Genomic DNA, 461,373 nt, shown 5'->3' with positions numbered 1-461,373 from the left:
CGGGGCTGGCAGGGCAGGGCGCTCACCGATCCGCTGACCGGATTGCCCAATATTCGTGCGCTGGAGGATTATCTTGAGATTCATCCGGATGCAAAAGTGAGCATTCTGCGTATGGATAACCTGGAATTTTTGAGCCGCCATTATGGGATCCTGATGCGGGTCCATTGCAAACGCACGATCGCCACCTCGCTGCAGCCTCTCCTGCAAAAAGATGAGACGCTCTTCCAGCTCCCCGGAAGCGAGCTTGTGCTGGTATTGCTGGGCCCGGGAACCGCGGAGCGCCTCCAGCATATGGTTGATCGACTGAACAGCCGTAAGATTTTCTGGAACAACACCGGGCTGGATATTGAATTTGGCGCGTCCTGGGGAATGGTGGAAAACGGCGAAAAGTTGCACCACACGCTGGGGCAACTGAGCTGGCTGGCCGAGCAGTCCTGCGGAACAACAAACAACGTGCTTGCGCTCACGAATAGCCTCGAGGCGGCATCAGGGCAAACGACAGAGCGAGTCCTGATGCTGGCGCGGATTAAGCATGCCCTTGAGGCGGGGCAGTTCCATTTATACGCGCAACCGATCCAGAAGGCGGACGGGAGCGGGTATTACGAAATCCTGGCGCGTATGGAGAGCGAGGGCGAGATCTTCACTCCTGACCGCTTTATTCCGTTGATTGCCCAGTTCAACCTCAGCCACCGGTTTGATATGTGCGTCATGGAGAAATTACTGATGTGGCTGCGCGATCACCCTTCAACGCAGGCTGGCGCCCGTTTCTCCGTTAATCTGATGCCGCTCACGCTGATGCAAAAAGAGGTGGCGTCCGAGATTTGTGCGCTCTTTGAACGTTATGGCGTTGCGCCTCAGTCCGTCGTGATTGAGATTACCGAAGAGCAGGCCTTCTCAAATTCAGGCTGCAGCATCCACAATATTCAGCAGCTGCGGGATTACGGTTTCCGGATTGCCATAGACGATTTTGGTACCGGCTACGCCAACTACGAGCGTCTGAGACGCCTGCAGGCGGACATCATTAAGATTGACGGCTGCTTCATTAAAGACATTTGTACCGACGATATGGATGCGATGATCGTGCAGTCGATGTGTAATCTGGCGAAGACGAAATCGCTGTGCGTCGTAGCGGAATACGTCGAAACACCGGCGCAGCGGGAGATGCTGCTTCGCTTCGGCGTGGATTATCTGCAGGGCTACCTGATAGGCAAACCCAAGCCGCTGGACGAGTTGCGGGCATAAAAAAACCGGGAGCCAGGCTCCCGGTTTTTTGTTTAACGCTAAACGTTAGAGTACCAGTGCCGCGATAGAAGCAGACAGGACGCTCACCAGCGTAGAGCCGTAAACCAGCTTCAGGCCAAAGCGAGAAACCACGTTGCCCTGTTCTTCGTTCAGTCCTTTAATCGCGCCTGCGATAATGCCGATGGACGAGAAGTTCGCGAAGGAGACCAGGAACACGGACAGAATGCCTTCCGCGCGCGGAGAAAGCGTGCTGGCAATTTTCTGCAGATCCATCATTGCAACGAATTCGTTAGAAACCAGTTTGGTTGCCATGATACTGCCCACCTGCAGCGCTTCGTGAGCAGGAACACCCATAACCCATGCAACCGGATAGAAGATGTAGCCCAGAATACCCTGGAAGGAGATACCCAGCACCGCGGCGAACAGGGCGTTCAGCGCAGAAATCAGCGCAATGAAGCCGATCAGCATGGCGGCAACGATAATCGCCACTTTGAAGCCAGCCAGAATGTACTCACCCAGCATTTCGAAGAAGCTCTGGCCTTCGTGCAGGTTTGACATCTGGATGTTCTCTTCGCTTGCGTCAACGCGGTACGGGTTGATCAGCGACAGAACGATAAAGGTGCTGAACATGTTCAGAACCAGCGCCGCAACAACATACTTTGGCTCCAGCATGGTCATATACGCGCCCACGATAGACATGGAAACGGTAGACATTGCGGTTGCCGCCATGGTGTACATGCGGTTGCGGGACATTTTGCCGAGAATATCTTTATACGCGATGAAGTTCTCAGACTGACCGAGGATCAGGGAACTGACGGCGTTGAAGGATTCCAGCTTGCCCATGCCGTTCACTTTGGATAACAGGAAACCAATTCCACGAATAACGAACGGCAGAACGCGGATGTGCTGCAGAATACCGATAAGCGCGGAGATGAAGACGATAGGGCAGAGAACCTTCAGGAAGAAGAACGCCAGACCTTCGTCGTTCATTTTACCGAAGACAAAGTTGGTCCCTTCATTGGCGAATCCGAGCAGTTTTTCGAACATTTCGGAGAAGCCTTTCACGAAGCCGAGGCCTACGTTGGAGTTCAGGAAGAACCACGCAAGTAAAACTTCAATGACCAGCAGCTGGACAACATAACGGATACGAATTTTTTTGCGGTCTGTGCTGACCAGCAATGCAAGTGCAGTAACGACAACAAGTGCCAGGACAAAATGAAGGACGCGGTCCATATTTGCTCCAAATATGAGGCAGGTTTAATTTTCGTGCACATTCTATGTAACAAGCGAAAAGAAAACGAGATCGAGGACACACTATAGTTACATCCTGTGACGAGTCTCAAAAATAGTGATCCACAATACATTTTTGTTATGTTAGGTAAATGAGTGAAAAGTTAAGTTTGTGTGCTAGTCTTCACAAAAGCGCGCGCGATTTCAGTTTCTGTTAGATCGCCCCACTTACCCGCCCGTCTATCGTTCAAAGCTATCAGAGAAATCACTGTAAACTTCATAAATGATCTTGATAATCATTCTCATTTTGATAGCATTAAACATAGCAAAGGCTATATTTCAGAGGCAGAAATGACAAACAGTCGCGTAGAGGGTAGCAGTGGCAGAGCCGCGCGCAAGTTGCGGTTCGCATTAATGGGACCTGCGTTCATCGCTGCCATTGGCTATATCGATCCAGGTAACTTTGCGACCAATATTCAGGCCGGGGCCAGCTTCGGCTATAAGCTGCTGTGGGTGGTCGTCTGGGCTAACCTGATGGCGATGCTGATTCAGATGCTCTCCGCAAAGCTGGGGATTGCCACGGGTAAAAACCTGGCGGAGCAAATTCGCGACCATTATCCGCGTCCGGCCGTCTGGCTCTACTGGGTTCAGGCGGAAATCATCGCCATGGCCACTGACCTCGCTGAATTTATCGGCGCAGCGATCGGCTTTAAGCTGATTCTGGGCGTATCGCTGTTGCAGGGGGCAGTGCTGACCGGGATTGCCACTTTCCTGATCCTGATGCTGCAGCGTCGGGGCCAAAAGCCGCTGGAGAAGGTTATCGGCGGTCTGCTGCTGTTTGTCGCGGCGGCCTATATCGTCGAGCTGATTTTCTCACAGCCGAATCTGGTGCAGCTCGGGAAAGGTATGGCAATCCCAAGCCTGCCAACCTCGGAAGCGGTTTTCCTGGCCGCCGGTGTGTTGGGGGCGACCATCATGCCGCATGTGATTTACCTGCACTCCTCGCTGACTCAGCATCTCCACGGTGGGACGCGCAAAGAGCGTTACTCCGCCACCAAATGGGATGTGGCGATTGCCATGACCATCGCGGGGTTTGTCAATCTGGCGATGATGGCTACCGCTGCCGCCGCTTTCCACTTTAACGGCCACACCGGTATTGCCGATCTCGACCAGGCTTATCTCACGCTGGAGCCCTTACTGAGCCATGCTGCCGCCACGATATTTGGTCTCAGTCTGGTGGCTGCCGGTCTCTCTTCTACTGTGGTGGGCACGCTGGCAGGCCAGGTGGTGATGCAGGGGTTTGTTCGGTTCCATATTCCGCTGTGGGTTCGTCGCTCCGTCACCATGCTCCCGTCATTTATCGTGATCCTGATGGGGCTCGATCCTACGCGAATTCTGGTCATGAGCCAGGTGCTGCTGAGCTTTGGTATCGCGCTGGCGCTGGTGCCGCTGCTGATCTTTACCAGCAACAAAACCCTGATGGGCGAACTGGTCAACTCAAGGCTGGTGAAACGGACCGGGTGGGCCATCGTAGTGGTGGTGGTGGCGCTGAACCTGTGGCTGCTGATTGGCACCGCGTTGGGACTCTAAAAGAAAAAGGAGCCGGGAGGCTCCTTTTTGCTGTTAGTCGTCATGACCGTGATGGCCATGTCCGTGACCTTTGCCGCGACCCCAGCCGCCGCGACGGTCGTCACGATCGTTCCAGCCTTCACGGTAGCCGCGCTCATACGCGTTGTCTTTATACCAGCCGCGGTGTCTACCGTTATCGTGTTTCCACCAGCGGTCTCCGCGCCACTCATAGTGACGGTTCCAGTAGTCACGGTCGCGCCAGTAGCCACCGTCCCAGTATCTGCCGTAGTCGTCACGATCGCCAATTTGTAATTTTACTGATGGCAACAGGGTGATTTCGCCCGCATTGGCGATCAGCGGGGCTGAAGCCAGTAATACCGCTGCAAGAATCAGTGACCTGAACATACTCTTTCTCCTTCACGATCGGGGCCCTTGTGGGGCCTGTTAACGCAATATTACGAGTTGGTAAAGCCTCGTTTCATCGCCTCAACTCCGAATTCCTGGATGAGAGCACTTTTTGCTAAAAGTGGTTTTATTTTGAGCTGCCCAGAATCCCTTCTATACGGACCAGTTCTTCCGCAGAGAAATAGCGGTTTTCCAGCATCCCCACGGCGTCATCAATCTGCGCCGTTTTACTTGCCCCAATCAGCACTGACGTCACGTTCTCATGGCGTAATACCCATGCCAGCGCCATCTGGGACAGCTTCTGGCCGCGCTCTTCCGCCATGGCGTTCAGCTTTCTTACCTTCTCCAGCTTCTCTTCGGTGATCTGGTCAGGGTTCAGAAACTGACTTCCGCTTGCCGCGCGTGAGTCTGCCGGAATGCCGTTCAGATAGCGGTTGGTCAGCTGCCCGCCGGCCAGCGGCGAGAAGGGAATACAGCCGACCCCTTTTTCCTGCAGCACGTTCAGCAGCCCCTCTTCCGGCGCACGTTCAAAAAGAGAGTATTTCGGCTGGTGGATCAGGCAGGGCGTGCCGAGATCGTCAAGGATATCAATGGCCTTGCGGGCCAGTTCTGCAGGATAGTTGGATAACCCGACATAGAGGGCTTTTCCCTGGCGCACCGCATGGTCAAGCGCTTTCATGGTTTCCAGCAGCGGCGTTTGCGGGTCAGGACGGTGATGATAGAAGATATCCACATACTCCAGCCCCATGCGCTTCAGGCTTTGATCGAGGCTTGCCAGCAGATATTTGCGTGACCCCCAGTCGCCGTAAGGGCCTTCCCACATGGTATAACCCGCTTTGGTGGAGACGATCAGTTCGTCGCGCCAGGGCAGGAAATCCTCCTGCAAAATACGGCCGAAATTACGTTCGGCCGATCCCGGCGGCGGGCCATAGTTGTTGGCAAGGTCGAAATGCGTAATGCCCAGATCGAACGCGCGCTGTAAAAGTTGACGGCTGTTTTCGATAAGCGTGGTGTCGCCAAAGTTATGCCACAGCCCAAGCGAGATGGCGGGCAACCTGAGTCCGCTTCGCCCGCAGCGACGATACTCCATTGTCCGATAACGATTTTTGTCCGGCTGATAACCCATTCTCATGACCTCTGGCGCTGAAGAAAAAATCAGTGTATGCGTTTACATTAACGCGAAAAAAAGCAGAATAGCGCAGCCTTTTTTGTAAAGCATTCTTTCCATACTATTCTTATCGCCAATTCTGGACAGTCATCACGCTTATTTAATACTCAAGGTGAGGTCAACATTAGAAGGATACCTGTTCATGCGTACCCCATACTGCGTCGCCGATTACCTGCTGGACCGTCTTACAGATTGTGGAGCCGATCATCTGTTTGGCGTGCCGGGCGACTATAACCTGCAGTTTCTCGACCATGTGATAGACAGCCCGGATATCTGCTGGGTGGGCTGTGCCAACGAGTTAAACGCCTCTTATGCCGCGGACGGATACGCCCGATGTAAGGGCTTTGCCGCGCTGCTGACGACATTTGGTGTAGGAGAGCTAAGTGCGATGAACGGCATTGCGGGCAGCTACGCCGAGCACGTTCCGGTACTGCATATTGTAGGCGCGCCGGGTACGGCGTCACAGCAAAGAGGAGAGTTGCTGCACCATACGCTTGGCGACGGTGAGTTTCGTCATTTTTACCATATGAGCGAACCGATCACCGTTGCACAGGCGATCCTGACCGAACAAAACGCCTGTTACGAGATTGACCGGGTATTAACTACCATGATCCGGGAGCGTCGCCCCGGCTATCTGATGTTGCCTGCGGATGTGGCAAAAAAAGCCGCCACGCCTCCTGTAAACGCTCTCACTTTCAGGCACACGCATGCCGATAGCGCCTGCCTGAAAGCGTTCCGGGATGCCGCTGAGAACAGGCTGGCCATGAGCAAGCGTACGGCGCTGCTGGCCGATTTCCTTGTCCTGCGCCACGGCCTGAAGCATGCCCTACAGAAATGGGTTAAGGACGTGCCGATGGCACACGCCACTATGCTGATGGGTAAAGGGATATTTGACGAGCGTCATGCCGGGTTTTACGGCACCTACAGCGGTTCGGCAAGCGCCCGTGCGGTAAAAGAGGCGATTGAAGGAGCAGACACGGTGCTGTGCATCGGGACACGATTTACCGATACCCTGACCGCTGGCTTCACGCATCAGCTAACCCCGTCACAAACAATTGAAGTTCAGCCTCATGCCTCACGCGTTGGTGACATCTGGTTTACCGGCATTCCCATGCTTCAGGCGATCGAAACGCTGGTGGAGCTGTGTAAACAGCACGTGCACGATACGCCGGTACCGTCGTCTCAAAGCGCGATGGCCTATCCGCAGCCGGATGGCTCGCTGACGCAGGACAATTTCTGGAAAACGTTGCAGACGTTTATCCGCCCGGGAGACATCATCCTTGCGGATCAGGGCACCTCGGCCTTCGGCGCGATCGACCTTCGTCTGCCGGCTGATGTGAATTTTATCGTCCAGCCGCTGTGGGGATCGATCGGCTACACCCTGGCCGCAGCGTTTGGCGCGCAAACCGCCTGCCCGAACCGGCGCGTGATTGTGCTGACGGGGGATGGCGCGGCGCAGCTCACCATACAGGAGCTTGGCTCGATGCTGCGGGATAAACAACACCCGATCATTCTGGTCCTTAACAACGAAGGGTACACGGTGGAAAGAGCGATCCACGGGCCTGAACAGAGATATAACGACATTGCGCTATGGAACTGGACGCAAATCCCGCAGGCCCTGAGCCTTGATCCTCAGGCCCAGTGCTGGCGGGTCAGTGAAGCGGAGCAGCTGGCGGATGTCCTTGAGAAAGTGGCGCACCACGAGCGGCTCTCGCTAATTGAGGTGATGCTGCCGAAAGCCGATATCCCGCCGCTGCTGGGGGCGATTACTAAAGCGCTGGAAGCGCGCAATAGCGCCTGATTACTTGTCGTTTCGCCAGGCCATCATCATCGGTTTGCCCGCCAGCAGGAGCCAGGCGGGCAACATCACGATACAGAGCAGGGGGAAAAGCGTCGAATCGGGTACCACTACCGCCGCCATAAACAGGCTGAGCCAGGCGTCACGCGTGACCACCAGAACCAGCCCCAGAATAGAGCAGGAGACGGTAATGGCCGCAGGCACCGCATCGACGTGTTCGTGCAACATCAGCCCCAGCGCTACACCGACAAAGACCACCGGGAAGATGCGTCCACCGCGAAAACCGCAGGCTGCAGCCACCACCAGCGCGGCCAGCTTAATCACGGCAAACAGCAGATAGTCGGAGACGCTAAACACCTGGCTGAAGGCCAGCTGCTGCATCTCATCCAGACCTTTGAACAACGTCACCATCCCGCCGATTGCCCCTAAAATACCGAGGATCAAACCACCAGCCCCCAGAACTAACACCGGGTGTTTGAGTTTATGCATCAGCCGGTGCAGGCGAGGAAGACACCATACCGCCACCATTCCCAGCGCGATGGCGAACGCGACGACGATGGCGCCGCTGAAAATATCGGCTATCTGCATTTGTCCATAGTGGGGGAGGGTGAGTGAGAAGTGGGGATGGAAAAACAGGCTGGTCGTCAGCGCGCCGGCGGCTGCTGCCATCAGCGGAGCAAAGAGTTTATCCCAGAGCGGGACGTCGTTATTGCTGCTGAGCGTCTGAGAAAAGATCAGTGCGGCAGCGACGGGCGTGCCGAAAAGTGCCCCGATGGTGCCTGCGGAGGCGAGGATGGTCCAGTCCAGCGCGCCGACGCGGGGCAAAATGCGCGAACCGAGGAAAACCGCCAGGCCAATATTCACCGCCATAATTGGATGCTCCGGCCCCAGGCTGACGCCGCCGGCCAGACCGATAATCAACGCAATGAGCAGCCCGGGCAGTGCCGAAGGGGAAACCGGGGCGCCAATCAGCGGTTCCTGCGCCGGGTCGGGGCCGGCATGGCCAGGACTGAAACGGATCACCAGGCCTACCGCAATACCGGTCAACGTCAGCATCACAACGATCCAGGCAGGAGAATCAGCGCTGACCCCCAGTTTTGTCGGAAGCGCCGTCCATAACATGGCTTGCAGCACCGACGCGACTTTCATCACGACAATGAGCACCAGGCTTGAGGCTACGCCAATGATTAACGCCGGAATGGCCAGCAACAGCATGGTTCTGGCTCGCGGGTGGAGCATGATGATTTCCTTGTACAAAACGGTATTACGTTACTTTGCACATTAAGCTTTATGGCAATAGTGCAAAAGGTGCTGAAACGGTAAAGTTATTCTGTGACGAAGATCGATAATCCATGGGCATTCACCTTATGGCCGTTGTTGTTATCACGCCTTGAATTTACAGTGTCCCAAAGATTTATTCTGACTTTAGCGGAGCAGTAGAAGAATGACAAAGTATGCTTTGGTAGGTGATGTGGGCGGCACGAACGCGCGCCTCGCATTGTGCGATGTTAGTAGCGGTGAGATTTCCCGGGCGAAAACCTATTCCGGGCTGGATTATCCAAGCCTTGAAGCCGTTGTCCGCGTCTATCTGGAAGAGCATCAGGTGAGCGTTGAAGACGGCTGCATCGCGATAGCCTGCCCGATAACCGGCGACTGGGTCGCAATGACCAACCATACCTGGGCATTCTCCATCGCCGAGATGAAAAAAAACCTCGGTTTTTCACATCTTGAAATCATCAATGACTTCACTGCGGTGTCCATGGCGATCCCGATGCTGAAGCCAGAGCATCTGATCCAGTTTGGCGGCGCTGAACCGGTCGAAGGCAAGCCGATTGCGGTTTACGGGGCCGGTACCGGCCTCGGCGTGTCGCATCTTGTGCATGTTGCTCAGCGCTGGGTGAGCCTGCCGGGTGAAGGCGGCCACGTAGACTTTGCGCCAAACAGCGAAGAAGAGGGCATTATCCTCGAAGAGTTACGCGCTGAGATCGGCCACGTGTCCGCCGAGCGCGTTCTTTCAGGTCCGGGACTGGTAAATCTGTACCGCGCGATTGTGAAATCAGACGGTCGTCTGCCGGAAAACCTGCAGCCGAAAGACGTCACCGAACGCGCGCTGGCGGACAGCTGCATTGACTGTCGTCGTGCCCTGTCGCTGTTCTGCGTGATCATGGGACGTTTCGGCGGCAACCTGGCGCTGACGCTGGGCACCTTCGGTGGGGTCTATATCGCGGGCGGGATCGTACCGCGCTTCCTCGACTTCTTTAAAGCCTCGGGCTTCCGCGGGGGGTTTGAAGATAAAGGGCGTTTCAGAAGCTACGTGCAGGATATTCCGGTTTATCTGATCGTGCATGACAATCCAGGACTGCTGGGTTCCGGGGCCCATCTACGTCAGGTTCTCGGTCAAATCCTCTGATGCAGAGCCCTCTCCAGCAGGAGAGGGCCTTTTCTTTACAGGTGCATCAGCTGACGAAACTCTTTCACCTTGCTGCGGCTTACCGGCACCTGAAAATCCAGATCCTTCAAACGCAAAATGTAGGTGTTGTTAAACCAGGGTTCGATCTCGCGGATCTTATTTAAATTCACGCAAAATGACCGGTGGCAGCGGAAAAAGTGGGCAGCCGGGAGCTTGCTGCAGAATTCGGTAATGTTCATCGCCATCACGTACGATTCCCGCCGGGTATAGACAAACGTCATCTTTTCGTGCGCTTCGGCGTAGTAGATATCGTTGACCGGGGTCACGATGATGCGCTCGTCTTTGACCAGATTTATAGTGTCGTTTTCGCGTACCGTCGGGCTGGCGGGGGCGGTTTGCTGCTGCCAGGCGGCCTCCAGCTTTTGCAGCATGCTGACAATCCGCGATTCCTGATAAGGCTTAAGAATATAGTCAAACGCCTCCAGCTCGAAGGCCTCTACGGCGTGCTCTTTCCAGGCGGTAACGAAAACGATAAACGGCTTATGGGCAAACTGATTGATGTTTTGCGCCAGCAATACGCCATCCAGCGACGGGATATTGATATCCAGGAAAATCGCATCGACCCGGTTATGCTGCAAAAATTTCAGCACGTCCAGACCATCATCAAACGTACCCACAATCTCCATCTGGCTGTGGGTTTTGATAAGCCAGGTGAGCTCCTGCTGAGCCAGGAATTCATCTTCTACGATGATAACTTTCATGGGTTACTCCACCTGGGGCAACAGTGATGTCGTCGTATGCGCGCGAGAGCGCTCATTCGGGACGTAAAAAGCAATTTCGGTGCCCGGCTCAAGACGTTGAATATGCAGCCCGTCGCCGTAAAGCAGCTTGACCCGGTGGTGCACGTTCAGCAGACCGATTTTATTCCCCGGCATCTCGTTAGACTCCACGCGCTCAATGACTTTTGGATCAATCCCGTGGCCGGTATCGCGCACGGCAATCCGCACCCGGTTGCCGCTTTCGGTGACGCTGATGGTGACAACGCCTTTGCCTTTACAGGGCTGAATACCGTGAACAATCGCGTTTTCGACCAGCGGCTGGATAAGCAGGCTTGGGATCACGCAGTTGACCTCTTCATCAATATCGTAAATGACAGTGAGCTTGTCGCCAAAGCGGGCCTGCTCAATCGCGATGTAGTCCTTGATCTGATAAAGCTCTTTTTTGATGTCGATCTGCTCGTCATCTTTCAACTCAATGTTGTAGCGCAGATAGCGAGACAGGTTAAAAATCAGCTGGCGCGCGGTGTCCGGATTAAGGCGAATGGACGAGGAGATAGCGTTCAGCGCGTTAAACAGGAAATGGGGATTAATTTTACTCTGCAGCGCGCGCAGTTCTGCCTTATTTGCCATCTCGCGCAGCTGTTCTGCCCGCGAAACCTCAAGCTGGGTGGAGATAATCTGCGACAGGCCGATGGCCATCTCCTGCAGCGTGGAAGTGATCTGATGCGCGTGGCAGTAATAAATTTTCAGCGTGCCCGTCACGACGCCTTTCTCCCACAGCGGGATGACAAGCATCGAGTGAATTTCCGGCGTTCGGTGGGCTTCATCATTATTTTTAATAATGATTTTACCGTAGTTAATCGCCTGTCTGGTGGTCGGGCTAATGGTGTCATCGTTGTCGCGATAGTTGTGTTCCCCGACGCCAACGTAGGCCAGCACGTGGTCAATATTGGTGATGGCGACGGCGTCAGCATGGATATCGTGGCGGATAATCTCGCAGACCTGACGCAACGATTCCGCGTTAACGTGGCGGAAAAGCGGCAGCGTTTTGTTGGCGATATCCAGCGCCAGCTTGGCCTGACGGGCGGCGCTGGCCTCTTTTTCCCCTTCAACGCTTTGCACCAGCAGCACGATAAAGCCGATGCACACGCTGCCCAGGATCATCGGAATACCGATTTTCGAAACGATATCCAGCCCCAGCGCGGTGGTGGGGGCCCAGACGACGACCAGGATCATGGTCAGCGTTTCGCACACCATGCCTGCGACGATCCCGGCGCGCCAGCGCTGTTTTTTCGGGATTTTGCGGCTGATCCAGCCGGAAAGCACCCCGGCGATAATGCTGGTGATAAAGCATGGCACCGCCGTTACGCCGCCGATATCAATCAGGTAGCGGTGCGTCCCGGCAATCAGGCCGGTGATGACGCCCACCCACGGACCAAACAAAATCCCGCCGGACATGACGGCGATAATGCGCACGTTAACCAGCGAACCCTCTACCGGCACGCCGGACCAGGTACTGAACAGGGCGAAGAGCGAAAAGATAGCGGTAACGGCCAGCAGCTCTTTTGGCGAGTGGGCTGATTTGTGCAACAGCTCGCGAAACAGGCGAATGCGAATGAGGAAGAACAGGCAAATCAGCATTAATGCCGCGCGGTCAAAAACCGCCAGCAGCATAGTGAATATTTCGTGCACGAGTAGACCTGGGAAAACGGGAAAGAACCATGATAAAAAACCTGGCGCGTATTGACCAGCTATCCGTCAGGTTTATCAAATGAGGAAAAACCATAATTTTGAAAGGGGATTATCTGGCGATGACCGAGGCGGCCTGTTTTTTTCTTACCGGCGCATCGTCAGGTAACTGGCTTGATATCATTCTGTTAAATAACAGCTATAAGAAAGCCGATCCCGAAACAGGTGCTTCCGCTTTTAGGCGCAGGCGGGTTCCGGTTTTCAGACGATCGCTTTTTTTTCATTTCCCTCTCGACAGCATGATTTTTTTCAGGTTATTTTCTAAACATGCCACATCGGTGGCAGCGTCGCTCGGACGGTCCGGGCGCTAACGTTAATCTGAGGAATCTATGGCTGAATTCAGTCCTGAACGCCGTTTTACGCGTATCGATCGTCTCCCCCCTTATGTTTTCAATATCACTGCTGAACTGAAAATGGCTGCGCGTCGGCGCGGCGAAGATATTATCGATTTCAGCATGGGTAACCCTGACGGCCCAACGCCACCGCATATCGTTGAGAAGCTCTGCACGGTAGCCCAGCGCCCGGATACGCACGGTTACTCAACCTCTCGCGGTATTCCCAGGTTACGTCGCGCGATCTCGCGCTGGTATCAGGATCGCTATCAGGTTGATATCGATCCGGAAAGTGAAGCTATTGTCACCATCGGCTCGAAAGAGGGGCTGGCACACCTGATGCTGGCCACGCTGGATCATGGCGATACGGTGCTGGTGCCTAATCCAAGCTACCCGATCCATATCTACGGCGCGGTGATTGCCGGTGCGCAGGTCCGTTCTGTGCCCCTGGTGGAAGGTGTCGATTTCTTTAACGAACTGGAACGTGCGATTCGCGAAAGCTATCCGAAACCCAAGATGATGATCCTCGGTTTCCCGTCGAACCCAACGGCGCAGTGCGTGGAACTCGATTTCTTCGAGAAAGTGGTAGCCCTGGCCAAGCGTTATGACGTGCTGGTGGTTCACGATTTAGCCTATGCGGACATCGTCTATGACGGCTGGAAAGCCCCGTCGATTATGCAGGTCCCGGGCGCGCGTGATGTGGCGGTAGAGTTCTTCACCCTGTCGAAAAGCTACAACATGGCGGGCTGGCGTATTGGCTTTATGGTGGGTAACAAAACGCTGGTGAGTGCCCTGGCGCGCATTAAGAGTTATCACGACTACGGTACCTTTACGCCGCTGCAGGTCGCGGCTATCGCTGCCCTGGAAGGCGATCAGCAATGCGTTCATGAGATTGCCGCCCAGTATAAGCGCCGCCGCGACGTGCTGGTAAAAGGGTTGCATGAAGCGGGCTGGATGGTGGAAATGCCGAAAGCGTCCATGTACGTCTGGGCGAAAATTCCGGAGCCGTATGCGGCGATGGGATCGCTGGAGTTTGCCAAAAAACTGCTGCAGGATGCGAAGGTGTGTGTGTCACCGGGCATTGGCTTTGGTGATTACGGTGACACCCATGTGCGTTTTGCCCTGATTGAAAACAGCGACCGTATCCGTCAGGCGGTGAGGGGCATCAAGAGTATGTTCCGGGCCGACGGTCTTCTCACCTCAAAGAGCGTCGCTGAACACCCCGCGTCGTCATGACATAAAAAAACAGGAGCCGATGGCTCCTGTTTTTTTGACAGCATGTTCTTCACTAGATCATCAGGGCAAAGGTTCCGGCCCAGACTAAAACAATCACCGAAATGCCCATAAAGAAATATTTCACGTTTCATCGCTCCGCGTATCTTGTGGTACGCATTTAAAAACAGAGTCCACCTGATTATAGAGAACTGAAATTCGGTCAAAACGGAAATGAGAATTTTCCCGTTACGCCGTCAACTCCAGCTCAGAATTCTGTGCTTTCCTGTTGCCAGACGGCGCTAATGTACGCTTAAAAATGAGGGGTGACAAGAGGGATTTTTTTAAACAATTTCCGTTACTTACGAGTGTCGTGGAACGGCGACAGTTTAATTTCGCTTCGCAATAAATTCACTTTGGGCGACGCATTAAAAAACGCTTACTCAGCGGAAGGACAGGTGATTGAAAAGGTTAGTTTCTTAGCGAAACTAACCTTCATGAAGGGCTAAATATAGAGCGAGGTTTCGCCAAGAGGGCGGGTTTTGAAACGGCGGTGCATCCACAGATACTGCTCTGGCGCGCGCATGATTTCAGTTTCGATGACTTTATTGATAAACGCTGCGGCTTCGCACTCGTTTTCCGGATAGTTAGCCATTTCAGGGGAGATATGCAGACGATAGCCTGACTTATCTGCTTTTCTCACCATCGTCACGGTCAGCATGGAGGCACCAGACAGACGTGAAATGACAAAGGTACCGTTAGTCGTCGCAACGTCTTTCACCGCAAAGAAAGGCGCAAAGCTGCTGCCTTTACGTCCATAATCCTGATCGGGGGCAAACCAGACGGCCTCTCCTTTCTTGAGAGCACCGACCATACCGCGCAGGTTATTACGGCTGATCATCGCCTTATTGGAGCGCATGCGGCCTCGCGTCTGCACCCATTCCATAAGCGCACTGTTGTGCGGTCTGTAGGTTGCCATCATTGGCTGGCAAAGCCCCATCACGCGGCCGCCCAGCTCCAGCGACATAAAGTGAACGCCGACAACCATCACGCCGCGTTTTTGCATCTGCGCGCGTTTAAGGTTATCCAGCCCTTCCACGTCAAACCATTTGCGGACACGCTCATCCGGCCAGAACCAGGCCATGCCGGTTTCAAGCAGCGCCATGCCGATAGATTTGAAGTTTTCAGCGATGAGTTTCTCGCGCTCTTCGGCATTGTACTGCGGAAAACAAAGCTCAATATTTTTACGCGCGATGGATTCGCGACGTTTCAGGAAAACGCGGGAAGCGCTGCCCAGTTTCGACCCCAGCAAGCGCAGGACAGGGTATGGAAGTTGAACCAGCAGCCAGAGTACGCCAAGACCAAACCATGTAAACCAGTAACGCGGGTGTAAAAACGCACGTTGAAATTTGGATTGAGACAAAATAGTAGAACCTATGTGAAGCCTGTAAAGGTAGCGCAGAGTTTGCGATACGACGTGCCGATAAGACCGTTCTTCAAGGTGATGGTTGCAGGCTTTACCGAACTTTACGGCGTTGCCTGGCCACTGCTGATTTGGGCGGGCGGCGTAATGTAGCACCGTTATACGATATGTGCTATTACTCGTTTTTGATTAAAAAAGCGGCGATTCGGGAGGTGTTTGATTTTACACTGTATAAATTCCACAAGTGAGAGCAGCCTTCATGCCTGAGGGGAAAACTGAAGCCTTTGCGTAAGCAGGAGTAGGCCGACAAAAGAGCAGCAGTGTTTATTTTCGGACCTGATTCTACGCTTTATTTCCCCTTCTAATAATAAATAAGAATTTTCTTTGTGAAAATTCTTATTTATTATTCATGCTATCAATCAATTCGTCTCTTATATTTATTCATTAACCTCTGCCTTTATCTGTGCGCAATAACCTGTAGCTATTCATTCATCTTTTTTTGATATCCTGCTGTGATGTAAATCAAAATAAGATGGTTTTATTAGCATCTCTCTGGCTGCGATCCTTTTTACGATACAAATATTCGCTTTGCATGAAGAAAGCAGTGTCTTTTACTAAGCTAAATGGATAATTCGCAATAATGTCTCAGTGGAAAATTCTTAAGAAATTTCTCATTGCGGATAAATGATCTGTATATTTGATTTTACGTCGATCATTATTCTAATATTGCGCATCAAGAACAATACCGTGAAGTTGGCGTAGCAAAAACACAGAGGGATGATGAAATGGCTGACAGTTTTCAGAATGAGGTGCCTAAGGCACGTATAAACCTGAAGCTTGACCTGCATACGGGCGGGGCAAGCAAGAAAATGGAATTACCGTTGAAATTACTGGTTGCGGGTGATTTCAGTAATGGTCAGGAGTCTGCTCAAATATCTGAGCGTGAGAAAGTTAACATCACGAAAAATAATTTCGACAGCGTTCTTTCCGAATATTCCCCAAAACTTAATCTAACCGTTAAAAATACGCTGTCCGAGGATGGTGGTGAGGACTCTATTCAGCTGACTTTTCAGAGCATGAAAGATTTCACGCCAGAGCAGGTGGCTGCTCAAATACCACAGCTGAAAGCAATGCTGGCGATGCGCAACTTGCTGCGCGATCTGAAGGCTAACTTATTGGATAACCAGACTTTCCGAAAAGAGCTGGAAAAAATCGTTCTGGACCAGTCGCTTAGTGCTGAGTTGCGAAATGAACTATCCGCGCTGGCATCAAGAAAATCGTAACCATCACGCTGTTTTAACGGATTTATCAAGGAATGCTCATGTCTGTACAAAATAATATTGCCGGGAGTGAAAGCGTGGTGCTGGAACGTCCTGCTGCGGGTGGGGTTTACGCCTCCCTGTTTGAGAAAATCAATCTGAGTCCTGTCTCCGAGTTGAGCGCATTAGACCTCTGGCAAGATGCGCAGGCGATGTCAGATGCGACCGCTGATGAGCGTCTGACTGCAGGTATGCAGGTCTTTCTGGAATGTCTGACCAAAGCAGGCGCGAAGGTCGAAAAGCTGGATAAAAGCCTGATCGATCATCACATCGCTGAGCTCGATTACCAGATCAGCCGCCAGCTGGACGCGGTTATGCACCATGACGAGTTTCAGGCGGTTGAGAGCCTGTGGCGCGGCGTGAAGTCGCTGGTTGATAAAACGGATTTTCGCCAGAACGTAAAAATTGAGCTTCTGAGCATGTCTAAAGAAGACCTGCGCCAGGACTTTGAAGACAGCCCGGAAATCATCCAGAGTGGTCTGTATAAACACGCCTACATTGATGAATATGATACCCCTGGCGGCGAGCCTATTGCGGCACTGATTTCCGCTTACGAGTTTGATGCTTCAGCGCAGGATGTCGCTCTGCTTCGCAACATCTCCAAAGTATCCGCTGCTGCACATATGCCGTTTATCGGCTCAGCAGGCCCGAAATTCTTCCTCAAGGAGTCAATGGAAGATGTCGCGGCAATTAAAGATATTGGTAACTATTTTGACCGCGCAGAGTACATCAAGTGGAAATCGTTCCGCGATACTGACGACGCCCGCTACATCGGCCTGGTCATGCCGCGCGTATTGGGACGTTTACCGTATGGCCCGGACACCGTTCCGGTTCGCAGCTTCAACTATGTCGAAGAAGTCAAAGGTCCGGATCACGACAAATACTTGTGGACCAATGCATCGTTTGCCTTCGCGTCAAACATGGTGCGCAGCTTTATCAATAATGGCTGGTGTGTACAAATCCGCGGCCCGCAGGCGGGTGGTGCGGTTCAGGACCTGCCTATTCATCTGTACGATCTCGGTACCGGCAATCAGGTAAAAATCCCGAGCGAAGTGATGATTCCTGAAACCCGCGAATTCGAATTCGCGAATCTGGGCTTCATTCCTTTGTCCTACTACAAAAACCGCGACTACGCGTGCTTCTTCTCAGCCAACTCCACTCAGAAACCGGCGCTGTATGACACCGCTGATGCGACGGCGAACAGCCGCATTAACGCCCGTCTTCCGTACATCTTCCTGCTGTCGCGTATCGCCCACTACCTGAAGCTGATTCAGCGCGAGAACATTGGTACCACGAAGGACCGCCGACTGCTTGAACTGGAGCTGAACACGTGGGTCCGCAGTCTGGTGACCGAAATGACCGATCCGGGCGACGAGTTGCAGGCTTCTCACCCGCTGCGTGATGCAAAAGTGGTGGTGGAAGACATTGAGGATAATCCGGGCTTCTTCCGCGTGAAGCTGTACGCCGTGCCGCACTTCCAGGTGGAAGGCATGGACGTCAATCTGTCGCTGGTTTCCCAGATGCCGAAAGCCAAATCGTAAAAACAGGCAGGAAGCTGATGAAAACGGAACAACCGTTATGGGGCAGGGGCATTATGGTCTCTCCCCAGCATTTTCAGCAACAGGTCGCGTATGCGGCCTGGTCTGCCGAATGTATTGCCCGACTGGGCCTCTCCTGTCCATGGGGGGTTATCAATGCCACCTTCGAACCGGAAGCTCTCAGGCTTGGACGTCTGCAGGCCCATCATCTGCATGTCCGTTTTCAGGACGGTACGCTGATTGATACAGATAATGCCGATACTCTGCCTCCGGTGCTGTCGCTTGAAAGCGAATCGCAGGAGGTGACGGTGGTGCTGGCACTCCCGCTGCTGCGGTCGAACGGCGGCAACTGCCTGAAACCCGAAGAAGTGGCCGAGCGTCCGGTGCGATATCGTCAGCGCTGGCGGGATGTGCGCAATGCCTATGGAGATGACACTCGTCAGATTGCCGTAATGCAGCCCGAACTGACCCTGCGTTTAGCGCATCAGAACAACAGCGATTACCTTATTTGTCCGGTCGCCCGACTGCAGCAAGACTCGCAGGGTACATGGCAATTAGACGAGACGTTTCTTCCTCCACTGTTGACTCTCCAGGGCAGCCGTTGGCTGGTTACTCAGCTTGAACAACTCATGACCCAACTGCGGGCTCGTCTGTGTCGTCTGATGGCGATGCGGCGTGAAAGCAATGAGCGTATGGCAGATTTCGCCGTGGCCGATGTATCACTGTTCTGGCTGCTCAATGCGCTGAACAGCGCTGAGCCCGTGCTTGGCCAGTTCCAGCGTAACCTGCAAAGCCCACCGGAGCGTCTGTATCCGGAACTTTCTCGCCTGGCAGGGAGCCTGCTGACCTTCTCTCTGGAACATCAGGTGAGCGCTATACCGATCTGGCACCACGAGCAACTCAATATGGTGTTTCCGCCGCTGTTTGATTTGCTTGGCGATTTGCTTGAAGCCAGTTTGCCGTCTCGCGTGGTGGCCCTGTCACTCGACTATGACCCACGGCTGCACTTCTGGCAGGCTCGACTGCATGACCCGCGTCTGCGCGAAGGGGCTGATTACTATCTTTCTGTGCGCTCGCCGATCCCAGTAGCGCAACTGCAGGAACAGTTCCCGCGTCAGTGTAAGGTGGGCAGTCCTGACCATGTGCGGGGGATCGTCAACTCTTCCCGGGTGGGCGTGCCGTTGATGCCATTGCGCCATGTACCAGCCGCCATTCCGCTACGCCTGGAAAATCAGTATTTCAGTCTCGATCTCTCCCATCCTCTGGCGACTGAGATGCTCCAGAGTGGGACGTGTATGTTTTACGTCCCGGGCATGCTGGGCGAGCCTGAACTTGAACTCTTTGCGGTACTGAGAACATGAGTGAACGTAAACACGGCGCTGCCGTGTCTGTTGATATTGACGCCCTGTTGCAGGATACCTGGCTGCAGGTCATTAGCCTTCGCCATGGACCGCAGTTTCAGGAAGGTGAAGGTCGGATTTTGTGGGAGCGCTGTATCGCTGACGTGGAGCGCGTTCAGCGCGAACTGAAAGCGAGTGAAATCGACGAAGCCAGCTGTGAGCATATCCTCACTGCACAATGTGCATTACTTGACGAGGCGGTCAAAGGGCGTGGTGTGGAGGATGACGCCTGTGTGCAGTGGTATGACATTCCCCTGCAGGGACACTTCCTCGGCACGATGGACGCGGGTGACACCCTGTGTGACAGAATGCGCGATGTGCTGCGCGAACCAGCACCAGACATTGCCGTACTGACCTGCTTCCAGCGGGTAATGATGCTTGGATTCCTGGGGGGCTATCGCGCGCTGAACGATCCTGAACGCCAGAAGCTGGTCAGCGCGCTCAGTGAACATGTCGCGCCGTTCAGCTATCCACAAACCCACCCTGTTCTGGCAGAAAGCCGTGCCGGGTGGGGAATGGGCGGATGGCTCGTATCATGGCCTGCACGTATTGGACTAAGCGTGATTGTTCTTGCCGCGCTCTGGTGGGGACTGGATCGTTGGCTCGATCAGATGCTGCTGACCCTGCTGCCGGGAGCCATAAAATGAGTCCTGCACAACAGCGCGGGCTTGCGCTGTGGGCAGCCCTGCTGAGTGCAGTGGTCTGTCTGGCTTTTCTGCCGGTATCCCGGCTGGCTTCAGTGCTCGTTCTGCTGGCGATGCTCGGGGTTATCTTCGTGTTCTGGTATATCACCAAACCTCGTGCGGAGCATGACGTCACCCTGCTTCTGGATGACCTTCCTGAAGCCACTTACCGTCAGCCCGTGGTGCTGGTTTGTGGCGATTTGCCGCTGACCTGGCCGCAACAGTCATCGGTACTCATCGTCACGCAGGGATGCTGGATCCACGTTGAGGATCATCAGGATCTGGAGCAGCTAGCCCGTCAGATTCTGTGGCAGCGCCCGGACTGGGGGCGTCAGCTGTCGGTGATGGTCAGTGTCTGCCCGCAGAAACACGTCGACAGCGAAGCCCTGACAAGTCGTCTGCTGGCTCTGCGCTGGCAAATCAGCCAGTTGCGTAAAGAAACGGGACATTCTGTGCCATTGATTTTGAATGGTCAGACCGGCAGCGCGATGACGGATGACATGCTCTGGCAGGCCGCTATTCCGGGTGAAGTGTGGACTGTCTGGTGTGAGTCGAATGCGCCTTGTTCAATTGCCGCGTGGGTCTCCACTGGCGGTGCGCCTGTGATGCAGCAGCAGGTGCTGATGAACAGCCTGATGAGTTGGTTCCATCAGCATGTCCAGGCGGTATTCATCGATGATAATCCTGATGTTCCGGCCATTGCACCTGCAGCGCTGCTGTGGGGAATGGGGCCGATTCTTGCCGGAAGCCTTTCATCATCAGCCTGGACGGCGTGGTTATCGCGTCACACCGCTATGCAGCAGGTGACCGGCTGGCAGCCCAGGGGGACGGACAGTACGGTGATCTCACCCTTACCGGATTTCATCCTGCCGCTGCTACCGGAGGGGCGCGGGCTCACCCCGCTGGCCCGCACCTGGCGCTGTGCCCTTGGTCTTTTCACCCTGGCGGCTATCGCCGCGCTGCTCAGCAGTGGCTGGAACAATCGCCAGCTTCTGCATCGCGTGAGCTTCGATATAGCCCGTTATGGCAGCCTCTCCATGGATGACTACGGCCCGAAGGCTAGCGCCGTAGCGGCCCTTCATGAGAATGCGGCGCTGCTGGATGACTATGCACGTAACGGCGTACCGGCCCGACTGGGTCTGGGACTTTATCAGGGGGAACGTCTACGGATGCCCCTTCTGGAAGCGATCCGCTCGTATGTGCCGCCGCCTCCTAAACCGCAGCCAACCCCAAAATCGGTTCCGAAAATTGTGAGGCTCGACAGCATGTCACTGTTCGATTCCGGCAAGTTCGAGCTGAAGGCGGGTTCTACCAAAATGCTGGTGAATTCACTGGTTGGCATCAAAGCGAAGCCCGGCTGGCTGATTGTCGTTTCCGGCCATACCGATAACACCGGCAATCCGCAACTAAACCAGATGTTGTCTCTGAAACGTGCCGAAGCGGTACGCAACTGGATGCGTGATACCGGCGACGTGCCGGAAAGCTGTTTTGCGGTGCAGGGCTATGGCGAAAGCCGCCCTGTCGCAACCAACGACACCCCGGAAGGGCGTGCGCTTAACCGCCGTGTCGAAATCAGTCTGGTACCGCAGGCAAGTGCCTGTCAGATACCCGGCAAACACCCGGCGCCATCGCAGGATGATGGCGTCTCAGAAAATAAAACGGAGTAATTAACATGGCAATTCCTGTTTATCTTTGGCTGAAGGACGACGGCGGCGCGGACATCAAAGGGTCTGTTGACGTACAGGATCGTGAAGGCAGCATCGAAGTGGTTGCACAGGAGCATAACCTGTACATCCCGACCGACAACAATACCGGCAAGCTGACCGGCACCCGCATCCACACGCCGTTCCTGTTCACGAAGGAAATCGATTCCTCCAGTCCGTACCTGTACAAGGCGGTGACCACCGGTCAGACCCTGAAATCCGCTGAGTTCAAGTGGTACAAAATTAACGACGCGGGCCAGGAAGTGGAGTACTTCAACACCAAACTGGAAAACGTGAAGGTAGTGAAAGTGAATCCTGAAATGTATGACATCAAGGATCCTTCTAAAGAGAAGCACAACCACCTTGAACGCGTTGAACTGCGTTACGAAAAAATCACCTGGACCTACAAAGACGGCAACATCATTCATTCCGATTCCTGGAACGAACGCGCCACGGCGTAATCCTGATGCGGGCAGGTTTTCCTGTCCGCAGTTTTTTGCTGAGTGTCTGAGATGCGGGCACTCAGCAAAGAAAAAACAATCTGCCTGCCTGACCTTATGCGCTTTGGTGAACAGCGATGGGCGGTAGCGTGTCCAGGAACCGACAAAGAGAGAATCTCATGGAAAATCCAGCCATCCTGTTACGTCGTCTGAACCCTTACTGTGCCCGTGCGATGGAAGGCGCGGCGTCGCTCTGCCAGACCCGCGCCCATGCGGAAATTTTGCCGGAGCACTGGCTGCTGAAACTACTGGAGCAGGGGGAAGGTGACCTGACGGTGCTGGCCCGTCGCTACGAGTGGGATATGGATGGCATCTGGCAGGATTTGCTTGGCTGGCTCGACAGACAACCTCGCTCCGTGCGCCATCGCCCCCAGCTGTCTGATGCCATTCAGACGCTGATGCAGGAAGCCTGGATGATTGCCTCCCTTAACAGCGAAGAGCATATTCGCAGCGTCCATCTGCTGATGGCCCTGGTGGAAAAACCAAAACTGGCACGTTGTGACGGCCTTTGGCCGTTGTTAACGCTTGCTCAAAGCCAGCTGGAGCGCCTGCGGCCTTTACTGGATGCGCAATCGGATGAACGTCTGGAAATGCAGCGCGAAGCAGAACTGGCGCAGAGCCACGGTGGTGAGGTGGAATTTGTCGGGCGTCCGGCTGGTGTGGAAATGAAAGAGGGGGAACTGAGCCCTGCGCTGCAGAACGCACTGGATAAATTCACCCTTGATGTCACTGCCAAAGCGAAGGAAGGGAAGATCGATCCTGTGTTTGGCCGCGACACAGAAATCCGCCAGATGGTGGACATCCTTTCCCGCCGCCGTAAAAACAACCCGATCCTGGTCGGCGAGCCGGGCGTGGGGAAAACCGCACTGGTTGAAGGCCTGGCGCTGCGTATAGCCGAGGGTAATGTGCCGGAATCCCTTAAAACTGTTAGCCTGCGCACCCTTGACCTGGGCCTGCTGCAGGCTGGCGCGGGCGTGAAAGGTGAGTTCGAACAGCGTCTGAAAAACGTCATCGACGCGGTACAGCAATCGCCTGTACCTGTTCTGCTTTTTATTGATGAAGCGCATACCATCATTGGCGCAGGTAATCAGGCGGGTGGTGCAGATGCGGCCAACCTGCTGAAACCGGCGCTGGCGCGTGGCGAACTGCGTACTATTGCGGCCACCACCTGGTCCGAATACAAACAATACTTCGAGCGTGACGCCGCGCTGGAGCGCCGTTTCCAGATGGTAAAAGTGGATGAGCCTGACGATGACACCGCCTGCCTGATGCTCCGTGGCCTGAAATCCCGCTATGCCGCACACCACAATGTGCATATTACCGACGATGCGGTTCGTGCGGCAGTTACTCTTTCGCGTCGTTATCTGACCGGACGTCAGCTTCCTGATAAAGCGGTCGATCTGCTGGACACCGCTGCCGCTCGCGTGCGTATGAGTCTCGATACGGTACCGGAACAGCTAACCCGCCTTCGCGCGAGTATCGCAGCGCTCGACATGGAGAAGCAGGCGTTACTGGAAGATATCGCCATTGGCAATCAGTGTCATGCCGAGCGTTTGAGCGAGATTGAACAGGAAGTGGTTCGCCAGGTAGTCACACTCGACGAACTGGAAACCCAGTACGGTCATGAGATGAAACTCACCGAGCAGCTACGCGAAAGCCGTCAGGATATATCACGTCAGCGTGAGACTCACAGGTTGCAACAGGAGCTAAACGAGATGCAGCACAGCAACCCGCTGCTCGCCCTGGATGTGGATGTCCGCACCGTTGCCAACGTGATTGCCGACTGGACAGGCGTGCCGTTGTCTTCGCTGATGAAGGACGAGCAGACCGAACTGCTGGCCCTGGAAAATGAAATCGGTAAATGTGTCGTTGGGCAGGATGTGGCGCTTGAGGCTATCGCCCGGCGCCTGCGTGCGGCAAAAACGGGTCTCACGTCTGAGAACGGTCCGTTGGGCGTATTTCTGTTGGTAGGACCGAGCGGCGTGGGGAAAACCGAAACCGCGCTTGCGCTGGCCGATGTCATGTACGGCGGCGAGAAATCACTCATTACGATTAATCTTTCTGAATACCAGGAACCGCACACGGTTTCCCAGCTGAAGGGCTCGCCGCCAGGCTACGTGGGTTACGGTCAGGGCGGTATCCTCACCGAAGCTGTACGCAAGCGTCCGTACAGCGTGGTGCTGCTGGACGAAGTGGAAAAAGCGCACCGTGACGTAATGAATCTGTTCTATCAGGTTTTCGACCGCGGATTTATGCGCGACGGCGAAGGGCGTGAAATCGACTTCCGCAACACCGTCATCCTGATGACCTCCAACCTCGGAAGCGACCACCTGATGCAACTGCTGGATGAAAACCCGGAAGCCACCGAAGCAGACCTACACGAACTGCTGCGTCCGATCCTGCGTGATCATTTCCAGCCCGCGCTGCTCGCCCGCTTCCAGACGGTGATTTACCGTCCGCTGGCTGAAGCAGCCATGCGTACCATCGTGGAAATGAAGCTGCTACAGGTCAGCAAGCGCTTGCATCGCCACTACGGCCTGACCACGCACATTGATGAAAGCCTGTATGACGCACTTACTGCCGCCTGCCTGCTGCCGGACACCGGCGCACGCAACGTCGACAGCCTGCTGAATCAACAAATTTTGCCGGTGCTGAGCCAGCAGTTACTGACCTGCATGGCCGCAAAACAGACGCCGCACTCGTTACGCCTTGGCTGGGACGATGAAGAAGGGATCGGCCTGGAATTTGACTGGAATCAGGAGGCAACGTATGAGCACTAATCCTCCGATCAGATATAGTCATAACCATCACCTGCTTGTGGTGAAGGGTTGTGACGCCGAACCCGACGTGCTGGCTTTTGAAGGCGACGAAGCCCTGAGCAGACCGTTCAGCTACCGTGTTGAGTTTACCAGCCGCAACCACGGCATCAGCAAAGAGATGATGCTGATGAAGCCCGGCTCGCTGACGCTGCAGGCCCCGGTTGACCAGGGTTACGGCATCAAAATCCAGCAGCCGCTGCGGGTGATTCAGGGGGTGGTGACCGGTTTTGAACGTCTCGGCACCTCAAAAGATGAAACGCATTACGCCCTGACGCTCCGGCCCCGTCTGGCGCTGCTTGACCGTTCGCACCAGAACGCCATTTACCAGGACATGTCGGTCCCGCAAATTGTGGAAAAAATCCTTCGCGAGCGTCACGGCATGCGCGGTCAGGATTTTCTGTTCTCGCTCATAAAAGAGTATCCGCGCCGTGAGCAGGTGATGCAGTACGGCGAGGACGATCTGCACTTCATCACCCGCCTGCTGGGCGAAGTGGGCATCTGGTTTCGCTTCACCACCGACACGCGCCTGAATATTGATGTGGTGGAGTTTTACGACGGTCAGCAGGGTTACGAGAAAGGCCTGACGCTGCCGTCGGTGCCGCCGTCCGGCCAGCATTCACAGGGTGTGGACTCGGTTTGGGGAATGGAATGCCATCACAGCGTGGTGCAGAAGCAGGTCAGCACCCGCGACTACAACTACCGTCAGGCCACGGAGGATATGAATACTCTGGTTGACGTCACCCGGGGAGACGCAACCACGTACGGGGAAGCGTACCACTATGCCGACAATTATCTGACGCCGGGCAGCGCGTATGACCTCAATCCGGCACCCGAGTCCGGTGCGTTTTATGCCCGCATCCGGCATGAGCGTTACCTGAATGACCAGACGCAGACCCGGGCCATCACCAGCAGTCCGGCGCTCTCTCCGGGGATGCTGCTGAAAGTCACCGGCGGGTATGAAGTGGCTGACGTATTTGCTCAGGGCGTGGTCATCACGGCGATGCAGACCCATGCGCGGCGGGATGAAGACTTTAGCCTTCGTTTTGACGGCATCCCGGACAGCCCGGATTTCAGCTTCCGCCCTGAGCCCGGCTCACGTCCGGTGATGGCCGGGACGCTGCCGGCACGCGTCACGAGCACCACCGAGAACGACACCTACGGCCATATCGATAAAGACGGCCGCTACCGCGTCAATATGCTGTTCGACCGGGAAAGCTGGGAAACCGGGTTCGAGAGCCTGTGGGTGCGCCAGTCCCGCCCTTATGCCGGCGACACCTGCGGCCTGCACCTGCCTCTGCTGGCGGGCACCGAAGTGGCGATTGGTTTTGAGGACGGCAACCCGGACAGGCCGTACATCTCCGGCGTGCTGCATGACTCGGCGCACGGCGACCACGTCACCATCCAGAACTACAAGCGTAACGTCCTGCGGACCCCGGCGAACAACAAAATCCGCCTCGATGACGAGCGCGGGAAAGAGCATATCAAAGTCAGCACCGAGTACGGCGGCAAGAGCCAGTTGAATCTCGGTCACCTGGTCGACAGCGAAAAACAGCAGCGTGGTGAGGGGTTTGAGCTCAGGACGGACAGCTGGGGTGCTATCCGGGCGCAGAAAGGGATATTTATCAGCGCTGACGGCCAGACGAAGGCGCAGGGGCAGATGCTGGATATGGCAGCGGTTAAACGCCAGCTATCCGACGCCCTGTCTTTGGCTGAATCACTCTCCAGTCTCCTGGAAAGTGCAAATATCGATTCACTGGATAATGACACACAACAAAGTTTCTTACAGCAAAGTGTGGATGCCCTGCAACAGCCGGTGATTGTGGCGGGTGCACCAGCAGGGATTGCACTTTCTACGCCTCAGCATATTCAGTTCAGTGCTAACCAGAATCAGATATTAACTGCAGGCGGGAATACGGAAATATCAGCGCTAAAACGTATTGCCTTAGTCGCGAAAAAAATGGTGGTGGTGTTTGCACATGAGATGGGAATGAAATTGGTTGCGGCGGCGGGGAAAATCGAAATGCAGGCTCAGACTGATGGACTTGATATCATAGCCGCGAAAAAGTTGACCATTACCAGTACAGAAGATGAAATCCTTATCACGGCGAAAAAGAAAATCACCGTGCAGTGCGGTGGTTCCTATCTGACGATTGACCCGACCAAAATTGAGCACGGCACCAATGGCGGCTTCAAGGTAAAAAGTGCTGATTTTGACTATGCGGGGCCAGCGAAACTGAACGTTCCCTACCCGAAATTTACCGCCTGCGAATCCATGGCTTCAGAAGCTTCAGGTAAGGGTGATGCAACCATACCGTTGAGCTAAGGACGACTGATGATTAATTACCTGGAGCAGCCTTTGCAACTGGCGGACCATCAATATGCAATAATTGACCGCATGCGGGTGCCAGAATTGCCCGAAAGCTGGCCGCGTATAGAACTGGTTACGCCGATGCTGGCACCGCAAGCCCATCTTTACCCGTGGCTGATACCGTTGCATGAGCTTCCGTCTGTTGAGTGGAGGATGTTGATGGCTGACCTTTCGCGATGCGCTGATCCAACTTCACCGCCGACGTGCGTCCTTTTATTGTCCAGTCAGCGCCCGATTAAGATCGTACACAATCTGCTGGTTAATGCTCTGTTTTTTAAGGATGCACACCAAAAGGGACATATCCTGCGTTATTACGATCCGCGAGTGTTGTTTCATCTGCACTGGATGCTGAACCCATGGCAATTGTTTAACCAGCTACCCGCCCAGGAAATACCGTACTGGACATTCTGGCTGGAGGGAGAGTGGCACACACTGGCGTTCCCGGCTCGAGTTTCTTGCCAGCCCGGAGACCAAACAGAAATTCCGCTAGCGCAATTACAGCGCAGTGGACAGATAAACCTTACTCTGGAAAAACTGCCACGCAATGTCAATATGGCGCAGCGCCAGCAAAGTAGTCGAAAAATAGATGCATTGCTTGTGCAGGCGATGACATGTGGACTGCCGACCCAGGAAGATCGTATTGCATTTGCGCTGCATGGATTAGTTCAGCCAGAAGGTTTCTGGATAGCTCCGAAGATGGCGGCATTTCTGGCACAGTCCCAACAGGCTCCTGACTATTATCGTGATGTAACCAGTAACTGGGATGAACATCTCTGGCAGGAGATAACCCAAATGCAGCCTTATAATCATGCATGGAACAATTAATATGAGCACACAAAAAGGCTGTAAGTTCTGTATACGCTATGGGTTGCCACTTTTACCCGTTCGCCCGGCGATCGTGGCAAAGGATGATGCATTACCTCTATTGCCGGGCAGCGTCACTGTACCAGCAGTTGCAAAGGGCGAAACTGCATGGACGGGACGCTTGCTGCGTGAGGGCTATTTATACATCTGGTCTGAGTCAGGTAACCGCTGGATAAATTATTTTGTCACTTGCGAAGGATATTATTACCCGCTGCCTGAAAATGGAGATGTGCCTCCTGATATTGTAAATGGTAAGGCAAAGCCATGCGTTACTCAGCCAGAAGAACTGGCGAGTGCATCACTGATAACGCTTCCGGTAAAGCCCTTGGGCATGAAAAACGGTGTGTTCTGGTTCTGCTGGTCCGAAGTGGAATGGACACCAGCGGTCCGCACAAAGCATGAAAAAGCGTCTTATCGCATTCAGTATATGCAACCTTTTGACATGGATGCCTGGATTAATAGCGGTAAGGCGGACCAGGTTATTGCAATATCGACGCTGACTGAAACTGTGGCGGAATATAGCAGTGAAGGAAAAAACAGCAGCGCCAGGATATGGTCCCCTGCACCATGGAAAGCTGCCACGACATTTGAAGCCCTTTTAATTAAAAAATCGGCAGACAAGCTTTACCCAAATAAAGGGGCAATGATTGTGCTGCAGGATCCACCTGCAGTCTTGCAGGATCTCTCCGCCGTTATAGACTTTGAATTGCAAAAAAACGTCTACAAAAAAGCCGAATATCAACGGGAGCTTGCTCTGGCTTCTGCAATTACTGGTTTGAAAGAATCGATGAATCGCCAGTTTGAACGGGACTCTATTGAGAAGAGTGAGAGCGAAGAGCGAATGGCGCTTTATGGTCCCTTTGGCTACGCCGGGAATAGCGATGTTCCGGATAATATGTATACCTCGATCGGTGATCGGAAAGTAAAACCTGAGGCAGCCAGGAAGTGGGCGGAGTATGAACAATACTATGAACCATCAAAAGTGGCTGACTTTCAGAAGAAATTTAATAAAATTTTACAGCAGTATAACGACAGTGTCGTAAGTCCACGCACCGAAATGTATCTTGAGTGGATAAAGGGCAGCGTATTGCTCGAATATTTTAAGCATAATTTTGATGCCCAGGAATTGAGAAGTGGTATTGAATATGTCCAGACGCTGAATTACTGCATTGCCGGGATGCAGGACAAAGTGGGGGTCATTCGTCATTTTAATGATTTGTTGTCAGGGACACCCACGGATGTAACAAATATACTGGCTCGTGCTTTAATATTGAATCAGGATGTTCTGGCTGAAAAGTTAGCTAAAGCTACTGAAGGCTTTTCGGACTGGTTTGCCATTCCATGGAATGGGATCGCCGATGCTTTTAAAGATGGTATCGAAAAAATGCGTGACAATGCTGCCGGTGTGGCAGGAATATTCATTGGGTTACTTTCAGGTATATTAACAAAACAGATCGCACAGGCATTAGAATCAAACAAAGTCTACGGCTGTTTAGTTGCGATGGGTGCAATAACAAATAAAGCACTAGTTCCTTTAGAAAAAACAGGGAAATATAAAGAGTTTGTTTCTGAAGTGGTCACGCAACTGGCTAAGGAAAGCGGACTGGACAGCAGAGCAAATAAAGACAGCTTACGACATTATGTCAGACGGGAGTTAAGACGACTCAGGATCGACGGGTTGCCAGTGGAAGTTGAGGAAACAAAAAAATTTCTGGTCATGGTTGATATTGACAAAGTACACGAGATGGCATCGCTGCCACCCAAAGAGCGTGCTATTGCATTGAGTAAATTACTTCGAATATCAGCAGATGTTGAGGCTCAGCAATTTAGCCGCTGGCAGGGGGCTGTCCAGCGTGGAGTCACAAAAGCCGGGCAGGCTATGCCATTTACATTGGGGGTATGTTCCGGGATTCTTCAGGTTGCAGCACTTTTTATTTCTGCTGATATTCACAATAAAAAAACACTCACTGCCGATCAGGGAGAAGCGCATTCCCGATTTTGGGCGGGCGTATTAGGTCTTGGAAGCACGACATTAGGCATTATCGAGACCGGTATTAAACAATTTCGGTTATTTGCCAATGCTGCGTCGAGGCTCCGGGTTTTCAGCGCTGAAACCTTTCTCCGATGGGTTGGTTATGTGGGAAAAGCATTTGGTGTGGTGGCTGGGGTGATTGCAGTGGGATATGATATTTTCCATTCGTTTAACGAATTTAACAAAGGGCATACCGGACTTGCTGTTGCTTACGGTCTTTCAGGGTTCGCTGGTGCTTGGGTGGCTGTTGCAGTCGTTGCCGCTTTACCTGTTATCGGAACGTTTATTGCCGTTGCGATTTTAATAGGCACGGCTATTTATCTGGCGTTTCAAAATCGCGACAATATTCAAAAGTGGCTGGTACAATGTAAATGGCGAAGAATACCTATTGATCCAGACGATACAAAAGAGAAACAAGATAAATATAAGAAGATAGAGGCAGCCGAACTGCCTGTATGGCCAACCATGAAAATGGAAATGGATGAGCTTAAATTAGCGTTGGGAGTGGGGGGGTAAAATGGATTATTACGGTCTTTTTCCTAAGTTTAAATTAAATCGTGAGCTTAATGATGAAGAGATAAAGCATCAGCTAAAACAATACCAGGTAACTAAACTGGATGGGCAATCTATAGTTCCTGATATGAAAGTGATAACACTAAATTCCCATTATCTGGAACTGGTTGATAAATACTTCTCAGCAAAAGGGTTTTTGAGTCTGATTGCTGCATTTGTTTTTTTTTCAGCATCTCTGTTTTACCTTGCTGTTCTTCTTGACACCGTTCCATATCTCCGGTGGATGTTTTCGAAAAATGAAAAATCTCTTTTGATTTTCACTTTAATGTTGATTCCGGCAATTCTGTTTTCATTCAAGCTTCTAAAAACAGAATGGTTTGCCTGGACACATTACCCCATTCGCTTTGACAGAAAAAACAGACTGGTGCACGTATTCCGGTTAAATGGTTCAGCCTACAGCGTTCCCTGGGATAGCGTTTTTTTTACCACAGGGCTGAGCCACAGAAAAGATGCGAACAAAGACTACTACATCAGCGGTCATGTGCTGGCGGATGATAACAAAACCGTGATTGACACCTTCTGTCTGCCGGCCACGCATTCGGACAGGAAGCAGCTTGAAAGGCACTGGGAGTTTGTCCGACGTTACATGGAGGAAGGGCCTGAGTCCGTCATTGGGGTTGTTGATTTTTGCCTGCCCATCGCAAAAAAACGCGAAGGCTATCGCTTTGGTCTGCTCTATCTTTTATCCGGCTTTAACGGCGCACTGTTATTTCTGTTCCCGCTCCTGTTTGTGCTGGCCTTCATTTTCAGCATTCCGCGCTACCTGGCGATGGTGACAAGCAGAGTGCCCGCCTGGCCTGAGAGTATTGAGTCACTGTGCCGGGTTGATAAAGATGACCCTTATCGGGTCGATGCTTCTGGTAATCCTGAACATCCATGGCGAAATCTTTTCAGGAAACCATCAGCAAACAACAGGAAATAAAGATGAAAGGTATGTTGGAATAGGATGAGGTTAAATTGGCTCCGGGAGTGTAGAATAAAATGGATTATTACGGTCTTTTTCCTAAGTTTAAATTAAACCGGTCTCTTAATGATGAAGAGAGAACGCATCAGCTAAAACAACATCAGGCAACTGAACTGGATGGACAAACTTTAGTTCCTGATATGAAAGTGATAACACTCAATTCCCACTATCTGGAGTTGGTTGACAAATATTACTCAGCGAAGGGTTTCGGTGGGTTTGTCGCTGCATTTGGCTTTTTTTCTACGTCACTACTGTACCTCGCTGTGTTGATTGACACCGTTCCCTATCTCAGATGGAAATTTTCTGGTAGTGAAAAAATACTATTGATTTCTACTTTAATGTTGATTCCCGCCATTCTGTTTTCATTCAAGCTTCTAAAAACAGAATGGTTTGCCTGGACACATTACCCCATTCGCTTTGACAGAAAAAACAGACTGGTGCACGTATTCCGGTTAAATGGTTCAGCCTACAGCGTTCCCTGGGAAAGCGTTTTTTTCACCACAGGACTGAGCCACAGAAAAGATGCGAACAAAGACTACTACATCAGCGGTCATGTGCTGGCGGATGATAACAATACCGTGATTGACACCTTCTGTCTGCCGGCCACGCACTCGGACAGGAAGCAGCTTGAAAGGCACTGGGAGTTTGTCCGACGTTACATGGAGGAAGGGCCTGAGTCCGTCATTGGGGTTGTTGATTTTTGCCTGCCCATCGCAAAAAAACGCGAGGGCTATCGCTTTGGTCTGCTCTATCTTTTATCCGGCTTTAACGGCGCACCGTTATTTCTGTTCCCGCTCCTGTTTGTGCTGGCTTTTATTTTCAGCGTTCCGCGCTACCTGGCGATGGTGACAAGCAGGATGCCCGTCTGGCCCGAGAGTATTGAGTCACTACGCCGGGTTGATAAAGATGACCCTTATCGGGTCGATGCTTCTGGTAATCCTGAACATCCATGGCGAAATCTTTTTAGTAAACCATCAGAAAACAACAGGGAATAAAGATGAAGGGTATCATTCGTATCGGTGATAAAACCACCGGGGGCGGCCAGGTTATGGATGGCTCAAAGAAAATGAAATTTGCCGGTATTGGTGTGGCGCGTAAAGGCGATCCGGTCAGTTGCCCGATATTAGGCCACAGCCCTTCTTTTATCGCTGAAGGGCATCCAACTATGAAGGATAATGGCGTACCAGTTGCGTTTCACGGATATAAATGTACCTGTGGATGCACACTGATCGCTTCTTTAAGTAATGCGACTACGAGTAAATAATGCCCGTTGATCTTACCTGTATTCCACCACGTGCAAAACGACAATCTGCACCATCCTTTAAGCGCTGGGTGATACTCCTGGTTGTACTTATTATGGCCGGAGCGGGGATCACCGCCTTTTTCTGGCCTACGAGCTCGCCCACTCATACGGCTACGTTCTGGTTTTGTTTTCTTGGAATCCCCACAGTCATTGGTGGGGTTGCATTTGCGTTTCGCTGGCTGATTTATCTTGCTGGGGAATGGCTGGCAGATGGCTGGGATGCGGCCAGGGAGTGGGATCTTGCTCAGGATATTCGGTCCGGTCAGCGTAGTCTCGGTATGTTAGGTTACGTAGTTCACCTGCCCCATGTCATTTCAGCTAAATCCATTTCGCAACAGATGCTGATATCCGAAGGTATTATATTGCCTGCAAAGGTGGACGAGACAGGCGAGTTGCTTATCCACCACGCCAGTTTTAGCGATATGGGATTACCTGTACTGGTGAGAGTAAAAGAACGGATAAACTCCTTGCTAAGGGAGACTGCGCTACAAAACGTGTTTCAACGCATGCCCCAAAAGTCCCCCCTGGCTGTGTTATTTCAGTTCAGCCCGGATATATCTTTATCACTCGAAGAGCTCGCCGCGATAAAGCAATTGGTGCAAAACAGCATTGGTTTCCCTTTCAATATTACTTTTATCAGCGGGGAAGGATTACAGGCGATTGATGCGTGGCTTGATAGACCAGATGCGATGCAGACCCTGCTTGTTATTACTCTGAACCTTACTGAAAAAATCATAGATGGTACCGGGGAAGCGGCGGCAGCACTATTGATGAGTTCACCTGAAAGACCTGAGGTAAACCGGAACGTTGTGGCTCAGGTCCATCGACCTGAACAGATGAAGACTACGCAGGATATGAGTAGCGCGCTTATACAGGCGTTACACTGGGGAGAGTCTGCTCCAGAAGAGATAAAACAGATCTGGTTAACGGGCACGGGTGTCAGCAATAAAGCAACCGCCTTGCTCTCAACCTCTGGTGTTCGATTTCCTGTTGCCGGACAACCTTGTGATATTGATTTAAAAACGGGGCTGACGAGGAATGTTTCACCCTGGCTTGCGATAGCTGTTGCCGCTGACCAGGCTGGACAATCAGAATCATCACAGCTTGTTGTGTACGTTCCGGACGAAAATATATTTCCCTGGTTTATGACTGTTTGCCCTGTAACGAAATAATTCCCCAGCATTATCCATTGTCTGCGAACCGATGAGTTTACTTTCGGTTCCAGTTTTCCCACGACTGATAAAACTGCCATCAGCTTTTTGATCGGAGTGCACTGAAGTGACGCGTCTTTTGGCAATATTTAAAAATACAACGTTCCAGCTATGGCTGATTCTTTTGTTTCTTTTTGTAGTGGGAACGACGGTTTTCTGGTTACTTGAATTCTCTCCCGAAACGCTGGGAGTGATTGATGGTTCTGTCCAGCAAGGATATTGGTTTTTCACCTGTGCGCTGCTGACTGGCGGTTTGGTGTTTTTTATTATTTTATTTTTTATTGTCACTCGCCTGTTCGGTGAGAAGAACTATAAAGCTGTTAAAACTGTTGCAACCGGAAAAGAATCAACGGCTCAGGCGGAAAAGAAAAAGGATAATAAATACTGGAATGAATATTTGACTCTCAGAACATCTCTCCGCCGTAGATACACCTTCTTCTGGCACCACAAAATCCGTCTGCTGCTGATTACTGGCGATGAAGCCGCGATTGAACAGCTTGTTCCAGGCCTGAAACAGCAGCAGTGGCTTGAAGGCAATCGTACCGTACTGATTTATGGCGGCAGTCTGGCTTCTGAGCCCGATCGCGAAAAATACACCGCGCTGCGTAAACTTCGCCGGGGACGTCCACTGGACGGGGTTATCCGTGTAATGCCTCCAGCGTTTAACCTGACACCGCAGATGAGTGACAACGATTTACGCGGTCTGGAAAAAATCAGCGAACTGCTGCGTTATTCCGCTCCGGTATGGTTATGGCAACTGCGCGACAGTAAATGGTCGCAGGCTAAGCGTATTGAGCAGGTGGTGGGGGCTCATTTCCCGCTGCGCGCTAAAGAAAACGACATTATCGGTCAGCTTGAACTGATGCTGCCGGCATTGCGGACGCAAGGGGTGAACCAGGTCACTGAGAACAACTGTCACGATTTCCTGCTACGTCTGGGCCAGCACCTCGAAGACGGCGGCATTGCCCGTTGGGCTCAGCAACTGGCGCCATGGCTCTTTGTCTCTCAGCAGCGTGTTCCGCTGCGTGGCCTGATATTTAGCTGCCTGCCGGACAAAAAGTCTACTGACGCAGAGTCCTCTATCGCGTCTGTACAGCGTCATGCCCTTACTCTGCCTGTAACCTGGCAAGGTATTATTGAAGACTGTACCCGAGTACGTGGCCGCCGTGTCGGTGTGGCCTGGGAGCAGACGCTTGCATGGACATTGATGGCTATCATTGGTGTCTGGGGGGCTGGGACGCTGCTGTCATTTGCGGTCAATCGCCAGCACATTGTCTCCGTCGCTGAACAGGCTCATGCCCTTGTCGAGCATTCTTCCGTATCCGACTATCAGCTGACGGCACTGCATGAACTGCGAAACGATGCCGGCCGCCTTTTGCATAATGTTCAGGAGGGAACTCCCTGGTATCAGCGCTTCGGTCTTGACCATAATCAGCAGTTGCTAAACGCAATGCTGCCCTGGTATGGCGTGGCGAACAACCGGCTTATACGTGACCCGGCAAATGCTGTCCTGATGCAAAAGCTTACAGCCCTGATCAACTCAGCGCCAAACAGCGACCAGCGTGCACAGCTGGCGAAACCGGGTTATGACCAGCTTAAAGCCTGGCTGATGATGGCCCGTCCGGATAAAGTCGACGGCGTGTTTTATGCACAAACTATGAAAACCGTGCAGCCAACGCGTATGGGGATATCCACTGGGTTATGGCAAAGCCTGTCACCGGATTTATGGGCCTTCTATATCTCTGAACTGCCAAAACAACCACAGTGGAAAATCACGCCGGATGCACAGCTGGTTAGCCAGAGCCGCCAGGTGCTGTTGCAGCAGATTGGCCGCCGCAATGCAGAAAGCACGCTGTACGAGAATATGCTCAAATCGGTACGCCGTAACTTTGCCGATGTGTCCCTCGAAGACATGACCAGCGGTACCGATGCGCGGCGACTGTTCACCACCGATGAAGTAGTGCCGGGCATGTTCACTCGCCAGGCCTGGGAAGGGGGCATTCAGCAGGCTATCGAAAAGGCCGCAAACTCTCGACGGGATGAGATTGACTGGGTGCTGAGCGATTCCCGTAAAGCCGTATCGGCGGACATGTCGCCTGAAGCGCTCAAAGCACGCCTGACTGAGCGTTACTTCACTGACTTTGCCGGCAGCTGGCTGAACTTCCTTAACAGTCTGCGCTGGAATCCTGCGAACAATATTGCCGATGTGACCGACCAGCTGACGCTGATGAGTGATGTCCGCCAGTCTCCACTGATTGCCCTGATGAATACTCTCGCCTGGCAGGGGCAGACCGGCCAGAAAAGCGAAGGCCTTTCGGACTCCATTATCAAATCGGCAAAAGATCTGGTTGGTGGAAAAGACAAACCCGCAATTGACCAGTCTGCGACAGGTCCACAGGGGCCGCTGGATGAAACTTTCGGTCCGCTGCTTCAGCTTCTCGGCAAAAACATGGGCAGCAACGTCATGTCGGCTGACAACTCTCTGAGCCTGCAGACCTATCTGACCCGTATCACCCGCGTGCGTCTTCGCCTGCAGCAGGTGGCCAGCGCTTCTGACCCGCAGGAGATGATGCAAACCCTGGCGCAGACCGTATTTCAGGGAAAAAGCGTTGACCTGACCGACACCCAGCAATATGGCAGTCTGATTTCGGCAAGCCTTGGTGAAGAGTGGAGTGGTTTTGGCAGCACCATGTTTGTGCAGCCGTTGACCCAGGCCTGGGAGACCGTGCTCCAGCCGTCGGCGGCGAGCCTGAATGACAAATGGAGCCGATCCGTAGTGGCGAACTGGCGCACCGCCTTTGAAGGGCGCTTCCCGTTTGCAGCGAGCAAGAGTGACGCCTCTTTGCCGATGTTGGCAGAGTTTATCCGTAAAGACAGCGGGCGCATAGATCGATTCCTGACCACAGAACTCAATGGAGTGCTTCACAAAGAAGGCAGCCAGTGGGTACCTGATAAGGTCAATAGCCAGGGGCTGAGCTTTAACCCGGCTTTCCTGCGGGCCATTAACCAGCTGAGCGAACTTTCAGACATTTTGTTTACCGATGGCAGTCAGGGCATCAGCTTCGAGCTGCAGGCACGCCCGGCAACGCAGGTTGTAGAAACTCAACTGACCATTGATGGACAAAAGCTGCACTACTTTAACCAGATGGCTGACTGGCAGTCCTTCCGCTGGCCGGGAGACACTTATAAACCAGGGGCGATGCTGACATGGACCTCCGTTAATGCGGGCGCGCGTCTTTTCGGGGACTACCGCGGGAGCTGGGGCTTTATTCGCTGGCTGGATCAGGGCAAGCGCCAGCAGCTTGACCGCAGTCAGTGGATGGTCACTTACACCGCCCCGGATGGTCGTATCCTGCAGTGGGTACTGCGTTCACAGCTGGGTAGAGGGCCGTTGGCATTACTGGAACTGCGCGGCTTCACGCTGCCGGATCAGATTTTCAGCGTTGACAGCGCGGCCACGGCTCAGGCTCTGATGGCCAATACGGAAATCAATGACATGGATGGAATCGAATAATGAGCACTTTGCAGAATCTGATTGCCGCCTGTCAGGCGGAAGAAACTGAGCTGCGGCAGCAGGCGCAGGCGCGCACGGAACGCTGGTACCCCTGGCTTGCCCCTGTCAGCGATACCTGCCCTGCAGGGGAGGTACCGGGATATGACGATGATTTTCAGCGTATCAGAGAGGAGGTTAATAAACTCTCCGGCATCGATACCGGGTTGATTTGTACGCTTGCCGAAAAACTGCTGACCGCTACCGCCAAAGATATCCGTATTGCGACCTATTACTGCTGGGCCCGTCTGCACCAGGACGGCGAGGCTGGCTTTGGCGAAGGGCTTGAACTGCTGGCGGGATTACTGCAGCGCTATGGAGCGCAGCTTCATCCGCAGCGGGAGCGAAGCCGTAAACCGGCGCTGGAGTGGCTCGCAGGCTCTCGTCTGCTTGATAGTCTGTCCCTGTGGCCTGAAGTGGTACGCGACGATGCTATGCGTACAGTCGGTGCGCTGTTGCTCATCCGCAGCTGTCTTGAGGCTGAGCCAGAAGCGTCGCGGCCGGATTTGAATGCGCTTTACAGCGCGCTGGAGTCCCGCCTGATGAAGGCCGGTGGCGTGGATGCTTTGGTTCCACAGAACGCCAGTAACACCCCTCAGCCACAGACCTCTGCACACACGGCAGAGCATGACGCTCCAGCCCTGAGCCGCATCACGTCCGGTCAGGATTTGTTGACTCAGGCCCGTACCCTGGCGGGGTATTTGCGTGAACAACCCGATGGCTGGCTTCCCGCACACCGGCTGATGAAAAGCCTGCGTCATGACACGCTGAGAGCGATCCCTGCACCGGATGCAGAGGGGAAAACGCGCATTGAACCGCCGCGGGCTGATCAAAGGGCCATGCTCAAACGATTATATCTGCAGCAGAGCTGGCTGGAGATACTGGAACAGGCGGACAGCACCTTCTCGCGTGGTGCTAATCACCTCTGGCTGGATTTGCAGTGGTATATCCACCAGGCTCTGGTGAAATTGGGTCAGGATGTGCTGGCCGACATCATCATCGCCGACCTGAGAGGGCTGCTGAGACGCCTCACCGGACTTGAAACCCTGGCCTTTAATGACGGAACGCCGTTTGCTGATGAGGTCACGCTCAACTGGATAAATCAAAGCGTGCTGGACGATATGTCCAACTGGCGTGATGAGCCGGTCAGCGCTGTCAGTGAGACGGGCAACGATATTCTGGCCCTCGAGCCGGAAGCGCTTGAGAAAGCGGATTCGGATGGCCTGGATGCCGCACTCCACTGGCTTCAGACACGTCCGGGGTCGGACTCCACGAAAGACAAATGGCTGCTGCGTCTGCTGATGGCCCGCGTGGCCGAGCAGAAGGGCAGGAATGAACTGGCGCTGCATCTGCTGGGTGAACTTGATGGTGCGGCGGAATCAATCACCCTTACGCAGTGGACACCGGCGCTGCTGTTTGAAGTGAAATCGCGTCGCCTCAGACTGTTGCGTATAAAAGCCACCCGCAGTGAAACCGACAAAGCACGGCTTCAGCCTGAGATGGACCAGCTTCTGGCCGGTCTGATTGCGCTCGATCCGGCAAGCAGTGCGGTGCTTTGCGGGTAAAACGCCCGGCCTACCTTTAAAATTCATATATTCAGGTTTTTATGGACGATTTAACCCTGCGTTATTACGACGCTGAAATGCGCTACCTGCTGGAAGCTGGCGAAGAATTCGCCCGCGCTCACCCCGAGCAGGCAGCAATGCTCAATCTCGATAAAGCCGGCGCGCGCGATCCTTACGTCGAGCGCCTGTTCGAAGGCTTTGCCTTCCTGATGGGGCGGCTTCGAGAGAAGCTTGATGATGACCTTCCTGAACTGACCGAAGGGCTGGTCAGTCTATTGTGGCCGCATTACCTGCGCACCATACCGTCGATGTCGGTGGTGGAGTTCACCCCTGGCTGGCGAGAAATGAAAGAGCAGATGCGTATTGTCAAAGGTTTCGAGATTAACTCGCGGCCGATCGGTGAAAAGGGTACGCGCTGTCGGTACACCACAACTAAAGAGATAACTCTCCAGCCGCTGTCGCTGGAACTCGCTCGCCTGTCTACTGACCCTGACGGACGTTCGGTTATCAGCCTGCGTTTTAACTGCAGCCATCTTGCTGACTGGAGCCGTGTCGATCTCAGCCAGATCCCGTTCTACTTCAATGCAGACGCCCCGCTGGCCTGCGCTATGCACGAAGCCTTCACCATGAATGTTGCTCGCCTGTGGCTGCGGATGCCGGGAGACATGGACAGAAAACCGCTCGACGGGTATTTCAACGCGCTGGGTTTTGGCGACGATGACGACCTGTGGCCGAAGGGAAGCAGCAGCTTTAGCGGTTATCAGTTGCTGCTAGAGTACTTCACCTTTCGTGAGAAATTCATGTTCACTTGCCTGCGTGGACTAGATGGCGTCAACTTCCCGGCTGAGCTTCCCTGGTTTGAAATCGACGTGGTGCTGGCAGAACGCTGGGAGCATGACTTTAACTTTACCGAAAAACACCTGCGCCTGAACTGCGTGCCGGTGATTAACCTGTTCCCGCTGGAATCTGACCCGCTGACGCTCAACTCCCTGCAGACTGAGTATATGCTGCGCCCGATGCGCGTGCAGGATGGCCATACCGAGATTTACGCGGTCGATTCGGTGATGTCATCGAGCCAGCATACCTACGTGCCGTTCTCAAGCTTCCGCCACAAAGGCGGAATGATGCGCCATGAAGCCCCGGAATATTACTACCACACCCGCGTGCGCCGCGGTCCGTCAGGGCTGCACAATACGTGGCTTATCCTGGGTGGCGAAGCGTTTGATAATCACACCGTCCCTGAGGATGAAAGCCTGTCTCTGACGCTCACCGGTACCAACGGCCAGCTGCCGAGACGGGCGCTGCAAAGTACCGTGCTCGATACGGTGATGAAAACCACGTCGGCCAGTATCGCCGTGCGCAACCTGTGTGCGCCGACGCTGCCCTGTTATCCACCAGCGCAGGACCGTTTCCACTGGCGCGTGCTGAGCCATCTCGGCAGCGGGTTCCTGTCGATGATGGATAACGCCGATGTGCTGCGCGGTACCCTGGCGCTGTATGAATGGACGGATAGTGAGATGAACCGCCGTCGCCTGGAAGCTATCATCGACGTGAAGCACAGTGAAACCGAGCGATTTGAGCAGGGATATCTGGTTCGGGGGGTGCAAATTGAGGTGACGCTGGACAGCCACGGCTTTGCCGGACGCGGCGACATCTGCCTGTTCGGCGAGATGCTGAGCCGCTTCTTCGCGCTCTACACCGATATCTATCTGTTTAACCACCTGATTATTATTCTGCAACCAACCGGAGAACGCCTGGAATGGGAAGAGAAGCACAATCGCCGCATTCCCGGCTGACACCGAGGCTTGAGGCCGACCTTCACCGCATTAACTTCTATCGGTTATGTCAGCTGCTGGAGAAACGCAACCCGGGCAGGCCGTTAATGGGATCGACCAGCCATCCCTCTGATGACCCGGTACGCTTTGCGCCGCATCCTGGGATGGGGTTTCCGGTCAGCGAACTGAAGGCTGTCGAATATGATGAAGACGATGACAGCAAGCCAGCAGTTATTCGCACCACCTTTATGGGCCTGTACGGTGTCGATTCACCCTTACCGACGGCGTATCTGGATGACATCACCCAGCGCCGGGAAGGGCATGAGGCGCTGCAGGGTTTTCTGGATATTTTCAGTCATCGGATCCTGACGCAGTTTTACCGCGTCTGGCGTAAATACTCATATCCGGCCACGTTTGAGCCCGGCGGAACCGACAGCATTTCGCGGTCGTTATTGGGTCTGGTGGGGCTTGGGATACCGGGCACGGCAAATCACATTGCCACTCCAGTGTCGCGATTTCTGGCCCTGTTGGGGGTTCTGCAACAGCCGGGCAAAACTCAGGAAGGGATGCAGGCACTGGTGAGCCTGCTTGCCCCCGATACGACGGTGCAGGTGAGTCCGTATTGTCTGCGCCCTGTAGAGATCAACAGGCCGCTGGGTTTTTACGGTGACCAAGATTTTCTGCTTGATGGCAATACGCCGCTGGGTGACGAAGCGATGGATGCCGGCAGCCAGCTGCTGGTAGCTCTCGCGACGGACAACGAACAGGAAGCGCAGGGCTGGAAACCGGATGGCCAGTTGTACCAGGACTTTCTGGTGATGCTGCGGGTTTATCTGGGCTGGCGGTTTAAAGCCAGAATGACCCTGACGACGTCTGTGCGACTGCTGGCCGTACCCCCGCTGGGTGAGAAATCTTTCTGGCTGGGAATGAACGGCGTGCTGGGAGCAGAAGATGATAGCCTTCCTGATGACATTCCTGAAACCTTCACGACAGAGTTGGGATATTACAGCGGGTTGGAGCCCGCGAAACCACAACAAGGAAACCGACGTGTTACGTACAAGTTTAACTAAAACTGCGCGCTGGATGATGCCTCTCACGGCGCTTATTCTGACAGGTTGCGGGGTGACGCAGAGCGTCACCGACGGTACCAAATCGGTGTTTAATTCTGTGTTCTATAAAAAAATTAAAATCCTGCATCTGGATTTCACCGCCCGCGAAGCGCTGAACACCGACTCTCGCGAAAATAACTCGCTGTCTGAGCCTGTCGTGCTCCGGGTTTACCAACTCAAAGACCGCAAAACCTTTGATAAGACGGTTTATCAGCAATTGCTTCAGGATGATGCCAGCATCCTCAAAGACGACATGCTGGCCAGTCGTAATATCGTGGTAAAACCGGGAGGGGATGCGAGCCTTGATATGCCGATGGAAGAAGAGGCGCAGTTTGTCGCGGTAGTGGGGCTGTTCCGCCATCCGGACATGACCAACGACACCTGGAAGCAGGTTATCAAGCGCAGCGATCTGGATCCGGATAAACCGCGCATTCTGGAAGCCGGCGAGAACCATCTGACGCTGAAACCGCTTAAGGACGACTGATGCCCTACGGACATAACACGCCTTCGCTGTATGAAATGTTAACTGGAAATTTTACAGGCGGACTCAACCTTAGTCAGGTCAGTGAAGAAAACCAGGTCATCCTTTCGGTTCTGGACAACATGCAGCGCGTTCTCAACTGTCGCGCCGGCACGCTGGCGCATCTGCCTGATTATGGGCTGCCCGATATGACAAAAATCCTGCAGGGGATGCCGGGAACGGCTCATGAACTCATGGGCACATTGTCTGCCGTCCTGCTCAAATATGAACCGCGCCTGAAAAAGATAGACGTTGTTCTGCTGGAGCAGAACATTCCCGGCGAGCTGCGCTATGCCATTGACGCTGAACTTAAAGGGGTTGGTCTGGTGCGCTACGGGACTGAGTTTATGCCCGAAGGACGGGTCCTGTTGCGGCATCTCAGGCAACAGCAGTATCTCGACACAACACCCCGTATATAAGGTCAGATAACACCATGTCAGTAAAATCACAGTTCCTGAGGAAGCTGCAGGCCAGACAGCCTGCACCCGTTCCCGCAGTTAGCAAGAGTCAGGCCGATATTGCAGCGTTTCGCCAGCGAATGGCTCAGCTTCAGGATCAAATGGATGCGTGGCTGACAGATACCGGACTGAATGCAGAGCCACTGACGGTATATGTTCCGGACCTGCTGGTGGAGGGCGGGGCTTTTGATATTTCCGGTATCGTCCTGCGTTATGGTAACCGGGCGGTTAAGTTTATGCCGATATTTCTGTATGGACAGGGAGTTGCAGGCTGTGTCGAGGTGACTTTTTTTTCCGGGTACAACGCGATTTCTCAAGGACGCCTGTTCATGCGGGTGGGGAGCGTAAATGACTGGATCTTTACTCCCCCTGATACATCACCTCAGTCAGGACAACTATTTGATGAAGGTGTTTTTTTCGGTCTGATTTTAGCGCTGCTGCCCTAGCAATAACATTCATTTCTTTATTAGTCATTGCGTTTCTACACGCAAAACTGCCTTACACATCAACTGACGATATTAACCGACACGGATATGCAGGCCCTGCAGAATGACCAAACATATAACGTTAAAAACCGGCGGCGACCCGCGTACGCTGCCAGATTATGCCGCCCTCCGCGATGAACTCAGTAAGCTTACACATCCCGCTCGCCCTGATGTGAACTGGCAATATGTCCAAAGACTCTGTCTCTCAATGTTTGAACAGAACGGTGTGGAGTTGCAGACAGCAGCCTGGTACACCCTTGCCCGTACTCACCTGTCTGGATTAGCTGGCCTGAATGAAGGGCTGACGATTCTGGAGGCCCAGATTAGCCGCCAGTGGGACACCTTATGGCCGAAGGCACAACATGCTCGTATGGAAATCCTTAGCGGCCTTAGCCAGCGCCTGCAGCAGAGCATGCGTATGTTTCCATTCAACAGCAGCCATCTTAGTGAGCTTTATCGTGCTGAAGCGTTACTCACCAGCCTGAGCGCGGTGCTCCAGCGCCTTGAGCTTAAACACCTTAGCCAGTTCGATACGTTACGAACGTTGATACGTTCAAATGCTGAACGGCTGGAAAGCAGTAATGACACATCAGATTTGAATGTGAATATGAAGCCCGATAGCGAATCGCCTCTGGATAAAGCCGAACCGATCGAAGAGGTGAAATGGGTATATGTGGTGCATCAGGAAAATCAGCCGAATGGAGAGGATCGCACGACAGCCCCCGTGCCCGTCAGGCAGTGGAAACCCTTTTTTGCCGGGATGTGTTCCACGCTGGTGGTTTGTATCGCTGTGGCGTGGGGATGGGTTTCTTTTTCCAGACCCGACCCCCTGGCGACTCAGGCTTTTGCCTCTCTGGCTCCGTTACCTGAAGTGCTCACGCCTTTGCAGCAAAACGCGTTAACACTGCGAGGTAGTTTACCGTCCACGTTTATCACAGACACGCAGCAGCAGCTTGCCCGCCTGGATAAACTGCCTCCTGACTGGAATATTTCCTACAGCCTTCAGCTGTTAAAGCAGCTCCAGACATTATGGCCGGAGGAGGCGAAACCCCTCACAATGCAGTGGCAGCAAAAATTTAACGCGGCAGCGTTACCTGTCGACGCAATGAACAGCTGGTATCAAGGAATGATGACGCTTCAACAGCTGAGTCATCGGTTGAGTAGTCTGGACGAGCAAAAAGGAAAATACATCACGGTAAGCGAGCTTAAATCCGTGGTTTTTTCGACTATACAGTCATTCAACCAAACGATACCGGCTGAAGAACAGCTCAGGCGCCTGTCGCAGCATCCAGCAGGAGATGCGCTTCCTGAAGCAGAAAAGACTCAACTGGAGTTGCGTCTTAAACAGCTGGCAACGCGTTACGCTCAAATAAAACAGGATTCTTCTGCCCAGTGAATTCTGGCGGTGGACAAACGAATGTACTGGAAAAAGCGGGAGGGTAAAGTGTCCCCTGCAGGAATCGAACCTGCAACTAGCCCTTAGGAGGGGCTCGTTATATCCATTTAACTAAGGGGACGAGGCGGCACGAGTATAGCCTTATTTACACTTTGCGTTAAGCGCATCGCCGCCTGACTGCTCAAAGAGTCACCATTCAGGTCGATTTTTTTGTCGATTTATCATCATTTTCCCGTGCCTTAAGCTCAGCTTTGCGTTTGTTCGACATGTCGTTACGAATTTGGGCATGGCTTAGCAGCGCGAAGATAAACGTTCCGCCGCAAATGTTTCCCGCCAGCGTCGGAAGGGCAAACGGCCAGAAGAAATCGCTCCAGTGAAGCGTACCGTTAAAGACCAGATACAGGATTTCAACGGTACCGACCACAATATGCGTGGTGTCCGCCAGCGCAATTAGCCAGGTCATCAATATGATCACCACAATTTTGGCGCTTCCCGCTGAAGGAAACATCCAGACCATCGTGGCGATAATCCAGCCAGAGATGATGGCGTTGGAGAACATCTCGACCGGCGTGTTTTTCATTACGTCCATGCCGATTTTCACAAACGCATCCCGGGTGGGTTCATCAAAGATCGGCATATATTCAAACGCCCATGCCGCGATGCCCGTGCCGATGATATTACCCAGCAGGACCACGCTCCAGAGCCGCATCAATAAGCCGAAATTACCGAGTGTGGGGTTTTGCATCACCGGCAGCACGGCGGTCACCGTGTTTTCGGTAAACAGCTGCTGGCGGGCCATGATGACAATAATAAAGCCGAAGGTATAGCCGAGGTTTTCCAGTAAAAATCCACCGGGTACGCCTTCGAGCTGCACATGAAATATCCCTTTCGCAAGCAGAGATGCGCTCATTGAGAGCCCGGCAGCGATGGCTGACCAGAAGAGGGCCATCGCGTCGCGCTCCATCTCTTTTTCACCGTCCTGGCGTATATGCTCGTGGATGGCCATTGCGCGGGAGGGGAGACGATCTTCATCAATTTCTATCTTCTCGCCGCGCGCTTTCTCCTCGCTTTCAATTTCAAGCTCCTCAGTGCTCTCACCAATTTTTTCTTCGCCTACATCTTTCATATCTGCTCCCGGAGGTTGATCTTTCTGTTAAGCGTAGCGGCTTTTATCGGGATGCCTGTGGGGATGCTCTTAAATTGGTGGCAATGACAACAAAGGTGATACATCTCTTTCAAAGACATTATAAAATTGCCAGCGAAACGAATTCCTAAAGCCAGGCTATGCTGAGATCAGAGTCACGGTGATTACTGCCCGTAATTGTGCTCATAGACATCGGTAAACGTGCTGTTACAATCGCTTGCACGTTTACAGACGGAGCGTCAACGGCTCCGTTACGGATGGCAATCAACGATAGCCATACTGAACAGGGAGATATTTATGAAACTTCGGCTGTCGGCGCTTGCGCTTGGCGCGACGATGCTTGTGGGCTGCGCCAGCTCCGGTGAGCAAACGGGACGCTCCGATCCTCTCGAAGGATTTAACCGCTCAATGTATAGCTTCAACTACAACGTACTGGACCCGTATGTGGTTCGTCCGGTGGCTGTAGCATGGCGCGATTATGTTCCACAACCCGCGCGTAACGGGTTAAGTAACTTTACCAGCAACCTCGAAGAGCCTGCGGTAATGGTGAACTACTTCCTGCAGGGCGACCCGTATCAGGGGATGGTCCACTTTACCCGTTTCTTCCTGAACTCCATTCTGGGGATGGGGGGCTTTATTGATGTTGCAGGTATGGCTAACCAGAAACTGCAGCGTGAACAGCCGCACCGTTTCGGCAGCACAATGGGACACTATGGCGTAGGGTATGGTCCTTACGTGCATTTACCGTTCTACGGTAGTTTCACCCTCCGTGATGATGGCGGCGATATGGTGGATACGCTGTATCCAGTCCTGTCGTGGCTGACCTGGCCACTGTCGGTGGGTAAATGGACGGTGGAAGGGATTGAAACTCGCGCGCAACTGCTCGACTCCGATGGTCTGCTGCGCCAGTCTTCTGACCCGTACATTATGGTGCGTGAAGCGTACTTCCAGAATCATGACTTTATTGCCAACGGCGGTAAGCTGAAGCCGGAAGAGAATCCAAACGCGAAGGCGATCGAAAACGAACTAAAAGATATCGATTCGGAGTAAATAAAAAAGGTGAGCAATGGCTCACCTTTTTTGATTCCAGCGCGATTAGAACGCGTAGTTGAAGTTCATGCCGTACAGCCAGGCTTTACCTTCGGAAGAGAACTCATACGGACCTTCCTTGAAGTTAACTTTTTGACCGTGCATATAAGATATGCCCGCATCAATAGAAGCATCCTTGTTGAATGCATAGGTCGCACCAGCGCTCAGCCAGAAGCGGTCCTGATCCGGAATTGAGATAGAGCGTTTGTCTGCTGGTACCGGACTATCATCGAAGGCAATACCGGTACGGAATGTCCAGTTGTCATCCATATAGTAAGTTGTCCCCAGCGCGATGCGGTAAGCATCACGGAAGCTCTCATCTTTATAGAAGAGCGTGTCGCCGTTGCTGTTGGTCGCCTTCAGCTCCTGGAACTGGCTCCAGCTGGTGTAGGTCAGGCTATAGTGAACTGCCCACTGAGGCGCCACTTTGTTATAACCTGACAATTCCCACATTTCTGGTAAGTGCAGGCTCAGAGAGCCGCCAGTGGTTTGGCCATTGGTTCCCATCGGCAGACCGAAGTTGCCGAGGATCTGGTTATAAGCAGAAGGGAGGCTGCTTTTGTAATCTCCATCAAAATCGATTTTTACTTCTGAACGGTAGGTAAAGCCGTAACGGTTGTTTTTATCGAGTTCATAAAGGATACCGGCGTTCCAGCCAAAGCCCCACTCATCGCCCTTCAGATAAGCGATCTGAGTATCTGCCGGGATACCAGCCACACGCTGTGCCAGGGCTGGTGGGAGTGCGCCTGAGCCAGCGACGACTTTGCCCAGGTCGCCCGCGTAACGTTCGATCTTCGCTTTAGCATACACAGCATCAAAGCCAACACCGAAACTCCAGTGATTATCCAGACGGTAAGCACCGCTCAGGTTCAGGTTCAGGGTTTCCAGGTCGGTTTTACCGCCAAACGCTCCAGCTGCATAGTCGTTATTGAACTCGGTTGCTAAACCGTAGTTAGAGGTCACGGATGCGCCCCAGCCGAACTGGTCGTTAATCGGCGCCACGAAGTGCATGTTTGGAACCCATGCCGTTGGGGCAATGTTATCCGATTTCAGATCGGCACCTGTTGGAGAACGGCCCGAGATATCAACACCTGGATCGACAAAAATTGCACCGGCAGAGAAAGTCGGACGATCGAACATCATGATCAACGCGGGGTTACGACTCGCGTTACCCGCATCATCAGCAATAGCGCCTTCCCCGGAATACGCACGGCCAAGGCCAGAGGAAGAAAATTCGTTTAACTGAAAGCCCGCTGACCAGGCGGAAGTGGAGACGAGTGCCACTGCGACTGCCAGCGCAGTCTTGTTGAACAGGGTTTTCTGGCTCATGACCATAACCTCATTGAGTTATTTTTATTCAATAATTGTTACATACCGTAACAGGAGCGCGAAGTGTAGGGTCTGAGGTATGACAGACAAATCAGACCAGTGGCCAGAGTATAGGTCTGACCAGCCTGAATGTTGCAAGTTTGTTTATTAATATTTTCAAACATGTTTCGTGAAACGAGATCTGGTTGGCAAAATTGTGACCATCACGACTCACCCAAAAGGGTGGTTTTTGTTTTAGATCATTTTTTAGTGTGATATTGGTCACTTATCCGCTTTTGCGCCATTAACGGCTGGAGAGCGCCCGCTCCGGGGCGTAAAATATCAGCATCGTGTCTATCTCGCGCGCTGCGCGAATACAGAGGAAATTGAGCTATGAGTAAATGCAGTGCTGATGAAACCCCGGTTTGCTGCTGTATGGATGTTGGGACCATCATGGACAACACCGATTGCACCGCCTCTTACAGCCGTGTATTCACCAACCGTGCGGAAGCGGAAGAGACCCTGACCGCGCTGAGCAAGCGTGCGCGTGACGTTGAATCCGATCCGTGTGAAATCAAGTCTACCTTTACCGAAGTGGAAGGTGGCGTGAAGCTGGACATCGACTTTGTCTTCGCCTGTGAAGCAGAAACGCTGATTTTCCAGCTGGGCCTGCGTTAATTTCTGCGGCCTGAAGCCTTCACCCCGACCCTCTCCCACGGGAGAGGGGGCAAACATTAAAAACGGTAACCTACGGGTTACCGTTTTGCTTTTACCTTGCCCACCCGGCAACAAACCGCACAAATGCCTCTGCCATGCAGGGGCATTTTCTTTTTCTTCTCTGTGCCTTAGCTCGCACTTTTTCGTTTCCCCGATTGGCTGAATGTAAAAAAATGGTTAAGACTATTATCAGGTCAGACCACTATATGTTTGATAAAATTTTTTTACAGGGGAGTGTTATGAGTCAGGCATTACCGCTTATTACCCGTCAGGGCGATCGCATTGCCATAGTCAGTGGATTGCGCACGCCATTTGCGCGTCAGGCAACGGCGTTTCATGGCATACCGGCCGTCGACCTGGGGAAAATGGTGGTGGGGGAGATGCTGGCTCGCAGCGAAATTCCGCCTGAGGTCATCGAACAGCTGGTATTTGGTCAGGTTGTGCAGATGCCTGAAGCCCCCAATATCGCGCGTGAAATCGTCCTCGGTACCGGGATGAACGTGCATACCGATGCCTACAGCGTCAGCCGCGCCTGCGCAACCAGCTTCCAGGCCGTGGCTAACGTCGCCGAAAGCCTGATGGCGGGCACGATTCGCGCCGGGATTGCGGGTGGGGCGGACTCCTCTTCGGTGCTGCCGATTGGGGTCAGTAAAAAGCTGGCGCGCATCCTGGTGGATGCCAATAAAGCCCGCACAATGGGTCAGAAACTCAAACTCTTCTCGCGTTTACGCCTGCGCGACCTCATGCCCGTGCCACCTGCCGTAGCGGAATACTCCACCGGCCTGCGCATGGGCGATACCGCCGAGCAGATGGCTAAAACGTATGGCATTACCCGTGAACAGCAGGATGCCCTGGCGCATCGCTCGCATCAGCTTGCGGCAAAAGCCTGGTCGGAAGGCAAGCTGACCGACGAGGTCATGACCGCCTATATTCCTCCCTACCGTCAACCGCTTGTGGAAGATAACAATATTCGCGGCACCTCGACGCTGGCGGATTACGCAAAGCTGCGCCCGGCGTTTGACCGCAAGCACGGCACGGTGACGGCGGCGAACAGTACGCCGCTGACGGACGGCGCAGCCGCCGTGATCCTGATGACCGAATCCCGAGCGAAGGAGCTGGGCATTACTCCCCTGGGCTATCTACGCAGCTATGCCTTCACCGCCATTGATGTCTGGCAGGACATGCTGTTAGGTCCGGCGTGGTCAACGCCGCTGGCGCTGGAGCGCGCGGGGCTGACGCTGGCTGATTTAACCCTGATTGATATGCACGAAGCGTTTGCCGCGCAAACCCTGGCAAACGTACAGCTGCTGGCAAGCGAGCGTTTCGCGCGCGACCTGCTGGGCCGCGCCCACGCCACGGGCGAAGTGGATCAGAGTAAATTCAACGTGCTGGGCGGCTCTATCGCCTATGGTCATCCGTTTGCCGCCACAGGGGCGAGGATGATCACGCAAACATTACATGAACTCCGTCGCCGTGGCGGCGGATTTGGCCTCGTTACCGCCTGTGCGGCGGGTGGCCTTGGCGCAGCAATGGTTCTGGAGGCTGAATAATGGATATGCCATCTGCATTTAATCTGACGGTTCGCCTCGATAACGTGGCCGTTATCACTATTGATGTGCCTGATGAAAAGATGAATACCCTGAAGGCCGAATTTGGTGTTCAGGTGCGTGCGATGCTAAAGCAGATCCGCGACAACAAAGCGATTCGTGGTCTGGTGTTTATCTCTGCCAAGCCGGATAACTTTATCGCCGGCGCGGATATCAACATGATCGCCCGGGCGAAAAGCGCTCTGGAAGCCGAAGAGCTGGCGCGTCAGGGCCAGCAGGTGATGGCGGAGATCAACGGTCTGCCGATCCCGGTTATTGCAGCGATCCACGGTGCCTGTCTGGGCGGTGGGCTTGAGCTGGCGCTGGCCTGTCACAGCCGGATTTGCACCGACGATGCGAAAACGATTCTGGGTCTGCCGGAAGTGCAGCTGGGCCTGCTGCCTGGCTCCGGCGGAACGCAACGGCTGCCGCGCCTGGTGGGCGTCAGCACGGCGCTGGAGATGATCTTAACCGGTAAACAGCTGCGTGCCCGTCAGGCGCTGAAAGCCGGTCTGGTCGATGACGTCGTGCCGCAGTCCATTTTGCTGGAGGCCGCCGTTGAGCTTGCGCTGAAAGGGCGTCAGGCAAAACGTCCTCTGCCGGTACGCGAGCGCGTGCTGGCCGGCCCGCTGGGAAGAACGCTCCTGTTCAACATGGTGGGCAAAAAGACCGAACAAAAAACCAAAGGCAATTACCCGGCGGCAAAGCGGATCCTGGACGTGATCGAAACCGGGCTGTCGCAGGGCAGCAGCAGCGGCTATGCCGCGGAGGCCAAAGCCTTTGGCGAACTGGCGATGACGCCGCAGTCGCAGGCGCTGCGCAGCATCTTCTTCGCCAGTACGGACGTGAAAAAAGATCCTGGCAGCGAGGCGCAGCCTGCGCCGCTGCGTGCCATTGGCGTACTGGGTGGGGGGCTCATGGGCGGCGGAATCTCTTTTGTTACCGCCAGCAAAGGCAAATTGCCTGTACGAATCAAAGACATTAATCCTAAGGGGATCAACCACGCGCTGCAGTACAGCTGGCAGAACCTTGATCAAAAGGTCAAGCGCCGCCATATCAAGGCAAGCGAGCGTGATAAAACCCTGGCGATGATCTCCGGTACGACGGATTACAGCGGTTTTGCGCACCGCGATCTGGTGATTGAAGCCGTGTTTGAAGATCTGGCGCTTAAGCAGCAGATGGTGGCAGACGTTGAGCAATATTGCGCCCCGCATACCATTTTTGCCTCTAATACATCGTCATTGCCGATTGGCGATATCGCGGCGAAAGCCGCGCGCCCGGAGCAGGTGATTGGGCTGCACTTCTTTAGCCCGGTCGAAAAAATGCCGCTGGTGGAAGTTATTCCACACGCCACTACCAGTCCGCAAACCGTTGCCACCGTGGTGAAGCTGGCGAAAAAACAGGGCAAAACCCCGATTGTGGTAGCGGACAAAGCTGGCTTCTACGTCAACCGCATTCTGGCTCCCTACATTAATGAAGCAATGCGGTTGCTGACGGAAGGGGAGAAGATTGAGCACGTCGACGAGGCGCTGGTAAAGTTTGGTTTCCCCGTTGGCCCAATCCAACTTTTGGATGAGGTGGGAATAGACACCGGCACTAAAATTATACCAGTGCTTGAAGCCGCATATGGCGATCGTTTTAGCCCACCTGCAAACATTGTTTCTGCGATTTTGAAGGACGATCGCAAAGGCAGAAAAAATGAACGCGGTTTCTATCTTTACGGCGCGAAAGGGCGTAAAAGCAGGAAACAGGTCGACCCTTCGGTATATGGACTCATTTCGACCACAGGTCAGGGAAAACTGTCCGCCGTTCAGTGCGCTGAGCGATGCGTGATGATGATGCTCAATGAAGCGGCGCGCTGCTTTGATGAGCAGGTGATCAAGAGTGCACGCGATGGTGACATCGGCGCGGTATTTGGCATTGGTTTCCCGCCGTTCCTTGGCGGCCCGTTCCGTTACATGGATACGCTCGGCGCGGGTGAAGTGGTTGCTATCCTGCAACGTCTGGCTTCGCAATATGGTCCACGGTTTACACCGTGTGACCAATTATTGCAGATGGCGGAACGCGGCCAGACATTTTGGCCTGCAAGGGAAACTGTCCTCGTAAGCTGAGGTCAAAGAAGGGTAAATCCCGAAGTGAATGGACCTGTTCTGGCGATTTTGTAAACAGAGATTGACTATACTTACGCCATTGAGGTAAAAAACAGCGTTTCATTCACCGAATGGATCAGGCACAATGCCCGGCCATCGGGTTTTCTACCTCATAGCATTTATCGCGGGTAGTTAACGCCGGTGATTCTGGTTAACAAAAGCGGTGCAATATGCAAGTTTTTATCATGCGTCACGGCGACGCGGCACTCGATGCCGCCAGTGACTCAGTACGTCCTTTGACCGTCTGTGGCTGCGACGAATCTCGTCTGATGGCGACCTGGCTTAACGGTCAAAAAGTGGACATCGAACGCGTTCTGGTGAGTCCGTTCCTGCGCGCAGAACAGACGCTGGATGTGGTAGGGGAGTGTATGAACCTGCCGACCAGTGTGGATGTTCTGCCTGAACTCACCCCGTGTGGCGATGTAGGCCTTGTCAGCGCTTATCTTCAGGCGCTGTGCAATGAAGGTGTCGCTTCCGCGCTGGTTATTTCCCACCTGCCACTGGTTGGCTATCTGGTATCTGAGCTGTGCCCGGGTGAGACTCCGCCGATGTTCACGACATCCGCCATTGCCAATGTTTCTCTCGACGAAACGGGCAAAGGTGTCTTCAACTGGCAAATGAGTCCGTGCAACCTGAAGATGGCAAAAGCGATCTGACGTGACGCGCGATATGGCGGGGGGCAATGTGCTTCCCGCCATTCTGTCAGGGCAACTCTGGCGGCTGCCACTCTTCCACTTCAATCAACACCAGCAACGCGGCATCTCCGCCGTACTCTTTCGGTGCCTGATGAAAAGCCATGACGTGTGGGTGCTGAGCCAGCCACAGCGGCGTTTGTTGCTTAAGGATATGTTTACCGTGGCCGTGCATCACGCAGGCGCAAAAAACATGTTCACGGCGACAGGCGGCGATCAACGCCCCCAGCTCCTGTTTCGCCTGCATCTGCGTTAAACCGTGCAGATCGAGAAACAGCTCCGGCGAATAATCTCCGCGACGTAACTTTTTCAGCTCAAAATGGCTGACGTCTTCGCGTACGTATTTTACAGCCCCCTGCGTATTGAGCAGCGGCTGAAATTCATCTGAAAAATAGTGGCTGTTATCCGCCTGCTCCTGAAGCAGCCGCTTGACCGGTACTTCGCTGACTTTTTTACGCTGCGGGCGATGAACGATAGTGTCCTGCGTGATTTTCCGCGTCCCGGTCATTAGCTGGCGGAAGAGCGCCTGATCCTCCTCGCTGAGCGATGTTTTCTTTTTCATTCGTCATTCTCATCTCGTATTTCCGACAGTGTACCCGACTAAACGCATTTTTTAACCTCAAGCGAGACGCGTCATTGCTGATTTATCGCCGTCTTCATGGCAAACTAGCCGCCGAAAATTATGCGAGCATGCCCTGGAGGAAAGAGTGGATAAAATATTTGTCGATGAAGCAGTAAACGAGCTGCATACCATACAGGACATGTTGCGCTGGTCGGTTAGCCGCTTCAGCGCCGCCAATATCTGGTACGGTCACGGTACCGATAACCCGTGGGATGAAGCCGTGCAGCTGGTGCTGCCGTCTCTCTACCTGCCGCTGGATATTCCGGAAGACATGCGCACCGCGCGCCTGACCTCCAGCGAAAAACACCGCATCGTTGAGCGCGTGATCCGCCGCGTGAACGAGCGCATTCCGGTCGCCTACCTGACCAACAAAGCCTGGTTCTGCGGCCACGAGTTCTATGTCGATGAACGCGTGCTGGTGCCGCGCTCGCCGATTGGTGAACTGATCAACAACCACTTTGAAGGTCTGATCGGCCATCAGCCGCAGCACATTCTGGATATGTGTACCGGCAGCGGCTGCATCGCGATTGCCTGCGCGTACGCCTTCCCGGAAGCGGAAGTGGACGCCGTCGATATTTCTACCGACGCGCTGGCCGTGACCGAGCACAACATTGAAGAGCACGGCCTGATCCATCACGTTACGCCAATTCGCTCTGACCTGTTCCGCGATCTGCCGACGCTGCAGTACGATCTGATCGTCACCAACCCGCCGTACGTCGATGCGGAAGACATGTCCGATCTGCCGAACGAATATCGTCACGAGCCGGAGCTGGGGCTGGCGTCGGGCTCTGACGGCCTGAAGCTGACCCGCCGCATTCTGGCCTGCGCGCCGGATTACCTGACCGACGATGGCGTTCTGATTTGTGAAGTGGGCAACAGCATGGTACATCTGATAGAGCAATACCCGGATGTACCGTTCACCTGGCTTGAGTTCGACAACGGCGGTGACGGCGTCTTTATGCTGACCAAAGCGCAGCTGCTCGACGCGCGCGAACACTTCAGCATCTATAAAGATTAATCCAGCGGGCTTCGGCCCGTTTCACAACGCTCAAACACAAACAACAACATCGGAGCCGTGATGGCAGGAAACAGTATTGGACAGTTATTCCGCGTGACCACTTTTGGGGAATCACACGGGCTGGCGCTGGGCTGTATCGTTGATGGCGTACCGCCAGGCATCGAACTGACCGAAGCCGATTTACAGCACGACCTCGACCGTCGTCGCCCGGGCACCTCTCGCTACACCACGCAGCGTCGCGAGCCGGACCAGGTCAAAATTCTTTCCGGCGTCTTTGAAGGTCGCACCACCGGGACCAGCATCGGTCTGCTAATCGAAAACACCGATCAGCGCTCCCAGGACTACGGCGCCATCAAAGACGTCTTCCGTCCGGGCCACGCCGACTACACCTACGAACAAAAGTACGGCTTCCGCGACTATCGCGGCGGCGGACGTTCTTCCGCGCGTGAAACCGCGATGCGCGTGGCGGCAGGGGCAATTGCTAAGAAATACCTGCAGCAGAAATTTGGCATCATTATCCGCGGCTGTCTGACCCAGATGGGCGACATTCCGCTGGCGATCAAGGACTGGGATCAGGTTGAACAAAACCCGTTCTTCTGCGCCGATGCCGACAAGCTGGAGGCGCTGGACGAACTGATGCGCGGCCTGAAAAAAGAGGGCGACTCCATTGGCGCGAAAGTGACCGTGGTGGCCGACGGCGTCCCGGCTGGCTGGGGCGAGCCGGTATTTGACCGTCTCGACGCCGACATTGCCCACGCGCTGATGAGCATCAACGCGGTGAAGGGCGTAGAGATTGGCGACGGCTTTGACGTGGTTCAGCTTCGCGGCAGTCAGAACCGCGACGAAATCACGAAAGCGGGCTTCCAGAGCAACCATGCGGGCGGCATCCTGGGCGGTATCAGCAGCGGGCAGCAGATTGTTGCCAACATCGCGCTGAAGCCGACCTCCAGTATCACCGTGCCGGGCCACACGATTAACCGCGATGGCGAAGAAGTTGAGATGATCACCAAAGGACGTCACGATCCGTGCGTGGGGATCCGCGCGGTGCCGATCGCAGAAGCGATGCTGGCGATCGTACTGATGGATCACTTCCTGCGCCAGCGCGCGCAGAATGCGGATGTGACGACCACCATTCCACGCTGGTAAACATGAAAAAAACCGCAATTGCTCTGCTGGCGCTGCTCGCCAGTGGAGCCAGTCTGGCCGCGACGCCATGGCAAAAAATCACCCACCCGGTGGCGGGGAGCGCGCAGTCCATTGGCGCCTTTTCCAACGGCTGTATCGTCGGTGCCCAGGAGCTTCCTCTCCAGTCTGATACTTATCAGGTGATGCGCACCGATCAGCGGCGTTATTTCGGCCACCCGGATCTGGTGCTGTTTATCCAGCGTCTGGGAAATCAGGTGCATAACCTGGGGCTGGGCACGATGCTGATTGGCGATATGGGGATGCCTGCCGGCGGGCGTTTTAACGGTGGGCACGCCAGCCACCAGACCGGACTGGATGTTGATATCTTCCTGCAGCTGCCGAAAGCCCGCTGGACCTCCGCCCAACTGCTGAAACCGCAGGCGCTGGATCTGGTGGCGAGCGACGGAAAGCGCGTTGTGCCGTCTCTGTGGACGCGGGACGTATCCAGCATGATCAAGCTGGCCGCGGAAGATAACGACGTCACGCGGATTTTCGTTAACCCGGCCATCAAGCAGCAGCTTTGTCTGGATGCCGGAACCGATCGCGACTGGCTGCGCAAAGTACGCCCGTGGTTCCAGCATCGTGCGCACATGCACGTTCGTCTGCGCTGTCCGGCGAATAGCCTGGAATGTGAAGATCAGCCGCTACCGCCGCCAGGCGATGGCTGCGGTGCGGAACTGCAAAGCTGGTTTGAGCCGGCAAAACCTGGAACCTCTAAGCCTGAGAAGAAGACACCGCCTCCGTTGCCGCCTTCCTGCCAGGCGCTACTGGATGAGCATGTACTTTAATGGATAATTTCGTCGATCTGTTTATGGTGTCACCGCTGCTGCTGGTGGTGCTGTTCTTTGTGGCCATGCTGGCCGGATTTATCGACGCGCTCGCGGGCGGCGGCGGGTTGTTAACCGTGCCCGCGCTGCTGGCGGCGGGCATGAGCCCGGCGCAGGCGCTTGCCACCAATAAGCTTCAGGCCTGCGGCGGTTCGCTCTCGGCGTCGCTCTATTTTATCCGCCGCAAGGTGGTGAGCCTGGCCGATCAGAAGCTCAATATCCTGCTGACCTTTATCGGCTCCACGTCGGGCGCGCTGCTGGTTCAGCACGTGCAGTCCGATATTTTGCGCCAGATCCTGCCGATTCTGGTTATCTGCATCGGGCTTTACTTCCTGCTGATGCCAAAGCTCGGTGAAGAAGACCGCCAGCGTCGCCTGTACGGCCTGCCGTTTGCCCTGATTGCCGGGGGCAGCGTGGGTTTTTACGACGGTTTCTTCGGGCCGGGGGCGGGTTCATTTTATGCGCTGGCGTTCGTGACGCTGGCCGGGTTTAACCTCGCCAAATCCACCGCCCATGCCAAAGTGCTCAACGCGACCTCAAACGTCGGCGGCCTGCTGCTGTTTATCATTGGCGGCAAGGTTATCTGGGCAACCGGATTTGTGATGATGGCAGGGCAGTTCCTGGGCGCGCGCGCGGGCTCGCGTCTGGTGTTAAGCAAAGGACAAAAACTTATTCGCCCGATGATCGTCATCGTCTCGGCCGTAATGAGCGCCAAACTTCTTTATGACAGCCATGGACAGGAGATCCTCACCTGGTTGGGGATGCACTAATGAACAGTACGCATAAATACGAACAGCTGATTGAGATTTTCGACGGCTGTTTTGCTGACGATTTTAATACCCGTCTGATTAAAGGCGACGACGAACCGATCTATCTTCCTGCTGACGAAGAGGTTCCGTATAACCGCATCGTCTTTGCCCACGGCTTTTACGCCAGCGGCTTGCACGAGATTTCACACTGGTGCATTGCGGGGAAAGCGCGGCGCGAGCTGGTGGACTTCGGCTACTGGTACTGCCCGGACGGACGTGATGCCGCTACCCAGGGGCAGTTTGAAGATGTGGAAGTGAAGCCGCAGGCGCTGGAATGGCTATTCTGCGTCGCGGCGGGTTTCCCGTTCAACGTTAGCTGTGACAACCTCGAAGGCGACTTCGAGCCAGACCGTATCGTCTTCCAGCGCCGCGTTCACGCGCAGGTGATGGAATATCTTGAGAAAGGCATCCCGGAACGTCCGGCACGCCTGATCGAGGCCTTACAGAATTATTACCACACGCCGGTTATCACGGCGGAATGCTTCCCTTGGCCGGAAGATCTTTAACAGAGGAAAGAAGATGATCGCAGAATTTGAATCACGCATTCTGGCGTTAATTGATGACATGGTGGAACACGCCAGTGATGATGAGCTGTTCGCCAGCGGTTATCTGCGTGGTCACCTGACGCTCGCGGTAGCCGAGCTGGAAGCGGGGGACGATCACTCTGCCGACGCCGTTCACGCCGAAGTGGCCCGCAGTCTGGAGAAAGCCATTCAGGCCGGAGAGCTCTCTCCGCGCGATCAGTCTCTGGTGCTGGGCATGTGGGACACTTTGTTCCAGCAGGCTAAACGCTAAGTCATCGTATTTCGCCCGGTGGCGCTGCGCTTACCGGGCCTGTGAATATCCCCTCTCCCTGTGGGAGAGGGGTAGGGGGAGGGCACCAGACCGCACCCTACTTGACCTTCTTCCCCTTCAGCAGTTTCCGTACCCACAATCGATTCGGATTCAGACCCGCAAGCGTAACTCTGTCCAGCGGGATCGGCTCGCCGCTCATTTGCGCGGCTAAAACTTCTGCCAGCAGCGGTGCGGAACACAGCCCGCGAGATCCTAATCCACCCAGCATAAACAGCTCCGGATACACCGGCGAGGCCGCCGCCGTTTCCTTGCGTTCAGCAAGATCCTGATAGGCCTCAAGCGTCGCCTCATAGTCCGGCACATTTCCCGCCATCGGCAAATGATCGCGGGTGGCACAGCGCACGCCGCAGCGCGCGTCACCCTCGCTGACGTCAACCTCTTGCGCCCACGCCGCATCCGGGAAACAGTCAATCAGGCGCTGGCGGTTCTGCGCCTGATTCGCGTCGCTGTAGCGCATATTCGTTTCGCCACGATGGTAGCTGGCCCCGATGCAGTGATGGCCGTTAGACGGATTTTGCGGCGTCAGATAGCCGTCATAGCACAGTACCTGACGCAGTTTGCTCAGTTCAGGCGCGGAAGGAATATGGCTTACCTGGCCGCCGACGGGATAAACCGGCAACGTCTCTGTCTGGATAAACTGGCTGATGTTATGCCCGTTTGCCAGCACAACGCTGGCATGGCTCGCCGCTTTTCCATCGGCAAAACGCAGATTCCAGCGCTCGCTTCGGCTCAGCGATTCAACGGTGTAAGAATAATGCGCCGTCAGCCCGCGCGACTGCGCCAGGGCAATGACCGCCGCGGTCAGTTCAGCCGGGCACAGCCAGCCGCCGAGCGGATACTGAATGCCCCCACAGCCGGTTTCCACGCCAGCGGTCTCTGCCACCTCTTGCGCGCTTACCGCGCGGGCAATCTCGTCAGGCAGGCCCAGCGACAGCATCTGCGTGATTTTTTGCTGGCTCTTTTCATCCCAGCCGAGCTGCGTCACGCCGCACCAGTCATGGTCGAACGCCACCGGCAGGGCATCGTACAGGCGACGGGCGAAGGTAAACGCCGCCGGGAAAAACCGGAACAGAGCCGGGTCGTGCGCGCTTAAAAGCGGATAGAGCGCACCCTGGCGGTTGCCGGACGCGCCGCCTGCTGGCGCGTCGTCAGCACAGTAGAGCGTGACCTGCCAGCCGCGGTGGAGAAGCGCGAGCGACAGCAGAGCGCTGGCGATCCCCCCGCCGACTATCGCCACCTCACGGGATGCGCTGGCGCCGCGTGCAAACCAGGGTGCACTAGCGGGGATATCCAGCGTCTGCTCCATTCTGCCGACCAGCATGTCGCGCTTGCGGCCAAAACCTTTGGTTTTCTGCATGGTAAAGCCCGCCTCCTGCAGCCCGCGGCGGACAAAGCCTGCCGAGGTGAAGGTGGCAAGCGTTGCGCCAGGACGCGCCAGCCGGGCCATCGCGCTAAACAGATGCTGGCTCCACATGTCCGGGTTTTTGGCGGGGGCAAAGCCGTCAAGGAACCACGCGTCCACCGTCTGGTTCATCGAATCGTCGAGCGTATCGGTCAGGTCATTGATATCGCCAAGCCATAAATCCAGCGTCACGCGTCCGCCGTCCAGAATCAGACGGTGGCAGCCGCCGATGTGGGGCGGCCACTGCGCCTGAAGCTGCTCCGCCCAGGCTGCAAGCTCTGGCCAGCGCTGATGGGCGAGCCGCAGATCGTGCGCGGTGAGCGGGAATTTTTCAAAACTGATGAAATGTAATCTTTGTAGCGTAGCCTCAGGGTGGGCAGCGTGAAACTGGTCAAACGCCTGCCAGAGGGTCAGAAAATTGAGCCCGGTGCCGAATCCGCTTTCCGCGACCACAAACAGGCTCCGCGGATGCTCCGGGAAGCGGGTGCTGAGCTGGTTTCCGTCGAGGAAAACATAGCGAGTTTCTTCGAGTCCGTTATCATTAGAAAAATAGACGTCATCAAAATCTCGGGAAACAGGTGTACCCTCAGCGTTGAATTCGAGGTTGGCGGGTTGTATAGCGTTTTGTTTCACGTAAGTTACTCGTCTGACAGGCAGTGGCACGATCTTAACGATGTGAGTCCATCGGTGCAAATTTCCGCAGAAAATGTCTGATCGGACTTGTTCGGCGTACAAGTGTACGCTATTGTGCGACTCGAAACTTACTATAGTGCGACTTACAGAGGTATTGAATGAAACGTGCAGTGATTACTGGCCTGGGCATTGTTTCCAGCATCGGTAATAACCAGCAGGAAGTCCTGGCATCTCTGCGTGAAGGACGCTCCGGGATCACTTTCTCTGAAGAGTTTAAAGATTCAGGTATGCGTAGCCACGTATGGGGTAACGTCAAACTGGACACCACCGGTTTGATTGACCGCAAAGTGGTTCGTTTCATGAACGATGCCTCTATTTATGCTTATCTCTCCATGCAGGAAGCGATCAAAGATTCCGGCCTGAGCGAAGAGGTTTATCAGAACAACCCGCGCGTGGGTCTGATCGCCGGTTCCGGCGGCTCATCAAAAGCGCAGGTATTCGGCGCTGACGCAATGCGTAGCCCGCGTGGTCTGAAAGCAGTAGGTCCGTACGTGGTCACCAAAGCCATGGGTTCTGCGGTTTCCGCGTGCCTGGCGACCCCATTCAAAATCCACGGTGTGAACTACTCCATCAGCTCCGCGTGTGCGACTTCCGCACACTGCATCGGTAATGCTGTTGAGCAGATCCAACTGGGTAAACAGGACATCGTATTTGCTGGCGGCGGCGAAGAGCTGGGCTGGGAAATGGCCTGTGAATTCGACGCGATGGGCGCACTGTCCACCAAGTACAATGAAACCCCGGATAAAGCCTCCCGTACCTATGATGCGCACCGTGACGGTTTCGTTATCGCTGGCGGCGGCGGTATGGTTGTGGTTGAAGAGCTGGAGCATGCTCTGGCACGTGGCGCGCACATCTACGCTGAAATCGTGGGCTACGGTGCAACGTCTGACGGCGCCGACATGGTTGCGCCATCCGGCGAAGGCGCGGTGCGCTGCATGAAGATGGCGATGCACGGCGTTGACACCCCAATCGACTACCTGAACTCCCACGGTACCTCTACTCCGGTAGGCGACGTGAAAGAGCTGGGTGCGATCCGTGAAGTCTTCGGCGACAACAGCCCGGCGATCTCCGCGACCAAAGCCATGACCGGTCACTCTCTGGGTGCGGCTGGCGTGCAGGAAGCGATCTACTCTCTGCTGATGCTGGAAAACGGCTTTATCGCGCCAAGCATCAACATTGATGAGATGGACGAGCAGGCTGCAGGCCTGAACATCGTGACCAAACCTATGGACGCGACGCTGACCACCGTCATGTCAAACAGCTTCGGCTTCGGTGGCACCAACGCCACGCTGGTTATGCGTAAGCTGAAAGCATAAGTTTTACGTTTGATTCCGGAAGGGAGCCATAAGGCTCCCTTTTTTATGCATTGACAAGCGGCTGATCTCACAGGCAAACTTCACCTTTCAACATTATCCTCACGATAATGCGTAAGCGTTTAACGTCAACCAACGCACCTTAATCCTGATAGTCAGGTAGAGGGGGCGTGGCATTTTCCCGCCTTACTCTTCATTTCGGAGTAAAGCATGACTGCAGTAACTCAAACAGAAACAACCCCTTCAGCGAACGTCTCGCTGTTCCGTATCGCTTTTGCGGTATTTCTGACCTATATGACCGTTGGCCTGCCGCTGCCGGTGATCCCGCTGTTCGTTCATCAGGAGCTGGGCTATGGCAACACCATGGTCGGCATTGCCGTGGGCATTCAGTTTTTAGCCACGGTATTGACCCGCGGTTACGCCGGACGGCTGGCGGATCAGCACGGTGCAAAACGCTCGGCGTTACAGGGGATGTTTGCCTGTGGGCTGGCGGGCGGCGCATGGCTGCTGGCTGCTCTCCTGCCGGTAGACGCCGCGTATAAGTTTGCGCTGCTGGTGCTGGGCCGTTTAATCCTTGGCTTTGGTGAAAGCCAGCTGCTGACCGGGACCCTGACCTGGGGAATGGGGCTGGTGGGGCCTGCACGCTCCGGTAAGGTGATGTCCTGGAACGGTATGGCCATCTATGGCGCGCTGGCCGCAGGCGCACCGCTTGGGCTGCTGATCAATAGCCAGTTTGGGTTTGCGGCGCTGGCCGCAACCACGATGGTTTTACCCCTGCTGGCGTGGGCGTTTAACGGCTCGGTGCGTAAAGTGCCCGCGCACAAAGGCGAGCGACCTTCCCTGTGGAGCGTGGTCGGCCAGATCTGGCAGCCGGGTCTTGGCCTGGCGCTGCAGGGCGTGGGTTTTGCGGTGATCGGTACCTTCGTCTCGCTCTATTTTATGAGCCGCGGCTGGGCGATGGCCGGTTTTACGCTCACCGCGTTTGGCGGCGCGTTTGTGCTGATGCGTGTCTTCTTCGGCTGGATGCCGGATCGCTTCGGCGGCGTGAAGGTCGCGGTAGCGTCGCTGGTGATTGAGACTATCGGTCTGCTGCTGCTGTGGAATGCACCCGTGGCCTCCGTTGCGCTGCTTGGTGCGGCGCTAACCGGCTGCGGCTGTTCACTGATCTTCCCGGCGCTGGGCGTTGAAGTGGTGAAGCGCGTGGCCCCGCAGGTGCGCGGTACGGCGCTGGGCGGCTATGCGGCGTTTCAGGATATCTCATACGGAGTAACCGGACCGCTGGCAGGGGTGTTAGCCACCTCGTTTGGTTATCCGTCCGTCTTCCTGGCCGGTGCGGTTTCTGCGGTGGTTGGGATCGTGGTGACGCTGGTGGCGTTTCGCAGGACTTAAGCCGTTGTTGCCGGGTGGCGGCGGTGCCTTACCCGGCCTACGGTTCGAGCTGCTGTAGGCCCGGTAAGCGCAGCGCCACCGGGCAAAACCTCAGGCAACCAGCCAGAAAATCGCCAGCGCAATCAGTAGCGCAATAAACATCAACCCCGGACGCGCAGAGAGCGTTCTGAACGTCTCCACGACCGGCGCAAACAGCGGGCTGTAGATCGGCTGAATGTTTCTCACCTCCGGCACGCCGCCCTCGCGCTCGGCGCGACGAACGAAGATTTGATTGAGCAGATCCTGCACCTGCGCGGTGGTCAGTATCGTTTGCGGCGTGGCCTGCCAGTTTTGCTGGGCGTAATCCCGGATGACTTCAAACTCGTGCGGCTCAAGCGGCTGCTTCAGCGCCGCCTGGACGGTATGCAGGGTAGGGGCATTCTGGGTGCTGAGCGTCTGGCGCGCCTGGAGCCAGGTCACCAGATGCGTAAACTGTTTGGCCGGGATCAGCTCACCTGCCTTCACGCCGGACAGCTCCAGCATGGATTGCCAGATAAGCTTCGTCGGTTCGCCGGTGGCCGCAGCCAGCTTCGTCACCATCTGCTTGAGCGTGTTGTGCTCGGCTGGCAGCAGCGGACGCTCGGTTGCCGGGCGCACCTGAGGCTGCGGAATAGACAGTTCGTTGTTCTGCAGCAGGGTCAGCACGGTTTTGAGCTGGTCGGGCGTCAGCTGGCCCAGCGCGGTCTGACCATACTGCTGGCGAATAAAATCGCTCACCGCCTGGCGGTTATTGCCCTGACCCAGCAGCTCCGTCAGCTGAGCGACAATCTGGCGCGTGGTATGGTTCTGCTGCGCGGTATTAATACGCTGGTTCAGGTTTTGCTCGGCAGCAGGGAAATGGCGCGACTGCAGCGGTGCGTCGTTCCTCACGCCTAAATCATGCTTTACCCCGGCCCAGACTTCCGCGTTTTGCTGTGAAGTCAGCGCAATCAGGCGCGTGATCAGTCGCTCCAGCACGGTGCGCTGTTGCGTGGATAGCGGTTGTTCACCGGCAACGTTTGGCGTGACGGGGCCTTCACCCGGAGGGCGTGGCGGCGTACCTGAAATGGGCTGCATCGTCAAAAATCCTTAAAGTCAAAACTCAGCGTAAACCAGGCATACATATATGCCTGGCGGCGAGATTATGGCACACTTGGCAGGTTTTCTTCCTCTCAAACAGGTACTCAGACGTGAAAATCCTCGTTGATGAAAATATGCCTTACGCCCGTGAGCTGTTTAGCCGCCTGGGTAACGTTAAGGCTGTCCCTGGTCGCCCGATCCCGGTCAACGAACTGGATGACGCAGACGCGCTGATGGTGCGCTCGGTGACTAAAGTAAATGAGGCGTTGCTCGCTGGTAAAGCAATTAAGTTTGTCGGAACCGCAACGGCAGGGACCGATCATGTGGATGATAAATGGCTGAAGCAGGCCGGAATCGGTTTTTCCGCGGCGCCGGGCTGTAACGCCATTGCCGTTGTGGAATACGTTTTCTCCTCCCTGCTGATGCTGGCCGAGCGCGACGGCTTTGCGCTGAAGGACCGCACCGTGGGGATTGTCGGCGTGGGTAACGTCGGCGGGCGCCTGCAAAAGCGCCTGGAAGCGTTAGGGATCCGCACGCTGCTGTGCGATCCGCCGCGTAAAGACAACGGCGATGACGGGGATTTCCGCTCGCTGGATGAGCTGGTTGAACAGTGTGACGTGCTGACGTTCCACACGCCGCTGTTTAAAGAGGGGCCGTATAAGTCTCTGCATCTTGCTGACGAGGCGCTGATCCGTCGTCTGAAGGCTGGCACTATTCTGATAAATGCCTGCCGTGGTCCGGTCGTCGATAACGCCGCGCTGCTGACATGCCTGAACGAAGGACAAGACCTCAGCGTGGTGCTGGACGTCTGGGAGCCGGAGCCGGATCTCAACGTTGAGCTGCTTAACAAGGTGGACGTGGGCACGGCGCATATCGCCGGTTATACCCTCGAGGGGAAAGCGCGCGGCACGACGCAGGTCTTCGAGGCCTACAGCGCTTTCATCGGCCATCCGCAGCAGGTGGCGCTGGATACCTTACTCCCCGCGCCTGAATTTGGCCGCATTACCCTGCACGGTCCGCTCGATCAGGCAACGCTGAAAAGGCTGGTGCATTTGGTGTATGATGTGCGCCGCGATGATGCGCTGCTGCGTAAAGTGGCGGGGATCCCGGGTGAGTTTGATAAGCTGCGCAAGAACTACGTTGAGCGCCGCGAGTGGTCTTCCCTGTATGTAATATGCGACGACGCCCCGGCGGCGACGCTGCTGCATAAGCTGGGATTTAACGCCGTTCATCACCCGGCGCATTAATGTCTTCTTAATGCTCCCTGTTGGATACTCCGACAGGGACGCTTTTTTATTTCTGGAGTAAACCACCATGTCTGAAGGCTGGAACATTGCCATTTTAGGTGCCACGGGTGCCGTGGGCGAAGCCCTGCTCGAAACCCTTGCTGAGCGTCAGTTCCCGGTGGGCGATATCTATGCGCTGGCCCGTACCGACAGCGCAGGTGAGCATCTGCGTTTTAACGGTAAATCCGTCATGGTCCAGGACGCGGCCGCGTTCGACTGGACGCAGGCGCAGCTGGCGTTTTTCGCCGCGGGCGCTGAAGCGACGGCTGCGTACGTTGAAGAGGCGACCAACGCAGGCTGCCTGGTGATCGACCTTAGCGGCCTGTTCTCAATGGAGCCGGATGTGCCGCTGGTGGTGCCGGACGTGAACCCGTTTGTGCTGGCTGACTACCGCAACCGTAACGTTATTGCGGTTCCGAACAGCCTGACCAGCCAGCTGCTGACCGCCCTGAAACCGCTGATCGACGACGGCGGCCTGTCGCGCATTTCCGTCACCAGCCTGCTGTCCGCGTCCGCGAACGGCAAAAAGGCCGTTGACGCCCTGGCCGGGCAGAGCGCGAAGCTGCTGAACGGTATCCCGATTGACGAAGATGATTTCTTTGGCCGTCAGCTGGCGTTTAACATGCTGCCGCTGCTGCCGGATCGCGAAGGGTCTGTACGCGAAGAACGTCGTATCGTCGATGAAGTGCGTAAAATTCTGCAGGACGATGGCCTGATGATCTCTGCGAACGTCGTGCAGTCCCCGGTCTTCTACGGCCACGCGCAGATGGTAGGTTTTGAAGCCCTCCGTCCGCTGGCAGCAGAAGAGGCGCGCGACGCGTTTGGCCGCGGTGAAGACATCGTGCTCTCCGAAGAGAGCGAGTTCCCGACGCAGGTTGGTGATGCCACCGGCAGCGCGCATCTTTCCGTTGGCTGCGTGCGTAACGATTATGGCATGCCGGAACAGGTTCAGTTCTGGTCCGTCGCCGATAACGTTCGCTTTGGCGGCGCGCTGATGGCGGTCAAAATCGCTGAAAAACTGGTGCAGGAGTACCTGTACTGATGTCAGACGTGGAACAAAAGCCGGTCCATAGAATTGCCCTCGGAATTGAGTACGATGGCAGTAAATATTATGGCTGGCAGCGTCAGAACGAGGTGCGCAGCGTTCAGGAGAAGCTGGAGAAAGCGCTCTCTCAGGTGGCAAACGAGCCGATTAACGTCCTGTGCGCGGGCCGAACGGACGCCGGAGTTCACGGCACGGGGCAGGTGGTTCACTTTGAAACCACCGCCGTGCGTAAGGATGCCGCCTGGACGCTGGGTGTAAATGCGAATTTGCCTGGTGACATTGCTGTGCGCTGGGTAAAAGCTGTGCCGGATGATTTTCACGCGCGCTTCAGCGCCACGGCGCGTCGCTACCGTTATGTCATCTACAACCAGCGCCTGCGTCCGGCGGTGTTAAGCCAGGGCGTGACGCATTTTTATGAGCCGCTGGATGCGGAACGTATGCATCGCGCGGCGCAGTGTCTGATTGGTGAAAATGACTTTACGTCGTTTCGTGCGGTGCAGTGTCAGTCCCGTACGCCGTGGCGCAACGTTATGCACATAAACGTCAGCCGTTTTGGCGCGTATGTGGTGGTGGATATCAAAGCCAATGCCTTTGTACATCATATGGTTAGGAATATTGTGGGCAGCCTGATGGAAGTGGGTGCCGGACACCAGCCGGAGAGCTGGATTGCAGACCTGCTGGCAGCGAAGGACAGAACGCTTGCGGCAGCCACGGCGAAAGCGGAAGGGTTGTATCTGGTCTCGGTGGACTATCCGGATCGATTTGACCTGCCGAAACCGCCAATGGGCCCGCTATTTTTAGCGGACTAAACAAAGGTGCAATTAGGGCTTAGACAATATGGACGTAATTCGTTTTTTGATTGATTTCATCCTGCATATTGATGTTCACCTGGCGGAGCTGGTCGCGCAGTATGGCGTCTGGGTCTACGCCATTCTGTTCCTCATTCTGTTTTGTGAAACCGGACTGGTCGTTACCCCATTCCTGCCAGGGGATTCACTGCTGTTCGTTGCCGGGGCGCTCTCGGCGTTGCCCACTAACGATCTGAACGTGCATCTTATGGTTGTGCTGATGGTGATTGCCGCCATTATCGGTGATGCGGTCAACTATACGATTGGACGGGTGTTCGGTGAGCGGCTGTTTAGCAATCCTGATTCGAAAATTTTCCGTCGCAGCTATTTAGACAAAACCCATGCGTTCTATGAACGCCATGGCGGGAAAACCATTATCCTTGCGCGTTTTGTGCCTATTGTGCGCACATTTGCACCGTTTGTGGCGGGAATGGGGCATATGTCCTATCGTCATTTTGCGGCATACAACGTGGTTGGCGCGCTCCTGTGGGTACTGCTGTTTACCTACGCAGGCTATCTGTTTGGCGATCTTCCGATCGTTCAGGAAAATCTTAAGTTGCTGATTGTAGCGATTATTGTGCTTTCCGTACTGCCGGGCGTTATCGAAATCATTCGTCACAAACGTGCGGCGGCAAAACAAGCGAAGTAAATGCACGCTGGCGGTTCGACCACTTTTTTATCCAAAGTTTCGGGCTGTTATGTTTTAATGTGCAACATTCATGGTCTGTTGGAGGCAAAAATGGCATTATTCGCCTCTTATAGCAAAACTGGCATACGACCAGGTTCAGGCAGAAAGGTTATCAATGAGCTGGATTGAACGAATTAAAAGCAACATTACCCCAACTCGTAAAGCGAGCATTCCTGAAGGGGTATGGACGAAGTGTGATAGCTGCGGTCAGGTTCTGTATCGCGCAGAGCTGGAGCGCAACCTTGAGGTGTGTCCGAAGTGTGACCACCATATGCGTATGTCGGCGCGCAACCGCCTGCATAGCCTGCTGGACGAAGGCTCTCTGGTAGAGCTGGGTAGCGAACTCGAGCCAAAAGACGTGCTGAAGTTCCGCGATTCCAAAAAATACAAAGATCGTCTGGCCTCTGCACAGAAAGAGACCGGCGAGAAAGACGCGCTGATCGTCATGAAAGGCACCCTGCATGAGATGCCGGTTGTCGCCGCTGCCTTTGAGTTCGCCTTTATGGGCGGCTCAATGGGCTCCGTGGTCGGTGCGCGCTTCGTGCGTGCCGTTGAGCAGGCGCTGGAAGACAACTGTCCGCTGATCTGCTTCTCTGCCTCCGGCGGCGCGCGTATGCAGGAAGCGCTGATGTCGCTGATGCAGATGGCGAAAACCTCTGCTGCGCTGGCGAAAATGCAGGAGCGCGGTCTTCCGTATATCTCCGTGCTGACCGACCCAACCATGGGCGGCGTCTCCGCGAGCTTCGCGATGCTGGGCGATCTGAACATCGCTGAGCCAAAAGCGCTGATCGGCTTTGCGGGTCCTCGCGTTATCGAGCAAACCGTTCGTGAAAAACTGCCGCCGGGCTTCCAGCGCAGTGAGTTCCTCATTGAGAAAGGCGCTATCGATATGATCGTCCGCCGTCCGGAAATGCGCCTGAAGCTGGCGAGCATTCTGGCGAAGCTGATGAATCTGCCAGCGCCGAACCCGGATGAGCCGCGCGAAGGCGTGGTGGTACCGGATCAGGAACCCGAGGCCTGATAACTGAAAAGGGCAGGGCCGGTTGGCGCTGCCCTTTTGCTTTCTAATCTGTTAATGACAACCGGGCATTATGGAAAATAAAAGCATTCCCCAAGCCACGTCGCCCCTGGCCGCGTGGCTTTCTTATCTGGAAAACCTGCACAGTAAAACCATCGATATGGGGCTTGAGCGCGTAAGCCAGGTCGCCGCGCGTCTTGATGTGCTCAAACCGGCACCTTTCGTATTCACCGTCGCGGGCACCAACGGTAAAGGCACGACCTGCCGCACGCTGGAATCTGTCCTGATGGCCGCGGGTTACAAAGTTGGCGTGTACAGCTCTCCACACCTGGTCCGCTATACCGAGCGCGTTCGCGTGCAGAACAGCGAACTGCCGGAATCGGCGCATACGGCGTCGTTCGCGGAAATTGAAGCCGCGCGCGGTGAGATCTCATTAACCTATTTTGAATACGGCACCCTGTCGGCGCTGTGGCTGTTCAAACAGGCGCAGCTGGACGTGGTGATCCTGGAAGTGGGTCTGGGCGGACGTCTTGATGCGACCAATATGGTGGATGCGGACGTGGCGGTGGTTACCAGCATCGCGCTGGACCATATCGACTGGCTGGGACCGGATCGTGAAAGCATTGGCCGCGAGAAGGCAGGTATTTTCCGGGCGAATAAACCCGCCGTAGTCGGCGAGCCGGACATGCCGCACACCATTGCTGACGTTGCAAACGAGAAGGGCGCGCGTCTGCTGCGCCGCGGCGTTGACTGGCATTATGAGGTTCAGGATAACGGCTGGCGCTTCAGCGATGCCCAGGGCGCGCTGGACAACCTGCCGCTACCGCAGGTGCCGCAGCCGAACGCGGCAACCGCGCTGGCGGCACTGCGTGCCAGCGGCCTCGCGGTCAGCGAGCAGGCGATCCGCGACGGTATTCAGAGCGCAATTCTGCCCGGGCGTTTCCAGATTGTCAGCGAGTCACCGCGCCTGATTCTGGACGTGGCGCATAACCCGCATGCAGCGGCGTATCTCGCGGGACGTCTCAAATCGTTACCAAAAACCGGGCGCGTGCTGGCGGTTATCGGTATGCTTCATGATAAAGATATCGGCGGGACGCTGGCCTGCATGGAGAGTGTGGTCGATAGCTGGTATTGTGCTCCACTGGAGGGGCCGCGCGGCGCGACGGCTGAGCAGCTGATGGAACATCTCGGCAAAGGCGCAATCTATAGTAGCGTGGCTCAGGCCTGGCATGCCGCGATGGCGGATGCTAAACCAGAAGATACCGTGCTGGTGTGTGGTTCATTCCACACGGTGGCACATGTCATGGAAGTGATGGACGCGGGGAGAACCGGTGGCGAGTAAGTTTCAGAACCGTTTAACAGGAACCATTGTGCTGGTCGCGCTCGGGGTGATTATACTCCCGGGTCTGCTCGACGGGCAGAAAAAGCATTATCAGGATGAGTTTGCCGCTATTCCGCTGGTCCCTAAACCGGGTGACCGCGATGAGCCGGATATGCTGCCCGCGGCGACGCAGGCGCTGCCTGCTCAGCCGCCGGAAGGGGCGGCGGAAGAGGTGCGTGCAGGCGATGCCGCCGCACCGTCGCTCGATCCGTCACGCCTGGCGGCAGCGAGCAGCAGCGATATCGATCCGGTGCCGGTAGAGCAGCCTAAACCTGTTGAAAAACCGAAGCCGGTTGAGAAGCCGCAGCCGCAGCCGAAACCGCAGCGGGATAAAGCCGCAGAGCAGCTGGCTGCCGCGTCAGAAACCCCGCCGCCGGCAAAACAAGACGCGGCACCGACCGGAAAAGCGTACGTTGTACAGCTCGGCGCGCTGAAAAATGCCGATAAGGTCAACGAGGTCGTGAGCAAACTGCGCAGTGCGGGATATCGTGTTTACACTTCACCTTCCACGCCGGTGCAGGGTAAAATTACCCGTATCCTCGTGGGGCCAGAAGCGTCCAAAGATAAGCTTAAAGGTTCGCTCGGTGAGCTGAAGCAGATCTCCGGCCTGAGCGGTGTGGTGATGGGCTACAGCGCGAACTGATAAGATCTACCCCTCACCCTAACCCTCTCCCCGGAGGGGCGAGGGGATGGTTTGCTCCCTCTCCCTTGAGGGAGAGGGCTGGGGTGAGGGGGAACGGCAGACGTCCAAAGAGACGTAATGAGCCAACGGCGTTGAACATTTTTTCAGCGCCTTTTTTATTTACGCGCGGGAAGGAAATCCCTACGCAAACGTTTTCTTTTTCTGTTAGAATTCGCCCCGAACTGGATGACAGGGCGTTAAATCGTGGGACACATATGGTCTGGATTGATTACGCCATCATTGCGGTGATTGGTTTTTCCTGTCTGGTTAGCCTGATCCGTGGCTTTGTTCGTGAAGCGTTATCGCTGGTAACCTGGGGTTGTGCTTTCTTTGTTGCCAGTCATTACTACACTTACCTGTCTGTCTGGTTCACGGGCTTTGAAGATGAACTGGTCCGAAACGGAATTGCCATCGCGGTGCTGTTTATCGCAACGCTGATTGTCGGCGCTATCGTGAATTACGTGATAGGTCAGCTGGTCGAGAAAACCGGTCTGTCAGGAACGGACAGGGTGCTCGGGATCTGTTTCGGGGCGTTACGAGGCGTGCTGATTGTGGCCGCGATCCTGTTCTTCCTGGATACCTTCACCGGGTTCTCCAAAAGCGAAGACTGGCAGAAATCGCAGCTCATTCCTGAGTTCAGCTTCATCATCAGATGGTTCTTTGACTATCTGCAAAGCTCGTCGAGTTTTTTGCCCAGGGCATAAACCCTGAGATGTGGCTTAACGAGGAAAAGACGAATGTGCGGTATTGTCGGTATCGCCGGTTTCATGCCGGTAAACCAGTCGATTTATGACGCGTTAACGGTGCTTCAGCACCGTGGGCAGGATGCTGCGGGTATCATCACCATTGATGCAAACAACTGCTTCCGTTTACGCAAGGCCAATGGCCTGGTAAACGATGTGTTTGAAGCCCGCCATATGCAGCGTCTGCAAGGTAATATGGGGATCGGTCACGTTCGTTATCCTACTGCTGGCAGTTCCAGCGCCTCTGAGGCACAGCCTTTTTACGTCAACTCACCGTATGGCATCACCCTTGCTCATAACGGCAACCTGACCAACGCGCATGAGCTGCGTAAAAAGCTGTTCGAAGAGAAACGTCGCCACATTAACACCACCTCTGATTCTGAAATCCTGCTCAATGTGTTCGCCAGCGAGCTGGATAACTTCCGTCACTACCCGCTGGAAGCAGACAACATCTTTGCTGCCATTGCCGCGACAAACCGCCAGATCCGCGGCGCGTACGCCTGCGTGGCGATGATTATCGGCCACGGAATGGTCGCCTTCCGCGATCCAAACGGCATTCGTCCCCTGGTGCTCGGCAAGCGCGACCTTGGCGATGGCCGTACCGAATATATGGTTGCCTCTGAGAGCGTGGCGCTGGATACCCTGGGCTTTGAGTTCCTGCGTGACGTTGCGCCGGGCGAAGCGGTCTATATCACCGAGAAGGGCCAGCTGTTTACCCGCCAGTGTGCCGATAATCCGGTCAGCAACCCGTGCCTGTTTGAGTACGTTTACTTCGCCCGCCCGGATTCCTTCATCGACAAGATTTCCGTCTACAGCGCGCGCGTCAACATGGGCACGAAGCTGGGCGAGAAAATTGCCCGCGAGTGGGACGATCTCGACATCGACGTGGTGATTCCTATCCCGGAAACCTCCTGCGATATCGCGCTGGAGATCGCCCGCATTCTGGACAAGCCGTACCGTCAGGGCTTCGTGAAGAACCGCTACGTTGGCCGCACCTTTATCATGCCGGGCCAGCACCTGCGCCGTAAGTCCGTGCGCCGCAAGCTGAATGCCAACCGTGCGGAATTCCGCGACAAGAACGTTCTGCTGGTGGATGACTCCATCGTTCGCGGCACCACCTCCGAGCAGATTATCGAGATGGCGCGCGAAGCGGGTGCGAAGAAAGTCTATCTGGCTTCTGCCGCGCCGGAGATTCGCTTCCCGAACGTGTACGGCATCGATATGCCAACCGCCAACGAGCTGATCGCTCACGGCCGTGAAGTGGATGAAATTCGCCAGATCATCGGTGCCGACGGCCTGATTTTCCAGGATCTGAACGATCTCATCGACGCCGTGCGTGCCGAGAACCCGGAAATTCAGCAGTTTGAATGCTCGGTGTTCAACGGTATTTACGTGACCAAAGACGTTGACCAGCAGTACCTCGACTATCTTGATTCTCTGCGCAACGACGATGCGAAAGCCGTTCAGATGCAGAACGATCTTGAAAGCTTAGAGATGCACAACGAAGGTTGATGGTCCGGCAGGTGAGGGCGAACGCCCTCACTTGCAACTCCCCGCAAAATCCTGCACAGTCTGCCCTGAAATCAGTAAGGGCGAAAATCATGAAACGACTCATTGTTGGGCTTAGCGGCGCCAGCGGCGCGATTTACGGCGTACGTCTGTTACAGGTTCTGCGTAACGTGGCGGAAGTTGAGACCCATCTGGTGATGAGCCAGGCGGCGCGGCAGACCCTCTCTCTGGAAACCGATCTCTCCCTGCGTGATGTTCAGGCACTGGCGGACGTGGTTCACGATGCCCGTGATATCGCCGCCAGCATCTCCTCAGGCTCGTTTAAAACGGCCGGCATGGTTATCCTGCCCTGTTCCATTAAAACGCTCTCAGGCATTGTGAACAGCTATACCGATACCCTGGTAACGCGCGCGGCGGATGTGGTGCTGAAGGAGCGTCGTCCCCTGGTGCTCTGCGTGCGGGAAACGCCGCTGCACCTCGGCCACCTGCGTTTGATGACCCAGGCCGCTGAGCTTGGTGCCATCATCATGCCGCCGGTACCGGCGTTTTATCATCGCCCGACCTCGCTGGATGACGTGATTAATCAGACCGTTAACCGCGTGCTGGATCAGTTTGACATCGACCTGCCTGAAGATCTCTTCATCCGCTGGCAAGGGGCCTGATTCTGTGCACAAACAGAGTGCATGAAAAGAGACGTTGCCCTGTTTCAGGGCAATTATGCAACGGCGATCATATCCTCGACATTTAATTCGTTTTTTCCCTTTTTCTCTTTCCGGTTCGTTCGGCAGACCTGCTATCTTTCACCATTAAGGCAATATCGCAACGTTTTATTAACATATTTAACGTCGAAGTTTTGACCAGACGGCAATGTGGCATAAGACCTGCAAGATGAAGCCTGCAACACAACACACAACACAATACATAATAAAATCACGGTACTTGAGGGTAAATGTATGAAGAAGACGGTTCTGGCTCTGTCTTTGCTCGTGGGGTTAAGTGCGGCAGCAGGTAGCTACGCAGCGCTTCCACAGACGGTTCGTATCGGTACAGACGCAACCTACGCGCCATTCTCTTCCAAGGATGCGAAAGGCGATTTCGTGGGGTTTGATATCGATCTGGGAAATGAAATGTGCAAACGCATTGCGGTGAAATGCACATGGGTGGGCAGCGACTTTGACGCGTTAATCCCGTCGCTGAAAGCCAAGAAAATCGACGCCATTATCTCTTCTCTCTCCATCACCGAAAAACGCCAGCAGGAGATTGCCTTCTCTGACAAGCTCTACGCCGCGGATTCTCGCCTGATTGCGCCGAAAGGTTCCCCGATTAAGCCAACCATCGACTCGCTGAAAGGCAAGCATGTTGGCGTGCTTCAGGGCTCGACTCAGGAAGGTTATGCCAATGCCACCTGGCGTGAAAAGGGTGTAGACGTGGTGGCTTACCAGAACCAGGATCTGATTTACTCTGACCTGGCCGCAGGCCGTCTGGATGCCGCATTCCAGGATGAAGTTGCCGCGAGCGAAGGCTTCCTGAAACAGCCTGCGGGTAAAGACTATGCGTTTGCAGGCCCGTCGGTAAAAGACAAAAAATACTTTGGCGACGGCACCGGTATTGGCCTGCGTAAGGATGATACCGAGCTGAAAGCCGCCTTCGACAAAGCCTTTGCAGAGCTGCGTAAAGACGGTACTTACGACAAACTGGCGAAGAAATACTTCGACTTCAACGTATACGGTGAATAGTAGCTGGCGCTAACGCACCGCAAAGGTGCGTTACGGGAGCGGTTGACCCAATGCGGTGCATTTGTTGCACCGTATTGGATCGCTTTGTGCATACTTACGCATTTATAATGCAAAAATTCCCGCCTGAAGGGCATTAGTCTTTGCCTGACAGAGGGGATTGATGGCACATTAGCACCACCCCGTCGTCGTAAAAATCCCGTATGAAGACAGTTTGTTGAGGACAAATATGAAAAAACTCGTGTTGTCACTATCTCTGGTGCTGGCCTTTTCCAGCGCCACCGCGGCATTCGCAGCCATTCCGCAGAAAATTCGGATTGGTACCGATCCAACCTATGCGCCGTTCGAATCGAAGAATTCAAAGGGTGAACTGGTCGGTTTTGACATCGATCTGGCCAATGAGCTGTGCAAACGCATCAAAGCACAGTGTACCTACGTTGAGAACCCGCTGGATGCGCTGATTCCGTCCCTGAAAGCGAAAAAAATCGACGTGATTATGTCCTCGCTCTCCATCACCGAAAAACGCCAGCAGGAGATTGCCTTCACCGACAAACTCTACGCGGCCGATTCTCGTCTGGTGGTGGCTAAAGCTTCTGACGTTCAGCCAACGCTGGAGTCCCTGAAAGGCAAACGCGTCGGCGTGCTGCAGGGCACCACGCAGGAAACTTACGGTAACGAACACTGGGCGCCGAAGGGGATTGAAATCGTCTCCTACCAGGGCCAGGAAAATATCTACGCTGACCTGACGGCAGGCCGAATTGATGCGGCATTCCAGGATGAAGTCGCGGCAAGCGAAGGCTTCCTGAAAACGCCGGTGGGTAAAGATTACAAGTTTGGCGGCCCGTCCATTAAGGACGTGAAGTTGTTTGGTGTGGGCACCGGTATGGGCCTGCGCAAAGAAGACAACGAGCTGCGCGAGGCGCTGAACAAAGCGTTTGCTGAAATGCGCGCTGACGGCACCTACGACAAGCTGGCGAAAAAGTACTTTGATTTTAATGTTTACGGCGGCTAATCGCCCCGTCAAATAACGTGCGGCCCCTCCCGCTGCGGGAGGGGATAAGACACGGTTCCACCACTCACGATACGACAGGGCTCGCGGTATGCTGTACGGATTTTCTGGCGTTATTTTACAGGGCGCGCTTGTCACCCTTGAGCTGGCTATCAGCTCCGTGGTGCTGGCGGTGCTGATAGGTCTGGCAGGCGCAGGGGCGAAGCTTTCGGCTAACAAACCGCTGGCGCTAATTTTTGAAGGCTACACCACGCTTATTCGCGGCGTTCCCGATCTGGTGCTGATGCTGCTTATCTTTTACGGTCTGCAGATTGCGCTGAACAGCGTAACGGACGCGATGGGCATGGGACAAATTGATATCGACCCGATGGTGGCCGGTATTATTACCCTCGGTTTTATCTACGGTGCCTACTTCACCGAAACCTTCCGCGGTGCCTACATGGCCGTGCCGAAGGGCCACATAGAGGCGGCAACCGCATTTGGTTTTACCTCTTCACAAACGTTTCGCCGGATTATGTTCCCGGCCATGATGCGTTATGCGCTTCCGGGTATCGGCAACAACTGGCAGGTTATCCTCAAAGCGACGGCGCTGGTCTCGCTGCTTGGTCTGGAAGACGTCGTGAAAGCGACTCAGCTGGCGGGCAAGAGCACCTGGGAGCCGTTCTACTTTGCGGTGGTCTGCGGCATGATTTATCTGGTCTTTACGACCGTCTCCAATGGTGTGCTGCTTCTGCTCGAGCGTCGCTACTCCGTGGGTGTGAAGAGGGCTGACCTGTGATTGAGATTATTCAGGAATACTGGAAATCCCTGCTGTGGACGGATGGCTACCGCTTTACCGGCGTGGCGATTACGCTCTGGCTGCTGATCTCCTCCGTGGTGATGGGCGGCATTCTGGCGGTGTTTCTTGCCATTGGCCGCGTGTCGAACAATAAATTTATCCAGTTCCCGATCTGGCTGTTTACCTACGTGTTTCGCGGTACGCCGCTGTACGTGCAGCTGCTGGTGTTCTATTCGGGGATGTATACGCTTGAGATCGTAAAAGGCACAGAAATGCTGAATGCGTTCTTCCGCAGCGGTCTGAACTGTACGGTGCTGGCGTTGACGCTCAATACCTGCGCCTACACCACCGAGATTTTCGCCGGGGCTATTCGCTCTGTCCCTTACGGTGAGATTGAAGCGGCGCGCGCGTACGGCTTTTCCTCAGTGAAGCTTTATCGCTGCATTATTCTGCCGTCGGCGCTGCGTATCGCGTTACCGGCTTACAGTAACGAAGTGATTTTGATGCTGCACTCCACCGCGCTCGCCTTTACCGCGACGGTGCCGGATCTGCTCAAAATTGCGCGCGATATTAACTCCGCGACCTATCAGCCGTTTACCGCGTTTGGCATTGCGGCGGTGCTCTATTTAATTATCTCTTATGTTTTGATTAGCCTGTTCCGTAAGGCTGAAAAACGCTGGTTGCAGCATATAAAACCTTCTTCGACGCACTGAGAAAGATGATGGCTGAGAACAAATTAAACGTTATTGATTTGCACAAACGCTACGGCGAACATGAAGTGCTGAAAGGGGTGTCGCTGCAGGCTAACGCAGGCGATGTAATCAGTATCATCGGCTCATCCGGCTCGGGTAAAAGTACCTTCCTGCGCTGCATTAACTTCCTCGAAAAGCCGAGCGAAGGCTCGATTGTGGTGAGCGGGCAGAATATTAACCTGGTCCGTGACAAAGACGGCCAGCTGAAGGTCGCAGATAAACACCAGCTGCGCCTGCTGCGTACGCGCCTGACGATGGTGTTCCAGCACTTCAACCTCTGGAGCCACATGACGGTGCTGGAGAACGTGATGGAAGCGCCAATCCAGGTGCTGGGCCTGAGCAAGCAGGAAGCCCGCGAGCGGGCGGTGAAATATCTGGCGAAAGTGGGTATCGACGAGCGCCAGCAGATGAAATATCCGGTGCATCTCTCCGGCGGTCAGCAGCAGCGTGTCTCCATCGCGCGCGCGCTGGCGATGGAGCCCGAGGTGCTGCTGTTCGACGAACCGACATCCGCGCTGGACCCTGAACTCGTTGGCGAAGTGCTGCGCATCATGCAGAAGCTGGCCGAAGAGGGCAAAACGATGGTGGTGGTGACGCACGAGATGGGCTTCGCCCGTAACGTCTCGAACCACGTTATCTTCCTGCATCAGGGGAAAATTGAAGAACAGGGCCACCCGGACGAAGTGCTGGCGAACCCGCAAAGCCCGCGTTTGCAGCAGTTCCTGAAGGGGTCTTTGAAGTAGATTTTGCCCTTCTCCCTCTCCCCGTGGGAGAGGGTAGGGGTGAGGGCATCAGACCGCAGAGCAGCCTAATCGCCCGGTGTCGCTTCGCTTACCGGGCCTACGGGCTGGATGTTCTCCCTTTCCCTGTGGGAGAGGGTAGGGGTGAGGGCATCGGACCGCAGAGCAGCCCAATCGCCCGGTGGCGCTTCGCTTACCGGGCCTACGGGCTGGATGTTCTCCCTCTCCCTGTGGGAGAGGGTAGGGGTGAGGGCATCAGACCGCAGAGCAGCCCAATCGCCCGGTGGCGCTTCGCTTACCGGGCCTACGGGCTGGATGTTCTCCCTCTCCCTATGGGAGAGGGTAGGGGTGAGGGCATCAGACCGCAGAGCAGCCCAATCGCCCGGTGGCGCTTCGCTTACCGGGCCTATAAAAACCGTAGGCCGGGCAAACGCAGTGCCGCCCGGCATTCAGGCCGCACCGCACTCCAGCCGATACACCCAGTCGTCATAGCGCACGCCGTCAATTTCATACGCCTTTTCCAGCACCTGCGTACGCACAAACCCTGCTTTCTCCAGCACCCGCACCGAACCGCCGTTGTCCGCCAGCACGTACGCGTTAATCGCTTTTACGCTGGTCCTGTTAAACGCGTAATCGCACACCGCGCGCAGCGCCTCGCTGGCAACCCCTTTCCCCTGCGCGGCAGGCACAACCGTATAGCCGATATCGGCCTCTTCACGATTCTCAGGGCTGATTTGCAGGCCAATATCGCCCAGCGGCGTATCGTCCTCCAGAGAGCGGATCACGAAGACATGCTCCGCCATCAGGCGCGCGGCAAACACGCGGCGGGTCTCTTTTTCCGGCGCGATGGCGGCCATGTAGCGCATGATGCTGCGATCTTCACGCAGCGAGCGGAAGAAGGCCCAGTCAGTGGGTTCGAAAGGAGTGAGGTGAAGCCGGGGAGTGGTGATCGTTGCCATTGTTACGCCATATCTTCGGAACATGGCCTGTCACTGTAACATATTCACCGCACCACATCCCCCAGCGCCTCTTCTAATTCATACCAGCGGAACGCAAACCCGGCCGCTTCCAGCCGTTTTGGCAGCGCCCGCTGTCCGCCCAATACCAGCACGGACGCCTCACCCATCATCAGGCGAATGACCGTAGCAGGCACGCGCAATATCGCCGGGCGGTGCAGGGCATGCCCCAGCGCGTGGGCAAACTGTTCGTTACGCACCGGATACGGCGCAACCATGTTAAACGGCCCGCGCAGATCGTTATCCAGCAGCCAGAGAATACCGTTGACCATATCGTCGATATGGATCCACGCCAGGTACTGACGACCATTGCCGATGGGGCCGCCGAGCCCGAGTCTGAAAGGGGGAAGCATCTTCGCCAGAATACCGCCTTTCGGCGCAAGCACGACGCCGGTCCGCAGCAGGCAGACACGGGTACGATCGCTTTGCGCTGCAGAGGCGATACGCTCCCACTGGGCGCAGAGCTTATGGGTAAACTCGTTATGGGGCGGCTCTTCCTCGGTTACCACCACCTCACCGAGATCGCCGTAATAGCCCACCGCTGAACCCGAAATCAGCACCGAAGGCGGGGTGTGGCTATTGCGGATCAGCTCGACCAGCTTTTCGGTAATGTTCCACCGGCTGCTGCATAACAGCTGTTTTTGCTCTTCCGTCCAGCGCTTATCGGCGATGGGTTCACCCGCGAGGTTAATAACGGCGTCGAAGCCGTCCAGATTTTGCTGCTCGGCCAGATTTTTCCAGATATCGATACCCGCCCCCAGCACCTGGCGCGCCTTCTCCGGGCTGCGCGTGACCACGGTGATGTCGTGATGCAAGGCCTGCAGACGCGCAATGAGGTGACGACCAATAAGGCCTGTGCCGCCGGTCAGCAAAATCTTCATATAACCTCCAGGTTTACGCCTGGCGTCGCCAGCTTAACGTCATGGAGACGGAATCGGCGTAGCGCAGGGCGTGAAGTTTATCGATCTCAACTTCAGCATAAGTGACCCAGTGATGTTCGCGTGCGATATCGAGCACATCCTGAGTTAATTTTTCCAGCAGAGAGAAGCGGTTATTCTCCACGTACTGAATGATGTTTTTGGTTATTGTGCGGTAGTTCAGCGCGTCGTTGATGTCTTCGCTGGCCCGCGCTTTGTCTGCGGGGTAGTGAATCACCACGTTAATGACAATATCCTGACGGTTGGCGATCTCTTCCTCTTTGATGCCGATGAAGGTGCGCAAGCGTAAATTTTTTATGCGAATAATAGCGTCTGGCTGTGACATTGCAGGTCTTCTCCGTGTCAGTATTTCCCGCTCATCATACATGAGAGGCTCGCGGGCACCCAGCCTCATAGAGGGTTAAATCTGCTGGATTTTTTGCATCGCCCGCTCGGTGGCCGGGCGGGTCCGAATGCGCTCAAACCAGTTATTCACCGCCGGGTAAGAGGCCAGGTCAATTCGGTGTTTTTCATGCGTATTCACCCACGGCCAGCAGGCGATATCGGCAATACTGTAATGATCGCCCCCGAGCCACGGCGTTTTCTCCAGCCGACGGTTCAGAACGTCATACAGCCGCTGAGTCTCAACCTGATAGCGTTCGATCGCGTAAGGAATGGGCTGCGGGGCGTAAGCGGTAAAGTGATGATTTTGCCCCAGCATGGGCCCCAGCCCGCTTGTCTGCCAGAAGAGCCATTGCAGGGTATGGTGACGCTCGCGCAGTTCGCCGCTCAGCAGTTTGCCGGTTTTCTCCGCCAGGTAGAGCAAAATTTCACCGGATTCAAACAGGCTCAGCGGCCTGCCCCCGTCCGCCGGCTGGTTATCAATAATGGCCGGGATTTTATTATTCGGCGAGATAGCCAGAAAGAGAGGGCTGAACTGATCGCCTTTGCTGATATCCACGCGAATGATCCTGTAATCCAGCTCGGCTTCTTCTAGAAAAAGGGTGATCTTATGGCCGTTTGGGGTAGGGGCGTAATAAAGGTCGATCATTCTCAACTCCTGTCCATGCGAATAGTGGTGCCATGACAAATGAGTATAGGTGGTTGTTGTAAATCGTGAGTTTTCATCAAGTGACAGCGGGGCAAAGAGATTATATGTTGAGTAAAAACCCGATCAGCCGATGAGGATGTTATGAACCAGCCCGTAATCACGTTGTGGTCCGATGCGAATTTCTTTTCTCCCTATGTTATGAGCGTATACGTTGCGCTGGCCGAAAAAGGGCTCACTTTTACGCTGAAGACCGTTGATCTCGACGGCGGTGAACATCTTAAACCGCAGTGGCAGGGTTACGACCTGACCCGACGCGTGCCGGTGCTGGAGATTGACGGTTTTGCCCTGAGCGAATCGTCGGCGATTGATGAATATCTGGAAGATCGGTTCGCGCCGCCTGAGTGGGAACGCATCTATCCTCACGACCTGCAAAAACGCGCGCGGGCGCGGCAGATCCAGGCGTGGCTGCGAAGCGATCTGGTGCCGATTCGCGTGGAACGCTCGACGGACGTCGTGTTTGCCGGGGTGAAAAAGCCAGCGCTCAGCGCAGAAGGCCGTGAAAGCGCGCAAAAACTGATTGAAACCGCCACCTCGCTGCTCGCACACGGCAACCCGAACCTATTCGGCGAGTGGTGCATTGCCGACGCCGATCTGGCGTTGATGCTTAACCGCCTGATCCTCAACGGCGATGAGGTGCCGCAGCTGCTGGTGGATTATGCCGCGTTTCAGTGGCAGCGCGCCTCCGTGCAGCGCTATGTGGCACTCTCGGCCAAGCGCGCGGGCTGATAAGCCCTGACGCTTCAGGTATGATGGGGGCAGTCTGTTTTCCCGAGGAGTGACTGATGAAACTGATGTTTGCGTCGGATATCCATGGATCGCTGCCCGCTACCGAGCGTGTCCTCTCCCTGTTTGCACAAAGCGGCGCGCAGTGGCTGATTATTCTGGGTGATGTGCTCAACCACGGCCCGCGCAACGCGCTGCCGGAGGGCTACGCCCCTGCGCAGGTCGCGGAAAAGCTCAACCCGTACGCCTCGCGCATTATCGCCGTTCGCGGCAACTGCGACAGCGAAGTGGACCAGATGCTGCTGCATTTTCCCCTTACCGCGCCATGGCAGCAGGTGCTGCTGGAACAAAGCCGACTGTTCCTGACCCATGGGCATCTTTTTAGCCCGGATAATCTCCCGGCGCTCGCGGCTGGCGATGTCCTGGTTTACGGGCATACTCATATTCCGGTTGCTGAAAAGCGCGGTGAGATTTATCACTTCAATCCGGGTTCGGTCAGCATACCTAAAGGCGGTTATCCTGCGAGCTATGGCATGCTGGATGGAAATACCCTGAGCGTTATCGCACTTAATGATCAGCAAGTTATTGCGCAGGTAGCGATTAATCCGTAAGTTACACCTCAACTGCAAACGCGCCGAAAGAGCGCTTAGAAGAGAAGGTTTCCCGATGGTGGAGCAGAGTCATTTGGCAAGTACAGAGTGGGTTGACATTGTCAGCGAAGAGAATGAAGTGATCGCGCAGGCCAGCCGCGAACAAATGCGTGCGGAGCGTCTGCGCCACCGCGCAACGTACATCGTTGTGCATGACGGGATGGGCAAAATTCTGGTCCAGCGCCGTACGGATACCAAAGATTTTCTCCCGGGTATGCTGGATGCCACCGCAGGTGGCGTTGTCCAGGCAGATGAAGTGCTGCTGGATTCCGCGCGTCGTGAAGCGGAAGAGGAGTTAGGCATCGCCGGCGTGCCGTTTGCCGAGCACGGTCAGTTCTATTTCGAAGACGAAAACTGCCGCGTCTGGGGCGGGCTGTTTAGCTGCGTCTCCCACGGCCCGTTCGCCCTGCAGGAAGAAGAGGTGAGTGAAGTCAGCTGGATGACGCCGGAAGAGATCACCGCGCGCTGCGACGAGTTTACGCCGGATTCGTTAAAAGCGCTGGCGCTGTGGATGACCCGCAACGCCAAAAACGAATCGACCAAATCAGAAAAAGAGGAAGAGGCTGAGTAAGATTCAGCAACTCTCTCTCAGACACAGACTGGACGCGATGGGCTTTTGATCGCGCCAGTCACCGTCATTCAGACGCTCCAGCAGCGCTTTCCCGGCTTCAATTCCAATCTTACGATGCGGCACCGCCATCGTCGTCAGCGGCGGCTGACAGACGCGGCTCACGTCGCTATCGCCAAAGCCTACCACCGCCAGATCGTCCGGCACCTTGATTCGCCTGCGCTGGCACTCGTACAGCGCCCCGCAGGCCAGCTCGTCAGAGACGCACACCAGCGCATCCAGCTCCGGCCACGCCAGCAGGAACTCAGGCAGCTGTGCCGCGCCGGTCGAGAAGCTCGGCGGCATCGCCGCGTTAATGACCCGGGTCGGCGACATATGGTGGCGAAGCATGGCTTTGTACCAGCCCTGCAGATGCTGCTGGAAAATCCACTGCTCCTGGTTGGCGCACAGCAGGCCAATATTTTGGTAGCCGCGCTTAATCACCATTTCCGTGAGCTCATACATGGCCGCCACGTTATCAATCCCGATATTCATATCAATCGGGTCGGCGCGCATGGCACCCATCTCCATCACCGGAATAGAGGCGTTTTTCAGCCAGTGGCGAACGGTGTCGGTATGTTCAACGCTAAGCAGGATTGCGGCGGCAATATTCGAGGCCAGCAGCGTCTCCAGCAGCTTCTCCTCCTGCTCAAGACGATGCTGGGATTCTGCCAGCATGATCTGATACCCGGCAGGCTGCAGCACCTGCTGTAGCCCGGCGAACATCTCCGAGCAGCCGGCTTCGGAGAGATTTGGCACCACCATGGCTATCGTCCATGACGACGCCGAGGCCAGCGCGCTGGCGGCAAGATTAGGCATATAGCCCAGCTCCTGCACGGCAGCTTCAATTTTTTCTCGTAGTTTATCGGAAACCTGTTCGGGCGTGCGGAGTGCACGGGACACGGTCATCGTGCCCACACCGGCAAGCTGTGCGACATCGGCGAGTGTCACTTTACCAGTACTGCGCCGTTTTCGGGTTAGAGACATACACCTTCCTGCTGACCAGACGCGTTCTTCATTTCCTTCGCTTCACGTGACAGGCAGTATACGCCTTAAATCCCTTTTTTTGCTGTGATTTAGCACCGTGATTGCAATTTGATAGCGCTATCACATTTCTGCATGTTAACCATTGGTAGCGCTATCTTTGTGATCGCGATCGCAGTCATTCAGCGATGTGTTGAATAAAGTTTGCTCATCTTTAGCGTGTAGCGGGAGTGAAAAGTGCTCAAAAAATGGATATATGATACAACCATCACGCTGCAGGATAGCGTGGATAACTGGCCGCAGGCGCTGGAGCTGTGCGCGAAGCCGCTTCTGGATTTGCAGGTGATTGAGCCTGAATACGTCACCGCCATCATCCAGCAGCACCACACGTTAGGACCCTATTATGTGCTGGCACCAGGGCTGGCTATGCCGCATGCGCGGCCGGAGGAAGGCGCCAAAGGACTGGGGTTGTCTTTATTAAAACTAAAACAGGGCGTCTCGTTTGGTGCCGGTGAGTTTGACCCTGTCGATGTGATTATTATGCTCGCGGCACCGGATAAACATAGCCATATCGAAATGATATCCGCACTCGCAGAATTATTTTCCAGCGACGAGGATATGGAGAAACTGCATCAGGCGAATACCCTGGAGGAAATTAAAACGATTATTGACCGCTTCTGATTTAATTCTTTAATCCGATTATTCACAACATTACGCGCCAGCGTGATGGGGCGTGCTCTACTCAAAATAAGGGGACAACAATGAAAATCATGGCTATTTGCGGCTCCGGCCTGGGCAGCAGTTTTATGGTCGAAATGAATATTAAAAAGGTGCTTAAAAAACTGGAGATTGAGGCAGAGGTTGAACATTCCGATCTCTCCTCGGCTACGCCGGGCGCGGCCGATCTTTTCGTGATGGCAAAAGACATTGCGGCCAGCGCCAGCGTGCCGGAAAGCCAGCTGGTGGTGATTAACAACATCATCGACATCAACGAACTTGAAGCGCAGCTGCGCGCCTGGTTCGAAAGACAATAACCCTGATAAGGCGAGGTGGATATGTTTATCCTTGAAACGCTGAATTTCGTTGTTGATATTTTAAAAGTCCCTTCGGTACTGGTCGGTTTAATAGCGCTTATTGGTCTGGTTGCGCAAAAGAAAGCCTTTTCGGACGTGGTGAAAGGGACGATTAAAACCATTCTTGGCTTTATTGTGCTGGGCGGCGGCGCCACGGTGCTGGTGGGGTCATTAAATCCTTTGGGCGGTATGTTTGAGCACGCCTTTACGATTCAGGGCATTATTCCAAACAATGAAGCGATTGTGTCAATCGCGCTGGAAAAATACGGTGCAGCGACCGCGCTGATTATGGCTTTCGGCATGGTGGCGAATATTATCGTCGCGCGCTTTACTCGCCTGAAGTACATCTTCCTGACCGGACACCACACGTTTTACATGGCGTGCATGATTGGCGTGATCCTGACTGTCGCGGGCTTTGAGGGCGTGGGTCTGGTCTTTACCGGCTCGCTGATCCTCGGCCTGATCATGGCCTTCTTCCCGGCAATTGCCCAGCGCTACATGAAGCGCATTACCGGCAACGACGAGATTGCCTTCGGCCACTTCGGCACGCTGGGCTACGTGCTGTCCGGCTGGATTGGCAGCAAGGTCGGCAAAGGCTCCCGCTCAACCGAAGAGATGAACCTGCCGAAGAACCTGAGCTTCCTGCGCGACAGTTCGATTTCCATCTCCCTGACCATGATGATTATCTACCTCATCCTGGCGGTGAGCGCCGGGCGTGAGTACGTGGAGGCCACCTTCAGCGGCGGCCAGAACTACCTGGTCTACGCCATCATCATGGCGATCACCTTCGCGGCGGGCGTGTTCATCATCCTGCAGGGCGTGCGCCTGATTCTGGCGGAGATCGTTCCGGCCTTTACCGGCTTCTCGGAGAAACTGGTGCCGAACGCCCGTCCTGCGCTGGACTGCCCGGTGGTGTACCCCTATGCGCCAAACGCGGTGCTGATTGGCTTCCTCTTCAGCTTCCTTGGCGGGATTGTGGGGTTGTTGATCTGCGGTCAGTTTAGCTGGGTGCTGATCCTCCCGGGCGTGGTGCCGCACTTCTTCACCGGCGCAACGGCGGGCGTGTTCGGTAATGCCACCGGTGGACGTCGCGGGGCAATGATTGGCGCCTTTGCTAACGGCCTGCTGATCACCTTCCTGCCGGTCCTTCTGCTGCCGGTGCTGGGCGCCATTGGCTTTGCCAACACCACCTTCTCGGACGCCGACTTCGGCGCGGTCGGGATTGTCCTCGGCAACCTGGCGCGCTTCCTGTCGCCGCTTGCCATCACCGGACTGGTTGTGGCGTTGTTCGCGCTGCTGGTGGCGTACAACGTCTTCGCGAAAAACAAACCTGCAGGCGGTAACGCGCAGGAAAACACCGGAGCCAAATCATGAATGAGAAAGAGATAACCGAACTCGCGCGTCAGATCCGTCTTGAGACGCTGAAATCCCTGACGCAGCTGGGCTTTGGGCACTATGGCGGCAGTATGTCGGTGGTCGAAACCCTGGCCGTGCTGTACGGCGCGGTGATGAAAATCGACCCGGCGGATCCGGACTGGCCGGAGCGAGACTATTTTGTCCTGTCGAAAGGTCATGCGGGCCCGGCGCTCTACAGCACGCTGGCAATCAAAGGCTACTTCCCGGTGGAAGAGCTGAGCACCCTGAACCAGAACGGCACGCGCCTGCCAAGCCACCCGGACCGTCTGAAAACGCGCGGGGTGGACGCCACCACCGGTTCGCTGGGGCAGGGGATCTCGATTGCCGGCGGTATGGCGCTCTCGCACAAGCTGGCGGGGCGACCGAACCGCGTCTTCTGCATCGTCGGTGACGGCGAGCTGAACGAGGGGCAGTGCTGGGAAGCCTTCCAGTTTATCGCCCACCATCGCCTGAACAACCTGACTGTGTTCGTGGACTGGAACAAACAGCAGCTCGACGGCGAGCTGGACGAAATTATCAGCGCGTTCGATCTGGAGGGGAAATTCCGCGCCTTTGGCTTTGACGTGGCGACGGTGAAGGGCGACGACATTCCGGGCCTGCTGGCGGTGACGTCGCGGGTCCCGACTGCCGACGCGCGTCCGTTAGTCGTCATCCTCGACAGCATTAAAGGGCAGGGGGTGCCTTACCTGGAACAGCTTAGCAACTCGCACCACCTGCGACTGACCGCGGAGAGCAAAGCGGCCCTCAACGAGACGATTCGCAAACTGGAGGCTTCACATGATTAAGGTTGCACCGGCAGGAGAGAAAGACGCCGTTGAGATGCGTAAGGTCTACGCGGGCTTCGTGGCAAAGCAGATTGAGGCGGGAAGCGAGATCATCGCCCTGGAAGCGGATCTGATGAGCTCGATGGCGATGGACGGCGTGGCGCGCGATTATCCGCAGCACGTGATTAACTGCGGCATTATGGAGGCCAACGTCATCGGCACCGCGGCGGGGCTGTCGCTTACCGGGCGTAAACCGTTCGTGCATACCTTCACCGCGTTTGCCAGCCGTCGCTGTTTTGACCAGCTGTTTATGTCCCTGGACTATCAGCGCAACAACGTGAAGGTGATAGCGTCGGATGCGGGCGTGACGGCCTGCCACAACGGCGGAACGCATATGTCGTTTGAGGATATGGGCATCGTGCGCGGCCTGGCGCACTCGGTGGTGCTGGAGGTGACCGACGCGGTGATGTTCGAGGACGTGCTGCGCCAGCTTATCGACCTTGAAGGCTTCTACTGGGTACGTACCATCCGCAAGCAGGCGCCGAGCGTGTATGCGCCTGGCTCAACCTTCACCATCGGCAAAGGCAACGTGCTGCGCGAAGGAACCGATATTACCCTGGTTGCCAACGGCATCATGGTGGCGGAAGCGCTGGAAGCGGCGCGCCAGCTTGAGCAGGAGGGGGTAAGCGCGGCGGTCATCGACATGTTTACCCTGAAGCCTATCGACCGGATGCTGGTGAAAAACTACGCCGAGAAAACCGGTCGCATCGTCACCTGTGAAAACCACAGCATTCACAACGGCCTGGGGTCGGCGGTGGCGGAAGTGCTGGTGGAAACCTGCCCGGTACCGATGCGGCGGGTGGGCGTCAAGGAGCGTTACGGCCAGGTGGGGACGCAGGATTTCCTGCAGAAGGAGTATGGCCTGACGGCACATGACATTGTGTCGGCGGCGCGAGAGCTGCTGTAAATAAAAAAGGCGACCCTTTGTGGTCGCCTTTTTGTTGCCCGGTGGCGCTCGCGCTTACCGGGCCTACGGTCCTGTAGGCCGGATAAGCGAAGCGCCATCCGGCAAGACCTTACAATTACTGCTGCTGCGAAGACTGAATCGCGGTCAGAGCGATGGTGTAGACGATATCGTCAACCAGCGCGCCACGGGACAGGTCGTTCACAGGTTTGCGCATGCCCTGCAGCATTGGCCCGATGGAGATCAGGTCTGCAGAACGCTGTACCGCTTTGTAGGTGGTGTTACCGGTGTTCAGATCCGGGAAGATGAACACGGTAGCGCGACCTGCAACCGGAGAGTTCGGCGCTTTGGATTTCGCAACGTCGGCCATAACGGCGGCGTCGTACTGCAGCGGGCCGTCGATCATCAGGTCAGGACGTTTTTCCTGCGCCAGACGGGTCGCTTCACGCACTTTCTCTACGTCGCTACCTGCACCAGAGGTACCGGTGGAGTAGGAGAGCATCGCTACGCGCGGTTCGATACCGAAGGCAATCGCAGAGTCCGCGGACTGGATAGCGATTTCTGCCAGCTGTTCTGCGGTTGGATCCGGGTTGATCGCGCAGTCGCCGTAAACGTAAACCTGTTCAGGCAGCAGCATGAAGAACACGGAAGAAACCAGAGAGCTGCCCGGTGCAGTTTTGATCAGCTGCAGCGGTGGACGGATGGTGTTCGCCGTGGTGTGAACCGCACCGGAAACCAGACCGTCAACTTCGTCCTGCTCCAGCATCAGCGTACCCAGCACCACGTTGTCTTCCAGCTGCTCGCGCGCAACGGCTTCGGTCATGCCCTTGCTCTTACGCAGCTCAACCAGACGGGCAACGTAGCTTTCGCGAACCACTTCCGGGTCAACGATTTCGATGCCAGCGCCCAGCTCAACGCCCTGAGACGCCGCAACGCGGGTGATCTCATCCGGGTTACCCAGCAGCACGCAGGTCGCGATGCCGCGCTCGGCACAGATAGCAGCCGCTTTAACGGTACGTGGTTCGTCGCCTTCTGGCAGAACAACGCGTTTGCCCGCTTTACGCGCCAGCTCGGTCAGCTGGTAACGGAATGCTGGAGGAGACAGACGGCGGCTGCGCTCGGAGGTCGCGGTCAGGGATTCGATCCAGTCTGCGTTGATGTAGCCCGCTACGTATTCCTGAACTTTCTCGATACGCTCGTGGTCATCAACCGGCACTTCCAGGTTGAAGCTCTGCAGGCTCAGGGAAGTCTGCCAGGTGTTGGTATTCACCATGAAGACCGGCAGGCCGGTAGCGAACGCGCGTTCGCACAGCTTGCTGACGCGTGGGTCCATCTCGTAGGCACCGGTCAGCAGGATCGCACCGATTTCCACGCCGTTCATCGCGGCCAGACAGGCTGCAACCAGCACGTCAGGACGGTCTGCGGAGGTCACCAGCAGGGAGCCAGCGCGGAAGTGTTCCAGCATGTGCGGAATGCTGCGCGCACAGAAGGTCACGGACTTCACGCGGCGGGTGTTGATGTCGCCTTCGTTAACGATGGTAGCGTTCAGGTGACGCGCCATATCGATTGCACGGGTGGCAATCAGATCGAAGCTCCATGGCACCGCGCCCAGAACCGGAAGCGGGCTGGATTCCTGCAGCTTAGCCGGGTCAACTTTGATGACTTTCGCTTTGGAAGAGTCGTCGAAAATCTCGGACAGGTCAGGGCGAGTACGGCCCTGCTCATCCACCGGTGCGTTCAGCTTGTTCACGATCACGCCGGTGATGTTGGTATTTTTCGCGCCGCCGAAGCTGCTGCGCGTCAGTTCGATACGCTCGTTCAGCTGCTCTGGGGTGTCGGTGCCCTGAGACATCACGAAAACGATCTCTGCGTTCAGGGTTTTCGCGATTTCAAAGTTCAGAGACTGGGCAAACTGGTGTTTGCGCGTCGGGACCAGACCTTCAACCAGCACCACTTCCGCGTCTTGCGCGTTAGCATGGTAGTTGGCGATGATCTCTTCCATCAGCACGTCTTTCTGGTTGCTGGACAGCAGAGATTCAACGTGGCTCATCTTCAGCGGTTCAGCCGCTGGCAGATTGGAGTTCTTGCGAACGATAGTGGTGGTCTGGTCTGGCGCATCGCCACCGGCACGTGGCTGGGCGATTGGCTTAAAGACGCTCAGACGAACGCCTTTGCGTTCCATAGCACGGATAACGCCAAGGCTGACGCTGGTCAGGCCGACGCTGGTTCCGGTAGGGATCAGCATAATAGTACGGGACACGGTTTATCCTCTTTCGTTACCGCCGCGATTGGGCGGGTTACAAAACAGCACCGCCAGCATTGCTGGCGGTGTGGAATCAGGCAGTCAGGCGGTGCGCGTCTTGCGCAATGACCAGTTCTTCGTTAGTTGGGATAACGAGAGCAGGGCGGGTGCCTTCTTTGTTGATGAAGCCAGACTTGCCGAAGCGGGCAGCCAGATTACGCTCGTGATCAACGTCGAAGCCCAGAAAGCCCAGTTTGCCCAGGGACAGTTCACGAACCATTGCCGCGTTCTCACCGATACCACCGGTGAAGATAACCGCGTCCAGACGACCGTCCATCAGCGCAGTGTAAGAGCCGATGTACTTCGCCAGACGGTGGCAGTAAACGTCCATTGCACGTTTAGCGTCTTCTTTCTCTGCGTAGTTGTCTTCAACGTAACGGCAGTCGCTGGTGACTTCGGTCAGACCCAGCAGGCCAGACTCTTTGGTCAGCATTTTGTTGATCTGGTCAACGCTCATGCCCAGGGTGTCGTGCAGGTGGAAGATGATCGCCGGGTCGATATCACCGGAACGGGTACCCATCACCAGACCTTCCAGCGGGGTCAGACCCATGGAAGTATCAACACATTTGCCGTTGCGGATAGCAGAAACAGAACCACCGTTGCCCAGGTGGCAGGTGATGATGTTCAGTTCTTCAACCGGCTTGTTCAGAACTTTTGCGGCTTCCTGAGTCACATAGAAGTGGCTGGTGCCGTGCGCGCCGTAACGACGTACGCCGTGTTCTTTGTACAGGCTGTATGGCAGGGCATAGAGGTAAGACTCTTCCGGCATGGTCTGATGGAACGCGGTGTCGAATACGGCCACGTTTTTGTCTTTCAGATTCGGGAAGGATTTCAGCGCTTCAGCGATACCGATCAGGTGAGCCGGGTTGTGCAGCGGTGCGAAGGACGCAGAGTCCTTGATGCCCTGGATCACAGATTCGTCGATCACGACGGAGCTGGTGTATTTTTCGCCGCCGTGGACGATACGGTGACCAATCGCAGTCAGCTGAGCAGACAGTTCTGGTTTTTGTGCCAGAATAGTGTTAACGATAAAGTTCAGCGCTTCACTGTGAGCGGCGCCTGCACCTAAAGCCGCTTCTTGTTTGCTGCCGTCCATCTTCCACTTGATACGTGCTTCAGGCAGATGGAAACATTCGGCCAAACCAGAGAGGTATTCGTCACCGTTGAGCGCATCGATGATGGCGAATTTCAGTGAGGAGCTACCGCAGTTCAGAACCAGTACTAACTTACTCGACATGGAAGTACCTATTATTGATACGTGGCTAAAAAAACGTCAGTGAGTCTAACAGCGTAACGCATGATGACTCAGACATTTATGATTAACATCATGCCAAACGAACATTGTGGCATGATGGAAGAAATAACTATGATTTTATGCCATTTTGCACAATTTTCAGCCAATGGCATAATATGCAATAATTTGACGAGTTAATGATTCTCGTCTAAGGCCCTATCAGGCTGGCACAGGATACCCGATACGGGGTAGAGATGACAAAATATTTTGAACGTTGTCATAGCTTGTTGTGGTTTTGCACAAAAATTTTAATTTTTATATGTGAAGTTGAGGTACAGCCATGTCGACACCAGAGAACCCGTCCGTAAATTTCTTTAGTCTGTTTCGTCGGGGACAGCATTACGCAAAGACGTGGCCGATGGAAAAGCGCCTTGCGCCGATGTTCATTGAGAATCGCACCATCCGCGCCACGCGCTATGCGATTCGCTTTATGCCGCCTGTCGCTGTCTTTACGCTGTGCTGGCAGATTGCGTTGGGCGGGCAGCTTGGCCCTGCCGTCGCGACGGCGCTCTTCGCCTTAAGCCTGCCGATGCAGGGCCTGTGGTGGTTAGGTAAACGCTCCATCACCCCGCTTCCCCCTTCTATTTTACACTGGTTTTATGAAGTGCGCGGAAAACTGGAGGAGGCCGGGCAGGCGCTCGCCCCGGTTGAAGGCAAGCCGGATTACCAGGCGCTGGCGGACACGTTAAAGCGCGCTTTTAAGCAACTGGATAAAACATTCCTCGATGACTTGTGATTGATCATCGAAACGACGACGAAAAGAAGGCACAGTAACAATCAGTTACCGTGTCTTTTTTTTAAAGTGCAATGCGCTACAGGAGTCGAAAGATGGAAATGACCCATGCTCAACGTCTGATTTTGTCTAACCAGTACAAGATGATGACTATGCTTGATCCCGATAACGCTGCGCGCTACAGCCGCCTGCAAACCATCGTCGAACGCGGTTTTGGTTTGCAAATGCGCGAACTGGACCGCGAGTTTGGCGAGCTGAAAGAAGAAACCTGTCGCATCGTGATCGACATTATGGAGATGTATCACGCCCTGCACGTCTCCTGGACGAATCTCAAAGATCAGCAGTCCATTGACGAGCGCCGCGTGACCTTCTTAGGCTTTGATGCCGCAACGGAAGCGCGTTATCTGAGCTATGTTCGCTTTATGGTGAATACAGAAGGGCGTTATACCCACTTTGACGCGGGCACCCACGGCTTCAACGCGCAGACCCCAATGTGGGAAAAATATCAGCGTATGCTGAGCGCGTGGCACGCCTGTCCGCGTCAGTACCATTTAAGCAGCAACGAAATTCAACAAATCATTAATGCCTGACGGAGGTGCGTGTGCATTGCAGAGGTTTTCTGTTTGATCTGGACGGTACGCTGGTGGATTCGCTGCCGGTTGTGGAGCGTTCATGGTGCCATTGGGCTGACCGACATGGCATCGACCATCAGGACGTGCTGAATTTTATCCATGGCAAACAGGCCATTACCTCGCTACGGCACTTCCTGGCCGGACGCTCTGAGGACGAAATTCAGGCGGAGTTCAAATACCTGGAACACATTGAAGCCACGGATACGGACGGAATTACTGCGTTACCGGGCGCGCGTGAACTGCTTGAGCATCTGAACGAGGCGCAGATCCCGTGGGCTATCGTTACCTCAGGCTCCATTCCCGTCGCCCACGCCCGTCACAAGGCGGCAGGTTTACCGAAGCCAGAAGTGTTTATCACGGCGGAGCGCGTTAAGCGCGGTAAACCGGAGCCCGACGCGTTTTTACTGGGCGCTGAACTGCTGGGCCTCGCCCCCGCAGAGTGTGTGGTAGTAGAAGATGCGGCCGCTGGCGTACTGGCCGGGCTGAACGCCGGAAGCCACGTTATTGCGGTGAATGTTCCGGCGGGATCTCCCCGCCTGGACGAGGCAGACTTTGTGCTGGATTCACTGACGGCGCTGGCTGTTTCGAAAGCCTCTGACGGGGTTGTAACCGTCTCGCTAAAAATGTAATCACATGATATAGCCCCACATTGCTGGGGCTTTTTTATGGCAAAATTCCTCATCTCCCACTGACAAGGACATGTTGTGAACGGTGAACTGATTTGGGTCCTGAGCCTGCTTTTAATCGCCATCCTTCTTTTTGCAACGGGCAAGGTACGCATGGACGCCGTCGCCTTGTTTGTCATCGTCGCGTTTGTGCTGAGCGGTACGCTCACGCTGCCGGAAGCCTTCTCCGGGTTTAGCGATCCCAACGTTATCCTGATTGCCGCCCTGTTTATTATCGGTGATGGGCTGGTGCGTACCGGCGTGGCGACCATCATGGGGTCGTGGCTGGTGAAGGTGGCGGGCAGCAGCGAAACCAAAATGCTGATCTACCTGATGGTGACCGTCGCCGGGCTGGGGGCGTTTATGAGCTCAACGGGCGTGGTCGCTATCTTCATTCCGGTGGTGCTGAGCGTCTCCATGCGGATGCAGATCTCGCCGTCGCGCCTGATGATGCCACTGAGTTTTGCCGGTTTGATCAGCGGAATGATGACGCTGGTAGCAACGCCGCCGAACCTGGTCGTCAACAGCGAGCTGATCCGGGAAGGATTTCAGGGCTTCAGTTTTTTCAGCGTCACCCCGCTTGGGCTGGTCATTCTGGTGCTGGGCGTGGTCTACATGCTGCTGACCCGGTTTGCCCTGAAAGGTGAAAAACAGGATAAAAATAAAGAAGGGTGGAAGCGACGCACCTTCCGCGATCTGATTAAAGAGTACCGTCTCACCGGGCGGGCGCGGCGTCTGGCTATTCGCCCCGGCTCGCCGATGGTGGGACAGCGCCTTGACGACCTGAAGCTGCGTGAGCGCTATGGCGCAAACGTGATCGGCGTAGAGCGCTGGCGTCGTTTTCGCCGGGTGATCGTCAACGTCAACGGGGTGTCGGAATTCCGCGCGCGGGACGTTCTGCTGATTGATATGTCCACCGCGGACGTGGATCTGCGCGAGTTTTGCAGCGAGCAGCTGCTGGAACCGATGGTGCTGCGCGGGGAGTATTTCTCCGATCGGGCGCTGGATGTTGGCATGGCTGAAGTATCGCTGATCCCGGAATCGGAACTGTTGGGTAAAACCGTGCGGGAAATGGGGTTCCGAACCCGCTATGGCCTGAATGTCGTGGGGCTGAAGCGCGATGGCGTGGCGATGGAAGGGGCGGTGGTGGATGAGCCGATCCTGCTGGGCGATATCTTCCTGGTTGTCGGTAACTGGAAGCTGATTAGTCAGCTCGGGCAAAAAGGGCGCGATTTTGTGGTGCTCAACATGCCTGTCGAGGAGAGCGACGCCTCCCCGGCGCACAGCCAGGCGCCCCACGCGATTTTTTGTCTGGTGCTGATGGTGGCGCTGATGCTGACCGATGAAATCCCCAATCCGGTCGCGGCAATCATCGCCTGCCTGTTGATGGGCAAATTCCGCTGCATTGACGCCGAAAGCGCCTATAAAGCCATTCACTGGCCGAGCATTATCCTCATCGTCGGGATGATGCCTTTTGCCCTTGCGCTGCAAAAAACCGGCGGGGTGGATCTGATCGTTAAAGGCTTAATGGACATTGGCGGCGGGTATGGGCCGTACATGATGCTGGTCTGTCTGTTTATCATGTGCGCCACCATCGGTCTGTTTATCTCCAACACCGCGACGGCGGTACTGATGGCGCCCATTGCGCTGGCGATGGCCAAATCCATGGGCGTGTCGCCGTATCCCTTCGCGATGATGGTCGCAATGGCGGCCTCCGCGGCGTTTATGACGCCAGTTTCTTCACCGGTGAATACGCTGGTGCTGGGGCCCGGGAATTACAGGTTCAGTGATTTCGTGAAGCTGGGCGTGCCGTTCACCGTGCTGGTGATGCTGGTATGCGTGGTGTTAATTCCGGTTTTATTCCCGTTTTAGCGTGAGTGCGGAAATGTAGGCCGGGTAAGGCGAAGCCGCCACCCGGCTAAAAATTACAACGGTGAATCCTGGCTAATCTCATCCAGCGACAGATGGAAGCTCGGCACAAACACCTGCATAAAGTAATCCATCTCTTCGCTGCGGCGGGATTCCAGCGTTTTTTCCAGACGCGTTTTCGCCAGTAAAAATTCGTTATTCCCCGCGGACAGCTCTTCCAGACACTTCAGGTAGGCGCAGAGCGCGTCGGCCTGTTTGACCAGCGACTTTTCATCTTCCGTGTACTGATGCTCATCAATGAGCGGCTCAAAGATGTCGCGCAACTCGTCCGGCACCATATCAATCAGCTTCTGCTGGGCAATCTTCTCAATAGCCTTATATTCCTGCGCAATCTGCGAGTTAAAATATTTCACCGGCGTAGGCAGGTCGCCGGTCAGCACTTCCGACGCATCGTGGTACATCGCCAGCAGGGCGATGCGCTCTGGATTGACCTGACCGTTGAATTTGCGGTTTTTAATGGCGGCCAGCGCATGAGCAACCATGGCAACCTGCAGACTGTGCTCTGACACGTTCTCTGTGCGCACGTTGCGCATCAGCGGCCAGCGGTTGATGAGTTTCAGGCGGGAGAGGTGGGCAAAGAAATGACTCTGACTCATAGGTTACCTTTTGTCTTCACTGCGACAGGCGTTCATTGTGCGGGGAGGGCAGGGAAGATGCAAATCTGAAGGTGTAGTAAGCCGGGTAAGCGCAGCGCCACCCGGCAGAAAGCCAGCGTTACTGATGATAACCGGACAGGAATCGCCCGAAGCGGCTGATGGCCATTTCGAGATCATCTTCGCGCGGCAGCGTCACGATACGCACGTGATCCGGCCACGGCCAGTTAAACGCCGTACCCTGAACCAGCAGCACTTTTTCCTGCAGCAGGAAATCGAGCACCATTTTTTGGTCGTCGTGAATATTAAAGCGCTTCGCGTCAATTTTCGGGAACATATAGAGCGCGCCATTCGGCTTCACGCAGGAGACGCCGGGAATATCGTTGATCAGTTCCCACGCGCGGTTGCGCTGTTCGTACAGGCGACCACCGGGAACGATGAACTCGCTAATGCTCTGATAACCGCCCAGCGCCGTCTGGATCGCGTGCTGCGCCGGAACGTTGGCACATAAACGCATGGAGGCCAGCATTTCCAGCCCTTCAATATAGCCTTTGGCATGCTTTTTCGGACCGTTCAGTACCATCCAGCCCTGGCGGAAACCGGCCACGCGGTAGGTTTTAGACAGGCCGTTAAAGGTGACGGTCAGCAGATCCGGGGCCAGCGCAGCGATCGAGTGGTGCTGTGCCGCGTCGTACAGGATCTTGTCGTAGATTTCGTCGGCAAAGATGATTAGGTTGTGCTGGCGGGCGAGCTCGACGATCTCCATCAGCAGCTCTTTTGAGTACACCGCGCCCGTTGGGTTGTTCGGGTTAATGATCACGATCCCACGCGTGCGGGGCGTGATTTTTGCGCGAATATCATCGAGGTCCGGGAACCAGTCAGAGGACTCGTCGCACAGATAGTGCACGGCTTTACCGCTCGACAGTGATACGGCAGCCGTCCACAGCGGATAGTCCGGCGCGGGTACCAGCATTTCGTCCCCGCTGTTCAGCAGCGCCTGCATCGCCTGCACGATCAGTTCGGAAACGCCGTTGCCGATATAGATATCTTCAACGGTAACATCACGCATACCGCGCGCCTGGTAGTGCTGCATGATGGCTTTACGTGCGGAGTAAAGTCCTTTTGAATCACAATAGCCTTGTGCAGTAGGAAGGTTGCGGATCACATCAACCAGAATTTCATCCGGCGCTTCAAAACCAAATGGCGCAGGGTTACCAATGTTGAGTTTCAGAACCTTGTTGCCTTCTTCTTCAAGGCGTTTTGCCTCTTTCAGAACCGGGCCGCGGATGTCATAACAGACGTTATCTAGCTTGCTGGATTTTTCGATAGGGGACATGAACCTTTAACCTTTTCGCTATTATTGCCACTCCCTGCCGTGGAAGTCAGCACGGAATAATGTACTCCCCCCTCGCTTCGTTTTGAAGGGTGTGCAGTAGAAGATTTTGTGCCGGGAGCAAAATTTTGATAAATCTTTTTCGCTGTGCGTTAGCTTTTTTACTGTCTTAAAGTTGTGCACATGGCGCGATGATAGGTTAAATGTGCTATTCATTTGTCAGAATTCTGTATATTGTGCTGGTAAAAATAAGTGGTGAACCTGACAACGGTAGCAATCACCCGGCGTGACTTTTCGTAAAACCTGAATGCTTGATACCTGTTCCTGTAAAAGCATAATGTGGCTAAAAGTTACTCATGTGAAATTAATGTTAAGTGCCATTAATGAATGGTCTTAATCTAAATTAAAATTTATTTATTATTAACCTATAAAATGCAACTTTAGTTAATTTTAATAAAATTAGTTTAGAAGCTTAACATTCTTCTTTAATCCTCAATATTGCAATAAGACTTATAAATAAAGTGGATTTGGGTTAAGATGTCTTTCAGGAAAGCAGAGGACAGATGCAAGAATTTTGTATATCTGGCACTGACTTTTCGAATTAATTGATTGTTATTGTTGGAGTTATCTCTGGCTGGAATGTGTCGCACATCTCCTGCTACGTTGACAGCGCTGCGATAAAGATGGCAGAAAAGGTGTTATACCTTTAATGTAATTTACATAAACCTGCGAACATCTAAATATCCTGAACGTTTAAGAGAATAAAAATAACGTCATGAAACGTGCTTTCTGACTGTTGATATAAAGCAGCACAATAACTATCTGTCAGGCAGTCTGCCGGGCCGGGATGCGAGGGAAAACCTTCAGAGGGAATTGCTTAACTGTTACACACAGCTTCAACCCGGGCAGCTCCGCACGAGCAACCTGAAAGTGAATAGATATGATAAATGCAAATCGTCCGATAATGAATCTCGACCTCGATCTGCTGAGAACGTTTGTTGCGGTCGCCGATCTCAACACTTTTGCAGCAGCTGCTGCCGCCGTTTGCCGAACTCAGTCCGCCGTTAGCCAGCAAATGCAGCGGCTGGAGCAGCTGGTTGGTAAAGAGCTTTTTGCACGTCACGGGCGTAATAAGCTCTTAACGGAACACGGTATTCAGCTACTGGGTTATGCCAGGAAAATTCTTCGCTTTAATGATGAAGCATGTATGTCATTAATGTTTAGCAACCTTCAAGGGGTGCTAACGTTAGGCGCATCTGATGAGTCAGCGGATACTATATTGCCGTTTCTTCTCAACCGTATTAGTTCGGTTTATCCGAAGCTTGCGCTGGACGTTAGCGTAAAACGTAATGCCTTTATGGTTGAGATGTTAAATGAGCATAAAGTCGACCTGGTGGTAACGACGCATCGTCCAGGGCAGTTTGATTGCCTGACGCTGCGTACATCGCCTACGCACTGGTATTGCGCAGCCGAATATGTGCTGCAAAAAGGGGAGCCGGTTCCGCTGGTCCTGCTGGATGACCCGAGCCCGTTCCGCGATATGGTGCTCACGGCGCTGAATGAGGCCAACATTCCGTGGCGTCTGGCGTATGTGGCTTCCACGCTGCCAGCGGTTCGTGCCGCCGTGAAGGCTGGTCTGGGCGTAACAGCCCGTCCGGTAGAGATGATGAGCCCCGATCTGCGCGTTCTGGGGAAATCCGACGGTCTTCCTGCGCTGCCGGATACGGAGTATCTGCTCTGCCACAATTCGTCCAGCCATAACGAGTTGGCTAAAGTGGTGTTCGAGGCGATGGAAAACTACCATAACCCGTGGCAGTTCGAGCGCGTTACCTCCGAAGGGGGGGATGATTCCCTGATCGTTGAAGGGGATTTTGAGTGATCGATAGCTCAATATTCTGGTAACAAAATGTAAGTGTAAAAAACAGCCACTCGTGTGATTTTCACATGCAGTGGCTTTTTTTAAGCAATAATACCCGCTTATGGCGCAAGGGTTTTCAGGATACTCTCTTATTTATCAATGATCTGAATGCTTTTGCTTAAAACTTGTCCGTTTTCCGTTCTAACTTCGCCCATATCCCTCTCATGTTAAAAAAACAGGAAATATGTTGCCGTTTTCCTGGTTGAATTAACAAAAGCGTGTCGCAGATCAAGAAAATACTCCTATTTGGGGGGAGGAATCGTTGGCAAATCCTGTCAAAATAGGAGGGTTATTTTTTTTACTTCCGAAACGGACACGATTCAACAACATACATTTGACGGAAAGTCATGCACCCACCAGGGTTAAAGGGCACCAAATGTTAATGAGAATCGCTCGATGTAATTTAATGTGAAGAAACCTTTGTTAAAGTTGACAATAGGTTATAGAAAGGAGTAAAAAACCCCATCATTTTGCTGTCTACGTCTCATTTCTGACAGTTAGTGTAAGGTTATTTGTTCCTCCCCATGAATCGATGTGATGCCCATCTGCCAGCAAGAGCAGTGTCGTTGGTATCACTTTTGATGAGTAAGCAATGAGTATGTCAACATCCACAGAAGTCATCGCTCATCACTGGGCATTCGCAATCTTTCTTATTGTAGCCATTGGCCTGTGCTGCCTGATGTTAGTCGGCGGCTGGTTCCTGGGCGGTCGCGCCCGTGCAAGGCACAAAAACACACCTTTCGAATCAGGTATTGATTCAGTAGGTTCCGCTCGCTTACGCCTGTCTGCCAAGTTCTATCTGGTAGCCATGTTCTTCGTCATCTTCGACGTGGAAGCGCTTTACCTTTTCGCATGGTCAACGTCCATCCGCGAAAGTGGTTGGGTGGGCTTTGTCGAGGCCGCAATTTTCATTTTAGTGCTACTGGCCGGTCTGGTTTATCTGGTGCGTATTGGCGCGCTTGACTGGACGCCTGCGCGTTCACGTCGTGAACACATCAACCCGGAAAACAGTATCTCTAATCGTCAGCAGTAACAGCGAGGCAATAAGATGGATTATACGCTCACCCGCATAGATCCTAACGGTGAGAATGACCGTTACCCCCTGCAAAAACAGGAGATCGTAACCGACCCCCTGGAGCAAGAAGTCAATAAAAGCGTGTACATGGGCAAGCTCGAACATGCCATGCACGATATGGTCAACTGGGGTCGTAAGAACTCCATCTGGCCTTACAACTTTGGCCTTTCTTGCTGCTACGTTGAAATGGTGACGTCATTCACTGCGGTGCATGACGTTGCGCGTTTTGGGGCCGAGGTACTCCGAGCTTCCCCGCGTCAGGCTGACCTGATGGTGGTTGCCGGTACGTGCTTTACCAAGATGGCACCTGTTATTCAGCGTCTGTATGACCAGATGCTGGAGCCAAAATGGGTTATCTCCATGGGCGCATGTGCAAACTCTGGCGGTATGTACGACATTTATTCCGTCGTGCAGGGCGTAGATAAATTTATCCCAGTGGATGTGTACATCCCGGGTTGTCCGCCACGTCCGGAAGCCTATATGCAGGCGCTGATGCTGCTGCAGGAATCTATTGGTAAAGAACGTCGCCCACTGTCGTGGGTTGTTGGCGATCAGGGTGTGTATCGCGCGAACATGCAGTCTGAGCGCGAGCGTAAACGTGGTGAACGTATTGCCGTCACCAACCTGCGTACGCCTGACGAAGTTTAATTTGCGCCTGTAGGCCTGGAGAACACCTTCGCATATCACTACTCAAATAGCGCGAAGCCAGGCTCAACAGTCACCACGGACCATTTGCAATGGTGAACAATATGACCGACTTAACCGCGCAAGAAGCCGCCTGGCAGACCCGGGATCATCTGGATGACCCAGTCATTGGCGAACTGCGCAACCGTTTTGGGCCGGATGCCTTTACTGTTCAGGCTACCCGCACCGGGGTACCCGTTGTTTGGGTGAAGCGTGAGCAATTGCTGGAAGTTGTCGATTTCCTCAAGAAATTGCCAAAACCGTACGTCATGCTGTTTGACTTACACGGCATGGATGAACGTCTGCGTACCCACCGCCAGGGTCTCCCTGCTGCGGATTTTTCCGTTTTCTACCACCTGATCTCAATAGACCGTAATACGGATATCATGCTCAAGGTGGCATTGTCTGAAAACGACATGCATCTGCCGACGATCACCAAACTTTTCCCGAACGCCAACTGGTACGAGCGTGAAACCTGGGAAATGTTCGGCATGACCTTCGACGGCCACCCGCACCTGACGCGCATCATGATGCCGCAGACCTGGACCGGCCACCCGCTGCGTAAAGACTACCCGGCACGTGCCACCGAATTCGATCCGTTTGAGCTGACCAAAGCCAAGCAGGATCTGGAGATGGAAGCGCTGACCTTCAAGCCGGAAGACTGGGGCATGAAGCGCGGTACCGACAACGAGGACTTCATGTTCCTCAACCTCGGTCCAAACCACCCGTCTGCGCACGGTGCATTCCGTATTATTCTTCAGCTTGATGGCGAAGAGATTGTCGACTGCGTTCCGGATATCGGCTACCACCACCGTGGTGCTGAGAAGATGGGCGAGCGTCAGTCCTGGCACAGCTACATTCCGTATACCGACCGTATCGAGTACCTCGGCGGCTGCGTCAACGAAATGCCATACGTGCTGGCCGTTGAGAAACTGGCGGGAATTGTTACGCCGGATCGCGTTAACGTGATTCGCGTCATGCTGTCAGAACTGTTCCGTATCAACAGCCACCTGCTATACATCTCCACGTTCATTCAGGACGTCGGCGCGATGACCCCGGTCTTCTTCGCCTTTACCGACCGTCAGAAAATCTACGATCTGGTGGAAGCGATTACCGGTTTCCGTATGCACCCGGCCTGGTTCCGTATCGGCGGTGTGGCACACGATCTGCCGCGCGGCTGGGACCGTCTGCTGCGTGAGTTCCTCGACTGGATGCCAAAACGTCTGGCGTCTTACGAGAAAGCCGCACTGCGTAACACCATCCTGAAAGGCCGTTCCCAGGGCGTTGCTGCCTACGGCGCGAAAGAAGCGCTGGAGTGGGGTACGACAGGTGCAGGTCTGCGTGCGACCGGTATTGATTTCGACGTGCGTAAAGCCCGTCCTTACTCTGGCTACGAGAACTTCGACTTTGAAGTCCCGGTGGGCGGCGGTGTTTCCGACTGCTACACCCGCGTGATGCTGAAAGTAGAAGAGCTGCGCCAGAGTCTGCGCATCCTTGAGCAGTGCCTCAACAACATGCCGGAAGGCCCGTTCAAGGCGGATCACCCGCTGACGACGCCGCCGCCGAAAGAGCGCACGCTGCAACATATCGAAACCCTGATCACCCACTTCCTGCAGGTTTCCTGGGGTCCGGTCATGCCGGCGCAAGAATCCTTCCAGATGATTGAAGCGACCAAGGGTATTAACAGTTACTACCTGACCAGTGACGGCAGCACCATGAGCTACCGTACCCGCGTGCGTACGCCGAGCTTTGCGCACCTGCAGCAGATCCCGTCCGCCATCCGCGGCAGTCTGGTCTCCGACCTGATTGTGTATCTGGGTAGTATCGATTTTGTTATGTCAGATGTGGACCGCTAATTATGCACGAGAATCAACAACCACAAACCGAGGCTTTTGAGCTGAGTGAAGCAGAACGTGCCGCCATTGAGCACGAGATGCACCACTACGAAGACCCGCGTGCGGCGTCCATTGAAGCGCTGAAAATCGTACAGAAACAGCGTGGTTGGGTGCCGGATGGGGCGATCTATGAGATCGCGAAAGTGCTGGGTATTCCGGCAAGCGACGTAGAGGGCGTAGCCACGTTCTACAGCCAGATCTTCCGTCAGCCGGTTGGCCGCCATGTGATCCGCTACTGTGACAGCGTTGTCTGCCACATCACCGGTTATCAGGGCATCCAGGCTGCGATTGAGAAGAAGCTCAATATCAAGCCGGGCCAGACCACGTTCGATGGACGCTTTACCCTGCTGCCAACCTGCTGCCTGGGTAACTGCGACAAGGGGCCGACCATGATGATTGATGAGGACACTCACAGCCATCTGACGCCGGAAGCGATTCCTGACCTGCTGGAGCAGTACAAATGAAAACTGTAATTCGTACTGCTGAGACGCATCCGCTGACCTGGCGTCTGCGCGATGACAAACAGCCGGTATGGCTCGACGAATACCAGAGCAAAAACGGCTATGCCGGTGCGCGTAAAGCCCTCGGCGGCATGGCGCCGGACGACATCGTTAATGCGGTGAAAGACTCCGGCCTGAAAGGGCGCGGCGGTGCGGGCTTCTCCACCGGTCTGAAGTGGAGCCTGATGCCGAAAGACGAATCCATGAACATCCGTTACCTGCTGTGTAACGCCGATGAAATGGAGCCGGGCACCTATAAAGACCGCCTGCTGATGGAGCAGCTGCCGCACCTGCTGGTGGAAGGCATGCTGATCTCCGCATTTGCGCTGAAAGCCTACCGTGGCTACATCTTCCTGCGCGGTGAGTACATCGAAGCGGCGGAAAACCTGCGCCGCGCGATTGCCGAAGCTACCGAAGCGGGCCTGCTGGGCAAAAACATCCTGGGTACCGGGTTTGACTTCGAACTGTTCGTGCACACCGGCGCCGGGCGTTATATCTGCGGTGAAGAAACCGCGCTGATTAACTCCCTGGAAGGCCGCCGCGCGAACCCGCGTTCCAAGCCACCGTTCCCGGCAAGCTCCGGCGTATGGGGTAAACCGACCTGCGTAAACAACGTTGAAACCCTGTGTAACGTTCCGGCTATCCTCGCCAACGGCGTGGAGTGGTATCAGGGCATCTCCTCAAGCAAAGATGCCGGTACCAAGCTGATGGGCTTCTCCGGTCGCGTTAAAAATCCTGGCGTCTGGGAACTGCCGTTCGGTACCACCGCACGTGAAATTCTTGAAGACTATGCGGGCGGCATGCGCGATGGCCTGAAATTCAAAGCCTGGCAGCCGGGTGGGGCAGGGACAGACTTCCTGACCGAAGCCCACCTTGACCTGCCAATGGAATTCGAAAGCATTGGTAAAGCAGGCAGCCGTCTGGGTACGGCGCTGGCGATGGCCGTCGACCACGAGATCGGCATGGTCTCGCTGGTGCGTAACCTGGAAGAGTTCTTCGCCCGCGAGTCCTGCGGCTGGTGTACACCGTGCCGTGATGGTCTGCCGTGGAGCGTGAAGATCCTGCGTGCAATCGAACGTGGCGAAGGCCAGCCTGGGGATATCGAGACGCTTGAGCAACTGTGTCGATTCTTAGGCCCGGGTAAAACCTTCTGTGCCCACGCACCGGGTGCCGTCGAACCTCTGCAGAGCGCGATCAAATATTTCCGCGACGAGTTCGAAGCAGGCATCAAGCAGCCGTTCAGCAATACCCATGCGATTAATGGGATTCAGCCGAACCTGCTTAAAGCGCGCTGGTAACGACAAGAATTTTGATTAACGCTCGGTTTCGACCGAGCCAACTGGAAGCATGCTAATGGCTACGATTCATGTAGACGGCAAAGAATACGAAGTCAACGGGGCGGACAACCTGCTGGAAGCTTGTCTGTCTCTTGGCCTCGATATTCCGTACTTTTGCTGGCATCCGGCGCTGGGCAGCGTCGGTGCTTGCCGCCAGTGTGCGGTGAAGCAATATCAAAACGCGGAAGACACGCGTGGTCGCCTGGTGATGTCCTGTATGACGCCAGCCACCGAAGGTACCTTTATTTCGATTGATGACGAAGAAGCGAAACAGTTCCGCGAAAGCGTTGTGGAATGGTTGATGACCAACCACCCGCACGACTGTCCGGTCTGTGAAGAGGGCGGTAACTGCCACCTTCAGGATATGACCGTGATGACCGGCCACAGCTTCCGTCGCTATCGCTTTACCAAGCGTACCCACCGTAACCAGGACCTGGGGCCGTTCATCTCTCACGAAATGAACCGCTGCATCGCCTGCTACCGCTGCGTGCGTTACTACAAAGACTACGCAGACGGTCAGGATCTGGGCGTATATGGCGCGCATGACAACGTCTACTTCGGTCGTCCGGAAGACGGTACTCTTGAAAGCGAATTCTCCGGTAACCTGGTAGAAATCTGCCCGACCGGCGTATTCACCGATAAAACCCACTCCGAGCGTTACAACCGTAAATGGGACATGCAGTTTGCGCCAAGCATCTGCCAGCAGTGTTCCCTCGGCTGTAACACCAGCCCGGGTGAGCGTTACGGCGAGCTGCGTCGTATCGAAAACCGTTACAACGGCACCGTTAACCACTACTTCCTGTGCGACCGCGGTCGTTTCGGCTATGGCTATGTGAACCTGAAAGACCGTCCGCGTCAGCCGGTTCAGCGCCGTGGCGACGACTTCATTACCCTGAACGCTGAACAGGCGATGCAGGGCGCGGCAGATATTCTGCGCCAGTCGAAGAAAGTGATCGGTATCGGCTCCCCGCGCGCCAGCATCGAAAGCAACTTCGCGCTGCGCGAGCTGGTTGGGGCGGAAAACTTCTATACCGGTATCGCCCAGGGCGAGCAGGAACGTCTGCAGCTGGTACTGAAAGTGCTGCGTGAAGGCGGTATTCATACCCCTGCGCTGCGCGAAATTGAATCTTATGATGCGGTTCTGGTGCTGGGTGAAGACCTGACGCAGACGGGCGCACGCGCGGCTCTGGCGGTTCGTCAGGCGGTGAAGGGTAAAGCACGTGAAATGGCAGCGGCGCAGAAAGTGGCTGACTGGCAGATTGCGGCAATCCTGAACATCGGCCAGCGCGCGAAGCATCCTCTGTTTGTGACCAACGTCGACAACACCCGTCTGGACGATATCGCGGCGTGGACCTACTGCGCACCGGTTGAAGATCAGGCTCGCCTCGGCTTTGCGATTGCCCATGCGCTGGACAGCAGCTCGCCGGCCGTTGAACTGGATCGCGACCTGCAAAACAAGGTCGACGTGATTGTTCAGGCCCTGGCCGGTGCGAAAAAACCGCTGATTATTTCCGGTACCAACGCCGGCAGCGCGGAGATCATTCAGGCGGCAGCCAACGTTGCCAAAGCCCTGAAAGGCCGCGGTGCTGATGTCGGTGTGACCATGATTGCCCGTGCGGTGAACAGCATTGGTCTGGGCATGATCGGCGGCGGCTCGCTGGAAGCAGCGTTAAGCGAACTGGAATCCGGTTCTGCCGACGCCGTTGTGGTGCTGGAAAACGACCTCCATCGCCACGCCTCTGCCGCTCGCGTTGACGCCGCGCTCTCCAAAGCGCCGCTGGTGATGGTCATTGACCATCAGCGCACCGCGATCATGGACAAAGCGCACCTGGTGCTCTCTGCGGCAAGCTTCGCAGAAAGCGACGGTACGGTGATTAACAACGAAGGACGCGCACAGCGTTTCTTCCAGGTTTACGACCCGGCGTACTACGACAGCAACACCGTGATGCTGGAAAGCTGGCGCTGGCTGCACTCCCTGCACAGCACCGTGCAGAGCCGTGAAGTGGACTGGACGCAGCTCGACCACGTTATCGACGCGGTAGTGGAAAAACTGCCTCAGCTGGCAGGCATTAAAGATGCCGCGCCTGAAGCAAGCTTCCGCATTCGCGGCCAGAAACTGGCGCGTGAACCGCACCGTTACAGCGGTCGTACCGCGATGCGTGCCAATATCAGCGTGCACGAACCGCGCCAGCCGCAGGATAAAGACACCATGTTCGCCTTCTCCATGGAAGGGAACAACCAGCCGTCTGCGCCGCGTTCGCAAATCCCATTCGCATGGGCGCCAGGCTGGAACTCCCCGCAGGCATGGAACAAGTTCCAGGCTGAAGTGGGTGGCTCCCTGCGCCACGGCGATCCGGGCGTGCGTCTGATTGAAGCCTCCGAAACCGGTCTGGACTTCTTCACTACCGTTCCGGCGAGCTTCCAGGCGCAGGATGGTAACTGGCGTATCGCTCCGTACTACCATCTGTTCGGTAGCGACGAGCTGTCTCAGCGTTCACCGGTCTTCCAGACCCGCATGCCGCAGCCTTATATCAAGCTCAACCCGGCGGATGCCGCGAAGCTTGGCGTTAACGCTGGCGCAAACATCGCCTTTAGCTATGACGGCCAGACAATCAGCCTGCCGCTGATTATCTCCGAAGGTCTGACAGCAGGGCAGGTGGGTCTGCCGATGGGTATGCCTGGCATTGCGCCGGTTCTGGCGGGTGCGCGTCTTGATAATCTGCAGGAGGCAAAAGCATGAGTTGGTTAACGCCGGATCTTATCGACATCCTGCTGAGCATTCTGAAAGCGATTGTTATTCTGCTGGTGGTGGTCACCTGCGGCGCGTTCATGAGCTTTGGTGAACGTCGTCTGCTCGGTCTGTTCCAGAACCGTTACGGACCGAACCGCGTGGGCTGGGGTGGTTCACTCCAGCTGGTCGCGGACATGATCAAGATGTTCTTTAAAGAGGACTGGATCCCGCGCTTCTCGGACCGCGTGATCTTTACTCTGGCACCGATGATCGCCTTCACCTCGCTGCTGCTGGCGTTTGCTATCGTTCCGGTCAGCCCGACCTGGGTGGTCGCTGACCTGAACATCGGCATTCTGTTCTTCCTGATGATGGCAGGCCTCGCGGTTTACGCGGTGCTGTTCGCAGGCTGGTCCAGTAACAACAAATACTCGCTGCTGGGTGCGATGCGTGCTTCCGCGCAGACGCTGAGCTACGAAGTGTTCCTGGGTCTCTCCCTGATGGGCGTGGTGGCGCAGGCCGGTTCATTCAACATGACCGACATCGTCAACAACCAGGCCGACATCTGGAACGTTATCCCGCAGTTCTTTGGGTTTATTACCTTTGCCATCGCGGGCGTGGCGGTGTGTCACCGTCACCCGTTTGACCAGCCAGAAGCCGAACAGGAACTGGCCGACGGTTACCACATCGAATATTCCGGTATGAAATTCGGTCTGTTCTTCGTGGGCGAGTACATCGGTATCGTCACCATTTCCGCGTTGATGGTAACGCTGTTCTTCGGTGGCTGGCATGGCCCGTTCTTACCGCCGTTCATCTGGTTCGCGCTGAAAACCGCGTTCTTCATGATGATGTTCATTTTGATTCGCGCAGCGTTACCGCGTCCGCGTTATGACCAGGTAATGTCCTTCGGCTGGAAAGTGTGCCTGCCGCTGACGCTCGTCAACTTGTTGGTAACGGCGGCTGTCATTCTCTGGCAGCAGCCATAAGGGGCTATAGACCATGACCTTAAAAGAATTACTGGTAGGCTTCGGTACCCAGGTACGCAGTATCTGGATGATCGGCCTGCACGCGTTTGCCAAACGCGAAACCCGGATGTACCCGGAAGAGCCGGTATATCTGCCGCCGCGCTACCGTGGCCGTATCGTGCTGACGCGCGACCCGGACGGTTCCGAGCGCTGCGTTGCCTGTAACCTGTGTGCGGTAGCGTGTCCGGTAGGCTGTATCTCTCTGCAGAAAGCAGAGACGGTAGACGGCCGCTGGTACCCTGAGTTCTTCCGCATCAACTTCTCACGCTGCATCTTCTGCGGTCTGTGTGAAGAAGCGTGCCCAACCACGGCGATTCAGCTGACTCCAGACTTCGAGCTGGGTGAGTACAAGCGTCAGGACCTGGTGTACGAGAAAGAGGATCTGCTGATTTCCGGTCCGGGCAAATACCCGGAATATAACTTCTACCGGATGGCGGGTATGGCAATCGACGGCAAAGATAAGGGCGAAGCAGAGAACGAAGCTAAGCCTATCGACGTCAAGAGCCTGTTACCGTAAGGAGAGGGCAATGGAATTCGCTTTTTATATCTGTGGCCTTATCGCCATCCTGGCTACGCTGCGAGTGATTACGCACACCAATCCGGTGCATGCGCTGCTGTACTTAATCATCTCGCTGCTGGCCATTTCCGGGGTGTTCTTCGCACTGGGCGCGCACTTCGCCGGTGCGCTGGAAATCATCGTCTACGCCGGGGCCATCATGGTGCTGTTCGTGTTCGTGGTGATGATGCTGAACCTGGGCGGCTCTGAAATTGAGCAGGAACGTCAGTGGTTAAAACCGCAGGTGTGGATTGGTCCGGCAATTTTGTCGGCCATCATGCTGGCGGTGATTATTTACGCCATTCTGGGCGTCAACGATCAGGGCATCGACGGCACGCCGATTGGCGCGAAAGAGGTCGGTATTACCCTCTTTGGCCCATACGTTCTGGCGGTTGAACTGGCCTCAATGCTGCTGCTGGCAGGTCTGGTTGTTGCTTTCCACGTTGGCCGCGAAGAGCGTGCTGGCGAGGTGCTGAGCAACCGCACTGACGACCGCGCGAAAAGAAAAACGGAGGAGCGCGCATGATCCCCTTAACACATGGACTGATCCTCGCTGCGATTTTATTCGTTCTGGGTCTGACCGGTCTGGTTATCCGCCGCAATCTGCTGTTTATGCTGATCGGTCTGGAAATCATGATTAACGCCTCCGCGCTGGCCTTCGTGGTCGCCGGAAGCTACTGGGGCCAGACCGATGGTCAGGTGATGTACATTCTCGCCATCAGCCTCGCGGCTGCCGAAGCGAGTATTGGCCTGGCGCTGTTGCTGCAGCTCCATCGTCGCCGCCAGAACCTGAACATCGATTCAGTAAGTGAGTTGCGTGGATGAACATGCTTGCCTTAACCATTATTTTTCCGCTGATTGGCTTCGTGCTGCTGGCGTTTTCTCGCGGCCGCTGGTCTGAGAATCTGTCTGCGACCGTGGGCATTGGCTCAATCGGTCTGGCTGCGCTGGTGACGGCGTATGCGGGTATCGACTTCTTTAACAACGGACGTCAGCCATTCAGCGTGCCGCTGTGGACCTGGATGTCGGTCGGTGATTTCAACATCGGCTTCAACCTGGTGCTGGACGGCCTCTCGCTGACCATGCTCTCCGTGGTCACCGGCGTTGGCTTCCTGATCCACATGTTCGCCTCCTGGTATATGCGCGGTGAAGAGGGGTACTCCCGCTTCTTCGCCTACACCAACCTGTTTATCGCCAGCATGGTGGTATTGGTGCTGGCCGATAACCTGCTGCTGATGTATCTGGGCTGGGAAGGCGTAGGTCTGTGTTCTTACCTGCTGATCGGTTTCTACTACACCGATCCGAAGAATGGCGCAGCGGCCATGAAAGCGTTCGTCGTGACCCGCGTGGGTGACGTCTTCCTCGCTTTCGCGCTGTTCATTCTTTACAACGAACTGGGCACGCTGAACTTCCGCGAAATGGTGGAACTGGCGCCGGCGCACTTCGCTGCAGGCAACAATATGCTGTGGTGGGCAACGCTGATGCTGCTGGGTGGTGCCGTGGGTAAATCCGCGCAGCTGCCGTTGCAGACCTGGCTGGCCGACGCGATGGCGGGTCCAACCCCTGTCTCCGCGCTGATCCACGCCGCAACCATGGTGACCGCCGGTGTCTACCTGATTGCGCGTACGCATGGCCTGTTCCTGATGACCCCGGAAATTCTGCATCTGGTGGGTATCGTCGGTGCGGTCACGCTGGTGCTGGCAGGCTTTGCCGCGCTGGTGCAGACCGACATCAAACGCGTTCTCGCGTACTCCACCATGAGCCAGATTGGCTACATGTTCCTGGCGCTGGGCGTTCAGGCGTGGGACGCAGCCATTTTCCACCTGATGACGCACGCGTTCTTTAAAGCGCTGCTGTTCCTCTCATCCGGTTCCGTGATTCTGGCCTGCCATCACGAGCAGAACATCTTCAAGATGGGCGGACTGCGTAAGTCCATCCCGCTGGTTTATATCTGCTTCCTGGTCGGCGGCGCGGCGCTGGCGGCACTGCCGCTGATCACCGCGGGCTTCTTCAGTAAGGACGAAATCCTTGCGGGTGCCATGGCGAATGGTCATATCAATCTGATGGTTGCGGGGCTGGTCGGTGCGTTCATGACCTCCCTGTATACCTTCCGTATGATTTTCATCGTATTCCACGGTAAAGAACAAATTCACGCTCACGCAGGGAAGGGGATTACCCACCACCTGCCGCTGATTGTGCTGCTGGTACTGTCCACCTTCGTTGGCGCGATGATTGTGCCACCGCTGCAGGGCGTACTGCCAGACACCACCGAGCTGGAGCACGGTCGCGTTCTGACGCTTGAAATCACCTCCGGTGTGGTCGCTATCGCGGGCATCCTGATTGCAGCATGGCTGTGGCTGGGCAAACGTACGCTGGTGACTGCCGTTGCCAACAGCGCCCCGGGCCGTCTGCTGGGCACCTGGTGGTACAACGCGTGGGGCTTCGACTGGCTGTACGACATGATCTTCGTTAAGCCGTTCCTGGGCATTGCGTGGCTGCTGAAGCGCGACCCACTGAACAGCCTGATGAATATCCCGGCGATCCTTTCCCGCTTTGCAGGTAAAGGCCTGCTGTACAGCGAGAACGGTTACCTGCGCTGGTATGTGGCGTCCATGAGCATCGGTGCGGTTGTCGTGCTGGCGCTGCTGATGGTGTTGCGATAGTGGTTTTGCCCGGTGGCGCTGCGCTTACCGGGCCTACGAGACCGTAGGTCGGGTAAGCGTGAGCGCCACTCGACACCACAAACCGCACTAACGCGTGAATTTTGTCGAATTTGTTGAAAATCGGTCCCTTAGGGACTTTAACAAGGAATAAAAATCGCCATGTTACTACCCTGGCTAATATTAATTCCCTTCATCGGCGGCTTCCTGTGCTGGCAGACTGAACGCTTTGGCGTGAAGATGCCGCGCTGGATCGCGCTGATCACCATGGGATTGACGCTCGCGCTTGGCCTGCAACTGTGGTTGCAGGGCGGTTACTCACTGACCCAGTCTGCGGGCATTCCGCAGTGGCAGTCTGAGTTCATCCTGCCGTGGATCCCGCGTTTCGGCATTACGATCCACCTGGCGATTGACGGTCTGTCGCTGCTGATGGTAGTGCTGACCGGTCTGCTCGGCGTTCTGGCGGTACTTTGCTCCTGGCGAGAAATCGAAAAATACCAGGGCTTCTTCCACCTGAACCTGATGTGGATCCTGGGCGGCGTTATCGGCGTTTTCCTTGCCATCGACATGTTCCTGTTCTTCTTCTTCTGGGAGATGATGCTGGTGCCGATGTACTTCCTGATCGCGCTGTGGGGCCACAAGGCGTCCGACGGTAAAACGCGTATCACGGCGGCAACCAAGTTCTTCATCTATACCCAGGCGAGTGGTCTGGTGATGCTGATTGCCATTCTGGCGCTGGTGTTTGTTCACCACAACGCCACCGGCACCTGGACCTTCAACTACGAAGATTTGCTGAAAACGCCAATGTCCCACGGCGTTGAATACCTGCTGATGCTGGGCTTCTTCATCGCGTTCGCGGTGAAAATGCCGGTCGTTCCGCTGCACGGCTGGCTGCCAGACGCGCACTCTCAGGCACCAACGGCGGGTTCCGTTGACCTGGCGGGCATCTTGCTGAAAACGGCGGCCTACGGTCTGCTGCGTTTCGCACTGCCGCTGTTCCCGAATGCCTCCGCAGAATTCGCACCGATTGCCATGTGGCTGGGTGTGATCGGTATCTTCTACGGTGCCTGGATGGCCTTCACGCAGTACGACATCAAGCGTCTGATTGCCTACACCTCCGTTTCCCACATGGGCTTCGTGCTGATTGCTATCTACACCGGCAGCCAGCTGGCGTACCAGGGCGCGGTGATCCAGATGATTGCGCACGGTCTGTCCGCAGCCGGCCTCTTCATCCTGTGCGGTCAGCTGTACGAACGTCTGCATACCCGCGACATGCGCATGATGGGCGGTCTGTGGAGCAAAATTAAGTGGCTGCCAGCGCTGTCCATGTTCTTCGCTGTTGCTACCCTGGGGATGCCAGGTACCGGTAACTTCGTCGGCGAATTTATGATTCTGTTCGGCAGCTTCAAAGTGGTACCGGTGATTACCGTGATCTCCACCTTTGGTCTGGTGTTCGCTTCCGTGTACTCGCTGGCGATGCTGCACCGCGCTTACTTCGGTAAAGCGAAGAGCGAAATTGCTGCACAAGAACTGCCGGGGATGTCGCTGCGTGAGCTGTTCATCATCCTGCTGCTGGTCGTACTGCTGGTGCTGCTGGGCTTCTTCCCGCAGCCGATTCTGGATACCTCGCATAGCGCGATGGGTAACATCCAGCAGTGGTTTGTTAATTCTGCTTCTACTACAAGGCCGTAATTCGCCATGACAATAACTCCACAACAACTGATCGCGCTGCTACCGCTGCTGATCGTCGGATTGACGGTGGTGGTTGTGATGCTCTCCATTGCGTGGCGACGCAATCACTTCCTGAATGCCACGCTGTCGGTCATCGGCCTGAACGCCGCGTTAGTCTCTCTCTGGTTTGTTGGCCAGGGTGGGGCGATGGACGTCACCCCGCTGATGCGCGTTGACGGTTACGCCATGCTGTATACCGGTCTGGTGCTGCTGGCGAGCCTGGCAACCTGTACCTTTGCGTACCCGTGGCTCGAAGGCTACAACGACAACAAAGAAGAGTTTTACCTGCTGGTTCTGATTGCCGCGCTGGGCGGCATTCTGCTGGCGAATGCGAACCACCTGGCCGCGCTGTTCCTCGGTATTGAGCTGATCTCTCTGCCGCTGTTCGGCCTGATTGGTTACGCCTTCCGTCAGAAGCGCTCTCTGGAAGCAAGCATCAAGTACACCATTCTGTCTGCTGCGGCGTCCTCGTTCCTGCTGTTTGGTATTGCGCTGCTGTACGCACAGTCCGGTAACCTCTCCTTCATGGCGCTCGGCAAGAGCCTCGGTGACGGCATGCTGCATGAGCCGCTGCTGCTGGCGGGTCTGGGCATGATGATCGTTGGTCTCGGCTTTAAACTTTCTCTGGTGCCGTTCCACCTGTGGACGCCAGACGTATACCAGGGCGCTCCGGCTCCGGTGTCGACCTTCCTGGCGACGGCGAGCAAAATCGCTATCTTCGGTGTGGTCATGCGTCTGTTCCTGTACGCGCCTGTGGGTGACAGCGAAGCGGTTCGCGTGGTGCTGGGCATTATCGCGTTCGTCTCCATCATCTTCGGTAACCTGATGGCGCTGAGCCAGACCAATATCAAGCGACTGCTGGGCTACTCGTCTATCTCTCATCTGGGCTACCTGATGGTGGCGCTGATTGCGCTGCAGAGCGGCGAGATGTCGATGGAAACCGTGGGCGTGTATCTGGCCGGTTACCTGTTCAGCAGCCTCGGCGCCTTCGGCGTGGTGAGCCTGATGTCCAGCCCGTACCGTGGCCCGGATGCCGATTCACTGTTCTCCTACCGTGGTCTGTTCTGGCACCGTCCGATCCTGTCCGCGGTAATGACCGTGATGATGCTCTCTCTGGCAGGTATCCCGATGACGCTTGGCTTCATCGGTAAGTTCTATGTGCTGGCCGTCGGTGTGCAGGCGCACCTGTGGTGGCTGACCGCGGGCGTGGTTATCGGCTCCGCGATTGGTCTCTACTACTACCTGCGCGTGGCCGTGAGCCTGTACCTGAGCGCGCCTCAGCAGCTCAACCGTGATGCCCCAACCAACTGGCAGTACAGCGCCGGTGGTATCGTCGTGCTTATCTCCGCACTGCTGGTGCTGATCTTCGGTATCTATCCGCAGCCGCTGATTGATATCGTGCAGCGAGCGATGCCGCTGATGTAAGGTGAAAGCAAAAAGGCAACGAAAGTTGCCTTTTTTAATGTTTGCGCCCTCTCCCAGTGGGAGAGGGATGGGGTGAGGGCACCAGCCCGCACGTAACGAAAAAACCCGCCTCGGCGGGTTTTTTTATGGTTTGCCCAGCGGCGCTACGCTTGCAGGGCCTACGGGTTTTGTAGGTCGGGTAAGCGTAGCGCCACCCGACTAAGCCAGCTGCTTGCGGCTAATCAACGGCCCGTCAATCTTCTTCATCGAGCGATCCAGCACTTCCTCAATCACCGACGACAGCTCGTTCAGCTCAAACTTCGCCACATACCCGTCCGCCTTCACCTTGCGAATATGGTCTTCGTTGGCGTTGCCGGAAAGGGAAGAGTGGATCACTACCGGAATGTCCTTCAATACCGGGTCGGTTTTGATTTTGCGCGTCAGCGTAAAACCGTCCATCTCCGGCATTTCGAGGTCGGTCAGCACCAGAGCGATCTTATCGGTGATGGGAACTCCTTCAGCCTGCGCCTGTGCGGCCAGCACGCCAATTTTCTCCCACGCGTCTTTGCCGGTGATATGCAGCTGCGCGGGGATCTCCATCGCCTGCAGACCTTTCTCCAGCATCGAGCGCGCCACCTTGGAATCTTCCGCAACGATGGCGACAGCGCCTGGCTTGATATGGAATTTGGTGGTCTTCAGGTTCGTGGCGTGCAGATCGTGATTGGCCGGGGTGATGTCATACAGGATCTGCTCAACGTCCAGCACCATCGCCAGATCGTTGGTATCGGTCTTCTCGTCAAGACACGCGATGCTGGTGATGTAGCGACCGCTGACGGCGGTTTCCGCCGCGTGCACCTGCTTCCAGTCCAGACGCATGATGTTCTCAACCGATTCCACGGCAAACGCCTGCACGCTGCGCGCATATTCGGTGATCAGCAGGATGTTCAGCCCGGTGGTAGGCTTACAGCCCGCCACGGCGGCCAGGTCAATCACAGGGATCACCTGATCGCGAATATTCACCATTCCCATCAGAGGCGACTTCATCCCGGCGGGTTTCGTGAACTCCGGCATCGGCACAATTTCACGCAGCTTAAAGACGTTAATGCCAAACAGCTCGGATTTATTTTCGTTCAGAGAGGTGCCAAGACGGAACAGCAACAGTTCAAAACGGTTCGACAGGGTCAAATTCGCCCTGTCATCAATATCTTTCTGGAAATTATCCATTCTACCCTCGAGAGAAATGCTGACCTTTTAATCGTTATCGGCATCCTGAGGGAAAAATGAAGGACTAAACGCTAACCTGAGCGAAATCTTCGGCCAGCTCACATTCCGGGAACAGCGCGCGGCACTCTGCCAGCAGGCTTGCGCATCCCCGCGCGTCGTAGCGCGAGCTGACATGAGTGACGATGAGCCGCCCGACGCCCGCGTCACGGGCAAGCTGTGCCGCCTGACGCGTGGAGCTATGGCCCCGGCTGTTGGCTTTCTCTTCCATCGCCGTTTCAAGCGTCGCTTCATGCACCATCACGTCCACGCCCTGGGCCAGCGTGAGCGCCGCCGGGCACGGGGCCGTATCGCCAAAAATCGCCAGTTTTTTGCCCGGCTGCGGTGCAGCGAGATAATCCTGGCCGTTAATGACGCGTCCGTCCTCCAGCGTGACGGTCTCTCCGTGCTTCAGACGCTGGAACAGCGGCCCGGGTTTTACGCCGTCGGCCATCAGCGCGGCGGCATCCAGCGCGCCGGGTTTATCATGCGCATCAATACGGTAGCCATAGCATTCCACAGGATGATTGAGCGGTTGAGCGGTAACCCGGTAATCCCCGTCATCAAAAACCAGGCCTTCGGCAATCTCAACGACCTCCAGCGGATAATCTGTCCATGACCCGCTCAGGCGTAGCGTAGTTTCAACAAATTCACGCATACCCGCTGGCCCGTAAATCGTCAGCGGGTTGGCGTTACCGGCCATCGAGCGGCTGCACAGCAGGCCGGGAAGGCCAAACAGATGGTCGCCATGCAGATGGGTGATAAAAATTTTATCCAGCTTGCCGGGGTGGTAAGCGGTGTGTAACAGCTGATGCTGCGTCCCTTCACCGCAATCAAACAGCCACAGCCCGCCGCGGGTGGGATGCTTAAGATCCAGCAGGATCGCCGTCACGTTCCGTGAGCGGGTTGGCACGCCAGCGGACGTACCCAGAAAAATCAGTTCCATAACGCAATCAGCCCTTTGCCGAACGGGGAGGTGTTTAGTATAACGTGATGAACCCCAGGAAGGAGACTGACATGATCCAGTGGCAAGATTTACATCATAGCGAACTCACCGTTCATTCACTTTATGCCCTGCTGAAGCTGCGCTGTGAAGTGTTTGTTGTGGAACAGACCTGCCCGTATCAGGACATCGATGGCGATGACCTTGTCGGTGAGAACCGCCATATCCTCGGCTGGCGGGATAACGAGCTGGTGGCGTATGCGAGGATTCTGAAAAGCGAAGACGATTTTGAGCCCGTGGCGATCGGTCGGGTCATCATCAGCGGCAAGGCGCGCGGTGAAAAACTGGGCTATCAGCTGATGGAAAAAACGCTGGAGGCGTGCCGTAAACAGTGGCCGGACAAGGCGTTATACCTGGGCGCGCAGGCGCATCTTCAGGCCTTTTACGGGCACTTTGGCTTTGCGCCAGTGACGGATGTGTATGACGAAGATGGCATTCCGCACATCGGCATGGCGCGAGAAGTGAAACAGGCGTAATGGCATCTCGTTGGCTATAGTTAGCGGACTGGTGTACTAACATGGAGAAAAATATGTCATTTCAATCCTGGGATACCCGTATCGACGACGACCTGGCCTTGCTGAGCGAAACTCTGGAAGAGGTGTTACGTTCCTCGGGCGACCCTGCCGATCAGAAATATATTGAGCTAAAAGCCCGTGCCGAGCAGGCGCTGCATGAAGTGAAAAACCGCGTCAGCCATGCGTCTGATACCTACTACTACCGTGCCAAAAAAGCGGTGTATCGTGCCGATGATTACGTGCATGAAAAACCGTGGCAGGGTATTGGGGTGGGTGCTGCCGTGGGGCTGGTACTGGGGCTGCTGTTAGCCCGTCGTTAAGCCGCTTAACCACTCCCTATACGTGGGTACTGCTATTTATGGTCAGTACCCCGTATAATACGAGGTTTTAACAGGGAGAGGTTCGCGTGAATTCGATTTTCCTCGCGCTGGAGCAACTGCGTACCCAGCTATCGCAAGCGTTACCCGCAGCACCCGGCATACGTCATTTCGACGTCACTTTCCCGTTAAACGACGCCTTCGATCCCCTCGCCTGGCTGGGCGAGCAGCAGTGTTATCCGCAGTTTTACTGGCAGCAGCGTAACGGCGATGAAGAGCTGGCCGCGCTGGGGGCGGTCACCCAATTTCCCTCTCTGGCATTAGCCTCGCAGTTTTTGCGCGCGCAAAACGCGGCAAGTGATACCCGCATCTGCGGCCTGAACGCCTTTAATCCCGAACAGGGCAGCCTCTTTTTACCGCGACTGCTCTGGCGACGTACCGCCGGCAACGCCACGCTGCGCCTTCAGCTGTGGAGCGACCACTCGCTTGTGGAGGATGCCCGCGCCGCGCTGGATTTTTTACAGCAGCTCCGTCCTGCCAGATCTATCCGTCCGCTCTCCGTGCAAGTTGAGCACGAAACCCATCAGCCGCAGCAGGCCGAATGGCTGAAACTTATCCGCAGGGCGACGGAGACCATCGCGCACGGTGATTTTGAAAAGGTTGTGCTCGCCCGGGCAACCGATCTGCAGTTCACGCAGCGCGTTAATCCTGTCGCGCTGATGGCCGCCAGCCGTGCCCTGAATTTACATTGCTATCATTTCTGCATGGTATTCGACGCCCGCAACGCGTTTCTCGGCTCTACGCCCGAGCGTCTCTGGCGGCGGCGCGGCAAGCTGCTGCGCACGGAAGCGCTGGCGGGCACCGTCGCCAGCCATAACGAAGATAGCCAGGCGCAGCGTCTCGGCGAGTGGCTGCTGAACGATGATAAAAACCAGCGCGAAAATATGCTGGTGGTGGAAGATATCTGCCAGCGTCTTCAGCACTCTACGCAGACGCTTGAGGTACTGCCCCCCCAGGTGGTACGCCTGCGTAAGGTGCAGCATTTGCGCCGCTGTATCTGGACCGAGCTCAAACAGGCCGACGACGAGCAGTGTCTGCTCATGTTACAGCCGACCGCGGCCGTTGCCGGATTACCCCGACAGCCTGCGCGAGAGTTTATCCAGAAGGTTGAACCCTTTAACCGCGAATGGTACGCCGGTTCGGCCGGGTATTTATCCCCTGAACAGAGTGAATTCTGCGTGGCGCTGCGCTCCGCGCGCGTTCAGGAGGACTCCCTGCGGCTCTACGCCGGTGCCGGTATTGTCAGCGGATCTGACCCGGAGCAGGAGTGGCAGGAGATTGAAAATAAAGCAGCCGGATTGCGCTCTCTGCTCCTAAGTGATTAATACAGATTCGCGCAATCCCGATTCATATCAAAATTCCAATTTTTTCTATTATTTATACTGTGTCGCATTCTTGATACCGGACAATCTCATGTCAGTAAGTTCTTTTAACCGACGCTGGGCGGCGGTGATCCTTGAAGCCCTGACGCGCCATGGCGTCAGGCACGTGTGTATTGCACCGGGTTCTCGCTCAACGCCGCTGACGCTGGCGGCCGCAGAAAACCGGGCGTTCATTCACCACACCCACTTTGATGAACGCGGCCTCGGGCATCTTGCGCTGGGTCTGGCGAAAGTCAGCAAAGAACCTGTGGCGGTGATCGTCACCTCCGGTACCGCCGTGGCGAACCTCTATCCGGCCCTGATTGAAGCCGGGTTAACGGGTGAAAGACTGATCTTACTGACGGCCGATCGTCCCCCTGAGCTTATCGACTGCGGCGCCAATCAGGCCATTCGCCAGCCGGGGCTCTTTTCTTCGCATCCTTCGCAGACGATTTCGTTACCGCGTCCCACCCAGGATATTCCGGCAAGCTGGCTGGTCTCCACCGTCGATCACGCCATGGAGACGTTGCGCAGCGGGGCGTTGCATATCAACTGCCCGTTTGCCGAGCCGCTGTACGGCGAGATGGACGACACGGGTCTTGACTGGCAGCAGTCCCTTGGCGACTGGTGGCAGAGTGAGAAACCGTGGCTGCGCGAGCAGACGCATCTTGAGAGCGCGAAACAGCGCGACTGGTTCTTCTGGCGGCAGAAGCGCGGCGTGGTGATTGCCGGGCGCATGAGCGCCGCTGAAGGCAAGCTGGTCGCTGAATGGGCGCAAACCCTTGGCTGGCCGCTGATTGGCGACGTGCTTTCCCAGACCGGGCAGCCGCTGCCGTGCGCCGACCTCTGGCTGGGTAATGCCAAAGCGGTCACCGAGCTTGCGCAGGCGCAGATTGTGGTCCAGCTTGGATCGAGTTTGACCGGCAAACGGTTACTGCAGTGGCAGGCCACCTGCACGCCGGAAGAGTACTGGCTGGTGGATTCGCTGGAAGGACGGCTTGACCCGGCGCACCACCGCGGGCGTCGTCTGGTCAGCAGCATCGATGCCTGGCTGACGCTTCATCCGGCTGAGAAACGCAAGCCCTGGGCGGTGGCCATACCGGACCTTTCGCGCCAGGCGTGGGAACTGACCAAAGCGCACTGTGAAGCGTTCAGCGAGGCCGGGCTGGCGCACCGCATTCGCCAGTGCCTGCCTGAACAGGGGCAGCTGTTTGTCGGCAACAGCCTGGTCGTGCGGCTGATTGACGCTTTCTCGAAGCTGCCCGCGGGCTACCCGGTGTACAGCAACCGCGGTGCCAGCGGCATCGACGGGCTGATCTCTACGGCGGCGGGCGTGCAGCGCGCCAGCGCGAAATCGACGCTGGCGATCGTGGGCGATCTCTCCGCGCTCTACGATCTCAACGCGCTGGCGCTGCTGCGTCAGGCGTCAGCCCCGTTTGTGCTGATTGTGGTCAACAACAACGGCGGGCAGATTTTCTCCCTGCTGCCAACGCCGCAGAGCGAGCGCGAGCGCTTCTATCTGATGCCGCAGAACGTGCAGTTCGAACACGCCGCGGCGATGTTTAGCCTGAAATACCATCGCCCGGAAAGCTGGGAACAGCTGGACGCGGCGTTAAGCAGCGCCTGGAAACAGCCGGGCGCGACGCTGATTGAGCTGGTGGTGAACGAGGCTGACGGTGCGCAGGCCCTGCAAAGCCTGCTGGCGCAGGTGAGCCAGCTGTGATCCTCTCTGGCGTGCAGCAGGTTGGCAAACCAGGCTATCCCTGGCTGGTCTTTTTGCACGGTTTTTCGGGCGACCGCCGCGAGTGGCAGAGGGTCGGTGAAGGGCTCAGCGATTACCCCCGGCTGTATCTGGATCTGCCGGGTCACGGTGGATCCCGGAATCTGGGCGTGACGGGGTTTGACGAGATGAACACGATGCTCACCCGAACTCTTCTTAGTTACAACATACTTAAATTCTGGCTCATCGGGTACTCCCTCGGTGGCCGCATTGCGATGTTCCATGCCTGCCAGCAGCCGAAGGGGCTGCTCGGGGTGATTGTTGAAGGTGGACATCCGGGCCTGCAGGATGCCGAGGCGCGAAATGCGCGGCTGGCGTCCGACCGCCGCTGGGCAACGCGTTTTCGCACCGAACCGCTGGATAAGGTGTTCGCTGACTGGTACCAACAGCCCGTGTTCGCCTCCCTCACGGACGCCCAGCGTGAGGCGCTGATTACCCTGCGCAGCCGGAACAACGGCGCGACGCTGGCGATGATGCTCGAGGCCACCTCGCTGGCCGTGCAGCCGGATTTGCGTGCCGCGCTTAGCGCACGCGATTTCTCTTTTGACTATCTCTATGGCGAACGGGATGAGAAGTTCGCGGCCCTTGCCGCAGAAGTTAACGCCGTTCGCCATGCCATTCCCAATGCCGGACACAACGCCCACCGGGAAAACCCCGATGCGGTTATCGCGAGTCTGGCTCAGATACTGCGTTATCGAATAAAGGACACTCTATGATCTATCCTGATGAAAACATGCTTTACGCCCCGGTTGAATGGCAGGACTGCTCCGAAGGCTATACCGACATTCGTTACCACAAATCCACCGACGGCATTGCCAAAATCACCATCAACCGTCCGCAGGTGCGTAACGCCTTCCGTCCGCTGACCGTGAAAGAGATGATTCAGGCTCTGGCGGATGCGCGCTACGACGATAACGTCGGCGTGATTGTCCTGACCGGCGAAGGCGATAAAGCGTTCTGCTCCGGTGGCGATCAGAAAGTGCGCGGCGACTACGGCGGATACCAGGACGATGCGGGTACCCACCATCTGAACGTCCTCGATTTCCAGCGTCAGATCCGCACCTGTCCAAAACCGGTGGTGGCGATGGTGGCGGGCTACTCCATCGGCGGCGGTCACGTGCTGCACATGATGTGCGATCTGACCATTGCCGCCGAGAACGCCATCTTCGGCCAGACCGGCCCGAAAGTAGGGTCCTTCGACGGAGGCTGGGGCGCCTCGTACATGGCGCGCATCGTCGGGCAGAAAAAAGCCCGTGAAATCTGGTTCCTGTGCCGTCAGTACAACGCTCAGGAAGCGCTGGATATGGGCCTGGTGAATACCGTGGTACCGATTGCCGATCTCGAAAAAGAGACCGTGCGCTGGTGTCGCGAAATGCTGCAAAACAGCCCGATGGCGCTGCGCTGCCTGAAGGCCGCGCTCAACGCCGACTGCGACGGCCAGGCGGGTCTGCAGGAGCTGGCGGGCAACGCCACCATGCTGTTCTACATGACCGAAGAGGGTCAGGAAGGGCGCAACGCGTTTAACGAAAAACGCCAGCCGGACTTCAGCAAATACAAACGGAACCCGTAATGCGTCGCGCGCAGGTTTACCGCTGGCAGATACCGATGGACGCGGGCGTGGTGCTGCGTGAACGGCGGTTAAAAACCCGTGACGGCTTCTTCGTGCATCTGCAGCAGGACGATCGGGAAGGCTGGGGCGAGATTTCGCCTCTGCCGGGCTTTAGCCTGGAGTCGCTGGATGACGCGCAGTCTGCATTGCTGGCGTGGGCGGACGCGTGGCTCGAGGGGGCGGATCCGGCGTTGCCGGACGTGCCTTCCGCGGCTTTTGGCATCAGCTGCGCGCTGGCGGAGCTCGACGGTAGCCTGCCTGAAGAGGCTAACTACCGCGCGGCACCGCTCTGCACGGGCGATCCTGACGAGCTGTTCGCGCTGCTCTCCGCCATGCCGGGCGAGAAAGTGGCGAAAATTAAAGTCGGTCTCTACGAGGCGGTGCGCGACGGCATGGTCGCCAACCTGCTGCTGGAGGCGATCCCCGATCTTCATCTGCGTCTGGATGCTAACCGCGCCTGGACGCCGCTCAAGGCGCGGCAGTTTGCAAAGTACGTTAACCCGGCATACCGCAGCCGCATTGCCTTCCTCGAAGAGCCGTGCAAAACCCGCGACGATTCGCGCGCGTTTGCCCGCGAAACGGGGATTGCCATCGCCTGGGACGAAAGCCTGCGCGAGGATGATTTTGAATTTGTTTCCGAGCCCGGCGTCAGCGCGGTGGTGATTAAACCGACGCTGACCGGCAGCCTGGCGAAGGTGCGCGAGCAGGTCGCGGCAGCGCACGCCTCGGGGCTGACGGCGGTCATCAGCTCGTCGATTGAGTCCAGCCTTGGGCTGACCCAGCTGGCGCGCATTGCCGCCTGGCTAACGCCGGATACGATCCCCGGCCTCGACACGCTGAACCTGATGCAGGCCCAGCTTATCCGCACGTGGCCGGACAGCGCGCTGCCGTGCCTCGACGTCGCGGCGCTGGAGCCGCTGCGATGAGTTTTACCGACTGGCCGTGGCGGCACTGGTGCGCGCAGTTTGCTGATAAACCGGCCCTGAGGCTTGACGACGAGGTGCTCAGCTGGCAGCAGCTGTGCACCCGCGTCGACCGCCTTGCGGCAGAGTTTCACCTGCAGGGCGTGGAGGAGGGCGACGGCGTGCTGCTGCTGGCCCATAATCACCCGCAAACCCTTCTGGCGTGGCTGGCGCTGCTCCAGTGCGGGGCGCGTATTCTTCCCGTTAATCCGCAGCTGCCGCGCCCGCTGCTGGACGTGTTGCTCCCGCAGATGACGCTGCGCTTTGCGCTGGTGCTGGACGGTACCTGCGACGGTCTTCCTGCCCTGAGCATGCGCGAGCGCGCGGGGGAATATCGCGTTGCGTGGCAACCGTCGCGGCTGGCGTCCATGACGCTGACCTCCGGCTCCACCGGGCTGCCGAAAGCGGCGGTGCATACCTGCGCCGCCCATCTCGCCAGCGCGCGCGGCGTGCTGGCGCTGATGCCCTACGGTGAAGACGACGACTGGCTGCTTTCGCTGCCGCTGTTTCACGTTTCCGGCCAGGGGATTTTATGGCGCTGGCTGCAGGCCGGGGCGCGGTTAACCGTGCGGGAGAAACAGCCGCTGGCGCAGGCGCTGCTCGACTGTACGCACGCCTCGCTGGTGCCGACCCAGCTCTGGCGTCTGCTTAATTCCCACCAGCCTGTCGCACTGAAAGCGGTGCTGCTGGGCGGTGCCGCCATCCCTGTTGAATTGACGCAGCAGGCGCGCGAGCAGGGGATTCACACCTTCTGCGGCTACGGCCTGACCGAGTTTGCCTCTACCGTCTGCGCGAAAGCGGCGGACGGCGAGCCGGACGTAGGCTATGCGCTGCCGAGCAGAGAGGTGCAGGTGGTTAACGGTGAGGTCTGGATCCGGGCAGAGAGTATGGCCTCAGGCTACTGGCGGGACGGTGAATTGGTTCCGCTGACCAACGCGCAGGGATGGTTCGCTACCCGCGATCGCGGTGAATGGCATGATGGCCGCCTGACGATCCTGGGCCGCATGGACAACCTCTTTTTTAGCGGTGGAGAAGGGATTCAGCCGGAGAGCCTTGAGCGTGTTATCGCACGCCATCCGCAGATTAACCAGGTGTTTATCGTCCCGCTGGACGACGCCGAGTTTGGACAGCGTCCGGTGGCGGTGGTGGAGTGCGAGCCGGGAACGGATATCAGCTGTTTACCTGACTGGGTCAGGGATAAGGTTGCGCGTTTTGAGCAGCCCGTCCGCTGGCTGCTGTTGCCGACCGAGCTTAAAAATGGCGGCATTAAAGTCTCGCGCCGCGCGTTGCAGCAGTGGGTGAACGCCTCGCTGAAGGGATAATAGCCGTTTCAAATAGTTACAATCTACTGACCTGCCGCACGCAGAGTGCTTGATCCCCGGAAGACTCCGGTTAAAATCTCGCGGTTTTGGGACTTCTTTATAATAATTGTGTGGGATCACGACAATGAAAAAAGTGGCATTAGTGGGCTTCGGCCTGATGGTTGTATCTGCGGCGGCTAACGCCATCAGCATTAACGGCTCGGCGGGTCAGGATTATACCCACCTGGGCTTTGGCATGGGTACCGAGACATCCGGTCTGGCGATGACCGGCGGTTGGACGCATAACGATGACGACGGCGACGCGGCCAGCCTCGGCCTGGGTCTGAACGTTCCTCTTGGCCCGTTCCTCGCCACCGTCGGCGGTAAAGGTATCTATACCAACCCAAATGACGGTGACGAAGGGTACGCGGCGGCAGTGGGCGGCGGCCTGCAGTGGAAAATTGGCGACAGCTTCGGCCTGTTTGGTGAGTACTACTATTCGCCGGACTCCCTCTCAAGCGGTATCGAAAGCTATGAAGAGGCCAACGCCGGCGCGCGCTGGACCATCATGCGTCCGATTACCATCGAAGCGGGCTATCGCTATCTGAACCTGGCCGGTAAAGACGGCAACCGCGACAACGCGCTGGCCGACGGCCCGTACGTGGGCGTCAGCGCAGGCTTCTAATCACTCCGGCGCGGCGTTCTGTCGCGCCAGTTTCTCTCTTCTCCACCCCGCGTTTGCGCTATAGTGTTTTGACCAAATAAGCGGGAGAACATAATGATTAACGTGGAGATGTTATCCACCGGCGACGAAGTGCTGCATGGACAAATTATTGATACCAATGCTGCCTGGCTTGCCGATCTTTTCTTTGAGCAAGGATTACCGTTAACGCGCCGCAATACCGTGGGCGACAATCTTGAGTCGCTGGTCGCTATTCTGCGCGAGCGCAGCGAGCACTGCGACGTGCTGATTGTGAATGGCGGGCTCGGCCCCACCGGCGACGATCTCAGCGCGCTGGCCGCCGCGACCGCAAAAGGCGAAGGGCTGGTGCTGCACGAGGCGTGGCTTTCGCAGATGGAGCGCTTTTTCTCCGAACGTGGCCGCGTCATGGCCCCCAGCAACCGCAAACAGGCTGAAATTCCAGCCAGCGCCGAGCTGGTCGATAACCCGGTGGGAACCGCGTGCGGGTTTGCCATGCAGCTGAACCGCTGCCTGATGTTCTTCACGCCGGGCGTGCCCTCAGAATTTAAAGTGATGGTCGAGCAGCAGATCCTGCCGCGCCTTCGCGATCGTTTTACCCTGCCTGAACCGCCGCTGTGCCTGCGTCTGACCACCTTTGGCCGCTCGGAAAGCGATCTGGCCCAGAGCCTTGACCCTCTCCCGCTGCCGCCGGGCGTCTCCATGGGCTACCGCTCCTCCATGCCGATCATTGAACTCAAGCTGACAGGCCCGGCCGAGCAGAAAGAGGCGATGCTGGCCCTGTGGCCAGAGGTGCAGCGCGTGGCGGGCGAAAGCCTGATCTTTGAAGGGACGGAAGGGCTGCCCGCGCAGATTGCGACGCATCTGCAGTCGCGTCAGCTGAGCGTGACCTTAAGCGAGCAGTTCACCGGAGGCCTGCTGGCGCTGCAGCTGTCGCGCGTCAACGCGCCGCTGCTGGCCAGCGAAGTGGTGCCGTTCCAGCAGGAGACCCTGGCGCAAACCGCACGCTGGGCTTCCGAGAGAAGGGTGAAGCATTTTGCCGGTCTGGCGCTGTTCGTCGGGGGGCTGGATGAGGAATACCTTAACTTCGCGCTGGCGACGCCGGAAGGCACCTGGGCCCTGCGGGTAAAAATGAGCATCACCCGCCACAGCCTGGCGGTGCGTCAGGAGGTTTGCGCCATGATGGCGTTGAACATGCTGCGCCGCTGGCTGAATGGTAAAGAGGTTGCCAGCGAGCACGGCTGGATCCATGTGGTCGAGTCGCTGTTCATCGAGTAAAACCTGTGCCGGGGCCTTTCGCCCCGGCCATGTTCAGCCCAGCGCCTTCGCCAGCAGGGTGATTGGATGCTCGCAGCGCTTGCTGGTGGACATCTCAATCTGCCACTTACAGGTTTCGCAGTCCGTTACCACGATATCCGCGCCGCTCTCTTCAATCTGACGGAACAGCGGGGCGCCAATCGCCTGTGACGTTTCGTAGTTTTCACGCTTAAAGCCGTAGGTCCCCGCAATCCCGCAGCAGCGCGAATCCAGCACCGTCAGCTCCAGGCCTGGAATAAGCCGCAGCAGCTCAAGCGTATAGAGCGACCAGCCCATTTTCTCCATGTGACACGGCGTGTGATACACCACTTTTAGCGGTAATGTCTTCAGCGGCAGCGTCTGCCCGCTATCCAGCTTGCGCCACAGGAAGCGTGTCGCGAGCTCGATGTGCTCGCGCAGGCCGGTATTATCCACGTCCAGCAGATGCGGGTACTCATCGCGCAGGGTGAAGGTACAGGTGGACGAGGTCGCCAGCACCGGAATACCTTTATCGACAATCGCTTCGCGCAGTGACGTGACATTGCCTTGAGCCTGCCTGCGCGCTTTATCGGTAAAACCGTTGGCGATCAGCGGTACACCGCAGCACTTCTCTTTGTTCAGTAGCTGAACGCCCGTTCCCATGGCGTTTAGCACCTTCAGCAGATCTTTACCCAGCTGCGGGTGGTTGTAGTTCACATAGCAGCCGTGGAAAAAGGCCACCTGGTCGGCATACTTCGCCTGTTCGGCCGCGACGGATTTGTACCAGCGGCGGAAGGTGCCGTGAGAATATTTTGGCAGGCTGCGGTGATGGTCTATCTTCAGCGTCGCATCCAGCAGCTGGCGCACCGGTTTGAGCGAGGTCGCGGCATTCACCAGCGGGGCAAAGGGCGTCGAGACGCTGCCCATCAGATCGGTATGGCTCAGGATCGCGTCCCGCAGCGTCGGCTTTTGCGTACTGTAGCGCGCCCGGGCGCGCTGGATGATATCGCCGATTTTCACATCCGACGGGCAGGCGACTTCGCAGCGTTTGCAGTTAATGCAGTATTTCAGCGCCTCGTCGTACAGCTTGCCGTCCTTCAGACGCAGACGCTCGCCGTCCGGTCCGGCCTGCTTTGGCCCGGGATAGCGTGGGTTCACGCCGCTGACCGGGCAGACGGTGGTACACACCGTGCATTTAATGCAGCTTTCAAAACGGGTATCGTTCATTGTTCAGCCTCCGTGCGCTGGCTAATCTGCTCTGCCACATACAGCGCCGTGACGGCGCAGACCCCGCCACCGCATCCCTGAGCAATGGGATCGTGCCCGCCCAGCAGCGAGCCGATGGCAAAGAGATTACTGACGGGCTTACCGGAAAGCTGCGGATGCAGCTGGCTATCGACAATCACGCCGAACTGCTGCCAGGGCTGCGGCGAGAAGAAATCACTTTGATACCAGTCCGCGCGGGAGGCTCGCTGGCGAACATCCAGCCCCATGATGGCTTCCCGGATGCCCTCCCGGCTGCTCAGCAGCCCGTTGCTGAAGAAGCTGCCGCTTGCCAGCACCGTATAGCGGGCGCGAAGCGGAATATCGTCGTGGTTGCGCGTCCAGATTTCGCTCACCGCGCCGTCGGTCAGGGTGATTTTTTTCACCTCATCACCCGCCATCCACACGCCGCCCAGCGCGACAAACTGGCGCTGGAGCTGGGTATGCAGGCGAATGCCAGGTACGGAAGGGGGCAGCGTGGGCAGCAGGCCGAGCGAGCAGGGCAGCCGATCCGAGAGCCAGCGCCAGAGCCGGTTGTCGCGTAAACCAAAGCAGGCGGGCATCAGCAGGGCGTCGCAGCCGTCGCTGAGCGGCCTGAGCGCGTCATACAGCAGCGGCCATTTGTCCTCGTTATCCAGAAAACGGGCGATATTCACCGCGCGAAACTCGCTCGGGTTGTCGCGCAGGACATCCAGTTCAGGCAGCTCTATCTCTGCCGTTTCGGCGTTAACGCCCTGGCGACAGAGCGACGCCGCCGCGAGATGGGGCTGAAAATCCAGAAAGCCGCTAATGCCCACGACCCGCACGCGCGCGGCATTGAAGGGCGCTACGGGCACCTCCTCCGGACTGAGCCAGGCAGAGCGCAGGGTGCCGAGCGGCGTGACGCGCTGGTGATTGAGCCGGGCGCTTCCCTTCAGACGCGCGCCGCAGTCCGCCAGCAGCGCTTCGGTTTCCAGCGCAAAGCGGTCAATATGCTGCGCGCCAATCAGGTGATACGGGTGCTCCGGCGGCAGTTTATCGCGGTACGCTTCGTCCACCAGATCCAGCGAGCCCGACGAGAAGTGCAGGGCGCTCTGGCCCCAGGTGATAATGGCGCAGCGCAGCCCCTGCTTCATCAGTTTGATGCCGCAGAGCAGGCCTGCCAGCCCGCCGCCGACGATGACGGTATCAAATTTCATCGCGTTGCTCCTTCTCAAGACCGCAAAGCCCCTGGTAGACCCAGCGGGTAAATTCGCTTTCGCGCAGGGCATCGCCCCAGCCGACAGGCTGAATGCCTTTCCAGCGCTCGTTTAAAAACGCGCTGAGCTGATCGAGCGACTGGGTGGCGGTGGTGGTATGAAAACGCTGCAGCAGCCCGGCGGCACGACAGGCGCACAGCTCGCCCTGACAGGTCCCCATTCCCACGCGGGTGCGGCGGCGAAGATCGAGCAGGCTTGTGACCGTCAGGCTCTCCACCGCGTACTGCACCTCACCGGCGGTGACGGCTTCGCACTCGCACACCAGGCTGCGGCTCAGGCGTCCTTCACCGAGCCACTGCGGCGTTCTGTCGCCGTGGCGGTAAATAGCGGATCCGCGCAGCGGCGCGGGCAGGGAGATAATTTTTTGCAGCGTTTTTTCGGTGGACTGACGCGAGCCGGGCAGGGCTTGTTCTGCCGTCACGCACCGTTCGGTATTGCCCAGCTTACGGCAGACGGCATCGGTCGCCCACTCGGCCATCAGGCGGTAGGTCATCAGCTTGCCGCCGGTGATGGTGATAAAACCGTCCATGCCGTCGCGCTCGGCGTGATCGAGCAGCACGATGCCCCGGCTGACGTTACGCCCGCTCGGGTCGTTGTCGCTGGCAACCAGCGGACGCACGCCCGCGTAGGCGCGCAAAATACGCGTCTGGGCCATCACCGGGGCAAGTTTTTCCCCTTCGCGCAGCAGGATGTCGACCTCTTCGGCGGTGACGCGGTTGTAGTCAATCTCGCTGTAGTCGACGTGGGTTGAGGTGGTACCGATTAACGAAATGGTGTCGCCCGGGACGAGGATATCGGCATCGGACGGTTTGCGGCAGCGGTTGATCACGTGGTTATTGATGCGGTGGTCCAGGATCAGCAGCGAGCCTTTTGCCGGGAACATGCGCACCGACAGATCCGCGTATTCCGCGATGCGCTGCCCCCAGATCCCCGCCGCGTTGACCACCACGGCGGCATACAGCTCGCTGTGTTCATTATATTGCGTGTCGAGGATCCGCACGCCGCAGATGCGGTTTCCCTCGCGGATAAGCCCGGTCACTTCGTGCCCGGTCAGGATGTGTGCGCCATGCTCGCGGGCGTCCAGCATGTTTGCGGCGGTCAGGCGGAAGGGGTCAACGGTGCCGTCAGGCACTTTCACCGCGCCGATAAGCTCCGGGTTAACCGACGGTTCCAGCCGCCGCGCCAGCGCCGGGTCCATGGCCTCCGCCTGAATACCCGCCGCGGTGCAGGCGGTAATAAAGGTGTCCTGAAAGGCGAGGTCATCTTCGGGAAGGGTAATAAAGAGGCCGTCGGTTGGCTCAATGCAGTGGCGGGCTATACGTTTGAGGATCTGGTTTTCAGCAATACATTCGCGCGCGGATTCACCGTCGGTCACCGCATATCGCGCGCCGCTGTGCAGCAGGCCGTGGTTGCGCCCGGTTGCGCCCGTGGCGATATCGTGACGCTCCAGCAGCGTGACGCTTAAGCCGCGAAGGGCGCAATCGCGTGCGATCCCGGCGCCGGTTGCGCCACCGCCAATGATTATCACATCGCTGTAGCGAGGATCGTGAATGGTCATTGTTTACCCTCTATGTTCGTTTTTTTATCATTTAGCCATATCAATAGTGTGGTTTGTTTGATTTCGAACATAAACGCGCGAAATTCGAAAGTGAAACGTGACTTCATGCGCTTTTTTGCGCATTCTGTCATATTTCTGTAACAATCTGTGCGTTGATTCACAGTAACAATCACCGTGATTTCTTAACATCCCCGCCTCTGGAATTCAGGTGCGAGCCACCTGCTCATTCAATTCAAGGCCACGGAGGCTGTTATGCTCAGTATCTTCAAACCTGCGCCGCATCGGGCGCGTCTGCCAGAGGCAGAAATTGATCCGCTATACCGCCGTCTGCGCTGGCAAATTTTCCTGGGGATCTTCTTCGGGTACGCGGCGTACTACCTTGTACGTAAAAACTTTGCGCTCGCCATGCCGTATCTGGTGGAGCAGGGCTTCTCCCGCGGCGATCTGGGGTTCGCGCTGTCGGGGATCTCAATCGCCTACGGTTTTTCCAAATTCATCATGGGTTCCGTATCGGATCGCTCGAATCCGCGCGTGTTCCTGCCCGCCGGCCTGATCCTGGCGGCCGCGGTCATGCTGTTCATGGGCTTTGTGCCGTGGGCGACGTCCAGTATTGCGATTATGTTCGTGCTGCTGTTCCTCTGCGGCTGGTTCCAGGGGATGGGATGGCCGCCGTGCGGACGCACCATGGTGCACTGGTGGTCGCAGAAGGAACGCGGCGGCATTGTGTCGGTGTGGAACTGCGCGCATAACGTGGGTGGCGGTATTCCGCCGCTGCTGTTCCTGCTGGGGATGGCCTGGTTCAACGACTGGCACGCTGCGCTGTATATGCCTGCCTTTGGCGCCATCGTCGTGGCGATTATCGCTTTCGCGCTGATGCGCGATACGCCTCAGTCCTGCGGCCTGCCGCCGATTGAAGAGTACAAAAACGACTATCCGGATGATTACAGCAAGGAGCACGAAGAAGAGCTGACCGCAAAACAGATCTTCATGAAGTACGTCCTGCCGAACAAGCTGCTGTGGTACATCGCGGTGGCGAACGTGTTCGTTTACCTGCTGCGCTACGGCATCCTCGACTGGTCGCCAACCTACCTGAAAGAGGTGAAGCACTTCGCGCTGGATAAATCCTCGTGGGCCTATTTCCTGTATGAATATGCCGGGATCCCGGGCACGCTGCTTTGTGGCTGGATGTCGGACAAGGTGTTTAAAGGTAACCGCGGGGCGACGGGCGTCTTCTTTATGACCCTGGTCACTATCGCGACCGTTGTTTACTGGCTCAACCCGCCGGGCAACCCATCAGTAGACATGGCCTGCATGATCGTCATCGGCTTCCTGATTTACGGTCCGGTAATGCTGATCGGTCTGCACGCGCTGGAGCTGGCGCCGAAAAAAGCGGCAGGCACGGCGGCAGGCTTTACCGGTCTGTTCGGCTATCTGGGCGGTTCGGTCGCGGCGAGCGCCATCGTGGGCTACACCGTAGACTTCTTCGGCTGGGACGGTGGCTTTATGGTGATGATCGGCGGCAGCGTGCTGGCGGTACTGCTGCTCATTGTGGTCATGATCGGTGAGAAACGTCACCACGCGGAAGTGCTGGCGCGTCGTCAATAAGGAGCAACGCCATGAAATTATCTTACGTAACAACCGGCCTGCTGCTGGCGGGCCTGATGACAGGCTCCGCGCTGGCGGCGGATAAAATCGTTATTGCCCACCGCGGCGCCAGCGGCTATCTGCCGGAGCATACGCTGCCGGCAAAAGCGATGGCCTATGCCCAGGGCGCGGATTATCTGGAGCAGGATCTGGTGATGACCAAGGACGACCAGCTTGTCGTCCTGCATGACCACTATCTGGACCGTGTGACGGACGTGGCGGAGCGCTTCCCGGACCGCGCGCGCAAAGATGGCCGCTACTACGCCATTGATTTCACCCTGGCGGAGATCCGTTCCCTGAAGTTTACCGAAGGCTTCGAGATTGAAAACGGCAAGAAGGTTCAGGTCTATCCGGGACGTTTCCCGATGGGTAAATCTGACTTCCGCATTCATACCTTCCAGGAAGAGATTGAGTTTGTTCAGGGGCTGAACCACTCCACCGGTAAAAACATCGGCATCTACCCGGAGATCAAAGCGCCGTGGTTCCACCATCAGGAAGGAAAAGACATTGCCGCGAAGACGCTGGAGGTGCTGAAACAGTACGGCTACACCAGCAAGATGGATAAAGTTTACCTGCAGTGTTTTGACGCCGCCGAGCTGAAGCGCATCAAAACCGAGCTGGAGCCGAAGATGGGGATGAACCTCAATCTGGTTCAGCTGATCGCCTATACCGACTGGAATGAAACCCAGGAGAAGCAGCCGGACGGCAAGTGGGTTAACTACAGCTACGACTGGATGTTTAAGCCGGGCGCGATGAAGCAGATTGCGCAGTACGCCGACGGCATCGGGCCGGATTACCACATGCTGGTGGCGGAAGGCTCAGCGCCGGGCCACGTGAAGCTGACGGCGATGGTGAAAGAGGCGCACGCCAGCAGGATGCAGGTGCATCCGTATACCGTGCGTGCAGACCAGCTGCCGCCGTATGCCACGGACGTGAATCAGCTTTATGAGGTGTTGTATAACCAGGCGGGCGTGGACGGGCTGTTTACGGATTTCCCGGATAAAGCGGTGAGCTTTTTGAAGGATTAACGCTGAAATTGCCGGGTGGCGGCTGCGCCTTACCCGGCCTACGAACTGCGGTTTTGTAGGTCGGGTAAGCGAAGCGCCACCCGACATAATCACATCTCGATCTCAATATCGCCTTTTGCCCGGCAGCAGCAGGGCAAAATTTCCCCTTCGTTGATAAAGGCCAGCGGCTCGGTCAGCCAGTCCACCTGGCCGGCGACCAGGCGGCAGCGGCAGGAGCCGCAGTAGCCGGAACGACACTGGTACTCTACTTCTACCTGATGCGCTTCAAGCGCCACCAGCAGAGAAGGGTGCTCCTCCCGACACAGCACCTCAGTGCCGGAAAGACTTAACGTGACGCGTGACATCAGAGCTGGAAGTTGCTCAGGTCGTCGGTGTTGACTTCAGAATCAATCTGACCGACCAGATAAGAGCTGACTTCCACTTCCTGCGGCGCAACCTGCACGTTATCGGACACCAGCCAGGTGTTGATCCACGGAATTGGGTTAGAGCGCGTCTGGAACGGCAGGTCGAGACCAACGGCCTGCATGCGGATGTTGGTGATGTACTCAACGTACTGGCACAGGATGTCTTTGTTCAGGCCAATCATGGAGCCGTCGCGGAACAGGTAGTCCGCCCACTCTTTCTCCTGCTGAGCCGCCAGCACGAACAGGTCGTAGCACTCCTGCTTGCACTCTTCGGCGATTTCCGCCATCTCCGGATCGTCCGTACCGCTGCGCAGCAGGTTCAGCATGTGCTGGGTGCCGGTCAGGTGCAGGGCCTCATCGCGGGCAATCAGACGGATGATTTTGGCGTTGCCTTCCATCAGCTTACGCTCGGCAAAGGCGAAGGAGCAGGCGAAGCTCACGTAGAAGCGGATCGCTTCCAGCGCGTTAACGCTCATCAGGCACAGGTACAGCTGTTTTTTCAGCGCGCGCAGGTTCACGGTAACGGTTTTACCGTTCACGTTGTGCGTACCTTCGCCCAGCAGATGCCAGTAGCTGGTCATCTGGATCAGCTCGTCGTAGTAGTGGGCAATGCCTTCCGCGCGCTTCTGGATCTGCTCGTTGGTAACGATATCGTCAAACACCACCGCCGGATCGTTCACGATGTTGCGGATGATGTGGGTGTAAGAGCGGGAGTGGATCGTCTCGGAGAACGCCCAGGTTTCCACCCAGGTTTCCAGCTCAGGAATGGAGATCAGCGGCAGCAGCGCCACGTTTGGGCTACGACCCTGAATGGAGTCCAGCAGCGTCTGGTACTTCAGGTTGCTGATGAAGATATGTTTTTCGTGATCCGGCAGCGACTGGTAGTCAATACGGTCGCGGGAAACGTCTACTTCTTCCGGGCGCCAGAAGAAGGAGAGTTGCTTTTCAATCAGCTTTTCGAAGATGTCATATTTTTGCTGATCGTAGCGTGCCACGTTGACCGGCTGGCCGAAGAACATCGGCTCTTTGAGCTGGTCGTTTTTCGTCTGTGAAAAGGTGGTATATGCCATGAGTGTGTCCTGTGAGAGATTTTGTCAGTCGGGCAAACAAAATCGTAGGCCGGGTAAGCGTAGCGCCACCCGGCATTTACATTAGATCTTACATGCGCCGCTTTCGCAGCCATCGTCCTGAATTGACGGCACCATGTCGTCCTGCGCGTCTTCCGCACCGTCACGGGTGTTGTGATAGTACAGCGTTTTCACGCCAAATTTGTAGGCGGTGAGCAGGTCTTTCAGCAATTGCTGCATCGGTACCTTGCCTGACGGGAAGCGCGTCGGGTCATAGTTGGTATTGGCAGAGATCGACTGGTCGATAAACTTCTGCATGATACCCACCAGCTGCAGGTAGCCGTCGTTGTTTGGCATTTCCCACAGCAGCTCGTAGTTGTTGCCCAGCGTTTCGTAATCCGGTACCACCTGACGCAGCACGCCGTCTTTCGACGCTTTGATGCTGACGTGGCCGCGCGGCGGTTCAATACCGTTGGTGGCGTTAGAGATCTGCGACGAGGTCTCGGACGGCATCAGGGCAGAGAGCGTGGAGTTACGCAGGCCGTGGGTCTTGATGGACTCACGCAGGCCTTCCCAGTCGAGATGCAGCGGCTCGCTGACAATCGCATCCAGGTCTTTCTTGTAGGTGTCGATTGGCAGAATGCCTTTCGCGTAGGTGGTTTCGTTGAACCACGGGCACGCGCCTTGCTCTTTCGCCAGCTCGTTAGAGGCTTTCATCAGGTAGTACTGAATCGCTTCGAACGTCTGGTGCGTCAGGTTGTTAGCGCTGCCGTCAGAGTAGCGCTTGCCGTTTTTCGCCAGCCAGTAGGCGAAGTTGATCACGCCGATACCCAGGGTACGGCGGCCCATTGCACCGCGTTTAGCGGCCGGGATTGGGTAATCCTGGTAGTCCAGCAGGGCGTCGAGCGCGCGAACCGCCAGCACCGCCAGCTCTTCCAGCTCGTCCAGGCTCTTAATCGCGCCCAGGTTGAACGCGGACAGCGTACACAGCGCGATTTCGCCGTTTTCGTCGTTCACGTCTTCCAGCGGTTTGGTCGGCAGGGCGATCTCCAGGCACAGGTTAGACTGGCGCACTGGCGCAACTACTGGATCAAACGGGCTGTGGGTGTTGCAGTGGTCCACGTTCTGGATGTAGATACGGCCGGTAGAGGCACGTTCCTGCATCATCAGGGAGAACAGGTCTACCGCCTTCACGCGCTGCTTGCGAATGCTGTCGTCTTTTTCGTATTTGGTGTACAGACGCTCGAACTCGTCCTGATCGGCAAAGAACGCGTCATACAGGCCCGGAACGTCGGACGGGCTGAACAGCGTAATGTCTTCGCCTTTCAGCAGACGGGTGTACATCAGCTTGTTGATCTGCACGCCGTAGTCCATGTGACGCACGCGGTTGCCTTCCACGCCGCGGTTGTTTTTCAGGACCAGCAGGCTTTCCACTTCCAGGTGCCACATCGGGTAGAACAGGGTCGCAGCACCGCCGCGCACGCCGCCCTGAGAGCAGGATTTTACTGCCGTCTGGAAGTGTTTATAGAACGGGATACAGCCGGTGTGGAACGCTTCACCGCCGCGAATCGGGCTGCCAAGCGCACGGATGCGGCCGGCGTTGATGCCGATACCGGCACGCTGGGAGACGTATTTCACGATCGCGCTGGAGGTGGCGTTGATGGAATCCAGGCTATCACCACACTCGATCAGCACGCAGGAGCTGAACTGACGGGTTGGGGTACGCACGCCGGACATGATTGGCGTCGGCAGAGAAATCTTGAACGTGGATACCGCATCGTAGAAACGCTTCACGTATTCCAGACGGGTGTCACGCGGGTAATTAGAGAACAGGCAGGCGGCCACCAGAATATAGAGGAACTGGGCGCTTTCGTAGATCTCACCGGTTACGCGGTTCTGAACCAGGTATTTGCCTTCGAGCTGCTTCACCGCCGCGTAGGAGAAGTTCATGTCGCGCCAGTGATCGATAAACCCGTTCATCTGCTCGAACTCTTCTTCCGTATAGTCTTCCAGCAGATGCGTGTCGTATTTGCCCAGCTCAACCATTTTCACTACGTGATCGTAAAGCTTCGGCGGCTCAAACTGGCCGTAGGCTTTTTTACGCAGGTGGAAAATCGCCAGACGTGCAGCGAGGTACTGATAATCCGGTGCTTCGCGGGAGATGAGGTCTGCCGCTGCTTTAATGATTGTTTCGTGGATATCAGACGTTTTGATACCGTCGTAGAACTGAATGTGAGAACGCAGTTCAACCTGGGAGATAGATACGTTGTTCAGTCCTTCTGCTGCCCAGTCGAGAACTCGATGGATTTTGTCCAGATTGATACGCTCGGTAGTACCGTCGCGCTTTGTCACCAGCAGACTCTGATTCATGTGGGTTTTACCTGTCCGTGAAATAAAAAATATCCCCCGCTTATCCACAGATCCGTCTTGTGACTAACTCTGTGGATAAATACTACATATAGGGGGTTTGCGATAAGATAAACGCTATATGGTGAGTATTCTAGTATCGAATCATTTCAGCACAAGGGTTGATTTTGACGTTAAATTGAGGTTGTGAAAGGGTAAAAAAGGCTAAGTCCTCGTACCGTAAGGCCTGGAAGACATGTCAATAATTAAGAAAAAAAATTCAAAATTTGATCGAGTGCTGATTTCTTCAACGGGAGGTCAGAATTGCGCAACATGATGTCGCGCAATCTTTATAAGAATAACGAATGACGTTAGTCGTTTTTGGCGGTTGTGTGCAACATATAGTTAACATCAACGCCCGGTGCGAGTTTGAATTTATCGGTCAGCGGATTGTAGTGCAGGCCGGTGATGTGCTGCTCTTTGAGCCACGTCTGGTCAACCCAGCCTAACAGTTCCGCAGGCTTGATGAATTTCTTCACGTCGTGCGTCCCTTTCGGCACCATGCGCAGCACATACTCCGCGCCGACAACGGCCATCAGCCAGGCTTTACCGTTACGGTTGATGGTTGAGAAGAACACCTGGCCGCCCGGCTTCACCAGTTTTGCACAGGCGTGCACCACCGACTGCGGATCGGGAACGTGCTCCAGCATCTCCATGCAGGTCACCACATCGTACTGATGGGCGTGTTTTGCCGCGTGCTCTTCCACGGTTTCCTGCACGTATTCCACCTGTATGCCGGACTCCAGCGCGTGAAGGCGGGCCACCTGCAGCGGTTCAAAGCCCATATCCAGGCCCGTAACATTCGCCCCTTCGCGCGCCATGCTCTCAGCCAGGATGCCGCCGCCGCAGCCGACGTCGAGCACTTTCTTACCGAACAGACCGCCGGAACGCTCCGCGATATAGCCCAGACGCAGCGGGTTAATGCGATGCAGCGGTTTGAACTCACCTTCGAGATCCCACCAGCGGGACGCCACCGCTTCAAATTTGGCAATCTCTTCGTGGTCAACGTTGTGAGCCACCGGGGATTTTTCGGCATTCATGGGCGCTTTTACTCCTTATTTAGCAAGACAAAGGAGTATATCAGGCAATCCCCGTGAATAAAGCGTATAGGTTTACCTCAATCACCTCGGCTGTGTTATAATTTGCGACCTTTGAATCCGGGATACAGTAGAGGGATAGCGGTTAGATGAGCGACCTTGCGAGAGAAATTACACCGGTTAACATCGAGGAAGAGCTGAAGAGCTCCTATCTGGACTATGCGATGTCGGTCATTGTTGGCCGTGCGCTGCCGGACGTCCGCGATGGCCTTAAGCCGGTACACCGTCGCGTACTATACGCCATGAACGTATTGGGCAATGACTGGAATAAAGCCTATAAAAAATCTGCCCGCGTCGTCGGTGACGTTATCGGTAAATATCACCCGCATGGTGATACCGCCGTTTATGACACCATCGTTCGTATGGCGCAGCCATTCTCCTTGCGTTACATGCTGGTAGATGGTCAGGGTAACTTTGGTTCAGTCGACGGCGACTCCGCTGCGGCGATGCGTTATACGGAAATCCGTATGTCGAAAATCGCTCATGAGCTGATGGCCGATCTGGAAAAAGAGACCGTTGATTTCGTCGATAACTACGACGGCACCGAGCGCATCCCAGATGTGATGCCAACCAAGATCCCGAACCTGCTGGTTAACGGTTCGTCCGGTATCGCGGTCGGTATGGCAACCAACATTCCGCCGCACAATATCACCGAGGTGATCAACGGCTGCCTGGCCTATATCGACGATGAAGACATCAGCATTGAAGGGCTGATGGAACACATCCCGGGCCCGGACTTCCCGACGGCGGCGATCATCAACGGTCGTCGCGGTATTGAAGAAGCGTACCGCACCGGCCGCGGCAAGATTTACATCCGTGCCCGCGCCGAAGTGGAAGCGGACGCTAAAACCGGCCGTGAAACCATCATTGTTCACGAGATCCCGTATCAGGTGAACAAAGCGCGTCTGATTGAAAAAATCGCCGAGCTGGTAAAAGAAAAACGTGTTGAAGGCATCAGCGCGCTGCGTGACGAGTCTGACAAAGACGGTATGCGCATCGTGATTGAGATCAAACGCGACGCGGTGGGTGAGGTTGTGCTGAACAACCTGTACTCCCAGACTCAGCTTCAGGTCTCCTTCGGTATCAACATGGTTGCGCTGCACCATGGTCAGCCGAAGATCATGAACCTGAAAGAGATCCTGAGCGCGTTCGTGCGTCACCGCCGTGAAGTGGTGACCCGTCGTACCATCTTCGAACTGCGCAAAGCGCGCGACCGTGCGCACATCCTTGAAGCGCTGGCTGTTGCGCTGGCCAACATCGACCCGATCATTGAACTGATCCGTCGTGCGCCAACCCCGGCGGAAGCGAAAGTCGGCCTGATTTCCCGTCCGTGGGATCTGGGTAACGTCGCCGCGATGCTGGAACGTGCGGGCGATGACGCAGCGCGTCCTGAGTGGCTGGAACCTGAATTCGGCGTGCGTGACGGTCAGTATTACCTGACTGAACAGCAGGCCCAGGCGATTCTGGATCTGCGTCTGCAGAAACTGACCGGCCTTGAGCACGAAAAACTGCTCGACGAATACAAAGAGCTGCTGGAACAGATTGCTGAGCTGCTGCACATCCTGGGCAGCGCAGAGCGTCTGATGGAAGTGATCCGTGAAGAGCTGGAGCTGGTCCGCGATCAGTTCGGCGATGCGCGCCGCACCGAAATCACCGCAAACAGCTCTGATATCAACATTGAAGACCTGATCAACCGCGAAGACGTGGTGGTCACCCTGTCTCATCAGGGCTATGTGAAGTATCAGCCGCTGACCGACTACGAAGCACAGCGTCGTGGCGGTAAAGGCAAGTCTGCAGCTCGTATTAAAGAAGAAGACTTTATTGACCGCCTGCTGGTGGCGAACACCCATGACACGATCCTCTGCTTCTCCAGCCGCGGTCGTCTGTACTGGATGAAAGTCTATCAGCTGCCGGAAGCAAGCCGCGGCGCGCGTGGCCGTCCAATCGTTAACCTGCTGCCGCTGGAAGCGAACGAACGTATCACCGCCATCCTGCCGGTACGCGAGTACGAAGAGGGCGTGAACGTCTTTATGGCGACCGCCAGCGGTACCGTGAAGAAAACCGCGCTGACCGAGTTCAGCCGCCCACGTTCCGCCGGCATCATCGCGGTGAACCTGAACGAAGGCGACGAGCTGATCGGTGTGGATCTGACCTCCGGTTCTGATGAAGTGATGCTGTTCTCCGCGGCCGGTAAAGTGGTGCGCTTCAAAGAGAACGCCGTCCGTGCAATGGGTCGTACCGCTACGGGCGTTCGTGGTATCAAACTGGCTGGCGAAGACAGCGTTGTTTCTCTGATTATTCCGCGCGGTGAAGGGGCTATCCTGACCGTAACGCAGAATGGTTACGGTAAACGTACGGCGGAAGGGGAATACCCAACCAAGTCTCGCGGCACGCAGGGCGTTATCTCTATCAAAGTGACCGAGCGCAACGGTTCCGTCGTGGGCGCGGTGCAGGTGGACGATGCCGACCAGATCATGATGATCACCGATGCCGGTACGCTGGTGCGTACCCGCGTGTCTGAGATCAGCGTGGTGGGGCGTAACACCCAGGGCGTGATCCTCATCCGTACAGCGGAAGATGAAAACGTGGTGGGTCTGCAGCGCGTTGCTGAGCCGGTGGATGACGAAGAGCTCGATTCCATCGACGGTAGCGTTGCGGAAGGCGATGATGATATCGCGCCTGAAGCCGACACCGACGATGACGTAGCGGATGACGCTGACGAGTAATGTCTCCTGATGCAAAAAAGGGCCGGATTCCGGCCCTTTTCTTTTGCACAAGCAGATAAGTCAACGTTGCGACCTGGCGCGTTTACCGCTACCTTAACCACATTCTTTTTACCCCGACGGCGGAGCCTCGCCCCCTTGAAATACCTCGTCTCCTTTCGTACTACGCTGAAAGTTTCTCGCTATCTGTTTCGGGCGCTGGCGCTCCTGCTTTGGCTGCTGGTGGCCTTGTTCTCGGTGTTTTACATCGTTAACGCGCTGCACCAGAAAGAAGCGGAGATCCGCCAGGAGTTTAACTTAAGCTCCGACCAGGCCCAGCGCTACATTCAGCGAACGTCTGACGTGATGAAGGAGCTGAAGTATATTGCCGAGAATCGTCTGACGGCGGAAAACGGCATCCTTGCGCTTCGCGGGCGGAATGACAATACCGAAGTCCCGGACTTCCAGCCGCTGTTCCCGGACTCCGATTGCTCCACCATGAGCAATACCTGGCGCGGGTCGCTGGAATCCCTTGCCTGGTTTATGCGCTACTGGCGCGACAATTTCTCCGCCGCCTATGACCTGAACCGCGTATTCCTGATTGGCAGTGAAAATCTCTGCATGGCTGACTTTGGCCTGCGCGACGTGCCCGTTGAGCGTGACGATGCGCTGAAAAGCCTGCATGAACGTATTGTGAAATACCGCAATGCGCCGCAGGACGAGCGCGGGAATAACATCTTCTGGGTTAGCCAGGGCCCGCGACCGGGCGTGGGCTATTTCTACGCCCTGACGCCGGTGTATCTGGGCAATCGCCTGCAGGCGCTGCTGGGGATTGAGCAGACCATTCGCATGGAAAACTTCTTCACCCCGGGCAGCCTGCCCATGGGGGTAACCATTCTGGATGAAAACGGTCATCAGCTGATCTCACTCGCCGGGCCGGATAACCGGTTAAACGTCGAACCGCACTGGATGCAGGAGCGGTCGTGGTTTGGCTATACCTCGGGCTTCCGCGAACTGGTGCTGAAGAAGAGCCTGCCGCCTTCGTCGCTGAGTATTGTCTATTCGCTGCCGGTGGACATGGTGCTTGAGCGGATACGCATTCTCATCATGAATGCCATTCTGCTGAACCTGATCGCGGGTGGGGCGCTGTTCACCCTGGCGCGCATGTATGAGCGGAAAATCTTTATTCCGGCGGAAAGCGACGCCCAGCGGCTGGAGGAGCACGAGCAGTTTAACCGGAAGATTGTCGCGTCGGCACCGGTGGGGATCTGTATTCTGCGTACCCAGGACGGGACCAATATCCTGAGTAACGAACTGGCGCATAACTACCTGAACATGCTGACGCACGAAGACCGGCAGAGGTTGACGCAAATTATCTGCGGTCAGCAGGTTAACTTTGTCGATGTGCTCACCAGCACGCACACCAACCTGCAGATCAGCTTCGTGCATTCCCGCTATCGCAATGAAAACGTGGCGATTTGCGTGCTGGTGGATGTTTCCGCGCGCGTGAAGATGGAAGAGTCGCTGCAGGAGATGGCGCAGGCCGCGGAGCAGGCCAGCCAGTCGAAATCCATGTTCCTTGCCACCGTCAGCCACGAGCTGCGTACGCCGCTGTACGGGATCATCGGTAACCTCGATCTGCTGCAGACGAAAGAGCTGCCGAAAGGAGTCGACAGGCTGGTGACGGCGATGAACAACTCCTCCAGCCTGCTGCTGAAAATTATCAGCGATATTCTCGACTTCTCTAAAATTGAGTCTGAGCAGCTGAAAATCGAACCGCGGGAGTTTTCGCCGCGCGAGGTGATGAACCACATCAGCGCCAACTATCTGCCGCTGGTGGTGCGTAAACAGCTGGGGCTCTACTGCTTTATCGAACCGGACGTGCCGCTGACGCTGCACGGCGATCCGATGCGCCTGCAGCAGGTCATCTCAAACCTGCTCAGCAACGCCATCAAATTCACCGACGTTGGCTGTATCGTGTTGCACGTTTGCCGGGCGGGGGATTACCTGAGCATTCGCGTGCGCGACACGGGCGTCGGCATCCCGGCGAAGGAAGTGGTTCGCCTGTTCGACCCGTTCTTCCAGGTCGGGACCGGCGTGCAGCGTAACTTCCAGGGCACCGGACTGGGGCTGGCGATTTGTGAGAAGCTCGTCAGCATGATGGACGGTGATATTTCCGTGGATACCGAGCCCGGCATGGGCAGCCAGTTCACCATCCGTATTCCGCTCTATTCGGCGCAGTATCCGGCAAAAGCGACGGTAGACGGGCTGAGCGACAAGCGCTGCTGGCTGGCGGTGCATAACGCCTCGCTGAATGACTACCTGACGGCGCTGCTTGCCCACAGCGGCGTGAGGGTGTGTCGCTATGAAGGTCAAACGCCGGATGTGGACGATGTGCTGATCGCCGACGAGATGCCGGAGCAGCCGTGGCAGGGGAGAGGGTCGGTGCTCTTCTGCCGTCGCCACATCGGCATTCCTGTCGAGCGTGCGCCTGGAGAATGGGTACACAGCGTTGCAACGCCGCACGAGCTGTTGAGCCTGCTGGCGCGCATCTACAAAGTGGAGCTGGAAGAGCGCGACGGCGCGGGCGGATTGCCGTCACCGGAGTCTCTGGCTTCGGTGAATGACGATATGATGATTCTGGTGGTGGATGACCATCCGATTAACCGCCGCCTGCTGGCTGACCAGCTGGGATCGCTGGGCTACCAGTGCAAAACCGCCAATGACGGCGTGGATGCGCTGAATGTGCTGAGTAAAAATCATATTGATATCGTGCTTAGCGACGTCAACATGCCAAACATGGACGGCTACCGTCTGACGCAGCGCATCCGACAGCTTGGCCTGACGCTGCCGGTGGTGGGCGTAACGGCGAACGCGCTGGCGGAAGAGAAACAGCGTTGTCTGGAGTCAGGCATGGACAGCTGTCTGTCGAAGCCGGTGACGCTGGACGTGCTGAAACAGACATTGTCGATTTACGCGGATCGCGTGAGAAAAACCAGAATATAAAAAAGGCCCGCAAGGGCCTTTTTATTTGCCCGGCGGCACTGCGCTTGCGCGGGCCTACGGGTTTTGTAGGCCGGGTAAGCGCGAGCGCCACCCGGCATTTACAGTGGGGATCAATCCTTGTCCGTTGCGCTCAGCGTAACGGAGGAGAGATAGTTCAGCAGTGCAATATCGTTGTCCACGCCCAGCTTCATCATCGCTGATTTCTTCTGGCTGCTGATGGTTTTAATGCTGCGGTTCAGCTTCTTGGCAATCTCGGTCACCAGGAAACCTTCTGCGAACAGGCGCAGAACTTCACTTTCTTTCGGGGACAGGCGTTTGTCACCGTAGCCACCCGCGCTGATTTTTTCCAGCAGACGAGAGACGCTCTCAGGCGTGAACTTCTTGCCTTTCTGCAGCGCAGCGAGCGCTTTTGGCAGATCGGTCGGTGCGCCCTGTTTCAGCACAATCCCTTCGATGTCCAGATCCAACACCGCGCTCAGGATCGCCGGGTTGTTGTTCATGGTCAGAACAATGATCGAGATATCCGGGAAGTGACGTTTAATGTATTTGATGAGCGTGATCCCATCACCGTATTTGTCTCCAGGCATGGAGAGATCGGTAATGAGCACGTGTGCATCAAGCTTTGGGAGGTTATTGATCAGTGCTGTAGAGTCTTCAAATTCACCGACTACATTCACCCACTCGATCTGTTCAAGTGATTTGCGAATACCGAACAGTACAATCGGATGGTCATCGGCAATAATTACGTTCATATTGTTCATGTATAAGGCTACCTTGCTACAGCAAGCTTTTGACGTAGGCGTCAATGTCGCTGATGTATTTTTCAATGCCAGAGGCATCTTTCTCACGAATTAGATGTTCCAGCGTTTCACATAACTGCTTGCCGGGAACCAGATTAAGCATGGCAAACACCCCTTTAAGCCGGTGTGCTGTCTGTGCCAGCGCTGCAAAATCATTCGCAGCGGACTCAGTATACAACCGCTTAACATCATCTGGTACTGTATCAACAAAGAGTGAATAGTATCCGCTGGCGTGAAGCTCGGCATTTTCATTGCCGCCTAACGGTGACTCCGTTATCTCTTCCTGCGCCAGCTGCTCTTCTATTAGTTGTAGTACAGCTTCCTGCATCGCATTGCTTATATTAAAGTTGACGCGCAGCTGGCCAGGGCCGATTTTCCGCACGCCTGACTCATCATCGCTTAAAAGCAAGCCGGAGGCAGTAAGATTAGACGGATTATCAGTTAAAAACAGATCAAATTCTTGACTTGCAAGTCTTTCATCCGGCGTGATGCAGGCCGCTCCCCAGTTTTCTAACTGACGAACGACAATATTGCGGATCTCGTTCGAGGTCACGTCGACCATCACCACGACATCATCCAGCAGACGTTCCTCATCTTCTTCCTGCGGATTGGCCGCCATTTTCACGTGCAGAGAATAGCGGGTGCCGAGGGATTCACGGGCTTTGATGTTCAGGTGGCCGCCGAGCTTACGCGCCAGCTGATCGCACAGCCAGAAGGTCAGGGCATTGGCCTTGCCGTAGCGATCGCTCTGCGTGTCATTCAGGAACGGGAAGTGCAGATTATCAATTTCGCTTGTTGTGACGCCTTCCCCGGTGTCCAGGATGCGGAACGTGAGACGGTCTTCTGCTGACTCCTCGGTGCTGACTTCAAGAGTGATCTTGCCGATCTGCGTGGTGGTGACGGCGTACTGAATAATCATCAGCAGAATGCGGCGCAGCGCTTCGCGATCGCCGTGGCGTTCGTCATTCGCAGGGAGATTGTTATTGATCAGCAGCTGCAGCCCCTTGCGCTTGATGACGGGCAGCACTTCCGGCACCACTTCATCGATCAGATCCTGAATGGAGAAGAGGGCTGGCGTTCCCTTCCAGAAATCATTCTCCAGCATGTTCGCCAGCTGGATCTCATCAACCATTCTGACCAGGGAATCGGCCTGGCAGGCAAGCTGGTGGCTTTCTGAAGTGTTTAACGCCGCCGCCTGGGTTGCCAGCGTTTTTAACGGCTGCTTGAAGGCATCGCCAATGTTCTGCATAAATGCGGCGCGCCCCTGCTGGTTTTTCTCATACAGCCTTTGCGCCTGCTTGAGCTTTTTATTGACCAGCACTTCGCGATCCTGATCGCGAATAATGAAGATTTGCGTGCGGGGAGCCACCTGGCTGCGGAACTGACGGATCTCGTACAGTTCATTGTTGATGGTGGCCTGAATCACCCCCTGGTGTTGATCCGCCATGGTGGTGATGTTCTGCAGGTTAAGGTGCGGCAGCAGATGGTCGGCAATTTTGTTGCTCATCACCGTACGATTCGCCTCCTGATCGTGAACCAGGACTCCTAGCGGCAGCACGGAAACAATCTCTTCATTCAGTGCACGCAATACGCGCAGCTCATTGCTGGTGCCGGCCGGAGCCGCAGAGGCGTCGCTCTGACGACCCGTCTGGAAACGGAAGGTGCTGTAGCCAAACAGGGCCAGCGCCAGCAGACCGATATTCAGCAGCAGAGGCAGCAGGATATTTTGCAGGGTGTCGAGCAACAGCGTGCCAAACGGCACCTGCCACACCAGGCGCATACCGGTCGAATTCAGCGATGAGGCAATTTCGATTTTCGAGCCGTTAAAGGAGATCGATACGCTCTCTGCGGCCTCTTTGTCGGACGCCGCACGCATGTTCTGAGTGCTGCTGTCTGGCTCCAGGCGGAAGCTGTCGAGCGGCATATCCGGCGGGATTAAATCATTAATCGGTAAATCGAAGGCCACCACCGTCGCCAGATGCCCTGGCTGGTTGAACGTGGTGCGCAGAGTAAAATAATGGCCGTTTTGCCAGGCCAGACGACGCAGGGAAGAGAAGCTCTCACGCTCATCAAGGGCATTCGCCTGCTGCAGCATCTCTGCCCGGCGGGAATCGACGATGCTGCCCACGGTTGTCTCTTTAAACCCGGATGAGAGATCTTTTAACGGCAGCGTCGAGATCAGGATCATGCTGTTGTCCTGACCGTTCAGATAGTACATCGACCAAGGTACCGTTTCTGCTCCCCAGAGGGTATCCAGATAGGTCGAAATACGCTGCGTCATCTCAAGCGTCGCGCTGTCGTGAGAGCCAAAGATAAGGGCCTCGGTCTTACGCTGCGGTTTTTCGAGATAATAGACATCCTGCTTCAGCCGCGTCTCCTGAAGTCCATCCCCGGACGAGGAGGTCGGGGCAGCCGCGATATTGTCGTAAATCTGCCAGGTGGCATAGCGCCAGGTATCAATGCGCTTGTGCACGGCATGGGTGATATCCACGACCTGATAGCTCTTATCCTTCAGCCAGGCGTTAACCGCGCTTTGCACCATCACCCCCATGGTGACTAACAGCACAACGATCAAAAGAAGAAAGAAACGGGTGATGCTCCCGGGTAGAAGGGAGAATTTGCTCGGGGCGGTGGTTTCAGTCTGACTCATTGATATCTTTAACCCGTTATGGTCGTGCTCTGTGGCGATAGGGCAGTATAAAGGGTAATAACTGAATTTCCAGCGCCACTGTCCGGGATGAGGCGACTTTTTCACGGGACAATATCGGCGACGAGGTGTGCAGTAAACATGTACAAACTCGCCAGATGCGTACAAATAATCAGCCCGCGCTGTCAAAGAATAGCACGAATTAACAAGAAATTAAGTTTTGCCCCAACTGATGGATTTCGAAAGATACCCGGCGAGAATTTAGTTAATAGTCGTTACAATTACGGTGCGGTAGCACAAAAAAAGAGAAGTTACGTAAAGAAAGGTAAAAAAAAACCGAATGCGGAGCATCCGGTTCAATTAGGGATAAACAGACATTCAAAACTGAATGACGGTAATAAATAAAGTTAATGATGATAGCGAGAGTTATTTTAGAGATTAGGTGCGATCTTGTTTTGTCATTCAGTGCTGTAACGGATTTTATTGTAACTAATTGATGTTTATGCGGTGATTTTTCTGTTTGATTATAAGTGCTAATTTTCTAAGCTATTTGTGCTTTGTAAAAGTTCCTTGATATTTACATTTTGAAACATGTTGATGGGTAAATGAAACATCTTCAAAGTTTTCGTATCATATTCGCATTGGATTATTCTGTAATTTTGCGGAGAATGAAATTGCCGACTGGTTAATGAGGGTTAACCAGTAAGCAGTGGCAATTATAAGGCATATAACAGAGGGTTAATAAAATGAAAGTTAAAGTACTGTCCCTCCTGGTACCAGCACTCCTGGTGGCAGGCGCAGCAAATGCGGCCGAAATTTATAACAAAGATGGCAACAAATTAGATCTGTACGGTAAAGTTGATGGTCTGCACTATTTCTCTGACGACAAGAGTGCCGATGGCGACCAGACCTACATGCGTCTTGGCTTCAAAGGCGAAACTCAGGTTAACGATCAGCTGACCGGTTACGGCCAGTGGGAATACCAGATCCAGGGCAACACCTCTGAAAGTGACAATCAGGCCTGGACGCGTGTGGCGTTCGCGGGTCTGAAATTCGCTGACGCGGGTTCTTTCGATTACGGTCGTAACTACGGCGTAATCTACGACGTCACCTCCTGGACCGACGTTCTGCCAGAATTTGGCGGCGATACTTACGGTGCGGACAACTTCCTGCAGTCCCGTGCTAACGGCGTGGCGACCTACCGTAACCAGGACTTCTTTGGTCTGGTGGATGGCCTGAACTTTGCCCTGCAGTATCAGGGTAAAAACGGCAGCGTAAGCGGTGAAAACGACACCGGTCGTAGCCTGCTGAAACAGAACGGCGACGGCTACGGTGCATCCGTAACCTATAACCTGGGTGAAGGCTTCAGCATCGGTGGTGCAATGTCTTCTTCCAAACGTACCGCTGACCAGAACAACACCGCTAACTCGGCGCTGAAGGGCGAAGGCGATCGTGCTGAAGTCTATTCTGGTGGTCTGAAATACGACGCCAACAACATCTACCTTGCGGCGCAATACTCCCAGACCTACAACGCAACGCGTTTCGGCAACTCTCAGAGCAGCAGCGAAATTTACGGCTTCGCTAACAAAGCGCAGAACTTCGAAGTGGTTGCTCAGTACCAGTTCGACTTCGGCCTGCGTCCATCCGTGGCTTACCTGCAGTCTAAAGGGAAAGACATCGAAGGTTACGGCGATCAGGATCTGCTGAAATATGTTGATGTTGGTGCGACTTACTACTTCAACAAAAACATGTCCACCTACGTGGATTACAAAATCAACCTTGTTGATGAAAATGAATTCACCCGTCAGGCGGGTATCGGTACTGACGATATCGTCGCGCTGGGCCTGGTTTACCAGTTCTAATCGCTTCATCGTGTGACGTAAGGGGCCTGCTGGCCCCTTTTTTGTGCCTCGCAGATTCTCACAACTCACCCGTTTTGGTGTACTCTTGCCGCCCTGGCATGAGGATAATAATGAATGGACATGACTTTTTTACGCGCCAGCTTTCTGGCTATGCTTTTTTTCCTGACCGCATGTAACGATCCCGCCCCCGTGGCGAAAACCGACGCACCCGCCGCGACGGTGCTCGAAGGCAAAACGATGGGCACCTTCTGGCGCGTCAGCGTGATGAACCTCGATAAAACGCGCACAGATGAGCTACGCGACAAAATCCAGTCGCAGCTGGACGCCGACGATCAGCTGCTGTCGACCTATAAAAATGACTCGGCGCTGATGCGCTTTAACCTCTCCACCAGCACCTCCCTGTGGCCGGTGAGCGAGGCGATGGCCGATATCGTGACCGAATCTATACGCGTGGGTTATAAAACCAACGGCGCGATGGATGTGACCGTCGGACCGCTGGTAAACCTCTGGGGATTTGGCCCTAACAAACAGCCGATGACCACGCCCGAACAGGCGGCCATTGATGATGCCCGGGCCAGGACGGGGCTGCAGCATCTGACGGTGATCAATCAGTACGGGCAACAGTACCTGCAAAAAGATATCCCCGATCTGTTTGTCGATCTGTCGACGGTAGGGGAAGGCTATGCGGCGGATCATCTTGCTGCGCTGATGGCCCAGGAAGGCATTTCCCGTTATCTGGTCTCCGTGGGCGGCGCGTTAGTCAGCCGGGGGATGAACGCCAGCGATAAGCCGTGGCGCGTAGCGATTCAAAAGCCGACCGATCGGCAAAATGCCGTGCAGGCGATAGTGGATATCAACGGACATGGCATCAGTACCTCCGGGAGCTATCGTAACTATTACGAGCTTGACGGGAAGCGTATTTCGCATGTTATCGATCCGCAGACCGGCCGTCCCATCACGCATAACCTGGTATCGGTGACGGTCATCGCCCCAACCGCGCTGGAAGCGGATGCCTGGGATACTGGCTTAATGGTTCTCGGCCCGGAAAAAGCCAAAGAGGTGGTTCGTCAGGAAGGGCTGGCGGTTTATATGATCACCAAAGAGGGCGACGGGTTCAGAACCTGGAGCTCGCCGCAGTTCAACAGTTTCCTGGTGCGCGACAAAAATTAAAAAGCAAGGTTGCGGGTTTTTTATCACTAGCACTCAGGCACGCTCTATGTATGCTTACATGAGGAGCCGATAATGAGAAACTCAACCTTTATTACCGATGAGGATCGCTGGCAGGCCGTGCTGGCCCGCGATCCGCTCGCTGACGAACAGTTTGTCTTCGCCGTGCAGACGACGGGTATTTTCTGCCGCCCGTCATGCCGCGCCCGCCACGCGCTGCGTAAAAACGTCCGCTTTTATCCCGATGCCCACCGTGCCGTTCAGGCAGGGTTTCGCCCGTGCAAGCGCTGCATGCCGGACAAACGCGATCCGCAGGCGCAGAAGCTGGCGAAAGTGGAACACGCCTGTCGTCTTCTGGAACAGGATCCCACGCTAACCCTGGAGGGGCTGGCGCAGCAGGTGGCCATGAGTCCTTTCCATTTCCATCGTCTGTTTAAGTCCGTGACCGGCATGACGCCTAAGGCCTGGCAGCAGGCGGCGCGAGGCCAGCGCCTGCGCACCGCGCTTGCACAGGGTGACAAAATCACCGACGCCGTGCTGGCAGCGGGCTTTCCCGACAGCAGCAGCTACTATCGCAAAGCCAACGATGCGCTGGGCATGACGGCGAAGCAGTACCGCAAAGGGGATGTGGCGGTGCGTTATGCCATTAGCGACTGTTCGTTAGGACGCTGTCTGGTTGCGGAAAGCGAGCGGGGGATCTGCGCGATCCTGCTGGGTGACAGCGATGAAGAATTAGCCGAAGAGCTTGCCGCGCATTTTCCAAAAGCAGCGCATGCGCCGCTGGAAGAGGATTTCGCGCGGCGGGTCCAGCAGGTGATTGCCAGTATTGATAACCGCGACGTACCGCTTGCGCTGCCGCTGGATATTCGCGGAACCGCGTTCCAGCAGCGCGTCTGGCAGGCCCTTCGCAACATTCCCTGCGGCGAAACGGCCAGTTACCGGCAGGTGGCGCAGGCGATTGGTCAACCTAATGCGGTACGCGCCGTTGCCGGAGCCTGTGCGGCAAACACGCTGGCGATTGTGATCCCCTGTCATCGCGTGGTTCGTAACGACGGCGCGCTGTCGGGTTACCGTTGGGGGACGGCGCGAAAAGCGCTATTACTGAAACGTGAGGCGAAACGCCAGGAGGGATAATGCTCGATCTTTTTGCGGATGCTGAACCCTGGCAGGAGCCGCTTGCGCCGGGGGCGGCGATCCTGCGCCGCTTTGCACTCTCCCGTGCGGCGGCGCTGCTTGCGGGTATCGACGAGGTGACGGCTGTTTCGCCGTTTCGCCATATGGTGACGCCGGGCGGCTACACCATGTCGGTGGCTATGGCCAACTGCGGCGAACTGGGCTGGGCGACGAACGAGCGGGGCTATCTGTATGCCCCGAACGATCCCGCTACCGGCCAGCCCTGGCCCCCGATGCCTGCCGTTTTTCAGGCTCTCTGCCACGAGGCCGCCGTAGCAGCGGAGTATCCTGACTTTCGGCCGGATGCCTGCCTGATCAACCGCTACGCCGTCGGTGCGAAGCTTTCGCTGCACCAGGACAAGGATGAACCCGATTTGCGCGCGCCTATCGTCTCGGTATCGTTAGGTCTGCCCGCCGTCTTCCAGTTTGGGGGATTACGCCGCAACGACCCGCTCAAGCGCATCATGTTGGAACATGGCGATGTGGTGGTGTGGGGCAGGGAGTCGCGGCTTTATTATCACGGCATTCAGCCGCTGAAGCCCGGGGTCCACCCGCTCACGGGCGAGTACCGTTTTAACCTGACCTTCCGTCAGGCGGGGGCGAGTAAACTAAAATAAGAATTATTCTTGATGTCCGCGCAGGGCAGTTTACACTGCTGGCTGATTTTTATTGTCCGGATTGCCTGCATGCAACTACTTCTCCTTGTCTGGCGTCAGTATCGCTGGCCCTTCATCGCCGTAATGGCGTTAAGCCTTGCCAGCGCCGCGCTGGGTATTGGCCTGATCGCGTTTATTAACGTGCGGTTGATTGAGATGGTCGACACCTCGATCTCCGTATTGCCGGAGTTTCTCGGCCTGCTGCTCCTGTTGATGGCGGTTACGCTCGGCTCCCAGCTGGCGCTGACCGCGCTCGGGCACCATTTCGTTTTTCGTTTGCGCAGTGAGTTTATCAAGCGGATCCTGGACACCCAGATAGAGCGCGTTGAGCAGCTCGGCAGCGCTTCCCTGCTGGCGGGGCTGACCAGCGACGTGCGCGCCATTACCATCGCGTTCGTGCGTCTGCCGGAGCTGGTGCAGGGGATCATTCTGACCTTTGGATCGGCCGCCTATCTCGCCTGGCTCTCCAGCAAAATGCTGGCGGTGACCGCGCTGTGGATTGCCATTACCATCTGGGGCGGCTTTATGCTGGTGTCGCGCGTCTACAAACACATGGCGGTGCTGCGCGAAACCGAAGATAAGCTCTATAACGATTACCAGACTGTACTGGAAGGACGCAAAGAGCTCACCCTGAACCGCGAGCGCGCCGAGCATATCTTTAATAACCTCTATATCCCGGACGCGCGCGAATACCGTCATCATATTATTCGCGCTGATACCTTCCACCTGAGCGCGGTGAACTGGTCAAACATCATGATGCTGGGCGCCATTGGCCTGGTATTCTGGATGGCGAACAGCCTGGGCTGGGCGGACACCAACGTAGCGGCAACCTACTCGCTGACGCTGCTGTTTTTGCGCACGCCGCTGCTCTCGGCGGTCGGTGCGCTGCCCACCCTGCTGAGTGCGCAGGTGGCATTTAATAAGCTCAAAAAATTCGATCTCGCGCCGTTTAAAGCCGAATTCCCGCGCCCGCAGGCATTCCCGAACTGGCAGACACTGGAGCTGCGTAACGTCACGTTCCGCTATCAGGACAGCGCCTTTTCCGTGGGGCCGGTCAACCTGACTATCCGCCGCGGTGAACTGCTGTTCCTCATCGGCGGCAACGGCAGCGGTAAATCTACGCTGGCGATGCTGCTGACCGGACTCTACCAGCCGCAGTCGGGCGAGATTTTGCTGGACGGCAAGGCGCTGAGCGCGGAGAAGCCCGAGGATTACCGCAAGCTTTTCTCGGCGGTATTCACCGACGTCTGGCTGTTCGATCGGCTGCTGGGGCCGGAAGGGCAACAGGCCAATCCTGCGCTGGTGGAAAAATGGCTGGCGCAGCTGCAGATGTCGCACAAGCTGGAGTTACAGGACGGGAAGATCCTCAACCTGAAGCTCTCCAAAGGGCAGAAAAAGCGCGTGGCGCTGCTGCTGGCGCTGGCGGAAGAGCGCGACATCATCCTGCTGGACGAGTGGGCGGCCGATCAGGATCCGCATTTCCGCCGCGAGTTTTATCAGGTGCTGCTGCCGCTGATGCAGGAGATGGGCAAAACCATTTTCGCCATCAGCCACGACGATCACTACTTCATTCATGCTGACCGCCTGCTGGAGATGCGCGACGGCAAGCTGAGCGAGCTGACCGGTGAAGAGCGCGATGCGGCCTCGCGTGACGCGGTGGCGCGTACGGCCTGATGCAAATGTGCCGGGTAGCGGCTTCGCCTTACCCGGCCTACGATTTTGTAGGCCCGTGCAAGCGTCGCGCCGCCGGGCACAATGATTTGCACGATATGCCGCTTTTTTCTCCATCCCGTTCCGTTGTTTATTCTTATTTACATATCCCCGCGCTATGCTTAACCCCAACTCATTTAATGGATTTATGATTGATGTCGGTATTAAAGAAAAACAGCGCCAGACAGCGTGACCAGGAGCGCGCGCGACTCATCTGGCTTCTCACGACCGATAAAGCGGTCACTTCTACGCTTTTAGGCAAACTCACCCTGGCTGAGCAATATGATGTCGGCACCCTGGCCGACGATATTGCTGAGGTAGGTGCGCTGGTTGCTCATTTACCCCCGCCGGATCTGGCGGATACCCTTGAAGCGCTTCCCTCGGAAGAGCGTCATGCCCTGTGGCGTCTGGTGCAGGATCACGAGCGCGGGCAGGTGCTGCTTGAGGCCTCCGAAAACGTCTGGGACGACCTGATCGACGAGATGAGCGACCGGGATATTCTCGACGCTGTGCAAACACTGGATATCGACGAGCAGATTTACCTCGTTCAGCACCTGCCGCGAAACCTGACCGGCCGCCTGCTGGCGTCGCTGCCTGCTGATGAACGCGCGCGCGTGCGTCAGGTGATGCATTACGAGAAAAACAGCGTCGGCGCGATCATGGAGTTCGGCGTTATCACGGTGCGTCCTGACGTCACGCTCGGTACCGTGCAGCGCTATCTGCGTCGCCTGGGCAAGATGCCGGACAACACCGATAAGCTGTTCGTCACCTCCCGGGATAAAACCCTGCTCGGCGAGCTGGAGCTGAAAACCATCCTGCTCAACAGCACCCAGCGGAAGGTGAGCGAGGTGATGGAAAACGAGCCGATGGTCTTCTCCCCGGAAGACGACGCGGAGAAAGCGGCGCGCACCTTCGAGCGTGACGACCTGGTGAGTGCCGCCGTCGTGGATTCCGTCGGCAAACTGATGGGGCGTCTGACCATCGATGAGATCGTTGATGTCGTCTACGAAGAAACCGACAACGACCTGCGCGCGCTCGGGGGGATCAGCGCCGAAGATGACGTCCATGCCTCCGTCGGCAAGGCGGTGAAAACGCGCTGGGCGTGGCTGGCCATTAACCTGTGTACCGCGTTTATTGCCTCCCGGGTGATTGATGGGTTTGAACACACCATTTCTCAGCTGGTGGCGCTGGCCTCGCTGATGCCGATTGTCGCAGGGATTGGTGGTAACACCGGAAACCAGACCATCACCATGATCGTCCGCGCGCTGGCGCTGGAAAACATTCAGCCCGGTAACTTCGCCTTTCTGATCTTCAGGGAGATGGGCGTGGCGCTGATCAACGGCCTGGTGTGGGGCGGCATTATGGGCGGCATCACCTGGTGGCTGTATGACGATATGGCGCTGGGCGGGGTGATGATGCTGGCGATGGTGCTGAACCTGCTGGTGGCATCAATGATGGGGGTCATTATCCCGCTGACGATGACCAAACTGGGGCGCGACCCCGCGGTGGGGTCGAGCGTGATGATCACCGCCATCACTGATACCGGCGGTTTCTTTATTTTTCTTGGGCTGGCGACGATTTTTCTGCTTTAAGCCGACGCTTAATACGGGCGGGGAGGAGTGCCATGACGATAATCCCACCCAGCACGCCAATCGCCAGATTGCCGGTTGATACCGTGGCGGCAACGGTGACCAGCATGACGACCGTTTCTGCTATCGGGGCCGTTTTCACCGTGGCTGGCTGAAGGCTGTGCCAGCTGAAGGTTTTGACGGCGACAATCGCCATAATACCCGCCAGCACCGCCATCGGGATTTTGGCCATCACGTCGCTGAGCGCCGTCACCAGGATCAGCAGCACGATGCCCGCCGCAAAGGTTGAAATGCGGCTTCGACCTTTCCCCATCTCCACGTTGACGATGGTTTGTCCAATCATCGCGCAGCCTGCAATACCGCCATAAAATCCGGCCAGAATATTGCCGACGCCTAATCCAATGCTTTCGCGGCGTTTACCTGACGGTGTCGCGGTCAGCTCATCCACCAGCTTTGCCGTCAGCAGGGATTCCAGCAGGCCGACAAAGGCGATGCTCAACGCGCACGGCCAGATAATGCTCAGCGTCTGCACATTGAGGGGGACCAGAAGTTCGGTAAGGCCCGGCAAACCGCCGCTCATGGAGCCTTCATCGCCCACGGTCGGCAGGATTTGTCCGGTTGAAACGGTGAACAAGGTAAGCACAACAATCGCAATCAGCGGGGAAGGGATGCTTTTGATATAGCGCGGCACCCACAGCACGATCAGCAGCGTCAGGACGAACAGGCCCACAATCAGCGGGCTTCGGCTCCAGAAATGCGGCACCTGAGCGAAGAAGATCAAAATGCCCAGGGCGTTAACAAACCCGGTCATGACCGACTGGGGAATAAAGCGCATCAGCCTTGCCATACCCAGCACGCCAAACAGAATCTGAATCACGCCCGCCATAAGCACGGCGGGAAGAATGTACTGTACGCCGTGCTGATGCACCATCGGGCCAATGACCAGCGCCACGGACCCCGCCGCTGCCGTGACCATCGCCGGGCGACCACCGAGTACAGACAGGGCAAGGCACAGCACCACGGAGGCGATCAGGCTGACCTTCGGGTCAACGCCCGCCACCACCGAAAATGAGATGACTTCGGGGATCAGCGCCAGGGCGGTAATCACGCCTGCCAGCGTTTCACGCGTCAGCTGCTTAGGGGAACGCAGCACGTTGGCTACGCGGTCTTCGGGGGATACGGCAGAATGGGGTAAGGACATAACAGTTCGCTGGTTAGGGCAGGCTTCCGTGCGCGCGATCACAAAACGCAACATACTAGCCAGTAAAACCGCGCTTTACCAGACGCATCGATAATTCCTCACAAACAATCCATCATTAAATTTCACAATTACAATAATTTCGTAACCTTTAAACAATATTTAAAAGTTGTTACCGTGCCCCCGCAGCTTTTTTCACCTGCAATTTCCACGCATCAAGCACTTTTACACTAAGGCATAAATTATGAAAAAAATGACTGCCATGCTCTTTTCTCTGGCCGTGGGGCTTAACACCGTCTCCATGGCGGCGAAAGCTGACGCACCAAAAGAGCAGGAAACGGACGTCCTTTTAATTGGTGGCGGTATCATGAGCGCCACGCTGGGAACCTATCTGCAAGAACTGCAGCCGGACTGGTCTATGACCATGGTCGAGCGCCTTGATGGCGTGGCGCAGGAGAGTTCGAACGGATGGAATAACGCCGGTACCGGACATTCGGCACTCATGGAACTGAACTATACGCCGCAGAAAAAGGACGGTTCCATTAGTATCGAGAAGGCGGTAGAGATCAACGAAGCATTCCAGGTTTCTCGCCAGTTCTGGTCTCATCAGGTCAACAGCGGCGTGATGCACGACCCGCACTCCTTCATCAACACCGTGCCGCACATGAGCTTTGTGTGGGGTGAGCAGAACGTCAACTTCCTGCGCGCGCGCTACGCCGCTCTGCAGCAGAGCACGCTGTTCCGCGGGATGAAATACTCTGAAGACCACGCGCAGATTAAAGAGTGGGCTCCGCTGGTCATGGAAGGTCGTGACCCGAACCAGAAAGTGGCGGCGACCCGTACCGAAATTGGTACCGACGTTAACTACGGTGAAATTACCCGTCAGCTGGTGACGTCTCTGAAGAAAAAAGAGAACTTCAACCTGCAGCTCAGCACCGAAGTGCGTGGTTTCAAGCGCAACGCGGATAACAGCTGGAGCGTGACCGTTGCCGATCTGAAAAACAACGAAGCCGAGCACGTCATCAAGGCGAAGTTTGTCTTTATCGGTGCGGGCGGCGCGGCGCTGAAGCTGCTGCAGGAGTCCGGTATTCCGGAAGCTGACGACTACGCGGGCTTCCCGGTGGGCGGCCAGTTCCTGGTATCCGATAACCCGGAAGTGGTGAACCGTCATCTGGCAAAAGTGTACGGCCAGGCTTCCGTTGGCGCGCCGCCGATGTCCGTTCCGCACATCGACACCCGTATGCTTGACGGCAAACGCGTGGTGCTGTTCGGGCCATTCGCGACCTTCTCCACGAAGTTCCTGAAAAATGGCTCCCTGTGGGATCTGCTCAGCGCCACGACCACCTCTAACGTCAAGCCGATGATGGACGTGGGTCTGGATAACTTCGATCTGGTGAAATACCTGATTAGCCAGGTGATGCTCTCTGACGACGACCGCTTCGAGGCACTGAAAGAGTACTATCCGCAGGCGAAAAAAGAAGACTGGCGCCTGTGGCAGGCGGGTCAGCGCGTACAGATCATCAAGCGCGATCCGAAAGAGGGCGGCGTGCTGCGTCTGGGTACCGAAGTGGTAAGCGATAAGGATGGCACCATTGCCGCGCTGCTGGGTGCGTCACCGGGCGCGTCTACCGCTGCGCCAATCATGCTGCACCTGATGGAAAAAGTGTTTAAAGACAAAGTCGCCAGCCCGGAATGGCAGGCGAAGCTGAAAACCATTATTCCATCCTACGGCACGAAGCTGAACGGCAACGTGAGCGCGACGGAGCAGGAGCTGGAATACACCAGCCGCGTACTGCAGCTGCAGTACATCAAGCCGCAGGCTGCGGATGCTGCGCCAAAAGCGGAGCTGAAGCCTCAGCCGGAAAACAAACCGGTTGCGGATATCGCGCTGTAAGGTAAAAAAGCCGGGTGGCGCTGACGCTTACCCGGCCTACGTTCGGTGTTGTTTTGTAGGTCGGGTAAGGCGAAGCCGCCACCCGACTTAATTTCAACGTACTACCGCTTGTCCGACAGTCTCATCTGCCTTCCAGATGCGATACTTCACTTGCACGTTTTCAGGCGTATAGACCACGATCGGCAGCTTGCTGTTGTAGCGCAGCAGACTGTTGTCGCCCAGATACGCCGTTACAAATTTCTTCTCTTTTTTGCCGTCCGGGCAGGCCATCATGGTGGAGACCGGAGAGGTCACTTTGTCAAAGACGAAATAGTCGTAACCCCAGCCTTCCAGGGTTTTACTTTCCAGCTGACCGCCCAGACGGTGCTGGTTGCAGTCCACTTCCAGCGTCTTGCCAATTAACAGCTCCACTTTGAAGTTCGCTTCATCCTGCTGAACCGGCAGCTGAATCACCTGACGCTTCGTCCCTTTGTCCGCCTGCGGGTACGGAGCCACTTTTTCCAGCGGCTGCTCTTTTGGGGTTTCGCTGGCGAAAGCGCTGGTGCTGACGCACGCGGCGGCGATGAGGGCGATGGCAAATTTAGGTGCGTTTTTCATTGTCATTCCTTTATGTCAAAACGATCCTGCGCAGGTTAACATAACAACTATGAATGATTGGTGTTATTTACTTGCATTTTCACTATGGATAGCGTTATACGCTCTTAAATATCCTGTTTAGTGGTTGTTTATGCTGGTGTGGAGTCGGGTGCCAGTTCGTGTTATTTTAGACCCTATATATTGTTATTCATCTGTAAAAGGGAAGAGAGATGGTTCGTGCAAAACTGAAAACGCCTGAAGGCCGCAAGTTCCTCCTGGCGCTGCTGGTCGTATTTATGATTGCTGCCGCATGCGTGGGGCGGGCAACCATTGTTGGCGTTATCGAACAGTACAATATCCCCCTCTCTGCCTGGACAACCAGCATGTATGTCCTGCAGTCGGCGATGATCTTCGTCTACAGCCTGGTGTTCACCGTTCTGCTGGCTATCCCGCTTGGCATTTTCTTCCTGGGCGGACGTGAGAAGCATTAAGCGCTGACTCGCAATAGCTAAGCCATCCTGCCGGATGGCTTTTTTATGGTCTCATCCCACTCTCCTCAGGTTTTTTTAATCCGCGATATCCTATCCTGTAAGCATTCAGGCAACTGTTTTTAAAGCAGGAGCGGTAGATGCGTTCCAGATTTCCAGTGCTCAGTCAGATCCCCAAAGGCGTCTGGGTTGTGGGGGGCGTCAGTATGCTGATGGATATCTCGTCAGAGAGTATTCACAGCCTGCTGCCACTTTTTATGATGACCACCCTCGGCACGAGCGTGCTGTTTATAGGCCTGATTGAAGGGCTGGCGGAGGCCACTGCGCTTTTTATTAAGGTCTTTTCGGGGGCGATAAGCGACTACCTGGGTCAACGTAAGGGGCTGGCCCTGTTAGGGTATGGCCTGGGGGCGCTAAGCAAACCCCTTTTCGCAATAGCGTCCTCTTCCGGGATGGTTTTAGGCGCACGTCTGATGGACCGTACGGGGAAGGGAATACGGGGCGCCCCGCGGGATGCACTTGTTGCAGACGTCACGCCGCCGGAAATGCGTGGTGCGGCATATGGTCTGCGTCAGTCAATGGATACCACCGGCGCATTTCTTGGCCCATTACTGGCCGTAAGCTTAATGCTGTTGCTGGACAATGATTTTCGCACTGTTTTCTGGATAGCCCTTATCCCCGGTCTGCTTTCAGTAGCCTTGCTCTATTTCGGCCTTCAGGAGCCGAAAACTCCCCTCGAACACAAACGCACAAACCCCATTAAACGAGAGAATTTAAGGCGGCTGGGTAAAGCGTGCTGGTGGGTGATTGGCCTTGGTGCAGTGTTCACGCTTGCCCGGTTTAGCGAGGCTTTTCTTGTCCTTCGTGCGCAGCAGTCGGGCGTTCCTCTGGCCCTTATTCCGCTAGTGATGGTGGTCATGAACGTACTCTATTCCCTTTCGGCTTACCCTTTTGGCAAACTTTCTGATGGCATGAGCCACACCCGACTTCTGCAGTGGGGGCTAATGGTGCTGATTGGTGCAGATGTTGTTCTGGCGCTGAGCAGCCACTGGATGGGGGTCATTTTAGGCGTCGCGCTTTGGGGAATACATATGGGTATGACCCAGGGATTACTGGCGGCAATGATCGCTAAAACCGCACCGCCCGATCTGCGCGGCACGGCTTTCGGTATTTTTAGTCTGGTCAGCGGCGTGGGATTGTTAATCGCCAGCGTGGGAGCCGGCGCGATATGGGAATCGTTTGGCGCGGAATATACGTTTTATGCCGGAGCGGTGATTTGTCTGGCTACGCTAGTGTATTTGCGCAAAACGCCGGAAGAGGCGAAATAAAAAACCAGCCATCAGGCTGGTTTTCAATGTGTTTTTGGTCGGCACGAGAGGATTTGAACCTCCGACCCCCGACACCCCATGACACCTGCCTAAAGTGCTTCTAAGCCGCACCACTACTGGCCTGTGGCGCTTTTGACTGTATGAACAAACAGTGATTTTTATGCATTATCTGCACTATAAACATCAATGAGTTAGGGGGTGGTTTCGCCATTAGCTAGCCTGCCTTTATCTCACCGTGTGGTACCATAACCCAGTCGATATGATTGCTGGTATAAATCTTTGTTGACTTGGCGTCACTATGGGCCATCCTTCCTTGTGGATCGATACCCTGGCTATCAAACAAATGCGCGGCCAGTGCCCTTATCTCGTGAAATGTTGGGCGTTCATCCATTGGAAGATGATCACATAATCCAAGCTTGTCACGTAGTGCAGAAAACGCTCGGCTAAGATAATCAGGTGCTACCTGCGTAGGGTGTGAAACCTCTTTACTCCGTTTGTTATTTCGTTCAGGTATTCGGTGTACGACATACGGACTGGCAACACTATCCCGGCTATCGTCAATAATCCTCTTCAGCTCCCCTCCAATTGGGATCGCTACGTGTGATGCCTCTTTCTTTTGAACTTTCTGCCGGTGGATGTACAACGTACCATGTATCCCGTTTTCAGGTTCGTCTAACCATACACATCCACAAACGCCGTTTTTCGGCTCTCTTATCGAATATTTTATTCGCGAAACTTCGAGGCGGGCATGTGTCGTCTGCAGTGCCAAATCCATAGCTGTTCTTAACCATGGTTCAGCCGCGTTCCTCATAGTAATAAAGACATCCAACGGAAGACGTTTACGCTTCTTCTCTTCAACACGCCGCATTTTTTTACGTGCTGCAGGATTGTCCATCATTAATGATTCATCAATTGCATAAGAGAACAGCTTTTTGAGAAAGCTTACCTTTCTGTTTTGAACGTTAGCGGATGCATCGGCATGGTATCGAATAATAAATTGGTTCACGTGTTCAAGATCAATGTCACAAGCCGGTATATTGGTAAAAAATTCCTTTACCCTGAACACGTCATTATTCCAATCATCCAGGGTGCTTGGTGATGGTTTTTCATCGGCAACGGCGCGGGCCATAATTCGGTCAACATGGTCACTGAATGGTTGAGCTTCTCCATTAATTCCGCCCGAGTCTCTAATCAAGCTTTCTACTGACGGCACCTTTTCAGGTCGCATTCTGAGGTTATATTCTTTGGCAATGGCGATTGCCATTACGCGATCAGTTCCTATGCTTTTACGTTTTCCGGTTATAAGCGTAAAGCGATATTGCCCGGTAGCTTTATCAAAAAGCAGGAAGTCAGGGAGATTGCGGTTCTCCCTTTTGCGTGGTCTTGCAGCCATGTTAATCCTCTTGAATTAACTGACGAACTCTTTCACTGACAATTGAGTCAACGCCCCATTTTTCTGAGGAACTAACCAGGATCGTACCATCTACGATACGGCCCTGAAGCTTACCGTTTTCAATCCAGCGTCGGATAGTTCTGTTATCTGGAACAGAGCCTGGTTCAAACTCTCGCTTACCCCACAGACTCGCCTTCATCAACTTGGCCATGGCTATTCTCCACTTAACCGGCTGCACCCGGCTATCTCTTATAGAAAATGCAAGATGAGCAACCACCACGAAGCCCATCATTGCAGGTACGACATCTTTTTGTTTCGGTGTAATAGAGCTGGTGGACCATCTCCTTCGGCATGAGAACCGGCATCGGCACGCGGATAACCAGCTTTTTGAGTCTGTCGATTTCACCGGCCAGTTCCAGCAGACGGGAGCGACAATCCTCCGCTTCCTCGCGCCACCATGCGACATCGGCTTTAAGGCGGCGCACGCGCCGCTGTTTGAGTTTGCTCACCATGGCATCCACCCCATACCCTGAAGTGCTCCGATGACCAGCAGCACGAACATTACTGCGTCGAATGGGTTAGGCATCACTCATCATCCTCATCCCAATCATCGTCGTTATCGTCAACAGCCCACAGAAGCGGGTTAGTAGCTTTGCTTATCTGGCTTGCATATCCGCTGCGTCCAAGACTTCTCAGCACGTTGTATATCTCGAACATCTCAGTGCGTTCATCGCCAAGATCCAATTCACAGGCCAGTGTGTGACACTCTGTAGCAAGAGAGGCTAACTTTTGGAGGAATTCTGCTTTACTCACGGCTTCACCTCCTTCTGCGGTGCTGCTGCGGCATGACCCCGGCCTTCATCTGTGAATGAAATAATCACTTTTGTCGGATCAGCACACTGCGGAGATTCTCCATTCCGGAAAACAACGAAACTGCTTCCGTGAAGTTCAGCCAGTTTCTCAGCTTTGGCTTGCCAATCCGGAACTACCGGAGAGTTGCCAGCCCCATAAGCCATGCGCAACCAATGCATAAACACTTCAACGCTTACGCAGCCACAATCTATTTCTATCCTTTCGCCTTGCTGTGAAAGCCACTGCTTGAATGGCAACTTGTAAGCCGTCGTTACAGTTTCGACACCCTGAAGCATGGCGGCGCGGCAGGCGTTCCAGGCTTCGAACTGACCATCAATCCCATCATCACAATAACCGTCAGTCGTCCGTAATGAATCCCAGCTATCGAGTGGCGAACCGTACTCAGATTCCCACCATTTTTCAAACACAGAGCGGTCCGGCACAAATACCGGAGCTGGCGGGGTGTACAACTTGGCACGTGCTTGCCATGCCAGCCACGCAGCGTTCTTGGCACCAACTCCAGCAATTGGAAGATTTTCGTCGTTATTCCAATCGTTGAATGCATCTCTCTCGTCTATCTCTGCTGGCGAAGGAGGTGCAGCGTACAATCGCGTTCCATCCTTGAAATTTTCCCAGTCAGCCTGACCATCAGCGGCTATGCACACCACCTTTGCATCAGGATGACTACCACAATCGTCATATTCGCCGAGGACAACCTCGCCGACAGCCTCCGCTTCGAGCGATGCCAGCAGCGCATCCATAGCCACCACTCCCAACCCGAACATGTCGTACTGCTCTTTGTCTTCTACCGGGTCATAGTCCTGCTGCCAGCACTGGAATGCGTTGCGGAGGTCTTTGGCCTGTTCTCTGGTAATAGTGCTCATGGGTTAGTCCTCTTCACAATTACACCGCCATCACAATGCGGGCAGTCCTCGCCCAGCTGTCCATTTTCGTTAATCACCTTTCCGTAATGGCAGCGGTAACAATGTAGGCATTCTGCCTTTTTGGTTGCTCTGATAATGTCTCGACCAAATCCCATAGAAACACGTTCCAGAAAACCGCGCTTTATCAGGTCTTCAGCCATTGCACCCACTTTGACAGGAAAAAGAGAGTCACCATCCCAGAGTGCCGTTTTTCGGTATGGCAATATTTCAATTTCCCAGCGATGAACTATGGCTGGCTTTAAAAACTCGCGCTCTCGCTTATTCAGTGGCTTTTCCATGCTCACTCTCCTTTACCGGCTGCGGAGGCGATACGAAAAAGTTTAATGTCGCCACTGTCTGAGTTCTGCTTACTCCAGATAAGTGACGTTTCTCGCCCACGCTCGTTGATATGCATCAGATTTCTTTCGTCTGTAAAGCATGCAGGAATGAAATCTACAGGAAGTGGATAGAGAGCAACTGCATCATCCCCCCATTGCTCAACTGCATATTTCTCATCGGTTGTGAACCTCGACATGAATGATGTGACGTTAGCATTCCTCATCCATGCCACTGGCTTAACTTCCCGCACCTCCAGCTCAGCAATCCGCTTGTCTTTAGCTTCCAGCTCATCCAGCAGCGCCAGCACGTCAGGGTCGCCACCTGGGCCATACTCAGTTACGCGAGATCGGGCGTAATGGTCATCAGCGAAATCCCTACCAGCCTCGAATTTATAACCTTCTCCATCCCCATCGATTCGGCCTGTACATCCGTAGACGACACTGCCAGCACCGGCGCGTTGTATTGTCATGACAGAGCCGCAGATGTGGCACTTTGGCGCAGGCTTTTCAGAATAGCGTTCACGCAGCGCCTGTATGTCGATGTTGCTCATTGGGCAGCTCCTTCTGTCCGTACCGGGATGAAGCGCGATGGTGACCAGTCGCAATAGGTATCCGTCTCTGTGTGGCCGAATATAGCCTTACAGCGCCGAATGTGGTGGCAGTTACCACAGTTCGAACCCTTTGGCAGGCGCATTTTATCCGGGTCGGATTGGTCATAATTCAGCACTTTGGTGGTGTTGCTCATTGGGCGACCTCGCGCTTCTGCTTGTTGTATACAGCCCAGCTCAGAGCATCTAGCTTGTCACGTCCTGCTTTGTCGTACATGTGGATGCCGTCTTTGCAGGCGTGCTCCTGCTTAACCTGCTCTTCGAGAGCGCTGATCTCTTCGTAGGACAGGTTTGCCAGCTTGAGGCGATTCCAGCCGAAGTTACGGATGCGTGTCATTACTGCACTCCCTGGCGAACACCGATGGCGAAGCTACGCAGCCCCTGCTGCACCCATGTTGAAAATTGGTCGCTTTTGGCTGCCATCTCTACACCCTGCGCCCGCACTTCAGCCAGGAAAGCGTCGGTGTCCGGGGTTTCTACCTCACTACCATCAACCAACTCTACCTTGCACTCATGCTCCCAGCTTTCGCATACTCGATATGTACGGTTCGGCATCTTAGCAGCCACTTGAACCACGAATTCCTCGTTGTAATTAAGCGAACATGCTTCAGCAATCTCGCCAGGATTGTCGTATGGAGCCTCTGGGTCTTCTGCATCACAGAACATTAAGTTCGCCTTCAGCCCCGCATTCTCCGCAGCCAGTGCAGCGCATCTGGATTCAGACCTGGCCAGCTTATTACGAAGGCCAACAGCACAGTCATGCGCGCCGCTGTGACCTCTCAGGAAAGAAAATCCACAGTCGCAATAAAAGACATTATTTTTTTCGGTAATCATGATGTTTCTCCATGACGCTGAGCTGAGATAGCTTTGTGCTCGTCGATAATTTCCACGACTTCTGCATGCACCAAACCTTCGAGAGAGATAACTCCTGTGTCGCTTATACCCGCCATGCTGATCAGCTCTACAAGGCGACGCGCTTTCTTAACGCTAATTTCCGGAGCTATAACGCTGCGGGTGACTTTCTTCTTACCTTTGGCTGCAGCAGAAGCTTTATCCTTCTGAAGAACCTCACCGGCCTTTTCGCCGAACTCTTTTACTCGGTCAATGGCTACATCAACGGACACTTCGCCAGCCTTAACAGCTTTTTGCACATCGTGATTTGCATTGCTAAGGGCTATCAGCTTTTCGACCCATGCCACTGATTTATGGATTTCCTTCGCTATTTCAGCCGGAGTGAGATTGAATGGAGCAAAATCGCGAATGCCGTTAATCTGATCGATAGGGGACAATGAAAGCTGGCTTGCGCTCGTGAAAATTCGCGCCTTTTGCTTTAGGTCATTCCCATAGAACGGCATGATATGAATTCGATTAACGGGCTTTCCTGCGTCACGACAGCGCTGATAGGCCAGGTGACGACGATGACCCTCAACGATGTAAACTCCGCCCTCGTCACGTGGTACAACTTCAATTGGCGGAACGACGCCACCATTCATCAGGTAATCGAATAAGTCATCGTTAGCCAGGCGAGTGCGCTCATCGTCTTCGCGGATGTTAAATCCTTCACGAACATGAATATCGTCAAGGCTGATAAACATCCCGGTATCGGTGCGCTTAATGGTCCCGTCACGGGTCATTTGCTTGAATGAGTTAGCCATTAGAGAGAAACCTCGTTATTCAGGGAAATGACAACAGGAGTGAGCTCACGCAGTTCTCGCTGAGCTTCCAGCAGGTGCATGTTGGTAGGCGTTTTGGTGTTGCGCTCTTCAATACGGTCACATTCTTTGGCCCAACTCGCTACATCCTGTCGAAGGGTGGCATTCTGCTCAGCTAGTTCCTTGCGCTGCGCCAAGGCTTCACATAGCGCGACGCTGGTAACATCAAGGCGTGTAGCCAGTTCGTTAACCATCCAGCCGTAAGCGGCTGGAAGGAGAGGGGCGGCCTTACGAGCGGCGTCAATAAGCTGCTCTCTGGTCATGCGTGGTTGTAACTCGGTGACGTTCTGTGTGTTCGTCATGGATAGTTTCTCCGTGTTATAAGCGCTCTGCACAGCGCTGAATTCTTGGCCTTACAACTTAGAAGAGGCCGCCTTGGTCTTTGGGTGAGGTGTGTTTTCTCCTGGTAACTTCAGCTTTTGAAACCTGTTTATCTGCCCAGGCTTTCGCATGCCTCATCACATCATCGAAAATCGCGCCTTTCTTACTGGCTTGTGACATGCGCTTATATAAATCAAGTGCTTGCCACGCCCCCCCCCTGAGCCACCGAAGAGGAAAAGCCTTGCTTAATCAGCTGTTCCCTCACGTTTTTCTCTATAAATTCGAGGTGGTTCATCGTTCCTCCAGTGGAAATATCCGCTGAATTTTGGTTGCACGAATACCTCGCCAGTTGGCGACAAAAAATAAAGGTGGTTCGTTTTAGTAAGCACCCAACCAGGGCACTTAGTGAAACGGGCGGCTGCCACCGCCAGTTAGCTTTCTCCTGAGGTTGATTTAACGACTGAGGCCTCTCAAGGAACCGGCTGAACGCGCTTTCAGTTGTGTAAAAGGGGCGGTCGACATTAAGGGATTTCAACCTGCCGACCGCCAAGACTACACACAGCATCTGTTACAGCTACTACGGGTTTACCACGGTCCTAACGTGATACTGGCGCGGCATGCAGGATTCGAACCTGCGACCCACGGCTTAGAAGGCCGTTGCTCTATCCATCTGAGCTAATGCCACAACTGGAAGCGCACTCCGCCAGTTAACAAACCGATCCCCATCAGTGAAAGAGGAATGCGCTTTCATGTTGTGTGCCGGTCTGTTCCCGGCTGTCACAGGCTTCACTGGGGATCCTGCCCACCACATCGGCGTTTGGTTTATCGACCTCACCCGGTTTCATTTGGTCTATGCCGTCTATCCGGCCTGTCGCGTATGCCACGCCAGCACCTAACGAGTTTTAACGACCTTTGCCGTTTGCATCATCTTGTCGCCGCTGTTATCGGTGCGGAACCGCCACTGTCCAGGACATTTAAAGGGACCGTCTCCAAGTGGTAACTCTTCCAGTCCCGCTAAGCACCCGTTGAGATGCTTAGCGTGAATGGCTGACATCCTCGTCTCTTCCGAGGTGTCACACCTGATCGCCACGCTGGTGAAACGTCTCTGGCTGTCGTACACAACTGGCTTGCACATTCCGGCTACCCGCTGGATCTGGATACTGAAAGGAATCCCCGGACCGCTGCGGCACATGTGCCATATACCGTACTGCTAACCTACCGATGGTCTTAAACATCATCACCCCGGCGCATACTGAGTATCACCAATAGTAATTAAATGGTCAACACCTGTAGTGATAAAAATATCACGGTTAGTGTTAACTTTATGATTAGTAAGGTGAAAAAAGATGCAAAAAAAAAGAGCCTATTGGCTCCTTATTCGAAGATAGTTTCAGGCCATTGGGCCTTAACGACTTTGCCTATTATTCTGCAATTCTCATTACATTCAATGGCCTGATAGCGAGGGCTGGGGTTAAGAGGTTCGAGCCAGGGCTTCCCGTCTTCACGAACAAATTTTTTAAAGGTAACTTCTGAATCGTTGAATATTCCAGCAACACAGAAATCACCAGGCTCAACATCCTGTTCTGGATCTATGAGTATGAGCATTCCCTCAGGAAAGCTTGGCTTAACTCCGGGAGGTGCAGTCATTGAATGACCTGATACCTCAAGCCAAAATGCAGAATCACTGGCTTTGACAGTGGTTGAAACCCATTCCTTCGCGTCGCGTTCTGTATATGAACTAACGGGGCAAAATGATCCCGCCTGCACTTCGGTTAATAAGGGGTATTCATACACAGAGGATTGATTTCTTCCGTTCGCAATCGCCTCAAACATTGCTGATATCTCAGCTGCAAGGGATGGACTGAAGTCATCGACTTTTACCCCGAGAATTTTAGCGAACTGTGCAGCATGAGTGGCGTTGATAGCGTTTGTACCATTCAGTAGCTGAGCAACACCGCTTTGCCCCATCCCCATTTGTTCAGCCAAAGTCTCCTGTGAGAGCCCCAGCGCTTTTTTCTTGGACTCAAAAATAGCTTTCAGCCTGTTGGCGTCGGCAAGTTGTTCGGCGGTCAATGGTTTCTTTTTCATTCTCATAATTTATCACCGCACGGCATAATCACCAATCACCGCTAGTGTTGACATATTTATCACTAACAGTGATACTCCTTATGTGCAAACCAAGAGGAAAACCAATGAAGATTATTCCGCTATCTGAATATGTTTTGGAAAACGGCCAGGCAAAAACAGCTGAGGCACTTGGGGTATACCAAAGCGCAATCAGCAAAGCTCTCAAGCGTAATCGCCGGGTAAATATCCTGGTTAACGAAGACGGGAAGATTGAAGCCGAGGAAGTACGACCATTCCCTAACAAAAATAAACCTGCTGATCCTGACGTTGCAGTAACACCGTAACCCAGCAACCAGCATTACGTAACTACCAAAGGAAAAACAACATGGTAGAGCCAAGCCTGAAAGAAGTAGTGAAAGCGATGTGCAAAGCATACCCAGGTGGCCGTGAGGCTATGGCCGGTGCTCTCGGCATGTCAGTGACGCAGTTCAACAACAACCTCTACGAGAAGAACGGCTGTCGCTTCTTCGAAGTGAACGAGCTGGAAGCGATGGAAGACATTTCAAACACGTCTCTCCTGGCTGATTACTTCGCGCAACGTCGCGGCGCTCTGCTGGTGGAAGTTCCGCAGCTTGAAGACCTCGATCGTGTAGACCTGTTCACTCGCGCCATGAGAACTGCAGCAGCACGCGGACAGGTTGATCAGATTATCCAGAAGGCCCTGGAAGATGGGGTGATTGAACCGCATGAAGCTGAAGAGATTAACGAGTATCACCGCCGTCACCTGGCTGCGCGTGAAGAAGAAATCCGCGCGATTGTCGCGCTGTTTGGCCGTAAGAAAAGCCAAAAGAAGTGACGCCCGCGAGTGTGCAGCTCCGGGCGTCGTGGCGTGTCGTATTCAGTGGAGAAACTAACGCATGAACAGTTTAAACCGATTGAGACCAGCGAAGCAATTCAGATGCCTTCCACTGGTGGGAAAAGACTCTCCGTTCGGCTATGTGGAGAGATTAAACGACCAGGCTGACGCGAACAACTACCAGCCTGAGAACGCGATGGTAGAGGCTTTTGCTCTGATGAACGAGAAGGGGCGTGAGGAATGGCTGAAGTTAACCGGCGTTTCAGGGACCACTACGGCGTCCCGGTCCGTGTCATCAGATGGGAGCCACAGACTCGACGCGTTATATACCTTCGCGAAGGGTACGATCATGAGTGCTTCAGCCCTCTTGAGCAATTCCAGCGTAAATTTACAGAGTTAAAGGACGACCATGAGCACTAAATTAACCGGTTACGTTTGGGACGCCTGTGCCGCTTCTGGCATGAAGCTGTCCAGCGTTGCCATCATGGCGCGTCTGGCAGACTTCAGCAGTGACGAGGGAGTTAGCTGGCCTTCTATCGCTACTATCGCACGTCAGATTGGGGCTGGTGAGAGCACAGTTCGCACGGCTATAGGACAGCTTGAGAAAGATGGTTGGCTGACCCGCCAACAGCGCCGTAAGGGAAACCGTAACGCTTCCAACGTTTATCAACTTAACGTTACAAAGCTTCGTGATTCTGCCTTTTCTCACCTGTCAGAATCTGACGCGTCAAAATATGACGCATCAAAATACGACCCGTCAAAATTTGATGCGTCGAAAAACAGCAATAACGGCTGTTTTCACCCGTCAGAATCTGGTGGGGATCCGTCAGTAAAATCAACTACTGAACCATCAGATAAAAAACCTTCTTGTCAGGTTGCCCCGCAACCCGACGATGAGAAGGTCGGCAATAAGCCTGATCCTGATGTTTTGCTGACAGATAATTCAAAACTTGTGCTGAAACATCTCAACCTGGTAAGCGGTTCTCGCTTCCAGAACTGCTCTGCATCGCTGGATAACATACGCGCAAGGCTTCGTGAGGGGTTTACTCCGGAAGAGCTCATGCTGGTGGTCGACTACAAACACGAACACTGGAAGGGCCTGAAGGATTACCAGTACATGCGGCCAAAAACTCTGTTTATCCCCGGAAACTTCCCTGGCTACCTGCAGGTTGCTACTCGCTGGGATGCGAAGGGAAGACCGCAACGCGAGGATTGGGATGCAGCCCGCAAGAAAAATTCCCTTACCTTCGGTGGTCCAGACAAAGAGATCCCTTCAGGTTTCAGAGGAGCCAAATCATGAGTTTTCTGAAAAAAATTCAGCTGTTTGTAGCCAACAACCCTGGACTGACTAACAAAGAGATCGCCGCAGCACTGCCGGAGTATGCGTTGCACAGTGTTCAGCGTGCTGTATGTCGCCTTGTCATGCTTAATCGTGCTGAGCGTAAAGGCGAACGCCACAACTTCCGTTACTACGCTAAAGCGCCGGCAGGTCCTATTGGGCCTATCACCCCACGGATGCCGGTTGAGAAAGCAGAAGTAATTCCTGAGCCAAAGCAGGAAGCCGCACCAAACCCGGCAGTCATTGCGATGATGGACAAAGCTAAAGAGCTTTCTGACAAGGGGCTTTATCTGCGTGCAGCTACCGTTCTGATGGAGGCATTCAATCGCTCAAAGAACGAAACCATGCGCACCAAAATTCTCAAAGAGCGTAAGCGCTGCCTGAGTATGGTGCCGAGGGTTAAAAGTACGGGTGATGGTTGGTGTCTGGCTGGCAGAGCGAGGAACGTCTGATGAAATACTCACTGATTTACGCTGACCCAGCCTGGGAATACGGCAACACCGTCAGCAACGGAGCTGCCACCAACCACTACGGCACAATGAAGCTGATCGACATGAAGCGTCTTCCGGTCTGGGACCTTGCTGCCGATGATGCTGTTCTGGCTATGTGGTTCACCGGCACGCACACCCGCGAGGCTATCGAACTGGCTGAAGCCTGGGGCTTTAAGGTCCGCACGATGAAGGGCTTTACCTGGGTGAAGCTGAATCAGAACGCCGAGTTGCGCATCAACAAGGCGCTGGCCGAGGGTGAAGTCACCGACTTTTACGACTTCCTCGATCTGCTTAACGCCGAGACACGCATGAACGGTGGCAATCACACTCGGGCCAACACTGAAGACCTGTTGATTGCCACCCGCGGCGCCGGGCTGGAACGTAAGCACGCCGGGATTAAGCAGGTGGTATACAGCCCCCTCGGCGCGCACAGCGAAAAACCGTGGGAAGTACGGCACCGGCTGGAGCTGCTTTACGGTGATGTGTCACGCATTGAGCTGTTTAGCCGCAGCGCGGCGCCAGGCTGGCACCACTGGGGAAATCAGTGCGCCACCGCCGCGGTGGAACTGCTTCCCGGTTGCGCCATCGATGTTGTTAAGACGGAGGCCGCATGACGCCAGCAGCTTATTACAACGAGATCGACCCGTTTGCTGCCCAGTGGCTGCGTAACCTGATCGCCGGCGGTCATATCGCTCCTGGCGAAGTTGATGAAAGGAGTATTGAAGATGTCACACCTGACGACCTGCGAGGATTCACGCAATGCCACTTCTTCGCCGGAATTGGCGTCTGGTCTCACTCCCTGCGCCTCGCCGGATGGCCTGACGATAAGCCTGTCTGGACTGGCTCCTGCCCGTGCCAGCCTTTCAGCGCGGCAGGCAAAGGCGATGGGTTTGCTGACGAGCGGCACCTTTGGCCCCACTTCTTCCACCTCATCAGCGAGCTCAGACCTCAGCATGTCTTTGGCGAACAGGTTGCAAGCGGTAACTCAAACACATGGTTCGACCTTGTACAAACTGACCTGGAAGGAATGGGATACGCCTTCGGGCTTGTGCCGTTTGCGGCAGCGGGCGTCGGTGCGCCGCACATCAGAGAGCGGGCCTACTGGGTGGCCAACACCACAGGTCAACTACATCACCAATGCAACGACGGTGCAAATGATTTCGGACGGTCGAGAGACGCCGAACAAAATCGGCTGGGCGGCGAGCCTGTGCGGGCCCTTGAGGTTAACGGTTTTTGGCGAGATGCGGACTGGCTCTTATGTCGAGATGGAAAATGGCGTCCAGTTGAACCCGGCACATTCCCGCTGGTTGATGGGGCTGCCGCGCGCATGGGACGAGTCGAGCCCGGGGTGGCACGAGTGGCAAGCAGCAACCGCGTCGGCCGACTCAAAGGCTACGGTAACGCCATAAACGCACAGGCTGCGGCTGAATTCGTCCGGGCTTGCTTGGAGGTTGTGTGAAGAAGCTATCAACCGAGCAGGAAAACGCTGTGCGTGATGTAGCCCGTCAATGCAACGATGCCATCAAAAAAGCCCTGAAGCAGAAGCCAAAGCCAAGCTGGAATGTCGTAGTGCCTCCGATCCTGAAGGAGTACCACGAGAAGGTGAAACCGATGGGCGTAAGCCTGGTGATGTTCAACAGCGTAATAGGACGCCTGAACGGGCGTTATGGAGTTGAGTCATGATCGAATTAACGCCGCGTCAGAGTGAAGTGTATGAAGCTATTAAGGTTCACATCGAGAAGGTTGGCTTCACGCCAACTTTAATAGAGCTTGCTGAACTGATTGGTTGCTCATCGCAGAACGCTGCTGCTGAGCATGTGAAGGCGCTAAAGAAAAAAGGTTACCTCTCCATTGCTCCTGGCGCCGCCAGGGGCATTACCGTCGTCAAATCAGAATGGGATGCAGTTCCTGTAACGATCATTAAAGACCTGTTATCTGGTGGAGACATTGCCAGAGATAACGCTGTGGAATGGCTGAAAAAGCAGGGAGTGACTTTATGAAACTGGTGCTCCCGTTCCCTCCGAGCGTAAACACCTACTGGCGAGCCCCGAACAAGGGGCCGTTAAAAGGCCGCCATCTTATCAGCGCCAAAGGCAGGGCTTATCAAAGTGCTGCCTGTGTGGCTATCGTCGAGCAGCTTCGCTTCCTTCCAAAACCATCAACTGCCCCGGCAGCCGTAGAAATCATGCTGTACCCACCTGACGAACGCCGACGCGACATCGACAACTACAACAAGGCTCTGTTTGACGCACTTACGCACGCTGGTATCTGGGAGGATGATAGTCAGGTGCAGAGAATGCTGGTGGAGTGGGGCCCGAAAGTGCCCGGTGGACGAGTAGAGATATCGATCAAGAAACATGAACCTCTGGCGGGTGCAGCCGCCTGATAAGTGGAGAAGAGCATGAATCAGATGAATATCACCGTAATGTGCCCGACTCACCACGCAACCGCGATGGGGCAGCAGATAACGATGTCCAGCCGTGAGATTGCAAAACTGGTCGACTCACGCCACAGCAATGTGTGTGTGACCATCGAGCGACTGATGAACTCAGGCGTAATTGGGGGGTATGCTGCAATGCAGTACACCCATCCACAGAACCAGCAGGTTTACCATTACTACGAAGTTAACAAGCGAGATAGCTATGTGATCGTCGCCCAGTTGTGCCCGGAGTTTACCGCTCGTCTGGTTGACCGCTGGCAGGAACTGGAGAGCGGGGCAGGAATGGCGGTACCGCAAACACTCCCTGAAGCACTCCGCCTCGCTGCCGACCTTGCCGAACAGAAGCAACGCCTGAGTGATGAACTGGCTATAGCAGCGCCTAAGGCTGAATTTGTTGATCGCTATGTCAAAGCCACTGGATCAATGACGTTCCGGCAGGTTGCCAAACTCCTTAACGCCAAAGAGCCAGAATTTGCGATGTTCCTCATTGAAAACGGCATCATGTACCGCCTTAACCGCGTGCTTACGCCGAAGAGCAAACACATCGAAGCAGGGCGTTTTGAAGTTAAGACCGGCACAACCAACCAGACCAACTACGCATTCAATCAGTCGCGCTTTACAGCAAAGGGTGTTCGCTGGATCGGCGGCCTGTGGGCTGAGCATATCGCTAAGGGGCAAATTGCGTGAGAGCCATACTGACACCTGAAGTTGCGCCAATGTCCGGGGTGGTACTGTTCCGCCCAGGCAACGAATTGCTGTGGTTGTTTCGTCGTGGGCGTGTTGTGATTGAAACGCCTTCCGAAGCAATCCAGCACCTGCCATCTGGCCTGATTCCGGAAGCGCACCAGCCACTGACAGATGATGCCAGTATGCAAGAGCTTTTCCTGAACGAGAGGGTTATTCAGCGTGCTGGTGGCTTGAGCAGCCTTGATGCCTGGCTGGAAAGAAAATTCGAATGCCAGTGGCCCCACAATGACTGGCACTCAAAGGACTTCACGATAATGCGTCACCCACCCGGAAGCATTCGCCTTTGCTGGGGCTGTGATAACCAGTTGCGTGAACAAAATACTGAAAGACTGGCAGGAATTGCCATGCAGAACCTGGTAAAATGGCTACTCGAAAGGGTGAATATTATGCTGGGCTTTAGCTCAGACCACACCCTGACGTTGCCGGAGTTCTGCTGGTGGATGGTACGTAACGATCTGGCCGACCTTATTTCTGAATCAGTGGCCAATAAAGCCCTCAGGATTAAGCCTGAATCGCACAGCTCAGTAATGCGGGAAAGTGAGATTGTTCCGTCATTACCGGCTACTGAAATCCTCCAGGAGAAAGTTAAGAAGATAGTCTCGGTGAAGGTCGATCCTGAATCACCTGAATCTTTCATGCTGAGGCCAAAGCGCCGCCGCTGGGAGAACGATAAGTACACCCGCTGGGTTAAGTCGCAGAAGTGCAGTTGCTGCAATAACCCGGCAGACGACCCCCACCACCTGATAGGCCACGGGCAGGGTGGAATGGGAACCAAAGCGCACGACCTGTTTGTGATACCGCTGTGCAGAGCGCATCACGATGAGTTGCACGCTGATCCTGTGGCATTTGAAGCGAAGCACGGCGACCAGTTGGTGCTGTTGTTTCGGTTTTTAGATCGTGCGCTTGAAATCGGCGTACTGGCGTAAGTGGAGACGCAAGATGATCAATCCTTCTGAAGTTGGCAAATCCGGCGAGATGGTTCGCCTTCGCACTCTCGAAAGCATCTGGGTACAGGGAAAGCTCCGCATGTGGGGCCGCTGGTCATACATCGGTGGTGGCTCCTGCGGAAACATGTTCAACCAGTTGCTTGCATCCGGGAAAATTACCAAGACCGCAATCAACGATGCGCTGCGCCGCATGAAGAAATCCGGCATCACTAAACCTGAGCTGGAAGCTTACCTGCGCGAAATTCTCGACAGCAAAAACAAAAGCGGCCTGGCGTTCTGCTCCGACGAAGAGGGCCTTAAGGTTGATGGTGTTATTGCTTCGGTCCTTATGAATGATGAATACCGAGGGTTGTATGGCGTAATCGTTGACCGTCACCGGCTCCGTAAGAGTAAGCTGCAGATGGCCAACGAGTTGAACTTAAAACATCCTTACTGGACCCTTATCACATGCCGCCGCCGAATAGACACATGGGTAAGTTTGGCAGAATCGCTCCTGTACGCTCCACTTTGTGACGCATTTGGCACAAATAGCGACAGATTCAAGTTGCAGAGTGAGCAAGAAAGTGCTTAAATTGTGTTAGGCTCGGGACAGTAAAGCGTACTGAGCAACAGAACAAAACATAAACCCGCCATCAGTGCGGGTTTTTAATTTTTCAGATATCATCCCTTAAAAAAAAGGGGATGCTATGAAGAAATATCTTTATCTGACTAAACCGGAATGGGTTTTCCCTTGGATCAGAGGTGGTGTTGTTCCTCTGTTTCAGGCAAGTACTTATCTCTCTGATGAGAGAGAGGGGGTTATGACTCCCGATGAGAACTTAATTGATACCTCCACGCATGATATTAAAGCGTTCGGTAATCTCGTCAAATTTGAAGGCGGCGGAACGGTTACATTTATTGACTCAACCTTCAATGGTCATTTCCATCCTGAAACAATTAAGTTTGAGCAAAGGTTTGAAGATGGTCTTGTTCTTTGCCTAGCTAATTCAAAAAGCGCAGATCTTGCCAGAAGACTAGGCAAAAGAGCATGTGTTGAGATTAGCGATGTTGAACTCCTGAAGCGCAATATTGACAAGCAGCTAGGAATTTCTGGAGTTATGAGATCATGTGAATACACTGATGGACATAACCGAGACCATTTTTTGAAGTCTAATCTTGATTCCTGGCAGGATGAGTTCAGGATTTTCTGGCGTGGGGCAAAATCAACACGAGTTTCTATTCCATCAGGAATTGCAAAAGAAGTAAAAATTCGAATCGGTAAATAGCAATAGAATAAAAGTGGCGAAAAGCCGCTTTAAATTAATTTCCAGGCTACCCATTAGGGTGGCCTTTTTTGTTTCCCCTCGTTCTGAGAGGACTCACGGCAATAAGAGGGGGCTCAATGTCCGCAGAACCGATATCTGCTACGGCAACTGCTGGTGTTGCTGCCGGTACTACCGGAATCACCTTCGCCACGATGTTTCCAGAAGCTACTCCCGCCGTAATGCTTTGCTCACTTGCCGGGGCCGCGCTATACGTCCTGAGCAGTGAGGACCATAAGATCTGGAAACAGATACTGTTCGCGCTCATCTCATTCATTGGTGGGGTCTACTGCGCTGGAACAGCATCTGAAATCATCGCTGCGCTAATCAATGCGGCATTAAGTCACCTTTCTCCGCCAGTTTCCGTGAAGGTATCTCCAGCTATGGGTGCTCTGCTGGCTTCATCGGTTTCTGTCACCATCCTGGCTCGTATCCTCAAGCGGTCGAAGACAGGAGACTTACCCGGATTGAAGGGGGAAGAATGACGTGGCAAACACTGATCCTGAACATTAACGCTGTTGCATGCATCCTCATCACCATACGCCTGATGTTCTTCAGAAAGCGGAGCTTACGACGCCGTCGTCTGATGGAGTTTCTGGCGTATGGGCTGATCCTCGCTCCAGCGTTTACCGCTTTCCGCATCTGGCATGGCGATTACGTGCAGGTCGATTACGGAGAGTTGGTCGTCAACCTCGTTGTCTGCATTGCCGTATGGCGAGCCAGGGGCAACATCGCAAGAATCGCAGGGGAAAGCACAACGTGAACCAATCACAATTTCAAAAGGCGGCTGGGCTAAGCGCCGAGTTAGCGGCGCGCTGGTTTCAGCCAGTAAGTGACGCCATGAAAGAGTTCGGCATCACCAAGCCGGTAGACCAGGCGATGTTCATTGCTCAGGCAGGTCATGAGTCAGCTGGCTTCACTCTGCTGGTGGAGAGTTTCAACTACCGAATAGCGGCACTGGCCAACTTCATTCGTGCCGGACGCCTCACAGCAGAACAGGCAAACACGCTTGGCCGCCGTCCTGAAGAGCGGACATTACCGATTGAGCGCCAGCGCGCCATTGCTAACCTGGTTTACAGCAAACGCATGGGGAACAACGCTCCCAGCGACGGCTGGTTATACCGAGGGCGTGGGCTTATCCAGATTACGGGCCTCAGCAACTACCGTGACTGTGGGAACGGCCTGAAGGTTGATTTGGTTAAGCAGCCTGAGCTATTGGCCGAAGATGTGTACGCAGCCAGAAGCGCGGCGTGGTTCTTCGCTAGCAAGGGATGCCTGAAGTATTCCGGTGACTTAATGCAGGTGACGAAGATTATCAACGGCGGAACGAACGGGCTGGAAGATCGTCGATCTCGCTTCGGGCAGGCCAAGACGGTGCTTGTATGAAAAAGTGGCTGCGAATCTTAATCCCACGGTGGGAGACCGATACGGTTGTTCTTCAGGCACAAGGTAATGAGCTTCATATCGTCTGCAGCTACGACGATATTGATCCCGGCGAGATGTTTGACGGTATGTGCGAGCTTAAGACCTTCACCTGGCTGAACTGGTCTTTCCCGTCAGGCGAGCCGATGAACGTTCGATCATTTGAACCGAAGGTGGAAGCATGATCACAGTGCAATTAATCATCACGGTCGCAGTAGCCATTCTTGGCGCTATCGCCGCTTCTTTTGGCATTGGCCATTCACGCGGCACCAGCAAAGCGGAAGCCAAAGCAGACCAGCAGCGCACCGAAGAAAAGGCCGCAGCCACTAAAGCAGTAGCTGAACGCCGCATAGAAGCAACGATAGAGGCCAGCAATGTACAGCAGACTGTTAACCACATGCCTGATGACGATGTTGATCGCGAGCTGCGTGACACGTGGAAGCGTCCCGGTGGTGGTTGATACCGCCTGTGACTGGGTAAAGCCAATCTACCTGACTGATCACGACATCGACGTTATGGACCGCCAGACGAAGAAAGATATCCTGACGCATAACAAAGCGTGGCAGGCGAACTGCCAGAAACAGGAGTGAAACATGCTGCTGTGTTCACATTCAATCGCGGGTAAGTTTCCATACCCACCAAAAATAGAGAAGCCGATGAGCGAAGCTAAACCACAGGACGGAAGCACCGTTAAGGGCTACCGCGAACTCTCTTACGGTGAAATTGGCAAGATGAACCAGTTCAAGGACATCAGCCGCCAGTTCATCAAATTGCTTCGAGAACAAATGGGAGACATCCCTCTGGGAATCGACAGTTGGGAAGCCCAGGAGTGGATAAGACAGGCTGAGTTCGACATGAAGCGCGCATGCATGGCCGCATGTCGAGCCGTTTCCCGTCCAGATGCCGACTGTTAGCCATTACAAAGCTCACCTGCTGGTGGGCTTGATAATGGTTATCCCAACAAGCGGATAAGACAATCAATATACCCACCAGAGGATAAACAATGTCTGAAATCACTGTTACACCTGCACAGCAGATCCGCTTAAACCTGCTGACGAACCTGAACTATGACACCGCTGCAGCAGCAGACGCGATTAAGTTTGTTGGTGACGACCCACTGAAGTATCAACTTTTCGTTAACCAGCTCAGCCGTGTAACTACCGAAATCGGCCCTGTGGCCAGAACCACGAAAGCTATTAAAGCATCTGAAGAAGCTCTGCTGCTGTTTGAAGCTGAATCTGGCAGTTGATCGTCATCGTAAGTAACAGGCCTCGCAGACGCGGGGCTTTTTAATGCGCTTCGCACGCGCAACATGAAGAGAGTCTTTCAGTAGTGAGCCTGGGTGATGCCGTTAGGTTGCGTTTACCTCTCGGGCGGCATTGCCGTGCGGCAGGCTCACGTCTAAAAGGAAACGCACATGAAATATCAACTCGCAAAATTGTATCGCGGTGATCGTTTCTTCGGGTATGGAATAGCCGTGGGTGGCTTGCTTCTAGATGGTCAGGTTTCAACATTGGTAGAAACTGCGCCAAACGAAGTGCCGAAAGTTATTGCGACATTTAATCTCGGTAATGAGCATTCTGAGAAACAGCCGCGAATTGATTTAGACAATCCCGGTGCTTCTAACGAATTCCAGTTTGTGATCCACCCTGATAAGCAATTAACCGTTAAGCAAGTCGAAGAGCTACGTGATTTAGTGAACGACTTTCTTGCTAAGCACAATTTATCTGGTGGTTGTGCATGGAAGTCTTGATTGGTGGTGTTCGTTTTGTACCTGAGTTCGCCAACTCATCGCGCATAGGCATCGCAATCACAACCCATAATCGCCCGGAAGTGCTTAAACGCGCCATTGAACAGCACTTGAAGCATCTTCCATCTGGTGCGCTGGTGGTTGTGGTAGACGATGGCTCAAAACCTGCAGCTGTAGTGCCGGATAACGTGAAGCTTGTTCGTATCGACCCAGCAGGTGGAATTGTCACTTCTAAGAACGCCAGCCTCACCATGCTGGTGGACGCAGGATGTGAGCATTTATTCCTTTGGGACGATGATGCATGGCCAATCGCTGATAACTGGCACCTCCCTTACATAGAATCACCAGAGCCGCATCTGGCTTACCAGTTTCTCGATCTTGCTGGACCACGAAAGATTAACGATATGACCGTCCTTTACCGAGACCGTAAGCATATCGCTTATACCGGGCAGCGCGGTGTCATGCTTTATTACCACCGAAGCGCTATCGATAAGGTAGGAGGTTTCGACCCAGTATACGGTCGCGGCATGTACGAGCATCCTGATCTAGCGTTACGCATTCATAATGCTGGATTAACGTCCTGGGCTTTCGCTGATGTGGTTGGCTCTGAAAAGCTCATTCACTCAATGGATGAGTACGAAGAAGGCGCACGCAGTATACCGAGACCAGAACGCGAAGCGCTCGATAAGAAGAACGCTGTGATTTACGGGCGGCGAAGAGATGCAGGTTATACAGGCTATGCCGAATATCGCTTACAGCGTGACGTGGTTATCACTACGCTGCTGACGAGTCAGCCAGACCCGCAGCGCGGTGCGAAAATGGCGGCCTTACCAGACATGTTGAGTAGGTGGGCATCATCGCTTCGGAATTGTGGCCGTATCGCGCTGGTGGATGATCTGCAGTCGGTCCCGGCAGACGTTGAGCTATACCGCGTTCCTGATGTGAAGATGAATGTCTACTTCCGGCGATGGCTGCACATCTGGCAGCACCTGCGTGATCACCCGGAATACCGGTTCGTCTGGTGTACAGATGGTACAGATGTCGAAATGCTCCGCGCACCATGGGAAGAAATGAAGCCCGGTACTGTTTACGTCGGTTCTGAACCGAAGACCTACGCCGACACTTGGGCAAAGCAGAATCATCCTGAGCGTATATATCAGGAATTCATTGATGCTCACCGCAACAATGTGATGCTTAACGCTGGTCTGCTGGGTGGCACCCGCGCTGATGTAATGGCGTTCGCTCACGGCATCATCCGTCTTTACTACCGGATAGAGAGTTATCGTTTCTGGAAGAAAGAACAGGCTGGCGCTGCGGTGGGTGACATGCTGGCGTTCGGTATTGTCGCGCAGTCATTCGCTGACAGGCTTGTCACCGGCCCTCTGGTTCATACCGTTTTCAAGACTGATGGTATCGGTAAGGAGGCGGCATGGTGGAAACACAAGTGAAGTTTGTTGTGGTTGGCCATCATAAGCGCATTGATACAGCTAAAGAGCTATGCGGCATACTCGATGCTCACATGCTCATTGACTACGAAGACCATGGCGCGAACTGGAACCATCGACGCGCACTTGAGTGGGCAAAAGATCAAAGCTGCCACGTTGTTGTGTTAGAGGATGATGCTCTGCCAGTGGAAGGATTTATCTCTTCTGTTTACGACTGGATTGAGCGTTACCCAGATTCACTTATCAGCTTCTATCTCGGTACAGGAAGGCCACCTCAGTATCAGCTTGAGATTGCATCGAAGCTTATAGCTGCTGATAAGTCTCGGGCTGAATTCATAACGCTCACGCGATTGATACACGGCGTCTGCTACTGTGTCCCACCAAAGCATATCCAGAAAGTGTTGGATAAATGGAGCCATAGTAAAGCTGCTGATTATGCCGTGGGTGATGCGCACGGAGGACCAGTCATCTACCCGTGCTATTCATTGGTTGATCATGCTGATGGTCAGCCGGTTGAACCTGCGCGAGATAAGCAGCCAAGAACAGAACGCCGCAAAGCATGGAGGTTGTATGGGTAAGCTAAAGACTCTACGCCCTCGGTTAAAGTCCATTGATACCCGACGTATTAAGCCAGTGTATGGCGAGAATAGACGAATAAGCGGAAGTGCAAGGGTAGGACTCAAGCGCAGGATATATGTCCGAGATGGTGGCCATTGCTGCATGTGTAGCCGTGTAGTGGATCTGCATGACAGCGAGCTTGACCACCGAATAGCGCTGCAGTTCGGTGGCGATAATGAAACCACGAACCTGTGGACGCTTTGTATCGAATGTCACGCTGGTAAGTCTTCGCGTGAAGCCGCTACTTCCCAGCCAGACGTGGAGGCAATGAAGTATCAGGTTCCAACTGGCGAAGGTCATGCGAACATCATCGTGATATAACAAAATGAGAATCGATATCAATATCATTGCAATATAGTTGCATTTTGAATAATTTCAACATGAATGGTATTCATTCTCATCAACGCCGGGGGGGGTATGGTTGGGTGTCAACGCCGATCGCGCTGGACACCGCGCCCCCTCTCACGCACAGAAAAAATTCCCTTTTGGAGGGTGTTAACGTGTTAACAGGACAAAAGCGCAAATACGCACTGGCGCTGATGTCCGGTTCATCCCAGGCTGAAGCAGCCCGTAAGGCCGGTTATTCCGAGAAAACCGCAAGGTCACAGGGTTCACGGCTGGCAAAAGACCCGGATGTCATCGCGTTTATCAACAAGAAACGTGCTGCAGATCCATATGATGTACCGACCAGGGATGAAAGCACTGCATCACCTCCAGTAGTTAACAGAACAGTAAAAACCTTTGAGGACCCGCTCGAATTTCTTAAGTCGGTAATGAACGACACCACTGAAGAAATTGACACCAGAAAGGATGCTGCCAAGGCAATGTTGCCTTATCTTCATCCGAAGAAAGGTGAAGGGGGGAAAAAAGATGCCCGCCACGCCGCCGCGAAGGTCGCAGCCACTGCCAGTAAATTCGGTGCCATGGCACCACCAAAGCTGGTGGTCAACAATAAGGTGTAACGTATGGCTCAGTGGTCTACCGCCTGTCTCGATTGGGAACGGCGACTTGTTGCTGGTGAGTCAATCATCCCACCACCAATTTTTCCCGATCAGGCAGAGCAGGCGCTTGGTATTTTCCGTGAGCTCCGTGTTTCAGACCTGCCTGGTAAACCAACTTTTGGTGAATGTTCTGAGGAATGGGTTTTTGATTTTGTTAAGGCCATCTTTGGTGGCTACGACGCTGAAACAGGGAACCAACTTATACGTGAGTATGGGTTACTGATTTCAAAGAAAAACACCAAATCAACCATTGCTGCCGGAATTATGCTGACCGCGCTCATACTTTGCTGGCGAGAGGATGAGGAACACCTGATTCTGGCACCAACAAAAGAGGTTGCTGATAATAGCTTCAAGCCAGCGGCCGGAATGATACGTGCTGACGATGAGCTTTCTGATATGTTCCAGATTCAGGACCATATCAGGACAATCACCCATCGGATTACGAGAAATACCCTTAAGGTTGTAGCCGCTGACACTGATACGGTTTCCGGTAAAAAATCTGGCCGGATCCTGGTAGACGAGCTCTGGTTGTTCGGAAAACGGTCGAATGCAGAAGCGATGTTTATGGAGGCGCTTGGCGGTCAGGTTTCACGTAACGAAGGGTGGGTAATATTTCTCACAACGGAAAGCGATGAGCCGCCAGCTGGTGTTTTCAAAGAGCGCCTTGATTACTGGCGTAAAGTTCGTGATGGTCAAATAATCGACCACAAAACGCTGGGAATCCTGTACGAATTTCCTGACCATATGGTGGAAAGTAAGGCATATCTTGATCCTAAAAACTTCTACATCACAAATCCAAATATTGGACGCTCTGTCAGTGCCGAGTGGATAGCCGATCAGCTTCGTAAAAACCAGGCCAAAACAGATGGCACACTTCAGCAGTTTCTCGCCAAGCACCTTAATATCGAAATAGGCCTTAACCTCAGAACTGACCGCTGGGCAGGTGTTGATTTCTGGGAGGCCCAAATCAGGCCGGTGACCTTCACCGATATCCTACAGCATGCTGAAGTTGCCACTGTTGGTATAGATGGCGGTGGCCTTGATGACCTTCTTGGACTTTTCGTGATCGGGCGTGACAAAAACACCCGTGAATGGATTGGATGGGGGCATGCCTGGGCGCATGAAATTGCAGTGCGCCGCCGAAAAAGTGAGGAATCACGGTTCAACGATTTCGTTAAGGCCGGTGATCTGACCATCGTTAAGCGAGTAGGACAGGACACAGAGGAAGTTGCTGAATATGTCAGTCGTATCAATGATGCGGAGCTGCTGGACAAAATTGGTATTGACCCTTCAGGAGTTGGTCAGATCCTTGATGCTCTCGTGGAGGCTGAAATACCTGAAGATTCGGTAGTTGGCGTGAGTCAAGGCTGGCGGCTTGGTGGTGCGATAAAGACCACAGAGCGCAAGCTTGCCGAGGGTGTTCTCATTCATGGCGGTCAGCCGTTAATGGCCTGGTGTGTTGGTAACGCAAGGGTAGAACCCAAAGGTAACGCAATCCTCATTACCAAACAGGCCAGCGGGAAGGGGAAAATTGACCCACTCATGGCCCTGTTCAATGCCGTTTCGCTAATGGCTCTTAATCCCGAAGCGAAGAAAAAAGATTACCAGGTATTTTTCATATAAATCACACGTCAGTTAATGACCCGCTACGGCGGGTTTTTCGTTTCTGGAGGACAGTAAATGAAGCTTGACCGCGCATGTACGATCATGACGGTGAAAGCGGTGGATGAGGACAAACGGATAATCACCGGGATTGCCTCCACACCATCACCTGACCGTGACGGCGACATTATGGACCCTGACGGTGCGAAGTTTGGCAGTGAAAACCCATTTCTCTGGCAGCACGACAGAACCCAGCCAATAGGGAACTGCGCTGCAAAGAAAGTGAAAGAGGGGCTTCAAATCACGGCACAACTTGTGAAGCCAACACCGGACATGCCATCGCAACTGGTGGCCAGGCTTGAAGAAGCATGGGCATCAATAAAATCAGGACTCGTAAAAGGCCTGTCTATCGGCTTCAAGCCAATTAAATACGCGTATCTCGACTCTGGCGGCATCCATTTTCTTGAATGGGAACTGCTTGAAGTCTCTGCAGTAACGATTCCGGCTAACGCCGAGTGTTCAATTCAAACCGTTAAATCTTTTGACCGCCAGTTACTCGCCGCGCTTGGCACTGAGAAACCGGTAGTTAAAAACATTAATTCTGCTGGCGCTTCAGCACCGAATAAATCTTCTCAAAAAGGAAAACCAACGATGAATATCGCTGAACAGATCAAAAGTTTTGAAAACAAACGTGCGGCGCTGGCTGGTTCACTGAGCGAAATCATGAGCAAAGCCGCAGATGAAGGCAGAACGCTGGATGCTGAAGAAACTGAGAGCTATGACAGTGTTTCTTCTGAAATTAAATCTGTAGATGAACACCTGAAACGTCTGCGCGATATGGAAGCCAGTATCGCTTCAACGGCTAAACCTGTAACCAAAGCTGCAAATGGTGAAGTAACCGTGGTCAGTCAGTCCCCGGCTATCATCCGTGTTGAGCAGAAGTTGGAAAAAGGTATCGCGTTCGCTCGCTTTGCAAAATCACTGGCGGCAGGCAACGGTAGCCGTTCTGAAGCGCTGCAGATTGCAAAAAATCAGTATCCAGAAGACACGAAGCTTCATCATGTTCTGAAGGCGGCTGTAAGTGCTGGCACTACGACAGACCCAACATGGGCAGGCGCACTGGTAGAATATCAGGACTATGCGCAAGACTTCGTTGAGTTCCTGCGCCCACAGACAATTATCGGTCGTTTTGGTCAGGGAAATATCCCGTCTCTTCGTCAGGTTCCATTTAACGTGCGAATCCCGGCGCAAACATCCGGTGGTTCAGCAAACTGGGTTGGCCAGGGTAAAGCGAAACCGCTCACTAAATTCGACTTCGCTACGATCACTTTCGGTTTCTCCAAAGTGGCTTCTATCGCGGTGCTGACAGAAGAGCTGATCCGTTTCTCCAACCCATCCGCAGATGCTCTGGTGCGTAATGCCCTGGCGGAAGCGGTAATCGCACGTCTGGATACAGACTTCATTGACCCGGCGAAAGCAGCGGTCGCTGATGTCTCTCCGGCATCCATCACCAACGGCATTACTGCGATTCCTTCAACTGGTGACCCGGATGCCGATGCTTCTGCTGCGTTCGGCCAGTTCATCACAAACAACCTGCAACCGAATGGCGCAGTCTGGCTGATGTCCAGCACTACGGCACTTACTCTGTCTATGCGTAAAAACGCTCTTGGTCAGAAAGAGTACCCAGATATGACCATGCTGGGCGGTACGTTCCAGGGGCTACCAGTTATCGTTTCCCAGTACGTTGGTAATCAGCTGGTACTGGTTAATGCGCCTGATGTGTACCTGGCAGACGATGGCGGTGTTGCAGTTGATATGTCTCGCGAGGCTTCTCTGGAAATGCAGAGTGCGCCGACCCATGACAGCACGACGCCAGCTGGTGTTGAACTGGTATCCATGTTCCAGACGAACAGCGTGGCAATCCGAGCTGAACGCTGGATTAACTGGAAACGCCGCCGCGATGCGGCCGTAGCAGTAATCTCTGGCGTTGATTACAGCACTGGCTCTACAAGCTAAAAAGGAGGGCGGGGGAAACCCCGCCATTTCAGATGGCAAAAATCAGATACCTTCAGCGTACACATGACTCATTGCCAGGTGATGAGAAAATTGTGAATGACCAGTGCGCAAAGGTGCTGGTTCTGCTGAACAAAGCGGAATACGTGACCGGCAAAAAAGCAGGGGTGCGTAAAAACAAAAAAGAAAACGCGGAGAATGGCTGATGTGGAACCCTTTTAGACGGAAAGAGAAAGCGCTACAGCAACCACCATCCGGCGTATGGACTCCACTTTTTTCTTTCGTTCGTGAGCCATTTGGTGGGGCATGGCAGCGAAATATGGAAGTCAGGAATGAAACGGTACTTTCATACTATGCAGTCTTTTCCTGCATTACGTTGATCGCCAGTGACATTTCTAAGATGTCACCTGCTATTCAATCAAAGGATTCTAACGGTATCTGGAAAGATGTTTCTGATGCCAGTTTCGACACTCTTATCGCCAAACCAAACCAGTTTCAGAACACGATTCAGTTCTTTGAAACATGGATGAACTCGAAACTTTCACGCGGTAATACCTACGTGATGAAGGTAAAAAATAATGCTGGAAAGATTACTGAGCTCCGTATTCTTGATCCGGATAAAGTTATCCCTCTGGTTGCTGATGATGGTTCTGTCTTTTACCAGATCAGCCCTGACAAGATTAGCGGTCTCCCTACACAGGTTACGGTGCCGGCAAGAGAGATCATTCATGACCGTTTTAACTCCCTGTTTCACCCACTGATTGGCATTTCACCTATCTACGCCTGTGGCTTGGCTGCAATGCAGGGTAAACACATTCAGGAAAGCTCAGCATTCTTCTTTAAAAACGGCGGCAAGCCCAGCGGCGTGATTACCATCCCTGGCGCTATTGATGCTGAAAAAGCAAAAGAAATTAAGGCAGCATGGGATGTAGGTTATACCGGTGAGAACGCAGGTAAAACTGGGCTGCTATCTGGTGGAGCTGAATATAAAGCAATTACCATGTCTGCAGTGGATGCACAGACGGTAGAACAGCAAAAACTTTCTGCTGAAATGGTTTGCTCAGCATTTCACGTACCGGCATATAAGGCTGGAGTCGGTGAAATACCAAGTTCTGACAACGTGGAGGCACTTGAACAGCAATACTATTCACAGTGCCTTCAGGTGCTCATTGAGTCAATTGAGGCACTGCTTAAGGAAACCTTCGACCTTGGCCAAAATAAGCGTGTTGAGCTTGATATTGGCGCATTGCTGCGCATGGATAGCGAACGCAGAATGAAAGCACTTGGTGAAGGGGTTAAAAACACAATTCTTACACCTAACGAAGCAAGAAAAAGTGAAAACCTTCCACCTGTTGAAGGTGGAGATGATCTTTTCCTGCAACAGCAAAACTTCAGCCTCCCTGCACTTGCAAGGCGCGATGCGTCAGATAACCCATTTGGTAAAAATACTTCTGATCCTACGCCCCCTGCGAAATCAGCCATTTCTCTGGTTGAAAAGTCATTCGTAAAAACTTCACTGAGAGGGATTATTAACAATGGATGAGCGCGAATTATCTATCATTCAGGCGATCGGTGAAGAGGTGAGGGATATCATCACCGCTATGAAATCTCAGTTTGAAAGGGAAGTGAAGAGTCTCGTTACTGATGCGGTGAAGGCTGCTGTAGCTGATATTCCAGCACCGGTATTGCCAGAGTTGCCAGACATTACGCAACTGGTAGAGGATGCGGTTAAGGCCGCCGTGGCCGAGATTCCAGCACCGGTAATTCCAGAGCTTCCTGACGTTACGCAACTGGTCAACGATGCGGTGAAGTCCGCTGTGGCTGAGATTCCGGCACCGATAGTTCCAGAGTTGCCAGACATTACGCAACTGGTAGAGGATGCGGTTAAGGCCGCCGTGGCCGAGATTCCGGAACCGGTAGTTCCAGAGTTGCCAGACGTTCCTAAGTTGGTTGCTGATGCAGTTAAAGCAGCGGTTGACGAGATACCTGAACCGATCACCCCGAGCGATGGGCGAGATGCCCTGCAAATTGAATTAGAACCGTGCATTGATGAAACAAAATCCTACCCACGTGGAACGTATGCGACTCACAAAGGAGGGCTATGGCGTTCTTATCAGAAGACCGACGGAATGCGCGGATGGGAATGTATTGTGGACGGTGTCGCCGGGGTCAACATCCAGCAGGATGAAGAACGTCTCTTCACTATCTCACTTGAAAAAGCCAGCGGACTTGTTGACGTAAAAACATTTGCTATCCCGGTCACCATTTACCGCGATGTATTTAAGGCGGGTAAAGAGTACGAACCTGGAGACACCGTAACCTGGGCTGGTTCGCTATGGCACTGCAATGAAAAAACTGCAGATAAGCCAGGTGAACCAGGTACAAAAGGTTGGACGCTTGCAGTTAAGAAGGGACGGGACTTGAGGGATAAACCATGATTGAACTGGTAGACCTTGACGAAGCAAAGCTTCACCTTCGAATTGATGATGATTATGGAGACTCCGATCTTGAGATGAAAATACAGGGCGGAAGCGCTGCCATATTGTCTTTCATTCAGGGAAGTCGTGAGCTCGTTGTTGATAGTTCCGGGGTTCTGGTAGAGGGAGAGCCGCTTAAGCGCTGCCAGACAGCCTTGCTTGTTTTGCTTGGCTATCTGGACAGGAACCGTGGCGGTGAGGAAGAAGAAAAACTGAAGCAGGGTGAACTCCCTTACGCTGTCACCATGCTGATTTATGACCTTCGAAGGCCGACAATAATTTAAGGAGTTGATATGGCTTGTGCAGGTTGTGCCCGCCGCCGTGAATGGATAAAAAAATGGATGAAAAAAGCCTATGAACGAGCAACTCGCAATAGAACTTCTGCAAGCGCTAAAGGCCCAGACAGCAGCTCAGACAAAACAAACTGAGGCAATTAATCGTCTGGCCAACTCGAATGAGTCACTTTGCAAACTGATAATGCAAACGCTGGCCGAAGAAGTTGAAGAGGATAACCTTCCTCAGCAAACTTACCTGAGTGAGAGAAAAGTGAGGTAAAGATGAACCTCGGGAAATTGAGGCACAGGATCAGCATTGAGCGCCGAACAGGTGTGCAAAACCCTTCTACCGGTGCTATGTCTTACTCCTGGCAAAAAATTGCAGATGTATATGCTGAAGTAACGCCTGTTTCCGTCAAAGAGTTCATTACCTCTCAGGCCGCTAATGTTGAGTTAATTGCCCGCGTAAAAATACGATATCGGGAGGATATTCAGAATCAGGACAGAATTACTTTCCGAGGAAAAATTTACGCTGTAGAAGGAATTCTTCCTGATACTGATAGTGGGCTTGAATATCTCACTCTCCCATGTTCTCAGGGGGTGAAAGATGGCTGATGGAGTTGAAGTAAAGCTCGATGGTCTTGATTCACTTTTGGGAAAGCTTGACGCGATAAGCGATGACCTTCGGCGCAAAAGCGGTCGTTCTGCCTTGAGGAAGGCTGGTAACATCATCGTGAACCAGATTAAAAATAATGCCTCGCGACTGGATGACCCTCATACAGCTCGTAACATATCCGGTAATGCTGCACTCAGATGGAACGGTAAGGTATTCAAACTAACTGGAGACCTGGGGTTTCGCATCGGAATTCTTCAGGGGGCTGTACTTAAAAAACATCCAAGCATGTCCAAAGATGCTCCGACACCTCACTGGAGACTTCTGGAATTTGGTACTGAAAAGATGGCTGCCAGGCCGCTTGTTCGTGCGGCAGCAAATTCTCGTCTCACCGAAGTCTTTAACTCTTTTGCAGTTAACTATGAGGTCGGTATAGACCGAGCAATTCAGCGAGCACAGAAAAAAGGAGTGCCGCCATGATACCTCCGATATTTCCTGTCTGTGCAGCAAGCCAGGCGGTAACAGACCTTCTCGGTTCTGACCCGATTAGGCTTTATCCATTTGGTATGCAAAATGACAATGTCACTTACCCTTATGCAGTGTGGCAGACCATACCAGGCGGAGAGCCAGAAAACTTCCTCAATCAGATCCCTGATATTGATCGCTTCTCCCTGCAGGTTGATATCTATGGTAATACTGATGAAGAAGTTATTGCAGTAGCAAAAGCAATCAGAAATGCCATCCAGGCTAAAGCCAATATTACACGCTGGGGTGGACAAACTCGCGACCCCAATACTAACCGTTACCGATATTCATTTGATGTCGACTGGTTTGTAAAACGATAAACCAAACCCTTCCACTCACCGGCCTTGAGCCGGTTTTTTTATATCCGGAGATAACTATGTCAGTAGTGACTCAAGGCACACAGATGTATGTGCTCGCGAATGGTGTCGTGAGCGAAATTGAATGTATCACATCGTTTTCACCCGGCAGTAGCCCTGCTGATCAGATTGAGGATACCTGTCTCAGCGAACGAAATACCCGCCAGTACAAAAAAGGTCTGCGCACTCCTGGCCAGGCAACCGTTGCTTTGAACGCTGATCCTGCTAATGACAGTCACCTGCTCTTAAGCAATCTGGCTGAGTCAAATGACCAGCAGAATTTAACTTTTGCTATTGGCTGGGCCGATGGTGAGTCAGTACCAACTGTTGCGACATCAGGTGATCCTGATGCAGTTGATGGACTTTCACTTCCTGATGACCGTACCTGGTATGTATTCCAGGGGTATGTTTCAGACTTCCCTTTCGACTTCCAGGCTAACACCGTTGTTCAGACGTCGGCGACTATTCAGCGCTCAGGGCAGGGCGTATGGATCCCTAAAGTACAACCAACAAGCTAAATACCTTTTGAACTTGAGCGGGGGAAACCCCGCCTTTTGAAGGAACAAAGAAATGAAACTGACGCTCGACACGATTAAAAATGCAGGTGCATTTACTGGCCGCCCGGTAGAGAAGGAGATTGAATGGACCGATAAGGACGGTAATAAACATGTTGCTACTACGTATGTTCGTCCTATTGGATATCATTCCGCTAAGTTTGACATTCTTGCATTGAGCGGGAAGTCTGACGGTGTTGCTGGACGCATTGCATCTTCCATTTGTGATGAGAATGGCGAACCTGTTTTCACTCCTGATGATATTACCGGACATGCTGATCCTGAGCGCGGAGCACTCGATGGAAGCCTGACTATTGCCTTGCTCGTAGCAATTCAGGAAGTGAACTCTCTGGGAAAGGAGAGCTCAGCGCAGAAGACGAATTCTGGTGCGAATTAGTCCTGAATGGCATCGGTGGAAGGACCATTGCTGAAGCCCAGGAGTTATTGAGTATCAGGGAATATCAGATTTGGTCAGCGTACCGTTCTAAATTTGGCAGTCTTAACCCAATGATGCGCACTGAGTGGGCTGCCGGTTTGGTTGCTTCTGTGCTGGCAAACGTCAACCGGGGAAAAGACACCCCACCTTTTAGCATTACCGACTTCACACCCCACATCAACGCGCCCGCGATCACTCTCGAAGAGGCCATGAAGGAGTGGACATAAAATATGGCTGGGAAAAATCTCGGTACACTGACTATCGACCTGATTGCCAAAACGGGTGGATTTGTTTCAGGACTTAATCAGGCTGAACGTGCATCAGCAAAATGGAGTAAACAGGTCCATGAGGATGCAGCTGCAGCTGGAACGGCACTTGCTGGCATTGGTGCAGCTGCAGTAACGGCTGGTCTGGCTGTTGGTGCTGCCGGCTTTCAGTTACTGAAAAGCACTTCCAAACAGATTACCGAAACTGACCGTTGGGCAAAGTCGTTAAGGATATCAACACAGGAGCTTTTAGCCTGGCAATTTGCTGCGGAAAAGGCAGGAGTCTCCGGCGATCAGATGGCCGATATTTTCAAAGATATTGGCGATAAGATTGGTGATGCGGTCCTGAATAAATCAGGCGAGGCTGTTGATGCACTTAATGCCCTTGGCCTGTCAGCTGAGAAATTGTCAAAAGTAAGCCCTGATAAACAGCTGCTGGCAATTGGTGAGTCTCTTGGCAAAATTGGCACCAATGCCGAGAAGACGACAATCCTTGAAAGTCTCGGCAATGATCTCTCTAAACTGCTGCCACTGTTTGATAACAATAACGAAAAACTTAAGCAGTTTATTGATCTGGCGAAAGACTATGGCGTGGCGCCTGACCCCGCTTCGATTGATGACCTGGTTAAAGTTAACCAGTTATTTGAAGACATGGAAGCGCAGGTAGCAGGTCTTAAAATGGAGATCGCAGCGGGGCTGGCAAAAGTAGACCTGACTCCACTGCAAAACTCTCTCGATAAGCTTCACGATGTATTAACCGATCCTGTGGTTTTACAGGGAATCTCTGATCTCGTTTCTGAAGTAGCGCAGCTTGCCGGGTGGCTGGTTAAGGCTGCTGCTGGTGCTGGCCAACTTGCTGCAAGCACTGGTAATCGCTTTGCTGCCTTAAGCGGGAAAATTGACCTGAACAATATCGATCAGGTAAACGAGCGTATTGCTTATCTTCAAAAAAATCTTGAGGGAAGGAAGAGTGTTTACTCTCAGGATAAATCAATGTTTGCCTGGCTTACAGGCGGTGATGACAGTGTAAAAGCTCTGAATGATGAGCTGAGTACACTCATTCAAACAAGAGATAAACTGGCAAAACCTGTTGTTGGCGCTCTTCCTCTTGGGTCCGCCACCGTAGGGACAGACAAACCATTTTCGCTTCCCCCAGGAGGCACTAACGGAAAAGTTACTCCTGACGCAGGTGCCAAGAAACTTGAATCTGCATTCAAGGCATTGGAAACGAGCTATCAGCGCCAGATCGCGTTAATTGACGTAACCGGTAAAAAAAATCAGGAAGTAACCGAGGTTGAAAAACTCCGGTTCGATTTAACAACCGGCAAACTAACCGGTATTAATGCCGCCCAGCAGGAGAGGCTTCAACAGTTAGCCACAGAAGTTGATAGGCTTAACGCCCTCAAAAAGGCCAATGAGGAAAACCTGAAGCTTGCAGAGTTCGCGGCAAATCTCAGAAAGCAAAATCAAAACGACAAGTCTGCCAATGACGCAGAATTTGTTGGTGCAGGCATGGGCAAGAAAACCCGTCAGCGCATGCAGGAGTTATTGGATATCCAGAGCGGGTTTCTTGAGAAGCAGGCCGACCTGCAGAAGCAGTATCAGAGTGGTGACATAACGAAATCACTGTATGACAAGGAAACTCAGGCGCTGCAGGATGCTCTGAATGAACGTCTTGAAATACAGGAGGACTACTACCAAAAATCTGATGACAAGATGGGTGACTGGCAAAGCGGAATATTCGACTCGTTGAATGATTATGCTGAGAAGTCATCTGACTATTATCAGATTGCCGCTGATGGGATGACGTCTATTCTTGACAGCGCAACGTCTTCTATAGCTGATAACCTTCAGGACTTAGTTACCGGTGCTGAAGATTTAGGTGATTTCTTCAGTAATATTTTTGCTGACCTTGGTCAGGTCGTTATTAAAACGCTCACTGAAATGGCCGCACAGTGGCTGGTATATCAGGGGGTTCAGTTACTTGTCGGTAAAACTGCTCAGGCTTCCGCAGCAGGAACACTGATAGGTAATGCTCAGGCGACATCATTCCAGGCTCAGCTCGCAGCCTACGCATCAACAGCAGCAATCCCTATCGTTGGTCCAGCGCTTGCGCCTGCATCAATGGCCGCAGCAGCAGCCATCACCGCTCCGCTTGTAGCAGGTGTTAGCGTATCAGCGCTTTCCGGTATGGCTCACGATGGTATTGATAGCGTTCCTGAAACCGGTACGTGGTTATTGCAACAAGGTGAACGAGTAACCACGGCGAAGACCAGTGCAAAACTGGATGCCACATTGGATCGAGTTAATAAGCAAACCTCATCCCAACAGGCATCAAATATTACCGTACCTATAGAGATCCATGGCGACCCAGATCAGAGAACGCTAATGCTGATTGAGGACGCTGTAAAACGGGGCGCGGTACTTGGCCACCAGATGACGGCTAACGATCTTTCTGCCGGTACAGGAAAAGCTTCAAAAGCTCTTAATAGTGGATGGACTGCATCGAGGAAGAGGGGCTAATGGCTATCACAACCAATATCAACTATCCGCACGATTCGCTTCCTGTCCCTCTTCAGGAGGGATATGGATTAAAGCCGGTAAGCCCGTTACTCAGAACGTCATTAACCTCAGGGAGAGCCAGACAGCGTAGACGATATATGTCTACCCCAACAATGGCCAGTGTCACATGGACATTAACCGATGTGCAGGCTCAGGTTTTTGAAGCTTGGTTTCGTGATGCAATCACTGATGGATCTGCCTGGTTCAATATGAAGTTACGTACTCCTGGTGGTGAATCGTCAAAGGTTTGTAGATTCACTGATATATATCAGGGGCCAAGCATCATAGGAGGAAACTACTGGCAGTACACCGCAGAGTTAGAACTTTATGATCGAGCTATTGGCCTTCCACCTCCATGGGGCCAGTTCCCGGAGTTTATTTCCGGGATGGATATTATTGATATCGCGCTTAACAGGGAGTGGCCAGCAGCATGACGGTATTGAACAGGCTTTATGCCAGCAGTGGTGATGAGGTGATCATTGATACCCTACAAATAACAGTGGGCGGCGTCGATTACTGGTTAACGCGTGGATGGGACGATATCACTGTTTCATTGGAAAATGGACAACAGGCAACGTTCACCGGCTCAGCGATTGATATCGCCTTGCCAGCCCGAAACGCTGATGGTACGCAGGACCTTAAATTTGCCATTAGCAATATTGATGGGGTGGTTTCAACGGCTATCAGAAACGCGCTTGATAATCTGAGCAATGCCAGCCTGACATTCAGGCGTTACGTTTCATCGGACCTTACGGCTCCCGCTGCACCACCTTATACTCTGGCGATTAAAAACGGGTCATGGACTGCAACTGAGGTGCAGATTACAGCAGGGTATATGAATATCCTTGATACCGCGTGGCCCCGTTACCGTTACACACTTCCTGACTTCCCTGGTCTTCGTTATCTGACGTAAGGACTGCTCATGTTTGATCCAGATAAATACCGTTCAGTCACCTGGCTGAAGGGCGGACGCATTTACCCTGAACTTGACTGTTTCGGGATAGTGAACGAAATCCGTAGTGACCTTAATTTGCCTCTGTGGCCTGAGTTCGCCGGGGTAACAAAGGATAATGACGGCCTTGACAGAGAAGCGCGCGGGCTGATGTCAGAGCTCAAAAAATGCGTTCCAGCACCAGGGGCGGGAATTGCATGCTATTCGGGCGGCATGGTTACGCATGTTGCTATTGTGGTGGACATTGGCGGCTCTCTTTATGCTGCTGAGTGCAACCCTAAATCCAATGTCACATTCCTCCCTCTGTCACGCTTTGAGCGTCGTTTTGTGAAAGTGGAGTATTACCAGTGACTATCAGAATCTTCCCGTCAAGGCTGCCAGGTGAGCCGCTGGAAACTCACGAGCATGGTGACGTAAGCCTTTCTGGTTGGCTAACGGCAAACATTGAAGGGTGGACTCTCGAAAGAGAGCACCCAATTTCAGTTGAAGTAAACAACAAGCCGGTGCCACCAGAACAATGGGAAGGCTTGATTCTTCAGCCGGAAACCGACGTTAAAATCTATCCGGTACCATACGGCACAGGTCTGGAGATAGCTGCATGGGCCGCAGTTGCGGTTGCGGTAGCGAGTGCTGCGTATTCCATCTTTATGATGAGCAATATGCAAACTGGCGGTTACAGCCAGCCAGGTAACGGCGATCAGATTGACCTTAACCCCGCGAAAGCGAATACTGCCAAACTCGGTGATCCAATTCGTGAAATTTTCGGAAAGTACCGCGTATGGCCAGATTACGTTGTACAGCCGGTAAGTCGTTTCGTTAACGAAAAAGACATGATCACCAGCATGTTTCTGAATATTGGAATTGGGCGGGTTACCCTTCCTGCAACAGAAATGCGTATTGGCAATACGCCGTTTGCTGCTTTTGGGGAAGATGTTTCTTATACCATCTATCCGCCTGGCGCGGATGTTTCTTCCGATACCAGGACCGAAAACTGGTTCAACTCACCAGAGGTGGGAAATACAACCTCTGGGACTGCGGGGCTGGATCTTGGTTCAAGCGGCCCAGAGACAGTCAGTGTAGTATCAGAGGCTATTTTATTTAATACGAATACGGTTACCCTGATTGGGTCATCCTCCAGTTCTGAAGATACTGAAATTCCTCCGTCATGGACCACTGGAACCATTATTGATATTGAAGCGCCTGACACTTATTCCATAGATATTAATAACGGATACAGCGTTATTTATGGCTCTGTGTCAGAGATGGCTCCGGTTGTAGGTATGGCCATGACGCTTGAGGTGAATAACGATACGTTTGATTTGTTCGTTGCCGCATATAGCCCAGCAGTTCCAGCGGTACCTGGGGTAGGCGGCAGCACAGCTAGTATTGCGGCCAGCGCTTCACCAACAACTTATGATTTCAGCAGCACCCCTCAGACGTTCACAATCACCTGGAAAAGCGTAACCTACACAATTTCACTGACCAGTAATTATGTAACGATGAGCGGGCTTGTTAATGCCATAACCAGCCAACTTAGTGCATCAGGTTTAAGGGCTCTTGATAATTCAGGACGAGTGGTCATTGACGAACAAAGTAGCCCGTTTGCTGGTGGATCAATAACCCACAGTACATTGCCGGTAAGCGTATTTGGCAGCGCTCCAGTTGATACTGCAGGAGTTAAATCAACTGGAGGTACAGCTGCTGTTCCCGCCAGTATCCGCCTTGCTTATGATTCCGCTACTGGAACAAAATTTGCCGGGATACCTGTTGGGGCTCAGCGTCTGACGTTATATCCCACAGAATACAGTTTTAAAATTACAGCTATTTCAGGGCTAACGATCACTGTAAGTAGGGTGAAAGTCACAACTGATAGTTCTGGTAACAGAGCCGTCACTGACGATCCAACATGGACTGGATTTATTCAGCGCACTGTTCTCGATGGTTCAGTTACCGGTGTTAATGATGACTATGACTGGATTGGACCATTTCTTACTTGCCCCGATGGCGAGACCACAAATTGTATTGAGGTCAACCTTAACTTCCAGAATGGCCTCGCAAAATACAACAGTAAGGGTAAGAAGAGGTCAAAAACAGTAGGCATTTATATTCAATACCGGATTGCTGGCGCCATCGACTGGACTACTTTAGAGTTGGAGTACACAAGGAGCGTTGAAGACCAGATTGGGTTTACCAGAGTGATCGATGTTTCCCCTGGTCAATATGAAATCCGAATGCGAAGGAAGGAAGCACCTGCAGGTGGTTCAACGCGCGATCAGGTCTACTGGCAGGCGCTGCGTTCGCGCTTACCAAAAAGACCAACAAGCTATCGGGATATAACTACCATAGCTTTGAGCATCAGAACAGGGAACCGACTTGGGGCGCAGTCTGACAGACGTGTCAATGTGACTCCGACCCGTCAGTATGACGAGGGTAGTCCAAGAAGTATTAGCGCAGCCCTGTATCATGTGCTCAAGTCTCTTGGATATAGTGATAATGAAATTGATCGAGCTGCGATAGATGCTCTTGAAGCTAACTATTGGACCCCTCGCGGCGAGACGTTTGATTTCGCCACAACGGATACTGTTTCTGCACTGGAAATGCTAAAGACCATTACCAATGCAGGTATGGGGTATTTCCTTTTATCTGACGGCATGGCATCAGTTGGAAGGGAAGGGGTAAAACCATGGACTGGTATGATAACGCCACAGGAAACAACCGCTGAACTGACAACATCTTTCAAAGCTCCAAATGAGGACGATTATGACGGCGTTGATGTGACATACATTAACGAACTGACCTGGGCGGAGGAAACTGTTCAGTGCCGGTTACCTGATAAACCAACACCTGTAAAAGTTGAGAATTTCAAGCTTGATGGTGTTCTGAACCAGGACAGAGCGTATCGTATTGGAATGCGGCGGTTACTTGGCTATCAGTTACAGCGCCTTTCCCATGACACATCGACTGAAATGGACGCGCTCTGCTATGAGTTTATGGACAGGGTGATTTTCACAGATGATATACCTGGTAACCAGACGCTCAGTTGTCTCATTGAGGAGATGAGTTTTAACAGCAGTACTATAACTTTGACCCTCAGCGAAGCACCTGACTGGACGTTCCCAAATCCACGCGTCGTAATTCGTGATCAGGATGGAATGGCATCAGCTCTGCTTGTTCCAACCCGGATAGATGACTTTACCCTGATTGTTCCATACAGCAGCGCGCTATCGCCTGAAACGTGGATAATGGGTGATCCTTCAATTGAGCCACCACGAGTGATGTTCTGCTCTTCAACGCGTGTCGGTTATGACGCTCTTATAGGTGAGATCTCACCGGGAAGTGATGGAGCGAATGATGTGACGGCAATCCAGTACAACCCAGCAAAATATCAGTACGACGATGCCAGCTATCCCGGCGATGTCGCTTAGATAATAGTTAATAACAAACCCGCTTCGGCGGGTTTTTTTATTTCTGAGGAAGCTATGACAACCTATAACACAGGCAATCCGATTGGTTCTACTGACCCTCGGGATCTTTACGACAACGCGCAGAATTATGATTTTGCATTAAATAGCCTTACTGAGGCTATCTGGTTAGACCGTTTTGGTGTTGGGCGTCGTACCTGGTATGGGCTGGAAGTAATGGTGGCCGATGCGGCGGCTTCATTTGGAATCATCACATTGTCTGGCGTTAGCTTCACAACCGGGGCTACCGTTAACCTTAATGAAGCTCTGCTGAATACTGCTAACAACACATATTACAAATGGACTGGTACTTTCCCGGATGGAGGTAAAAACGTTCCACCTTCCTCAACACCAGAATCCACTGGTGGTATTGGCCCAGGGAAGTGGCTTAGTGTTGGCGACACGGTTCTTCGAAATGATCTTGCAGCCGATGATGGATTTAAAATTATCGGGCAGAAAGTTAACTATGGCATTCCATCCGGTGCAACCTTAACGCGTGGCCTTATCTGGGCATATGATAAGGTCAAAGGCTGGCTACGTGTTGGCGGATCTGACATCGAGCCACTTGATGATGAGAGGAATTATTGGCGAGGGTTGCCTTCAAGAAACTCCTGGGGTGACCCGGCCATGATCGGTGAATACTCTGTATCATTTAACCGGAATGGCGCATCATTTGCGGTTTATACCACCACGTTTGGTCATGATTGCGTAACCTATGGTGTTGCATCTCTTGCTGGTGGCGCAGGGAGTGCTACAGGTAACCCGGATGACATTACCTCGCCTAACGCTGAGGGTTATTGCGCGTTTGCTTTCGGGAAAAATGTCATCGCCCTAGGTGCAAAATCAGCTGCACTTTGCGAAGACACGCAGGCTAATTCCAGAGCGTCTTTTTCTGTAGGGTACTATTCTCAGGCAAGGGCTGGATTTACAAATGACCCTGGAGGGGTAGCAAGTGACGGAGTGGCTGCAATCGCCTTAGGGTATCGCGTACGCGCTGCTGGTGACGGCTCTTTTGCAGCAGGAAGAAACGTTCAGGCATACGGTGGTTCTATTGCTATTGGTAACGGCATTAATGACGGAAATCCAGCGGTAAACCCTTCCAGAGATTCTGTATCTCTTTTTTCCAAATCAGTCGTACCGGGAGTAACTGTTGCTCCTGGAGCGGGCGGGCTCACTGATCTTTCAAAGGTTGGCATTCATAGCCAATATCCAAAGGAGCATGTGGATATTGTACTTCCAACTGGCCAGTCAGCAGCTCTGAGAATTTCCAGTTCTGGGGCTGGGAATACAGGCAAGCTGCTTCTTCAAGGCACCGCTAATGATGGCTCTGCATTGACTATTGCGACGCTTGAATGGACCAGTACAAATGGAGGTACTGCCTCTGGTACGCTAAAGATAAAAATGAATGGCGGCGCTGAAAGTGTTGAGCTTTCAGCGAATGGAATGATCGCCCTGAAAAATGTAAAAACTCTTGGAGATATATCCGGCGCCCCAGCGGGCACCGTTTATAAAGATGGTTCCAACTTCCTCAAGATTGTTTAAGAGAAGTCATCGCCAAGGAAGGCGGTGAGAAGCGCTTCTGCAATCACCCTGTGACCCATATCTGCAGGGTGGTTAGCGCCGTTACCAGTGATGGCATAAATATTTTTACGCTGAAGAAGTTGAGACCATACGTTTGTAATATCGACAAATGTCACATGATTATATTTTAGTGATAATCTTTTCAATTCTTCGCTGTATAGCGGGAAATATTTCTTCTTAGGCAGCACCCATTCATGGTTTGGCAGAGTCGAAGAAAGCAACACTATTCTGGCTTTCTTATTTTTGCTTTTAATATTTTTTATCAAAGCGTCAATGCTGAAATAGTATTCTTTTGGTGGCAAATCATTTGAGTCATTCATACCGTAAGAAAGAATATAAACATCAGAATCAAGCTTCGTGAGTCTTCCGTCAGTGCTGTAGTAGGCGTTATTAGAGGTCCACCCCGGCACCGATGGGTTGTAGTAATGATATTTGCCGCCTTTCACCATAGACATGTAAGCAGACACCAGTCCGACATATGGAGGCTGGTGCGGTTCTGAGTATATGTCGCTGGCATTCGCACCGAAAGTAATGCTATCCCCATAATACGTCACCTTCATTTCCTGCAGGCTTTTAACGTAATTACGTAAGTCTGTAACCCCGCCACTCATTTTCAGGTAAAGGCGATCTGCCTTCTTGTAAGACGCCGAAATCTGATATTTCTGGTATTCAGTCGTAACCTTGATGTTGAAGTTTTTATCTTCTTTCAGAGGATTTTTAAAACCTGATTTAGCCACCGTTATAGTTGAGCCTTCAGGGATTGCTATTTTGTCGCCTGATGCCCTGAAATCGGTACCGTTATGATAGAGCTCGCCGGTTGTCTGATTGAACATCATGACCGGCCCGGATGGCCTAAACAGCAGCCTTTCGCTTTTAAAATCCTCAGATGCGTAAATAGTATCCGAATAAACGAATTTCCCACCAAAGAAAGAAGGGTGAATATTAAACTTATTCACAATGTTGCTGCTGCACTTCACATCCGTGCACGTCGTGTAGTCATCAGGTGCAGCTGGTATTTCAGCTGCGGCACCAAATGACATAGACAATAGTGAAGCAATAATTAATTTTTTCATTTAGCTTTTCCGTATGCTTTTTTCTTTATCCAGCCATTAACAGGCTTTTCAATAAACTTATAGCAGGCAAGGGCGATAACCTGGCAGTAGATGTAATAGACAATAACATAAGGAACTATGCTCACTGTCTTATCGAGGCCAAGTTGCGTCCAGATAAACAGAAATACCGGCGCTGAAATACCGTGAGACAGGTACAGGCTGTAAGATGAGTCACCCAGCAGCAGGAAAGTGCGGTTGTGAGGAACAACACCTTCAAGGCTCAGAGCCGACCAGACAATCACGAACGCCGGGATGCCCCATGTCAGCAGTCTGGAATAATCGTTATAAGCAAAAACTCCCGAGTTAGCGAAAGCAAAAAGCGGGAAGAAAGAAGCAATACCAACCCACGCCAGCCACTTCGGCAGGACGCATCCTGCGGAATACATTCGGTACAGATACATACCAAGGATAAATTCGATAAACATCTGGCTGGATAGCGTTACCAGAACCTTACTTTCGCCGTGAGCAAGAGCATTGCCAGCACCGAAAACTACAAGAGCGCAGACTGAATAAAACTCAAGTGAGTTTGCTTTCTTTATGCCAATCGCAAGCAGCCCGGCGAGTAAGAAGTAAAACAGGAATTCAAACTGCAAAGTCCAGCCGATTCCAAGAATTGGTGGCTTGTCGAAGTTCATGAACGTCATCGTTTTGATGACCCACATGAGGTCTAGCCGCGAGCCGTTGAAGATATATGCAAAATCTGCAGTAGGTTGGGATATAGCACCAGAATCAACCAGCCATGATATGAACACCACTACCAATGTTGCGACAAGGTACAAAGGCCATATGCGGGTTATGCGGCGCTTTATGAAACCCAGCGGCGTTAATTTTGGCGTCATGCCATCCTTGTAGAGCCCGCCGTAAATGATGTACGGCATAATAAATCCGCTGATGATGAAAAATATGTCAACGCCAACACCACCAAGGTTTGTGATCTGTGGGGTGATGCCATAAACGGCGAGGTTTGCGTGAGCATAAATCACGAGGAAGGCGGCCAGAAACCGCAAATACTGAATGTTGGCAATCATCATCAACTTTCTTGTCTGTTAAAAGGCGAGTGATTTTAACAGTTAAGAGGAATCTGATCATTCAGTTTGCAAAATCGACTTGATCGATATCTCTGATTGGTAATACTGTATGCATGTACAGTATATATCGGAGGTGCAATATGGGATTCCCATCGCCAGCAGCAGACTACGTTGAAGAACGTCTATCACTCGATAAGCGTCTTATTGTTCATCCATCAGCCACGTACATGATGATATCAGGCACGACATATCTACGCGCCGGAATCATTAAGGGTGCCATGCTTATCGTCGATTCATCACTGACACCAAAAGATGGTTCTCTGCTTGTCTGCGCTGTTGATGGAGAGTTCAGAATCATGCGCTACAGAACACATCCGCAGCCTTATCTGGAAAACCCCGAAAATGGGAGGAGGGAGCCGTTACCGTTGAAGGAAGAAGCATCTGATACATCGCGGCCGGTGTTTGGGGTGATCACCTACAGCATCAATGATGCTCGCTCGGGTGAATTTGATGATTCACCAGTGATATAAAATGGACTGTTTAACCATTATTTCACCATAGTTACGCCATCGTAATTTTAAGCCAACAAAAAACCAGCCATAAGAGGCTGGTTTTGATAATAATTTTGGTCGGCACGAGAGGATTTGAACCTCCGACCCCCGACACCCCATGACGGTGCGCTACCAGGCTGCGCTACGTGCCGACGCATAAAAAGAATACTACTCGATTCCGTTTTGAATGCAAGGGAATCCGTCGCTAACTGGTTTATTATTAATCAGTTAGCGATAAACCGTTTCTCATCCGTCAGAACCTGCAGCAGCAGGCTCAGCTGCGGTTTCTGGTCTTTCAACCGTTCACCCTGCAGATTGTACGTCTGATAATTCCCGTTGCTGTTCAGCACCAGCGTCAGCTTCGGCGTGGTCACCACCAGCGTATTATTCCCCGCAGCCGTCACCCAGCTGTGGCGGCGCGCGGCGCTGAAGAGATCCTGCCCCTGCGAATACTCGTTTGCTGGCGTGCTGACGTGCAGCAGGCGTTGCATCAGGGTAGTCATCACATCTTTATGCTCGGTGAGCATATTGATGCGCTGCGCCGGGGTGCCAGGCCAGTGGATCACCAGCGGAACCTGCAGATTCGGGCGAGACCAGCTCATACTCTTCGTCTCGTCACCTAGCGGGATTCCATGACCCGCGGTCACGATCACCACGGTGTTGTCCAGCTTGCCCGACTCGCGAAGCGCGTCAAGCACGCGGCCTATCTGCGTATCAACATCGCCAGCCGCGCGACCGTAGCGGCGCGCAAAGTCACTCTTATTGCTGTCAGCAAGCGTTGTGCCGTTAAAGGCAACCCATGAGAACCAGCGGTTATCTTCCTGGGCGTAGCGCTGCAGCCAGTTTATCCACTGGCTGGCGGTCTGCGCATCGGACTGTTTTTGCGCCGTCGGCAGTGAGAAATCGGACAGCAGCGCCTGACGGTAGAGCGGGCTGTTAAAGCCATCTGAGGAGAACAACCCTAACTGATAGCCTTGCTGATTCAGCCCGGTGATCAGCGCCGCAGGCGTGCGGGTAGACAGCACGCCGTCCATGTAGCCGGCTGAAATGCCATAGAAGAGGCCAAAGATGCCCGCATCGGCGGAGTTACCGGAGCTCATATGCTGAGTAAACGAAACGTTTTGACTCGCGAAAGCGGCCAGCGCCGGCATCTGCTTCTCGAAACGGGAATAGTTCAGGCCATCGACGGTGATCAGCAGGACGTTTTGCCCGCGCCCCATATCGCGGTAGTTCAGGTCGCTCAGAGGATACTGAACGCTGACGGCTTCCGGGTTACCCTGCTCGATAAGACGGCGCTGGTACTCCTGCGCATCAAGCAGGCCGTGTTTCTCGAGGAAGCGACGGGCCGTCATCGGGTACGAGAGCGGCAGGTTCGCGCGCTGCATGGTAATAGGGCGATAGAAGTTCGCATCCGCCCAGATATACATGATGTGCGAACTGATAAATGAGACGAAAAAGAGCGCGGCGACGGGCTTCGCATAATGGCGTCGCCGGGTCAGGCTGCGGAGCTTTTGCCAGCTCCAGGTAGCGAACAGCATCTCAATCAGCAGGATCACCGGGACGCTGATAAACATCAGTTGCCAGTCACGGGCCGTTTCGTTCTGGTCGGGGTTAATCACCAGTTCCCAGACGATCGGGTTGAGGTGCAGGTGGAAGCGGGTGAACACTTCACTGTCGATAAGCAGCAGCGTCATCCCCACCGTCGCAAGGATGACGGACAAGAACCGCATCAGACGCTGCGACATGACGATAAACGTCAAGGGGAACAGGATCAGCAGATAGGTGGCGAAAACCAAAAAGCTAAAGTGACCCACAACGCTCATCCAGGAGTAGATACGCCCGGTTAGCGTTGTTGGCCAGTCTGCGACAAACAGATAACGACAGCCAATGACCGTCGCCAGCAGAATGTTGAACAGGGCAAACCAGTGCCCCCAGCTGACCATCTGGGAGACTTTTTCACGGTAGCGCTGACGATTCGTCACCATAAACTGTTGTTCGTATCCCTTAATGGGCCGGGTCGTTGCTGACGGACGACTGTAAAGCCTGGGCGAACGATTTTGCGATCGCCTGACGCTGAGCCGGAGCAACGCTGGTGTTAATCAGGTTGGTGACCATATTCCCCAAAACCATCAGGGAGAGATCGGTCGGCGTTTTATGTTTTTCCAGTACGTTGACCAGCTCACTGAGCAGTTGTTCAACGTGTTCATCACTGTAGCGGGAATGTTGTGGCATAAATCAAAATCAGTTTGTTGATGAAAGGGCAACATATTACCGTAGCAACAGCTTTTTTTCCCCTTTTTTATCTGTTGTTGCACACATGTCCTGGTGGTGGTTGAATACCGCCCGGTCTAAAAGGAGAGTTTATCATGAGTCTGGAAATCAACCAGATTGCCTTGCACCAGCTTATCAAGCGTGATGAGCAAACCCTTGAAGTGGTGCTGCGCGATTCGTTACTGGAACCTACGGCGACCGTGGTGGAGATGATGGCAGAGCTGCATCGCGTCTACAGCGCCAAAAATAAAGCCTATGGCCTGTTCAGCGAAGAGAGTGAACTGGCTGATAGCCTGCGCCTGCAGCGTCAGGGCGAAGAGGATTTCCTGGCGTTTAGCCGTGCCGCAACCGGGCGTCTGCGCGATGAGCTGGCGAAATATCCGTTCGCCGACGGCGGGATCGTGCTGTTCTGCCACTACCGCTACCTGGCTGTAGAGTATCTGCTGGTTACCGTGCTGAATAACTTAAGCAGCATGCGCGTGAACGAGCAGCTGGATATCAGCTCAACGCATTATCTGGATATCAACCATGCGGATATCGTGGCGCGTATTGATTTGACCGAATGGGAAACCAACCCGGAGTCGACCCGCTACCTGACATTCCTGAAGGGGCGCGTGGGCCGCAAAGTGGCGGATTTCTTTATGGATTTCCTCGGTGCCAGCGAAGGTCTCAACGCCAAAGCGCAGAATAAAGGGTTGCTCCAGGCGGTTGACGACTTCACGGCTGAAGCGCAGCTCGATAAATCTGAGCGCCAGACCGTGCGTCAGCAGGTCTACAGCTACTGCAACGAACAGCTGCAGGCAGGGGAGGAGATTGAGCTGGAGTCCTTGTCAAAAGAGCTGGCGGGCGTCAGCGAAGTTAGTTTCCAGGAATTTACCGCAGAAAAGGGCTATGAGCTTGAAGAGAGCTTCCCGGCCGATCGCAGCACGCTGCGTCAGTTAACCAAGTTTGCCGGCAGCGGCGGTGGGTTAACCATCAACTTTGACGCGATGTTGCTGGGTGAACGCATCTTCTGGGATCCGGCCACCGATACGTTGACCATTAAAGGCACGCCGCCGAATCTGCGCGATCAGCTTCAGCGCCGCACCTCGGGCGGGAAATAACAGCCATAAAAAAACCCCGCAGAAGCGGGGTTTTTTTCGACGAGTTTGCGATTACGCGCGAACGAAGTCGATGTGAGTCAGTTTTGGCTTGAACGCGTGACGCTGAACAGCCTGAACTTTCACTTTTTCTTCTTTACCGCCAACAACGATGGTCAGAACTTCGCTGTAGAATTCAGCTTTGGTCTGCAGGTTCCACAGTTTGTCGTGATCCAGTTCGATTGCAACTGGAGCAGCTTCGCCACCGTAAACGATAGCCGGGAACTTGTTAGCGTTACGCAGGCGGCGGCTCGCACCCTTACCCTGCACGTTACGTACTTCTGCTTCGATAGTGAACATTGATTTCTCTCTGTATTTAAAACCCTACTACAGGCGACCCAGCAGCAGGTGAGTGTTCTGCCTCACGGATGTGAAGCGGGCGGCATTTTATACTCAAATGCCCCTCACATCAATGAAAAGTCCCGCTAACCGCGCAATTCGTTGGCGCGACGGAAGCGACCTTCGTAGTCAAAGAGCTTCTCGCGCACCTGCCAGAACTGGCCTTTCTTACGGGCGACGACAAAATCCGGATGGCGCAATAACACCTGCTGACGCACGATATCGGCCACGGTTATCCAGCGCAGGGGCACGCCCGGCGTGCGGGTATGCGGGCGGATAAACAGCTGTTCGAAGGCCATTCGCTGGGCAGGCGTCTGAACCCGGAAGCGCTCGCTGACGTCCGCCCCGTCTTCATCGTAATAGGTGATTTTCAACCACTCGCCTTTTTCATCGGCGCCGGGCTGCAGCGCCATGCCGGAACAGCGTAGCACCAGCGCATCTTTCAGCTTTAGCGCCGCTTTCAGCATGTCGTCCGGGTCAACCAGCACGGTGTCGCATTCCCGGCAGCGGCGGGCGGCAATGTCGTTTTCGGCGTTGCACTGCGGGCAGTTTTTAAAGCGGAAACGGAAATCGCACTGCTCGCGATGCCCGTCATCATCTTCAAACCAGCCCTGACAGCGGCGGCCAAAGTGTTCGATCAGCGTACCGTCGGCGGTGGTTTTTCCCCAGAAGGTGTTGGCGAACCCGCAGGCTGGGCAAAAGACCTGCACGGGCACGTTGTCGCTTTTCCCTTTTGGCGCACCGACCTCAGGCGTATAGAGATCGTGCGGGTTACCGGCATAATCCAGAATCAGGCAGTCGGTTTTTCCCGGAGCCAGACGCAGGCCGCGGCCAACAATCTGCTGATACAGACTGACCGATTCGGTCGGGCGCAAAATGGCGATAAGGTCGACGTGCGGGGCGTCAAAGCCGGTGGTCAATACCGACACGTTTACCAGATAGCGGAACTGCTGGGCCTTAAACGCGTCAATCAGGCCATCGCGCTCCGGGCCGGGCGTTTCGCCGGTGATTAACGCCGCGTCACCAGCGGGCAGTAATCCGGTGATTTCACGCGCGTGCTCAACGGTGGCGGCAAAGATCATCACCCCTTTGCGCGTCGCGGCGAACTCCTCAATCTGGCTGATGATATGCGGCGTAATACGCTTCTGCTTTTTCAGCTCCTGGTTGAGATCCGCTTCGCTGAATAAGCCGTTGCTCTGCGCCTGTAAACGGCTGAAATCGTACTGCACCACCGGCATATCCAGCCGTTCAGGCGGCGTCAGGTAGCCATGTTTAATCATGTAGCGCAGCGGAAGTTCGTAAATGCAGTCGCTAAACAGGGCCTTGTCATCGCCGCGCACCATGCCGTGATAATGGTAGCGATAGATCCAGCCTTTCCCCAGGCGAAACGGGGTCGCCGTCAGGCCCAGCAGGCGCAGGTGAGGATTCACCGCTTTCAGGTGAGCCAGGATTTGCTGGTACTGGCTGTCGTCGTCATCGCTGATGCGATGACACTCGTCGACGATCAGCAGCGAAAATTCGCTGCGAAACAGGTCCAGATTGCGCGCCACCGACTGCACGCTGCCAAAGACCACTTTGCCGTGGCTCTCTTTGCGCTTCAGCCCGGCGGCGAAAATATCGGCTTCCAGCCCAAGCGCACAATACTTGGCGTGGTTTTGCGCGACGAGCTCTTTGACGTGCGCCAGCACCAGCACGCGACCGCGCGCCAGACGCGCCAGTTCGGCGATGACAAGGCTTTTGCCTGCGCCGGTCGGGAGCACAATCGCCGCCGGCTCGCGATGTTTACGGAACCAGGCGAGGGTGGCGTCAACGGCTTCCTGCTGATAGGGACGAAGTGTAAAAGTCATAGGGTCTCGGTTTCGTTATTCCGCACATAGTATGCCACGAAACTTTTTCCCTTGAGTGGCGCAACCAGACCATTATACTGAACCGTTCCAGACTGCTTCTTTTTTCGGACCTGTTGTCCGACTTCCAGCACCATTAAGGCTAAAAAGATTTCATGCGACTTGATAAGTTTATCGCTCAGCAACTCGGCGTAAGCCGCGCTATTGCCGGGCGTGAAATTCGCGCCAGCCGCGTTACCGTGGATGGCGACATTGTGAGAGACACCGCTTTCAAACTTCAGCCTGAGCATCAGGTGGAGTATGACGGCAATCCGCTGACCCAGCAGCACGGTCCGCGCTACTTCATGCTCAATAAGCCGGAAGGCTACGTCTGCTCGACGGACGATCCCGATCACCCGACGGTGCTCTATTTCCTCGACGAACCGGTGGCGCACAAGCTGCACGCCGCAGGCCGCCTCGACATCGACACCACGGGTCTGGTGCTGATGACCGACGACGGGCAGTGGTCGCATCGCATTACTTCCCCGCGTCACCACTGCGAGAAAACCTATCTGGTCACGCTGGAGTCGCCGGTGTCGGATGACACGGCAGAGCAATTCACGAAAGGCGTTCAGCTGCATAATGAAAAAGATCTGACCAAACCCGCCGTGCTTGAGGTGATTACGCCGACGGAAGTCCGTCTGACCATCAGCGAAGGGCGCTACCATCAGGTGAAACGTATGTTTGCCGCGGTGGGTAACCGCGTTGTTGGCCTGCATCGTGAGCGGATTGGTGCGATCGAACTCGATCCCGACCTGGCGCCAGGCGAATATCGCCCGTTAACGGAAGAAGAGATCGCCAGCGTCGGTCTGCCTTCGCACTAATTTCAGGAGAGCTCTGTGACCACCAGGCCACACTCGTCGTTCAAAATCGTCTTCATTCTTGGCCTGCTGGCCATGCTGATGCCGCTGTCTATTGATATGTACCTGCCCGCGCTGCCGGTCATTTCCGCGCAGTTTGGCGTCCCGGCGGGCAGCGCGCAGATGACGCTCAGCACCTATATTCTCGGCTTTGCCCTCGGCCAGCTGTTTTATGGCCCGATGGCGGACAGCCTTGGACGCAAGCCCGTTATTCTGGGCGGGACGCTGGTCTTTGCGGCCGCAGCGGTGGCCTGTGCGCTGGCGCAGACCATCGATCATCTGATTATCATGCGCTTCTTCCACGGTCTGGCGGCGGCAGCGGCAAGCGTGGTGATTAACGCCCTGATGCGCGATATCTACCCGAAGGAAGAGTTCTCCCGCATGATGTCGTTCGTGATGCTGGTGACGACGATTGCGCCGCTGGTGGCCCCGATGGCCGGTGGTGCGGTGCTGGTGTGGTTTAGCTGGCATGTGATTTTCTGGATCCTGGCCCTGGCCGCGCTGCTGGCCTCGGCGATGATTTTCTTCTTTATTGATGAAACGCTTCCCGTCGAGCGCCGTCAGAAATTCCACATCCGAACCACAATCGGCAACTTTGCCTCGCTGTTTCGCCACAAGCGCGTGCTCAGCTATATGCTGGCAAGCGGGTTCAGCTTCGCCGGGATGTTCTCCTTCCTGAGCGCCGGGCCGTTTGTCTACATCGAGCTGAACCACGTTTCGCCGCAGCACTTCGGCTACTACTTTGCGCTTAACATCGTCTTCCTGTTCATCATGACCATCATCAACAGCCGTTTTGTCCGGCGGGTGGGGGCGCTGAACATGTTCCGCGCCGGGCTGTGGATCCAGTTTGTGATGGCTATCTGGCTGGTAGTGAGCGCGTTTCTGGGCGTGGGCTTCTGGGCTCTGGTGGTCGGCGTGGCGGCCTTTGTCGGCTGCGTGTCGATGGTGTCATCTAATGCGATGGCGGTGATTCTGGATGAGTTTCCGCATATGGCGGGCACCGCCTCTTCCCTGGCGGGGACGTTCCGCTTCGGCATCGGCGCTATCGTTGGCGCGTTGCTTTCAATGGCTACCTTTACGACGGCATGGCCCATGCTGTGGGCGATGGCGTTTTGTGCAACCAGCTCGATACTCTTCTATCTTTACGCCAGTCGACCGCGAAAAGCGGCCCACTAAAACACAGAGAAGGCCCGGCAGGGCCTTTTTTGTTGATGCATATCAACCAAACCCCCGTTCGTTTATTCCGTGTTTGTTTATTTTATGTAAAATCTATTTGTGTAAAAAGTCACATCATTGTATTCAAAAAGGTTGAGTTAGATCGCAGAAACGGGTACATATAGCGCCGACGCGAGCCTGGAAACGGATAAAAAAGCGCTGAATAGTGCAGGCTGGCGATGATGTGTTACTATAAATGTAAATAAATTGTGAAGTAAATTTTGCTTCCGGGGAACGAACGTGAATACATTACAACTCTCCATTGTCCATCGCTTGCCCCAGAGCTATCGCTGGTCGGCGGGTTTTGCAGGTTCGAAAGTTGAACCGATTCCGCAAAACGTCGCGGGCTGTGAAAACTGCCTGGTCGCGCTCAAGCTGTTGAGCCCGAGCGACGAAAATGCGTGGCGGGTGATGGAGCGTCTCAGTCAGGCCCTGACGGATATCGAAGTGGACAGCTCCGTGCTGGAGTGTGAAGGTGAGCCGTGCCTGTTTGTGAAAAGCCAGGACGAGTTTGCCGCCACCTGCCGTCTGAAGAATTTTGGCGTTGCCATCGCGGAGCCTTTCTCCGGCCAGTACCCGTTCTGACCGCTAGTCTGCCGACAACAGCTGGCGCGTGTAGCGCTGCGTTGGCGCGCTAAATACGCGCTGGCACTCACCCTGCTCGACCACTTCTCCCTGTCGCAACACAATCACCTGATGGCATAACGCCCGCACCACCTGAAGATCGTGGCTGATAAAGATATAGGCCAGCCGGTGCTTTTCCTGAAGCCCTTTCAGCAGGGCCAGGATCTGCGCCTGAACGGTTCTGTCCAGCGACGACGTCGGTTCATCCAGAATAATCAGCTCCGGTTTCAGGATCAGCGCGCGGGCAATGGCGATACGCTGGCGCTGCCCGCCGGAGAATTCAGCCGGATAGCGGTGGCGGGTCCCGGCATCTAAGCCCACTTCGGCCATCACCCGCATAACCTCCTGCTCTCGCTGCTGAGCGCTCAGGCCGGGCTGATGCACGCGCAGACCCTCCTCGATAATCTGTAACACGCTGAGCCGTGGGTTAAGCGAGGAGTTGGGATCCTGAAACACCACCTGCATGCGGGGCCGCACGGGCAGCATCTGACGGCGATTCCAGCGGTGCAGCGGCATATCGTCAAAGAGGATCTCGCCCTGGGAGGCAATTAAGCGCAGCAGCGCCAGACCGGTGGTGCTCTTACCCGAACCGGATTCGCCCACCAGCCCCAGGGATTCTCCCGGGCGAAGCGAGAAGCGGATGTTTTTCAGCACCGGATTCTGGTCGACGATGCGCCGCAGAATACCTTTGCGGATCGGGAACGAGACGGACAGATCCTCAACGCGCAGCAGCGGTGTGCTGTCAGCCTTGAGGGGAACCGGGTCGCCGGAGGGTTCGCTGTCGAGCAAACGCTGCGTATAGGGGTGCTGCGGCGCGCTCAGCAGCGTGGGCGCGCTATTCTGCTCAACGCACCGTCCGTTTTGCATCACCGCGACGCTGTCGGCCAGCTTTCTCACAATGCTCAGGTTATGCGTGATAAACAGCAGGCTCATGTTCAGCTCGTCACGCAGTTCCCGCAGCAGCGTCAATATTTGCGCCTGTACCGTCACGTCCAGCGCCGTTGTAGGCTCGTCGGCAATCAACAGCTCGGGACGCGTGAGCAGGGCCATGGCAATCATCACGCGCTGGCGTTCGCCGCCGGAGAGCTGGTGCGGAAAATCATTCAGCCGTTTGGCCGCGTTGCGTATGCCCGTTCGTTCCAGACAGTCCAGAATTTCTCCCCGCGCGGCCTCTTTGCGCATCCCCCGGTGCAGGGAGAGCACTTCATAGAGCTGTTTCTCCAGGCTGTGCAGCGGGTTGAGGGAAACCATGGGCTCCTGGAAGATCATGGCGATTTTGTTGCCGCGAATGCCGCGCAGTGTATGTTCGTCGGCATGCAGCAGCGAGCTGCCGTGAAACAGAATATCTCCCTGCGGGTAGCTCACCGGCGGAGAAGGCAGCAGCCGCAGGATAGAGAGTGCTGAAACGCTCTTGCCTGAACCCGACTCGCCCACCAGGGCCAGCGTTTCACCGGGCTGGATCTGCAGCGACAGGTCGGTGACCACGGTGCGCGTCTCGCCCTGCGTTGAAAAAGCAATCGACAGGTTATCAATACTCAGAAGAGGCTGGGTCATTTTATACCGCCTTGTTCGGATCGAAGGCATCGCGCACGGCTTCGCCAATAAAAATCAGCAGCGACAGCAGCACGGCCACGGAAAGAAAGGCGGCGATACCTAACCACGGTGCCTGCAGGTTGTTTTTGCCCTGCAGCAGCAGTTCGCCGAGCGACGGGGAACCCAGCGGTAGCCCGAAACCAAGAAAATCCAGCGAGGTGAGGGTGGTGATCGAGCTGCAAAGAATAAACGGCAGGAAGGTGAGCGTTGCCACTACCGCGTTGGGCAGCATGTGGCGGAAGATAATCCCCCGGTCGCTAACGCCAAGCGCCTGCGCGGCGCGAATGTAGTCGAAATTACGGGTACGCAGGAACTCCGCCCGCACCACGCCCACCAGCGCCATCCAGCCGAACAGGACGGTGATGCCCAACAGCCACCAGAAGCCGGGCTGCACCACACTGGAAAGCAGGATGATCAGAAACAGCGTTGGCATGCCTGACCACACTTCAATCACCCGCTGGCCCCACAGATCAATTTTCCCGCCGTAGTAGCCCTGAACGGCGCCCGCCACGACGCCCATTACGCTTGAGAAGATCGTCAGCATCAGCCCAAAGAGAAGCGAGATTCGCGTGCCGTACAGGATGCGCGCCAGCACGTCGCCGCCGTTAGCATCCGTTCCCAGCCAGTTTTGCGCGGAGGGCGGGGAAGGGAACGGCGTCGTGGTGGCGAAGTTAATGCTGTTTGCGCCAAAGCGCACCGGCGCCCAGAGCGCCCAGCCGTGCTGTTCGATCTGCTGGCGAAGCCACGGATCCTGATACTCCGCCGGTGTTGCAAACGGGCCGCCGAAATCGCTTTCGCTGTAGTTGGCGATAACCGGCACGTACCAGCGGTCGTTAAAATGCACCAGCAACGGCTTGTCGTTGGCGATCAGCTCCGAACACATGCTTAAGGCAAACAGCACGGCAAAAATCCACAGCGACCAGTAGCCGCGGCGGTTGTGGCGAAAGCGGGCCCAGCGGGCCTGGTTGACGGGGCTTAAACGCGGCATCAGCGGCCCTCAAAATCGATTCTGGGATCGACCAGCGTATAGCTGATATCACTGATGATATTCAGCAGCAGGCCAATCAGGGTGAAAATATAGAGTGTGCCAAACATCACCGGATAGTCGCGCGACACGGTAGCTTCATAGCCCAGCAGCCCCAGGCCGTTGAGCGAGAACATCACCTCTATCAGTAGCGAGCCGGTAAAAAACATGCCGATGAACGTGGCCGGAAATCCGGCGATCACCAGCAGCATGGCGTTGCGGAACACGTGTTTCCACATGATCTGCTTCTCGCTCACGCCCTTAGCGCGGGCCGTGACAACGTACTGTTTACGAATTTCATCGAGAAAGGCGTTTTTGGTCAACATGGTCAGGGCCGCAAACCCGCCGATGACCGTGGCCAGCACCGGCAGCGTGATATGCCAGAGATAGTCGGTGATTTTCTGATACCACGGCAGGGAGCTGAAATCGGCGGAGACCAGCCCCCGCAGCGGGAAGAGGTCGAAATAACTTCCCCCGGCAAAAAAGACAATCAGCAGGACGGCAAACAGAAACGCCGGGATGGCGTAGCCGATGATGATGAACGTGCTGCTCCAGATATCAAACCGGCTGCCGTTGTAGACCGCTTTACGGATCCCGAGCGGTATAGAGACCAGATAGATGATCAGCGTTCCCCACAGCCCCAGCGTTATTGAAACCGGCAGGCTTTGCTTGATCAACGTTAGCACTGAGGCACTGCGAAACAGGCTGTCGCCAAAATCAAATCGGATGTAATCCCAGAGCATCTTGAAATAGCGTTCGTGAATCGGTTTGTCAAAGCCGTAGCGGTGGGTGATCTCGGCGATCACTTCCGGATCCAGCCCGCGTCCGCCGCGATAATGGCTTTCGCTGATATTCCCTACGCCGGTTCGCGCATGGCTCGCGCCCATCCCTTCACCGCCGCCGCCTGGCATGCCGCCGCTGTTGCCAAATTCAATGGCGGCAATTGCCTGATCGACCGGGCCGCCGGGGGCGATTTGCACGATAAAAAAGTTAATCGTGATGATGGCCCACAGGGTGGGGATGACCAGCAGGAGACGACGGATAAGATACGCACCCATGATGATTCCTTATCGCCGCTCAGCGGGAAGTCTGGCGGCTTTGTTAACGTCATACCACCAGGTATCAAAGCCCAGGGAATAGACAGGGCGCACGGCAGGCACGGAGAACTTGTCCCAGCGCGCAAGGCGATCTTCGCCCATATACCACATCGGCAGCATGTAGTAGTTCCAGGTTAAGACCCTGTCGAGGGCGCGCCCGAGCGGCAGGAGCTTTTCTTTATCCCCCTGCGCCGCCACTATTTTCGCAATCAGCGCGTCAATCGCCGGGCTTTTTACCCCTGGCGCATTGTATGAGGAGTCAATGTAACTGGAGGCCCAGGAGATTTGCAGGTCCGAGCTGGGCCACGGCTGCGCGGGCCACAGGCGCTGCATCATGTCGTAATCACGGCTGCGCATGCGGCTGGTGATCTGCGCGTTATCGACCTGGCGAATGTTCATGGTCACGCCCAGCCGCTCAAGGTTGTGCTTAAACGGCAGTACCCACTGATCGTTGCCCCCGGACGAGAGCAGCAGCTCAAAGCTGAGAGGCTTACCCGTTTTGGCATCCACACGCTTTTGATTTTTCAGGTGCCAGCCCGCGTCATCCAGCAGCTTGCTGGCCTTCAGCAGGTTGTCGCGGTCGTAACCGTCACCGTTTGACGCGGGTGGCTGAAAAACAGTGGTGAACACCTGCGGCGGCAGCTCCGCTTTCAGCGGCGCCAGCAGAGCCAGCTCGTCGGCTTTCGGGTAATCGCGCGCGGCATATTCGGTGTTATGGAAATAGCTGTTGGCGCGGCTGTAAGCCCCGTAAAACAGCGCTTTGTTCATCCACTCAAAATCAAAGGCCAGGGAAATGGCCTCGCGCACCCGGCGGTCATTAAATACCGGACGCTGAATATTAAACGCCAGCCAGCGGGTGTCCTGAGCAGACTCATTTTTGTGCTCGTCTTTGACGATATACCCTTTGGCGAAATTTTTGCCGATATAGCGGGTCGCCCAGTTTTTGGCGCTGCTTTCTACGCGTAAATCGAAGGCGCCGGCTTTGAACGCTTCAAACGCCACGTTATCGTCGAGGTAGTAATCATAGCGAAGGGTGTCAAAATTCCAGCGCCCGCGGTTTACCGGCAGGTCTGCCGCCCAGTAGTCTTTCACGCGAGAGTAAACGACATATTGCCCCATGCGCCAGTCGGTTATGCGGTATGGGCCGCCTGCCAGCGGCGGCGTGGAAAGCGGGTCGCTTAGCTTATGATTTTTCCAGAACGATTCAGGCATTACCGGCAGCGAGAACAGGCTAAGCATGTTCTCCTTGTTCGGTTCGCTCAGCTCGATGCGCACGGTGAGCGGCGCGATGGCTCTGACGGATGCGCCTTTATACACGATGCGGAACTGGGGGACGCCTTCGGTCATGAATTTATGGAAGGTGAAGGCGACGTCGCTGGCCTTCACCGGCGTACCGTCGTGAAAACGTGCCCGCGGGTTCAGCGAGATTTCCGTCCAGGCGAAGTTATCGGCGTAACGCACGTTCTCGGCAATCAGCGGATAGTAGCTGCCGGGCTCATCATCCGACGTGACGAAGAGCGTATCGTAAAGCGATTCCGTTCGCGCGGCCGCCACGCCGCGCAGGGCGAAGCGGTTGAAGTTGTCGAATGTTCCCGTGGCGGAAAGCGTGACCTTTCCGCCCTTCGGCGCGGCAGGGTTAACGTAATCGAAGTGCGTAAAATTGACCGCATATTTCGGCTCGCCAATCACCGCGAAGGCGATATTTTCTTTGATGGCTTGCGCCTGGCTGGACAGGCTCGTTAGTGCCAACATCAGCAACATGAAGCGCATAAGCATCTCGCGGCGGCTCCCTCTTTTACAGTCCGACTCGGTTAAGCTGAATAATAAGTGACGTCACGGGCAATGTGAAATTAATCACCCCCGGGCGAAATATCAGGCCGCCATTCGCGGAACTGCGCCAGCGGCATCGGGCGGCTAATCCAGTATCCCTGCAGGAAATTAACGCCGTGTTCGCGTAGCCAGGCGGCCTGTTCCGGCGTTTCCACCCCTTCGGCGACGGTCGACATATTCAGTCGCCTTGCCAGCGTCAGGACGGCATCCAGCACCGGCGACGTCACGGTCTCAGTGCCAATTGCATTAACAAAGCCGCGGTCGATCTTGAGATAGTCCATGGTGAAATGCTCAAGATAAATCAGCGCGCTGTGGCCGGTGCCAAAATCATCAATGGCTATCTCAAACCCTTCGTTGTGTAGCCATTCGAAGAGGCTGTTGGCTTCCCGATGATTGAGCATGTCGCGTTCGGTAATTTCCAGCACGATCTGGAAGTAATCCTGCGGCAGTAGCGCTTTGAAGGTGCGCATATCGTCTTTGAAGCTTTCCGCATGCAGATGCCCCGGCGCAATGTTGATGCCCACCTTTGCCCCCGGAGGTAACAGGGTTTGTAACACGGGCGCATCGTGAATGATAAGGTCAAAGAGATGCAGCGTCAGCGGGACAATCAGCTTCTGCGCTTCGGCAAAGTTGATAAACGCGTCCGGCGGAATTTCCCCCATCGTCGGGTGTTTCCAGCGCATCAGCACTTCAAGCCCGGTCATCTGGAGCGATTTAGCATCGACGACGGGCTGATAAACCACATAAAACTGACCACGCTTAATCGCGCTTAAAATCTCTTTACCCGGGTTGAGGCGAATGCTGAGGATATAGTAGTTGAGCGATCCGGCACAAATGCCGCATACCAGCCCGAAGAACAGGGCGTAGAGAATTTCATCGCTGGTCCATGCGTCAGCATACAGGTTGATGGTCAGGGGCACGTCTTTCAGCGTCGCGGTACGGGCCGGCGTTTCATGCAGGTCATGCGCAAGGACCAGCGTGCTGGAGCGCGTTGACAGCGCATGATCGCCAATAATGATGGCAATGCCGGCAAATTCGTCCTGGCGCGCGGTGTAGAGCAGATAAGGCGTCAGATTGAGATTCACCGAGGTGAACACGCCGCCGTCCTTCACTAGCGGGTTACGGTACCAGATGGCAATCGCGGGCTTGTTGGGCAACATCGGGGTGCCTGGAAGCAGTTCCATATCAATCTGTTTGTCGATGTGCAGCTCGGGGATCAGTTCCTCCATGGGGACATTCATCGGCCCCGTGGCAGAAGAGCAGAACGCCATTTTGTCTCTGACCAGCAGGAATGCGCGAACGTTAACGCTAAAGGCAGCGCGCGAGGTAAGTTCCTGATTGACGTCGTGGCAGCTGTTTAACGTGAGCGGCTGGAGCACATCGATAGAATTTTTTAACTCATCGAAATAGCTCTCCATATAGATGCTCACATCGTGGATCAGGGTGTCGAATTTGACTTCCCGCTTGTGGTAGCTCCAGAAAAATTGCAACGAACCCAGGAGCAGGGCGGCGATCAGGCCTGTGATGATGCTGAGGATCAGTATTTTGCGATTGCTGGAGAAATAGCGGGTGAACATAGACGTCGTGATTCCTGAAATGCCGCTGGATGTATTCAGTGTAACGGGCAAAAAAAAACACTGCCGAAGCAGTGCTTTTTTTCATCATATCGCCAGCCAAGGGATAACCAACGATACGATAGTCATATTAACTGCGGGTCAGTACGCGGCGTGCTTCGTTGTAGCGCTTCTTCCAGTACGGTTCATTCATGCTGGAAATGGTCACACCGCTGCTGGTGGAGGCATGTACAAACTGGTCATTACCAATGTAGATGCCAACATGTCGACCTGTAGAACCGGCACGGAACAGGACTAAATCACCGGTGCGCAGTTTGGTTCGTGAAATCGACTTGCCCATCTCCTGCTGTTCATAGGTTGAACGCGGAAGATCTAACCCAAATTGCTCACGGAACGTACGCTGTACAAAACCGGAACAATCAATACCTGTTTTTGTGCTGCCGCCAAGACGATAGCGCACGCCTTTCCAGTCAGCATACTGGTCCATAATGCGGGACTTCACGTCCAGATTACGTACCATATTTTCAAATTCATCCTGAGAGGCTTGCAGTGACGAGGAATCTTCCATTCCCACAACACGCGTCTCAGGATGCATATTCTTTGCGGTGTTAGATGTACTACATGCAGACAACAGTACCGCGACTGCTATCGCCGGGATCCCCCGTAAGATATATCTCAGAAACGGTTGAGATTTGACCATTTTGTTTATTATCCCTTGAAGTCCTTAACGACAAATATCGTTATAAAAATGCCAAACGTGACGAGACTAATTATCTGTTCACATTGAGACAATTCTTTCTGGTCACATTTGTGGCACAGCGCACAAAATTATTCGCCAGTGAAATAATTATCTCTATGGGGCAAAACGAGTTCGAGATTAACCGATTGCCTGGGGTATTGCGAGAAAAAAAAGCCTTTTTTTTATAAGAAAATGTGATACAGAAAGTAAAAACATAGAATTGCTCAAAATAGCGACGGATCCGCTGCGCCAGTATGCAATTGCTTCATTTTTATCATGAATATGATGACGAGAATATGACAGTGGGGAAAGATCGCGGCGAGAACGCTATCAGGGATCATGTCGATCCCTGATAGCTCACGTTAATTTAGGTTAGTTATTTGTTTAATTATTGTTGCGCCCTGCCGGGAAGATAGCGATCGAACAGCGCTATTATCCTGTCGCTCAGTGGGGTCATTAAACACCACGGCAGCGCAATCAGCGCCACGGAGAGCGAACCGACGGCAATATCGGTAAACCAGTGAGCGCCAATCATTACGCGCGGGAAGGCAAAAACCACAAAAATAATCAGGGCTATGGCAAAGGCTTTTCTGCCGAAATAGCGAAGCATAATTGCGGAAAAAATAAGCAGCATCATACCGTGATCGCCGGGGAAACTGTCCTTCGACGCATCTTTTGTTGGAATATGCAGCAGTTCGCTGACGCGATAAATATCGGTGAAGAATAGCGTTGGGCTTGAGCGCTTAACCGGAATAATCGCGGTTGCCAGCTGGTTAATGGCGACGGCAAACAGCAGCATCACCAGACCGATAATGAGAATCCGCCGACGCCCGGCTTTATCCTCTTTCAGCCAGAAAGAGAGCATCAGGCAGCCCATGGCCAGCAGCGAGAAGCCGTCGAAGGCGCGGTTGTTGGTAATTGCCACCAGCCACAGGAACGCGTTGCTCTTCACCAGCTCCTGGTTGAAGAAGTGAAAAATGGCAGAATCCAGCGGGAACCAGAAACCATGATCCGCCGGGATATACCAGGAGAAGAAAAGCGCCAGACCGGCGACATTAAGCAGTAATATCAGGGGAAATCGAGTTGTCATAACGTTCTGCATAGAGTGAAAACTGGGGCAACGTTAGCCGCCCGAACTTAAACGAATCCTCAACAGGCTGGACTGGAGGGCATTCCAGTCGGCGTTAACCGCACTAATTAACTCTATTCGGCTGTCAGGCGGCGCCACATTCTGCGTTTCAATAAAGAAATCGTCACCCTGACGGTTGATCCTCACCAGCCCGTCTGGGGTGCGCATGATCCCTTTCACGCGATCGACGGGAGCAAGTCGGGCCCACTCCAGGATCCCAATGGTGTCAAAAACGGTTTCAGCATCAAATATCCATCCGCAGGCCTGATATCCCTGGCCGCTGTTCAGGTTACGACGCCAGCGCTGGTGTTCCGGCAGGCTGAGAGCGGCTAAACCCTGCTTAACCGGATGACTGTGCGAATGAGCTGCACTGGCAGGCAGCTCGGTGAGGTTCAGACGAGGAAGGTCAAGCAGGGCGCTATCAATATTCCCCTGTGTGGCCTGCACCCGCGTGCGGTTGCCGCCGAAATGTTGCCACCACGCGTCCAGCGCGGCCTGGCTTTCAGGCGTGGCGCGATCTCCTTTATTCGCGACAATAACGTCAGCCGAGGCGAGCTGATCGCGGAAATTCTCATTGGCCACCGCCTTGTCATCCAGAAGCTGACGCGGATCGAGCAGGCACAGGGTGGCGCGCAGGTCGATCCACGGCTCGTAAACCGGGGCAGTCAGTAAATCGAGGATCTGCTTCGGATGGCCCAGCCCGGTGGGTTCGATCAGCAGGCGGTCGGGTTTGCCCTGACGCAGCAGCGTATTGAGCCCGACCTGCATCGGCAGGCCATTGACGCAGCACATGCATCCGCCGGGGATCTCTTTAATCATCGCGCCGCTGGATGACAGCAACGCGCCGTCAATGCCCACCTCGCCAAATTCATTGACCAGCACGGCCCATTTCTCGGCCGGATCTTTATTTGCCAGCAGGTGGAGAATTGAGGTGGTTTTACCGCTGCCGAGAAAACCGGTGATGAGATTGGTTTTGGTCACGTGCGCTCCAGATGAGAATGGTGATGCTATAACACTGTTCTCTCTATCCTGGCGAAAAACGTGGCCTGTGAGAAGGGGAAGGGCGAACGGAGGCCTCATCCGTTCGCGTTAAACGCAATAATCGTTAAACATTTAACGTTTCGATAACAGCCTGACGCGCGCCGTGGCGGGTGATGCGCTCATAAGCCTGGCTGACAGCCTCTACAAACGCGCTGTTTTGCGCGAGATCGTGACCAAAGACCTCGCTCAGCCCCAGCAGGGCGTTTACGCGCTCGGCGTCGCTGCTGGCATTGACCATCGTGCGAATTTTATCGCTGAGGGGATCGCGAACATCAATCGCGTTGCCACGGTCGTCGGTGCCGCTGACGTAGCGTATCCAGCCGGCCACGCCCAGGGCCAGCAGCGACCACGGTGTTTTTCGCTCAAGATGAACGCGGATCCCGTCCAGCATTCTTTGCGGAAGCTTCTGGCTACCGTCCATTGCGATCTGCCAGGTCCGATGCTGAAGTGCCGGGTTGGCAAAGCGCTCCAGCAGGCTATCGGCGTAGGCGGTGAGATCGACATCCTTAATGCGTAACGTGGTCGCCTGTTCGTCCAGCATCAGCCGACGGGCGGCTTCGCGGAACGCAGCGTCCTCCATGCATTCATTAATATGGGCGTAGCCCGCGAGATACCCCAGATACGCCAGGAAAGAGTGGCTGCCGTTAAGCATGCGTAATTTCATCTGCTCCCAGGGCAGAACATCCTGCACCATCTGAACGCCCGCGACCTCCCACTCCGGACGGCCAGCGACGAAATTATCTTCCACCACCCACTGAATAAACGGCTCACAGCTGATGGCGCACGGATCTTCAACGCCGAGCGCGTCGGTGATTTCCGCCAGTGAGGCGTCCGTCGCGGCGGGAACAATCCTGTCGACCATCGTTCCGGGGAAGCTTACGTGGCTATCAATCCATTCAGACAGCGCCGCGGAACGCTTTTGCGCCATGCCCAGCACCGCGTTTTTCACCACGTGCCCGTTATCAGGGATATTGTCGCAGGAGAGCACGGTAAACGCAGGTAAGCCGCGCTCGCGGCGACGGTGAAGCGCTTCGACCAGGATCCCGGGCGCGGAATGTGGCGCTGAGGGGTTTTCAAGGTCATGGATTATCCGGGCGTTGTGCAGATCGAGTTTTCCGGTGGCGGGATCGATGCAGTAGCCTTTCTCCGTGATGGTAAGCGACACAATAGCGACCTGCGGCTCGCAAAATTTCTCAATAATGGCGGGCAGAGAGTCCAGCTTTGCGTTCAGGCATTCATGGACGGCGCCGACGATAATCGCCTCATTGCCTTCTGCCCCTTTCTCCAGCACGGTGAACAGGTGATCCTGCGCGCGCAGCTGGCTCATCAGCACGTCGCCGCTGAAGAGGCTAATCTCACAAATACCCCAGTCGCCGCCTTTTTCATTCAGCACCCGATTTGTTAACAATGCCTGGTGCGCACGGTGGAACGCGCCAAAGCCAAAATGAACGATGCGGGAGCGTAATTGCGCGCGATCGTAGCGAGGTTGCTGAACCCGGGCAGGAAGGGAGGTGGAGGCAATTGTCTTCATGAGATACACACCTGATTAACCATTAATTAACAATGTCAGTGTAAAGTTATATGACAGCAAATAAAATTGGTGAGCCGTAAATATCCCCGTTCTGTGAGTTTGATCAATCAATGTGTGGCGGTATGTTGACCCTTAGCGGCAAACATGTATGGTAGTCGTCATTGCAGTAACGCATATTGGTATAACAACTTAAGAGGGTGAGGCAATGGAACAAACCTGGCGTTGGTACGGGCCGAACGATCCGGTTTCTCTTGATGATGTGCGCCAGGCTGGCGCAACGGGTGTCGTCACGGCGCTGCATCATATTCCTAACGGTCAGGTATGGCCGGTTGAAGAAATTCAACAGCGCCAGGCGCTGCTGGCGGAGAAGGGGTTAACCTGGTCTGTAGTGGAGAGCATCCCGGTTCACGAAGACATCAAAACCCATTCCGGGGAGTACCAGACCTGGATTGCTAACTATCAGCAGAGTATTCGCAACCTGGCGACCTGCGGCATTGATACGGTCTGCTATAACTTCATGCCCATCCTCGACTGGACGCGTACCGACCTTGAATATCAGATGCCGGACGGCTCGAAAGCGCTGCGTTTCGACCAGATCGCCTTCGCGGCGTTTGAGCTGCACATTCTGAAACGTCCTGGCGCCGAAGCGGATTACACCGCGGAAGAGCAGCAGCAGGCGCTCGAATGGTTCAATGCAGCCAGCGACGCGGACATCGAAAAGCTGACCCGTAATATTATTGCGGGCCTGCCGGGAGCTGAAGAGGGGTATACGCTGGATCAGTTCCGCGCGCGCCTGGCGGAATACGGCGATATTGATAAGCAGCAGCTGCGTGAAAACATGGCGTATTTCCTGCGCGCTATCGTGCCGGTTGCTGAAGAAGCTGGTGTGCGTCTGGCGGTGCACCCGGACGATCCACCGCGTCCTATCCTCGGCCTGCCGCGCATTGTTTCCACTATTGAAGATATGCAGTGGCTGAAGGATACGGTCAACAGCATCTATAACGGCTTTACCATGTGTACCGGCTCCTACGGCGTGCGTGCGGATAACGACCTGGTGCGGATGATTGAAACCTTTGGCGATCGCATTCACTTTACGCACTTGCGTGCGACCTGCCGCGAAGAGAATCCAAAAACCTTCCACGAGGCGGCGCACCTGGGCGGCGATGTGAATATGGTGGCGGTGGTAGACGCCATTCTGGCGGAAGAGGCGCGTCGCAAGCAGGCGGGCGATGTGCGTCCTATTCCGTTCCGTCCGGATCACGGCCACCAGATGCTGGACGATCTGCGTAAGAAAACCAACCCGGGCTATTCGGCGATTGGTCGTCTTAAAGGGATGGCTGAAGTGCGCGGCGTTGAGCTGGCGCTGAAGATGACGAAGTATCCGGAGCTTCTGTAACCGGAATTGCCGGGTGGCGGCTTCGCCTTACCCGGCCTACAAAAACACAAAAACCGGCTTCAGGGCCGGTTTTTCGTAGGCCCGGTAAGCGTAGCGCCACCGGGCAAATGCCGCAATCAGTCAGCGCGACCCATATAGCGTTTTTCTTCGATATGGATGCGGATTTTCTCGCCAGCGGAGAGGTATTCCGGCACCTGCACAACCAGGCCGGTGGTCAGGGTAGCCGGTTTGTTGCGCGCACTTGCGGATGCGCCTTTGATGCCTGGTGCGGTTTCTACGATTTCCAGATCGACGGTCTGCGGCAGCTCCAGCGCCAGCAGCACGCCGTCCCAGGTCAGGACCTGCATGTCAGGCATGCCGCCTTCTGGGATGAACAGCAGCTCTTCTTCAATCTGATCTTTGGTGAAGATGTACGGGGTGTAATCTTCTTTGTCCATGAACACGTATTCGTTGCCGTCGATGTAGGAGAAATCAACGTAGCGACGGGTCAGGGTCACGGTATCGACGATATCGTCACCTTTAAAGCGCTCTTCCACTTTCAGGCCGGTACGCACATCGGCGAAACGCATTTTGTACAGCGTTGCTGCACCACGGGCGCTCGGGGCCTGAATGTCGATATCTTTCACAATCAGCAGTTTGCCGTTGTAATTCAGCACCATACCTTTCTTAATTTCGTTCGCTCTTGGCATTGCAGTAATCCTGTTTACGGGAGGTAAAAAATATCGCGCCAAATTACTCGCGCGCGGCCTTTCAGGCAAGAGGAATTCGTGGCTTTTGCTATCAATACGCAAAAGGTGTTACTGTGCGCGCGATGCCCGACTGCGCGGGCGATCGTCAGCGAAAGAGAGCATTTATGGATTGCCGTCCCGATTGTGGCGCGTGCTGTACTGCACCGTCCATTTCAAGCCCTATTCCAGGAATGCCTCAAGGTAAGCCTGCCAATACCCGCTGCGTTCAGCTCTCGGAAACTAACCTGTGCATGATCTTTGGCTCACCGCTGCGCCCGAAAGTCTGCTCCGGGCTTCAGCCCGCTGCCGAAATGTGTGGCAGCACGCGAGGGCAGGCGATGACGTACCTTCTTGAGCTGGAAGCGCTCACCGCGCCCTAAACGTCTTTAATCCTCGCCAGGCAGCCGATCGTCAGCGTACACATCACCAGCGCAATCCAGAATACCGTGTGATAGTTCCAGATTTCGGCAACGACACCGGCCATTGAGCCCGCGATAATCCAGCCCACGCGGGTGGTATTAGTATAAAGGGTGGTGGCAGAGCCTGCCTGGCCCGGCATCAGATCCTGGAAATAGAGCATGCCTATCCCGGCGAGAATGCCTATATAGATGGCGTTCAGCAGCTGTAAAGCCAGCAACAGCCCCGGCGTATGTACCGTCAGCATACCGATATAAAACAGCAGACCGGCGATCGCGGCGATGCGCATTAAAAAACGCTTTCCGAAGCGCTTTGCGTAATAGCCGGCAATGAGCATCGTCGGGATCTCAAGCCCGGCCGCGGTGCCCATCATGATGCCCGCCAGCTTCTCCGACAGGTGCAGTTCATCAATAATAAACAGCGGCATATTGATGATATACAGGCTGTTGGTACCCCACATCAGCGTGCAGATAACAAACAGGAGCAGGGCATCGCGGCGGTTACGGCGCGGCGCTTCCAGCACGCCCGTTGTCACTTTGGGCTCTTTGCGCATGGACGGCAGGAAGAACCACACCAGCGCGCCGCACGCCACAAACGCGACGGCCGCGCTCAGGTACATCACCGTAAAGCCAAAACCCATCGCCAGCGCGTAGGCCAGCGGCGGGCCAATCACCCATGCCAGCGACACCTGAGCACGCAGGACAGAGCTGAACATCACCGCTTCACGTCCGGTATGGTCGGCGTGTTCGCGGGCAAGGGCGAACAGCTGGGGGTTCGCCGTTGAGCCAAAGCTGCTCAGGAATACCCCGACGAAGAGCAGAATGAAATAGTTGCGGTTCCAGGCAAACAGAACGCAGGCCATGACCCCGAGCAGACAGCAGAAAACGATCAGGCTTTTACGATCGCCTTTTCTGTCAGATCGTCCCGCCAGAAACTGGCTGACCAGGATGCCGATGATGGCGCTTCCGGTAAAAAAGAAGCCGACCATTGCCGGGCGGACGTGAACCTCATTTGTCAGAAATAGGCTCAATGTCGGCGTCTGTAACGCACCGGCAATGCCCGTGAAGAAGGCAACAACCAGGAATGCCGCGGAGGTCAAATCAAAGGGCTTCGGCGAGACGGCCGCAGGGGTGTTATGCATGTTTTATAATTAGCGAGTAGCAGAGAGGGGCGGAGTTTACGCCGTCAGCTAAAAAATAAACAGTGGGTGCGGTCAATGATGCCACGAAAAATCAAAATGGCATTTCAACTTACATCTTACCCAGCTGACCTTAGCTGAAACTGTCTTGCTGAACTTCAGCAAAATTCAGCTGAACGAAGAAGAAATGTGCTGTATCTCTAAATTCTGAGATCGGAAATACGAGTTTACTTGCAAGACATTGCAGAAAGCGCAAGACTTTTTGAAACGTTTCAGCGCTATCTTGGTTTAACAAACGGAGCAGGCTAGCGCATTTTTTCTCATTAAAGCTGAAACGATTCAAGTTCAGCAGGAGTGGAGAACCATGTTCCAGTTATCTGTTCAGGATATCCACCCGGGCGCTCAGGCCGGGGATAAAGAAGAGGCTATTCGCCAGGTTGCCGCTGCGCTTGTGCAGGCGGGTAACGTCGCGGACGGCTATGTAAACGGCATGCTGGCCCGCGAGCAGCAGACCTCAACCTTCCTCGGCAATGGCATTGCCATTCCGCACGGCACAACCGACACCCGCGATCAGGTGCTGAAAACCGGCGTTCAGGTTTATCAGTTCCCGCAGGGCGTGCTCTGGGGCGATGGTCAGGTGGCCTACGTGGCTATCGGTATCGCGGCCAGCAGCGACGAACACTTAGGCCTGCTGCGTCAGCTGACGCATGTCCTGAGCGATGACGATGTGGCTGAACAGCTGAAATCCGCAACCACAGCTGAAGAGCTGCGCGCCCTGCTGATGGGCGAAAAACAGAGCGAAGCGCTGAAGCTGGATAACGAAACGCTGACGCTGGACGTGGTTGCCTCCGATCTGGTGACGCTGCAGGCGCTGAACGCGGGTCGTCTGAAAGAAGCCGGCGCGGCGGATGCCACGTTTGTGACGCGCGTGATTAACGATAAGCCGTTGAATCTGGGTCAGGGTATCTGGCTGAACGACAGTGCTGAAGGCAACCTGCGCAGCGCTATCGCCGTGAGCCGCGCGGCCAATGCGTTTGACGTAGAAGGCGAGCGCGCGGCCATGCTGGTGACCGTGGCAATGAACGACGATCAGCCGGTTTCCGTGCTGAAGCGTCTGGGCGATCTGCTGCTGAACAACAAAGCTGAAAAACTGCTGAACGCTGATGCCTCCACCGTGCTGGCACTGCTGACCAGTGATGATGCGCCGACTGAAGACGTGCAGACCGCTGAGTTCGTGGTACGCAACGAGCACGGCCTGCATGCCCGTCCGGGCACCATGCTGGTGAATACCATTAAACAATTCGAGAGTGAGATCACCGTGGCGAATCTTGATGGCACGGGCAAACCGGCCAATGGCCGTAGTCTGATGAAAGTTGTCGCGCTGGGCGTGAAGAAAGGCCACCGTCTGCGTTTCACCGCGCAGGGTGCCGATGCTGAACAGGCGCTGAAAGCGATTGGCGACGCCATCGCGGCAGGTCTGGGGGAGGGCGCATAATGAGCAGACGTGTTGCGACTATTACGCTGAACCCGGCTTATGACCTGGTAGGATTTTGCCCGGAAATTGAGCGCGGCGAAGTCAACCTCGTGCGTACCACTGGCCTGCATGCTGCGGGCAAAGGGATTAACGTCGCGAAAGTGCTCAAGGATCTCGGTATCGACGTCACCGTGGGCGGATTCCTCGGTAAAGATAACCAGGATGGTTTCCAGCAGCTGTTCAGCGAGCTGGGCATTGCCAACCGTTTTCAGGTTGTTCAGGGCCGTACCCGCATCAACGTCAAGCTGACGGAGAAAGACGGTGAAGTGACCGATCTGAACTTCTCTGGCTTTGAAGTGACGCCGTCGGACTGGGAGCGTTTTGTTAACGACTCTCTGACCTGGCTCGGTCAGTTTGACATGGTCTGCGTCAGCGGCAGCCTGCCGTCCGGCGTCAGCCCGGAAGCGTTTACCGACTGGATGACGCGCCTGCGCAGCCAGTGCCCGTGCATCATTTTTGACAGCAGCCGCGACGCGCTGGTTGCCGGTCTGAAAGCCTCGCCGTGGCTGGTGAAGCCGAATCGCCGCGAGCTGGAGATCTGGGCGGGTCGTAAGCTGCCAGAATTAAAAGATGTGATTGACGCTGCCCATGCGCTGCGCGAGCAGGGTATCGCTCACGTGGTGATCTCTCTTGGTGCAGAAGGCGCGCTGTGGGTTAATGCGTCTGGTGAATGGATCGCCAAACCGCCGTCAATGGAAGTTGTCAGCACCGTTGGCGCAGGGGATTCCATGGTTGGCGGCCTGATTTACGGTCTGCTGATGCGTGAATCCAGTGAGCATACTTTACGTCTTGCCACCGCCGTTGCTGCCCTGGCCGTAAGCCAGAGCAATGTCGGCATTACCGATCGTACCCAGTTAGCCGCGATGATGGCGCGCGTTGACTTAAAACCTTTTAACTAACAGCAGGAGAGGAATAATGAAAACGCTGCTGATCATTGACTCCGGTCTCGGACAGGCCCGCGCCTATATGGCGAAGACCTTGCTGGGCGCGGCGGCACAAAAAGCACATCTGGACATTATCGATAATCCAGGCGATGCAGAACTGGCCATTGTACTGGGTGACAAAATCCCGGCTGACAGTGCGCTGAACGGCAAAAAAGTGTGGCTGGGCGATATTAATCGCGCGGTGGCACATCCGGAACTGTTCCTGAGCGAAGCGAAAGGTCACGCGTCCGTCTACAGCGCACCTGTCGCGACGGCACCGGCTGCGGCTGCGGGTCCGAAACGCGTTGTTGCGGTGACGGCCTGCCCGACGGGCGTGGCTCACACCTTTATGGCAGCTGAAGCCATTGAAACCGAAGCGAAAAAACGCGGCTGGTGGGTAAAAGTTGAAACGCGTGGCTCCGTCGGTGCCGGCAACGCTATTACCCCAGAAGAAGTGGCTGAGGCCGATCTGGTGATCGTGGCGGCGGATATCGAAGTGGACCTGGCGAAATTTGCCGGTAAGCCAATGTACCGTACGTCTACCGGCCTGGCGCTGAAAAAGACCGCGCAGGAGTTTGATAAAGCGCTGGTGGAAGCGAAGCCGTATCAGGCAACCGGCGCGCGTCAAACCGCGACGGAAGGTAAGAAAGAGTCTGCAGGCGCATATCGCCATCTGTTGACCGGTGTGTCTTACATGCTGCCGATGGTGGTTGCGGGCGGTCTGTGTATTGCCCTCTCGTTCGCATTTGGTATTACCGCGTTTAAAGAGCAAGGCACGCTGGCCGCTGCGTTAATGCAGATTGGCGGCGGATCCGCGTTCGCACTGATGGTCCCCGTTCTGGCCGGCTTTATTGCCTTCTCCATCGCTGACCGTCCTGGCCTGACGCCGGGCCTTATCGGCGGTATGCTTGCCGTGAGCACCGGTTCCGGCTTTATCGGCGGGATTATCGCGGGCTTCCTGGCCGGTTACGTCGCGAAGCTCATCAGCTCGAAGCTCAAGCTGCCGCAGAGTATGGAAGCGCTGAAGCCGATTCTGATCATCCCGCTGATTTCCAGCCTGGTGGTCGGTCTGGCGATGATTTACCTGATTGGTAAGCCGGTTGCGGGCATCCTGGCGGGTCTGACCCACTGGCTGCAAACCATGGGTACCGCGAACGCCGTTCTGCTGGGTGCAATCCTCGGCGGCATGATGTGTACCGACATGGGTGGTCCGGTGAACAAAGCGGCGTACGCCTTTGGTGTTGGCCTGCTGAGTACCCAGACCTACGCGCCAATGGCAGCGATCATGGCGGCAGGCATGGTGCCTCCTCTGGCGCTCGGCCTGGCGACGATTATTGCCCGTCGTAAGTTCGATAAAGCACAGCAGGAAGGCGGCAAAGCGGCGCTGGTTCTGGGCTTGTGCTTCATTACCGAAGGCGCGATTCCGTTCGCGGCCCGTGACCCAATGCGCGTACTACCGTGCTGTATCGCAGGTGGTGCGGTAACGGGTGCAATCTCCATGGCGATTGGCGCGAAGCTGATGGCACCACACGGCGGTCTGTTCGTGCTGCTGATCCCTGGGGCCATCACCCCGGTGCTGGGCTACCTGCTGGCCATCGTTGCCGGTACGCTGGTGGCGGGTCTCTCTTACGCAGTGCTGAAACGTCCGGAAGCGGAAGTTGTGGCAAAAGCAGCGTAAACGATAAACAACAAAAAAGCCGGGTTGCATTATGCACCCGGCTTTTTTTATGCCGCCTGTTCAGCGGTTTGCTGTGCCTTCAGCCAGGCAATCTCTTCTGCCCAGATGTCCGGATTAATGGTTTCCAGCACCATCGGAATACCGTCGAAGCGGGCGTCCTGCATAATGAAGCGGAACGCATCGTGGCCAATGTTGCCTTCGCCCAGGCTGTGGTGGCGGTCAACGCGGCTGCCAAAGGCGCTTTTCGCATCGTTCAGGTGCATGCCGCGCAGGTACTTAAAGCCCACAATGCGCTCGAACTCATCAAACGTGTTTTTCGTTGCCTCGGTGGTGCGCAGGTCATACCCGGCGGCAAACGCGTGGCAGGTATCAATGCACACGCCAACGCGGGATTTATCCTCCACGCCGTCGATGATCGCCGTCAGATGTTCGAACCTGAAGCCGAGGTTGCTGCCCTGACCGGCGGTATTCTCAATCACCGCGGTGACGCCTTTGGTCTTGTCCAGCGTGATGTTAATGGACTCGGCAATACGCGCCAGGCAGGCATCTTCATCGATTTGCATCAGATGGCTACCCGGATGGAAGTTCAGCAGCGTCAGCCCCAGCTGTTCGCAGCGCTGTACTTCATCAAGAAACGCCTCGCGGGATTTTTCCAGCGCCTCTTCAACCGGGTGACCGAGGTTGATCAGGTAGCTGTCGTGGGGAAGGATCTGGCCTGGCCCGTAGTGATACTTCTCACAGGCGGCTTTGAAATCATCAATCACGTCAGCGGTGAGCGGCGCGGCGCGCCACTGGCGCTGGTTTTTGGTGAACAGGGCGAAAGCGGTCGCCTCGATTTCGGCGGCGCGAATGGCGGCATTCGCAAGGCCACCTGCAGCGCTGACGTGCGCTCCAACATATTTCATAAAAAAACTCCTGCTAACCCGAAACGCTTATGATAGCGGGTTAGCAGGAGAAGGACGAGATGGTTTATGCCATCAGGCTGTGCACCACGAGGTTAATCGCACCGCCGCCGACAATCAGCCAGATAAAGAGCACCAGCGCCATCAGCAGCGGTTTGGCCCCGGCTTTTTTCAGCGCGCTAACGTGTGTGGTGACCCCCAGCGCCGCCATGGCCATCGCCAGCAGCACGGTATCCAGCGTCACTAGCATATCCACTACCGCTTTCGGCAGCAGGTGGAAGGAGTTAAAGATAGCGACCACGATGAACAGGATCGCAAACCACGGAATGGTTATTTTGCTTTTCTCGCTGCCGCCTGCCGGCGCCAGCTGCTTAACCCGCGCCGCGAGGAAAATCAGGAACGGTGCCAGCATCATCACGCGCAGCATTTTGGCAATCACCGCCGCGTTTTCAGCTTCCGGGTTAATGGCATGTCCTGCCGCCACCACCTGAGCCACTTCGTGCATGGTCGAACCGATGTAGATGCCGTAGGTTTCCGGGCTAAACCAGTGGGCCACCAGCGGATACATCGCCGGGTAGAGGAAGATCGCCAGCGTACCGAAGATCACCACCGTCGCCACCGCCACCGTCACCTTGCTGGCTTCGGCTTTAACGACGGGCTCTGTTGCCAGCACCGCCGCCGCCCCACAGATACTGCTCCCGGCACCGATCAGCCAGCTGGTTTGCTTATCCAGGCCAAAGACTTTCTGGCCGATAAAGCAGGCCAGCAAAAAGGTGCTGGTCAGGGTCAGGACGTCGATAGCGATTCCGCTCACGCCCACGTCCGCAATCTGCGAAAAGGTGAGACGGAAGCCGTAAAGGATGATCCCGAGACGCAGCAGGTGCTGTTTGGCAAAGATCACGCCGCCGTCGCAGGATTTCCAGATGTGCGGGTAAACGGTATTTCCCACGACCATGCCCAGCAAAATGGCCAGCGTCAACGCGCTAAAACCTGCGCCTGCGATAGCCGGGATGCTGCCACCCCATAGCGCTACGGCGGTCACTGCTGCGCTAAGCGCGAGGCCCGGCACGAAGTGCCACACTGTACGATGATGTTGTAAGGTGATTTCTGACATAACCTTCTCCTTTGTCTGGCTAAAGGTTACGGCGCTCTGGCTTAAAAATAAAATTGATTATATACTTATAATCAATCTATATAAGTGGTAAGTAACCATGCACATTACATTGCGTCAGCTGGAAGTGTTTGCCGAGGTGCTAAAAAGCGGCTCGACGACCCAGGCGTCACAAATGCTGGCGCTCTCGCAGTCTGCGGTCAGCGCGGCGCTGACCGATCTTGAAGGACAGCTGGGCGTGCAGCTGTTCGACAGGGTAGGGAAGCGTCTGGTGGTCAACGAGCACGGTCGTCTTCTTTATCCGCGGGCGCTGGCGCTGCTGGAGCAGGCTATCGAAATCGAACAGCTGTTCCGCGAAGACAACGGCGCGATCCGCGTCTATGCCAGCAGCACCATTGGGAACTACATCCTGCCGGAAGTGATTGCCCGCTACCGCCGGGATTTCCCGACCCTGCCGCTGGAGATGAGCGTGGGTAACAGCCAGGACGTTATCAACGCGGTAATTGATTTTCGCGTGGATATCGGCCTCATCGAAGGACCCTGCCATAACGTCGATATCATTGCCGAGCCCTGGCTGGAAGATGAGCTGGTGGTGTTTGCGTCCCCGGCCTCGTCGTTATTGCAGGGCGAGGTGACGCTGGAGCGCCTGGCGCAGGCGCAGTGGATCCTGCGCGAGCAGGGCTCCGGCACGCGTGAAATTGTCGATTATCTGCTGCTTTCCCATCTGCCGCATTTCCAGTTAGGGATGGAGCTTGGGAACTCTGAGGCTATCAAGCACGCGGTGCGTCATGGCCTGGGGATCAGCTGTCTTTCCCGGCGCGTCATTGCCGAACAGCTTGAGACGGGGTCGCTGGTTGAAATCCCGGTTCCGTTGCCGAAACTGGTGCGTACCCTGTGGTGCATCCATCATCGTCAGAAACACCTTTCCAGCTCTCTGCAGCGTTTTCTGCGCTACTGCGCCATTTAACGTTTCCCGGTGGCGCTTCGCTTACCGGGGCTACGCGCGCCTGTCACCCTACATTTTTATGCTTTACTTATAATCCTGGCCGAGTCATGAAGCTCTCTTATAACTGAGTATTTCTGCCGGAAGGAACGCGGATCGTCTGCTACAATCGCGCCTCATTTATTGAATGGACAGCATTTTCATATGGTTTCAGAAATTAAAACCACAGAAGCGCCCACGCTACGTCGTGAACTCAAGGCGCGTCACCTGACGATGATCGCCATTGGCGGCTCAATCGGTACAGGTCTTTTCGTTGCCTCTGGCGCAACGATTTCGGCAGCCGGCCCGGGTGGGGCACTCTTCTCTTATATCCTGATTGGCCTGATGGTGTACTTCCTGATGACCAGTCTCGGCGAACTGGCCGCGTACATGCCGGTATCCGGTTCGTTCTCGACCTACGGTCAAAAATACGTTGAAGAAGGCTTCGGCTTCGCGCTGGGCTGGAACTACTGGTACAACTGGGCGGTCACTATCGCCGTTGACCTTGTCGCCGCACAGCTGGTGATGAACTGGTGGTTCCCGGATACGCCGGGCTGGATCTGGAGCGCCCTGTTCCTGGCCGTCATCTTCCTGCTGAACTACATCTCCGTGCGCGGTTTCGGCGAAGCGGAATACTGGTTCTCTTTGATCAAAGTGGCAACCGTCATCATCTTTATCGTCGTCGGTGTGGCGATGATCGTTGGTATTTTCAAAGGCGCAGAACCTGCGGGCTGGAGTAACTGGGCGATAGGCGATGCGCCGTTTGCCGGTGGACTGTCGGCGATGATTGGCGTGGCGATGATTGTCGGCTTCTCCTTCCAGGGGACCGAGCTGATTGGTATCGCCGCCGGTGAGTCAGAGAACCCGGAGAAAAATATTCCGCGTGCGGTCCGTCAGGTCTTCTGGCGTATCCTGCTGTTCTATGTGTTCGCGATCCTGATTATCAGCCTGATCATCCCGTACACCGATCCAAGCCTGCTGCGTAATGACGTAAAAGACATTAGCGTCAGCCCGTTCACGCTGGTCTTCCAGCATGCCGGTCTGCTTTCAGCTGCGGCAGTGATGAACGCCGTTATCCTGACTGCTGTGCTTTCAGCCGGTAACTCCGGGATGTACGCGTCCACCCGTATGCTCTACACGCTGGCATGCGACGGTAAAGCACCGCGTATCTTCGCGAAGCTGTCCCGCGGCGGCGTACCGCGTAACGCGCTGTACGCCACAACGGTGATTGCCGGTCTGTGCTTCCTGACCTCCATGTTTGGCAACCAGACGGTGTACCTGTGGCTGCTTAACACGTCCGGGATGACGGGCTTTATTGCCTGGCTGGGGATAGCCATTAGCCACTACCGTTTCCGCCGTGGCTTCGTCAAGCAGGGTCACGATATTAACTCGCTGCCGTATCGCTCCGGCTTCTTCCCGCTGGGTCCCATTTTCGCCTTCATTCTGTGCCTGATCATTACGCTGGGACAGAACTATGAAGCGTTCCTGGCGGACACCATTGACTGGGGTGCCGTCACGGCGACCTACATTGGTATTCCGCTGTTCCTCTTCATCTGGTTTGGCTACAAGCTGATGAAAGGAACAAAATTCGTTCGCTACAGTGAAATGGAATTCCCGGAACGATTTAAACAATAACCGCACTTCCTCTCATTTTTAACCCGCTCCTTCGAGCGGGTTTTTTTATGCCCGCATCCTGAAACAAAGATATATTTCTTAACAATTTAATTGATAATAATTATCGTTTGCTTTATCGTTATCAAAAATAAGCGTGTCACCGACCCACCGCAGATGTGGGCGGCAGGGAAGACGCTGTGAGCAATGATGATTTGATTTAGTTGTATTTACCTCATGGAGATATGGAATGTTTAGGTTGAATCCCTTCGTCAGGGGAGGACTTTGTGCGTCCGCAATGTCCCTGGCCCTGCCTGTTATCGCAGCGGAATCCGGCGACACAATGGTTGTAACGGCCTCCGCGACCGAGCAAAACCTGAAAGACGCACCGGCAAGCATCAGCGTGATTACCCAGGAAGATTTGCAGCGCAAACCCGTTCAGAATCTGAAAGATGTGTTACGGGAGGTGCCGGGCGTTCAGCTCACGAGCGAAGGGGACAACCGTAAAGGGGTAAGTATTCGTGGACTGGACAGCAGCTATACGCTGATCCTGATCGACGGCAAGCGCGTTAACTCGCGTAACGCGGTATTCCGCCATAATGATTTCGACCTCAACTGGGTGCCGGTTGACGCCATCGAACGAATCGAAGTGGTGCGCGGACCGATGTCTTCTCTGTACGGTTCCGATGCGCTGGGCGGCGTGGTGAACATTATCACCAAAAAAATCGGCCAGAAATGGACGGGCACCCTGAGCGCCGATTCCACGATTCAGGAACACCGCGACCGTGGAGACACGTATAACGGCCAGTTCTATACCAGCGGTCCGCTGGTGGACGGCCTGCTGGGGCTGAAAGCCTACGGTAGCCTCGCGAAGCGTGAGAAAGACGGTCAGCAGAAATCCTCCACCACGGCGAGCGGTGAAACGCCGCGCATTGAAGGCTTCACCAGCCGCGATGCGAATGTGGAGTTCGCCTGGACACCGTCTGAAAATCACGACTTTACGGCGGGCTACGGTTTCGACCGTCAGGATCGCGACTCGGATTCCCTCGACAAAAACCGCCTTGAGCGTCAGAACTACTCTCTCAGCCACAACGGTCGTTGGGGCGTCGGCAACAGCGAACTGAAGGTTTACGGCGAAAAGGTGGATAACAAAAACCCGGGCAACAGCAATCCGATCACCTCCGAGAGCAACGCGGTGGACGGAAAATACGTGCTGCCGCTGGGCGAAATCAACCAGCTGCTGACCTTCGGCGGCGAATGGCGCCACGATAAGCTGAAAGATCCGGTCAACCTGACGGGCGGTTCCAGCAGCAGTACGTCGACAAGCCAGTATGCCCTGTTCCTTGAGGACGAGTGGCGTATCTTTGAACCTCTGGCGCTGACCACCGGCATCCGTATGGACGACCATGATACCTACGGCGATCACTGGAGTCCGCGAGCCTATCTGGTCTATAACGCGACCGATACCGTAACGGTGAAAGGGGGCTGGGCCACCGCGTTTAAAGCGCCGTCGCTGCTGCAGCTGAGCCCGGACTGGGTCACCGGCTCGTGTCGCGGTGCCTGTGAGATTGTCGGTAACCCGGATCTGAAACCGGAAACCAGCGAGAGCTTCGAATTCGGTCTCTACTACAGCGGGGAAGAGGGCTGGTTAGAGGGCGTGCAGGCCAGCGTCACCACCTTCCAGAATAATGTGGATGACCGCATCAGCATCAGCCGTACGGCCAATGCGAAACAGGCCCAGGGCTACCCTAACTACGTTGGACTGAATGCGGACGGTGAACCGATTTTCCGCTACTACAACGTTAACAAGGCGCGCATCCGCGGGGTGGAGACCGAGCTGAAAGTCCCGCTGGCGGACGACTGGAAGGTGACCCTGAACTACACCTATAACGACGGTCGTGATATCAGCAACGGCGGCAACAAGCCGCTGTCGGATCTGCCGTTCCATACCGCCAACGGAACCGTTGACTGGAAGGCAACGCAGGATTGGTCGTTCTACGTTCAGGGCAACTACACCGGTGAGAAACGCGCGCTGACCAGCAGTGAACCAACGCCGGGTGGCTACGTGATCTGGAATACCGGTGCGGCATGGCAGGTAACGAAAGCCGTTAAGCTGCGCGCGGGCGTGCAGAACCTGCTGGATAAAGATCTGAGCCGTGACGATTACAGCTATACGGAAGATGGCCGTCGTTACTTTGTCGGTGTGGATTATAAGTTCTGATGTAACCTTTATGCCCGGTGGCGCTTCGCTTACCGGGCCTACAAAAACCACGAATGTAGGCCGGGTAAGGCGAAGCCGCCACCCGGCAATCATCGGCACTTACGCGAACAAATGCTCCGCATGGAAGCGGAGATGATCCTCAATAAAGGACGCGATAAAGTAATAGCTGTGGTCGTATCCCGGCTGAATGCGCAGCGTCAGCGGCCAGTCCTTCTGGCGTGCCGCTTCTGCCAGCACCGCAGGCTGTAGCTGCCCGGCGAGGAACTGATCCGCATCGCCCTGATCGATAAGCATCGGGATCGCATTTGCCGAGCTGCTGGCCAGCATCAGCGCACAGCTGTCCCATTCCTGCCAATTCGCTTCATCTTCACCCAGATAGTTCGTGAAGGCTTTCTGCCCCCACGGCACCTGCGTTGGGTTCACAATTGGCGCAAATGCCGACACGCTGACGTATTTTCCCGGATTTTTTAGCGCCATGATTAGCGCCCCGTGCCCGCCCATGGAGTGTCCACTGATGGCGCAGCGGTCGCTTACCGCAAACCCGGACTGAATCAGAGCGGGCAGCTCGTCGCGAATGTAATCATACATGCGGTAGTGGCGCGCCCAGGGCTGCTCGGTTGCATTCAGATAAAACCCGGCGCCTTTGCCCAGGTCGTATCCTGCATCGTCGGCCACATCATCGCCACGCGGGCTGGTATCAGGCATCACCAGCGCAATGCCCAGCTCGGCGGCAAGTCGCTGCGCGCCCGCTTTGGTGGTGAAATTTTCGTCGTTGCAGGTCAGGCCTGAAAGCCAGAACAGAACCGGCGGATTTTCCGTCGGCGGCAGGAAAATGCTGAACGTCATCGCACAGTTCAGGACGGTGGAGTCATGCCGCCAGCGCTGCTGCCGACCTTCAAAACAACGGTGCTCTTCGAGCAGTTCCATGCAGGGCTCCTTAATGAGAATGCGTATTCATAAAAACCATAATACAGCCTTTTCATTGACCTGTGAGTAACTTTCACTTTCGCCAGACGGCGAGATGCTGCATCATAAATTTACTTTTCTTTAACAATTGGAGCCGTCATGGCGCTGCGTATTGCGCTCAGTGGGTTTGTTGTTCTGGTGGTGGCGATGGGGATAGGGCGCTTTGCCTTTACGCCTCAGGTGCCGCTCATGATTGCTGCCGGGCAGCTTACGCTGACCAGCGCGGGTCTGGTCGCGGCGATGAACTATCTGGGCTATCTGGTGGGCGCATGGGATGCCATGCGCGCGCACCGCTTTGTGGAAACGCGCCTCTGGCTTGGCATTACCGGCGCGGTTGCGCTGACGCTGCTCTCCGCGGCGGCGGATAACGCCGTCGTGCACGGCCTGCTGCGCTTCGTGATTGGCTGCATGAGCGGCTGGTCGATGGTTCTTATTGCCGCCTGGACCAACGAACGGCTGGGGCAGCTGGGTAAACCGGGCCTGAGCGCTGCGGTGTTTGCCGGACCGGGGGCGGGCATTGCCCTGAGCGGGCTGCTCGCCGTCTATATTCAGGCGAAATCCCTTTCGGCTGGGGCAGCATGGCAAATCTACGGCGTGCTGGCGCTGGTGCTGATTGCGCTGGTGGCGCGCTACCTTCCGCGATCCGGGCAGCTCCATCGCCCCGGCACCGCGCCGGAGCCGCTGGTGCTGACGGCGGATTTAAAGCGCCTGGTCTGGAGCTACAGCCTGGCCGGGTTTGGTTATATCCTCCCGGCGACATTCCTGTCGCAAATGGCGGCGGTGCGTTTTCCCGGCAGCCTGTTCGCCCAGTTTGTCTGGCCGATTTTTGGTATCGCCGCCGTGGTGGGCATTGCGCTCAGTATTCTTTTACGCCACACCTCAACGGCTAACCGCAGGTTGGCTATCGTGCTGTGGTTACAGGGGGCTGGCGTGCTGGCAGCCTGGCTGCTGCCGGGGATTGGCGGTTTGCTGACGGGCGGGCTGCTGGTGGGCGGCGGCTTTTTGTGTGCCGTGCAGCTCTCGCTTTTATACGGCCGCGAGCTGGCGCCAAACCACACGCGCTATATGGCAGGCCTGCTCACCACCGGGTATGCGATTGGGCAATTGATTGGCCCGATGACCTCGGCGTTATCAACCTGGCTTACCCACCGGCTGGAGCCCGCGCTGGGGCTGGCGGGCGTTGCGCTGTTCGTCGGTGGAGCCCTGGTCTGGAATCGTCGCGCTGAAAGGCAACAGCAATTGCAATAATTATCGTCGTGAATACTGGATTATGTGCGCCGCCTCACGCACAATGAGCGCATACTTTTGCCACAACGAGGGCAAAAGACGCCACACCTGCAGGAGAACAAAATGTCATCACTCAGTAAAGAAGCTGCCCTGGTCCACGAAGCCCTGGTTGCGCGCGGTCTTGAAACGCCACTGCGTCCGCCCGTACAGGATTTGGACAATGAAACCCGCAAGCGTCTGATTGCCGGTCATATGACCGAGATCATGGAGCTGCTGAATCTCGATCTGAGTGACGACAGTCTGATGGAGACGCCGCACCGCATCGCGAAAATGTACGTCGACGAAATTTTCTCCGGGCTGGATTACGCCAACTTCCCGAAAATCACCGTCATTGAAAACAAGATGAAAGTGGATGAGATGGTGACGGTACGCGATATCACGCTGACCAGCACCTGCGAACACCATTTTGTGACCATCGACGGTAAAGCGACCGTGGCGTATATCCCAAAAGATACGGTGATTGGCCTGTCGAAGATCAACCGCATCGTGCAGTTCTTTGCTCAGCGTCCGCAGGTGCAGGAGCGTCTGACGCAGCAGATCCTGACCGCGCTGCAAACGCTGCTGGGCACCAATAACGTAGCCGTCTCTATCGACGCGGTTCACTACTGCGTGAAGGCGCGCGGCGTGCGTGATGCGACCAGTGCAACGACCACCACGTCGCTGGGCGGCCTGTTTAAATCGAGCCAGAATACCCGCCAGGAGTTCCTGCGCGCCGTACGTCACCACAACTAAGTCTTACAGGGCAGGAACCATGGAGCGAAACGTCACGCTCGATTTTGTTCGCGGCGTCGCCATTCTCGGTATCCTGCTGCTTAATATCAGCGCCTTCGGCCTGCCGAAGGCGGCTTATCTCAATCCTGCCTGGTATGGCGACATCACGCGCAGTGATGCCTGGACCTGGGCTGTCCTCGATCTCTTCGCGCAGGTTAAATTCCTCACGCTGTTTGCCCTGCTGTTTGGCGCTGGTCTGCAACTCCTCCTCAAACGCGGTACGCGCTGGATCCAGTCGCGCCTGACGCTGCTGGTTCTCCTCGGCTTTATCCACGGCCTGTTCTTCTGGGACGGCGATATTCTTCTCGCGTATGGGTTAGTCGGGCTGATCTGCTGGCGTCTGATTCGCGATGCGCACAGCGTAAAAAGCCTGTTTAACACCGGCGTGATGCTCTATGTCATGGGGCTTGCCGTATTGCTGCTGCTGGGGATGATCTCCGGCGAGGCGACGAACCGTTCCTGGATCCCGGATGCCGCTAACCTGCAGTACGAACAGTACTGGAAGCTGAAGGGCGGTACGGAAGCGATAAGCAACCGCGCGGATATGCTGGGGGATAACCTCCTTGCGCTGGGCGCGCAATACGGCTGGCAGCTGGCGGGCATGATGCTGATGGGCGCGTCACTGATGCGCACCGGCTGGCTGAAAGGGGAGTTTAGCCTGCGTCACTATCGGCGAACGGGTGTCGGGCTGGTGCTGATCGGCGTGCTGATTAACCTCCCGGCCATAATCACGCAGTGGCACATCCACTGGGATTACCGCTGGTGCGCGTTCCTGCTCCAGGTGCCGCGCGAGCTGAGCGCACCGTTCCAGACCATCGGCTACGCGTCATTGATCTATGGATTCTGGCCAACGCTTTCCCGCCTGTGGATCGTCAGCGCTATCGCCTGCGTGGGCCGCATGGCGTTGAGCAATTACCTCCTGCAAACGCTGATATGCACCACGCTTTTCTATCGCTTTGGCCTGTTTATGAAATTCGACCGCCTCACGCTGCTGGCGTTTGTTATTCCGGTCTGGGTGATTAACCTGGCGTTTTCTGTTCTCTGGCTACGCTATTTCCGCCAGGGACCGCTGGAGTGGGTGTGGCGTCAGTTAACCGCACATGCTTCAGGGGTATCATTGAGGAACACATCCAGATAACGATCTGGATCACAATCATTAACAAAACGGATGTAAGCGTTTTCATGAGTGTGAGCTTCTTCACGTAGTCCCCTTTCTCTCGCTGCCAAAATAGCCACCTTGCTAAACACAGGGGGTGTCTGTGAGTTGCTGCAATCCTTTGAAGGATGGTGAATATGATCACCATTCGTGACGTCGCCCGTCAGGCGGGCGTTTCTGTGGCTACCGTCTCGCGCGTGCTGAACAATAGCGCGCTGGTCAGCCCTGAAACCCGTGAAACCGTAATGAAAGCCGTGACCCAGCTCGGGTACCGGCCAAATGCCAATGCGCAGGCGCTTGCGACGCAGGTCAGCGACACCATCGGCGTGGTGGTGATGGATGTATCAGATGCCTTTTTCGGCGCGCTGGTCAAAGCGGTCGACGTGGTCGCCCAGCAGCATCAGAAGTACGTCCTGATCGGCAATAGCTATCATGAGGCGGAAAAAGAGCGCCATGCCATCGAAGTGCTGATCCGCCAGCGCTGTAACGCCTTGATTGTACACTCAAAAGCCTTGAGCGATGAAGAGCTAACCGGCTTTATGGATCAGATCCCGGGCATGGTGTTGATCAACCGCATTGTCCCCGGCTATGCCCACCGCTGCGTCGGGCTGGATAACGTCAGCGGCGCGATGATGGCAACGAAAATGCTCATCAACAACGGGCATCAGCGGATCGGTTATCTGGCCTCCAGCCATCATATTGAAGATGACGACCTGCGGCGCGAGGGGTGGCAAAACGCCCTGAAAGAGCACGGCATTACGCCGTCAGAAAGCTGGACGGGCACCGGTACGCCGGACATGCAGGGCGGTGAGGCGGCAATGGTCGAGCTGCTGGGCCGCAACCTGCAGCTCTCTGCGGTGTTTGCCTACAACGACAGCATGGCGGCAGGCGCCCTGACGGCGCTGAAAGATAACGGCATTGCGGTGCCACAGCATTTATCACTCATTGGTTTTGATGATATTCCGATTGCCCGTTACACCGACCCGCAGCTGACCACGGTGCGCTACCCCATTGCTTCTATGGCGAAACTGGCGACTGAGCTGGCGTTACAGGGGGCTGCAGGGCTGCTGGATCCGGGCGCAACGCACTGTTTCATGCCGACTTTAGTGCGTCGGCACTCCGTCGCGGCCCGGCAAATTGTGGTTCCGATCACTAACTGATTACGTGAGGTGATGTAACCGTTTTCAATCTGTGAGTAAATTCACAGTATCTTAACAAGGCGCTGACTATGATGTCAGCGTTTTAGGGGCTGAAACGCTATGTAACGGTGATTATTCACTTTCACTATAGCCAATGTGCCGCAAACAACGAATAAAACGCATTTCTGGAGCGTTACCGAACACGGAAGATAGAAATTTTATAAGTGAACTTCGGCTGTCAGTAACGTTTTATTAACACCTGCCCGCCGATCGTTATTCACAAGAACTACCCTGCATAAAAAAAACCGGAGATACCATGAATAAGAAGGTGTTGACCCTGTCTGCCGTAATGGCAAGCATGCTTTTTGGTGCAGCAGCGCACGCTGCGGATACCCGTATTGGTGTGACCATCTATAAATACGACGACAACTTCATGTCTGTTGTGCGTAAAGCGATTGAGAAAGATGCGAAAGCAGCGCCAGACGTTCAGCTGCTGATGAACGACTCCCAGAACGACCAGTCCAAACAGAACGACCAGATCGACGTTCTGCTGGCGAAAGGCGTGAAAGCCCTGGCTATCAACCTGGTCGACCCGGCTGCAGCAGGCACGGTTATTGAAAAAGCGCGCGGCCAGAACGTGCCAATCGTCTTCTTCAACAAAGAACCTTCCCGTAAAGCGCTGGATAGCTACGACAAAGCGTATTACGTCGGTACCGACTCCAAAGAGTCCGGTATTATTCAGGGCGATCTGATCGCCAAACACTGGGCGGCGAACCCGAACTGGGACCTGAACAAAGACGGTCAGATTCAGTTCGTGCTGCTGAAAGGCGAACCCGGCCACCCGGATGCTGAAGCCCGTACCACTTACGTTATCAAAGAGCTGAACGACAAGGGTCTGAAAACCCAGCAGCTGGCGTTAGATACCGCGATGTGGGATACCGCTCAGGCGAAAGATAAGATGGACGCGTGGCTGTCCGGCCCTAACGCGAACAAAATCGAAGTGGTTATCGCCAACAACGATGCGATGGCAATGGGTGCGGTAGAAGCGCTGAAAGCACACAACAAATCCTCCATTCCTGTGTTCGGCGTAGATGCACTGCCTGAAGCGCTGGCGCTGGTTAAATCCGGTGCGATGGCCGGTACCGTTCTGAACGATGCCAACAACCAGGCGAAAGCCACCTTCGATCTGGCGAAAAACCTGGCCGATGGCAAAGGTGCGGCTGATGGCACCAGCTGGAAAATTGAAAACAAAATCGTTCGCGTACCTTACGTGGGCGTAGACCAGTCCAACCTGGCTGAGTTTATCGGTAAATAAGTTAGCGGTACTGTCTCCACTGGGCGCAATTCGTTGCGCCCTTTTATAACGCGATATGCGAGGCCAACAAGGTATAATTATGGTCAGCACAAATACTCAGTCATCCGGTGAATACCTGTTGGAAATGAGCGGTATCAACAAGTCATTTCCCGGCGTTAAGGCACTCGATAATGTTAATTTAAAAGTTCGTCCTCACTCTATTCATGCCCTGATGGGGGAGAACGGTGCGGGTAAATCAACATTATTAAAATGTCTTTTTGGGATCTATCAAAAAGATTCTGGCAGCATTCTTTTTCAGGGGAAAGAGATCGATTTCCATTCAGCGAAAGAAGCACTGGAAAACGGTATCTCGATGGTTCACCAGGAATTAAACCTGGTGCTGCAGCGTTCAGTCATGGATAACATGTGGTTGGGGCGTTATCCAACCAAGGGTGTCTTTGTCGATCAGGAAAAAATGTATCGCGACACCAAAGCGATTTTCGACGAGCTGGATATTGATATCGATCCGCGCGCCCGCGTGGGAACATTATCCGTCTCCCAGATGCAGATGATCGAAATCGCCAAAGCGTTCTCCTATGATGCGAAAATCGTCATCATGGACGAACCGACATCGTCATTAACGGAAAAAGAGGTTAATCACCTTTTTACCATTATTCGTAAGCTAAAAGATCGCGGCTGCGGCATTGTGTATATCTCCCACAAAATGGAAGAGATCTTCCAGCTGTGCGATGAGATCACCATCCTGCGCGACGGTCAGTGGATTGCCACGCAGCCGCTGGAAGGGCTGGACATGGACAAGATCATCGCCATGATGGTCGGCCGTTCCCTGAACCAGCGCTTCCCGGACAAAGAAAACAAGCCGGGCGAAGTGATCCTGGAAGTGCGCAATCTGACCTCGTTACGCCAGCCGTCTATTCGCGATGTCTCCTTCGACCTGCACAAGGGTGAAATCCTGGGGATTGCCGGTCTGGTCGGCGCAAAACGCACCGATATCGTGGAAACCCTGTTCGGTATCCGTGAAAAAGCTCAAGGCACCATTACGCTGCACGGAAAGAAAATCAATAACCACAACGCCAACGAAGCCATTAATAATGGTTTTGCGCTGGTGACGGAAGAGCGTCGTTCGACCGGTATTTATGCCTATCTGGATATTAACTTTAACTCGTTAATTTCTAACATTCGCAATTACAAAAACAAAGTCGGACTGCTGGATAACTCCCGCATGAAGAGCGATACCCAATGGGTTATTGACTCCATGCGCGTGAAAACGCCGGGACACCGCACCCAAATTGGTTCGCTTTCGGGCGGTAACCAGCAGAAAGTCATTATCGGACGTTGGTTATTAACCCAGCCAGAAATTCTGATGCTGGATGAACCGACCCGCGGTATTGACGTCGGCGCGAAGTTTGAAATTTATCAGCTGATTGCCGAGCTGGCGAAAAAGAATAAAGGGATCATTATTATTTCTTCCGAAATGCCGGAATTGTTAGGGATCACGGATCGTATTCTGGTTATGAGCAATGGTCTCGTTGCCGGTATTGTTGACACCAAAACGACAACGCAAAACGAAATTTTGCGTCTTGCGTCTTTGCACCTTTAAGATCAGGGGCTCCTCATGAGTGCGTTAAATAAAAAAAGTTTTCTCACTTACCTGAAAGAAGGCGGTATTTACGTTGTTCTTTTAGTACTGCTGGCTATCATCATTTTCCAGGACCCTACGTTCTTAAGCCTGCTGAACCTGAGTAACATTCTGACCCAGTCCTCCGTGCGTATTATCATTGCGCTGGGCGTGGCGGGCCTGATCGTAACCCAGGGGACGGACCTTTCTGCCGGTCGTCAGGTGGGTCTGGCGGCGGTTATCGCGGCAACCCTGCTGCAGTCAATGGAAAACGCCAACAAGGTCTTCCCGGAAATGGCCACCATGCCGATTTTCGTGGTGATCCTGATTGTCTGCGCCATCGGTGCGGTGATTGGTCTGATCAACGGTATCATTATCGCCTACCTGAACGTGACGCCGTTTATCACCACGCTGGGTACGATGATCATCGTTTACGGTATCAACTCCCTGTACTACGACTTTGTCGGTGCTTCCCCAATCTCGGGTTTTGACAGCGGCTTCTCGACCTTTACGCAAGGGTTCATCGCGCTGGGCAGCTTCCGCCTGTCGTATATCACCTTCTATGCGCTGATTGCGGTGGCCTTCGTCTGGATCCTGTGGAACAAAACGCGCTTTGGTAAAAACATCTTCGCTATCGGCGGTAACCCGGAAGCGGCGAAAGTTTCCGGCGTGAACGTTGCCCTGAACCTGCTCATCATTTATGCCCTGTCCGGCGTGTTCTACGCCTTCGGCGGGATGCTGGAAGCGGGCCGTATCGGCTCTGCAACCAACAACCTTGGCTTCATGTACGAGCTGGATGCGATCGCAGCCTGCGTGGTGGGCGGCGTCTCCTTCAGCGGCGGTGTGGGTACGGTACTGGGCGTGGTGACCGGTGTGATCATCTTCACCGTCATCAACTACGGGTTGACCTATATCGGCGTGAACCCGTACTGGCAGTACATCATCAAAGGCGCCATCATTATCTTCGCGGTTGCGCTGGATTCACTGAAGTACGCGCGCAAGAAGTAATTGCTCCTCGCGTTATCCGGCCCGCTCATCGAGCGGGCTTTTTTATGACTTATGCCAGCTGTAACTCCTCTCGGGTCACGATGCGCTCAAACCAGTCGAGTTCAGAGAGCTTGCAGGCGACCCACTGTTCGGAAAAGGCGTCGCCCAGGCTGTCGGTGAGGTACTGACAGCGGGCAAAGGTCTCAATCGCCTCCTGCTGAAACAGCGGCAGCTCGGGACGATCGTGCTGCGGTTCGGGCAAATCCTCCTCGTCGATGTTTTCCAGCCCGTACAGCATGCCGGTCAGGATAGTGGCTGCCACCAGATACGGATTGGCATCGGCCCCCGCCAGCCGGTATTCGATGCGACGGTTGTGGTCATCCGAGCAGGGAATACGCAAAGCGGCGGAACGGGTGTTATAGCCCCAGGAGTTAAATACGGGTTCCGTCAGGTTTTTACGCAGGCGACGAAACGCGTTAACGCCCGGCGCAAGAATGGCGACGGAGGCAGGCATCAGCGCCAGCTGCCCCGCGATGCACAAACGCATCATGCTGTTAAGCGCGTCCACCGGGGAAGCAAAAACGTTTTCGCCGTGACGATTGTTCAGGCTGAAATGGAAGTGCAGGCCGCTGCCGGACAGCTGGCTGAAAGGCTTAGCCATAAAGTTAGCCTGCAGGCCGTGCTTTTCGGCAACGTATCGGGTCAAGCGACGAAGCGCCAGCACGTTATCGCAAACCTCAACGACGCGATGGCTGTGCTTCAGGTTTAATTCGTACTGTCCGGACTCGGCCTCCGCCACGATCCCGGACAGCGGGATGCGCTGCAGGTGCGCCAGCTGTTCCAGCTCGTCAAACAGCGCCGCGTGGGCTGTCGTAGTATCCATGTGAAAACAGCCCTGATTTTGCGGATCCCGATCGTCATGCCCCGTCAGATAGAATTCGATTTCCGGGGCAATCACCGGGAAGAGGCCGTGCTGGTGGAATCGGGCCAGCACGTTCTGCAGTATCACGCGCGGCTCAAGCGGGCAGGGGGTGTCGTCGCTGTCTTTCATCGTCAGCAGGATCTGCGCGTTGTGCTGCGGATCTTGCGGAGAGGGGCACAGGGAGCCAGCGACCGGAACGCAGAGTCGGTCCGGCTCATCATGCAGCGGGGCGGCGATTTTTCCTTTCTGATCCATCGAGTAGACCGAAAGGGGAAAATAACAGCCTTTTTCCAGGGTCAGCATGCTCTCCACCGACAGACGCTTGCCGCGCATCGTGCCGTTGATGTCGTTCAGGTAAACGTCTACATGTTTCGTCTGCGGGTAACGTTCCAGATAATCTGCCACTTCCACTGAAATGTTGTGCTGCAGGGCATCAATTTTTTCATCAAGCCAGAGACCGGAATTGAGTGCGCCAGGAAGTGATAAACCGGGAAAGTTAAAATACGGACGGAGACTTTTGAGGAAAAACGCATTCATTATCGAGTTCATAGTCATTCTTCAATGAAGCCGTAGCGGCAGTGAACTCAGCTTAAAAGAGCCGGCGTAAAGGGGGGATAAAAAGCGTCAGGCCCGGCGTAAAGAAAGTATAAAGGCGGTCCTGTTATTTCTCTTTTTTCTGCATATCAAGCAGCTGTTCGGGCGTGACGGCCGGGTAACCCTGCGCGTCTTCCGGTACTTCATGCATCGCCGGAATCGGCACCAGCGGGCCTAAAAAGCGCGGTTCGCGTTTGAAAATATACAGGTCTGCCAGCGCGCCAAAACGCGCGCCGAACTCGCGGACGCGCACGCTCAGCATATCTTTTGGCGACGGCACCGCGTAACACTGCGCCTGAATGCCCATATGCAGCGCGATAAACAGCGCGCGTTCGCAGTGGAAGCGCTGGGTGATGATGATGAAGTCGTTGGTGTCGAAGACTTTGCGCGTGCGCACGATGGAGTCCAGGGTGCGGAATCCGGCGTAGTCGAGCACGATATCGGCAGGGTCCACGCCCGCCGCAATCAGGTCCTTCCGCATCGTCACCGGTTCATTGTAGCTTTGCAGGGCGTTATCCCCGCTCAGCAGAAGGTAGTTTACCTTCCCGCTGTTGTAGGCGTTCAGCGCGCCCTGAATGCGGTAACGGTAATACTGGTTAATGACGCCGGTGCGGTAATACTTGGCGGTGCCGAGGACCACGCCAACCTGACGATAGGGCAGGTCCTGCAGGTCATCAAAGATGTAGGGGGCGGTTTTCCAGCTCATCCAGCGGTCGAGACCCAGCACGATCAACAGCAGTATGCCGACCAGGACAGACAGGCTGTAAAAAACGCGCTTTAACATGGAGATGGCTCGTTCGTGGATGAAATTTAACTCAGGCTACTTTACCCGCCTGGTTAGCGCAAGAAACAGCGACTCAACTGAGGGGTTTTTCAGCAAACTGGCGGGCATTTCTGCCCGCCGGAAGGATTACGCAAGCAGTACGCGGTCAATCGTCGTGCAACCTAACGCTTTAAGCGTCGCGGCGGTCGCATCCCACTGGATCAGCGGCGCATCGGCAATTTCTGCCAGGATAGCGCGCTGAATGTCCGGATAGTCATAGCCGTTCAGGCTGAGCAGGTTAAGCGCGCCCTGCAGCGGAGGCAGGGTTGGGTTAAACGCGGCATTTTCCGCGTAGCTGCCGCTAAAGATCCGGCCATCGCGGCACTGCAGCGCCACGCCGCTCGGGGATTTGCTGTACGGCGTGTGGCTTTTGTTCGCCGCGCGAATGGCCGCCTGGCTCAGATCATCGCCGGACAGGGCGTAACCGTGGTCCTGATCGTCCATCAGCAGCGTTTTGATCTCCAGATCTTTCGGGCCGAAGGCGTCAGGCAGATAATCCCCCAGCGTGTGCGGCGCGCGGCCCGGCAGGTTGATGCGCAGCTGCAGCCCGCTGTTCAGCTCGTTCATAAACTGACGGCAGTGGCCGCAAGGGGTGTAGTTAACGGTAATGGCGCTCAGGGCTTTTTCACCGCGCAGCCAGGCGTGGCTGATGGCGCTCTGCTCGGCGTGGACCGTTTGCTGCATGGTCGCGCCCAGGAACTCCATATTGCCGCCGAAGTACCAGGTGCCGCTGACGCCGCGCGCAATGGCCCCGACGTTAAAGTGGGAGAGATCGGCCCGCGCGCAGGCGGCAGCCAGAGGAAGCAGTGCGAAAGCCAGCGCGTCTTCGTCCAGCCCCGTTGCCTGTTTCAGCATCGTGACCTGCTCCGCGGTCAGCAGGGCGGGGAAGTGTGCATCTGCCAGAACGGGAGCCAGGGCTGACTGCAAATTCTCTGCAAGCTGGGCGAAAGCAGCTTGAAAACGTGGGTGCATGGCGTTTGCCTCATAAAGGTTAATGGATCGGTAGTTTACGGAGCCGTCAGGGCTTTATATGTGATCCACTTCTCATTATGTATGCAACTTATGAAATCAAAATGAAATTTGCGCGACGCATCGCAAATTTTAGCCCATCACCGCCAGAATCAGCGGGAAAATGAACGGGGCCAGCAGGGAAGTGATAATCCCGCAGATCACCAGCGCCAGCGAGCTAAACGCCCCTTCCTGATAGTCCAGCTCAGCACAGCGTGCAGTGCCCAGGGCGTGGGAGGCGGTTCCCATCGACAGTCCCCGTGCCGCTTTCGTATGAATACGCATGCCGTTCAGCAGGGTGTGACCAAACACTGCGCCGAGTATACCGACGAAAATGACGCACATCGCGCTGATGGCCGGGATCCCGCCAAGGCTGCCACCCACAGCCATCGCGATAGGCGTGGTCACCGATTTAGGCAGAATAGAGGCGGCAATCTGTGGGGAGGCCCCCATCAACAGCGCTACCGACGTGCCGGTGATCATCGCCACCACGCTGCCCACAAAACAGATGGTAATGATGGATTTCCAGCGGGCGCGGATCTGATGGAGCTGCTCATATAAAGGAAAGGCGAGCGCCACAACGGCAGGCTGCAGCAGGTCGTTTAAAATTTTGCTGCCGGCAAAGTAGCGTTCGTAGGGAATGCCGGTGAGCAGCAGGAACGGAATAATGACCACCATCGCCACCAGCAGCGGGTTCAGCAACGGCATTTTGAAACGTGCGGCAAGTTTGCGCGCGGCGAAGAATACCGCCAGGGTTAACGGCAGCGACCACCAGATATTAGCCATCATTTTTTTGTTTTCTCCCCGACCACGTTACGTTCGCCATGCACCAGATGCGAACTCCAGCTCACCACCAGGAAAACCACCAGCGTGCTGACCGCGCAGGAGACCACAATTGGGCCGAACTGGGCCTTGAGCAAATCAAAATACTGCATAACCCCGACGCCGATAGGCACGAAAAGCAGCGCCATATAGCGAATGAGGACGAAGCAGCCGGGGTTGACCCATTTTGCGGGCAGGATTTGCAGCGCCAGCAAAACAAAGAGGATCAGCATACCGATAATGCTGCCGGGAATGACGATGGGCAGCAGCGACGCGATGAAAATCCCTGCATAGAGGCAGGCGTATATCAGGACGAATGCGCGCAGATATTGCCAGATAATGTTCAATGATTTGCTCATGGTGATAGTCCTTGCTGAAACGCATTCATCATACAATTAAACCTAAAAATGTGCCACGGATCACATCATGAATTTTGAGCATACCAGACATTCCAGAATGGAACGTCCGGTATCACCGCACAGGGGCAGGCTACAGTTTAGAGGAAAGGGAGCGCGGTGGCGAAATGACGAGCCAGAGAGTGCATCAGCGCGAGGCGGTCAGTTTATCGAGAAAAGAAAACAGCACCTGATTCATTTCGCGATAATCATGCGAGCGAAGTTTTTCCGCCGTTTCGACAAAACGAAATTCAGCCGCGCGGCGGAGATCGTTCTGCGAATGTTCAATCAGCAACTCAACGACCTCCGGCGTCAGTTCCATATGGCACTGAAAACCGTAAACCCGTTCGCCATATTGCACGATCTGACGGGGACAGCCCTCGCTGTAAGCCAGCACCTTAGCCTGCGGCGTCAACCCTGGCATGTCGTTATGCCAGTGACCGACGCTCTGCTCGTGGCCAAAATCCTCAAACAGCGGGTTCGCCTTGCCTGCCTCTGTGAGCCTGACTGGAAATTTGCCGATCTCTTTTTCCGGGCTAGGACAAAACGCTGCGCCCAGCGCTTCACCGATAAGCTGCGAGCCCAGACAAACGCCAATCACCGTTTTACCCGCCCCTATTGCGCGGCTGATGAGTGCCTTTTCCGCCTGCGCATCAAACCAGGGGCACTCCTTAAGCGTGGTGGCAGGTGACTGCGGACCTCCCATGATGATAAGCATGTCCGTGCTCTGCAGATCCTCGGGTAACGGATCGCCCTGATAAACTCTGGAGTAGCTCAGGCTACAGCCGCGGTTTTTCCCCCAGATTTCATAGGCGCCTGGCGCTTCGAAATGTTCATGAATGATAAAATGAATGTGCATTGCGTCTCTCTCCGGTTACGTGTACAAGCAGCATCATAAGAGGAAGGGAGGAATGTGAAATGCCAACCGTTATCGATAAAACGCCAATTCACGACGACGCTATCGGATGGTCCAGAGGGGCAATTAGCTATGCGCGCGGCGAAGTGGATCCGCCTCACCGGCATTCACAGGGGCAGCTTTTGTTTGCTATCAAAGGGGTGATGCTGGTCGAAACCGGCAATAAGCGTTGGGTCATACCGCCGCAGCGCGCGCTGTGGATACCTCCCTTTCAGGAGCACACCTACAGCGTGTTATCCGCAACGGAGCTCCGCGCGGTCTGGTTTAGCCCCGCGCTGATATCGCAATGCGAGCCTTTTAAACGGAAAGAAGAGGTTCACGTGATTATGGCGACAGCGTTGTTCAAAGAGCTGATTGCCGGGCTGTTCAGCGCGGAATACCGGTCGGCAAGCCAGCGCAGCATGGCCGTTTTGCTGCTCGACATCCTCAGCGAGGCGCAGCAGATTTCGGCCGAACTACCGATGCCCGTGGATGAGCGGTTACATCGCGTCGCCTGCGACATCATTGCCAGCAATCTCTGGGACGTTTCTATGGAAAGGCTGGCGGAACAGGCCGCGATGTCTGAACGCACATTCTCACGCGCGTTTATCAAAGATACCGGCTTTAGCTTTCGGGCCTGGCGACAGCGCGCAAGGATTTGTGCCTCGCTGGACCTGCTCGCAAACGGATACCCGGTTAAGCAGGTGGCCTGGATGCTGGGGTTTTCTGGCCCGTCAGCATTTGCGGCGGCGTTTCGCGCCATTGTCGGGGCAACGCCGGCTGACTTTTTCCCTGAACAGAAGCGCTTCCCAGCGATATAGAGAGCGGCTACTATAGCGCGTCTTTTTTCACAGGTACTGCTATGCGTGTTTTACTGGCCCCAATGGAAGGCGTGCTCGACTCCCTCGTGCGCGAGCTTCTGACCGAGGTGAACGATTACGATCTCTGCGTGACGGAGTTTCTGCGCGTGGTCGATATGTTGTTGCCGGTAAAATCCTTCTTCCGCCTGTGTCCCGAGCTGCACAACCAGAGCCGGACCTCTTCCGGCACGCTGGTGCGTATTCAGCTGCTCGGCCAGTACCCCGAATGGCTGGCGGAAAACGCCGCCCGCGCGGTTGAGCTGGGCTCTTACGGGGTGGATCTCAACTGCGGCTGTCCGTCGAAGCTGGTTAACGGCAGCGGCGGCGGGGCGACCTTGCTGAAAGATCCTGAGCTGATTTACCGCGGCGCGAAGGCCATGCGTGAGGCCGTGCCTTCGCATTTGCCGGTGACGGTGAAGGTGCGCCTGGGGTGGGACAGCGACGCGCGGCAGTTTGAAATCGCCGATGCGGTGCAGCAGGCCGGGGCCACCGAGCTGGTGGTGCATGGCCGCACCAAAGACGATGGCTACAAGGCCGAGCGCATCAACTGGCAGGCGATCGGCGAGATCCGCAAGCGCCTCACCATTCCGGTCATCGCCAACGGTGAAATCTGGGATTACGAGAGCGCGCAGGCCTGTCTGAAGGCCACCGGCTGCGATGCGGTGATGATCGGTCGCGGCGCCCTGAATGTGCCGAACCTTAGCCGGGTAGTGAAATATAACGAGCCGCGGATGCCGTGGGCAGACGTCGTTACGCTGCTGCAAAAATACAGCCGTCTGGAAAAGCAGGGCGACACCGGGTTGTATCACGTCGCGCGAATTAAACAGTGGCTGAGTTATTTACGCAAAGAGTACGATGAAGCGCTGGGATTATTTCAGGAGATTCGGACATTACAGACTTCGTCTGATATTGCCCGGGTGATTCAGTCCAAATAATAAGCGTTAAATTGCTCACACTTTTTTAAACCTGAAAACAGTTCAGGTTTTCAACGTGGCGCGACGGTGTTAAGGTGCCACTGTTTTCAACGCAGGATTGTTACTGGTTAACAGGCAAAACCTAAGCGTTTCACAGCTTTCTCGCTGTGGAGCGCTTAGGTTTTTTTTTGCCTGTCGTTTACGCAGGAGAGACATTTGGCTTAGCGCTTTTTACTGATTTTAAAAAATGAAATATCGACAGGAAATAAAAAAATTTCCTGCGGCCGGTTACGCACTCAATACTCAAGCACAGGTTGTTATCATGGCATATAAAAATAAACTCTATGCGTTCGCCTTATTGGCGATATCCCCGCTGTCGATGGCGCAGGACTGGAATGGAACGGTATTAGGTTTTGAAGCTCCGCCGGAGCCTGTTCTGGGCGAAATGCTCGGCATACGTAAAATCCTTAACGATAACGGTTTTACCTATAACCTCGGATATCTGAATGAAATTGGCTGGAACGGCGGTGGCGGATATAACCACGACTCCCACGTGGCCTATATTGATCAGTTTGCGCTGACCTTCAACCAGGACCTGGAGCGCTGGACCGGTATTCCGGATGCGCGTATCGAGGGGAACATCGTCAACCGTAACCACAATGACGACCTCACCACCAAACGCGTGCAGGACCCTCGCGTCAACTTTAACGATCTGACCCAAGAGAGCTGGGGCGGACAGTCGATTACCCGTCTGGGCTGGCTGACCTTTGCCCGCAGCTTTGACGACCGGCGTCTGACCTGGCGCATCGGGATGATGAACAAGGTTCAAACCTTCGATCAAATTATCCCCTGTGATTTCCAGCTGCTGTCGCAGTGCGGCGGGAAGTCAGCCAACTCGCTGACCTGGAACAACTGGAACGTTCATACCTGGGGCACCACGCTGGAGTATAAGCTCACGCCAGCCGTCACCTTAAAAGGCGGCGTGATGGAGCAAAATCCTGACGCCTCCAGCCGCAGCCACGCCTGGAGCTGGTCGACGAAGGGCAGCAAAGGGGTCTTGCTGCCGGTTGAAATCGAAGCGCGTCCGCTGGTTAACGGCCTGCCGGGCGCGTACAACCTGGGCGTGGTGTTTACCAACGCGCCGCAAACCGATCTCTACCGCGGAAAATCCGGCGGGGCGGGCGCGACGGACCCGGACGGGTTTGAAACGCACAGCCGAACCTGGTTTATGTACGCCGGGCTAAACCAGCAGCTTACGCAGCATCAGGATGACCCGAATCGCGGGTTGAGCACCTCTTTCAGCATGAGCCTTGCGGATCAGAGCACTAACTACATGCACCAGGTTTACGCCGCCTCGCTGCGCTACCGCGGGCTGTTTGATGCGCGGCCGGAAGACTGGATTGGCTTTGGCTTAACGTGGATTGATATGAGCAGCCAGTACGCCCGCAATCAGCGTTACCTGAACAGCCTGAGCGGCGTTAGCGATTACACCAGTCCGGCGTATCACCCGGTGCCGGGCCATTCCCTGAACGGCGAGTTTTACTACCGTTTTCGTCCCGTGCCGTGGCTTGAACTGCAGCCGGGCATTCAGTACTGGCACCATCCCGGCGGGGTCAGTCGCACCCAGGATGCCTGGGTTACCGAGCTGAAAACGGTGGTGAGCTTCTGATATCAGCGTAGCAAGTTCGATCCGCGTCACGTTTCTGATGCGTGACGCATTGAGGCTACGAATGAAACTGATAAAGTGCCAGAACTGGATTGTTACTGCTTAGGCAGGCAAAACCTGATTTTCTGGCATCTGCCGGAGGTCAGGTTTTTTTGTTTCTGGGGTTCAGATGAAAATCGCCAAGATACTCAATAATAACGTGGTGGTTGTTCAGGATGAGCGCGGGCGCGAACAGGTGGTGATGGGCCGCGGGCTGGCCTTTCAGAAGCGCGTCGGCGAAGCGCTGGATACCGCGTTGGTTGAAAAGGTGTTTGCGTTACAAAGCGATGAACTGGTGCGTCGACTTGGGGAGCTGCTGAGTCAAATTCCGCTGGAGGTAATGACCACCTGCGACCGCATTATCGGGCTGGCGGCGCAGCGGCTGGGCAAGCTGCAGGAGAGTTTGTATATCACCCTCACCGATCACTGCTACTTTGCGATTGAGCGGCAGAAGAACGGGCTGGCCATCAAAAACGTGCTGCTGTGGGATATTAAACGGCTGTATCCGAAGGAGTTCGAATTAGGGCAGGAGGCGCGGGCCATTATTGCCAGACGCCTTAACGTCGAACTGGAGGAGGATGAGGCCGGGTTTATCGCGCTGCATCTGGTCACCGCGCAGCTGAACAGCGAAATGCCGGAAGTGATGCACGTGACGCGGGTGATGCAGGAGATCCTGCAGCTGGTGAAGTATCAGCTGCAGCTTGAGTACGATGAAGACTCGCTCAGCTATCAGCGTTTTGTCACGCATCTGAAGTTTTTTGCCCAGCGGATGCTCACCCGCACGGTGGTGGAAGATGACGACGTCTCGCTGCATACGGCAGTAAAAGACAACTACGCGAAAGCGTGGAAATGCGCAGAGAAAATCGCTCAGCACCTGAACAAAAGCTATCAGCGTGAGCTGACGACCGAAGAAATTATGTTCCTCGCCATTCATATCGAGCGGGTGAGAAAAGAGGGGCGTTAAGCCTCAAAACAGGATTGTTACTGCAACACGCAGGCAAAACCTGAGCGCGGCCTTCGTAAGAAGGACGTTCTCGGGTTTTTTTATTTTTTGTACTCAGTCAACAGGTGCCTGCAGGCATCGGATGTAAGGAAATCGAGATGGAATACCAGGCTTTAGCGAAGGATATTCTCGGCCACGTTGGCGGAAAAGAGAACATCGTCAGTCTTGTACACTGCGCGACCCGGCTTCGCTTCAAACTGAAAGAAAACCAACGGGCTGATGCGGAAGGGCTGAAGAAAAACCCGGGCGTGATCATGGTGGTCGAAAGCGGCGGCCAGTTCCAGGTGGTGATTGGCAACCACGTTCACGACGTCTGGCAGGCGGTGCGCAATGAGGCAGGCCTTACCGATGACGCGCCAGCCGTGGAAGAGAAGGGCGACAAGGGCAACCTGCTGGGTCGCCTGATCGACATCGTCTCCGGGATCTTCACCCCGTTTATCGGCATTCTGGCCGCGTCCGGTATTCTGAAAGGACTGCTGGCCCTGGCGGTGGTGTGCGGCTGGCTCAGCACTGAGAGCGGCACCTATAAAATCTGGTTCGCCGCCAGCGACGCGCTGTTCTTCTTCTTCCCGCTGGTGCTGGGCTATACCGCCGGGAAAAAATTCGGCGGCAACCCGTTTATTACCATGGTGATCGGCGGGGCGCTCACCCATCCGATGATGATTGCGGCGTTTAACGCCAGCCAGCAGCCGGGGGCGGTATCGGACGCCTTTTTGGGCATTCCCGTCACCTGGTTTAACTACAGTTCGTCGGTGATCCCGATTATTCTCGCCTCGTGGGTCAGCTGCTGGCTGGAAAAACAGAGCACCAGGCTGCTGCCTTCCTCGATGAAAAACTTCTTCGCGCCGCTGATCTGCTTAGGATTAACCGTGCCGCTGACCTTCCTTGTTATCGGGCCGCTGGCGACCTGGCTGAGCCAGCTGCTGGCCAACGGCTATCAGAGTATTTACGTTCTGGCACCGTGGCTGGCGGGCGCGGCGATGGGCGCGCTGTGGCAGGTCTGCGTTATTTTTGGCCTGCACTGGGGGCTGGTGCCGCTGATGATTAACAACCTGGCGGTGCTGGGGCATGACTCCATGCTGCCAATGCTATTGCCCGCGGTGTTTGGTCAGGTGGGGGCCGCGCTGGGGATCTTCCTGCGTACCCGCGATGCGCGTCAAAAAATGCTGGCCGGGTCGTCCGTAACGGCAGGAATTTTCGGCATCACCGAACCCGCAGTGTATGGCGTAAACCTGCCGCTGCGCAGACCGTTTATTTTCGGCTGCGTGGCGGGGGCAATCGGCGGGGCGATTGTCGGCTTCAGCGACACCCACGTTTACTCCTTTGGCTTTGCCAACGTCTTTACCATCGCCCAGATGATTCCGCCGGGTGGGGTAAACGCCACGCTGTGGGGCGGCGTGATCGGCACCGCAGTGGCGCTGGTGCTGAGCTGCGTCCTGACGCTGGCGGCGGGCATGCCGGCACGCTCAACGTCCGAGGCGGTTGCGCCAGCGGGTGAAAACGATGTGCTGGCACCGATGACCGGCACCGTTCTGGCGCTCGACCAGGTGCCGGATACCACCTTTGCCAGCGGCCTGCTGGGCAGCGGTGCCGCGATTATCCCCTCTGACAACAGGGTGGTTGCCCCGTTTGCCGGCGTTGTGGCCTCTCTTTTCCAGACCAAACACGCCATCGGCCTGCTCAGCGACAGCGGGATTGAAGTGTTAATCCACGTGGGTATCGACACCGTGAAGCTCGACGGCAGGCCGTTTACCGCCCACGTGAAGGTGGGCGACAGGGTGCAGCCGGGCGACCTGCTGCTGGAGTTTGACCGACAGGCGATTATCGATGCCGGATACGACCTGGCGACCCCGATCATTATCAGTAACAGCGACGAGTATCGCGAGGTGGCGACCGTGGCGGCAACGTCCGTCAACGCCGGTGCACCGCTGCTCAGCGTAAGCCATCAATAACAGGAGAACGTGATGAAAACTTTCCCGGACGATTTTTTATGGGGCGGCGCGGTTGCCGCGAATCAGGTAGAAGGCGCGTATCTGGAGGATGGCAAAGGGCTGTCCACCTCAGACGTTCAGCCGCAGGGTGTCTTCGGCCCGGTGGTTGAGCGCGTGGCGGGCGACAGCGGCATCAAGGATGTCGCCATCGACTTCTATCACCGCTACCCGGAAGACATCAAACTGTTCGCTGAGATGGGCTTTAGCTGCCTGCGCGTCTCCATTGCCTGGACCCGCATTTTTCCGAACGGCGACGAGCAGCAGCCTAACGAAGCGGGGCTGGCGTTTTACGACCGGCTGTTTGACGAGCTGGCCGCGCACAGCATTACTCCGCTGGTGACGCTGTCGCACTACGAAATGCCGTGGGGGCTGGTGAAGCAGTACGGCGGGTGGGGCAGTCGCCAGACCATTGGGTTCTTCGAGCGCTACGCCCGTACCGTGTTTGCGCGCTACAGGGAGAAAGTGAAGCTCTGGCTGACCTTCAACGAGATTAATATGTCTCTGCACGCGCCGATGACCGGCGTGGGCCTGCCGGAAACCAGCAGCAAAGGGGAGGTGTATCAGGCGATCCATCACCAGCTGGTGGCCAGCGCGCTGGCCGTGAAGGCCTGCCACGAGATTATCCCGGATGCCAGAATCGGCAACATGCTGCTGGGCGGCCTGATGTATCCGCTGACCTGCAAGCCGGAAGATGTCCTGGAGACGCTGCAGGAAAACCGCGCGTGGCAATTCTTTGGCGACGTGCAGTGCCGTGGCGCCTACCCGGGCTATATGCAGCGCTTTTTCCGCGACAACGGTATTCAGCTTGAGGTAACGGATGCCGACCGCGAGGCGCTGAAATCGACCGTCGATTTTATCTCGTTCAGCTACTACATGACGGGCTGCGTCACCGCGGATGAGGCCCTCAACCAGCAGGCGCGCGGCAACATCCTGAGCATGGTGCCTAACCCGCATCTGGCAAGTTCCGAATGGGGCTGGCAGATTGACCCCATCGGCCTGCGTACCCTGTTAAACGTGCTCTGGGATCGCTATCAGAAGCCGTTGTTTATCGTGGAAAATGGCCTGGGGGCGAAGGATAAACCGGATGCGGACGGCGTGGTGCAGGATGACTATCGCATCAGCTACCTTAACGACCACCTGGTGCAGGTACGTGAAGCGATTGAAGACGGCGTTGAGGTAATGGGCTATACCAGCTGGGGGCCAATCGACCTGGTGAGCGCGTCTAAAGCTGAACTCTCTAAGCGCTACGGCTTTATTTACGTCGATCGCGATGACAGCGGAAAAGGCACGCTGGCGCGCAGCCGTAAGAAAAGTTTCTACTGGTATAAAGAGGTGATTGCGACGAAAGGGGCTTCGCTGAAAGTCTGATATCAGGAACGTTGCCCGGCGCAGAGCCGGGCAAATAGATCAGAAAATCATCTTGAATACGCCGGTGACCACTAAGAGCCCTATCAGAAATATAATTAAAATTACCCACAGTAATATTTTCATTCCTTTCTCCCGCTCATGTATGTCCTGAATAAGTGTAGCAGCGTATTTATATTTGGCGTGAATGCATTGGATTTAATCATTTTCTTTGGGAATAAATTTCCGGGTATTAAAATGTATGACAATTTGCGGATTGCCACGCGTTACTAAAAAAATGAACGATATCGAGCGTAACGTGCGCCTTTATTTTTTGAGTGTATGGCGTAATGAAACGTTCTCTTATTTTATCTCTGAGTGCTCCCTTCGCTTTTATTCTGGCAGCCTGTGCGCCTGAACATGCCACGGTATCTCCCATTAAAACGCAAACCGCTGCGGCGTCGGTGAATACGGTTCTGAATCATCAGGACTGGCCGAAAAATGAGTGGTGGAAAGCGTATAACGATCCCCAGCTTAACGGGCTGATTGCGAAAGCGTTGAGCGATGCACCGGATATGCAGATTGCCCGTCAGCGCATTACGCTTGCCGAAGCCCAGGCCAAAGCCGCAATGGCCGCTGACGGTCCGCAGATTGATTTTTCCGCCGATGCAGAACGCCAGAAAATGTCCGCCGAAGGGCTGATGGGGCCTTTTGCCCTTACCGACCCGGCTGCAGGCACCACCGGGCCGTGGTACACCAACGGCACCTTCGGCCTGACCGCAGGCTGGGAGCTCGATCTGTGGGGAAAAAATCGCGCCCGGGTCGAGGCCCGGATTGGCAAAGTGAATGCGCAAAAAGCGGAGCTGGAGCAAACCCGCCAGCTGCTGGCCAGCAGCGTGGCGCGGCTCTACTGGGAGTGGCAAACTCAGGCCGCCGCGGGGGAGGTTCTCGCGCAGATCAAACATGAGCAGGACAACATCATTGGTGCCGATCGCGAACTGTATCAGCACGGGATCACCTCGTCCGTGGAAGGGGTGGAAACCGATATCAACGCCAACAAAACCGAAGAGCAGCTGGCAGAAGTCAACGGGAAGATGAAAGCCGTAGAGGCGCGTCTGGTCGCGCTGACGAATTCTTCCTCCGTGACGCTTACGCGGCATGCGCTGCCGACGGTCGACGCCGCGCTACCGCCGACGCTCGGTTATGAACTGCTGGCACGCCGTGCGGATCTTCAGGAGGCGCACTGGTATATCGAAGCCTCTATGAGCGAGGTGGACGCCGCCAGAGCGGCTTTCTATCCTGACGTGAACCTGATGGCGTTCTTACAGCAGGATGCCCTCCATCTGAGCGATCTGTTTCGCGCTTCAGCGCAGCAGATGGGCGTGACCGCCGGGCTTACGCTGCCGATCTTTGACAGCGGCAGGCTGAATGCCAGCCTGGATATCGCCCAGGCGCAGAACAATCTCTCGGTCGCGAACTACAACAAAGCGGTGGTCGAAGCGGTCAATCAGGTGGCGCGCACGGCCAGTGAAGTCGAAACGCTGACGGTGAAAAACCGCCATCAGCAGCAGGTTGAAAAAGATGCGGCGCGGGTTGTGGCGCTGGCGCAGGCGCGTTTCAGCGCGGGGATCGTTGCGGGCTCGCGGGTCAGTGAAGCCAGAATACCGGCCCTCAGGGAAGACCTCGCCGGATTGTTGCTAAAAGGCCAGTATGTCGACGCCACGCTGCAGCTGACGTCGGCGCTGGGCGGCGGCTATCATCATGGCTAAAAATGGTCATTATCTATACTTACCTCTTTGCAGTTTTTCAGGAGGTGAGTATGACCAGAGTAGCGATAGTGACCGCATCGGATTCCGGGATTGGTAAAACCACGGCGCTGATGCTCGCAGAGCGCGGGTTTGATATTGGCGTCACCTGGCACTCCGATGAAAAAGGAGCGCTGGAAACCTGCCGCGAAGTTGAAGCGCAGGGGCAGCGCGCAGAGGCTATCCATCTTGATTTAAGCACGCTGCCGGATGGCGCAAAGGCCATTGAAACGCTGATTGCGCGTTTTGGGAGGCTGGACGTGCTGGTGAATAATGCGGGTGCGATGACCAAAGCGCCGTTCCTTGAGATGCCGTTTGACGACTGGCGGAACATTTTTACCGTCGACGTGGACGGCGCGTTTCTCTGCTCACAAATTGCCGCCCGGCAGATGGTGAAGCAGGGGAAAGGAGGGCGGATTGTGAACATTACCTCGGTACACGAGCACACGCCGCTGCCGGAGGCCAGCGCCTACACCGCGGCAAAACACGCGCTCGGCGGGTTAACCAAATCCATGGCGATGGAACTGGTTAAGCACAACATTCTGGTGAACGCCGTCGCGCCGGGTGCCATTGCCACACCGATGAACGACATGGACGACAGCGAAGTGAAGGAAGGCTCAATGCCGGAAATCCCGCTGGCAAGACCGGGCCACACCAAAGAGATTGCCAGCCTGGTCGCGTGGCTGTGCGACAGCGACGCCAGCTACACGACGGGGCAATCGTTTATTGTCGACGGGGGTTTTATGCTGGCGAACCCGCAGTTTAAGCCGGAGGGTTAAGTTTCCCCCCACCCTAACCCTCTCCCAGAGGGAGAGGGAACTAAAAACCCCCTCTCCCTCTGGGAGAGGGCCGGGGTGAGGGCACCAGGCCGCACCCGGTTACTCCTCATCCCGCGTCTTTTCCCGATGCTTCAGCCACAGCCTGACCCCGATCACCGCCACCACCACCAGAATCAGCCACGCCCAGTGCTTCAGGTGCTGGTCGAGATTATGCAGCCACGGGCCAATCACTTCTCCCCCGACGTAGCCGAGCGTCGTAAAGATCAGCGCCCAGGCAATCGCACCAAGAACATTGAGCGGCAAGAAAATTTTTGGCGGCAGATGGCTGGCGCCAATCAGTATCGGCCCGATAATGCGAAAGCCATACATAAAGCGCGTGCCGATGACGAACAGATAGGGATGACGTTGAATGAGCCGTTGAGCACGACGGATTTTCTTCTGATGCTTTGCGAAACGCTTAAGCAGCGTGGGCCCGAAGCGCAGCCCGAGAAAGTAGAGCAGCTGATCGCCAATCATTCCGCCGAGCGCGACCGCTGCGACGACCAGCGGGAATTTCAGCAATCCCTGATGCGCGGCGACGCCGCCTAACAGCGTGATGGTTTCACCTTCAGCCACGCTACCGACGACCAGCGCGGCATAGCCATATTGTTCAATGAGTGCGTTAATATCCATTACGTAAATGTTATCTCCCTCAGCGTACCTCGTTTAATCATATACCCCATGAATCAACAGCGGGGAAATCAACGGAAATTTCCCACTGTACAGAAAATAATCTAAAGCCTGCATTATACTTAAGGTATCGCTGACGGGCCGACAACAAGGGGGCGCTATGAACCATGTCTGGGGACTTTTCTCCCATCCCGATCGTGAAATGCATGTCATCAAAAGTGAGAACGAAACGGTCTCGCATCATTACACGCACCATGTGCTGCTGATGGCTGCGGTGCCGGTAATATGCGCTTTTATCGGAACAACACAAATCGGCTGGAACTTCGGTGATGGCACCGTGGTTCAGCTTTCCTGGTTTACCGGGCTCTATCTGGCCATCGTTTTTTATGGCCTGATGCTGGCGGGTGTCGCGGTAATGGGGCGCGTCATTCACTGGATGGCGCGTAACTACCCACAGCGTCCATCGCTGGCGCACTGTATGGTCTTTGCCGGATATGTCGCGACCCCGCTGTTCTTAAGCGGTATTGTTGCGCTTTATCCACTGGTCTGGCTGTGCGCGCTGATCGGTACTATTGCCCTCTTTTACACCGGGTATCTGCTGTATCTGGGGGTTCCAACCTTCCTGAATATCAATAAAGAAGAGGGCCTGAGTTTTTCCAGTTCAACGCTCGCTATTGGGGTGCTGGTGCTGGAGGCACTACTGGCGCTGACGGTTATTCTTTGGGGTTATGGATACCGTCTCTTCTGAGTTCACTGCATTGCTGGCGTAAATGCCAGCAATGCAGCATCTGTTCACGATTATCCGCTGGCGACAACGCCCGGTGACCGCTATGATGCCGAAGCCAGCCTGTGTTTATCCGTTGATACAGGCGGTGTACGTCATGACGTGCGTGAATAATTATCAGAAGTCTCACCATGCTGAAATTCCGAGTTTCTTTACTTAGCCTGGCGCTGCTGCTGGGCGCGTCCGCTGCCGTGCCGGCCGTCGCTAAAACGCCCGCGGTGACCGCCGCCGCTGCTCAGCCGCAAATTGCGTCCGGCAGCGCGATGATTGTCGATCTCAACACCAATAAGGTGATCTACGCCAGCCATCCGGACCTGGTGCGCCCGATCGCCTCGATTACCAAATTAATGACCGCGATGGTGGTGCTTGATGCACATCTGCCGCTGGACGAAAAATTGAAAGTGGATATCAGCCACACGCCGGAGATGAAGGGGATCTACTCTCGCGTGCGTCTGAACAGTGAAATCAGCCGTAAAAATATGCTGCTGCTGGCGCTGATGTCGTCTGAAAACCGTGCGGCGGCGAGCCTGGCGCACCACTATCCGGGCGGCTATGACGCCTTTATCCGCGCGATGAACGCGAAAGCCAAAGCGCTGGGGATGACCAATACGCATTATGTTGAGCCGACGGGACTATCGATCAACAACGTCTCCACGGCCCGCGATCTGACGAAACTGCTGATTGCCAGCAAGCAGTATCCGCTGATTGGTCAGCTCAGCACCACCCGTGAAGAGATGGCGACCTTTGCGAACCCGGCCTATACGCTGCCGTTCCGCAACACTAACCATCTGGTATACCGCGATAACTGGAACATTCAGTTAACGAAAACCGGCTTTACCAACGCGGCAGGACACTGTCTGGTGATGCGCACCGTGTTTAACGGTAAGCCGGTGGCGCTGGTGGTGATGGATGCCTTCGGCAAATATACCCACTTTGCGGACGCGAGCCGCCTGCGTACCTGGATTGAAACCGGGAAAGTGCAGCCCGTTCCGGCCGCAGCATTGACGTATAAAAAGCAGAAAGCGGAACAGATGGCGACGGCGCAGAACGACTGAGTCGTCCGTCAACGCCGGGTGGCGGCTTCGCCTTACCCGGCCTACGAGATAACAAAAAACGGTAACTTATGTTACCGTTTTTTTGTTTTCTCCCTCTCCCTGTGGGAGAGGGGCGGGGTGAGGGCACCAGACCGCACGGTGTTTATTCCGGCAGCGTCCAGTCCCCGTCGTTGAGCGAGCGCTGCATAATCACGGTATCCCGCCAGTCGCCTTTCTTATAGCCCACGCTGCGCAGCTGACCGACAATCACGAAGCCGTGCTTTTTATGCAGCCGCAGCGAGCCGGCATTATTGTTGCCATCTCCCACAACGGCAATCATTTGCCGCCACGGGCCTTGCTCGCAGCGGGCGATCAGCGCATCCATTAATGCCGAGCCAAAACCGCGCCCGGTGATGCTGGCATCCACGTAAATCGACTCTTCCAGGGTATAGCGGTAGGCGTGTCGCGGGCGGTAAGGCGTGGCGTAGCAGTAGCCCACCACGATGCCGCGATACAGCGCGATAAGCCACGGCAAACCGCTCTCAGCCACGCTTTTCATCCGCTGACGCATTTCGTCAATAGTCGGGGGGACTTCTTCAAATGACGCGCGCCCGTGAAGCACATGCCAGGCATAGATGGCGGCGATGGCATGCACATCATCGGGAAGGGCATCGCGCACTTCCAGTTCGGTCTCGGATAAAACATCAATAGCCGACATGATGTGCCTGCTCCTCGTTATAGAATGCCGGAGAAACGTTCCTCCGGCGTCAGAGCGTTACTCTATTACGATTAAGGCGCGCTAAACAATCTCTCAAATTTGGCTGTAGGAATTAATCAGACGCTTGCGTTATGCGCTGCTCCGCATCTGCCTCTTCTTTCCAGTATTTCTTCCGCGTTGTTTTACCAATGCCGGGATTCATGCTGTTTGTAGGGTCATTCTCGCGATAAAACTGCTTAAGTGCGTCAGGGGCTTTATAAAGATGCCCGACGTTATGTTCCGCAGGATATTGTGCGCCGCGTTCGCGCAGCAGGGCGAGCATCTGCTCCTTCAGCGCGTGCGCATCGACCCCTTTTTTGACGATGTAATCCTGATGGAAGACATAACACATAAAGTGGCCGTAATAGAGCTTGTGCACCAGCTTGCTGTCGATTTCCGGCGGGAGGTGCTCAAACCACTCGGTGTCGTTACGGCGCAGGGCGATATCCAGCGCCAGAATATCTTCCACCTCTTCGGAATGCACCGCCTGGTAACGGATGGCGGCTCCCGCTGCAGCGAAGCGGTGCAGGAAGGCTTTGCTGCCTTCTTCCGGCGTGCAGGCAAAGAAATCCCCTTCGGCGGTTTTGAAAAATTCAGTCAGCCAGGTCTGCGCTTCGGCAATCCCGTCTCCGGCCATCTTCAGCAGCAGGTGGTGCTCATACTTGTCGCGCCAGGTTTTCATTCGCTCCGGTAAGTGCGCCGGGAAAACGTTGCCCAGCTTCTGCATAAAGCGGTCGGTGAAGTGGGGTTTGAACAGCGACACTTTCTCCAGCATCGCGTCGGTGCGTCCCTTCATGGTGAAGAAGAACGGCATTTTGTCGGTGCCGAGCTTGTCAATCATCAGGAACGTATCTTTGCCGTAACGCTCGGCGATGTCGTAAATGTCCCGGTGCATGTACTCGCCCGCCACCGGCAGATGGCTGAATTCGCCCAGAATATGACGGCGGATCTCCGTCAGAACCTCAGGCTGATTGGTACCGATGTAAAACACCTGCTGCTTTTTCTCTGCCGGGAAGGTATCCAGGCGCACGGCAAAAACGGCAAGCTTCCCGGCGCAGCCGGAGGATTCAAACAGGCGGTCCGGGTCGGCGTTGTAGCGCGCCGGCGTATCGGCATCGATATCCCGCACGCGGGTCACGTAGTCGTGATCGTGCGCGTGGCGGCCGTCGTGCTGCACGTCTTCGTCCTTCACGCGATCGTCGTCAAGCTTGCTGAGGATCTGCTCTGGCGTCACGCCGAGATCGATTCCCAAGTGGTTCACCAGCGTCAGCTTGCCGTTTTCGTCAATACGGGCAAATAGTGACATCTCGGTATAGGCCGGGCCGCGCTGTACCAGCGAGCCGCCGGAGTTGTTGCAGATCCCACCAACCACCGAGGCGCCAATACAGGAGGAGCCAATCACCGAGTGCGGCTCACGGCCCAGCGGCTTAAGCGCTTTTTCCAGGGAGTAGAGCGTCGTGCCGGGGAATGCGAGCACCTGCTCGCCTTTATCCAGCAGGTGCAGCTTGTCGAGGCGCAGAGTGCTGATAATCACGATGTCGCGATCGTAATCGTTGCCGTTCGGCGTGGAGCCTTCGGTCAGGCCGGTATTGGCGGCCTGCATTAAAATAATCTTGTCGGCGGCGACGCAGGCGCTCAGCACGCGCCACAGCTCCAGCAGCGTGCCGGGGAAGACCACCGCCAGCGCTTCGCCCTGACCGGAGCGGAAGCCTTTGCGGTAGCGGGCGGTTTTGGCCGGGTCGGTAAGCAGGTGAGAGGAGCCAACCAGGCGCGACAGTTCGTTAATAAAAGCCGTGTTATCGTTTGTTCGAACAGAAGTCATCATCCACTCCTTGTGGTGGGGCAAATTTCTCGCTGTAAAGCATAGCGCGATTAACTGTTAAGCGGTCGAGTATTCACGAGAAAAATCAGAGAATAACCCTGCAACGTTTCGAGGGTTTGTGGCACACTGCGCTTTTCGCACGGTATGGCCGAGATCGTCCGGCGGTTATTGATGAGAGAGTAAAACGACATGAAATGGCTATGTTCTGTAGGTGTCGCCGTCAGCCTGGCGCTGCAACCTGCGCTGGCAGAGGATTTGTTTGGTAATCACCCGCTCACGCCTGAAGCACGGGACGCGTTTGTCACTGAATTGCTCAAAAAAATGACGGTCGATGAGAAAATCGGCCAGCTGCGTCTTATCAGCGTCGGGCCGGATAACCCGAAAGAGGCCATCCGCGAGATGATCAAAGACGGGCAGGTAGGGGCGATCTTTAATACCGTCACCCGCGAGGATATCCGCAAGATGCAGGATCAGGTGATGGATCTCAGCCGCCTGAAAATTCCGCTGTTCTTCGCCTATGACGTGGTGCACGGCCAGCGTACAGTCTTCCCGATTAGCCTCGGTTTAGCCTCCTCCTTTAACCTCGACGCGGTGAAAACCGTCGGGCGCGTGTCCGCCTATGAAGCGGCGGACGACGGCCTGAACATGACCTGGGCGCCGATGGTGGACGTCTCGCGCGATCCGCGCTGGGGCCGCGGCTCGGAAGGTTTTGGTGAAGATACGTATTTAACCTCCACGATGGGTAAAACCATGGTGGAAGCGATGCAGGGCAAAAGCCCGGCGGATCGCTACTCGGTGATGACCAGCGTCAAACACTTCGCGGCCTATGGCGCGGTCGAAGGCGGTAAAGAGTACAACACCGTCGACATGAGCCCGCAGCGACTGTTCAACGACTACATGCCGCCGTACAAGGCAGGGCTGGATGCGGGCAGCGGCGCGGTGATGGTCGCGCTGAACTCGCTGAACGGCACGCCTGCGACCTCCGACTCCTGGCTGCTGAAAGACGTGCTGCGCGACCAGTGGGGCTTTAAGGGCATCACCGTTTCCGACCACGGCGCGATTAAAGAGCTGATTAAGCACGGTACCGCCTCCGATCCGGAAGACGCGGTGCGCGTGGCGCTCAAGTCCGGCATCAACATGAGCATGAGCGACGAGTACTACAGCAAATACCTGCCGGGGCTGGTGAAGAGCGGCAAGGTAACGATGGCGGAGCTGGACGATGCCGCGCGCCACGTGCTGAACGTGAAATACGACATGGGGCTGTTTAACGATCCGTACAGCCACCTGGGGCCGAAAGATTCTGACCCGGCAGATACCAACGCTGAAAGCCGTCTGCACCGCAAAGAAGCGCGTGACGTGGCGCGCGAAAGCCTGGTGCTGCTGAAAAACCGCCTCGACACGCTGCCGCTGAAAAAATCCGGCACCATTGCCGTAGTGGGCCCGCTGGCCGACAGCAAGCGCGACGTGATGGGCAGCTGGTCTGCCGCGGGCGTTGCCGAGCAGTCCGTGACCGTGCTGACCGGGATTAAGAGTGCCGTGGGTGATAACGCGAAAGTGGTGTACGCCAAAGGGGCGAACGTCACCAACGATAAAGACATCGTCACCTTCCTCAACCAGTACGAGGAAGCGGTGAAGGTCGATCCGCGCACGCCGAAGGAGATGATCGACGAGGCGGTGAATACCGCGAAGCAGTCTGACGTTGTGGTCGCGGTCGTGGGCGAAGCGCAGGGTATGGCGCACGAGGCCTCCAGCCGTACCGACATCACCATCCCGCAGAGCCAGCGCGATCTGATCGCTGCCCTGAAAGCCACCGGCAAGCCGCTGGTGCTGGTGCTGATGAACGGTCGTCCGCTGGCGCTGGTGAAAGAGGACCAGCAGGCTGACGCCATTCTGGAAACCTGGTTCGCGGGTACCGAAGGCGGTAACGCCATCGCCGACGTGCTGTTTGGTGATTACAACCCGTCGGGCAAGCTGCCGATGTCCTTCCCGCGCTCCGTCGGGCAGATCCCGGTCTACTACAGCCACCTGAACACCGGCCGCCCGTACAACGCCGACAAGCCGAACAAGTACACCTCCCGTTACTTCGACGAAGCTAACGGCCCGCTGTATCCGTTTGGTTACGGCCTGAGCTACACCACCTTCAAGGTTTCTGACGTGAAAATGTCGGCGCCGACCCTGAAGCGTGACGGCAAAGTCACCGCCAGCGTTGAGGTGACCAACACCGGCAAGCGCGAAGGGGCAACGGTGATTCAGATGTACGTTCAGGATGTCACCGCCTCGATGAGCCGTCCTGTTAAGCAGCTGCGCGGCTTCGAGAAGGTCAACCTGAAGCCTGGCGAAACCCAAACCATCAGCTTCCCGATTGACGTGGATGCGCTGAAGTTCTGGAACCAGCAGATGAAATACGATGCGGAGCCAGGCAAGTTTAACGTCTTTATTGGGGTGGATTCCGCCCGCGTGAATAAAGGCGAGTTCGAGCTGCTGTAACCTTCCTTCCTTTGCATCCCCCGGCTTCCGGGGGATGCGTCTTACGTTATGCTAAAAAGGCATTTTGCCGGGTAAATCCGCTGTTTTAAGCTACGCTTTTCTCTCAAGCCTCTGAAAAAGGCGATAAAAAATGAGGATAGCGGAATGACGATTGCAAAGGGGATGTTGGGATCTGCGGTGCTGCTGGCGGCGCTAAGCCTGCCGTTACAGGCGGCGGAGCCGGTAAAAGTGGGCTCAAAGATCGATACCGAAGGCGCGCTGCTCGGCAATATTATTTTGCAGGTGCTGGAAAGCCACGGCGTTAAAACCGTCAATAAAGTTCAGCTGGGCACCACACCCGTCGTGCGTGGGGCGATCACCTCCGGCGAGCTGGATATCTATCCGGAATACACCGGCAACGGGGCATTCTTCTTCAAAGATGAAAACGATCCGGCATGGAAAAACGCCAAAGCCGGGTATGAGAAAGTCAAAAAACTCGACGCGGAACAGAACAAGCTGGTCTGGCTGACGCCGGCCCCGGCCAACAACACCTGGACTATCGCCGTTCGCAAGGACGTGGCGGAGAAAGGTAAGCTGACGTCTCTGGCGGATCTCAGCCGCTATCTGAAAGAGAAGGGCGACTTTAAGCTGGCAGCGTCCGCGGAGTTTATCGAGCGTCCTGACGCGCTCCCGGCGTTTGAAAAAGCCTACGACTTCAAGCTCGACCAGGCGCAGCTGCTCTCGCTGGCGGGCGGGGATACGGCGGTAACCATTAAGGCGGCGGCTCAGCAGACTTCTGGCGTTAACGCGGCCATGGCCTACGGTACCGACGGCCCGGTGGCGGCGCTCGGCCTGCAAACCCTGACCGATCCAAAAGGCGTACAGCCGATTTACGCCCCGACCCCGGTCGTGCGTGAGGCGGTGCTGAAAGCCTATCCGGATATTGCAGAATGGCTCAAACCGGTCTTCGAAAAACTGGATGAAAAAACGCTGCAGCAGCTGAATGCCAGCATTGCCGTCGAGGGGCTGGATGCCAAAAAAGTGGCCGCCGACTTCCTGAAACAACAAGGGCTTGTGAAGTAACGGGAAAGGGCTGTGCCAATAAAATGTCATAACCGCGTACTGCTGCTGTTGGCCTGCGTGGCCATTGCGGCGGTCGCTCTGCCGTTTGTGAACGTTGCCCCTAACCGCCTGATGTCAGGGGAGGGGCGCTATCTCTGGGAAGTGTGGGCGTTCACGCCGTGGTGGCTGGCTGCGGCGCTGGGCGCGTGGGTTGCGCTATCGCTCTGGCAAGGGCGCACGGCGCAGTGGCTGACGCTGCTCCTCGCTGAAGGGCTGTTTATCCTCCTGTTCTGGAGCGCCGGGCAGGCGGCGACGCAAATGGCGTCGGCGGAAAGTCCGCTGGCGAGAACTACGATAGGCAGCGGCCTCTGGCTGTGGCTGGCGCTGTGCCTGCTGGCCAGCAGCGACGCCATTCGTCGACTCATCTCCAGCGCCGTCTGGCGCTGGGTGCTCAACGCGCAGATATGGTGTATTCCCTTGTTCCTGCTGTTCAGCGGTGAGCTGAACAATCTCTCGCTGCTGAAAGAGTACGCCAACCGCCAGGAGGTGTTTGATGATGCCCTGGCGCAACACCTGACGATCCTTTTTGGCACGCTGATCCCGGCACTGCTGATCGGGATACCGCTCGGCATGTGGTGCTATCGGCATCCATCACGCCAGGGCGGGGTCTTTGCCGTACTCAACGTGATCCAGACCATACCTTCCGTCGCGCTGTTTGGCCTGCTGATTGCCCCGCTGGCGGGGCTGGTGAAGTCATTCCCGGCGCTGGGGACGCTCGGCATAGCCGGAACGGGGTTAACGCCCGCGCTTATCGCGCTGGTGCTGTATGCGCTGCTGCCGCTGGTGCGCGGCGTGGTCGCGGGCCTGGGCCAGGTCGCGCCGGATGTGCTGGAAAGCGCCCATGCGATGGGCATGAGCGCGCGGCAGTGTTTCTGGAAAATTCAGCTCCCGCTGGCGCTGCCCCTGCTGCTGCGCAGCCTGCGGGTGGTGGCGGTACAAACCGTCGGCATGGCGGTGATTGCGGCGCTGATTGGCGCGGGCGGCTTTGGCGCGCTGGTGTTCCAGGGGCTGCTGAGCAGTGCGCTCGATCTGGTGTTATTGGGCGTGGTTCCCACGATTGCGCTGGCGGTTGTCGTCGACGCGCTGTTTGCCTTATGGCTCGCACTGCTCAGGAGAAGAGCCAATGATTGAATTTCACGATGTCAGTAAAACCTTTGCCGGCCGCCCCGCGGCGAGCCATCTGAACCTGAACTTTGCCGAGGGGGCGTTTTCCGTGCTGATTGGAACCTCGGGCTCGGGAAAATCCACCACCCTGAAGATGATCAACCGCCTGGTTGAGCATGACAGCGGGCTGATCCGCTTTGCCGGAGAAGAGATCCGCAGCCTGCCGGTGCTGGAGCTGCGTCGTCGGATGGGCTATGCCATTCAGTCTATCGGTCTCTTTCCTCACTGGACGGTGGCGCAGAACATCGCCACCGTGCTGCAGCTGGAGAAATGGTCTCGGGCGAAAATCGCTGACCGGGTGGATGAGCTGATGTCGCTGCTGGGGTTAGAGCCCGCGCTGCGCGACCGCTATCCGCACCAGCTTTCCGGAGGCCAGCAGCAGCGCGTGGGCGTGGCGCGCGCGCTGGCGGCTAACCCGCAGGTGCTGCTGATGGATGAACCCTTCGGCGCGCTGGACCCGGTCACGCGCGGGGCGCTGCAGGCGGAGATGACCCGCATTCACCGCATTCTCGGACGCACGATCGTTCTCGTGACGCACGATATTGATGAAGCTCTGCGCCTGGCCGACCATCTGGTGCTGATGGATCATGGCGAAGTGGTGCAGCAGGGCTCGCCGCTTGAGCTATTAACATGGCCTAAGAACGATTTTGTGCGCGAGTTTTTCGGCCGCAGCGAGCTGGGCGTGAGGCTGCTTTCCCTGCGGACGGTCAGCGACTATATGCGTCGGGAGGAAGTACCGGTGAGCGGCGAACCGCTGCAGGCGCAGATGAGCCTGCGGGATGCCCTCTCCGCGTTTGTCGCGCGGCAGTGCGAGGTATTGCCCGTCTCGGACTCGCGCGGGACGCCGTGCGGAACCTTACATTTCCGCGATCTGCTGGTTGGGGAGGTGACGCGTGAAGGCACTGCGTGATCCGCTCCTCTGGCTGGTAGCGATCTTTGTCGCCTTACTGTTTCTGATGCCTCACAGCGCGGCGCTGTTTAACACTCTTTTTCCGGGGCTGCCGCGGCCGGTCTATCAGCAGGAGAGCTTTATTAATCTCGCTCTGGCGCATCTCTGGCTGGTGGCGCTCTCAAGCGCCATCGCGGTTGTGCTGGGGGTAGGGGCAGGCATCGCGGTCACGCGACCTGCGGGCAAGGAGTTTCGTCCGCTGGTGGAGACGATAGCGGCCATTGGCCAGACGTTTCCCCCGGTGGCGGTGCTGGCAATAGCGGTTCCGGTGATGGGCTTTGGCCAGCAGCCCGCCATTATTGCGTTGATTTTATACGGCGTATTGCCGGTTCTGCAGGGCACGCTGGCGGGTCTCGCGGCGGTACCGGCGTCGGTGCTAAGCGTAGCTGAAGGGATGGGGATGAGTCGCGGCCAGCGGCTGCGCAAGGTTGAACTGCCGCTTGCGGCACCGGTGATTATTGCCGGGATCCGCACGTCGGTGATTATTAACATCGGTACGGCGACCATTGCGTCTACGGTCGGTGCCAATACGCTGGGAACGCCGATTATTATCGGCCTGAGCGGGTTTAATACGGCTTACATTGTGCAGGGGGCTGTGCTGGTCGCGCTGGCGGCAATCGTCGTCGATCGCCTTTTTGAGCGGCTGGCGCTGTACCTCAGCCGACACCGCCGCGAACAATAAACGAGTATCCTGCCAGCATCACGCCGCCGATACCGCTCACGGCCATCAGGACAAAAAGGGTAATAATGGCCAGTTTGGTTGCCTTCATCATGTGCTCCTGTTGTTAACGGAACAATTATACGGTGAAGCGCAGCTGTTGATGAACCATTAAATGCCGTTATGGCTCATCCGGGCCAAGGGAATAAACCGGGTAACCATTCTCTCGCCATTCCGTCAGCAGCTGCTGCTGCGTGGCGGACGGCACTTCACCACACCAGACCAGCAGGGTCTGACCGTCGAAAAACTCGGGCTTAAGCTGCGCCAGCGAGTGCGCGAGGACATCCACGCGCCAGCCCTTCTGGGTCGCAATCCACGCTTCCAGCCACAGGCGGGTGGTATCGTGCACGTTCCAGCCGACCACCAGCGCATCTTTTCCGGCTTTGTTCTTCGCCGAGGCAAGGCAGACGGCAATATAGTTGATCAGCACCCCGTCGAGTATGCTAAGCAGCGCCTGCAGGGTGGACTGCTGGCACTGCAGGCGTCGACGGAGCGGAATGAAAAGATGGCTGATCAGCGTCTGTGCCGGATAGTCGCGGCCCTGCTCTTTTATCCATGCGCGCAGGCGCTGAAGATTCCCCGCCTGCAGAAGCCGCAGCAGGGTTTCCTGCTGTTCGCGCCAGAGGTGCTGCGTTTCCGGGTCGTCGTGGCTCAGCAGGGACTTCACCTTGCCGACCTGCACCCCGTTGTCGATCCAGCTTTTAATTTCGCGAATGCGGTCGATATCGGCCTCATTGAAAAGGCGATGCCCACCGTCGGTCCTCTGCGGTTTGAGTAATCCATACCGTCGCTGCCACGCCCGTAGGGTAACGGGATTGATATCACAAAGGAGTGCCACTTCACCTATTGTGTAAAGCGCCATATTCGCCCCCTGGCTTACGCGTCCCCAGCTTAACTGTAGACTCACTTTGGGGAACCAGGAAGGATTGATTGATTTTTGAACAAACAATGCGAAGCATGCGCGATATTCAGAAAAAGGTGTGATAACGGACACGATTTTGCGCTTTTTTGGGATGCTTCAAAGAAAGTAAACCCGCATCAGTGTATGTTACGCGTTTTTAGCGTGTGCGGTTTTGAGTATGTACGAGTTTAATCTGGTGCTGCTGTTGCTTCAGCAGATGTGCGTGTTTCTGGTCATTGCCTGGCTGATGAGCAAAACACGCCTGTTTATCCCGCTGATGCAGGTCACCGTACGTCTGCCGCATAAGCTGCTCTGCTACGTCACCTTCTCTATTTTCTGCATCATGGGGACCTATTTTGGTCTCCATATCGAAGACTCTATTGCCAACACGCGCGCGATCGGCGCGGTGATGGGCGGGCTGCTGGGCGGTCCCGTCGTCGGTGGCCTTGTCGGCTTAACCGGGGGGCTGCATCGCTATTCCATGGGCGGGATGACGGCGCTCAGCTGCATGATCTCCACGATCGTGGAAGGGCTGCTTGGCGGGCTGGTGCATAGCTATATGATCAAACGCGGCCGCCCGGATAAAGTCTTTAGCCCGCTCACCGCCGGTGCCATTACCTTTGTGGCCGAAATGGCGCAGATGGCGATCATTCTACTCATTGCCCGTCCGTTTGAGGATGCGCTGCACCTGGTCAGCAGTATTGCCGCCCCGATGATGGTAACCAACACCGTGGGCGCGGCGCTGTTTATGCGCATTCTGCTCGACAAGCGCGCAATGTTTGAGAAGTACACCTCGGCGTTTTCCGCCACGGCGCTGAAGGTTGCCGCCTCGACCGAAGGGATCCTGCGCCAGGGGTTTAACGAAGAGAACAGCATGAAGGTCGCGCAGGTGCTCTACAAGGAGCTGGATATCGGCGCGGTGGCCATAACCGACCGCGAGCGGCTGCTGGCCTTTACCGGCACCGGTGACGATCACCATCTGCCGGGTAAACCAATCTCCTCTGCCTACACGCTGCGCGCCATTGAAACCGGTGAGGTGGTGTATGCCGACGGTAACGAAGTGCCTTACCGCTGTTCGCTGCATCCGCAGTGCAAGCTGGGCTCTACGCTGGTGATTCCGCTGCGCGGGGAAAATCAGCGGGTGATGGGGACTATCAAGCTGTATGAGGCCAAAAACCGTCTGTTCAGCTCCATCAACCGCACGCTGGGAGAGGGGATAGCCCAGCTGCTGTCCGCGCAAATCCTCGCCGGGCAGTATGAGCGGCAGAAAGCCCTGCTGACGCAGTCCGAAATTAAGCTGCTGCATGCCCAGGTTAACCCGCATTTTCTGTTTAACGCCCTCAACACGCTCAAGGCGGTGATCCGCCGCGACAGCGATCAGGCCGCGCAGCTGGTGCAGTTTCTGTCGACCTTTTTCCGTAAGAACCTGAAACGGCCATCTGAGATCGTGACCCTCGCCGATGAGATTGAGCACGTGAATGCCTATCTGCAGATTGAGCAGGCGCGTTTCCAGTCGCGCCTGCAGGTGTCGCTCTCCGTTCCGGACGAGCTGGCGTATCAGCATCTCCCGGCCTTTACCCTGCAGCCTATTGTCGAAAACGCCATTAAACACGGCACGTCACAGCTTCTGGGGACAGGGGAGATCACCATTGCCGCCAGCCGTTTCAACCACCATCTGGTGCTGGATATTGAAGATAATGCCGGGCTTTATCAGCCTTCCGCCTCCGGTGGTTTAGGGATGAGCCTGGTGGATAAACGCCTGCGCGCCCATTTTGGCGACGACTGCGGCATTACCGTCGCCTGTGAGCCAGACCGATTTACCCGTATTACCGTACGACTGCCGCTGGAGGAAAACGCATGTTAAGAGTGCTGATCGTGGATGACGAGCCGCTGGCACGGGAAAACCTGCGCGTTCTGCTGCAGGAGCAGCCTGATATTGAGATTGTGGGGGAGTGCGCGAACGCCATTGAGGCCATCGGCGCGGTGCACAAGCTGCGCCCGGACGTGCTGTTCCTCGATATTCAGATGCCCCGCATCAGCGGGCTGGAGATGGTCGGCATGCTCGACCCGGCGCATCGCCCCTATATCGTGTTTCTGACGGCGTTCGACGAATATGCCGTTAAGGCCTTTGAGGAGCACGCGTTTGACTATTTACTCAAGCCGATTGAAGAGACGCGTCTGGAAAAAACGCTCACCCGTTTACGCCAGGAGCGAACCGTACAGGACGTCACGCTGCTGCCGGAAAATCAGCAGCCGCTGAAGTTTATCCCCTGCACCGGGCACAGCCGAATCTACCTTCTGCAGATGGATGATGTGGCGTTCGTCAGCAGCCGCCTGAGCGGGGTGTTTGTCACCAGCGCGGAAGGGAACGAAGGGTTCACCGAGCTGACCCTGCGCACGCTGGAGAGCCGCACGCCGCTGATCCGCTGCCACCGCCAGTATCTGGTGAACATGGCGCACCTGAAGGAGATCCGCCTGGAAGATAACGGCCAGGCCGAGCTGGTGCTGCGTGCCGGGCAAACGGTACCCGTCAGCCGTCGCTATCTCAAGAGTTTGAAAGAGGCGATTGGCCTGTAAAACTGGTACACTGCGCGCCATTGCATCATCGACATTCGAAGGCTCTATGCTAAGTAACGACATTCTTCGTAGCCTGCGCTACACCCTGAAAGCAAACAATAACGACATGGTGCGCATTCTTGCGCTGTCCGACATGGAATCCACGTCTGCAGGTTTCGATACCTGGATGACCAAAGAAGACGAAGAGGGCTTCGTTCGCTGCCCGGACATTATCCTGTCGGGTTTCCTGAACGGCCTGATTTACGATAAGCGTGGCAAAGATCCCGCCGCGCCGGAGCTGGCGCTGGAGCGCCGCGTGAACAACAACACGGTGCTGAAAAAACTGCGCATCGCGTTCTCGCTGAAAACGGACGATATCGTGGCGATCATGACGGAGCAAAAATACCGCGTATCCGTGCCGGAAGTGACCGCCATGATGCGCGCGCCGGATCATAAAAACTACCGCGAGTGCGGCGACCAGTTTCTGCGTAATTTCCTGCGCGGGCTGACCCACCGGGTGCATCATCCGAAGGCGTGATTGCGGAATGGGTGCGGCCTGATGCCCTCACCCCGACCCTCTTCCACGGGGAAAGGGAGAAAACAAAACGCCATAAAAAAAGCCGGAGATTATCTCCGGCTTTTTTGTTATTTCACCTGCTGGCCAGGTTTCGCGCCTTCGTCAGGGCTTAACAGGAAGATATCTTTCCCGCCAGGGCCTGCTGCCATAACCATCCCTTCAGAGATGCCGAAGCGCATTTTGCGCGGCGCCAGGTTTGCCACCATCACGGTCTGACGACCGATCAGCACCTGCGGGTCCGGGTAGGCTGAACGGATGCCGGAGAAAACGTTACGCTTCTCGCCGCCCAGATCCAGCGTCAGGCGCAGCAGCTTGTCAGAACCTTCCACGAATTCCGCGTTTTCGATCAGCGCCACGCGCAGGTCGACTTTGGCGAAATCGTCAAAGGTAATGGTTTCCTGAATCGGATCGTCTGCCAGCGGGCCGGTCACCGGTGCCGCAGCCGCCTTCACCTCTTCTTTAGACGCTTCCACCAGGGCTTCAACCTGCTTCATCTCGATGCGGTTGTACAGCGCTTTAAAGGTGTTCACCTTGTGGCCGAGCAGCGGCTGCGCCATGGCATCCCAGGTCAGTTCTGTATTCAGGAACGCTTCAGCGCGGGCTGCCAGCTGTGGCAGAACCGGCTTCAGGTAGGTCATCAGCACGCGGAACAGGTTGATGCCCATAGAGCAGATGGCCTGCAGGTCGGCATCGCGACCTTCCTGTTTTGCGACAACCCACGGTGCCTGCTCGTCCACATAGCGGTTCGCCAGGTCGGCCAGGGCCATGATTTCGCGCACGGCTTTACCGAACTCACGGGTTTCCCACGCGTCGCCAATGGTGGCTGCCGCGTCGGTAAAGGTTTTGTACAGGGCAGGGTCAGCCAGTTCAGCCGCCATCACGCCGTCAAAACGCTTAGCGATAAAGCCCGCGTTACGGGAGGCCAGGTTCACCACCTTGTTGACGATGTCCGCGTTCACACGCTGCACGAAATCTTCCAGGTTCAGGTCGATATCGTCGATGCGGGAAGAGAGCTTCGCGGTGTAGTAGTAGCGCAGGCTGTCCGCGTCGAAGTGGTTCAGCCAGGTGCTGGCCTTAATGAACGTCCCGCGAGACTTGGACATCTTCGCGCCGTTCACCGTCACGTAGCCGTGTACGAACAGGTTGGTTGGCTTGCGGAAATTGCTGCCTTCCAGCATCGCCGGCCAGAACAGGCTGTGGAAATAAACGATGTCTTTACCGATAAAGTGATACAGCTCTGCCGTGGAATCTTTCTTCCAGTATTCGTCGAAGCTGACGGTGTCGCCACGCTTGTCGCACAGGTTCTTGAAGGAGCCCATGTAGCCGATTGGCGCGTCCAGCCAGACGTAGAAGTATTTGCCCGGCGCGTTCGGGATTTCAAAGCCGAAGTACGGCGCATCGCGGGAGATATCCCACTGCTGCAGGCCGGATTCGAACCACTCCTGCATTTTGTTCGCCACCTGCTCCTGCAGCGCGCCGCTGCGGGTCCACGCCTGCAGCATTTCGCTGAAGGACGGCAGGTCGAAGAAGAAGTGCTCGGAGTCACGCATCACAGGCGTGGCGCCGGATACCACGGATTTCGGCTCGATAAGCTCGGTCGGGCTGTAGGTTGCGCCGCACACTTCGCAGTTATCGCCGTACTGGTCCGGGGATTTACATTTCGGGCAGGTGCCTTTGACGAAACGGTCCGGCAGGAACATGCCTTTTTCCGGATCGTACAGCTGAGAGATGGTGCGGTTTTTGATAAAACCGTTCTCTTTCAGTCGGGTGTAGATCAGCTCCGACAGCTCGCGGTTTTCGTCGCTGTGCGTGGAGTGATAGTTATCATAGCTGATGTCAAAGCCAGCAAAATCGGTCTGATGCTCCTGACTCATTTCGGCAATCATCTGCTCCGGGGAAATCCCCAGCTGCTGCGCTTTGAGCATGATCGGCGTGCCGTGAGCATCGTCCGCACAGATGAAGTTAACCTCGTGGCCGCGCATTCGCTGGTAACGGACCCAGACATCAGCCTGGATATGCTCCAGCATGTGGCCGAGGTGGATTGAGCCGTTGGCGTACGGCAGTGCGCACGTTACCAGAATTTTCTTCGCGACTTGAGTCATAGTAGGCATTACTTCTTTTAACTGTGAAAAGGGTTTTTGATATTACCAAAAGGGGCATTATTAAGTAAGCACAAACCACGGCCTTTCAGGTAAACTTGTTCATCTAAGGTCTTATTCACAAGAACAAAGGAGTCGGGATGAGTTCTCAATCCCAGGCCAAATCACCGGAAGCCTTACGAGCAATGGTCGCCGGGACGCTGGCTAACTTTCAGCATCCAACCCTGAAGCACAATCTCACTACGCTGAAAGCGTTACACCACGTTGCCTGGCTCGATGATACGCTGCATATCGAGCTGCAGATGCCGTTCGTCTGGACCAGCGCCTTTGACGCGCTGAAAGAGCAGACCAGCTCTGAGCTGCTGCGCATTACCGGTGCGAAGGCGATCGACTGGAAGCTGAGCCACAGCATCGCCACGCTGAAACGCGTGAAAAACCAGCCTGGCGTGAACGGTGTGAAAAATATCATTGCCGTCAGCTCGGGCAAGGGCGGGGTAGGGAAATCCTCTACCGCCGTTAACCTGGCGCTCGCGCTGGCAGCGGAAGGGGCAAAGGTCGGTATTCTGGACGCGGATATCTACGGTCCGTCTATTCCGAACATGCTGGGCGCGGAAAACCAGCGCCCAACTTCGCCGGACGGGACCCACATGGCGCCAATCATGGCGCACGGTCTGGCGACCAACTCGATCGGTTATCTGGTGACCGACGATAACGCCATGGTCTGGCGCGGCCCGATGGCCAGCAAAGCGCTGCTGCAGATGCTGCAGGAGACAATGTGGCCGGATCTGGATTATCTGGTGCTGGACATGCCGCCGGGCACCGGTGACATTCAGCTGACGCTGGCGCAGAACATTCCGGTCACGGGTGCGGTCGTCGTGACTACGCCGCAGGATATCGCGCTGATCGACGCCAAAAAAGGCATCGTGATGTTCGAGAAGGTGGAAGTGCCGGTGCTCGGTATCGTCGAGAACATGAGCATGCACATCTGCAGCAACTGCGGTCACCACGAACCTATCTTCGGTACGGGTGGCGCAGAAAAACTGGCCGCGAAGTATCACACTCAGCTGCTGGGGCAGATGCCGCTGCACATTACTCTGCGTGAAGATCTGGACAGCGGAAAGCCGACGGTGGTCAGCCGCCCGGACAGCGAATTTGCAGAAATGTATCGCCAGCTGGCGGGACGCGTTGCGGCGCAGCTCTACTGGCAGGGCGAAATCATCCCGGGCGAAATCGCGTTCCGCGCGGTGTAATTCCTCAGCTCGAATTGCCGGGTGGCGCTTCGCTTACCCGGCCTACAAATGGCACCATCACGTAGGTCGGGTAAGGCGAAGCCACCACCCGACTTTAACCCAACCGATAGTGCATCAAATAATACTCTCCGTCCGGAGAATCACCCGTCGCCTCAATGTGCCAGCCGTGCCGCTGGTAAAACGCAATAGCCCGCGTATTCTTCACCAGACACTTAAGCGAACCTGTACTGGTAAACGTTTTCTGTACGTGTTCAAGCAACTCATGCCCGACGCCCATGCTCTGATACTGCGGATCGACAAACAGGTTGTGCAGGAAATTATCGTTCGTCCAGACGGAGGCAAAACCCAGGCGATGACCGTTCTGGGCAGCAACCCAAATCGCTTCGTCACGGGTTGCCGCGTCAAAGTCTTCAAGCTGCCAGTCTGCACTGTCCAGCCATGGCCAGGCTTCACGCCGGGCGTGGAGGTAGAGCGTGCGCAGGAAAGGGCGATCGCTTTCCTGCCAGGGGCGAATCAGAATTGCATTAGCGGTGATAGAAAATATCTCCATTGTAGGCTTTATAGATCTTGCCATCAGCATCGCCGATCAGCACGTAGTTCTCACCCATATAGGTCCAGTGGGTTCCGGCATCCGGAGCCGGCAGGTTACGTAACTGGTACTGTTTGATGGTGTACTCCGGCGTTTGATACTGCGCCGGCGCCGTGTCGCCAATCTTGAATTTCGTAAAGTCAGCGATGAACTCTTGTTCTTCATAGGCCTTGATGCCGGATGGCGCAGCGGCCGTTTGCGGGGCAGCGAATGCGGATCCCGCCAGAGACAGTAATACACCCAGAAGCAGCAATTTACGCTTAGCCATTTTTTCTCCAGTGATATCGTTACAGATACTTTTCGTCTGCGGGTCGTGCAAAGCGGAGCAGACGGTCCATTTTAAGTATCAACGCAGGGTATGTTTGAAAAAAAATGTAACAAAAGTGGACGGTTTTGTGTAGTCGAATGGGATGATGCTTATCACTGTGGTGAATACTGTCTGCTCTTTGTATTTTTAAAATTTATTATTTCACTAATCAATTCTGAAAATAACTTTCGACGTCAAAATTGGACTGATGTGTGAATGCTTTCACTCTGAAGACGATTTAATATTACCTTCAGGTGAAGCGGTCTTACTTCCTTTTCTCTTACAGGGTTGAGTATTGCTTTCGTGTTTTAGAGAGCGGTTTGACCACGTTTTACAATGTCAGAATTTCATATCGCATGAAAATAATCAATTAAATTTCATGGTGTTAGCTTTTATCTCTTTGCAAGATTGACGATAAACACAACGTTAAAAAGAAATATTTATACAAATGAAAAGTACAACTGCATTTTCGCTGTTATTTCTCACCGTTAGTCAGTTAACGGGGTGTGTATTTTCCCCCGGCCAGAATTTAAGTGTGGCCGGAAAAAAAGTCATTGCGGCGGAAGAGGTTAATTATAATCTTGATAAGCGAGTGGAAATTTTTCCACTAACGCCGGGTTTGATTGAAAAGCTGCGTCCGACCGTATCGAAATCTCAGGCAAATCCTAATCTGGATGAGCAGATCAAAAACTGGGAATACCGTATTGGCACAGGCGACATACTGACGGTTACCGTCTGGGATCACCCTGAATTAACGACGCCCGCGGGACAATATCGTAGTGCAAGCGATGCAGGCAACTGGGTCAACGCCGATGGTACGCTCTTTTATCCCTACGTCGGTAAGCTGCGGGTGGCGGGAAAAACGGTTTCACAGGTACGTGAAGAGATTACAGCGCGACTGGATAAAGTCATTGAGAGCCCGCAGGTGGACGTCAGCATTGCCGCCTTCCGTTCCCAAAAGGCCTACGTCACCGGAGAGGTCGAAAAATCGGGCCAACAACCCATAACGAATATTCCACTGACGGTGATGGATGCGGTTAACGCCGCTGGCGGTCTTTCTGCGGATGCCGACTGGCGTAATGTCGTGCTCACGCATGATGGCAAGGACTCCCGCCTTTCGCTCTATGCGCTGATGCAGCATGGCGATTTGACCCAAAATAAGCTGCTTTATCCGGGCGATATCCTGTTTATTCCCCGGAACGACGCGCTGAAAGTTTTCGTGATGGGCGAGGTGGTCAAGCAGAGTACGCTTAAGATGGATCGTAGCGGCATGACGCTGGCCGAAGCCCTGGGAAATGCTGGTGGACTTAACCAAAATATGGCCGATGCAACCGGCATTTTTGTTATTCGGCAGGTATCCCAAAAAGGCGACACGGACAAAATTGCCAATATCTATCAGCTGAATGCGGAAGATGCGTCAGCCATGGTGCTGGGTACGGAATTCCAGCTGGAGCCGTATGACATCGTTTACGTCACTACGGCTCCGTTATCACGCTGGAATCGCGTGATCACCCAGCTGGTGCCTACCATCAGCGGCGTTCATGACCTGACCGAAACCGTTCGTTACATCAGATCGTGGCCGCAGTAATGTTCCAGTCAATCTTAGTGGTCTGTACCGGCAATATTTGCCGTTCACCGATGGGTGAGCGGCTGTTGCGTCAGCAATTACCCGGCAAGCAGGTGACCTCGGCAGGGATTTTGGGGCTTGAAGGGCATCCGGCAGATGCGACTGCGCAGGCTGTCGCCTGGCGTCATGGCGTTTCGCTGGAAGGGCATGTTGCCCGTAAGGTGACGCGCAGCCTGTTGCAAAAATCCGATTTGATTCTGGTGATGGAGCCGGAACACCTCCGGTTCATAGCCACAATGGCCCCGGAGAACCGGGGAAAATCGCTGCTCTTTGGACAATGGCTGGAAACCAGGGACATTCCCGACCCGTATCACAAAAGTCGTGAAGCCTATGAATATGTTTTCGAGCAATTAGGAAAAGCCAGCCAGGAATGGGCTCGTCGTTTGAGTCAACAAGGAATGAAGCCGTAATGTCGTCTTCTAAATCAGACAAATATAGTGCTGCGACAGCGCAGAATAATGAAATCGATCTTCTTCAGTTGCTTGCTGAGATGTTTGATAACCGGGTGACGATCGCGTGTGTCACGCTCCTGATGACGGTATGCGCGGGTATCTACGCGTTCAGCGCCACGCCAGTTTATCAGGCTGATGCCCTGGTGCAGGTAGAAGCGAAGCAGAATAACTCATTGCTCAAGAACCTGACCCCTTTCGGGTCCGATCTCTCGCCAGAGGTCGCGCCGGAACTTTTACTCCTTAAATCACGGATGATACTGGGAGATACCGTTGATCAATTAGGGTTGACGTACAACGCCAGACGACGCGTGTTTCCTGTCTTCGGGCCTTTGTGGGAACACGTGCGGGGACGTAAATCCGATGAAATTACGATTGGCGCGCTGACTATTCCCCTTCTGGAAGGTAAGCCACAAACGCTTTTACTCACCGTACAGGAGAAAGGGCGGTATCGTCTTGAGGGAAAAACACTTCAAGCAGAAGGCATCGTGGGGAAAACGCTGGTTAAAGACGGAATGTCGCTTCTGGTGACATCCCTCAGCGCGGTACCTGGCACCCAGTTTACCCTCGAAACCGTTACAAGGCTTGACGCGATCAACGCCATTCAGAACAGGCTTACGGTTGTTGAGTCGGCGAAACAGAGCGGTATGATCGCCTTAACATTAACGGGTGAAGACCCCAGCAGGATCGCCACGGCACTTAATACCATTGCTGAAAATTTTCTCAGCCAGAATATTGCGCGCCAGGAAGCGAAAGATTCCCGCAGCCTCACGTTCTTACAGGAGCAATTACCCAAGATCAGCCGGGAGCTGGATGAAGCTGAAGCGCGACTGAATGCTTACAGAGAGCAACGCGATTCTGTCGACTTATCTCTGGAAGCAAAGTCAGTCCTTGATCAGGTTGTTAACGTGGAAAACCAGCTTAACGAGCTGACGTTCCGCGAAGCAGAGGTTTCACAGCTTTTCAAAAAGGACCATCCCACCTACCGTGCATTGCGGGAGAAAAAACAAACGCTTGAGCGGGAGCGTGCGCGCCTCAATAATCGCGTCTCATCCATGCCTTCCACGCAGCAGGAAATCTTACGGCTGAGTCGTGACGTTGAATCCGGGCGTACCATATATCTGCAGTTGCTGACGCGTCAGCAAGAACTGAGTATTTCGCGTTCCAGCACTATCGGGAACGTGCGGATTATTGACCCGGCCGTGGTGCAGCCAGATCCGATCAAACCGCACAAAGCGCTCATTATCGTACTGGGTATGCTGATGGGGTTGATGCTCTCTACCGGCATGGTTTTAGTGCGCTCAGCCTTTAATCGGGGCATTACCTCGTCTGAACAACTGGAAGTGCAGGGGATACCGCTTCTGGCGACGCTTCCGCGCTCGGTATGGCTCTGGAAAAAAACGCACCTGCGCAGGAGAACCCTGTTTGCGTCCCACTGGAAGCACAGGACGTCGAACATCCCTTTTCTGCCCGTTGACCGCCCGGCAGATATGTTTGTCGAGGCTGTGCGCGGGCTGTGCACCAGTCTGCATTTTACCATGATGGATGCCACAAACCGGATTGTCGTGTTGTCTGGACCCACGCAGGACTGCGGAAAGACGCTGGTCAGTACTTCACTGGCGTCGATTGCCGCTCAGGCCGGACAGCGAGTGCTGTTTATTGATGCAGATATGCGCAAGGGATATGTCCACAATGTTTTCAAACTGAGCAATCATCGGGGATTATCCTGCGTGCTCGGAGGAGCCGTGGAGTGGCAGGAAGCGGTTCAACACGTTGAGAAAGGCGGGTTTGATGTATTGACCTGCGGACCCCAACCTTTACATCCCGTTGAGCTGCTCATGAATGAACGCTTCCAGGCCGTGATGTCGCAGATAGACAAACTGTATGACATCGTGATTGTCGATACCCCGCCTGTGCTTGCCGTAACGGATGCCTTGCTGATAGCCAGAGCAGCGGCTACCACGCTGCTGGTCGCCCGCTTTGGTAAAACCAGCGTCAAGGAGATCGAGAACTGCCTGAAGCGTCTGCAGCAAATGGGCGTGCAGGTGAATGGCACAATCCTCAATGATATCGTGAAATCTGCCGCGCTCTATTACAACTCGGGATATAGCCATTACGACTACGGTTATACCCAGGAGTAAACCTGGCGCGACACTTCTTTACAGCGTGATGGCGTATTGCCCGTTAAGATGACCTTCGTTAAAACATGAGGTCATAATGGATAACCGCAAAATCAGCCGTCTGCGCCGCTGGGCGCGGGAAGGGATCATACTCGTTCTGCTGACGCTGGCCGTAGTGTGGGGTGTTGATCAGTATCGAAAACCGATACTCCCCGCCAGTTTTAGTGCAACACCGATGCAGAGCATCGACGGCAACGTCCACGATATCTCGGCGCTGAGCCAGGAACGGCCGCTGCTGATTTACGTCTGGGCCACCTGGTGCAGCATATGCCGTTACACGACGCCTTCTGTAAATCAGCTGGCAGAAGAGGGCGGGAACGTGGTGACTATTGCCATGCGTTCTGGTGATAACGCAAAGCTTGCGCGCTGGGTTGAAAAGAAACAGCTGAAAATGCCGGTGATTAACGATGAAAACGGTGCGTTGTCGCAGCAGTGGCAGGTGAGCGTAACGCCGACGCTGGTCATTGTGTCAAAGGGTAATGTGGTCAGTACCACGACGGGCTGGACGAGCTACTGGGGATTAAAATTAAGGATGTGGTGGGCAGGGCTGTAAAAATACCCCCTCTCCCGGCGGGAGAGGGGGTTGTATTACTTAGCCAGAACTTCCTGCGCGGTGCGCTCAACCAGAGACAGCAGGATTTTAATATCTTCCAGCGTCACGGTTGGGTTCAGCAGCGTCAGCTTCAGGCAGGTGACGCCGTTATGCTCGGTCACACCGACGTTCGCACGGCCGGATTCCAGCAGCGCATCACCAATTTTCTGGTTCAGCAGGGCGATGCCCGCGTCATCCATCTGCACCTGTCCGCGGAAGCGGAACAGAACGCTTGCCAGCTGTGGCTGCATAACCAGTTCCAGAGCTGGCTGCTCTTTCACGTAGGCCGCAACCTGCTGCGCCAGGGTCACGCCGTGATCGATGATCGCCGCGTATTGCTCCTGACCCAGCGCTTCCAGGCTCATCCACAGCTTCAGCGCGTCAAAACGACGGGTGGTCTGCAGAGATTTGGACACCAGGTTAGGCACGCCCGCTTCTTCGTCGAACTCAGAGTTCAGGTAGGCCGCCTGATAGCGCATCAGCTCATAGTGACGCGCTTCTTTCAGCAGGAACGCGCCGCAGCTGATGGTCTGGAAGAACTGCTTGTGGAAGTCCAGGGTGACGGAATCCACCAGCTCGATGCCGTCCAGGTAGTGACGATACTGCTCAGACATCAGCAGCGCGCCGCCCCAGGCCGCATCAACGTGTACCCAGATGTTCTGCTTCGCGGCCAGCTCTGCAATCGCACGCAGCGGGTCGATAGCACCGGCATCGGTGGTACCTGCCGTTGCGACGATTGCCAGAATCTGCTCGCCGTTCGCATTGCACTGTTCAATTTTCGCCGCCAGATCGGTGAGATCCATGCGGGAGAATTCGTCCGTTTTCACCTGCACAACGGACTGGTAGCCCAGACCCATCAGCGCCATGTTTTTCTGCACGGAGAAGTGTGCGTTTTCGGAGCACAGCACGCGAATTTTGCGCAGATCGCCCACCAGACCGTCCTGCTGAACGGAGTGACCCTGACGCGCGAAGAACGCATCGCGAGCCAGCATCAGGCCCATCAGGTTGCTCTGGGTGCCGCCGCTGGTGAAGACACCGGCGTCGCCGGCCTGATAACCCACGCGGGTACGCAGCCACTCGATCAGTTTAATCTCGATAATGGTTGCGGACGGGCTTTGATCCCAGGAGTCCATACTCTGGTTAGTGGCGTTGATCAGCACTTCCGCCGCCTGGCTTACCACCAGGCTTGGGCAGTGCAGGTGCGCCACACACTGCGGGTGATGAACGGACAAGCTGTCTTTCAGGAAGAACTCCACGGCGCGTTCAATCGCCGCTTCGTTGCCCAGCCCCTTCGGGTTGAAATCCAGCTTAATACGGTCGCGCAGTTCCGCGACCGTTTTGCCCTGGTACATCTCAGGCTGTTTCAGCCACTGCATCACAGCCTGAGTGCTTTGTTCAATCGCCTGCTGGTAAGCTTCAATGCTCTGCGCAGAGGAGAACAAAATTGGGTTTGAATCAGACATCGTAATCAATAACTCCGGTTACGCCGGGCGAACGCCCGCAGCAAGCAGTGCCTGCTCAAATTTATCCAGGAAGATTTTCAGCTCTTCGTCGCTGATCAGCAGAGACGGCAGAAGACGCAGAACGATACCGTTACGGCCACCGCGCTCCAGAATCAGACCGGCTTCGAAGCACTTCTTCTGAATCAGTGCAGACAGCTCGCCGTCGCCCGGGAAGCAGCCCATGTGGTCAGCGGCTTCGTGTGGCTTAACGATCTCAATACCGATCATCATGCCCAGACCGCGCACGTGGCCGATGACCGGATAGCGTTTCGCCATCTCTTTCAGCTGGCCTTTCAGCCATTCGCCCTGTGCAGCCACTTTGCCTGCGATGTTCTGGTCTTTCAGGATTTTCAGCGTCGTCAGACCGGTTGCCATCGCCAGCTGGTTGCCGCGGAAGGTACCGGTGTGGTGACCTGGCGCCCATGCGTCGAACTGCTTTTTGATACCGAGCACGGCCAGCGGCAGACCGCCACCCACTGCTTTAGACATCACGATGATGTCTGGCTCAATGCCCGCGTGTTCGAAGGCGAAGAATTTACCGGTACGGGCAAAGCCAGCCTGAACTTCGTCGAGGATCAGCAGAATGCCGTGTTCCTGAGTCACTTTACGGATGCGCTGCAGCCACTCAGCCGGAGCCGGGTTCACGCCGCCTTCGCCCTGAACGGCTTCCAGAATCACCGCTGCAGGTTTACGCACGCCGCTTTCAACGTCGTTGATCAGGTTATCGAAGTAATAAGTCAGCGCTTTCACGCCCGCTTCACCACCGATACCCAGCGGGCAGCGGTACTCGTGCGGGTAAGGCATGAACTGTACTTCTGGCATCATACCGTCAACCGCTTCTTTCGGAGACAGGTTGCCGGTCACGGACAGTGCGCCGTGGGTCATGCCGTGGTAACCACCAGAGAAGCTGATGATACCGCTACGGCCGGTCACTTTTTTCGCCAGCTTCAGCGCCGCTTCAACGGCGTCAGCACCGGATGGACCGGTGAACTGCAGGCAGTACTCTTTGCCCTGACCAGGCAGCAGAGAGAGCAGGTATTCAGAAAACGCGTCTTTCAGAGGCGTAGTCAGATCCAGGGTATGTAACGGCAAGCCGCTGGTAATGACATTTTGGATGCTTTTCAGCACATCAGGATGGTTATGGCCAAGCGCAAGGGTCCCCGCGCCTGCTAAACAGTCAAGGTATTCTTTATTGTCTGCATCGGTGATCCACACGCCTTCTGCTTTAGTAATAGCTAAAGGCAGTTTGCGCGGATAACTCCTGACGTTAGATTCAAACTCGGCCTGACGGGCCAGATAGGTTTCGTTGCTTTTGTGGGCATCTACGGTGTCAATACGGACTTTATCCGTCATCATATCACTCCTACAACCGCCGCTTCGTTATGAGCCACGATTGAATAAAAAGTTAAAAAACAGATGGGGCCTGAAAAAAACGCCGCCAATATAGAGCCTTTTGCCACGGGGCTCAATGGTTAATTTGTTTACTGTTTTGTGACAGAGGGCACAGGGGGAGGGTTATCCCCGTTTCCATAAAGAAAGTTGCACTTTATGCACAATAAAAACAGCCGCTTATGATCGGTTTGTCAGAACTGTAAAAGTAGAGAAAAGAGTGTGACAAATCGTGCTTTTCGATGATGAAAAAGGAGGCGCATGGCCTCCTTGAACACGTTATTTCTGCCTAACCTGCAAAATGCCGTGGTCGCGACCTTTCGTTTTATTCCATGAGGCATCGGTAATACCGTTCTCATTAAGGCTAAACGATATAACAACGCCATTTCCATGAATCTCATAGAACTCCGCATTCAGACGTTTGACGGTGGCCTTTTTGCCATTAACGGTGGCGTTAAAAAAGCCGTTTGAGATCGTGGCGTTAACCGTATCAGACGAAAACGAAGCTTCACGCATCGGATCCTGAACGGTTTTCTTTTGTTCGTTTTGCGCCGCGTTCTCTGCTTTGGTTTTGTTGATATCGCAAGAACCGTCGCCATCGCTAATTTGGGTACATCCGGAGCGCTCCAGCTGCGCGCGATAGTGAGCGTTAATCGCATAGGCCGGAGCCGCCGCCACGGCAGCGCTAATAACAATCATCATTAACTTCTTCATTTTCTTGCCTTATAAACTACACAAATAATACGAAACGTACATTACGCCGATCCACACTCCGACAGAAATAAGCATCAGGTATAAAGCGGCAGAGATAAAAATATATTTGGACATGCTGATATTCATTTATTGAAAAACGAAAGCCACGCTTTGGTCGCTTTCTGTAAAAGTGAGAGAAATAACAGAGGTGGACTATCCAGTAAGGTAACAATTGAGACTTTGATTAAGATCACTTAAAGCACAAAAGGCTAAAGTGGTCGGATGTTAAAAAATTTAATGTAAACATTAGCTTATGCTTTAAAGTGGATGTTGTCTGCTTTCATTCAAAGGTCTTTCTTTATCAGGGAAAGGGCTGTTACTGTGCAATGCTGCTGTATATGCTGGAAATACGGATTTGACGGTTGTTATTATTTTAAAGAGTAATAATGAGTCAAACGACGATGATTTAATGAATAGTGGCGTTACATCGCGTTGACGATGTTTCTGAAAGCCAGATTTGGCGTTTACAATTTTTTCATCTGGCATTAGTATCTTTATCGCGGATTGATTGCATAAATTGATCACAAACAGTTGATTTATTTGACTCGGGGTGCCCTTCTTTGTGAAGGCTGAGAAATACCCGTATTACCTGATCTGGATAATGCCAGCGTAGGGAAGTCAGATGCCTTCCCGGTCATCGCTTCTTCACGCAAGGCAGGAGCGAACCCATGCAGCCTGACCTGCTCGATTTACACGTTTTACACCACTTCCGAACCCGTTCTCCGCTGACCCACTGTATGACCAACGATGTCGTACAGACCTTTACGGCCAACGTTTTGCTGGCGCTTGGCGCATCACCCGCGATGGTGATTGAGGCCGAAGAGGCTGAACAGTTTGCCGCGATCGCCGATGCGCTGCTGGTTAACGTTGGTACGCTGACCTCGCCGCGCGCCCAGTCGATGCGCCGGGCGATTGAGAGTGCGGTGGCGGCAGGCAAGCCCTGGACGCTGGACCCGGTTGCCGTGGGCGCCCTGACGTTCCGCACCCGCTTTTGCCATCAAATTCTTGCCCTGAAACCGGCCGCCATTCGCGGCAATGCCTCTGAAATTCTTGCCCTTGCCGGAATGAGCGCGGGCGGGCGCGGCGTCGATACGACCGATACCGCAGCCAGCGCGGTGTCCGCCGCTCAGGCGCTGGCCCGCCAGACCAATGCCGTTGTGGTCGTCACCGGCGAGGTGGATTACATCACTGACGGGCAACGCACACGCACGGTAACGGGCGGCGATCCGCTGATGACGCGCGTGGTGGGAACCGGATGCGCGCTTTCTGCCGTTGTGGCGGCGAGCTGCTCGCTGCCGGGCGACCGGATGGATAACGTCGCTGCCGCCTGCGGATGGATGAAGCGAGCCGGAACGGTGGCCGTTGCGCAGTCGCGTGGGCCAGGCAGTTTTGCCAGCGCGTTCCTGGATGCGCTCTATACGCTGGAGGAGCAGGCATGAAACGGATTAACGCCCTGACCATTGCCGGCACCGATCCCAGCGGCGGCGCGGGTATCCAGGCTGACCTCAAAACCTTCTCGGCCCTTGGCGCGTACGGCTGCTCGGTCATTACCGCGCTGGTGGCGCAAAACACGCGCGGCGTGCAGTCGGTCTATCGTATCGAGCCGGATTTTGTTGCCGCGCAGCTGGATTCTATATTCAGCGATGTGCGCATCGATACCACCAAGATCGGCATGCTGGCCGAGACGGACATTGTGGAAGCGGTGGCCGAGCGGCTTAAGCGCTATCAGGTGCAAAACGTGGTGCTGGATACCGTCATGCTGGCAAAAAGCGGCGATCCGCTGCTCTCCGCCTCCGCCGTCGAGACGCTGCGCAATAAGCTGTTGCCGCAGGTGGCGCTCATTACGCCCAATCTGCCGGAAGCCGCCGCGCTGTTAGGCACATCGCACGCGCAAACTGAACGCGAGATGAAAGCGCAGGGAAACGCGCTGCTGGCAATGGGCTGCGGGGCGGTGCTGATGAAGGGCGGTCATCTTGACGACGCTGAAAGCCCGGACTGGCTCTTTACCCGCGACGGCGAAGTACGCTTTACCGCGCCGCGCGTGCAGACCAAAAACACCCACGGTACGGGCTGTACGCTCTCTGCCGCGCTGGCGGCGCTGCGCCCGCGGCATGACGGCTGGTCCGATACGGTGCGCGAAGCGAAAATCTGGCTCTCGGCGGCGCTGGCAAAAGCCGATACTCTGGAAGTGGGTCACGGTATTGGGCCGGTGCATCATTTTCATGCATGGTGGTAACCCAGTATACTGGCAGGAAACACCACGCCTGAGAAAACAGAGATGGAACAAGCGCATACCCGGTTAATCGCTCAACTGAATGAACGGATCGCCGCGCCGGACAACACGCCGCTGTACCTGAAATTTGCCGAAACGGTAAAAAATGCGGTGCGAAGCGGCATATTAGAGCACGGGAATATTTTGCCCGGCGAGCGCGATCTGAGCCAGTTAACCGGCGTGTCGCGCATCACCGTGCGAAAGGCGATGCAGGCGCTGGAGGAAGAGGGCGTGGTCACCCGCTCCCGTGGCTATGGCACGCAAATCAACAATATCTTCGAATATTCGCTGAAAGAGGCGCGCGGCTTTTCCCAGCAGGTGGTGCTGCGCGGTCAAAAGCCGAATACGCTATGGGTCAACAAGCGGGTGGTGAAGTGCCCTGAAGAGGTCGCAAACCACCTGTCGATCCCGCCGGACAGCGAGGTATTTTTGCTCAAGCGCATTCGCTATGTGGATGACGATGCGGTGTCGATTGAAGAGTCCTGGGTGCCGGTTGGCCTCATTCCCGATCCGGATGCGATTGGCATTTCGCTGTACGATTACTTCCGCAGTCAGAATATTTTCCCGCAGCGTACCCGTTCACGGGTAAGCGCCCGCATGCCGGACAGCGAGTTTCAGGCGCACATTAAGATGGACGAAAAAATACCGGTGCTGGTGATCAAGCAGGTCGCGCTTGACCAACAGCACCGGCCGATTGAGTACAGCATCAGCTACTGTCGCAGCGATCTATACGTCTTTGTGTGCGAGGAATAATTCGTCGCGAGTCGGGGCGCAGTCCCCGCCGCGGTGGCTGACTACCCAGGACGCCACGGCATTCCCCAGCAGAACGGCGTCTGCCAGTGACCATCCCGCCGCCAGCCCGGCAAGCGTGCCGCCCGCGTGGCTGTCGCCAGCGCCAATGGTGTCCACAACCGTCGCCGGAAACGCCGGAACGATGCCCGAGGTATTACCGTCATACCACGCGGCGCCGTCTTTATCATGACGCACAATCAGTGCGGCGCCGAAGCGATGCTGCCACTCCGCACCCAGGTTTTCAGCCGCTACACCCAGTCGTTCGGCTGCGATCTCCGCTTCCTGACGATTGAGCGACACGATCGGCCTGCAGGCCATAATCTGCGCCATCAGCGCGTCGGGAATATCCGCGATGCGGGGGCCGAAATCGATAAAGGCCGTCACGTCCTGCAAACCCTCCAGCCAGCGTGTCAGCAGCTCGCCGCACGGCGAGGCCAGCTGATAGCCGGATAAATAAACCAGGCTGTTCGACGGGATGTTAAGCACATCAAGCCAGCGCTGCAGCCACTGGTTCTCCACGCCGCTAAAGGACATAAAGGTGCGCTCGCCGTCTGGCTCCACCAGCGCCAGGCACCAGCCGTTGTCGCCGGTTTCGGCCTCGATGGCGCTGTGCAGATCCTGCTTCGCCATCGCGTTGCGGATAATATCCGCCCACACCCCGTGGCCGACGGGAAGGGCGTTTTGCGACGCAATGCCGAGCCGTTTCAGGGCGATGGCAATGTTCAGCGCGCAGCCGCCGATATTCACGCCCTGCTGTTTAAGCTCGATATCGCACCCGCGCCAGGGCAGGGCGTAGGCGTCGGCGATGACGTCAATCACCGCCGCGCCCAGCACCGTCACAGGCCGCGCGGCGTGCAGGGTGTCGAGACGTTGGGCAAATGAATTCATACGCCCTCCCTTTGCTCCCGGTAGTGCAGCAGTTTCGCGCAATAGTGGCCGAAATCGAGCCGGTTGACGGCGTCGAGCTCGGCCTTCAGCGCCGGGTCAATCGCCTGCACGCCGTGGAGCGCACCGCAGATGGCCGTCGCCATTGCGCCAATGGTGTCGGTGTCGCCGCCCAGATTGGCGCATAAAATGGCGCAGCGGTTCGGGTCGGTTCCCGCCAGTTCGACCATCGCAATGGCCGCCGGAACGGACTCAATGGTGCTGGTTCCGGCCCCCACGAGCTGGTACACCTGCTCGCTCGCGGATTCAACCCCGTTGGCTTCCCGCACGGTCTTAAGCGCCAGCTCAATACGCGCCGCCAGCGACGCGCTGAAGGTGGTGGTTTTCGCCTCCTGCGCATAGCGGGCGATACCCGGCAACGCATCGACGATGTTCTGCCAGCTTTCGCCGTCGACGGCGCGGGAAACCGCCCAGGCAATCACCACCGCGCCGGCAATGGCGAGGTCCGATTTATGGGTCGGGCTGGAGGCCAGCGCCACCTGCTCAACAAAGTGTTCCAGACGCGTGGCCGGAAGCAGGCAGCCCAGCGGGGAGGCGCGCATCGCCGCCCCGTTGGTCACGCCGTTGTTGTCCAGTTCGCTAACCGGCTTGCCGTCGCGAATCGCGTTAAGCGCGATTTTGGAGGTCGGGCCGAGCACGTTCTTATTAAACGCATCGAAATCGAGCGCCCAGCGCAGAATATGCTTGCCGATAACGTCCGCGTTGATGTCTCCCTCACACTCAATAATCGCATCCGCCAGGCACAGCGCCATTGAGGTATCGTCGGTGAACTCTGCCTGTTTGAAATAGCAGGCCGCATTATTCTCTGCCGGGCCGGGTAAAAAGCGGTCGATCCAGCCGAAGTGCGCTTTGACGCGCTTTCTCGGCCACAGCTCCGACGGCATGCCCATCGCATCCCCTAACGCCTGCCCGTAAAGGGCACCGAGAACACGTTCTTTTTTCATTTAACTTCCCCTTGTGTCAGCGCGGCATCGCTATCAACCACCTCAATTGCGGCGATCTCTTTATCCGATTCGCGGAAAAACAGCATAAACAGCACGGCAATCACGGCAATCATGATTGCACCAAACGTCCACATTCCGGCCCAGTTGAAGGTCAGCCCATTCACCGGCTCTTTGTATGCGAACATTTTTTCCATCATCACGCCGCCCAGGCGGTAGCCCAGCAGGCTACCAAAGCCCTGACAGCACAGCGTAATCAGGCCCTGCGCGGCGGTGCGCATGTGCGCCGGCGCTTTTTTGTCCACGTAGATGTACGCGGTCACGTAATAGAAGTCGTAGCTCACGCCGTGCAGCAAAATGCCGAGGAACAGCAGGGCGTAGGTGAAGTACTGTTCTGCTCCGCCGTAAACAAAGAACCCGTAGCGGATGGCGGCGGTAATCAGGCCCAGCAGTAAGACCTTCTTAATACCAAAGCGTTTGGTAAAGAACGGCAGCGCCAGCATAAAGAAGATTTCGGAGAACTGGCCGAGCGTCATCCAGCCGGTAGCGTTTTTCATCCCCACTTCGGTGAGATAGCCGTTGGCGAAGATGTAATAGAAGGCCAGCGGCATGGCGAACAGGAACGAGCAGAAGAAGAACACCAGGAAGTTTCTGTCGCGCAGCAGGATCAGCGCGTCCAGCCCCAGCATCACCTTGAAGTCGAGCTTGCCGGTGCTCTTCGGCGGCGTATTCGGCAGGAACAGCGCAAAGACGCCGAGCAGTGCGGAGCTGGCTGCGGTCATCAGCAGCGGGATATTGGTATCGGAAATATCGCTGTAGCCCAGCATCTGCGGCAGGAACCCGCACGCCAGCCCGGAGGCGATCCAGCCGATGGTGCCCATCACGCGGATGCGTGGGAAATCGGCCTCGACGTCGTCCACGTTGGCGAAGGCGATGCTGTTGGTCAGCGCGATGGTCGGCATATAGGTCAGGGAGTAAACCAGCAGCAGCGGGAAGAAGGTGCTGAACTGGGTTTGCTGTGCGGCGAAGTACATCAGAATCGCACCGGCGAACATCAGCACTGACAGCACTTTCTGCGCGGCGAAGAAGCGGTCCGTCAGCGAGCCGACCAGAATCGGGGAGAGGATCGCGGCAATCGCGGTACAGGCGTAAGACCAGCCGATTTCCCCGGCGGTAAAACCGCTTTTGCTCAGCCACAGCCACAGCGGCACAAACCACGCGCCCCAGATAAACCATTCAACAAACATCATGAATGACAGTTGGACTTTCGTTTTCATTTTTTAATCCTGCATGTCAGAGAGGGTACGCCTTTAACATACCACTCAATAATACCTTTTAAATACCTTTGTGGCGATTGTTTGATCAATGTAACAGTTTTGTTGTACACGAATCGAGCCAGCAGATTGTGCTGAAAAAAAAAGCAAAGAGTGGAAAATCTGTTAAGTCGGTACCAGGCTTAGTCTGCCCATAAAAGATGGGACTGGATAAACACACACCGACACGACGTCGGACTTACGGGAGTATCACATGACTGATATTGCGCAGTTGCTTGGCAAAGACGCCGACAGCCTTTTACAGCATCGTTGTATGACCATTCCAGCCGACCAGCTGTATCTGCCTGGTCACGACTACGTTGACCGCGTGATGATCGATAACAACCGTCCGCCTGCGGTCCTGCGAAATATGCAGACGCTCTACAACACCGGGCGGCTCGGCGGCACCGGGTATCTCTCTATCCTGCCGGTGGACCAGGGCGTTGAGCACTCGGCGGGCGCGTCTTTTGCGGCAAACCCGCTCTACTTCGATCCGAAGAACATTGTTGAGCTGGCGATTGAAGCGGGCTGTAACTGTGTAGCCTCCACCTACGGCGTGCTGGCCTCGGTTTCGCGTCGCTATGCCCACCGCATTCCGTTCCTCGTGAAGCTGAACCACAACGAAACCCTTAGCTACCCAACCGAATATGACCAGACCCTCTACGCCAGCGTCGAGCAGGCGTTCAACATGGGGGCGGTGGCGGTAGGGGCGACCATCTATTTTGGTTCTGAGCAGTCTCGTCGTCAGATTGAAGAGATCTCCGCGGCGTTTGAGCGCGCGCACGAGCTGGGCATGGTCACCGTACTGTGGGCGTATCTGCGCAACAACGCGTTCAAGAAAGACGGCGTGGATTACCACGTGTCGGCCGACCTGACCGGGCAGGCGAACCACCTGGCGGCGACCATCGGTGCAGATATCGTGAAGCAGAAAATGGCCGAGAATAACGGCGGCTATAAAGCGGTGAACTTTGGCTATACCGACGATCGCGTTTACAGCAAGCTGACCAGCGATAACCCGATCGACCTGGTGCGCTACCAGCTGGCGAACTGCTACATGGGCCGTGCGGGGCTGATTAACTCCGGCGGCGCGGCGGGCGGTGATACCGACCTGTCAGACGCGGTGCGTACGGCTGTTATCAACAAACGCGCGGGCGGCATGGGGCTGATCCTTGGCCGTAAGGCGTTTAAGAAATCGATGGCCGACGGCGTGAAGCTGATCAATGCGGTTCAGGACGTCTATCTGGATAGCAAAGTCACGATTGCCTGACGCCTCCATCTCCCTCTCCCTGTGGGAGAGGGTTGGGGTGAGGGCATCATTGCGCACCGTGTATAACATCAGCGCAAAAGCACACAGTCCGGCGGCAGCCGACACTGCAGCGCGCCGGGCAACACCTCAATGCGGAACTGCGTCCCGCTCAGCGGCTCTCCGTCGAGGTTAAAGGTCATCCCGTGCGGAGCATTCACTTCAAACCACGCCGACTTCCCGGCGATGATATTTGGACTCTCTTCCGGCTGCGTCAGCGTGGTAAACAGCGCGGGCAGCAGGCCGTCGCCCGTGAAAATACGCAGCTGTAGCTGACCGTCATTGATCAGCGCCTCCGGGCACAGCTGCTGCCCGCCGCCAGCCTGGCGGCCATTGCCGATCCCAATCACCAGCGCGTCACCCTGCCACTGAAAATCCTCGCCGCGAATTTCGCAGCGGTCAGGCTTGAGGGTGTCCATGCGCATCAGGCCGTGGATCAGGTACGACACGCCGCCCAGCGCCGCCTTCAGCTTTTCCGGCGTTTCGCTGGTGATACGCGTGCCGAACCCGCCCGTCGCCATATTGATAAAACAGGTTTTATCATTCACCTGCGCAATATCCACAGCGGTGGCCTTGCCGAGGATCGCCAGCTGGAGCGCCTTCTCTAACTCCTCCGGGATCCCGGCGCTGGTGGCAAAATCATTGGCGGTGCCGAGCGGTAAAATGCCCATCACCGGCCGGTCTGCCGGGGGGAGATCGATAAGCGCTGATGCAATCTCATTGATGGTGCCGTCGCCGCCGCCGGAAATGATGGTGTTGATGCCAAGCCCGAGGGCTTCATTGATATAGCGTGCCGCGTCGCCTTTTTCCCACGTCACCCTGACGTGGATACGCGCGCCATCGTCACGCAAACCCTGAATCACCTGACGCAACAGATCGTTGCCCGCACTTTTGCCATTGAGAATCAATAAACTGTCTGGATAGGTTGCCATCCGCGCTGCTCCCTTTTTTAGCGTTAGTAAGAGTGTATAGCAGAGAGGAAAAAAGCGGGTAAGAACAGGATGAAAGGAACAAAATAGGCACGAAAGCGCGTTACACTTCAGCGATGACATTAATGTAATCACAGGAAAGTGATAATGAATAAAATTTTGGTAAGCGCTTGCCTGATGAGCTTCAGGGTTCGTTATAACGGAAGTGAAAAAGCGCGAATGAACGAGCAACTCGCTCGCTGGCAACAGGAGCAACGTCTGGTTATCCACTGCCCTGAACTTGCGGCCGGGCTGCCTGTACCTCGTCCTCCGGCAGAGATTATGTCCGCTGATGGCAAAGACGTGATGCACGGACAAGCCAGAATTATTGAAAATACAGGGCAGGATGTGACTGAGCATTACCAGCTTGCAGCCTGGCTCGCGCTACGCACTGCTCAGGAATCGGGGTGCAGCGCTGCATTGTTAACCGATGGCAGCCCAACGTGCGGCAGTCAGCTTATTTATGACGGATCTTTTGGCGGGATACATAAAGCGGGGATGGGTGTTGCGGCATCGTTGCTTGCAGATCGTGGGATAGCCGTGTTCTCAGAGACGCAAATCGACGAGCTTATTGCCTGGATTGCGGAAAGAGAAGGCAAAAAATAAGCCCGCGTAAGGGAGATTACGCAGGCTAAGGAGGTGGTTCCTGGTACAGCTAGCATTTATGGGTTATGTTTTTCAGCGGGGGGATAATACCCGTATTGAACGAAGCGGTATGTGATCCGATTCTAAGAATTATCCCAGCGCGAAAAAATTTCCCTGATTAACTATTTGCCGTGTGGGTTTCGGGTGCTTTCACCGTTGAAGTTACGCATCAGCAGGGCGAACTTCAGCTCCACTTCTTCAGGAACCGGCAGCCAGACGGTATGACCATCACCCGGCGCCACGTCAATCGCTTCGCCTTTGCCGTTTTCCAGATGCTCCAGCGTAAAGTTCATGTTGCCCTGCGGGGTCATCAGCTCCAGGCTGTCGCCTTTGGTGAATTTGTTTTTCACCGCGACGGCCGCCAGCGCGCCTTTGCGCTCGCCGGTAAAGTCGCCGACAAACTGCTGGCGCTCGGAAACGGAGTAGCCGTGCTCGTAGTTCTGGTAGTCGTCATGGGTATGACGGCGCAGGAAGCCTTCGGTATAGCCGCGGTGCGCCAGGCCTTCCAGGGTTTCCAGCAGGCTGGTATCGAACGGTTTACCGGCCGCCGCATCGTCGATGGCTTTGCGGTATACCTGCGCGGTGCGCGCGCAGTAGTAATAGGATTTGGTGCGGCCTTCGATCTTCAGGGAGTGCACGCCCATCTGGGTCAGACGCTCAACGTGGGCGATGGCGCGCAGATCTTTCGAGTTCATGATGTAGGTGCCGTGCTCGTCTTCAAAGGCGGTCATGTATTCGCCCGGACGTTTAGCTTCTTCGATCATAAACACGCTGTCGGTTGGCGCGCCGATGCCCAGCGTCGGCTCGACGTTGGTCACCGGAATCGGCTCATGCTTATGCACGATGTTGCCGACGTCATCCTCTTTGCCTTCCTGGACGTTATATTCCCAGCGGCAGGCGTTGGTGCAGGTGCCCTGGTTCGGGTCGCGTTTGTTGATATAGCCGGAGAGCAGGCAGCGGCCGGAGTAGGCCATGCACAGCGCGCCGTGAACGAAGATTTCGATTTCCATATCCGGCACCTGGGTGCGGATCTCTTCGATCTCTTCCAGCGAAAGCTCGCGGGAAAGAATGACGCGGGTCAGCCCCATCTGTTTCCAGAACTTGACCGTCGCCCAGTTGACGGCGTTAGCCTGTACGGAGAGGTGAATATCCATCTCCGGGAAGTTCTCCCGAACCAGCATGATTAAACCCGGGTCCGACATGATCAGCGCGTCCGGCCCCATATCCACCACCGGCTTCAGGTCACGGATGAACGTTTTCAGCTTGGCGTTGTGCGGCGCAATGTTCACGACCACGTAGAATTTCTTACCCAGGGCATGCGCTTCGTTGATGCCGAGCTGCAGGTTCTCGTGGTTGAATTCGTTGTTACGCACGCGCAGCGAGTAGCGTGGCTGGCCCGCGTAAACGGCGTCGGCACCATAGGCGAAAGCGTAACGCATATTTTGCAGCGTTCCCGCCGGGGAAAGGAGTTCCGGTTTAAACATGTTTGTTCTCGTTCTGATGACAGGTCAGATCCGCGTGCACCTGGTGCAGCGGTAAGGGGAGATCCCCCACTTTAAGGGCGGGCATTGTAGCGCTGCGGGGCAGGGAGGTAAAGTTATTGTGCCGGACATCCTTTAATGCCCGGTATGTTATGCCTATATTGTTAAGCTTGAAGACTTTGGGAAAGATAATCTTTGATTTCAAATAAATTGACTCCGAAGCGATCAGCATCACCAGGGTAAACAACTATAGTCAGTTTGTTAGAAAACGTTCTATTTTGAGAAGCATCCGCAAAGGACTGGGCTATTTTTTCTGCAATTTTCTTCCTTGATAAACTTACCCTTCCTCGTCCAGTCCCTATCAAAGCAATTGCAATGTCCCCTAGTTCCCCCTTCGTTGCTATAAACTCCCACAAAGATTCAAGAGCCTCATCGATCATTTTTGGGGTTGATCTTGCGGTCCCTTCACTATTCAACTCTGACATGGCAGATAGATAAAATGTTTTCCCATGAGACGATATTTTTGCTACTGTTCCGATTGGATATTTTACTTTTTTTCCTTTACCCAGGGGATGCGCAGAATGCTCTACATTACTGAGTGATTCGGCAATTTTTCTGTCAAGTTCGGCAGTGTTCCCAGCGAAAAATTTAGCAGTAAATTTACCTTGTAGACTGTCAGGACTTATAAGCCCATTAGCTATATTGGTATCGAAAGTAGTGTTTGTACTAATTACAATATTTTCAGCAGTGGAGCTTAGTAAGTCATCAATAATAACTTCATATCCAAAATCTTTTTTAGGAATGCGATAAGTTATTTTTGATGCTGGCCTTCTAGATAATACTGTAACAAAGGTTGAAAAAATAATAACAACAAAAAAACTGTAAGCACTATATTTATTTTTGGTATACATTGAGAAGAAATCTAACATTTCCAAAAGTAAATATATAGCACCAGTAACGGCTAATAAACGTGCTAACCCTGCAGATGAAAATAATGCATATTTCCAATACGACCAAGTTTTTATTGAGTTTATAAAATATCTCATTTGATGTTTAGAGCCTCGTAAGTCTTGTTGGTATAATAAAACGATGCTTTTTTGTTTTCTTTTGTGAATGTGTTGTGATATTCAGGCCAATTATTCATTGCATATTCAATAATTTTCATATTGAAACTAACAAAAACAACCAATTCATTTTTGATTATTCTTGGGCACAATTCGTCTTTCTGACGGGAGCCATTAAGATTAACGGCAATAATAGGAATGCCTAACTTCAAGGCAACATCCATTTCCCATCTCACAAACTTTGTTAAATTTTTTGTATTTTCACCAATCAACACGATGAGTGTTTTTGAGTTAGCGAATCTTTCTCTGAGTTGCTTTTTTATACTTTCTTCAAGACTCTCGTCACGTGCAGAATTCATATCGTGAGCATTATGAAAATTAAAGGAAAAATTATCGTTTGATTTCCATGCTGTCATCAGTCGATAGTATGCCATATCGTTATCGCCGTCGAAGCAGATGTATGTTTTGTTTCGATAAGCCATTTGTTCCATCCTTTGATACAAAATATGTTTTTTCTACAACTTCTTCTTTTTAGCGCTCAAAACTGTTAAACCCATATACAGTAGATAATCTACATAATTCTTTCAAGTTGTTTCAAAACAAGAGACTACATAATCCTGCACGCATCCGCTTCCCAGCGATACCCCACGCCGTACACCGCGCGGATAAACGACTGCTCGGCGTCCAGCGCCTCCAGCTTGCGGCGCAGGTTTTTGATATGGCTGTCGATGGTGCGGTCGGTTACGACGCGGTAATCGTCATACAGGTGGTTCAGCAGCTGTTCGCGGGAAAAGACTTTTCCCGGCTCGTGGGAGAGGGTTTTCAGCAGGCGGAACTCCGCAGGCGTCAGGTCCAGCAGCTTGCTGCGCCAGCTCGCCTGGAAGCGGCTTTCATCCACAATCAGCGGGCTTTCGGCGTCGAGGACCTGAAGCTCGCGCTGCGGCCTGCAGCGGCGCAGAATGGTTTTCACGCGGGCGACCACTTCACGCGGGCTGTAGGGTTTGCAGATGTAATCGTCCGCGCCAATTTCGAGCCCCAGCAGGCGGTCAATCTCTTCAATTTTGGCGGTGACCATGACGATCGGCACGTCGGAGAAGCGACGAATTTCCCGGCACAGGGTCAGCCCGTCAACGCCCGGCAGCATTAAATCCAGCAGGATCAGATCTGGCGGGGTCTGGCGCACGTATGGCAGCACCTGGTCGCCGTGGCTGATTAGCGATGGAGCGTAGCTGGCCGCGCGTAAATAGTCGATCAGCAGCTGCCCAAGCTTGGGCTCGTCTTCCACGATCAAAATGCGCGGCGTGTTTTCGTCAATCGGTAACTCGGTCATACTTCTCTCGATAAATCCCGTTCCAGAGGTAACTCTACTGTAATGCTAACCCCGCCAAAAGGCGAATGGGCGGCGCGGATCGTGCCATTATGCGCCTCGACGATGTTAACGCAAATCGCCAGTCCCAGGCCGGAACCGCCGCTGGCGCGGTTGCGGGAGCCTTCGGTGCGGTAGAAACGTTCAAACAATTTTTCCAGCTGCGCGTCCTGCACGCCGGGGGCGGAATCCGCGAAGGTGAGGGCAAAGCGCCCGTTTCCCTGCCTGCCTGAGATGTGCAGCCCGCCGCCGCTGTCGGTGTAGCGCAGGCTGTTTTCCAGCAGGTTATTGAACAGCTGCATCAGCCGGTCTTTGTCGCCAAACACCACCGCGCTGTCCGGCAGGGAGTGGTCGATTGTCAGGTTGCGGCTGGCAAACCGCTCGCGGAAGGCGCCGCTGATCACTTCCAGAATGTTAATCACATCCACCGGCGCTTTCTGGTAGGCCAGCGCGCCTTCGTCGGACATGGAGAGCTGGTGGAGATCGTCCACCAGCTTGGTGAGCGTACCCACCTCCGCCTGCAGAGAGGCCACCGATTCGGGCGTAAACTGGCGCACGCCGTCCTGAATGGCCTCCAGCTCGCCGCGCAGCACCGCCAGCGGCGTGCGCAGCTCGTGAGAAATATCGGCCATAAAGTCGCGGCGCATCTGCTGGTTCTTCTCCAGCGTGCTGGCAAGCTGGTTAAAATCCTGCGCCAGCTTGCCCAGTTCGTCCTGGCTGCGGGTATCGACGCGGGTGGTGAAATCCCCGGCGGCCAGCTTGTGCGTGCCTTCCACCAGCCGTTTCACCGGGGCGAGCAGGCCGCGCGCCAGCGGGAAGGTGGCGAGCGCGGCGAGCAGGGTGGAGAGGGCGACAATCAGCCAGCTTGTCCGACGCTGCTGGCGGTCAAAGTTGATGTCGGTGTTGCGCGTCAGGCGCTCCACCGGGGAGGCGATAACCCAGCCGACAGTCGCATTGTTGACTTTGATTGCACGACGGGTGCCGTCCGGCGGTATCGGCGCGCGCGGGCCAACCAGCGTGCGCATGTCCTGGTCGATCACCCAGAATTGGGTGCGCCAGCCGTGCGGCGGCATGCCTGGCCCCGGGCGATCGTCACCGGTATCGTGCTCCAGCGAGCGCAGGATCTGGAAAATAAAGCGGTCGTTATTGCGCAGAAAACGCCAGTTGCCGTGCTGGGCGTACTGTTCACTCAGCGCATCGCTTAAGCCCTGTAAACGCTGTTCATTGCCATGCTTGATGTAATCAATAAAACCGCGCTCAAAGCTGATCCGCACCGCCCAGTGCATGGTGATCAGCAGGACGATACAGGTGGCAAAGATCGCCACAAAGAGCTTGCCGGTAATGCCCGGACGCCAGAATTTCATGAACCACTCCTTTTGCCGCGCCTAATCACGACGTTCTTGCTGGTATCATCCGGCACTCTGGCGAAGATGAAAGCGGGCAGGGCGATGATGACCGCCATGCTGAGATAGGTATACAAAAAGACCTGATGCGCCACCGGCGTGTCGACGCTGAGGTGGTGCTGGCCGTACATGCCGAGCAGTAAGCCCGCGATGGTCACCCCGACGCTCATCGAGAGCTGCATGATCATCGACAGCAGGCTGTTGCCGCTGCTCGCCAGATCGTCCGGCAGATCCTTCAGCGTCAGGGTATTCATCGACGAGAAGCGCATGGAGTTGACGATCCCCTGGCAGAACAGCACCAGCGGCAGAACGTAGTACCAGCCCATCAGCGCCACGGCCATAAACACCAGACTCACCAGCGCCAGCCCCAGCGTGGCGGTGACCAGCACGTGACGGTAGCCAAAGCAGTTCACGACCTGCACCACGATGCGCTTCATTCCCATGCTGCCGAGCACCATCGGGATCATCATCAGGCCCGCGTGGAACGGCGAAAATCCCATTCCGATTTGCAGGAAAACGGGCGTCATGAACGGCAGCATGCCGCTGCCGACGCGTCCGGCGAAGCTGCCGAACAGGCCAAGACGGTAGGTAGGGTTTTTAAACAGGTTCAGGCTGAAGAGCGCCTTATCGTTACCTCTGGCATGCCGCAGGTACCACAGTATGGCGGTAACGCCGAGCGCGATCAGGAGCCCGAGCGTCAGGGGTGAAATCCCCAGCCCTTTTTGTCCGTCGAGCGCCAGGGTCAGCGTGGCCATGCCCGCCGCCAGCAGAATAAAGCCAAAGAAATCAAAGCGCCGCGTCTGCATTTTGTAGTTCGGCATCAGCGTCAGGGTGGCGATGGCGCCGATGATGCCAACAGGAAGATTGATTAAGAAGATCCAGTGCCAGGAGGCGTATTCCACCAAAATGCCGCCAAGCGCCGGGCCCAGCAGCGGCCCCACCTGGCCGGGCAGGGTCACAAAGGTCATCGCCGCCATGTACTGCTCGCGCGGCACAATCTTCATCACCGTTAGCCGCCCGACGGGGACCATCATCGCCCCGCCAACGCCCTGCAGCACGCGCGCCATCACCAGCTGGTCGAGGGTGCTGGCCTGGGCGCAAAACAGCGAGCCGGTGGTAAACAGCACGATGGCGGTAAAGAAGATATTCCGCACCCCCACTTTGTCCGCCAGCCAGCCGCTGGCTGGCAGCATTACGGCAACCGTCAGCACGTAGGAGACAATCACCATATGCATATGCAGCGGGCTCTCCCCCAGGCTTTTCGCCATGGAGGGGAGGGCGGTGTTGACGATGGTCGTATCCAGCGACTGCATAAAGAAGCCGAATGCGACTATCCATAGCTGCCAGCGAACGTTAGCGGGGAGATCGGTCATCTACTCGGTCACCGTGGTTCTGTTTTTACGCGAAAAGCGCAGCCGCAGGCGGTCGAAGAACAGATAGACCACCGGCGTGGTGTACAACGTCAGCAGCTGGCTCATGACCAGGCCGCCGACGATGGTGATCCCCAGCGGCTGGCGCAGCTCTGAGCCGTCGCCGCCCGAGATAACCAGCGGCAGCGCGCCAAACAGCGCCGCCAGGGTGGTCATCATGATCGGACGAAAACGCAGCAGGCAGGCCTGGAAGATGGCTTCTTCCGGCGACAGATTGCCGTTGCGCTGGGCGTCCAGGGCGAAATCGACCATCATGATCGCGTTTTTCTTCACAATGCCGATCAACAGCATGATCCCGATGAGCGCGATCAGGCTGAACGGCGCGCCGAACAGCTCCAGCGCCAGCAGCGCCCCCACGCCCGCCGACGGCAGCGTCGAGAGAATGGTCAGCGGGTGAACGTAGCTCTCGTACAGCACGCCCAGCACAATATAAACCGTGGCGATGGCGGCCAGAATCAAAATCACCTGCGAGTTCATCGTCTCCTGGAACACCTGCGCGGTCCCGGCAAAGCTGCCGCGCACGGTGGACGGCACGCCAAGCTGCGTCATCGCGCGGTTGATTGCATCGCTAGCCTCAGAAAGCGACGAACCGGCGGGCAGGTTAAAGGAGATGGTCGACGCCGCCGAAAGCCCCTGATGGTTCACCGACAGCGGCGCGTTGGCAGGCTGCCAGCTGGCAAAGTAGGAGAGCGGAATCGCCTTGCCGTCGTTGTTAATCACAAACATCTTGTCCAGGGCGCTGATGTCCTGGGTATAGCGCGGGTCAACTTCCATCACCACCTTGTACTGGTTCATCGGCTGGTAGATGGTGGAGATCTCGCGCTGGCCGAAGGCGTTGTTCAGCAGGCTGTTGGCGGCTTCAACGTTAATGCCCAGCCGCGACATGGTTTCGCGGTCGTAGGTCAGGGCCATCTCGGCGCCGTTGTCCTGCTGATCGGAGTTGACGTCCGCCAGCTGCGGCAGGGCGGCCAGCGCCTTGCGGATCTTCGGCTCCCACTCGCGCAGGGCGGCTAAATCGTCCGAGAGCAACGTGTACTGATAGCTGGCGTTCGCCTGACGGCCGCCGACGCGGATATCCTGAACGGCCATCAAAAACAGGTTTGCCCCCGGCTCTTTGGCGAGCTTAACCCTCAGACGGTCAATCACCTGCTGGGCGGTTTCGTTGCGTTCGCCGCGCGGTTTCAGGGTAATAAACATCATCCCGCTGTTAACGCGTGACCCGCCGGTAAAGCCGGTGACGTTATCCACGGCTTTGTCTTCACGAATAATCTTCATGAAGTCCTGCAGCTTGCCGCGCATCGCCTGGAAAGAAATGCTCTGGTCCGCCTGAATCCCTCCCATCAGCACGCCGGTGTCCTGCTCGGGGAAGAAGGTTTTCGGGATGGTGATGTACATCCAGACGTTGAGCACGATGGTGCCGATCAGCACCAGGCCAACCAGCCGCGTATGGTTCAGCACCCACTTCAGCGATTTGCCGTAGCCTTCCTGCATCGCCATCAGGAAGCGACCAAAGCCTTTGCGTCGCGGCTGCGAGTGCGGTTTGCTGCGCTTGAGCATCCAGCCGCACATCATTGGCGTCAGCGTTAAGGAGATAACCAGCGAAATGCCGATGGCGACGGAGAGGGTGACGGCAAACTCGCGGAGCAGCCGGCCCGGCAGACCGCCCATCAGCAGCAGCGGCAGGAATACCGCCACCAGCGACAGGCTCATGGAGAGCACCGTAAAGCCCACCTCGCGCGTGCCCTGCAGCGCGGCCTGCAGCGGCTTCACGCCCGCTTCCAGGTGGCGGGAAATGTTTTCCAGCACCACGATGGCATCATCCACCACGAAGCCCGTGGCAATCGTCAGGGCCATCAGCGACAGGTTGTTGAGGCTAAACCCGCACAGGTACATGGCGGCAAAGGTCCCGATCAGCGAGACCGGCACGGCCACCGCCGGGATAAGCGTCGCGCGGCCGGAGCGCAGGAACAGGAAGACCACCAGGATCACCAGCGCGACGGAGATAATCAGCGTTTGCTCCACCTCTTCAAGCGAGGCGCGAATGGTCGGGGAGCGATCCTGCGCAATTTGCAGATCGATTGCTGCCGGGATGGTCTCCTGCAGGTCCGGAAGGCGGGCGCGAATGCTGTTCACCGTCTCAATAATGTTCGCTTCCGGCAGCTTGCGGATCATCAGCAGAATGGCCGGCTTAGCGTTGGTCATCCCGGCGTTACGCACGTCCTGCACCGAGTCGGTGACGCTGGCAACGTCGCTCAAGCGCACCGCCGCGCCGTTGTTGTAGTGAATAATGAGCGGCTGATATTCGGCGGCGGTTTTCAGCTCGTCGTTGGTGTGGATCTGCCAGCGGTGGCTGCCGTCCTCAATCGCCCCCTGCGGCTTGCGGACGTTGGCCGTGCTGATGGCGGAGCGCACGTCATCCAGCGACACACCCTGGTTGAACAGCGCCTGCGGGTTTAGGCCCACGCGCACGGCGGGCAGGGAACTTCCGCCGACGCTCACGTCACCGACGCCGTTAATTTGTGAGATTGTCTGCGCCAGTTGGGTAGACGCAAAGTCGTAAAGCTGCCCCTGAGAGTACGTATCCGAGGTCAGCGTCAGGATCATGATTGGCGCATCGGACGGGTTGGCCTTGCGGTAGGTTGGGCGGCTCGGCATCCCGCTCGGCAGCAGGCTTTGCGCGGCGTTGATGGCCGCCTGCACGTCGCGCGCCGCACCGTTAATATCCCGGTCGAAGCTGAACTCCAGAATGATGCGCGTGCTGCCCAGCGAGCTGCTGGAGGTCATCTCGTTGACCCCCGCAATTCGCCCAAGGGAACGCTCCAGCGGCGTGGCAACCGACGAGGCCATGGTCTCCGGTGACGCACCCGGCAGCGAGGCGCTGACCATGATCACCGGGAAATCCACCTGCGGCAGCGGGGCCACCGGCAGCAGCCGGAAGCCCAGCACCCCGCAGAGGGTAATGGCGAGTGAGATTAAAATCGTCGCCACCGGGCGATAAATGAAGAGGGCGAAAAACTTCACTTATGCCTCCTCTTCACGTTTCGGGAAGCGGCTTTTGGTCCACAGCGCCAGGCGGTCAAACAGCAGGTAGATCACCGGCGTGGTGAAGAGCGTTAGCACCTGGCTCACCAGCAGCCCGCCGACCATGCCGATACCCAGCGGACGGCGCAGCTCCGCGCCGACGCCCGTGCTGAGCATCAGCGGCAGCGCGCCCAGCAGGGCGGCCAGCGTGGTCATCAGGATCGGACGAAAACGCAGCAGACAGGCCTGGAAAATGGCGTCGCGCGGCGACATGCCCTGCTCGCGCTCGGCGGCCAGGGCGAAGTCGATCATCATGATGGCGTTTTTCTTCACGATCCCGATAAGCAGGATAATGCCGATGATGGCAATGACGTCCAGCTCGCTGCCCGCCAGCATCAGTGCCAGCAGCGCCCCCACGCCCGCCGTCGGCAGGGTAGAGAGGATGGTGATCGGGTGGATAAAGCTTTCGTACAGCACCCCGAGCACGATGTACATCGCCACGACAGCCGCGACGATCAGCCAGATGGTGTTACCCAGCGCGGCCTGAAACGCCAGCGTGCTGCCCTGGAACTGGGTCTGAATATCGGACGGGAAGCTGAGCTCTTTTTCAGCAGCCTGAATGGCCTCCACCGCTTCGCCGAGAGAATAATTGTCCGGCACGTTGAAGGAGATGGTGGTGGACGGGAACTGATCCAGATGGTTGATCGACAGCGGGGTATAGCGTTCTTCCACCGTAGCGATAGCGCTCAGCGGCACAATGCCGCCGTCTTTGCTGGTCAGGCGCACCGAGTCCAGCCCCGCCAGGCCGGGCGTGTTCTCCGTGTTGTGCTCCAGCACCACGCGATACTGGTTCGCCTGGGTGTAAATGGTGGAAATCAGGCGCTGACCAAAGGCGTTATAGAGCGCGTTGTCCACGTCCGCCATGGTAATGCCCAGACGGCTGGCGGTATCGCGGTTGACGTTCACGTACGCCGCCAGCCCTTTGTCCTGCCAGTCGCTGCTGACGTCGGCGAGCTGCGGCAGGGTGTTAAGCCTATTCACCAGCTGCGGCACCCATGTACTGAGGGCGTCCAGCGAGGTGGCCTGCAGCGTGAACTGGTACTGCGTGCGGCTGACCTGGGTATCAATGGTCAAATCCTGGATCGGCTGCAGGTAAAGCTCAACGCCCGGCACGCGCGCGACGGCGTTTTGCAGACGCTCAATGACGGCGTTGACGCGATCGTCGCGTTCATCCAGCGGCTTGAGGTTGATCTGCAGACGCGCGCTGTTGAGCGACGGGTTGGTGCCGTCGACGCCCACGTACGAGGTCAGGCTCTCCACCGCCGGATCTTTCATGACGATCTCAGACACCTGCTGCTGGCGCTGGGCCATACTGGCGAAGGAGACCGACTGCGGGGCCTGAAGCGTGCCCTGAATAATGCCGTTGTCCTGGATGGGGAAGAAACCTTTCGGAATGAAAATCCACAGCATCACGCTGAGCGCCAGGGTTCCCAGCGCCACGCCGAGCGTGGCCCACGGATGGTTCAGAACTTTCGCCAGCACGCGGCCGTAGGCGGCAATAATCCGCTCGAACATGCGCTCGGAGGCGCGCGAGAAGCGGTTTTGCTTGCGCAGGGACGCGTGGCTCAGCATGCGGGCGCACATCATCGGCGTCAGGGTCAGCGACACCACGGCGGAGATCAAAATGGCGACCGCCAGCGTCACGGCAAACTCGCGGAACAGACGTCCGACGATATCGCCCATAAACAGCAGCGGGATCAGCACCGCAATCAGCGAGAAGGTCAGCGAGATAATGGTAAAGCCGATTTCGCCCGCACCCTTCAGCGCGGCCGCCAGCGGTTTTTCACCTTTCTCGATATAGCGCGAAATGTTCTCGATAACGACGATGGCGTCATCCACCACGAAACCGGTGGCGATGGTGAGCGCCATCAGCGTCAGGTTGTTAATCGAAAAATCGAGGAACACCATCACCGCAAAGGTCCCGACCAGCGAGAGCGGCACGGCGACGGCGGGAATAATGGTTGCCGGAACGTTGCGCAGGAACAGATAGATGATCATGACCACCAGCGCAATCGCCAGCATCAGCTCAAACTGGGTGTCGGTAACCGACGCGCGAATATTGGTAGTGCGGTCGGAAAGCACCTTCACGCTGACCGATTTCGGCAGGCTTTCGATCAGCTGCGGCAGCATGGTGCGGATGCTGTCGGCGGTTTCGATGATGTTAGCGCCCGGCTGGCGCTGCACGTTCATCACGATCGCCTGCTGCCTGTTGGCCCAGGCGCCGAGCCAGCTGTTTTCCGCGCCTTGCTCCACGGTCGCCACGTCGCCCAGACGCACCGGAGCGCCGTTCTGGTAAGCAATAATCAGCTGGCGGTATTCATCGGCGGACTGCATCTGATCGTTGGCAGAGAGCGTCACGGCGCGGGTGGGGCCGTCCAGCGAGCCTTTTGCCGAGTTTACGTTGGCACTGCTGATGGCGGTGCGGATAGTTTCGCTGGTCAGGCCCAGCGCGGCAATCGCCTGCGCGTTCAGCTTCACGCGCACGGCGGGGCGCTGGCCGCCCGCCAGCGTGACGAGGCCGACGCCGGAGACCTGAGAAATTTTCTGCGCCACGCGCGTTTCGACCATATCTTCCACCTGGGTCATCGGCATGGCGGAGGAGGTGACGGCAAGCGTCATGATCGGCGGATCCGCCGGGTTCACCTTGCTGTAGACCGGCGGGTTGGGCAGGTCCGAAGGCAGCAGGTTGGTGGCGGCGTTAATCGCGGCCTGAACCTCCTGCTCGGCGACGTCCAGCGACAGCGTCAGCTGGAACTGCAGCGTCACGACGGATGCCCCGCCTGAACTCTGGGAGGACATCTGTTTTAGCCCCGACATCTGCCCAAACTGGCGCTCCAGCGGGGCGGTAATGGCGGACGTCACCACGTCCGGGCTGGCCCCTGGATAGAGAGTGACAACCTGAATCGTTGGGTAATCCACCTCCGGCAGCGCCGACACGGGCAGGAAGCGATAGCCGATAATCCCGGCGAGCAGGATCGCCACCATCAGCAGCGTGGTGGCGACAGGGCGGAGGATAAACAGGCGTGACGGCCCACCTGTAGAGCCTGGCGGCATCACCTGCATCAGAATTTCTCTCCCTGTTTCGCAGGTTCTACCACTTCCACTTTGGCTCCTTCGGTCAGACGGTCGATGCCGTCGGTGACCACGCGGTCGCCTGCGGAAAGGCCTGCGGCGATGACCACCGTCTGGCTGTCCTGGATACCGGTTTTCACCAGGTGCTTGCTGACCTTATTGTCGCTGTTAAGTACCCAGACGAAGTTACCTTCGTTACCCATCTGCAGCGCAGCGGTAGGGATCACCACCGCGTTCTCTTCGGTCGCGACCAGCATGCGCGCGTTGACGAACTGGTTCGGGAAGAGGGCATCGTCCTGGTTGTTAAAGCGCGCCTTCAGCTTGATGGTGCCGGTGGTGGTGTCGATCTGGTTATCCAGGCTGAGCAGAGAGCCTTCGCTCAGCTTCTGCTTGTTGGTGCGGTCCCAGGCTTCCACCACCAGACCTTTACCGGCTTTTTGCGCCTGCACCACGGTCGCAATGTCACTTTCCGGCAGGGTAAAGACTAAATCAATCGGGTGAGTCTGGGTGATCACCACGATGCCCGTGGTGTCGCCGCTGGAGATCTGGTTGCCGATATCGACCTGCTTCAGGCCCACGCGTCCGTCAATCGGCGCGGTGATGCGGCTCCAGTCCAGCTGCAGCTGTGCGCTGGCCACGGCGGCCTCGTCGGCTTTGATGGTCCCCTGCGTTTCGCTGACCAGCGACTGCTGGGTGTCCAGCTCCTGACGAGATACGAGGTTGGTTTTCACCAGCTGCTGGTAGCGGGCCAAATCGCGACGGGCGTTAGCGAGGGTGGCTTTGTCTTTCGCGAGCTGCCCCTGCGCCTGGGCGAGGGCGACCTTAAACTGGCTCGGGTCGATTTCGGCCAGTAAATCACCGGCTTTAACCTGCTGCCCTTCCTGGAAGTGAATGGCCTGAAGCTGGCCGTCGACGCGGCTGCGCACCGTCACGGTGTTGGCGGCGGTAATGGTCCCAAGGCCCGTAAGATAGCGCGGAACGGCTTTATTCACCGCCGTTGCCACCTGTACCGGCGCCAGCGCGCCGCCGCGCATGCCGCGACGGCCTCCGGCGGCTGGGCCCTGCGACGCGCTCTTGGCACCGGCGGGTGCCGGGGCGTTAGCGGATTGACTGTGCCAGTACCAGGCGGCGGCAAGGACCACCACAATGATGCCAGCGGCGATTGCCCAGCGGGATTTGTTACTGCCTTTCATCGTTATACGTTCTCATCCTGAAGACTTCGGGGAATGATACTAGTTTAGTCAGCTAACACAGCGGAAAAATGGAGGAAATATGGAAGACTGTCAGGAATGGTCTGAATGGTGCCGGTGCGGCGTCGTTGCGTGGCGCTTCGCGGATTCTGTTTAATCCAGGAATGTTTCTTTATTTGTGGAATATTCCGAAGTCACTCCGCTTAGATAAAAATATAAATAGTTGCTCAGCGCTTATTATTAACTAACAGTCTAGGAATATTCCTCTAATTATTAGTGCGGTATAAGATTTTTCCCGTGCTTACTTAATTGATGCATGTTTTTAGCAAAAATTTAACAAACATTTTTATTTTAAATCGAGTTCAATAGTTAATTGATTCATAATGCTTTTTGGCTTTTTTTAATTCTTTTTCTATTTTGATTTGTATCAAAAAATCAAAATAGGATTAAAATCCTTAATTTGTGATTAATTTAGAATTAAAAACCGTTAATAAATTTAAAATTGGCGTTTAATGTTGTTGTTGAGTGTTGCCAACCTATTTGTGATAAGAAAATTCTTAGAAATGTTAAGGTTTTTCGTATTTTGTAGTGTTGTGGGGAAGGCTATTTCGAATAATACTTTTTTGGCGCGGCAAATCTCGCTCGCAATTAAATGGAGCATCCTGGTTCTTATAAAGAGTGCCTGGTTGCGCGTTTGTTCTCAGGAGAAAAAAATGAAAAAGTTATTATTGGTGGCCTCTCTGGTTTCTGTATTCGCAGCAGCAAATGCAATGGCTGATGTGACTGCATCTGCTACAGCGTCATGGGATGCAACGGCTACAAAAGATACAACCAGCATGCTGGTTGTTACTCCACTGAACTCTCTGACTTTCCAATACGCGGAAGGCCTGAACGGGTTTAACTCTCAGGACGGCGCTTTTGACGTAACCATTCAGGGACAAGAAAGTGCGACAGACTTCGAGCTGACTGCACAGGTCATCAGCAATACTCTGACCAACGCAAGCGGCGATGCGTCAACGCTGGACGTTGGTGTGGCATGGAACGGCAATGCGCTTTCCAGCGCGTCTGAAACCGTACTGGTTAACTCCTCTTCAACCTCTGGCCTCGAAAGCCTGATGGCTGATGGTGCTTATAACGGTGCTGAGCGCGTGAGCGATCAGTCCAGCTTCAAGTTCTCCATTTCCTCTGCTACCTCTGACGGTACGACTCCGGTAACAGATTACTCAGCGTTGCCTGACGGCTACTGGACTGGCGATGTGAAAGTACAGTTCAACGCGACCTGGACCACTCCAGCGTAATGAATAAAATTCGGGAGAGTTACTCTCCCGAATTTTCTCAGGAAATAAGTAATGACTAAATATGTGCCAATAGCCATGTTGGCAGGGATTGCTACATCCTTTTCCAGCTGGGCAATTAATGTGGGTGATATTACATCGATAATGACTTCCGAAGAGAGTTCATTATCGAAAGAAATTATCAACACGACGGATTCTGCGCGCTACGTGAGTGTGACGGTAAAACAACTCTCCTCTCCGCTGCCCGGCGGCGTCGAGCTGAACGTTAATCCCGGTGAATTATTATCGACACCCGCCAGTCTTATTCTTCCTGGCGAAGCGAAAGATGTGTTCCGTTTTTTCTATAAAGGTCCGGAGGACGATAAAGAGCGTTATTACCGCCTGCAGTGGATAGACGAGCCGATCAGTGAAAGCGCAACCACCAAAGCCGGTAAAGCCGCGACGGCCACGGCGTCGGCGGAGATTGGCACCATTCTGGTTGTCGCCCCGCGCAAGGAGCGCTTCGACTACAGCCGTCAGGGCGACCTGATTACCAATACCGGCAATGTCTCCTTCCGTGTGATCGCCTACGGCACCTGCAAGGACAAGGCGCAGGATCAGGGCAGGGGCTGCCGCGAGCGTTATTACGTCATGCCGGGCACAAAAATAAGGCTGCAAAAAAGCGATGTGTCGAATAGCCGTACCCGTATCGGCATCTGGCACGGCAAGCAATTTATTACAGTGAAGTAAAAACATAACGCCATTATCGGTACCAAAAATTAAAATGCCGATGTGTAAGGATGCGTATGTCATTTAAATATCTCGTTGGGGGAAGTGTATTTCTCTCGTTAGCGTTAACACCAGGCTTTGCACATTCTGCACCCGTGAAGATCGGGAAATACGTTATTCCTGGCGCGTTTGCCCGTTCGCTGGAGCAGGGAATGACGGTTCCGGTATTTATTCGCTATCGGGAAACGGACGAAAAGAGTCAGCAGAAAATTGCGGACGCGGTGATCTCTCTGGTCGACGGGAATATTACCGTGAAGTCGATTATGGTTTCCGACCTGCCAAATAACGCCGTGCTGTCGGATAAAACCCGCGCCATGGTAGAAAAAATCGCTGACGCTAAGTTTGTCGATAACACCGCGATTGCCCTGACGCCGGAAGCCCGCCTGCAGCTGAATGTTTCGTCGTTTCATCTGGAGATGATCGTTAGCCGGGACGCGCTAACCGAGGCGGTAGTGGCGCGCAGCACCTTATTAGGCCCGTCCAGCGTGGACAGGCTCTCTAACGTGCTTAATTACAATTTCGGCACCTATTACAACGACTATCAGAATGGGAGCAGCTCACGCAGCTATTTAACGCTGGATAACACCCTTTCGCTTCGGGAGCATCACTTCAATATTAACGGTTCGGTATACGGTATTGGCGAGAGCAACAGTTCGAGCAAGGTGTATCGCGCGATGTACGAACGCGACTACGAGGGCTATCGCCTGGCGCTGGGGATGCTGGATACGTGGAACGTGCAGTCCATTGCCAGCCTGAACGCGCTGAACGGCGGAAAAATCTACGGCGCCAGCTACGGCAATAAAGGCAGCACAGTGGTGGAAAATACCGCGCTGTCGCTGACTCCCATTACGGTCTTTCTTCCGGCCGCCGGGGAAGTCCACGTCTTCCGCGACGGGCGATTGCTGAGCGTGCAGAACTTCAACATGGGCAGCTACGAAATTGACACCAGCCGTTTTCCCTACGGGGTTTACGACGTGACGGTGGATATCGTGGTGAACGGCCGCACGGTGAATACCCGCGTCAGCCGCGTGAATAAAATCTTCGCGCGCCAGCAGGCCGCCGGGCTGGACCAGCTCTCATGGCAGGTGTTCGGCGGATCGCTGGATTACGACCGCGTAAGCTACAAGCGCAATCACTACCACAATGCCGGCAGCGAGCAGACCTGGATTGCCGGCGGTGCGGCCTCTCTGACGCTAGCGATCCTCTCCGGCCTGAACGTGAAGTCTACGCTGTACGGCTTTGATTCCAATGCCGTGAACGAAACCGACCTGACCTTAAACGTCAATGAATACGTGAGCGTGGGCACCCAAACGCTGGTGGCAAACGACGGTACCTGGCGCAACGTCAGCAGCGTGAGCCTCAACGCTCCCGGCGGGTTTGGCTCGGTGTGGGCGTCACGCGAGGACAGCAAGATTGGCGGCCGTTTGCCGGTGCAGGAGCGCGATAACTACTCAATTGGCGGCACGATAAACCTCGGACGCTTTATTCCACACGGGGGATCGCTGACGGTGAGCCAGACGGAAAATCTCTACTCGGGCAACAAATATCGCAACCTGGATTACAGCACCACGCTGTACGCCGGGCGTTACGCCACCGTCGGCCTGCGCGCCGGGGTCCAGCGCTACTACTACAACAACCGGAATGACGACGGTCGTCAGGAGCGTTACGTCAGCCTCGACTTCTCGCTGCCGCTGGCCTCCTGGCTGAGCGTCGGTGCATCGCGGGATCGTTACGGTGCGACGCAGGGCAACATCAGCGCACGCAAGCAGTTTGAAGACGGGCCAATTACCTCGGCGGGGATCGCGGCTTCCACCCGCCTGAGCGGCGAGCAGAACTACGGCAACGATTATTCCGTGAACGGCAATATGAGTTACGCCACCAAATACAACGCGGGGACGGTCTCCGTTACTCGTTCGGCGGATAACGCCACCAACCTGAACTTCTCATCCCAGGGTTCGGTTGCCTGGGCGGGGGGCGATTTCGGCCTCAGCAAAGAGCGCCAGCGTTCCGGCATCATCGTGAAAACCGGGCTGGCAGGGGACGGCAAGTTGGCGGCAAAAATTAATAACCGTCACTACGTCCTGAGCGGCAAATCGAGCTTTATCGCGCTGCCGCCTTACGCCCAGTACAAGCTGGAGATCATGAACGACCGCAACTCCGAGGACAGCTTTGATATCGTCTCCGGGCGTAAGCAGTCGCTGAACCTCTATCCGGGCAACGTTGGTGTGGTGGCGCCGGAAGTGAAAAGCATGGTGACCGTCTTCGGGCGCGTGCGCTATCCGAACGGACAGCTTGCGGCCAATACCGATATTCATAACCACATCGGTAAAACGCGCACCGATGCGAAAGGTGAGTTCGCGATTGATATCGATAAAACATTCCCCGTCATTACCCTTGTTTCGGCGAATGGCAACATCTGCGAAGCCGATTTAGATCTGGAAAAAGCCCGCGGCGCAGCGTGGGTCGGGGACGTGCAATGCGCACTGCAATCGACTATGGCGCAGAGATAATGCTATGAAAAATGTTAACCTTATTCTTCCGTTACTCGTTACGGTGGCATTGACGCCGCTGGCGGCGAAAGCGTTGACCGCGTCATCGTCCGGCTCGGTCAGCAATAACTTTCTGTTTATTGAAAACGCCGTGGACGGTGAGTATTTCATTACCCCCTCCGCGCTCGATCCTCGCTTTAGCGGATCCAACACCTGGGTAAAATACGGCACCTCGCAGGTGAGCCTCGGCTATCTCGGCTACGTGGGCTGGACGGCTCCGGCGAATAACTATCAGGATATGTGGATCGATAATTCGCCGATTGACGGGCCGTTTAGCGGCATCCGTTGTTACAGCGGTACGCAATGTCCAACGTCCGGTTATATCTCCGGTCAGGGTCAAGACAGCAACGGTTTCTACCACGCTCAGGTCGGCTCGGTTGCGGGCGTGGTGGGCGGGGCGTACGGCTTTGCGTCGCTGAGCGATTCGGCCTACGAATATTTCCGCGCGATGCCGACCGGCAGCAGCGAAACGTATGTCTTTAACCGCTGCTATACCTCTGTTAACTATGATTACGCGGGGGGCGAGCGCTGTAAGGATCAAAGCACCGGGCGCTGGAACTACGTGAACTACACCTTAACCAAGCGCGGCCATCTGGCGCTGGAATCTACCAGCGCTTTCCAGGAGCTGTGGATCGCCAGCGACGGGACTCCGAGCATTACCAATGACTCCGGCGCCTGCGAGTTGGGGGTTGTCGGAAACGTAAGCGGCGTGATCTGCAAAATGGTCAGCTACAGCCTTCAGCAGACCGCGAACCTGACCGCCTCGCTCACCTTCAGGGCCTATATTGATTCCGCCGCGCTGGGCTTTACCCCGTCGGCGTCAACGGTGCGTTATTCCGGCAACGGCTCGAACTGGTATAACTTCAGCGCGACGACGGCCTATTACAATGTCTTCTCAACGGACGGCCACTACGTCTATCTCTTTTTGTCGAAGACGTTTCTTAAAAACCTTGTCGACTCGGGCTACAGCATTACCAACAGTCAGCCTTTTACCTTTGCCTTCCGCAATAGCTTAACGCCGGAGTCGGGGCATTACGAGTTCACGCCATCGTTGCAGCTGAACATTATTCCGAAGGAGTATGGAATTAGCATTGTCTCGTCGAATAACACCACGTCGGCAAGCGGCAGCGGCACCATCGGCGATGATACCCCGATTGGCATGGACTATGTCGTCACCGTTTCCGGCCCGCGTCAGGCGGACAGTATTACCGCCCAGGTCACGGGGGACACCACGACCATTAACAATACGCCGTACTGCCTGTTTACCTCCTCGCAGGGCGGGATCAGCGTGCCGATCCCGGCGTATCTGCAGTACAGCAACCAGTCGGGCAGCGTGACGCAGGTGCGCAATAGCTGCGGCGAGGCGCCCATCAGCCTTAACGATGCGTTGTGGCAGCAAACGCCGTGGGATGCGAATAACACCGACGACGGAAGCTACTTCAGCACCGGCTTATCGCTGCTGTTCCCGATGAATGACTCCCGCTCGGCGCTGACGGTTGCAGGCTCCGACTGGGAAGGCGTGGTTAGCGCCAGCGGCGAAATCAAAGTCACCGCGAACTGGCTGGGTGTCACCAAATGAAGCGCTGGTATGTGGCAATCATCGGTGCGGCGCTGCTGAGCTTTTCGGCGCACGCCCTGTATCTCGATTCCACGATTTACGAGATGCCTGCGGACAAGTCATTCATCAGCAAACGCATTTTTAACGACAGCAAAAAGCAGAATGTGTATCGCATTTCTGCGGTGAAAATTGATAAGCCCGGGCCGGGCGGGGAGAAGCGCCAGGATATAGAAGAAGGGGAGCTGATCTTTGCGCCGCTGACGTTCTCGCTGGCGCCGGATGCCGGTGAGTTTTTTAAGATATTCTACCGCGGCCCGCAGGATGATAGGGAGCGCTATTACCGGGTGCAGTTCACGGAGCTGCCCGTCACGATGTTCCCGGAGCGCAACGGGGGGAAAAGAAGCGAAGCGATACCGGCTATCGCCCTAGATACGATACTGGTGGTGCGCCCGAGAAAAATCGACCTGCGCTATACCCTGGATGAGCAGGCCGGGGTGCTTAAAAATACCGGGAACACTTTTTTTAAAATCATTGTGCAGCAGGGGTGCAATTCAACGGATGATGAGGCCACTATCCGTTACGTTCTCCCCGGAGAAACGTATCGAAGCAGCGGGTTAAAAAATCGAAATAAAAAATTCATTGTCGCTATGCACAAGTATATCCCTATTGGTAACGCGTGTTTTAAACCCAGCTCATAAAATCTAAATAAAAATATTCTTATATTGCCAACCTGTATAAGGTAAATATACTCTGTATAGGTTGCTTGCATAATCAAAGAAAAATATAAGAGTTTGGCTGGATGAGAAAGATAATTAATGGTCGGGTTTTGTACGACTCTGAGAAACGAGAATTGAGCGTACAAGATCAACAACTTGTTCTTTCCGCTTCGGTGGCAAGATTACTGGATTTTTTTATTATAAATAATGCTCGCCAATTAAGCCGCGAACTGATCATTGAAGAAGTCTGGGCCAGGTATGGTACGAATCCCTCCGGACATAGTCTTAATAAAAGTATTAGTTTGTTACGCAAGGGGTTTTCTACGCTGGGGATTGATGGTGTTATCATTACCATTCCGCGAGAAGGTTTTATTTTTCAGGCGCAGGTCAACGATAACCGTGAAGATATATTGGATGCTGCTGAGAAAGACGAAGCGAATGTTAATCATGTAGTGACGTTTCCCCGGGAAAAAATATTTTTAGTCTGGTTTGTTTTTTTTCTGGTTTTAGTGGGAGGTATGGGTATTTTTCTCACCGTAATGTTTCGCAGTAACGACGGGGTGGTGCATATTTCAAACACCGGAGTCTGCGAAGTGTATACGATGGATGATAATTCGTCAGAGAAAATTTTTAAGTTTCTGAATTCTAAACGATGGGAAGGTTTTAATAACATTTGTAACGGCACGAAGAAAGCCATCATATTTTATGACGATAACAGCCTGTCTAAGAGCAATAAACTGAAAGAGCATTTCTTCAGTATTTGTATGATGGATGAAAAAGAGGTGGCGTATGAGTGCCAAAATTATTTTTATTAGCATCATGACCGCGCTGGTCGCTCTGTTCTTCATTGTACTTCATCGTGGAGCAATCCCGGCAGCGCTGGTCTGTACTTCTAAATATCATCTCGAGCTGGACACGCAAAAAGACGGGATAAAAATAAAGGGAGAGGTACTCCAGGTATTCAGGATCTCTTCGGAAAAAGACGGGATGCTGTCGCAGGTGGGCGTGCTGGACGTAAATGATAAACAGTATGCCGTGAATCGCACAACGTCGCTGCGTTTTTTAGGGAAGGATAGCGACGGATATCTGCGTACAGAGCGCCTGGCAATAGTCAAGAACGATAATGACGATCTGCCTGACGCGATAACGGATCTGCTGATGTCAAAACAGAAGCTGTTTTATTACAAGGTTATCCATATCGACGACAATGTTTATGGTATCAGGGATTTGCGCCGCACGCTGATGGTCTGTCGTGCGAAGTGATTCTCTGTCTTACAATAATTTACAGGAATTTTTCTCTGCCAGATGATTTATTTTTAAAATTTAAGTTTGTCTGGTTGTGAATGTAAGGGTCTTTGTTTGTACTTGCCGCAGCTGAGAAAATTCCCTGTTCTGGTGGTGGGAATATTCTTATCATTTTAACTCTGACCGCAACCGTAGCCCGGGGGATATAAAAAAATTTTCCTTAGCTTTGCAATGAGACTATTAATTATCTGACATGTATGTCGTTGGAAACCGAATCAATTGTGAATGTTCTCTCTATTTGAGGGAGGGATAGCTTTTGCAATTAAAACCATGATGGTGATGATTATGAACACGAAAAAGGTCTTCCTGCTTAGTTATGACATTTATCTTTTCTCAGGAATTAGGTCATTTTTATCTAATCTGATACTGGTGGATACCGGAACCTACATTAACGATTCTGATATCTCCACGCCCCAGTACAAAACCTGCCTGTTAATTATTGATAGCCGAATGCCATTTGGCCTGGTTAAAAGGTGGCTGCAAAGAAACAGCAGTCAGTTTATTAATATCAAGAGTGTGGTTATTAAGCTGAGTGAAAATAAATGTATTAACCGAGGCTTTGAATACGCGGAGTGTATCGATGCAAAACAGGACGCTGGTGATATCATTGATTCGCTGAAGCAGATTTTGATGGCGAATACTGAAAACGGTGCGCCCGTCAGAATAGGCTTTGTTGATGAATTTCGCCTGAGCGATTTTGAACAGGAGATGCTTAATGCCTCATTTACCCGAACAGGCCAGGAGGAATTTTGCCGGGCGAATTCGCTGGCGGTGAAATCGCTTTATCGCTATCGGGATAAAATAACCCATCGTCTGGAATTTGATAATTTCAATGAGTCCATTATTTTTCTTTCTCGTAACGGCCTGCTGGCAGAAAGAATAAGTGGAAATGAAAAGCCGCCGCGCTATGTCTGTGATAATAACGAGACCGATCGATTGAGCCTGGCGCTGAAGAATGAGGAAATTATTCCGTATTATCAACCTATTGTGGGCAGCAATGGAGAACTGAGTGGGGTAGAGGTGCTAGCGCGTTGGCCGCTGGGTCATAATTACGCCATCTCCCAGCGTGAGTTTATTCCGCTCGCGGAAAAAAGCGGACTTATTAATGAGCTTACCAGCTATTTAATGAATAAGGTGGCCAGCGACTTAAATCACAGCATTCACTGGCACGGACAATCCTTTTTTGTCGCCTTTAACGTAAGCCCTTCCAGCCTGAGCAATCCCGTCTTTTACTGGGAGTGCCTTAACTTTTTAGAGTTAACGGAATCGTTGCCGATAAAGCTTATGATCGAAATAACCGAAAACCAGACGCTGGTGGTCACTCCGGCAATAAAAGAGCTGATCCGCTCCCTGCGCAATCGAGGGGTACTGTTTGCGCTGGATGATTTTGGCACGGGGTATGCGAATCTTTGCTATTTGAACGAGCTTGAACTCGATGTGATTAAAATCGACAAGACCTTTATCAACGGCATCCACGCGCATGAGCAGTCGCAGCCGATGCTGGAGTCGATAATAAATCTGGCCGTCATTCTGGGGCTGCAAACCGTGGCTGAGGGGGTGGAATATGACTACCAGCGCGACTGGCTTGTGGATAATCAGGTCGACTACCAGCAGGGGTACTTTTTTATGCCCCCGGTGGCGTTGGCTGAGTTCAAAGGCTTCATGAAGCGGTGTGGAAATATCGAGAGGCTCGTCCGGGAAAAGAAGTCTCCAGGGCAGGAAAAGCAGGACAATCCGCGCCTTACCGCACCCTGAATCCGCTCGCCCCTATGATAGTTAAGGGGCGAGCGTAGTTTTAGCTAAACATCACCTGCGCCCAGCGCGCCAGACCAGCGGTAACGGAGCCAAAGTCATCCCCACCGGCAATCGGAATGCCCGGCAGCTGTTCCGCCAGCGCTTTCTTGATCAGCGGCGAACGGGCGCTACCCCCGGTCAGGTAGATAACGTCCGGCTTCTCTTTACCGTTCTCCAGCGCCAGCTGCACCTGCTCCAGAATACGCTGTAGAGGCTGCGCGAGCGCCGTCTCCAGCCCGTCCTGCGAAATCGCGGTGGCCAGATCGTCGCTGATAAACGGCAAGGAGACCGCATGCTCGGTACGATCGGAAAGGGCAATTTTGCTCTCTTCGGCAGTACGCACCACGCGGTAGCTCAGGCGCTGACGCCACACTTTATACAGCAGGGCAACTTTTTCGGCGTCCTGCGCGTCGCGCACCAGATCGTTCAGGAAGCGGCCGTTCGCGGTGCTGTAAAAATCACTCTGCGCAGGCACGTCGTTGATGGCAATCGCGTTCCACCACGGCAGGATCGGCAGGGCGATGCCTTTTTCCGTCTGACCGCCCATGCCGAGCAGCGGCATCAGGCTCTTGAACGCCAGCGCGATATCGAGATCGTTACCGCCTACGCGGCAGCCGCTGTGCCCCAGCAGGCTATTTTCGCGATCGCGACGGTTATGCCACTGCGGTCCCATCAGCAGCAGCGAGCAGTCCGTGGTGCCCCCGCCGATATCCACGACTAATACGCGCTTCTCTTCCGTCAGCGTGGCTTCAAAATCCAGCCCCGCCGCAACCGGCTCGTACTGGAACACCACGTCGCGGAAGCCTGCCCGGTGCGCCGCGCGTTCAAGGATCCCCTGCGCCTGCTGGTTAGCCTCGTCGCCGCCCAGCCCCTGGAAGTTGATCGGGCGGCCAATGACCGCCTGGGTAATCGCATCGGAGACCTGCGTCTGCGCCTGATTGCGAATATGCAGCATCATCGCGCACACCAGGTCTTCGAACATCGCCACCTGCTGCGGCTTCAGGCCGCTGGCGCCCAGGAAGGATTTTGGCGACTTAACGAAGTAAACCTCTTCAGGATCTTCAATGTAGTGCCCGAGCGAAGAGAGGCCGAACTGCACGCTGGACGGCGTAACGTCGATGTCTTCCTCGCGGTTAAAGCTGACCGCCCGGCGCAGCAGCGCCAGGGTCTCCGCCGCCGTGGCCGGAACCTGATGGTGGCGGAACAGCCATTCGCTCACCGCTTCACGCGTCGGCGCGCAGAGCATTGACGGCAGCAGCGTGCTCTCTTTTTCCATTTTCAGGAGCTGTGGCTGCCCGTTTTGCATAATCGCAACCGAGCAGTTTGCCGTACCGTAGTCGAATCCAATAAACACGATGAATCCCCATGCCAGTGAGAAGGGGCGAGACTTTAACGAAATGTCCGCATGGCGACAACAGGAATATGAAAGCAAGGCAATACAAGGTCTTTCCGTTTATGCTGATAAGAACAAAAAAGGAGCAACGATGTACACCCTGAACTGGCAACCCCCTTACGACTGGCAGTGGATGTTTGGCTTTCTTGGCGCGCGTGCGGTGACGGGCATTGAAACCGTCACGCACGACTACTACGAGCGCAGTTTTGCCTGCGAAGGGCATCAGGGGATATTTCGCGTCACGCCGGATATCGCCACCCATACGCTGACCGTGACGCTCAGTCCGGGGTTAATTCCGGTTGCGCAGACGTGCCTTGAACGCATAGAGCGCCTGTTCGATCTCGCCTGCAACCCGCAGCACGTCGCGGATACGCTGGGCGATCTCGGTGCTGCCCGGCCAGGCTTGCGTTTGCCGGGGGCGATGGACGCGTACGAGCAGGGCGTCAGGGCGATCCTAGGGCAGTTGGTGAGCGTGGCGATGGCGGCGAAACTGACGTCGCGCGTGGTGGCGCTGTGCGGCGAACCGGTGGCGGATTGTCCGGGCTATCTCTGCTTCCCCACGCCGGACGCGCTGGCGGCAGCGGACCCGCTGGCGCTGAAAGCGTTAGGCATGCCGGTAAAGCGGGCGGAATCGTTAATTCATCTGGCACAGTCGGTCATCGACGGGACGTTTCCGCTTTTCCCGCCCGCGAATATTGAAGCCGGGATGAAGGCGCTACAGCAGCGGCCGGGGATAGGGCGCTGGACGGCAAACTACCTTGCCCTGCGCGGCTGGCAGGCTAAAGATGTCTTTCTGCCGGATGATTATCTGATTAAGCAACGCTTTGCCGGGATGACGCCCGCGCAAATTCGTCGTTATGCCGAGCGCTGGAAGCCGTGGCGCTCTTACGCGCTGCTGCACATCTGGTATACCGACGGCTGGGCGCCGTCAGTTGATGGCGAAATAGCTGGTATTGAGCAGTAGATCCAGCGGCTGCGGCTCGGCGATGGTGTCACCAAAGATAAAATCAATGCCGATGCCGGAGAGCGTATCCATCATGATGGGCTGGTTGCAGGGGCCTGCGATGGTTTTCATTCCCAGACGCTGGGCGTGGCCCTGCACAATGGTCACCATCATCTCATCCATCAGATTGCCATACACGTTGCTTACTACCTCTGCGTCCAGCATCAGATAGTCGGCCATATTGGCGGTCAGGTGGGTGAAGACGTTCATGTCGCGACCCACCTGGCTGAAGATCACGCGGCAGCCCGCCTGGCGAAGCTTTTGCAGACTCCGCTGCAGGTTTTTATCCGGGCTGCACACCACGTCGGCAGAGATAACCAGATGCAGGAGACGGCCCGGCATGGGGCTTTTATCCAGCAGGTCGAGAAGTTCATCAACCAGCGTTACGCTGGCTAAACCGGCCTCAGAAAGCGGCAGCGCCACCCCCATGCCTTTACTGGCGACCTGGGCGGCAGAGGCGCGGAAAAACTCATTAAAAATGCGCCTGTCGAGGGCGTGCAAAAGCTCAGGCTCCGCCAGGCCCGAGCGGAAGGCATGCTCTTCCTGGACTTCGCCCTGGCTGGTCCACAGGCGTAACGACAGCAGCCAGAAATTACTGCTTTCCGGGATGCGCGGAGAGGCGACGCTGCGGGCAATCATCAGCAGATGATTGTCTTTAATCATGTGCCACTGTTCATCAAGCGACATCATGCTGCGCGTGTTGTGATCCCGCTCCTGCTGGGGTTCGTAAACCGTCACCATGCCGCGCCCGCTGTTTTTTGAGGCATAACAGGCAATATCCGCCTGCGACATGATCTCCGACGCCTGATGGTTATTTTCATCAATCAGCGTGATGCCTGCGCTGGCGCCGATCCGGTGCAGGCGGCCTTCCCACATAAAGTGATAGTCATTGATCGTGTGGATCAGGCGACCGGCGATATAGCGCGCGCTTTCAATATTGCAGTCCGGTAACAGTAACCCGAACTCATCCCCGCCCAGACGCGCCAGCACGTCGCTGGAGCGGAGCATGGTCAACATCAGGGAAGAGAGTTCCCGCAGCAGGGCATCGCCCGCCGCGTGGCCTGCCGTATCGTTGACGGCTTTAAAGCGATCGAGATCGATAAACACCAGGGCATGACGCTGGCGCGTTTCGCGAACGGTCTGCAGGAGCCGCTTGAGATGATTTTCGAAGCTGACCCGGTTTGCCAGGTGGGTCAAGGCGTCGTGGGAGGCGCTATAGCTCAGCTGACGCAGCATTTTGCGCGACTCGGTCACGTCCTGAATCACGATAACCGAGCCAATATTCTGCCCGTCCAGCGTGCTGAGCGGCGTAATGCTGTAGTGAATATCAAAATTCCCGCCGGTACGGCAGTTCAGCACCACGTCCTGATCGATATCGGAACGGGACATATCGCCGCTGTGAATATTCTCCATCAGCGGCCCTTTTTCACCAAAGGTGATGTGCAACACCTTGAGGATCGGCTGGCCGATAGCCTCGGTCTGCAGCCAGCCGCTCATTTTCTCGGCCACCGGGTTCATAAAGGTGACGTTCATGTTGATATCGGTACACAGCACCGCTTCACCGATGGAGTCGAGGGTGATGTGCAGACGCTCTTTTTCCTGGAAGAGGGCCTCGTTGAGCTGCTTCACCTCGGTCATGTCCATGTTGATCCCGAGCAGCCGTTCGACTTCACCCTGCTTATTGAGCACCCGGTTTGCCAGAGAGCGAATATGGCGCACGCCTTCCTTCACGCGGATGCGGAATTCCAGCTTAAACGGCAGGCGGGAAATCAGCGAGTCACGCAGCACCTGCTCAGCGTGGGCACGATCTTCCGGCAGCATCGTCTCGTGCCAGAGCTGCCAGGTGGGTTTGATGTGCGGCGGGATTTCATACAGCTCAAACATCCGCTTGTCCCAGCTGATAATGTCTGGCTCCAGATCCCACTCCCAGATGCCGATGCCGCCCGCTTCGTTAGCTAGCGTAATGCGCTCCATCAGGCGTTTGTTGACCCACTCGGTCTGCTTCAGGTCGTTAATGTCTTCAATCTGGGCGATAAAATAGAGCGGCGAGCCGTCGGCATGGCGCACGACGGAGACGGCAAGGAGCGCCCAGACTACCTCCCCGTTGCGGGTGTAATAGCGCTTCTCGAGGGTATAGGTATTGATGTCGCCGTTGACCAGCTGTTCGAGCTGTTCCAGGTCGGTGTGCAGATCTTCCGGCCAGGTGAGCTGCTGGAAGGTCAGCGACTGGAGCTCGGTCTGGCTGTAACCGAGGAAATTGCACAGCGCCTTGTTAGCCTGAAGCCATTTGCCCTCAATGCTGACCAGCGCCATACCGATGGCGGAATACTCCATCGCATTACGGAAACGCTCCTCGCTTTCGGTGATGTGTTTGCGCTCTGCGCGGAAGGCGTACATCACCATGGTCATCACGTTGGCAGGCAGGAGCAGCATCAGGAACGGCAGCCAGGGGGCGTTCAGCATCGGCCCGACGTGCTGGGTTGTCAGCGCCACAGGGTTTCGGGCAATCATCAGCGACACAACCATCACCGTGACCAGAAACACCATGAACGCTTCCATCCGCGGCAGGCGCACGGCGCTCCACATAAGCAAAACGATAACGCAGGTGAAAGGCCACGGCAGCCAGGTGATGGCTGCCCAGCTGAGGGCCAGCGTTACGGCCAGCGTGGTCAGGGTTTCCAGCAGCAGTCTCGGGTCACGGTGGCGCAGCAGATAATGCGGTTTAAATAACAGCCCCAACGGTACCACTGCCAGCGCGCCAATGGCTTCGGACAACACCCAGACGAAGAAATTACGCAGGGGTTCGGGGCCGGGAGCCAGCAGAGACACCAGGACGCCGCCCACCAGCGGCGGTATCACTGCGCTGCCGATGGCCACGCGGATCCAGTCATTCAGATTCTGCAGCGGGTTGTACCACGGGAGCAATTTGCGCAGCAATAGCGCGCCGGTAAAGGCTTCAACCACGTTAATTGAGGTGTAGGTGAGGCTTATCGATCCCCACGAAAACAGCATCCAGGTGGCCAGAATATTGCCGAACGAACAGGCCAGGGCGATTCCCGGCCACATTTTTCCTGCATGGCGGTAAAACGCCACCATCATAATCGCGGTGGGGAACCAGAGCGGGGCCAGCAGGGTGCCGAACCGGGTGAGCTCCAGCGAAAATAAGGTAAAGATAAAGGTGACCAGGCCCAGACAGACAAGTCGTATTAAAGGATGTGGGGTGGTAACCAAAACCCGCTGGTATTGTTTATTCATTACCGCTTTATCCAGAGACGCCATGCCGTCAGGGAAGATGTCCGAACGCGTGAATTTGATAATTTGGTTTATGCTAGTACAAACAATTTACAATTCATATGGTGACCGCTCAGAATTTGACACCACAGACTTATTAAATAGAGGCTCCGTGAGAAAAAAACGGTTAAACGCTGAAAAAACGTTCATTTAAATTTCACTCAGGGAATAAAGCGCCACTTTTCGGCCAGTCTCGCAGAACCTGTGCATTCGACTGGTATCACGCCCGCGAAATCCCTATAATTGCCGCGTTTGACGCTCCGGCGTCGTCCTTCCTTAACATCCAGGTTAATCAGGTCGCTAAATTTATGACTGATAAGTCTCATCAGTGCGTCATTATAGGCATCGCCGGCGCATCGGCTTCAGGTAAAAGTCTAATTGCCAGTACGCTTTATCGCGAACTGCGTGAACAAGTAGGTGATGAGCATATCGGCGTCATTCCCGAAGACAGCTATTACAAAGATCAATCCCATCTGTCGATGGAAGAGCGCGTCAAAACCAACTATGACCACCCAAATGCAATGGATCACAGCTTGCTGTTCCAGCATTTAGAAGCGCTCAAGAGCGGCCAGGCGATTGAGCTGCCCGTTTACAGTTACGTAGAACACACCCGCACCCAGGAAACCATCCGCATCGAGCCGAAAAAGGTCATTATCCTTGAAGGCATCCTGCTGCTGACCGACGCCCGCCTGCGTGAATCCATGAACTTCTCGATTTTCGTTGATACCCCGCTGGATATCTGCCTGATGCGCCGCATCAAGCGTGACGTGAATGAACGCGGCCGTTCGATGGACTCCGTCATGGCGCAATACCAGAAAACGGTCCGCCCGATGTTCCTGCAGTTTATTGAGCCATCCAAGCAATACGCCGATATCATCGTGCCGCGCGGGGGTAAAAACCGCATTGCTATTGATATCTTAAAAGCGAAAATCAGCCAGTTTTTTGAATAAGCCGCGCGAATTGTGTACCGTTCAGAGATAACCTGGTTTTACCCTGAGCGCTTAACGCCTCAGGGTACGATGCATGAAAGGAGAAAGTGCCGTGCGTCTTTGTGATCGCGATATTGAAGCCTGGCTGGATGAAGGCCGTTTGTCTATTACCCCACGTCCGCCCGTTGAGCGTATCAATGGCGTGACCGTTGATGTACGGTTAGGCAATAAATTCCGCACCTTTAGCGGCCATACTGCACCGTTCATTGACCTTAGTGGGCCGAAGGACGAAGTCAGCGCCGCGCTCGATCGCGTGATGAGTGACGAAATCGTTATCGACGAGGGCGAAGCCTTTTATCTGCATCCGGGTGAACTGGCCCTGGCGGTGACGTTTGAATCCGTCACCCTGCCGCCGGACCTGGTCGGCTGGCTTGATGGTCGTTCTTCGCTGGCGCGACTGGGGCTGATGGTTCACGTGACCGCACACCGTATCGATCCTGGCTGGTCGGGGCGTATCGTGCTGGAATTCTTCAATGCCGGTAAATTGCCGCTGGCGCTGCGTCCGGGCATGATGATCGGCGCGTTGAGCTTTGAACCGCTGTCAGGCCCGGCAGATCGTCCTTATAACCGTCGGCAGGACGCAAAATATCGCGACCAGCAGGGCGCGGTTGCCAGCCGTATTGATAAAGACTGATCGTTAGCCCATTGAGGATGCCATGAGAAGAGTTCTGACAACGCTGATGATTTTGCTGGTGGTGCTTGTGGCCGGCCTTTCGGCGTTGGTTCTGCTGGTTAACCCCAACGATTTCCGCGCTTACATGGTGCGGCAGGTCGAGGCGCGCAGTGGTTATCAGCTGAATCTTGACGGGCCGCTGCGCTGGCACGTCTGGCCGCAGCTCAGCATTCTCTCTGGCCGCATGTCGCTCACGGCACCGGGGGCGTCTCAGCCGCTGGTGTCCGCAGACAACATGCGCCTTGATGTGGCGCTGATCCCGCTCATTTCCCATCAGCTGCAGGTTAAGCAGGTGATGCTGAAAGGCGCGGTGATCCAGCTCACCCCGCAAACCGAAGCCGTGCGTGATGCCAGTGCGCCGGTTGCGCCGCGCGAAAATACTTTGCCTGATGATCCGTCCGATACCGGCTGGTCCTTTGATATAGGCAAGCTGAAAGTTGCCGATAGCGTGTTGGTTTTCCAGCATGAGCACCAGGAGCAGGTGACCATTCGCAACATTAACCTGCAGATGGAACAGGATGCTCATCATCTTGCATCGCTGGAATTTAGCGGGCGCGTGAACCGCGATCAGCGTGATTTGACCCTGTCGCTGAATGCTAATGTGAACGCCTCGGACTACCCGCACCAGCTTACGGCCGACATCCAGCAGCTGAACTGGCAGCTGACGGGGGCCGATCTCCCCACCCAGGGGATAACCGGGCAGGGAACGCTGCAGGCCGTGTGGCGCGAAGAGCAAAAGCAGCTGGAGCTGGATAATCTCAACCTGCAGGCAAATGACAGTAGCCTGAAAGGGCAGGCGAGCGTCACGCTCGAAGAGAAGCCGAAGTGGGTGCTGAATCTGCAGTTTGACAAGCTCAACCTGGAAAATCTGCTGCCACCGCTGCCAGCCAGCGCCACGGACAGCGATGCCGCGCAGACGGGGCAAAGCCAGGCACCGGTATCACGTCCGGTTATTTCGTCTAATCTCGATCAGCCTGACTATAACGCCCTGCGCGGGTTCACGGCGGATATTTTGCTGAAAGCCAATAGCCTGCGCTGGCGCGGCATTGATTTTACCGACGTGAGCAGCCAGATGTTTAACCATAACGGTTTGCTGGTGATCTCCGAGCTGAGCGGAAAGATGGGCGCAGGGAACCTCTCGCTGCCCGGCACGCTGGACGTCCGTAAAGACGTTGCCACCGCCGAATTCCAGCCGCGTCTCGACAACGTTGAGATAGGCACCATCCTGAACGCGTTTAACTATCCGATATCCCTGACGGGGCAGTTGACGCTCGCGGGTGACTTCTCAGGCACGAAAATTGATGCTGATGCTTTCCGCCACGAGTGGCAGGGGCAGGCGCATCTTGATCTGAAGAATTCCCGTATGGAAGGGCTTAACTTCCAGCAGCTGGTGCAGCAGGCGGTTGAGCGCAGCAGCGATGTGAAGGCCCAGGATAACTACGACAGCGCCACGCGCCTCGACAGCTTCACCACGGACCTGACGCTGGACAACGGACAACTTACTCTCGACGGAATGCAGGGTACTTCTTCACTCTTATCAATCACCGGTGAAGGTAAGCTGGATCTGGTGAAAGAGACGGCGGACACGCGCTTTAACGTGCGCGTACTTTCCGGCTGGCAGGGTGAAAGCAAGCTCATCGACTTCCTGAAAGAGACGCCGGTCCCGCTGACCGTATACGGCAAATGGCAGGCCCTGAATTACAGTCTGGAGGTGGATCAGATCCTGCGTAAGCATCTGCAGGATGAAGCGAAACGTCGGCTTAGCGGCTGGGCGGAACGCAATAAAGACTCACAGGACGGTAAGGATGTGAAGAAGCTGCTGGATAAGCTTTGATGTCCGTTGCGCCGGGTGGCGGCTTCGCCTTACCCGGCCTATAAAAGCCTGACGTCGTAGTGCCGGTTGGGCGGCCAGCAAAATCCTGACGTAGTAGGCCGGGTAAGCGCAGCGCCACCCGGCTTTTTTACACCTCAAAATCCAGTTCTTCCTCATCCCGCAGCGGAATGAGCTGAACCTTCTGCACGCGATGGTTTTCAATCTGCAGCGTTTTGAGCAGATAGTCGCCCACCTGAACTTCTTCCCCCGGCTGCGGGATACGCTGCAAATACTCCATCAGCAGGCCGGCAATAGTGTGATATTCCCGTTTTTCATCCAGCGGCAGCGGCACGTATTGCACCAGGTCTTCCAGCGGCATATGGCCGTTAGCCGTCCACGAACCGTCCGCGTTTTTCTGAATATCATGGCGGGCGTCAATCTCATCTACCTCGTTAGGCAGATTACCGGCAATGGTTTCCATGACGTCGCTGAGCGTGACCAGCCCTTCCACCGAACCAAACTCATCCACTACAAAAGCAAAGTGCGTGCGCGCGTTACGGAATTGCTCAAGGGCGGAAAGCAGCGGTAGCCCCTCAGGGAAGACCAGCGGCTGGCGTACCAGTACGCGCAGGTTGAGTGCCTCGCCGTGAAGCTGCTGTTGGAGCAGGTCAATAACGTGCACCACGCCCAGCAGCTCCTCTTCCTCTTCACCGCCGGTCACCACCACGCGGGTGTGCTGGTTTTTATCCAGCAGGGCGCGAATGTGCTCTTCCGGTGCCGTCAGGTCGATATGCTCAATGTCATGCCGCGAGGTCATGATGCTGCTGACCGTCCGCTGGTTCAGATTGAGCACCCGCTCGATCATCCGTCGTTCCTGCGGGTCAAAGATCAGCCCGTCGCTGTGATCGGCCAGCATGGCGGAGGATTCGGCATCCAGCTCCGCATCCTCTTTCTTACCGCTCAGCAGGCGCATAACCGTGTCGGCCGTGCGCTGACGCAGGGTCTGATTCGCGGACAGGAAGCGGCGGCGGTTAAATATCGCCAGCTGGTTAAGCGCTTCAATCATGACGGAGAAGCCGATGGCGGCGTACAGGTAGCCTTTCGGAATATGGAAGCCAAAACCGTCGGCTACCAGGCTAAAGCCAATCATCAGCAGGAAGCTCAGACAGAGGATCACGATGGTCGGGTGACTGTTCACAAAGCGGGTCAGCGCCTTGCTGGCCATGACCATCAGCGTGATGGCAATAATCACCGCGGCCATCATCACCGCAAGGTGGTCCACCATCCCGACGGCGGTGATCACCGAGTCGAGGGAGAAGACCGCATCCAGCACCACGATTTGCGCCACTACCGGCCAGAATTTCGCCCCGCGGCGCTGAGTTGGGTTCTCGCTGTCTTTGCCTTCCAGCCGCTCGTTGAGCTCCACCGTGGCTTTGAACAGCAGGAACAACCCGCCGAAGAGCATGATCAGATCGCGGGCGCTAAAACTCAGGCCGTGGATGGAGAACAGAGGCTGAGTGAGCGTCACCAGCCAGGAGATAGAGGCCAGCAGCAGTAACCGCATCACCATCGCCAGCAGCAGGCCCGTTACGCGCGCGCGGTCGCGCTGGGAAGGGGGCAGTTTTTCAGCGAGGATGGCGATAAAGACCAGATTATCAATCCCGAGCACCAGCTCGATGACGACCAGCGTAACCAGCCCGGCCCAGATTGAGGGATCGGCAATCCATTCCATAGTAATAGCAATACCTTCTGTTATATGACGAATGTCACACTTCGATCATGGATAAAGCTGGGGGAAATTGCAATGCCGGGCTGAGATTTCTCTTAATACGACGGGTAAAAAAGAGAGCATTCTCAATAGGGTGTAAATAAGCGAAATACGTATATTTAATTACAAGGAATGCATTTTAGGATATATCGCAGGTGATGATTTTTACTCTTATTTTGTCAATATAAAGAAAATCCTAAAAGCTCAAAAATTTGCTCTTAATATTAATCTTAAAAACCGATATTAGGACAGTTGTCTCCTTGCCTGCTATTAGGTTAGCTGCAACAATTCTCCCAGCATCAAATGTTAAATCTCGGTGTTGCTATTAATGTTCGGTCTTCAGGGATGGTTATTCATTATCCGTAGGGTTTTCAAGCGACTGATATATTTCCAGAAGACCTTGCTCAAGAGGGTGTCTATCCATAACACATTGTTTAGTCAGTGGATTGGTAACTGAAAGCCAAGGGCGGTAGCGTGCCTGAAAGCGTGTGAATCAGCCTCGATTATTCTGTCAATAGCCAATGGATGAATAAGCTTTTTTTAGGACTGATGCCAGTTATATTTCTATTTGATTAACTGCATGCTGAAACCCAATACGACTCGAGCTTATTTAAATTGCACAGGATAATTACTCTGCCAAAGTGATAAATAATCAATGATGAAATCCAAAATGAAATTGATGCCATTATTGGTGTCTGTGACCTTGATGAGTGGTTGCACGGTCTTTCCCGGCAGCAATATGTCAACAATGGGTAAGGATGTGATCAAGCAACAGGATGCCGATTTTGATCTCGACAAAATGGTGAATGTTTATCCACTTACGCCTCGTCTGGTCGAACAATTACGTCCACGTCCGAATGTTGCCCAGCCGAATATGTCGCTGGACCAGGAAATTGCGTCCTACCAGTACCGCGTGGGGCCGGGTGACGTGATCAACGTGACCGTCTGGGACCACCCTGAACTGACCACGCCAGCGGGCCAGTACCGCAGCTCAAGCGACACCGGTAACTGGGTGCAGTCAGATGGCACCATGTTCTATCCCTACATTGGTAAAGTCCACGTTGCAGGGAAAACGCTTGCCGAGATCCGTAGTGATATTACCGGCCGCTTAGCGCAGTACATCGCCGATCCGCAGGTGGACGTTAATATCGCCGCATTCCGCTCGCAAAAAGCCTATATCTCTGGACAGGTGAACAAATCCGGCCAGCAGGCCATCACCAACGTTCCTCTGACCGTACTGGATGCCATCAACGCCGCGGGCGGGTTAACCGACGGAGCCGACTGGCGCAACGTCGTGCTCACCCACAACGGGAAGGAGCAGCGTATTTCGCTGCAGGCGCTGATGCAAAACGGCGATCTGACCCAGAACCGCCTGCTCTATCCGGGCGATATTCTCTACGTGCCGCGCAATGACGATCTGAAAGTCTTCGTGATGGGTGAAGTGAAGAAACAGAGCACCCTCAAAATGGACTTCAGCGGTATGACGCTGACCGAAGCGCTGGGCAATGCTGAGGGTATCGATCTGACGACCTCTAACGCGACCGGTATCTTCGTTATCCGTCCGCTGAAAGGTGAGGGCAGTGCGAAAGGCAAGATCGCCAACATCTACCAGCTGGATATGTCCGATGCGACCTCTCTGGTGATGGCAACGGAGTTCCGTCTCCAGCCATACGATGTGGTGTATGTCACCACCGCGCCGGTTGCCCGCTGGAACCGTCTGATCAACCAGTTGCTGCCAACCATCAGTGGCGTTCGCTACATGACGGATACGGCGCGCGACATTCATACCTGGTAATCCGCGATGTTTAACAAAATTCTGGTGGTATGCGTGGGGAACATCTGCCGTTCCCCCACGGCTGAACGGTTGTTGAAACACTACCAGCCCGAACTGACCGTTGATTCGGCCGGGCTGGGTGCACTGGTCGGTAAAGGTGCCGATGAGCGCGCAACGAGCGTGGCGCGGGATCATCACCTCTCTCTCGACGGCCACGTGGCCCGCCAGGTCACTGGCCGCATGTGCCGGGAGTATGACCTGATCCTGACGATGGAAAAACGCCATATTCATGCGCTGTGCGATATCGCTCCGGAGATGCGCGGCAAGGTGATGCTGTTTGGTCACTGGGACAATGAACGTGAAATCCCCGATCCGTATCGCAAAAGCCATGAGGCCTTTGAGGCGGTTTACACCTTACTTGACCAGTCTGCCCAACAGTGGGCGCAGGCACTGAAAGTTCAGCAGGGATAACAATGACAGAAAAAACAAGACCTTCTGCCGCCCCGACTTCGGGCAGTGATGAAATTGATATTGGGCGCCTGGTCGGCACTGTTGTAGAGGCAAAGTGGTGGGTGCTGGGCATTACCGCCGTGTTCGCCGCGGCTGCCGTCGTCTACACGCTCTTCGCCACCCCTATCTACAGCGCCGACGCGCTGGTGCAGATCGAGCAGAATACCGGCAACTCGCTGGTGCAGGACATCGGTTCCGCGCTGGCGAACAAGCCGCCGGCATCCGACGCCGAAATTCAGCTCATCCAGTCACGCCTGGTGCTGGGTAAAACGGTTCACGACCTCGGGCTCGATATCTCCGTCACCAAAAATACCTTCCCGGTCTTTGGTGCCGGCTGGGATCGTCTGATGGGACGAAGCAACGACACGGTGAAGGTCACTGACTTCGTGCTGCCGAAAGGGGCGGCCGATCAGACGTTTACCCTGACGGTGCTTGGCCCGAAACAGTACCAGCTAACCAGCGACGCAGGCTTTAGCGCGCGCGGCGAAGTGGGGCAGATGCTGACCAAAGACGGCGTTAGCATGATGGTCAGCGCCATCAACGCCCAGGAGGGCGGTGAATTCACCGTCACCAAATTCTCCACGCTGGGGATGATCAACAATCTGCAAAACAACCTGACCGTCACCGAAAACGGTAAGGACACCGGCGTGCTGAGCATGACCTTTACCGGTGAAGATAAGGATCAAATCCGCGACATCCTGAACAGCATTACCCGCAACTATCTTGAGCAGAACGTTGAGCGTAAGTCTGCGGAAGCGGCGAAAAGCCTGGCCTTCCTCGCCAAACAGCTCCCGGAAGTGCGCGCCCATCTGGATGATGCCGAGAACAAGCTGAACGCCTATCGTCAGGATAAAGACTCCGTTGACCTGCCGCTGGAGGCGAAATCGGTCCTCGATTCGATGGTCAACATTGATGCGCAGCTCAACGAGCTGACCTTCAAAGAGGCGGAGATTTCCAAGCTTTATACCAAACGTCACCCGGCCTACCGCACGCTGCTGGAGAAACGCCGTACCCTGGAAGAGGAGAAGGCGAAGCTCAATGACCGCGTGACCGCGATGCCGAAAACGCAGCAGGAGATCGTGCGTCTGACCCGCGACGTCGAGTCCGGACAGCAGGTTTACATGCAGCTGCTGAACAAGCAGCAGGAGCTGAAAATCACCGAAGCCAGTACCGTCGGCGACGTGCGCATCGTCGACCCGGCCATTACCCAGCCTGGCGTGCTGAAGCCGAAGAAAGCGCTGATTATTCTCGGCAGCATTATTCTCGGCCTGATGCTCTCCATCGTGGGCGTGCTGCTGCGTTCGCTGTTCAACCGCGGCATCGAAAGCCCGCAGGTGCTGGAAGAGAGCGGGATCAACGTCTATGCCAGCATTCCGCTGTCCGAGTGGCAAAAATCCCGCGACAGCGTCAAAACCATCAAGGGCGTCAAGCGTTACAAGCAGAGCCAGCTTCTGGCGGTGGGTAACCCGACCGATCTCGCTATCGAAGCGATCCGTAGCCTGCGTACCAGTCTGCACTTCGCCATGATGCAGGCCAAAAACAACGTCCTGATGTTAACCGGCGTTAGCCCGTCAATCGGTAAAACCTTCGTCTGCGCCAACCTGGCGGCGGTGGTCAGCCAGACCAACAAGCGCGTGCTGCTGATCGACTGCGATATGCGTAAGGGCTACACCCACGAACTGCTGGGCACCAACAACGTTAACGGTCTGTCGGAAATCCTGCTCGGCAAAGGTGAAATCAGCCAGAGCGCGAAACCCACAACGGTGCCGAAATTTGACCTGATTCCACGCGGTCAGGTACCGCCTAACCCGTCCGAGCTGTTGATGAGCGAACGCTTCACCGAGCTGGTTGAGTGGGCGAGCAAAAATTACGACCTGGTGCTGATCGATACGCCGCCAATTCTGGCCGTGACCGACGCAGCCGTTGTTGGCCGCCACGCGGGAACCACGCTGATGGTAGCGCGTTACGCGGTGAACACCCTGAAAGAGGTGGAAACCAGCCTGAGCCGCTTCGAGCAGAACGGCATTGAGGTGAAAGGGGTGATCCTGAACTCCATCTTCCGCCGCGCGACCGGGTACCAGGATTACGGCTATTACGAGTACGAATATAAATCTGACAGTAAATAACTAAACACACCCCATTCCCTCACCCTAACCCTCTCCCCAAAGGGGAGAGGGGACTGTTCGGTGCGGGATTTGGGGGACGAACGTAATGATAACCACTGGCTGCCTTTCACCCTCTCCCTTTTGGGGAGAGGGCCGGGGTGAGGGGAAAAGATGACCACACAACGCCCTTTAGTTTCAATCTATATGCCGACATGGAATCGTCAGCAGCTGGCGATCCGCGCAATCAAATCCGTCCTGCGACAGGATTACGATAACTGGGAGCTGATCATCGTTGATGACTGCTCTTCCTCGTATGAACAGCTGCAAAAGTTTGTGACTGACCTCAACGACCCGCGGGTGGTCTATACGCATAACGCCATTAACTCCGGTGCATGCGCGGTGCGAAATCAGGCGATTATGCAGGCCAAAGGGCAGTATCTGACCGGGATCGACGACGATGACGAATGGACGCCGAACCGCCTGTCTATCTTCCTGTCGCATAAAGAACAGCTGGTCACGCACGCTTTCCTGTATGCCAACGACTATGTCTGCCAGGGCGAGGTTTACTCGCAGCCCGCGAGCCTGCCGCTGTACCCGAAATCGCCGTACTCTCGCCGCCTGTTCTACAAGCGCAACATTATTGGTAACCAGGTCTTCACCTGGGCGTGGCGTTTCAAAGAGTGCCTGTTCGATACCGAACTCAAGGCAGCGCAGGATTACGATATCTTCCTGCGCATGGTGGTGGAATACGGCGAGCCGTGGAAGGTGGAAGAGGCCACGCAGATCCTGCATATCAACCACGGGGAGATGCAAATCACCTCCTCGCCGAAGAAGTTCTCGGGCTACTTCCATTTTTACCGCAAGCACAAGGACAAGTTTGACCGTGCCAGCCGTAAATATCAGCTCTTTACCCTCTATCAGATCCGCAATAAGCGCATGAACTGGCGCACGCTGCTGACGCTGCTTTCCGTGCGTAACGGCAAGCGCCTGGCTGACGGGCTTCGGGGGAAATAATGTTTCTGGAAGATTGCCGCGCTAACAGCTGGAGCCTGCGTCCGTGCTGCATGGTTCTGGCGTACCGCATCGCGCACTTTTGCTCGGTGTGGCGTAAGAAAAACGTGCTGAACAATATCTGGGCGGCGCCCGTGCTGGTGCTGTACCGCATCATTACCGAATGCTTTTTTGGCTATGAAATTCAGGCCGCTGCCACTATTGGTCGCCGCTTTACCATCCATCACGGCTATGCGGTGGTGATCAATAAGTTTGTGGTCGCCGGGGATGATTTCACCATTCGTCATGCGGTCACCATTGGCAACCGCGGGCCTGACAGCTTGGCCTGCCCGGTCATCGGCAATAACGTCGAGCTGGGGGCGAACGTGGTAATCATCGGTGACATCACGATTGGTAATAACGTCACGATTGGTGCTGGCAGCGTGGTGCTGGACAGCATTCCGGATAACGCGCTGGTGGTGGGAGAAAAAGCCCGCGTGAAGGTGATTAAATGAACATTCTGCAATTTAACGTACGCCTCGCAGAAGGCGGAGCGGCAGGCGTGGCCCTGGATCTGCACCAGCGCGCGCTGCAAAAAGGACTTCAGTCTCGTTTTATTTACGGCTACGGCAAAGGCGGCAAGAAAAGCGTCAGCCACGATAACTTCCCGCAGGTGCACAAGCACACGCCGCGTCTGACCTCGATTGCCAACATTGCGCTGTTCCGCCTGTTTAACCGCGATCTGTTTGGCAACCTGAACAACCTTTACCGCACCGTGACCCGCACCACGGGCCCGGTTGTGCTGCATTTTCACGTGCTGCACAGCTACTGGCTGAATCTGGAAGAGGTGGTGGCGTTTTGCCAGAAGGTGCAGGCCCACAAGCCCGACACCCGCTTCGTCTGGACGCTGCACGATCACTGGAGCGTGACGGGCCGCTGCGCGTTTACCGACGGCTGCGAAGGCTGGAAAGATAACTGCCAGAAGTGCCCGACGTTAAGCAACTACCCGCCGGTGAAGGTGGATCGCGCGCATCAGCTGGTCGCCGGAAAGCGTCAGCTGTTCCGTGACATGCTTTCGCTCGGCTGTACCTTTATCTCCCCGAGCCAGCACGTGGCCGATGCCTTCAACAGCCTGTACGGGGCAGGGCGCTGTCAGATTATCAACAACGGCATCGACGTGGCGACGGAAGCCATTCTTGCCGAGCTGACCCCGGTGGCCGAAACCGCGGGCAAACCGAAAATCGCTATCGTTGCGCATGACCTGCGTTACGACGGTAAAACCAACCAGCAGCTGGTGCGCGACATGATGGCGCTGGGTGACAAGATAGAGCTTCACACCTTCGGCAAGTTTTCACCGTTCGAAGGGGCCAACGTGGTGAACCACGGGTTTGAGACCGACAAGCGCAAGCTGATGAGCGCGCTGAATGAAATGGACGCGCTGGTGTTTAGCTCCCGCGTGGATAACTACCCGCTGATCCTCTGCGAAGCGCTCTCAATCGGCGTGCCGGTGATTGCCACCCACAGCGATGCGGCGCGTGAAGTGCTGGAAAAGTCCGGCGGGAAAACCTTCACGGAGCAGGAGGTCCTGCCCCTGGTGCAGCTGCCGAAGGCGCAGATTGCTGAGATCGTTTTTGGCACTGACCTGGAATCGTTCCGCAACCGCAGCCGCAAGGCCTACAGTGGACAACAGATGCTGGAGGAGTATGTCTCGTTCTATCAGAATCTGTAGTTATCTGCTGCTGCCGCTGATCTACCTGCTGGTCAACGTCAAAATTGCCCAGCTCGGCGAAAGCTTCCCGATAACCATCGTGACCTTCTTGCCCGTTCTGCTTCTGCTGTATGTCGATAAAATTAACCTGAAGAAGCTGATGATTGCCTTAGGGCTGGGCACGGGCCTGACGCTGTTTAACTACATCTTTGGCCAGTCGCTGGATGCCAGTAAATACGTCACTTCGACCATGCTGTTTGTTTATATTGTTATTATTATCGGAATGGTCTGGAGTATTCGGTTTAAAACTATTTCTCCGCACAATTATCGGAAAATCCTTAGGTTCTTTTATATTGCCGTTGCGTTAATTGTTATGCTTGCCGCACTGGAGATGGCGCAAATTATTCTCACCGGTGGCAGCAGCCTGATGGAGATAATTTCGAAATATCTCATTTACAGTAACAGCTATGTATTGAACTTCATCAAGTTTGGCGGGAAGCGTACTACGGCCCTCTATTTTGAACCGGCGTTTTTCGCTCTGGCGTTAATCTCAATTTGGCTCAGCATCAAACAGTTTGGTATCAAAACGCCTAAGACCGATGCTATGATTCTTGCAGGAATTGTTCTGTCTGGATCGTTCTCAGGGGTAATGACATTTATCCTGTTTTACCTGCTGGAGTGGGCGTTCCAGTACCTGAACAAAGATGCGATTAAGAAAAAACTGCCGCTGGCGATTATCTCCCTGACGGTATTTATGGTAGGCGTGATATTTGCCTTCCCGTACATCTCAGAACGTCTGGGTGATTTGGGAACGGAAGGATCTTCGTCCTATTATCGCATCATTGGGCCACTGGTGATGGTGGGTTATTCCTTAACCCATATTGATGGGGTAGTAAGATTCGGCTCACTTTACGAATATGTTGCATCATTCGGAATCTTTAACGGTGCGGATGTCGGTAAAACCATAGACAATGGTCTGTATCTGTTAATTATTTATTTTTCGTGGTTCGCCGTACTGTTGACCCTGTGGTATCTGTTTAAAGTTTTCAAAATGATGATTAACGCGTTTGGTGATAACCAGAACTTTCGCGTTCAGCTTTATCTGTTTACTCCGGTGTCGCTGTTTTTTACCGGGTCAATATTTAGCCCGGAATATGCTTTCTTGATTGTCTGTCCGTTTATTCTGCGCAAGGCGCTTAATATTACGAACGTATGACGAAATGAGGTGATTTATGTTTCTTAGCGTCATTACTGTCGCTTTTCGTAATTACGAAGGGGTGGTAAAAACCTGGCGCTCGCTGCGCAACCTGGCGCGCGATCCAAGCCTCACCTTTGAGTGGATTGTGGTCGACGGCGGCTCGAACGATGGCACGGCGGAGTTTCTTGAAAAACTCAACGGTGAGTTCAACTTACGCTACATCAGCGAGAAAGATAAAGGCATCTATGATGCGATGAATAAAGGCATCAGCATGGCGCAAGGCCGCTATGCCATCTTCCTGAACTCGGGCGATATTTTCCATGATGACGTGGCGCTGTTTGCCCGTCAGCTGGCTCGCCAGAAAGAGGACGCCATGTATATTGGCGATGCGCTGCTCGATTTTGGCGACGGACATAAAGTGTGCCGCAGCGCGAAGCCAGGCTGGTATATCTACCACAGCTTGCCTGCCAGCCATCAGGCCATTTTCTTCCCGGTAAAGGGTCTGAAAAAACAGCCTTACGATTTGCAGTATAAAGTGTCTTCCGATTATGCGCTGGCAGCCAGCCTGTATAAATCAGGTTACCCGTTCCGTCGAATTAAAGGGCTGGTGTCTGAATTCTCAATGGGCGGCGTGTCAACGTCTAATAATCTGGAATTGTGCCAGGATGCCAAAAACGTACAGCGCAAAATATTAGGCGTGCCGGGGTTCTGGGCGGAATTGTCTTATTTATTACGCCTGCGTACCACAGGCAAAACGAAAACCTTATATAACAAAGCCTGAATATAAGGAAATGCAATGCAGGATTTAAAAGGTTTCTCCGTGCCGAAAGGCTTTCGGGGCGGGAACGGGATTAAGGTACAGCTGTGGTGGGCCGTTCAGGCAACATTATTCGCCTGGTCGCCGCAAATACTGTACCGCTGGCGAGCTTTTTTATTGCGCCTGTTTGGCGCAAAAATCGGAAAAAACGTAGTCATCCGACCTTCTGTGAAAATTACCTATCCGTGGAAATTAACGCTGGGAGATTACGCATGGGTTGGGGATGACGCGGTGTTATATACCCTTGGCGAAATAACGATTGGCGCAAATTCGGTGGTTTCACAGAAATGTTATTTGTGCACCGGCAGCCACGATTTTATGAGTCAGCATTTTGATATTACCGCTTCGCCTATTGCGATCGGCGAAAAATGCTGGCTGGCAACGGATGTTTTTGTTGCACCGGGTGTTTCTGTTGGCGATGGCACGGTAGTCGGTGCCCGCAGCAGCGTTTTTAAATCGCTACCGGCAAATAAAGTTTGCCGTGGCAACCCCGCAGTGGTGATACGCGAACGCGTTGAAACTGATTAAATTCATAAGTAGAGGAATATAAACATGTCTAAAGTCGCTCTCATCACCGGCGTTACCGGGCAGGATGGTTCTTACCTGGCAGAGTTCCTGCTGGAAAAAGGGTATGAAGTGCACGGTATTAAACGTCGTGCGTCTTCTTTCAACACCGAACGTGTAGACCATATCTATCAGGATCCTCACGCGGCGAACCCGAAATTCCACCTGCACTACGGCGACCTGACCGATACCTCCAACCTGACCCGTATCCTGCAGGAAGTACAGCCGGATGAAGTCTACAACCTGGGCGCGATGAGCCACGTAGCGGTCTCCTTCGAGTCCCCGGAATACACCGCTGACGTTGATGCCATGGGTACGCTGCGTCTGCTGGAAGCGATCCGCTTCCTCGGCCTTGAGAAGAAAACTCGCTTCTACCAGGCATCCACCTCTGAGCTGTACGGTCTGGTGCAGGAAATCCCACAGAAAGAGACCACGCCGTTCTACCCGCGCTCTCCGTATGCGGTAGCAAAACTGTACGCCTACTGGATCACCGTAAACTACCGTGAATCCTACGGCATGTACGCCTGTAACGGCATCCTGTTCAACCACGAATCTCCACGTCGCGGCGAAACCTTCGTGACCCGCAAAATCACCCGCGCTATCGCCAACATCGCACAGGGTCTGGAGTCTTGCCTGCACCTCGGCAACATGGATTCCCTGCGTGACTGGGGCCATGCCAAAGACTACGTGAAAATGCAGTGGATGATGCTGCAGCAGGAACAGCCAGAAGACTTCGTGATTGCGACCGGCGTGCAGTACTCCGTACGTCAGTTCGTTGAAATGGCCGCGGCACAGCTGGGCATCAAACTGCGCTTCGAAGGTACCGGCGTGGAAGAGAAAGGTATTGTGGTTTCCGTGACCGGCCACGACGCACCGGGCGTGAAGCCAGGCGACGTAATTGTGCAGGTTGACCCGCGCTACTTCCGTCCTGCTGAAGTGGAAACCCTGCTGGGCGACCCAACCAAAGCGCACGAGAAGCTGGGCTGGAAACCAGAAATCACTCTGCAGGAGATGGTTTCCGAGATGGTAGCCAAAGATCTTGAAGCAGCGAAAAAACACTCCCTGCTCAAGTCTCATGGCTACGAGGTTGCCATCGCGCTGGAGTCCTGAGAATGACAAAACAACGTATTTTTGTCGCCGGTCATCGCGGAATGGTGGGTTCCGCGATTGTTCGCCAGCTCGAACAGCGCGGTGACGTCGAAGTGGTTGTCCGCACGCGCGACGAGCTGAACCTGCTCGACAGCCGCGCGGTACAGGACTTCTTTGCTAACGAACGCATTGACCAGGTGTATCTGGCGGCGGCGAAGGTAGGCGGCATTGTCGCTAACAACACCTACCCGGCGGATTTCATCTACGAAAACATGATGATCGAGAGCAACATCATTCACGCGGCGCATCTGCACAACGTGAATAAGCTGCTGTTCCTCGGATCGTCCTGTATTTACCCGAAAATGGCGAAACAGCCGATCGCCGAGAGCGAACTGCTGCAGGGCACGCTGGAAGCGACCAACGAGCCGTATGCGATTGCCAAGATTGCCGGGATCAAGCTGTGCGAGTCCTACAACCGTCAGTACAACCGCGACTATCGCTCGGTGATGCCGACCAACCTGTACGGACCGCACGACAACTTCCACCCGAGCAACTCGCACGTGATCCCGGCGCTGCTGCGCCGCTTCCACGAGGCGACCGCGGAGAACGCGCCGGACGTGGTGGTGTGGGGCAGCGGTACGCCGATGCGCGAGTTCCTGCACGTGGACGACATGGCTGCCGCCAGCATTCACGTGATGGAGCTGGATCGCGAGGTGTGGCAGGAGAACACCGAGCCGATGCTGTCGCACATCAACGTCGGTACCGGCGTGGACTGCACCATTCGCGAGCTGGCGCAAACCATCGCGCAGGTGGTGGGCTACAAAGGCCGCGTGGTGTTTGACGCCACGAAACCGGACGGCACGCCGCGCAAGCTGCTGGACGTGACCCGTCTGCATCAGCTGGGCTGGTATCACGAGGTGTCACTGGAGCAGGGTCTGGCCAGTACCTACCAGTGGTTCCTGGAAAACCAGCACCGCTTCCGGGGGTAACGATGTTTTTAAGTCAGGAAGATTTTGCCACGGTAGTGCGTTCCACTCCGCTCATCTCAATTGATTTGATCGTGGAGAACGAACGCGGCGAGTTCTTGCTGGGGAAACGAACCAACCGTCCTGCTCAGGGCTTCTGGTTCGTGCCCGGCGGGCGCGTGCAGAAGGATGAGACGCTGAGCGATGCGTTTGAGCGTCTCACTCTGGCGGAACTGGGCCTGCAGCTGCCGATGGCAGCGGGCCAGTTTTACGGGGTCTGGCAGCACTTCTATGACGATAACTTTTCAGGCTCCGGGTTCACCACGCACTACATCGTGCTGGGGTTCCGCCTGAAGGTGAGTGAGGCAGACCTGCGTCTGCCTGATTCTCAGCATGACGACTACCGCTGGCAGACGCCAGAGGCGCTGCTGGCCAGCGACAATGTGCATGACAACAGTCGTGCCTATTTCCTGGCCGATCGTCAGTCCGGAGTGCCGGGCTTATGAAAATTTTAGTATACGGAATCAACTACTCGCCGGAGCTAACCGGCATCGGGAAATACACCGGCGAGATGGTCGAGTGGATGGCGAGCCAGGGACATGACGTGCGGGTCATTACCGCGCCGCCGTACTATCCGGAGTGGAAAGTCGGGGAGCGCTACTCAAGCTGGCGCTACCGTCGCGAAGAGGGCGCAGCTACCGTCTGGCGCTGCCCGCTGTATGTGCCTAAGCAGCCCTCAACGCTGAAGCGGTTACTTCATCTGGGCAGCTTTGCCCTGAGCAGTTTCTTCCCGCTGATGGCGCAGCGTCGCTGGAAGCCGGATCGCATCATCGGCGTGGTGCCGACGCTGTTTTGCACGCCGGGCATGCGCCTGCTGGGCAAACTCTCCGGCGCGCGCACTCTACTGCACATACAGGATTACGAAGTTGACGCCATGCTGGGCCTGGGGATGGCAGGCAAAAGCAAAGGCGGCAAGGTGGCGAAGCTCGCCAGCGCGTTTGAGCGCAGCGGCTTGCACAACGTGGACTACGTCTCGACTATCTCGCGCTCGATGATGAACAAGGCGCAGGAGAAGGGCGTCCCGGCGGAGAAAGTCATTTTCTTCCCGAACTGGTCAGAAGTGGCGCGTTTTCGCGATGTAACTGAGCAAGATGCTCAGGCCCTGCGCGCGCAGCTCGGTTTGCCTGAAGATCAAAAAATCATTCTTTACTCAGGCAACATCGGCGAAAAGCAGGGGCTGGAAAGCGTGATTGAAGCGGCCCAGCTGCTGAGTGCACATCCGTGGACGTTTGTGATTGTCGGGCAGGGCGGTGGAAAAGCGCGGCTGGAAAAAATGGCCGGGGAACGCGGCCTGACCAACGTGAAATTTTTCCCGCTTCAGTCTTACGAGGCATTGCCTGCGCTGCTGAAGATGGGCGACTGCCATCTGGTGGTGCAAAAACGCGGCGCCGCGGACGCGGTGCTGCCGTCCAAGCTGACCAACATTCTGGCAGTGGGCGGCAACGCGGTGATCACGGCAGAAGCCGAAACAGAATTAGGCCAGCTGTGCGACAGCTATCCGGGGATTGCCGTGTGCGTGGAGCCGGAATCGGTCCCGGCGCTGGTAACCGGAATTGAAGAGGCACTTGCCATGCCAAAAGTGAACACGGTGGCACGTGAATATGCCGAACGCACGCTCGAGAAAGAGAACGTGCTGAGCCAATTTATTGCAGATATACGGGGATAAATCATGAGTCAAACCACTTTGTATCCGGTTGTGATGGCTGGTGGCTCTGGTAGCCGGTTGTGGCCGCTGTCCCGCGTGCTCTATCCAAAACAGTTCCTCTGCCTGAAAGGGGATCTCACCATGCTGCAGACGACGGTAAACCGTCTGCACGGCGTGGAGTGTGAAAGCCCGGTGGTGATTTGTAACGAACAGCACCGCTTTATTGTTGCCGAGCAGCTGCGCCAGCTGAATAAGCTTACCGAAAACATCATCCTGGAGCCTGCCGGTCGTAACACCGCGCCTGCGATCGCCCTGGCGGCGCTGGCGGCAAAACGCAGCAGCCCGAACTGTGACCCGCTGATGCTGGTCCTGGCGGCAGACCACGTTATCCAGCAGGAAGACGCCTTCCGCGACGCGGTGCGTGCGGCCATTCCTTACGCCGAGAGCGGCAAGCTGGTGACCTTCGGCATCGTGCCGGATCTGCCGGAAACCGGCTATGGCTATATTCGTCGCGGCAACGTGACGCCGGGTGAAGGCGACAGCGTGGCGTTTGACGTGGCGCAGTTTGTTGAAAAACCGAATCTGGAAACCGCGCAGGCGTATGTCGCCAGCGGTGAGTATTACTGGAACAGCGGGATGTTCCTGTTCCGCGCCGGACGCTATCTGGAAGAGCTGCGCAAATACCGCCCGGATATTCTGAACGCCTGCGAGAAAGCGATGGCGGTGGTGGACCCGGATCTCGACTTCATCCGCGTGGATGAAGAGGCGTTCCTCGCCTGCCCGGAAGAGTCCATTGACTACGCGGTGATGGAACGTACGGCGGACGCCGTCGTGGTACCGATGGATGCGGGCTGGAGCGATGTCGGCTCCTGGTCCTCCCTGTGGGAGATCAGCGCCCATACCCCGGAGGGTAACGTCCACCACGGCGATGTGATTAGCCACAAAACGGAAAACAGCTACGTCTACGCCGAATCCGGCCTGGTGACCACGGTCGGGGTGAAGGATCTGGTGGTTGTCCAGACTAAAGATGCCGTGCTGATTGCTGACCGTAACGCCGTGCAGGACGTTAAAAAAGTGGTGGAGAAGATCAAGGCGGACGGTCGCCACGAGCACCATATTCACCGCGAAGTCTACCGTCCGTGGGGGAAATATGACTCCATTGACTCCGGTGACCGCTATCAGGTGAAACGTATCACCGTGAAGCCGGGCGAGGGGCTGTCGGTGCAGATGCACCACCACCGCGCCGAGCACTGGGTGGTGGTCGCGGGTACCGCTAAAGTCACCATCGACGGTGAAGTCAAACTGCTCGGTGAAAACGAGTCCATTTATATTCCGCTGGGGGCGACGCACTGTCTGGAGAACCCGGGGAAAATTCCTCTCGACTTAATTGAGGTGCGCTCCGGCTCGTATCTGGAAGAGGACGATATCGTGCGCTTCCAGGACCGCTACGGGCGGGTGTAGCACTCTGCATTATGCCCGGTGGCGCTGCGCTTGCCGGGCCTACGAATGACAAAAAAATCAATTTGGCCATTTAGTGGTCAGGGCCGACTGTTGCCTGAAAAAGGGGTCATCATGGAAAAATTAACCTGTTTTAAAGCCTACGATATTCGCGGCAAGCTGGGCGAAGAGCTGAATGAAGACATCGCGTGGCGCATTGGCCGCGCGTACGGCGAATATTTAAAACCGCAGACCATTGTGCTGGGCGGCGACGTGCGTCTGACCAGTGAATCCCTCAAGCTGGCCCTGGCGAAAGGGCTGCAGGACGCGGGGGTGGACGTGCTGGATATCGGCCTTTCCGGGACCGAGGAGATTTACTTTGCCACCTTCCACCTGGGCGTGGACGGCGGTATCGAAGTGACGGCCAGCCACAACCCGATGGACTACAATGGCATGAAGCTGGTGCGCAAGGGCGCCCGTCCTATCAGCGGCGACACCGGCCTGCGCGACGTGCAGCGCCTGGCGGAAGCCAACGATTTCCCGCCGGTGAACGACGCGAAGCGCGGCAGCTACAAAAAAATTAACCTCCAGAAAGACTACATTGACCACCTGCTGGGCTACATCAACGTGGCGAACCTTAAGCCGCTGAAGCTGGTGATTAACTCCGGTAACGGCGCGGCAGGCCCGGTGGTGGACGCGCTGGAAGCCCGCTTTAAGGCGCTGAACGTGCCGGTCACCTTCATCAAGGTGCACAACACCCCGGACGGCAACTTCCCGAACGGTATTCCTAACCCGCTGCTGCCGGAGTGCCGCGACGACACCCGCAACGCGGTGATTGAGCACGGCGCGGACATGGGTATCGCCTTTGACGGCGATTTCGACCGCTGCTTCCTGTTCGACGAGAAAGGGCAGTTCATCGAGGGCTACTACATTGTCGGCCTGCTGGCGGAAGCGTTCCTCGAGAAAAACCCGGGCGCGAAGATCATTCATGACCCGCGCCTTTCCTGGAACACCGTCGACGTGGTGTCAGCGGCAGGCGGCACGCCGGTGATGTCCAAAACCGGCCACGCCTTCATCAAAGAGCGCATGCGCGAAGAAGACGCCATCTACGGCGGCGAGATGAGCGCCCACCACTACTTCCGTGATTTTGCCTACTGCGACAGCGGGATGATCCCGTGGCTGCTGGTCACCGAGCTGCTGTGCCTGAAGGGGCAGACGCTGGGCGAGCTGGTGCGCGACCGTATGGCGGCGTTCCCGGCGAGCGGGGAGATCAACAGCAAGCTGGCGCAGCCAGCCGAGGCCATTGCCCGCGTGGAGCAGCACTTTGCGATTCACGCGCTGGAAATTGACCGTACGGACGGCATCAGCATGGCGTTCCCGCAGTGGCGCTTCAACCTGCGCTCGTCCAACACCGAGCCGGTGGTGCGCCTGAACGTGGAATCCCGTGCTGACACGGCGCTGATGGAAGCCCGAACGAAGGACATTCTGGCGCTGTTGAATCAGTAATACGAAAACCTTACCCCTCACCCTAACCCTCTCCCCAGAGGGAACTTGAACACCCTCTACCCTCTGGGGAGAGGGCCGGGGTGAGGGGCGAGGGGTAAGGTTTAGAACTAAAGGAACAACGATGACGAATCTAAAAAAACGCGAACGAGCGAGAACGAATGCATCGTTAATCTCTATGGTGCAGCGTTTTTCTGATATCACCATCATGGTCGGTGGATTGTGGGCGGTGTGTCGGATCGGCGGGCTGCCGTTCTTATACATGCATCTGCTGATGGCGCTGATTGCGCTGGTCGTGTTTCAGATGATCGGCGGGATGACCGATTTCTACCGCTCGTGGCGCGGCGTTAAAATGACCACCGAACTGATGCTGTTGCTGCAGAACTGGACCCTGAGCCTGATCTTCAGCGCTGGCCTGGTGGCGTTCAGCCATGATTTTGACAATCGCCTCGTCACCTATCTCTGCTGGTATCTGCTGACCAGCGTCGGCATGGTGGTGTGCCGTTCCCTGATCCGCTTTGGCGCGGGCTGGCTGCGTAACCGGGGCTATAACCGTCGCTTCGTTGCCGTGGCGGGCGATCTGCCGGTCGGGAAGGTGCTGCTCGACAGCTTCCGCAAAGAGCCGTGGTTAGGGTTTGAAGTGGTAGGGATTTATCACGACGCGAAGCCGGGCGGCGTGCCGTCGGACTGGGCGGGCAATTACGAACAGCTTATTGAAGACGCGAAAGCCGGTAAAATTCACAACGTTTACATCGCCATGCAGATGAGAGACGAATCCCGCATTAAGCAGCTGATGCGCGAGCTGGCGGACACCACCTGTTCGGTGATCCTGATCCCGGACGTCTTTACCTTTAACATCCTCCATTCACGCATTGAAGAAGTGAACGGCGTGCCGGTGGTACCGCTGTACGACACCCCGCTGTCGGGCATTAACCGCGTGCTGAAGCGCGCGGAAGATATTGTGCTCTCTTCGCTGATCCTGCTGCTGATTTCGCCTGTTTTGTGCTGCATTGCCCTCGCGGTGAAGCTGAGCTCTCCCGGCCCGGTTATCTTCCGCCAGACCCGCTACGGTATGGACGGTAAGCCGATTATGGTGTGGAAATTCCGCTCCATGAAGGTGATGGAAAACGACAAGGTGGTGACCCAGGCAACGCAGAACGATCCGCGCGTCACCCGCGTGGGGAACTTCCTGCGCCGCACCTCGCTGGATGAACTCCCGCAGTTTATCAACGTCTTTACCGGCGGCATGTCGATTGTTGGCCCGCGTCCGCACGCGGTGGCGCACAACGAGCAGTATCGCTCGCTGATTGAGGGCTACATGCTGCGTCATAAGGTGAAGCCGGGCATCACCGGTTGGGCGCAGATCAACGGCTGGCGCGGCGAAACCGACACGCTGGAAAAAATGGAAAAACGTATCGAATTCGATCTGGAGTACATCCGCGAATGGAGTATCTGGTTCGATATCAAGATCGTTTTTCTGACCATCTTCAAAGGTTTCGTGAACAAAGCGGCGTACTAAGATGAGCTTACGTGAAAAAACCATCAGCGGGGCGAAGTGGTCAGCGATGGCGACCATCGTCATCATTGGCCTCGGTCTGGTGCAGATGACCGTGCTGGCGCGCATTATTGATAATCACCAGTTCGGTCTGCTGACCGTCTCGCTGGTGATCATCGCGCTGGCCGATACGCTGTCTGATTTTGGTATCGCCAACTCGATTATCCAGCGCAAAGAGATCAGCCATCTTGAGCTGACTACGCTCTACTGGCTGAACGTGGGGCTGGGGATTTTCGTGTTCGTGCTGGTGTTCCTGCTGAGCGACACCATCGCCAGCGTGCTGCATAACCCGGATCTGGCTCCGCTGATGCGCACGCTGTCGTTTGCTTTCGTGGTGATCCCGCACGGGCAGCAGTTCCGCGCGCTGATGCAGAAAGAGCTGGAGTTCAACAAGATCGGCATGATCGAGACCAGCGCGGTGCTGGCGGGTTTTACCTTCACCGTGGTGAGCGCCCATTTCTGGCCGCTGGCGATGACCGCTATCCTCGGATACCTGGTTAACTCTTCCGTGCGTACGCTGCTGTTCGGCTACTTTGGCCGCAAGATCTACCGTCCCGGGCTGCATTTCTCTCTCGCATCCGTCTCGTCCAACCTGCGCTTTGGCGCGTGGCTGACGGCGGACAGCATCATCAACTATGTGAATACCAACCTGTCGACGCTGGTACTGGCGCGTATTCTTGGTGCGAGCGTGGCGGGGGGCTACAACCTGGCCTACAACGTCGCGGTGGTGCCGCCGATGAAGCTGAACCCGATAATCACCCGCGTCCTGTTCCCGGCGTTCGCCAAGATTCAGGACGACACCGAAAAGCTGCGCGTTAACTTTTACAAGCTGCTTTCCGTGGTGGGGATTATCAACTTCCCGGTGCTGCTTGGGCTGATGGTAGTTTCCAGCAACTTCGTGCCGCTGGTGTTTGGCGAGAAGTGGAACGGCATCATCCCGATCCTTCAGCTGCTGTGCGTGGTGGGGCTGCTGCGCTCCGTGGGGAATCCGATTGGTTCCCTGCTGATGGCAAAAGCGCGCGTGGATATCAGCTTCAAGTTCAACGTGTTCAAAACCTTCCTGTTTATTCCGGCGATTATCGTCGGCGGCCATATGGCGGGCGCCATTGGCGTCACGCTGGGCTTCCTGCTGGTGCAGATAATCAATACCGTGCTGAGCTACTTCATCATGATCAAGCCGGTGCTGGGCTCCAGCTACCGTCAGTACATCCTGAGCCTGTGGCTGCCGTTCTATCTCTCGTTGCCGACCCTGGCGGTGAGCTACGGCCTGGGCATCATCCTCAGCGGTCACCTGCCGCTGGCCGCGCTGCTGGCGGTGCAGGTTGCCGCGGGCGCGCTGGCATTCGTCGTGATGATTGTGCTGTCGCGCAATGCGCTGGTGGTAGAGATGAAGCGCCAGTTTTGCCGTAACGAAAAAATGAAAACGCTGCTTCGCGCAGGCTAGTTATTTAAGAGGCCATTATGAAATTATTAATTCTTGGCAACCATACCTGCGGCAACCGTGGCGACAGCGCCATCCTGCGCGGTTTACTGGATGCAATTAACACCCTTAAGCCTGAGACCGAAGTGGACGTGATGAGCCGTTATCCGGTCAGCTCATCCTGGTTACTGAACCGCCCGGTAATGGGCGACCCGCTCTACAGCCAGATGAAACAGCACAACAACGCCGCGGGCGTGATGGGCCGCGTGAAGAAAGTGCTGCGTCGTCGCTACCAGCACCAGGTGCTGCTTTCCCGCGTGACCGACACCGGCAAGCTGCGCAACATCGCGATCGCGCAGGGCTTCACCGACTTTGTTCGTCTACTGTCCGGCTATGATGCCATTATCCAGGTCGGCGGTTCGTTCTTCGTCGATCTTTACGGCGTGCCGCAGTTTGAGCATGCGCTCTGCACCTTTATGGCGAAAAAGCCGTTGTTTATGATTGGCCACAGCGTCGGGCCATTCCAGGATCCGCAGTTTAACCAGCTCGCAAACTACGTGTTCGGCCACTGCGACGCGTTGATCCTGCGCGAGTCGGTTAGCCTCGACATGATGAAGCGCAGTGAAATTGACACCTCAAAAGTTGAGCACGGCGTGGACACAGCGTGGCTGGTGGATCACCAGGACGACAGCTTCCAGCCGAGCTACGCGGTGCAGCACTGGCTCGACGTGGCGGCGAAACAGAAAACCGTCGCCATAACTCTGCGCGAGCTGGCGCCCTTTGATAAACGTTTAGGTACGACGCAGGCGGCGTATGAGAAAGCCTTCGCCGACGTGGTGAACCGCGTGCTGGACAGCGGGTACCAGGTGTTGGCGTTGTCCACCTGTACCGGTATCGACAGTTACAACAAAGACGACCGTATGGTGGCGCTGAACCTGCGCAATCTGGTGAACGATCCGTCCCGCTATCACGTGGTGATGGATGAACTGAACGACCTTGAGATGGGCAAGCTGCTCTCCGCCTGTGACCTGACGGTGGGCACCCGTCTGCACTCCGCCATTATCTCCATGAACTTCGGCACGCCGGCCATTGCCATTAACTATGAGCACAAGTCCGCCGGGATTATGCAGCAGCTCGGTATGCCGGAAATGGCGGTGGATATTCGTCATCTGCTGGACGGATCGCTCGGGGCGATGGTGGGGGACACGCTCGGCCAACTGCCTGCTATCAATGAACGTCTGGCGGTGGCGGTGAAAGCCGAGCGCGAGAAGGGCATTGGGATGGTGAAATCGGTACTCGATCGCGTACGGGAGGGGAAATGAAGGTTGGTTTCTTCTTACTGAAATTTCCGCTGTCGTCCGAAACGTTTGTTCTGAACCAAATCACCGCGTTTATCGATATGGGATATGACGTGGAGATTATCGCCCTGCAAAAGGGCGATACCCAAAACACCCATGCGGCGTATACCCAGTATGGGCTCGAGGCGAAAACCCGCTGGCTGCAGGATGAGCCGTCCGGGAAGCTGAGCAAGCTGCGCCACCGGGCCAGCAAGACCTTACGCGGGATCCACCGCGCGTCGACCTGGCGGGCGCTGAATGTTTCCCGCTATGGGTCCGAATCCCGCAATCTGATCCTGTCGGCCATATGTGGGCAAACGGCGCAGCCGTATCGTGCCGACGTGTTTATCGCCCACTTTGGCCCGGCGGGCGTCACCGCCGCGAAGCTGCGAGAGCTGGGCGTGATTGACGGTAAAATTGCGACCATCTTCCACGGTATCGACATCTCCAGCCGCGAAGTGCTGAATCACTACACGCCGGAGTATCAGCAGCTTTTCCGCCGCGGCGACATGATGCTGCCGATCAGCGACCTGTGGGCCGGACGCCTGAAAAACATGGGTTGCCCGGGAGAGAAAATTGCCGTTTCGCGTATGGGCGTGGATTTAACGCGCTTCACTCGCCGTCCTGTAAAGGTGCCGGGAAAACCGCTGCAGATCATCTCCGTTGCTCGCCTGACCGAGAAGAAAGGCCTCCATGTGGCTATTGAAGCCTGCCGCCAGCTGAAAGCGCGCGGGGTAGATTTCCACTATCGCATTCTCGGCATTGGGCCGTGGGAGCGTCGTCTGCGCACGCTTATCGAACAGTATCAGCTGGAAGATGTCGTAGAGATGCCGGGCTTCAAGCCGAGCCACGAGGTCAAGGCCATGCTCGACGAGGCGGATGTCTTTCTACTGCCTTCGGTGACGGGCGCCGATGGCGATATGGAAGGCATTCCGGTGGCGCTGATGGAGGCGATGGCCGTAGGTATTCCGGTGGTATCAACCCTGCACAGCGGGATCCCGGAGCTGATTAAGTCTGACCATTCCGGCTGGCTGGTGCCGGAGAATAACGCGATGGCCCTTGCGGACCGATTAGCAGCCTTCAGCGATATTGACCAGCAGGCGCTGGAGCCCGTGCTCCAGAACGCCCGACAAAAAGTGGAAACCGATTTTAACCAGCAGGTGATTAACCGCCAGTTAGCGAGCCTGCTGCAAACGTTGTAACGCCGAGGATGTATGCTGAAAAAGATTACCCGACGCACTTTTGTCTCTTCTCTCTCCGTTCTGGCGGCCGCGCCGCTGCTGTCGTCACGCATCGCGCGGGCGGCAAGCGGCAGAACGGTCTCTGTTAATCAGTACAATAACAACGACTGGATCGCCGCCTTTAAGCAGGCGTTCAATGACGGCGACACCGTCGTGGTCCCCGCCGGGCTCACCTGCGAAAACATCAATACGGGCATTTTCATTCCCGACGGTAAAACGCTGCTGATCCGCGGGGCGTTAACCGGCAACGGGCGCGGCCGCTTTGTTCTGCAGGAAGGTAGCAAAGTGATAGGCGAAGGTGCCGGTCGCACGGAGAACATCACGCTCGACGTTCGCGGCTCTGGCTGCGTCATCAAAGGGCTGGCCATGAGCGGTTTTGGCCCGGTGACGCAGATCTACATCGGCGGCAAGAAACCGAGCGTGATGCGCAATTTGCTGATTGATAACATCAGCGTGAGTCAGGCCAACTACGCCATCCTGCGCCAGGGGTTCCACAACCAGGTGGACGGTGCCCGCATCACCAACAGTAAATTTAGCCATCTCCAGGGCGATGCGATCGAGTGGAACGTCGCCATCAACGATCGCAATATCCTGATCTCCGATCATGTCATCGATAACATCAACTGCACCAACGGAAAGATCAACTGGGGCATCGGCATTGGCCTCGCCGGCAGCACCTACGATAACGACTATCCGGAGAAGCAAACCGTCAAGAACTTCGTGGTGGCAAACATCACCGGCAGCAACTGTCGCCAGCTGGTGCACGTTGAAAATGGTAAACATTTTGTTATTCGCAATATTAAGGCCAAAAATATAACTCCCGACTTCAGTAAAAAGGCGGGAATAGACAACGCCACGGTGGCCATTTACGGCTGTGATAATTTCATTATTGATAATGTCGACATGGTTAACAGCGCCGGAATGTTAATCGGCTATGGGGTGATAAAAGGCGATTATTTGTCCATCCCACAGAACTTCAAGCTCAATAATATTCACCTCGATAATCGACAGCTTGCGTATAAATTGCGCGGAATACAGATTTCATCCGGTAACGCCACCTCGTTTGTGGCGATAACCAACGTGGAAATGCAGCGTGCCACGCTTGAACTGCACAACAAGCCGCAGCATCTTTTTTTACGAAACATCAATGTGATGCAGGAAGCCGCTGTGGGTCCCGCCCTGAAGATCAACTTCGACCTGCGCAAGGATGTGCGGGGTAAATTTATGGCGAAAGATGAGACCTTGCTGTCGCTGGCGAACATTAAAGCGGTGAATGAGAAGGGGCAAAGCTCGGTGGATATTGACCGAGTCGACCAGCAGGTGGTGAATGTGGAAAAGCTTAACTTTGCGCTTCCGCACAGATAATCGACAATTAGCTGTTTTGAGACTATTCCTGGGAAAGAAGCGTGATCTATTCAGATTACAACTACAGAAATTTGTAGGGCTAAGGCGTAACATTACCTGAGGATTACGGCAAATCATGCTGGCGAAAACAGGTTTAAGAGCTATAATTCGTCAACCATTTTAAGGTGGAAGAAATAATGATTAATTTGAAAGCAGTCATTCCGGTAGCAGGCTTGGGCATGCATATGCTGCCAGCCACAAAAGCCATTCCTAAAGAGATGCTGCCGATCGTCGACAAGCCAATGATTCAGTACATTGTCGACGAGATTGTTGCTGCAGGGATCAAAGAAATCGTCCTGGTTACGCACTCCTCCAAGAATGCGGTAGAAAACCACTTCGACACCTCTTACGAACTCGAAGCGCTGCTTGAGCTGCGCGTTAAGCGCCAGCTGCTGGCGGAAGTACAGTCTATTTGTCCGCCAGGCGTGACCATCATGAACGTGCGCCAGGCGCAGCCGCTGGGTCTGGGCCACTCTATTCTGTGTGCCCGTCCGGTTGTGGGCGATAACCCATTCATCGTCGTGCTGCCGGATATCATCATTGATACTGCTTCTGCCGACCCGCTGCGTTATAACCTGGCGGCAATGGTGGCACGTTTCAATGAAACCGGCCGTAGCCAGGTGCTGGCGAAACGCATGAAGGGCGATCTCTCCGAGTACTCTGTGATCCAGACTAAAGAGCCGCTGGAGACGGAAGGGCAGGTGAGCCGCATCGTTGAGTTCATCGAAAAACCGGATCAGCCACAGACGCTGGACTCAGACCTGATGGCTGTAGGTCGTTACGTTCTGAACGCCGATATCTGGGCGGAACTGGAAAAAACCGAGCCAGGCGCCTGGGATCGTATTCAGCTGACCGACGCGATTGCCGAGCTGGCGAAGAAACAGTCCGTAGACGCGATGCTGATGACCGGCGACAGCTATGACTGCGGTAAGAAAATGGGGTATATGCAGGCGTTCGTGAATTATGGACTGCGTAACCTGAAGGAAGGGGCGAAGTTCAGAACCCGTATTGAGAAGCTGCTCGCAAACGACTGATATTCCTGCCACGACTTGAACAAGCGGCAGTCATGATTTTGGTTAGATTTTATCAGACCAAAATAATGACTGCCGCTTTTTGCTATTAATTCCATGATTACAGTGGGTTACAGGGTCTAAATACGGATCGCTTTGTAGCGATTTGTGCTTGTTTCTGAGGTCATTTAGGACGACAATTAACGCCAGTTTTTTGTCTGTATCCAGACAAGAAAAATCATTTAATCAGACATCGCTCAGTGCACTGGTAGCTGTTAAGCCAGGGGCGGTAGCGTGCTCAATTTCTGAAACCGTTAATAAATGCTCAGGTTTCAGAACGCCAGTATCCAGACATATACACTAGACGGAACAGATAACGTGAAAATTCTTGTGACGGGCGGGGCCGGCTTTATCGGCTCAGCGGTTGTACGACATATTATTAAATATACCCAGGACGACGTCGTCAATGTGGATAAGCTGACCTATGCCGGCAACCTTGAGTCGCTTAGTGAAGTCAGCAACAGCGATCGATATGCTTTTGAACATGCGGATATTTGCGACAAAGACGCAATGGATCGCATTTTCGCAAAGCATAAGCCTGATGCGGTGATGCACCTGGCCGCTGAAAGTCACGTCGATCGTTCTATTACCGGCCCGGCTGCATTTATCGAAACCAATATCGTCGGCACTTATGTGCTGCTGGAAGCCGCACGTGCGTACTGGTCCACGTTGGATGAGCAGGCGAAGAAAGCGTTTCGTTTCCATCACATCTCAACCGACGAAGTGTATGGTGATTTGCCGCATCCTGATGAGCATCCTGCATCAACTGAGCTGCCACTCTTCACTGAAACCACGGCTTATGCACCTAGCAGCCCGTATTCGGCGTCGAAAGCTTCCAGCGACCATCTCGTTCGTGCCTGGCTGCGTACCTACGGTTTCCCTACCATTGTTACCAACTGCTCAAATAACTACGGTCCGTACCACTTCCCGGAAAAACTGATCCCGCTGGTTATCCTGAATGCGCTGGACGGAAAAGCTCTGCCTATTTACGGCAAGGGCGATCAAATCCGCGACTGGCTATATGTTGAAGATCATGCGCGTGCACTCTACACCGTTGTCACTCAAGGGAAACCGGGTGAAACGTACAATATTGGTGGCCATAACGAGAAGCAGAACCTGGATGTGGTCCATACGATTTGCGATCTGCTCGATGAGATTGTGCCTAAAGAGGGGTCTTATCGCGATCAGATCACGTATGTTGCTGACCGTCCTGGTCATGACCGTCGCTACGCCATTGACGCACATAAAATTGGTGCTGAGTTGGGATGGACGCCACAGGAGACTTTTGAAAGTGGCATTCGTAAAACCGTTGAATGGTATTTGACAAATACAGAATGGGTGGAAAACGTTAAAAGCGGTAATTATAAATCCTGGATTGCGCAAAATTATCAAAATCGTTAAGAGCAGTTCATTTCTATATTTGTTTATAGTTCATTAACTGATAGGGGATGACAATGAAAGTTTTAGTGACAGGGGGAACTGGTTTTCTCGGTTCTGCTTTAGTCAAAACGCTGAGGTCGGCAGGTCATCAGGTAATTTTCACTTCCCGTCGAGACGAAAATATCGACAATGGGATGTACAACCTTGGCGATATCTCTGCACAAACAAACTGGACAACCCTTCTCCAGGGTTGTGATACTGTCATTCACACAGCAGGCAGAGCGCATATCCTTAATGATAAAGCCGAAGATACGCTGACAGAATTTCGTCGTGTGAATCACGATGCCACGATGAAATTAGCACATGATGCAATAAGTTGTAATGTGAAACACTTCATCTTCGTCAGTTCAATAGGTGTTAATGGTAATTCCACTTCGGGGATACCTTTTAGTGAAACGACACCTGCCAGACCCACTTCCGATTATGCTATTTCAAAGCTTGAAGCAGAGGAAAGTCTTCTTAAAGCATTTACTGGTAGCAATATGGGGATAACCATTGTGCGTCCAGCACTGATCTGTGGTCCAAATGCACCGGGCAACATCCAACGATTGTTAAAACTGGTGTCGCGAAATCTGCCACTGCCTTTTAAAGCAGTAAAAAATAAGCGTGCTCTTGTTTCACTGGACAATGTTGTGAGTTTTATCTGCGAATGTGTAACTAATGAGAAGTCAAAGAATGAACTCTATCTTTTGGCTGACGAGATGCATCCTTCAACAGAAGAAATGATCACGGCATTTTCTACCGGGATGGGTATGAAAGCGCGAGTTGTTTATTTCCCCAAGTCAATACTGAAAATGCTCCTTACTATTTTTGGGAAAAAAAGTATATATGATCAACTGTTTGGCGATCTGGAAGTTGACTCAAGAAAATCAAGAGAGCAGCTTCAATGGACGCCCCCAGTCTCGTTGCAAGAAACGATGGTAAAAACAGCGAAGTATTTTATTGAAGGTAACAAATAATGTTGTATCTGGGCATTGTCGTTTTTGCATTCTTTATATCATGCGCGTTGACCTGGGGTTTAAGGTTATACGCCATTAAGAATAATGTGATTGATCAGCCAAATCAAAGAAGTTCGCACAGTGTGCCTACACCTCGTGGGGGAGGGGTGGCAATTGTATTAACATTGTTAGCTGCATTAGTATGGCTGGTACTTACTAATCATCTAAATCAGGCAACATTTTTAGGTTTTTTCGTGCCTGGTTTATTGATTGCGGTTATCGGTTTCCTCGATGATCATGGCCATATTGCCGCACGCTGGCGCTTATTGATGCACTTCATCGCTGCAGCTACCGGGCTTTTTTATCTAGGTTCTTTCCCAAACATTAATATGTTTGGCTACGATGTTTCTTTGTCATGGATTGGAATGATCCTCGGAAGTTTCTATCTTGTATGGATGTTAAATTTATATAACTTTATGGATGGTATTAATGGTCTTGCAAGTGCGCAAGCTATTACCTTTTCGCTTTGTAGTATCTTAATAATAACTATCAATAACTACACTGATTCACCTGATGCAATGACTATGCTTGCATTAGCACTCGCTGGATCGGTCGCGGGGTTCATCGTGTGGAACTTCCCTGTGGCAAGGATCTTCATGGGCGATGCTGGAAGCGGTTTTCTGGGTATCACCATTGGGCTGATGATCCTTTATTTTGCAAAGCTAGACTCACGTGTTCTGATCGCAGAACTCTGTCTGCTGGGTGTTTTCATTGTTGATGCAACTACTACCTTACTGAGAAGATTACTGGCGGGTAAGAAAGTCTATGAAGCACATGCAAGTCATTGTTACCAAATTCTTGCACGTAAATATAAGAGCCATGTTCCTGTTACTATGGTGGCTATAGCTATTAACTTCATGTGGCTGCTTCCAATTGCTTACTTAATCATCTCTGCAAAAATTGATGGAATTGTAGGCATTACCATCGCCTGGTTACCATTGATAATTGTTGCATTCAGATGTGGTGCTGGAGTTAAAGATAAAGAGAAGGCATAAATGAATGATCTGATCATTGTTGGAGCTGGAGGACATGGACGTACATTGTACGAAACTGCTACGCTATTGGGATATGAAAAAATTGTATTCCTCGACGATAATGAATCTCGCTCCGGCAATTCAAAGGTTCGTGTTATCGGGAAAACCTCAGATCTGAAGCTTTATGCTAGTACTGCTAAACACATTGTAATTGGCATAGGTAATAATAAGCTCAGAGAGTCATTCCACCAACAGCTAGAATTGCTAAGCATTTATCCGATAACGCTAATTCATCCTTTTGCATTTGTGAGTTCGTCCGCTACTTTGGGACATGGCAGCGTAGTTTTAGCCGGTGCGGTTGTAGGAGCAAACTCAACTCTTGGTGTAGGTACGATAGTTAATTGTCATTCTACAGTCGATCATGATTCAACTCTCGGTGATTTTGCCCATTTAGGTGTTGGGGTGCATCTTGCAGGGGGAGCGCGTATTGGTAAATCGGCATTTCTGCAAGCGGGAACAGTGGGTGGATATAGTGCAACGGTGGAAGAGCATATCATATGCCCTCCAGGTACTATTTTATAAATTAATAGCAAGCTTTAACGAGGCGACTAGTTTTTAGTATGCTAACTTATTTAATTTCTTTGCCAAGACCAATAAAACGGATTATAACGCTCTCTATTGATGTAGTACTGTTAATGTGCGCATTTTGGTTTGCATTTTGGGTCCGTATTGATTCAATGACGCCATTATCAAGCGTATCTCATTGGTTACTGCTAACATCGATAATAGTGATTACTTTGGCCATCTTTGTAAAACTTGGCCTTTATAGAGCAGTCATAAGGTATATAACTGCGAAAATACTGCTTGTAGTTGCTATTGGGATGCTAATTTCGTCGTTGTTGCTGATTATTGCTGCATTTTACACGAATCTCTATCTTCCAAGAACAATCCCGTTTATCTACTTCTCGTTCGGAGTGTTGTTCGTTGCAGGCTCACGCCTTGCAATGAGAATGCTGGTCAATCGAGGTTTAAAATTGGGAACCCGCGTAATTATATACGGGGCTGGAGCGTCTGGACGCCAGTTACTTCCTGCGTTAAGCCAAATGGATGAATACTATCCTGTGGCTTTTGTAGATGATAATCGCTCATTGCAGGGGCAGGTCATCCATGGTGTAAGCGTATTTTCACCTGAAAAATTGGCCTGGTTGATAGAGAAGTACGAAGCTAAGAAAATTCTCCTGGCAATGCCAAGTGCCAGCCGCGCCAGAAAAAATGAGGTTATATCTACCCTTGAGGGACTTCCGTGCGAGGTGCTTTCAATACCTGGGATGGTTGACCTCGTTGAAGGAAAAGCAAGAATCGATGCCTTACGTAAGGTAGTAATTACTGACCTTTTAGGTCGCGATCCTGTTACCCCGATTCCAGAATTAATTTCAAAGAATATTCAGGGTAAAACAGTCATGGTTACTGGCGCGGGTGGTTCTATAGGCTCTGAACTATGTCGACAGATAATCAGAAATAAACCTTCTCAACTAATTCTTTTCGAATTATCAGAATTCTCACTATATTCAATTGATTCTGAATTGCGAAATTTAATACTTTCGCAAAATTTAAATGTTAAGATTTATCCAATTCTGGGCAACGTTCAGGATATGGCGCATCTTGAAAGGTTAATCAAGGCATTTAGCGTTGAGACCATCTACCATGCGGCTGCTTATAAGCATGTTCCACTAGTTGAATTTAACGTTATTGATGGTGTTCGTAATAATATCTTCGGTACTTTATGCTGTGCACAAGCTGCCGAAAACTGTGGTGTCGAAAGTTTTGTGCTTATCTCTACGGATAAAGCTGTGCGACCAACGAACACCATGGGCGCAACAAAAAGAATGGCAGAGCTAATACTTCAGGCTCTCGCATCAGAGTCAAGTAAAACCTGTTTCAGCATGGTCCGGTTTGGAAATGTGCTAGGTTCATCCGGCTCAGTCGTTCCATTATTTGAAAAACAAATTGCTGCTGGTGGTCCGGTGACGTTAACGCATCCTGACATCACACGTTATTTCATGACCATTCCTGAGGCAGCACAGCTTGTTATTCAAGCTGGAGCAATGGGTAGTGGTGGGGATGTTTTCGTATTGGATATGGGGGATCCGGTCAAAATTATTGACCTCGCCCACCGTATGATTGCCTTACAAGGACTTTCAGTTCGTGATGATAAAAATCCTTATGGCGATATTGCTATCAAAACGACGGGGTTGCGTCCTGGTGAGAAGCTGTATGAAGAGTTGTTGATTGGCGATAACGTCTCAATAACACAGCATCCACGAATTAAGACGGCTAATGAAGTCATGCTTCCATGGAATGAAATGAAAGACATTATCGCAGAATTGGATGGCTCATGTCGCAACTTTGATTATGAGCGGGTACGCGAAATATTGCTAAATGCACCTACCGCATTTAATCCTACTGATGATATCTGTGATTTACTTTGGAAAGAACACAAAAGTTAAGTATTTATAGTTTCAACCAGTATCCGAAATAAACTAACAAAGCAGCTGGTGAGAATATCTTTCCAGCTGAGGGATTTTAAATGAATGTAATTCAAACACCTTTAAAAGATTGTGTCATCATTGAACCTAAGGTTTTTGGCGATTCTCGCGGTTTTTTCCTTGAAGCCTGGCATAAAGAAAAATATGAAAATGCAGGAATCAAAGGTAATTTTGTACAGGATAACCGCTCACGTTCGAGTCGAAATGTTTTACGTGGACTGCATTTCCAGAAAACGAAACCCCAGGGTAAATTAGTCAGCGTAATCAGCGGGGAAGTTTATGATGTTGCAGTGGACCTGCGCCACGATTCTGAAACGTTTGGTCAGTATGTGGGTGTACTTCTTACTGGCGAGAAGAATAACCAATTGTACGTCCCTCCCGGATTTGCCCATGGATTTTGCGTATTAAGTGAATATGCCGATTTCCACTATAAGTGTACTGATTTTTACGATCCAAAGGATGAAGGCGGGATTATCTGGAATGATCCAGATATTGCGATTGACTGGCCGGTAACAGCACCACTTCTCTCAGAAAAAGATATTAAATTAATTACACTTGCAGAGTATAAAAAAACTATATGAAAGCACATTATACAGTGATAGGTGGACGTGGTTTCATTGGCAGTGAAATCGTTGAAAACCTACTGGCTAAAGGTGAGAATGTTGAGGTTCCACCGCGTGATGATGAGACTCTTTTTGAAAGAGATCTGGGAGTTCTCATCTATGCTGCTGGCAATGGTGATTGTGCAAACACGCCGTTTGAAGTATATAAATCGAACACCGAGTTGCTGGCAACACTTTTGGAACGCGCGCAATTCTCGAAATTAATCTATATTTCATCAACGCGTGTTTACATGGAACAAGATAGCGCGTCGGAAATGGATAACCTTACGGTGTGCACTAGCGATAACCGAAGGCTTTTCAATCTTACTAAACTGGTAAGTGAAGAGTTATGCTTAAAAAGCAACCGAGATACGATTATTGTCAGACCCAGCAATGTATATGGTTTGGCATTAAAGAGTAAGTTATTCCTGCCTAGCATAATCAGAAATGCAATCTCGAATAAACATATTGATATGTATGTTGCCCCTGCCTATGCAAAAGATTATGTTTCAGTCACGGACGTTGCTGAACTTATTTACCAGATCAGCCGTAAAAATGAGTATAGCATCTACAATATTGCTTCTGGTGTTAATACAACAGCTGCTGATATTGCAGACTTAATTGCAAGTAAAACTGGTTGCACGATAAAATGGCATGACGGTTTCAACGGTGAATATTTCCCGCCAACAGATAATACCAGAACCACGAATGAGTTTGGCCATGTCTATAACAATGTTTTGTCTGATATAGAAATAATGATTGATAACTTTAGAAAGAATATGACAGATGTCTAATTTTTTATTATCAGCCATAAAAAAAAATGTGGCGGATGAAGATAAAAGAAAAGTCTTTGTTAACTTCTTTTATCTTAGCCTCGAGAGAATCACTCAACTTGTTATCATTATTATCATTAACAGATTATTGATAAATCATTATGATTTTGGTGATTTCAGCAGTTGGCAATATTCTCTCGTCATTTTAGCTATATTTATGACAGGTACATGGATCTGTGGGGCCGAAGTGGTAATTCCTAAATTGCTGGATGCACCATCTAAAATAAATACCACAATGAGCAACGTGATTATATTACGTCTGGCTGCAGGGGTTTTCGTTGCGTTGTGCATGGTGGCATGGGGATTTTTTGCTGCAAGTGGGCTGTCCAGACAGTTCATAATTGGTTTGGCCATATCTGTCGCATTACGAGAAACTTTCATCGTCGGTTTAACATGGTACCAAAGCCAGGCTCGTCTTAAATTACCTTGCCTGGTACTAATGTTAGCTGCAATAATTAAACTCATTGTCATTTATATTGGTGTAAGGAATCAGTTACCAATAAATTATCTTTGGGTAGCATGGGTCATTGAATCACTTTTACCTTGTGGCTTTATCTTTTATTCTTTCAGAAAGGCTACCGGGTTTAGATTTGTGAAGGTTGATTCTGAAATTTTCTCATATCTTAAGATTGGTGTTGCCGTATGGTTTTGTTTGATCATGCAACAGGTCACTATGAAGTTTGATCGTGTATATCTGGAAGGTAAAATTTCCGGAGAAATGTATTCAAACTATGCAGCAGCACTTCAGTTGGTCGATAATTGGTATGCAATATGTATTCTGTTTGTCCAGGCAATTGCACCAATTTTTATATTTAAATTCATTGATATAACAAACATTAAAAGAAAATTGCCATTCTGTGTTTTCGCTACACTTGCAGTAACCTGCGCAGGCGCATTATTTACAACAGTTCTTGCAGACATGATTATTCATATTTTTTATGGTGCAAAGCTTGTTAATGCCTATAGTTATTTGCGAACGTTTGTCTGGTTAACCCCAATTTTAGCTATAGATCAATTGCTCAGCATGGTTCTAATTAGAATGAATCAGCTAAATAAATTAGCTGTTAAGTGGTTAATAGCTTTCTGCCTGGTAGTGGCTGTTGTGCCTGCTATTTATCATTATATGGGTGTTAGTAACATAGTCTTCGGTTTAGCAGTAGTTTACGCCTTCAATATAATTTATTCTACGAGGTGCATTGGTGCAGTACAATGATAAGATTTCAATAGTGGTCCCTGCCTATTGTGAACCATCGAAAGTTAAGCGTTTCATGGATACCATACTGAATATTGATTATCCTGATAACCTTATTGAATTAATTCTTATTGATGATTGTAGTCCGGTTTCACTGGAAGAAATCGCAGCCTCTTATGGAGAAGCCTTTAAAGATAAAATAAATTTTTCATTCCACAGGAATCAGGTAAATTCTGGCAGGGCTATTTCCCGCAATGTTGGTATTTCTTTAGCGACAAACTCGTTGATAATGTTTATTGATATCGACAACCTGCTTGAACCTGATGCAATAAAAAAAATAGTTTCTTTTTTCCATGGTAAGCACTTCACGGCAGCAAGAATTAATATACGAATCGACCCAGCCAGACTTTCCACTAGCAATTACCTCCGTTATTTTGATAGCCGTTATCTCGGAGCGCGTAATATACCTGAAGGGGTTATAAGTACTCGCTTCTTTGCAAGTGACGGCATTATCCTGACACGAGATATCATTAATACAATCGGTGGTTTTGATGAGACGTTCTATCATTACGGCTGTGAAGATGAGGAACTTGGCATCCGAGTTTCAAAAGCAAAATATGACTTTTATTTTTTACCCGATGCAAAGGCAGAAGACAGTGATACACCAACATTGCGCCGAGCATCAGAAAGAATGGTTGTGTATGCATCAAAATCTTTCCCCGTATTGAAAGAAAAACACCCGGAATGTGTGAAGGATAGCCTCTTTTCATCTTACGAAGTTATGTTAGATGATACGAGACTCCCCAGTAAATTACTCATAAAAGTTGTCCATCTTCTCCCTCATACAACAACCCGCAAAAGCCTTCTTTGGTTGTGTGACAAATTAGATGCAAAAGCGATTAAAATTCCCGACTTCATATATAAGATCGTATTGGCACTTTCATATATTGAAGGTGGAAGACTTCGACAGCTGAGGATGTAGGATGAGTATTTTTTTAATGTCCCCAGGGTTTGTGTATGCTTCAATTTGGCTGTTCACAATTATATTATATTCGCTTGGATTGACTACTAATATTAGCCCGCTCTCAAATGAGATGGTGGTGTTTTTATCAATCAATGTTGTTCTGGGTTTGATTTTTTCACTTCCATTTATCACTCCTGGCAGCATTAATCGCGTTCGTCTGGATAAAATTATGCCATCCTGGCGAGCAACTAAAATATGGCTCATCATTTGGTGCTTTGCGATAATTCCTGATGTGGTTGTTGCTGGCGGGATTCCAATGATTATGCAATTTAGGGGCGGCTATAATTATACCGAGTTCGGTATACCGACATATCATGGGATAGTTAATATGCTATTCCTTTTTGTTTTTCCGTCACTGTATTATCATTTTCTTTTGTCAAAAAGAAAAGTTATTCTGCTGGTTATACTATTGATGAGTATATGGGAAATGCTGGTCTTCAGGAGAGGTATACTGATGTCTGGCCTCGTGGAAATATTCTTTTTATTTTTTATTTATAAAAAATTCACTAAAAAGATGTTTATTTACACAGTTTTTTCTGTAATCACAATAGTTCTCCTTTTTGGAGCAGTAGGAGATATCAGGGGCGCTGAAAATCCTTATCAATATTTGTTGTCATCAGAAGGACAATTTCTGTCAAGTTTGCCTTCAGGCTTCACATGGTTTTATGTCTATGTTACTGCTGGCCTTGCAAACCTTGCATATAACTTTGCGCACATAGTTCCGGTATACGATTTTACCAGCTTCCAGGATCTATTCCCCAGTGTTATCAGAAATCTCATTTATAGTGATTTAGGATTCCATGATACCATGGCGTTAGTGGACGATAATGCCAACGTTTCAACAATGTTTGAAAAGCTAATGCCCGATCTTGGGATAGCGGGCTCCCTTATTGTGGTTACATGTTTACTTCTACTTTTTAGTATTGCTTACAAGAATTTGCTTAAATCGTATCGTTATAGTTTGTTTCCTTATGCGATTGCAATGCAATGTGCAATATTCAGTGGCTTTTATAATTTATTCTTTATTCAAACATATTTTTTACTTTTCATTGTTACTCTTGTTTTTGTGAGAATAAAAATATTTACAGGGAGTCATTCTCATGTTTGAGTTTGTTAAAGATGATGTGCTAAGATATTACAAACTGACTGGGCGAAATAAATCAAAAGTATCTATCTTCGGTATAATCTCGGCTTTTTTCGGAATGAAAATGACTCCCGTTATTTTATACCGGATGAGCCATTTTTGCTTTAAGAAAAAAATACCTATTTTAGGAAAAGTTTTTTCTCTAATGAATTTTGTTGTCTTTGGCGTTGAGATTGCTTCTAATTGTGAAATAGGAGGTGGTTTCTTTATTCCACATTCGCAGGGCGTTGTTATTGGTGCATCTAAAATTGGTGTTAACGCTACGATATACCAACAAGTTACTCTGGGCGCAAAAAATATAGATATTCCCTTTAATCACCTAAATCGCCCTGTTTTAGGTGATAATGTGGTTATTGCCTCTGGGGCTAAGGTTCTTGGCGGTATTCGAATTGGCGACAATGTTATTGTCGCGGCTAACGCTGTTGTAATGCATTCCTGTGATAACAATGTGCTACTTGTAGGTATCCCGGCCGTTGTGAAGAAGAGTATTTGAAATGAAAGTGTTGTTTTTATGTCCTCGCTTTTTTAACTATGAAAATGAAATATCTGATGGATTAAGGCGAACCGGTGCCACCGTTGATTATTTCGATGAAAAACCATTTAATAACGTATTTTTTAAAATATTACTCAGACTTTGGAAAGATAATGATTTTCTTAAACGTATTTCAGATGCGTATTTTGAGAAGATTTTGCTTCAAACAAATGATGACTATGACTACGTCATAGTACTCAAAGGTGAATCTCTCAATAGAAAAAATTTATTAAAATTCAAAAATAAATATAAGAAAGCTAAATTCATTTACTACGCATGGGATTCTATTAAAAACTACCCTCATATTCAAGAGTACCTGAATTTATTTGACCGCGTGTTTACCTTTGATGATAACGATGCGCGAGAATATGATTTTATGACTCATTTGCCATTGTTTTATTCCCCGGATTTTGTAAGCACAGCGAAAAAAGACGCTTCAAAGAATTTTAAGCCATCCATTGCATTTCTCGGTACCGTACATAGTGACAGATACAGACTATTGGGGGAGATTTATGAGAAATATAAAAATGAATATGATTTGAGGTTTGTTCTTTATTTCCCTTCAATTGTTGTCTTGGCAGGTTTTCTTCTTACTAATATTAAGTCTATCATTAGGTACAGACTTTTTAGTTTTACCCTTCGCTCTAGAAATAAAAAGCAGATAGCATCATTCTTCTCTAGTGCTGATGCGGTTCTTGATATCCAGCATCCCCGTCAGACAGGTTTGACGATGAGGACAATAGAATGCTTGCCTCTCAAGAGGAAATTTATAACTACCAATTCACAAGTTAAAAATTACGATTTCTATTCAGCTGAAAATTTTTACTTTATCGATCGAGATAATATCCAAATCGACTCTGGTTTTTTTGAAATCCCATATAACTATGCGCACCTGGATGCAATTTCGCGTTATAGTGTAGACTCGTGGGTAAAAACATTATGTTCGACTGATATCAGAGAAGATGTTGTTTAAATAAAGATATCTAATCTATTTAGCTTAAAAGTATTGAGGTAGTAAAATGAAAGGCATTATCCTGGCTGGCGGTTCTGGAACACGTTTGCACCCGATAACACGTGGAGTCTCTAAACAACTCTTACCCATTTATGATAAACCTATGGTTTATTATCCAATGTCGGTGCTTATGCTTGCGGGAATTCGAGATATTCTCTTAATCACAACACCTGAAGATATGCCTTCTTTTAAACGTTTACTGGGCGATGGTAGTCGTTTCGGAATTAATTTATCCTATGAAATTCAGCCATCTCCTGATGGCCTCGCGCAAGCATTCATTATTGGTGAAGAGTTTATCGCGGGTGATAAATGTGCCCTTGTATTAGGCGATAACATTTTCTTCGGGCAAAGTTTTGGCAGGAAACTTGAATCGGTTGTTTCCGGCAATGCCGGAGCTACTGTTTTTGGGTATCAGGTAATGGATCCTGAACGTTTTGGAGTTGTCGAGTTTGATGAAAACTTCAAGGCATTAAGTATAGAAGAAAAGCCAGCTGCACCTAAATCCAACTGGGCTGTCACTGGCCTATACTTTTACGATGAAAACGTGGTTGATATGGCTAAATGTGTCAAGCCATCAGCACGCGGTGAACTTGAAATTACTACACTGAATGAAATGTATCTCGAGCAGGGGAATCTTCAGGTAGAATTGCTGGGTCGTGGTTTTGCATGGCTCGATACCGGTACCCATGATAGTTTAATCGAAGCATCACAATTTATTCATACTATTGAGAAACGACAGGGATTCAAAATCGCCTGCCTGGAAGAAATTGCTTACCGTAACGGCTGGCTCACTGAAAGTGAGGTCGTGACCTACGGGAATGAGATGAGCAAGACCAATTACGGTCAATATTTACTCAATTTAATAAAGAATAGTAAATAGCAGTTATTGTTATCTAACAATATCATATCTTTCATGAGTATCTGGTAATAATTCTAAAATGAAAGCAAAATATTTTTTCTTTACCTCTGTACTTCTGTTACCTCCTGCATTCTCCGGCGAAAAACAGCAATGCGATTTTCTCTGGGGCACGGCATCCTCATCCTACCAGGTTGAAGGTGGTTGGAATATAAATGGAAAGGGGCCTTCAAATTGGGATTATTTTACCCATAATGAGGTCACAAAGTATACCATTGGCACTGTTGAAAATGGAGATATTGCGGCCAATCAAATTTCGCGAGATGTCTATCTAAAAGATATACAACTCATGAAAGAATTAGGTGTCAATTCGTACCGCTTCTCTATTTCCTGGTCAAGGATCATGCCCGACGGAGTGACGGTTAATAAAAAGGGATTAGAATATTACAGCCAACTGATTACTGACTTAAAAGAAGCCAATATTGAACCTGTGATTACGCTTTACCACTGGGACATGCCATTAGCACTTTATAAGAAAGGAAGTTGGTCTAATCCTGAATCACCAGTTTGGTTTGAGAAATATGCACAAGTAGTTTTTGAAAATTTTGGTAGCAGAAGTCATAATTTTATTACCTTTAATGAGCCAGAAGGCTATATTTTTACTCTTGAACCTCTTGCGGCAAACCTCATTAATAAAAAACCAGACGGATATCGCGATGTTTTATCTGTTGCTTCACGTGGAAAACAAGCTATAGCGCTGCACAATCTTTTGATTGCAAATGCGATGGTAGTACGGAGTTACCACAAGGCAAAATATGATGGACGTATTGGGATTGCGCTAAACTTATCCCCATGTATCGACAATGCCCACCCGAATAGTACTACTGAGAAGTTGTGTAACGATCTCCATAACAACTGGATCCTGGATGCTCTTTATAAGGGGACATATCCAGATTCAGTTTTGAAAATGTATCAGTCAGCATATCCTAAATTCAAGCCTACACCTCAAGATATGCAATTCATTACCCAAGGAAAACCTGATTTTATCGGCGTAAATTATTATGGTCCAACATTGGTTAAACATGATAAATCTGAACCGTTTGAAATAGGTAACGTTCCTAATCCTGATAAAAAGCCTTCTGTAAACGGACCTGTCTCTCCAGAAGCGATGGTTACTATGATGAAAGAGTTTGATGCAAAATATGCGCATCCTACCTTCATTATTACTGAGAATGGTGCAGGTTTTGGTTTAGAAGATGAAAAACTTAATGATGGTGTCATTTCTGATAAGTTGCGAGCAGACTATCTCAATAGACATGTGTCTGCAGTTATAGAAGCAAAAAAGGAAGGGTTGGATATTCAGGGGTATCTATTTTGGAGCTTGCTTGATAACTTCGAATGGTTATGGGGTTACAAAAATAGGTTTGGCATAATTGGTGTTGATTTTGATGATAAGACATTGAAGCGTACGCCGAAGTTAAGCTATTATATTTATCAGAAACTTATTAAAGAAAATAAAAATCAATGTGCCTCATTGACGAAAAAATAATCTCCGATTAACCATGTTTTTGTTAAGGTGTAAGTGTGTAATGACCATAATTACCTACCTCTGCTCTCGATTTCTGAGTTAAGATAATTCGATATTATATCCACCGGGAAGTACCCGGTGGGACCACACCTGACAGGAGTATGTAATGTCCAAGCAACAGATCGGCGTTGTCGGTATGGCAGTGATGGGGCGCAACCTGGCGCTCAACATCGAAAGCCGTGGTTATACCGTCTCCGTTTTCAACCGCTCCCGTGATAAGACCGAAGAAGTCATTGCCGAGAACCCAGGCAAGAAACTGGTTCCTTTCTATACGGTGAAAGAGTTCGTTGAGTCTCTGGAAACGCCTCGTCGTATCCTGTTAATGGTGAAAGCGGGCGCAGGTACCGATGCAGCTATCGACTCCCTGAAGCCTTACCTCGAAAAAGGTGACATCATCATTGATGGCGGTAACACCTTCTTCCAGGACACCATTCGTCGTAACCGTGAGCTGTCCGCAGAAGGCTTCAACTTCATCGGTACCGGTGTTTCCGGTGGTGAAGAGGGCGCGCTGAAAGGTCCATCTATCATGCCTGGCGGCCAGAAAGATGCGTACGAACTGGTTGCGCCTATCCTGACCAAAATCGCAGCCGTGGCTGAAGATGGTGAGCCTTGCGTAACCTATATCGGTGCCGACGGTGCAGGTCACTATGTGAAAATGGTGCACAACGGCATCGAATACGGCGACATGCAGCTGATTGCTGAAGCTTATTCCCTGCTGAAAGGCGGTCTGAACCTCTCTAATGAAGAACTGGCTGAAACCTTTACCGAGTGGAACAAAGGCGAGCTGAACAGCTACCTGATCGACATCACCAAGGATATCTTCACGAAAAAAGATGAAGAGGGTAAATACCTGGTTGATGTGATTCTGGATGAAGCAGCGAACAAAGGTACCGGTAAATGGACCAGCCAGAGCTCTCTGGATCTGGGCGAACCGCTGTCTCTGATCACCGAATCCGTGTTTGCGCGTTACATCTCTTCTCTGAAAGAGCAGCGCGTCGCGGCATCTAAAGTGCTGTCTGGCCCACAGGCTAAACCAGCAGGTGATAAAGCCGAATTCGTTGAAAAAGTGCGTCGTGCACTGTACCTGGGGAAAATCGTTTCTTACGCGCAGGGCTTCTCTCAGCTGCGCGCGGCGTCAGACGAGAACAACTGGGATCTGAACTACGGTGAAATCGCCAAGATCTTCCGCGCGGGTTGCATCATTCGTGCGCAGTTCCTGCAAAAAATCACCGATGCCTATGCTGAAAACGCCGGTATCGCCAACCTGCTGCTGGCACCGTACTTCAAGAAAATTGCGGACGAATATCAGCAGGCGCTGCGTGACGTGGTTGCCTACGCTGTCCAGAACGGGATCCCGGTTCCGACCTTCTCTGCTGCAGTAGCCTACTACGACAGCTACCGTGCGGCCGTTCTGCCTGCTAACCTGATTCAGGCACAGCGTGACTACTTTGGTGCGCATACTTACAAACGCACCGATAAAGAAGGCGTGTTCCATACCGAGTGGATGGAATAAGTTAACTTACTCGCTGTAATCAAAACCCGGAGCCTGTCTCCGGGTTTTTTTATGCAAAAAATGTCGCCTGTTATTCGAAGTAGTCTGAATCTCGCCCCGCTCGTAGTGATTACTCCTGGTTTGCCTTGACAGTTCAGTTTGCCAGGAGGTACAAAGCCCAACAGTTATGTTTATCGCGATGGTCTGGCGGCCATCAGTACAGTTAACTCACAGAAGTCATTAGCGAATGAAAATAACAATCTCCGGAACAGGGTATGTCGGTCTTTCTAACGGCATTCTGATTGCCCAGAATCATGAAGTGGTTGCGCTGGATATCGTCCCGGCTAAAGTGGATATGCTCAATCAGAAAAAATCACCGATTGTGGATAAAGAAATCCAGGACTATCTCAGCAACAAACCGCTGAATTTCCGCGCCACGACAGATAAAGAAGATGCATACCGCAATGCGGATTACGTCATCATTGCGACGCCTACTGACTACGATCCTAAAACCAACTACTTCAACACTTCAACTGTAGAGGCGGTGATCAAAGATGTTATCGCGATTAATCCTGACGCGGTGATGGTCATTAAATCGACCATTCCTGTTGGGTTTACCAAATCTATTAAAGAAAAATTCGGTATTGAAAATATCTTCTTCTCACCGGAATTCCTGCGTGAGGGGAGAGCGCTTTACGATAACCTTCATCCTTCGCGTATCGTTATTGGTGAACGTTCTGAGCGCGCTGAACGTTTTGCCGCACTTCTGCAGGAAGGGGCAGTGAAGAAAGATATTCAGGTGCTGTTCACCGACTCCACCGAAGCTGAGGCGATTAAGCTCTTCGCGAATACCTACCTGGCAATGCGAGTGGCATATTTCAATGAGCTGGACAGCTACGCAGAAAGTCTTGGCCTGAATACCCGCCAGATTATTGAAGGGGTGTGTCTCGACCCGCGTATTGGCAACCACTACAACAACCCGTCATTTGGCTACGGCGGCTATTGCCTGCCAAAAGACACTAAGCAACTGCTGGCAAACTATCAGGCTGTACCGAACAATCTGATATCGGCGATTGTTGATGCTAACCGTACTCGTAAAGATTTCATCTCCGATTCCATCCTTGCGCGTCAACCGAAAGTTGTTGGTGTGTACCGTCTGATCATGAAGAGTGGCTCCGATAACTTCCGCGCCTCTTCCATTCAGGGGATCATGAAGCGTATTAAGGCGAAAGGGGTTGAAGTTGTCATCTATGAGCCTGCCATGCCGGACGATCAGTTCTTCAATTCCCGGGTGATCCGCGATCTGGATGCCTTTAAGAAAGAAGCCGATGTCATCATTTCAAACCGCATGGCGGAAGAACTGGCTGATGTGGCGGATAAGGTTTACACCCGCGATCTGTTTGGTAGCGACTGATTCTCTGCTTTATCCTGTAAAAAACCCGGCTGAATTGCCGGGTTTTTTATTTTCAGACCTTGTAAAAATCGCGATACCAGTTAACGAAGTTCTTTACTCCGTCTTTGACTGAGGTTTGCGGTTTAAAACCAATCACGTCATACAGTGCTTTAGTGTCTGCGCTGGTTTCCAGTACGTCTCCTGGCTGGAGAGGAAGCATGTTTTTCTCGGCTTTTTTACCCAGCGCGTCTTCCAGGGCGGTAATGTAATCCATCAGTTCCACTGGCGAACTGTTACCGATGTTGTAAACCCGGTAGGGCGCTGAGCTGGTTGCCGGGGAGCCGGACTCAACGGTCCAGTTTGTGTCAGACTGGGGAATAACATTCTGCAGACGAATAATTGCTTCAGCGATGTCATCAATATACGTGAAGTCGCGCTTCATCTTACCGTAGTTATAGACATCGATGCTTTTGCCTTCAATCATCGCCTTAGTAAACTTAAACAGGGCCATGTCCGGGCGTCCCCATGGACCGTACACGGTAAAGAAGCGCAGGCCGGTGGTCGGCAGATTGTAGAGATGCGAATAGGTATGCGACATCAGTTCGTTGGCTTTTTTGGTCGCGGCATAGAGTGAGACCGGGTGATCCACGGAATCGTCAGTAGAGAACGGCATCTTGCGGTTCAGGCCATAAACGGAGCTTGATGAGGCATACAGAAGATGCTGAACGTTATTATGGCGGCAGCCTTCCAGCACGTTGAGATGGCCGATAAGGTTGGCATCCGCATAGGCGTGCGGATTTTCCAGGGAGTAGCGTACGCCTGCCTGCGCGGCCAGGTGAATGACGCGATCAAATTTCTCACTGGCGAAAAGCGTGGCCATACCTTCGTGGTCAGCTAATTCCAGCTTGTGGAAAGTGAAACTCTCAGATTTTAACAGTTCCAGGCGTGCCAGCTTCAGGTTGACATCGTAGTATTCATTGAGGTTATCGATACCAACAACCTGATGACCGGCCTCAAGGAGGCGTTTACTGACATTCGCACCGATAAAACCTGCAGCGCCCGTGACCAAAAATTTCATAGCTTCCCTCATAAACCTTTTCTTACAGATGCCATAGCGCATCAGATGGTATCTATGATAACGCGAAGGGTCGAAGTTACATAACCCATCTTTCCGATTTAACTCATCGGATTCCTATAGAAAAATCGCCAGTAATGGATAAACTATACAAACAAAATTATGTTTGCCCTTTTTCATCTGTTAGGGATTGTATGACGCAAAACAACAATAGCCAGGTCAGCCAAAGCAATGACCCTGCGCAAATTGATTTACTTGATTTAATGCTGCAACTGTGGCGTGGGAAGTGGATGATAGCAACCTTTGTTGTTGTTTTTATTGCCATGGCAATTGGATATCTAGCATTCGCTAAGGAAAAATGGACCTCAAGGGCGATTATTGCACAACCTGATGCGGCCCAGATAGCAACCTATTCAAATGCATTGAACATCCTCTATGGCAGTGCTGCCCCTTCAATGCTGGACATTCAAACGCGCGTGATTGGCCGTTTTAACTCTTCTTTCTCCGCGTTATCGCAGGCGCTCGACAATCAGGACGTACCTGAAAAACTTACCATTGAGCCTGCTGTTAAAGGGGAAACGCTGCCGTTAAGCGTCACCTATACCAGTACATCAGCTGAAGCTGCTCAAAAGCAGCTTGCGCAGTATATCCAGCAGGTTGATGGACAGACGGCAAAAGAACTTGCTCTTGACCTCAAGGACAATATCAAGGAGCAGATTAAAACCCTGAACGATTCTCTGGTAAGTCAGGAGAAGGTCGCTCAGGAGCAGAAAGATCTGCGAATCAAACAGATTGCTGAGGCACTGAAGAATGCTGAGGCAGCGAAAATTACCTCGCCGCGCATTCAGCAAACCCAGGATGTAACCCAGGAAACGATGTTCCTGCTGGGAAGCGACGGGCTGAAATCGATGATTGACAATGAAGCTTCACGCCCGCTGATCTTCTCTGCCGCGTATTATCAGACCAAACAAAATCTGTTGGATATCCAGAATCTGAACGTAAATCCGGACACTATTCACGTTTATCGTTACGTTATGAAGCCAGATCTGCCTGTCCATCGTGACAGCCCAAAAAAACCTATTATTCTGATTCTTGCCGTGCTGCTGGGCTTAATGATGGGTTCTGTAGTAGTACTCGGGCGTAATGGATTACGCAACTACAAACCAAAGGCCTGATTTGCAGTTAAAAAAAACCGGGGAATTTCCCCGGTTTTTTTATTTGTGACGTTTGCGAAGATTTTCAATCACCGCCGTTAAATCCAGCTCCTGATCCTGCAGCAGCACCAGCAGGTGGTACATCAAATCGGACGCTTCATTCGTCAGCTCCTCGCGGTCATGCACGGTTGCGGCCAGCGCGGTCTCAACGCCTTCTTCTCCCACCTTCTGTGCGATACGCTTGGTTCCGCTGGCGTACAGCTTCGCGGTGTAGGAACTCTCAGGATCCGCCGTTTTACGCTCTGCCAGCAGCTGTTCCAGTTGATACAGGAACAACCACTGGTGGCTCGCCTCGCCGAAGCAGCTGCTGGTGCCCTTATGGCAGGTAGGGCCGATTGGGTTTGCCAGCACCAGCAGGGTATCGTTATCGCAGTCGGGCGCCATGCTGACCACGTTCAGGAAATGACCCGAGGTCTCGCCTTTGGTCCACAGGCGCTGTTTCGTGCGCGAGTAGAAGGTCACTTTGCCGCTGTCGATCGTTTTTGCCAGCGCGTCCTGGTTCATATAGCCCAGCATCAGCACTTCGCCTGAGACGGCATGCTGGACAACCACCGGCAGTAATCCGTCAGTTTTTTCCCAGTCCAGCTGCGCCTGTTGTTGCTCTGTTAACATACCCTGATCTCCACGCCCTGGTCGGCCAGGTACGTTTTTAACTCACCAATATTAATAATCTGTTTGTGGAACACGGACGCGGCCAGCGCGCCGTCCACGTTCGCATCGCGGAAGGCTTCGAGGAAGTGTTCCATGGTGCCCGCGCCGCCGGAGGCAATCAGCGGAACGTGGCAGACCGCACGGACTTTTTTCAGCTGCTCGAGATCATACCCGTTACGCACGCCGTCCTGGTTCATCATGTTGAGGACAATTTCACCCGCGCCACGCTTCTGCACTTCCTGCACCCAGTCGAGCGTTTCCCACTGCGTCACGCGCGTGCGGCTTTCATCTCCGGTGTACTGGTTCACGTGGTACTTGCCCGTTGCGGCGTCATACCAGGTGTCGATCCCAACCACAATACACTGCACGCCAAAACGATCGGCCAGGCGGGTGATCAGTTCCGGGTCGGCCAGGGCAGGGGAGTTGATAGAAATCTTGTCGGCACCAAAAGAGAGAATTTTGGCGGCGTCGTCTGCGAACTTAATCCCGCCCGCCACGCAGAATGGAATGTCGATCACCTCCGCCACGCGAGCCACCCAGCTTTTGTCGACAACGCGTCCATCGCTGGAGGCGGTGATATCATAAAAGACCAGCTCGTCTGCGCCTTCATCGGCATAGCGTTTTGCCAGCGGGACGATGTCGCCAATGATCTCGTGGTTGCGGAACTGCACGCCTTTCACGACCTGACCATCGCGCACGTCAAGACAAGGAATTATCCGTTTTGCCAGCATTGAATCGCCTCCGTCACAGTAAATTTACCTTCCAGCAGGGCCCGGCCCACAATCACACCCTGTACACCGGTACCGCGCAGCGCGGCCACGTCGGCAATATCACCGATACCGCCAGAAGACTGGAACGCTACCTGCGGATAACGGGCACAGACCTCTTCATACAGAGAAACGTTGGAGCCCGCCAGCGTTCCGTCTCGGGATATGTCCGTGCACAACACGTGCTTCAGGCCGACGGGCAGATAGATATCGACCAGCTCTTCCAGCGTCACGCCGGAATTTTCCTGCCAGCCGCTGACGGCAACCTGCTTGTTACCCTGTTCGTCAATACGCACGTCCAGCGCCAGCACCAGCGCATCCGCGCCAAAGCGGCGGAACCAGCCCTTCACCGTCTCAGGAGCTTTCACCGCGGTTGAACCTACCACCACGCGGGCCACGCCAGCGTCCAGCAGCGCCGCAACGTCATCTTCCGTACGCACGCCGCCGCCGACCTGCACGGGCACATCAACACCGGCGACCAGATTTTTAAGCAGCGGGATCTGGCGCTTTGCCGGGTCTTTCGCGCCCGTCAAATCCACCAGATGCAGCACCTGCGCACCCTGGGCGGCATAATCCTGCAGACGCAGCAGCGGATCGTTTCCGTAGTCTCGCTGCTGGCCGTAATCGCCCTGGTGGAGACGGACAACCGTGCCGTCAATTAAATCTAAAGCGGGAATAATCATCACATCTCCAGGAAGTTTTTCAGCAGCTGCGCACCTGCGGCACCGGAGCGCTCCGGGTGAAACTGCACGCCGAAGAAATTGTCTTTCTGTACGGCTGCCGTAAACGCCTCGCCGTAGGTGCACTGGGCGATTGTATTCACGTTCACCGGCATGGCGTAGCTGTGCACGAAGTAAAAATACGCGCCGTCTTCGATGCCGCGAAACAGCCGATCGCCCGCTTTGGCGTACACGCGGTTCCAGCCCATATGCGGCAGAGGCAGGCCGTGGTCGGTCATTTTCGGCACGTCTTCGTCAATAATGCCCAGCAGGTCAACGCCGTTGCTCTCTTCGCTGCGGCGGCCCAGGATCTGCATGCCCAGACAAATGCCCAGCACCGGCTGGGTACAGGCTTTGATCAGATCGACCAGCTCGCGTTCGCGAATCTGATCCATCGCGGCCTGCGCGGTGCCCACACCCGGTAAAAAGAGTTTGTCGGCGCGCAGCACCACGTCCGGGTCGCGGCTGACCGCCGGCTCATAGCCGTGGCGCGCAATCGCCGATTTGACGGAGTTCAGGTTGGCGCATCCGGTATCCAGAATGACCACGTTCATTACAGCACTCCTTTCGATGAAGGCAGGGCGTCGCCTTCCACGCGAATCGCCTGACGAAGGGTACGGCCAAAGGCTTTAAACAGGCTCTCCACGCGGTGGTGGTCGTTCTTGCCCTTGGTCTTCAGGTGCAGCGTCAGACCCATGGTGTAGGACAAGGAGCGGAAGAAGTGCTCCACCATTTCGGTGCTCAGATCGCCCACGCGCTGGTAGGTGAAATCGGCCTTATATTCCAGGTGCGGACGACCGGAGATGTCCATCGCGCAGCGCGCCAGACACTCGTCCATAGGCAGGACAAAGCCGAAACGGTTAATGCCGCGCTTGTCGCCGAGCGCCAGCTTCAGGGCTTCACCCAGCGCCAGGCCGGTATCTTCCACGGTGTGGTGATCGTCAATGTAGAGATCGCCTTTTACCGTAATTTCCATGCGGAAACCGCCGTGGGTGGCAATCTGGTCCAGCATGTGATCGAAGAAACCGACGCCGGTGTGGATCTTGCTGCCGCCTTCACGGTCCAGCCAGACCTTCACGTCAATCTGCGTCTCTTTGGTGTTGCGCTCAACGTGGGAATAGCGGTCGCGTTTTGTCAGCTGTTCGCCAATCTTCGCCCAGTTAAGGTTGTTACGGTCGTAGCGCAGCCCCGCGATGCCCATGTTTTCCGCCAGCGTAATATCGGTGATGCGATCGCCGATGACATAGCTGTTGGTTTTATCCAGCGCATCTTCAGCCAGGTAGCGCTCTACCAGCTTCACCTTTGGCTTACGGCAGTCGCAGTCGTCGGCCGGCATGTGCGGGCAAATCAGCACTTCATCAAATACCACGCCCTGAGAGGTCAGCACCTGCATCATCAGATTATGCGGGCCGTCAAAGTCCGCCTGCGGGAAGCTGTCGGTACCCAGACCATCCTGGTTGGTGATCATCACCAGCTTAAAGCCTGCTTTTTGCAGCTTGAGCAGCACCGGGATCACGTCCGGTTCAAAAGCCAGCTTGTCGAATCGGTCGACCTGAAAATCGGCTGGTGGCTCCGAAATAAGGGTGCCGTCACGATCGATGAAAAGGATCTTCTGGGTCATACTTTCTCCGCTTTCAGGGCGTCAATCACGCGCTGGCTCTCTGCACGGGTGCCTACGGTAATGCGCAGGCACCCGCTCAGAGAAGGTTGTTTATTCTGGTCTCGTAAGATAATGCCCTGATCCCATAAAGATTTAAATACGGCACTCGATGCGGTGAAGCGCACCAGGATGTAGTTAGTTTCCGAGTCGAATACCTGCTCCACGCAAGGGATATCCTTCAGGGCGGTCACCAGATACTGACGTTCCTCCAGAATTTGCGCCACGCGCTCGCGCATCGCGTTGATCCCCTGTGGCGTCAGCGCCTGTGCCGCAATATCGGCAACCGGCGTCGAGAGCGGGTACGGGGCGATCACTTTCAGCAGCAGGTCGATGACCTCTTTATTCGCCAGGGTGAATCCGCAGCGCAGACCCGCAAGGGCAAAGGCTTTTGACAGCGTACGCAGCACCACCAGGTGCGGATACTCTTCCAGCCAGCCTGCCAGCGTCGCCTGCGGGCAGAACTCGATATAGGCTTCGTCTGCCACCACCAGAGCTTTACCGCGCGTCATCTCCAGCAGGGTGCGAATATCCTGCGGGTTGATAATCTGTCCGGTCGGGTTGTTCGGGCTACAGACAAAGACGACTTTTACGCCATCGAGATTGTCGGCAATGCCCTGCAGATCCAGCTGCCAGTTCTCCAGCGCCTGCACGTTGCGGCACGCTACGCCGAAGGTTTCCGCGCTGACGCTGTACATGCCGTAGGTCGGCTGGCAGTACATCACCGCGTCTTTGCCCGGCTCGCAGAAGGCGCGGATCAGCAGTTCAATGCCCTCATCCGCACCTCGGCTGACCAGCACCTGCTCTGGCTTCACTCCCGCATACTGCGCGTAGTTTTCAATCACGGCCTTCGGCTGACACTCCGGATAGCGGTTCAGCGTTTGCTGCGACAGCTCAAACTGCACCGCTGTCGGGAATTCGTTGGCGTTCAGCCAGACATCCCCTTTACCGCCCAGACGACGCGCGGACTGATAGGGCGTCAGGCGACGGACATTTTCGCGGGCTAACTCTTCAATGTTCATGCTTGCTCCTTCAGGGCTGCAACGCGCAGCGTAACGGCATTTTTGTGGGCGGTCAGCCGCTCGGCGGCAGCGAGGGTTTCAATAGTCGAAGCCAGTGACGCAAACCCTTCGCGGGAGAGTTCCTGCACGGTCATGCGTTTCTGGAAATCCGCCAGGCCCAGGCTGGAACAGGTAGAGGTGTAGCCATACGTTGGCAGCACGTGGTTGGTGCCGGAGGCGTAATCCCCCGCGGACTCCGGTGACCAGTCGCCGAGGAACACCGAGCCCGCGCTGGTAATGCTGTCAACCAGATCGCGCGCGTTGCGGGTCTGAATGATCAGGTGCTCCGGGCCGTACTGGTTGGAGATGGCAATACACTGGTCCAGGTCGCGCGCCACAATCAGGCGGCTGGCCGCTAGCGCCTGGCGTGCCGTGTCGGCGCGGGGCAGGTCGGCAAGCTGGCGTTCAACGGCTTCGCCCACGCGTTTCGCCATATCGGCATCCGGCGTCAGCAGGATGACCTGCGAGTCCGGGCCGTGTTCCGCCTGAGAAAGCAGGTCTGAGGCGACGAAGTCCGGCGTTGCGCCGCTGTCGGCAATCACCAGCACCTCAGACGGGCCGGCAGGCATATCGATGGCCGCGCCGTCCAGACGCTGGCTGACCTGGCGTTTGGCTTCGGTCACATACGCATTGCCCGGGCCAAAAATTTTGTCGACCTTAGGAATGGATTCTGTGCCGAACGCCAGGGCTGAAATCGCCTGCGCGCCGCCCACTTTATATACCGCCTGCACGCCGCAGAGCTTCGCCGCATAAAGGATCTCGTCGGCAATCGGTGGCGGTGAGCACAGCACCACTTTCTGACACCCGGCAATTCGCGCGGGTGTCGCCAGCATCAGTACGGTGGAGAAAAGCGGGGCAGAGCCGCCGGGAATATAGAGTCCAACGGACGCAACCGGACGCGTGACCTGCTGGCATCGCACGCCGGGTAGGGTTTCAACATCCACGGTCTGCAGCTTTTGCGCGGTGTGGAAGGTATCAATGTTTTTCACCGCGACGGCCATCGCCTGTTTGATGTCGTCACCCAGACGGTTGCTGGCCTCAATGATTTCCTGCTCGGTTACCTGTAATGCGCCGACTTCCGTCTTGTCAAACTTCGCGCTGTATTCACGCAGCGCGTCATCGCCGCGGGCTTTTACGTTGTCCAGGATCTCCGCCACGGTGCGTGAGATGCTTTCTGAGGCGGAAATCGCCGGGCGCATCAGCAGCTCGCGCTGCTGTGCGTCGCTACAGTTATTCCAGTCGATGATTGTGTTAAAGCTCATGGCCATTACTCCATCATCTTCTCAATAGGCAGCACCAGGATGGAGCTTGCGCCCAGCGCCTTCAGTTTTTCCATGGTTTCCCAGAACAGGGTTTCGCTGCTCACCATGTGCATCGCCACGCGCTGCTGATCGCCCGCCAGCGGCAGGATGGTTGGGCGCTCAGCGCCCGGCAGGAGGGCAATCACTTCATCCAGACGCTCGGTTGGGGCGTGCATCATGATGTATTTGGACTCACGCGCCTGAATCACGCCCTGAATACGGGTCAGCAGCTTGTCGATCAGCTGCTGCTTGGCGTCGGCCATGTCGCCGTCGCGCTGAATCAGGCACGCTTTAGAGCGGTAGATCACTTCCACTTCGCGCAGACCGTTGGCTTCCAGCGTCGCGCCGGTAGAGACGAGGTCACAGATGGCGTCCGCCAGACCCGCACGCGGCGCCACTTCAACGGAGCCGTTCAGCAGGCAGGATTTAAACTGCACGCCTTTCTGGTCGAGATAACGCTTTAACAGGTGAGGGTAAGAGGTGGCAATACGTTTGCCGTTCAGCGCGGCCGGGCCGTCCCACGCTTCGTCAACCGGCGTAGCCAGCGACAGGCGGCAGCCGCCGAAGTCCAGACGACGCAGGGTGAAATAACGCGGGTCTTCGCCCTGCGCGCGGCGGGTCAGCAGCTCTTCTTCCAGCACGTTTTCCCCTATGATGCCGAGGTCAACGACGCCGTCCATGACCAGGCCGGGAATATCGTCATCACGCACGCGCAGAATATCGATGGGCATGTTTTCAGCCAGAGCAATCAGGCGCTGGGTGTGCAGGTTAATTTTAATCCCGCAGCGGGCCAGCAGTTCGCGTGAATCGTCGCTCAAACGGCCTGATTTTTGAATAGCTATGCGTAAGCGTGAGTTATCTAACATTCTTTATTCCTCGTTAACCTGTTTTAACCTGTCTGAATTCGGTCCAAAAAAAAGCCCCCGGAAGAAGATCTTCCGGGGGCTTTTTCATGCGTTCATGCACCACTGGAAGATCCAAACGTCTTCCAGCACACATCGCCTGAAAGACTAGTCAGGATGATGGTGATGATGGTGGTGTTTAAATTGAACGCGTGTCATATAAATTCTCGATGAATGCTTATTCATTTGATGTCTTTTAACCTAAACCAGTTGTACGACATATTGCAAGGGCTTTTTTTGATCATTAATTCATTTCATATTGATGCTATGAATTGTGTGTTCTGCCGGGCTGGCGTAGCCTTATAAAAGACGAGTAAGAGTCAGGAGAATTCGCATGAAAAAGGTCGCGATTGTCGGTTTAGGATGGCTGGGAATGCCGCTGGCGATGTCATTAGCCGCGAAGGGCTGGCAGGTGACCGGGAGCAAAACCAAGGCGGATGGGGTAGAGGCAGCGCGCATGTGCGGTATTGACGGCGTTGAGCTGCGCCTTGAACCGGAGCTGGTGTGTGATGCTGACGATCTGGACACGCTGATGAACGTCGATGCGCTGGTGATCACGCTCCCCGCGCGGCGCAGTGGCCCGGGCGAGTCGTTTTATCTGCAGGCGATGCAGGAGATCGTCGACAGCGCGCTGGCGCACCATGTTCCGCGCATCATTTTTACCAGCTCGACGTCGGTCTATGGCGAGGTTGAGGGCGTTGTTAAGGAGAGTTCCGAGCGCCGTCCCGTTACGGCGAGCGGTCAGGTTCTGAAAGAGCTGGAAGACTGGCTGCATAATCTTCCCGGCACGCAGGTCGATATCGTACGTCTGGCGGGGCTGGTGGGCCCTGGCCGCCATCCAGGACGCTTTTTTGCCGGTAAGTCTGCGCCAGACGGCCAGCATGTCGTCAATCTTGTGCATCTTGACGATGTTGTTGCTGCGATTGAGCTACTCTTACAGGCTCCGAAAGGTGGACACATCTATAATATATGTGCACCTTCTCATCCGGCACGCAGCACGTTTTACCCGCTGATGGCACGTCAGCTGGGCCTGGCTCCGCCGGTTTTTGGTGAGGCAAAGGATGACAGTAAAGGCAAAATTGTTGATGGCAATCGCATTTGTCATGAGCTGGGGTTTGAGTATCAGTATCCCGATCCGCTGGTGATGCCCATGGAATAAGACCCGCAGCGGAGACGATCGCGCACCAGAAGGGGGCGAGCATGAAACCGCTGCTGGATGTTCTTATTATTCTGGATGCTCTGGAAAAAGAGGGGAGTTTTGCCGCTGCGTCAGCAAAGCTCTACAAAACCCCATCTGCGTTGAGCTATACCGTTCAAAAACTGGAAAGCGATCTCAACATCCAGATCCTCGATCGCTCCGGGCACCGCGCACGTTTCACCCGTACCGGACAGATGCTGCTGGAAAAAGGCCGTGAAGTCCTCCATACCGTTCGTGAACTCGAAAAACAGGCCGTAAAACTCCATCAGGGTTGGGAAAACGAGCTGGTTATTGGCGTGGATGATACCTTCCCGTTTTCTCTCCTGACGCCGCTGATTGAAGCCTTCTATCAACACCACAGCGTGACCCGGCTCATCTTTATCAACGGCGTGCTGGGTGGCTCCTGGGAAGCCTTGACGCAGGGCAGAGCGGACATTTTCGTCGGTGCGCTCCATGAGCCTCCCCAGCTGAGTGATTTTGGTTTTGCCCGCCTCGGCGTGCTGGAGCAGGTATTTGCCGTAGCGCCTCATCATCCGCTGGCCCAGGAACCCGAGCCGCTTAACCGTCGCGTAATTAAAGGTTACCGCGCCATCGTGGTCGGGGACAGCTCTCGCCCGGAATGCTCGGTCTCCTCGCAGCTGCTTGATGAGCAGGAGGCCATTACCGTTTTCGACTTTAAAACCAAGCTGGAACTGCAAATAAGCGGCCTGGGCTGCGGCTATTTACCCCGCTATCTGGCGCAGCGGTTTATTGACAGCGGTGCGCTTGTTGAAAAACAGGTACTTGCTCAAAGCAGTAATGAATCGGTGTGGGTAGGCTGGAATGAACAAACTGCCGGGCTTGCAAGCGCCTGGTGGCGAGATGAGATTTTAGCAAATAGTGCTATCGCCGCCGTTTACTCTCAGCCCGGCGTCCAGAAATCAGCCATTTAGCAAAAAGAAAATTGTCCCATGCTTTGCAAAGTATTGCCTTTTGTATCCGATGTGGGGCAAAATGCCGCCGCTGCAACCAAATGAATAATCGACGATATAAAAGGCGTCGGTTATTTTTTTTTGCATGTACGAAACGAAACTAAAAACCAAGAGGCCGGGCTTCGTACCGGATAGATATTTACTAAAATCCGACAGTTGTTGTCGCTGAGGAAGAAAGAAATGGGGCAATTTTTCGCTTACGTGGCGGTTATCACCGTAAAGGAGAATAACTATGTCGCATAACGCAACTCCAAACACCTCTCGCGTGGAATTACGTAAAACGCTTACGTTGATTCCGGTTGTTATGATGGGCCTTGCCTATATGCAACCGATGACGCTGTTCGATACATTCGGTATCGTATCAGGCCTCACAGACGGTCATGTGCCTACGGCTTATGGCTTCGCGCTGATTGCGATCCTCTTTACCGCGCTGAGCTACGGTAAGCTGGTGCGTCGCTATCCGTCTGCTGGTTCCGCCTACACCTATGCCCAGAAATCCATCAGCCCGACAGTTGGCTTTATGGTGGGCTGGTCTTCGCTGCTCGACTACCTGTTCGCGCCGATGATCAACATTCTGCTGGCAAAAATTTATTTTGAAGCGCTGGTGCCGTCGATTCCATCCTGGATGTTCGTTGTGGCGCTGGTGGCCTTTATGACCGCCTTTAACCTGCGCAGCATTAAGTCCGTTGCCAACTTTAACTCCGTGATCGTCGTCCTTCAGGTTGTCCTGATTGCCGTTATTCTTGGCATGGTGATTTACGGTGTGTTCCACGGTGAAGGTGCCGGCACTCTGGCGAGCAGCAAGCCGTTCTGGTCTGGTGATGCCCATGTGATCCCGATGATTACCGGGGCAACCATTCTGTGCTTCTCCTTTACCGGATTTGACGGCATCAGCAACCTGTCTGAAGAAACGAAAGACGCAGAGCGCGTGATCCCTCGCGCCATCTTCCTGACGGCGCTGATTGGCGGTCTGATCTTTATTTTCTCGACCTATTTCCTGCAGCTGTACTTCCCGGATATCTCGCGCTTCAAGGATCCGGATGCGTCTCAGCCGGAAATCATGCTCTATGTGGCGGGTAAAGCGTTCCAGGTTGGCGCGCTGATATTCTCCACCATCACCGTTCTGGCGTCCGGTATGGCCGCGCATGCAGGCGTTGCGCGTCTGATGTACGTGATGGGCCGCGATGGCGTATTCCCGAAAAGCTTCTTCGGCTACGTTCATCCAACCTGGCGTACCCCGGCGATGAACATCATCCTGGTCGGTGCCATTGCGCTGCTGGCGATTAACTTTGACCTGGTAATGGCAACGGCGCTGATTAACTTCGGTGCGCTGGTGGCGTTCACCTTTGTTAACCTGTCGGTTATCTCTCAGTTCTGGATCCGTGAAAAGCGTAACAAGACGCTGAAAGATCACTTCCAGTATCTGTTCCTGCCGATGTGCGGTGCCCTGACCGTGGGCGCGCTGTGGGTTAACCTGGAAGAGAGCTCTATGGTGCTTGGCCTGATTTGGGCGGGTATCGGCCTGATTTACCTGGCCTGCGTCACGAAGAGCTTCCGTAACCCGGTTCCGCAGTACGAAGACGTCGCGTAATTCCGTGTCGGGTGGCGGCTACGCCTTACCCGACCTACAAAGCCAGTAGGCCTGCGCCAGCGGGCAAAAAAAAGCCGGAGACATCGCCTCCGGCTTTTTTTATACCCCTCGCTCAGACAATCTCTTGAGCGTACTGGAACAGGGATTTCAACAGCGCCTGTTTCTCAGCATTCCCCTCATACTGGCCATAAAGCATTTCCAGCTCCTGGGCATAGCTATTAAGGAACTCCGGGGTAAAGACATTGCGACGATGCTGCAGCCAGCGATCCTGCTCTGCCTCGTCCAGCGTGCCGGGGAAGTTACGCGCGCGGTAGTTAAACATCAGTTTTTCGATGCGTTTATCGGCGAAAGTAATATCCAGCGCCGGTAAGTTACGCGGCTCGGTTTGCAGAACGATATTCATCGCCGCGCGGTCGGCATCGCTGAAGAAACCGTTGTAGAGCTGGGCATCCACGTTTTCTGAAGGAACGAAAGGCTCCGCCTCGGCAAAGATGGCGACCACTTTCTCGCGCACCTGCGGATTATCGCGCAGCACTTTCAGGTTATCGAGGCAGCGCTGACGGTTAATGCCCAGTCTGTCCGCATCTTCCGGGCGCAGCGTATTCGCCTGCGCCAGTACCGGACATTTATTGATATGCACCAGTTTGACCGGCACCGCAGGCAGATCGCCGAGTTCATTTTTCGGGGTGTAAAGCCGTTCGCGCAGGGTATCGCTGTCGAGCTCAAGCAGTGGCGAAATATCGCCGGCTAAATCCACCATGATGACCGCATTACGGTTGTCCGGATGCCATGCCAGCGGGGCGACCCAGCTGGTATTGCCGCGCCAGGCGCCAAACATGCCGGAAATATGCACCAGCGGCTTCATCTGCGGCACATCAATCAGCGTGGTCAACTTCTGTTTACTGCGGTGGCTCAGCAGATATTCAAACAGCCGGGGCTGCGAGCTTTTCACCAGCTTCGCCATGGCAATGGTGGCATAGACGTCCGCCATCGCGTCGTGGGCATTGCTGTGCTCGATGCCGTTGGCGCGCGTCAGGTGTTCCAGCCGGAAGCTCGTCAGCCCTTCCTCATTTTCCGGCCAGTTAATGCCCTCAGGACGCAGGGCATAACAGGCGCGCATGATGTCGAGCAAATCCCAGCGTGAGTTGCGGTTCTGCCAGCTCCAGGCATAGGGATCGTAGAAGTTACGATAGAAGATGTTGCGCGTCACTTCGTCATCGAAGCGGATGTTGTTGTAACCGACCACGCAGGTATTGGGGACGGTAAAAAGATCGTGGATGCGTCGGGCGAATTCTGCCTCGTTAACGCCTTTCTCGCGCGCTTCCTGAGGCGTGATCCCGGTGACCATGACCGCCCCGGGCTGCGGCAGGTAGTCATCAGCCGGTTTGCAGTAAAAGACCTCAGGCTCGCCAATAATGTTGAATTCGTCGTCGGTACGGATGGCGGCAAACTGCGCCGGTCGGTCCAGCGCCGGGTGCGTGCCAAAGGTTTCGTAGTCATGAAATAAAAAAGTCGGGCGAGCGGCAGAATCAGACACCAGTAATACCATCCTGTTAAAAAATGACGTCACTATGGTAAACGATCGTGCGGTTCAGACCGAATAAAAAGCACCGCCGTGACGCAAATTTGCGCGCCAGCTTCAGAGAAAAATCTGCGTTCTGTCACATTTTTTTGCAATTAAGCCAGGTAACGACATCAGAACTCCCGTAAAAAGGTCATCGATTTTTAATGACCTGAGGATATACCGTTGAAACGCCGTCTGTTTATTGCTGTTTCTTTACTCGCTTCGAGTGTCTCATCTGCTTTTGCGGCCGAACCACTGGATTTTTCGCCGCAGCCTCCGGCCATTCAGGCGGGCTCCTGGGTGCTGATGGACTACACGACTGGTCAGATCTTAACGGCGGGCAACGAACATCAACAACGCAATCCGGCGAGCCTGACCAAGCTGATGACGGGATATGTGGTTGACCGGGCCATTGATAGCCATCGCATTACGCCGGACGACATTGTCACCGTAGGGCGTGACGCATGGGCAAAAGGCAACCCGGTTTTTGACGGCTCGTCGCTGATGTTCCTGAAAGAGGGCGATCGCGTCTCCGTGCGTGATTTAAGCCGCGGCCTGATTGTTGATTCCGGCAACGACGCCTGCGTGGCGCTGGCCGATCACGTGGCGGGCGGCCAGCCGCAGTTTGTGAAGATGATGAACGACTACGTGCAGAAGCTGAACCTGCGCGATACGCACTTTGAAACCGTCCACGGGCTGGACGCACCGGGCCAGCACAGCTCGGCCTATGACCTGGCCGTACTTTCCCGTGCCATCATTCACGGCGAGCCTGAGTTTTACCATATGTACAGCGAAAAGAGCCTGACCTGGAACGGGATCACTCAGCAAAACCGTAACGGCCTGCTGTGGGATAAAACGATGAACGTGGACGGGCTTAAAACGGGGCACACCTCGGGAGCGGGCTTTAACCTGATTGCGTCCGCCGTTGACGGGCAGCGTCGTTTAATCGCGGTGGTGATGGGGGCGGACAGCCCGAAAGGGCGCGAGGACCAGGCCCGTAAACTGCTGCACTGGGGGCAGCAGAATTTCGATACGGTGCAAATCCTGCATAGCGGTAAAAAAGTGGGGACAGAGCGTATCTGGTACGGCGATAAGGAGCAGGTGAAACTGGGCACCGACCAGGACTTCTGGCTGGCCCTGCCGAAAGCGGAAGTGCCGAACATCAAGGCCAAATACGTGCTGGATAAAAAAGAGCTGGAAGCGCCGATTGCTGCGCATCAGCGGGTCGGGGAGATCCAGCTCTATGACCGCGACAAGGTGGTGGCGCACTGGCCGCTGGTGACGCTGGAAGCCGTTGATAAGGGCGGCCTGTTCTCTCGCATGAGCGATTATCTGCATCACACACTCTAGCGGCTGATGAGCAGACTGGCAGGGATGCGAGTCTGCTCACATAATAAACACTTCTCGTTTGCTGAACCCTCAGAATCCGCTTTATAGTGTATGTATATACAGTAATAAATGGAGGCAGCATGGACTACAGCATCAAGCAGCAAAAGAAACGTAAGATTGCCGGTTTTCATTTGGTCGGACCGTGGGAACAAACGGTAAAACAGGGCTTTGAACAGCTGGTGATGTGGGTGGACGGGCGCCACATTGAGCCGCTGGAGTGGGTTGCGGTCTACTACGATAACCCCGACGAGGTCCCGGCAGAAAAACTGCGCTGTGATACGGCCGTTACGGTACCGGATGATTTCGTTATCCCGGAAAACAGCGAAGGCGTCATGATGACGGAAATCGCGGCCGGGGATTATGCCGTGGCGACGGCGCGCGTGGAAAACTACGACTTTGCCACGCCGTGGTATCAGTTCTTCAACTCTCTGCTGCAGGACAATAAGTACCAGATGGCGCTTAAACCCTGTTTCGAACGCTATCTTAATGACGGCAATGCAGACGGCTACTGGGATATCGAAATGTATATCGCGGTAGAGCATAAAACGGCTTAAGCCTGCTAAATGAAGGGTTTTTCAGCCGGGGGCGATCCGCCCGGCTGAAAACACAGTACAATTGTGATTTGCCGTGTAGCTGGAGAGCGGGTGTGCGTCCCGACAAATCATTAACCCCTTTTGAAATTCGGTTGTACAAACATTACCGCGTGGTGCACGGGTGTCGCATCGCGCTGGCGTTCGTATTGACGTTTGTTCTGGTCCGTTTGCTGGATGTTCCGGAAGGGACGTGGCCGCTGATCACCCTGGTGGTGGTAATGGGGCCCATCTCGTTTTGGGGGAACGTTGTTCCGCGCGCTTTTGAGCGAATTGGCGGGACGGTTTTAGGCTCGGCCCTTGGGCTTATTGCCCTTAAGCTGGAGCTTATCTCGTTTCCCGTGATGCTGGCATGGTGCGGGGCCGCCATGTTCCTGTGCGGCTGGCTGGCGTTGGGCAAAAGACCGTATCAGGCCTTGCTGATTGGGATTACTCTTGCGGTGGTTGTCGGTGCGCCCGCCGGGGATATGACCACGGCGCTGTGGCGAAGCGGGGATGTCATCCTGGGGTCACTGCTGGCCATGCTCTTCACCGGTATCTGGCCGCAGCGGGCTTTTCTGCACTGGCGTATTCAGATGGCGAACTACGTCACCGCCTTTAACCGCGTCTATCAGGCCGGTTTCTCCCCGAATCTGGTCGAACGTCCCCGGCTGGAAAAGCATCTGCAAACGATCCTCAACGACGTGGTCAAAATGCGCGGCCTGATCGCGCCCGCCAGCAAAGAAACCCGTATTCAGAAATCGATTTTCGAAGCCATCCAGACGGTAAGCCGCAATCTGGTCTGCATGCTTGAACTGCAGATCAACGCCCACTGGGCCTCGCGTCCCAGCCATCTGTTGATGCTTAACGCGCAGACCCTCAAAGAGACCCAGCAGATGACGCAGCAAACGCTGTTGACCATCGCCCATGCGCTCTATGAAGGGAACCCGCAGCCGATACTGGCCAACAGCGAGCGGCTGAATGAGATCGTCGTGGAGCTGAAGCAGTTAATCAATGAGCGCCAGAGCGATAACGTGGCGGAAACGCCTATTCATGGCTATGTCTGGCTGAGCATGGAACTGGCGCGACAGCTTGAGCTGTTATCGCACCTTATTTGCCGGGCGTTGCGCAAATAAAAGGCTTATGTGACGCCTGCTGCTTCGATTCAGCAGCAATTGGGGTTATGATAGCTTTAAACGATATACTCATTGTCATTCGCAGCCGCTGTCAGTAAGGTTATTGTTACAACGGTTGCTTTAACGAATCCGAATCTCACATTATCAGGGGTGTAAAAATGGAAACTACCAAGCCTTCGTTCCAGGATGTTCTGGAATTCGTCCGCCTGTTCCGCCGCAAAAACAAGCTGCAGCGTGAAATCCAGGACGTTGAGAAGAAGATCCGTGACAACCAGAAACGTGTTCTGCTGCTCGACAACCTAAGCGACTACATCAAGCCAGGTATGAGCGTTGAAGCTATTCAGGGCATCATCGCCAGCATGAAGAGCGACTATGAAGACCGCGTTGATGACTACATCATCAAAAATGCTGAGCTGTCCAAAGAGCGTCGCGACATCTCTAAAAAGCTGAAAGTGATGGGCGAAATCAAAAACGGCGAAGCAAAAAGCGAGTAATCGCAGCGAATAGTGAAAAAGGCTCTCTGGTGACAGAGAGCCTTTTTTTATGATTCAGAACGCGGCTGTAGCTGATAAATCCAGGCCTTAACCTGCTTGCCTTCAAGGGTGGTTACCATGACCTCAACCCGATCGTAGCCGTCTTCAAATTCATCCAGCATTTGCCAGTGTGCGGCAAGGTTATCCGAGATAAACAGATAGCCTTCGACGCGGGGTCCGTCAGGGTGGAGCACAATTCCCGGGAAGTCCGCCGCGGCGCCCCAGCCGCGTTCGTAAAACGTGCCGGATACGGAACCGGCCAGCCATTCGCCGCCGATGTTTTCAAGAATATGCGCATTAGAGTGGCCCGGGCGCAACGTGCCGTAGACAAACAGAGCGTTCATTTTCCCTCATCCGCAAAGCAAAAAGCCTGCTTTAAAAGCAGGCTTTTTAAATTTGGCTCCTCTGACTGGACTCGAACCAGTGACATACGGATTAACAGTCCGCCGTTCTACCGACTGAACTACAGAGGAATCGTTGTGGAGGCTTATCTTAGCGGCGAAAAAAGTTTTGTCAAACCTGATCTTAGGGAAAATCGACCGATTGCTGATTCTGTCGTCAGTTTGTTGTAAATCCACACATCTTTTTCTGGAAAATACTTTGCAGGATTAGCATTTGTCCCCCATCATTTGAAATGGAGTTTCAACTTTTCTCGCTAAGGTCCATTTTGAACGTCACTGCCTCCTTACGCCAGGCGATAACGCGCACGCCGTGGTATGCAAAACGTAAAAGCTATCGTGTCCTGTTCTGGCGTGAAATCACCCCTCTTGCCGTGCCTATCTTCCTGGAAAATACCTGCGTTCTGCTGATGGGGGTTTTGAGCACCTTCCTGGTGAGCTGGCTGGGAAAAGAGGCGATGGCTGGGGTTGGGCTGGCGGACAGCTTTAACATGGTGGTGATCTCGTTCTTTGCCGCCATAGATCTCGGGACGACGGTGGTGGTGGCCTTTAGCCTCGGCAAGCTTGATCCAAAACGCGCACGCGAGGCGGCCCGCCAGTCGCTAATGATCATGACCATTTTTTCGATCGTTCTGGCGGCGGTGATCCACTATTTCGGTAAAGAGATTATCGACTTTGTCGCCGGGGAGGCCACGAACGAGGTTAAAGACCTGGCGCTGACCTACCTGGAAATGACTGTTTTAAGCTATCCGGCGGCGGCCATTGCGCTGATTGGCAGCGGTGCGCTGCGCGGGGCGGGCAACACCAAAATTCCGCTGCTGATCAACGGCGGGATGAATATCCTGAATATCATTATCAGCAGCGTGCTGATTTACGGCGTGTTCTCGTGGGAGGGGCTGGGGTTCGTCGGTGCCGGACTGGGGTTAACCATTTCACGCTATATCGGCGCGGCAGCCATCATCGGGGTACTGATGGCGGGAATTACCCCCTCGCTGCGTCTGACGATAAAAAGCTATTTCCGCCCCTTTAATTTCGCCATTATCTGGGAAGTGATGGGGATCGGCATCCCCGCGAGCATAGAATCGGTGTTGTTCAACGGCGGGAAGCTGCTCACGCAGATGTTTGTCGCCGGGATGGGGACCGACGTTATCGCCGGTAACTTTATCGCCTTCTCTATTGCCTCGCTGATTAACCTGCCGGGTAACGCGCTGGGTTCGGCATCGACCATCATCACGGGTAAACGGCTCGGGAAAGGGCAGATAGGCCAGGCGGAGCGGCAGCTGCGGCACGTGTTCTGGCTGTCGACCATTGGGCTGACGCTGATCGCCTGGGGAACCGCGCCGTTTGCCGGGCTGATGGCCTCGTTCTATACCCACGAAGACGACGTTAAAGAGGTCGTTAAGATCCTCATCTGGCTCAACGCGGCCTTCATGCCTATCTGGGCGGCCTCATGGGTATTGCCCGCCGGGCTGAAAGGGGCGCGCGATGCCCGTTTTGCGATGTGGGTATCGATGCTCGGCATGTGGGGATGTCGCGTTGTCGCGGGGTATACGCTCGGGGTGATGCTCGGATGGGGTGTGGTCGGCGTCTGGCTGGGGATGTTCCTCGACTGGGCCGTGCGGGGCGCGCTGTTCTACTGGCGGATGGTCAGCGGGCGCTGGCTGTGGAAATATCCGCGAAAGAATGCCTGACAATTGCGCGAAGTGGAGAATAATTCGGCAAACGATCGGAAATATGCATTCTGCCTTTGACATCATGGGGGAGCATCGATAATATGCGCCCCGTTCACACGATTCCTCTGTAGTTCAGTCGGTAGAACGGCGGACTGTTAATCCGTATGTCACTGGTTCGAGTCCAGTCAGAGGAGCCAAATTTAAAAAGCCTGCTTTTAAAGCAGGCTTTTTGCTTTTCTGCATCTGGAAAAATTGTCGGGTGGCGGCTTCGCCTTACCCGACCTACAAAAACCTCGAATCGTAGGCCGGGTAAGGCGAAGCCGCCACCCGGCAAAAGCCGCACTATCCGTTCACACCAATCGGCGCCGTCGCCTCAACCAGCCACGGACGCGCATCGCTATTCACCAGAGGTGAAAGCACCTCGCGTACCTGCCGGTGATACGCATCCAGCCACTGCTTTTCCTGATCGCTCAACAGATGCAGCTCAACCTGACTTAAGTCGATCGGGATCAGCGTCAGCGAGGCAAATTTGCAGAACCCCGGACGGCTTTCCACAATCTCAACCTGGTTTTCAATACGAATACCGTGGCTGTCGCCCAGATAGTAGCCCGGCTCGATAGTCATGATATTGCCCGCCACCAGCGGCCACGGATTGACCTTTTTGGCGATGCGATGCGGGTTCTCGTGGATCAGCAGCTGGTGCCCCACGCCGTGTCCCGTGCCGTGATCGTAATCCAGCCCCATCTCCCACAGCGGGCGACGCGCAAACGCATCCAGCTGATGCCCCTGAGTCCCGGAAGGGAACTGCAGGGTAATGAGCGACAGGAAGCCTCTCAGCACGGCAGTGTAGTGCAGGCGCTGCTGCGGATCGACTTTCCCCCACGCCAGCGTGCGGGTGGCGTCGGTGGTGCCGTTAACATACTGGCCGCCGGAATCGTTCAGATAAAAATGGTCATGGCCGATAGGCTTATTGCTGGCCTCGCTCGAATGATAGTGGCACATCGCCGCATTGCTCGAAGAGGCGGAGATGGTTTCAAAACTCTGCTCAATAAACCCCGGCTGCTGTTGACGGAACGCAAGCTGCTGCGCCTGAGCGTCCAGCTCGGTGAGCGGTTGTCCTGCCGCCTCGCGCCGCGGCACTTCGCGGCTCAGCCAGGCGAGGAAGTTGACCCAGGCGGCCCCGTCCTGGTGATGGCACTCGCGATAGCCTGCCAGCTCGACCGGGTTTTTAGTCGCTTTCATCAGGATGATGGGATCGGTCCGCCAGACAATTTCTCCCCGTGGCTCAATGGCGAAGCGCAGGGCAACCGGCGCGGAATCGGCATCAATCATCACCCGTTTGCCTTCAGCAATCTGCTGGCAGCGTTCAATAAAGGTATCCTGCGGCGCAACGGTGAACGCATTGCGCACACCGTCAGGCAGGGCGCTGAGCTTATTGTCGTTAACAAACCACTCAACGTGACCGTCACGACCAAGAAGGGCAAAGGAGAGCGGTACCGGGCTGTAAGGGATATCCGCACCACGGACGTTCAGCAGCCAGGCGATGTTATCCGGCAGGGTGACGGCGAGATAATCAGCGTTGTTTGCGGCCAGCACGGCGGCAACGCGCTGACGTTTGTCCGCGCTGCGTTCGCCGCTGTGTTCAACCGGCATCTCACGGATAAGCCCCGCCGGCGCGGCAGGACGATCGGTCCACAAGGTGTCAAAAGGCGAGGCCTTCAGAGGGACCAGCTCGCACGGCGTGGCAGACAGCTGCTCAAATTCTGAATTTGTCATCAGCAGCGCGTCAAAACCGATGCGCGTTCCTGCCTCAACGTTTTCTGCAAGCCATTCTGCCAGCGGCTCGTTGTGCAGGTGGTGGATCTCAACCTCATCCGTATTGACCTGAACGCGGGCCTGAACCTGATAGCGACCGTCGACGAACAGCAGCGCCTTGTTTTTCAGCACCAGCGCCACGCCGGCCGAACCGTCAAAGCCCGTCAGCCAGGCCAGCTTTTCGTCGTAGGGCGCGCAGTATTCGCTCTGCCAGGCATCCGCGCGCGGGACGATCATCCCGTCGAGATGGCTGGCCTCAAGCCAGTGGCGTAGGGCAGAGAGCGGTGATGTGGTGTGCATGGTTTTTCCTTGTTATTAGCGGAACGGCGGCTCGTTGAAGGTGCGCAGCTTGCGGGAATGGAGCTTGTCACCTTCTGCCCGCAGCAAATCAATCGCACGAATACCGATCTGCAGATGCTCAGAGATAGCCCCTTCGTAGAAACGGTTGGCCTGGCCCGGCAGCTTAATTTCACCGTGCAGCGGCTTATCGGAGACGCACAGCAGCGTGCCGTAAGGGACGCGGAAGCGATACCCCTGGGCGGCAATGGTGGCGCTCTCCATATCGATCGCCACCGCGCGGCTCAGGTTGAACCGCAGCGCGGAGGCGGAGTAGCGCAGCTCCCAGTTGCGGTCATCCGTTGTGACGACCGTGCCGGTGCGCAGGCGCTGCTTAACCTCTTCGCCCGGCATGCCGCTGACCTCTTTGGTGGCGTCGTACAGCGCGCGCTGTACTTCGGCGATGCTCGGGATTGGGATGTCCGGCGGCAGGACCGCATCAAGCACGTGGTCATCGCGCAGATAGGCGTGGGCCAGCACGTAGTCGCCAATCAGCTGGCTTTCGCGCAGGCCGCCGCAGTGGCCAATCATCAGCCACACGTCCGGGCGCAGTACCGCCAGATGGTCGCAGATGGTCTTGGCATTTGACGGGCCAACGCCGATGTTAATCAGCGTGATGCCCTGACCGTCGCCGGTGATCAGGTGCCAGGCGGGCATCTGGTGCTTTTTCCACGCCAGGTCGGAGATCGCCTGCTCGGGCGCTTCGGTTTCAGCGGTGATCCAGATCCCGCCCGCGCAGGACAGCGCGATATACGGGCTCTCCGGGTCGAGGATCTGGCTGCAGCCCCAGCGGACAAATTCGTCAACGTAGCGGGTGTAGTTGGTAAAGAGCACGAACGGCTGGAAATGTTCGACTGGCGTACCGGTGTAGTGGCGCAGGCGCGCCAGGGAGAAATCGACCCGGCGGGCATCAAAATGCGACAGGGGAGAAAATTCTGCCGGGTGATAAATCCCGTCGGCCGTTTCATCGCCAATCTGTGAAAGTTCCGTCGTCGGGAAGTGGCGGGTCAGCCCCGCGCTCATGGAGCGGTCAAGCGTTAACGCCGAACCGTCAATCACGTAGGGATACGGGATCTCATGCTGCGAGGGCTCAACGGCAATGTGCGCGCCGTAATCCTGGTACAGCAGCGTGAGCTGTTCTTCAAGATACGGGCGGAACAGCGCAGGGCGGGTGACGGTGGTGCTGTAGCAGCCGGAGTGGGTAAAGCGCGCGTAGGCGCGGGTTTTGGGATTGCTGCTGGCGCTGCCGTCCCAGGTCACAGAGAGCGATGGATAAACAAAAAGGCCCTCGGTTCTGGCCTTTTGGTCGGGAAGTTTCCCCGTTTCGATATATTCGCTGATGGCGCCGCGCAGCGCGTTGACGGACTGTTCGTACAGCGCGTCGAGTTTTTCCAGCGCCTGAGCCGGGGTCAGGCTGGAGCCCTTATTATTCATCTCTGTCTCCTTGTTCCACAGGTGTGCGACTCTACCCGATAGTATGTCACACGCCCGTGAAACAAAAGGGAGATCAGCCGTGGCTCGTCTCTTTCATCAGAAGCGCCGTCGCCGCCGACAGCAGGCAGCCGGCCAGCAGATAAATCGCCACGCTGTGCCAGTTGCCGCCGGAGAAGGTCACCAGCGCGGCGGCAATAAACGGCGTAAATCCGCCGCCGACCACGCTTGCCACCTGGTAGCCCACGCCCGCGCCGCTGTAGCGGTAGCTTGCGCCAAACAGCTCGGTGAACATCGGCTGCTGCACGCACACCACCATATCGTGAGCGATGTTGGCGAGCATGATGGCGAAGAAGACAATCCAGAAGATCGACTGCGCCTCCAGCGCCATAAAGAATGGCCAGGCGCTGAGGGTTCCAATCAGCGCCCCGGTGATGTAAACGCGGCGGCGGCCAAACCGGTCCGCCAGCCATGCGAAGCAGGGGATTGTCAGGCAGCTGATCCCGCCGACCAGCAGGCCAATATTGAGGAACAGTTCGCGGGGAAGACCGAGGTTCTGCGTCGAGTAGTTCAGGGCAAACGCGGTGACGATATACATCGTCAGCAGCTCGCACAGGCGCAGGGCGATAATTTTCAGAAAAGCGCCAGGGTGCTGAACCAGCGCTTCCATCACAGGCAGACGCTTTTTGGCGAGCGGTTTTTCCAGCTGTTGTTTTTCAAACTCAGCCGACTCCTCCATCCCGTTACGGATCCACAGCGCGGCGATGACCAGCACGATGCTGAAGATGAACGGAATTCGCCAGCCCCAGCTCAGGAACTGCTCGTCGGTGGTGAGCTGGCTGATTAGCGATACCAGCCCGGTGGAAAGCAGCAGGCCTACGCCGTACCCGACCTGTACGCCGCTGCTGTAAAACGCTTTCCTGTGCTTCGGCGCGCTCTCAACGGACAGCAGCGCCGCGCCGCCCCATTCGCCGCCGACGGCGAAGCCCTGGATGGCGCGCAGGGTGACCAGCAGTACCGGCGCCCACCAGCCGATAGAGGCAAACGAGGGGAGAATACCGATAAGCGCGGTGGCGATCCCCATCATCCAGACGGTGAGCATCAGCATGCGCTTGCGGCCAAGACGGTCGCCGAAGTGGCCGAAGATCACCCCGCCCAGCGGGCGAAACAGAAAGCCGACGCCGAAGGTGGCAAATGCGGCGAGCGTACCCATCGCAGGGCTGACCTGAGGAAAAAACTCGCGGTTAAACACCAGGGCGGCAGTGATGCCATAAAGCAGAAAATCATACCAGTCGACGACGGCACCCGCGAAGCTGCCTAAGGCCGCGCGGCGGGCACGATTGAGCGAAGGTGTCTCCTCGTTGGGACGATCGGAGATGAGGGTGGAGTCCATAGTTGTCCTGTCCGTACTGATTTTTAATTATTGGTATAAGAAAAGGTCACTCACAAAGCAGCCGTCATATAAACGGAACCTATGAGACTACCGCGACAAAACGCCTGAGAAAACGTTTTTATCTTTCCGGAAGGCGCTGAATAAATAAATTTCATCTTTCCCTGCCTCGAGATAAATCAGTCTGCTTGGCTCCGGTTAGTGCTGAATGGATTACAGTTATAGTTACTGCTGCGTGAGTTAATCTGAGGGAATAACGATGCAACGCACCTTTTCGGCATTCTGGATGGTCCTGTTTTTATTCGTCGCACCGCTTAACGCGGAGCCCAACGTCTACGGTGAGCAACGCATCAGCGGCTGGTGGAATGCGCTGACCGATGATATTTCCCTGACCTGGGAAGAGCCTCAGCGTTACGACCTGTACCTGCCGTTCCTGAGCTGGCACGCTCGCTTTATGTACGACAAAGAAAAAACGGACAATTACAATGAAATGCCGTGGGGCGGCGGGCTGGGCGTTTCCCGTTATAACGAAGAGGGGAACTGGAGCGCGCTGTTTGCGATGATGTTCAAGGACTCGCACAACGAATGGCAGCCCGCGATGGGCTATGGCTGGGAGAAGGGCTGGTATCTGGATAATGCCAAAGATTTCCGTCTTGGGCTCGGCGCCGCAGCGGGCATCACGGCGCGAGATGATTTTGCAAACTATGTCCCGCTACCGTTCATCTTCCCACTGTTTTCGGCCGGGTATAAGCGCGTTACCGTCCAGTTCACCTATATTCCCGGGACGTATAACAACGGCAACGTGCTCTTTGCCTGGCTGCGCTTAGGCTTTTAAAGGGTGATCACCTTTTTTGCCACGGCGTTAGACAATACCAGCATGGAGAACAGAACAGAGGTAATGAAAGTGAGCACAATCAGCGCCAGCTTCATACCGAGAGAGGTGACCGGTATCAGCGCCGTCAGCAGATGAAACACCGAGTAGTGCACAATGTACACGCCGGTCATCGTTTTGCTGATGGCGGCCAGTATGGACTCCTTAAATTCAGCATTGCGGCGAAAGCGCACGCCGTTCGCCGCAATCACCAGGGCAATAATCAGGATGTAGATCTGCGAGCCGGTGAGAATAAAGGCGTTTCTGTCGGCCTTGAACAGCGCGAAGAAGAAGTGGCGCTCGTAAAACCAGGTGAAAAGGTAGATAAACGGGATAGCGACAACCGCTGCCCGGACCACATTTTTGCGGCTAATCCACTCGGCGACTTTCGGGTCGCAGAAGAGTTGCCCCGTCAGATAAAACAGCAGCCACGTCCACAGCCGATACTGCGGTGAAAGTGAAAGGGCGTGCGCTTCAGGATAAAGCGCCGATAGCAGATCGTATCCATAGGAAAAGAGCAGCAGGGCGGCAATCGCGCCGCAGAACAGCGCTCGCCGCTGGCTGAGCCACTCCACCGCCGGGTGGAAGGTGTAAATCACCACAAACGCAAAAACGAACCAGGGCTGGATTAAATACCCGCGCTGATAGGGCTCCCACAGGTAGTAGATCGTTATCCAGAACAGAAAAACAATCACCAGACTTTTAATTTTACCCAGCTGCCAGCGGGTGCCGTGCCGGGATTGTCCGTCGAGATAGCCCGCAACGACAAAAAACAGCGGCGTGGCAATCGTCGATATAAAGGTTAAAAACCCCAGGATCCAGTGATAGTCGTAATCATAATGATCCCAGGTGTTATAGATGGTAAAGAAGGTCACCGCCGTCATACAGCCCAGCGTCTTGATAATGTTCAGCCCTGTCGCATTCATTGTTGTTTGGCTTCGTCCTTACGATGGAAACACGCATAGATAACGGGGAGTACCAGCAGCGTCAGGATTGTAGCAAACCCCAGTCCAAACATAATCACAACGGCCATGCTCTGGAAGAAAACGTCCAGCAGCAGCGGAGCCAGGCCAAGTACGGTCGTAAACGCGGTGAGCAGGATGGGGCGCAGGCGCGAGGTGGCGGCGTACACGATCGCGCCGTGCTGATCCTTTTGCGTTTTCTGCTGTTCGATCTCTTCCACCAGCACGATGCCGTTGCGGATGAGCATGCCGCTCAGGCTCAGCAGACCAATCAGCGCCATAAAGCCAAAGGGAATGCCGGTAAGTAAAAATCCCGGCGTCACGCCAATCAGCGCCAGCGGCACGGTCAGCCAGATGGCGACCGCATTTTTTACCGAGCTGAACATCAGAACCGTAATGACAAACATCACCAGATACCCGAGAGGTAGCGTTGTGAAAAGCCCCTGCTGCGCTTCGCTGGAGTTTTCCGCGTCGCCCCCCCACTCGATGCTGTAGCCGTGTGGCAGGCTAAGGGCATCAATCTGCGGCTTCACGCGGGCGAGAATGTCCCCGGAGGTTTGCTGGCTCAGCGGATCGGGATCGGTCTGCACCGTCAGCACCCGCGAGCGGTCGCGTCGAAGGATCAGCGGATCTTCCCACTCCAGCGTGAAGCGGCTGACGACGTTGCTCAGCGGGATATACTGCTGCCGCGTCTGGCTCCACACCAGCACGTTGTTCAGGTGATTGGCGTCCAGCCTTTCGCTCTCAGGCGGGCGCACCACCACGGGCAGCAGGTCACTGCCTTCCCGATACAGCCCCGCCCGGCTGCCGGAGAAATTCATCTCCAGCGCGTTATCAACGTCCTGCTTATCTACGCCAAGCTCGCGGCCCAGTGCGGCAACGTACTGTGGGCGGATCACCTTGCTGCGGTTTTGCCAGTCGTTCCTGACGCCGCCCGTGGCAGGATCGCGGGTGAGAATGTCGTCCACCTGGCTGGCTATCAGACGCAGCCTGTCAGGGTCCGGGCCTTTAATGCGCACCTCAATGGCGCTGTCGCCGGAGGGGCCAAACATCACGCGTTTGGTGCTGGCGTTTACCTGGGGATAGTTTCGCGCGATGTACTCGTCCACGTGGCGCGTCAGGGCAGAGATGTTGCGCTGGTCATCCATTCTAACCATGATCTGCGCATAGTTGCCGTACTGCCGCTGTCCGCTGTAGGTCAGAATAAAGCGCATACTTCCCTGACCAATGGTTGAGACGGTGGTCTCCACGCCTGGCTGGCCATTGATCGTTTTTTCAATATCGCCGGTCATTTTCTCGGTCCATTTAATATCGGTACCGTAGGGTAACCACAGGTCGACAAAGAAAATCGGCGTATTAGACGACGGGAAAAAATTTTGCCGCACGGCGCCGAAGCCCCAGACAGACGCTGCCAGCAGCGCAGCCATCACAATGAGCGTCGGTGCCTTATGGTGCAGCAGCGTGTTAAGCAGGCTCTGGTAAAGGCGGTAGAGACGTTTGTCATAAGGGTCTGACTCGTCGGTTTTATCGGGCGCGCTGTCGTTTTTAAACAACCACCACTTAATCAGCACCGGGGTGAGGGTGAGTGCCGAGAACCAGCTCAGCATCAGGGAAATCAGCAGCACCTGGAAAAGGGATTTACAGTATTCCCCGGTGGAATCCTGCGACAGCCCGATCGGAGCAAACGCCAGGATGGCAATCACCGTCGCCCCCAGCAGCGGCAGGGCGGAGCGGCGGATGATGTAGTTCACGGCGGTCAGCAGCGGGGAGCCCTGCTGTCGGGCAATCAACACCCCTTCGACAATCACGATGGCGTTATCGACCAGCATGCTGAGGGCGATAATCAGCGCCCCGAGCGAGATGCGCTGCAGCTCAATGCCCCACAGATACATAATCAGCAGCGTGCCCAGCACGTTGAGCGCGAGGGAGAACGCGATAATGATCCCGCTGCGCACGCCCATAAAGATCAGCAGCACGCCGATGACAATCGCCAGCGCCATCAGGAAGTTAATAATAAAACCGTTAACAGAGTGGCCCACTTCGGCTGCCTGATCGTAAAACAGGTCTATCTGTATGCCTGCCGGTTTTTCCGCCGACATCTGGTTGAGCTTCGCCTCCAGCGCGTGGCCCACATCGATCACGTTCACGCCGGGAATAAAAGAGACGCCCATAGTGACGGCTTTTTTGCCGTTGGCATGGTACATACTGGCCGGCGATTCGTTCAGCCCGCGCGACAGCGTGGCGATATCCCGCAGGCGCGTCGCCGCCCCGGTGCCGGAAGGCGTGATGATGATATCCGCCAGTTCATCAAGATTCTCGAACTCACCGGTCGGATGCAGGCGAATGGATTCGGTTCCGGAGGTGATTTCTCCGGCGCTGGAAACGACGTTAAGTCTGCTGAGCAGGGCCGAAAGCTGGTTCAGCGTAATGCCGCGCGCGGCCATTTTGGTCAGGGAGACATCGATATTGACCTGTTGGCTAATGGCCCCGCCGATGGCGACCTTCGCAACGCCGGGGACCAGAATCAACGCGCGGCGCAGCTGCTCCGCATATCTCACCAGTTCAGGATTAGTGAATTCATCTCCGGAAATGGCGAAGAAGAAGCCGAACACGTCGCCGAAATCGTCATTTACAAAGGGCGTGACGACGCCGGGCGGGAACTGACGTGAGGCATCGCCCACGCGGCGGCGCAGTTCATCCCAAATCTGCGGTAGCTCGTTCGAGTGATAGCGTGAAGCGATGTTAACGGTGATTTGCGACAGACCGTTTGAAGAGATGGAGCTCACGTTGTCCAGATAAGGCAGCTGCTGAAGGGCATTCTCCAGCGGAAGCGTCACCTCCTCTTCAACCTGCTGAGCGGATGCGCCGGGGTAGTGGGTGACTACCACTGCGGTTTTGATGGTAAAGGCGGGATCTTCCAGCCTGCCGATATTTAACAGGGCAAAAATCCCCCCGATGCCCAGCAGCAGGATCGTTAGCCAGACGCGAACAGGGTTATTGATAAATTGACGAGAGATATCCATTACAGTCCCCGTTCACGCGTCCAGATTCGCACCGGCTGGTTAGCATGGAGCTCCCCAACGCCCGCGGCCACGACGCGTTCGCCCGCCTTAAGCCCGCTGGTAATCACCACGCCTTCGGTGCTTACTTGCCCCACGCTGACCTTGCGGTCTTCAAGATGGAGCGCGTCGCCTTCGCCCGTTACGACCCAGACGTGCGGCTCATTGCGCGGGCTGTTGTCCGGGTTAAAGACGGCCTCAACCGGTACGACCAGCGCCTGAGCGCCCGCGCCAGCCGGGAGGTTGGTTAAATTGATGGTCACCGTACCGCTTACGCCACCGACGGCGGGAAAATCATCTGGCCGCGGCATGGTCAGTATCACCTGCCAGGTCAGGGTATTGCTGTCGCTGCTGCCCGAGTGCTCTTTGTAGACGGCGGTAAATTCCCGATCCGGCATGGCGTTAATTCTCACCACGGGGCGATACTGCGCGTTGCGGATATCAAAGGTCTTAAACAGGTTTTCAGGAATACTAAACACCACGTCCAGCAGGTCGGTGCGGGTTAACGTCACGATGGGCTGACCGGCAGATACCACCTGATGGTTTCGTACATGTACGCTGGCTGCCGTCCCGCTGAAGGGGGCGACGAGCGTCATCTGATTCAGCTCTTCCCGGGCAATCTGCAGCGCCGCATTCGCCGAATCGCGGTTCGCACGCTGCACGTCCATTTCCGCTTTCGATATCGCCTGGCGGCCCGCCAGCGTCTGGAAGCGGTCGAACTGCCTCTGGGCCAGCGTCGCCGCCGTTTGTCTGTCGTTAACCCGCTGCTGGGCTTCACGGGCGTTCAGCCTGGCAAGCTGTTGCCCCTGTTTGATGACGGCACCCTGACGCACATCGAGCGCGTCAATTTGACCTGCGCGCTTGAAGGAAAGGTCTGTGGCATCGCCCGATTCAATGCGGGCGGGAAAAACGCGCTGCTGGGCGTGACCGGGAACCGTCACCTCCGCCACTTTTACCATTCTGGGAAGGGGGGAGGCTTGCTTCGGTTTCGGGTCGCACGCCGTGAGCGTTAATAAAACGAACGGTAAAAGAGAGAGGTAGCGGTTCACTGTATTCCCCTAATAAATAACTGTTTTATTTATTCCATCACCTGGACAGGGGTGACACTATTCTGCCAGAACAGTGACGACCATATAGGTAAATAAACCAATCGCCGTGCTGGCGATAATGGCAAGCGCAATAAACATACCCAGACGGATCAGGCTTAAACCATACATACATTCCTCCATGAGCCGGAAGCGGTCGCTGACTATGAGCATAGTCGGCGAAAAGATAAATGTTAAATAGCCATTATCAGTGGGGAAGCGCTAAACCTGATATTCCTGTGCTACGTTTAATATTATTCATCTCTTTTTACCGTAGCTGGCATTAAGGGCAACCCCCTGCATTTAATGCGTTTTTTGCTTCATTCACTCTCGTGTTGGTTATAAAAAGGATGCTCGATATGTATAAAAACATTCTCGTTCCGGTGGATGTCTACGAGACAAGCCTGGCGGATAAAGCGTTGCAGCATGCACAGTTTCTGGCGCAAAGCGCTTCGGGTGACATTCATTTGCTGCACGTTATGCCCAAATTTTCAGCCGAGCTGACGCGTGGTTTTATTTCAGATGCGCGCAAAATGGATGAATATATGATTAATAATTCGAAAGAAAAGCTGTCTGACCTGGTCAAAAAAGTGAATCTGCCAGAAGAGCGTGTTCATCTCCACGTTCGCAGCGGGAATGTCCGTGATGAGGTTATTAAGCTGGCGGATGAACTGGCTGCTGGCGCGATTATTGTCGGCTCGCGAAATCCAAATATTCAAACCCATTTGTTAGGATCGGAGGCGGCAAGTATTGTGCGTTACGCCCATGTTCCTGTTTTCGTTATTCGTTAATTACAGAAGAAGTAAGGTGATTTCTGAATAGAACCTGAGGAAGGAACGATGAAAACAGGAAAACCTGAACGTCCATATTATCAACAAACCGTTGACGAAACCCTGTCGAATATCCACTCCACCCTGGAAGGCCTTAGCGGCACAGAGGCCTCAGCCCGACTTCAGCAGCATGGTGAGAATGCGTTACCGCAAAAAAAGGGCAAACCCGCCTGGCTGCGCTTCCTGGCGCATTTTAACGATGTGTTGATTTACGTTCTGCTGGTAGCCGCGTTGCTTAAGCTCTTTATGGGCCACTGGGTAGACATGTTTGTGATCCTTGGGGTTGCCATCATTAACGCGCTGATTGGCCATATCCAGGAGAGCAATGCGGAAAAATCATTGCAGAGTATTCGCAATATGCTCTCCAGCGAAGCCGTGGTGGTACGACAGGGGAATCATGAAACGATCCCCACCACGGCGCTGGTCCCGGGAGATATCGTGGTGATCCGCGCCGGGGATCGTATCCCTGCGGACCTGCGCGTGATTGAAGCGCATAACCTGCGCGTGGAGGAGGCCATCCTGACCGGCGAATCCACCGTTGTTGAGAAAAACAGCGATGCGTTAAGCGGGGAACTGCCTTTAGGTGACCGGTATAATCTGCTCTACTCAGGCACTACAGTCAGCTCCGGCGGCGGTAAAGGCGTGGTGGTGGCAACCGGGGGCGAGACCGAGCTGGGCCACATCAATCAGATGATGTCCGACATTGAAAAACACCGCACGCCGCTGATGGTGCAGATGGATAAGCTCGGCAAGACCATCTTCATCACTATCCTGGTGATGATGGTGGCGCTGTTTGTCTTTAGCCTCCTGTTCCGGGATATGCCGGTTTCTGAACTGGTGCTGTCGCTTATCAGCCTCGCCGTTGCCGCCGTGCCGGAAGGCCTGCCGGCCATCATTTCCATCATCCTTTCGCTTGGCGTACAGGCCATGGCGCGTCGCAAGGCCATCATTCGCAAGCTGCCTACGGTGGAAACGCTGGGTGCGATGACGGTCATCTGCTCGGATAAAACCGGCACCCTGACGATGAATGAAATGACGGTCAAAGCGGTAATTACCGCTGACACGACCTATCGCGTGGAGGGCGACAGCTACGAACCGGTGGGGAATATTCACCCCGTAGATGACCCGACGCCCGTCAGCGTGACGCAGGGTTCCCTGCTGGAACGCTACCTGCGCACCATTGATCTCTGCAATGATAGCCAGCTGATCAAAGACGAGCAGGGGCTGTGGAAAATCACCGGAGGCCCAACCGAGGGCGCGCTGAAGGTGCTGGCGGCGAAAATCCCGCTCCCGCCGCTCGATACCGAAATGCGCAGCAAAATCCCGTTTGATTCGCAGTATAAATACATGTCCACCCTGTACCGGCTGGGCGAAGAAGAGGCGATTTTAATCACCGGCGCGCCGGACGTCCTGTTCCGCCTCTGCCAGTACCAGCAGACGACTGACGGACTGCAGCCGTTCGATCAGCCTTACTGGGAAGGGAAGATTGAAGAGTATGCCCGGGAAGGATTGCGCATGGTGGCCGCGGCCTGGAAACCTGCCCGCGAGGGGCAACGCGAGCTGGATCACCCGGACCTGCAGGATGGCGTGATCCTGCTGGGTATTGCAGGGATGATGGACCCGCCGCGTCCGGAGGCCATTACCGCCATTGCCGACTGTCTGCAGGCCGGGATCCGCGTGAAAATGATCACCGGCGACCACCCGCAAACGGCAATGAGCATTGGGCAAATGTTGGGGATTGGTAACGCTGCAAGCGCTATCACCGGACGCGAGCTGGAGGCGATGGACGATCGTCAGCTAAGCGACGCCGCGCAGCAGTACGATATTTTCGCCCGAACCAGCCCGGAGGATAAATTCCGCCTTGTGCAGGCCCTGCAAAGTAAACAGGAAGTCGTGGGCATGACCGGGGATGGCGTAAATGATGCCCCAGCCCTCAAGCGGGCGGATGTGGGTATCGCCATGGGCATTAAGGGGACGGAAGTCACCAAGGAAGCCGCCGACATGGTGTTAACGGATGACAACTTTGCCACCATTGCCAGCGCGGTGCACGAGGGGCGTCGGGTTTACGATAACCTGAAAAAGACCATTCTGTTCGTTATCCCCAGCAACATCGCGCAGGCTCTGCTGATCATCATTGCGCTGCTGGCGGGGAACCTGATCCCGCTGACGCCGGTCCTGATCCTGTGGATGAACATGGCGACGTCGGCAACGCTGTCGTTTGGCCTGGCGTTTGAAGCGGGTGAGAAGGACATCATGAACCGGCCACCGCGAAAGGCGAATCTCCATGTGATGGACGGCTATGCCATCTGGCGCGTGGTGTTTGTCGGTCTGATGATTGCCATCAGCGCCTTCGTGCTGGAAGCCTGGCTACAGCCGCGCGGCTATTCGGCGGAATTTATCCGCACCGTGCTGCTGCAAACCCTGGTGACCGCGCAGTGGTTCTACATGCTCAACTGCCGCGTTAATGACGGCTTCTCGCTGAGCAAAGGCCTGCTGGCGAACAAGGGGATTTGGATCGTGAGCGGCGTACTGCTGGCGCTACAGCTTCTTATCATTTACGCACCCTTCATGCAGATGCTGTTTGGCACCGAAGCGCTGCCGTTCCGCTACTGGGTCATCACCTTCCTGATTGGTTTTGTGATGTTCCTTATTGTCGAGGCGGAGAAAGTGCTGACGCGCAGGTGGCGCAAAACCGAGGCGTGATAGCGTAAACTGAGAAAGCCTGCCTGAGCCCGGGCTTTCTCTTTTTTGAGCGCAGAAAACTATGATTAGACTGACCTGGTTCGTCCTTACGCTGTGTGCCGCTGTACCCGGTGCGTTTGCCGTAACCTATACGCTCCCGCCGGAAGGCAGCCGTCTGGTGGGAACCCCGATTATCATCACCGTCCCCGAAGGCAATACGCTGCCTCTGGAAGCCTTTGCCGCGCAGCACGGGCAGGGGCTGAGCAACCTGCTGGAAGCAAACCCCGGCGTGGATCCTTTCTTGCCCAAACCCGGCACCCGGCTGGTTATACCCCAGCAGCTGATTTTGCCTGACACCGTCCGCGAGGGCATTATCGTTAACGCGGCAGAAATGCGCCTCTACTACTACCCGCCAGGCGGTAACGCCGTTGAAGTGCTGCCCATCGGCATCGGTCAGGCCGGGCGTGAAACTCCGCGTAACTGGGTGACGGCCGTTGAGCGTAAGCAGGAAGGGCCAACCTGGTCTCCGACGCCGAATACGCGGCGTGCCTATGCGGCAGAAGGGAAAACGCTTCCGGCATTCGTGCCCGCCGGGCCGGATAACCCGATGGGCCTGTATGCGATTTATATTGGCAGGCTGTATGCCATTCACGGCACAAACTCGAATTTCGGCATCGGACTGCGGGTGAGCCAGGGCTGTATTCGTCTGCGTAATAACGACATCAAGTATCTTTTCGATAATGTTCCCGTAGGTACCCGCGTGCAGCTTATCGACAGGCCGGTTAAAGTTACCACCGAGCCGGACGGCAGCCGCTGGGTGGAGGTTCACGAGCCATTATCGCGTAACCGCGCGGAATTTGAGTCAACCCGGAAAGTGCCTTTGCCTATTTCAGCCGCGCAGCGAACGCAGCTGATAAACGAGGGCGCGGGCGCTGAGCTGGAGCGGCGGTCGGGGATGCCGGTTAAGATCGGCATGTGAGGTGATTTTCGCCGGGTGGCGGCTTCGCCTTACCCGGCCTACGATTCGAGGTTTTTGTAGGTCGGGTAAGGCGCAGCCGCCACCCGACAATTTTTCCAGATGCAGAAAAGCAAAAAGCCTGCTTTAAAAGCAGGCTTTTCAAATTTGGCTCCTCTGACTGGACTCGAACCAGTGACATACGGATTAACAGTCCGCCGTTCTACCGACTGAACTACAGAGGAATCGTGTGAACGGGGCGCATATTATCGACCTGCGTTCGCCTTGTCAAAGGGTGGATCAACGCCTTTTGATTGTTTGCTGACAAAATCGGCAAAGTGATGTTTTTGGCAGCGGAATGCACCGTCTTGGTGCGGGTATACCCCTAATGGGGCAGATCATAAACTGCTGTTTCGGTAATAAAACCCCCCTCTGTAATTAGGTTTCCTTATTTTCAGGCGCTTAGCGAACAATTTAGACCGCCTGGTAAAAGTGGCATTCATATTGCAAAACCTGTTCAACAACGACAGCCGGTTCCGGCACAGCATTTCGAACAGGGGGCAAAATGAACTTAAGACGACTGAAATACTTCGTAAAAATCGTCGATATCGGCAGCCTGACTCAAGCGGCAGAAGTGCTGCATATCGCGCAGCCCGCGCTGAGCCAGCAGGTGGCTACTCTGGAAGGCGAGATGGATCAGCAGCTGTTGATCCGCACCAAACGCGGCGTCACGCCAACGGAAGCAGGCAAGATCCTGTATACCCATGCGCGCACCATCCTTCGCCAGTGTGAACAGGCGCAGCTGGCGGTGAATAACGTGGGCCAGACCCTGAGCGGGCACGTTTCTATCGGCCTGGCGCCGGGAACGGCCGCGTCCTCTATTACCATGCCGCTGCTGCAGGCCGTTCGCGCCGAGCTGCCTGAGGTGCTGGTGTACCTGCACGAAAACAGCGGTTCCGTGCTGAATGACAAACTGCTCAACGGCCAGCTGGATATGGCGGTCCTTTACGATCGCTCCCCGGTCGCCGGCATCACCAGCCAGCCGCTGCTGAAAGAAGATCTCTACCTCGTGGGGACCCGCGACTGTCCGGGCCAGAGCGTAGACCTTACCGCCGTGGCAGAGATGAACCTTTATCTGCCGCGCGACTACAGCGCCGTGCGCGTGCGCGTGGACGAAGCGTTCTCCCTGCGCCGTCTGACGGCCAAAATCATCGGTGAAATTGACTCAATTTCCACGCTCACCGCGGCCATTGCCAGCGGAATGGGTGTGACGGTTCTGCCGGAATCCGCAGCACGCTCGCTGTGCAGCGCGGCGAACGGCTGGATGGCGCGCATCACCACGCCTTCGATGAGCCTGCCGCTGTCGCTGAATATGTCTGCACGCGGTTCGCTGTCGCCGCAGGCGCAGGCGGTAAAAGAGATTTTGATGTCGCTGGTCAGCAAGCCGTCGCTTGAGAACCGTGAACTCCAGCTTGTGAGCTGATATTCCATAAAAGCATAAGATGCTGGTTTTTATTATTTGTTCTGCAGCGCGGCTGACTCTAACAATAGAGCTATGTCAGATGCGCCGGAGTGAATCGTGAATTTCCAGCAACTTAAAATTATCCGTGAGGCGGCCAGGCGGGACTACAACCTGACCGAGGTCGCCAACATGCTTTATACCTCTCAGTCCGGCGTCAGCCGCCATATCCGCGAGCTGGAAGAGGAGCTGGGCATAGAGATCTTTATCCGTCGCGGCAAGCGGCTGCTCGGCATGACGGAGCCGGGTAAGGCTTTGCTCACCATCGCTGAGCGGATCCTCAACGAGGCGAGCAACGTGCGTCGTCTGGCGGATCTCTTTACCAATGACGCCTCGGGCGTACTCACCATCGCCACCACCCACACCCAGGCGCGCTACAGCCTACCGCCGGTGATTAAAGCGTTCCGCGAACTTTTCCCCGACGTCCGTCTGGAGCTCATCCAGGGCACGCCGCAGGAAATTGAAGTGCTGCTGCAAAACGGTGGGGCCGATATCGGCATTGCCAGCGAACGCCTGAGCAACGACCCGCTGCTGGTGGCGTTCCCCTGGTTCCGCTGGTACCACAGCTTATTACTCCCGGTCGATCATCCGCTGAATCAGGTTTCCCCTCTGACGCTGGAAGACGTTGCGAAATGGCCGCTGATCACATACCGCCAGGGGATCACCGGACGTTCACGCATTGATGAAGCCTTCAACCGCAAAGGGCTAACGCCGGACGTGGTGCTAAGCGCGCAGGACTCCGATGTGATCAAAACCTACGTTGAGCTGGGTCTCGGCATTGGCCTGGTGGCGGAACAGTCCAGCGGAGAACGCGAGGACGGGAACCTGGTGCGTCTTGATACGCGTCATCTGTTTGACGCCAATACCGTATGGCTTGGCCTGAAGCGTGGGCAGCTGCAGCGCAACTACGTGTGGCGCTTTATCGAACTCTGCAACGCCGGGCTGTCGGTGGATGAGATTAAACGCCAGGTGATGGAACCGGAAGAAGTGGCGATTGATTATCAGATTTAGGCGCTGGTTTGCCCGGTAGCGCAGTGCTTGCCGGGCTTGGCGACTGAATAAATGCCCAGATAAACGTGCTCATGACGGCAACTTATTGGTGGACGTGGGGACATGCTGCTGCATCAATTCAACGATCCACTCAATAAAAACGCGCAGTCTGGCGTTGACATGGCGGTTCGGCGGAAATGCCAGGTACAGGGGCATTGGGTGAATACGCCAATCTTCAAATAGCGGAATCAAGGAGCCACAAGCCTGATGTGCTGCCGCCATATAGACGGGTAGCGCAATCACGCCTAATCCCGCCAGCCCAGCTTCGAGGTAGGCGTTGCCATCATCCACTGCAAGCACATAGCTGGCCCTGATTTCAATATGTTCACTCTCACCGTGCAGTACCAGCGGATCAATCTTACCGGTGCGTGAGGACAAGAATCCCACTATGCGATGGTCCGTGTTTTCCAGCTCTCGCGGGTGCGCAGGGGCGCCGAGGCGTTCCACATAGCTCGGTGCGACGTAAACACCGATTTGCAAATCACCGACATGGCGTGCGATCAGGGACTGGTCACTGATTTCGCCGCCCCGCAGGACGCAATCCACGTTGTCGCCGATCAGATCCACCACCCGGTCACTCACGCCCATGTCGAACTGGATATCAGGGTAGCGCGCGTGAAAAGCCGGTAGCGCGGGCACCAGCACCAGGCGGGCAAGCGGAGTGGGCACGTCCACCCGCAGCCGTCCTCTGGGCGTCATCGCCGAACTGGACAGGCTGTTTTCAGCATCTTCCATGTCCTCCAGCAGGCGGATGACGCGCTCGTAGTAGACCGCGCCATCAGGAGTCACACCGAGCCTGCGGGTGGTGCGATGGAGCAGCTTAACGCGCAGGCGCGCTTCCAGCTGCTGAATAAGCTGCGTCACCGTGGTTTTGCTCATATGAAGCGTTTGGGCAGCCCTGGTGAAACTGCCTGCCTCCACCACGCGAGCAAAGGCGCGCATCGCATCGAAACGATCCATCCCTTGTCCTCTTTTTTCACCAATTGTTTGGATATTACAAACAATGATGGACAAAGTCGCTTGTTTATCCGCCCGATCTTGCGCCTGTAAAGTGTCTTTATGTTCACTGGGCAGATTTCGCCCCATTACAAAGGTACTAACATGACAATACGCGAAGCCGTTTTTCCCTTCGGTCGGCAGGCGCTCTACGAGCGCAACCGGTATTCACCCGCCATCAAATCTAACGGCTTCCTGTTTGTTTCGGGACAGGTTGGTAGCCGGGAGGATGGTTCGCCTGAAGAGGATCTCAACGCGCAGATCCGGCTGGCATTCGAAAACCTTAATGCTGTTCTCGCAGCTGCGGGTTGCACGTTCGATGATGTGGTTGACGTTACCCTCTTTGTCGTCGATCCCGAGTCAAACCTCGATGCTATCTGGAGTATCCTGCCAGAATATTGGGGGGAAGCGCCTTACCCTACGTTGACCGGGATCGGCGTGACGTGGCTGTACGGGTTCCAGTTTGAGATTAAGGTGATTGCCAGACTGCCCTAAGCGTAACGGGTCTTTCCTACGGTCAAAAGACAATACAGCGGGCGCAGCTCCGATCCGGAAGCCGCCTCGCATTTCGTTTATCCTATCCGCCATAATCCTTTGAACCACAAAAAGAGTTTTCTATTATCAGCCTTCTTAGTTCCACGCTTCGTTCCCGCCTGCACTGTCCTTCGATGGATAACGGCTTTATGGACACCTAAATACGGAAAGGAAATCACCATGAATCTGATGAATAATTGTGCACTTCCCGTCATGAATGTTATATTAAAATATAATATTCGGAGGTGCGCTATGTATACAACTCGTCTGAAAAAGGTCGGTGGATCCATCATGCTGGCGGTTCCTCCCGCCGTGCTGAAAACGCTGGAGCTGTCGACGGACAGCGAAGTCGGCATGACCATTAATAATGGCTGCCTGATTATTGAACCCCAGAAGCGGCCTCACTATTCGCTTGAGGAGCTGCTGGCGCAGTGCGATCCGCACGCTGATATGAGTGAAGAGGAGCGGGAATGGATCGATGCGCCTGCGGTGGGCAAGGAGATCCTGTAAATGGACAGAGGGGAAATCTGGCTTGTTTCACTGGATCCGATTGCTGGCCACGAACAAAGTGGGAAACGTCCGGTTCTTATCGTATCGAAGGCATCGTTTAACAAGCTGACCCGGTTACCGGTAGTGGTTCCCGTCACCAGCGGCGGAAACTTTGCACGTACAGCAGGTTTCACCGTTTCACTGGAAGGGGCGGGGACAACAACAACGGGCGTTATTCGCTGCGACCAGCCCAGAACCATTGATATGTCTGCCCGGAACGGCATGCGGCTGGAACGCATACCTGACGCCGTTGTAAATGAGGTACTTGCCAGACTGGATGCGATTCTGAATTAACATCAGTGACGCAGAAAAGCAAAAAGCCTGCTTTAAAAGCAGGCTTTTCAAATTTGGCTCCTCTGACTGGACTCGAACCAGTGACATACGGATTAACAGTCCGCCGTTCTACCGACTGAACTACAGAGGAATCGTGTGAACGAGGCGCATAGTAGCGACCTCGGTACGCCTTGTCAAAGGGTGAAAACGCACTTTTCGTTTGTTTGCCGACAATTTCAGCAAATCGCTGATTTTATAGCAAATTCGCGTTGAAATTACACAGCAAATGCGCCGCCCGCAGGCGGCGCGCAGGATCAGAACAGTACGGAGTAGTTCAGACCAAAGGTACGTCCGCGGCCTTTATAGGTATACAGGCCCGGTGCGCCGTAGGTTGGGCTATACAGCCCCGGCGCGCGCTGGCCCCAGGCGGTGGTGTAGTCTTTGTCCAGCAGGTTTTCCACGCTGAAGCTGACCTTACCCACCGGCAGGGCGTAGCTGCCCAGGAAGTCGACGGTGTTATAGCCATCGATCTTCTTGCCGTCGGAGTCTGACACGTCAAAGGTCTGCGTGCTCTGCACGCGCAGGGTCCAGTCGCCCGGCGCCCAGTTGACCCAGGCACTGGCTTTCGACGGGCTGGCGCTGTCAACCGTCAGCTTCTCCCATTTGCCGTTTTCGCGGGTTTCAGACTTAATGGCGTTAAAGTTCGCACCGGTGCTCCAGTCGCTGTCGGTGAAGAAATAGTCCACCTGACCTTCCACCCCGTAGATACGACGCTTGTCGTCTTCCAGGTTGATGGTCATATCCGTCTTGTTGATGGTGATGGTTTTATCCGAGAGCGAGTAATACGCCGCGACCTGCGTGCGCAGGTTATCGCCGGTGTAGCGCCAGCCCAGCTCATAAGCGTTGACCTTGATACCGTCCAGCGTCGAATCGTTCACGTTGACGCTGTTCAGCAGGCGATAGTGACCGTTGCTGAGCTGATAGGTGCCGGAGCCGTAGTACTTCGCCAGGTCCGGAATTTCGAAGCCCTGTGAGAAGTTAAACCACAGCTGCTGCTGTTCGGTCAGGCGACCAAGGATCCCGGCGTTAAACAGGAAGTTGTTGTAATCGGTTTTCCCGCCCGGCACCGCGTCGGCGGAGGTGGCTTTCCCGGTGGCGATGGCCTGCTGCTGGGCGTAACCGACAAAGTCGTCCACCTTGTTTTCGGTGTACTGATAACGCACGCCGCCGCTCAGGGTGATGGCGTCAATGTCGTAGCTGGCCTGCAGGAACGGGGCGAGGTTGGTGATGCTGTAGCCCGGGTAACGGCCCACGTTGTAGGCGTTATCCAGCTCCATGCCGCCGCTTGCCGCAGCTTTGCTCAGGTTAAAGAACTGCTGGTTGGCATCGAAGGTTTCGTGGTCGGCATCCACACCCCAGGTCAGCGTTAAATCGTCCACCGGCTTGCTGTTCAGCGTCAGCTTGCCGCCGTAAAAATCGGTTTTCTGCTGGGACGCGCCGATGCTGCTCACCACGCCTTTGGTCAGAGTCGGGAACGGATAATAGGTCAGGCTCTCGTCGCGATAGTAAATCTGCGCGACCAGATCCTGGCCCCAGAAGTCGGTATTGGAGTACTGCAGGTTAATCAGATGGCGCTCGGTACCCGGTACGCGGTCAGAATCAAGATTACCTTTGTTGTAGGCGGTCGCATCCCCCGTTACCGCCGAGAAGTTCTTCCCGAGGTACAGCCCATGCTTGCCGTCGGACTCGCTCTTGTAGTACTGGGTCGTCAGCTGCAGCTGCTGATGTTCGTCGATGTTGATGGTGCCCGTGCCCATCACATCAATACGGTCGGAATACTGGAGGCCGGTCTGGGTGTTATCGATAATCACCTCGTTGCCTTTGCCGTCATACCAGCCGCCGTAGCGCTGATACGATACCGACAGACGACCGGAGGCGTTGTCGTTGCCGCCGCTTACGGCTGCCGACACGTTCTCATCGTGATCGTTGTGGCTGTTAAACCCGCTCTTTGTCCCGGTCTGGAACTCAACTTCGGTCTCCGGCTGGCCCTTTTTGGTGACGATGTTCACCAGGCCGCCGGTGCTGCCGCCGCCGTAGAGCGAGGTGGCGCCGGAGATCACTTCGATACGGTCAATGTTGAACGGATCGATTGAGTCCAGCTGGCGGCTGTCGCTGCGGGACGAGTTCAGGCGAACGCCGTCCACCATCACCATCATGGAGCGGCCGCGCAGGTTCATGCCATAGTTGGTACGGCCCTGGCTGCTGACGTCCATGCCCGGAATCAGCTGCGCCAGCACTTCCTTAATTTCTTTCCCGCCCTGAACCTGCTGCTCAATTTCAGCCCGCTCAATGACCCAGGTGGTCTGCGCCATCTCCGCCACGCTGCGGTGCGCGCGGCTGGCGGAGACAACGATATTTTCTTCCTTTTGTTCTTCCGCCCACGCAGAGGTAGAAAGCATTGCAAGCAAGCAAGGATTTAAAACCCAAAGATGAGAACGTTTCATTGTTATGTTGATCCTGATTGTGTGTGTCAGTACTCGGTGGTTTTTGCTAATGATTTAAAAACCGGGCTGCTGTCCGGGCTGGCGGTGGTGCGCCAGTGGATAACGCCGGGTGTGGTGGCCAGCTCAAACGGCTCGTCGGCGTGCGCGCGATTAAGAATTCGCGCTGCGCGCCAGGCCATCAGGCTGAGCTGGGGTTCGGCAATGCCGAGACGGTGCATCCCGGCGTTCACGGCGAACAGGCGGTTGCTCTGCGGGCCGTCCCATTCGAGAGTGAAATCATTGTTAATGCAGAAGGCTTCGTCCGTGTCCAGATGCAGGCGGTGAGACAGCGGCGCGAGGAACGCGGGCTGCACGGCGCGGTAGCCGGTGGCGAAAATCACCACGTCGCTCTCCAGCTGCTCGCGGCCGCCGTCGAGGTGATGCTGAATGCTCAGGCGATGACCTTTTTCCAGGCGCGTCAGCGCCGTCACCGAGCGGGACGGCAGGAGATGCGCCCAGGGTTTTTCACGCAGCACTTCGAAGCGGTGGTACATGGCGCGGTAAATCGCCAGCAGGGACTCGGTGGTGATGCCGTCGGACGTCATCTTCTGCTCGTGCAGCATCTGCCGACGGGCCTCTTCACCCAGCGTGGAGAAGCTGTCCACGTACTCCGGCGTGAAATACTCGTTGGCAAAGGCGGCTTCATCCAGCGCGTTGTAGTTGTTGCGGCGCGATACCCAGTTCAGGCTCAGCGGCTGGCCCCATTCGCCGCGGAAAATATTCAGGAACAGGTCGGCGCCGCTCTGGCCGCCGCCGACGACGGTGACGCGCTTGCCCGTAAGATCCGGCGTGCGCAGCATCATCTCGCTGGCGTGGAAGCAGGTATCGTCCTGCGTTGTAACGCAGTCAGGCAGGTTGATCTGTTTGCCAATCCCCACGCAGACGTGGCGCGACAGGAAGCGGTCGCGCTGGGTCACCACCTCAAACAGGCCGCTTTTCTCATCAAAGCTCACCTGCTGTACCTGCTGGCTGAAGGCGAGATTGGTGAGGTTTTCCGCCGCCCAGCACAGATAGTCCGCAAACTCTTCGCGGGAGACGGTGCGCTGCTCGGTGGTCAGGAAGCGATAGAACTTTTTGCGCTGCACCAGGTAGTTCAGGAAGCTGTGGCGGTTGGTTGGCTCCACGGCGCTGACCAGATCCTTCAGGAAGCTGGTCTGCATGTGGCAGTCCGGCACCATCATTCCCGGGTGCCAGGAAAAGTGCGGCTTGCGCTCAAGGAACAGCGAGCTAAAGCCGTCCAGCCCTTCGGCCAGAGCGGCGATGCTGAGGTTAAACGGGCCAATACCAATGCCGATGAAATCATAGGTTTTCATTGCGCTGACTCCCGGGAGGCGAGAAAAAGAGGGTTATCAAGGTCGGTAACGTAGTTCGGCAGCATGCGGCTGCCGCCGTCGTGTTCGGAGAAGGTCAGTTTGACCGGGTTGAGGATCACGCGAATAATTTGCGGCTTGAACAGGTCGAACGTCGCGAAGCGCTCCGCAAGCTCCGGGTGCGCGGCCATATAGCGATGTAAAACCTGCGCCAGGATCTGGTAGAAACGGGGTTCGCTCACGCCGCATTGCAGGGTGAGGCGCGAGATAAAGCGCAGCACCGTCACAAAGTTGCCGGTTTGCAGGTCGTGAATGATGTAGTCCGCGCTGAGGCGCGCCGTGACGGCCTTCACCTGCTCCGGCAGGCTCCGGGCCTGCGGGAAATCCTCATCCACCAGGCGCATATCGCCCTGGAAATCCTTCAGCAGGATGCGCTGCGGGACGTAGTCCTTCATCACCAGCGTCACGTTCTGGCCGTGGGCGATCAGCGCCACGCCGTAGCGGCAGAGCAGGTGATAGAACGGGATCACCGTTGCCTCAAACAGCTTTTCCAGCCACGCGTCGGCGCTTAGCCCCGAACGTTTAATCCACGCGTCGATCAGCGGGCGCCCGGCGTTGTCGGTTTCCATCAGCGCCGCCATCAGCACCGCCTGTTCGCCGTCCTGCAGATAACAGGATGGGTTCTCGCGCCAGATCACCCCCAGCATCTCCTGATAGCGGTAGGGCGCTTTCGGCAACGCGGCGTAACCCGGATGCGACAGATAGCCGGCGGCGGGTTCGCCAAGCACCTGCGCGCCAGAGCGGGCAAGCGTAGCGTCGGTGGCAAACTGCTGCTGAAGCCAGCGCGAGGCCAGCGGCCCGGCGGCAATGTACTTGCCCGGAATGCCGCGATAGCAGGAAGTGTTGTAGATAGTCAGCGGAAGCTTGATGTCATACGGCGCGCGACGGCTGGCGTTGGTGAGCGTGCGCAGGGACTGCTGCGCAAGATACTCGTCGCCAAATTCGCCCAGCTCAACCATCTCTCCGCGCGCCAGCTGTGCCAGGAAATGAATGGCGATCTTCTGCTGCCACTGCCACGGGTGCAGCGGCACCGGCAGCCAGCCGTCGTCGAGACCCAGCGCCTGCCAGCGAGCTTCAAAGCGGGCGCGCTCGGCGTTGTCCATGGCGCTGGCCAGCAGAGCGTTGATATCGCAATCGGCGTCGCTGCTCCAGACCAAATGCTCGCGCTGAACGGCAACCCAGTGCAGTCGAAAACGTCCGCGATACTCCGGCGCGTACTGACGGAGCGCGTCCAGACCCCAGCCGCGGCGACCTTTGTTGAAAATAAACTTCGGGTGACCGCTCATCAGACACTGTAATTCGTCCGGGTCGAGGTGGATCAGCGCGTCCGCATCCAGCGCTTCACGCGCCTGCAGCAGCTGCATGTCGCCGCGCAGCGTGGCGTAGAGATCTTCCATGTGCTCTGCCGTTTGCGCGTCGCTCATCTCCAGCACCGTCGCCAGCTGCAGCAGCACGCGTTCCGCTTCGACGGCTTCTCCGCTGGCGGCGATCAGGCTGTCCGGGTCGATATGCAGCCAGCCCCAGATCCCGCGCGCGGCGCGAAACTGCCAGGACTCGTTGCCCATGGTGATGCGCCAGCCGTCCGACGAAACCGGCTCAGCGCGCAGGGTGCGTTCGTATTCCAGCTCGGCGAGGATCTTCGCCACCATCTCGCGGTTCACTTTCTGCCAGAGCGCGTTCACAGTTCCACCTCGCTGAAGAAGCGGTGGCGCTGGCTCATGATGAGGCGCGAGCGCTTGTGCGGGAAGTCGAACTCTTTCACCGTGTCGAAACCGGCGGAGGCCAGATGGCGGAACAGGCGCTGGTTGTCGAAGCGCGGCTCGGCTACGATGCGCGCAGTGCGCGGTTCATCGAGATACAGATAATGGCTCAGGCCTCGCAGCCAGCTGCGGATGTACTGCGCGCCGCGCCAGTTCTCTTCGCCCACCAGCATGTGAAGGCCGCGGTCAAACGGCTGCCAGCGGTAGTGGCGGCCAATGCGGTCTTCCGGTGCCCAGTAGAGCTCAAAATAGCCGAACGGCTGGTCATCGAAGCAGCCGATAACCGGGTAGCAGTAGGCCGAGTCAAGCTGACGGCGCAGGTAGTTTTCCTGCTCGGCCTGCGGGCCCGCCATCTCCCAGAAGGCTTTCACGCGCGGGTTGTTCATCCAGCGTGTAAAGCGCTCGCCGTCCAGCGCCACGTCGACCACGCGGAAGCTGAGGGTACGCTTAATTTGCGGATCGTAGCGACGATACACTTCACCCTGCGGGCGGTGAGGACGCAGCGGGAAATACAGCTGACGGCTCTCATCAAACTGCATCCCGCCGCTGGCACGTGATTGTTCGCCTTTCAGCCACAGCGGCAGCTGCCAGAAGGTTTCGCGTGCCAGATAGTCCCCGTGGGCCAGGCTAAACAGCGCCTGCGCCTGGGGTTCATCCTGCCAGGTTGCCCAGGGCAGGGTAATGCCGGTCAGCGCGGGTGCGGCAACAAACAGCTGATCGAGGGCTTCGACCAGCCAGCCGTCCGGGATCCCATTCAGACGCTCCAGCACCGCGCTGCCGTCGAGACCCAACGTCAGCGGCAGCGCGCGATCCGTTGCGGTGCAGCGAAAGCCGTAGCCGGAATGGACGATATTCGCGATTGCCATTACGCCTTCTCCTTGTAAAACGGGTTGCTAAAGTCGAAATAGATCACCGCCGGATCGGCGATGGTGTTTTCATTGCGATCGTGCAGGTAGCAGAAGAAGTTGCCTTTGCAGTTCCAGGTCGGGCTGTCGAGCACGTAGTCGAGGCAGCGGGTCTGCTTTGCCGTGCGGCGCAGTTCGGCCAGCGCGTCGCGCACCCGGGACATCAGGCTCTCCTCGCTGTCGAAACCTGCGGCGGCGAGGGCGGCGGTGACGGCAAGGGTAGAGTTCAGCAGAAGGTAATAAGGGAAGTAGCGCAGCAGCTGGCTCTCACCGAAGCGGTTTTCCACCTCCGTTTCGCCCGCTGATTTCAGCCACGCGTCGGCTCCTTCGGTCCACGCGCTGCCCTGGCAGTCGCGGTAGATCAGCCCGACGGGGAAATCCTGCTGCATCTCAACGAGGATATTTTGCTGGTGCGCCAGCAGGACCAGACCGTAGTCCGCCTCGGCGCTGAACAGCGGAAGTAATACGCGGTCGCAGTAGGCGTCGAGCCAGCAGCGGGCGGCCTGGGCGAGCGGTAATTCCAGACGCTGACTCAGACGGCGCACCGCGGAGGCCAGCAGGCTATCGCCGCCGTCCGGCGCGGCCTGGGTCAGACTCACCAGCACGTTGGTTTGTGTTTCGGGGGTATCGAACAGCAGGTTGACGCGCAGGGCCATCAGGCTCTCTTCCTGAACGATGCCGTTTTCGTCACGCAGCCCCGCCCAGCCGTCTTCCTGCATCACGCGCATGGTCGGGTAGCGAGCCTGCAAACCTTGCCAGCGTTCCGTTTTCGCCAGGCGCGCCAGGCGCATTCCGCGCTTAACCTCTTTGACCGACAGCGTGCGCACGGAGTTGGTCAGGCGTACGCTGAGGGAGAACTTAATCATGTCGCCGTTGGTTTCGCTGTACAGCGAGCGGGACGAGCTGGTGGGCAGCCACTGCGCGCCCGCTTCACCCAGGTCCTGCAATGAACCGTTTTTCGCCAGACGCTGGCACCAGTCCTGCTCCAGCAGATAGTCGGCCTGCCACGGATGCATCGGCAGCAGCCAGCGGGTGTCGGTGAAGTGGCCGAGCAGCTCAGGCGCGCTCTGGGCCGCGAAGCGCAGCAGACGCTCGCGCAGGGAGACGTTCAGGCTGTCGCCAGCAACGAGCGTGCTCTCAACGGCAAACCAGCGCAGCGGGAAGCGGGAGGCAAAATCGGGCAGATAGCGACGCGCCTCGGTTTCGTTGAACGGCTCGTGCGACTTCGGTGCTGGGTGGAACGCGTGGCCGACCAGCAGCGCCTGTTCCGCCTCGGCAAACGTCAGCGGCTTATCGCGCAGGGTTGCCCAGCTGTGGCGCAGATCGATCGCCTGCCAGGTGTGCGCATGGCTTTCGAGAACGCGCTGCTTAAAACGCGCCAGCGTATCGGCATCCAGCGAGCCTTTTACTGACGGTTTTTCAAGAATTAAATCAACCAGTTGATCAAATGTGACGGCGTCACCGTCATCATTGTTGCTTTGAATAAGCGTTGCCGGAAAACGGTACTGATGATGCTGGGTGGGAGAGAAATAGCGTACCGGAACCCGAAGAGCCTGGGTTTGTGACAGCGGGATATGAATGTCCGATAACGCATCCGCAGCGGTAGTGGGGAGATAGCGCCAGTCCTTCGTTTCGCGCAACAGGGCGTTCAAAAAACACTGGGCTGCAACGTCTGTACCGGCAGAGCGGGGCAGAGCACGCATAGATGTACCTCATTCCATGATTGATAATAATTCTCGTTATGATATTCATTCTGTTTACAGTCGCAACCATTTTTGCAATATTTGTTTTCATAAACTTCATAATTTCCACACATTTATTGACACTATGTTCACATTCTCATGCGCGCTGACTCAGAAACATTGACCAAAAACGTCACCTCAAAAGCCAACTGGCCCCTGGCGCTATGTGCGGGTTTATTAGGTATCGGGCAAAACGGCCTGCTGGTGATGCTCCCGCAGCTGGTGACACTGACCGGGCTGTCGCTCTCGGTCTGGGCCGGGCTGCTGATGTTCGGATCCATGCTCTTTTTACCGGCCTCGCCCTGGTGGGGACGCCAGAGCGAGCGGCGGGGATGTAAGGCCGTGATGGTGGCCTCGCTGAGCGGCTATCTGGCCAGTTTTGTCGTCATGGCGCTGGTGGTCTGGGCTATGGCGGGCGGAAGGCTGGATACTTTCTGGGGACTAGCGGGGCTGATCCTCTCGCGCCTGCTCTACGGACTGACGGTCTCGGGGCTGGTGCCTGCGGCCCAGACGTGGGCTATTCAGCGTGCGGGGCTGGAGAAGAGAATGGCGGCGCTGGCGACGATAAGCTCCGGCCTCAGCTGCGGACGTTTGCTCGGCCCGCCGCTGGCGGCGCTGATGCTCAGCGTCAGCCCGGTGGCGCCGCTCTGGCTGATGGCGATCGCGCCGTTAATCGCCCTGCTGCTGGTGCTTCGCGAAGTCGCGGACCCGCCGATGCCGCCGGTGGCGCACCAGGCGACCCGCCTGCAGGCCTCCATGTTGCCGTTCCTGCTGCTGGCGCTGCTGCTGGCGGCGCTAGTCAGCCTGATGCAGCTTGGGCTGTCACCGCATCTTAGCCCCCTGCTGGAGGGCAATGCCCGTGACATCAGCCATCACGTTGCGCTTCTGCTGAGCCTGGCCGCGCTGGCCACGCTCGCGGCGCAGTTTCTGGTGGTCCGCCCGCAGCATTTCACTCCGGTGACGTTGCTCTGCATCGCGGCGGTGCTAATGGTGGCAGGGCTTGGGCTGATGACCGTCGCCGGTTTAACGCTGTTCTACGTGGGAATTGTTATCACTTCACTCGGGGCGGCGATGGCCACGCCGGGCTATCAGCTGCTGCTGAACGACAGGCTGACCACCGGGAAAGGGGCGGGCGTCATCGCCACCAGCCACACGTTAGGCTACGGCGTCAGCGCGCTGCTGGTGCCCGTGGTGACGCGATTTTACGGCGAGCAGTCTTTGACGGTGGCCGCATGGGGAATGGCAGTGCTGTTTTTAGCGTTGAGCATAGGGGTACGGTCAACCGAGCGGACCCCTGCTGAAAAACCTTAATGGATCTGGCGGGAGGAATGGCCGCCAGACTCCTCATTTTGCCGCAGACGCTGGAGCGGATCCTGCTGATAAAACTGACAGAAACGCTGCCACAGCGCCGGGAAGCGGGGCGCGAAGAGCTCGGGCGCGCTGAAGAAATACTCCGAGAGCACAGCAAAGCATTCGGCCGGGTCGGTTGCCGCATAGGCGTCAATGCTGGCCGCGCTTTCGCCCACCAGGTCTATTTCATCCTGGATATTATCCATCGCCGCGTGCAGATCGTGCTCCCAGCCCGCCACTTCACGAAGCGGGATCAGCGGTACTCCGCTGGCGCGATCGCCGTTGCGGGTATCGAGCTTGTGCGCCACTTCATGGATAATTAGATTAAAACCGGACGCATCGAACGAGTCCTGAATGTCGAGCCAGTTGAGGATAATCGGCCCCTGCTGCCAGCTTTGTCCGGACTGCACCACGCGCTGGTTGTGCACCAGCCCGATATCGTCCTGCCATTCGTCATCCACCACGAACGGCGCGGGATAGATAAGCACCTCGTGGAAACCGTCCAGCCACTCAATGCCGAGCTCAAGCACCGGCAGACAGAAAAGCAGGGCAATGCGCGCGTTTTTCAGGGGATCGAGTTCGAAACCCTGCAGTGGAACCAGGCGTTTTTGCTGTAAAAAACGATCCGCCAGCTGAACCAGTTTCGCTTGTTCATCAGGCTTAAGATTAGCCAGAACAGGGATCGTCAGCGCGTCATCCCATGGCAGCGCCATATCCCGGCCAGCTTCATTCGTTTTCCAGGGCCACTTTATCATCGCTTTGCTCGCAAACTCGTCACTTGAACAAAAATGGAAAGTCAGGTTCGGTTAAGATGCCAGAAAATCGCTCACTGCGACAATTCCAGCCTGAATAAACTATCATTCGTACGTAGCGGTGGGTAGCGGTTTACGGGCATCACCTTCATTTTGTGAAGTCTGTCGTAGCCTTAACCCACAGGTTCAGTGAAGAAATCAGTACGGTATTGAAAAGATGAGCGATTTCAAAGGTAACAAGCAGGACCTGCCCAGCCGTGCGTGCGCGCACTGCCAGCGGCCCATGACGTGGCGCAAAAAATGGGCGAAATGCTGGGATGAGGTAAAATACTGTTCCGAGCGCTGTCGCAGGAGCCACCGTTGACCGAACTGCGCCTGATCCTCGGCGATCAGCTTAATCCGCACCACAGCTGGTTTGATGCCTGCAATCCGAATGTCATTTACGTGATGCTGGAGCTGCGGGCAGAAACCGCGTACGTGCTTCATCACGCCCAGAAAGTGATCGCCATCTTCGCGGCCATGCGCGCGTTTGCCTCTGCGTTAAAGGAAAAGGGGCATCGGGTGAGGTATGTCCGGCTCTCTGACGGCTCAAACCGCGGCGCGCTGGAAGACAATCTCAACGCGCTTGTCGCGCATTACGGCGCCGACAGGGTGATATGGCAGGAGCCCGACGAATGGCGTCTTGATGCGCAGCTGCAGGCGTGGGCGAAAGCTGCGTCCGTCGAAACGGCCTGCGTCAGCAGCGAGCATTTCTTCACCACCCGTGAACAGGTGAGCGCGTTTTTTGCGCCACGCAAAAGCTGGCGAATGGAGTACTTTTACCGGGAAATGCGTCGTCAGCACGGCATACTGTTAACCTCAGAAGGCGAGCCGGAAGGGGGAAAATGGAATTTTGATGCCGAAAACCGCAGGCGCTGGTCCGGCGAGCCGCCCGCGCCGGAGGATTCGCGTCCGCGCCATGATTATTCAGCCTTATGGGCGGAGATCCAGCGCTGCGGCGTAAACACCTTCGGCGAACCGCAGGCCGGGAATTTTCGCTGGCCGCTCAACCGTTCGGAAGCCAAAGCCGGGCTGGATGAATTTATCACTCACGTGCTCCCCCAGTTCGGCGCCTGGCAGGACGCGATGCACGCGGAGGAACCTTTTCTGTTCCACTCGTTAATTTCATTCGCGCTGAACACCAAAATGCTTACTCCGCGGGAAGTGGTGGCTGCCGCCCAGCAGGCATGGCGTTCGGGCCATGCGCCGCTGCCAGCCGTTGAAGGGTTTATCCGACAAATTCTCGGCTGGCGGGAGTACGTGCGTGGGATTTACTGGTCGCAGATGCCGGGCTATCGGGAGCTGAATGCCTTAGACCAGCACGCCCCGCTGCCGGACTGGTTCTGGACCGGCAAGACGCAGATGCGCTGCCTGGCGCATGCGATTGGGCAGTCACTCGTTGAGGCTTACGCCCACCATATCCAGCGCCTGATGGTCATCGGGAACTTTAGCCTGCTCAGCGGCCTGTCGCCGCAGGCGGTTCATGAATGGTATCTGGGGGTCTATATTGATGCCTTTGAATGGGTGGAACTGCCCAATACCCTCGGCATGAGCCAGTTTGGCGATGGTGGGTTACTGGCCAGCAAGCCCTACGTCTCGAGCGCGTCATATATTCATAAGATGAGTAATTACTGTCAGGGGTGCCGGTATCAATACAACCAGCGTACCGGAGAGCTGGCGTGCCCCTTCAATGCCCTTTACTGGGATTTCTTTGCCCGCAACCAGGCGCGTCTGGGTAACAATCCCCGCCTGGGCATTGTCTTTAAACAGCTTGCGGACATGGAGGAAGAGGAGCGGCAGGCCATTGCCGATCGCGCCGGGTATGTTCGCCTGCATCTCAACGACCTCTGACATATTTCAACACCGCGCCGGTTGCGGTGGGTCAATAAGACGCTATTATTTTTGACTTTGCTGCGTATTCCCTGACAGGACATCCAGACGCTATGCCCGTGAATTTTGACCTTAACGATCTTTATGCTTTCAGAGCGTTAGTGGAATACGGTAACTTCCGTGTCGCTGCTGAATCTATCTGCTTATCCCAGTCGGCGCTGAGCCGCAGGATTGAAAAGCTGGAAGCCGCGCTGGGAAACCGGCTGTTTGACCGTACCACTCGCCGCGTGTCCTTAACGTTATACGGGCAAAACTTTGCTGAACGCTCCGCGCAGCTGCTCGACAACGTTGAGTCAATGCTGGCGGATGTTGATAAAGTCAGTGAAGAGCGGACGGGGCTGATCGCGGTTGCCACGGTACCGTCCGCCGCCTGTTACTTTATGCCCGATGTGATCCGTCGTTTTCAGTCTCGCTATCCGCGCGTACGTATTAAGCTCATCGACAGCAGCGCGGGGAACGTGATTGACGCCGTGGCCCGAAGCCAGGCGGATTTTGGCATCTCCTTCGCAGGAAACCTGCCGTCTGAAATCGAATTTTTCCCGCTGGTGGAGGATGTCTATGTTGCGGCGTGCCGTAAGGATCACCCGCTGGCGCAGAAGAGTCATCTAACGTGGCAGGCCTTTTATCAGCAGGATTATATCTCCCTCGATAAAACGTCAGGCAACCGTAACCTGCTCGATCGGATGCTGGGGGATATCGTTCCCGAACGCCCGAGCGTATGCGAAACGCGCCACGTTACCACGATGCTTGGCATGGTAGAGGCGGGGATCGGCATTGCTGCCGTTCCCGCCATGTCGATGCCGACGTCAGAGCACACGCTGCTGACGCATCTGCCGCTGGTGGCGCCGGAAGTGAAACGCACCGTGGGGCTTATCCGGCGCCGGGGGCGTATCCAGTCCTACATTGCGGCTGAACTGGAAAAACAGATCACCGAGCAGTATCGCCGGACGTAACGGGGATCATCCCCGTCTTCTGGATGACGGCCCTGGAGGGCGGTGAGGCGAGATAGGTCAGCAGCGCTTTCCCCTCCGCAGGATGTTCTGCGTGACGGGTGACCGCACCCGCGAACCGCGTGATGTACTGCAGATTATCCGGGATTTTCCCGATAAAGGCGACGCCCTGAACCGGCAGCAGCTCGCTCACCTGCTGGAAACCGACGGCGTATTTTCCTTTCGCCACTTCTGAAGCGACCGGGATACGCTCGACCATTGTCGCTTTACCCGCCACTTCCTTTTCAATCCCCAGCTTTTTGAACAACGCCTGGCTGACGTACCTGCCGCTTGCGCTGTCAGAGTAGGCGATGGAGCTGGCCTGCAGCAGCGTGTTACGCAGAGCTGCCTCGCTGCTGATATCAGGGACATCCGCACCTTTTTTCACCACCATGCCAACGGGGGAGTCCGCAAGTTCGGTTCGCGAACCCGGCTGGGTCTGGCCGGCTTTTTCGAGCTTCTCCAGCGCATCGCCGACCATAATCACCACGTCGGCTTTCTCGCCGCGCGCCAGTCGGTTTGGGATCGCCTGCGGCGTAGCGCCCATTGAGGGGCCGGGGATAATCACGATTTTATCCCCGGTCCGGCATTCATAGTCCGGGGCCAGCTTTTCCAGGGCGGCCTTGAAGCCGCCTGAAATCATGACCTTTACGTCCTGGGCACAGGCATTAACGCTCAGGAGCGTCAGCACCAGCGCGCTGGCGGTAAAACGATAAGTGTGTTTCATACTGCCCCCTGTGACTTGACGGTGTTTTGCAGCGATACCGCGCGGCGGCGGTAGAGGTAGAGCGTGGCCAGCAGGGCACACACGGCAGCGAAGCTCATCCAGTAGCCAGGTGACGCTTTGTCACCGGTATATTCAATCAGCGCGGTGGACATTACCGGGGTAAAGCCGCCAAAGACCGCCGTTGCCAGGCTGTAAGCCAGAGAGAACCCCGCCACGCGCACTTCAGCAGGCATAATCTCCGTCAGGGCCGGGATCATCGCGCCGTTGTACAGACCGTAAAGGAAGGAGAGCCACAGCAGCACGCTCAGCATCATGGAGAAGCTGGGCGCGCTCGCCAGCAGCGTCAGGGCAGGGTAGCTGGTCGCCAGCGCCAGCAGGGCCATGGCAATCAGCACCGGCCTGCGCCCGAAGCGATCCGACAGCGCGCCGCCTACCGGCAGCCAGATGAAGTTAGAAATCGCCACCAGCAGGGTGACGAGCAGGCTGTCCGAGGCGCTGAGCATCAGCACCTTTTTGCCAAAGGTGGGGGCGTAGACGGTGATCAGGTAGAACGCGGTGGTGGTCATCGCCACCATCAGCATGCCCGCGACCACCACCTGCCAGTTGCCAAGGAGCGTTTTAAAGACCTGACGCATCTCCAGATGCTGGCGGCGCGCGCTGAACTCTTCTGTTTCCTCCAGCTTGCGGCGCAGGAAGAAGATAAACGGCACGATTAAACAGCCGAACAGGAACGGGATGCGCCAGCCCCATTCGCGAATGGCGCTCTCCTCCATCAGGGCATTCAGGGCAAAGCCCATCGCCGCGGCGACCATAATGGCGACCTGCTGGCTTCCGGACTGCCAGCTGGTATAAAACCCTTTGCGGCCCGGCGTGGCGATTTCAGCCAGATAAACCGAGACGCCTCCAAGCTCTGCACCGGCGGAAAAGCCCTGCAGCAGACGGCCCGTCAGCACCAGCAGCGGCGCCCACAGACCGATGCTTTGATAAGAGGGGATTAGCACGATCAGGAACGTCCCCGCCGCCATGATGGAAAGCGTGACGATTAGCCCCTTTCTGCGCCCCACCTTGTCGATATACGCGCCAAGCACGATGGCGCCAATTGGACGCATCAAAAAGCCCGCGCCGAAGACGGCGAAGGTCATCATTAGCGACGCAAATTCACTGCTCGCCGGGAAGAACGTGTGGGCGATGTAGGTGGCATAGAAGCCGAAAAGAAAGAAATCGAACTGCTCAAGAAAGTTGCCAGACGTCACGCGAAGTATGGCGCCCGCTTTCGAGCGTACGGTTGCAGGTGAGGTTGAGGAAAACATGGTTATCTCCAGTTTATTGTTGACGTTTTACGCGTCTGTTTTTGAAAACTGGATCAGGATGAGGAAATAGATAAGCGCAAATGCCGCATCGGCTGATGCACTTTTTGCATGAATAGCCTTCGCGGGATAAATACAATTAATGACAACAATAACTTAACAATTAATTGATTTTTTATTCACCACTTTTTGCTAAGTAGCTGATATCACGGTTTTGTGACATGACGCAGGCGCATGTCTGACTGCGACTGCCGGGCAGCGTTGCGCCACCCGGCCTGTCTCAACCTAGCGCTGTGAACAACCCGCGCACTGTTTGTTCTGGATCTGCTGGAAGAAATCGTTGCCTTTGTCATCCACCAGGATAAACGCCGGGAAGTTCTCGACTTCAATTTTCCAGATGGCCTCCATTCCCAGCTCCGGATACGCGACGCATTCCAGGCTCTTAATGCTGTTTTGCGCCAGCACCGCCGCAGGGCCGCCAATGCTGCCCAGGTAGAAGCCGCCGTGCTTATGACAGGCGTCGGTCACCTGCTGGCTGCGGTTGCCTTTCGCCAGCATAATCATGCTCGCGCCGTGGGATTGCAGTAGGTCCACATACGAGTCCATACGGCCAGCCGTGGTCGGGCCGAGCGAGCCGGACGCGTAGCCTTCCGGCGTTTTGGCCGGGCCTGCATAGTAAATCGGATGATCTTTGACGTACTGCGGCAGTTCTTCACCGTTGTCGAGCAGCTCTTTCAGCTTCGCGTGGGCAATATCGCGCGCCACGATGATAGTACCGTTCAGCGACAGGCGGGTAGAGACCGGGTGCGCGGAAAGCTGTGCCAGGATCTCATTCATCGGCTTGTCCAGATTGATGCTCACCACGTCGCCTTCGCCCTGCTGGCGCAGTGATTCAGGAATATACTGGCCCGGGTTGTGTTCCAGCTTCTCAATCCAGATCCCGTCGCGGTTGATTTTCGCTTTGATGTTGCGGTCAGCGGAGCAGGAGACGCCCATGCCGATTGGGCAGGAGGCGCCGTGGCGCGGCAGGCGGATCACGCGGATATCGTGGGCGAAGTATTTACCGCCGAACTGCGCGCCGAGGCCGAGATTCTGCGCTTCCTGGAGCAGTTCCTGTTCGAGCTGAACGTCGCGGAACGCCTGGCCGTGTTCGTTACCTTCCGTCGGCAGCGCGTCGTAGTAGCGCGTGGAAGCGAGCTTCACGGTTTTCAGCGTGGCTTCCGCTGACGTACCGCCAATCACAAATGCGATATGGTAAGGCGGGCAGGCCGCAGTACCCAGAGTGCGCATCTTCTCAACCAGGTAGTTTTTCAGCTTCGCCGGGGTGATCAGCGCTTTGGTTTCCTGATAGAGGTAGGTTTTGTTGGCAGAACCACCGCCTTTTGCCATGCACAGGAATTTGTATTCGTCCCCGTCCACGCTGTAGAGATCGATCTGCGCGGGCAGGTTGGTGCCGGTATTCACCTCTTTATACATGTCCAGCGCCGCATTCTGCGAGTAGCGCAGGTTATCTTCAATGTAGGTGTTATACACGCCCTGGCTCAGCGCCGCTTCGTCACCGCCGCCTGTCCAGACGCGCTGGCCTTTTTTACCCATGATGATCGCGGTGCCGGTATCCTGACAGGTTGGCAGCACGCCTTTTGCGGCAATTTCAGAGTTGCGCAGGAACTGCAGGGCAACGTATTTGTCGTTCTGGCTGGCTTCCGGGTCGTTCAGGATCGCGGCAACCTGCTTCTGATGGGAAGGACGCAGCATAAACGCGGCATCGTGGAAGGCCTGCTGCGCCAGCAGGGTCAGGGCTTCCGGCTCTACTTTCAGCACTTCCTGGCCTTCGAATTCGGTAACGGAGACGTGCTCTTTGGTCAGCAGGTAGTATTCAGTGTCGTCATGGGAAAGAGGGAAGGGGTTCTGGTAGATAAATGGTTTGTTTGACATAGCGTATTGCTCCACAAAAATAAAACCGCCGGAGGAGAAGTCCGGCGGTCAGGAATCAGAACATCATGGACATCCACGGATAACCAATCAGCAGCAGGGCCGCCAGGAAGATGGCACCGAAGATGGTGCCGAGGCGCCAGTAGTCTTTGGTTGGCAGGTAGCCGCTACCGTAGTAGATCGGGCTTGGGCCAGTTCCGTACGGGGTGATGATCCCCATGACGCCCAGCGAGGTCACCATCAGCAGGACAAACACTTCCATATTCATGCCCGGAATGGTGGAGGCGATGGTCAGCATCGCTGGCAGCAGCGCCGTAGTGTGCGCGGTGGTGCTGGCAAACAGGTAGTGCAGCAGGTAGAACGCCAGCAGCAGGACGACAGTCGCCACGCCCGGAGAGATACCGCTCATCAACAGACCGCCTTCTTTACCTAACCAGCTGATAAAGCCGGTAGAGGAGAGGCCATCCGCCAGTGCCACCAGGGTGGCGAACCAGACGAAGGTGTTCCATGCGGCCTTGTTACCGGTGATATCGTTCCACTCCAGCACGCCGGTCCACAGCATCAGACCAACGATGAGCAGGGCCGCCATCGCCGGCTCAATCCATGCGGCAGCGAAGATCCACATCAGCAGCGCACAGCATACGAACACCAGCAGCAGAATTTCATTGCGGGACAGTTTGCCGAGTTTTTCCAGCTCGCGAGTCGCCCACAGCGGCACTTCGTTATTCACTTTAACTTCGGGTGGGTAGAACCAGTAGGCCAGCAGCGGCATGGCCAGAATCAGCAGGATACCCAGCGGCAGGAAGGCGAGGAACCAGGTGCCCCAGGAGATATCAATCCCAACCGTACTTTTCACCAGCGCCAGGGCCAGCAGGTTTGGCGCAAGGGCGGAGAGGAACATTGAGCTGGTGATACAGGCCGCGGTGATCGCCACCCACATCAGGTATGAACCAATCTTACGCGCGCTTGGGTCGTTGGGTTTTGAACCGTACAGCGGCGGCAGGTTAGCGATAATCGGGTAGATGGTCCCGCCGCTGCGCGCGGTGTTGGATGGGGTGAACGGTGCCAGCAGCAGGTCTGCGAAGGTAATCGCATAACCGAGCGTCAGGCTGCGACGGCCGAGGTACTTCACCAGAATCAGCGCCAGACGGCGGCCGAAGCGGGTTTTGTCATAGCCAGCGGCAAACATAAAGGCACCGAAAATCAGCCAGACGGTGGAGTTACCAAACCCGCTCACCGCCCATTTAAAGGAGGCACCCGCCAGCTTGAATTTCGGGTCAGCCAGCTGATCGGGGCTGAACAGCACCCACTGGCTGCACAGAGCGATGGCGACCACACCGGTCAGGCCGATCACCGCACCCGGCAGCGGTTCGAAGATCAGACCGACGATCACGCCGACAAAGATGGCGAAGTAGTGCCATGCGTAAGGCGGCAAGCCTTCAGGAACGGGAACAAACAGCAGCAGTACGGCGACGACGATGGGTAACGCCATCATCAGCAGTCGTTTTGCGTTTCCATTTGATGCCTGGTTCGCCACTGGGGGCGTTACAGCAGTTTTTGTATTCATAGTTTCACGTCTTAAGTTGTCAAAAATTCGGTCGCACTGGAAAAGCACTTTCTTAAGTTTCTTTGCTTTTTTTAGTTATTAAAGGTGCTTTCGTGTTTTTTCAGTAATAGCGATTTAACGCGTTTTCGTGTGCGCTAAATTAAAAAATGATGATGTTTTTATATTGCGCTTTTGAATGCCATAACTATTGATCGCGATCAAAAAAATAGAATTGCAGCGTTATTTTTATGCTTTTATTAATAACCACTCTGGCGTATGTGGCTATTGCCTATTTTTTGCGTATTTTTTATCATTTTTTTAACAAGTTGGATTTTGGTGTGTTTATATTGCATTGTTTTTATTGATTTTATAGTTGTTTTGGTGAATTGGTTTTACCATTAATAATTTAACGAATTTTAAATTATTGTGAATGGCTGAATTATAATCGCTAACACCAATGTGTTATTTGTGTTATCGCAGGGATTAAATAGTTTTTTAACTAACGTAATAACTTTAGAAACTAAAAAAATCATTATATTAATATCATGACATCGGCAAATAACGACGAAATAAAAAATCAATCCGATAACGAATTCTTAATTTTTAAAAGTTTGGAGTTTCTATTATGAGCACTAACGAACGCATTCTTAGCCCCTTCACATTACCGAATGGTACTGAACTGAAAAACCGTTTGTTAATGGCCCCTATGACAACCTGTACCGGCTATTTTGACGGCACCGTCACCAGCGAGCTGGTGGAGTACTATCGGGCCCGTTCCGGCAGCATTGGTACCATCATCGTGGAGTGTTGCTTCGTCGACGATCTCGGTCTCGCCTTCCCGGGCGCCATCGGTATTGATAATGACGAGAAAATTGCCGGGCTGGCGAAAATCGCAGAGGCCATTAAGTCCAAAGGGTCTAAGGCGCTGCTGCAGATCTACCACGGCGGCCGCATGGTCGACCCAAAACTGATTGGTGGCCGCACCCCGGTTGGCCCGAGCGCCATCGCCGCGCCGCGTGAAGGCGCCGCAACGCCGGTTGCGCTGACCGCTGAAGAAGTGGAAGGCATGATCGGCAAGTTTGGTGAGGCCGTTCGCCGCGCCATCCAGGCCGGTTTCGACGGCGTGGAGATCCACGGGGCGAACACCTATCTGATTCAGCAGTTCTACTCACCGAATTCAAACCAGCGCGACGACGAGTGGGGCGGCAGCCGCGATAACCGCGCGAAGTTCCCGCTGGCGGTGCTGGACATTACCCACAAAATGGTGCGCCAGTACGCGGACGACGCGTTTATTATCGGCTACCGCTTCTCCCCTGAAGAGATGGAAGTCCCGGGCATTCGCTTTGACGACACCATGTACCTGCTGGAAAAACTGGCGGCGCGCGGCGTGGACTATCTGCACTTCTCCGTCGGCGCGACCCTGCGTCCTTCCATTGTCGACACCCAGGATCCCACCCCGCTTATCGAAAAATACTGCGCGATGCGTTCTGAAACGCTGGCGCAGGTTCCGGTCATGGGCGTGGGCGGTGTGGTGAATGCTTCCGATGTGAATGAAGCGCTGGACCACGGTTACGACCTGATTGCCGTTGGCCGCGCCACCATCGCTTACCCGGACTGGACAGACCGCATCGCGGCCGGCGAAAGCCTTGAGCTGTTTATGGACAGCACCCAGCGCGAGGCGCTGAGCATTCCTGAACCGCTGTGGCGCTTCTCGCTGGTAGAAGCGATGATCCGCGACATGAGCATGGGCGAATCCAAATTCAAACCGGGTACCTTTGCTGAGAAAGTGCAGGATGACGCTAACGAACTGGTGATTAACGTCAGCCTGGAAACCGACCGCATTGCGGACATCGAGCTGGCCTCCGGCCCGAGCGAAGACGTTGAGTTTGTGACCAGCTTTGAAGAGATCCGTACCCGTATTCTGGATGCCAACACCCCGCACGTGGATGCCATCACCGGCGCAACCAGCCAGAGTGAAGCGGTGAAGAAAGCGGTCTCGAAAGCGATGCTGAAGTCCAGCAAAGCGCTGGCAGCGGAAGAGGGCGTTGACCCGAACGAAACCCGCAGCGTGGATGTGGTCGTTGTCGGCAGCGGCGGCGCCGGTCTGGCGGCGGCGATCCAGGCTCACGACGAAGGCGCGAGCGTGCTGATTGTCGAGAAAATGCCGACCATCGGCGGGAACACCATTAAAGCCTCTGCCGGTATGAACGCCGCCGAAACCCGCTTCCAGCGCGTGAAGGGCATTCAGGACAGCAAAGAGCTGTTCTATCAGGAAAGCCTGAAAGGTGGCGGCAACAAGAACAACCCGGAACTGCTGCGTCGCTTTGTCGAGAACGCGCCGCAGGCGATTGAGTGGCTGGCCACGCGCGGTATCATGCTGAACGACATCACCACCACCGGCGGGATGAGCATTGACCGTACTCACCGTCCAAAAGACGGTTCAGCGGTGGGCGGCTACCTGATCAGCGGTCTGGTGCGTAACGTCAACAAACGCAACATCGAAGTGATGCTGGATACCTCCGTCAGCGACATCATCTTCGAGAACGGCGAAGTGACCGGCGTACGTCTGACCACCGAAGAGAACGAAACCGTCACCGTGGCGACCAAAAGCGTGATTGTCGCTACCGGTGGTTTCAGCGCCAACAGCCAGATGGTGGTGAAATACCGTCCGGATCTGGAAGGGTTCGTCACCACCAACCACAAAGGGGCAACCGGCGGCGGCATCGCGTTGCTGGAGCGCATCGGGGCGGGTACCGTGGATATGGGCGAAATCCAAATTCACCCAACCGTTGAGCAGAACACCTCGTACCTGATTTCCGAATCCATTCGCGGCGGCGGGGCGATTCTGGTCAATCAGAAAGGGGAGCGCTTCTACAACGAAATGTCGACCCGCGATAAGGTCTCGGCGTCAATCATCGCGCTGCCGGAGAAATACGCATACATCGTCTTTGACGAGCACGTACGTGCCAAAAACAAAGCCGCGGATGAGTACATCGCAAAAGGTTTCGTGACCAGCGCCAGCTCGCCAAAAGCCCTGGCTGAGGCGCTGGGGATGGATTACCACGCTTTCCTCGCGACGCTGGAACGTTACAACGGTTTCGTTGAGAAACAGCACGATGACGATTTTGGCCGTACCACCGCGCTGCGTGCGCCTATCAACGAAGGGCCGTTCTACGCCATTCAGATTGCACCGGGCGTGCACCACACCATGGGCGGCGTGACCATCAACACCGAAACCTGCGTGCTGGACAGCAACCACAACGTTCTGCCAGGGGCATTTGCGGCCGGTGAAGTGGTCGGCGGGATCCACGGCGGTAACCGTATCGGCGGTAACGCAGTGGCAGATATCATTATTTTTGGTACGCTTGCAGGACATCAGGCGGCTATGCGTTCGAAAAAGCAGTAAGACCCCTGTGTTGTAGGCCGGATACGCGTAGCGCTATCCGGCATTTTCCCCGGCGGCACGGTGCCTGCCGGGGCTACATCTGAGGACTCATGCTATGCCTGATAGCCATCGCGTTTACAGCTACTCCGCCGTCCTGATGGGCTCACCCATTCTCCTTAAACTCTTCTCCCATGACGAAGCCCTCGCGTCCCGCGTGTTTCGCCTGATCAAACAGTACGAAGATCTGCTTACCGTCAACCGCGCGCACTCGCAGGTGATGGACATCAACCATGCTGCTGGGCAGCATCCGGTTACCGTCAGCCGGCCGGTGTTTGAGCTGATCCGCTGTGCCAAAGCGGCAAGCCTGTTCAGGGACAGCGCTTTTAACCTGGCGATAGGTCCGCTGGTGAAGCGCTGGAAAATTGGCTTTCAGGGGGACAGCGTTCCGCCTGCGGAGGAAATTGCGTCGCTGCTGGCGATAACCCGTCCTGAGGATGTCCTTCTTGATGAGGCCAGCAGCAGCGTGTTCTTGACCAGAGCGGGGATGGAGATCGATCTGGGGGCCATCGCCAAAGGCTATATCGCCGACAGGGTGCGTGATTACCTTCGTAAAGAGGGCGCAGAGCTGGGGCTGATCAACCTCGGCGGGAACATCCAGACGTTAGGCTCACCGGAAGGGGGCTGGGGCGTGGGGCTGAAAAAACCGTTCGCCGGTGACGCGCTGATCGGCACGATGACCGTAGAGAATCTGTCCGTCGTGACGTCGGGAACCTACGAGCGCTACTTTGAGCAAAACGGCAGGCGCTATCACCATATTCTCGACCCGCGCTCCGGGTATCCGCTGGACAACGAGCTGGACAGCGTGACGATTGTTTCGAAAGACTCCATCGACGGCGATATCTGGACCACGCTGATGTACGGCATGGGCGTTGAAAAGGGCTGCGCTGCGCTGCGCTCTCGTCCTGATATCGAAGCGATTTTTGTGACCAAAACAAAAGAAGTGGTGATCTCCTCGATGCACCACTTCCGCTTTACCCTGCTGGATAACGACTACCGCGTTACTGACAGTATTGCTTGAGCAGGCCGGTCTGCTCCGGCTGGAGACGGTAGCGATACACCGGACGACCGGTGGCACCGTAGTGAATGCTGGTGAAAAGAATGTTGATTTGCGCGAGCCAAATCAGGTATTTACGGCAGGACACGCGGGAGATATTGACGGCGTTGGCCAGGTCATCGGTAGAAAACTCCGTCTCCGGGTGAGCGTCAATCCACTGGCAAATCGTGCGCAGCGTTTGCGGCGTTAACCCCTTTGGCAGCTTTTTACTGTCCGCCAGTTCCGGCGCCCCGCCGTGGATCAGCCGGTCAACGTCGGCCTGCTCATAGTACTGGTGCGAACCCATAAGGCTATGCTTTGCCTTCCAGCCGTTCAGCGCCTCTTCAAAGCGCGGGAACTGGAACGGCTTGATCAGATAATCCACCACGCCGTAGTGAATGGAGGTCTGGATCGTGGCGGCGTCGGCAGCCGACGAGATCATAATCACATCGATTGGGCGACCGGATGCGCGAATAACGGGCAGCAGATCCAGCCCGTTATCCTGCTGCATGTAGACATCCAGCAGCACCAGATCGACAGGCTGCCCGGGGTTATTAATGATGGCCTCGGCCTGGTTTAGCGTGGAGGCGACGCCGCAGCAGCTAAAACCTTCAACACGGTTGACATACAGACGGTTGAGGTCGGCTACCATGGCGTCATCATCGACAATTAATACATTTATCACGCGATATTCCTCTCGCTATCCCAGGGGATGTGAACAAAAAATTGGGTAAATACGCCTGGCTCAGACTCGACGCTGATATCGCCGCCGAGGTTCTGAATTTGCTGGCGAGCAAGGAACAGCCCAACGCCGCGGTTTTCACCTTTTGTTGAGAAGCCCTTTGTAAAAATAGCCTCCAGCTGGGCGGGATCAATGCCGGGGCCATCGTCGCTGACTTCGCAGCTGAGCCAGCCATTCTGATAATGCAGCAGCAGGCCGATCTCACCTTCCTGCTGTCCTTCCATCGCGTCGAGCGCGTTTTCAATAAGATTACCCAGCGCGGTGATCAGCACCGCGACCTGCTCTTCACTCGCGGTATCCGGTATCTGGCATTCATCCGCCAGCGTCAGGGTGACGCCCGCTTCTTTCGCCCGGTTGATTTTACCCAGCAGGAACCCGGCGATAACCGGGGATTTTACCTTGCTCTGTATCGTACCGATATCCGTCTGGTAATTTTGTGCCGTCTGAATTATGTACTCTTCCAGCTTGTCGTAGCGCTTCATGTGCAGCAGGCCCAGGATCACATGCAGTTTATTCATAAACTCGTGCGTATGGCTGCGCAGGGCGTCGACGTAGTTAACCATGCCATCAATACGCTGCATAAGCTGGCTGATTTCCGTTTTATCACGGAAGGTGGTGATGGCGCCGATCACCCGATCCTGGCTTTTAACGGGGACCATATTGCACAGCAACAGACGCCCGTTACAGCTTATCTCCTGATCCTGGCGCGCAACGCCCGTCTTTGAAACTTCGCGCAGGCTGGCCAGCAGGGGGGCGCTGGCGTTTTCGGTCTGCTTGCCGGAAGGGAGAAGCAATATTTCTCTGGCGGTCTGGTTGATCATCGTCACGCGCCCGTGGATATCGACGGCCAGCACTCCCTCGCGAAGCGACTGCAGCATCGCCTGACGCTGTTCGAACAGGGCGGAAATTTCATAAGGTTCGAGCCCGAACAGGATGCGCTTCAGGACCCGCACCAGACCCCAAATCGCCATCGAACTCATAAAAATACTGAATAAAATGGTCCAGACGGCGTTTAGCCGCCCGCGGGCAATCTGCTCTTCAACCTTATTCAGGGAGATACCGACCACCACCACGCCGATCTGCTCGCGCTGACCGTCGTAGACGGGCGTAAAAACGCGCAGCGCTTCGGCGAGCGCACCCCGGTTAACCGATACGTTCTCTTTGCCTTCCAGCGCGGGGGTTAAATCATCACCGATAAAATGCAGCCCCAGCAGCGCCTCGTTCGGGTGTGAATAGCGGATCCCGCGCATATCGGTAACCACGGTGAACAGCAGATCGTTTCGTTTCGTCACCGCCTGGGCGATGGGCTGAATAATATTCTCCTGCGGTGCCTGCATCAGGCCGCGCTGTATCTCGGGACTGTCGGCGAGGGTGCGGGCAATGCCGAGCGCGGTGTCTTTAACATCATCGCGGGTCGCCCGGGTGATTTGCACGGAGTAGAGCGCAAAAACCACCAGCAGCACAGAGGCAATAATCGCGCACACCATCAGCGTGACCAGGGTGTTCAGCTTCATGGGGCGCTTGCGCGTCGGAAGGAAAGGCTGCAAATCGCTCATCAACACTCCGCGATAATTAAGAAAGGGGTAATTATCGCCGATGACGGGCTTTTCTTAAAGCCATGTAAAGGCGTGGATTTGGTCCTCTTTTCGTGACCCTCCTCGCAGGTCGTCTATATAAAACACTTTATAGTGTGTAGGTACTCATAATAAGGAGGCTGTTTATGAGCATTATGCTTACCGGTTCGGTCAAGGAAAGACGGCACGCCAGCACGATGAATATTGATAGATTGTCCACGCTGGACATGCTGAAAGTCATTCACCAGGATGATGCACTCATTTCTGCTGCTATTACCCCCTGTTTAGATACTATTGCCCGCGTGGTGGACAACGCCGCCGCGACGCTCAGCCACGGCGGTCGCCTGATCGTTGTTGGCGCGGGGCCGTCAGGGCGCGTTGCGCAACAGGTTGCCGATGAATATGCGCCGGGCAAAACCCCTGTGATGGCCGTTACGGCACAAGAAGGGGAAGGGAGCTACGAGCGCGGCGTTGCCGATCTGCAGGCTATCAAGTTTGGTGAACAGGATATGATGCTGGCCGTGACCGTCAGCGGAAAAACGCCGTGGGTCTGGGGGGCAATGCGCCATGCGTGGTCGCTGGGTTCACCGGTCGCCATTGTTACCGGTGATGCGCAAAGCGAAGCCGCACAGCTGGCGAGCATGGTTATCGCGCCGGAGCTGGGGGCCGACGTCGTCGCAGGCTACATCAACACCAAAGCGGGGATCGCGCAAAAAATGATCCTCTCGATGATCGCCACCGGGCTGGCCGTCCGCACCGGACGGGTCTACAGCAACCTGCGCGTGGATCTTGAGGCAGGCACAACCAAATGGGCTGAACGGCAAATCGCGATTGTAATGGAAGCGGGGGGATGCACACGGGCCGAGGCAAAAGCCGCGCTGGCGAGCTGTAACCATAACTGTAAAACGGCAGTATTGATGGTGCTGACAGGGCTGGATGCATGGAAAGCCCATGAGCTGCTGGCGCAGAATAACGGGTTTATCCGCGTGGCGCTGCAGGAAGCGCCGTAATATACGCCGTGAAGACGTAAAAAAGGCCGCAATTGCGGCCTTTGGTATTTTGGGGATTAGAACTGGTAGGTCATGCCGATGCCAACGATGTCATCGGTAGAAATACCGTATGCGTCATACAGAGCTTCATCGTTGTCCAGCATGTTGATTTTGTAATCAACATAGGTGGAGAAGTTTTTGTTGAAGCTGTAGGTCATGCCCAGGTCGATATAGTTCACCAGATCCTGATTGAATCCTTTACCGTCCAGGTCTTTACCTTTTGAGTAAACCCATGCCAGGGAAGGACGCAGACCGAAGTCGAACTGGTACTGTGCAACCGCTTCAAAGTTCTGAGTCTGGTTAGCGATACCAACGTTACCGATTGGCGTCATGTTGCGGGTTTCCGCATACATCATCGCCAGGTAAACGTTGTTTGCATCGTATTTTGCGCCCACGGTCCAGGCTTCAGCTTTATCGCCACCCGCATAACCTATGCCTTCCGCAGCTTTGCCGTAAGCAACCTGCTCGTTAGTACGGTCGGAAGACGAGTACGCCGCACCCAGACTCAGGCCTGAGAGATCGCCAGCAAAGTCATAGGAAGTAGACATACCGAAGCCGTCGCCGTTCTGGAAACGAACATCGTCATGGCCGTTTTTCGTGCCTTCCTGATCTTCTGTTGCATCCTGGCCTTCGTTCGTACCCTGATACTGCAGCGCGAAATTCAGACCCTCAACCAGACCGAAGAAATCCTGGTTACGGTAGGTTGCCAGACCGTTAGCACGACCGTTCATAAAGTTATCGGTCCAGGTGTAAGAGTCACCGCCAAATACAGGCAGCATATCGGTCCAGGCTTCAACGTCGTACACGACGCCGTAATTACGACCATAATCAAATGAGCCGTATTCGCCATATTTCAGGCCAGCATACGCCAGGCGGTTGAACGATTTGTTACCCGCGCCTTCGGTATCGTTAGCGAAGGTTTTGTATTCCCACTGGCCGTAACCGATCAGGTCGTTAGCGATCCGGGTTTCGCCTTTGAAGCCAACCTGCACATAGGTTTCGTCGCCGTCATCGCCAGGGTTGTCAGAGAAGGTATGACGCGCGTCGACTTTGCCGTACAGGTCAACTTTGTTGCCGTTTTTGTTGTACATCTCTGCTGCATTTGCTGCGCCTGCCATTAATAATGCGGGGACCAGAATTGCCAGAACTTTTCTTTTCATTATATATTCCCTTTAAACATAATTTATATGAATATATGTAATCACCCTCCGTAATTACAGTCTTGATCCTATTCCAGGAGGTGTTATTTAGTTTCAAAAATAAATGTAATTAAATCCTATGAAATATTGCTAAATATTTCTATTAATCTCTTTATTTTTCTTGTGAATTAATTCATTGAATTTATATGATGTAATTATTATTAAGTATTTCGTGGTTCTATTTTTAAATTGATTTAATTCGTCTATGTTATAATTCATGCACTTTTAAACAACAGGATATGACGATGGAACTTGCCCGGTGGCAGCAGCGATTTGAGCGCTGGCTCGAGGAAAACCACAGCACCGACGATACCGCACATGATATTTCGCATTTTCGTCGGGTCTGGATGACGGCGCAAAAAATTATGGCTGACCAGGCGGTGGAGCCGCTGGTGATCCTGACCGCATGCTATTTCCACGATATAGTCAGCCTGCCGAAAAACCATCCCGAACGCGGCCGGTCATCCCAGATGGCAGCGCGCAGGGCGTGTGACATTCTGCGCCGGGACTTCCCTGACTTCCCGCCAGAGCATACTGCCGCCGTCGCGCACGCGATTGAGGCGCACAGCTTCAGCGCCGGGATTGCGCCGCAGAGCATGGAAGCCAAAATCGTGCAGGACGCAGACCGGCTGGAAGCGTTAGGCGCCATCGGCCTGGCGCGCGTCTTTGCCGTCTCGGGCGCGCTGGGCGTGCCGCTTTTTAATGCCGACGATCCCTTTGCCGATGCGCGTACCCTTGACGACCGTGCGTTTGCCCTCGACCATTTTCAGACCAAGCTGCTGCGATTGCCTGATACAATGCAAACGGAAATAGGCCGCGAGCTGGCACGCCACAATGCCGATTTCCTGATCCAGTTTATGGCGAAACTTAGCGCCGAATTACACGGCGACTGCATCGGGCTGGATAGCCAGGTGTTGAGCCGCTTCCGTCGCAGTTTGCGCAACTGAACTGTGGTAATCTGTTTCCAGTCTTTACTCTCCGGTTAAAAGAATGCAGGAAAATCGATCAGTGACAGAGCCCGCGCCCGAGCAGGCTGAGAAATCAACGGCAACGGTGCAGGCGTTACTGCGCCAGCTGTTGGATATCTATGATGCTAAAACGCTCGCCAATCTGCTGGTGGCGCACGGCGAGAGCCACTGGAGCCCGGCGATCCTTAAGCGTCTGCTGACCAGCGAACGCGCAGGGCGTCGCCTGAGTGAAGGCGAGTTTCGTTATCTGCAAAACCTGCTTCCGCGTCCTCCTGCCGCGCATCCGAACTATGCCTTCCGCTTTATCGATCTGTTTGCCGGTATCGGCGGTATACGACACGGTTTTGAAGCTATCGGCGGACAGTGCGTATTTACCAGCGAGTGGAACAAGCATGCCGTCCGGACCTACAAGGCCAACTGGTACTGCGATCCGCACGAGCATCATTTCAACGCGGATATCCGCGATGTCACCCTGAGCCATAAAAGCGGCGTGAGCGATGAACACGCCGCCGAGCACATTCGCCAGACGATCCCGGCGCATGACGTGCTGCTGGCCGGCTTCCCGTGTCAGCCCTTCTCGCTGGCCGGTGTCTCCAAAAAGAATGCCCTCGGACGCGCCCACGGTTTTGCCTGTGATACCCAGGGAACGCTGTTTTTTGACGTGGCGCGCATCATCGATGCCTGCCGCCCGGCCATCTTTGTGCTGGAAAACGTCAAAAATCTAAAGAGCCACGACGGCGGAAAAACCTTCCGCATTATCATGCAGACCCTGGATGAGCTGGGTTATGACGTGGCCGACTCGCAGGACACGGGCGCGGACGATCCCAAAATTATTGATGGGAAACATTTCCTCCCCCAGCATCGCGAACGTATCGTGCTGGTGGGTTTCCGCCGCGATCTCAATCTCAAGGGGGATTTCACCCTTCGGGATATCCCGTCTTTGTATCCAGACCGTCGTCCTACCGTGGCCGACCTGCTGGAACCTGTCGTTGACGCGAAATTTATTCTTACCCCGGTGCTGTGGAAATACCTCTATCGCTATGCCAAGAAACATCAGGCGAAGGGCAACGGCTTCGGTTTTGGGATGGTAAACCCCAACGATCCGCACAGCGTGACCCGTACGTTGTCCGCTCGCTACTATAAGGATGGGGCAGAGATCCTGATCGACCGAGGCTGGGACAAGGCGCTGGGTGAAAAAGATTTCGACGATCCGCACAACCAGCGTCACCGTCCGCGACGCTTAACGCCGCGGGAATGCGCCCGGTTGATGGGATTTGAAACCCCGCAGGGTTACCGCTTCCGCATTCCGGTTTCGGATACCCAGGCGTACCGCCAGTTTGGTAATTCGGTGGTGGTTCCCGCGTTCGCGGCCGTGGCAAAACTGCTGGCCTCGCGCATCAGACAGGCGGTGGCGCTCCGCCAGGGCGAGGCCGTCAATGACGGATGTTCACGATAAGGCCACGCGCAGCAAAAATATGCGTGCCATCGGCACGCGTGACACCGCCATCGAAAAGCGCCTGGCCGGGCTGCTGACGCAGGCGGGCTTTGATTTCCGCGTGCAGGATCCCGCGCTTGCGGGCCGTCCGGATTTCGTCATCGACGCCTGGCAGTGCATCATCTTTACCCACGGCTGTTTCTGGCACCACCACGACTGCTACCTGTTTAAGGTCCCCGCGACGCGCACCGATTTCTGGCTGGATAAAATTGGCAAGAACGTCGAGCGCGACAGACGGGATCTCACCGCGCTGATTGCGCAGGGCTGGCGGGTGCTGATCGTCTGGGAGTGTGCGCTGAGAGGCAGATTAAAACTGAACGATACCGATCTGACCGAACGGCTGGAAGAGTGGATCTGCGGCGGCGGCCAGACCGCGCAGATCGACACGCAGGGTATTCACCTGCTTAAGGTTTCTCCACCCCGCAAGGCGTAACCACCGGTTTCGCGGGCAGTAAATATTTGCCCAGGGTGACCAGCACGACGGCAAAAACAATCACTCCTAATGCCAGCCATTCAACGGAAGAGAGCGTTTCTCCCCCCAATCCCGTTCCGAGCAGCACGGCCACGACCGGGTTGACGTAGGCATAGCTGGTCGCGACAGCCGGGGAGACGTTGCGGATCAGGAACATATAGGCGTTAATGGCGATGATAGAACCAAACAGCGCCAGGTAGCCTACCGCCAGAAAGCCCGACAGCGGCGGCAGGGTCGTCAGCTTTTCTCCCGTCAGCGTGGAGGCGAGCAGCAGCACAATTCCGGCGGCGAGCATCTCAATCGCGCCCGCCATCATGCCGGTCGGCAGTTCGATACGCGAACCGTAGACGGAACCAAACGCCCAGCTCATCGAGCCAATCAGGATGATGATTGCGCCCCACGGATTCCCGCTCAGGTTACCGCCGCTGTTCAGCAGAATGATTCCGGCAAGGCCAATACCAATCCCCAGCCATTCCAGCTTGCGGGTGCGGATACCGAAAAGGCGGCTAAAGCAGAGGGTAAACAGCGGTACGGTGGCAACGACCACGGCGGCGATCCCGGACGGTACGTTCTGGTGCTCGGCAATCGTGACAAACCCATTTCCCACCGCCAGCAGCAGAAGGCCGATCAGGGCGGCATTCAGCATCGGGCGCAGCGGGGGAAGTTTGTGCCCGCGCAGCAGCAGGAAGGCCAGCAGCAGCACGCCAGCCGAGAGAAAGCGGATGCCCGCCATCATCAGTGGCGGCCAGCTTTCCACGCCGATGCGAATGACAAAGTAGGTTGAGCCCCAGATGATGTACAGCGAAAAGAGTGCCCCAATGAGCGGTAGCAAGTGCCGGAAACGCATAATCCCTCACGACGAAATAAAAAGGTCGCTGATAGTAAACGCGAAAACTATCGCGCTGGCGAGCCCTTTAATTGTGTAGCTGATGTGAATTTTTTGTTGACGCGAGGTGGGTGTTTCCGGGTTTGCGCTTTTGCTCCATACTATTCACCTAATTACCAAAAAATGAAGGATTAAGATTTTGGCAGGAAGTAGCTTGTTAACATTGCTGGATGATATTGCGACCTTACTGGATGACATTTCAGTGATGGGGAAACTGGCGGCGAAAAAAACCGCAGGCGTGCTGGGAGATGATTTATCGCTTAACGCCCAGCAGGTGAGCGGGGTAAGAGCTAACCGTGAACTGCCGGTGGTGTGGGGCGTGGCAAAAGGCTCCTTCCTGAATAAGGTGATTCTGGTGCCGCTGGCGCTGCTGATCAGCGCGTTCATTCCCTGGGCCATCACGCCGCTGCTGATGATTGGCGGGGCGTTTCTCTGCTTCGAGGGCGTAGAGAAGGTCCTGCACTCCTTTAGCGCGCGCAAGCAGAGCGATACGCCGGAGATGCGCCAGCAGCGTCTTGAGGCGCTGGCCGCTCAGGATCCGAAAACCTTCGAGCGCGATAAGGTCAAAGGCGCCATTCGGACCGACTTTATCCTGTCCGCGGAGATTGTCGCCATTACGCTGGGCATCGTGTCTGACGCGCCGCTCCTGAATCAGGTCCTGATCCTCTCCGGCATCGCCATTCTGGTCACGGTCGGCGTCTACGGCCTGGTGGGGCTGATCGTTAAGCTGGATGATATCGGCTACTGGCTGGAAGAGAAATCGAGCGCGGTGGCAAGAGGCATCGGCAAAAGCCTGCTGGTGCTGGCCCCGTGGCTAATGAAGAGTTTGTCGGTGGTAGGCACGCTGGCGATGTTCCTCGTGGGCGGCGGGATCGTGGTTCACGGTATCGCGCCGCTGCACCATGCTATCGAACATTTTTCCTCGGCGCAGGGGGCCGTTGTCGCGGCGATTCTGCCCACGCTGCTGAATCTGGTGCTGGGCTTCATCATTGGCGCTATCGTGGTTGCGGCGGTGAAGCTGGTTGAAAAAATACGCGGCACTTCGCACTAATTGTTACCCGCTGTGGGATGCAAAAAGACCATTCCTCGTCTAAATTGAAACAGTTTCACCCTGATACAGGAGGCAGGTATGGTCTTTTTGGTCAGTGATGAAGTTAAGCCTAAGAAGGGCGGCCCACGTATGATTGTCACCGGGTATTCCAGCGGAATGGTGGAATGTCGGTGGCACGATGGCTATGGCATCAAGCGGGAAGCATTTCGTGAAGATGAGCTTCAGCCGGGGGACGGGCAGCACCAGCGGGACAAGGCTTAATCACATAACGCCCGGCTTTGCCGGGCGTTTTTATCTCAAGTACCGGGTGTAAGGCAGCGATCAGGGAGTGTGTGTGCAGCGCGATACCTTTGTTGTAAGAGAATCCTTTTTGCAATGGCTGCATAAGCGTAGCAATCCGGGGTTGATTGTTAATCTCTGTTTTCTGGTTGTTCTGGTATTTTCGACTCTACTGACCTGGCGTGAAGTGGTGGTACTGGAAGAGGCGTACATCTCCAGCCAGCGTAACCATCTGGATACGGTGGCCAGTTCGCTGGACAGGCAGCTGCAGAACAGCGTGGACAGGATGCTGCTGTTCCGTCAGGGCATGCGCGATGCAATCCAGACGCCGCTGGCATTTGATGTACTCCAGAACGCGGTGTCACGCTTCGATACTGTCCGCATGCTCCCCACCTGGCAGCTTGCCGTTGATAAAAAACGCACCCTTCCCATTAACGGTGTCTCGGATGCATTCGTCGAGAAAACCACGTTTCTGAATCGAGACGCTGAGCGCCTCAGCCACGAGATTTCTGCCACGCTCGAAGTGGGGTATCTGCTCAGGCTGGCGTCGTCGAGAGCACAAACGGAAGCGCGCGTGATCTACGTCTCCCGCGCCGGATTTTTCATTTCCACGGATACGCCGGACCAGGCGGGTGATATTACCTCCCGCTATTACCATCTTGTCACGCAGTCCTGGTTTACCCAGCAGTCAGAGCGGAACAATCGCGCTCGCGCGGTGCGCTGGTTCATCTCCACCCCCTCATCCTGGACCAATGATGAACGAATGATCACCGCCAGCGTCCCCATCTATTTCGACCATTACTGGTATGGCGTCGTAGCGATGGATTTTACGTTGGGCACCATGCAGCGTCTGCTGGCCGATGCGACGGAAGACCGAACGGAAGGGGAGTATCAGCTGTACGATACCCGGCTCAATATGATTGCCACCTCTGCCCATACGGCAAACGCGGTTAACCATTTTGACGAACGCGAAACGGCGCAGATTGCGCAGGCGATTGAGCACGCTACCGGCGGCGGGATCCGCCTCGGAAGCCGTTTTGTTAGCTGGGAGCGGCTCGATCACTTCGACGGCGTTGTCCTGCGGATCCACACCCTGCACGAAGGGGTACAGGACGACTTCGGCAGCATCAGCATCGTGCTGGCGCTGATGTGGGCGCTCTTTACCGCCATGCTATTGATCTCGTGGCTGGTGATCCGCCGCATGGTGAGTAACATGTACACGCTTCAGCACTCTCTCCAGTGGCAGGCCTGGCATGACCCGCTTACCCGGCTGAATAACCGCGGCGCGCTGTTCGACCGCGCAAAATTGCTGGCGGAAACCTGTCGCCAGCAGTCGCTGCCGTTTTCGGTGATTCAGATCGATCTCGATCATTTTAAAAACATCAACGACCGCTTCGGCCATCAGGCCGGGGATAAGGTGCTCTCCCACACGGCAGGACTGATTGCCAGCGCGCTACGCAAGAATGATGTGGCAGGGCGCGTAGGCGGGGAAGAGTTTTGCGTCGTCCTGCCGGGGATCGGTCTGGAGGAGGCGAGAAGCGTCGCGGACCGTATACGTTGCCGGATCAACAGTAAGGAGATCCTGGTGAAGAAGAGCACGACCCTGCGCGTCAGCGCGTCGCTGGGGGTCAGCAGCGCGGATGAAGCGGGTAACTACGAGTTTGAACAGCTGCAGTCTGTAGCGGACGCCCGGCTGTATCAGGCTAAACAGAGCAGGCGTAACCGGGTCGTCTGGCGCGATTAAGACAGGAAGTGATCCAGCCCCTCCTGCCAGCCCGCCGGGCCGGTCTGCCGGGTGTGATAAACCCGGGCGGGGTTATCGTCCCGTAGCGTGATGCCCTGGCGGTTAATGCCCTTAATCACCACCGCGAAGTCAACGCTGTCGAGCAGCGGCGCATCATTGGGACCGTCGCCGAGCCCCAGCGTGGTGGGTTCAATCTCTTCCTGCTCACGGTATTGCGCAATCAGCCAGTTCACCGCAACGTCTTTGCCGCAGCGGGCGTCCAGCACATGCCAGAAGCGTGCCCCCTGCAGGCATTTCAGTCCGACATTCGCCAGCTCTTCTTCAAACTGAACCATTTTCTCGTCGGTATCGCGCCAGATGAGCGTGACGGACGCTTCATGCTTGCGGGCAAGCGCCGAACGGTAGCGCGTCAGTCCGGTCCACTCGCTGATAACGTGCTCATCCACGTCGTCAAAGGTAGTGAATTTATAGCCCGTCTGCAGGCGAATTTGCTCGATCCGCGGGCGAATATCCCGGTGCGTCATCCCCCTTATCTGGCGCTGAACCTTATCCCAGCGCACGTCAGGCTGAATCACCGCGCCGTTCTCGGCAATAAAAGGCAAGCCTTCAAGCCCCAGATCCAGCTGGAGATCGAGCATCTCAGCCGCGGTCTTGCTGCTGCAAAGAATGACCGGAACCTGATTATCCAGCAGCCTGTCCAGCCAGGGCATGGCGGGTTGCCATTCATAGGTGTGAATATCCAGCAGTGAACCATCCAGGTCAGAAAAAATCAGCAATGTATCCCGCAGTGAAGGCATAGCGACTCCTGGTAACAGATGCGTCTCGCTCTAAGAAAATTCCTAAAAAATGATTAAGGCGAAAACCGGAGAAAAGAGGAATGCTCCTGGCAAACCCGCATTCGGCGTGTGTTATTGCTCATAACAAAAAGCATTATGTTAAAAATATTATATTCATCGTAAGAATATATGCTTGTCAGCCAAATTCGTTGGGGATAGTGTGGCATGTACATCAGATTTCCTGGTGTAACGAATTTTCAAGTGCTTCTTGCATAAGCAAGTTTTGATCCCGGTCATCCCCATGGCCGGGATTTTTTTCGCCCTATCGATTGGCTTCAGACACGCTAAAGTCGTGAATATCAAGCTCAAAGGCCTCCGCCAGCTCGCGATAGGTGTGATAATCCCTTCCGTTGACAATGACGCGGTCCGAATTGTCGTCCGACCGGCGAACTTCTGACTCACTGATCTCATTGATGGCGGCCAGCAGGGCATCGACATCCACCTCGACTTCGCGCTTGATGGTGTCGCTATACTCTTTATCGGTCTTCATTACGGGGTTCCTCTTTCAGCCGTGTCCAACGGTAAGTATAGACTGTGTATAAAAACGCCAATCACGCCGGGCGGCGATGTGCGTTTTTGCGTTTTGTTCTACACTGGCTCAAAACCAGAGGAGGAATGTATGAAGGTCAACGATCGGGTAACCGTTAAAACGGACGGTGGGCCGCGCCGCCCGGGTGTGGTGCTGGCAATTGAAGAGTTTAGCGAAGGCACAATGTACCTGGTATCGCTTGAAGACTACCCGCTCGGCATCTGGTTTTTTAACGAACTGGGGCATCCGGACGGTATTTTTGTCGAGAAGGCGGAGTAGCACGGCGTCGGGTAGCACATCGCGTGCCCGACAACCTCTCCAGAAGCAAAAATCTCTGGCCAGGCCAGAGATCAAAGGTAGGGTGCACAGGTCTTAAGCGACTAACGCATGTTGACGAAAATCCCGTTCGTCACATTATCGGTCAGCCGTACCACGTGGTAGATCACTTGCTTATTATGCGTTTTAATTTTCCTTTTAATATTTCCTTTGTGTGACGAAACGGTTTTCGCTTTAATATTCATCTGGTCAGAGATCTGAATAGTTCCTTGTCCCGCCATCCACATTCGTAGCATACTTGATTCAGTCCTGCTTAATGATAGGGTGGGTAAGTTAACCGCTCCTACATTTTTAACTTCTTTATTCAAATAATCACCCAGAATGTCATCCAGCGACTCGGGTTTAATCGATTTAGAACTGATCAATAAATTTTTACGGACCAACAAATACTCATCGAAATGGATATTCGCGATCGCCATAAAAACAATAAACAGGGTTTTTGGATGCTGATTAATGATTTGCTTAATGTGCTGACTGTTGGCTGGATCGTGAATGAAACAGTCCTCATTAATAAACACCACGCCTGGTTTTAGTTCGTCACAAGCGGCTGCGAGTTCGTCAACGGTGTGTGCATCGTTGATGTCTCTCTTTCTTACCCCTCTGCTTGCCAGGTACCCGGTTAACCCTAGCCGGGTGTAGCTGCATAAATCCATAATGATCGTTGACATGGCATACCCTCACTCAATGCGTAACGATAATTCACCATCTGCCTGAGAGCTCAAAACAGCCATACGGGATGGAAAAAAATAATAAACCTGTGAGCATGACAAAGACTTTCAGGCGGACTCACTATCCCGTAAAGTTACGTATAATTTGCCAGGAATCTTCTTAAAGTAAAGTAAATATTAAGTATTGTGAGATGGTTAGAAACAATTAAACCGCGTCAGATATATCCTGGAAGATGTTTTACGCATTTTATTTTAGGAATATCCTCAGAAAGACAATGGCAACAGTGAGGGTTATTATTTACGTGGCAGCTCGCTGACAATATCCGCTAACAGGTTGAATATCTCGCCGAATAAATGTTCACAGAAGGGAGCGATAAGTGGCATCAGTAATGACATTAATAAAATCCCCACCGTCAGCGTCAGCGGAAAACCAATGACAAAAACTGAAAGCTGCGGCGCCATTCGGTTGAGTAAACCTAACGCCAGGTTGACGGTCAGCAGCAGGGTGATGATCGGCAGCGCCAGCATCAGCCCGTTGAGGAAAATCAGCCCCGCAGCGCGGGTAAGCGCGAGGAAAGCGTTGCTGTTCACCGGATTTTCGCCAATCGGCAGCGTATGGAAGGTATCCACCAGCATGGAGATAAGCCAGAGATGGCCGTTGAACGACAGGAACAGCAGCATGGCGAGCAGATCGATAATGCGCGCCAGCACGGGCATGTTGAGATGACTACCGGGATCGACAAACGTGGCGAACGATAGCCCCATCTGCAGGCCGATCAGTTCCCCTGCGGTACGCACAGCGGCAAAGGCGAGCTGCATGGTAAAGCCGACGGCGACGCCAATCATCACCTGCTGCAGGGCCACCCACACCGCGTTCGCCGAGAAGATCGGAATATCCACGGGGGGAAGAGAGGGTGCGACGATAATGGAGATGATAATGCCCAGCCCCACCTTGACGCGCTTGGGTATCGATTTCTCACTGAGAATCGGGGCAGTGGATATTAGCGCCATGATGCGCAGCATCGGCCAGAAATAGACGCCGAGCCACTGAACCCACTGGTCGCTGGTGAAGTGCAGCATCGTCAGGTCAGCCGATGATGTACGGCAGGTTGGTAAACAGGTTGCGCATATAGTCCAGCAACAGGTTCAGCATCCACGGCCCGGCGACGATAATCGCCACGAACACGGCGATGATTTTCGGGATGAACGACAGCGTCATTTCGTTAATTTGCGTGGCGGCCTGCAGGATACTGATAATCAGACCGGTAACCAGCGCGACAAGCAGCAGCGGCGCGGCAACGGCAATCGCGATTTTCATCGCTTCCGTGCCCATCATCATGACCGATTCGGGTGTCATTGCCGTTCCTTAACTGTAGAAACTCTGCGCCAGCGAACTGACCAGCAGCTGCCAGCCGTCGACCAGTACAAAGAGCATGATCTTAAAGGGCAGGGCAATGGTCGCGGGCGGCACCATCATCATCCCGAGCGCCATCAGGACGCTGGCGATCACCAGGTCGATAATCAGGAACGGAATAAAGATGGTAAAGCCAATCTGGAACGCGGTTTTCAGCTCGCTGGTGACATAGGCAGGCAGAAGAATACGCATTGGCACCGCTTCCGGTCCCTGCAGCTCGCCGGTGTTGGACAGGCGGGCAAAGAGGGCCAGGTCGGCTTCGCGCGTCTGGCGCAGCATAAATTCCCGCAGCGGCTGGGCGCCTTTATCCAGCGCCTCCTGCATGGAGATTTTGTCTTCGCTGAACGGCTGATAGGCGTCGGTATAAATCTTGTCGATCACCGGCGACATAATGAAAAAGGTCAAAAACAGCGCCAGCCCCAGCAGAACCTGGTTTGGCGGCGCGGAAGGGGTTCCCAGCGCGTTTCGCAGCAGGCCAAAGACGATGATGATGCGGGTGAAGCTGGTCATCATCAGCAGGATGGCCGGAATAAACGTCAGCGAGGTGATGAACACCAGCGTCTGCACCGGAAGGGACCAGCTTTGTCCGCCGCCTGCGAGAGGGGTGGAGACCAGACCGGGCAGCTGTGCATAGACCGCGGGAGCAAACAGGGCAACGCCCGCAAGCGTCAGGGATAACAAACGGCGCATCAGGATCTCCCGGAACGCTTAAGCAAACTCTTCATGACGGACTGAAAATCCGCAGGGGCCTCTGCGCGCTCGTCCACCACAACAGGGGCGGGCGGCAGCTTATGTAATACGCTGATGTTTGAGGCCGTGACGCCCAGAACCAGTCGCGCGTCATCCACCTCGACGATGACCACGCGCTCGCGTGGACCCAGCGTGGTGCTGGCGCTGACCTTCAGGCCGCGGGCACCGGCGGTTTTACCCGCCAGGCCAAAGCGCTTCGCCAGCCAGGCGGCGATAAGAATAAAGGCAATAATACCGAACAATGCCCCGCTCACCTGGAGCAGAGGCGAGCCGGGAACGGCAGAAGGCTGTGATATTGTTGCCTGGGTTTTCATGCTTAACGGCTCAGACGACGCATACGTTCAGACGGGGTAATGATGTCGGTGATGCGTACGCCGTATTTATCGGCAACCACCACCACTTCACCCTGGGCAATCAGATAGCCGTTGATCAGAATATCCAGCGGCTCGCCGGCCAGACCGTCAAGGGCCACCACGGAACCCTGCGTCAGGCGCAGCAGCTCTTTGATGGTCATACGGGTGCGTCCCAGCTCAACGGTCAGCTTAACCGGGATATCCATAATCAGGTCGATGTCCTGCAGCGTGCCGCTGACGTCACCGCCGCCGAGCTGCTGGAATACGGCATCCGCTGCACTTTTGGCCGGGGGTGCTTTTTGCTCGTTTAACGCGTCAGCCCACAGATCGTCCAGTGCTCCGCTGTTTTCATCGGACGGATTGTTCATGTCACTCATTTGGGCTGTTCCTCATTCAGCGAATTCAAAATCGGGTTGATCAAGTGCTCAACGCGTAACGCATACTGACCGTTAATCGTGCCGTACTGGCTTGTCAGCACGGGGACACCATCCACATGGGCAATAATGCGGTCGGGTTTTTCTATCGGCAAAACATCGCCGGGTTGTAATT

423 protein-coding genes, 7 tRNA genes, 2 pseudogenes, 1 riboswitch and 1 other annotated feature (2 of these 434 only partly in view) are annotated in these 461,373 nt (G+C 54.9%); of the genes and pseudogenes, 282 read left to right on the top strand and 150 right to left on the bottom strand.

Translation table 11 applies throughout. The features are described from left to right. Window positions 1–1,242: the 3' portion of a sensor domain-containing phosphodiesterase gene (locus tag P346_RS12545; RefSeq protein WP_032659293.1), read on the top strand. The gene continues 951 nt to the left of window position 1, outside the view; the window shows 1,242 of its 2,193 coding nt (coding positions 952–2,193); its start codon lies beyond the left edge, outside the window; the stop codon is at window positions 1,240–1,242. A gap of 45 nt (window positions 1,243–1,287) precedes the next feature. Here P346_RS12545 and P346_RS12550 read toward each other — a convergent pair whose 3' ends face one another. Further along, on the bottom strand, window positions 1,288–2,475 hold the full coding sequence (locus tag P346_RS12550; RefSeq protein WP_008501591.1) for a NupC/NupG family nucleoside CNT transporter: 1,188 nt from the start codon (window positions 2,473–2,475) through the stop codon (window positions 1,288–1,290). Between the two features lie 348 nt (window positions 2,476–2,823). Between P346_RS12550 and P346_RS12555 the strand changes: the two genes are divergently transcribed. Continuing rightward, window positions 2,824–4,062: an Nramp family divalent metal transporter gene (locus tag P346_RS12555; RefSeq protein WP_032659291.1), complete on the top strand. Its 1,239-nt coding sequence runs from the start codon at window positions 2,824–2,826 to the stop codon at window positions 4,060–4,062. Window positions 4,063–4,095: 33 nt separating this feature from the next. On the opposite strand, the gene P346_RS12560 is transcribed toward P346_RS12555, so the two are convergent. Together P346_RS12560 and mgrA are read right to left on the bottom strand one after the other, a co-directional pair. Continuing rightward, a complete protein-coding gene (locus tag P346_RS12560) occupies window positions 4,096–4,446 on the bottom strand; it encodes a DUF2502 domain-containing protein (protein ID WP_032659289.1) in 351 nt (116 codons plus the stop codon). Window positions 4,447–4,573: 127 nt separating this feature from the next. Further along, window positions 4,574–5,572, bottom strand: a complete 999-nt coding sequence (mgrA, locus tag P346_RS12565) for an L-glyceraldehyde 3-phosphate reductase (protein ID WP_032659288.1) — start codon at window positions 5,570–5,572, stop codon at window positions 4,574–4,576. Window positions 5,573–5,756: 184 nt separating this feature from the next. Between mgrA and ipdC the strand changes: the two genes are divergently transcribed. Beyond that, window positions 5,757–7,415: an indolepyruvate decarboxylase gene (gene ipdC, locus P346_RS12570; protein WP_032659286.1), complete on the top strand. Its 1,659-nt coding sequence runs from the start codon at window positions 5,757–5,759 to the stop codon at window positions 7,413–7,415. Here the strand turns inward: ipdC and P346_RS12575 are convergent, their stop codons facing one another. Beyond that, window positions 7,416–8,651 (bottom strand): ion channel protein, encoded by a 1,236-nt coding sequence (locus P346_RS12575; protein WP_032659285.1) that lies wholly within the window; start codon window positions 8,649–8,651, stop codon window positions 7,416–7,418. Between the two features lie 205 nt (window positions 8,652–8,856). Here P346_RS12575 and glk point away from each other — a divergent pair, with 205 nt between their 5' ends. Next, a complete protein-coding gene (glk, locus tag P346_RS12580; protein ID WP_023308713.1) occupies window positions 8,857–9,822 on the top strand; it encodes a glucokinase in 966 nt (321 codons plus the stop codon). A 35-nt stretch (window positions 9,823–9,857) separates the two neighbouring features. Here the strand turns inward: glk and P346_RS12585 are convergent, their stop codons facing one another. Next, a complete protein-coding gene (locus P346_RS12585; RefSeq protein ID WP_023308712.1) occupies window positions 9,858–10,583 on the bottom strand; it encodes a LytR/AlgR family response regulator transcription factor in 726 nt (241 codons plus the stop codon). A gap of 3 nt (window positions 10,584–10,586) precedes the next feature. After that, window positions 10,587–12,293: a sensor histidine kinase gene (locus tag P346_RS12590; RefSeq protein ID WP_023308711.1), complete on the bottom strand. Its 1,707-nt coding sequence runs from the start codon at window positions 12,291–12,293 to the stop codon at window positions 10,587–10,589. Window positions 12,294–12,412: 119 nt separating this feature from the next. Here P346_RS12590 and P346_RS23200 point away from each other — a divergent pair, with 119 nt between their 5' ends. Continuing rightward, window positions 12,413–12,661: a hypothetical protein gene (locus P346_RS23200; protein WP_152537855.1), complete on the top strand. Its 249-nt coding sequence runs from the start codon at window positions 12,413–12,415 to the stop codon at window positions 12,659–12,661. An 18-nt stretch (window positions 12,662–12,679) separates the two neighbouring features. Beyond that, window positions 12,680–13,918, top strand: a complete 1,239-nt coding sequence (alaC, locus tag P346_RS12595; RefSeq protein ID WP_023308710.1) for an alanine transaminase — start codon at window positions 12,680–12,682, stop codon at window positions 13,916–13,918. Window positions 13,919–13,970: 52 nt separating this feature from the next. Here the strand turns inward: alaC and ypdK are convergent, their stop codons facing one another. Then, window positions 13,971–14,042 carry a membrane protein YpdK gene (ypdK, locus tag P346_RS23195; RefSeq protein WP_099458937.1) on the bottom strand — a complete coding sequence of 24 codons (72 nt, stop codon included), beginning with the start codon at window positions 14,040–14,042 and terminating at the stop codon, window positions 13,971–13,973. Between the two features lie 357 nt (window positions 14,043–14,399). Beyond that, complete coding sequence (gene lpxP, locus P346_RS12600; protein ID WP_029741363.1) at window positions 14,400–15,320, bottom strand: kdo(2)-lipid IV(A) palmitoleoyltransferase; 921 nt, start codon at window positions 15,318–15,320, stop codon at window positions 14,400–14,402. 12 nt (window positions 15,321–15,332) lie between these two features. Between lpxP and P346_RS23460 the strand changes: the two genes are divergently transcribed. The 23 genes from P346_RS23460 (at window position 15,333) to P346_RS12710 (ending at window position 45,452) form a co-directional block, all read left to right on the top strand. Beyond that, on the top strand, window positions 15,333–15,470 hold the full coding sequence (locus P346_RS23460; RefSeq protein ID WP_159427010.1) for a hypothetical protein: 138 nt from the start codon (window positions 15,333–15,335) through the stop codon (window positions 15,468–15,470). Window positions 15,471–16,102: 632 nt separating this feature from the next. Next, the gene (gene tssB / locus P346_RS12605; protein WP_023308708.1) at window positions 16,103–16,600 is read left to right on the top strand and encodes a type VI secretion system contractile sheath small subunit; all 498 of its coding nucleotides are present in this window, start codon (window positions 16,103–16,105) and stop codon (window positions 16,598–16,600) included. A 32-nt stretch (window positions 16,601–16,632) separates the two neighbouring features. Then, a complete protein-coding gene (gene tssC, locus P346_RS12610) occupies window positions 16,633–18,177 on the top strand; it encodes a type VI secretion system contractile sheath large subunit (protein ID WP_029741365.1) in 1,545 nt (514 codons plus the stop codon). A 14-nt stretch (window positions 18,178–18,191) separates the two neighbouring features. Then, window positions 18,192–19,535 (top strand): type VI secretion system baseplate subunit TssK, encoded by a 1,344-nt coding sequence (gene tssK / locus P346_RS12615; protein ID WP_166770516.1) that lies wholly within the window; start codon window positions 18,192–18,194, stop codon window positions 19,533–19,535. Then, window positions 19,532–20,221: a type VI secretion system protein TssL, short form gene (gene tssL, locus P346_RS12620; protein ID WP_032659278.1), complete on the top strand. Its 690-nt coding sequence runs from the start codon at window positions 19,532–19,534 to the stop codon at window positions 20,219–20,221. The genes tssK and tssL overlap by 4 nt, the downstream gene beginning before the upstream one ends. After that, the gene (locus tag P346_RS12625; RefSeq protein ID WP_032659275.1) at window positions 20,218–21,924 is read left to right on the top strand and encodes an OmpA family protein; all 1,707 of its coding nucleotides are present in this window, start codon (window positions 20,218–20,220) and stop codon (window positions 21,922–21,924) included. The genes tssL and P346_RS12625 overlap by 4 nt, the downstream gene beginning before the upstream one ends. Before the next feature lie 5 nt (window positions 21,925–21,929). Then, a complete protein-coding gene (hcp, locus tag P346_RS12630; protein ID WP_023325816.1) occupies window positions 21,930–22,421 on the top strand; it encodes a type VI secretion system effector Hcp in 492 nt (163 codons plus the stop codon). A gap of 158 nt (window positions 22,422–22,579) precedes the next feature. Then, window positions 22,580–25,240 (top strand): type VI secretion system ATPase TssH, encoded by a 2,661-nt coding sequence (gene tssH / locus P346_RS12635; protein ID WP_032659271.1) that lies wholly within the window; start codon window positions 22,580–22,582, stop codon window positions 25,238–25,240. Further along, window positions 25,230–27,602 carry a type VI secretion system Vgr family protein gene (locus P346_RS12640; protein WP_084492149.1) on the top strand — a complete coding sequence of 791 codons (2,373 nt, stop codon included), beginning with the start codon at window positions 25,230–25,232 and terminating at the stop codon, window positions 27,600–27,602. The genes tssH and P346_RS12640 overlap by 11 nt, the downstream gene beginning before the upstream one ends. Window positions 27,603–27,611: 9 nt before the next feature. Beyond that, window positions 27,612–28,472: a DUF4123 domain-containing protein gene (locus P346_RS12645; protein ID WP_032659269.1), complete on the top strand. Its 861-nt coding sequence runs from the start codon at window positions 27,612–27,614 to the stop codon at window positions 28,470–28,472. Between the two features lies 1 nt (window position 28,473). After that, window positions 28,474–31,059: a T6SS effector BTH_I2691 family protein gene (locus P346_RS12650; protein ID WP_032659267.1), complete on the top strand. Its 2,586-nt coding sequence runs from the start codon at window positions 28,474–28,476 to the stop codon at window positions 31,057–31,059. Between the two features lies 1 nt (window position 31,060). After that, complete coding sequence (locus P346_RS12655) at window positions 31,061–32,038, top strand: DUF6708 domain-containing protein (protein WP_050597631.1); 978 nt, start codon at window positions 31,061–31,063, stop codon at window positions 32,036–32,038. A 59-nt stretch (window positions 32,039–32,097) separates the two neighbouring features. After that, window positions 32,098–33,075 carry a DUF6708 domain-containing protein gene (locus P346_RS12660; RefSeq protein WP_050597630.1) on the top strand — a complete coding sequence of 326 codons (978 nt, stop codon included), beginning with the start codon at window positions 32,098–32,100 and terminating at the stop codon, window positions 33,073–33,075. A gap of 2 nt (window positions 33,076–33,077) precedes the next feature. Continuing rightward, window positions 33,078–33,344, top strand: coding sequence for a PAAR domain-containing protein (locus tag P346_RS12665; RefSeq protein ID WP_032659264.1), 267 nt, complete (start codon window positions 33,078–33,080; stop codon window positions 33,342–33,344). Next, window positions 33,344–34,555 (top strand): hypothetical protein, encoded by a 1,212-nt coding sequence (locus P346_RS12670; RefSeq protein ID WP_152537854.1) that lies wholly within the window; start codon window positions 33,344–33,346, stop codon window positions 34,553–34,555. Before P346_RS12665 ends, P346_RS12670 begins: the two co-directional genes overlap by 1 nt. 436 nt (window positions 34,556–34,991) lie before the next feature. Beyond that, on the top strand, window positions 34,992–38,108 hold the full coding sequence (locus P346_RS12675; protein ID WP_238555268.1) for an ImcF-related family protein: 3,117 nt from the start codon (window positions 34,992–34,994) through the stop codon (window positions 38,106–38,108). After that, on the top strand, window positions 38,108–39,709 hold the full coding sequence (tssA, locus tag P346_RS12680) for a type VI secretion system protein TssA (protein WP_032659256.1): 1,602 nt from the start codon (window positions 38,108–38,110) through the stop codon (window positions 39,707–39,709). Before P346_RS12675 ends, tssA begins: the two co-directional genes overlap by 1 nt. Window positions 39,710–39,750: 41 nt before the next feature. Next, complete coding sequence (tssF, locus tag P346_RS12685) at window positions 39,751–41,505, top strand: type VI secretion system baseplate subunit TssF (protein WP_032659254.1); 1,755 nt, start codon at window positions 39,751–39,753, stop codon at window positions 41,503–41,505. Beyond that, window positions 41,469–42,554 carry a type VI secretion system baseplate subunit TssG gene (gene tssG, locus P346_RS12690; protein ID WP_032659251.1) on the top strand — a complete coding sequence of 362 codons (1,086 nt, stop codon included), beginning with the start codon at window positions 41,469–41,471 and terminating at the stop codon, window positions 42,552–42,554. Before tssF ends, tssG begins: the two co-directional genes overlap by 37 nt. Then, the gene (gene tssJ, locus P346_RS12695) at window positions 42,532–43,077 is read left to right on the top strand and encodes a type VI secretion system lipoprotein TssJ (RefSeq protein ID WP_032659249.1); all 546 of its coding nucleotides are present in this window, start codon (window positions 42,532–42,534) and stop codon (window positions 43,075–43,077) included. The genes tssG and tssJ overlap by 23 nt, the downstream gene beginning before the upstream one ends. After that, window positions 43,077–43,532, top strand: a complete 456-nt coding sequence (gene tssE, locus P346_RS12700; protein WP_032659247.1) for a type VI secretion system baseplate subunit TssE — start codon at window positions 43,077–43,079, stop codon at window positions 43,530–43,532. Before tssJ ends, tssE begins: the two co-directional genes overlap by 1 nt. 14 nt (window positions 43,533–43,546) lie before the next feature. After that, window positions 43,547–44,017, top strand: a complete 471-nt coding sequence (locus tag P346_RS12705; protein ID WP_032659245.1) for a hypothetical protein — start codon at window positions 43,547–43,549, stop codon at window positions 44,015–44,017. 103 nt (window positions 44,018–44,120) lie between these two features. Beyond that, on the top strand, window positions 44,121–45,452 hold the full coding sequence (locus P346_RS12710; protein WP_032659243.1) for a VasL domain-containing protein: 1,332 nt from the start codon (window positions 44,121–44,123) through the stop codon (window positions 45,450–45,452). 49 nt (window positions 45,453–45,501) lie between these two features. Here the strand turns inward: P346_RS12710 and P346_RS12715 are convergent. Together P346_RS12715 and P346_RS12720 are read right to left on the bottom strand one after the other, a co-directional pair. Then, a tRNA-Arg gene (locus P346_RS12715) sits at window positions 45,502–45,573 on the bottom strand. Window positions 45,574–45,648: 75 nt separating this feature from the next. After that, window positions 45,649–46,578: a formate/nitrite transporter family protein gene (locus P346_RS12720; protein ID WP_032659242.1), complete on the bottom strand. Its 930-nt coding sequence runs from the start codon at window positions 46,576–46,578 to the stop codon at window positions 45,649–45,651. 315 nt (window positions 46,579–46,893) lie between these two features. Between P346_RS12720 and mlaA the strand changes: the two genes are divergently transcribed. Then, a complete protein-coding gene (gene mlaA, locus P346_RS12725) occupies window positions 46,894–47,646 on the top strand; it encodes a phospholipid-binding lipoprotein MlaA (RefSeq protein ID WP_023312585.1) in 753 nt (250 codons plus the stop codon). Window positions 47,647–47,691: 45 nt separating this feature from the next. Here the strand turns inward: mlaA and fadL are convergent, their stop codons facing one another. Beyond that, complete coding sequence (fadL, locus tag P346_RS12730; RefSeq protein ID WP_032659239.1) at window positions 47,692–49,014, bottom strand: long-chain fatty acid transporter FadL; 1,323 nt, start codon at window positions 49,012–49,014, stop codon at window positions 47,692–47,694. A 372-nt stretch (window positions 49,015–49,386) separates the two neighbouring features. Here fadL and P346_RS12735 point away from each other — a divergent pair, with 372 nt between their 5' ends. The 4 genes from P346_RS12735 to sixA all read left to right on the top strand — a co-directional run bounded on the left by P346_RS12735 (window position 49,387) and on the right by sixA (window position 54,102). Beyond that, window positions 49,387–49,671 carry a YfcZ/YiiS family protein gene (locus P346_RS12735; protein ID WP_024907659.1) on the top strand — a complete coding sequence of 95 codons (285 nt, stop codon included), beginning with the start codon at window positions 49,387–49,389 and terminating at the stop codon, window positions 49,669–49,671. Between the two features lie 278 nt (window positions 49,672–49,949). Further along, window positions 49,950–51,260 (top strand): acetyl-CoA C-acyltransferase FadI, encoded by a 1,311-nt coding sequence (gene fadI / locus P346_RS12740; RefSeq protein WP_032659236.1) that lies wholly within the window; start codon window positions 49,950–49,952, stop codon window positions 51,258–51,260. After that, the gene (fadJ, locus tag P346_RS12745) at window positions 51,260–53,407 is read left to right on the top strand and encodes a fatty acid oxidation complex subunit alpha FadJ (protein WP_032659233.1); all 2,148 of its coding nucleotides are present in this window, start codon (window positions 51,260–51,262) and stop codon (window positions 53,405–53,407) included. The genes fadI and fadJ overlap by 1 nt, the downstream gene beginning before the upstream one ends. A 209-nt stretch (window positions 53,408–53,616) precedes the next feature. Next, window positions 53,617–54,102, top strand: a complete 486-nt coding sequence (gene sixA / locus P346_RS12750) for a phosphohistidine phosphatase SixA (protein WP_032659231.1) — start codon at window positions 53,617–53,619, stop codon at window positions 54,100–54,102. 46 nt (window positions 54,103–54,148) lie between these two features. Here the strand turns inward: sixA and smrB are convergent, their stop codons facing one another. Further along, the gene (gene smrB, locus P346_RS12755) at window positions 54,149–54,700 is read right to left on the bottom strand and encodes an endonuclease SmrB (RefSeq protein WP_032659228.1); all 552 of its coding nucleotides are present in this window, start codon (window positions 54,698–54,700) and stop codon (window positions 54,149–54,151) included. 145 nt (window positions 54,701–54,845) lie between these two features. On the opposite strand from smrB, the gene prmB reads away from it, so the two are divergent. The 6 genes from prmB to P346_RS12785 are packed head-to-tail and all read left to right on the top strand — an operon-like array spanning window position 54,846 to window position 59,394. Then, window positions 54,846–55,778, top strand: coding sequence for a 50S ribosomal protein L3 N(5)-glutamine methyltransferase (gene prmB / locus P346_RS12760; RefSeq protein WP_008502612.1), 933 nt, complete (start codon window positions 54,846–54,848; stop codon window positions 55,776–55,778). 60 nt (window positions 55,779–55,838) lie between these two features. Further along, window positions 55,839–56,924 (top strand): chorismate synthase, encoded by a 1,086-nt coding sequence (aroC, locus tag P346_RS12765; RefSeq protein ID WP_032659225.1) that lies wholly within the window; start codon window positions 55,839–55,841, stop codon window positions 56,922–56,924. 2 nt (window positions 56,925–56,926) lie between these two features. Continuing rightward, on the top strand, window positions 56,927–57,751 hold the full coding sequence (gene mepA / locus P346_RS12770; protein WP_023312576.1) for a penicillin-insensitive murein endopeptidase: 825 nt from the start codon (window positions 56,927–56,929) through the stop codon (window positions 57,749–57,751). After that, window positions 57,751–58,560, top strand: coding sequence for a sulfite exporter TauE/SafE family protein (locus P346_RS12775; protein WP_032659223.1), 810 nt, complete (start codon window positions 57,751–57,753; stop codon window positions 58,558–58,560). Before mepA ends, P346_RS12775 begins: the two co-directional genes overlap by 1 nt. Continuing rightward, window positions 58,560–59,105, top strand: a complete 546-nt coding sequence (locus P346_RS12780; RefSeq protein ID WP_029740205.1) for an elongation factor P hydroxylase — start codon at window positions 58,560–58,562, stop codon at window positions 59,103–59,105. The genes P346_RS12775 and P346_RS12780 overlap by 1 nt, the downstream gene beginning before the upstream one ends. Before the next feature lie 13 nt (window positions 59,106–59,118). After that, window positions 59,119–59,394, top strand: a complete 276-nt coding sequence (locus tag P346_RS12785; RefSeq protein ID WP_032659220.1) for a YfcL family protein — start codon at window positions 59,119–59,121, stop codon at window positions 59,392–59,394. A 97-nt stretch (window positions 59,395–59,491) separates the two neighbouring features. Here the strand turns inward: P346_RS12785 and mnmC are convergent, their stop codons facing one another. Next, a complete protein-coding gene (mnmC, locus tag P346_RS12790; RefSeq protein WP_032659218.1) occupies window positions 59,492–61,489 on the bottom strand; it encodes a bifunctional tRNA (5-methylaminomethyl-2-thiouridine)(34)-methyltransferase MnmD/FAD-dependent 5-carboxymethylaminomethyl-2-thiouridine(34) oxidoreductase MnmC in 1,998 nt (665 codons plus the stop codon). A gap of 158 nt (window positions 61,490–61,647) precedes the next feature. Between mnmC and fabB the strand changes: the two genes are divergently transcribed. Both fabB and P346_RS12800 read left to right on the top strand, forming a co-directional pair. After that, window positions 61,648–62,865 (top strand): beta-ketoacyl-ACP synthase I, encoded by a 1,218-nt coding sequence (gene fabB / locus P346_RS12795; RefSeq protein WP_023312571.1) that lies wholly within the window; start codon window positions 61,648–61,650, stop codon window positions 62,863–62,865. Between the two features lie 207 nt (window positions 62,866–63,072). Continuing rightward, window positions 63,073–64,251, top strand: coding sequence for an MFS transporter (locus P346_RS12800; RefSeq protein WP_032659215.1), 1,179 nt, complete (start codon window positions 63,073–63,075; stop codon window positions 64,249–64,251). A gap of 90 nt (window positions 64,252–64,341) precedes the next feature. Here P346_RS12800 and flk read toward each other — a convergent pair whose 3' ends face one another. Then, window positions 64,342–65,346 carry a flagella biosynthesis regulator Flk gene (gene flk / locus P346_RS12805; RefSeq protein ID WP_032659213.1) on the bottom strand — a complete coding sequence of 335 codons (1,005 nt, stop codon included), beginning with the start codon at window positions 65,344–65,346 and terminating at the stop codon, window positions 64,342–64,344. A 113-nt stretch (window positions 65,347–65,459) separates the two neighbouring features. On the opposite strand from flk, the gene pdxB reads away from it, so the two are divergent. The 15 genes from pdxB to hisP all read left to right on the top strand — a co-directional run bounded on the left by pdxB (window position 65,460) and on the right by hisP (window position 79,564). After that, window positions 65,460–66,596 carry a 4-phosphoerythronate dehydrogenase PdxB gene (gene pdxB, locus P346_RS12810; RefSeq protein ID WP_032659211.1) on the top strand — a complete coding sequence of 379 codons (1,137 nt, stop codon included), beginning with the start codon at window positions 65,460–65,462 and terminating at the stop codon, window positions 66,594–66,596. A gap of 67 nt (window positions 66,597–66,663) precedes the next feature. Then, entirely contained in the window at window positions 66,664–67,677 is a 1,014-nt protein-coding gene (locus tag P346_RS12815) for an aspartate-semialdehyde dehydrogenase (RefSeq protein WP_032659209.1), read from the top strand. Continuing rightward, entirely contained in the window at window positions 67,677–68,489 is an 813-nt protein-coding gene (truA, locus tag P346_RS12820) for a tRNA pseudouridine(38-40) synthase TruA (RefSeq protein ID WP_023312566.1), read from the top strand. The genes P346_RS12815 and truA overlap by 1 nt, the downstream gene beginning before the upstream one ends. 28 nt (window positions 68,490–68,517) lie before the next feature. Next, on the top strand, window positions 68,518–69,177 hold the full coding sequence (locus tag P346_RS12825; protein ID WP_032659206.1) for a DedA family protein: 660 nt from the start codon (window positions 68,518–68,520) through the stop codon (window positions 69,175–69,177). A 154-nt stretch (window positions 69,178–69,331) separates the two neighbouring features. Then, window positions 69,332–70,237, top strand: a complete 906-nt coding sequence (accD, locus tag P346_RS12830) for an acetyl-CoA carboxylase, carboxyltransferase subunit beta (protein WP_023336427.1) — start codon at window positions 69,332–69,334, stop codon at window positions 70,235–70,237. Window positions 70,238–70,307: 70 nt separating this feature from the next. Continuing rightward, complete coding sequence (folC, locus tag P346_RS12835) at window positions 70,308–71,576, top strand: bifunctional tetrahydrofolate synthase/dihydrofolate synthase (protein WP_032659204.1); 1,269 nt, start codon at window positions 70,308–70,310, stop codon at window positions 71,574–71,576. Continuing rightward, window positions 71,566–72,258, top strand: a complete 693-nt coding sequence (dedD, locus tag P346_RS12840) for a cell division protein DedD (RefSeq protein ID WP_023312562.1) — start codon at window positions 71,566–71,568, stop codon at window positions 72,256–72,258. The genes folC and dedD overlap by 11 nt, the downstream gene beginning before the upstream one ends. 254 nt (window positions 72,259–72,512) lie before the next feature. After that, window positions 72,513–73,001, top strand: coding sequence for a colicin V production protein (gene cvpA / locus P346_RS12845; protein ID WP_000262116.1), 489 nt, complete (start codon window positions 72,513–72,515; stop codon window positions 72,999–73,001). Between the two features lie 33 nt (window positions 73,002–73,034). Next, the gene (gene purF / locus P346_RS12850; RefSeq protein WP_024908947.1) at window positions 73,035–74,552 is read left to right on the top strand and encodes an amidophosphoribosyltransferase; all 1,518 of its coding nucleotides are present in this window, start codon (window positions 73,035–73,037) and stop codon (window positions 74,550–74,552) included. An 89-nt stretch (window positions 74,553–74,641) separates the two neighbouring features. Next, entirely contained in the window at window positions 74,642–75,211 is a 570-nt protein-coding gene (locus P346_RS12855; RefSeq protein ID WP_032659201.1) for a UbiX family flavin prenyltransferase, read from the top strand. A 291-nt stretch (window positions 75,212–75,502) separates the two neighbouring features. Next, entirely contained in the window at window positions 75,503–76,285 is a 783-nt protein-coding gene (gene argT, locus P346_RS12860; RefSeq protein ID WP_023312560.1) for a lysine/arginine/ornithine ABC transporter substrate-binding protein ArgT, read from the top strand. Window positions 76,286–76,511: 226 nt separating this feature from the next. Beyond that, window positions 76,512–77,294: a histidine ABC transporter substrate-binding protein HisJ gene (hisJ, locus tag P346_RS12865; protein ID WP_032659199.1), complete on the top strand. Its 783-nt coding sequence runs from the start codon at window positions 76,512–76,514 to the stop codon at window positions 77,292–77,294. Window positions 77,295–77,382: 88 nt separating this feature from the next. Then, complete coding sequence (locus tag P346_RS12870; protein WP_032659196.1) at window positions 77,383–78,069, top strand: histidine ABC transporter permease HisQ; 687 nt, start codon at window positions 77,383–77,385, stop codon at window positions 78,067–78,069. After that, on the top strand, window positions 78,066–78,782 hold the full coding sequence (locus P346_RS12875; protein WP_008502590.1) for an ABC transporter permease: 717 nt from the start codon (window positions 78,066–78,068) through the stop codon (window positions 78,780–78,782). The genes P346_RS12870 and P346_RS12875 overlap by 4 nt, the downstream gene beginning before the upstream one ends. An 8-nt stretch (window positions 78,783–78,790) precedes the next feature. Continuing rightward, the gene (gene hisP, locus P346_RS12880) at window positions 78,791–79,564 is read left to right on the top strand and encodes a histidine ABC transporter ATP-binding protein HisP (RefSeq protein ID WP_023312558.1); all 774 of its coding nucleotides are present in this window, start codon (window positions 78,791–78,793) and stop codon (window positions 79,562–79,564) included. A 446-nt stretch (window positions 79,565–80,010) separates the two neighbouring features. Here hisP and P346_RS12885 read toward each other — a convergent pair whose 3' ends face one another. The 4 genes from P346_RS12885 to yfcG all read right to left on the bottom strand — a co-directional run bounded on the left by P346_RS12885 (window position 80,011) and on the right by yfcG (window position 82,545). Next, entirely contained in the window at window positions 80,011–80,520 is a 510-nt protein-coding gene (locus P346_RS12885) for a GNAT family N-acetyltransferase (RefSeq protein WP_032659192.1), read from the bottom strand. Window positions 80,521–80,564: 44 nt separating this feature from the next. Continuing rightward, window positions 80,565–81,458 (bottom strand): TIGR01777 family oxidoreductase, encoded by an 894-nt coding sequence (locus P346_RS12890; protein ID WP_032659190.1) that lies wholly within the window; start codon window positions 81,456–81,458, stop codon window positions 80,565–80,567. Between the two features lie 13 nt (window positions 81,459–81,471). Further along, entirely contained in the window at window positions 81,472–81,840 is a 369-nt protein-coding gene (folX, locus tag P346_RS12895) for a dihydroneopterin triphosphate 2'-epimerase (RefSeq protein ID WP_023312555.1), read from the bottom strand. 75 nt (window positions 81,841–81,915) lie between these two features. Next, on the bottom strand, window positions 81,916–82,545 hold the full coding sequence (gene yfcG, locus P346_RS12900; RefSeq protein WP_032659188.1) for a GSH-dependent disulfide bond oxidoreductase: 630 nt from the start codon (window positions 82,543–82,545) through the stop codon (window positions 81,916–81,918). 141 nt (window positions 82,546–82,686) lie between these two features. On the opposite strand from yfcG, the gene yfcF reads away from it, so the two are divergent. Genes yfcF through yfcD form a run of 3 tightly spaced genes read left to right on the top strand, consistent with a single transcriptional unit; the run spans window position 82,687 to window position 84,549 of the window. Next, window positions 82,687–83,331, top strand: a complete 645-nt coding sequence (gene yfcF, locus P346_RS12905; protein ID WP_032643441.1) for a glutathione transferase — start codon at window positions 82,687–82,689, stop codon at window positions 83,329–83,331. A 56-nt stretch (window positions 83,332–83,387) separates the two neighbouring features. Then, entirely contained in the window at window positions 83,388–83,939 is a 552-nt protein-coding gene (yfcE, locus tag P346_RS12910) for a phosphodiesterase (protein WP_032659187.1), read from the top strand. Between the two features lie 55 nt (window positions 83,940–83,994). Beyond that, window positions 83,995–84,549 carry an NUDIX hydrolase YfcD gene (gene yfcD, locus P346_RS12915; protein WP_023312551.1) on the top strand — a complete coding sequence of 185 codons (555 nt, stop codon included), beginning with the start codon at window positions 83,995–83,997 and terminating at the stop codon, window positions 84,547–84,549. A gap of 3 nt (window positions 84,550–84,552) precedes the next feature. Here the strand turns inward: yfcD and P346_RS12920 are convergent, their stop codons facing one another. Continuing rightward, window positions 84,553–85,572 carry a LacI family DNA-binding transcriptional regulator gene (locus tag P346_RS12920; RefSeq protein WP_023312550.1) on the bottom strand — a complete coding sequence of 340 codons (1,020 nt, stop codon included), beginning with the start codon at window positions 85,570–85,572 and terminating at the stop codon, window positions 84,553–84,555. A 234-nt stretch (window positions 85,573–85,806) separates the two neighbouring features. On the opposite strand from P346_RS12920, the gene P346_RS12925 reads away from it, so the two are divergent. The 5 genes from P346_RS12925 (at window position 85,807) to P346_RS12945 (ending at window position 89,789) form a co-directional block, all read left to right on the top strand. Beyond that, complete coding sequence (locus P346_RS12925; RefSeq protein ID WP_032659184.1) at window positions 85,807–86,250, top strand: PTS sugar transporter subunit IIA; 444 nt, start codon at window positions 85,807–85,809, stop codon at window positions 86,248–86,250. A gap of 80 nt (window positions 86,251–86,330) precedes the next feature. Beyond that, window positions 86,331–86,603, top strand: coding sequence for a PTS sugar transporter subunit IIB (locus P346_RS12930; RefSeq protein WP_003861447.1), 273 nt, complete (start codon window positions 86,331–86,333; stop codon window positions 86,601–86,603). A 21-nt stretch (window positions 86,604–86,624) separates the two neighbouring features. Continuing rightward, window positions 86,625–88,016 carry a PTS ascorbate transporter subunit IIC gene (locus P346_RS12935; RefSeq protein ID WP_032659183.1) on the top strand — a complete coding sequence of 464 codons (1,392 nt, stop codon included), beginning with the start codon at window positions 86,625–86,627 and terminating at the stop codon, window positions 88,014–88,016. Continuing rightward, the gene (locus tag P346_RS12940) at window positions 88,013–88,843 is read left to right on the top strand and encodes a transketolase (protein ID WP_032659180.1); all 831 of its coding nucleotides are present in this window, start codon (window positions 88,013–88,015) and stop codon (window positions 88,841–88,843) included. Before P346_RS12935 ends, P346_RS12940 begins: the two co-directional genes overlap by 4 nt. After that, entirely contained in the window at window positions 88,836–89,789 is a 954-nt protein-coding gene (locus P346_RS12945) for a transketolase family protein (RefSeq protein WP_032659178.1), read from the top strand. Before P346_RS12940 ends, P346_RS12945 begins: the two co-directional genes overlap by 8 nt. 115 nt (window positions 89,790–89,904) lie before the next feature. Here the strand turns inward: P346_RS12945 and pta are convergent, their stop codons facing one another. Both pta and ackA read right to left on the bottom strand, forming a co-directional pair. Beyond that, complete coding sequence (gene pta / locus P346_RS12950; protein WP_023312545.1) at window positions 89,905–92,046, bottom strand: phosphate acetyltransferase; 2,142 nt, start codon at window positions 92,044–92,046, stop codon at window positions 89,905–89,907. 76 nt (window positions 92,047–92,122) lie between these two features. After that, entirely contained in the window at window positions 92,123–93,325 is a 1,203-nt protein-coding gene (ackA, locus tag P346_RS12955; protein WP_032659175.1) for an acetate kinase, read from the bottom strand. A 337-nt stretch (window positions 93,326–93,662) separates the two neighbouring features. Between ackA and yfbV the strand changes: the two genes are divergently transcribed. The 4 genes from yfbV to P346_RS12975 all read left to right on the top strand — a co-directional run bounded on the left by yfbV (window position 93,663) and on the right by P346_RS12975 (window position 97,284). Next, the gene (gene yfbV, locus P346_RS12960; protein ID WP_023312543.1) at window positions 93,663–94,118 is read left to right on the top strand and encodes a terminus macrodomain insulation protein YfbV; all 456 of its coding nucleotides are present in this window, start codon (window positions 93,663–93,665) and stop codon (window positions 94,116–94,118) included. 92 nt (window positions 94,119–94,210) lie between these two features. After that, window positions 94,211–94,705 (top strand): YfbU family protein, encoded by a 495-nt coding sequence (locus tag P346_RS12965; RefSeq protein ID WP_023312542.1) that lies wholly within the window; start codon window positions 94,211–94,213, stop codon window positions 94,703–94,705. Between the two features lie 11 nt (window positions 94,706–94,716). Next, on the top strand, window positions 94,717–95,376 hold the full coding sequence (locus P346_RS12970; protein ID WP_032659172.1) for a sugar phosphatase: 660 nt from the start codon (window positions 94,717–94,719) through the stop codon (window positions 95,374–95,376). A gap of 75 nt (window positions 95,377–95,451) precedes the next feature. Next, window positions 95,452–97,284 (top strand): SLC13 family permease, encoded by a 1,833-nt coding sequence (locus tag P346_RS12975; RefSeq protein WP_032659169.1) that lies wholly within the window; start codon window positions 95,452–95,454, stop codon window positions 97,282–97,284. A gap of 53 nt (window positions 97,285–97,337) precedes the next feature. On the opposite strand, the gene yfbR is transcribed toward P346_RS12975, so the two are convergent. Then, complete coding sequence (yfbR, locus tag P346_RS12980) at window positions 97,338–97,937, bottom strand: 5'-deoxynucleotidase (protein ID WP_023312539.1); 600 nt, start codon at window positions 97,935–97,937, stop codon at window positions 97,338–97,340. A gap of 118 nt (window positions 97,938–98,055) precedes the next feature. After that, window positions 98,056–99,270 carry an alanine transaminase AlaA gene (alaA, locus tag P346_RS12985; protein ID WP_008500204.1) on the bottom strand — a complete coding sequence of 405 codons (1,215 nt, stop codon included), beginning with the start codon at window positions 99,268–99,270 and terminating at the stop codon, window positions 98,056–98,058. Between the two features lie 937 nt (window positions 99,271–100,207). Between alaA and lrhA the strand changes: the two genes are divergently transcribed. From lrhA to nuoN, 14 genes are all read left to right on the top strand, one after another. After that, the gene (gene lrhA / locus P346_RS12990; protein WP_029741933.1) at window positions 100,208–101,146 is read left to right on the top strand and encodes a transcriptional regulator LrhA; all 939 of its coding nucleotides are present in this window, start codon (window positions 100,208–100,210) and stop codon (window positions 101,144–101,146) included. Between the two features lie 631 nt (window positions 101,147–101,777). Continuing rightward, the gene (gene nuoA / locus P346_RS12995) at window positions 101,778–102,218 is read left to right on the top strand and encodes an NADH-quinone oxidoreductase subunit NuoA (protein WP_014171000.1); all 441 of its coding nucleotides are present in this window, start codon (window positions 101,778–101,780) and stop codon (window positions 102,216–102,218) included. Between the two features lie 15 nt (window positions 102,219–102,233). After that, window positions 102,234–102,908 carry an NADH-quinone oxidoreductase subunit NuoB gene (gene nuoB, locus P346_RS13000; protein WP_032659167.1) on the top strand — a complete coding sequence of 225 codons (675 nt, stop codon included), beginning with the start codon at window positions 102,234–102,236 and terminating at the stop codon, window positions 102,906–102,908. 89 nt (window positions 102,909–102,997) lie between these two features. Next, window positions 102,998–104,800, top strand: a complete 1,803-nt coding sequence (gene nuoC / locus P346_RS13005) for an NADH-quinone oxidoreductase subunit C/D (RefSeq protein ID WP_023312537.1) — start codon at window positions 102,998–103,000, stop codon at window positions 104,798–104,800. 2 nt (window positions 104,801–104,802) lie between these two features. After that, on the top strand, window positions 104,803–105,303 hold the full coding sequence (nuoE, locus tag P346_RS13010) for an NADH-quinone oxidoreductase subunit NuoE (protein WP_006176513.1): 501 nt from the start codon (window positions 104,803–104,805) through the stop codon (window positions 105,301–105,303). Continuing rightward, window positions 105,300–106,637: an NADH-quinone oxidoreductase subunit NuoF gene (gene nuoF / locus P346_RS13015; protein ID WP_023312536.1), complete on the top strand. Its 1,338-nt coding sequence runs from the start codon at window positions 105,300–105,302 to the stop codon at window positions 106,635–106,637. The genes nuoE and nuoF overlap by 4 nt, the downstream gene beginning before the upstream one ends. A 55-nt stretch (window positions 106,638–106,692) precedes the next feature. Continuing rightward, window positions 106,693–109,416: an NADH-quinone oxidoreductase subunit NuoG gene (gene nuoG / locus P346_RS13020; RefSeq protein ID WP_032659165.1), complete on the top strand. Its 2,724-nt coding sequence runs from the start codon at window positions 106,693–106,695 to the stop codon at window positions 109,414–109,416. Further along, window positions 109,413–110,390, top strand: a complete 978-nt coding sequence (gene nuoH / locus P346_RS13025) for an NADH-quinone oxidoreductase subunit NuoH (RefSeq protein WP_008500211.1) — start codon at window positions 109,413–109,415, stop codon at window positions 110,388–110,390. The genes nuoG and nuoH overlap by 4 nt, the downstream gene beginning before the upstream one ends. A gap of 13 nt (window positions 110,391–110,403) precedes the next feature. After that, the gene (gene nuoI / locus P346_RS13030) at window positions 110,404–110,946 is read left to right on the top strand and encodes an NADH-quinone oxidoreductase subunit NuoI (protein WP_003861491.1); all 543 of its coding nucleotides are present in this window, start codon (window positions 110,404–110,406) and stop codon (window positions 110,944–110,946) included. Between the two features lie 10 nt (window positions 110,947–110,956). Further along, window positions 110,957–111,511, top strand: coding sequence for an NADH-quinone oxidoreductase subunit J (gene nuoJ, locus P346_RS13035; RefSeq protein WP_032659163.1), 555 nt, complete (start codon window positions 110,957–110,959; stop codon window positions 111,509–111,511). Beyond that, window positions 111,508–111,810 carry an NADH-quinone oxidoreductase subunit NuoK gene (gene nuoK, locus P346_RS13040; RefSeq protein ID WP_003861496.1) on the top strand — a complete coding sequence of 101 codons (303 nt, stop codon included), beginning with the start codon at window positions 111,508–111,510 and terminating at the stop codon, window positions 111,808–111,810. Before nuoJ ends, nuoK begins: the two co-directional genes overlap by 4 nt. Beyond that, a complete protein-coding gene (gene nuoL / locus P346_RS13045; RefSeq protein WP_032659160.1) occupies window positions 111,807–113,648 on the top strand; it encodes an NADH-quinone oxidoreductase subunit L in 1,842 nt (613 codons plus the stop codon). The genes nuoK and nuoL overlap by 4 nt, the downstream gene beginning before the upstream one ends. Before the next feature lie 159 nt (window positions 113,649–113,807). Next, the gene (gene nuoM / locus P346_RS13050) at window positions 113,808–115,337 is read left to right on the top strand and encodes an NADH-quinone oxidoreductase subunit M (RefSeq protein WP_023312532.1); all 1,530 of its coding nucleotides are present in this window, start codon (window positions 113,808–113,810) and stop codon (window positions 115,335–115,337) included. A gap of 6 nt (window positions 115,338–115,343) precedes the next feature. Next, on the top strand, window positions 115,344–116,801 hold the full coding sequence (gene nuoN / locus P346_RS13055) for an NADH-quinone oxidoreductase subunit NuoN (RefSeq protein ID WP_023312531.1): 1,458 nt from the start codon (window positions 115,344–115,346) through the stop codon (window positions 116,799–116,801). Window positions 116,802–116,999: 198 nt separating this feature from the next. On the opposite strand, the gene P346_RS13060 is transcribed toward nuoN, so the two are convergent. Next, on the bottom strand, window positions 117,000–118,004 hold the full coding sequence (locus P346_RS13060; RefSeq protein WP_023312530.1) for a chemotaxis protein: 1,005 nt from the start codon (window positions 118,002–118,004) through the stop codon (window positions 117,000–117,002). Window positions 118,005–118,068: 64 nt separating this feature from the next. Further along, on the bottom strand, window positions 118,069–118,986 hold the full coding sequence (gene rbn, locus P346_RS13065) for a ribonuclease BN (protein WP_032659157.1): 918 nt from the start codon (window positions 118,984–118,986) through the stop codon (window positions 118,069–118,071). A 71-nt stretch (window positions 118,987–119,057) separates the two neighbouring features. Between rbn and P346_RS13070 the strand changes: the two genes are divergently transcribed. The 10 genes from P346_RS13070 (at window position 119,058) to P346_RS13115 (ending at window position 128,926) form a co-directional block, all read left to right on the top strand. Then, window positions 119,058–119,519 carry a GNAT family N-acetyltransferase gene (locus tag P346_RS13070; protein WP_032659154.1) on the top strand — a complete coding sequence of 154 codons (462 nt, stop codon included), beginning with the start codon at window positions 119,058–119,060 and terminating at the stop codon, window positions 119,517–119,519. 53 nt (window positions 119,520–119,572) lie between these two features. Next, window positions 119,573–119,878 carry a stress response protein ElaB gene (gene elaB, locus P346_RS13075; RefSeq protein ID WP_008500219.1) on the top strand — a complete coding sequence of 102 codons (306 nt, stop codon included), beginning with the start codon at window positions 119,573–119,575 and terminating at the stop codon, window positions 119,876–119,878. An 86-nt stretch (window positions 119,879–119,964) separates the two neighbouring features. Next, on the top strand, window positions 119,965–121,260 hold the full coding sequence (gene menF, locus P346_RS13080) for an isochorismate synthase MenF (protein ID WP_032659151.1): 1,296 nt from the start codon (window positions 119,965–119,967) through the stop codon (window positions 121,258–121,260). Between the two features lie 88 nt (window positions 121,261–121,348). After that, window positions 121,349–123,019: a 2-succinyl-5-enolpyruvyl-6-hydroxy-3-cyclohexene-1-carboxylic-acid synthase gene (gene menD, locus P346_RS13085; RefSeq protein ID WP_032659149.1), complete on the top strand. Its 1,671-nt coding sequence runs from the start codon at window positions 121,349–121,351 to the stop codon at window positions 123,017–123,019. Further along, entirely contained in the window at window positions 123,016–123,792 is a 777-nt protein-coding gene (gene menH / locus P346_RS13090) for a 2-succinyl-6-hydroxy-2,4-cyclohexadiene-1-carboxylate synthase (protein WP_032659147.1), read from the top strand. The genes menD and menH overlap by 4 nt, the downstream gene beginning before the upstream one ends. Then, window positions 123,789–124,646, top strand: a complete 858-nt coding sequence (gene menB, locus P346_RS13095; RefSeq protein ID WP_032659145.1) for a 1,4-dihydroxy-2-naphthoyl-CoA synthase — start codon at window positions 123,789–123,791, stop codon at window positions 124,644–124,646. Before menH ends, menB begins: the two co-directional genes overlap by 4 nt. Next, entirely contained in the window at window positions 124,646–125,611 is a 966-nt protein-coding gene (menC, locus tag P346_RS13100) for an o-succinylbenzoate synthase (protein WP_032659143.1), read from the top strand. The genes menB and menC overlap by 1 nt, the downstream gene beginning before the upstream one ends. Continuing rightward, window positions 125,608–126,969, top strand: coding sequence for an o-succinylbenzoate--CoA ligase (menE, locus tag P346_RS13105; protein ID WP_032659140.1), 1,362 nt, complete (start codon window positions 125,608–125,610; stop codon window positions 126,967–126,969). The genes menC and menE overlap by 4 nt, the downstream gene beginning before the upstream one ends. A 124-nt stretch (window positions 126,970–127,093) precedes the next feature. Next, a complete protein-coding gene (locus tag P346_RS13110; RefSeq protein WP_029740927.1) occupies window positions 127,094–127,633 on the top strand; it encodes a YfaZ family outer membrane protein in 540 nt (179 codons plus the stop codon). A 93-nt stretch (window positions 127,634–127,726) separates the two neighbouring features. After that, the gene (locus P346_RS13115) at window positions 127,727–128,926 is read left to right on the top strand and encodes a nicotinamide mononucleotide deamidase-related protein YfaY (protein ID WP_032659138.1); all 1,200 of its coding nucleotides are present in this window, start codon (window positions 127,727–127,729) and stop codon (window positions 128,924–128,926) included. 33 nt (window positions 128,927–128,959) lie between these two features. Here the strand turns inward: P346_RS13115 and glpC are convergent, their stop codons facing one another. Genes glpC through glpA form a run of 3 tightly spaced genes read right to left on the bottom strand, consistent with a single transcriptional unit; the run spans window position 128,960 to window position 132,982 of the window. Then, the gene (gene glpC / locus P346_RS13120) at window positions 128,960–130,150 is read right to left on the bottom strand and encodes an anaerobic glycerol-3-phosphate dehydrogenase subunit GlpC (RefSeq protein ID WP_032659135.1); all 1,191 of its coding nucleotides are present in this window, start codon (window positions 130,148–130,150) and stop codon (window positions 128,960–128,962) included. After that, entirely contained in the window at window positions 130,147–131,364 is a 1,218-nt protein-coding gene (gene glpB / locus P346_RS13125; protein ID WP_032659134.1) for a glycerol-3-phosphate dehydrogenase subunit GlpB, read from the bottom strand. The genes glpC and glpB overlap by 4 nt, the downstream gene beginning before the upstream one ends. Continuing rightward, window positions 131,354–132,982 carry an anaerobic glycerol-3-phosphate dehydrogenase subunit A gene (gene glpA, locus P346_RS13130; RefSeq protein ID WP_032659132.1) on the bottom strand — a complete coding sequence of 543 codons (1,629 nt, stop codon included), beginning with the start codon at window positions 132,980–132,982 and terminating at the stop codon, window positions 131,354–131,356. The genes glpB and glpA overlap by 11 nt, the downstream gene beginning before the upstream one ends. 252 nt (window positions 132,983–133,234) lie before the next feature. On the opposite strand from glpA, the gene glpT reads away from it, so the two are divergent. Beyond that, entirely contained in the window at window positions 133,235–134,587 is a 1,353-nt protein-coding gene (glpT, locus tag P346_RS13135; protein WP_032659131.1) for a glycerol-3-phosphate transporter, read from the top strand. Window positions 134,588–134,598: 11 nt separating this feature from the next. Next, window positions 134,599–135,654, top strand: coding sequence for a glycerophosphodiester phosphodiesterase (glpQ, locus tag P346_RS13140; RefSeq protein WP_032659129.1), 1,056 nt, complete (start codon window positions 134,599–134,601; stop codon window positions 135,652–135,654). 89 nt (window positions 135,655–135,743) lie between these two features. Here the strand turns inward: glpQ and yfaE are convergent, their stop codons facing one another. The 4 genes from yfaE to ubiG all read right to left on the bottom strand — a co-directional run bounded on the left by yfaE (window position 135,744) and on the right by ubiG (window position 140,571). Further along, a complete protein-coding gene (gene yfaE / locus P346_RS13145) occupies window positions 135,744–135,998 on the bottom strand; it encodes a class I ribonucleotide reductase maintenance protein YfaE (protein WP_008500234.1) in 255 nt (84 codons plus the stop codon). Further along, window positions 135,998–137,128 carry a class Ia ribonucleoside-diphosphate reductase subunit beta gene (gene nrdB, locus P346_RS13150; RefSeq protein ID WP_029740920.1) on the bottom strand — a complete coding sequence of 377 codons (1,131 nt, stop codon included), beginning with the start codon at window positions 137,126–137,128 and terminating at the stop codon, window positions 135,998–136,000. Before nrdB ends, yfaE begins: the two co-directional genes overlap by 1 nt. 81 nt (window positions 137,129–137,209) lie before the next feature. Further along, window positions 137,210–139,495, bottom strand: coding sequence for a class 1a ribonucleoside-diphosphate reductase subunit alpha (gene nrdA, locus P346_RS13155; protein ID WP_023312513.1), 2,286 nt, complete (start codon window positions 139,493–139,495; stop codon window positions 137,210–137,212). 347 nt (window positions 139,496–139,842) lie between these two features. Further along, a complete protein-coding gene (gene ubiG, locus P346_RS13160) occupies window positions 139,843–140,571 on the bottom strand; it encodes a bifunctional 2-polyprenyl-6-hydroxyphenol methylase/3-demethylubiquinol 3-O-methyltransferase UbiG (RefSeq protein WP_029740919.1) in 729 nt (242 codons plus the stop codon). A gap of 146 nt (window positions 140,572–140,717) precedes the next feature. Here ubiG and gyrA point away from each other — a divergent pair, with 146 nt between their 5' ends. Both gyrA and rcsC read left to right on the top strand, forming a co-directional pair. Beyond that, a complete protein-coding gene (gyrA, locus tag P346_RS13165) occupies window positions 140,718–143,354 on the top strand; it encodes a DNA topoisomerase (ATP-hydrolyzing) subunit A (protein WP_032659126.1) in 2,637 nt (878 codons plus the stop codon). Window positions 143,355–143,489: 135 nt separating this feature from the next. Next, window positions 143,490–146,336, top strand: a complete 2,847-nt coding sequence (gene rcsC, locus P346_RS13170) for a two-component system sensor histidine kinase RcsC (protein ID WP_029740917.1) — start codon at window positions 143,490–143,492, stop codon at window positions 146,334–146,336. A gap of 110 nt (window positions 146,337–146,446) precedes the next feature. Here the strand turns inward: rcsC and rcsB are convergent, their stop codons facing one another. Next, on the bottom strand, window positions 146,447–147,097 hold the full coding sequence (rcsB, locus tag P346_RS13175) for a response regulator transcription factor RcsB (RefSeq protein WP_003859405.1): 651 nt from the start codon (window positions 147,095–147,097) through the stop codon (window positions 146,447–146,449). A 16-nt stretch (window positions 147,098–147,113) separates the two neighbouring features. After that, window positions 147,114–149,786 carry a phosphotransferase RcsD gene (gene rcsD / locus P346_RS13180; RefSeq protein WP_032659123.1) on the bottom strand — a complete coding sequence of 891 codons (2,673 nt, stop codon included), beginning with the start codon at window positions 149,784–149,786 and terminating at the stop codon, window positions 147,114–147,116. A 743-nt stretch (window positions 149,787–150,529) separates the two neighbouring features. On the opposite strand from rcsD, the gene P346_RS13185 reads away from it, so the two are divergent. From P346_RS13185 to mgtE, 6 genes are all read left to right on the top strand, one after another. Continuing rightward, window positions 150,530–151,645, top strand: coding sequence for a porin OmpC (locus tag P346_RS13185; RefSeq protein ID WP_032659121.1), 1,116 nt, complete (start codon window positions 150,530–150,532; stop codon window positions 151,643–151,645). A 114-nt stretch (window positions 151,646–151,759) separates the two neighbouring features. Beyond that, window positions 151,760–152,815 (top strand): FAD:protein FMN transferase ApbE, encoded by a 1,056-nt coding sequence (gene apbE / locus P346_RS13190; protein WP_032659118.1) that lies wholly within the window; start codon window positions 151,760–151,762, stop codon window positions 152,813–152,815. Between the two features lie 72 nt (window positions 152,816–152,887). Next, window positions 152,888–153,946, top strand: a complete 1,059-nt coding sequence (gene ada, locus P346_RS13195) for a bifunctional DNA-binding transcriptional regulator/O6-methylguanine-DNA methyltransferase Ada (protein ID WP_032659115.1) — start codon at window positions 152,888–152,890, stop codon at window positions 153,944–153,946. Next, window positions 153,946–154,602 (top strand): DNA oxidative demethylase AlkB, encoded by a 657-nt coding sequence (gene alkB, locus P346_RS13200; RefSeq protein ID WP_032659113.1) that lies wholly within the window; start codon window positions 153,946–153,948, stop codon window positions 154,600–154,602. The genes ada and alkB overlap by 1 nt, the downstream gene beginning before the upstream one ends. A gap of 69 nt (window positions 154,603–154,671) precedes the next feature. Next, window positions 154,672–156,315: a multidrug ABC transporter permease/ATP-binding protein gene (locus P346_RS13205; protein ID WP_032659579.1), complete on the top strand. Its 1,644-nt coding sequence runs from the start codon at window positions 154,672–154,674 to the stop codon at window positions 156,313–156,315. 191 nt (window positions 156,316–156,506) lie between these two features. Beyond that, a complete protein-coding gene (gene mgtE / locus P346_RS13210) occupies window positions 156,507–157,943 on the top strand; it encodes a magnesium transporter (RefSeq protein ID WP_032659110.1) in 1,437 nt (478 codons plus the stop codon). Here mgtE and P346_RS13215 read toward each other — a convergent pair. Further along, complete coding sequence (locus tag P346_RS13215; RefSeq protein WP_032659108.1) at window positions 157,906–159,195, bottom strand: SulP family inorganic anion transporter; 1,290 nt, start codon at window positions 159,193–159,195, stop codon at window positions 157,906–157,908. The genes mgtE and P346_RS13215 overlap by 38 nt on opposite strands. A gap of 187 nt (window positions 159,196–159,382) precedes the next feature. Here P346_RS13215 and mqo point away from each other — a divergent pair, with 187 nt between their 5' ends. Then, window positions 159,383–161,032 (top strand): malate dehydrogenase (quinone), encoded by a 1,650-nt coding sequence (gene mqo / locus P346_RS13220; RefSeq protein ID WP_032646585.1) that lies wholly within the window; start codon window positions 159,383–159,385, stop codon window positions 161,030–161,032. A 93-nt stretch (window positions 161,033–161,125) separates the two neighbouring features. On the opposite strand, the gene eco is transcribed toward mqo, so the two are convergent. Next, window positions 161,126–161,629: a serine protease inhibitor ecotin gene (gene eco / locus P346_RS13225; RefSeq protein WP_032659105.1), complete on the bottom strand. Its 504-nt coding sequence runs from the start codon at window positions 161,627–161,629 to the stop codon at window positions 161,126–161,128. A gap of 209 nt (window positions 161,630–161,838) precedes the next feature. Here eco and P346_RS13230 point away from each other — a divergent pair, with 209 nt between their 5' ends. After that, entirely contained in the window at window positions 161,839–162,099 is a 261-nt protein-coding gene (locus tag P346_RS13230; protein WP_008500962.1) for a DUF2534 family protein, read from the top strand. A gap of 137 nt (window positions 162,100–162,236) precedes the next feature. Then, complete coding sequence (locus P346_RS13235) at window positions 162,237–163,424, top strand: MFS transporter (protein ID WP_032659104.1); 1,188 nt, start codon at window positions 162,237–162,239, stop codon at window positions 163,422–163,424. 214 nt (window positions 163,425–163,638) lie between these two features. Here P346_RS13235 and P346_RS13240 read toward each other — a convergent pair whose 3' ends face one another. From P346_RS13240 to P346_RS13285, 14 genes are all read right to left on the bottom strand, one after another. After that, window positions 163,639–164,817, bottom strand: a complete 1,179-nt coding sequence (locus P346_RS13240) for a phage integrase Arm DNA-binding domain-containing protein (protein WP_032659102.1) — start codon at window positions 164,815–164,817, stop codon at window positions 163,639–163,641. 1 nt (window position 164,818) lies between these two features. Beyond that, window positions 164,819–165,028, bottom strand: a complete 210-nt coding sequence (locus P346_RS13245) for a hypothetical protein (protein ID WP_032659100.1) — start codon at window positions 165,026–165,028, stop codon at window positions 164,819–164,821. 31 nt (window positions 165,029–165,059) lie between these two features. After that, complete coding sequence (locus P346_RS13250) at window positions 165,060–165,329, bottom strand: hypothetical protein (RefSeq protein ID WP_032659097.1); 270 nt, start codon at window positions 165,327–165,329, stop codon at window positions 165,060–165,062. 73 nt (window positions 165,330–165,402) lie between these two features. Next, complete coding sequence (locus P346_RS13255) at window positions 165,403–165,630, bottom strand: hypothetical protein (RefSeq protein WP_032659095.1); 228 nt, start codon at window positions 165,628–165,630, stop codon at window positions 165,403–165,405. Further along, the gene (locus P346_RS22165; RefSeq protein WP_050597629.1) at window positions 165,627–166,553 is read right to left on the bottom strand and encodes a hypothetical protein; all 927 of its coding nucleotides are present in this window, start codon (window positions 166,551–166,553) and stop codon (window positions 165,627–165,629) included. The genes P346_RS13255 and P346_RS22165 overlap by 4 nt, the downstream gene beginning before the upstream one ends. Continuing rightward, window positions 166,550–166,891 carry a hypothetical protein gene (locus P346_RS13260; RefSeq protein WP_032659091.1) on the bottom strand — a complete coding sequence of 114 codons (342 nt, stop codon included), beginning with the start codon at window positions 166,889–166,891 and terminating at the stop codon, window positions 166,550–166,552. Before P346_RS13260 ends, P346_RS22165 begins: the two co-directional genes overlap by 4 nt. Before the next feature lie 2 nt (window positions 166,892–166,893). Then, entirely contained in the window at window positions 166,894–167,481 is a 588-nt protein-coding gene (locus P346_RS22440) for an ead/Ea22-like family protein (protein WP_071995967.1), read from the bottom strand. Continuing rightward, window positions 167,478–167,675 carry a hypothetical protein gene (locus tag P346_RS23575; protein ID WP_071995966.1) on the bottom strand — a complete coding sequence of 66 codons (198 nt, stop codon included), beginning with the start codon at window positions 167,673–167,675 and terminating at the stop codon, window positions 167,478–167,480. Before P346_RS23575 ends, P346_RS22440 begins: the two co-directional genes overlap by 4 nt. Further along, complete coding sequence (locus P346_RS13265; RefSeq protein ID WP_032659089.1) at window positions 167,672–167,875, bottom strand: hypothetical protein; 204 nt, start codon at window positions 167,873–167,875, stop codon at window positions 167,672–167,674. The genes P346_RS23575 and P346_RS13265 overlap by 4 nt, the downstream gene beginning before the upstream one ends. Beyond that, a complete protein-coding gene (locus P346_RS22160; protein ID WP_050597628.1) occupies window positions 167,875–168,372 on the bottom strand; it encodes a hypothetical protein in 498 nt (165 codons plus the stop codon). The genes P346_RS13265 and P346_RS22160 overlap by 1 nt, the downstream gene beginning before the upstream one ends. Then, entirely contained in the window at window positions 168,369–169,193 is an 825-nt protein-coding gene (locus tag P346_RS13270) for a ParB N-terminal domain-containing protein (RefSeq protein ID WP_032659087.1), read from the bottom strand. The genes P346_RS22160 and P346_RS13270 overlap by 4 nt, the downstream gene beginning before the upstream one ends. Then, window positions 169,193–169,552, bottom strand: a complete 360-nt coding sequence (locus P346_RS13275) for a hypothetical protein (RefSeq protein WP_050597627.1) — start codon at window positions 169,550–169,552, stop codon at window positions 169,193–169,195. Before P346_RS13275 ends, P346_RS13270 begins: the two co-directional genes overlap by 1 nt. A gap of 627 nt (window positions 169,553–170,179) precedes the next feature. Beyond that, window positions 170,180–170,256 (bottom strand) — tRNA-Arg (locus P346_RS13280). Window positions 170,257–170,945: 689 nt separating this feature from the next. Beyond that, window positions 170,946–171,665 (bottom strand): LexA family protein, encoded by a 720-nt coding sequence (locus tag P346_RS13285; protein ID WP_032622319.1) that lies wholly within the window; start codon window positions 171,663–171,665, stop codon window positions 170,946–170,948. 98 nt (window positions 171,666–171,763) lie between these two features. Here P346_RS13285 and P346_RS13290 point away from each other — a divergent pair, with 98 nt between their 5' ends. From P346_RS13290 to P346_RS22155, 45 genes are all read left to right on the top strand, one after another. Continuing rightward, window positions 171,764–171,982 (top strand): Cro/CI family transcriptional regulator, encoded by a 219-nt coding sequence (locus tag P346_RS13290; RefSeq protein ID WP_023305900.1) that lies wholly within the window; start codon window positions 171,764–171,766, stop codon window positions 171,980–171,982. Between the two features lie 41 nt (window positions 171,983–172,023). After that, window positions 172,024–172,494 carry a YmfL family putative regulatory protein gene (locus tag P346_RS13295; protein WP_032659082.1) on the top strand — a complete coding sequence of 157 codons (471 nt, stop codon included), beginning with the start codon at window positions 172,024–172,026 and terminating at the stop codon, window positions 172,492–172,494. Between the two features lie 240 nt (window positions 172,495–172,734). Further along, a complete protein-coding gene (locus tag P346_RS22430; RefSeq protein ID WP_071995965.1) occupies window positions 172,735–172,914 on the top strand; it encodes a DUF4222 domain-containing protein in 180 nt (59 codons plus the stop codon). Continuing rightward, complete coding sequence (locus P346_RS13305; protein ID WP_032659078.1) at window positions 172,904–173,794, top strand: conserved phage C-terminal domain-containing protein; 891 nt, start codon at window positions 172,904–172,906, stop codon at window positions 173,792–173,794. Before P346_RS22430 ends, P346_RS13305 begins: the two co-directional genes overlap by 11 nt. After that, entirely contained in the window at window positions 173,791–174,285 is a 495-nt protein-coding gene (locus tag P346_RS13310) for a hypothetical protein (protein ID WP_032659076.1), read from the top strand. Before P346_RS13305 ends, P346_RS13310 begins: the two co-directional genes overlap by 4 nt. Further along, the gene (locus P346_RS13315; protein ID WP_032659564.1) at window positions 174,282–174,938 is read left to right on the top strand and encodes an MT-A70 family methyltransferase; all 657 of its coding nucleotides are present in this window, start codon (window positions 174,282–174,284) and stop codon (window positions 174,936–174,938) included. The genes P346_RS13310 and P346_RS13315 overlap by 4 nt, the downstream gene beginning before the upstream one ends. Further along, on the top strand, window positions 174,935–175,783 hold the full coding sequence (locus P346_RS13320; RefSeq protein WP_032659075.1) for a DNA cytosine methyltransferase: 849 nt from the start codon (window positions 174,935–174,937) through the stop codon (window positions 175,781–175,783). Before P346_RS13315 ends, P346_RS13320 begins: the two co-directional genes overlap by 4 nt. Then, on the top strand, window positions 175,780–176,007 hold the full coding sequence (locus P346_RS13325) for a hypothetical protein (protein WP_032659073.1): 228 nt from the start codon (window positions 175,780–175,782) through the stop codon (window positions 176,005–176,007). Before P346_RS13320 ends, P346_RS13325 begins: the two co-directional genes overlap by 4 nt. After that, window positions 176,004–176,324 (top strand): LexA family transcriptional regulator, encoded by a 321-nt coding sequence (locus P346_RS13330; RefSeq protein WP_032659072.1) that lies wholly within the window; start codon window positions 176,004–176,006, stop codon window positions 176,322–176,324. The genes P346_RS13325 and P346_RS13330 overlap by 4 nt, the downstream gene beginning before the upstream one ends. After that, a complete protein-coding gene (locus P346_RS13335) occupies window positions 176,321–176,710 on the top strand; it encodes a RusA family crossover junction endodeoxyribonuclease (protein WP_023338483.1) in 390 nt (129 codons plus the stop codon). Before P346_RS13330 ends, P346_RS13335 begins: the two co-directional genes overlap by 4 nt. A gap of 15 nt (window positions 176,711–176,725) precedes the next feature. Then, the gene (locus P346_RS13340; RefSeq protein ID WP_050597626.1) at window positions 176,726–177,451 is read left to right on the top strand and encodes a phage antirepressor KilAC domain-containing protein; all 726 of its coding nucleotides are present in this window, start codon (window positions 176,726–176,728) and stop codon (window positions 177,449–177,451) included. After that, the gene (locus P346_RS0121635; protein ID WP_032659070.1) at window positions 177,448–178,437 is read left to right on the top strand and encodes a DUF968 domain-containing protein; all 990 of its coding nucleotides are present in this window, start codon (window positions 177,448–177,450) and stop codon (window positions 178,435–178,437) included. Before P346_RS13340 ends, P346_RS0121635 begins: the two co-directional genes overlap by 4 nt. 13 nt (window positions 178,438–178,450) lie before the next feature. Then, window positions 178,451–179,029 carry a DUF1133 family protein gene (locus P346_RS13345; RefSeq protein WP_032659069.1) on the top strand — a complete coding sequence of 193 codons (579 nt, stop codon included), beginning with the start codon at window positions 178,451–178,453 and terminating at the stop codon, window positions 179,027–179,029. 115 nt (window positions 179,030–179,144) lie between these two features. Continuing rightward, on the top strand, window positions 179,145–179,723 hold the full coding sequence (locus tag P346_RS13350; RefSeq protein WP_032659067.1) for a hypothetical protein: 579 nt from the start codon (window positions 179,145–179,147) through the stop codon (window positions 179,721–179,723). A 116-nt stretch (window positions 179,724–179,839) separates the two neighbouring features. Beyond that, window positions 179,840–180,244 (top strand): putative holin, encoded by a 405-nt coding sequence (locus tag P346_RS0121630; RefSeq protein ID WP_032264642.1) that lies wholly within the window; start codon window positions 179,840–179,842, stop codon window positions 180,242–180,244. Continuing rightward, window positions 180,241–180,522, top strand: a complete 282-nt coding sequence (locus P346_RS13355; protein WP_000220248.1) for a phage holin family protein — start codon at window positions 180,241–180,243, stop codon at window positions 180,520–180,522. The genes P346_RS0121630 and P346_RS13355 overlap by 4 nt, the downstream gene beginning before the upstream one ends. Further along, entirely contained in the window at window positions 180,519–181,145 is a 627-nt protein-coding gene (locus tag P346_RS13360; RefSeq protein ID WP_032659066.1) for a glycoside hydrolase family 19 protein, read from the top strand. The genes P346_RS13355 and P346_RS13360 overlap by 4 nt, the downstream gene beginning before the upstream one ends. After that, window positions 181,142–181,366 carry a hypothetical protein gene (locus P346_RS13365; protein WP_032659065.1) on the top strand — a complete coding sequence of 75 codons (225 nt, stop codon included), beginning with the start codon at window positions 181,142–181,144 and terminating at the stop codon, window positions 181,364–181,366. Before P346_RS13360 ends, P346_RS13365 begins: the two co-directional genes overlap by 4 nt. After that, the gene (locus tag P346_RS0121625; protein WP_443112210.1) at window positions 181,363–181,641 is read left to right on the top strand and encodes a hypothetical protein; all 279 of its coding nucleotides are present in this window, start codon (window positions 181,363–181,365) and stop codon (window positions 181,639–181,641) included. The genes P346_RS13365 and P346_RS0121625 overlap by 4 nt, the downstream gene beginning before the upstream one ends. Then, a complete protein-coding gene (locus tag P346_RS23455) occupies window positions 181,592–181,771 on the top strand; it encodes a hypothetical protein (RefSeq protein ID WP_050597625.1) in 180 nt (59 codons plus the stop codon). Before P346_RS0121625 ends, P346_RS23455 begins: the two co-directional genes overlap by 50 nt. Before the next feature lie 66 nt (window positions 181,772–181,837). Next, window positions 181,838–182,095 carry an Acb2/Tad1 domain-containing protein gene (locus tag P346_RS13370; protein ID WP_032659557.1) on the top strand — a complete coding sequence of 86 codons (258 nt, stop codon included), beginning with the start codon at window positions 181,838–181,840 and terminating at the stop codon, window positions 182,093–182,095. Between the two features lie 89 nt (window positions 182,096–182,184). After that, window positions 182,185–182,430, top strand: coding sequence for a DUF2560 family protein (locus tag P346_RS13375; RefSeq protein ID WP_032659062.1), 246 nt, complete (start codon window positions 182,185–182,187; stop codon window positions 182,428–182,430). 168 nt (window positions 182,431–182,598) lie between these two features. Further along, on the top strand, window positions 182,599–182,934 hold the full coding sequence (locus P346_RS23450; protein WP_071995964.1) for a hypothetical protein: 336 nt from the start codon (window positions 182,599–182,601) through the stop codon (window positions 182,932–182,934). Beyond that, window positions 182,922–184,379, top strand: a complete 1,458-nt coding sequence (locus tag P346_RS13380) for a glycosyltransferase family 2 protein (protein WP_032659061.1) — start codon at window positions 182,922–182,924, stop codon at window positions 184,377–184,379. The genes P346_RS23450 and P346_RS13380 overlap by 13 nt, the downstream gene beginning before the upstream one ends. Beyond that, a complete protein-coding gene (locus tag P346_RS13385; protein WP_032659058.1) occupies window positions 184,361–184,954 on the top strand; it encodes a hypothetical protein in 594 nt (197 codons plus the stop codon). The genes P346_RS13380 and P346_RS13385 overlap by 19 nt, the downstream gene beginning before the upstream one ends. Beyond that, window positions 184,947–185,315, top strand: coding sequence for an HNH endonuclease (locus P346_RS0121610; protein WP_032659055.1), 369 nt, complete (start codon window positions 184,947–184,949; stop codon window positions 185,313–185,315). The genes P346_RS13385 and P346_RS0121610 overlap by 8 nt, the downstream gene beginning before the upstream one ends. A gap of 179 nt (window positions 185,316–185,494) precedes the next feature. After that, the gene (locus P346_RS13390) at window positions 185,495–185,956 is read left to right on the top strand and encodes a terminase small subunit (RefSeq protein ID WP_032659552.1); all 462 of its coding nucleotides are present in this window, start codon (window positions 185,495–185,497) and stop codon (window positions 185,954–185,956) included. Between the two features lie 3 nt (window positions 185,957–185,959). Continuing rightward, window positions 185,960–187,618, top strand: coding sequence for a terminase large subunit (locus P346_RS13395; protein ID WP_032659053.1), 1,659 nt, complete (start codon window positions 185,960–185,962; stop codon window positions 187,616–187,618). A 57-nt stretch (window positions 187,619–187,675) separates the two neighbouring features. Beyond that, on the top strand, window positions 187,676–189,613 hold the full coding sequence (locus tag P346_RS13400) for a phage major capsid protein (RefSeq protein WP_032659050.1): 1,938 nt from the start codon (window positions 187,676–187,678) through the stop codon (window positions 189,611–189,613). A gap of 202 nt (window positions 189,614–189,815) precedes the next feature. Beyond that, the gene (locus P346_RS13405) at window positions 189,816–191,153 is read left to right on the top strand and encodes a phage portal protein (RefSeq protein ID WP_032659049.1); all 1,338 of its coding nucleotides are present in this window, start codon (window positions 189,816–189,818) and stop codon (window positions 191,151–191,153) included. Then, entirely contained in the window at window positions 191,146–192,048 is a 903-nt protein-coding gene (locus P346_RS13410) for a hypothetical protein (protein WP_032659046.1), read from the top strand. Before P346_RS13405 ends, P346_RS13410 begins: the two co-directional genes overlap by 8 nt. Continuing rightward, complete coding sequence (locus tag P346_RS13415; RefSeq protein WP_032659043.1) at window positions 192,045–192,371, top strand: head-tail connector protein; 327 nt, start codon at window positions 192,045–192,047, stop codon at window positions 192,369–192,371. Before P346_RS13410 ends, P346_RS13415 begins: the two co-directional genes overlap by 4 nt. A gap of 70 nt (window positions 192,372–192,441) precedes the next feature. Next, the gene (locus P346_RS13420) at window positions 192,442–192,642 is read left to right on the top strand and encodes a hypothetical protein (protein ID WP_032659041.1); all 201 of its coding nucleotides are present in this window, start codon (window positions 192,442–192,444) and stop codon (window positions 192,640–192,642) included. Between the two features lie 2 nt (window positions 192,643–192,644). Then, entirely contained in the window at window positions 192,645–192,977 is a 333-nt protein-coding gene (locus P346_RS13425) for a phage head closure protein (protein ID WP_032659038.1), read from the top strand. After that, window positions 192,970–193,455 (top strand): HK97-gp10 family putative phage morphogenesis protein, encoded by a 486-nt coding sequence (locus tag P346_RS13430; protein WP_032659036.1) that lies wholly within the window; start codon window positions 192,970–192,972, stop codon window positions 193,453–193,455. The genes P346_RS13425 and P346_RS13430 overlap by 8 nt, the downstream gene beginning before the upstream one ends. Beyond that, entirely contained in the window at window positions 193,452–193,820 is a 369-nt protein-coding gene (gene gp17, locus P346_RS13435) for a tail completion protein gp17 (RefSeq protein ID WP_032659033.1), read from the top strand. The genes P346_RS13430 and gp17 overlap by 4 nt, the downstream gene beginning before the upstream one ends. A gap of 56 nt (window positions 193,821–193,876) precedes the next feature. Beyond that, window positions 193,877–194,374, top strand: a complete 498-nt coding sequence (locus P346_RS13440) for a phage tail tube protein (RefSeq protein WP_032659031.1) — start codon at window positions 193,877–193,879, stop codon at window positions 194,372–194,374. 52 nt (window positions 194,375–194,426) lie between these two features. Continuing rightward, entirely contained in the window at window positions 194,427–194,807 is a 381-nt protein-coding gene (locus P346_RS13445; protein ID WP_032659029.1) for a phage tail assembly chaperone family protein, TAC, read from the top strand. A 47-nt stretch (window positions 194,808–194,854) separates the two neighbouring features. Beyond that, entirely contained in the window at window positions 194,855–195,073 is a 219-nt protein-coding gene (locus P346_RS23730) for a phage tail assembly protein T (protein WP_226842784.1), read from the top strand. Between the two features lie 3 nt (window positions 195,074–195,076). Continuing rightward, window positions 195,077–197,635: a phage tail tape measure protein gene (locus tag P346_RS13450; RefSeq protein WP_032659024.1), complete on the top strand. Its 2,559-nt coding sequence runs from the start codon at window positions 195,077–195,079 to the stop codon at window positions 197,633–197,635. Next, window positions 197,635–198,108 carry a hypothetical protein gene (locus tag P346_RS13455; protein ID WP_032659550.1) on the top strand — a complete coding sequence of 158 codons (474 nt, stop codon included), beginning with the start codon at window positions 197,635–197,637 and terminating at the stop codon, window positions 198,106–198,108. The genes P346_RS13450 and P346_RS13455 overlap by 1 nt, the downstream gene beginning before the upstream one ends. After that, a complete protein-coding gene (locus P346_RS13460; RefSeq protein WP_032659022.1) occupies window positions 198,105–198,587 on the top strand; it encodes a DUF1833 family protein in 483 nt (160 codons plus the stop codon). The genes P346_RS13455 and P346_RS13460 overlap by 4 nt, the downstream gene beginning before the upstream one ends. Window positions 198,588–198,596: 9 nt before the next feature. After that, complete coding sequence (locus P346_RS13465) at window positions 198,597–198,977, top strand: hypothetical protein (RefSeq protein ID WP_032659018.1); 381 nt, start codon at window positions 198,597–198,599, stop codon at window positions 198,975–198,977. Next, window positions 198,974–202,051, top strand: coding sequence for a host specificity factor TipJ family phage tail protein (locus tag P346_RS13470; protein ID WP_032659015.1), 3,078 nt, complete (start codon window positions 198,974–198,976; stop codon window positions 202,049–202,051). Before P346_RS13465 ends, P346_RS13470 begins: the two co-directional genes overlap by 4 nt. Before the next feature lie 54 nt (window positions 202,052–202,105). Beyond that, entirely contained in the window at window positions 202,106–203,629 is a 1,524-nt protein-coding gene (locus P346_RS22155; RefSeq protein WP_050597624.1) for a hypothetical protein, read from the top strand. Here P346_RS22155 and P346_RS13475 read toward each other — a convergent pair. Together P346_RS13475 and P346_RS13480 are read right to left on the bottom strand one after the other, a co-directional pair. Then, on the bottom strand, window positions 203,626–204,741 hold the full coding sequence (locus P346_RS13475) for an SGNH/GDSL hydrolase family protein (RefSeq protein ID WP_032659012.1): 1,116 nt from the start codon (window positions 204,739–204,741) through the stop codon (window positions 203,626–203,628). The genes P346_RS22155 and P346_RS13475 overlap by 4 nt on opposite strands. Then, window positions 204,738–205,811, bottom strand: a complete 1,074-nt coding sequence (locus P346_RS13480; RefSeq protein ID WP_032659010.1) for an acyltransferase family protein — start codon at window positions 205,809–205,811, stop codon at window positions 204,738–204,740. The genes P346_RS13475 and P346_RS13480 overlap by 4 nt, the downstream gene beginning before the upstream one ends. A gap of 110 nt (window positions 205,812–205,921) precedes the next feature. Between P346_RS13480 and P346_RS22420 the strand changes: the two genes are divergently transcribed. Continuing rightward, window positions 205,922–206,338, top strand: coding sequence for a HumD family translesion DNA polymerase (locus tag P346_RS22420; RefSeq protein WP_274518168.1), 417 nt, complete (start codon window positions 205,922–205,924; stop codon window positions 206,336–206,338). A gap of 96 nt (window positions 206,339–206,434) precedes the next feature. Here P346_RS22420 and P346_RS13485 read toward each other — a convergent pair. The 3 genes from P346_RS13485 to P346_RS13495 all read right to left on the bottom strand — a co-directional run bounded on the left by P346_RS13485 (window position 206,435) and on the right by P346_RS13495 (window position 208,591). Continuing rightward, window positions 206,435–206,511, bottom strand: a tRNA-Pro gene (locus P346_RS13485). 72 nt (window positions 206,512–206,583) lie between these two features. Further along, window positions 206,584–208,344, bottom strand: coding sequence for an LPS biosynthesis-modulating metalloenzyme YejM (yejM, locus tag P346_RS13490; RefSeq protein ID WP_032659008.1), 1,761 nt, complete (start codon window positions 208,342–208,344; stop codon window positions 206,584–206,586). Between the two features lie 19 nt (window positions 208,345–208,363). Then, complete coding sequence (locus P346_RS13495) at window positions 208,364–208,591, bottom strand: YejL family protein (RefSeq protein WP_008500958.1); 228 nt, start codon at window positions 208,589–208,591, stop codon at window positions 208,364–208,366. A 134-nt stretch (window positions 208,592–208,725) separates the two neighbouring features. Here P346_RS13495 and yejK point away from each other — a divergent pair, with 134 nt between their 5' ends. Then, complete coding sequence (gene yejK / locus P346_RS13500) at window positions 208,726–209,733, top strand: nucleoid-associated protein YejK (RefSeq protein WP_008500957.1); 1,008 nt, start codon at window positions 208,726–208,728, stop codon at window positions 209,731–209,733. 51 nt (window positions 209,734–209,784) lie between these two features. On the opposite strand, the gene rplY is transcribed toward yejK, so the two are convergent. Both rplY and P346_RS13510 read right to left on the bottom strand, forming a co-directional pair. Beyond that, a complete protein-coding gene (gene rplY, locus P346_RS13505) occupies window positions 209,785–210,069 on the bottom strand; it encodes a 50S ribosomal protein L25 (protein WP_023312497.1) in 285 nt (94 codons plus the stop codon). A gap of 125 nt (window positions 210,070–210,194) precedes the next feature. Further along, window positions 210,195–211,955 carry a DEAD/DEAH box helicase gene (locus P346_RS13510; RefSeq protein ID WP_032659007.1) on the bottom strand — a complete coding sequence of 587 codons (1,761 nt, stop codon included), beginning with the start codon at window positions 211,953–211,955 and terminating at the stop codon, window positions 210,195–210,197. 152 nt (window positions 211,956–212,107) lie between these two features. Between P346_RS13510 and rsuA the strand changes: the two genes are divergently transcribed. The 3 genes from rsuA to P346_RS13525 all read left to right on the top strand — a co-directional run bounded on the left by rsuA (window position 212,108) and on the right by P346_RS13525 (window position 214,651). Then, window positions 212,108–212,815, top strand: coding sequence for a 16S rRNA pseudouridine(516) synthase RsuA (gene rsuA / locus P346_RS13515; RefSeq protein WP_032659004.1), 708 nt, complete (start codon window positions 212,108–212,110; stop codon window positions 212,813–212,815). A 15-nt stretch (window positions 212,816–212,830) separates the two neighbouring features. Beyond that, window positions 212,831–214,027 (top strand): Bcr/CflA family multidrug efflux MFS transporter, encoded by a 1,197-nt coding sequence (locus P346_RS13520; protein WP_008500953.1) that lies wholly within the window; start codon window positions 212,831–212,833, stop codon window positions 214,025–214,027. Between the two features lie 279 nt (window positions 214,028–214,306). Next, a complete protein-coding gene (locus P346_RS13525; protein ID WP_008500952.1) occupies window positions 214,307–214,651 on the top strand; it encodes a YejG family protein in 345 nt (114 codons plus the stop codon). A 3-nt stretch (window positions 214,652–214,654) separates the two neighbouring features. Here the strand turns inward: P346_RS13525 and yejF are convergent, their stop codons facing one another. The 9 genes from yejF to P346_RS13570 form a co-directional block, all read right to left on the bottom strand. Continuing rightward, the gene (yejF, locus tag P346_RS13530; RefSeq protein ID WP_032659002.1) at window positions 214,655–216,244 is read right to left on the bottom strand and encodes a microcin C ABC transporter ATP-binding protein YejF; all 1,590 of its coding nucleotides are present in this window, start codon (window positions 216,242–216,244) and stop codon (window positions 214,655–214,657) included. 1 nt (window position 216,245) lies between these two features. Beyond that, window positions 216,246–217,271 (bottom strand): ABC transporter permease, encoded by a 1,026-nt coding sequence (locus P346_RS13535; protein WP_023312492.1) that lies wholly within the window; start codon window positions 217,269–217,271, stop codon window positions 216,246–216,248. Beyond that, window positions 217,271–218,365, bottom strand: coding sequence for a microcin C ABC transporter permease YejB (locus tag P346_RS13540; protein ID WP_029740961.1), 1,095 nt, complete (start codon window positions 218,363–218,365; stop codon window positions 217,271–217,273). Before P346_RS13540 ends, P346_RS13535 begins: the two co-directional genes overlap by 1 nt. Before the next feature lie 9 nt (window positions 218,366–218,374). Next, window positions 218,375–220,180: an extracellular solute-binding protein gene (locus tag P346_RS13545; RefSeq protein ID WP_032658999.1), complete on the bottom strand. Its 1,806-nt coding sequence runs from the start codon at window positions 220,178–220,180 to the stop codon at window positions 218,375–218,377. Between the two features lie 74 nt (window positions 220,181–220,254). After that, on the bottom strand, window positions 220,255–221,811 hold the full coding sequence (locus tag P346_RS13550) for a cyclic di-GMP phosphodiesterase (protein WP_032658997.1): 1,557 nt from the start codon (window positions 221,809–221,811) through the stop codon (window positions 220,255–220,257). A 127-nt stretch (window positions 221,812–221,938) separates the two neighbouring features. Next, the gene (gene mepS / locus P346_RS13555; RefSeq protein WP_008500946.1) at window positions 221,939–222,508 is read right to left on the bottom strand and encodes a bifunctional murein DD-endopeptidase/murein LD-carboxypeptidase; all 570 of its coding nucleotides are present in this window, start codon (window positions 222,506–222,508) and stop codon (window positions 221,939–221,941) included. Between the two features lie 427 nt (window positions 222,509–222,935). Beyond that, window positions 222,936–223,637 carry a phosphatase PAP2 family protein gene (locus tag P346_RS13560; protein WP_169815238.1) on the bottom strand — a complete coding sequence of 234 codons (702 nt, stop codon included), beginning with the start codon at window positions 223,635–223,637 and terminating at the stop codon, window positions 222,936–222,938. Window positions 223,638–223,670: 33 nt separating this feature from the next. Then, entirely contained in the window at window positions 223,671–224,657 is a 987-nt protein-coding gene (locus P346_RS13565; protein ID WP_032658995.1) for a CobW family GTP-binding protein, read from the bottom strand. Window positions 224,658–224,781: 124 nt separating this feature from the next. After that, window positions 224,782–226,248, bottom strand: coding sequence for a mannitol dehydrogenase family protein (locus tag P346_RS13570; RefSeq protein ID WP_032658993.1), 1,467 nt, complete (start codon window positions 226,246–226,248; stop codon window positions 224,782–224,784). Window positions 226,249–226,453: 205 nt separating this feature from the next. Between P346_RS13570 and uxuA the strand changes: the two genes are divergently transcribed. Then, window positions 226,454–227,644 (top strand): mannonate dehydratase, encoded by a 1,191-nt coding sequence (gene uxuA, locus P346_RS13575; protein WP_032658990.1) that lies wholly within the window; start codon window positions 226,454–226,456, stop codon window positions 227,642–227,644. Window positions 227,645–227,760: 116 nt separating this feature from the next. Here the strand turns inward: uxuA and yeiP are convergent, their stop codons facing one another. Beyond that, window positions 227,761–228,333 (bottom strand): elongation factor P-like protein YeiP, encoded by a 573-nt coding sequence (gene yeiP, locus P346_RS13580; protein WP_008500940.1) that lies wholly within the window; start codon window positions 228,331–228,333, stop codon window positions 227,761–227,763. A gap of 164 nt (window positions 228,334–228,497) precedes the next feature. Between yeiP and P346_RS0121595 the strand changes: the two genes are divergently transcribed. After that, window positions 228,498–228,752: a YkgJ family cysteine cluster protein gene (locus tag P346_RS0121595; RefSeq protein ID WP_032659546.1), complete on the top strand. Its 255-nt coding sequence runs from the start codon at window positions 228,498–228,500 to the stop codon at window positions 228,750–228,752. On the opposite strand, the gene setB is transcribed toward P346_RS0121595, so the two are convergent. Beyond that, window positions 228,749–229,930, bottom strand: a complete 1,182-nt coding sequence (gene setB, locus P346_RS13585) for a sugar efflux transporter SetB (protein ID WP_032658989.1) — start codon at window positions 229,928–229,930, stop codon at window positions 228,749–228,751. The two genes, P346_RS0121595 and setB, sit on opposite strands and share 4 nt — an antisense overlap. 361 nt (window positions 229,931–230,291) lie before the next feature. Here setB and fruB point away from each other — a divergent pair, with 361 nt between their 5' ends. Genes fruB through fruA form a run of 3 tightly spaced genes read left to right on the top strand, consistent with a single transcriptional unit; the run spans window position 230,292 to window position 234,062 of the window. Beyond that, window positions 230,292–231,422 (top strand): fused PTS fructose transporter subunit IIA/HPr protein, encoded by a 1,131-nt coding sequence (gene fruB / locus P346_RS13590; protein ID WP_032658986.1) that lies wholly within the window; start codon window positions 230,292–230,294, stop codon window positions 231,420–231,422. Beyond that, the gene (gene fruK, locus P346_RS13595; protein WP_008500936.1) at window positions 231,422–232,360 is read left to right on the top strand and encodes a 1-phosphofructokinase; all 939 of its coding nucleotides are present in this window, start codon (window positions 231,422–231,424) and stop codon (window positions 232,358–232,360) included. The genes fruB and fruK overlap by 1 nt, the downstream gene beginning before the upstream one ends. Window positions 232,361–232,376: 16 nt before the next feature. Next, window positions 232,377–234,062: a PTS fructose transporter subunit IIBC gene (fruA, locus tag P346_RS13600; RefSeq protein WP_032658984.1), complete on the top strand. Its 1,686-nt coding sequence runs from the start codon at window positions 232,377–232,379 to the stop codon at window positions 234,060–234,062. A gap of 47 nt (window positions 234,063–234,109) precedes the next feature. Here fruA and nfo read toward each other — a convergent pair whose 3' ends face one another. Both nfo and P346_RS13610 read right to left on the bottom strand, forming a co-directional pair. Beyond that, entirely contained in the window at window positions 234,110–234,967 is an 858-nt protein-coding gene (gene nfo, locus P346_RS13605) for a deoxyribonuclease IV (RefSeq protein ID WP_032658981.1), read from the bottom strand. Window positions 234,968–235,031: 64 nt separating this feature from the next. Beyond that, a complete protein-coding gene (locus P346_RS13610; RefSeq protein ID WP_032658979.1) occupies window positions 235,032–236,078 on the bottom strand; it encodes a YeiH family protein in 1,047 nt (348 codons plus the stop codon). Window positions 236,079–236,175: 97 nt separating this feature from the next. Here P346_RS13610 and yieE point away from each other — a divergent pair, with 97 nt between their 5' ends. The 3 genes from yieE (at window position 236,176) to cirA (ending at window position 240,889) form a co-directional block, all read left to right on the top strand. Further along, complete coding sequence (gene yieE / locus P346_RS13615) at window positions 236,176–237,042, top strand: DNA-binding transcriptional regulator YeiE (protein WP_023312476.1); 867 nt, start codon at window positions 236,176–236,178, stop codon at window positions 237,040–237,042. A 180-nt stretch (window positions 237,043–237,222) separates the two neighbouring features. Beyond that, window positions 237,223–238,692: an amino acid permease gene (locus P346_RS13620; RefSeq protein ID WP_032658977.1), complete on the top strand. Its 1,470-nt coding sequence runs from the start codon at window positions 237,223–237,225 to the stop codon at window positions 238,690–238,692. Between the two features lie 226 nt (window positions 238,693–238,918). Next, on the top strand, window positions 238,919–240,889 hold the full coding sequence (gene cirA, locus P346_RS13625; protein WP_032658976.1) for a catecholate siderophore receptor CirA: 1,971 nt from the start codon (window positions 238,919–238,921) through the stop codon (window positions 240,887–240,889). A gap of 99 nt (window positions 240,890–240,988) precedes the next feature. On the opposite strand, the gene fghA is transcribed toward cirA, so the two are convergent. Continuing rightward, window positions 240,989–241,816 carry an S-formylglutathione hydrolase gene (fghA, locus tag P346_RS13630; RefSeq protein ID WP_032658974.1) on the bottom strand — a complete coding sequence of 276 codons (828 nt, stop codon included), beginning with the start codon at window positions 241,814–241,816 and terminating at the stop codon, window positions 240,989–240,991. A gap of 138 nt (window positions 241,817–241,954) precedes the next feature. Here fghA and P346_RS13635 point away from each other — a divergent pair, with 138 nt between their 5' ends. The 7 genes from P346_RS13635 (at window position 241,955) to mglC (ending at window position 250,149) form a co-directional block, all read left to right on the top strand. After that, a complete protein-coding gene (locus P346_RS13635) occupies window positions 241,955–243,103 on the top strand; it encodes a YbfB/YjiJ family MFS transporter (protein WP_032658970.1) in 1,149 nt (382 codons plus the stop codon). A gap of 102 nt (window positions 243,104–243,205) precedes the next feature. Continuing rightward, entirely contained in the window at window positions 243,206–243,874 is a 669-nt protein-coding gene (gene folE, locus P346_RS13640) for a GTP cyclohydrolase I FolE (protein WP_023312471.1), read from the top strand. 19 nt (window positions 243,875–243,893) lie between these two features. Beyond that, the gene (yeiB, locus tag P346_RS13645; RefSeq protein WP_032658966.1) at window positions 243,894–245,051 is read left to right on the top strand and encodes a DUF418 domain-containing protein YeiB; all 1,158 of its coding nucleotides are present in this window, start codon (window positions 243,894–243,896) and stop codon (window positions 245,049–245,051) included. Between the two features lie 155 nt (window positions 245,052–245,206). Further along, complete coding sequence (gene galS, locus P346_RS13650; protein ID WP_032658964.1) at window positions 245,207–246,229, top strand: HTH-type transcriptional regulator GalS; 1,023 nt, start codon at window positions 245,207–245,209, stop codon at window positions 246,227–246,229. A gap of 295 nt (window positions 246,230–246,524) precedes the next feature. Further along, the gene (mglB, locus tag P346_RS13655; protein ID WP_023312468.1) at window positions 246,525–247,523 is read left to right on the top strand and encodes a galactose/glucose ABC transporter substrate-binding protein MglB; all 999 of its coding nucleotides are present in this window, start codon (window positions 246,525–246,527) and stop codon (window positions 247,521–247,523) included. Window positions 247,524–247,602: 79 nt separating this feature from the next. After that, window positions 247,603–249,123, top strand: a complete 1,521-nt coding sequence (gene mglA / locus P346_RS13660; RefSeq protein ID WP_032658961.1) for a galactose/methyl galactoside ABC transporter ATP-binding protein MglA — start codon at window positions 247,603–247,605, stop codon at window positions 249,121–249,123. 15 nt (window positions 249,124–249,138) lie between these two features. Further along, window positions 249,139–250,149, top strand: a complete 1,011-nt coding sequence (gene mglC / locus P346_RS13665) for a galactose/methyl galactoside ABC transporter permease MglC (protein ID WP_008500921.1) — start codon at window positions 249,139–249,141, stop codon at window positions 250,147–250,149. Between the two features lie 49 nt (window positions 250,150–250,198). On the opposite strand, the gene P346_RS13670 is transcribed toward mglC, so the two are convergent. The 6 genes from P346_RS13670 to P346_RS13695 all read right to left on the bottom strand — a co-directional run bounded on the left by P346_RS13670 (window position 250,199) and on the right by P346_RS13695 (window position 255,551). After that, window positions 250,199–251,587, bottom strand: coding sequence for a glutamine synthetase family protein (locus P346_RS13670; protein ID WP_032658957.1), 1,389 nt, complete (start codon window positions 251,585–251,587; stop codon window positions 250,199–250,201). A gap of 124 nt (window positions 251,588–251,711) precedes the next feature. After that, on the bottom strand, window positions 251,712–252,428 hold the full coding sequence (gene sanA / locus P346_RS13675; protein ID WP_008500918.1) for an outer membrane permeability protein SanA: 717 nt from the start codon (window positions 252,426–252,428) through the stop codon (window positions 251,712–251,714). A 126-nt stretch (window positions 252,429–252,554) separates the two neighbouring features. Continuing rightward, window positions 252,555–253,439, bottom strand: a complete 885-nt coding sequence (cdd, locus tag P346_RS13680) for a cytidine deaminase (RefSeq protein WP_023312465.1) — start codon at window positions 253,437–253,439, stop codon at window positions 252,555–252,557. A gap of 129 nt (window positions 253,440–253,568) precedes the next feature. Then, window positions 253,569–254,264 (bottom strand): CidB/LrgB family autolysis modulator, encoded by a 696-nt coding sequence (locus tag P346_RS13685; protein WP_032658954.1) that lies wholly within the window; start codon window positions 254,262–254,264, stop codon window positions 253,569–253,571. Next, window positions 254,261–254,656, bottom strand: a complete 396-nt coding sequence (locus P346_RS13690) for a CidA/LrgA family protein (RefSeq protein ID WP_023312463.1) — start codon at window positions 254,654–254,656, stop codon at window positions 254,261–254,263. The genes P346_RS13685 and P346_RS13690 overlap by 4 nt, the downstream gene beginning before the upstream one ends. A gap of 184 nt (window positions 254,657–254,840) precedes the next feature. Further along, window positions 254,841–255,551 carry a type 1 glutamine amidotransferase gene (locus P346_RS13695; RefSeq protein WP_032658951.1) on the bottom strand — a complete coding sequence of 237 codons (711 nt, stop codon included), beginning with the start codon at window positions 255,549–255,551 and terminating at the stop codon, window positions 254,841–254,843. Between the two features lie 59 nt (window positions 255,552–255,610). On the opposite strand from P346_RS13695, the gene P346_RS13700 reads away from it, so the two are divergent. From P346_RS13700 to P346_RS13725, 6 genes and pseudogenes are all read left to right on the top strand, one after another. Then, window positions 255,611–256,408 carry an AraC family transcriptional regulator gene (locus P346_RS13700; RefSeq protein WP_032658948.1) on the top strand — a complete coding sequence of 266 codons (798 nt, stop codon included), beginning with the start codon at window positions 255,611–255,613 and terminating at the stop codon, window positions 256,406–256,408. A gap of 41 nt (window positions 256,409–256,449) precedes the next feature. Beyond that, window positions 256,450–257,382: a tRNA dihydrouridine(16) synthase DusC gene (gene dusC / locus P346_RS13705; protein WP_032658946.1), complete on the top strand. Its 933-nt coding sequence runs from the start codon at window positions 256,450–256,452 to the stop codon at window positions 257,380–257,382. Between the two features lie 358 nt (window positions 257,383–257,740). Further along, window positions 257,741–259,030 (top strand): carbohydrate porin, encoded by a 1,290-nt coding sequence (locus tag P346_RS13710; RefSeq protein WP_407044828.1) that lies wholly within the window; start codon window positions 257,741–257,743, stop codon window positions 259,028–259,030. A 166-nt stretch (window positions 259,031–259,196) separates the two neighbouring features. Then, the gene (licT, locus tag P346_RS13715; protein WP_032658940.1) at window positions 259,197–260,030 is read left to right on the top strand and encodes a BglG family transcription antiterminator LicT; all 834 of its coding nucleotides are present in this window, start codon (window positions 259,197–259,199) and stop codon (window positions 260,028–260,030) included. Window positions 260,031–260,060: 30 nt separating this feature from the next. Then, a pseudogene (bglF, locus tag P346_RS13720) lies at window positions 260,061–262,021 on the top strand (PTS beta-glucoside transporter subunit IIABC); the annotation flags it as partial. A gap of 12 nt (window positions 262,022–262,033) precedes the next feature. Beyond that, window positions 262,034–263,428: a glycoside hydrolase family 1 protein gene (locus P346_RS13725; RefSeq protein WP_032658933.1), complete on the top strand. Its 1,395-nt coding sequence runs from the start codon at window positions 262,034–262,036 to the stop codon at window positions 263,426–263,428. 39 nt (window positions 263,429–263,467) lie between these two features. Here P346_RS13725 and yohP read toward each other — a convergent pair whose 3' ends face one another. Further along, a complete protein-coding gene (gene yohP, locus P346_RS23725) occupies window positions 263,468–263,551 on the bottom strand; it encodes a small membrane protein YohP (RefSeq protein ID WP_015572324.1) in 84 nt (27 codons plus the stop codon). A 203-nt stretch (window positions 263,552–263,754) separates the two neighbouring features. Here yohP and mdtQ point away from each other — a divergent pair, with 203 nt between their 5' ends. After that, on the top strand, window positions 263,755–265,173 hold the full coding sequence (gene mdtQ / locus P346_RS13730; RefSeq protein ID WP_032658931.1) for a multidrug resistance outer membrane protein MdtQ: 1,419 nt from the start codon (window positions 263,755–263,757) through the stop codon (window positions 265,171–265,173). Between the two features lie 50 nt (window positions 265,174–265,223). Then, on the top strand, window positions 265,224–265,988 hold the full coding sequence (locus P346_RS13735; protein WP_080750219.1) for an SDR family oxidoreductase: 765 nt from the start codon (window positions 265,224–265,226) through the stop codon (window positions 265,986–265,988). Between the two features lie 99 nt (window positions 265,989–266,087). Here P346_RS13735 and P346_RS13740 read toward each other — a convergent pair whose 3' ends face one another. Then, window positions 266,088–266,660 carry a DedA family protein gene (locus P346_RS13740; protein ID WP_032658928.1) on the bottom strand — a complete coding sequence of 191 codons (573 nt, stop codon included), beginning with the start codon at window positions 266,658–266,660 and terminating at the stop codon, window positions 266,088–266,090. A gap of 157 nt (window positions 266,661–266,817) precedes the next feature. Here P346_RS13740 and P346_RS13745 point away from each other — a divergent pair, with 157 nt between their 5' ends. Then, window positions 266,818–267,405, top strand: a complete 588-nt coding sequence (locus P346_RS13745) for a Yip1 family protein (RefSeq protein ID WP_023312454.1) — start codon at window positions 266,818–266,820, stop codon at window positions 267,403–267,405. Window positions 267,406–267,572: 167 nt separating this feature from the next. Continuing rightward, window positions 267,573–268,496 carry a D-alanyl-D-alanine endopeptidase gene (gene pbpG / locus P346_RS13750; protein WP_023312453.1) on the top strand — a complete coding sequence of 308 codons (924 nt, stop codon included), beginning with the start codon at window positions 267,573–267,575 and terminating at the stop codon, window positions 268,494–268,496. Between the two features lie 142 nt (window positions 268,497–268,638). Here the strand turns inward: pbpG and P346_RS13755 are convergent, their stop codons facing one another. After that, window positions 268,639–269,193, bottom strand: a complete 555-nt coding sequence (locus P346_RS13755; RefSeq protein ID WP_032658926.1) for a GNAT family N-acetyltransferase — start codon at window positions 269,191–269,193, stop codon at window positions 268,639–268,641. A 112-nt stretch (window positions 269,194–269,305) separates the two neighbouring features. Further along, complete coding sequence (gene dld / locus P346_RS13760; protein WP_032658923.1) at window positions 269,306–271,054, bottom strand: D-lactate dehydrogenase; 1,749 nt, start codon at window positions 271,052–271,054, stop codon at window positions 269,306–269,308. A 189-nt stretch (window positions 271,055–271,243) separates the two neighbouring features. On the opposite strand from dld, the gene bglX reads away from it, so the two are divergent. The 5 genes from bglX to P346_RS13785 all read left to right on the top strand — a co-directional run bounded on the left by bglX (window position 271,244) and on the right by P346_RS13785 (window position 277,437). After that, window positions 271,244–273,541 carry a beta-glucosidase BglX gene (gene bglX / locus P346_RS13765; protein WP_032658920.1) on the top strand — a complete coding sequence of 766 codons (2,298 nt, stop codon included), beginning with the start codon at window positions 271,244–271,246 and terminating at the stop codon, window positions 273,539–273,541. Window positions 273,542–273,685: 144 nt separating this feature from the next. Continuing rightward, window positions 273,686–274,603: a glycine betaine ABC transporter substrate-binding protein OsmF gene (gene osmF / locus P346_RS13770; protein WP_032658918.1), complete on the top strand. Its 918-nt coding sequence runs from the start codon at window positions 273,686–273,688 to the stop codon at window positions 274,601–274,603. A gap of 12 nt (window positions 274,604–274,615) precedes the next feature. Further along, a complete protein-coding gene (locus tag P346_RS13775) occupies window positions 274,616–275,773 on the top strand; it encodes an ABC transporter permease (RefSeq protein ID WP_032658916.1) in 1,158 nt (385 codons plus the stop codon). After that, window positions 275,766–276,716, top strand: coding sequence for an ABC transporter ATP-binding protein (locus P346_RS13780; protein WP_032658914.1), 951 nt, complete (start codon window positions 275,766–275,768; stop codon window positions 276,714–276,716). The genes P346_RS13775 and P346_RS13780 overlap by 8 nt, the downstream gene beginning before the upstream one ends. Further along, the gene (locus P346_RS13785) at window positions 276,700–277,437 is read left to right on the top strand and encodes an ABC transporter permease (RefSeq protein ID WP_032658912.1); all 738 of its coding nucleotides are present in this window, start codon (window positions 276,700–276,702) and stop codon (window positions 277,435–277,437) included. Before P346_RS13780 ends, P346_RS13785 begins: the two co-directional genes overlap by 17 nt. Here the strand turns inward: P346_RS13785 and P346_RS22935 are convergent. Together P346_RS22935 and mlrA are read right to left on the bottom strand one after the other, a co-directional pair. Next, a complete protein-coding gene (locus P346_RS22935) occupies window positions 277,412–277,525 on the bottom strand; it encodes a protein YohO (protein WP_008500895.1) in 114 nt (37 codons plus the stop codon). The genes P346_RS13785 and P346_RS22935 overlap by 26 nt on opposite strands. Before the next feature lie 69 nt (window positions 277,526–277,594). Then, on the bottom strand, window positions 277,595–278,335 hold the full coding sequence (mlrA, locus tag P346_RS13790; protein WP_032658909.1) for an HTH-type transcriptional regulator MlrA: 741 nt from the start codon (window positions 278,333–278,335) through the stop codon (window positions 277,595–277,597). A 217-nt stretch (window positions 278,336–278,552) separates the two neighbouring features. Between mlrA and P346_RS13795 the strand changes: the two genes are divergently transcribed. From P346_RS13795 to P346_RS13805, 3 genes are read left to right on the top strand one after another with little or no spacing between them, the layout of a single operon-like run. Beyond that, window positions 278,553–280,238 (top strand): sensor histidine kinase, encoded by a 1,686-nt coding sequence (locus tag P346_RS13795; protein ID WP_024908145.1) that lies wholly within the window; start codon window positions 278,553–278,555, stop codon window positions 280,236–280,238. Beyond that, window positions 280,232–280,951, top strand: coding sequence for a two-component system response regulator BtsR (btsR, locus tag P346_RS13800; protein ID WP_032658907.1), 720 nt, complete (start codon window positions 280,232–280,234; stop codon window positions 280,949–280,951). The genes P346_RS13795 and btsR overlap by 7 nt, the downstream gene beginning before the upstream one ends. 46 nt (window positions 280,952–280,997) lie before the next feature. Next, window positions 280,998–281,468: a DUF1456 family protein gene (locus tag P346_RS13805; RefSeq protein WP_023312442.1), complete on the top strand. Its 471-nt coding sequence runs from the start codon at window positions 280,998–281,000 to the stop codon at window positions 281,466–281,468. Window positions 281,469–281,575: 107 nt separating this feature from the next. Here P346_RS13805 and metG read toward each other — a convergent pair whose 3' ends face one another. Beyond that, entirely contained in the window at window positions 281,576–283,609 is a 2,034-nt protein-coding gene (metG, locus tag P346_RS13810) for a methionine--tRNA ligase (protein WP_032658904.1), read from the bottom strand. 137 nt (window positions 283,610–283,746) lie between these two features. On the opposite strand from metG, the gene apbC reads away from it, so the two are divergent. After that, entirely contained in the window at window positions 283,747–284,856 is a 1,110-nt protein-coding gene (gene apbC / locus P346_RS13815) for an iron-sulfur cluster carrier protein ApbC (RefSeq protein WP_029740176.1), read from the top strand. Between the two features lie 94 nt (window positions 284,857–284,950). On the opposite strand, the gene P346_RS13820 is transcribed toward apbC, so the two are convergent. Then, window positions 284,951–285,406 carry a GNAT family N-acetyltransferase gene (locus tag P346_RS13820; RefSeq protein WP_233456544.1) on the bottom strand — a complete coding sequence of 152 codons (456 nt, stop codon included), beginning with the start codon at window positions 285,404–285,406 and terminating at the stop codon, window positions 284,951–284,953. Beyond that, window positions 285,381–285,713 carry an RcnB family protein gene (locus P346_RS13825; protein WP_023336316.1) on the bottom strand — a complete coding sequence of 111 codons (333 nt, stop codon included), beginning with the start codon at window positions 285,711–285,713 and terminating at the stop codon, window positions 285,381–285,383. Before P346_RS13825 ends, P346_RS13820 begins: the two co-directional genes overlap by 26 nt. 487 nt (window positions 285,714–286,200) lie before the next feature. Between P346_RS13825 and P346_RS13830 the strand changes: the two genes are divergently transcribed. The 4 genes from P346_RS13830 to P346_RS13845 all read left to right on the top strand — a co-directional run bounded on the left by P346_RS13830 (window position 286,201) and on the right by P346_RS13845 (window position 290,561). Next, window positions 286,201–287,340 carry a polysaccharide export protein gene (locus P346_RS13830; protein WP_032658901.1) on the top strand — a complete coding sequence of 380 codons (1,140 nt, stop codon included), beginning with the start codon at window positions 286,201–286,203 and terminating at the stop codon, window positions 287,338–287,340. Further along, window positions 287,340–287,789 carry an arsenate reductase/protein-tyrosine-phosphatase family protein gene (locus P346_RS13835; protein ID WP_032658899.1) on the top strand — a complete coding sequence of 150 codons (450 nt, stop codon included), beginning with the start codon at window positions 287,340–287,342 and terminating at the stop codon, window positions 287,787–287,789. The genes P346_RS13830 and P346_RS13835 overlap by 1 nt, the downstream gene beginning before the upstream one ends. Beyond that, window positions 287,789–289,969 carry a polysaccharide biosynthesis tyrosine autokinase gene (locus P346_RS13840; RefSeq protein ID WP_032658897.1) on the top strand — a complete coding sequence of 727 codons (2,181 nt, stop codon included), beginning with the start codon at window positions 287,789–287,791 and terminating at the stop codon, window positions 289,967–289,969. The genes P346_RS13835 and P346_RS13840 overlap by 1 nt, the downstream gene beginning before the upstream one ends. A gap of 76 nt (window positions 289,970–290,045) precedes the next feature. After that, the gene (locus P346_RS13845; RefSeq protein ID WP_032658894.1) at window positions 290,046–290,561 is read left to right on the top strand and encodes a protein disulfide oxidoreductase; all 516 of its coding nucleotides are present in this window, start codon (window positions 290,046–290,048) and stop codon (window positions 290,559–290,561) included. 35 nt (window positions 290,562–290,596) lie between these two features. On the opposite strand, the gene P346_RS13850 is transcribed toward P346_RS13845, so the two are convergent. The 3 genes from P346_RS13850 to P346_RS13860 form a co-directional block, all read right to left on the bottom strand. Continuing rightward, complete coding sequence (locus P346_RS13850) at window positions 290,597–292,063, bottom strand: pyridoxal phosphate-dependent decarboxylase family protein (protein ID WP_023312433.1); 1,467 nt, start codon at window positions 292,061–292,063, stop codon at window positions 290,597–290,599. Between the two features lie 18 nt (window positions 292,064–292,081). Further along, the gene (locus P346_RS13855; RefSeq protein WP_014884533.1) at window positions 292,082–293,458 is read right to left on the bottom strand and encodes a diaminobutyrate--2-oxoglutarate transaminase; all 1,377 of its coding nucleotides are present in this window, start codon (window positions 293,456–293,458) and stop codon (window positions 292,082–292,084) included. A gap of 312 nt (window positions 293,459–293,770) precedes the next feature. Next, window positions 293,771–294,205 carry a hypothetical protein gene (locus tag P346_RS13860; protein ID WP_032658891.1) on the bottom strand — a complete coding sequence of 145 codons (435 nt, stop codon included), beginning with the start codon at window positions 294,203–294,205 and terminating at the stop codon, window positions 293,771–293,773. A gap of 575 nt (window positions 294,206–294,780) precedes the next feature. After that, a riboswitch (TPP riboswitch) is annotated at window positions 294,781–294,877 on the top strand. Between the two features lie 35 nt (window positions 294,878–294,912). Between P346_RS13860 and thiM the strand changes: the two genes are divergently transcribed. From thiM to P346_RS13875, 3 genes are read left to right on the top strand one after another with little or no spacing between them, the layout of a single operon-like run. After that, complete coding sequence (gene thiM / locus P346_RS13865; RefSeq protein WP_032658888.1) at window positions 294,913–295,683, top strand: hydroxyethylthiazole kinase; 771 nt, start codon at window positions 294,913–294,915, stop codon at window positions 295,681–295,683. After that, the gene (thiD, locus tag P346_RS13870) at window positions 295,680–296,480 is read left to right on the top strand and encodes a bifunctional hydroxymethylpyrimidine kinase/phosphomethylpyrimidine kinase (RefSeq protein WP_032658885.1); all 801 of its coding nucleotides are present in this window, start codon (window positions 295,680–295,682) and stop codon (window positions 296,478–296,480) included. The genes thiM and thiD overlap by 4 nt, the downstream gene beginning before the upstream one ends. A gap of 42 nt (window positions 296,481–296,522) precedes the next feature. Then, entirely contained in the window at window positions 296,523–297,269 is a 747-nt protein-coding gene (locus P346_RS13875; RefSeq protein WP_032658882.1) for a GntR family transcriptional regulator, read from the top strand. Here the strand turns inward: P346_RS13875 and P346_RS13880 are convergent. From P346_RS13880 to P346_RS13890, 3 genes are read right to left on the bottom strand one after another with little or no spacing between them, the layout of a single operon-like run. Continuing rightward, window positions 297,243–298,196 (bottom strand): PfkB family carbohydrate kinase, encoded by a 954-nt coding sequence (locus P346_RS13880; RefSeq protein WP_032658879.1) that lies wholly within the window; start codon window positions 298,194–298,196, stop codon window positions 297,243–297,245. The two genes, P346_RS13875 and P346_RS13880, sit on opposite strands and share 27 nt — an antisense overlap. Beyond that, on the bottom strand, window positions 298,193–299,197 hold the full coding sequence (locus tag P346_RS13885) for an ADP-ribosylglycohydrolase family protein (protein WP_032658877.1): 1,005 nt from the start codon (window positions 299,195–299,197) through the stop codon (window positions 298,193–298,195). The genes P346_RS13880 and P346_RS13885 overlap by 4 nt, the downstream gene beginning before the upstream one ends. After that, the gene (locus tag P346_RS13890) at window positions 299,194–300,471 is read right to left on the bottom strand and encodes a nucleoside permease (protein WP_032658875.1); all 1,278 of its coding nucleotides are present in this window, start codon (window positions 300,469–300,471) and stop codon (window positions 299,194–299,196) included. Before P346_RS13890 ends, P346_RS13885 begins: the two co-directional genes overlap by 4 nt. A gap of 250 nt (window positions 300,472–300,721) precedes the next feature. Between P346_RS13890 and fbaB the strand changes: the two genes are divergently transcribed. After that, window positions 300,722–301,774, top strand: coding sequence for a class I fructose-bisphosphate aldolase (gene fbaB, locus P346_RS13895; RefSeq protein WP_023312424.1), 1,053 nt, complete (start codon window positions 300,722–300,724; stop codon window positions 301,772–301,774). Between the two features lie 68 nt (window positions 301,775–301,842). Here fbaB and yegS read toward each other — a convergent pair whose 3' ends face one another. After that, a complete protein-coding gene (gene yegS / locus P346_RS13900) occupies window positions 301,843–302,742 on the bottom strand; it encodes a lipid kinase YegS (protein WP_032658873.1) in 900 nt (299 codons plus the stop codon). Between the two features lie 141 nt (window positions 302,743–302,883). Between yegS and P346_RS13905 the strand changes: the two genes are divergently transcribed. After that, a complete protein-coding gene (locus P346_RS13905; protein ID WP_032659538.1) occupies window positions 302,884–303,384 on the top strand; it encodes a DUF523 domain-containing protein in 501 nt (166 codons plus the stop codon). Between the two features lie 161 nt (window positions 303,385–303,545). Here the strand turns inward: P346_RS13905 and trhP are convergent, their stop codons facing one another. The 9 genes from trhP to P346_RS13950 all read right to left on the bottom strand — a co-directional run bounded on the left by trhP (window position 303,546) and on the right by P346_RS13950 (window position 317,513). Beyond that, the gene (gene trhP / locus P346_RS13910) at window positions 303,546–304,907 is read right to left on the bottom strand and encodes a prephenate-dependent tRNA uridine(34) hydroxylase TrhP (protein ID WP_023312421.1); all 1,362 of its coding nucleotides are present in this window, start codon (window positions 304,905–304,907) and stop codon (window positions 303,546–303,548) included. A 161-nt stretch (window positions 304,908–305,068) separates the two neighbouring features. Next, complete coding sequence (locus P346_RS13915) at window positions 305,069–305,950, bottom strand: macro domain-containing protein (protein ID WP_032658870.1); 882 nt, start codon at window positions 305,948–305,950, stop codon at window positions 305,069–305,071. Beyond that, the gene (locus P346_RS13920; RefSeq protein WP_032658869.1) at window positions 305,947–306,450 is read right to left on the bottom strand and encodes a TIR domain-containing protein; all 504 of its coding nucleotides are present in this window, start codon (window positions 306,448–306,450) and stop codon (window positions 305,947–305,949) included. Before P346_RS13920 ends, P346_RS13915 begins: the two co-directional genes overlap by 4 nt. Before the next feature lie 125 nt (window positions 306,451–306,575). Next, on the bottom strand, window positions 306,576–307,298 hold the full coding sequence (gene baeR, locus P346_RS13925) for a two-component system response regulator BaeR (protein WP_023312418.1): 723 nt from the start codon (window positions 307,296–307,298) through the stop codon (window positions 306,576–306,578). Further along, complete coding sequence (baeS, locus tag P346_RS13930; protein ID WP_032658866.1) at window positions 307,295–308,698, bottom strand: two-component system sensor histidine kinase BaeS; 1,404 nt, start codon at window positions 308,696–308,698, stop codon at window positions 307,295–307,297. The genes baeR and baeS overlap by 4 nt, the downstream gene beginning before the upstream one ends. Next, on the bottom strand, window positions 308,695–310,110 hold the full coding sequence (locus tag P346_RS13935; protein WP_032658864.1) for an MFS transporter: 1,416 nt from the start codon (window positions 310,108–310,110) through the stop codon (window positions 308,695–308,697). Before P346_RS13935 ends, baeS begins: the two co-directional genes overlap by 4 nt. Then, complete coding sequence (gene mdtC, locus P346_RS13940; protein ID WP_032658863.1) at window positions 310,111–313,188, bottom strand: multidrug efflux RND transporter permease subunit MdtC; 3,078 nt, start codon at window positions 313,186–313,188, stop codon at window positions 310,111–310,113. It lies immediately after the preceding gene. Beyond that, on the bottom strand, window positions 313,189–316,311 hold the full coding sequence (locus tag P346_RS13945) for an MdtB/MuxB family multidrug efflux RND transporter permease subunit (RefSeq protein WP_032658861.1): 3,123 nt from the start codon (window positions 316,309–316,311) through the stop codon (window positions 313,189–313,191). It abuts the gene before it with no gap. Continuing rightward, complete coding sequence (locus P346_RS13950; RefSeq protein WP_032658859.1) at window positions 316,311–317,513, bottom strand: MdtA/MuxA family multidrug efflux RND transporter periplasmic adaptor subunit; 1,203 nt, start codon at window positions 317,511–317,513, stop codon at window positions 316,311–316,313. The genes P346_RS13945 and P346_RS13950 overlap by 1 nt, the downstream gene beginning before the upstream one ends. Window positions 317,514–318,223: 710 nt before the next feature. Here P346_RS13950 and ecpA point away from each other — a divergent pair. The 8 genes from ecpA to P346_RS13990 all read left to right on the top strand — a co-directional run bounded on the left by ecpA (window position 318,224) and on the right by P346_RS13990 (window position 327,456). After that, window positions 318,224–318,808, top strand: coding sequence for a common pilus major fimbrillin subunit EcpA (gene ecpA / locus P346_RS13955; protein ID WP_032658856.1), 585 nt, complete (start codon window positions 318,224–318,226; stop codon window positions 318,806–318,808). 51 nt (window positions 318,809–318,859) lie between these two features. After that, window positions 318,860–319,534, top strand: a complete 675-nt coding sequence (locus P346_RS13960) for a hypothetical protein (protein ID WP_032658854.1) — start codon at window positions 318,860–318,862, stop codon at window positions 319,532–319,534. Window positions 319,535–319,590: 56 nt separating this feature from the next. Continuing rightward, window positions 319,591–322,083 carry a TcfC E-set like domain-containing protein gene (locus tag P346_RS13965; protein WP_032658852.1) on the top strand — a complete coding sequence of 831 codons (2,493 nt, stop codon included), beginning with the start codon at window positions 319,591–319,593 and terminating at the stop codon, window positions 322,081–322,083. Window positions 322,084–322,087: 4 nt separating this feature from the next. Further along, window positions 322,088–323,701, top strand: a complete 1,614-nt coding sequence (locus tag P346_RS13970) for a hypothetical protein (RefSeq protein ID WP_032658849.1) — start codon at window positions 322,088–322,090, stop codon at window positions 323,699–323,701. Then, window positions 323,698–324,378 (top strand): fimbrial biogenesis chaperone, encoded by a 681-nt coding sequence (locus tag P346_RS13975; protein ID WP_032658846.1) that lies wholly within the window; start codon window positions 323,698–323,700, stop codon window positions 324,376–324,378. Before P346_RS13970 ends, P346_RS13975 begins: the two co-directional genes overlap by 4 nt. 152 nt (window positions 324,379–324,530) lie before the next feature. Continuing rightward, entirely contained in the window at window positions 324,531–325,211 is a 681-nt protein-coding gene (locus P346_RS13980) for a winged helix-turn-helix domain-containing protein (protein WP_233456543.1), read from the top strand. Further along, window positions 325,186–325,659 carry a hypothetical protein gene (locus tag P346_RS13985; RefSeq protein WP_032658842.1) on the top strand — a complete coding sequence of 158 codons (474 nt, stop codon included), beginning with the start codon at window positions 325,186–325,188 and terminating at the stop codon, window positions 325,657–325,659. Before P346_RS13980 ends, P346_RS13985 begins: the two co-directional genes overlap by 26 nt. Window positions 325,660–325,986: 327 nt before the next feature. Then, window positions 325,987–327,456 carry an EAL domain-containing protein gene (locus tag P346_RS13990; protein ID WP_084492150.1) on the top strand — a complete coding sequence of 490 codons (1,470 nt, stop codon included), beginning with the start codon at window positions 325,987–325,989 and terminating at the stop codon, window positions 327,454–327,456. A 40-nt stretch (window positions 327,457–327,496) separates the two neighbouring features. Here P346_RS13990 and yegD read toward each other — a convergent pair whose 3' ends face one another. Beyond that, window positions 327,497–328,849: a molecular chaperone gene (yegD, locus tag P346_RS13995; protein WP_032658840.1), complete on the bottom strand. Its 1,353-nt coding sequence runs from the start codon at window positions 328,847–328,849 to the stop codon at window positions 327,497–327,499. A 130-nt stretch (window positions 328,850–328,979) separates the two neighbouring features. On the opposite strand from yegD, the gene alkA reads away from it, so the two are divergent. Beyond that, window positions 328,980–329,852, top strand: coding sequence for a DNA-3-methyladenine glycosylase 2 (gene alkA / locus P346_RS14000; protein ID WP_032658837.1), 873 nt, complete (start codon window positions 328,980–328,982; stop codon window positions 329,850–329,852). Here alkA and P346_RS14005 read toward each other — a convergent pair. Further along, window positions 329,817–333,146 (bottom strand): diguanylate cyclase, encoded by a 3,330-nt coding sequence (locus tag P346_RS14005; protein WP_032658835.1) that lies wholly within the window; start codon window positions 333,144–333,146, stop codon window positions 329,817–329,819. The genes alkA and P346_RS14005 overlap by 36 nt on opposite strands. A 344-nt stretch (window positions 333,147–333,490) precedes the next feature. On the opposite strand from P346_RS14005, the gene udk reads away from it, so the two are divergent. The 3 genes from udk (at window position 333,491) to asmA (ending at window position 336,678) form a co-directional block, all read left to right on the top strand. Beyond that, on the top strand, window positions 333,491–334,132 hold the full coding sequence (udk, locus tag P346_RS14010) for a uridine kinase (protein ID WP_008500855.1): 642 nt from the start codon (window positions 333,491–333,493) through the stop codon (window positions 334,130–334,132). A 91-nt stretch (window positions 334,133–334,223) separates the two neighbouring features. Next, window positions 334,224–334,805, top strand: a complete 582-nt coding sequence (gene dcd, locus P346_RS14015) for a dCTP deaminase (protein WP_023312408.1) — start codon at window positions 334,224–334,226, stop codon at window positions 334,803–334,805. Window positions 334,806–334,827: 22 nt separating this feature from the next. Continuing rightward, window positions 334,828–336,678, top strand: coding sequence for an outer membrane assembly protein AsmA (asmA, locus tag P346_RS14020; RefSeq protein ID WP_032658832.1), 1,851 nt, complete (start codon window positions 334,828–334,830; stop codon window positions 336,676–336,678). A 127-nt stretch (window positions 336,679–336,805) separates the two neighbouring features. On the opposite strand, the gene P346_RS14025 is transcribed toward asmA, so the two are convergent. Next, complete coding sequence (locus P346_RS14025) at window positions 336,806–338,389, bottom strand: TerC family protein (protein WP_023312406.1); 1,584 nt, start codon at window positions 338,387–338,389, stop codon at window positions 336,806–336,808. 691 nt (window positions 338,390–339,080) lie between these two features. On the opposite strand from P346_RS14025, the gene P346_RS14030 reads away from it, so the two are divergent. From P346_RS14030 to ugd, 37 genes are all read left to right on the top strand, one after another. Beyond that, window positions 339,081–340,220: a polysaccharide export protein gene (locus P346_RS14030; RefSeq protein WP_014170829.1), complete on the top strand. Its 1,140-nt coding sequence runs from the start codon at window positions 339,081–339,083 to the stop codon at window positions 340,218–340,220. Window positions 340,221–340,226: 6 nt separating this feature from the next. After that, on the top strand, window positions 340,227–340,670 hold the full coding sequence (gene wzb / locus P346_RS14035) for a low molecular weight protein-tyrosine-phosphatase Wzb (RefSeq protein ID WP_023312405.1): 444 nt from the start codon (window positions 340,227–340,229) through the stop codon (window positions 340,668–340,670). Between the two features lie 2 nt (window positions 340,671–340,672). Further along, a complete protein-coding gene (gene wzc / locus P346_RS14040; protein ID WP_029741889.1) occupies window positions 340,673–342,835 on the top strand; it encodes a tyrosine-protein kinase Wzc in 2,163 nt (720 codons plus the stop codon). Between the two features lie 150 nt (window positions 342,836–342,985). Beyond that, complete coding sequence (gene wcaA / locus P346_RS14045) at window positions 342,986–343,828, top strand: colanic acid biosynthesis glycosyltransferase WcaA (RefSeq protein ID WP_023312403.1); 843 nt, start codon at window positions 342,986–342,988, stop codon at window positions 343,826–343,828. Then, a complete protein-coding gene (gene wcaB / locus P346_RS14050) occupies window positions 343,828–344,319 on the top strand; it encodes a colanic acid biosynthesis acetyltransferase WcaB (RefSeq protein ID WP_023312402.1) in 492 nt (163 codons plus the stop codon). Before wcaA ends, wcaB begins: the two co-directional genes overlap by 1 nt. Further along, window positions 344,316–345,533: a colanic acid biosynthesis glycosyltransferase WcaC gene (gene wcaC, locus P346_RS14055; RefSeq protein ID WP_032658829.1), complete on the top strand. Its 1,218-nt coding sequence runs from the start codon at window positions 344,316–344,318 to the stop codon at window positions 345,531–345,533. Before wcaB ends, wcaC begins: the two co-directional genes overlap by 4 nt. Further along, a complete protein-coding gene (gene wcaD, locus P346_RS14060; RefSeq protein ID WP_029742034.1) occupies window positions 345,508–346,728 on the top strand; it encodes a colanic acid polymerase WcaD in 1,221 nt (406 codons plus the stop codon). Before wcaC ends, wcaD begins: the two co-directional genes overlap by 26 nt. Before the next feature lie 16 nt (window positions 346,729–346,744). Beyond that, window positions 346,745–347,491: a colanic acid biosynthesis glycosyltransferase WcaE gene (gene wcaE / locus P346_RS14065; protein WP_032658826.1), complete on the top strand. Its 747-nt coding sequence runs from the start codon at window positions 346,745–346,747 to the stop codon at window positions 347,489–347,491. 15 nt (window positions 347,492–347,506) lie between these two features. Continuing rightward, window positions 347,507–348,055, top strand: coding sequence for a colanic acid biosynthesis acetyltransferase WcaF (gene wcaF, locus P346_RS14070; protein WP_023336272.1), 549 nt, complete (start codon window positions 347,507–347,509; stop codon window positions 348,053–348,055). A 24-nt stretch (window positions 348,056–348,079) separates the two neighbouring features. After that, window positions 348,080–349,201 carry a GDP-mannose 4,6-dehydratase gene (gmd, locus tag P346_RS14075; RefSeq protein WP_014884502.1) on the top strand — a complete coding sequence of 374 codons (1,122 nt, stop codon included), beginning with the start codon at window positions 348,080–348,082 and terminating at the stop codon, window positions 349,199–349,201. 2 nt (window positions 349,202–349,203) lie between these two features. After that, window positions 349,204–350,169 carry a GDP-L-fucose synthase gene (gene fcl, locus P346_RS14080; protein ID WP_013097874.1) on the top strand — a complete coding sequence of 322 codons (966 nt, stop codon included), beginning with the start codon at window positions 349,204–349,206 and terminating at the stop codon, window positions 350,167–350,169. 2 nt (window positions 350,170–350,171) lie between these two features. Next, window positions 350,172–350,651 carry a GDP-mannose mannosyl hydrolase gene (locus P346_RS14085; RefSeq protein ID WP_032658823.1) on the top strand — a complete coding sequence of 160 codons (480 nt, stop codon included), beginning with the start codon at window positions 350,172–350,174 and terminating at the stop codon, window positions 350,649–350,651. Continuing rightward, window positions 350,648–351,871 (top strand): colanic acid biosynthesis fucosyltransferase WcaI, encoded by a 1,224-nt coding sequence (gene wcaI / locus P346_RS14090; protein ID WP_032658820.1) that lies wholly within the window; start codon window positions 350,648–350,650, stop codon window positions 351,869–351,871. The genes P346_RS14085 and wcaI overlap by 4 nt, the downstream gene beginning before the upstream one ends. A 3-nt stretch (window positions 351,872–351,874) precedes the next feature. Next, the gene (gene cpsB, locus P346_RS14095) at window positions 351,875–353,311 is read left to right on the top strand and encodes a mannose-1-phosphate guanyltransferase (protein ID WP_032658817.1); all 1,437 of its coding nucleotides are present in this window, start codon (window positions 351,875–351,877) and stop codon (window positions 353,309–353,311) included. A 111-nt stretch (window positions 353,312–353,422) separates the two neighbouring features. Beyond that, entirely contained in the window at window positions 353,423–354,793 is a 1,371-nt protein-coding gene (gene cpsG, locus P346_RS14100; RefSeq protein ID WP_032658816.1) for a colanic acid biosynthesis phosphomannomutase CpsG, read from the top strand. A 121-nt stretch (window positions 354,794–354,914) separates the two neighbouring features. Next, window positions 354,915–356,309 (top strand): undecaprenyl-phosphate glucose phosphotransferase, encoded by a 1,395-nt coding sequence (gene wcaJ, locus P346_RS14105; RefSeq protein ID WP_029742027.1) that lies wholly within the window; start codon window positions 354,915–354,917, stop codon window positions 356,307–356,309. Window position 356,310: 1 nt separating this feature from the next. Beyond that, complete coding sequence (gene wzxC / locus P346_RS14110) at window positions 356,311–357,789, top strand: colanic acid undecaprenyl disphosphate flippase WzxC (RefSeq protein ID WP_032658814.1); 1,479 nt, start codon at window positions 356,311–356,313, stop codon at window positions 357,787–357,789. 17 nt (window positions 357,790–357,806) lie between these two features. Continuing rightward, window positions 357,807–359,087 (top strand): colanic acid biosynthesis pyruvyl transferase WcaK, encoded by a 1,281-nt coding sequence (gene wcaK / locus P346_RS14115; RefSeq protein ID WP_032658813.1) that lies wholly within the window; start codon window positions 357,807–357,809, stop codon window positions 359,085–359,087. After that, window positions 359,084–360,304 carry a colanic acid biosynthesis glycosyltransferase WcaL gene (gene wcaL, locus P346_RS14120; protein WP_032658810.1) on the top strand — a complete coding sequence of 407 codons (1,221 nt, stop codon included), beginning with the start codon at window positions 359,084–359,086 and terminating at the stop codon, window positions 360,302–360,304. The genes wcaK and wcaL overlap by 4 nt, the downstream gene beginning before the upstream one ends. A gap of 12 nt (window positions 360,305–360,316) precedes the next feature. Next, window positions 360,317–361,708 (top strand): colanic acid biosynthesis protein WcaM, encoded by a 1,392-nt coding sequence (gene wcaM / locus P346_RS14125; RefSeq protein WP_032658809.1) that lies wholly within the window; start codon window positions 360,317–360,319, stop codon window positions 361,706–361,708. 176 nt (window positions 361,709–361,884) lie between these two features. Next, window positions 361,885–362,781, top strand: coding sequence for a GalU regulator GalF (galF, locus tag P346_RS14130; protein WP_032658807.1), 897 nt, complete (start codon window positions 361,885–361,887; stop codon window positions 362,779–362,781). Window positions 362,782–363,135: 354 nt separating this feature from the next. After that, on the top strand, window positions 363,136–364,218 hold the full coding sequence (gene rfbB, locus P346_RS14135; protein ID WP_032658806.1) for a dTDP-glucose 4,6-dehydratase: 1,083 nt from the start codon (window positions 363,136–363,138) through the stop codon (window positions 364,216–364,218). A gap of 53 nt (window positions 364,219–364,271) precedes the next feature. Next, window positions 364,272–365,216, top strand: a complete 945-nt coding sequence (locus tag P346_RS14140; protein WP_032658804.1) for an NAD-dependent epimerase/dehydratase family protein — start codon at window positions 364,272–364,274, stop codon at window positions 365,214–365,216. Then, window positions 365,216–366,250 carry an MraY family glycosyltransferase gene (locus P346_RS14145; RefSeq protein ID WP_032658801.1) on the top strand — a complete coding sequence of 345 codons (1,035 nt, stop codon included), beginning with the start codon at window positions 365,216–365,218 and terminating at the stop codon, window positions 366,248–366,250. The genes P346_RS14140 and P346_RS14145 overlap by 1 nt, the downstream gene beginning before the upstream one ends. Beyond that, window positions 366,251–366,811: a PglD-related sugar-binding protein gene (locus tag P346_RS22405; protein WP_071995962.1), complete on the top strand. Its 561-nt coding sequence runs from the start codon at window positions 366,251–366,253 to the stop codon at window positions 366,809–366,811. Window positions 366,812–366,849: 38 nt separating this feature from the next. Next, complete coding sequence (locus tag P346_RS14150; protein WP_032658799.1) at window positions 366,850–368,736, top strand: polysaccharide biosynthesis protein; 1,887 nt, start codon at window positions 366,850–366,852, stop codon at window positions 368,734–368,736. Between the two features lie 80 nt (window positions 368,737–368,816). Next, window positions 368,817–369,356, top strand: coding sequence for a dTDP-4-dehydrorhamnose 3,5-epimerase (gene rfbC / locus P346_RS14155; RefSeq protein WP_032658796.1), 540 nt, complete (start codon window positions 368,817–368,819; stop codon window positions 369,354–369,356). Beyond that, on the top strand, window positions 369,353–370,171 hold the full coding sequence (locus tag P346_RS14160) for an NAD-dependent epimerase/dehydratase family protein (RefSeq protein WP_032658794.1): 819 nt from the start codon (window positions 369,353–369,355) through the stop codon (window positions 370,169–370,171). Before rfbC ends, P346_RS14160 begins: the two co-directional genes overlap by 4 nt. Beyond that, a complete protein-coding gene (wzx, locus tag P346_RS14165) occupies window positions 370,164–371,423 on the top strand; it encodes an O45 family O-antigen flippase (RefSeq protein ID WP_032658792.1) in 1,260 nt (419 codons plus the stop codon). Before P346_RS14160 ends, wzx begins: the two co-directional genes overlap by 8 nt. Then, the gene (locus tag P346_RS14170) at window positions 371,410–372,384 is read left to right on the top strand and encodes a glycosyltransferase (RefSeq protein ID WP_050597623.1); all 975 of its coding nucleotides are present in this window, start codon (window positions 371,410–371,412) and stop codon (window positions 372,382–372,384) included. The genes wzx and P346_RS14170 overlap by 14 nt, the downstream gene beginning before the upstream one ends. 1 nt (window position 372,385) lies before the next feature. After that, complete coding sequence (gene wzy, locus P346_RS14175; protein WP_032658790.1) at window positions 372,386–373,534, top strand: O45 family O-antigen polymerase; 1,149 nt, start codon at window positions 372,386–372,388, stop codon at window positions 373,532–373,534. Beyond that, entirely contained in the window at window positions 373,527–374,063 is a 537-nt protein-coding gene (locus P346_RS14180; protein ID WP_032658788.1) for a serine O-acetyltransferase, read from the top strand. Before wzy ends, P346_RS14180 begins: the two co-directional genes overlap by 8 nt. Window position 374,064: 1 nt before the next feature. Further along, a complete protein-coding gene (locus tag P346_RS14185) occupies window positions 374,065–375,075 on the top strand; it encodes a hypothetical protein (protein WP_032658786.1) in 1,011 nt (336 codons plus the stop codon). 46 nt (window positions 375,076–375,121) lie between these two features. Next, window positions 375,122–375,994 carry a glucose-1-phosphate thymidylyltransferase RfbA gene (rfbA, locus tag P346_RS14190; RefSeq protein ID WP_032658783.1) on the top strand — a complete coding sequence of 291 codons (873 nt, stop codon included), beginning with the start codon at window positions 375,122–375,124 and terminating at the stop codon, window positions 375,992–375,994. 58 nt (window positions 375,995–376,052) lie between these two features. Further along, window positions 376,053–377,519 (top strand): glycoside hydrolase family 1 protein, encoded by a 1,467-nt coding sequence (locus tag P346_RS14195; protein ID WP_084492147.1) that lies wholly within the window; start codon window positions 376,053–376,055, stop codon window positions 377,517–377,519. A gap of 145 nt (window positions 377,520–377,664) precedes the next feature. After that, a complete protein-coding gene (gene gndA / locus P346_RS14200) occupies window positions 377,665–379,071 on the top strand; it encodes an NADP-dependent phosphogluconate dehydrogenase (RefSeq protein WP_024908082.1) in 1,407 nt (468 codons plus the stop codon). 226 nt (window positions 379,072–379,297) lie between these two features. Beyond that, on the top strand, window positions 379,298–380,464 hold the full coding sequence (ugd, locus tag P346_RS14205) for a UDP-glucose 6-dehydrogenase (RefSeq protein WP_032658781.1): 1,167 nt from the start codon (window positions 379,298–379,300) through the stop codon (window positions 380,462–380,464). 52 nt (window positions 380,465–380,516) lie between these two features. Here the strand turns inward: ugd and P346_RS14210 are convergent, their stop codons facing one another. Continuing rightward, window positions 380,517–381,521, bottom strand: coding sequence for an NAD-dependent epimerase (locus P346_RS14210; protein ID WP_032658779.1), 1,005 nt, complete (start codon window positions 381,519–381,521; stop codon window positions 380,517–380,519). 191 nt (window positions 381,522–381,712) lie between these two features. Here P346_RS14210 and wzzB point away from each other — a divergent pair, with 191 nt between their 5' ends. Further along, window positions 381,713–382,693 carry an LPS O-antigen chain length determinant protein WzzB gene (gene wzzB / locus P346_RS14215; RefSeq protein WP_032658776.1) on the top strand — a complete coding sequence of 327 codons (981 nt, stop codon included), beginning with the start codon at window positions 381,713–381,715 and terminating at the stop codon, window positions 382,691–382,693. A gap of 39 nt (window positions 382,694–382,732) precedes the next feature. On the opposite strand, the gene hisIE is transcribed toward wzzB, so the two are convergent. The 9 genes from hisIE to hisL form a co-directional block, all read right to left on the bottom strand. Further along, window positions 382,733–383,344, bottom strand: a complete 612-nt coding sequence (hisIE, locus tag P346_RS14220) for a bifunctional phosphoribosyl-AMP cyclohydrolase/phosphoribosyl-ATP diphosphatase HisIE (RefSeq protein WP_032658773.1) — start codon at window positions 383,342–383,344, stop codon at window positions 382,733–382,735. Continuing rightward, the gene (gene hisF / locus P346_RS14225; protein ID WP_032658771.1) at window positions 383,338–384,114 is read right to left on the bottom strand and encodes an imidazole glycerol phosphate synthase subunit HisF; all 777 of its coding nucleotides are present in this window, start codon (window positions 384,112–384,114) and stop codon (window positions 383,338–383,340) included. Before hisF ends, hisIE begins: the two co-directional genes overlap by 7 nt. Beyond that, the gene (gene hisA, locus P346_RS14230; protein ID WP_032658768.1) at window positions 384,096–384,833 is read right to left on the bottom strand and encodes a 1-(5-phosphoribosyl)-5-[(5-phosphoribosylamino)methylideneamino]imidazole-4-carboxamide isomerase; all 738 of its coding nucleotides are present in this window, start codon (window positions 384,831–384,833) and stop codon (window positions 384,096–384,098) included. Before hisA ends, hisF begins: the two co-directional genes overlap by 19 nt. Further along, complete coding sequence (gene hisH / locus P346_RS14235; protein ID WP_023336242.1) at window positions 384,833–385,423, bottom strand: imidazole glycerol phosphate synthase subunit HisH; 591 nt, start codon at window positions 385,421–385,423, stop codon at window positions 384,833–384,835. Before hisH ends, hisA begins: the two co-directional genes overlap by 1 nt. Continuing rightward, window positions 385,423–386,490 (bottom strand): bifunctional histidinol-phosphatase/imidazoleglycerol-phosphate dehydratase HisB, encoded by a 1,068-nt coding sequence (hisB, locus tag P346_RS14240; protein WP_032658767.1) that lies wholly within the window; start codon window positions 386,488–386,490, stop codon window positions 385,423–385,425. The genes hisH and hisB overlap by 1 nt, the downstream gene beginning before the upstream one ends. After that, window positions 386,487–387,548, bottom strand: coding sequence for a histidinol-phosphate transaminase (gene hisC, locus P346_RS14245; RefSeq protein WP_032658765.1), 1,062 nt, complete (start codon window positions 387,546–387,548; stop codon window positions 386,487–386,489). Before hisC ends, hisB begins: the two co-directional genes overlap by 4 nt. Next, a complete protein-coding gene (gene hisD, locus P346_RS14250; protein WP_032659531.1) occupies window positions 387,545–388,849 on the bottom strand; it encodes a histidinol dehydrogenase in 1,305 nt (434 codons plus the stop codon). The genes hisC and hisD overlap by 4 nt, the downstream gene beginning before the upstream one ends. A 5-nt stretch (window positions 388,850–388,854) precedes the next feature. Continuing rightward, the gene (gene hisG / locus P346_RS14255; protein ID WP_028018500.1) at window positions 388,855–389,754 is read right to left on the bottom strand and encodes an ATP phosphoribosyltransferase; all 900 of its coding nucleotides are present in this window, start codon (window positions 389,752–389,754) and stop codon (window positions 388,855–388,857) included. A gap of 45 nt (window positions 389,755–389,799) precedes the next feature. After that, window positions 389,800–389,923, bottom strand: a sequence feature (His leader region). Continuing rightward, a complete protein-coding gene (gene hisL / locus P346_RS23175; protein WP_001364200.1) occupies window positions 389,899–389,949 on the bottom strand; it encodes a his operon leader peptide in 51 nt (16 codons plus the stop codon). Its footprint overlaps the feature before it by 25 nt. 175 nt (window positions 389,950–390,124) lie before the next feature. Between hisL and P346_RS14260 the strand changes: the two genes are divergently transcribed. The 4 genes from P346_RS14260 to plaP all read left to right on the top strand — a co-directional run bounded on the left by P346_RS14260 (window position 390,125) and on the right by plaP (window position 393,550). Continuing rightward, complete coding sequence (locus P346_RS14260; protein ID WP_032658764.1) at window positions 390,125–390,949, top strand: SDR family oxidoreductase; 825 nt, start codon at window positions 390,125–390,127, stop codon at window positions 390,947–390,949. Between the two features lie 41 nt (window positions 390,950–390,990). Next, window positions 390,991–391,920, top strand: coding sequence for a LysR substrate-binding domain-containing protein (locus P346_RS14265; RefSeq protein WP_032658762.1), 930 nt, complete (start codon window positions 390,991–390,993; stop codon window positions 391,918–391,920). Window positions 391,921–392,139: 219 nt separating this feature from the next. Continuing rightward, entirely contained in the window at window positions 392,140–392,202 is a 63-nt protein-coding gene (gene yoeI, locus P346_RS23170) for a membrane protein YoeI (protein WP_099458931.1), read from the top strand. After that, window positions 392,192–393,550: a putrescine/proton symporter PlaP gene (gene plaP, locus P346_RS14270; RefSeq protein WP_023312362.1), complete on the top strand. Its 1,359-nt coding sequence runs from the start codon at window positions 392,192–392,194 to the stop codon at window positions 393,548–393,550. The genes yoeI and plaP overlap by 11 nt, the downstream gene beginning before the upstream one ends. A 112-nt stretch (window positions 393,551–393,662) precedes the next feature. Here the strand turns inward: plaP and sbcB are convergent, their stop codons facing one another. Beyond that, entirely contained in the window at window positions 393,663–395,099 is a 1,437-nt protein-coding gene (sbcB, locus tag P346_RS14275; protein WP_407044827.1) for an exodeoxyribonuclease I, read from the bottom strand. 198 nt (window positions 395,100–395,297) lie between these two features. Between sbcB and dacD the strand changes: the two genes are divergently transcribed. The 4 genes from dacD to P346_RS14295 all read left to right on the top strand — a co-directional run bounded on the left by dacD (window position 395,298) and on the right by P346_RS14295 (window position 398,702). Continuing rightward, the gene (gene dacD, locus P346_RS14280; RefSeq protein WP_032658759.1) at window positions 395,298–396,464 is read left to right on the top strand and encodes a serine-type D-Ala-D-Ala carboxypeptidase DacD; all 1,167 of its coding nucleotides are present in this window, start codon (window positions 395,298–395,300) and stop codon (window positions 396,462–396,464) included. A gap of 119 nt (window positions 396,465–396,583) precedes the next feature. Further along, window positions 396,584–397,057: a DNA gyrase inhibitor SbmC gene (gene sbmC / locus P346_RS14285; protein WP_029739252.1), complete on the top strand. Its 474-nt coding sequence runs from the start codon at window positions 396,584–396,586 to the stop codon at window positions 397,055–397,057. 92 nt (window positions 397,058–397,149) lie between these two features. Next, window positions 397,150–398,208: an FUSC family protein gene (locus tag P346_RS14290; protein WP_032658758.1), complete on the top strand. Its 1,059-nt coding sequence runs from the start codon at window positions 397,150–397,152 to the stop codon at window positions 398,206–398,208. Window positions 398,209–398,366: 158 nt separating this feature from the next. Continuing rightward, window positions 398,367–398,702 (top strand): DUF496 family protein, encoded by a 336-nt coding sequence (locus P346_RS14295; RefSeq protein ID WP_008499467.1) that lies wholly within the window; start codon window positions 398,367–398,369, stop codon window positions 398,700–398,702. Window positions 398,703–398,749: 47 nt separating this feature from the next. On the opposite strand, the gene P346_RS14300 is transcribed toward P346_RS14295, so the two are convergent. Both P346_RS14300 and P346_RS14305 read right to left on the bottom strand, forming a co-directional pair. After that, window positions 398,750–399,085, bottom strand: coding sequence for a gamma-glutamylcyclotransferase family protein (locus tag P346_RS14300; protein WP_032658757.1), 336 nt, complete (start codon window positions 399,083–399,085; stop codon window positions 398,750–398,752). A gap of 53 nt (window positions 399,086–399,138) precedes the next feature. Further along, window positions 399,139–399,214 (bottom strand) — tRNA-Asn (locus P346_RS14305). A 161-nt stretch (window positions 399,215–399,375) separates the two neighbouring features. On the opposite strand from P346_RS14305, the gene emmdR reads away from it, so the two are divergent. Continuing rightward, window positions 399,376–400,830 carry a multidrug efflux MATE transporter EmmdR gene (emmdR, locus tag P346_RS14310; RefSeq protein WP_152537852.1) on the top strand — a complete coding sequence of 485 codons (1,455 nt, stop codon included), beginning with the start codon at window positions 399,376–399,378 and terminating at the stop codon, window positions 400,828–400,830. Between the two features lie 103 nt (window positions 400,831–400,933). Next, window positions 400,934–401,009: transfer RNA gene (locus P346_RS14315), tRNA-Asn, on the top strand. 145 nt (window positions 401,010–401,154) lie between these two features. Here the strand turns inward: P346_RS14315 and P346_RS14320 are convergent. The 3 genes from P346_RS14320 to shiA all read right to left on the bottom strand — a co-directional run bounded on the left by P346_RS14320 (window position 401,155) and on the right by shiA (window position 405,787). Then, complete coding sequence (locus tag P346_RS14320) at window positions 401,155–402,927, bottom strand: aminopeptidase P family protein (protein ID WP_032658754.1); 1,773 nt, start codon at window positions 402,925–402,927, stop codon at window positions 401,155–401,157. 15 nt (window positions 402,928–402,942) lie between these two features. Beyond that, a complete protein-coding gene (locus P346_RS14325; protein WP_032658751.1) occupies window positions 402,943–404,397 on the bottom strand; it encodes an AMP nucleosidase in 1,455 nt (484 codons plus the stop codon). A gap of 73 nt (window positions 404,398–404,470) precedes the next feature. Next, entirely contained in the window at window positions 404,471–405,787 is a 1,317-nt protein-coding gene (shiA, locus tag P346_RS14330) for a shikimate transporter (protein ID WP_032658750.1), read from the bottom strand. Between the two features lie 256 nt (window positions 405,788–406,043). Here shiA and pagP point away from each other — a divergent pair, with 256 nt between their 5' ends. After that, entirely contained in the window at window positions 406,044–406,619 is a 576-nt protein-coding gene (pagP, locus tag P346_RS14335) for a lipid IV(A) palmitoyltransferase PagP (protein WP_032658748.1), read from the top strand. Here the strand turns inward: pagP and P346_RS14340 are convergent. From P346_RS14340 to P346_RS14350, 3 genes are read right to left on the bottom strand one after another with little or no spacing between them, the layout of a single operon-like run. Then, window positions 406,616–407,581, bottom strand: a complete 966-nt coding sequence (locus P346_RS14340) for an acyltransferase (protein ID WP_032658744.1) — start codon at window positions 407,579–407,581, stop codon at window positions 406,616–406,618. The genes pagP and P346_RS14340 overlap by 4 nt on opposite strands. After that, complete coding sequence (locus P346_RS14345) at window positions 407,578–410,640, bottom strand: efflux RND transporter permease subunit (RefSeq protein WP_032658741.1); 3,063 nt, start codon at window positions 410,638–410,640, stop codon at window positions 407,578–407,580. The genes P346_RS14340 and P346_RS14345 overlap by 4 nt, the downstream gene beginning before the upstream one ends. Continuing rightward, the gene (locus tag P346_RS14350) at window positions 410,640–411,725 is read right to left on the bottom strand and encodes an efflux RND transporter periplasmic adaptor subunit (RefSeq protein WP_050597622.1); all 1,086 of its coding nucleotides are present in this window, start codon (window positions 411,723–411,725) and stop codon (window positions 410,640–410,642) included. Before P346_RS14350 ends, P346_RS14345 begins: the two co-directional genes overlap by 1 nt. A gap of 395 nt (window positions 411,726–412,120) precedes the next feature. Between P346_RS14350 and P346_RS14355 the strand changes: the two genes are divergently transcribed. The 3 genes from P346_RS14355 (at window position 412,121) to ldtA (ending at window position 416,252) form a co-directional block, all read left to right on the top strand. Then, window positions 412,121–412,552 (top strand): universal stress protein, encoded by a 432-nt coding sequence (locus P346_RS14355; RefSeq protein WP_032658736.1) that lies wholly within the window; start codon window positions 412,121–412,123, stop codon window positions 412,550–412,552. Between the two features lie 48 nt (window positions 412,553–412,600). Continuing rightward, window positions 412,601–415,294, top strand: coding sequence for a cation-transporting P-type ATPase (locus P346_RS14360; protein WP_032658733.1), 2,694 nt, complete (start codon window positions 412,601–412,603; stop codon window positions 415,292–415,294). 61 nt (window positions 415,295–415,355) lie between these two features. Then, the gene (gene ldtA / locus P346_RS14365) at window positions 415,356–416,252 is read left to right on the top strand and encodes a L,D-transpeptidase (protein WP_032658730.1); all 897 of its coding nucleotides are present in this window, start codon (window positions 415,356–415,358) and stop codon (window positions 416,250–416,252) included. Window positions 416,253–416,397: 145 nt separating this feature from the next. On the opposite strand, the gene P346_RS14370 is transcribed toward ldtA, so the two are convergent. Further along, window positions 416,398–416,473 (bottom strand) — tRNA-Asn (locus P346_RS14370). A gap of 320 nt (window positions 416,474–416,793) precedes the next feature. Here P346_RS14370 and nac point away from each other — a divergent pair. Further along, window positions 416,794–417,711: a nitrogen assimilation transcriptional regulator NAC gene (gene nac / locus P346_RS14375; RefSeq protein ID WP_008499475.1), complete on the top strand. Its 918-nt coding sequence runs from the start codon at window positions 416,794–416,796 to the stop codon at window positions 417,709–417,711. 96 nt (window positions 417,712–417,807) lie between these two features. Next, the gene (gene cbl, locus P346_RS14380; protein WP_023336219.1) at window positions 417,808–418,758 is read left to right on the top strand and encodes an HTH-type transcriptional regulator Cbl; all 951 of its coding nucleotides are present in this window, start codon (window positions 417,808–417,810) and stop codon (window positions 418,756–418,758) included. A gap of 69 nt (window positions 418,759–418,827) precedes the next feature. Here the strand turns inward: cbl and P346_RS14385 are convergent, their stop codons facing one another. Beyond that, a complete protein-coding gene (locus P346_RS14385) occupies window positions 418,828–419,757 on the bottom strand; it encodes a LysR family transcriptional regulator (protein ID WP_032658728.1) in 930 nt (309 codons plus the stop codon). A 141-nt stretch (window positions 419,758–419,898) separates the two neighbouring features. Between P346_RS14385 and P346_RS14390 the strand changes: the two genes are divergently transcribed. The 3 genes from P346_RS14390 to P346_RS14400 all read left to right on the top strand — a co-directional run bounded on the left by P346_RS14390 (window position 419,899) and on the right by P346_RS14400 (window position 421,170). Continuing rightward, window positions 419,899–420,288, top strand: a complete 390-nt coding sequence (locus P346_RS14390) for a RidA family protein (protein ID WP_032658727.1) — start codon at window positions 419,899–419,901, stop codon at window positions 420,286–420,288. 291 nt (window positions 420,289–420,579) lie between these two features. After that, window positions 420,580–420,837 carry an AbrB/MazE/SpoVT family DNA-binding domain-containing protein gene (locus tag P346_RS14395; protein WP_032658724.1) on the top strand — a complete coding sequence of 86 codons (258 nt, stop codon included), beginning with the start codon at window positions 420,580–420,582 and terminating at the stop codon, window positions 420,835–420,837. Next, entirely contained in the window at window positions 420,838–421,170 is a 333-nt protein-coding gene (locus P346_RS14400; protein ID WP_032658722.1) for a type II toxin-antitoxin system PemK/MazF family toxin, read from the top strand. A 54-nt stretch (window positions 421,171–421,224) separates the two neighbouring features. Here the strand turns inward: P346_RS14400 and P346_RS14405 are convergent. From P346_RS14405 to P346_RS14430, 6 genes are all read right to left on the bottom strand, one after another. Continuing rightward, a tRNA-Asn gene (locus P346_RS14405) sits at window positions 421,225–421,300 on the bottom strand. A 163-nt stretch (window positions 421,301–421,463) separates the two neighbouring features. Then, complete coding sequence (locus P346_RS14410; RefSeq protein ID WP_032658720.1) at window positions 421,464–423,653, bottom strand: TonB-dependent siderophore receptor; 2,190 nt, start codon at window positions 423,651–423,653, stop codon at window positions 421,464–421,466. 26 nt (window positions 423,654–423,679) lie between these two features. Beyond that, window positions 423,680–425,005 carry a lysine N(6)-hydroxylase/L-ornithine N(5)-oxygenase family protein gene (locus P346_RS14415; RefSeq protein ID WP_032658718.1) on the bottom strand — a complete coding sequence of 442 codons (1,326 nt, stop codon included), beginning with the start codon at window positions 425,003–425,005 and terminating at the stop codon, window positions 423,680–423,682. Continuing rightward, window positions 425,002–426,744 (bottom strand): IucA/IucC family protein, encoded by a 1,743-nt coding sequence (iucC, locus tag P346_RS14420; protein ID WP_032658715.1) that lies wholly within the window; start codon window positions 426,742–426,744, stop codon window positions 425,002–425,004. The genes P346_RS14415 and iucC overlap by 4 nt, the downstream gene beginning before the upstream one ends. Next, the gene (locus P346_RS14425; protein ID WP_032658713.1) at window positions 426,741–427,688 is read right to left on the bottom strand and encodes a GNAT family N-acetyltransferase; all 948 of its coding nucleotides are present in this window, start codon (window positions 427,686–427,688) and stop codon (window positions 426,741–426,743) included. The genes iucC and P346_RS14425 overlap by 4 nt, the downstream gene beginning before the upstream one ends. Beyond that, window positions 427,688–429,430 (bottom strand): IucA/IucC family protein, encoded by a 1,743-nt coding sequence (locus P346_RS14430; protein ID WP_032658710.1) that lies wholly within the window; start codon window positions 429,428–429,430, stop codon window positions 427,688–427,690. The genes P346_RS14425 and P346_RS14430 overlap by 1 nt, the downstream gene beginning before the upstream one ends. A gap of 138 nt (window positions 429,431–429,568) precedes the next feature. Between P346_RS14430 and P346_RS14435 the strand changes: the two genes are divergently transcribed. Then, entirely contained in the window at window positions 429,569–430,780 is a 1,212-nt protein-coding gene (locus tag P346_RS14435; protein ID WP_032658709.1) for an MFS transporter, read from the top strand. On the opposite strand, the gene mtfA is transcribed toward P346_RS14435, so the two are convergent. After that, entirely contained in the window at window positions 430,777–431,574 is a 798-nt protein-coding gene (gene mtfA, locus P346_RS14440; protein WP_032658707.1) for a DgsA anti-repressor MtfA, read from the bottom strand. The genes P346_RS14435 and mtfA overlap by 4 nt on opposite strands. A 214-nt stretch (window positions 431,575–431,788) precedes the next feature. Between mtfA and P346_RS22395 the strand changes: the two genes are divergently transcribed. From P346_RS22395 to P346_RS14450, 3 genes are all read left to right on the top strand, one after another. Beyond that, window positions 431,789–431,935, top strand: coding sequence for a DUF2256 domain-containing protein (locus P346_RS22395; RefSeq protein ID WP_071891562.1), 147 nt, complete (start codon window positions 431,789–431,791; stop codon window positions 431,933–431,935). Next, a complete protein-coding gene (locus P346_RS14445) occupies window positions 431,932–433,461 on the top strand; it encodes a cryptochrome/photolyase family protein (protein ID WP_152537851.1) in 1,530 nt (509 codons plus the stop codon). The genes P346_RS22395 and P346_RS14445 overlap by 4 nt, the downstream gene beginning before the upstream one ends. A 92-nt stretch (window positions 433,462–433,553) precedes the next feature. Beyond that, window positions 433,554–434,453 (top strand): LysR family transcriptional regulator, encoded by a 900-nt coding sequence (locus P346_RS14450; protein WP_032658702.1) that lies wholly within the window; start codon window positions 433,554–433,556, stop codon window positions 434,451–434,453. Here the strand turns inward: P346_RS14450 and P346_RS14455 are convergent. The 4 genes from P346_RS14455 to P346_RS14470 all read right to left on the bottom strand — a co-directional run bounded on the left by P346_RS14455 (window position 434,428) and on the right by P346_RS14470 (window position 440,022). Further along, window positions 434,428–435,216: a substrate-binding domain-containing protein gene (locus P346_RS14455; protein ID WP_032658699.1), complete on the bottom strand. Its 789-nt coding sequence runs from the start codon at window positions 435,214–435,216 to the stop codon at window positions 434,428–434,430. The genes P346_RS14450 and P346_RS14455 overlap by 26 nt on opposite strands. Continuing rightward, window positions 435,213–436,526, bottom strand: a complete 1,314-nt coding sequence (locus P346_RS14460) for an MFS transporter (RefSeq protein ID WP_032658697.1) — start codon at window positions 436,524–436,526, stop codon at window positions 435,213–435,215. Before P346_RS14460 ends, P346_RS14455 begins: the two co-directional genes overlap by 4 nt. Window positions 436,527–436,808: 282 nt before the next feature. Beyond that, window positions 436,809–438,458: a class I fumarate hydratase FumA gene (gene fumA, locus P346_RS14465; RefSeq protein ID WP_032658694.1), complete on the bottom strand. Its 1,650-nt coding sequence runs from the start codon at window positions 438,456–438,458 to the stop codon at window positions 436,809–436,811. A 55-nt stretch (window positions 438,459–438,513) separates the two neighbouring features. Continuing rightward, window positions 438,514–440,022, bottom strand: coding sequence for an anion permease (locus P346_RS14470; RefSeq protein ID WP_084492146.1), 1,509 nt, complete (start codon window positions 440,020–440,022; stop codon window positions 438,514–438,516). A gap of 604 nt (window positions 440,023–440,626) precedes the next feature. On the opposite strand from P346_RS14470, the gene P346_RS14475 reads away from it, so the two are divergent. Further along, complete coding sequence (locus P346_RS14475) at window positions 440,627–443,407, top strand: flavocytochrome c (protein ID WP_032658691.1); 2,781 nt, start codon at window positions 440,627–440,629, stop codon at window positions 443,405–443,407. Window positions 443,408–443,501: 94 nt separating this feature from the next. Continuing rightward, window positions 443,502–444,464 (top strand): FAD:protein FMN transferase, encoded by a 963-nt coding sequence (locus P346_RS14480; RefSeq protein WP_032658689.1) that lies wholly within the window; start codon window positions 443,502–443,504, stop codon window positions 444,462–444,464. On the opposite strand, the gene dcuR is transcribed toward P346_RS14480, so the two are convergent. Then, on the bottom strand, window positions 444,445–445,164 hold the full coding sequence (dcuR, locus tag P346_RS14485) for a two-component system response regulator DcuR (RefSeq protein ID WP_032658686.1): 720 nt from the start codon (window positions 445,162–445,164) through the stop codon (window positions 444,445–444,447). The genes P346_RS14480 and dcuR overlap by 20 nt on opposite strands. Continuing rightward, window positions 445,161–446,777 (bottom strand): sensor histidine kinase, encoded by a 1,617-nt coding sequence (locus P346_RS14490; protein ID WP_032658684.1) that lies wholly within the window; start codon window positions 446,775–446,777, stop codon window positions 445,161–445,163. Before P346_RS14490 ends, dcuR begins: the two co-directional genes overlap by 4 nt. A gap of 164 nt (window positions 446,778–446,941) precedes the next feature. On the opposite strand from P346_RS14490, the gene P346_RS14495 reads away from it, so the two are divergent. Next, a complete protein-coding gene (locus P346_RS14495; RefSeq protein ID WP_032658683.1) occupies window positions 446,942–447,805 on the top strand; it encodes an N-acetylmuramic acid 6-phosphate etherase in 864 nt (287 codons plus the stop codon). 56 nt (window positions 447,806–447,861) lie between these two features. On the opposite strand, the gene ompC is transcribed toward P346_RS14495, so the two are convergent. After that, window positions 447,862–449,004 carry a porin OmpC gene (gene ompC, locus P346_RS14500; protein WP_032658680.1) on the bottom strand — a complete coding sequence of 381 codons (1,143 nt, stop codon included), beginning with the start codon at window positions 449,002–449,004 and terminating at the stop codon, window positions 447,862–447,864. Window positions 449,005–449,288: 284 nt separating this feature from the next. Here ompC and P346_RS14505 point away from each other — a divergent pair, with 284 nt between their 5' ends. From P346_RS14505 to P346_RS14515, 3 genes are all read left to right on the top strand, one after another. After that, window positions 449,289–449,990 carry a phosphohydrolase gene (locus P346_RS14505; RefSeq protein WP_032658678.1) on the top strand — a complete coding sequence of 234 codons (702 nt, stop codon included), beginning with the start codon at window positions 449,289–449,291 and terminating at the stop codon, window positions 449,988–449,990. 61 nt (window positions 449,991–450,051) lie between these two features. After that, window positions 450,052–451,467: a DNA cytosine methyltransferase gene (locus P346_RS14510; protein WP_032658676.1), complete on the top strand. Its 1,416-nt coding sequence runs from the start codon at window positions 450,052–450,054 to the stop codon at window positions 451,465–451,467. Further along, the gene (locus P346_RS14515; RefSeq protein WP_032658673.1) at window positions 451,448–451,939 is read left to right on the top strand and encodes a very short patch repair endonuclease; all 492 of its coding nucleotides are present in this window, start codon (window positions 451,448–451,450) and stop codon (window positions 451,937–451,939) included. Before P346_RS14510 ends, P346_RS14515 begins: the two co-directional genes overlap by 20 nt. Here the strand turns inward: P346_RS14515 and yedA are convergent. Further along, window positions 451,911–452,825 carry a drug/metabolite exporter YedA gene (yedA, locus tag P346_RS14520; RefSeq protein WP_032658670.1) on the bottom strand — a complete coding sequence of 305 codons (915 nt, stop codon included), beginning with the start codon at window positions 452,823–452,825 and terminating at the stop codon, window positions 451,911–451,913. The two genes, P346_RS14515 and yedA, sit on opposite strands and share 29 nt — an antisense overlap. Window positions 452,826–453,003: 178 nt before the next feature. Here yedA and P346_RS14525 point away from each other — a divergent pair, with 178 nt between their 5' ends. From P346_RS14525 to dgcQ, 3 genes are all read left to right on the top strand, one after another. Next, window positions 453,004–453,915 carry a DUF808 domain-containing protein gene (locus tag P346_RS14525; protein ID WP_032658668.1) on the top strand — a complete coding sequence of 304 codons (912 nt, stop codon included), beginning with the start codon at window positions 453,004–453,006 and terminating at the stop codon, window positions 453,913–453,915. A gap of 78 nt (window positions 453,916–453,993) precedes the next feature. Beyond that, a complete protein-coding gene (locus tag P346_RS14530) occupies window positions 453,994–454,176 on the top strand; it encodes a YodC family protein (RefSeq protein WP_023312315.1) in 183 nt (60 codons plus the stop codon). Window positions 454,177–454,249: 73 nt separating this feature from the next. Further along, on the top strand, window positions 454,250–455,938 hold the full coding sequence (gene dgcQ / locus P346_RS14535) for a cellulose biosynthesis regulator diguanylate cyclase DgcQ (protein WP_032658666.1): 1,689 nt from the start codon (window positions 454,250–454,252) through the stop codon (window positions 455,936–455,938). Here dgcQ and P346_RS14540 read toward each other — a convergent pair. Both P346_RS14540 and yodD read right to left on the bottom strand, forming a co-directional pair. Next, window positions 455,935–456,735, bottom strand: a complete 801-nt coding sequence (locus P346_RS14540) for a mannosyl-3-phosphoglycerate phosphatase-related protein (RefSeq protein WP_032658663.1) — start codon at window positions 456,733–456,735, stop codon at window positions 455,935–455,937. The genes dgcQ and P346_RS14540 overlap by 4 nt on opposite strands. A gap of 301 nt (window positions 456,736–457,036) precedes the next feature. Continuing rightward, on the bottom strand, window positions 457,037–457,264 hold the full coding sequence (yodD, locus tag P346_RS14545) for a YodD family peroxide/acid resistance protein (protein ID WP_008500310.1): 228 nt from the start codon (window positions 457,262–457,264) through the stop codon (window positions 457,037–457,039). 129 nt (window positions 457,265–457,393) lie between these two features. Between yodD and dsrB the strand changes: the two genes are divergently transcribed. After that, a complete protein-coding gene (gene dsrB / locus P346_RS23445; protein ID WP_013097741.1) occupies window positions 457,394–457,582 on the top strand; it encodes a protein DsrB in 189 nt (62 codons plus the stop codon). A 101-nt stretch (window positions 457,583–457,683) separates the two neighbouring features. Here the strand turns inward: dsrB and rcsA are convergent, their stop codons facing one another. From rcsA to fliM, 7 genes and pseudogenes are all read right to left on the bottom strand, one after another. Continuing rightward, window positions 457,684–458,307 (bottom strand): transcriptional regulator RcsA, encoded by a 624-nt coding sequence (gene rcsA, locus P346_RS14555; protein ID WP_008500313.1) that lies wholly within the window; start codon window positions 458,305–458,307, stop codon window positions 457,684–457,686. Window positions 458,308–458,594: 287 nt separating this feature from the next. Further along, window positions 458,595–459,387: pseudogene (fliR, locus tag P346_RS14560) on the bottom strand (flagellar biosynthetic protein FliR); the annotation flags it as partial. Window positions 459,388–459,394: 7 nt separating this feature from the next. After that, window positions 459,395–459,664, bottom strand: coding sequence for a flagellar biosynthesis protein FliQ (fliQ, locus tag P346_RS14565; protein WP_008500315.1), 270 nt, complete (start codon window positions 459,662–459,664; stop codon window positions 459,395–459,397). Window positions 459,665–459,673: 9 nt separating this feature from the next. Then, on the bottom strand, window positions 459,674–460,411 hold the full coding sequence (fliP, locus tag P346_RS14570; protein ID WP_023619313.1) for a flagellar type III secretion system pore protein FliP: 738 nt from the start codon (window positions 460,409–460,411) through the stop codon (window positions 459,674–459,676). Then, window positions 460,411–460,785: a flagellar biosynthetic protein FliO gene (gene fliO / locus P346_RS14575; RefSeq protein ID WP_032658659.1), complete on the bottom strand. Its 375-nt coding sequence runs from the start codon at window positions 460,783–460,785 to the stop codon at window positions 460,411–460,413. Before fliO ends, fliP begins: the two co-directional genes overlap by 1 nt. Before the next feature lie 2 nt (window positions 460,786–460,787). After that, the gene (gene fliN / locus P346_RS14580; RefSeq protein ID WP_023312308.1) at window positions 460,788–461,201 is read right to left on the bottom strand and encodes a flagellar motor switch protein FliN; all 414 of its coding nucleotides are present in this window, start codon (window positions 461,199–461,201) and stop codon (window positions 460,788–460,790) included. Beyond that, on the bottom strand, window positions 461,198–461,373 hold the 3' end of the coding sequence (gene fliM, locus P346_RS14585; RefSeq protein ID WP_023336184.1) for a flagellar motor switch protein FliM. 829 nt of this gene lie beyond the right edge of the window; only the last 176 of its 1,005 coding nucleotides appear in the window; its start codon lies beyond the right edge, outside the window; it ends in the stop codon at window positions 461,198–461,200. Before fliM ends, fliN begins: the two co-directional genes overlap by 4 nt.

This window comes from Enterobacter sp. DC1, from assembly GCF_000568075.1.
Classification (GTDB): Bacteria; Pseudomonadota; Gammaproteobacteria; order Enterobacterales; family Enterobacteriaceae; genus Enterobacter; species Enterobacter asburiae.
Note: the sequence above shows the minus strand (reverse complement) of the source record. Positions and strands in the feature narration are given on the sequence as shown.

What these genes read in the sequence shown, in the direction of transcription:
- P346_RS22405 (WP_071995962.1), top strand. Translation starts at nt 366,251, where the DNA reads ATGAATGATCTGATCATTGTTGGAGCTGGAGGACATGGACGTACATTG.
- P346_RS13415 (WP_032659043.1), top strand. Translation starts at nt 192,045, where the DNA reads ATGATTGAACTGGTAGACCTTGACGAAGCAAAGCTTCACCTTCGAATT.
- P346_RS13840 (WP_032658897.1), top strand. Translation starts at nt 287,789, where the DNA reads ATGTCGTCTTCTAAATCAGACAAATATAGTGCTGCGACAGCGCAGAAT.
- P346_RS23575 (WP_071995966.1), bottom strand. Translation starts at nt 167,675, where the DNA reads ATGAGCAACACCACCAAAGTGCTGAATTATGACCAATCCGACCCGGAT.
- baeR (WP_023312418.1), bottom strand. Translation starts at nt 307,298, where the DNA reads ATGACCGAGTTACCGATTGACGAAAACACGCCGCGCATTTTGATCGTG.
- ldtA (WP_032658730.1), top strand. Translation starts at nt 415,356, where the DNA reads ATGATTAGACTGACCTGGTTCGTCCTTACGCTGTGTGCCGCTGTACCC.
- nuoE (WP_006176513.1), top strand. Translation starts at nt 104,803, where the DNA reads ATGCACGAGAATCAACAACCACAAACCGAGGCTTTTGAGCTGAGTGAA.
- yeiB (WP_032658966.1), top strand. Translation starts at nt 243,894, where the DNA reads ATGGAGCGAAACGTCACGCTCGATTTTGTTCGCGGCGTCGCCATTCTC.
- nrdA (WP_023312513.1), bottom strand. Translation starts at nt 139,495, where the DNA reads ATGAATCAGAGTCTGCTGGTGACAAAGCGCGACGGTACTACCGAGCGT.
- hisB (WP_032658767.1), bottom strand. Translation starts at nt 386,490, where the DNA reads ATGACCCAGAAGATCCTTTTCATCGATCGTGACGGCACCCTTATTTCG.
- btsR (WP_032658907.1), top strand. Translation starts at nt 280,232, where the DNA reads ATGTTAAGAGTGCTGATCGTGGATGACGAGCCGCTGGCACGGGAAAAC.
- P346_RS22395 (WP_071891562.1), top strand. Translation starts at nt 431,789, where the DNA reads ATGAGCGATTTCAAAGGTAACAAGCAGGACCTGCCCAGCCGTGCGTGC.
- eco (WP_032659105.1), bottom strand. Translation starts at nt 161,629, where the DNA reads ATGAAAAACGCACCTAAATTTGCCATCGCCCTCATCGCCGCCGCGTGC.
- P346_RS14295 (WP_008499467.1), top strand. Translation starts at nt 398,367, where the DNA reads ATGGAAACTACCAAGCCTTCGTTCCAGGATGTTCTGGAATTCGTCCGC.
- nuoF (WP_023312536.1), top strand. Translation starts at nt 105,300, where the DNA reads ATGAAAACTGTAATTCGTACTGCTGAGACGCATCCGCTGACCTGGCGT.
- P346_RS14025 (WP_023312406.1), bottom strand. Translation starts at nt 338,389, where the DNA reads ATGGAATGGATTGCCGATCCCTCAATCTGGGCCGGGCTGGTTACGCTG.
- P346_RS13780 (WP_032658914.1), top strand. Translation starts at nt 275,766, where the DNA reads ATGATTGAATTTCACGATGTCAGTAAAACCTTTGCCGGCCGCCCCGCG.
- P346_RS13370 (WP_032659557.1), top strand. Translation starts at nt 181,838, where the DNA reads ATGAGCGAAGCTAAACCACAGGACGGAAGCACCGTTAAGGGCTACCGC.
- P346_RS13695 (WP_032658951.1), bottom strand. Translation starts at nt 255,551, where the DNA reads ATGCACATTCATTTTATCATTCATGAACATTTCGAAGCGCCAGGCGCC.
- yfaE (WP_008500234.1), bottom strand. Translation starts at nt 135,998, where the DNA reads ATGTCACGCGTCACGTTAAGTCTTTCCGGCACTGAGGTGCTGTGTCGG.
- purF (WP_024908947.1), top strand. Translation starts at nt 73,035, where the DNA reads ATGTGCGGTATTGTCGGTATCGCCGGTTTCATGCCGGTAAACCAGTCG.
- P346_RS12625 (WP_032659275.1), top strand. Translation starts at nt 20,218, where the DNA reads ATGAGTCCTGCACAACAGCGCGGGCTTGCGCTGTGGGCAGCCCTGCTG.
- rcsB (WP_003859405.1), bottom strand. Translation starts at nt 147,097, where the DNA reads ATGAACAATATGAACGTAATTATTGCCGATGACCATCCGATTGTACTG.
- P346_RS12920 (WP_023312550.1), bottom strand. Translation starts at nt 85,572, where the DNA reads ATGTCTCTAACCCGAAAACGGCGCAGTACTGGTAAAGTGACACTCGCC.
- cirA (WP_032658976.1), top strand. Translation starts at nt 238,919, where the DNA reads ATGTTTAGGTTGAATCCCTTCGTCAGGGGAGGACTTTGTGCGTCCGCA.
- P346_RS22420 (WP_274518168.1), top strand. Translation starts at nt 205,922, where the DNA reads ATGTACAGTATATATCGGAGGTGCAATATGGGATTCCCATCGCCAGCA.
- P346_RS13465 (WP_032659018.1), top strand. Translation starts at nt 198,597, where the DNA reads ATGTTTGATCCAGATAAATACCGTTCAGTCACCTGGCTGAAGGGCGGA.
- emmdR (WP_152537852.1), top strand. Translation starts at nt 399,376, where the DNA reads ATGGAGTTTCAACTTTTCTCGCTAAGGTCCATTTTGAACGTCACTGCC.
- P346_RS23200 (WP_152537855.1), top strand. Translation starts at nt 12,413, where the DNA reads ATGACCGAGGCGGCCTGTTTTTTTCTTACCGGCGCATCGTCAGGTAAC.
- P346_RS14320 (WP_032658754.1), bottom strand. Translation starts at nt 402,927, where the DNA reads ATGCACACCACATCACCGCTCTCTGCCCTACGCCACTGGCTTGAGGCC.
- hisH (WP_023336242.1), bottom strand. Translation starts at nt 385,423, where the DNA reads ATGAACGTGGTCATTCTGGATACCGGATGCGCCAACCTGAACTCCGTC.
- hisD (WP_032659531.1), bottom strand. Translation starts at nt 388,849, where the DNA reads ATGAGCTTTAACACAATCATCGACTGGAATAACTGTAGCGACGCACAG.
- yodD (WP_008500310.1), bottom strand. Translation starts at nt 457,264, where the DNA reads ATGAAGACCGATAAAGAGTATAGCGACACCATCAAGCGCGAAGTCGAG.
- P346_RS13260 (WP_032659091.1), bottom strand. Translation starts at nt 166,891, where the DNA reads ATGGAAAAGCCACTGAATAAGCGAGAGCGCGAGTTTTTAAAGCCAGCC.
- P346_RS14300 (WP_032658757.1), bottom strand. Translation starts at nt 399,085, where the DNA reads ATGAACGCTCTGTTTGTCTACGGCACGTTGCGCCCGGGCCACTCTAAT.
- wcaE (WP_032658826.1), top strand. Translation starts at nt 346,745, where the DNA reads ATGTTTCTTAGCGTCATTACTGTCGCTTTTCGTAATTACGAAGGGGTG.
- fadJ (WP_032659233.1), top strand. Translation starts at nt 51,260, where the DNA reads ATGGATATGCCATCTGCATTTAATCTGACGGTTCGCCTCGATAACGTG.
- P346_RS13445 (WP_032659029.1), top strand. Translation starts at nt 194,427, where the DNA reads ATGAAACTGACGCTCGACACGATTAAAAATGCAGGTGCATTTACTGGC.
- udk (WP_008500855.1), top strand. Translation starts at nt 333,491, where the DNA reads ATGACTGATAAGTCTCATCAGTGCGTCATTATAGGCATCGCCGGCGCA.
- alkA (WP_032658837.1), top strand. Translation starts at nt 328,980, where the DNA reads ATGTACACCCTGAACTGGCAACCCCCTTACGACTGGCAGTGGATGTTT.
- yejK (WP_008500957.1), top strand. Translation starts at nt 208,726, where the DNA reads ATGAGTCTGGAAATCAACCAGATTGCCTTGCACCAGCTTATCAAGCGT.
- nuoC (WP_023312537.1), top strand. Translation starts at nt 102,998, where the DNA reads ATGGTGAACAATATGACCGACTTAACCGCGCAAGAAGCCGCCTGGCAG.
- glpC (WP_032659135.1), bottom strand. Translation starts at nt 130,150, where the DNA reads ATGAACGATACCCGTTTTGAAAGCTGCATTAAATGCACGGTGTGTACC.
- P346_RS13345 (WP_032659069.1), top strand. Translation starts at nt 178,451, where the DNA reads ATGATCAATCCTTCTGAAGTTGGCAAATCCGGCGAGATGGTTCGCCTT.
- osmF (WP_032658918.1), top strand. Translation starts at nt 273,686, where the DNA reads ATGACGATTGCAAAGGGGATGTTGGGATCTGCGGTGCTGCTGGCGGCG.
- P346_RS22160 (WP_050597628.1), bottom strand. Translation starts at nt 168,372, where the DNA reads ATGATTACCGAAAAAAATAATGTCTTTTATTGCGACTGTGGATTTTCT.
- wcaC (WP_032658829.1), top strand. Translation starts at nt 344,316, where the DNA reads ATGAACATTCTGCAATTTAACGTACGCCTCGCAGAAGGCGGAGCGGCA.
- menD (WP_032659149.1), top strand. Translation starts at nt 121,349, where the DNA reads ATGTCAGTAAGTTCTTTTAACCGACGCTGGGCGGCGGTGATCCTTGAA.
- tssH (WP_032659271.1), top strand. Translation starts at nt 22,580, where the DNA reads ATGGAAAATCCAGCCATCCTGTTACGTCGTCTGAACCCTTACTGTGCC.
- P346_RS12655 (WP_050597631.1), top strand. Translation starts at nt 31,061, where the DNA reads ATGGATTATTACGGTCTTTTTCCTAAGTTTAAATTAAATCGTGAGCTT.
- P346_RS14390 (WP_032658727.1), top strand. Translation starts at nt 419,899, where the DNA reads ATGACAATACGCGAAGCCGTTTTTCCCTTCGGTCGGCAGGCGCTCTAC.
- P346_RS13890 (WP_032658875.1), bottom strand. Translation starts at nt 300,471, where the DNA reads ATGAAAACGAAAGTCCAACTGTCATTCATGATGTTTGTTGAATGGTTT.
- P346_RS12935 (WP_032659183.1), top strand. Translation starts at nt 86,625, where the DNA reads ATGTTTATCCTTGAAACGCTGAATTTCGTTGTTGATATTTTAAAAGTC.
- alaC (WP_023308710.1), top strand. Translation starts at nt 12,680, where the DNA reads ATGGCTGAATTCAGTCCTGAACGCCGTTTTACGCGTATCGATCGTCTC.
- P346_RS14395 (WP_032658724.1), top strand. Translation starts at nt 420,580, where the DNA reads ATGTATACAACTCGTCTGAAAAAGGTCGGTGGATCCATCATGCTGGCG.
- wzxC (WP_032658814.1), top strand. Translation starts at nt 356,311, where the DNA reads ATGAGCTTACGTGAAAAAACCATCAGCGGGGCGAAGTGGTCAGCGATG.
- truA (WP_023312566.1), top strand. Translation starts at nt 67,677, where the DNA reads ATGTCAGACGTGGAACAAAAGCCGGTCCATAGAATTGCCCTCGGAATT.
- P346_RS13245 (WP_032659100.1), bottom strand. Translation starts at nt 165,028, where the DNA reads ATGGCCAAGTTGATGAAGGCGAGTCTGTGGGGTAAGCGAGAGTTTGAA.
- cpsG (WP_032658816.1), top strand. Translation starts at nt 353,423, where the DNA reads ATGGAAAAATTAACCTGTTTTAAAGCCTACGATATTCGCGGCAAGCTG.
- P346_RS13820 (WP_233456544.1), bottom strand. Translation starts at nt 285,406, where the DNA reads ATGGAGATATTTTCTATCACCGCTAATGCAATTCTGATTCGCCCCTGG.
- P346_RS13385 (WP_032659058.1), top strand. Translation starts at nt 184,361, where the DNA reads ATGGTGGAAACACAAGTGAAGTTTGTTGTGGTTGGCCATCATAAGCGC.
- P346_RS14325 (WP_032658751.1), bottom strand. Translation starts at nt 404,397, where the DNA reads ATGAATAATAAGGGCTCCAGCCTGACCCCGGCTCAGGCGCTGGAAAAA.
- glpT (WP_032659131.1), top strand. Translation starts at nt 133,235, where the DNA reads ATGCTCAGTATCTTCAAACCTGCGCCGCATCGGGCGCGTCTGCCAGAG.
- rsuA (WP_032659004.1), top strand. Translation starts at nt 212,108, where the DNA reads ATGCGACTTGATAAGTTTATCGCTCAGCAACTCGGCGTAAGCCGCGCT.
- asmA (WP_032658832.1), top strand. Translation starts at nt 334,828, where the DNA reads ATGAGAAGAGTTCTGACAACGCTGATGATTTTGCTGGTGGTGCTTGTG.
- glpQ (WP_032659129.1), top strand. Translation starts at nt 134,599, where the DNA reads ATGAAATTATCTTACGTAACAACCGGCCTGCTGCTGGCGGGCCTGATG.
- P346_RS12665 (WP_032659264.1), top strand. Translation starts at nt 33,078, where the DNA reads ATGAAGGGTATCATTCGTATCGGTGATAAAACCACCGGGGGCGGCCAG.
- P346_RS14515 (WP_032658673.1), top strand. Translation starts at nt 451,448, where the DNA reads ATGACGGATGTTCACGATAAGGCCACGCGCAGCAAAAATATGCGTGCC.
- P346_RS13410 (WP_032659046.1), top strand. Translation starts at nt 191,146, where the DNA reads ATGGATGAGCGCGAATTATCTATCATTCAGGCGATCGGTGAAGAGGTG.
- fliQ (WP_008500315.1), bottom strand. Translation starts at nt 459,664, where the DNA reads ATGACACCCGAATCGGTCATGATGATGGGCACGGAAGCGATGAAAATC.
- P346_RS13265 (WP_032659089.1), bottom strand. Translation starts at nt 167,875, where the DNA reads ATGACACGCATCCGTAACTTCGGCTGGAATCGCCTCAAGCTGGCAAAC.
- wcaA (WP_023312403.1), top strand. Translation starts at nt 342,986, where the DNA reads ATGACCACACAACGCCCTTTAGTTTCAATCTATATGCCGACATGGAAT.
- P346_RS12670 (WP_152537854.1), top strand. Translation starts at nt 33,344, where the DNA reads ATGCCCGTTGATCTTACCTGTATTCCACCACGTGCAAAACGACAATCT.
- accD (WP_023336427.1), top strand. Translation starts at nt 69,332, where the DNA reads ATGAGCTGGATTGAACGAATTAAAAGCAACATTACCCCAACTCGTAAA.
- mgtE (WP_032659110.1), top strand. Translation starts at nt 156,507, where the DNA reads ATGTCGGTATTAAAGAAAAACAGCGCCAGACAGCGTGACCAGGAGCGC.
- P346_RS13960 (WP_032658854.1), top strand. Translation starts at nt 318,860, where the DNA reads ATGACTAAATATGTGCCAATAGCCATGTTGGCAGGGATTGCTACATCC.
- P346_RS13480 (WP_032659010.1), bottom strand. Translation starts at nt 205,811, where the DNA reads ATGATGATTGCCAACATTCAGTATTTGCGGTTTCTGGCCGCCTTCCTC.
- P346_RS13570 (WP_032658993.1), bottom strand. Translation starts at nt 226,248, where the DNA reads ATGAAGACAATTGCCTCCACCTCCCTTCCTGCCCGGGTTCAGCAACCT.
- P346_RS23450 (WP_071995964.1), top strand. Translation starts at nt 182,599, where the DNA reads ATGAAATATCAACTCGCAAAATTGTATCGCGGTGATCGTTTCTTCGGG.
- mtfA (WP_032658707.1), bottom strand. Translation starts at nt 431,574, where the DNA reads ATGATAAAGTGGCCCTGGAAAACGAATGAAGCTGGCCGGGATATGGCG.
- P346_RS13350 (WP_032659067.1), top strand. Translation starts at nt 179,145, where the DNA reads ATGAAGAAATATCTTTATCTGACTAAACCGGAATGGGTTTTCCCTTGG.
- tssC (WP_029741365.1), top strand. Translation starts at nt 16,633, where the DNA reads ATGCTCATGTCTGTACAAAATAATATTGCCGGGAGTGAAAGCGTGGTG.
- P346_RS13985 (WP_032658842.1), top strand. Translation starts at nt 325,186, where the DNA reads ATGAGTGCCAAAATTATTTTTATTAGCATCATGACCGCGCTGGTCGCT.
- fliO (WP_032658659.1), bottom strand. Translation starts at nt 460,785, where the DNA reads ATGAAAACCCAGGCAACAATATCACAGCCTTCTGCCGTTCCCGGCTCG.
- P346_RS13560 (WP_169815238.1), bottom strand. Translation starts at nt 223,637, where the DNA reads ATGACAACTCGATTTCCCCTGATATTACTGCTTAATGTCGCCGGTCTG.
- fruA (WP_032658984.1), top strand. Translation starts at nt 232,377, where the DNA reads ATGAAAACGCTGCTGATCATTGACTCCGGTCTCGGACAGGCCCGCGCC.
- cvpA (WP_000262116.1), top strand. Translation starts at nt 72,513, where the DNA reads ATGGTCTGGATTGATTACGCCATCATTGCGGTGATTGGTTTTTCCTGT.
- P346_RS13975 (WP_032658846.1), top strand. Translation starts at nt 323,698, where the DNA reads ATGAAGCGCTGGTATGTGGCAATCATCGGTGCGGCGCTGCTGAGCTTT.
- thiD (WP_032658885.1), top strand. Translation starts at nt 295,680, where the DNA reads ATGAAACGGATTAACGCCCTGACCATTGCCGGCACCGATCCCAGCGGC.
- P346_RS13805 (WP_023312442.1), top strand. Translation starts at nt 280,998, where the DNA reads ATGCTAAGTAACGACATTCTTCGTAGCCTGCGCTACACCCTGAAAGCA.
- P346_RS13430 (WP_032659036.1), top strand. Translation starts at nt 192,970, where the DNA reads ATGGCTGATGGAGTTGAAGTAAAGCTCGATGGTCTTGATTCACTTTTG.
- sanA (WP_008500918.1), bottom strand. Translation starts at nt 252,428, where the DNA reads ATGTTAAAGCGCGTTTTTTACAGCCTGTCTGTCCTGGTCGGCATACTG.
- yejM (WP_032659008.1), bottom strand. Translation starts at nt 208,344, where the DNA reads ATGGTGACGAATCGTCAGCGCTACCGTGAAAAAGTCTCCCAGATGGTC.
- P346_RS14260 (WP_032658764.1), top strand. Translation starts at nt 390,125, where the DNA reads ATGAAAAAGGTCGCGATTGTCGGTTTAGGATGGCTGGGAATGCCGCTG.
- menE (WP_032659140.1), top strand. Translation starts at nt 125,608, where the DNA reads ATGAGTTTTACCGACTGGCCGTGGCGGCACTGGTGCGCGCAGTTTGCT.
- P346_RS13670 (WP_032658957.1), bottom strand. Translation starts at nt 251,587, where the DNA reads ATGAATGCGTTTTTCCTCAAAAGTCTCCGTCCGTATTTTAACTTTCCC.
- P346_RS13395 (WP_032659053.1), top strand. Translation starts at nt 185,960, where the DNA reads ATGGCTCAGTGGTCTACCGCCTGTCTCGATTGGGAACGGCGACTTGTT.
- hisJ (WP_032659199.1), top strand. Translation starts at nt 76,512, where the DNA reads ATGAAAAAACTCGTGTTGTCACTATCTCTGGTGCTGGCCTTTTCCAGC.
- P346_RS0121630 (WP_032264642.1), top strand. Translation starts at nt 179,840, where the DNA reads ATGTCCGCAGAACCGATATCTGCTACGGCAACTGCTGGTGTTGCTGCC.
- nuoN (WP_023312531.1), top strand. Translation starts at nt 115,344, where the DNA reads ATGACAATAACTCCACAACAACTGATCGCGCTGCTACCGCTGCTGATC.
- P346_RS13380 (WP_032659061.1), top strand. Translation starts at nt 182,922, where the DNA reads ATGGAAGTCTTGATTGGTGGTGTTCGTTTTGTACCTGAGTTCGCCAAC.
- P346_RS13635 (WP_032658970.1), top strand. Translation starts at nt 241,955, where the DNA reads ATGGCGCTGCGTATTGCGCTCAGTGGGTTTGTTGTTCTGGTGGTGGCG.
- P346_RS13475 (WP_032659012.1), bottom strand. Translation starts at nt 204,741, where the DNA reads ATGAAAAAATTAATTATTGCTTCACTATTGTCTATGTCATTTGGTGCC.
- yegS (WP_032658873.1), bottom strand. Translation starts at nt 302,742, where the DNA reads ATGGCAACCTATCCAGACAGTTTATTGATTCTCAATGGCAAAAGTGCG.
- yfcF (WP_032643441.1), top strand. Translation starts at nt 82,687, where the DNA reads ATGAACCAGCCCGTAATCACGTTGTGGTCCGATGCGAATTTCTTTTCT.
- P346_RS13970 (WP_032658849.1), top strand. Translation starts at nt 322,088, where the DNA reads ATGAAAAATGTTAACCTTATTCTTCCGTTACTCGTTACGGTGGCATTG.
- baeS (WP_032658866.1), bottom strand. Translation starts at nt 308,698, where the DNA reads ATGAAATTCTGGCGTCCGGGCATTACCGGCAAGCTCTTTGTGGCGATC.
- mlrA (WP_032658909.1), bottom strand. Translation starts at nt 278,335, where the DNA reads ATGGCGCTTTACACAATAGGTGAAGTGGCACTCCTTTGTGATATCAAT.
- P346_RS13330 (WP_032659072.1), top strand. Translation starts at nt 176,004, where the DNA reads ATGATCGAATTAACGCCGCGTCAGAGTGAAGTGTATGAAGCTATTAAG.
- P346_RS13755 (WP_032658926.1), bottom strand. Translation starts at nt 269,193, where the DNA reads ATGTCGGCTATTGATGTTTTATCCGAGACCGAACTGGAAGTGCGCGAT.
- folC (WP_032659204.1), top strand. Translation starts at nt 70,308, where the DNA reads ATGGAAAATAAAAGCATTCCCCAAGCCACGTCGCCCCTGGCCGCGTGG.
- ugd (WP_032658781.1), top strand. Translation starts at nt 379,298, where the DNA reads ATGAAAATAACAATCTCCGGAACAGGGTATGTCGGTCTTTCTAACGGC.
- nac (WP_008499475.1), top strand. Translation starts at nt 416,794, where the DNA reads ATGAACTTAAGACGACTGAAATACTTCGTAAAAATCGTCGATATCGGC.
- P346_RS14460 (WP_032658697.1), bottom strand. Translation starts at nt 436,526, where the DNA reads ATGTTTTCCTCAACCTCACCTGCAACCGTACGCTCGAAAGCGGGCGCC.
- P346_RS14085 (WP_032658823.1), top strand. Translation starts at nt 350,172, where the DNA reads ATGTTTTTAAGTCAGGAAGATTTTGCCACGGTAGTGCGTTCCACTCCG.
- P346_RS14160 (WP_032658794.1), top strand. Translation starts at nt 369,353, where the DNA reads ATGAAAGCACATTATACAGTGATAGGTGGACGTGGTTTCATTGGCAGT.
- P346_RS13540 (WP_029740961.1), bottom strand. Translation starts at nt 218,365, where the DNA reads ATGGGTGCGTATCTTATCCGTCGTCTCCTGCTGGTCATCCCCACCCTG.
- P346_RS13420 (WP_032659041.1), top strand. Translation starts at nt 192,442, where the DNA reads ATGAACGAGCAACTCGCAATAGAACTTCTGCAAGCGCTAAAGGCCCAG.
- nuoK (WP_003861496.1), top strand. Translation starts at nt 111,508, where the DNA reads ATGATCCCCTTAACACATGGACTGATCCTCGCTGCGATTTTATTCGTT.
- P346_RS13845 (WP_032658894.1), top strand. Translation starts at nt 290,046, where the DNA reads ATGGATAACCGCAAAATCAGCCGTCTGCGCCGCTGGGCGCGGGAAGGG.
- nuoI (WP_003861491.1), top strand. Translation starts at nt 110,404, where the DNA reads ATGACCTTAAAAGAATTACTGGTAGGCTTCGGTACCCAGGTACGCAGT.
- sbcB (WP_407044827.1), bottom strand. Translation starts at nt 395,099, where the DNA reads ATGGTATTACTGGTGTCTGATTCTGCCGCTCGCCCGACTTTTTTATTT.
- shiA (WP_032658750.1), bottom strand. Translation starts at nt 405,787, where the DNA reads ATGGACTCCACCCTCATCTCCGATCGTCCCAACGAGGAGACACCTTCG.
- yieE (WP_023312476.1), top strand. Translation starts at nt 236,176, where the DNA reads ATGCACATTACATTGCGTCAGCTGGAAGTGTTTGCCGAGGTGCTAAAA.
- P346_RS12650 (WP_032659267.1), top strand. Translation starts at nt 28,474, where the DNA reads ATGAGCACACAAAAAGGCTGTAAGTTCTGTATACGCTATGGGTTGCCA.
- nuoG (WP_032659165.1), top strand. Translation starts at nt 106,693, where the DNA reads ATGGCTACGATTCATGTAGACGGCAAAGAATACGAAGTCAACGGGGCG.
- P346_RS14530 (WP_023312315.1), top strand. Translation starts at nt 453,994, where the DNA reads ATGGTCTTTTTGGTCAGTGATGAAGTTAAGCCTAAGAAGGGCGGCCCA.
- alaA (WP_008500204.1), bottom strand. Translation starts at nt 99,270, where the DNA reads ATGTCCCCTATCGAAAAATCCAGCAAGCTAGATAACGTCTGTTATGAC.
- sixA (WP_032659231.1), top strand. Translation starts at nt 53,617, where the DNA reads ATGCAAGTTTTTATCATGCGTCACGGCGACGCGGCACTCGATGCCGCC.
- P346_RS14495 (WP_032658683.1), top strand. Translation starts at nt 446,942, where the DNA reads ATGAGCATTATGCTTACCGGTTCGGTCAAGGAAAGACGGCACGCCAGC.
- P346_RS13740 (WP_032658928.1), bottom strand. Translation starts at nt 266,660, where the DNA reads ATGGATATTAACGCACTCATTGAACAATATGGCTATGCCGCGCTGGTC.
- P346_RS13880 (WP_032658879.1), bottom strand. Translation starts at nt 298,196, where the DNA reads ATGAATTCATTTGCCCAACGTCTCGACACCCTGCACGCCGCGCGGCCT.
- P346_RS13285 (WP_032622319.1), bottom strand. Translation starts at nt 171,665, where the DNA reads ATGAGAATGAAAAAGAAACCATTGACCGCCGAACAACTTGCCGACGCC.
- glpB (WP_032659134.1), bottom strand. Translation starts at nt 131,364, where the DNA reads ATGAAATTTGATACCGTCATCGTCGGCGGCGGGCTGGCAGGCCTGCTC.
- P346_RS13205 (WP_032659579.1), top strand. Translation starts at nt 154,672, where the DNA reads ATGCAACTACTTCTCCTTGTCTGGCGTCAGTATCGCTGGCCCTTCATC.
- wzb (WP_023312405.1), top strand. Translation starts at nt 340,227, where the DNA reads ATGTTTAACAAAATTCTGGTGGTATGCGTGGGGAACATCTGCCGTTCC.
- nuoA (WP_014171000.1), top strand. Translation starts at nt 101,778, where the DNA reads ATGAGTATGTCAACATCCACAGAAGTCATCGCTCATCACTGGGCATTC.
- P346_RS14005 (WP_032658835.1), bottom strand. Translation starts at nt 333,146, where the DNA reads ATGAATAAACAATACCAGCGGGTTTTGGTTACCACCCCACATCCTTTA.
- P346_RS13850 (WP_023312433.1), bottom strand. Translation starts at nt 292,063, where the DNA reads ATGTCTGATTCAAACCCAATTTTGTTCTCCTCTGCGCAGAGCATTGAA.
- P346_RS13235 (WP_032659104.1), top strand. Translation starts at nt 162,237, where the DNA reads ATGCGTTCCAGATTTCCAGTGCTCAGTCAGATCCCCAAAGGCGTCTGG.
- ackA (WP_032659175.1), bottom strand. Translation starts at nt 93,325, where the DNA reads ATGTCGAGTAAGTTAGTACTGGTTCTGAACTGCGGTAGCTCCTCACTG.
- P346_RS12825 (WP_032659206.1), top strand. Translation starts at nt 68,518, where the DNA reads ATGGACGTAATTCGTTTTTTGATTGATTTCATCCTGCATATTGATGTT.
- P346_RS14140 (WP_032658804.1), top strand. Translation starts at nt 364,272, where the DNA reads ATGAAAGTTTTAGTGACAGGGGGAACTGGTTTTCTCGGTTCTGCTTTA.
- P346_RS13885 (WP_032658877.1), bottom strand. Translation starts at nt 299,197, where the DNA reads ATGAAAAAAGAACGTGTTCTCGGTGCCCTTTACGGGCAGGCGTTAGGG.
- P346_RS14185 (WP_032658786.1), top strand. Translation starts at nt 374,065, where the DNA reads ATGAAAGTGTTGTTTTTATGTCCTCGCTTTTTTAACTATGAAAATGAA.
- P346_RS14030 (WP_014170829.1), top strand. Translation starts at nt 339,081, where the DNA reads ATGATGAAATCCAAAATGAAATTGATGCCATTATTGGTGTCTGTGACC.
- aroC (WP_032659225.1), top strand. Translation starts at nt 55,839, where the DNA reads ATGGCAGGAAACAGTATTGGACAGTTATTCCGCGTGACCACTTTTGGG.
- P346_RS13510 (WP_032659007.1), bottom strand. Translation starts at nt 211,955, where the DNA reads ATGACTTTTACACTTCGTCCCTATCAGCAGGAAGCCGTTGACGCCACC.
- hcp (WP_023325816.1), top strand. Translation starts at nt 21,930, where the DNA reads ATGGCAATTCCTGTTTATCTTTGGCTGAAGGACGACGGCGGCGCGGAC.
- gmd (WP_014884502.1), top strand. Translation starts at nt 348,080, where the DNA reads ATGTCTAAAGTCGCTCTCATCACCGGCGTTACCGGGCAGGATGGTTCT.
- wcaF (WP_023336272.1), top strand. Translation starts at nt 347,507, where the DNA reads ATGCAGGATTTAAAAGGTTTCTCCGTGCCGAAAGGCTTTCGGGGCGGG.
- glpA (WP_032659132.1), bottom strand. Translation starts at nt 132,982, where the DNA reads ATGACCATTCACGATCCTCGCTACAGCGATGTGATAATCATTGGCGGT.
- P346_RS13405 (WP_032659049.1), top strand. Translation starts at nt 189,816, where the DNA reads ATGTGGAACCCTTTTAGACGGAAAGAGAAAGCGCTACAGCAACCACCA.
- wzzB (WP_032658776.1), top strand. Translation starts at nt 381,713, where the DNA reads ATGACGCAAAACAACAATAGCCAGGTCAGCCAAAGCAATGACCCTGCG.
- tssF (WP_032659254.1), top strand. Translation starts at nt 39,751, where the DNA reads ATGGACGATTTAACCCTGCGTTATTACGACGCTGAAATGCGCTACCTG.
- wcaK (WP_032658813.1), top strand. Translation starts at nt 357,807, where the DNA reads ATGAAATTATTAATTCTTGGCAACCATACCTGCGGCAACCGTGGCGAC.
- ompC (WP_032658680.1), bottom strand. Translation starts at nt 449,004, where the DNA reads ATGAAAAGAAAAGTTCTGGCAATTCTGGTCCCCGCATTATTAATGGCA.
- P346_RS13185 (WP_032659121.1), top strand. Translation starts at nt 150,530, where the DNA reads ATGAAAGTTAAAGTACTGTCCCTCCTGGTACCAGCACTCCTGGTGGCA.
- fadI (WP_032659236.1), top strand. Translation starts at nt 49,950, where the DNA reads ATGAGTCAGGCATTACCGCTTATTACCCGTCAGGGCGATCGCATTGCC.
- fliN (WP_023312308.1), bottom strand. Translation starts at nt 461,201, where the DNA reads ATGAGTGACATGAACAATCCGTCCGATGAAAACAGCGGAGCACTGGAC.
- P346_RS22155 (WP_050597624.1), top strand. Translation starts at nt 202,106, where the DNA reads ATGACAACCTATAACACAGGCAATCCGATTGGTTCTACTGACCCTCGG.
- hisA (WP_032658768.1), bottom strand. Translation starts at nt 384,833, where the DNA reads ATGATTATTCCCGCTTTAGATTTAATTGACGGCACGGTTGTCCGTCTC.
- P346_RS13795 (WP_024908145.1), top strand. Translation starts at nt 278,553, where the DNA reads ATGTACGAGTTTAATCTGGTGCTGCTGTTGCTTCAGCAGATGTGCGTG.
- P346_RS13875 (WP_032658882.1), top strand. Translation starts at nt 296,523, where the DNA reads ATGGAACAAGCGCATACCCGGTTAATCGCTCAACTGAATGAACGGATC.
- P346_RS14345 (WP_032658741.1), bottom strand. Translation starts at nt 410,640, where the DNA reads ATGGATATCTCTCGTCAATTTATCAATAACCCTGTTCGCGTCTGGCTA.
- P346_RS23455 (WP_050597625.1), top strand. Translation starts at nt 181,592, where the DNA reads ATGTTGATCGCGAGCTGCGTGACACGTGGAAGCGTCCCGGTGGTGGTT.
- tssL (WP_032659278.1), top strand. Translation starts at nt 19,532, where the DNA reads ATGAGTGAACGTAAACACGGCGCTGCCGTGTCTGTTGATATTGACGCC.
- P346_RS13945 (WP_032658861.1), bottom strand. Translation starts at nt 316,311, where the DNA reads ATGCAGGTGATGCCGCCAGGCTCTACAGGTGGGCCGTCACGCCTGTTT.
- P346_RS12705 (WP_032659245.1), top strand. Translation starts at nt 43,547, where the DNA reads ATGTCAGTAAAATCACAGTTCCTGAGGAAGCTGCAGGCCAGACAGCCT.
- P346_RS12775 (WP_032659223.1), top strand. Translation starts at nt 57,751, where the DNA reads ATGGATAATTTCGTCGATCTGTTTATGGTGTCACCGCTGCTGCTGGTG.
- hisIE (WP_032658773.1), bottom strand. Translation starts at nt 383,344, where the DNA reads ATGTTAACAGAGCAACAACAGGCGCAGCTGGACTGGGAAAAAACTGAC.
- metG (WP_032658904.1), bottom strand. Translation starts at nt 283,609, where the DNA reads ATGACTCAAGTCGCGAAGAAAATTCTGGTAACGTGCGCACTGCCGTAC.
- P346_RS14195 (WP_084492147.1), top strand. Translation starts at nt 376,053, where the DNA reads ATGAAAGCAAAATATTTTTTCTTTACCTCTGTACTTCTGTTACCTCCT.
- nuoH (WP_008500211.1), top strand. Translation starts at nt 109,413, where the DNA reads ATGAGTTGGTTAACGCCGGATCTTATCGACATCCTGCTGAGCATTCTG.
- wcaD (WP_029742034.1), top strand. Translation starts at nt 345,508, where the DNA reads ATGTCTCGTTCTATCAGAATCTGTAGTTATCTGCTGCTGCCGCTGATC.
- tssE (WP_032659247.1), top strand. Translation starts at nt 43,077, where the DNA reads ATGCCCTACGGACATAACACGCCTTCGCTGTATGAAATGTTAACTGGA.
- P346_RS12735 (WP_024907659.1), top strand. Translation starts at nt 49,387, where the DNA reads ATGAGTAAATGCAGTGCTGATGAAACCCCGGTTTGCTGCTGTATGGAT.
- P346_RS12965 (WP_023312542.1), top strand. Translation starts at nt 94,211, where the DNA reads ATGGAAATGACCCATGCTCAACGTCTGATTTTGTCTAACCAGTACAAG.
- menC (WP_032659143.1), top strand. Translation starts at nt 124,646, where the DNA reads ATGCGTCGCGCGCAGGTTTACCGCTGGCAGATACCGATGGACGCGGGC.
- P346_RS12785 (WP_032659220.1), top strand. Translation starts at nt 59,119, where the DNA reads ATGATCGCAGAATTTGAATCACGCATTCTGGCGTTAATTGATGACATG.
- mglC (WP_008500921.1), top strand. Translation starts at nt 249,139, where the DNA reads ATGAGTGCGTTAAATAAAAAAAGTTTTCTCACTTACCTGAAAGAAGGC.
- P346_RS12575 (WP_032659285.1), bottom strand. Translation starts at nt 8,651, where the DNA reads ATGCTCCACCCGCGAGCCAGAACCATGCTGTTGCTGGCCATTCCGGCG.
- P346_RS13965 (WP_032658852.1), top strand. Translation starts at nt 319,591, where the DNA reads ATGTCATTTAAATATCTCGTTGGGGGAAGTGTATTTCTCTCGTTAGCG.
- P346_RS14455 (WP_032658699.1), bottom strand. Translation starts at nt 435,216, where the DNA reads ATGAAACACACTTATCGTTTTACCGCCAGCGCGCTGGTGCTGACGCTC.
- P346_RS13620 (WP_032658977.1), top strand. Translation starts at nt 237,223, where the DNA reads ATGGTTTCAGAAATTAAAACCACAGAAGCGCCCACGCTACGTCGTGAA.
- fadL (WP_032659239.1), bottom strand. Translation starts at nt 49,014, where the DNA reads ATGAGCCAGAAAACCCTGTTCAACAAGACTGCGCTGGCAGTCGCAGTG.
- argT (WP_023312560.1), top strand. Translation starts at nt 75,503, where the DNA reads ATGAAGAAGACGGTTCTGGCTCTGTCTTTGCTCGTGGGGTTAAGTGCG.
- hisF (WP_032658771.1), bottom strand. Translation starts at nt 384,114, where the DNA reads ATGCTGGCAAAACGGATAATTCCTTGTCTTGACGTGCGCGATGGTCAG.
- P346_RS12815 (WP_032659209.1), top strand. Translation starts at nt 66,664, where the DNA reads ATGTCTGAAGGCTGGAACATTGCCATTTTAGGTGCCACGGGTGCCGTG.
- mdtQ (WP_032658931.1), top strand. Translation starts at nt 263,755, where the DNA reads ATGAAACGTTCTCTTATTTTATCTCTGAGTGCTCCCTTCGCTTTTATT.
- yfcG (WP_032659188.1), bottom strand. Translation starts at nt 82,545, where the DNA reads ATGATCGACCTTTATTACGCCCCTACCCCAAACGGCCATAAGATCACC.
- mgrA (WP_032659288.1), bottom strand. Translation starts at nt 5,572, where the DNA reads ATGGGTTATCAGCCGGACAAAAATCGTTATCGGACAATGGAGTATCGT.
- P346_RS13060 (WP_023312530.1), bottom strand. Translation starts at nt 118,004, where the DNA reads ATGGATAATTTCCAGAAAGATATTGATGACAGGGCGAATTTGACCCTG.
- P346_RS13535 (WP_023312492.1), bottom strand. Translation starts at nt 217,271, where the DNA reads ATGCCGCGTTTAAGCCCCGTCAACCAGGCCCGCTGGGCCCGCTTTCGC.
- P346_RS13860 (WP_032658891.1), bottom strand. Translation starts at nt 294,205, where the DNA reads ATGAAGAAGTTAATGATGATTGTTATTAGCGCTGCCGTGGCGGCGGCT.
- P346_RS13920 (WP_032658869.1), bottom strand. Translation starts at nt 306,450, where the DNA reads ATGGCTTATCGAAACAAAACATACATCTGCTTCGACGGCGATAACGAT.
- P346_RS12710 (WP_032659243.1), top strand. Translation starts at nt 44,121, where the DNA reads ATGACCAAACATATAACGTTAAAAACCGGCGGCGACCCGCGTACGCTG.
- P346_RS14150 (WP_032658799.1), top strand. Translation starts at nt 366,850, where the DNA reads ATGCTAACTTATTTAATTTCTTTGCCAAGACCAATAAAACGGATTATA.
- P346_RS12645 (WP_032659269.1), top strand. Translation starts at nt 27,612, where the DNA reads ATGATTAATTACCTGGAGCAGCCTTTGCAACTGGCGGACCATCAATAT.
- yfbR (WP_023312539.1), bottom strand. Translation starts at nt 97,937, where the DNA reads ATGAGTCAGAGTCATTTCTTTGCCCACCTCTCCCGCCTGAAACTCATC.
- P346_RS13425 (WP_032659038.1), top strand. Translation starts at nt 192,645, where the DNA reads ATGAACCTCGGGAAATTGAGGCACAGGATCAGCATTGAGCGCCGAACA.
- P346_RS13710 (WP_407044828.1), top strand. Translation starts at nt 257,741, where the DNA reads ATGGCGCAGGACTGGAATGGAACGGTATTAGGTTTTGAAGCTCCGCCG.
- wcaJ (WP_029742027.1), top strand. Translation starts at nt 354,915, where the DNA reads ATGACGAATCTAAAAAAACGCGAACGAGCGAGAACGAATGCATCGTTA.
- rfbA (WP_032658783.1), top strand. Translation starts at nt 375,122, where the DNA reads ATGAAAGGCATTATCCTGGCTGGCGGTTCTGGAACACGTTTGCACCCG.
- P346_RS14490 (WP_032658684.1), bottom strand. Translation starts at nt 446,777, where the DNA reads ATGAGCGATTTGCAGCCTTTCCTTCCGACGCGCAAGCGCCCCATGAAG.
- P346_RS14425 (WP_032658713.1), bottom strand. Translation starts at nt 427,688, where the DNA reads ATGGCAATCGCGAATATCGTCCATTCCGGCTACGGCTTTCGCTGCACC.
- P346_RS13450 (WP_032659024.1), top strand. Translation starts at nt 195,077, where the DNA reads ATGGCTGGGAAAAATCTCGGTACACTGACTATCGACCTGATTGCCAAA.
- P346_RS12560 (WP_032659289.1), bottom strand. Translation starts at nt 4,446, where the DNA reads ATGTTCAGGTCACTGATTCTTGCAGCGGTATTACTGGCTTCAGCCCCG.
- yfbV (WP_023312543.1), top strand. Translation starts at nt 93,663, where the DNA reads ATGTCGACACCAGAGAACCCGTCCGTAAATTTCTTTAGTCTGTTTCGT.
- fruB (WP_032658986.1), top strand. Translation starts at nt 230,292, where the DNA reads ATGTTCCAGTTATCTGTTCAGGATATCCACCCGGGCGCTCAGGCCGGG.
- P346_RS13610 (WP_032658979.1), bottom strand. Translation starts at nt 236,078, where the DNA reads ATGTCAGAAATCACCTTACAACATCATCGTACAGTGTGGCACTTCGTG.
- apbE (WP_032659118.1), top strand. Translation starts at nt 151,760, where the DNA reads ATGGACATGACTTTTTTACGCGCCAGCTTTCTGGCTATGCTTTTTTTC.
- P346_RS13400 (WP_032659050.1), top strand. Translation starts at nt 187,676, where the DNA reads ATGAAGCTTGACCGCGCATGTACGATCATGACGGTGAAAGCGGTGGAT.
- ipdC (WP_032659286.1), top strand. Translation starts at nt 5,757, where the DNA reads ATGCGTACCCCATACTGCGTCGCCGATTACCTGCTGGACCGTCTTACA.
- P346_RS12885 (WP_032659192.1), bottom strand. Translation starts at nt 80,520, where the DNA reads ATGGCAACGATCACCACTCCCCGGCTTCACCTCACTCCTTTCGAACCC.
- P346_RS14470 (WP_084492146.1), bottom strand. Translation starts at nt 440,022, where the DNA reads ATGAATACAAAAACTGCTGTAACGCCCCCAGTGGCGAACCAGGCATCA.
- nuoB (WP_032659167.1), top strand. Translation starts at nt 102,234, where the DNA reads ATGGATTATACGCTCACCCGCATAGATCCTAACGGTGAGAATGACCGT.
- P346_RS13855 (WP_014884533.1), bottom strand. Translation starts at nt 293,458, where the DNA reads ATGATGACGGATAAAGTCCGTATTGACACCGTAGATGCCCACAAAAGC.
- P346_RS13950 (WP_032658859.1), bottom strand. Translation starts at nt 317,513, where the DNA reads ATGAAAGGCAGTAACAAATCCCGCTGGGCAATCGCCGCTGGCATCATT.
- cdd (WP_023312465.1), bottom strand. Translation starts at nt 253,439, where the DNA reads ATGCACCCACGTTTTCAAGCTGCTTTCGCCCAGCTTGCAGAGAATTTG.
- P346_RS14360 (WP_032658733.1), top strand. Translation starts at nt 412,601, where the DNA reads ATGAAAACAGGAAAACCTGAACGTCCATATTATCAACAAACCGTTGAC.
- P346_RS13440 (WP_032659031.1), top strand. Translation starts at nt 193,877, where the DNA reads ATGTCAGTAGTGACTCAAGGCACACAGATGTATGTGCTCGCGAATGGT.
- mepS (WP_008500946.1), bottom strand. Translation starts at nt 222,508, where the DNA reads ATGGTCAAATCTCAACCGTTTCTGAGATATATCTTACGGGGGATCCCG.
- P346_RS22935 (WP_008500895.1), bottom strand. Translation starts at nt 277,525, where the DNA reads ATGAAGGCAACCAAACTGGCCATTATTACCCTTTTTGTCCTGATGGCC.
- tssG (WP_032659251.1), top strand. Translation starts at nt 41,469, where the DNA reads ATGGGAAGAGAAGCACAATCGCCGCATTCCCGGCTGACACCGAGGCTT.
- P346_RS12555 (WP_032659291.1), top strand. Translation starts at nt 2,824, where the DNA reads ATGACAAACAGTCGCGTAGAGGGTAGCAGTGGCAGAGCCGCGCGCAAG.
- folE (WP_023312471.1), top strand. Translation starts at nt 243,206, where the DNA reads ATGTCATCACTCAGTAAAGAAGCTGCCCTGGTCCACGAAGCCCTGGTT.
- P346_RS14435 (WP_032658709.1), top strand. Translation starts at nt 429,569, where the DNA reads ATGCGCGCTGACTCAGAAACATTGACCAAAAACGTCACCTCAAAAGCC.
- P346_RS0121625 (WP_443112210.1), top strand. Translation starts at nt 181,363, where the DNA reads ATGATCACAGTGCAATTAATCATCACGGTCGCAGTAGCCATTCTTGGC.
- nrdB (WP_029740920.1), bottom strand. Translation starts at nt 137,128, where the DNA reads ATGGCATATACCACCTTTTCACAGACGAAAAACGACCAGCTCAAAGAG.
- P346_RS13915 (WP_032658870.1), bottom strand. Translation starts at nt 305,950, where the DNA reads ATGAGATATTTTATAAACTCAATAAAAACTTGGTCGTATTGGAAATAT.
- smrB (WP_032659228.1), bottom strand. Translation starts at nt 54,700, where the DNA reads ATGAAAAAGAAAACATCGCTCAGCGAGGAGGATCAGGCGCTCTTCCGC.
- P346_RS13340 (WP_050597626.1), top strand. Translation starts at nt 176,726, where the DNA reads ATGAATCAGATGAATATCACCGTAATGTGCCCGACTCACCACGCAACC.
- glk (WP_023308713.1), top strand. Translation starts at nt 8,857, where the DNA reads ATGACAAAGTATGCTTTGGTAGGTGATGTGGGCGGCACGAACGCGCGC.
- P346_RS13375 (WP_032659062.1), top strand. Translation starts at nt 182,185, where the DNA reads ATGTCTGAAATCACTGTTACACCTGCACAGCAGATCCGCTTAAACCTG.
- P346_RS13725 (WP_032658933.1), top strand. Translation starts at nt 262,034, where the DNA reads ATGAAAACTTTCCCGGACGATTTTTTATGGGGCGGCGCGGTTGCCGCG.
- nfo (WP_032658981.1), bottom strand. Translation starts at nt 234,967, where the DNA reads ATGAAATATGTTGGAGCGCACGTCAGCGCTGCAGGTGGCCTTGCGAAT.
- wzx (WP_032658792.1), top strand. Translation starts at nt 370,164, where the DNA reads ATGTCTAATTTTTTATTATCAGCCATAAAAAAAAATGTGGCGGATGAA.
- P346_RS13550 (WP_032658997.1), bottom strand. Translation starts at nt 221,811, where the DNA reads ATGTTCACCCGCTATTTCTCCAGCAATCGCAAAATACTGATCCTCAGC.
- setB (WP_032658989.1), bottom strand. Translation starts at nt 229,930, where the DNA reads ATGCATAACACCCCTGCGGCCGTCTCGCCGAAGCCCTTTGATTTGACC.
- ubiG (WP_029740919.1), bottom strand. Translation starts at nt 140,571, where the DNA reads ATGAATGCCGAAAAATCCCCGGTGGCTCACAACGTTGACCACGAAGAG.
- P346_RS13070 (WP_032659154.1), top strand. Translation starts at nt 119,058, where the DNA reads ATGATCCAGTGGCAAGATTTACATCATAGCGAACTCACCGTTCATTCA.
- fumA (WP_032658694.1), bottom strand. Translation starts at nt 438,458, where the DNA reads ATGTCAAACAAACCATTTATCTACCAGAACCCCTTCCCTCTTTCCCAT.
- P346_RS12585 (WP_023308712.1), bottom strand. Translation starts at nt 10,583, where the DNA reads ATGAAAGTTATCATCGTAGAAGATGAATTCCTGGCTCAGCAGGAGCTC.
- P346_RS14355 (WP_032658736.1), top strand. Translation starts at nt 412,121, where the DNA reads ATGTATAAAAACATTCTCGTTCCGGTGGATGTCTACGAGACAAGCCTG.
- fliP (WP_023619313.1), bottom strand. Translation starts at nt 460,411, where the DNA reads ATGCGCCGTTTGTTATCCCTGACGCTTGCGGGCGTTGCCCTGTTTGCT.
- yfcE (WP_032659187.1), top strand. Translation starts at nt 83,388, where the DNA reads ATGAAACTGATGTTTGCGTCGGATATCCATGGATCGCTGCCCGCTACC.
- P346_RS13295 (WP_032659082.1), top strand. Translation starts at nt 172,024, where the DNA reads ATGGTAGAGCCAAGCCTGAAAGAAGTAGTGAAAGCGATGTGCAAAGCA.
- galS (WP_032658964.1), top strand. Translation starts at nt 245,207, where the DNA reads ATGATCACCATTCGTGACGTCGCCCGTCAGGCGGGCGTTTCTGTGGCT.
- fghA (WP_032658974.1), bottom strand. Translation starts at nt 241,816, where the DNA reads ATGGAACTGCTCGAAGAGCACCGTTGTTTTGAAGGTCGGCAGCAGCGC.
- P346_RS14430 (WP_032658710.1), bottom strand. Translation starts at nt 429,430, where the DNA reads ATGCGTGCTCTGCCCCGCTCTGCCGGTACAGACGTTGCAGCCCAGTGT.
- P346_RS14340 (WP_032658744.1), bottom strand. Translation starts at nt 407,581, where the DNA reads ATGAATGCGACAGGGCTGAACATTATCAAGACGCTGGGCTGTATGACG.
- pagP (WP_032658748.1), top strand. Translation starts at nt 406,044, where the DNA reads ATGCAACGCACCTTTTCGGCATTCTGGATGGTCCTGTTTTTATTCGTC.
- P346_RS14265 (WP_032658762.1), top strand. Translation starts at nt 390,991, where the DNA reads ATGAAACCGCTGCTGGATGTTCTTATTATTCTGGATGCTCTGGAAAAA.
- P346_RS14480 (WP_032658689.1), top strand. Translation starts at nt 443,502, where the DNA reads ATGCCTGATAGCCATCGCGTTTACAGCTACTCCGCCGTCCTGATGGGC.
- yeiP (WP_008500940.1), bottom strand. Translation starts at nt 228,333, where the DNA reads ATGCCAAGAGCGAACGAAATTAAGAAAGGTATGGTGCTGAATTACAAC.
- fbaB (WP_023312424.1), top strand. Translation starts at nt 300,722, where the DNA reads ATGACTGATATTGCGCAGTTGCTTGGCAAAGACGCCGACAGCCTTTTA.
- mqo (WP_032646585.1), top strand. Translation starts at nt 159,383, where the DNA reads ATGAAAAAAATGACTGCCATGCTCTTTTCTCTGGCCGTGGGGCTTAAC.
- wzc (WP_029741889.1), top strand. Translation starts at nt 340,673, where the DNA reads ATGACAGAAAAAACAAGACCTTCTGCCGCCCCGACTTCGGGCAGTGAT.
- P346_RS22165 (WP_050597629.1), bottom strand. Translation starts at nt 166,553, where the DNA reads ATGAGCACTATTACCAGAGAACAGGCCAAAGACCTCCGCAACGCATTC.
- P346_RS13830 (WP_032658901.1), top strand. Translation starts at nt 286,201, where the DNA reads ATGAAAAGTACAACTGCATTTTCGCTGTTATTTCTCACCGTTAGTCAG.
- trhP (WP_023312421.1), bottom strand. Translation starts at nt 304,907, where the DNA reads ATGTTTAAACCGGAACTCCTTTCCCCGGCGGGAACGCTGCAAAATATG.
- gndA (WP_024908082.1), top strand. Translation starts at nt 377,665, where the DNA reads ATGTCCAAGCAACAGATCGGCGTTGTCGGTATGGCAGTGATGGGGCGC.
- P346_RS12780 (WP_029740205.1), top strand. Translation starts at nt 58,560, where the DNA reads ATGAACAGTACGCATAAATACGAACAGCTGATTGAGATTTTCGACGGC.
- ada (WP_032659115.1), top strand. Translation starts at nt 152,888, where the DNA reads ATGAGAAACTCAACCTTTATTACCGATGAGGATCGCTGGCAGGCCGTG.
- nuoL (WP_032659160.1), top strand. Translation starts at nt 111,807, where the DNA reads ATGAACATGCTTGCCTTAACCATTATTTTTCCGCTGATTGGCTTCGTG.
- P346_RS13455 (WP_032659550.1), top strand. Translation starts at nt 197,635, where the DNA reads ATGGCTATCACAACCAATATCAACTATCCGCACGATTCGCTTCCTGTC.
- P346_RS14400 (WP_032658722.1), top strand. Translation starts at nt 420,838, where the DNA reads ATGGACAGAGGGGAAATCTGGCTTGTTTCACTGGATCCGATTGCTGGC.
- P346_RS12720 (WP_032659242.1), bottom strand. Translation starts at nt 46,578, where the DNA reads ATGAAAGATGTAGGCGAAGAAAAAATTGGTGAGAGCACTGAGGAGCTT.
- P346_RS13700 (WP_032658948.1), top strand. Translation starts at nt 255,611, where the DNA reads ATGCCAACCGTTATCGATAAAACGCCAATTCACGACGACGCTATCGGA.
- lrhA (WP_029741933.1), top strand. Translation starts at nt 100,208, where the DNA reads ATGATAAATGCAAATCGTCCGATAATGAATCTCGACCTCGATCTGCTG.
- sbmC (WP_029739252.1), top strand. Translation starts at nt 396,584, where the DNA reads ATGGACTACAGCATCAAGCAGCAAAAGAAACGTAAGATTGCCGGTTTT.
- P346_RS12660 (WP_050597630.1), top strand. Translation starts at nt 32,098, where the DNA reads ATGGATTATTACGGTCTTTTTCCTAAGTTTAAATTAAACCGGTCTCTT.
- P346_RS13745 (WP_023312454.1), top strand. Translation starts at nt 266,818, where the DNA reads ATGAACCATGTCTGGGGACTTTTCTCCCATCCCGATCGTGAAATGCAT.
- P346_RS0121610 (WP_032659055.1), top strand. Translation starts at nt 184,947, where the DNA reads ATGGGTAAGCTAAAGACTCTACGCCCTCGGTTAAAGTCCATTGATACC.
- folX (WP_023312555.1), bottom strand. Translation starts at nt 81,840, where the DNA reads ATGTCACAGCCAGACGCTATTATTCGCATAAAAAATTTACGCTTGCGC.
- P346_RS14450 (WP_032658702.1), top strand. Translation starts at nt 433,554, where the DNA reads ATGCCCGTGAATTTTGACCTTAACGATCTTTATGCTTTCAGAGCGTTA.
- hisP (WP_023312558.1), top strand. Translation starts at nt 78,791, where the DNA reads ATGGCTGAGAACAAATTAAACGTTATTGATTTGCACAAACGCTACGGC.
- wcaI (WP_032658820.1), top strand. Translation starts at nt 350,648, where the DNA reads ATGAAAATTTTAGTATACGGAATCAACTACTCGCCGGAGCTAACCGGC.
- alkB (WP_032659113.1), top strand. Translation starts at nt 153,946, where the DNA reads ATGCTCGATCTTTTTGCGGATGCTGAACCCTGGCAGGAGCCGCTTGCG.
- P346_RS12890 (WP_032659190.1), bottom strand. Translation starts at nt 81,458, where the DNA reads ATGAAGATTTTGCTGACCGGCGGCACAGGCCTTATTGGTCGTCACCTC.
- rcsA (WP_008500313.1), bottom strand. Translation starts at nt 458,307, where the DNA reads ATGTCAACGATCATTATGGATTTATGCAGCTACACCCGGCTAGGGTTA.
- P346_RS13110 (WP_029740927.1), top strand. Translation starts at nt 127,094, where the DNA reads ATGAAAAAAGTGGCATTAGTGGGCTTCGGCCTGATGGTTGTATCTGCG.
- P346_RS13685 (WP_032658954.1), bottom strand. Translation starts at nt 254,264, where the DNA reads ATGATGGCTAATATCTGGTGGTCGCTGCCGTTAACCCTGGCGGTATTC.
- wcaM (WP_032658809.1), top strand. Translation starts at nt 360,317, where the DNA reads ATGCTGAAAAAGATTACCCGACGCACTTTTGTCTCTTCTCTCTCCGTT.
- nuoJ (WP_032659163.1), top strand. Translation starts at nt 110,957, where the DNA reads ATGGAATTCGCTTTTTATATCTGTGGCCTTATCGCCATCCTGGCTACG.
- P346_RS14145 (WP_032658801.1), top strand. Translation starts at nt 365,216, where the DNA reads ATGTTGTATCTGGGCATTGTCGTTTTTGCATTCTTTATATCATGCGCG.
- tssA (WP_032659256.1), top strand. Translation starts at nt 38,108, where the DNA reads ATGAGCACTTTGCAGAATCTGATTGCCGCCTGTCAGGCGGAAGAAACT.
- mglA (WP_032658961.1), top strand. Translation starts at nt 247,603, where the DNA reads ATGGTCAGCACAAATACTCAGTCATCCGGTGAATACCTGTTGGAAATG.
- P346_RS14505 (WP_032658678.1), top strand. Translation starts at nt 449,289, where the DNA reads ATGGAACTTGCCCGGTGGCAGCAGCGATTTGAGCGCTGGCTCGAGGAA.
- P346_RS13460 (WP_032659022.1), top strand. Translation starts at nt 198,105, where the DNA reads ATGACGGTATTGAACAGGCTTTATGCCAGCAGTGGTGATGAGGTGATC.
- uxuA (WP_032658990.1), top strand. Translation starts at nt 226,454, where the DNA reads ATGGAACAAACCTGGCGTTGGTACGGGCCGAACGATCCGGTTTCTCTT.
- tssB (WP_023308708.1), top strand. Translation starts at nt 16,103, where the DNA reads ATGGCTGACAGTTTTCAGAATGAGGTGCCTAAGGCACGTATAAACCTG.
- P346_RS13270 (WP_032659087.1), bottom strand. Translation starts at nt 169,193, where the DNA reads ATGGCTAACTCATTCAAGCAAATGACCCGTGACGGGACCATTAAGCGC.
- P346_RS13250 (WP_032659097.1), bottom strand. Translation starts at nt 165,329, where the DNA reads ATGGTGAGCAAACTCAAACAGCGGCGCGTGCGCCGCCTTAAAGCCGAT.
- fruK (WP_008500936.1), top strand. Translation starts at nt 231,422, where the DNA reads ATGAGCAGACGTGTTGCGACTATTACGCTGAACCCGGCTTATGACCTG.
- P346_RS13690 (WP_023312463.1), bottom strand. Translation starts at nt 254,656, where the DNA reads ATGAGCAAATCATTGAACATTATCTGGCAATATCTGCGCGCATTCGTC.
- P346_RS12855 (WP_032659201.1), top strand. Translation starts at nt 74,642, where the DNA reads ATGAAACGACTCATTGTTGGGCTTAGCGGCGCCAGCGGCGCGATTTAC.
- mglB (WP_023312468.1), top strand. Translation starts at nt 246,525, where the DNA reads ATGAATAAGAAGGTGTTGACCCTGTCTGCCGTAATGGCAAGCATGCTT.
- P346_RS13365 (WP_032659065.1), top strand. Translation starts at nt 181,142, where the DNA reads ATGAAAAAGTGGCTGCGAATCTTAATCCCACGGTGGGAGACCGATACG.
- gp17 (WP_032659033.1), top strand. Translation starts at nt 193,452, where the DNA reads ATGATACCTCCGATATTTCCTGTCTGTGCAGCAAGCCAGGCGGTAACA.
- P346_RS13825 (WP_023336316.1), bottom strand. Translation starts at nt 285,713, where the DNA reads ATGGCTAAGCGTAAATTGCTGCTTCTGGGTGTATTACTGTCTCTGGCG.
- nuoM (WP_023312532.1), top strand. Translation starts at nt 113,808, where the DNA reads ATGTTACTACCCTGGCTAATATTAATTCCCTTCATCGGCGGCTTCCTG.
- yedA (WP_032658670.1), bottom strand. Translation starts at nt 452,825, where the DNA reads ATGCGTTTCCGGCACTTGCTACCGCTCATTGGGGCACTCTTTTCGCTG.
- P346_RS13735 (WP_080750219.1), top strand. Translation starts at nt 265,224, where the DNA reads ATGACCAGAGTAGCGATAGTGACCGCATCGGATTCCGGGATTGGTAAA.
- P346_RS14210 (WP_032658779.1), bottom strand. Translation starts at nt 381,521, where the DNA reads ATGAAATTTTTGGTCACGGGCGCTGCAGGTTTTATCGGTGCGAATGTC.
- apbC (WP_029740176.1), top strand. Translation starts at nt 283,747, where the DNA reads ATGAGTTCTCAATCCCAGGCCAAATCACCGGAAGCCTTACGAGCAATG.
- hisG (WP_028018500.1), bottom strand. Translation starts at nt 389,754, where the DNA reads ATGTTAGATAACTCACGCTTACGCATAGCTATTCAAAAATCAGGCCGT.
- bglX (WP_032658920.1), top strand. Translation starts at nt 271,244, where the DNA reads ATGAAATGGCTATGTTCTGTAGGTGTCGCCGTCAGCCTGGCGCTGCAA.
- gyrA (WP_032659126.1), top strand. Translation starts at nt 140,718, where the DNA reads ATGAGCGACCTTGCGAGAGAAATTACACCGGTTAACATCGAGGAAGAG.
- P346_RS13545 (WP_032658999.1), bottom strand. Translation starts at nt 220,180, where the DNA reads ATGCTTATGCGCTTCATGTTGCTGATGTTGGCACTAACGAGCCTGTCC.
- P346_RS14180 (WP_032658788.1), top strand. Translation starts at nt 373,527, where the DNA reads ATGTTTGAGTTTGTTAAAGATGATGTGCTAAGATATTACAAACTGACT.
- yohP (WP_015572324.1), bottom strand. Translation starts at nt 263,551, where the DNA reads ATGAAAATATTACTGTGGGTAATTTTAATTATATTTCTGATAGGGCTC.
- dusC (WP_032658946.1), top strand. Translation starts at nt 256,450, where the DNA reads ATGCGTGTTTTACTGGCCCCAATGGAAGGCGTGCTCGACTCCCTCGTG.
- P346_RS13215 (WP_032659108.1), bottom strand. Translation starts at nt 159,195, where the DNA reads ATGTTGCGTTTTGTGATCGCGCGCACGGAAGCCTGCCCTAACCAGCGA.
- P346_RS12640 (WP_084492149.1), top strand. Translation starts at nt 25,230, where the DNA reads ATGAGCACTAATCCTCCGATCAGATATAGTCATAACCATCACCTGCTT.
- P346_RS13115 (WP_032659138.1), top strand. Translation starts at nt 127,727, where the DNA reads ATGATTAACGTGGAGATGTTATCCACCGGCGACGAAGTGCTGCATGGA.
- pbpG (WP_023312453.1), top strand. Translation starts at nt 267,573, where the DNA reads ATGCTGAAATTCCGAGTTTCTTTACTTAGCCTGGCGCTGCTGCTGGGC.
- P346_RS14540 (WP_032658663.1), bottom strand. Translation starts at nt 456,735, where the DNA reads ATGCCTTCACTGCGGGATACATTGCTGATTTTTTCTGACCTGGATGGT.
- licT (WP_032658940.1), top strand. Translation starts at nt 259,197, where the DNA reads ATGAAAATCGCCAAGATACTCAATAATAACGTGGTGGTTGTTCAGGAT.
- P346_RS13495 (WP_008500958.1), bottom strand. Translation starts at nt 208,591, where the DNA reads ATGCCACAACATTCCCGCTACAGTGATGAACACGTTGAACAACTGCTC.
- P346_RS12945 (WP_032659178.1), top strand. Translation starts at nt 88,836, where the DNA reads ATGATTAAGGTTGCACCGGCAGGAGAGAAAGACGCCGTTGAGATGCGT.
- P346_RS13305 (WP_032659078.1), top strand. Translation starts at nt 172,904, where the DNA reads ATGAGCACTAAATTAACCGGTTACGTTTGGGACGCCTGTGCCGCTTCT.
- flk (WP_032659213.1), bottom strand. Translation starts at nt 65,346, where the DNA reads ATGCAGCCCATTTCAGGTACGCCGCCACGCCCTCCGGGTGAAGGCCCC.
- wcaB (WP_023312402.1), top strand. Translation starts at nt 343,828, where the DNA reads ATGTTTCTGGAAGATTGCCGCGCTAACAGCTGGAGCCTGCGTCCGTGC.
- galF (WP_032658807.1), top strand. Translation starts at nt 361,885, where the DNA reads ATGATTAATTTGAAAGCAGTCATTCCGGTAGCAGGCTTGGGCATGCAT.
- menB (WP_032659145.1), top strand. Translation starts at nt 123,789, where the DNA reads ATGATCTATCCTGATGAAAACATGCTTTACGCCCCGGTTGAATGGCAG.
- P346_RS12800 (WP_032659215.1), top strand. Translation starts at nt 63,073, where the DNA reads ATGACTGCAGTAACTCAAACAGAAACAACCCCTTCAGCGAACGTCTCG.
- P346_RS13935 (WP_032658864.1), bottom strand. Translation starts at nt 310,110, where the DNA reads ATGACCGATCTCCCCGCTAACGTTCGCTGGCAGCTATGGATAGTCGCA.
- P346_RS12550 (WP_008501591.1), bottom strand. Translation starts at nt 2,475, where the DNA reads ATGGACCGCGTCCTTCATTTTGTCCTGGCACTTGTTGTCGTTACTGCA.
- P346_RS22430 (WP_071995965.1), top strand. Translation starts at nt 172,735, where the DNA reads ATGGCTGAAGTTAACCGGCGTTTCAGGGACCACTACGGCGTCCCGGTC.
- yejF (WP_032659002.1), bottom strand. Translation starts at nt 216,244, where the DNA reads ATGACCCAGCCTCTTCTGAGTATTGATAACCTGTCGATTGCTTTTTCA.
- fcl (WP_013097874.1), top strand. Translation starts at nt 349,204, where the DNA reads ATGACAAAACAACGTATTTTTGTCGCCGGTCATCGCGGAATGGTGGGT.
- P346_RS13310 (WP_032659076.1), top strand. Translation starts at nt 173,791, where the DNA reads ATGAGTTTTCTGAAAAAAATTCAGCTGTTTGTAGCCAACAACCCTGGA.
- ecpA (WP_032658856.1), top strand. Translation starts at nt 318,224, where the DNA reads ATGAAAAAGTTATTATTGGTGGCCTCTCTGGTTTCTGTATTCGCAGCA.
- rfbC (WP_032658796.1), top strand. Translation starts at nt 368,817, where the DNA reads ATGAATGTAATTCAAACACCTTTAAAAGATTGTGTCATCATTGAACCT.
- plaP (WP_023312362.1), top strand. Translation starts at nt 392,192, where the DNA reads ATGTCGCATAACGCAACTCCAAACACCTCTCGCGTGGAATTACGTAAA.
- mepA (WP_023312576.1), top strand. Translation starts at nt 56,927, where the DNA reads ATGAAAAAAACCGCAATTGCTCTGCTGGCGCTGCTCGCCAGTGGAGCC.
- elaB (WP_008500219.1), top strand. Translation starts at nt 119,573, where the DNA reads ATGTCATTTCAATCCTGGGATACCCGTATCGACGACGACCTGGCCTTG.
- wzy (WP_032658790.1), top strand. Translation starts at nt 372,386, where the DNA reads ATGAGTATTTTTTTAATGTCCCCAGGGTTTGTGTATGCTTCAATTTGG.
- dld (WP_032658923.1), bottom strand. Translation starts at nt 271,054, where the DNA reads ATGACTTCTGTTCGAACAAACGATAACACGGCTTTTATTAACGAACTG.
- hisC (WP_032658765.1), bottom strand. Translation starts at nt 387,548, where the DNA reads ATGAACATTGAAGAGTTAGCCCGCGAAAATGTCCGTCGCCTGACGCCC.
- P346_RS0121595 (WP_032659546.1), top strand. Translation starts at nt 228,498, where the DNA reads ATGGATTGCCGTCCCGATTGTGGCGCGTGCTGTACTGCACCGTCCATT.
- P346_RS13355 (WP_000220248.1), top strand. Translation starts at nt 180,241, where the DNA reads ATGACGTGGCAAACACTGATCCTGAACATTAACGCTGTTGCATGCATC.
- yfcD (WP_023312551.1), top strand. Translation starts at nt 83,995, where the DNA reads ATGGTGGAGCAGAGTCATTTGGCAAGTACAGAGTGGGTTGACATTGTC.
- P346_RS14415 (WP_032658718.1), bottom strand. Translation starts at nt 425,005, where the DNA reads ATGAAAACCTATGATTTCATCGGCATTGGTATTGGCCCGTTTAACCTC.
- P346_RS13320 (WP_032659075.1), top strand. Translation starts at nt 174,935, where the DNA reads ATGACGCCAGCAGCTTATTACAACGAGATCGACCCGTTTGCTGCCCAG.
- rcsD (WP_032659123.1), bottom strand. Translation starts at nt 149,786, where the DNA reads ATGAGTCAGACTGAAACCACCGCCCCGAGCAAATTCTCCCTTCTACCC.
- thiM (WP_032658888.1), top strand. Translation starts at nt 294,913, where the DNA reads ATGCAGCCTGACCTGCTCGATTTACACGTTTTACACCACTTCCGAACC.
- P346_RS12930 (WP_003861447.1), top strand. Translation starts at nt 86,331, where the DNA reads ATGAAAATCATGGCTATTTGCGGCTCCGGCCTGGGCAGCAGTTTTATG.
- P346_RS22440 (WP_071995967.1), bottom strand. Translation starts at nt 167,481, where the DNA reads ATGAGCAACATCGACATACAGGCGCTGCGTGAACGCTATTCTGAAAAG.
- dsrB (WP_013097741.1), top strand. Translation starts at nt 457,394, where the DNA reads ATGAAGGTCAACGATCGGGTAACCGTTAAAACGGACGGTGGGCCGCGC.
- P346_RS12940 (WP_032659180.1), top strand. Translation starts at nt 88,013, where the DNA reads ATGAATGAGAAAGAGATAACCGAACTCGCGCGTCAGATCCGTCTTGAG.
- P346_RS13290 (WP_023305900.1), top strand. Translation starts at nt 171,764, where the DNA reads ATGAAGATTATTCCGCTATCTGAATATGTTTTGGAAAACGGCCAGGCA.
- P346_RS13230 (WP_008500962.1), top strand. Translation starts at nt 161,839, where the DNA reads ATGGTTCGTGCAAAACTGAAAACGCCTGAAGGCCGCAAGTTCCTCCTG.
- P346_RS14475 (WP_032658691.1), top strand. Translation starts at nt 440,627, where the DNA reads ATGAGCACTAACGAACGCATTCTTAGCCCCTTCACATTACCGAATGGT.
- rplY (WP_023312497.1), bottom strand. Translation starts at nt 210,069, where the DNA reads ATGTTCACTATCGAAGCAGAAGTACGTAACGTGCAGGGTAAGGGTGCG.
- rbn (WP_032659157.1), bottom strand. Translation starts at nt 118,986, where the DNA reads ATGGAACTGATTTTTCTGGGTACGTCCGCTGGCGTGCCAACCCGCTCA.
- P346_RS14410 (WP_032658720.1), bottom strand. Translation starts at nt 423,653, where the DNA reads ATGAAACGTTCTCATCTTTGGGTTTTAAATCCTTGCTTGCTTGCAATG.
- P346_RS14385 (WP_032658728.1), bottom strand. Translation starts at nt 419,757, where the DNA reads ATGGATCGTTTCGATGCGATGCGCGCCTTTGCTCGCGTGGTGGAGGCA.
- mlaA (WP_023312585.1), top strand. Translation starts at nt 46,894, where the DNA reads ATGAAACTTCGGCTGTCGGCGCTTGCGCTTGGCGCGACGATGCTTGTG.
- wcaL (WP_032658810.1), top strand. Translation starts at nt 359,084, where the DNA reads ATGAAGGTTGGTTTCTTCTTACTGAAATTTCCGCTGTCGTCCGAAACG.
- P346_RS13990 (WP_084492150.1), top strand. Translation starts at nt 325,987, where the DNA reads ATGAACACGAAAAAGGTCTTCCTGCTTAGTTATGACATTTATCTTTTC.
- P346_RS12870 (WP_032659196.1), top strand. Translation starts at nt 77,383, where the DNA reads ATGCTGTACGGATTTTCTGGCGTTATTTTACAGGGCGCGCTTGTCACC.
- P346_RS13335 (WP_023338483.1), top strand. Translation starts at nt 176,321, where the DNA reads ATGAAACTGGTGCTCCCGTTCCCTCCGAGCGTAAACACCTACTGGCGA.
- cpsB (WP_032658817.1), top strand. Translation starts at nt 351,875, where the DNA reads ATGAGTCAAACCACTTTGTATCCGGTTGTGATGGCTGGTGGCTCTGGT.
- fabB (WP_023312571.1), top strand. Translation starts at nt 61,648, where the DNA reads ATGAAACGTGCAGTGATTACTGGCCTGGGCATTGTTTCCAGCATCGGT.
- P346_RS13240 (WP_032659102.1), bottom strand. Translation starts at nt 164,817, where the DNA reads ATGGCTGCAAGACCACGCAAAAGGGAGAACCGCAATCTCCCTGACTTC.
- P346_RS13835 (WP_032658899.1), top strand. Translation starts at nt 287,340, where the DNA reads ATGTTCCAGTCAATCTTAGTGGTCTGTACCGGCAATATTTGCCGTTCA.
- P346_RS13275 (WP_050597627.1), bottom strand. Translation starts at nt 169,552, where the DNA reads ATGACGAACACACAGAACGTCACCGAGTTACAACCACGCATGACCAGA.